Raw genomic sequence first — 461373 nt, forward strand, 5'->3', positions numbered from 1 at the left:
CCCGTGGACGTACGACGACGAGTCGGCGGTGGACGGGTGGGACGCCGGGCTGGCGACCGCGCTGCGGCACGGGCGGTCCTGGCTGCCGGCCGTCGGCAACAGCGACGCGCACAGCGCGCCGCAGGTGATCGGCTCGCCGCACACCGTCGTGCTGGCCGAGGACCTGACCCGGGACGACGTCCTCGACGGGATCCGGTCCGGGCGCAGCTGGCTGGCCGAATCGGCCTCCGTGCAACTGGAGTTCACCGCCACCGGCCACGGCCGGCAGGCCGGCATCGGCGAGGAGCTGACCGTCCCGGCGGACGCGCCGGTGGACGTCCGGCTCGCCGTCTCGGGGGTGCCGAACGGCACGGTGCGGTTCCTCACCGACGAGGGCCAGCTGCACCAGGAGTCGCTGCCCGCCGACGGCACGGGGGCGGTGGTCTGGCGGACCACGGCCTCGCTCGCGGCGTTCGTCCGGGCGGAGGTGCGCCACCCCCGGGCCGACGGGACGCCGGGCAAGGGCAACTCCATGGGGCCGGACCTGCCGTGGGGTCCGATGGCGGCGCTGACCAACCCGATCGTGCTGCGGGTGGAGGAGTAGACGGAGGAGCGGGCGGAGCAGCGGGCGGAGGCATGGCACGGGGCCGCCGGGTACCGGGGCCGGGCACGGCAACCGGACGGAAGGGTCGGGCGCAAGGGCCGAAAGGCCCGGGTGCGGCGGCCGGAAGGGCCGGGGAGGGGAGTACGGGGAGGTCCGGCGGGAGGTATCGGGAGGGGGAGGACTCGGGGCCGCGCGGTGGACTAGGTTGATCTCCGACAGCAGTCACTCGTAGGGACGAGGCGGTCGGCTGTCCGCTTTGCCGGGTTCGGCCCGCCTGTGTTCCGCGTCGGGCCGGCCCGCGCGCTCCGGCCGCCCCGCCCCGGCTCCCGTCCGTCCCCGGCCCGTGAAGGGATCAGCAGCTGTGAACCGTACGACCGTAGGTGGGCCGGAGCTCGGAGGCGGACGGGGAGCGGGCAGCGTGGTCGTCCTCTCCGACCCGGCCGCCGGGGCCGGGAGCGGCGCGGTCGCCCCGCTGGTCGCCGACGCGCTGTCCCCCAGCGTCCACCTGCGCGCGGAGGACTTCCGGCGGGCGGTCCGACAGGGGTACGTGGCGCCGCACCTGCCGGAGGCCCGGCGGCAGAACCTGACCGTGCTGGCCGCCACCGCACAGGCCGCCTTCGCCTTCGCCTCGGGCGGGTACCAGGTGGTGGTGGAGGGCCCGGTCACGCCGTCGGCACTGGACGCCTTCCGCCGGGAGAGCCGGGCGACGGGGGCGGCACTGCACTACGTGCCGCTCCCCCCGGCGGCGGACGCGGGGGCAACGGGAGCCGGCGCGGCGGAGGCCGGTATGGGGGCTCCGGGCGCGACGGACGCGACGGACGCGGCGGACGCGGTGACGGGCGGCGGGGGTCCGGCGGGTACCGGGGGCGCGGCGGACGCGGCGGAGACCGCCGGAGCGGTGCTCGCGGGGCTGCGCCAGGGGGCGTACCTGCTGGGGTGGTGAGCCGGCGGGGCCACGGCGACCCGCTCGCCGTCGAACCGCCCGCCGTCGACCCGCTCGCCGTCGAACCGCTCATCGGCAGCACGCTCACCGGCGCCCCGGCTCCGCTTCCGCCCGCCCGGCGACCCCGCGACGGGGCCGCCGGCTACTCCGCAGGCTTCACCGCAGGCCGGGAGGGCTCCCTCCCACCCGCACTCCGACGGGCTGCGCCCCGTCACGCACCGAGGGCCGCCGGCTCCGCCGCCACCCGCCCCGGCACGGCGCGCAGCTCCCGGGCGCGCTCACGGCAGGCCGCGGCCTCCTCGCGGCGGCCGAGTCCGGCGAGGACGGCGCCCTGGAGGTCCAGGGCCAGCAGGACGAGCCGCGCGTTGCGGTGCGCCTCGGCGACGGCGAGCGCCTCCTGCGCGGCGGCCAGCGCCTCCTCCACCCGGCCGAGGACGCGCAGCCCCTCGGCCCGGCTGAACCGGAGGGCGCCCTGGATCGGGTCGTCCGGATCGTCGCGGACCAGGTCGAGGGCGCGGTCGGTGAGGGCGAGACCCCGGTCCGCCTCCCCCGCCTGGTGCAGGCAGGCGGCGAGGCCGTCGAGGGCGCGGGCGGTCCGCGGGCCGTCCCCCCGGGCCTCGCAGGACTCCACGACGCGCTCCATCACGGCGATCGCGTCGTGGATCCGGCCCGACTCGGCGAGGGTCCCGGCGACCACGGTGAGGCAGCGGTCCCGGAGATCGGTGTCCGCCAGGCCGTCCGCGTCCAGAGCGGCCTGCCGGGCGGCCGCGACGGCTTCGGCGAAGCGCCTCCGGCAGGCCAGCACGATGCCCAGGTCGGTACGGAGCAGCGCCCGGGCGGCCCGGTCGTCCAGCCGCTCGGCGGCGGCGAGGCCGTGCCGGGCCAGCTCCTCCCACTCGGCCAGGTGGCCGCCGTCGTGGTAGTGCAGTGCACCGCAGCCGTAGGCGAGCCGCCAGACCTCCTCGTCGTGTCCGCGTGCGGCGGCGGTGCGGACCAGCTCGGACAGGGTGTGCTGCTCGCGCCGGAACCAGTCGACGGCCCGCGCCGGGTCCGCCAGTTCGGGTAGTTCGGGTAGTTCGGGTAGTTCGGGTCCGGCGGGGAGCCCGGGCCCGGCAGGTCCCCCTGGCCCGGCGGACGGTGCGGTGCCGCCGCCGCTGCGGCGCCCGAGAACGGCGGCGGCCGCGTCGGTGGCGGCCCCGTAGTAGGCGAGGAGGCGGCGCAGCGCCCGGTCGCGGTCGGCCGCCGGAAGGGCTGCGGCGAGTCCGGCGGCGTAGCGGCGGACGAGGTCGTGCCGGGCGAACAGGCCGGGGCCGGCTTCGTGGAGGAGGCCGGCGGCGTCGAGGGCGCCGAGCAGGTCGCGGGCGCGGGCCGACGGCAGTCCGGCGAGGGCGGCGGCGGTCCACACGTCGGTGGTGTCGCCGGGGAACAGGCCGGTGAGGGTGAACAGTCGGGCCGCCTCGGGCGCCAGCGCGCGCCGGCCGACGCCGAGGGCGGCGGCCACCCCGGCCGGGCCGCCCACGACGGGGGCCCCGGGGCGTGCCCGCTCGTCGGCCAGGTCGGCGACGAGTTCCGCGACCGTCCGGCCGGGGCAGGCGGCGAGCCCTGCGGCGGCGATCCGCAGGGCGAGCGGCCGGTGGTCGCAGAGGCCCACGAGCCGGGCGGCGGCCTCCGGTTCGCGGGCGACCCGGTCGGGGCCGGCCACGGCGGCGAGCAGCCGGACTGCCTCCGCCGGGTCGAGGCCGTCGAGCGGGAGCGGGACGGCGCGGTCCGCGGCGACCAGGTCGGTGGGCCGGGAGCGGCTGGTGACCAGGACGAGGAGGCCGGGGTCGGCGGGCAGCAGCGGTTCGAGCTGATCGGCCGAGGAGGCGTCGTCGAGCAGGATCAGCAGACGGCGGCCGGCCGTCCGGGCCCGCAGCAGGGCGGCGCGTTCGGCGGTGCCGGCGGGCAGCTCGCCCGGGCCGACACCGAGACCGCGCAGGAGCTCGGCGAGGACGGCGGCGGGCGTGCGGGCGGCGGACTCGTCGTGTCCGCGCAGGTCGACGGCGTACCGGCCGTCGGGGAACCGGTCGGCGCGGCGGTGGGCCCACCGGAGGGCGAGGCTGGTCTTTCCGACACCGGCCGGGCCGGTGACCAGCAGGGGGCGGCCGTCGGCGGTGTCGGCGGCCGCGTCGAGGCGGGCGAGTTCGCCGGTGCGGCCGACGAACCCGCGCGCGACCCGGGGCAGCGGGGGGCCCACCGGCGGGCCCGACCCGTCGGGCCTGCCGGGCCCGGCAAGACCGGCAGGCCCGGCAGGCGCGGTGGGCGCGGTGGGCGCAGTGGGCGTGGCAGGCGCGGCAGGCGCGGCAGGCGCAACGGACGCGGCGGATGGGGCAGGCGCGGCGGACGACGCTGGCGCGGCCGGCTTCGCGTCGGCGGGCCGGTCGGCGGTGCCGCGGGCAGCGTCGCCGGGCCCGCTCCGGGCACGGCCCCCGCGTGGTGCGGCGCGGCGGCCCGGCCGGTCGAGGCAGCGGGCGAGCAGGGTGGCGGCGGACTCGCTCAGCGGCCCGGCGGCGGCCAGCTCGGCGGCGGTCGGCCCGGCAGTGGTCGGCTCGGCGGCTTCATCGGTCGCGTCGACGAGCCGCACGCCGGGGCCGGCGGTCCGGGCACCGGCACCGGAGCCGCGCGAGCCGGCGGCCCGACCCCCGGCGGGCGGGCCCGCGAGGTCCGACGCGGCCGCGGTGCCCGGGCCGACGGCGGCGACCGGCTCGATCACGGCGAGCAGGTGGACCGCGAGTCGTTCGGCGGCGTCGCGGCGGGCCGTGGTCAGCCGGGGGCCGACGGTACCGGCGAGCAGCTCCGAGCCGCAGTCGTCGAGGACCGGGCCCCGCCAGAGGGCGAGCGCCGCGCGCAGCGGGGCGACCGGGTCGGCGGCGGGCGCCTCCGCGGCGGCGAGCAGCCGCTCGAAGCGGAGTGCGTCGACCGCGTCGGGTGCACCGAGCAGCGCGTAGCCACCGCCGCGGGTGACCAGGTGGAGGCCGTCGGGGTCCTCGGTCGTGGGACCGCCGACGGGTATGCCGTCGGCGGCGGCGGCCAGCAGGCGGCGGACGGCGGTGACGTGCCCGCGGAGGGCGGCGCGGGCGGTGGGCGGCGGGGCGCCGTCCCAGAGCAGTTCGAGCAGCCGCGCGACCGGCACGACCCGGCCGAGCTCCAGGGCCAGGGCGGCGAGCAACGCGCGCCGTTTCGGGCCGGGTTGCGGCAGGGGCCTGCCGCGGTCGTCCTGGAGCTCGAACCGTCCGAGCAGGTTGATGTGCAACTTCCGCTCCCCACCGCGTTCCGATCAGGTGATCCCACTGCCCCGGGCGATCAAGGCCTCCAGGGTGATCAGGGTGAATCAGAGTGAGAGCATAGGGAATGTCAGGATTGGTCCACACCTTTCCTGGTGAGCGGCCGTTGTCCCGAACTGCGTTCCCCCGCAAGGACCGAGGGGATACGGACGACACGGGCGGCGGAACCGAACCTTCGACTCCTGTTCACCCGGCGGACGACTTCGCTTGCAGACAGCCCGGATGGCCTCCCGGCCTGGCCGCTCCCCCGGCCCGAACCGCCCCACCGTCGACGCCCCGAGGTCCCGAGGTCCCGATGTCTCACCCGAGGCGACACCCTCCTCCAACTGGGCTCCGCTCAGGACGAGTTCACCGACCCATACCGGGCCGCGAACTCTCGGACTTTCCCCTCGCGAACGTCGGTCCGCCACTACTGTGGGCGGCATCGGCGCACGGCAGCGAAGGAGCCGGCCATGACCTCGCTCGACCAGTCGATGAAATGGATGGTCCACATCGGCTTCGAGCACTACTCCGGGCGCTCCGCACTCGTGCAGGCAGCACTGCAGCGCGGGCTCGACACGCTGGTCGAGTCCGCCTTCGCCCGTGCAGGCGTCGACCTGACCGCCACGGCCCGCCAGAACCGCGGGGACTCCGTCCTGATCCTGTTTCCGGAGGAGACCGATCCCCGGGCCCTGCTGGAGGTCCTGATGCGGACCCTTCCGGACGAGCTGGTGAAGGACCAGGGCCCGCGGCTGCGGGTCGGGATCCACTACGGGCGGGCGACCTACCGGATCGGCGGGTGGACGAGCCCTGCCGTCGACCACCTGCTCCGCCTCATGGAGGCTCCGGTGATCGTGCGGATGCTCGCCCGGGAATCCCGCGCCCCCATGCTGCTGGTCGCCTCCGACGAGGTCCATGCGACGGCGTCGGCGCACCGGATCGCAGGTGGCAGCAGAGGTACGTTGCGCCCCGTCGACCTCGTCCTCAAGGACGGCGAGCAGCACCGGGCCTGGATCGGCCTGCCCGGCCACCGGATCGAGCCGCCGCCCGCCGCCACCCCGCCCGCAGCCGAGGCCCTCTCGGCGGTCACGAGCCTGGCCGTGGCCCTCGCCACCCGGCTGGCCGACCTCCGGGGCAGGCCCGACGAGCCGCCCGCTCCCGGCGGCGCCACTGAGCTGACCAGGGCCGCGGAGGAGACGCTCGACCACACGCTGGCGCGGCTCTTCGTCAGACTCGGCCCGCCCCCCGAACCGACCGGGAACGACTACCTGCCGGCCGGGGCCGGCGGCGGCGGAGCACACCAGTGAACATCGACGACGCCGGTATCCCCCGCCCGTCCTCCGACGACCCGGTGGTCTCCGCCGGGCTGGAGGTCGCCATGAAGTGGGGAGCGGCACTCGGCGGGCCGGAACAGTTGAAGGTCGCCTTCGAGGCGCTGGAGCCCCAGCTCAAACGGGAGCACCAGCTCCGGCTCAAGCAGCTGGACTCGCAGCGCGAGGCCGCCCGGCAGGCCGCCGACGACGCCAGGGCCGCGGCGGAGCGCCGGGCCCGTGACGCCCGCGAGCAGCGCCAGCACACCTTCCGGATGGCGAGCCTGTACGCGGGGGTCGCCGTGAGCGTGGCCATGCTCGGCGCCGGTGTGTTCGTCGCGAAGGACGTGTGGTGGCTGGCGACACTGCTCTGTGGGCCGAGTCTGATCGCCCTCGTCAAGATCTTCGTCCTGCGGCGCAGCGACGCCGGTGACGTCCGCTCGGTGTCCCGTGCCGCCCGGGGTGCGACGAACGCCGCCGCCCAGGCCCAGCCTCCGCTGCCACCGGTGCCCTGACGAACCGGGAACGGGGCGCGACGCACCGGCGCCCGGCCGGGCCCGGCCGCCGACCGGACGCCCGGCCCCGACCCGGCCCGACCGGACGGCCCGCCCCCGACTGACCCGCCCCCGGCCGACCCTCAGGAGGTCTCCAGCCCCAGCCCCGTCACCCGGAAGAACCCCTGCGCGCCGTGCGTCGGCGTGCCGATGCCGACCCGGCGGGCGGTCAGTCGACCCTGGCCGAGCCCGAGTGCGGACCCGCCGGTGATGCCCCGGGCCGCCAGCTCGGTCGTGATCAGCGTGGCGACCTCCCCGGCGGTCGCCTCGGTCGGGACCTTGTACTGGGCCTTGAAACGGCTCCCCGACGCCTGCCAGCCGTCCGCCGCCATGGCCGCCGCGGTCTCGGTGGCCTCGCCGGGGCGCGGTCCGACCCGCAGCAGGATGCCCTTCACCGTGTCGTACGTGAACGCGATCCCGCCGCTGATCAGCGGCGAGGCGAGGGTGAAGGTGACCTTCTCGCCCGGCCGCTGGACCGGAAGCTGCTCGATCCAGGCGGCGAGCAGGCTCTCCAGGCCCTCCCGCAGGTGCGGCAGCGACAGGGCCAGCCGGCCGCCGGGCAGGTAGCCGGCGAGGTCGCCGGGCGCGCCGAACACGTGGAGCTGCCAGCTGTACGGCAGCCGGGGGAAGCCGCTCGGCCCGTCGGGCCCCTCGATCGGGCCGCCGTGCTCGAAGGTCCCGTACTCCTCCTCCTCGACCTCCTCCGCGGGTGCGGTCTCCAGCCAGACCGACCGCCGGTCGGCGCGCAGGCGCAGCAGCCGCGGGTCGTCACCGGCCTCGCGCCAGCGCACGTCGGGGCCGTCCGGTCCGCCGCCGAAGAGGGTCGGCTCGCCGAGGACTCCGCAGACGGCCCGGTGGATCTCCCCGAAGACGGCGCGCCGCCGCTCCAGCGCGGGCTCCTCCTCGAACCGGTGCAGCTGGAGGAGGCGGAACGTGTCCGCGGGACCGCCGAAGCGGATGAACCGGGGCGTGCAGTCCGGGTCGGGGGTGTGGATCTCCGCCCGCGCTTCGACGAACTCGACCGACCAGCGCGGCTGTCCGGTGACGCTCCCCTCGGTGACGGCCCGTTCGGTGACGGCCTGCTCGGCGGCGCCGACCTGCTCGGTGACGCTCCCCTCGGTGACGGCCCGTTCGTCGGCGGCGGCCCGCTCGATGTCGGCCCGGGTGAGGCGGCCGCCGGGCGAGTCGTGCAGGGCCGGGGCGAACGCCGCGATGACGGCGGGCAGTTCGGGGCTGATGTGCTCGGCGTCCCGGACCAGGGGCTGGACGGCTATCCACGCCCGGCGGTCGTTGGCCTGGAACAGCATGGTCCGCTCGGCGGACCGCCAGCGCAGCCCGAACCCGTCGGCGGCGGTCGGCACGGCGGTGGGCGAGCCGATCCCGCGCAGCGCCTCCGCCAGGGTCCGCAGCGCGGTGCGGCGCTCCTCCTCGGGCACGGGGAGCCGGAATTCGAGCAGCTGCAGCCGGGCCCGCCGGTAGGTGGTGGCCTTGGGCACGGTGGTGCCGAGGTAGAGCTCGGCACCGAGCGGCCACCGGAGCTCGGCCTGGAGGCCGACGACCAGGAGGTCGGCGAACTCGCGGCGGATCTTCCAGTCGGGCCGGTCGGCGACCAGGCGCTCGACGTCCGTCCTGGTCCAGCACGGGCCGAGGTCGTGCAGCGTGCGGACCAACCGGACGGTGGTGGGAAGGTCGGCGGTCCAGGTCACGGCGGTGTCGGTCGGGGCGTTCATGGTGGTGATCATCGCAGCCGGCACCGACAGCCCAGGGAGCCGGCCGGGAGCCGGCCGGACGCCGCACGGCCTCCGACGGGTTGCGGCCGCCCACCTCGCTCGTTAGGCCCTGCATGAGCTACGACGTCCCGCCCTCGGGTCACACCATCGACGAAACCTTTCTGCACGATGCACCGATCTTCGCCCAGCTCGCCCGGACCTGGGCAGCCGCCGGCCGGACCGTCCCCGGCCACCCCGACCACGAGTGGCTGCACCTGGTCGCACCCCCCGGGTCCCGCCCGCCCACGGGGGCCACTCCGCCCCCGGCACCCGGCCCGCCGACCGGCCCCGGGACCCACGCCCGCCTGCTCCCGCCCCGCGGCCCCGTCGAACTACCGCGCGAGCCCTGGTGATCCCGGCGCCGGCGCCCGGCACCCCGGGAGTCCGACGCCCCCGCCACCACCGCACCGCCACCGTCACCCCACCGCTACCGCACCACCACCCCACCGCACCACCACCCCAGCGCGCGCCACCCCGCCGCGCGCCGCTACGCCCCCACCACCCCGTCGATCGCCTCCCGCAGGAAGTCGGCGTGCCCGTTGTGCCGGGCGTACTCGTGGATCAGGTGCAGCATCACCAGACGCAGCGACACCTCCGCCTCCCAGCGCGGCTGGTAGCCGGCGACGTCCAGCGACTCCGCCTCGCGCTCGATCCGCCGCGCGTGCCCGACCTCCTCCTGCCAGGCGGCGAACGCCTCGGCCCGGTCCGCCCCCTCGGCGTCGTACGCGGCCTGGAAGTCCCACTCCGCGGACCAGACCAGCGGCACCGGCTCGGCGGCGATCACCCGCCGGAACCACGTCCGCTCGACCTCCGCCATGTGCCGGACCAGACCGAGCAGCGACAGCGTCGACGGCGGGCTCGACCGCGAGCGCAGCTGCTCGTCCGTCAGTCCCTGGCACTTCATCGCCAGCGTCGCGCGGTGGAAGTCGAGGAACGCCCTCAGCATCTCCCGCTCGCCACCGGTCAGCGGCGGTGCGACCCGCTCCCCCTGCCCGTTCATCCCGGTCCCCTCTCAGCTGCCGGCCCCCGACGACCACCGGGGACTCCCGACGATCACGGCCCAGTCTCTCCGAACCCCCGCACCCCCTCAAGCGACTTCCGCCCGCCGGGACCGCGCGTCACCACCCGCCCCCGGAGCCCGCCCCCGGAGCCCGTCACCGCCGCTCCCGGCTTCGCCCGGCCCGTCCCGACGCACGTGCCCCGACACACGTGCCCCGTAGGGCGCACCCTCACGCGCCGACCGCCGGCCGCTCATCATCCCGTATCACTCCCACCCCTCCCGACCTGCCCTTTCCCACCTCAAACCCGCTCATCCGGGTTGTTCCACACCCCGCATGTTTGGGTACGTACTGCGGCGCGCGCCCGCGAAGCGGCGCGGCACCCGACGTCAGGAAGGCAGGGCGGCCGATGAACCGGCGCCGGACCCCCTCCCCCGTGCGACGCACCTCCGCGGCGGACGACCCGGGCCCGGCACCGGCACGCCACGACGGGACCCACCCCCGACCCCGCTGACCCGGCCCACGGCGCCGCGGCCACCGGGGCACCGCCCCGGCCGGCTTCCGCGGCACACCCCCGGGCCCCCGAAGCCGAGAGCCCGACGGCCCGAAGACCCACGGGCCCGCACACCGAACACCCCGCCCCCGAGCGCCCTCAGCGCCCTCACACGGAGACCGAGCGACCCATGACCAACGACCGCATCCCCGCGTCCGTACGCCAGACCTACGGCGCCGACGACCTCTCCCAAGCCGCGAGCTTCGCCGGAGGCTTCATCAACTTCGGCGACTGGCGCGGCATCGACACCACCGAGCCCACCCCGGAGGACCGGGTCCTCAGCCAGGAGAACCTCTACCGCCGCGTCCTGCGCGCATTCCCGGCACCGGCGGAGTCGCTGCGCCTTGCGGAGGTCGGCTGCGGCCGCGGGCTGGGCGCGGCCCTGGCGCTCCGGGAGTTCCGCTTCGCGGCCGTCACCGGCGTCGACATCCACCCCGACCAGGTCGAACGCGCCCGCGCCGTCAACGCCAGGGCCCTGGCGACGTTCCCGGACCGGCTCGGCTACACCCTCGGCTCGGCCGACGAACTCCCGTTCGCGAACGGCTCCCTGGAGGGCGTGTACTCGGTCGAGGCGGCCCAGCACTTCCGCGAGCTGACCGGCTTCGCCCGCGAGGCGGCCCGGGTGCTGCGGCCCGGCGGCCGCCTGGTGGTGACCACGTTCTTCAGCGCCGGGGGCCCGGAGGCGGCCGAGCGGCTGAGCATCCTGCTCGGCAGCTTCGCCGACGGCCTGGACGTCCCCCACCCGCTGGACGGGTTCACCGCCGACCTCGCCGACGCGGGGTTCACCCGCGTCGCCACCGAGTCCATCGGCAAGGACGTCTGGCCCGGCCTGGACCGCTACCTGGAGGGCACCGTGCCGTCCGGCCACTGGACCCGCAACTTCCTGCACACCTGGCGCGACGGCCTGCTCGACTACCACGTCGTCACGGCCGAGCGGCTCTGACCGGCGGGCCGCGACCGGCACCGGCGCGGACGCGCACGCAGCGGGCCGACGAGCCCGCGGGCCGGCCGCCCCCGCCGGGACGGCCGGCCCGCGGCACGCGGAGCCGTGCGGATCAACAGGTGACGGGCACCGAGACGGTGGCGGTCGACGGCGGCCAGCCCCAGTTGGTGACCGAGAAGGTCCCGGTGACGGTGGAACCACAGGGGGCGGTCCCGGCCACGTAGCCGACCGGCCGGCCGCCGACGGGGATGATGACGCTCGGCGCGTCGGTGCCCAGGGAGGCGCCGCCCACGACCGAGGCCGAGAGGTTGAACGAGACCGTCTGCGGGGTCCAGCTGATGGCCACGGGGGTGGCGTAACCGGTCAGCCAGACCTGGCCGCCGTCGACGGTGGCGCAGAGCTCGGTGCGCAGGATGCCCTCGAAACCGGTGACACAGGTCCGGGTGGAGGTGGTGGCGCCGGCGGTCTGCGCGGTGGCCTCGGTGGCGCCCACGGCGCCGAGGGCGGACAGCGTGGCGGCACCGGCCAGTACCGAGGCGAATCGTTTCATCAGAAATCTCTCCTTCAAGGGAGTAGCGGGGTCGATTCCGCGTGGCGTGCAATTTCACGCTTCACATGTCAGATGCTTCCATGGCTTCCATTTGTTCACCGGACATCTGCCTTGACTCCGAAGATGATTACCGGAATTGACCTTCGCATGGCTCAATCCCACAGCCCGGCTCCCGGCGCCCCGGGGCGTCGGCCGAGCTCCGGCCGAGCCCCGGCCGCCACCCCCGGCACCCCCCGCCGGGCCTCCGCGGTCTCCTCACGGCCGCCGCCGCGCCGCCGGAGTCTCGACGATCTCCGAGCCGTGCGCCAGACTCTCCCTACGGCTCCCACCGCACCCTCCGCAGCACCACCGATCCCCGAACCACGCATCGGAGAACCACCACGGTGACTACGAGTCGACCCCTGGAAATCAGCTTCTCGAACGGCAGATCCGGCAGCGGCCCGGCCACCTGGGGCCAGCAGGCCATCTGGGACGCCATCAACCGCCTGACCCCCGGCGACCGGCCGCGCTACAACATCACCACGGCCGCCCCGGTGGACCCCGGCGTCCCCCTGCAGACCACCCTGGACGCCCTCGGGGCCCTGCTCCACCTGCACGACACCCTGCACACCCGGCTGCATCCGGACGAGCACGGGCCCGGACTGCGCCAGACCGTCGACCCGGCCGGCCGGCTGACCGTCCACACCCGGCACTGCGAGGACGAACCCGCCGTACTCGCCGACGCCGGCCGCGAACTCCACGACGGGCTGGCCGCCGACCCGTTCGACCCCGCGACCGAGTGGCCGATCCGGGTGGGCCTGGTGATCGCCGACGGGCTGGTCCGGCACATCACCCTGGTCATCTCCCACACCGCGGTGGACGGCGGCGGCATGGGCCGACTGATCCAGGACCTCACCGAGCTGGCCCTGGGCGCCACCCCCGCGTCCATCCGCGCCGTGCGCGCGCCCCAGCAGCCGCTGGAGGAGGCGGAGTTCCAGCGGTCGGCGAGCGGACGGCGCCGCGACGCCAACGCCCGCGCGCACATCCTGCGCAAGCTGCGGCTCGGGCCGCCGCGTCTCTTCCCGCCCGCCGCCGCGGAGCCGGCGCCGTTCCCGAACGCGGTGCTCAGCTCACCGGCCCTGCTCCGCGCGGTCGACCTGGTCGCCGCCGCGCACCGGGCCAGCTCCTCCTCCGTCCTGCTGGCGGCGGCCTGCACGATGACCGCCGAACTCTCGGGCTCGCCGGACGTGGTGCTCCAGGTCATCGTGAGCAACCGCTTCCTGCCCGGCCTGTCCGACTCGGCGAGCGTGATCGCGAGCGACAGCGTGTTCCACCTGCCGGGCCTCTCCGGCGACTTCGCCGACACCGTCCGGCGGACCCAGTCCTCCGCGATCGCCGCGTACCGCCACGCCTACTACGAGAGGCGCCTGCTGGACGCGGAGATCGACCGCCTGACCGCGGAGCACGTCCCGCTGGCCGACCGGTCGTGCATCTTCAACGACACCCGCGACCTCCTGCCCGCCACCCTGGCGACCGCCCCCACGCCGACCACCGAACCGCTCGACCGGGCCCGCGAACGGACCACCCTGACCTGGCCGAAGGAGTTCGACCCGCGCCCCGGACTCAGCTACGCGCTGGACGCCCTGCAGACCGCCGACGCCCTGCAGCTCGCGATGACCGCCGATCCGGCCGTCCTCCCGCGCCCCGCCATGGCCCGGTTCCTGCACGGCATGGAGGACCTGATCCTCGCCGAGGCCGGGGTCCTCGCCGTCCCGTCCGGCTGACCGCCGCACCGGACGCACCCGGCACACCGGACGGAGCGGCCGACACGGGCGGCGCGACCGGCGTCGCGGCGCGGACAACGCGAGCGGCCCCGGCCGCCACGGACGAACGGCCGCCACGGACGAACGGCCGCCACGGACGAACGGCCCGGCCCTCCGCGCGCGTGCGCGGAGGGCCGGGCCGGGGCGTTCCGTCGGACCGTCAGCCCTGGTGGTCGTGGACCGAGTTGGTCTCCTGGATCTTCTTCCACGACTTCGGCTCGGCCGGCGCCGCCGCCGTGGCACCCGGCGCGGAGCCCGGCGCCTGGCTCACCGCGGCGCCCGCCGACGGGGCGGCGAACGACGGGGCACCCGCCGGGGAGGCCGCGACGCCCGAGGAGCCGACCGCCGGCTTGCCGACGGTGAACAGCCAGGTGTCGAACAGCCCCGCGAGCGGCTTCCCGGAGACCCGCTCGGCGTAGGCCTGGAACTGCTGGACGGTGGCGTTGCCGTACTTGCGCTCGGTCGGCCAGCCCTTCAGGATCCGGAAGAACTTCTCCTCCCCGACGGTGTTGCGCAGCGCCTGCACGGCCAGCGCCCCCCGGTCGTAGACGGCGCCGGCGAACTGGTTGTCGGGGCCCGGGTCGCCCGGCTTGATGGTCCAGAAGGCGTGGTCGGCCGGGTAGAGGGCGTAGGTGTAGTCGGCCAGCTCCTGGGCGGTGCCCTCGTTCTCGTGCTCGGACCAGAGCCACTGCGAGTACCGGGCGAAGCCCTCGTTGAGCCAGATGTCGCTCCAGCGCTGGACGGAGACGCTGTCGCCGTACCACTGGTGCGCCAGCTCGTGCACCACGACACCGGTGTTGGCGCCGCGCGCGAACTGCGCGGGGCTGTAGAAGACCTGGGTCTGGGTCTCCAGCGCGTACCTGGTGCGGGTGTTGGGCACGTAGCCGCCGACCGAGCCGAACGGGTAGGGGCCGAAGTAGCCGGTCAGCCAGTCCGCGATCTCGCCGGTCCGCTCGACGCTGGCCCGCGCGGCGCCGTCGTTCTCGCCGAGGTCCCTGCTGTAGGCGGTGGTGACGGGGATCCCGCTCGCCGTGGTGTCGGTGGTGAGGTCGAACCTGCCGATCGCCAGCGTGGCCAGGTAGGTGGCCTGCGGCTTGGGCTGGCGCCAGCTGTAGCGGGTCCAGCCGGCCGCCGAGCTCTGGGTCAGCGTGCCGTTGCTGATCGCCTGGGTGCCGTCGGGGACGAGCACGGAGACGTCGAAGCTCGCCTTGTCGGTCGGGTGGTCGTTGCTCGGGTACCACCAGGCCGAGCCCTCGGGCTCGTTGGCGACGACGCCGCCGTCGGGGGTGCGGATCCAGGCGGAGTAGCCGTCGCGCTTGACCTCCGCGGGCTTGTCCGCGTACCGGACCACCACGGTGATCCGGCTGCCGCGGGGGATCGCCCGGGCGGGGGTGATCTCCAGCTCCTGGTCGCCGGTGGCCGCGAACTTGGCGGGGCGCCCGTTGACCAGCACCTCGCTCACCTTGAGCACGAAGTCCAGGTTGAACCGGGTGAGGTCCTGGGTGGCGGTGGCGAGGACGGTGGTGGTGCCCTCCAGCTGGTCGGTGACGGGCTGGTACTTGAGGCGGATGTCGTAGTGCGAGACGTCGTAGCCGCCGTTGCCGGCGTTCGGGTAGTAGGAGTCTCCGATGCCGGCCGCGCCTTGGCCGGCCTGGGCGGCGGAGGCGGGGACGGACAGGAACAGGGCGAGCGCGCCGGCAGCGGCAGAGACGATCAGCCTCTTGCGCACAGGGGTCCTCCACAGGGTCACTGGGACAACGGGTCGGAACGATCCTTGTCCCGGCGGACCCCGTCTCACGCCTGAGAGATGAAATGTTCATGAGAAGAAACAGGCCGAAACGGCGGCGCCGCGCCCGCGCCACGTCCGGCCCGCCACCGCCCAGCCCAGCCCCGCCCCCGCCCCGCCTCCCCGCCCCTCCCGCCGCCTCCCGCCGCCACCTCCCGGCGGCGGGACCTCACGCTCCCAGCGCCACCGGCGCCCGCACCAGCGATCCGTACTCCGTCCACGAGCCGTCGTAGTTCTTCACGTGCGGGAACCCGAGCAGCTCGGTCAACGCGAACCAGGTGTGCGCCGAGCGCTCCCCGATCCGGCAGTACGTGATCACCTCGCGCTCGGACTCGACGCCCTGCACGCCGTACAGCGCGCGCAGCTCCTCCGCCGAACGGAAGGTGCCGTCCTCGTTGGCCGTCTGCGACCAGGGGATGTTCACCGCCCCCGGGATGTGCCCCGGCACCTGCGCCTGCTCCTGCGGCAGGTGCGGCGGCGCGAGCGCCTCGCCCCGGTACTCGGCCGGCGAGCGGACGTCCACCAGCACGGCGTCCGACCCGGGCTTGGCGAACACCTCGGCCTTCGCCAGCACCTCGTCCCGCAGCGCCCGCACCTCGGGGTGCTCGGGGCCGGTCAGCCGGTACGAGCTGTGCTGGTAGTCCATGACCTCCTCGGTGAGCCCGCGCTCCTCCAGCTCCCACTTCTTGCGCCCGCCGTCCAGCAGCCGCACCGGGCCGAAGCCGCGCAGCCGCATCAGCCAGTAGGCGTACGCGGCGAACCAGTTGTTGTTGCCGCCGTACAGCACCACGGTGGTGTCGTCCTCGACGCCGGCGGTCCGCAGCAGGTGCTGCAGGCCCACCCGGTCGATGTAGTCGCGGCCGACCGGGGTGTGCATGTCGGTGGTCCAGTTCCAGCCGACCGCCCCGGGGATGTGGCCCTGCTCGTACGCCCCGGTGTCCTCGTCCACCTCGACGACGCGGAGCGTGCCGTCGTCCAGGTGGTGGGCCAGCCACTCCGTGCCGACCAGCGTCCCGGGGTGTGCGTAGCCGTTGCCGGTCATCGACGCCCTCCTTCACTCGGACGGACCCTTCGAACCTACGTCCGCGCCCGCGCCGGGGCCACCCGCCGGGCCCGCGACGTGCCGCGCCGTGCCGCGCCGGGGCCGGCAGGACCCGGCCGGCGACACGGGCACCACCGAAGGGCCGCCGGCAGCGGCGGAGGCTACGCCGGGCCGCCGCCGTCCGGCCGCGCCACGTAGTAGACGTTGAGCACGTCCCCCTCGACCCGCTCGGTGGCCACCGTGCCGAACCCGGCCTCCGCGAGCATCCGCCGGGCGGTCTGCTCGCCCCAGACGGTGCCGAGCCCGGCACCGCCCTCGCCGAGCGAGACCGTCATGCAGTAGAAGGTCGAGAGCGCGTACAGCGCCGGGGCCAGCGGGTGGTCGACGTTCTCCTCCAGCCGGCTGCTCGCCGCGATGTCGCCCATCAGGAAGACGCCGTCGGGCCGCAGCGCACCCGCGACGGCGCTCAGTGCGGCGGCCGGGCGGGCCAGGTCGTGGATCACGTCGAACGCCGTGACCAGGTCGTAGTCCCCGGTCAGCCCGGCCGAGTCGCCGAGGACGAAGCGGGCGTTGTCCAGGCCGTGCGCGGCGGCCTCGGCCTTGGCCGCGCCGATGCCCTGCTCCGAGATGTCCACGCCGGTGAACCGGCTGGCCGGGAAGGCCTTCGCCAGGACGTTGACGGCGTGGCCCTGCCCGGTGCCGATGTCGACCGCGTCGATGCCGGCCCGCAGCCGCTCGGTCAGACCCGGCACGAGCGGCACCACACGGTCCACCAGCACCCGGTCGTAGACGGCGGCCGTCTCCTCGCCCTGGAGCGACTGGAACCGCGGGTACGCCGAGTACGGCAGCCCGCCGCCCTCGCGGAACGCCGTGACGATCCGCTGCTCGACCTCGCCCATCAGCGCGAGGTACTGCATCAGGCTCGCCATGTTGTCCGGCCCGGCGGCCCTGGTCAGCGAGGCCGCGTGCTCCGGCGGCAGCCGGTAGCGGCCGTCCTCCGGCCGGTACTCCACGAAGCCGCCGACCACCATGCCGCCCAGCCACTCGCGCACGTAGCGCTCGTCCAGCCGGGCCGCGGCGGCGATCTCCCCGCTGGTCGACGGGGCGAGGCCGGCCATCGTGTCGAAGAGTCCGGTCTGGTGGCCGACGCTGGTCATGAGCCCCAGGCAGGCGTCGTTCAGCACCTGCAGCACGCGGCCCGCGAACTCCTCCTGCTTCGCCGGGTCCGGTTCCCGTTCGGACATCGTTCCTCCTGCGCCACTCGGGACCTGCGCGAACCCTCCCCTCGTCACGCTACGCCGCCGCCGGGCGTTCCCCCAGCCCCCGGCAGCGGGCGGCCCCGGGCCACCCGCCCCCAGCCGCCCGCCCCGGGGCTACCGCGCGGGCCAGGGCACCTCCGGCCGCCGCTCGAACGCGTACCCGGCGGCGTCCCAGCGGGCGCCCTCCTCGGCGAGGCGCCGCTTGAACCGGTCCCAGTCGTGGGTGGCCTTCGGCGACCAGCCCAGCTCGGCGATCGCGGGCAGCCGGGGCAGCAGCATCAGGTCCAGCTCGTACGGGGTGTCCAGGGTCTCGGTCCACAGCGGCGCCTCGACCCCGAGCACCGAGCCGGCCGGCAGCTTCACCAGGTCGTCCGGGTCCCAGGTGTAGGCGGACCAGACGTCGATCGTGCCGGCCCAGACGAGTCCGAGCGGGTAGGAGGACTCGTACTTCATGTCCAGGTAGCTGCGGCCGGACGGCGACATGATCACCTTGGCGCCCCGCTCGGCGGCCTTCCCGAGGTCGACGTCGCGTCCGCCCCGGCCGTCCCAGTACTGCAGCACGCCGACCCCGCCCGGGGCGGCCTGGTTCCAGCCCACCGGGGTCTTCCCCGCGGCCAGCACCTGGGCGTTCACCTGCCGGACGAACCCCGCGTACTGCTCCTCGGACATCTTCTTCACCTCGTCGCCGCCGATGTGCAGGTACGGGCCGGGGGTGATCCGGGCGAGCTCGGTGATCACGTCCCGGGTGAAGGCGAAGACGGCGTCGCCGGTCGGGCAGAGCGTCGAGAAGCCGACCTCGATCCCGGTGTACGGCCAGGGGCGGGCGCTGCCGGTGCAGTCGAGTTCGGGGTAGGAGGCGAGGACGGCGTTGCTGTGGCCGGGCAGGTCGATCTCGGGGACGACGGTCAGGTAGCGCTCCTGCGCGTACCGGACGATCTCCTGGTAGTCGGCCGCGGTGTAGAAGCCGCCGGGGGTGCCGTCGACCTCGCTGACGGCGCCGACCCGGGTGAGCGCGGGCCTGGACGGGACCTCGATCCGCCAGCCCTGGTCGTCGGTCAGGTGCAGGTGCAGGTGGTTGACCTTGTACAGGGCGAGCCGGTCGATGAACCCCTTGACCTCGGCCGGGGTGAAGAAGTGCCGGGCCACGTCGAGCATGACGCCGCGGTAGGCGTAGCGCGGGCGGTCCTCGACGGTGACCGGCGCGACCGTCCAGTCGGTGCCGTCGGCGGCCCTGACCGGGGTCTCGATCTGCGGCGGGAGCAGCTGCCGCAGCGTCTGGGTGCCCCGGTGGAGGCCTTCGGGGGTGCGGGCGGCGATCCGCACGCCGGTGGCGTCGGCGGTCAGCCGGTACCCCTCGGCGCCGGTCTCGGCGGGGAGCGCGGGGTCGAGCAGGAGGCTGATGCCGTCGGCCGCGGCGGCGTCGCCGTCGGCCGCCACCTCGACCGGGAACCCGGTGGGGCGGCGCAGCGCCTCGGCGAGCTGTCCGGCGATCCGCCGCACCTCGGCCGCCTGCCCGGCCGGGGCGTCCGGGCCGGGGGCCGCGGTGCGGACGACGGTGCGGTCGGTGAGCCGGTAGCCGGGACCGGAGCCGGGGGTGGCGGAGAGCGGCGCCGGGATGATCCGGTCGGCGGTGCGGGGGCCGGTGGGGACGGCGGCCGGTTCGCCGCGGCCGCCGCCTCCCGGCCCGGAGTCGTCGCCGCCGATCGCCCGCTGGACCCCGAAGCCGGCCACCGCGAGGAGCAGCACGGCTGCGAGGACGAGCAGTCTGCGGGTCCGGGCGGAGAGCCCGGCTGTTCGAATCGGCACGGCCGCTCCCGGTGTCGTCGCGCAGTCGACCGGCCCGTGTTCACGGCCGGTTCACCGGAATGGTCTCAACCAATTCCCCACTTGTCCCGTGCTTCGTACGAATTCGCCGCACCGCGGCGGCGCACCGACCGGAGTCGCTACGAGAAGAGCACCGAGCGGACGTGGAGCCGCCGGCCGGCCGAGTCGCCCGGGTTCAGCACCCTGTAGACGTCTCCGACGCAGCCGAACTCCAGGAACGCGACGGCCGCCCCGTTGGTGCGGTTGACGGGCGAGAAGGCCGCGTCGGCCTCGGTGGCCCCCTTGAGGTCGACGCACTCCTCGGCCTTCGGATCGACCACCGCGCCGGGGTGTTCGACCCCGTCGGCCCGGTAGGTGTAGCGGAACACGCCGTCGGCGGCGTTGGCGGACACCGGGACGGCGATGACGAGCCCGATGGCGCTGGTGACGGCGAGCAGGGTGTTACGGAGACGCATGGCGGGTGGCCCTTTCAGGGCGGTACTCGGCGGTACCTGGGGGAATTGGTGCGATATCACCCTAAGGGCCCAAAATTCGGCGAAACGATTCTGCTTATACATCCTTTCGGGTGGTTTAAGGGCAATTCCCGCGACCTTTCCGTTGCCCGGTACCCCGCCGCGACCAGCAGTGTCCTCGATCGCCGCGACGCGAGATCCGACGATCGGACAACACGGTGAATGTCTCCCCCGTTCACCCGTCCGCCCCCGGACGGCAACCCCGAGGGGCCCGGCCACCACCCCCCGCGGCCCGAACCGCAGCTCATCCACCCTCCGCATGACCGGAACCGGACCGGGCCCGCTAGTCTGACCACTCCCAGTGTGATGATCTGTCTTCAGAGGACGTGGCCATGACGACAAGTCAGGACTTCGCCGACCAGCCCGACAACGACGCCGCCGAGCTCAGCCAGTGGGAGAAGTACGGGGTCGACACCAGCGCCCCGCACTCCGCCCGCGTCTACGACTACTGGCTGGGCGGGAAGACCAACTTCCCGCCGGACCGCGCCATGGGCCAGGCCATCGAGCAGGCCGTGCCCAGCGTCAAGGCGATGGCCAAGGAGAACCGCGCCTTCCAGGGCCGCGCCGTCCGCCACCTCGCCGAACAGCAGGGCATCCGGCAGTTCCTCGACCTCGGCACCGGTATCCCGACCTCGCCGAACACCCACGAGATCGCCGAGGCCGCCAGCCCCGGCACCCGGGTCGTGTACGTGGACAACGACCCGATCGTGCTGGCCCACGCCCGCGCGCTGATGGTCTCCACCCCGGCCAGCCGGACCACCTACATCCACGCCGACCTCGGCAAGCCGGCCGAGCTGCTGTCCGACCCCGCGCTCACCTCCACGCTGGACCTCTCCCAGCCGGTCGGGCTGCTGATGATCGCCGTCCTGATGCTGATCGCCGACGAGGACGACCCGTGGGGCAAGGTCGCCGCCCTGCGCGACGCCCTGCCGTCCGGCAGCTTCCTCGCGCTCACCCACCCCACCCAGGACTTCGACCCCGAGGCCGTCGGCAAGGTCGCCGACGCCGCGCGGGCCGGCGGGATGACGCTCGTCCCGCGCACCAAGGAGGAGGTCTCCCGGTTCTTCGACGGCTGGGAGCTGGTCGAGCCGGGCGTCTCCCCCGTCATGGCCTGGCACCCGGACAACGGGCAGCCGGCCGACCCGTACGCCGCGTACTACTGGGGCGGCGTCGCCCGCAAGCTCTGAACGCCCGCGCGTTCCGGGCACCGCGGGCTCCACGGGCTCCGCAGTCCCGGGGCCGCGCTCGCCCGCGACCGGACCGGTCCGGCACGGCCCGCCCGCCGCGCCGGACCCGTCCCGCCCCCGTCCCGTCCCCGTCCCCGTCCGCCGTCACCGGCACCGCGGACGGGCGGGGAAGCGGACGGGCGGGGAGGCGGGTAAGCCGCGCTACTTGAGCAGCCGGGAGAGCCGCCGGTCCGCCAGCGGCCGGCCGCCGGTCTGGCAGGTCGGGCAGTACTGGAACGACGAGTCGGCCAGCGACACCTCCCGCACGGTGTCCCCGCAGACCGGGCACGGCTGCCCGGTCCGGCCGTGCACCCGCAGGCCGAGCTTCTTCTCCGCCTTCAGCTCCCCCGCCGCCAGCCCGCGCGAGCGCTCGACCGCCTCGCGCAGCGTCGTCCCGAGCGCCTCGTAGAGGTGCGCCGCCTCGTCCTCCGTCAGGCCGGACGCCAGCTTGTACGGGGACATCCGGGCCGCGTGCAGCACCTCGTCCGAGTAGGCGTTGCCGACGCCCGCCAGCACGCTCTGGTCCCGCAGCACGCCCTTGATCCGGCGCCGCTCGCCGCGCAGCAGGTCGGCGAAGCGCTCCCGGGTGAACGCCGGGTCCAGCGGGTCCGGCCCCAGCCGGGCCACTCCCGGGACCTCGGCCGGGTCCCGCACCACGTACACCGCGAGGCCCTTCTTGGTGCCCGCCTCGGTGAGGTCGAAGCCGTCGCCGTCCGGCCCCTCCAGCCGCACCCGCAGAGCGAGCGGGTTCCGCCCGCCCGGCCGCGGCGGCTCGGCGGGCAGGCTGTCCTTCCAGCGCAGCCAGCCCGCGCGGGCCAGGTGGACCACCAGGTGCAGGTCCCCGACGGCGACGTCCAGGAACTTGCCGTGCCGGACGACCGGTCCCACCGTCCGGCCCTCCAGGGCCGTGACCGGCGGGTCGTACGTCTTCAGGGCGCTGATCGCCACCGGCTGCACCCGGGCGATCACGCGCCCGGTCAGCCGCTCGGACAGGAAGGCGGTGAGGGCCTCGACCTCGGGCAGCTCCGGCATGCGCCCAGTCTCGCGCAGCCGCCCGTGCTCCGCCCGTGCTGCCCTCCGTACTACCCTCCGGGGTGCCGCGAAGCCGGGCCCGTACCCCTTCGGGCCCGTACCCGTTCGGGCCCGTACCGTTCGGGCCCGCGCCGAGCGGGCCATGCCGCCCGGCCCCGCCACCGGGCCGCGGCTCGCCCCGGCCACGGCCCCTCTTTGCCGACCGGCCGCCCCCGGCGCAGGCTGGGGAGGTGGGCCGCGCACCGGCCGCAGCACCAGCGGCCGCGCACCATCGCCGGCCGCGCACGACCGACCGCCACCGACCACGCACCGACCGCGGACCGACGAGGAGGCTCCCCCGCCATGTGCACGCTGGAGGAACAGATCGACATCGACGCTCCCGTGCTCGCCGCCTGGGAGCAGCTGCACCGCGTCCACGACTACCCGCGCTTCGTGGACGGCGTCCGCAGCGCCCACCCGCACGGCCGCAACCTCGCCCACCTCGGGGTCGAGGTGGCCGGCTCCGAGCACGAGGTCGAGACCGAGATCACCGACCGGGGCCGGGGCCGGGTGATGGCCTGGCGGACCCTGGACGGCCTCGACCTGCACGGTGCCTTCGCCCTGCTGCCGCTCGACCGGGAGCACACCCGGCTCCAGGTCCGGGTCGAGTACGACCCGGAGGCGGTGCACGAGGCGTTCGGCGGTCCGCGCGGCTTCGCCCAGGCCGGGGCGATCGAGCGGACCGTCCGGGCCGACCTGGAGCTGTTCCGGGAACTGGTCGAGGCCCGGATGGCGGCCGCCGCCCGGACCGCCGACCCGGTCGTCGAGGCGCCCGGCACCGAGGACGTAAACGGCATATAAGTCCAGCTCAGAACCGGTGGTGAGGATCTTCACAGGAAGGGCCCGAGCCGGTCGTCCGGGTTTCAACTGTGGCAGACTCGGATCCCATGCAGACGCACACCGGCCCGGTCGGCCCGGCCTCCAGGACGCTCCGCGCGGCGGTCTTCGCCGCGCTGCTCGTGCTGCTCGCCGGGCTCGGGCAGGTGCTGGTCACCGGCCGCCCGCTGCCGGTCGGCACGCTGGCGCTGGCCGGCGCCGCCGTCTTCGCGGTGGCCTTCGCCCTGGCCGGCCGCGAGCGCGGCCACCGGGCGGTCGCGGCGGTCTTCCTGCCGCTGCAGCTGGGCCTGAGCGCCCTGTTCGACCTCGCCCAGTCCACCTGCCCCTCGCTGCCGCCCGGCGCCGCCCGCGGACTCGAACCGCTGCTCTGCGGCGGCGGCTCGCTCGGCGGGCTCCTGGTCGGCCACGGGTTCTCCCGGCCCACCAGCCTGCTGCTGCTCCTGCTCCTGCACTCGGCCGTCGCCCTGGCCGCCGCGTTCTGGCTGAGCCGCGCGGACGCCGCACTGACCGGCCTGGCCCGCTCGGTGCGGATCCTCGGCGACTTCGCCCGGAGCCTCCTCCCCGCCGCCCGCCGCTGGGCGCTGCTGCTCGCCGCGCCGCTCCCGGGCCGCCCGGTCGCCCGGGTGCCGTTCCCGCGCGCCAGCCGGGTCCGGGTGCCCGCCGAGTCCGTCCTGCTCCGGCCCGCCGTCCGGCGCGGCCCCCCGGCGTCCGCGCCGGCCTGCTGAGCGACCCCCGTCTCCTCCGGTCCTCCGCCGGTCGTCCCACCGCGCCCGCACGCACGCCACGAGCACCAGGACGACTTCCCCATGAGCACGAACCCGAAGACCCCCAAGAGCCCCGGCACCCCCGCCACCCCCGAGAACGCCATGGGTGCCAAGGGCTCCAAGAGCTCGAAGAACGCCACCAGGGCGGCCGCCCGCCGGGCCGCCACCGAGCGGATGCGCGAGGAGCGCGAGCGCGCCGAGCGGTCCGCCCGGATCCGCCGCCGCACCGTGGTCGGCGCCGCCTCCGCCGTCGTGCTCGCCCTCGCCGCGGGCGTGGCCTTCGCCGTCGGCGGCTCCTCCGGCTCCGGCGACACCGCGGCCACCGGCCCGCTGGTCACCCCGGCCAACGTGGGCGCCGACGGCACCGTGATCACCTACGGCAAGGCCGACGCCCCGCACACCCTGGAGGTCTACGAGGACTTCCGCTGCCCGTACTGCGAGCAGCTGGAGACCACCACCGGCGCGACCATGCAGCAGCTCGCCGACGCCGGCACGTACAAGATCGAGTACCGCCTGGCGACCTTCCTCGACCAGGGCCTCGGCGGCAAGGGCTCGCGGACCGCGCTGGCCGCCGCCGGTGCGGCGCTCAACGAGGGCGTGGACAAGTTCAAGCAGTTCCACGACGTGCTCTACGCCAACCAGCCCGACGAGCGGAACGACGCCTTCGCCGACGTCAACCACCTGCTCGACCTGGCCGGCCAGGTGCCGGGCCTGAAGACCGACGGCTTCGTCAAGGCGGTCCAGGACGGGACGTACGTGCCGTGGGCCGAGCAGGTCAACAAGGCCTTCGACAAGAGCGGCGTCACCGGCACCCCCACCGTCCGGCTGGACGGCAGGAAGCTCGACGTCTTCTCCGGCGGCGCCCCCGCCACCCCCGAGCGCTTCACCGCGATGGTCGAGCAGGTGACCGGGTGACCTCCGCCGCCCCGGCCCCCTCCCCGGCCGCCGGACCCGCCGCGGGCACCGCCGGGCCGGCCCGCCGCGCCGCCATCGGCGCGAGCCGGCCGTTCGCCCTGCTGCTGGTGATCGGCGGGGCGCTCGGACTGTTCGCCTCCGCCGTCCTCACGCTGGACAAGATCCGGCTGCTGGAGGACCCGTCCTACGTCCCCAACTGCAACATCAACCCGATCATCAGCTGCGGCTCGATCATGCGCAGCGACCAGGCCGAGGCCTTCGGCTTCCCGAACTCGCTGCTGGGCCTGGCCGGCTTCGCCGTCGTCGTCGCGATCGGCGCCGGGCTGCTGGCCGGGGCCGCCTACCGGCGCTGGTTCTGGCTCGGCCTGCAGGCCGGGACGGTGTTCGGCATCGGCTTCGTGAGCTGGCTCATGTACCAGGCGCTGTACCGGATCGGCGCGCTCTGCCCGTACTGCATGGTGGTGTGGGCGGCGATGATCCCGATGTTCTGGTACACCACCCTGCACAACCTCCGCTCCGGCGTCATCCCGGTGCCGCGCGCGCTGCGCCCGGCGGTCCGCGAGGCGGCGCGCTACCACTGGGTGGTCCCGGTGCTCTGGTACGCCGTGATCGCCCTGCTGGTCCTCAACCGCTTCTGGTACTACTGGCGCACGCTGATCTGAGCGGAGGGTCCGCCGCGTGCCCGACCGGCCGGGGGGCGTGACCGGCCGGGTGCGCGACGGCCGGGTGCGCAACGGTCGGGTACGCGACGGTCGGGCGCCGCGGCCGTTCGGAGGGCGGGCCGGCCGCGGGCCGTTCGCACCCGCCCGGCCCGGACGGCCCGCACCCGGGCCGGCACCGGTCGGTTGTTCTGTGCAGTTCATGGGGGCGGACGGACCGGACTGGTCGGGGGCGGGGGCCAGAACATAGGCACGGTCCCCCGTTGTCCGGCCGCGCGCGGATCGGGAAGATCATGGTTGGGGGCGGCGGCCCGCCCCCTGGTACGGCGCCGGCCGGACCGGCACGGTGCGAGCGGCCTCCGGTCGATGCCCCCGCCACGCCGGACCACCGCGACCGACACCCGTTGGAGGAGTCCTTGGACGAGCAGCGGCGGACCACAGTACGGTTCTCGGCCCTCGGTCCCCTCCGGGTCACGGTCGCCGGCCGGCCGGTGTCGTTGGGGCCGCCCAAGCAGCGCCTGGTGCTCGCCATGCTCCTCTGCGCCGCCAACCGCCCCGTCTCGCTGGACCTGCTGACCGAGGCGGTGTGGCAGGACGAGCCCCCGCGGACGGCCCGCAAGAACCTCCACGTCTACGTCTCCGCCCTGCGCAGACTGCTCGGCGACGAGGCCTCGGACACCGGCGAGGGCGGCGGGACCGGCGACGGCGGCCGGGCCCGGATCGTCCACGACTACGGCGGCTACCGCCTGCGGGTGGAGCGGCCCGAGTACGACGTCCTGCGGTTCCAGGACCTCGCCCAGGCCGGCCGGACCGCCGCGACCGCCGGCGAACTCGACGCGTCCGCCGCCCTGTTCCGGCAGGCGGTGGACCTGTGGCAGGGCGATCCGTTCGCCGGACTGCACTGCTCCCCCACCGTCCGCTCCGAAGCCGCCCGGCTGGAGGAGCGCTGCCTCAGCGGCTACGAGGACTGGGCCGAGACGGAGCTCGAACGCGGCGGCGCCATCGCCGCCGTCGCCGAGGGCGTGGCCGAGCTGATCGAACGCCACCCCCTGCGCGAACGGCTCCAGGCGGCCCGGATGAACACCCTGCACGTGCTGGGCCGCCAGGCCGAGGCACTGGCCGCCTACGACCGCTACCGGCAGCTCCTCGCCCGCGAGCTGGGCCTCTCCCCGAGCCCCGCCCTGGAACGGCAGTACCGGCGCATCCTCGCCGCCCGGCCCGGCGGCCGGCCCGGACCGGCCGCCGTGCCCGCCAGAACCGTCCTCCCGCCCGACACCGCGGACTTCACCGGCCGTGCCGAACAGGTGCGCGAACTGCGGGAGGTGCTCGCCGACGGCGGACGGGTGGCCGCCCTGGTGGGACCCGCCGGGATCGGGAAGACCACGCTGGCCGTCCGCATCGCCCACCTCCTCCGGGCCGACTTCCCGGGGGGCCGGCTGCTGGTGCGGTCACGCACCGAGGACGGGGAGCCCCGGCCCTGGCAGGAGGTGCTCGCCGACGTCGCACGGCTGGTCGGCATGGCCGCCGAGCAGTCCGCCGACGACCCCTGCCGGACGATCACCCGCTGGCAGTCCTGGCTGGCCGACCGCAGGGTGCTGCTGATCCTCGACGACGTCCCGGACGAGGCGGTCGCCCGGGCCCTGCTGCCGGCCGACGGCGGCAGTGCCGCCGTGGTCACCTCGCGGGTCCGCCTGGCGGGCCTGACCCCGGTCCACCGGGTCGAACCGCCGCCCTACACACCGGCCGAGGCGCTCGAACTGCTCGGCCGGATCATCGGCCCGGACCGGGTGCGCAGCGACCTCGCGGCCGCCGAGGAGATCGTCGACGCGACCGGGATGCTGCCCCTCGCGGTGCGCGCAGGCGGGCTGAAACTGGCCGTCCTGCGCCACCTCCCGCTGCGCGAGTACGCGGCCCGGCTGGCCGACCCGGACGCGGTGCTCGACGAGCTCGCCGCCGGTGACGTCGCCGTCCGCCCGCACCTCGCCCGCTGCTGGCGGGAGCTGAACCCGTCGGGCCGGGACGCGCTGCTGCGCCTCGCCCGGCTCCCGCTCGGGCGGCCGTTCACCCTCGCCGGGGCGGCCGCCGCGCTCCGCTGCGACGAGGCGGCCGCGCTGCGGGAGCTGGAGGCCCTGATCGGCGCCGGCATGGTGACCTCGCCCGTCGACGAGGTCACCGCGCACCGGGCGGTCTACGCGATGCCGCGGCTGATCCACCTGTACGCGCGGGAGGGCGCCTCCCAGCAGCCGCCCCGACCCCGCGCGTCCCGCACCGGCCCCGCCGACGCCGCCCGCACCCCCCGCCGCCGCATCCCGGTCTCGGTCACCACCCGCCGCGCCCGGTAGCGGAGGGGGCGGGTCGGGGCCGGACGGGGCGGGGCCGGGGGCCGGGGACCGGGCCGCCCGTGCCGGCCGGCTGCTCGGCGCTCCCCCACGACCCGGCGCAGCCGGGGGCCCGCCTCCGGCTGCGGCTCGGGCGTCGGCCACGGCCACGGCGAGCGGCACCGGCCGACGGCAGCGGTGCTCAGGCCAGCCGGCGGTAGCGGCTGCCGTGGAAGACCAGCGGCGGAGCCTGCGGGTCGCCGCCCAGGCCGTGCACGCGGAGCAGGACGATCCGGTGGTCACCGGCGGCGACCTCGCGCTCGACCGAGCAGTCGAACCAGGCACAGGAGCCGTCCAGCAGGACCGCGCCCTCCCCGGTCCGGTGCCAGTCCAGTCCGGCGAAGCGCTCGACGCCGCGCGCGGCCAACTGCCGGCACACCCCCTCCTGACCGCCGCCCAGCACGCTGACGCCGAGCCGGGCGGCGCGGCGCAGCCTCGGCCAGGTCGACGAGGTGAGCGCGGCGCAGACGGAGACCAGCGGCGGGTCCAGCGACACGGTCACGAAGGAGGAGGCGGTCATGCCGACCGGCTCGCCGTCGACCAGCGCCGCCAGTGCGGTCACGCCGGTCGGGAAGGCGCCGTAGACGCGGCGCAGCGCGAGCGGGTCGGCGGTCGGCGCCGCGGGGACGTCGACGGCGGCACCGGCGCCTGGGCCGCTGCCTATCCCCGTCCCTGTCCCGAGGTCGAGGCCGACGCCGGGATCGATCCCCGTTCCCGTGCCGGTGTCGGCGTTCACGGCCGCACCCGTGCCGCGGCCGGACCGCCCGCGCGGCGCAGGGCGCCGGCGAAGGCCGCGGCCGTGGCGGCGTGGTCGGAGTCCGCGCGCGCGGTGTCCGTGATGAAGGTCCGGCATCCGGCGTCGAGGTAACGGGCGAGTTCGGCCTCGACCTTCTCGTGGCTGCCCACGAGGTACGGACAGTAGGTGGCGTAGGTGCGGAACGGGCCCATCCAGTAGGGGCTGTCCGGCCCGCCGGGGAACTCGTCGGAGGCGGAGAGCCGGGCGACCCACTCGGAGTCGGAGACGCTGCGCGCCAGCATCTGCGCGAGCCGGCCGGCCCGGCTCGCCGGGAAGCGTTCGTGGGCCGCGGTCCACGCCTCGTGGTCGGTGTCGCGGGCGATGATCCCGATCCGCACGCCGCCGCCGTCCAGTGCGCCGAGGTCCCCCTCGGTGCCGGGGCCGGAGGGCAGGGGGTAGCGCACCGGGACGGCGCCGAGCTCCCCGGCCGCCCGGCTCCCGGCCTCGGAGGAGCCCGACATGTAGAGCTCGGGCGCCAGTCCGGCGGGCAGGGCGGGGACCATCGGCAGGTCGCGGGCGCGGTAGTAGCGGCCCTCGAAGGTCACCGGGCCGGTGCCGGACAGCAGCCGGACGACCAGCTGCGCGTACTCGGTGAGCCGCAGGTAGCGGTCGTCGTGCGGGGTCTCGTCGCACAGCGCCCTGAGGTCGCCGACGACGCCGCCCGCCACCAGGTTGAGCGCGATCCGGCGGCCGTGCAGCACACCGTAGCTGGCGATCTTCTTGGCGACCGCGTACGGGTGCGCGTAGACCGGCTGCACGGCGACCAGCGGGGCGAAGTGCTCGGTGGCGGTGAGGACCTCCTGGGCGACGACCCAGGGGTCGACGGTGTTGTTGTCGGAGTAGACGAGCGCCCCCCGGAAGCCTGCCTCCTCCGCCAGCCGGGCGGTCCGCCGGACCGTCCCGAGGTAGCCGTCCCGGTCCGCGGTCAGCGGCGGAACGGTCGCGAACAGCCGGAGTTCCGGCGCTTCCTCGGCCACAGGATCACCTCTCGTCGTCGGCCCGACGGGTCTCGGATCGACCCCCACAGTGGGTTGCCCCCAGGGGCCCGTCCAGGTAGGCGGCAGGCAACTTTGCTGCCTGCCCGCCGGGGCCGCGAGCTGCCGCCCTCTTGCCTGTTCGGGCTCGTGAGGGCGCTCCTAGGCTGACCCGGCGTCACCCTCGGGCGCGTGTCGGGCGCCACACGAACGAACGGAGCGCGTCGTGAACGATCCGGTTCCCCTCTCCTACGGCCAGCTGTCGGTCTGGCGCGACGTCCGGCACCTGGAACGGCACCGGTGGCACGAGGCGAACGTCCGGACGGTGTGGATACCGCCCGAGGACGGGGCCGGGGTCACCGTCGCCGAGGTGGAGGACGCCGTCCGCGGGCTCGCGGCACGCCACGAGTCGCTGCGGACCGTCTACGACCTGTCGGACCCCTTCGCGCCGACGCAGCGGGTCCTGCCCGCCCTCGACGGCGTCGCCTCCGACGTGGTCGAGTGCACCGCCGACACCTTCGAGGAGGCGGCGGCCGCGCTGGCGGCCGAGCCCTTCGACCTGACCGCCGCGCCGGCCTGGCGGTTCCGCGTCGCGACCGAGCACGGCCGCCCCCGCGCGGTCGTGGTGGTCAAGCACCACATCGTCGCGGACGGCTGGAGCATCGGCATCCTGGCGGCCGAGTTCCAGGCCGCGCTGGAACGGGGCAAGCCGGTGGACGGCCCGCCGCCGCCCACGCCCCGGGAGCTGGCGCTGTGGCAGCACGCCGCCGGCCGCGGGGCCCGCCGCGCGGCGCTCACCGGGTACTGGGAGCGGATCTTCGGCCTCTCCGCCGCGCAGCTCGGCGCGGCGGGTGGCGGCCCGCAGGACGACTCCGGCCCGCAGAACGGGGACCGGACCGGCGACGAGGCCGGTGCTCGGCCCGGCGGGCCGCGGGGCGGTTCCGCGCCGGGCGAGGCGCACCAGTACACGGTGCGCTCGCGGGAGGCCCACGCCGCCGCGCGGCGGCTCGCCGAGGAGCTCTCCGTGCCGCTGTCCAGCGTGGTGCTGGCCGCCTTCGCCCGGACCGTGGCGCTCGCGGCCGGCCCCGGCGACCTGGTCGGGCAGCTGATGTCCTCCAACCGCTTCGTGCCGCCTTGGAACAGCGTGGTCAGCTCCATGAACCAGTGGGCGACGGCCTCGTTCGACACCGGCCCGGAGGAGTTCGGGCCGTACGCCGGCCACGTCCACACCCGGAGCCTGACGGCCTTCCGGTACGGGATGTACGACGTGGACGAGGTCGACGCGCTGCGCGACTCCGTCCGCCGCGGCCGCGACCCCCACCAGGCGACCTTCGCGTTCAACTTCCTGCCGGGCGAGGCGCCGCCGCCCTGCGCCGACCACGAGTCCGGGCCGGTCCGCGAGGTCCCGTTCTCCCGGATCGGGCACCCCTGCTACCTGCGCGTCACCAACGCGGGCGAGCAGTCGCTCGAACTGCGCCTGCGGACCATGGGGCTCTCCGACGCCCTGACCCTCGACCTCCTCCGGGGGACCGTCGCCCGGCTGGCGGGCTCCGCCATCTGACCGACCGTCAACCCCGCTTCCCCTGCCCGCCGTCCCTGGAGTCGCCCGTGCCCTCCGACCATGTCGTCGTCCTCCACCGGTGGACCGACTCCTACGCCGACTACGCCTCCTACCTGGACCACTCCGAGCACCGGGTCAGCTACGTCACGACCCCGCGCGCCCGGGCCGCACTTCCGGCCGCGGCCGCCGCCGTCGCCGTCGTCCCCAGCACCGAGGACCGCGCCGCGGTGCGGGCCGCCGTCGACCGGCTGACCGCCGAACACGGCTCCCCCGCACGGATCGTCGCGCTGCACGAGGTGGACCTCGACGTCGCCGCCGAGCTCCGCGAGGAGCTGGGCGTGCCCGGCGAGACGCCCGACCGGCTGCGGCCGTTCCGCGACAAGCTGGCGATGGCCCGGCGGCTCGCCGCGCAGGACGTCCCCGTGCCGCCCACCGGCCCCGCCCCGGACCACGCGGCGGTCGCCGCCTTCGCCGACCGGCACGGCTGGCCGGTCATCCTCAAACCGGTGCGAGGGACGGCGAGTTCGCACGTCTCCCGGCTCGACGGGCCGGCCGACCTGGCCGGGTACGCGTTCCCGCCGGGCGTCCCGCTGCTGGTGCAGTCGTACCTGCCGCACGGGATCCTGCACGTCGACGGGGTCGCCGCCGACGGGGACCTGCGGGTCTGGCGCGCCTCGCGCTACCTCAACACCTGCCTGGACTTCACCCACGGGGACGCGCTCGGCTCGGTCGAGATCGACGACCCGGTACTGCTCAAGGCCGTCGGCGAGTTCACCCGGCGCGCCGTCCTGGCGATGTCGGCCGACCCGTGGGTGTTCCACCTCGAACTGTTCGCCTCCGCCGACGGCTCTGAACCGGAGTTCCACGTCCTGGAGGTGGGCGCCCGGCCCGGCGGGGCGGAGATCCCGTTCGTCTGGCGCGAGGTGCACGGCGTCGACCTGATGGCCGCCGCGGTGGACATCCAACTCGGCCGCCCGCTGCCCGCGTTCCCGCACCCCGCCGGTCCGGCCGAGGACGGCGGCGCGGGCGGGTACGGCGGCTGGCTGCTGGTCCCGACCCCGGCCGCGCGCCCGTGCCTGGTCGTCGCGGCGACGCCGCAGACCGGCCTGCCGGACGGGCCGTACGCCGAGCGGCTCCCGGCGCCCGGCAGCCGCCTGGCCGACCTCCCCGGGTACGAGCACTCCGGGGCACGGTTCCGCTTCCGCGGCCGCACCGGCGCCGAGGTGGAACGGGCGGTCACCCGCACCGCCGCCCGGCTCGACTACCGCTGCGAACCGGTCGACCCCTCCCGCCCGCCCCACGTGGTCCTCGTCGGCACCGGCGGCCGCGTCTACCGGGAGTACGCCCTCCGGGACGCGGCGGCGCACGGCCGGGTCTCCACCGTCAACGACGCCCCCGCCGACTGGGAACTGCCCTACCTGGACGGCCACCTGGTCGCGGACACCGGCGACGTCGACGCGCTCACCCGGGCCGTCGCCGAGGCCCTGGCCGGGGACGCGGCACCGGCGGGCCTGCTCACCTGGAGCGAGGTGCTGCTGGAGCGGACCGCCGAGGCCGCCGAGCGGCTCGGGCTCCCGCACATGACCCCGCAGGCCGTCCGCAACTGCCGGGACAAGCTCCGCACCCGGCAGCTGCTGGAGCGGGCCGGGCTGCCGTCCGCGCGCTACGCGGTCGCGCACGGCCTCGACTCGGCGCTCGCGGCCGCGGAGCGGATCGGCTACCCGGTGGTGGTCAAGCCCCGGGCCCTCGCGGGCAGCAGCGGCGTGGTGCTGGCCGGCTCGCCCGACGAACTCGCCGCGCTGCACCGGCACGCCGACCGGGCCGCGTTCGCCGGCCTCGACCCGCTCGACGGACTGCTGATCGAGGAGTACCTGGACGGCCCGGAGATCAGCCTGGACTGCGTGGTCCTCGCGGGCGAGGTGCACTGCGTCAACCTGGCGCGCAAGCGGATCGGCTACCCCCCGTTCTTCGAGGAGGTCGGGCACCTCGTCTCGCCGTGGCACCACGAGCCCTGGGCCGACGAGACGACCGACCTCGTCACCCGGATCCACGCGGCGCTCGGCGTCACCACCGGGGTGACCCACGCCGAACTGCGGCTCACCGCCCGCGGACCGCGCCTGGTGGAGCTCAACGGGCGGCTCGGCGGCGACTACATCCCGCTGCTCGGCCGGCTCGCCACCGGCGTCGACCTCACCGCCGCCGCCATGGACGCGGCACTCGGCCGGGTGCCCGACCTGCGGCCGACCCGGGACGACTGCGCCGAAGTGCGCTTCCTCTACCCCGGGCAGGACGGCACCGTCGCCCGGCTGGACGTCGCCGGAGCACGCGAAGTACCGGGCGTGGAAAGGGTGGTGGCGCTGGCCGAGCCCGGGCAGCAGCTGCTGCTCCCGCCCCGCGGCGTGGTGCCCCGGCTGGCCGCGGTCGTCGCCACCGGCCCCGACGCCGCCGCCTGCGACCGCACCCTGACCGAAGCGCTGAACCGGATCGAAGCAACCATCACCCCCGCCGAGGAGGCGTGAACACGCACATGGACTCCCCCGAAATCACCGGCTCGCCCGAGAACCCCGACTCGCCCGACAACGCCGGCTCGCCCGAAGTCACCCACGTCGTGGTCGGATTCAGCGTCGGACTGCTGAACCAGCTGGAGCGGGTGCTGCCCGCCGGCTCCGTCCTGGTGGTCGAGGAACCGGCGATCTGCGAGGCCCGGGACGTCGCCGGGCAGCTCCCGAGGTTCAACTGCGCGGCCGGGTTCGTCGCGGCCCCCGTCCAGGACGGGGCGGTGCGGCTCGCGGACCACGTCGACCGGCCCGCCGCCGTCCGCGCCGTCCTGCCCGCCCTGGAGTACACGGTCGTCCCGGCCGCCGAACTCGCCGAGGCCTGGGGGCTGCCGAACGGCGGGCCCGCGGCCGTCCGGCTGTTCCGCGACAAGGCCCTGCTGCGCGAGGCCACCCGGCCGGCCGGCGTCGCCCAGCCGGACTGGCAGCGGATCGACGGCCCCGAGGACGTCGCCCGCTTCCGCGACGCGCACGGCGGCGAGTGCGTCCTGAAGCCGACCCACCTCCAGGGCAGCCTCGGCGTCCAACTCCTCGGCCCCGACGACGACATCGACGAGGCCTGGAAGCGGACGGAGGCGGCCGACCAGCCGCACCTGCGCACCCCGCACGCGGGCCAGGCCGGCTACGTGGTCGAGGAGTGGCTACACGGCGGCGAGTTCAGCGTCGAGGCGCTGGTGCACGAGGGCCGCGTCGTGTTCCTCAACACCACCGAGACCCAGCTCTACCCCGGCCCGCACCCCGTCGAGCGGGGCCACATCGTGCCGGCCCCCGCCGGGGCGGCGGCGGAGCCGGCCGTGCACGCGCTGGTCGCCGCGACCGGCTTCCGCACCGGCATCCTGCACGCCGAGTGGATCATCCGCGACGGCGAGCCCCACCTCCTCGAATGCGCCGCCCGGCTCCCCGGCGGCTACATCCCGTTCCTGATCGGACTCGCCTACGGCAGCGACCTGTTCCGCGGCTACCTCGACGTGCTGGAGGGGAAGGCGCCGGAGATGGCCGCGGCCCCGGTCCGGGGAGCGGCGGTCCGCTTCCTGGACGCGGCCCCCGGCGTGGTCCGCGAAGTCCGCGGCGTCGACGCCGCCCAGTCCTCCCCCGGGGTCGAGTACACCTGGGTGTCCGTCGAGCCCGGCGGGACGGTGCCCCCGCTGACCGCCTCGGGCTCCCGGGTCGGCGAGATCGTGGCGTACGGCGCCGACCGGGAGGAGGCCGCGGCCAACGCCCTGGCCGCCGCGACGGCGATCGAGATCGTCGTCGACCCGCTCCCGTAACCCGGCCCACCAGCGACGCGGCCCGGCCCCCGCCGGGCCGCGTCCGCGTTTCCGTTTCCGTTTCCGTTTCCGTTTCCGTTCCCCTGGAAGCGGATCCCGGGGTTCCCCTACTCTCCGGGTGGAGAAATTTCCCGCCTCGCCACCACAAATCGGGAATTCACTCCCACAGGAGGACGGTGCAGGAAGATGCATATCCGTCGACGATGAATCAGCATCCACACATCTTGACCCATTCCATGAGTTCGATCCGGAACAATGAATTCCACCACCGCACCCACGACACAGCATTTGCCAATGGCATGTCAAATAAGCCGGACCCGAGGCGCATCCAACCCTGCATCCCGATGTCTGAATTATCGGACATCGGGAGTACGAGCCGTTCACGGCATAGGGGCCGCTCTCTGCAGCGGTGAGTGCATTCGCCCGCGATGATTGGTCTGCGTAGATCCTAAGCGGAATCCAGGGCTTCGTTATAAAAACGAAACATCGTGGGCTTCCTGCGAACTTTCCGGGGTGAGAGATTTCCCGTCAGGTCAGAGCGATCCTGCCGACCGGCGAATATCTCTCGATTGGAATTCGAATGTTACGGCGACTATCCGCCTCGTCCGCGAGGGCGGGCGGAGTCATGCCCTGGTCCGGAAGGCGCTGCATATCCGCGCTCCTGACACTTGGCCTGCTGGTGCCGAGCGGTGTGGCACTGGAGGCCGTCGCGGTCGCCCCGGCCGCCGGTGCGGCCCCGGCTCCGCAGCCGGTGGCCGGCCCGGCCACCGGGGCGATCGACGAGGCCTCGGCCCTGCTGTCGGCGCGACTGCAGGGGCAGCGCGTCGAAGTCACCGGAGCCCGCAGCGAGTTCACCACACTGTGGGCGAACCCGGACGGAACCCTCACCTCCGAGCGGTCGACCGGCCAGGTCCGGATGAAGTCCGGCAAGGACTGGGTCCCGGTGGACACCTCGCTCGTCCGCACAGCGGACGGCAAGGTGACGCCGAAAGCGCACCCCGGAGGGCTGGTCCTGGACGGCGGCGAGGCCGGGGTGGCGGTGGGCGACAGCCTGCCGGGCGCGGTTCCGCCGTCCGCCCCCGCCGGAGGTGAGCAGCCCCCGGCCGGAGCCGCGCCGGCGGCCGCCCCGCTCCCCGAGCGCCCGCTCGCGAGCTTCGGCTCCGGCGACCGGAAGCTGTCCCTCGGCTGGCTGGGCAGGCTGCCGCAGCCGAAGCTGGAGGGCAGGAAGGCCACGTATGTCGATGCCCGTCCGGGTGTCGACCTCGTCGTGCAGGCGACCCGGACCGGGTTCGAGCAGTCCGTGATCGTGAAGGACCGCTCGGCGGTGGCGCAGGCCGGGACGATCACGATCCCGCTGGACGCCACCGGGCTGACGGTCGCGGCGCAGCCGGACGGCTCCGTCCAGTTGCTGGACAAGGCGACCGGCAAGCCGACCGTGCGGATCCCGGCGCCGGTGATGTGGGACGCCGCGGTCGACGCGGCCTCGATGGAGCACCTGCACCGAGCCCCGGTGACGATGCAGGTGCGCGGCACGGGGGCGGACACCGAGCTGGTGCTCACCCCGGACGCGGCGTTCCTGGCCGACGCCAGGACGCAGTACCCGGTGACCATCGACCCGCCGGTGGACGTCTTCGGCACCTTCGACACCTACGTCCAGACGGACGAGGCCGGGGACGTCTCCTCCGCGGACGAGCTCAAGGTCGGCAGTTACGACGGCTCGGTGAAGGCGCGTTCGTTCCTGACGGTCCCGGGCGGCGGGTTCAACGGGAAGCAGATCATCGGCGCCACGCTGAACCTCTTCAACCACCACTCCTCCTCCTGCGTGCCCAAGCAGTGGGAGGTGTGGAACGCGGGCGGCGCCGGCCCGTGGGCCCGCTGGAACAACCAGCCCCAGTGGGGGCAGATGTGGGTGCGCTCGTACGACACCTACGACATCGACCCGTGGGACAAGCACCACTGCACGGCCGAGGACGGCTCCGCATGGGCCAAGGCCGACGTCACGGGGATGATCCGCTACTTCGCCGGGAACGGCTTCGCCGAGTACGGCATAGGCCTGAAGGCGGCCGACGAGAACAGCCCGCTGTCCTGGAAGCGGTTCGGCTCCTCCGAGAGCGACACCCCGCCCTTCCTGTCGATCACCTACAACACCGTGCCGTCCGCCCCCGCCGGTGTGGAGATCCAGCCGTCCCAGCCCGGCGAGCCGCGGTACACCAGCTCCACCACGCCGCGCTTCCTGGTCCGCGCCGACGACGCCGACAACGGCACGGTCGGCGTGAACGTCGACCTCTGGCGGAACGGCGGCTTCGTCAACAGCATCTACCGGCAGGTCCCGGCCAACACCTACCTGCAGGTCACCCCGGCCGACCTCGGGGTGGCGAAGCTGGACGAAGGAGTGCCGTACGCGGTGTGGGCGCGGGTGTCGGACGCCACCTCCGCCTCGGCGTGGACGGGCACCAGCCTCGTGGCCGACACCACGGCCCCCGGCGCGCCGGTCGTCACCTCGGCGGACTACCCGTCGGACGGGCTCTGGCACGGCGCGGCCAACGCGGCCGGATCGTTCACCTTCACGCCGCCCGCCGGGACCGCCGACCTGGCCGCGTACGTCTACACGCTGGACGGCGGCACGCCGGTCACCGTCAACGCCACCGCGGGCCTCACAACCGGCATCACGCCGGCCACCGAGGGCCGGCGCGTGCTGAGCGTGCAGACCAAGGACCGGGCGGGCAACCTCTCCCCGGCCACCGAGTACGTCTTCCACGTCGGCCAGGCCGGCCTGACGTCGCCGACCAACGGCACCCAGTCCGCCAAGCGCGTCAAGCTGTCGGTCGACGCGCAGTCGCAGTTCAAACGGGTGGTCTACCAGTACCGTCGCGGCCCCGGCGCCACCGAGTACGCGGTGCCCCGGGTCAACCTCGCCAAGGCCGACAACACGGCCGTCACCGAGGACAAGCCGCGCCTGGCGGACCTCGGCCCGCACGCCGACTGGAACGTCCTCGACACCCTGGGCAACGTCGGCGGCGTCGTCCAGATCCGCGCTCTCCTCTTCCCCGAGGACGGTTCGGGCAACGGCTACGCGACCGCCTGGAACACCATCACCGTCGACCGCAACGCCGACGGCGCCGCGAGCACGCGGGCGGGCCCCGGCTCCGTGAACCTGCTCACCGGCGACTACTCCACCAGCACGACCGACACCACCGAGTTCGGCATGTCGGTGGGCCGGACCGCCTCCTCGCGGGGCACGGACCGCGGCTGGCAGCCGCAGGGCGAGCGCCTGACGCTCAACCAGCGACAGGTGGGCACCGACACGGCGGGCTTCACCGCCGGCCCGGCCGGCCTCAGCCGCTCGACCGCCCGCGGCCACGACAGCTCCACCGACTCACTGCTGCTCAAGCCCGTCGGCAACCCCAGCTCCTTCGCGGCGATCGGCCCGGAGTACACCCTCGCCCAGGGCATGAAGCCGGGCCGCACCTACCGCCTGACCGGCTGGATCCACGTCCCCGGCACGACCGGTCTCAACCCCGACCGCGCCGACATCGGTCTGCGCCTGCAGGGCGTCCACCGCACCTCGGCCGGCTACGGCGAAGTGCTGTCCCCGAAGGCGTCGTTCACGGACGGCTGGCAGCAGCTGACCGTCGACATGACCGTCCCCAAGGACGCCACCGAGGCCTGGTTCCGCCTCATCAACGGCTTCACCGCGCCGGAGAAGGAGGTGTTCTTCGACGACCTGTCGCTGAAGGAGATCGTCGCGCCGTTCGGCCCGCAGTGGGCCGGCGGCCCCGACGCCGGCACCGGCTCCGACTACCGCTCGCTGTCCTTCCCGCAGTCCGACCTCGTCGAGATCAAGGGCAACGACGACACCTCACTCACCTTCGCCAAGGGCACCGACGGCACCCTGTTCCCGGAGCCCGGCGCCGAGTCACTCACGCTCAAGGCCGTCCCCGCAGCCTCCGGCGCCCTGGTACTGAACTCCTCCGGCCAGTGCCTGGAGGCCCCGAACGGCACGGCCGGAAACGGCGTCACACTGCAGCAGGCGCCCTGCACCGGCGGCGCCAACCAGCAGTGGACCCGCGGCGACGACCTGACGCTGCGCCTGCTCGGCTACTGCCTGGACAACCCGTGGGGGCAGATCGACAACGGCACGCAGCTGGTCCTGTGGGGCTGCAACGCGGGTGTCAACCAGCAGTGGGAGGTCCGCACCGACGGCCTGGTCGCCAACCGGCACTCGGGCAAGTGCCTGGACACCAACCTGGGTGCCTCGGTCTGGGTGTGCTGGGCCGGTCCGAACCAGGTCTGGGACGTGCAGACCGCCGGCACCGTCTACGAGCTGTCCGAGCTGGACGGGACCAAGACCATTTTCGCCCGCCAGGCGGGGTCGAACATCTACCAGGTGGTGAGCGAGACCGGCCCGGGCGCCGCCTCGGCCACCCGCTACCAGTACGACACCACCGACGGCCGATCCCTGGTCAAGCGCGTCATCCCGCCGGTCGAGCCAGGCGTCGACGACACCAACCGCTGCACCGTGACCCCGCTGCCGCGCGGCTGCGAGGTCATGGAGTACGACTACGCCAAGGCCACCACGGCCACGGCGACCGCCCCCGGCGACTTCCTCGACCGCGTCAAGGCCGTCAAGGTCTGGTCGTGGAACCCGGCCACCTCCAAGGAGGAGGCCGTCGAGGTCGCACGCTACGCCTACGACGACAAGGGCCGCCTCACCGAGACCTGGGACCCGCGCCCGGCCCAGCCGCTGAAGACCGCGTACGGCTACGACGAGGCGGGCCGGGTCACCCGGATCACCCCGGCCGGCCAACTGCCGTGGAACCTCGACTACGGGAAGGCCGCCACCGACCAGGACCCGGGACGCCTGCTGAAGGTCCGCCGCGCCGCCCTGACCCAGGGCAGCAAGGACCAGGTCAGCGGCGAGACGGCGACCAGCGTCGTCTACGAGGTCCCGCTCACCCGCGGTACGGGCGGCCCGTATGACCTGGGCGGCGCGGACGTGGCCGCATGGGCGCAGACCGACGCGCCCACCGACGCCACCGCCGTGTTCGGCCCGGAGGACGACCCCGGCACCACCACCGCCACGGCGGCCAAGCCCGGCCCGGACGGCTACAGGCCGGCGACCGTGTCCTATCTGAACGCCTCCGGTCAGGAGGTCAACACCGCGAGCCCGTCCGTCACTTCGGGAGGTGACATCGACACCAAGGAGTACGACCGTTACGGTCATGTGGTGCGCACCCTGGAGGCCACCAACCGCTCGATCGCCCTGGGCACCCACCCGGACGCCGCCCGGTACGCGGCCGAACTGAACCTCCCGACCGGCTCCGCCGACCGTGCCCGGCTGCTCGACTCGCGCACCGTCTACACCGCGGACGGCCTGGACGTGACCGAGACCCTCGGCCCGGCCTACCGCGCCTCACTCACCGAGCAGGTCGCCGGCCAGACCCACCCCGTGACGGTCAGCTGGGAGGCGGAGAAGCTGCCGCAGCTCGGCGCGACCGCGCCGGTGCGGGTGATCAACGACAACAACGCCCTGGTCTGGTCCGGCGGAGCGCAGCTCAGCCTGGCCGGCACCCAGGCCGGGGCGTCCGACACCATGCGCGTCAGCGTGACCGAGGAGGGCGACTACCTCCTGTCCGGCCAGCTGACCCGCTTCAACGACCACGGCATCGTCCAGTTCGCGATCGACGGCCAGAACCTCGGCCAGCCGATCGACACCTTCGACGCCAACACGGCCGGCTCGACCGCCCCGTACACGGTGGGCCAGACGGTCCGCCTGGCGCGCGGCGACCACCAGTTGAAGGTCACGGTCACCGGCACCAACGCGGGCACCCAGGGCGAGCGCTACCACGCCGGCCTGGACACCGTCACCCTGACCAAGGCCACCGTCAACCCCACCCTCCCGGCCGGTACTTCCGTAGTGGCGCGGGACCACAACACCACCACCTACGACGAAGGGAAGCCCGACGGCCAGGCCTACCACCTGGTCACCACCGCCACCGACGGCGCCCGCATCGACGGCTACGCCGACGACGCCGAGGTGCGGGTCACCAGGACCGGCTACGGCACCCCGATCGGCGGCACCTCCGGCTGGACGTTGAAGAAGCCCACCTCGGTCACCACCGACGCGCTCGGCGCCAAGCTCACCACCAGCACCCGCTACGACGCCCAGGGCCGCACCGAGGAGGTCCGGGTCCCCGGCTCCGACAGCGTGGACGCCTCCACCGTGAAGTCGGCGTACTACACGTCCGGTGCGAACGCCGCCGACGCGGCCTGCGCCAACCGCCCCGAGTGGGCCGGGCAGGCGTGCACGACCGGCCCCGGCGCGGCCGTGACCGGCGCCGACGCGGCCCGGATGCCGACCACCCTCCCGGTCAAGCAGATCACCCGGTACTCGCGCAGCGGAAAGCCCGAGGAGGTCGTCGAGACCAACGCGGGCAAGACCCGTCGGACGGTGAACGCCTACGACGCGATCGACCGGACCGTCTCCACCGAGGCCACCGGCGACGAGGGCCAGACTGTGCCGAAGGCCGTCACCGAGTACGACCCGGCGACGGGCGCGGCCGTGAAGACCACGGCAGCCGGCAAGTCGGTCACCACGGTCAGCGACGTCCTCGGCCGGACCATCTCCTACACCGACGCCGACGGCGCCGTGACCACCACCGAGTACGACAGGTTCGGCAAGCCGGTCAAGTCCACCGACCCCACCGGCACCACCACCTACACCTACGACCGCACCAAGGAACCCCGTGGCCTGCTCACCTCCGTGAACGACAGCAAGGCGGGCGAGTTCACGGCGAAGTACAGCCCCGACGGCCAGCTCGTCGAGCAGGCCTACCCCGGCGGCATCGTCCGCAAGGACACCCTGAACGCCTCCGGCAAGGCCGTCGCCCGCACCTACACCCGCACCTCCGACGGCAAGGTCGTCTGGGCACAGAACGAGGAACTCTCCACCCAGGGCCAGGTGACGAAGGACACCAGCACCAACGGCCTCAAGTCCTACGGCTACGACCGCCTCGGCCGCCTGACCAAGGCCGAGCACTCCACGGTCGCCGCCGGCTGCACCACCCGCACCTACTCCTACGACGCCCACTACAACCGCACCGCGAAGACGGTCTCCGGTCCGGCCGGTGACGGCACCTGCACCACCGCCGGCGCCACCACCACCGCGTCCACCTACGACAGCGCCGACCGGGCCACCGACGCGGGCTACACCTACGACGCGTTCGGCCGCACGCTCACCACGCCGACCGGCACGGTCCTCGGCTACCGGGTCGACGACCTGGTCGCCTCCCAGGAGACCGCGACCACGAAGCAGACGTGGACCCTCGACCCCGCCGGCCGCCTCAACGGCAGTACCACCGCCACCAAGCAGCCCAACGGCACCTGGTCCACCACCGCCACCAAGCTCAACCACTACGGCGGCGCCAGCGACAGCCCGCGCTGGACCACCGAGAACGCCGGCGCCTGGACCCGCAACATCCCGGGCACCGACGGAGACCTGTCCGCGACCGTCACCAACACCGGGACCGTCAAGCTCCAACTCACCGACCTCTTCGGCTCGGTGGTCCTCGTCACCGACCCGGCCCTGACCGCCCCCGTCCTCCTCGACGCCGACGAGTACGGCAACCCGGCCGCAGGCCAGGCGGCCACCCGCTACGGCTGGCTCGGCGCCAAGCAACGCTCCGCCGAGGCCCAGGACGGCGTCGTCCTCATGGGCGTCCGCCTCTACAACCCGGCCACCGGCCGCTTCCTCTCCACCGACCCGGTCCCGGGAGGCAGCGCCAACGCCTACGAGTACAACTACGCCGACCCGATCAACCGCTACGACCTCGACGGACGGAAGAGCTGGGTCAAGAAGGCCGTGAACTGGGCCTGGAAGAACCGGGGAACGATCGCAACCGTGGCAGCGACGACCGGCTGCCTCATCCCAGCAGTCGGGTGGGCCTCATGCGCGGTCGCCACGGGTGTTGCGCTTGGGGTTCGTGTAACGCAACGAGTTCAGAATCAGGGATTCAGGTCCAGCTTGAAGCAGAACGCAATGGATACCCTCTTCACGGGTGCCACCTTCGGGATTGGCACAGCCTTCAGGTGGGGCCAGCACGGCGGGAAGCTCTCACGTTGGAGGGAACGCGGCGACGCTCCCAGCTTCTTTAAGGCCAGGACCGAAGTAACCAAATCCGGTGAGCGTGTACCAAACCCGTTGTCGGCCTGGAACCTCAGCAGTGTTACGCCCTGGATGGCCACAATGGCGCAGGCGATGCCCGGCGTTGTCCACGCCCTTGGCCACGGACGGAAGGACCTCAACTGGTAGAACACCGCTCGTGATGTAGCGGAACAGTCAGGCTGTCGATTTTATGCGGCCGTGGGGAATACGTGACTCGGATTCCCCACGGCCGCGGCCCTGTTCGAGATCCAATAAGCGAGACCTGAAAGGTGTGATGGTTGTGGCGGTTCCGAGGAGGGCCAGGCAGAGCTTTCGTAGCCCTTGGATGTGTGTGCACTTTCTCATCGGGTTCGTTGCGCTGGCCACTGCCACGGGCGGACTGATGGCAATGTCCGAATCTGCCGACTATGTCTCATTAGTCTTGATTGGCACCCCAGGAGTCTGGTTGACGTTTCGGGTTCCATTCTGTCGTACTGTCGTATCCTCTGAGAGCGTGATCTACCACGGCCTCTTCGCCACGAGGCGAGTGCGGTGGGAGGAGGTGGCGAACGTGGAGAAGGGGATCGTTGGGGGCGCCTTGGCTGCCTCCTATTTCCCTGTCCTCGACCTGGCCTCAGGGAAGAAGGTCGAGCTGCTGATGCTCGCCGGGTACGGCGAGGAGAATCGGCGAGTCCTACGAAGCATAGGAGTGATGACCGAACTGCTTGCCGGGCGCCGAGGCGGCCCCGGTATGGATTGATCCGAGCTTCCTCACTGTGAGCCGATTCGAAGTTAGTCCGACCAGGAATTCATTTCGGGGCACCCGCAGTGAGGCCATGCAAGGCAACACCGAACTCGCCCTCCGTAGAACTGGTAACAGGATCTTGCTGATCGTTGCTGGTGGGGCGTGACCGATGTGACGATTCGTCCGTTCGTGATGGTGTGAGCAACAAGCCGTGGATCGTGGGCGACGACCTGTGGGCCCGGATCGAGCCCCTGTTGCCGGAGTGGCCGGAGCGGTCGCCGGGGCCGCGTCCGGTGAACGACCGGCGCTGTCTGCAGGGCGTCCTGTTCGTGCTGCACGCCGGCATCCAGTGGGAGTATCTGCTGCAGGAGCTCGGCTTCGGCTCGGGCATGACCTGCTGGCAGAGGCTCGCGACCTGGAACGAGGTCGGCGTGTGGGACCGGCTCCACCTGGTGCTGCTGCGAAGGCTCCGGTCCGCCGGACAGCTCGACTGGTCCAGGGCGGTGATCGACTCCACCCATGTCCGGGCCTCTCGGCCGGTCCCCAAAGCGGACCCGGCCCGGTCGACCGCGCGCGACCGGGCAGCAAGCACCACGTCCTCGTCGACGGCCGGGGCATCCCGCTCGCGGTGTCGCTGACCGGCGGCAACCGCAACGACGTCACCAGAAGAGGCGTACTCCGTGGGCACTCGCCTACCTCCTGATCGGACTGGTGTGCCTGCTGATCGCCGTCTCCGTGGCGGCTTCCGCCACCAGGGTCGACGACCTCATCCCCATCGTCATCACCGGAGACAGGGAGCCGAGCCGAACCGGCGAGTCGAGCAGCTCGTGGCCGAATGGAGAAGGTGCGGACGTCCCCCGTTCCGTCCCGGCAGACAGGCGTGTGAGGAACGAGGAGGTGCGGGCCGGAACTCTCGACGACCTGGAAGTCGTCGGGGAAGACGATGTCGTAGAGCTGCTCGACCGCGACCATCAGGCCGACGGTGGCCATCGAGTTCAGCCCGGCGTCGGCGAGGGGGGACGTCCGGTTCGAGCTCGCCCTCGAAGGAGGCGGCGGTGAGGACGTCGCACAGGAGGTCCTCGTCGACCGTGCCGGACGCGGTCAGCGGCCACTCGTCGACCACGACCACCACCACCGGCACCTGGACCCGCAACATCCCGGGCGCCGACGAAGACCTGTCCGCGACCGTCACCAACACCGGGACCGTCGAGCTCCAACTCACCGACCTCTTCGGCTCGGTGGTGCTCGTCACGGACCCGGCCCTGACCGCCCCCGTCCTCCTCGACGCCGACGAGTACGGCAACCCGGCCGCAGGCCAGGCGGCCACCCGCTACGGCTGGCCCGGCGCCAAGCAACGCTCCACCGAAGCCCAGGACGGCATCGTCCTCATGGGCGTCCGCCTCTACAACCCGGCCACCGGCCGCTTCCTCTCCGTCGACCCCGTCCCCGGCGGCAACGCCAACGCCTACGACTACGTCTACGGCGACCCAGTGGGACAGTACGACCTCGACGGCCGTAAGTGCTGGAAGGGGTTTGGCTGGGCTTGCAGCGCCGGCAACCAAGTACAGAAGCACTGGCGGGGAATCGCCCAGGTCGGAGTGACGGGAGTAGCTGTCGTAGCCGGCGCGGCGTGCGTAGCGGCGACGGCTGGCATCTGCGGTGGCGCGATCGCCGGCTATGCCATTGCGGCGGGAATCGGCGCTTCAGCAGGTGTGGCGAACTACCGGATCGGGACCGAGAAGCGAAGCACAACGGGATACGTTCAGGCCGCTCTGACTGGTATCGGTAACAATCTCGGGGGCATGCACGCCGGACGGGTGATGCTGCGCTCATCGGCATCGGTGAGGCTTCAGGGCTCCTTCACAACTCTCGTGAGGAAGCCCGTCAGGCTCCGCTTCTGGCGCCTATAGTGAAATCCGGTCGGACGCCCGTGCGATTCGGAGCGGGCGTCCGACCCCTCAGGAAGGACAGGTCGATGACTTTCTTTCAGATCATCGTGGCACTGATGAGGCGGAAGTCACTGTATGGACTGATTGTCGCTTATGTTCTTTTGGCTCTTATTTTTGCACCTCTGGCAGAGAAATCTCAACTCCTTCTGGTGATTCCGGCGGTGATCGTTGCGGTAACTTTCGCTCCGCTGTTGAAGTCGACTTTGAAGCGCAAGTCGGACGACGGTGAAAGTGGCTAGGGACGTGCCTCAGTAGCTGGCAAGCGGCCGAGCGGTCGTGATCGGCGGGAGCGGTCGTCGGTCGCTCGGGCGCGCCCTACCGCCTTCCGCCTCGGATAGATGCGGTGGCAGACCTCGTTCTCCGCCACGAACCGGGCGGAAGGACCTGAACTGGTAGACATCGATCGAAGTGACCTGATGTGAATTCAACTGGGTGCGGCCACGGAAGTCCGCTTCCGTGGCCGCACTCTGAGTGTTCTCTCGGTTCACACGCGGGAGGGGGTCGTGTACCACGGCATGGTCAGAACGAGCCGGGTCCGCTGGGACGAGGTGGAGGCCGTGGAGACGGGCGTGGTCCCGGGCGCGCTCTTCAGCTCCCACTGCCCCGGGCTCAGGCTGTCCTCCGGCGGGGAACTGCACTTCCAGGCCTTGGCCGGTTTCGGTGAGCGGAACCGTCGGGTCGACCGGGCGACCTCGATGCTGGAACACGGGCTCAGGGAACACCGCGACGCCTCGGCCCAGCGAGGAAGGAAGTACCGGGATCTCTCCGCCTGACCGGTGACGCCGGCTTGGGAGTTCTGCCTGGCCGAATTCGAGAGGAGTGTAGATGACCTCGGCTTACGGTCCGCTTCGATGCGAGGCGGACTTCGCATGCCTCGACCTCCGTGACCAGGTCGGAAATTCGCTCATATTCGACCCGAATGGCATTCATAGTAGCGCGGGAGAGGGTTTTAGCTGGGAGGAGATAGGGTGGATCGAAATGGATATCCGGGAAATCGGTTTCAAGTCCTCGGCACTGAACATCGTCATGTTCCTCCTTACCGTCGGTGGCGGCCTCACCTATCGTGCCCCCGGGACCACGGAGTCCTGGATCCGTGTGCGGCCGGTGCAAGGCCCGCCGCGGACGTGGAAGTTCGCCGTGCCGGACCGATCCGCGGGTCGATGGAGCCCGGCGGCTCTGCGCCGGCTCATTCGTCGCCTTGAGAGCACCGGCAGACGGGCCCATCTGGGTTCGCCCGAATTAGCGGCCAGCCTCGACGCACTTCACCGGCTGCCCCGGTTCCCCTTCTGGAGGCGGAACCGCGCGGTGGACCGTATCGTCGACTCCATTCCGGCGCCGGACCGGGCGAAGTGACGGTGTGGAATTCAGGACGGCCGCCGGTTGGAGGACGGAGTCTTCGGCGTCTTTCCAACCGTTCGACTCTCGGGATTGACTGACCGGTGGAGGCCGATCCACCGGAGGAACCGGCCTGGACGACGAGGACGGAACATGCGGAAGCGGCGTACTCCGTGGGCACTCGCCTACCTCCTGATCGGACTGGTGTGCCTGCTGATCGCCGTCTCCGTGGCGGCTTCCGCCACCAGGGTCGACGAACTCATCCCCATCGTCCTCGCCGGGGTCCCGGGGCTGGTGCTGACGATCCGTGCCCCGATGTACGGCGTCTCCTTCGGGGATGCCGGGGTGAAGTACTCCGGGTTGCTCAACTCGCGTTCCTACACATGGTCCGAGGTCCGGGAAGTGCGGTCCGCCGTCGTCTCGGGGACGCTGTTCTCCTCCGACGTCCCCGAGCTGGTCCTTGCCTCGGGCAGGACCGACCAGCTGCCGGTTCTGGCCGGCTACGGGTGGGGAGCCGAGACGAACCTGCGAGTCGAGCAGCTCGTGGCCGAACTGGAGAAGGCGCGGACGTCCGCCGTTCCGTCCCGGCGGACGGGCAGCTGAGGAACGAGGAGGTGTAGGCCGGAACCCTCGACGACATGGAGGCGTCGGGGAAGACGATGCCGCACGGCAGAAGACAGGGGGATGGCAATGGAGCTGCACCACTCCGGACGGCCGAGGGACTGGCTCAATCCGGTGAAGACCCGACAGGCTTCCGCAGAGGTCGACACTCCGCTCGGTGCGGTCCGGATCCATCGTCGGCACTCCGGAGACCTGACGCCCTTCGGCGGGTACCTGGAACGCTGGACGTTCTCACTCGACGGGTCGGACGTCCTCTCCGTCGACGGCATGAGCAGCCCGGGATACCCCGCCCGCGGTCGGATCCGTCGTGGCCTCGGTCTCGAACTGCTAGGCCAGTCCGGCCGGTTGTGCGGATCGCGGCCTCTGAGGCCGAGCAGACGACACGTGACGCTGTCGGCCGGCGAGACACTTCGCAGGGCCCGTCCGGCCTGGCCGGGGCTCGTCGTCGTGGACGGGGGCGGCACCCCTCGCATCAGGTTCGACGGGGCGAGGTGGAGCTTCACCGCCCCGGAGGAGACCGACGTGGCTTTCGCCGCGCTGTTCGTCGCGGCGAGGCTGGACCCGTTCATGACCTCGCCGTTGCTGGAGATCCTCTGATCCCGATCCGGCCCACGGAAGGAGCCGACCCGTGTCCCGTGCCCGGGGCCGGCGCCGACGTGGTGTCGGCGCCGGCCCCGGCGCGGGATATGGCGATATCTCAGATGCCGTCCGCACGGAGGTCGTTGATCGCCTCCCAGAGCATCCTGGGGGTGCGGAACATGTCGACGACCTGGAAGTCGTCGGGGAAGACGATGTCGTAGAGCTGCTCGACGGCGACCATCAGGCCGACGGTGGCCATCGAGTTCAGCCCGGCGTCGGCGAGGGGGACGTCCGGTTCGAGCTCGCCCTCGAAGGAGGCGGCGGTGAGGACGTCGCGCAGGAGGCCCTCGAAGCCGTCGTCCCACGGCAGTTCGTCCGTCCCGTCGGCGGTCGGCGTGGCGGTCGGCTCGGGCAGGCGGTCCTCGTCGACCGTGCCGGACGCGGTCAGCGGCCACTCGTCGACCACCACCAGGGCGTCCGGGATGAGGTGGCGCGGCAGCCTGCGTTCGGCGAGCGCCCGGCGGACCTCGTCCGGCGTGAACTCCTCGGTCGCGGTGCGCACGTAGCCGAGAAGGCGCGGCGCGGACTGCGCCGGGTCCTGGCGGACCAGTACCCGGCAGTCCCGTACCGACGGGTGGAGTCCGAGCAGTTCGCCGGTCCGGTGCGGGCTTCCGACCGGGCCGAGCGGCTCCAGCCGCCCGCTGCGGCCGAGCCGGGCCAGCCGGCCGGTCCGGTGGGGCCGGCTGCCGGGGGCGTCCGGGTCGTCGACGCAGAGCTCGCCGACCACGCCGACCGGCAGCCGGCGCAACCGGTCGTCGGCGATCCGCAGGGCCAGGCCGTGAGCGGGCCTGCCGTCGAAGGCGACCGGGCCGACCAGTCCGTCGGCGCCGAGGACGTCGATCACCCTGGCCCGGGAGCGCAGGCCGGCGGCCGGGGCCGGACCGGCGTGGACGTCGCCGCCGAGGAGCACGGTGACCGGCTGCGGGGCGGGGTCGAGGACGCGCTCCGCGACCAGCGGGGTCGTCCACAGGTGCGTCACCCGCCCGCCCTCGATGTGGTCCCGCATCTCGGGGACCGACTCGGGCAGCGGGGCGGTGGTGAGGACGGCGCAGGCGCCGGAGGTGAGCGCGGCGAGCACTTCGACCAGCCCGGCGGAGGTCACCGGCGGCGCGGCGCAGAGCCAGGAGGAGCCCCGGCCGGATCCGGCGCCGCGCGCGTCGAGTTCGGTCCGGACGCGGTGCAGGGCGCGGGCGAGGGCGTGGTGCGTCACGGCCGCGCCGGGGGCTCCGGGGGTGCCGGGCAGGACGCAGGCGGTGTCCCCGGTGATCACCGCGGGCTGGGCGAGGACCGGCAGGACCGGCAGGGCGGGCAGGTCGGGACCGCCGGAGGCGTCCGGTGCGAGGCCGAAGCAGGCGCCGAGGCGCCAGACGGCGAGGACGGCGGCGACCGTGTCGGGGCCGCGTTCGGGGGCGACCGCGACCAGTGAGCCCGGGCCGGCGCCGCGGTCGCGCAGGCCCCGGGCGATCTCCTCGGCCCGGGCGTCGAGCTGCCGGTAGTCGGTCACCCGGTCTCCGTGCCGGAGCGCGGGGTCGTCAGGGTGCGCGGCGAGGACCCGGGCGAAGGCCTCGGTGACGGTCTCCGGCCGGTTGTCCGTCCGGTCCTTCACGAGGCCCTTCGTCAGGCCCTTCGTGAGGCCGTCGGCCGGGTCCGTCGTGCGGTCCGGAGCAAGCTGGTCCGGAGCAAGCTGGTCCGGAGCGAACTGGTCCGGCGCAGGCCACTCCGGAACCCGCAGGTCCAGGACCCGCAGGCTCTCCCGTTCCCGGGCCGGCAGGCAGTCCGCCCGGGCGTCGCCCTCCGGGCCGAGGGCCATCCGCTCCAGGACCGCCCGGTAGAGGGCGGTGAGCCGGACGGCGGCGGCCCGGCTGAGCCGGTGGCTGGTCGTGTTGAGCTTGAGGATCCCCGAGATGGTGAAGACGTGCAGCGCGAACTCGTTGTCGTTGTCGTTGTACGTCGCGTCCTCGTCGATCAGGCTCTTGTCGACCTGGCGGAAGTCCAGGTAGTTGAAGAAGACGTCCAGCAGCCGGCCGCCGGGGCCGAACTCCTGCTGGATGACCTGCATCGGGAAGACCCGGTGCGGCCAGAGCCCGGTGAGGCCGTCGTAGACCGCCTTGACCAGTCCGCCCCAGGTGCGCGCCCCGGTGGGCATCGCGAACGGCAGCGTGTTGAGGTACATGCCGAGGACCCGGTCGGCGCCCAGGACCTCGGGCCGCGTGTCGCAGACCAGCCCGGTGTAGAAGTCCTCGGTCGCCGCGACCGCGCTCATCACCTTCATGTGGGCGGCCAGCAGCACCGCCTTCATGGAGGTGCCGGTCTCGCTCGCGAGTCGCCGCAGGTCGTCCTCCAGGTCGCGGAAGTCCAGCATGTGCTGGTACCGCTCGCGGGCGAGCGCCCGGTCGCCCTGCCAGGCGGTCGGTACGGCGGTGCCGGTCCGGCCCTCGACGACGCCGCGCCAGTAGGCGCGGTGCTCCTCCGACTCGCGGGCCGCCGCCTCGGCGGCGACGTGGTCCGCGTACCGGAAGGGCACCGGCTCGGGCTCGGCGGGGGTGCGGCCCGCGCGCAGCTCGTAGTAGCCGGTGAGGATCTCCATCAGCATCGTGTGGAAGCTGAAGCCCTCCAGGATGGGGTGGCACTCCGTGATGGTGATCCACCACTCCTTGGCGTCCTCGGCGCGGTGGCCGTGGACGCGGATCAGGGGTGCGGCGGCGGTGTCCATCGGGTTGCGGCGCTCGCCGGCCGCGTACTCCTCCAGGGCGGGCCGCCAGCCGCCCGGGCCGAGGACGCCGTGGTCGGTGACGCCGACGTCGATCCGGGCGGTGCGGTGGACGAGTTGGAGCGGCACCGAGTAGCGGTTCAGGTCGAAGCCGGTCCGCAGCACCTCGTGCCGGTCGACGACCAGTTGGGCGGCCTGCTGGAGGGCGGCGTGGTCGAGCGACTCCTCGTCGCGGACCAGGTAGGAGGTGGTGTCCTGGTAGGTGTTGACGTCGGGCCGGGCGCGCAGCTCGATGAGCATGCCGAGCTGGGTCGCGGTGAGCGGGTAGGCGTCCACCGTGCCGGACGGCAGGGCGGCGCGGTCCGCGGGGGACAGCTGGGCGAAGGGGGCGAGCGGGACGGGCTGGTCCGGCCCGGTGCCGGCGGTCTGCTCCGCGCACCACTCGGCCAGTTCCTCGATGCTCTGGTAGGCGAAGATGTCGGTGGCCGACACCTCCAGGCCCTCCGCGCGGAGCCGGCCGGAGAGGGCGACGGCGCGCAGCGAGTCCCCGCCGACGTCGAAGAAGTTGTCCTGCGGTCCGACGGCGTCGAGCTCCAGGACCTCGGCCCAGATCCGGTGCAGCGTCTCGGTGAGCGCGGCCGTGGAGCGGGCGCCGCCCGGGGTCGGCCCGGTGGTACCCGGGCCGGGGGCCACCGCCGCCGGCTCCGCGGCGGGCTGGACCCCGGGCCGCGCGGACGACCCGCCGGGGGCCGGCAGCGGCGCCAGCGGGTCGCGCACCAGGGCGTCGAGCAGCGGCTCCCAGGCCGCCGCCCAGCCCTGGACGGTGGCCTCGTCGAGCACCGCCGCGGCGTACTCCAGCCGGACGACGAAGCGTCCGTCGTCGGTGGCGGCGACGTGCATGTTCAGGTCGAACTTGGCGTCGGGCGCGACGCCGGAGCCGGTCCGCTCGACCGTCAGGCCGGGCAGCCGGAAGCCGCCGTCCTCACCGGCCGCCTCCATGTCGAAGGCGGCCTGGAACAGCGGGTTGCCGTCGAGGCCGCGGGCCGGGTTCACCTCGTCGACGACCCGCTTGAACGGCACGAACCGGTGGTCGAAGGCGTCGAGGACGCCCTCCCTGATCCGGGCGACCACGTCCGTGAAGTTCTGCCCGGCGGTGTGCCGCGTGCGGACGACGACCGTGTTGACGGTGTACCCGAGGAGCCCGTCCAGGTCAGGCGTCCGGGTCGAGACCGGGAGGCCCACCGCGACGTCGTCGCTGCCGGTCAGCCGGGCGAGCATCACGTGGTAGGCCGCCAGCAGCACCATGAAGGGGGTGGCCCGGCCGGCCGAGGCGAGGGCGCGGACGCCGGCGGCGGTCGCCGGCGCGACCGTCAGCTCGACCAGGCCGCCGCGCCGGTCGGCGCGGGCCGGACGCGGCCGGTCCAGCGGGAGCGGCAGGTCGCGGACGTCCTTGAGGGTGTCCCGCCAGTACGTCAGGTGCGTGCGGAGCGCGGCGTCGGTGGTCCTGGCCCGCTCCCGCGCCGCGAAGTCGGCGTACTGGACGGGTGGTTCGTCGAGGCCGGCGGGCGTCCCGGCGCTCTCCTCCCCGTAGAGCGCCGCCAGCTCCGCCACGATCACCTGGTAGGAGTCCTCGTCGGCGGCGATGTGGTGGATGTTGACGACCATCAGGTGGACGTCCGGACCGAGCGCGATCAGGGTGACGCGGACCGGCTGGTGCCGGGTCAGGTCGAAGGGCCGGCGCCGTTCCCACTCGGCGATCTGCCGAGCGCGCTCCTCGCGGTCCGCGGCCGGGTACGCGGCCGCGGACGCGGCCGCGGACGCGGCCGGGCCGTCGGTGAGGTCCTCGACCGGATCCTCGACGAGGTCCTCGGTCGGCTCCTCGGCGAGGTCGACGACGCGCAGGGCGAACGGCCCGGGCGGGTCGACGATCTGGTGGGGCTCGTCGTCGATCTGCTGGTAGCGGGTCCGGAGGATCTCGTGGCGGGTCACCAGGCGCTCCCAGGCGCGGCGCAGCGCCTCGGTGTCGAGTGGCCCGGTGAGCCGGAGCGTCCAGGTCATCAGGTAGGCGCGGCTGGTGGGGGCGAGCTGGTGCAGCAGCCACATCTGCTGCTGGCCGGAGGAGAGCGGCAGCGGGTGGCTGCGGTCGGCCCGCTCGACCGTCGGCCGTGCCGGTGACGGTGCGGCCGCCATCACACGTCCTTCCCGTTCGATTCGGCGTGCTGGTCGGGGGTGCCGGCGGACTCCCGCAGGAGTACCTCGACCTCCCCGGCGAGGTCGGTCGCCGTCGGCCGGTCGAAGAAGGCGCGCATGGACACCTCCACGCCGAAGGCGGTCTGGACGTTCCAGAGCAGGCGGGCGGCGAGCAGCGAGTTGCCGCCGTGGGTCATGAAGTCGTCGTCGGGCCCGGCCTCCGGCAGTTCCAGCAGGTCGCGGACGAAGCCGAGGACCCTCTCCAGCCTGTCGGCCGCGGTGTCCGCGCCCGCTCCGGGTGCGGCTGCGGCTGCCGTCGCCCCGGGTACCACCGTCGCCCCTGCCGACTCCGTCATCCCCGTGCTCTCCGTCGTGTCGGTTGTCTCGATTGTCTCGGTCGTGTCGGCCGTGCCGGTCGTGTCAGCCGTGCCGGTCGTTTCAGTCGTTCCGGTCGCCACCGTCGCGTCCGTCGCGTCCGTCGCGTCCGGTTCGTCCAGGCCGGGTGCGCCGATCTCGGCCCCCGGGTCGGCGGCGAACCGCTCGGCCAGGTTGCGCAGCCGCCCGGCGAGGTCGGCCGCCACTGCCTCGTCGTAGAGCGCGGAGGAGTACTCCAGGGCTCCCCCGTAGCTCCCGTCGGGGTACGGCCAGAGCGTGAGCGCGAGGTCCGTGCGGGACACCGTCCAGGCCCGGCCGAGGAGTTCGAGGTCCCGGCCGCGCGGCACCTGCCCGATCTCCGCGTCGCCGGTGAGGGCGAGGAGGTTCTGGAACAGCGGGGTGCGGGAGAGTTCGCGGGTCGGGGCGACGGCGTCGGCGACGGCCTCGAACGGCGCCGCGTGCCGGGCGAAGGCCTCCCGGCAGGTCTCCTCGACGACGGCCAGCGCCTCCTCGAAGGGCAGGTCCGGGGTGAGCCCGGGCCGCAGGACCACGGTGTTGAGGAAGAGGCCGACCAGTCCGTGCAGTTCGGGGCGCACCCGCCCGGCGTGCGGGGAGCCGGTCCCGAAGTCCCACTGGTCGGCGGTTCGCGCGAGGGCGATCGTCCAGAGCGTCAGGAACACCACGTACGGGGTCGCCCCGTTCCGGCGGCCGAGCGCGAGCAGGGCCTCGACGGACGGCGCCGGCAGGTCGACGACCACGCCCGAGCCGTCGATGCGGCGCTGCTCCGCGCGCTCGCGGGCGCTCGGGAGCTCCAGTGCGGGCAGGTCGGCCAGGGTCTCGCGCCAGTAGGCGAGTTGCTCCTCCAGCAGGTCGTCCGTCAGCTGCCCCCTGAGCCAGGCGGCGGCGTCGACGTAGCGCAGCGGCGGCTCCGGCAGGGCCGGTTCGCGGCCCTCGCCGAGGGCCGCGACGGTCTCGCGCAGTTCCTGTTCCAGCAGCCGGGAGGACCAGCCGTCGCCGATGATGTGGTGGCAGACCAGCAGCAGCAGTTGCTCCGGCCCGCCGTCGCGCAGCAGGGCGGCCCGGAACAGCGGTGCGGCGGCCAGGTCGAAGCCCTCGCCGAGCTGTTCGGCGACGAGCTCGGCGACCCGGTCGGGAGTCGTCTCGACGGTGCGCAGCTTGACCGCGGCGGTGGCCGCGGGCTCGACGACGGCGGCCAGGCCCAGGCCGTCCATCACGTAGCGGGTGCGCAGTACCTCGTGCCGGTCCACCAGGCGGGCGAGTGCGTCCTCGACCAGGTCGGCGGGTACTTCGGCGGGCAGCCAGACGAGGACCGGGAGGAGGTACTCGCGGCTCCGGGGGGCCATCCGGTCGAGGACCCAGAAACGTTCCTGCGCGTGCGAGAGCGGCAACCGGGCGCCGGGCGGCAGCGCCTCCACCGGCTGTGCGGCGGAGGCCCGGGACAGCAGTTCGGCCTGCTGCCGCGCGGTCGACGCGTAGTGCAGGTCGCGCAGCTGCACGTCCAGCCCGGAGTCGCGGGTGAGTACGGCGGCGAGCCGGGTGAGCATCAGCGAGTGGCCGCCGAGGCGGAAGAAGTCGTCGTCGAGGCCGATCCCGTCGGTGTCGAGCAGCTGCCGCCAGGCCGCGAGCACGATCCGCTCCTCGGCGGTGTGCGGCTCCGGGGCCGGGGCGGCCGGGCGCGGGGCCCGTGACCAGTCGGGTTCGGGCAGCCGGGACCGGTCGGTCTTGCCACTGCTGGTGCGCGGCAGGGCGTCGGTCTCGGTGATCAGGGCCGGGACGAGGGCGGGGGGCAGCCGGTCGCGCAGGTGGGCGGCGAGGTCGCCGGCCGTGCCGGTCCGCGAGGTGACCACCCAGGCGACGAGGCGCCGGGTGCCGTCGGGTCCGTCGACCGCCCGGACGGCGGCCTCGACCACGTCGGGGTGGCTCTCCAGTGCCGCCTCGACCTCGCCGGGCTCGATCCGGACGCCGTTGACCTTGACCTGGTCGTCGGCCCGGCCGGCGAACTCCAGCGCGCCGTCGGGGCGGCGGCGGACCAGGTCGCCGGTGCGGAACATCCGGGCGCCGGGCGGGCCGGCGGCGTCCGGCAGGAAGCGTTCGGCGGTGCGGGCCGGGTCGCCGTGGTAGCCGCGGGCGACGCCGGGGCCGCACAGGTAGAGCTCGTACAGCGGCTCGCCACCGGCACTCGCCGCACCGTCACGGGCACCGACGCCGTCGGCGGCACCGGAACCGGCAGCGGCACCGTCAGCGGATCCGCCCCCGTCACCGTCCCCGGGCGGGAGGAGGAGCACCCGGGCGTTGTCGATCGGCTCGCCGATCGGGACGGCCCCGGTGAGCTGCGCGCGGTCGAAGCGCTGCGCCAGGGCGTCGATGGAGCACTCGGTGGGCCCGTAGGTGTTCCAGATCTCCACGTCGACCTGGTCGAGCACGCGCCGGCAGAGCTCCGCGTGCAGCGGCTCGCCCGCCGAGCAGACGGTCCGCAGGGTCGTGCAGGAGGCCAGACCGGGCTCGGCGGCCAGCAGGCGCAGCATCGTGGGGACGACCTGCACCACGGTGGCCCGCTGTTCGCGGATCGAGGCGACGAGTTCGGCGGCGTCGCGCCCCGCGTCGGGGCGGCCGAAGGTCACCGGGGCGCCGCAGACCAGCGGGCCGAAGATCTCCCAGCCGGCCGCGTCGAAGGTGAGCGGGGTCTTCTGCAGGACGCGGTCGTCCGCGCCGAGGCCCAGGGCCCGGACGCCCCACCGGACCCGGTTGGCGATGCCCGCGTGGTCGACGACGACGCCCTTGGGCGCGCCGGTGGAGCCGGAGGTGAAGATCACGTAGGCGGCCCGCAGCCCGGTGGCGGGCACCGCCGGGGTGTCCGGGTCCCCGGCGGCGAGCAGGTCGTCCACCGGGTGGGCGGTGGTCGCCGGGGCGAGCTCCGCGCCCCGGGCGGCCCAGGTCCGGTCGACGACCGTGAGGCGGGCCCCGGCCGCCTCGACCACCCGGCGCAGCCGGGCGGGCGGGGCGAAGGGGTCGAGCGGCAGGTAGCAGGCGCCGGCCAGCCAGACGCCGAGCAGCGTCCCCACCAGCTGCGGCCCGGGGGCCATCAGCACGGCGACGACCGACTCGGGTCCGGCGCCGAGCCCGGCGAGGGCGCCGGCGACCCGCCGGGCCGTGTGCTCCAGCTCGCGGTAGGAGAGCTCCCCGGTCCCGCCGAGGACCGCGGGGGCGTCGGGGTGTTCCCGGGCGCGGTCCAGGAAGAGCTCCGGCAGCAGGCGGTTCATCGGCTACCTCGCCTCGCTCTGCGCGGCGGGCCGCCCGCCGCGGACGCTGAGCGGACGCAGGTCCGTCCAGACCGCGGTGATGTGGGCCAGGCACTGCCGGCGGTCCCCGGTGAAGCCGGCGGCCCGCCAGCCCTCCGGCGGTTCGCGGTCCGCGTCCCAGATCGAGTACTGCTCCTCCTGGTTGACCACTACTTGGTACGTCCTGTCCGCAGCCGTGTCGCTCACCGGATCCTGCTTTCCTGAGTGCTTTCGGGTACGTGGGGTGGCGGGTCGCGGGCCGGTGGGCGGCGCGACGCCGCGCGGGTCAGAGGCCTGCCTGCAGCGCGCGGGTGTCGACCTTGCCGTTGGCGGTCAGCGGGATCTCGCCGACGACCCGGAACTCGGCGGGCACCATGTACGCGGGCAGGTCCCCGGCCAGGTCGGCCCGGACCCGGGCGACGTCGACGCCGCCGACGCCGCCGGGGGTGCCGTCACCGGCGCCCTCGGCGGGGACGAGGAACGCGGCCAGCCGCTGGGCCCCGGAGGGTCCGGGGACGGCGATCACCACGGCCTCGCCGATCTCCGGACGGCGCTGCAGCACGGCGCGGATCTCGCCCGGTTCCACCCGGTACCCGCGGATCTTCACCTGGTGGTCGGTGCGGCCGAGGAACTCCAGTTCGCCCCGGCGCCAGCGGCCCCGGTCGCCGGTGCGGTACAGGCGCGAGCCCGGCGGCCCGTAGGGGTCGGGCACGAAGCGCTCCGCGGTGAGCGCGGGGGCCCCCAGGTACCCGCGGGCCACCCCGGCGCCGCCGACGTAGACCTCGCCGGGCACGCCCTCGGGGACGGGTTCGAGCCGGTCGTCGAGGACGTACATCGTGGTGTTGGGGATCGGCCGGCCGAGCGGGACCAGGCCGTCGGCCGGCAGCTCGGTGGTGACCTGGCCGGAGTTGCCGACGGTGATCTCGGTCGGGCCGTACTCGGTGGCCACCGGGGTCCCACCCGGACCGGCCAACTCCTGCCAGCGCCGGGCGAGTTCGGTCGGGAACGCGTCTCCGGCGGCGATCACCAGCCCGGCCAGGCCGTGCGCCTCCTCGGGTTCGAGGTCGGTGCTCAGCAGGTTCAGGTGGCCCGGCGTCATCTTGATGAAGCTGTAGGGCGCGCCGTCGACCAGGAGCGCGCCGAGGTCGGCCGGGTCGAGCGGGTCGGGCAGCAGGTCCACCCGCTGTCCGACGACCAGCGGCGTGTAGAGGCTCGGGACGCCCAGGTCGAAGCCGATCGAGCTGAAGTGCGGCGAGCCGCCGGTGCCCCGGGCGGCGTACTCCAGGGCCGTCCAGAGCACGTAGTTGGCGAGGCCCGCGTGGTGCACCATGACGCCCTTGGGCGCGCCGGTGGAGCCGGAGGTGTAGATGACGTACGCGAGGTCGGCCGGGCCGGAGGGGACGTCGACGAGGTCCGACGGCAGCGCGTCGATCACCGCGTGCTCCCGGTCCAGCAGGACGAACGCGCCGTCGTCGAGCACGCCGCCCGGGCCGCCGTCAGGTGCGGCGGTACCCTCGGCGCCGCTCCCGGCGGGGTCCGCGGGGGCGAACAGCGGGCGGTGCTCGGAACGGGTGACCACCAGCGGGCAGCCGGCGGCGGCGACCATCGCGCGCAGCCGCTGGGCGGGCAGGTCCGGGTCGAGCGGCAGGTAGGCCGCACCGGTCTTCCACACCCCGAGGAGGGTCGGCAGCAGGTCGGCCCCGTGCCGGAGGCAGACGCCGACGAGGGTCCCCGGCCGCACGCCGCGGTCGAGCAGGCGGCGGGCCACCCGGTTGGAGCGCAGGTCGAGTTCGCGGTAGCCGAGCGTCCGCCCGTCGGCCCGGACGGCGGGCGCGTCGGGCGTCCGGGCCGCCTGCCGACGGAAGAGCCCGAGGACGCCGACGGGTTCGCGCGGGACGCTCCGGCCGAGCGCCCAGCGGCGCAGTACGGCGTGCCGTTCGCCGTCCGGCAGGACGGCGGCCACCGCGTCGCCCTCCGGTGCCGCGGCCATCGCCTCCAGGACCCGGCGGTACATCACGGCCAGCCGGTCCAGGTCGGCGGCGGACAGGTGGCCGTCGGCGCGCAGGACCAGGGTCCGGCCGTCGACGCCGACCCGCAGCCCGTGGCCGTGGGCCGGGCCGTCCGGCTCGTCCGGCTTGCCGAGGTCCGCCGCGTCGGCGGCGAACAGCACGTGGTCGGTGAGCGGCGCGGTGCCGTCCTTCGGCGCGACGGCCGGCGGCAGGGCGCGGACGGCGGCCGCGGCCAGTCCGACCAGGTCCCGCCAGGTCCGCGCGGCGCCGGGCCGCACGGTGAGGCTGCGCACCTCGGGGCCGTGCGCCCCGGTGCCCTGCTCCCCCGGACCGTGCTCCGCGGAACCGTGCTCCCCCGTGTCGGCGCCGCTCCAGAGCACGTCCGTGCTGAATTCGGCCTCCTCGACGAGGGTGCCGAGGACCTTCACGTGGGCCGCGACCATCACGGCCGTCGGACCGGCGCCCGCCGCGGCGGCGAGCTCGTCCAGGGCGGCGGCCAGGTCGTCGTAGCGGACCTCGGCCCGGTGGGCCGTCGCCTCGCCCCGGTCCGCGCGCCACGCGTTGGGCAGCCTGACGTATCCGGCGCTCACGCCGTGTCCTCCCGTTCCAGCAGCCGCCGGGCGATCCGCCCGATCAGCGGGCCCGCGTCGTTCAGGATGTAGTGGCCCGCGTCCAGCAGGTGCAGGGTGAACTCGCCGCTCGTCTCGCTGCTCCAGGCGGCCATCGACAGCGCGTCCACGAACTCGTCGCGGCGGCCGCCGACGACGGTGACGGGCAGGTCCAGCGGCGGTCCCTGGGTGTACTCCAGGGTCTCGACGAGCTGGTAGTCGGCCCGGAGGATGCGCTCGAACATGGCCATCAGGTCCTGGTCGCCCAGGACCTGTTCGGCCATTCCGCCGTACTTGACGACGCGGGCCAGCAGTTCGGCGCGCGGCAGCCGGTGCAGCGGCGGGTCCTCGACCGTCCGCACCCGCGGCCCCTCCGCGGAGGAGACCACCAGCTCGGCCGGCGCGGGCGCGCCCACGGCGGCCAGCCGGCGCACCAGTTCGGTGGCCGGCACGCTGCCGGAGCAGTGGCCGACCACCGCGTACGGCAGGTCGAGCAACGGCGTGAGCTGCGGCACGAGTTCGTCGAGCAGGGCGTGCCCGTCGGTGAGCAGGGCCTCCCGCACCCGGTTCTCGCGGCCGGGCGGCCGGACCGCGCACAGGTCGGCCTCCGGCGGCAGGTGGTCGAGCCAGGGTTTGAACGCGGCGGCGCCGGCGCCGACGTGCGGGAAGCAGATGATCCGCAGCGCGGGCCGCTCCGGGGGCCTCAGCCGGGCGATCACCCGGGCGGCCGCTGCACTGGTGGTACCGCCGTTCATACGTCGAGTGCCTTCCTCATCGTCTCGGCCACCTGCGGGTCGCGGATGACGGCCAGGGGGGATTCGAGCCCGTGGTCGAGCCGGTGGACGCCCGGCGGCTCGGCCGCGTCCGCCCACGCGCGTTCGGCCGGATGCGGCTCCGTGCCGTCCAGGAACAGGACCGCCGGACCGCCGTACGGCTCGTACGCGTAGGCCCGGACGGCCAGGTCGAGCCGGGCCCAGGCGAGTTGGAGCCGGGGGAGGTCCGCGGGCCGGACCTCGTCGTCGTACCAGCCCGCCTCGGCGGTCCGGTCGTGGATCTCGGCGAGGCTCTCGTCACCGGTGAGCCCGAACCGGCCGGCGAGCAGGGCCAGCCGACGGCCGAGCAGGTCGTCGAGGGCGGTCGGGGGCTCGTCCGGACCGGCGGGCGGCTCGCCGACGGACCGGCCCGCGGGCGGCGCGCCGACGGGCGGGCCGACCAGGGCCAGCAGCGCCACCTCGGCGCCCAGCGCGCGCAGCCTCCGGGCCAGGTCGAAGGCGACCACCGCGCCGTGGCCGAAGCCGGCCAGCCGGTAGGGGCCGTCGGGTCGTCGTCCGCGGAGGTCCGCGAGCAGCCGTTCCGCGACCTCCCCGACGCTCCCGAACGGCGGGACCGGGCCGCGGGCGCCCGGGAGGGCGTAGCCGTGGGCGGCGCGGCCGCCGGTCCACTGGGCGACCGCCGCGCGCTCGGCGGCCGCATGGCGGTCCGAGTGCACGACGAACAGCGGCCCGGCCGGGTCGTCCACGGCGTCCGGCACCGGCTCGGCGGCCGGGGCGGTACCCGGAGCCGGCTCGGCGTCCACGCCGGTGTCCGCCGCCGGCCAGCCGCCCGCGGCGACGATCGGCTCCGGCCGGGCGTCCGCCGCGGTCCAGGCGGAGGCGGACACGGCGTCCGCCGCCTCCGGGCCGAGGACGAGGGCCTGCGGCAGGACGGCCGGAGTGCCGCGCGGCGCGGCGCCGCCGAGGGTCAGGTGCTCGGCCAGCCGGGCGGGCGTCGGGTGGCGCAGCGCCGCCGAACTCCGGACCTGGAGGCCGCGTTCCCGGGCGGCGGCGACGATCGCGGTGATCGCCAGCGAGTCGCCGCCCAGGTCGAAGAAGTCGTCGTACGGCGAGACCGCGCGCCCGAAGTGCGCGCTCCACAGCTCGCACAGCAGGCGCTCGACGGCGTGGCAGCCGAGCGGGGCCGCGGCACCGGGAGCGCGGCCGGCGCGGCGGGCGTCCGCCGGTGGGGGCGGAGGTATTCGGGTCCGAAAGTTCGGCTGCACGGCAAGGCTCCGTCTCCTGGATCGAGCTTGCCGGAAAGCCTGCTTTCCGCGCCCGCTCCAGGACAGGCATCGGGCAGGCAAGTTACCCGCCCCCAATTGCCGGTCGGCTGCCTGGAGCCGGTGCGACGTGCCGGAAAGAATCGCCATCGGTCGCCGCACGGCGATTGTGCATTCCGCGGCGACTCTCATCCGAGAGGACAGGCCCCGGTCGCCTCAAGGGTATTCCGACGAGGAGAACCAGCGTGACCTCAACCATGGCGAGCACCAATACCGACCACCGCGGAGACACCTCCGTACTCGAACTCACCGCCGGCGAGCGGGCCGAACTGGAGGCGCTGGCGGGCCGGCTGGCGCAGACCGGCCCGGGCCTCGTCGACGACCCCGGCTGGCAGGCCGCGGCCCGCGCGGAGAGCTGCCGGCTGCCCGACCGGATCAGCCGGACGGTCCGCACGTTCCGTCACGATGCCGGAACCGCGGGCACCTTGACGATCAGCAACCTTCCGCTGGCTCCGGACCGGCTGCCGCCCACCCCGACCGTCCCGGACTCGGTGGAGCGCCGGACCACGCTCCCGGCCGCCCTGGCGGTGCTGCTCGGCAGCGAGCTCGGGACGGTCATCGCCTACCGCGACGAGAAGTTCGGCGCACTCGTCCAGAACGTCGTCCCGGTGCCGACGCTCGCGGACTCCCAGAGCAACGGCGGATCGGTGCAGCTGGAGTTCCACACCGAGAACGCCTTCCATCCCCACCGCCCCGACTACGTCGGGCTGTTGTGCCTGCGTCCCGCGCACGAGGACCAGGTCGGCACCCAGGTCGCCTCGATCCGGCACGCCCTGCCGCTGCTCGACGAGGAGGCCCGGGCAGTCCTGCGGGAGGCGCGCTTCATGACCGAGGCGCCGCCGTCCTTCCACGAGGCGGGGCTCTCCAGCCCGCACCCCGTGCTCGGCGGCGCGCCGGAGGACCCGGACATCTGCGTCGACTTCCACGCCACCCGGGCGCTGGACGAACGCGCCGAGAAGTCCCTGGCGCAGCTGCGCGAGGCGCTGGTCGAGGTCCGGTCCGACGTCGTGCTCCGCCCCGGGGACATGATCTTCGTGGACAACCGGCTGGTCGTCCACGGCCGGGTCGCGTTCTCACCCCGCTACGACGGCAACGACCGCTGGCTGCACCGGGTCTTCGTCCACCTGGACCACCGCCGCAGCCGCCGGTTCCGCCCCGACAACGGGCCCGTGCTGACCTGACGGCCCCGACGCCCGGCCGGTACCGGGCTCCCGCCGGGCACGGCCGGGGGCCCGGTACCGGCGCGGTCCGGGGCGGAACGGTGCGGAACGGGACGGCGCGGAACGGGACGCCGCCGGACGGAGCACGGCCCGCACCGAACCGCGCCGCCCGCACCGCACCGCACCGGCGCCCGCCCACCGCGGGGACGCCCCCGACCACGGCGAATAGCCGTTCCATACCGCTCCCATACCGCCTCCGAATCAGGCGTTCCTAGGTTCGGGACCGCCGACGGAAACGCCGGTGCCGCTCCCCGGGCGCACCACCGGTCGCACCACCGGCCGGGCCCGGGGGGCGGTACCCGGCCGGCACGGCACCCCGGCGGTCTCCCTGACGGCCGCCCGGGGCGCCGCACCGGCACGTCCCGGCGGCCCGGCGGATCCGTCGCATCCGGCACATCCGGCACATCAGGCACATCCGTCGTACCCGTCACACCCGCAAGTACCCGACGCACCTCCGCAGTGCCCCCGCAGTCCCGTCGCGACCTGGCCGACCCGACCCCGACCCGACCCACCGCGACCCACCGCGACCCGCCCCGACCCGCCGCGCCCGTCCCGACGAGGCACCCGGGCCGGGCCACCTGTTCGACCTCCCTGAACCGGCTCCACCGCCAGCCACGCGACCGTCGACAGACAGGAAGAGTGCTCACCCCATGGCCCTCCTGCGCATCCCCCTGAAACGAAGGCCCAGGCTCTCGCCGACCCTGCACGGGATCCTCAACCTCCTGCGCCTGCTGCCCCGGGTCAACCGGACCAAGGCGGTGCTGGGGGCGTTCGGCGTGCTGGTGGCCGCGGTGCTCCCGGTGGCGGTCGCCGTGGTGACGGGTCTGCTCATCGGCTCGATCGGCGCGACCCTCGACGCGGGCCTCTCCTCCCCCGCCGGGCACCACACCTTCGTCCTCCTGGCCGTCTCCGGCGGGCTGGTGCTGATCCAGCAGACCCTCGCCCCGCTGCTGACGGCGCTCGGCGAGACCCTCGGGCGCGAGGTCGACCGGGAGCTCCAGCAGCGCGTCATGGCGGCCGTCGGGCGGCCGGAGGGGACCGCCCACCTGACCGACCCGCACGTCCTGGACACCCTGCGGGTCGTCCGCGGCCTCGGGATGGCCGAGACCGACCGGCCGAGCCAGGCGGTGGCCGCCCTCGTGGTGGTGCTGCCGGCCTGGCTGCGCGCCGTGGCCGCGGCGGTCGCGCTGCTGGCCTTCCAGTGGTGGGTGGGCCTGATGTGGCTGGTGACCTGGCCGCTGGTCGTGCACTTCATGCAGCGCGAGTACTTCCGGGTCGGCCGGGTCGGCTTCGGCCGCAGCGCCCTGCTGCGCCAGGCCGAGTACCTGCGGGACCTCGTGCTCACCCGGCCCGCGGCCAAGGAGGTCCGGCTCTGGGGCCTGCTGGACTGGCTGGTCGAACGGTTCGCCCAGGCCTGGCAGCAGGCGACCGAGCCGGTCTGGCGCGAGCGCAGGCCGCGCCTGCGCGTGGTGCTCGGCGCCACCGGCACGATCGCGCTCGTCAACCTGCTCTCGTACGGCGTGCTGGCCTGGGCCGCGGTGCACCACCACATCGGCCTCGGCAGCGTCGCCGTCTTCACCCAGGCGCTGGCGCTGGCCAACAACTACACGGCGTTCGACGACAACAACGCCTACCTGTCGTTCGCGGGCGCCGCCGTCCCCCAGGTCCTGGGCCTGGACGAGCGGCTCTCCGGCCCCGCCGGCCCGGCGGAGCCGCGGCGCGCCGAGCTGCCCGCCGCGTTCCCCGCCGACCGGATCAGCTTCTCCGGCGTCCGGTTCCGCTACCCCGGCACGGAGCGGGAGGCGCTGCGCGGCGTCGACCTCGACATCGCCGCCGGCCGTTCGCTGGCCATCGTGGGCGACAACGGCGCCGGGAAGAGTTCGCTGGTCAAGCTGCTCTGCGGCCTGCACTCGCCGACCGGCGGGAGCATCCGGGTCGACGGGCAGGAGCTGACGGACCTGGACACCGCGGTGTGGCGCAGCCGGATCGGCGTGCTGTTCCAGGACTACGCCCGCTACCACCTGACGGCGGCGGAGAACGTCGGCATGGGCGCGCCGCAGTACGCCGGCGACCGGGACCGGCTGCGCGAGGCCGCGGACCGCGCGGGCGCGCTCGCCCTGATCGAGGGGCTCCCGAACGGCTGGGACACCGTGCTCTCGCCCGAGTACACCGGGGGCACCGACCTCTCCGGCGGGCAGTGGCAGCGGATCGCCCTGGCCCGGGCCATGTTCGCCGTCGACGCCGGCGCCCGCGTGCTGATCCTGGACGAGCCGACCGCGGCGCTCGACGTCCGGGCGGAGGCGGAGATCTACGAGCGCTTCCTCGAACTCACCGCCGGGCTGACCACGATCCTGATCTCGCACCGCTTCTCCACCGTCCGGTGCGCCGAGCGGATCATCGTCCTCGACGACGGCGTCGTGGCCGAGGACGGCACCCACGACGAGCTCCTGGCCCGGCGCGGCCGCTACGCGGCGATGTTCGACATCCAGGCGGCCCGCTTCACCGAAACCGACGTCGACGCCGACGCCGAAGCCGACAGCCAACCCGGAACCGACCCCGGCCCCGAAGCGGGCGGGGCGGCGGGCATCGAACTCCGGACCGCAGCGGAGGCGGGACATGCGTAAGTCATTCCAGGCGTTCCGGGAGCTGATGCGGATCGGGTTCGGCGCGGCCCCGTGGCACGCGGCGATGCAGTTCCTCACCGGCATCGTGTTCGAGATCTCGGTGCCGATCGGCGGCCTCGGCGCCAAGATGATCGTCGACGCGGCGGTCTCCGAGGACGTGCGGCTGGGCCTCGGCGCGGCCGTGATGCTCGGCATCACCGTCGCCGCCGCCCTCACCTCGGTCTTCTACTACGTGCACTGCCTCTTCACCGTCCAGGAGCGCGCCACGGCCGTCGCCAGCCGGCGGCTGATGCGGCTGATCGGCGGGGCGGAGGGCCTGACCCACTACGAGTACCCCGAGTACCTCGACCAGGTGCAGCGGATCAGGGAGCAGCAGTTCCAGCTGTCCGGCATGGTGAACGCGACGGCCGGGGTGCTGCGGGTCGGGGCGACGCTGACCGTCACCGCGATCCTGCTGGCGGGCGTGGACCCGCTGCTGCTCTGCCTCCCCGTGCTCACCGTGGTGTCGTTCTGGCTGGGCAAGCGGAGCCGCGACCTGACGGTGCGGGCGCAGGAGGCGACCAGCGAGCGCGAGCGGCTGCGGGCCCACCTGTTCGAGCTGGGCACCTCCACGAGCGCGGCGGGCGAGCTGCGCGTCTACGGCCTGACGGGCCTGCTGGGTTCGCGCCACCACCGGACGTCGGGCGCCGTCGTCGGCGAACGCAACCGGGCCAGCTGGAAGGGCGCCGGCCTGCAGTCGCTGGACGCGCTGATCTCCGCGGCCGGGTACATCGGCGCCATCTCGCTGGCCCTGGTGCTCGCGGTGCGCGGCCACGCCTCGGCCGGTGACGTCGTGCTGGTGCTCGGCCTGGCCGCCCAGCTGAGCGCCACCGTCGGCACGGCCGTGCGGTACGGCACCTACTTCCTGGTGGTGCTCCGGGTCGGCCAGCGCCTGGTCTGGCTGCAGGACTACGTGGCCGGTGAGCGGCGTTCGCCCGCCGAGCCCGCCCCGCTGCCGGCCACTCTGAGCCGCGGCATCGAGCTGCAGGACGTCGGCTTCGCCTACCCCGGTTCGGAGCAGGGCCGCGGCGTGCTCGACGGTGTCAGCCTGCGGCTGCCGCCGGGCGCGGTGGTCGCCGTGGTCGGGGACAACGGCGCGGGCAAGACGACGCTGATCAAGCTGCTCTGCGGCTTCTACCGGCCCGGCTCCGGGCGGATCCTGGTCGACGGCGTCGACCTGGCCGACTGCGACACCGCCGAGTGGCGGGAGAGGTGCGCCGCCGCGTTCCAGGACTACGCCAAGCTGGAGTTCCCCGTCCTGGAGACGGTCGGGGTCGGCGACCTGCCGCGGATCGAGGACCGGCGGGCCGTGGGCGCGGCACTGGAGCGGGCCGACGCCACGGGCGTCGTCGAGGGCCTGCCGCAGGGGCTGGACACCCGGCTCGGCACCCGCTGGGACGGCGGGGCCGAGCTGTCCGGCGGCCAGTGGCAGCGGCTGGCGCTGGGGCGCGGGCTGATGCGGACCGAACCGCTGATCGCCGTGTTCGACGAGCCGACCGCCGCACTGGACGCGCACACCGAGAACGCGCTGTTCGAACGCTTCGCCGCCGCCGCACGGGCCGGCCGGCAGCGCAGCACCGTCACCCTCCTGGTCTCCCACCGGTTCTCCACCGTGGGCATGGCCGACCTGATCATCGTGCTCGACGGCGGAAAGGTCAGGGAACAGGGCAGCCACCGGGAGCTGATGGACCGGGGCGGGCTCTACGCCGAGCTGTTCGAACTTCAATCCCGGGGGTACCGATGACACTCGAATACACCCACGAACGCACGCTGCTGGGCGGACCGCTCCCGGCGTGGGACTCCCGGCTGATCGCGGCGCTGCGGATCCAGCGCGGCTGGACCCAGGAGGAGCTCGCGGAGTACTCCGGCCTGAGCGTGCGCACCATCAGGAACCTCGAACTCGGCCGGGTGCAGAACCCGCGCCGTTCCTCGGTGGACCTGCTGGTGAACGCGCTCGGCGTGGCCGACGAGCAGCGGACGGGCACCGAGAGCCAGGACCACGCCGGGTGGCGGGGCCTGCCGGGGCCGAACCCGGCCCCGGTCGGCAGCCCGTCGGTGCAGCAGCAGCTCGCGAACACGGTCCGCACCAACCGGCTGACCACGTTCCTGGGCCCGGGCGGGGTCGGCAAGACCCGGATGGCGCTGAGCGTGGCCGCCCAGATCAGCCACTTCTTCCGGGACGGCGTGGAGGTCGTCGAACTCGGTGACATCGCGGCCGAGCGCGCCGGGGAGGAACGGACCGCCGAGGTCCTGTCCCGGGTGCGCCGGCAGCTGGGCCGGGGGCGCCCGACGGGCCGGGCCGGCGCCCCCGCCGCGGGCGGGGGCGGGGGCGGGGGCGCCGCGGCGGGGATCGAGGCGGGGATCGAGGCGGAGACCAGTGCGCTGCTCGTCCTGGACAACGCCGAGCACATCCCGGCGGGCGTCATGGCGGCCACCCGGGAGCTCCAGACCGCCTTCCCCGGCGTGCACATCCTGATCACGGCGCGCCGCCGGCTCACCGAACGGCTGGGCGCCAACCGGGAGATCCAGCCGCTCCCGCTGGAGCAGGCGCCCGGCGAGCCGCTCTCCGCGGCGCCCGCCGTGGAGCTGTTCCTGCGGCACGTCGGGACGGGCTCCCGGGCCGCCGCGGAGCTGGAGAAGGACCTCCCGCTGATCGCCGAGCTCTGCCGGCGGCTCGGCGGCCTGCCGCGCTACATCGAGTTCGCCGCCGAGTGCCTGCGGGCCGTCCCGATCCGCCTGATGCTGTCGTACGGGCCCACCCCGGAGATGCTCTGGTCCAACGACCACGCACTGCTGCGCCACCAGCGGTCGGTGACCGACTCCATCCGGTGGAGCATCGACCTGCTCAGCGACGACCACCGGGTCCTGCTGGAGCGGATCGCCGCCCTGCCCACCCGCCGGTTCGTCCTCGACGAGATCACCGCCGAGTACGACCGGCTGGGGCGCGGCACCTCGCCGAACCCGCTCACCCTCGTCTCGGACCTGCTGGACACCTCACTGCTGCTGCCCGAGCCGGTCCACCACTACCACTACCGGCTGGCCCCGTTCGTCGCCGAGGTGCTGCAGCGCGGCGGACGGGCCTGAACCCGGCCCCTGCCCGTCGTGCTCGTCATCGTGCTCGTCATCGTGCTCGTGCTCGTGTTCGGGCTCGGCCTGCCCGTCTCCCCCGGGCCGACCCGTCTCGCTCCCCGCCCTGCCCGCTCCGCCGCTCCCCGCCCCGCCCTTCCCGGCCGCCCTTCCCGGCCCGGCCGTCCATCCCGCACCCGCACCCGCGTCCGTGCCGCGCCCGCCTCCCTCCCGGGCCTGCCGCGGGGTGCGCCAATCCGCGAGCCCCCTCCGGGGGCCGAATGCTGCACCGGGGCCCGGTGGTTGCGGCGGTACGCCGCCGCAACCACCGGGCCCCGTCCGCTGCCGGCTCAGCCGAAGTCGGGCCAGTCGTCGAGGTTGTCGCCGTGCGCGTGGATCAGCGCGGAGACGGTGCGTTCGAGCCCGAAGGCCATGCAGGAGCTGTGCGCCGGGCCCTCCCCCGCGAAGTCGATCGCGAACCGCTCGCCCAGGTGCTCCTTGTGGCAGTTGGCGGAGGCGATCGCGGTCCCCGGGTCGGTCTCGTGGACCGGGGCGTGGAACTCGTACTTGAGGTTCTGCTGGAGCTGGCTGGAGCGCATGAACCGGTCGCCGGGGCCGAAGAACGGGTCGCTGGCGGCCTGGACGGACACCTTCAGGCCGAGCCGGGCGAACAGCGCCTCGCAGCGGGCGATCCAGGCGTCCCGCCACTCCCAGGCCTCGTCCTGGCCGGCGACCACGACGAACTCGCGCATCCGGAAGGCCCGGAAGCGGCCGTACTCACTGGTCGCCTCGTGCCGGTAGCAGTGGCCGACGGCGTCGAAGAAGCGCGCCTCCTCGATCGTGCCGTCCGCGATCTGCGGGTAGACGCTGTAGCAGACGGCCGGTGCCAGCACCACGTCGGTCTCCGCCCGCGCGGCGGGCGCCGGGGCGGCGGCCGGGCCCTCCGGTGCCCCGCCGACCTTCAGGGCGTGCACGGTGCCGAGCAGCTGCGGGAAGTTCTCGGCGTACTCGGCGCGGTCGATGTTCGCGCGCGGGACGACCGGCGGGTACCAGGCCGGGCCCGTCGACGCCGAGGGGTCGACGGCGGTCAGCTCCGCCTGGAGCCGGTTCAGCACCGACTCGAACTTCGCGGTCTGGCCGAGCAGTCCGGGGACCCCGGTGGGCAGCACCCAGCCGGCCTCGGTCAGCTGCTCCAGCCGGCCCGGTGCGCCGGGCTCGTGGCCGGCGGTCGTGGTTGCCATCGTGAGAGTCACGCTCCTCTGGGAATGCGCGGGATGCGGGGTGGTGTGCGGAATGCGGGGTGGTGTGCGCGGTGCAGGGTCTGTGCGGTGCGGGCTCTGCGCGGTGCAGGGTCTGCGCGGTGCAGGGTCTGCGCGGTGCAGGGTCCGCGCGGTGCCGGGTGGTGTCCCGGTGCGGGGAGTCCGGAGATCGGCGCGGGGAGTCCGGAGCGACACCGGGAGCCGGCGACCGCGGCCGCCCGCGGCGGGCCTACCAGCCGGCCTTCGCCGCGATCACCTCGTAGGCGCGGTCCAGGCCGGCCATCAGCTCGGGGATCTCGTTCACGTGGAGGGCGACGCCGAACGCCTTCTCCAGCTCGACGGTGAACTCGACGGCGAGCAGGGAGTCGACGCCCAGGTCGGCCTCGAAGGAGCCGGCCGCCTCGACCGCCTCGGGTGCCACGGAGAACACCGCGACGGCGACGTCACGGATCTGTGCGACGCGTTCGGCACGTCCGGTGCCGGTGCTCGTGCTCTTCATCGTTCCACTCTCGCTTCCGGGGGTCGGTGACTGCTGCCGGTCCTCGGGCCGTCCGCGCAGCTCGCGCAGGGTGGCCGGAAGGGTGCCGGCGACGGCCGAGCGCAACAGGGCCAGGTAGTCCTCGGCCAGCTGCCGGGCGGTGCGCTCGGTGAACAGGGAGGTGTTGTACTTGAGCTTCGCCTGCACGGTGGCGGCCCGCCGGGTCACCTGGAGGGTGAGCTCGAACTGGCCCTGCTGCTGCGGCAGGTAGTACTCCGCGGCGCGGAGCCCGGCGTGCTCGACGTACCGGCCCGGTTCCAGGGCGGCCGCGATCGGGTCCGCCTCGGCGAGCTCGTTGAGCACGAACAGGACCGGGACCAGCCCGGGCCGGCCGGGGTCGCGCGGCAGGTCGACGATCCGGGGCAGCAGCGCGAACGGGTGGTCGCGGTGCATCAGGCCCCGCCACAGCCCGGCGGCGGTGTCGCGCAGGACGGCGTCGAAGGAGGCGTCGGGGTCGATCCGGGCCCGTAGCGGGAGGGTGTTGACGAAGTACCCGATCGCCTCCCGCAGTTCCTCGCCGTGCCGCTGGGTGACCGGGTAGCCGAGCAGGAAGTCGGTCTGCCCGCCGAACCGGTAGAGGAGGACCTCGAAGACCGAGACCAGGAACGCGAACGCGGTCACGTTGCGCGCGGCCACCGCCTCGCCCAGCCCGGCCACCAGGTCGGGCGGCAGGACGAGTTCGGTCTCCGCGCCCTCGGCCCGGTAGACGGCGGGCCTCGGCCGGTCCGAGGGCAGCGCCGAGTGTCCTGCCACGCCGTCGAGCTCGCGCCGCCAGTACCGCTCGGCCCGGGCCGCCCGCGGCGACCCCAGGTAGCCGCGCTGGCGCCGCGCGAACTCCTCGAACGCGGCGCCGTCGTCCTGCCCGGTGTGTTCGCCGCCCGCCGCGAGGGCCGCGTAGTGCGAGAGGATCTCGCGGCAGACCAGCAGCTGGGAGACGTTGTCCGCGACGATGTGGTGGGCCCCGGTCAGCAGGACGTCCGGGCCGCCGCGGGGGCGCAGCAGCGCGGCCCGGACCGGCGGTTCGCGGTCGAGACGGAACGGACGGCGCGCCAGTTCCAGTGCGAAGTCCCGGAGTTCGTCCCCTTCGAGGTCGGTTTCGTGCACTTCCAGGAGGTGCCCCGCCCGTGCGGCGGCTCCCGGGTGGCGGCGGATCCGGCCGACGGCGTCGCTGCGGAACACCGAGTCGAGCAGGCGGTGGCCCGAGACCGTCGCCCGGACGGCCGACTCCAGGACGGCGGCGTCCACCGGGAAGTCCAGGCTCAGGGCTGCGGTGACGTTGTAGGCGGCGCTGTCGGGATCGAGATTCTGGATCAGCCAGAGCGCCTCCTGGCCGAGGGTCAGCTCTCCGCCGGCCGCGAGCGTGGAATTCCTCCGAATCATGACCCAAGTACGGCACGGTCCCGCGGTTTGCGACAAGGAATCGGAACGGCAACTTTCCTGCCTGTCGGAAGCTGCCGGGCAGTTGCCTGTCCCGCTGTCGGGGCGGCTCCTACGCTTTGACCGTGCTGCCCGTGCCGACCCTTTCACCGGGCCGACCGCAGCGGCGGGAAATGGGCGACTGGCGAATTCACCGACCGGCCTTGAATTATCCGATTGGGGGTTGACGAGCATTGATCTATGAAAACGCGTACGAGATGATCCAGGACAATGTCTTCCTGCATCTCGCCGGCGCCGCCGAGAACATCGATCTCCATCTGAAGATCGAGGGTCTCAATCCCGCCGGGTCGATCAAGCTGAAGACCGCGCTGAGCATGGTCGAGGACGCCGAACGGCGCGGGATCGTCCGCGCGGGGTGCAGCCTCATCGAGTCCTCCTCCGGCAGCCTCGGCATCGCGCTGGCGATGGTCTCCGCCGCCAAGGGGTACCGCTTCCTCTGCGTCACCGACCCCAACACCCCGGCGCTGAGCGTCGACATCATCCGGGCCCTCGGGTCCGAGGTGGTCGAGGTGAACCGGCCGGACGCCGGCGGCGGCTACCTGGGCGGCCGGATCGCCTACATCCACGAGCGGCTGGCGGCGGACCCGGGGCTCGTCTGGCTGAACCAGTACGCGAACCCGGCGAACTGGGCCGTCCACGACCGGTGCACGGCCGCGGCGATCACCGCCGAGATCCCGGACATCGACTACCTGTTCGTCGGCACCGGCACCTCCGGCACCCTGATGGGCTGCATCCAGCACTTCCGCCGGCACTCGCCCGGCACCCGGATCATCGCGGTGGACGCGGTCGGCTCCGTCAACTTCGACAGCGTCCCGGCGCCGCGCCACATCCCCGGGATCGGGGCGAGCCGGCGGCCGGAGATCTTCCGTCCGGAGCTCGTCGACGACGTGGTCCTGGTCTCCGAGGCGGAGACCGTCCGGACCTGCCGCTGGCTGGCCCGGCGGTACGGGCTGTTCGGCGGCGGTTCGACCGGCTCGGTGGTGCGGGCGGTGCTGCGGCGGGCCCCCGGGCTGCCGGAGGGCTCGCGCGTGGTGGCGATCTCGCCGGACCTCGGCGAACGCTACGCGCGCACCATCTACGACGACGCCTGGGTGACCGCCAAGTACGGTCCGGGCTGCCTCGACGACCCGGCGGACGACCTGTCCGAGCTGACGACGGTGAGGAACTGACCGATGTTCACCTTCCAGGTGATGGGCGGGAAGAGCATCCGCGCCATCATCGAGACGTCCCGACCGGAGATCTTCGCCCGGGTCCGGGAGACCTACCTGGCGCACCACCGCGGCGCGACGATCAACCCGAACAGCTACTTCCTGCGGTTCCCGGAGAAGCCCGACGCGCGGATCATCGCGCTCCCGGCGGCGCTGCGCGCCGACGGCGACGCGGACGGCGGGCCGGCCGGCGACGCGAACGGCGGCCCCGGGGACGGCACCGCCCGCACCGGCACCGCCCGCACCGGCGTGGCCGGCATCAAGTGGATCGGCAGCTTCCCCGGCAACGTCGCGCACAACGTCCCGCGCGCCTCGGCCGTCCTGCTGCTCAACGACCTGGAGACCGGCTACCCCTTCGCCTGCCTGGAGGCGGCGCAGATCAGCGCGGCCCGCACCGCGGCCTCCGCGGTGCTCGGGGCCGAGCAGCTGCACGGCTCCCGCACGGCGGGCCGGCTCGCGGTCGTCGGCGCGGGCGTCATCTCCCGCAACATCCTGGAGTTCTTCCACGCCCTCGGCTGGTCCTTCGACCGCGTCGCGGTCCACGACCGGGTCGAGGAGTACGCGCGGAAGTCGGCCGGCCACGCCGGGGCGCTCGGCTACCGGACCTCCGTGCACACCACCCTCGCCGGGGCGGTGGACGGCGCCGACGTGGTGGTCCTGGCGACGACCGCCGCCACCCCGTACATCGTGGAGCCGGGCGCCCTCGCCCCCGGCCAGACCGTGCTCAACATCTCGCTGCGCGACATCGGCCCGGAGCTGATCGCCGCCTCGCACAACGTCGTCGACGACGTCGGGCACTGCCTCAACGCGGGCACCTCGCCGCACCTGGCGGTGGAGAAGTTCGGGCACCGCGACTTCATCGACGGCACGATCGCCCAGCTCGTCCTCGGCGAGCTGCCGCTCGGCCCGGACAAGCCGCGGATCTTCTCGCCGTTCGGGCTGGGCGTGCTCGACCTCGCGGTCGGCCACGAGGTCCTGCGGATCGGCCGGGAGGACGGGCGGGTCCAGGACGTGCCGGACTTCTTCGCCGAGGTCGAACGATGGTGAACGACGGCGGCCGCACGGCCCGAACGGAGGCTGGACCATGACGAAGCACACCGCCAGGCACCTGATCTCGCTCGACGACCTGTCCGACGCGGACCTGCGGGCGGTCGTCGACCGCGGCGCGGAGTTCTCCCGCCGGGCGGCGTCCGGGGAGGGCACCGGGAACACCGCGCTCGCCGGCCGCGTCGTCGGCGTCTACTTCCGCAAGACCTCGACCCGCACCCGCACCGCGTTCTCGGCCGGCGCGCTGCGGCTCGGCGCCGGGCTGGTCACCTACGGCCCGGCCGACCTGCAGCTCAACACCGGGGAGACCACCGAGGACACCGGCCGGGTGATGTCGCGGATGCTGGACGTCCTGGTGGCCCGCACCGCCGGCGACCCCGCCGAGCTGCGCGCCTGGGCGGACCAGGGCCGGATGTCCGTCGTCAACGCGATGAGCGCCGACGAGCACCCGACCCAGGGACTGACCGACCTCACCACGCTCGCCGTGCGGTTCGGCGCGGTGGACGGCCTGAGCGTGCTGTACGTCGGCGAGGGGAACAACTCCGCCGCGGCGCTCGCCCTGGGGCTGAGCCGCCACCGGGGCGTCCGGCTGGAGCTGCGCACCCCGCCCGGCTACGGCCTGTCCGGCGCCGTGCTCGAACGCGCCCGGGAGCTGGCCGCCGGGCACGGCTCCACCGTGACCGAGCGGCACGACCTGGACGAGGTGCCCGCGGACTTCGACGCCGTCTACACGACGCGCTGGCAGACCACCGGGACCAGCAAGCCCGACCCGGACTGGCGGCGGGTGTTCGCGCCCTTCCAGGTGACGGCGGAGCTGCTGGCGCGCTCGCCCGGGGCGGTGTTCCTGCACGACCTCCCGGCCCACCGCGGCGAGGAGGTCACCGCCGAGGTGCTGGACGGGCCGGCGAGCATCGCCTTCGAGCAGGCCGAGAACAAGCTCCACAGCGCGATGGCCGTCCTGGAGTGGTGCCGTGACGCCGGCTGAGCCCCGCCCGACGGCACCGCAGCGGGGCGGCGGGCGGCCCTCCGGGGCTCCGGCGGCCGCTCCGCGGAAGGGAGGGCGGCATGCTCCGCCTGCGTAGGGTGACCCCCTTCATCCCGCCGCACAGCACCGCCGTCGCCGACCTGCGCGAGTCGCTGGCCGTCTCCGAGTCCGAGATCCGGCTGCTCACCCGGTTCCTGGGACTGGAGCGGATCGTCACCGCCGGGGGGCTGTCGACCCTCGACATGCTGCTGGCCGCCGGTCAGGAGGCGCTGGCCGGCGAGGACCGCTCGCTGGTCCGCCACCTGGTCCACGCCCACACCGTCCAGCACGTCGCCCCGCCCGCGCTGCGCTGGATGGACGTGCTGCGCGAGAAGCTCGGCCTCGACGGGGCGGGCGCGTTCTCGATGTCCCACCAGGGCTGCGTGATCTCCCTGGCCGCGCTGCCGGTCGTGGAGGCCCTGCTCGCGGCCGAGCCTGCCGGGAGCACCGCGCTGCTCCTGATCGGCGAGAAGGCGCTCTCCCCGGTGATGCAGCACATCCCCGGGACGTCCGTCCTCGGGGACGCCACCGCCGCCGTGCTGGCCGGGCTGGACGGTCCCGGGGACGCGGTGCTGAGCGTGGCGCACCGCACCCTCGGCGAGTTCCACCAGGCCGCGAACATGGACGAGGAGCTCCAGCGCCGCTACCGGGTGGCCTACGCGCCCACGCTGGCCGAGGTCATGGTGGAGGCGGTGCGGGCCGCCGGCCTCGGCCTCGACGACATCGACCTCGTCCTGCCGCACAACGTGAACCGGTACTCGTGGAGCACCACGGCGCGGATCCTGGACCTCCCGCTGGAGCGGATCTACCTGGAGAACGTCCCGAAGACCGGCCACTGCTTCTGCGCGGACCCCTTCATGAACCTCTCGACGGCGCGCGCCGAGAACGCGGTGCGCCCGGGCGAGACCGTGCTCATGGTCTCCGCCGGCCAGGGCGGGACCTTCGCCGCCGCGGTCGTCGGGACCGCAGCCAGAGAGGAGTGACATGACTGCCGCACACGACCCGGCACCGGCCGGCGGCTTCACCGCCCGGCTGAAGGACGCGCTGGTCGGGGATCCGACCGCCCGTTTCGTGTACCTGAACAACTTCGAGGTCGAACGCGTCTGGGGCCGCGGTGAGCCGAGGCTGCCCGGCACCGGCCTGTCGTTCTCCTCGGCGACGGTCAACCGGATCGAGGAGGTCGGCGTCCTGCTCGCCGACGAGCACGACGTGGTGGTGCTGAAGGAGGCCGTCGACCCCGGCTTCGCCTCCTACCTGGGCGCCCTGGGCGCCGCCGACGGCACCCACCTGACGGTGGACCTGAACCGGCCGGAGCGGTCGGTCACCGAGGACGCGCTGGACTCGCCGCGGCTGCTGGAGGCCCTGCGGGGACTCGCCGACGGCCGCACCTACCTGATGCCGCTGGGCATCTCCGAGGAGGAGGAGCGGCTGGCGCGCGCCGCGGGCCTGCCGCTGGCCGGGCCGGGCGCCGACCTCTGCAAGCACGTCAACGGCAAGATCTTCAGCCGCGAGCTGGTCGACGCCTCCGGGCTGACCGCCGTCCCCGGCTCCGTCTGCCGGACGGTGTCCGAGCTGGAGGAGGCGCTCGACACCCACCTCGTCGAGGCCGGCTCGCGGGTGGTGGTCAAGGAGTCGCTCGGCGTCTCCGGGCGCGGCATGGTCGTGCTCGACGAGCCGAGGCGGGCCGAGCAGCTGCTCCGGATGCTCGCCCGCCGGGCGGGGACGGACCGGCGGGTCTCGGTGGTCGTCGAGCGCTGGATCGAGAAGGAGGCCGACCTCAACTACCAGTTCGTCGTCGGCCGGGACGGCGGGGTCCGGTTCGAGACGGTGAAGACCGCACTGACCGAGAACGGCGTCCACCGCGGGCACCTGTTCCCGCCCGCGCTGCGGCCCGACCAGGTCGAGGAGCTGCGGACGGCCGCCGAGGTGATCGGCAAGGAGCTGGCGGCGGCCGGGTACTTCGGGCTGGCCGGTGTGGACGCGCTACTCGCCGCGGACGGCACGCTCTACCCCTGCCTGGAGATCAACGCCCGGTTCAACATGGCGACCTACCAGAACCGGATCGCCGAACGCCTCATCCGGGACGGACAGTTCGCGCTCGCCACCACCTTCGACCTGCAGCCGTCCCGGGTGCACGGATTCGACGAGGTGCGCGCCGCGCTCGGCGGGCTGCTACTCGACGGCACCGGCCACGACGGCGGCGGCCCGCGCGGCGTACTGATCAACAACTTCGCGACCCTGAACGCCACGGTCCTGGCCGGCGGCGGATCCTACGGCCGCCTCTACGCGGTCTGCGTCGGCGACGACGAGCAGGACGTGCGGCGGACGCGGGAGCGGGCGGAGACCCTGCTGAACGAAATGGTGGCCAAGCCGTGAGCGAGGAGCGTGCCGTGAGCGAGGAACGAACCGTGGGAGCGGAGCACACCGCGGGCGGGGACGCCGTCGGCGGGGGGATCGACTGGAGCGGCATCGCCGCCGAGCACGGCACCCCGACGTACGTCTACGACGGGGACTGGCTGGTCGCCAACCTCACCGCCCTGCGCGCGGCGCTGCACCCCTCGCTGGAGGTCTTCTTCTCGCTCAAGTCCAACCCCAACCGGGGCGTCTACGACGTCCTGCACTCGGCCGGCGCCCGCGCCGAGGTCTCCTCCCTCGCCGAACTGCGGCTGGTGCTGGAGTCCGGGACCGACCCGTTCGACGTGGTCTTCCTCGGCCCCGGCAAGAGCGAGCAGGAGATCGACGCCTGCGTCGCGGCCGGGATCTACGCGATCGTCTGCGAGTCCTTCGCCGAACTCGACCTGATCGACCGGGCGGCGCAGGTGCACGGCGTGCGCCAGCGGGTGCTGCTCCGCGTCAACCCGGCCTACGCCATCGCCGGTTCGCGGCTCACCATGGGCGGAAAGCCGCGCCAGTTCGGCATCGACGAGGCCGCGATCCTCGCCGCCGGCCCGGCGCTCGCCGAGTACCGGCACGCCGACGTGGCCGGCGTCCAAGTCTACCTGGGCACGCGCATCCTCGACGCCGAGGTCGTGGTCAAGAACACCACCTACATCCTGGACCTCGCCGAGCGGATCGCGCAGGCCACCGGGATCCGGCTGGACGCGGTGGACATCGGCGGCGGCCTGGGCGCGGCCTACTTCGAGGGCGAGCACGAACTCGACGCGGCGGCGCTGGCGAAGGACCTCAACCCGCTGCTGGACCGGTTCGCCTCGGCCCACCCGGACACCCGGCTGATCATGGAGTCCGGCCGGTACCTCACGGCGCTCGGCGGCACCTACCTGATGCGGGTGCGCTACACCAAGCAGTCCATGGGCGAGAACTTCGCGGTCGCGGACGGCGGCACCCACCACCACATGGCCGCCGTCGGCATCGGGTCGTTCGTCAAGCGGAACTTCCCGATCGGACTGCTCTCCCGCACGGCCGACCCGGCCGAGGAGACCGGGCCGTGGAACATCGCCGGCCCGCTGTGCACGCCGAACGACACCATCGCCAAGGCCGTGACCCTGCCCGGACTGCGGCCGGGCGACCTCGTCGGGGTGCTGAAGTCGGGCGCGTACGGGCCCTCGGCCTCGCCGGTGTACTTCCTCAGCCACGGCTACCCGGCCGAGGTCGTGGTGCTGCGCGGCCGCTCGTACCTGGTGCGCCGGCGGGACACCGTCGAGGACATCCTCACCAAGCAGGCGACCCACCCCGAACTGGGCCGGGCCGGCCGGATCGACTGACCCCGCGCACCGTGCCGCGCCGCAGTACGGCGCGGCACGAACCACCCGGCACGAACCGCACGACACCGAAGCACATCACGCACATCACGAAGGAGCTGAGACGATCTTGACCACCGACGGCATCACCACGACCGGTGCACTCCGGGAGGCCCTCGCCACGGTCCTGAAGAAGGACCTGCCCGAACTCACCCCGGAGACCCGGCTCTTCAGCGACCTCGCACTCGACTCCACCAGCGTGATCGAGCTGCTGATGGCCCTGGAGGACACCCTGGGCCTGCAGATCGACCCGGACGAGCTGACCCCGGAGGTCTTCGAGACGGTCGGCGCGCTGACCGAGTACATCGACGCGAACCTGTCCGCCGGGCACGAGCCGGCGCACTGACCGATGCCGGAGACGACGTGGGGCGGGCCGCGCACGGCCGCCCGCCCGGACGGCCCCGGGACGCTGCGGCTGAGCCGGCCGACCGCCCGGGCCTTCCCCGGGCGGCGGCCGGCCGGACTGGCCGGGACCGAGCTGAGGTTCATGACGGACTTCCTCGCCGCGTTCGGCGAGGAGCCCGACCACGAGCACTACGCCCGGGGCGGCGGCAACAGCTTCACCGACATGGCGCGGGAGCTGCTCGACGGCCTGGAGCACCCGCTGCCCCCGTTGGAGAAGCTCGTGCTCGCCTACCACCTGCCCGACCTGAGCGTCGTCGAGGTGGCCGGCTGCTACCTGGCCGAGCGGTGCCCGGGCGGTCCCGAGGTGTTCTCGGTGGCCGGGCAGGGCGTGGGGGCCCCGTTCACGGCCCTGCGGATCCTGAACGGCCTGCGCCTGACCGGTGGCCTGGCGGCGGGCGGCGTGCTCGCCCTGGACCAGTCCACCCTCCCCTACGACGACCCCGACACACGGCCGGGCGGCGACTTCGCGGTGCTGATCCACACGGGCGGCACCGGGGACGACGCGAGCGGCGGCCCGGCCGGGGACCGGACCGGCGTCGTGGAGCTCGACTTCGTGAGCGAGCGGAGCGTCGACCCGGACGCCGCCCTGCAGGGTCTCGCCCGGCGGCTGCCCGGGGCCAGGATCGTGGCCGGCCGGACGCTCGCCGACCGGCTCGACCCGGCGCTGCGTGCCGCGTACGACCTGGTCGAGGGACCGGCCGACCGGCGCTGCACCAGCGCCTGGGCGGCGCTCGCCGAGCACTGGACGCCGGAGCGGTACACCGTGGTCGCCGACTACGACCCGCACTCGGGCCGGCTGTTCGAGGCCGGACTGCGTCCGGGGGCCGCCTCGTGAACGGGACCCCGGACGACCTGTGGCACTACCGGGACCTCGGACGGGAGGGCGGTCTGGCCGCCGGCCTGGCCGCGGTGCTCGACGGCCTCGACCCGGCGGCCACCGCCCCGGGCGGCGTCGCCGTCCTGCCGGCCGACGGCGCCGGGGGCACCGGGGGCACCGAGGTGCTCCCCCACCCGTTCGCCGCCCTCGACGGACTCGCCCTGGTCCGCTTCGCGGCGGGCACCACCGGGCCGGGGCTGACCGGCCGGACCGCCGCCGCGCTGACCGCCGTACGGATCGGCGTGCTGTCCGGTCTGCTCGACGCGGCCGTGCAGCGGCTGTCGGCCCGGAGTTTCGGCGGCGTCCCGCTGATCGACCACCAGCTGGTCGGCGGGTCGCTGGCCGACGTGGTCACCGAGACCGAGCTCGCCTGGGCCGCGGCCGTCCGCGAGGCCGGGGCCGCCTCCCCGGCCCCGGCCGGGGCCGCCTGGGCCCGGCACGAGCGGCTGACCGAGGCCGGCTGGGCCGCCACCCGCCTGTTCGGCGCCGAGGGCTACCTGACCGACCATCCGGCGCGCAGCCTCCACCTGTCCGCCCTCACGGCGGACCTCTGGCTGGCCCGGCCGAACACCGCGGAAGGAGTCCGGTGACCGTGGTCGCACTCGACGAACGACTCAGGGCGCTGCGCGGCGCCGCCGCCGAGACGGCGGTCGAGCTGCGTGCGCACGCGCTGGCCCTCGACGCGGCCCCGCACGAGACCGGGCCCCACCTCAAGACCGACGCCTTCGACCTGATCCGCCGGTGCACCACCCCGGAGCGGTTCGGCGGCGACCCGCTGCGCGTGGGCCGTTTCCGCTTCTCCCCCGGCTCGTCCCTGGACACGCTCGTCTGGATGGTCGAACTCGCCCACGGCGACGCGGGGATGGTGCTGGCCGCCCCCGGTCCCAGCCTCACCGGGATCCTGGTCGACCAGCTCGGCGACGACGGGCAGCAGGAGTGGTTCCACCGCTCCGTGGCCGACGGCGCCACCTGGGCGTTCTTCGCGGTGACCGAACCGGGCCGGGGCAGCGACGCCGCGGGCCTGGAGACCGCGCTGGAGCGCGAGAGCCCCGGCCTGTACCGGCTGCACGGGACGAAGAAGTACATCGGCAACGGTGCCCGCGGCGCGGTCGGCGTGGTCTTCGCCCGGACCGGCAGCGGCCCGCTGTCCATCCGCGCCGCCCTGGTCGAGGCCGCCGACCCCGGCTTCGACGGGCGGGAGCTGCCGATGGTCGGCCTGCGCGGCGCGGCGCTCGGCGAGATCCGGCTCACCGGCGTCGCCGTGCCGGAGGAGCGCCTGCTGGCCCGGCACCTGCCGCCGACCCGGCGCGGCCTGTGGGGGGCGGTCCGCGTGTTCAACACGGTCCGGCCGCAGGTGGCCGCGCTCGCCGTCGGCACCGGGCTGGCCTGCCTGGACCTGGTGCGCGCCGAACGCCCGGGCGCACCGGGCCTCGACGCGGTCGAGGCCCGGCTGGAGGCCTGCCGCGACCTCGTCTACCGGGCCGGGGCCGCCCTGGACCGGGACCGGGACGACGGCCTGCTGCCCAGCACCGCCAAGATCGCCGCGGTGGCGGCGGCCCGCGAGGCCGCCCGCTGGGCGGTCCGCTCGCTCGGCCCGGCCGCCCTGGTCGACCACCCGCTGCTGGAGAAGTGGACCCGCGACGTGGGCGCCTTCGAGTTCATGGAGGGCACCACCGACATCCAGCGCCTGCACGTGGCGCGTTCGGTGGTCCGCGGCGGCGGCCGGACGGGCGGTCGGTCGTGAGAGTCGGCATCGACCTGCTGGAGATCGCCCGGTTCGCCCGGATCGCCGCCCACCCCGGCGGCCGGCGGATGGTGTTCTCCGCGACGGAACTCGCCCGCGCGGACGAGCTCGCCGCCCCGCGCCGCGAGGAGTACCTGGCCGGCCGGTTCTGCGCCAAGGAGGCCACCGCGAAGGCGCTCGGCCGCGGGCTCGGCCAGGGGCTCGGCTGGCGTGAGATCGAGGTGCTCTCCGACGCCCACGGCGCGCCGGAGGTCCGGCTCAGCGGAGGCGCCAGGAACGTCGCCGCGCAGGCCGGGATCGACCGGATCGACCTGTCGCTCAGCCACCAGGGCGGCCTGGTGGTCTGCGTGGCGATCGCCCTTGCTGCGGGCGGGACCGGCACCGCAGCGCACTGACGCGCACGGCGGGCCGGCCGCCCGGGCGGCCGGCCCGCCGTCCTGACCCCGAGGAATGGACCGATGGACCTCAGCCTCTTCTTCTTCGCCGACACCGCCACCGACGGGGACCGGTACCAGCTGCTGCTGGAGAGCGCCCGCTTCGCCGACGCCCACGGCTTCACCGCGGTGTGGACCCCCGAGCGGCACTTCCACCGTCTGGGCGGGCAGTTCCCCAACCCCTCGCTGACGGGCGCCGCCCTGGCCGCGGTGACCGAGCGGGTGGCGATCCGGGCCGGCAGCGTGGTCGCACCGCTGCACCACCCGGTCCGGATCGCGGAGGAGTGGTCCGTCGTCGACAACCTCTCCAACGGCCGGGCCGGGGTCTCCTTCGCGTCCGGCTGGCACGTCCGGGACTTCGTGTTCCAGCCGGAGAACTTCCAGGACCGCAAGAACATCATGGTCGAGACGGCCCGGACGGTGCAGCGGCTCTGGCGCGGCGAGGAGGTCGAGTTCGACGGGGCCGAGGGCGAGCGGCGCGCCGTCCGGCTGTTCCCCCGCCCGGTCCAGCCGGAGCTGCCGGTCTGGATCACGGCCGCCGGCTCCCCGCAGACCTTCCGGATCGCGGGGCGGCTGGGCGCGGGCGTGCTGACCCACCAGCTCGGCCAGGAGCACGACGCGCTGGAGCGCAACATCGCCACCTACCGGGAGGCGCTCGCCGAGGAGCACCACGGCACCGAGCGCGGGCACGTCGTGCTGATGCTGCACACCCTGCTCGGCGAGGACCGCGAGCGGGTGCGCGAGCTGGTCCGCGAGCCGCTCACCGACTTCCTGCGCAGCTCGATGGACCTCCAGTCCTCCGGTCCCGCCGCGCCGGGGCCGGACGGCTTCTCGGTGGACCGGATGTCCTCGCAGGACCGGGACTTCCTGATCTCCCGCTCCTTCGACCGCCTCTTCTCCACGGCGGGACTGTTCGGGACGGTCGACGACGGCGTGGAGGTGGTCCGCCGGCTCGCGGCGATGGGGGTGGACGAGATCGCGTGTCTCGTCGACTTCGGCGTGGACCGGCAGGAGGTCATGAAGTCGCTGCACCACCTGGACGCGCTGCGCGCCCGGATCGCCGGTCCGGGCGGCGCGGACGGCGCTCCCGGCACGGACGGCGCGGGCGGCGCTCCCGGCACTGCGGGCCCCGCCGGGAGCTGAGCCCGTCCGGTCGGGCGGCGTCCGCGGGCCCGCCGGGCGGCGCCGTGGCGAAGGGTCCTCCGCACGGCGCCGCCCGCGGGGTCCGTCAGGCGGCGTCGTCCGGGAACGCGTACGCCGCCACCTCGGCCAGCAGCTCCGCCCGCCGCTGCTCCGGCAGGAAGGCGGCGCGAAAGGAGTTGGCGGCCAGCAGCCGCAGGGTCTCCCGGCCGAGGTGGAGGGCGTCGTCCAGGGCCCGGAAGTTGTCGCCGACGTAGCCGCCGAAGTACGCGGGGTCGTCGGAGTTGACGGTGGCCAGCAGCCCGGCGTCGAGGATCGCCGGGAGGGGGTGGTCGGCGAGGGTGTCGACGCAGCGGAGGCGGACGTTGGAGAGCGGGCAGAGGGTGAGCGGGATCTGCTCGCGGACCAGGCGCTCGACCAGCTCCGGGTCCTCCAGGCAGCGCAGGCCGTGGTCGATCCGCTCGACGCCGAGGACGTCCAGGGCCTCGGTGATGTAGGCGGCCGGGCCCTCCTCGCCGGCGTGGGCGACCCGGTGCAGTCCGGCCTCGGCGGCGAGGCGGTAGACCTCGCGGAACTTGGCGGGCGGGTGGCCGACCTCGGCGGAGTCCAGCCCGATGCCGGTGATCCGGCCGCCGAACCAGGGGCGGGCGGCCTCGAAGGTCTCCAGGGCCGACTCGGCGGACTCGTCGCGCAGGAAGCACATGATCAGCCCGGTGCTGATGCCGTGCCGCTCGGCGCTGCGGTCCAGCGCCCGCCCGAGGCCGTCCACCACCACGGCGAGCGGGACGCCGCGGGCGGTGTGCGCCTGCGGGTCGAAGAAGATCTCCGCGTGCCGGACGCCCTGGGCGGCCGCCCGGGCCAGGTAGGCCTCGGCGAGGTCGGCGAAGTCCTCCTCGGTCCGCAGCACGGCCATCAGCGCGTAGTACAGGTCGAGGAAGGACTGCAGGTCGCTGAACGCGTAGGCACGGCGCAGTTCCGCGCTGTCCGCGTACGGCAGGGTGACACCGTTGCGGGCGGCGAGCGCGAAGGCGAGTTCGGGCTCCAGGGTGCCTTCGATGTGCAGGTGGAGTTCGGCCTTGGGGAGGGGCATCGGTGCCTGTCCGGAGATAGCGGTATGGATACGAAGGTTCATCCTACGATCTGCTCGCCCGGACCGGTCCGGCGGCAGGCCCGGCGGCGGGCCCGGCGGGAAGGTCGCGGACCGCCCGGATCGGCGAGGCGAGCAGGACGCCCCCGCTGAGCACCAGCAGCGAGGTCATGATCCACATCGTCTCCCGCAGCCCGAGCCCCGCACCGAGCGCGCCCCCCGCGAGCGCGCCGAGCGGGATGGTCGCGTGGTTGGCCACCTGCGAGGTCGCCACCACCCGGGAGAGCAGCACCGGCGGGGCGTAGGACTGCCGGAAGCCGCCGAACACCACATTGGCCGACACCACCCCGGCGACCATCACCGCCGAGCCGACCGCGTACGGCACCAGGCCCGCCCCCGGCCCGGCGAGCGGCAGCAGCAGGCCGAAGGGCGTGGCGGCCGACAGGACGAACCGCGTCCCGCGCGCCGTCCCGTACCGCCGGCCGACCGGACGCGCCAGCGCGGCGCCGAGCACCCCGCCGCACGCCCCGGCGGCCGCGAGCCAGCCGACCGCCGCCGGGGCCGCGCCCACCTCCCGGAGCAGGAACAGCACGGCGACCGCCTGGTAGCCGGCCAGCGCGAAGTTGGCCGCCGCCCCGTACCGGAGCAGCGCCCGCAGGTACGGGTCACGGCGGATGAACGCCAGGCCCTCCCGGACGTCGCCGCCCAGCGAGCCGCCCGACGCCCCGGCCCGCGATCCGCCCGACACCCCGTCCCGCCCGGCCCACCCGGCCCGCCGCTCCGGCTCCCGGCCGCGCCGGATCAGCGCCAGCAGCGCGGCGGCGGCCAGGAAGCTCGCCGCGTCGACGAGCAGCCCGGCGGCCGCGCCGAACACCTGGACGGTGAGCCCGGCCAGCCCCGGACCGGCCACCTGGGCCGCCGAGGCGCTGCCCTGCAGCTTGGCGTTGCCCTCGGTCAGCTCCTCCGGCCGGACCAGCTCCGGCAGGTAGGCCTGGTACGCGGCGCCGAAGAACACCGCCGCGGTGCCCGCGAGCAGGGCGACCACCAGCAGCTGGGCCAGGGTCAGCACCCCCAGCCACGCGGCCGCCGGCACGGACGCGTACAGCAGCGCCGAGACCAGGTCGCACCGGACCAGCACCGCCCGCCGGGACCACCGGCCGACCCAGACCCCGGCCGGCAGCCCGAACAGCAGCCAGGGCAGCCAGACGGCCGCGCTCAGCAGGCCGGCCGCGGCCGGTCCGGCGTCCAGCGTGACCACCGCGACCAGCGGGAGCGCGACCGCGGTGACGGCGGAACCGAGCCGGCTGACGCCCTCCCCGGCCCAGAGCAGCCGGAAGTCACGCCGCGCGAGCAGTCCCCACCGCGAGCCGGGCGGCACCGCGGCCGCGGCGGCCCCCGCGGCCCGAGCCTCCGGCGCCGCCGTCACGGCCGGGCCGGGACGCTGTGGGCGAAGGCGAAGACGGACTCCCTGACCCGCCCGTCCTCCGGTACCGGCCGGGCGGCCCACTTCTCCAGGACCCCCACCAGGTCGGCCGCCAGCTCGCGGGCCTCCTCCGGGGTGAGCCGCAGCCAGGTGTCCGTGGCGACCGCGCAGCCCTCCCGCCACTCCGCCGGGTAGTCCGGCCGGGCGGTGAGCCAGCCGCGGACCAGCGCCGCCTGGCGTTCCAGCTGGAGCGAGCCGGCCGCGTCGGCGACCGCCGCGTCCACCGGGTCGGACTCGAAGTCGGCGCGGCTCCACCGCGGGGTGCCGGAGCCGGGCCGCCACCACCGCTCGCGGCGGTCGCGGGCCAGCTCGGGGGCCTCCTCGACCAGGTCGGCGCCGGCCAGCACCTTGAGGTGGTGGCTGATGCTGCCGACGGCCTGGCCGGTGCGCTCGGCCAGCAGGCCGACGGTGGCGGGGCCGTCCACCGCGAGGACGTCGAGCAGGCGGCGGCGGACGGGGTGGGTGAGGGCGGCGAGGACGCGGGAGTCGGAGATCTGCCGGACCTCGCCGCGTGCGGCACCGGTCGGGGCGTCTGGTTGCTCGGTCATGCCGCGAGGATATCCACAAGAGCTCTTGTGCAACAGCTCTTGTACGAGATTCCTTGTACATCCGGACCTCCCCACCCCGCGCGCACCCCTCGCCCCACCCGCCGCATCGAACGGGTGTACCGGTGCCGCCGACGGGGCAACGGGTACTCGGGGGGCTTCCGTGGAGGAGGTAGACCACATGCAGCACCCCGACGCCCCGCACCCGAGGCCGGAGGGCATCTCCCCGCACGCCCTGGGCAACGACACGCTGCTGCACGAGCTGGAGCAGCTGCACCGGACCCGGCACGAGACCTTCCTGTACGGCTCCGAGGACGCACTGAAGCGGCACACCCTGCGGATGGGGCAACTGGAGGCGGAGTACCTGCACCGCTTCCCGAACCGCCTGATCACCGCCGGCCGGACCAGGGCCGGCGCCCGCGCCCGGGAGGCCGCGGCCCGGGTGGAGTCGCTGCCGGACTGAGCGCGCCACCGCGGCGGCGAGCGGCGCGCACCGCCGCCCGGCGGGACACGCCGGGCGCTCATGGCGTGCCCCGGCGCGGGGCGTCGGCCAGGGTGAGGGACAGACCCGGAACCACCCCACCGCCCACGCACCCCTGGGAGCGCACCCCATGCCCATCGCAAGCGTGAACCCCGCGACCGGCGAGACCCTGGAGACCTTCGAGCCGCTGGACTCCGCCGGCATCGAGGTCCGGCTGGCCCGCGCCGACGAGGCGTTCCGCAGCTACCGCACCAGCTCCTTCCCGTACCGGGCCGGCCTGCTCCGGCGCGCCGCGGACCTGCTCGACGAGGACCTCGAAGCGGTGGCCCGGACCATGACGGAGGAGATGGGCAAGCCGCTCACCGCCGCCCGCGCCGAGGCCGCCAAGTGCGCCAAGGCGATGCGCTGGTACGCCGAGCACGCGGAGTCCCTGCTCGCCGACGAGCACCCCGACCCGGCCGACGTGGCCGACTCGGGGGCCGCCCGCGCCTACGTCCGGTACCGGCCGCTGGGCGCGGTCCTGGCGGTGATGCCGTGGAACTTCCCGTTCTGGCAGGTGGTCCGGTTCGCCGCCCCGGCCCTGATGGCGGGCAACGTCGGCCTGCTCAAGCACGCGTCCAACGTGCCGCGCACGGCGGTGGCCCTGGAGGAGCTGTTCCTCCGGGCCGGGTTCCCGGAGGGCTGCTTCCAGACCCTGCTGATCGGCTCGGGCGCGGTCGAGGACGTGATCCGCGACCCCCGGGTGGCGGCGGTGACGCTCACCGGCAGCGAGCCGGCCGGGCGGGCGGTGGCGGCCACCGCGGCCGACGAGGTGAAGAAGGCGGTGCTGGAACTGGGCGGCAGCGACCCGTTCGTGGTGCTGCCGAGCGCCGACGTGGACGCGGCCGCCGCCACCGCCGTCCGGGCCCGCGCCCAGAACAACGGCCAGTCCTGCATCGCCGCCAAGCGCTTCGTCGTGCACGCCGACGTCTACGAGCGGTTCACCGCGGCGTTCACGGAGGGCATGCGGGCGCTGCGGGTCGGCGACCCGATGGACGAGGCCACCGAGGTCGGCCCGCTGGCCAGCCGGCAGGGGCGGGACGAGCTCGCCGAACTCGTCGAGGACGCGCGGGCGCACGGCGCGCGGGTGGAGTGCGGCGGGCGCCGCCCCGAGGGCCTGGACGCGGGCTGGTTCTACGAGCCGACGGTGCTGACCGGCATCACCCCGGCGATGCGGATCCACCAGGAGGAGACCTTCGGCCCGGTCGCCACCGTCTACCGGGCCGCCGACCTGGACGAGGCGGTGGCGCTGGCCAACGACACGCCGTTCGGGCTGAGCTCCAACGTCTGGACCGAGGACCCGGCCGAGCAGGAGCGGTTCGTCCGGGACGTCCAGGCCGGCGGGGTGTTCTTCAACGGGATGACCGCCTCGCACCCGGCGCTGCCGTTCGGCGGGGTCAAGCGCTCGGGCTTCGGCCGGGAGCTGTCCGGCCACGGCATCCGGGAGTTCTGCAACGTCACGACGGTCTGGGTCGCCTGACGACCGGGCGCCCGACGGTCCGGGTCGCCTGACGGCCGGGGCCCGTCCGGCCGGGGGCGGCCCCGGCCGGACACGCCGGATCCGGCCAAGTTCCCCGGCCGCACCCCGACGGCACCCCGGGAGCCCTCGGTGCCCGTCATGCGGCTTTGCTCACCCTTTTTTGACATTGCCATGACATTGCCCTTTGGTGCACTCCGACCAGCACGGACGGGCCGAATACCGGACTCCACCCGCGCACAAACCGGCGGGAATTGTTCCGTTAATACCCGGGAAATCCGGACCAGCCAATTCCGAGTGGCCGAACCCGGACATATGAGGAGATCCGGAAAACCGTCCCCGGGGAATTTCTGGATAAGTTCGGTAGCGACCGGCCGGGGGGTCGGTCACTACCGGAAGGAAATGCGATGAAGCTCATCAAGCGCACCGCTGCCGTCGTCGCCTCGACGGCGGTCCTCGCCGGCGGGATGACGTTCCTGGCCGCCGGCCAGGCCAGTGCCGCGTCCGGCTACGTCACGCTCACCAACCTCGCCACCAGCCGCGTCCTGGACAGCAACGGCAACGGCAACGTCTACACGCTGGCCGCCAACGGCGGCTCCTACCAGGTCTGGTACGCCAACGACCTGGGCGGATCCACCTACACCCTGCGAAACCTGGCCACCGGCCTCTGCCTCGACAGCAACGGCGCCGGCAACGCCTACACCCTCGGCTGCAACGGCGGCAACTACCAGAAGTGGGTCAAGAGCTGGGCCGGCAACGGCTACGCCTACCAGAACGTCGCGACCGGGCTCTACCTGGACAGCAACGTCAACGGGAACGTCTACACCCTGGGCGGCAACGGCGGCTCTTTCCAGAAGTGGAACTGATCCCGCACCAGTGGCACATCCGGCCGACCAGCGGAGACAGCTGACGGCGGATCACTGACGTAACGCCCTCCCCGGCGCCTCAATCGCCGGGGAGGGCTCGTCCATGTTACGGTGCCCGCCCGGGGGCCGACGCGCCCGGCGGCGTTCGCTCACGGCTGAACCCGCCCGCCGCCTCGAACAGCTGGCAAGAATCGGCCGCACAGACCACTCGACCCGGAACGACGGGGATGTTCAGTGACAATCAGTACACTCACATCAGCACTTCACCGCAGGACGGAGGGTGACGAACCATCGGTCGCGCAAACCCCCGCCGATCGGCGGGTGCGGTTCATTCCCTGGGCGGTCGCCCTCAGTCTTTTCCTGGTCTATTCCTTCTTCACCATCCGCCGTCACGAGCTGCTCCTCACCAGTGGGTACGACCTCGGCATCTTCGAACAGGGCGTCCGCGGCTACGCCGAGGGACGCGGCCCGATCGTCGAGCTGAAGGGCCCCGGATTCAACCTGCTCGGTGACCACTTCTCGCCGGTCCTCGCCGCCCTCGCCCCGTTCTACTGGCTCTGGCCCTCCGCCAAGGTGCTGCTGCTCGGCCAGTCCGCGCTGCTCGCGGTCGCCGCCGTGCCGATCAGCCGCTGGGCGCTGCGCAGCATCGGGCCCGCCGCCGCGCTGATCACGGGCTTCGGCTACGGCGCCTCCTGGGGGCTGGCCTCGGCGCTCGGCTTCGACTTCCACGAGATCAGCTTCGCCGTGCCGCTGGTCGCCTTCTCGGCGGCGGCGCTCGGGGAGCGGCGGTGGGCGGCCGCGTTCGCCTGGGCCGCACCGCTGGTCCTGGTCAAGGAGGACCTCGGCATCACCGTCGCCGCGGTCGGCGCGTACATCCTCTGGCGCGGCGACCGCCGGATCGGCGCGGCCGCCGTCGCCTTCGGCGTGGCCGCCTCGCTGCTCGAACTGCTGGTGCTGCTCCCGGCCATGAGCCCCGGCGGCAGCTTCGCCTACTGGGACAACCTGAGCGGCGGCTCGGGCGGCCGCAACCTGCTCACCCTCCCGCTCGACCTCATCACCCCGGGCGAGAAGGTCCGGACCGTCCTGCTGCTGCTCGCCCCGACCATGCTGCTGGCCGTCCGCTCCCCGCTGATGCTGGTGGCCCTGCCCACCCTCGGCTGGCGGCTGCTCTCCAACAACCCCGCCTACTGGGGCACCAACTACCACTACAGCGCCGTCCTGATGCCGATCGTGTTCGCCGCCTTCGTGGACGTCCTGGTGAGGGCCCGCGCCAACCCCGGCGTCCTGCACCGGCGGGCCGCCCGGGCCGCGCTGCCGGTCAGCCTCGCCGTCACGGTCGCGCTGCTGCCCGGCTTCGCGTTCAGCCAGTTGTTCACCCTCGAACTCTGGCGCACCCCGGCCCGGGTCGAGGCCGCCCGGTCGGTCCTGGCCGCCGTCCCGGACGACGCCCGGATCGCCGCCTCCAACCGGCTGGTGCCCCAGCTCACCAACCGCTGCGAGGTGATCGTGTTCGGCTGGCCGCAGAACTGGTCGACCGCCGAGTGGATCGTGGTGGACGAGGACCGGCCGATGGGCTGGCCGCTGACGCCCGAACGCGAGCGCCAGGAAGTCGCCGCCGCCAAGCAGAGCGGCTACCGCGTGGTCCGCAGCGACCACGGCATCACCCTGCTCCAGCGGACCGCCCCCGCGGCGCAGCCCGGAAGCACCTCCGGGACCGCCACCGGGACCACCGGCTGACCGGCCGTCGGACCGGGCCGCGGGCCGCGCCCCCGTCCGACGCCGAAGACCGGCCCGGCCCCGGGCCGGTCCCACCGGACAGGACCGGCCGGACCGGGCCGCCTGTCTCCGACTCCGACCAGTTCAGGGATCACGTGCCAGTCGAAACCGGGCTCAACCCGTCCCCCCGTACGATCCGGCCGCTGCTGCCGCGCTCCGCCCGCCCGGCCGTGCCCGGGAGCAGCACGCTCCCGGGACTGCGGACCGCCGTCCTGACGCTGCTGTGCTTAGCCGTCACGGCGGCCTGCGGGCTCCAGCAGTGGTCGGCGGTCCAGCTGGGCGGGTTCGACCTCGGGATCTTCCACCAGGGCGTCGCGGGCTACGCGCACTTCGGACTGCCCGTCTCGCCGGTCAAGAGCTACCACCACGAGTTCCCGCCCGCGTTCTCCCTCCTGGGTGACCACTTCTCGCCGATCCTGGCGGCGCTCGCCCCGCTCTACTGGATCTGGGAGGACCCGCGCACCCTGATCCTCGGTCAGGCGCTCCTCCTCGCCGCCGGGGTCCCGCTGATCCGCCGCATCGCCGTGCACTGCTTCCGGCTCCCGGCCGCCGTCCCGTCCCCCGCCCGGGCCTCCGCGCCGGCCGCCGGGGCCGCCACCGCCGGGGGCGCTCCCGGGAGCACCGGGGGCGCGGACCCCGACCCCGGACGGACCCGCGCCGCCCGGCTGGCCGCCGACCTCGCCGGCCTGGTGTACGGACTGGGCTGGCCCCTGCTGGCCGCCGGCCGGGGCGGCTTCCACGAGGTCGCCTTCGCCGTCCCGCTCACCCTGCTGATGTTCGAACGCGGCCTCGCCCGCCGGTACGGCACCGCCGTCCTCGCCGCCGCGCTGCTCTGCGCCACCAAGGAGGACCTCGGCCTGCTGGTCGGCGTCTACGGGCTGGTCCTGCTCTGGCGGGGCCGGCCGCGCGGCGACCGGCAGGGCGAGCGGGCGGGCGACCGGCGCGGTCTGGCGTACGGCGCCGGCCTGCTGGTCGGCGGCCCGCTCGCCTCGGCGCTCGCCATCGTGTGGCTGATCCCCGCGATGGGCGGGCAGCCCGACTACTACTGGGTCTACGGCCCGATCGGCCCGGACGCCGGGAGCGCGCTGGGCAACGTGCTCGGTGATCCACTGCTGCTCCTGAGGGTCGCCACCAACGCCGACCTCAAGCCGCTGCTGGTGCTCTGGCTGTTCGGCACCCTGCTGCTGCTGCCGCTCCGCTCCGCGACCACGCTCTGCCTGCTGCCGCTGCTCGCCGAACGGATCCTCTCCGACAACGCCAACCACTGGTCGATCGCCCACCACTACGACGCCTTCCTCTGGCCGGTGCTGCTCACCGCCACCCTGGAGGCGCTCGGCCGGCTGCACGCCAGGGGCGGCCTCCACCGGCGCGCCGGGTACGGCATGGGCGCCGCGGTGGTGGCGGTCTCGCTGGCGAGCAGCGTCATGCTCGGCGGGATCAGCCTGCTGACCCCGGCCGGCTGGCGGCCCTCGGCGAGCAGCGCGGCGCTGGTCCGGGGCGCCGCGCAGATCCCGGACGGCGCCCGGGTGGAGGCCGACAACCAGGTGGTGCCCCGGCTCGTCGGCCGCACCGACACCGTCCTGGTCGACGGCGTGCCGCGCGGCCGCGACTACGTCCTGATCCGCTCCGACACCCGGACCTTCCCGTTCCAGTCGGACAAGGAGCAGGCCGAGCGGATCGAGCTGCTGCTCGCGCACGGCTACCGGCAGGTCTGGGCCGAGCAGGGCGTGGTGCTGCTGCACCGCGAGAGCGACGAGCCGGTCCCCGGTGCCCGGGTGCCCGACGGGGACAGCACGCCGGTGAAGGAGGTCGTCCCCTCGGACGTCGGCCACAACCTGTTCAAGGGCTGACCGGTCCCCGGACGCCCTCCGCGCCGGTCCCCGGGCCGCCCTCCGGGGCGGGGGACCGGCGCGGAGGGCGGCGGTACGGCGGGGGCACGCGGAGCGGCCGCCGGGCCAGTCGGTCGTCCGCTGTCAGGTCGCCATCCGGTGCCGGCCGCGTCCGGGCGTCCTCCACCGGGCCACCACGCCCGCCAGGGCGATCAGGGTCACGGCCCAGACGACGCTGAAGACGATCAGCCACGGCAGTGACGACAGCTGGGAGCCGACGGCGCCCAGGCCGAGGGAGAGGGCGACCAGGAAGACCACGGCCGTCGGGGTGAGGCCGAGCAGGCCGTGCCAGGCGCGGTGCGCGAGGCTCGGGTGGGCCGGCGCTTCGGGGCCGGTGTCGAGAGCCTTGTAGGTGAGCAGGTCCATCGGGGATCACCTCCGGGGTGACGGGAGGTCACGAGGCCTTCCGAGGGGTGGCGGACTTCCGGGTCGTGGACTTCGTGGCGGCGGACTTCTTCGCGGTGGTCTTCGCGGTGGTCTTCGTGGCGGTGCTCTTCGTGGCACCGGCCTTCGTGGCGGCGGGCTTCTCCGTGCCGGTCCTCGCCGCAGTGGTCTTCGTGGCGGTCCGCTTCGCGGTGGACCTCTCCGCCGCCGCGGTGCGCCTGCGCGGCGCCCGCCCCTCCTCGGCAGGCCGGTCGGACCGGTCGGACTCGTCGCCCCCCTCGGACTCGCCGGACTCCGCCTCCTCCTCCCCCGCCGACCGGCCGGGGTGGGCGCCCTTGGCCTGCCGGAGACTGCTGCGCAGCGCCTCCATCAGATCGATCACGTTGTCCGGCGCCTCCCCCGGCTCCTCCTCGTGCGGCACCTCGACACCCTGCAGCCGGGCCTCGATGACCTGCTGGAGCGCCTGCTGGTAGTCGTCGTGGAGCTGGGCCAGGTCGAAGTCCTCGGAGAGGGTCTCCATCAGCGAACGCGCCATCTTCAGCTCCTGCGGCCGGACGGTGACCTCCTCCTCCGGCGCGATGCCGGCGGCCGGGCGGACCTCGTCGGGCCAGATGCAGGTCTGGAGCACCAGCGTGCCGTCGTGCACCCGCAGGACGGCCGGGGACTCCCTGGTCCGCAGCGCGATCTTGGTGACGGCGATCTGCCCGGACTCGACCAGCGCGTCGCGGAGCAGCGCGTACGGCTTGGCGGCGGCCTTGTCGGCGACGCCGACGTAGTACGCCTTGGAGAACATCAGCGGGTCGATCTCGGTCGCGTCCACGAAGGCCAGCACGTCGATGATCTTCTTGCTGGGCAGCGGGAGGTCCGCGAGGTCCGCGTCCGTGAGGGTGACGGTCCGGCCGTCCGGGGACTCGTAGCCCTTGGCGATCTCCGCGTACGGGACCTCCTTGGCCTCCTGCTCGCAGTACCGCTTCATCCGCACCCGGCCGCCGTCCTTGGCGTGCACCTGGTGCAGCGGGACGTCGTGCTCCTGGGTGGCGGAGTACAGGTGGACGGGGATGGAGACCAGGCCGAAGCTGATCGTCCCCTTCCAGGTGGTCTGCATGGGGTCGCTCCTTCCCGGAGCCGTCCCGGCGGGGTTCCCGCTGCCCGGAGCGTCCCGCCCCGGAACCTCCACTCTGCCCGGGTTCGCCCCGATCGGCCACAGGATCCCGCCCGGGCCGCCCGGCCACCCCGCCCGGGCGGCCCGCACCGCCGGTCCGGGCGGACAATGGCGGCGGGACGGAGGTGGTGCCCGGTGCACGACAGGACCGGAGCGGCCCCGCCGCCCGCCGCGACCACCTACCGGGTGGCCTACGCGGTGGCCGGCACGGACGGCGTGCGGCGGGCGGAGGTCACCGTCGTGCCCGGGTACTCCCAGGAGGGCGACATCCCCGCGCTGCTCGCCGTCCGCCTCACCGGGGACCGGGCCGACGCCCGGCTGATCACCGTGCTCGCCCTGTCGGCCGACTGACCCGGCCCGTCCGGCGGCCCGGGAGGCGGAGCGCCCGACGGCCCGGGAGGCGGAGCGCCCGACGAACCGCCCGAAGGGAGCAGCGGGCGGCTCCTCCCCGGGCCCGGGGCACCGCCTCGACCTAGGGTTTGTCGCATCCGGCCCGGCCTCCCCCCACGGGCGGATCCACCCCCGGGAGAGCCCATGACGCCGCCCAGTCGGGCCACCGACCCCAGCGCACCCGCCCAGGCCCACCGGGGCCTGCTCCGCCGGATCGGCGAGTGGTGCGCCCGGCACTCCGTCCTCGTGATCGTCCTCTGGCTGGCTGTCCTCGCCTGCGTCCAGGTCGCCAACCGGACGGTCGGGGGCACCTACTCGGACGACTTCTCGCTGCCCGGCAGCCAGTCCCAGAAGGGGCGGGACGTCCTCCAGGCGCACGAGCCCGCGGCCGGCGGCACCGCCGCCCAGATCGTCCTGAACGACGCCCAGCCGCTGACCGGCTTCGCGCCGCAGCTCGACCAGACGCTCACCGCGCTCCAGCAGCTGCCGCACGTGCTGTCCGTGCAGAGCCCGCTGCCGCCCGCCGGACAGCCGGCGCCGCCGGGCGGACCGCTGTCCGCGGACGGCCTCACCGGCTACATCACCGTCCGCTTCGACGACAACCCCACGACGCTCGGCGACTCCTACCTGGACGAGGTGGACACCGCCGTCGCGCCGCTGCGGTCCGCCGGGGTGGACGTGGAGTACGGCGGCCCGCTCGGCGAGCTGGCCCGGCCGGCCCCGGACGACCGCACCAGCGAGGCGATCGGCTTCGCGGTCGCGGTCGTGGTGCTGCTGATCGGCTTCGGCAGCGTCATCGCGGCCGGGGTCCCGCTGGTCACCGCGCTGATCGGCGCGGTGGTGGGCCTCGGCCTGCTCGGTCTGCTGGCGGCGCTGTCCACCTTCGCGACCGTCGCGCCGACGCTGGCGACCATGATCGGGCTGGGCGTCGGCATCGACTACGCGCTGTTCCTGCTCACCAGGCACCGGCAGAACCTGATGGACGGCCACGATCCGGTCGCCTCCGCCGGGCAGGCGGTCGCCACCAGCGGGCGCGCGGTCCTGGTCTCCGGCTGCACGGTGGTCATCGCCCTGACCGGCCTGTCCGTCTCCGGGATCACGTTCATCGCCAAGCTGGGCGTCGCGGCGGCGGTGACCGTGGTCTCGGCCGTGCTCGGCGCCCTCACCCTGCTGCCCGCCCTGATGGGGCTGATCGGGCGGCGGATGGACCGCTTCCACGTGCGGCGGCCGATCGCCGAGACCGGGGCCGCGCCGGGCGAGGAGGTCACCGGGAGCTGGCACCGCTACGCCCAGCGGGTCGAGCGGCGGCCGTGGTGGTTCCTGGCCGGCGGCCTGGTCGCGATCGCCGTGCTGGCGATCCCGGTGTTCTCGATCCGGCTCGGGCACATCGACGACGGCGCCGACCCGACCACGTTCACCGACCGGCGGGCCTTCGACCTGATGTCGGCGGCCTTCGGGCCCGGCTCCAACGGGCCGCTCACCGTGGTGGTGGACCAGAGCGGGGTGCCCGCCGGGAACCGGGCCGGCGTGCAGGGCTCCGTCCAGCAGGCACTGACCGGGCTGCCGGGGGCGGCCAGCGTCAGCCCGGTCCAGCCCAGCCAGGACGGCGACATCCTGGTGTCCACCGTGATCCCGGTGCAGCGGCCGCAGGACGAGAGCACCACCGACCTGGTCAACCGGCTCACCGACACGGTGCTCCCGGACTCCGTGGCCGGCACGGGCGCCCGGACGTACGTGACCGGGAACACCGCGGCGCAGGTGGACTTCCTGGACATCGTGGCCAGCCGGCTGCCGTGGATCATCGCGGTGGTGGTGGGGCTCGCCTTCCTGATCATCCTGGTGGTGTTCCGGGGCCTGCTGGTCGCGGTGAAGGCCGCCGTCCTCAACCTGATCTCGATCGCGGCGTCCTACGGCGTGCTGGTCGCGGTCTTCCAGTGGGGCTGGGGCGGCCCGGCGCTCGGCGTCTCGGGCACCGTGCCGATCGAGAGCTACGTGCCGATGATGATGTTCGCGATCGTCTTCGGCCTGAGCATGGACTACGAGATCTTCCTGCTCTCCCGGGTGCACGAGGCCTGGCTGCGCACCGGCGACAGCCGGGCGGGCGTGGCGCACGCGCTGGAGATCACGGCCCGGGTGATCAGCTGCGCGGCGCTGATCATGGTCAGCGTGTTCGCCGCGTTCATCGTCAGCGACAACATCGTGATCAAGATGATGGGCCTGGGGCTGGCGGTGAGCGTCCTGGTCGACGCCACCATCGTCCGGCTGCTGCTGGTGCCGGCGGTCATGACGCTGCTCGGCCCGGCCGCGTGGTGGACGCCCCGGTTCCTCGACCGGATCCTCCCGCACATCGACACCGAGGGCGAGCGCGAGCAGGTCTGACGCCGCGTCCGGCCCCCTGGCCCCAGGCGGACCGGACGCCGGGGGACCGGACGCCGGGGGGCTCAGGCCTGGAGCGAGGCGAGCGTGACGATGGTGATGTCGGACGGCGCGCCCACCCGGACCGGCGGCCCCCAGGCACCCGCGCCCCGCGTCACGTAGAGCTGGGTGTCGCCGTAGCGCTCCAGCCCGGCGACGGTGGGGTTGGCCAGCTCGGCGATGAAGTTGCCCGGCCAGAGCTGGCCGCCGTGGGTGTGGCCGGAGAGCTGGAGGTCGACGCCGTGCCGGACGGCGTCGTGGATGGTGACCGGCTGGTGCGACAGCAGGACGGAGGTGCGGGCCCGGTCGCGGTCGCCGAGCGCCCTGCCGAAGTCCGGGCCGTCCCCCTTCTTTTCGCCGGCGATGTCGTTGACCCCGGCCAGGTCGAAGCCGCCCAGCTCCACCCGGGCGTTCTGCAGCGGGTGGACGCCCAGCTCGCGGACGAAGTCCACCCAGGGCGCGGCGCCGGAGAAGTACTCGTGGTTGCCGGTGACGAAGAACGCCCCGTCACGGGCCCGCAGCTGCGCCAGCGGCTCGGCGTCCCGGCCGAGCTCGGCCACGCTGCCGTCCACCAGGTCGCCGACGATCGCGATCAGGTCGGGCCGGGCGCCGTTGATGGTGTCCACGATCCGCTGGGTGTGGGCGCGGCCGAGGATCGGTCCGAGGTGGATGTCGCTGACCACGGCGATCCGGTAGCCGTGGGCGCGGGCGGGCAGCTTGGCCAGCGGCACGGTCACCTGCTTGAGCCGGGGCCCGCGCAGGACGCCGTAGGCGCCGGTGCCGACCACGGCCGCCGCCGCGCCCGAGGCGCCGAGCGCGACCGCCCGGGCCACGAAGAGGCGCCGCTCGGGCGAGGGCGCGAGGGCCTTCGGGGGTGCGTCGGCCGCCACCGCCGGGGCGTCCGGCGCCGGTGCGGCCACCGCCACGGCGGCCGGTGCCGGGGCGGCCGCGGCCGCGACGTCCGGCGTCGGGGCCGCGGTGGCCGGGCCGGGCGCGGTGGCGGCCCCGGGCACGGCCCCCGGCCCGGTCCCGGCCGCGGGCTCCGTCCGCCGTGCCGCCCTCCGCTCCGGGAGGCGGAGCAGCAGCGGCCGGACGGCCTCGCCGACACCGAGCGCCAGCAGCAGGTAGAGCAGCACCGCCAGCCAGAGGAACCCCGGCCAGGCCAGCCACCGCTGCACGGACATCGGGAACGCCCGCCCGCCGGCGAGCGCGCCGACGGCGAACAGCGGCAGGACGACGGCGAGCACGGTGCCGGTGCGGCGCCACCACCCGCCCGGCGCGGAGACGTCGCGCACCAGGCGGCGCCAGAGGTACCGGTGGGCGAGGGCCAGGACGGCCAGGGCGAGGAGGATGCCGAACACCACGAGCACGATCATCACGCGGACAGTATGGACGGCCGCCCGGCCGGCCCCGCGGGCGGGCCGCCCACTGCCCCCCGACACCGCCCGTGACCTGGCGATGTGTCAGATTTGAGCTTTCGCCGCCCCCTCTTCACCCGCCCTGACCTGGTCTTTCGTGTCCGCTGAGCGAACAGTTATCGGAGCGTTGTTCCGATACCCGGAGGTAGAAGTTAGGTTGCACCGCAATGCGCGGATCCGTCCCCCACCCTCCGGCGTACGAGTCGAGGGTCAGGCCGCGCTGGAAAGGCACAGGGCACCCTCAGATGAGTGCGGAAACCACCACTTCGGCCGGATCGCCCCCGGTCGACGCCTCCACGAACGGCAGCACCCCGAAGCAGCCCGGTCACGGTGGCGACGGCCACCTGAAGGCCGGTCTCAAGAACCGCCACCTGTCGATGATCGCCATCGGCGGCGTCATCGGCGCCGGCCTGTTCGTCGGCTCGGGCGCGGGCATCGCCGCGACCGGCCCCGGCATCCTGCTCTCCTACGCACTGGCCGGCGTGCTGGTCGTGCTGGTCATGCGGATGCTCGGCGAGATGGCCGCGGCCGACCCGCAGAGCGGCTCCTTCTCGGCGTACGCGGACCGGGCGCTCGGCCGCTGGGCCGGGTTCTCGATCGGCTGGCTGTACTGGTTCTTCTGGGTCGTCGTGCTGGCCGTCGAGGCCACCGCCGGCGCGAAGATCCTCAACGGCTGGATGCCCGGCGTGCCCCAGTGGGCGTTCGCCCTGATCGTGATGGCCGTGCTGACCGCGACCAACCTGGGCTCGGTCGCCTCCTACGGCGAGTTCGAGTTCTGGTTCGCCGGGATCAAGGTGGTGGCGATCGCCGCCTTCCTGGTGATCGGCACGCTGGCCGTGTTCGGCCTGCTGCCCGGCACACACTCCGTCGGCACCGAGAACCTGACCGGCCACGGCGGATTCCTGCCGCACGGAGTGGGCGCGGTCTTCACCGGCATGCTCACCGTCGTCTTCGCCTTCATGGGCAGCGAGATCGTCACCCTGGCCGCCGGCGAGTCCGAGGACCCGGAGAAGGCGGTCAGCAAGGCCACCAACAGTGTGATCTGGCGGATCGGCCTGTTCTACCTGGGCTCGATCCTGCTCGTGGTGACCCTGCTGCCGTGGGACTCCGCCGCGGTCAAGGGCAGCCCGTACGTGGCGGTGCTGGAGCACGTCGGCATCCCGGGCGCCGGCCGGGTGATGGACGTGATCGTGCTGACCGCCGTGCTCTCCTGCCTGAACTCGGGCATGTACACCGCCTCCCGGATGGCCTTCTCGCTCGGGCAGCGCGGCGACGCGCCGAAGGCCTTCGCCTCGGTGACCAAGCGCGGTGTGCCGCGGGTGGCGATCCTGTCCTCGGTGGTGTTCGGCTTCGTCGCCGTGTTCTTCAACTACACCTCCCCCGACACCGTGTTCTCCTTCCTGCTCAACTCCTCCGGCGCGGTGGCGCTCTTCGTCTGGCTGGTGATCTGCTTCTCCCAGCTGCGGATGCGCAAGATCATCGAGCGTGAGATGCCGGAGCGGCTGACCGTCCGGATGTGGCTGTACCCCTACCTCACCTGGACCGCGATCGGCATGATCGGCTTCGTGATGGCGTACATGTTCACGGACTCCGACGGGCGGAAGCAGATGTACCTGTCGCTGGTCGCCGCGGCCATCGTGCTGACGGCGTCGGCCGTGGTGGGCCGCCGGCGGCGGGCAGCGGCGGTGTCCCCGGCCTCCTGAGCCGGGGCGCGCCGGCCGCGAACCACCGGGCCCGGGAGCCGTTGCGGAGGCTCCCGGGCCCGGTGCCGTCTTCTCGGGGGCTCCGCCCGGGCCGGTCCGCCGGCGCCCCGCCCGCCGGATCCGGCGGGGCCGCCTCGCGGGCCCCTCCGGCAGGCGCGCCCGGCCCCGTTCCGTTCCGTGACAGGACGGACATGACCCACTGACCTGCCAGCCCCTACCCTTCCCCTCATGCGAGATCTTGCAGCGGGGATGGGGTACCTGGCCAAGGGCCAGAAGTGGGTGGGGCGGCACGGCCGCTGGTGGGCCTTCGGGATGATCCCGGCGCTGATCACCCTGGTCGGCTACGTGGTGGCGCTGTACTTCCTCGGCGGCTGGGCCGGCGACATCGCGGACTGGGCCACTCCGTTCGCCGACGACTGGGGCTCGCCGTGGCAGGGCCTGCTGCGAACCGCGCTGGCCGCGATCGTCTTCGTCGGCGGCCTGATGCTGTCCGTCCTCACCTTCACCGCCGTCACGCTGCTGGTCGGCCAGCCCTTCTACGAGGAGCTCTGCGAGAAGGTCGACGAGACCGAGGGCGGCGCGCCGACCCCGCCCGACACCCCGCTCTGGCGCGAGCTGCTGGTCTCGGCCCGGGACAGCCTCCACGTGCTGGTCCGGGCGGCCGGGTTCGGCGTCCTGCTGTTCGCCGGCGGGTTCATCCCGGTGATCGGGCAGACGGTGGTCCCCGTCCTGGGCTTCCTGGTCTCCGGCTTCTTCCTCACGGTCGAGCTGACCTCGGTCGGCCTGCAGCGGCGCGGGGTGCCGCAGCGCGAGCGGATCCGGCTGCTGCGCTCCCGGCTCGGCCTGGCGTTCGGCTTCGGGGTGCCGCTGGTGCTGGCCTTCCTGGTCCCGCTGGTCACGGTGGTCGCCATGCCGGGCGCGGTGGCCGGGGCCACGCTGCTGGCCCGCGACCTGGTGCCGGTCGAGGAGGAGCCGGAGGACGAGGACGGCGAGGAGGACACCCCGTCCGGCGCCGACGCCGTCCCGGACCTGCCCGGGTACGACGCGCAGGGTCCCGTGCCGGGCAACCCGTACGCGGGCACCCCGCCGCGGCCGGCCGAGCAGAACCCGTACCGGAGCGCCTGACCCGGCCGCCCGAGGGGCGCCCGGTCCGGGGACACCGCCCGGACGCCCCTCGGCTCACGGCTCACGGCTCACGGCCATGGTGGCGCGACCGGCGCGCACCCCGGTGAGCGGCCCGTCACGCTGCGTCCGGCATCGCCCGGTCCGGGTGTGAGGCCGCCCACAGGGGTTCGCCGATCTACTGCCGCCGATAGTGGTCGGCACCCGCACCGCCCGGCCCACCGGTGGCCCGACGCCCCGCGCGGACCGGATCGGAGGGCGCGGGACACCCGTACCCGGCCGGAAGGACGCAGGCGGCGAGCCGGTTCGGAGCACTGGTTCGTCGACGATCCGGTCGAGGGGCCCGGCAATTCACCAAAACGGACAAATCATCACGAAGCGCCCGCCATCGGTCGGGCGCTTCGCCGTTCCCCGCCCCGCGCCCACTACCGCCCGTAGTACCCCGTGCTTTTGCCGCCCGTGCCGGGCTCTGCCAAGAATGGCCCGTCGCCAGGCAGCGCGGACCGGTCCCCCGCCGCGCCCCGCCGACCCGCCCCGCACCTCCGCCGGGGCGGCAGGCCGTCCAGTACGCCGCCGCGGACCGCTCCCCCGAGCCGGCCCGCGCGGCATCCGGCGCCCACGCCACCGCCGAACGCGGTGCACCGGCCCGCCCCGACGGCCACCGACGGCCCTGACGGCTCCCCGACGGAAAAGGATCGCCCGCTCCATGCAGCTCAGCCATGCCCGCCGCAACTCGCTGATCACCGGCATCGCCACCCTCGTGGTGGCGAGCGCGGCCACCGCCGCCCTCGCCATCCCGGAGAGCGGCACCGCCGTCGCCGAGGCCGTCGCCCCCGTGGCCGCCGTCTCGGCGGACGGTCAGCCGGTCGCCGGGCAGGCCGAGGCCGACGCGGCCGCCGCCCAGGCCGCGGCGGACGCCCAGGCCCAGGCCCAGGCCCAGGCGCAGGCCGACGCCGACGCCGCTGCTGCTGCCGCCGCACAGGCCCAGGCGCAGGCGCAGGCGCAGGCCGACGCCAAGGCCAAGGCCGACGCCGCCGCCTCCCGCTCCCAGGAGCGCTCGGCGCTGAACAGCAAGCCGGTGTACTCCGGCAGCCCGCGCGAGATCGCCGCCCAGATCGTCCCGGCCGGCCAGCTCCAGTGCTTCAGCAACATCGTGTCCCGCGAGAGCAGCTGGAACCCGACCGCCACCAACGCATCCTCCGGCGCCTACGGCCTGGTCCAGGCGCTGCCCGCCTCCAAGATGGCCTCGGCCGGCTCGGACTGGCGCACCAACCCGGCCACCCAGATCAAGTGGGGCCTGAACTACATGAACTCCCGCTACGGCAGCCCGTGCGGCGCCTGGGCCTTCTGGCAGTCGCACCACTGGTACTGAGTCGGCCCCGGGCACACCCCGGCCCCCGGCACCCCGGGCCCGCAGGCACCCGCCTGCGGGCCCGGCCGCGTTCCGCCCCCGGCCCCCTGCGGGCTCCGGGGGCGACGGAGCGGCGCCCCCGCCGTTGCGGCCGCGGCGTGTCCGGCCACGGCGCCCGCCCGGGGTCTGTCCCGCAGCCGCGGCCGGGCCTACGCTGGTCGCCATGCCCTCCCACGGTGAGCGACTCGCGGAGCAGGTGGCGGCCGAACTGCGCGAGCGGATCCACTCCGGCGCGTACCCTCCCGGAATGCGGCTGCCGGGCCGCGGCCTCCTGGCCCGCCACTTCAACGTCGCCGACGAGGTCGTGGAGGACGGGCTCCGGATCCTGCGGGAGGAAGGGCTCGTCATCGACCGCGCGACCAGCCGGTTCGTGACCGGTCGCGGGGCGCCGCCGCCCGCGGGGTGACCCGCCGCCCGCCGCGGCGCCGTCCCCGACCCCGGTAGGCGCCGCGCCCCCGTGCCCACGGCGGCCCCGTGCCCAGCCGCCGTGTCCAGCCACCGCCGCGGCCGGTGGCCGCCCCGGGGCCGCCGCCCGCCCCGCCGGCTCAGCCCCGGCCGGCGCCCCGGCCCGCCACCGGCCGGCCCCACAGGGCGTGCCGCAGCAGCGGCAGGTGGGTGCGCGCGATTTCATCGGCGGACAGGGAGGCGAGCGGCTGGAGGCTCAGGACGTACCGGGCCATGATCAGCCCCGCCAGCTGGGTGCCGAAGGTGCAGGCGCGCCGCCGGGCGTCCGCGCCGCCGATCCGGGCCGCGATCCGGTCCACCATCTCGCGCTGGAGCACCTCGGTGACCAGCAGCGCGACCTGCGGGTCCTGCGCGGCGCCACCGATCATGGCCCGCAGCGGGCCTGCGCTCTCGGGCGCGTCCCAGACCCCGAGCAGCAGCCGCAGCGCCCGCTCGGGGAAAGTCTCCAGCTCCCCCTCCAGTGCCTCCGCGAGCAGCACCGCCGGGTTGCCGGCCAGCGCGAGCGCGTCCCCGAACAGGCCCTTCTTGGAGCCGAAGTAGTAGCTGACCAGGGCGAGGTCCACACCCGCCTCGGCGGCCACCGACCGGAGGGTGACGGCGTGGTACCCCTCCGCCAGGAACCGCCGCCGGGCGACGGCCAGGATCTGCGCGCGGGTGTCGGGCCCGCCGGCCCGCCGGCCTCGGCGCACGGGCCCGCCTCCGGGGTTATTCATCATGGTTGAAATGCTAGCCGCGGCGCGCCCACGCTGGCCCCGGTACGCACCCGCGCACCAGGGCCACAGGAAGAAGAAGCACCATGACCACCGCCGCGCCCCCGGACCTGGCCGCCGCCCCCGGACCGGCCGTCCGCCACCGCACCGTCCTGCTCGTCACCTGCCTCGCGCTGGCCACCGTGGTCGCCGCCATGGCCTCGCTCAACGTGGCACTGCCGGACATCGCGCGGGCCACCCACAGCAGCCAGACCCAGCTGTCCTGGATCATCGACGCCTACAGCCTGGTGTTCGCCGCCCTGCTGCTCCCGGCCGGCGCGTTCGGGGACCGCTTCGGCCGTCGGCGGGCGCTGCTGGTCGGCCTGACGCTGTTCGGCGGCGCCTCCGGACTCGCCGCGCTGACCACCGACCCGAACGTGCTGATCGTGCTGCGCGGCGTGCTCGGCGTCGGGGCCGCACTGGTCATGCCGGCCACCCTGTCGACCATCACCGGCACCTTCCCGCCCGCCGAGCGGGCCCGGGGCGTCGCCGCCTGGGCCGCCGTGGCCGGTGCGGCGGCGGTGCTCGGGCTGTTCACCTCCGGACTGCTGCTGGAGCTCTGGCCCTGGCCGTCGGTGTTCGTGCTGAACGTGGTGCTGGCGCTGGTCGCCCTGGCGGGCACCCTGCTGTTCGTCCCGGAGTCCGCCGCCCCGGACGCGCCCCGGCTGGACACGGGCGGGGCGCTGCTGGCCGTGGCCGGGCTGGGCACCCTGGTCTACGCGGTGATCGAGGCGCCGACCCGGGGCTGGGGGGACCCGCTGACCCTCGGCGGGGTGGCCGCCGGGCTGGCGGTGCTGGGCGGGTTCGTCGGCTGGGAGCTGCGCCGGCGTCACCCGCTGCTGGACCCGAGGCTGTTCCGCGAGCGCCGGTTCGCGGCCGGCACGCTGTCGGTCACCTGCCAGTTCTTCGCCTTCTTCGGCTTCCTCTTCGTGATCATGCAGTACTTCCAGCTGGTCCGGGGCCGGAGCGCCCTGATGGCGGCGGTCGGCCTGCTGCCGATGGCGCTGGGGATGATGCCGGCGGCCCGGCTCAGCCCGCGGCTGACCGTCCGGTTCGGCGCCCGCGGCCCGTGGGTGGCCGGTCTGCTGCTGATCTCCGGCTCGCTGGCGGCGCTCGGCCTGCTGGGCACCGCCGGCCAGGCCTGGCAGCTCGCGGCGGTGCTGTTCCCGCTCGGTCTCGGGGCCGGGCTCGCCATGACCCCCGCGACCACCGCCATCACCGAGGCCCTCCCGCCGAACCTGCAGAACGTCGGCTCGGCGATGAACGACCTGTCCCGCGAACTCGGCGGCGCACTCGGCATCGCCGTCCTCGGCAGTGTGCTCGCCGCCGTGTACCGGAGCCGGGTGGACGCCACCGGACTGCCCCCGCAGCTCGCCGACGCGGCCCGCTCCTCGCTGGCCGCCGCCTCCCGGCTCGGCGGCCCGGTCGCCGACCAGGCGCGCACGGCGTTCGTCGAGGCCATGCGCCTCACCCTGCTGACCGGGGCGGGTGTGGTGGCGCTGGCCGCCGTCGCGGTGGCGCTGCTGCTGCGCCCACGGCCGGCCGCCGCCTCCTGACCCGGCCCGGCCCCGGGTCCGGCCCCGCCCCCGCCCCCGAGCGCGCCCCGAACCCCCGTCGGGGCGCGCTCCGCCGCTGCCGGCCGGTACCCGCCGCCACCCGTCCCGCTCTGTCCGAAATTCGCTGGCCGCGCGCGCCCGGCGCCCGGAAGAGTGATCGCATGGACGATCTGACGCTCTCGGACGGCGTCGTCACCCTCTCGCCCTTCCGGGCCGACGACATCGACGCGCACCTCGCCGGGGAGGACGAGCAGCTGGTGCGCTGGCTCAACGGCGCACCGAGCACCCGGGCCGGCACCGAGGCGTACGTGCAGCGCTGCACCCTGCACTGGGCCACCGGCGGCCCGGCCCGTGCGTTCGGGATCCGCACCGGCAGCGGGACGGTCCTCGTCGGCACGATCGACCTGCGGTTCGCGCTCCCCGGCCTCGGCCCCGGACAGGTCAACATCGCCTACGGCCTCTACCCCGACTGGCGCGGCCGCGGACTGGCGACCCGCGCCGTCCACCTCGTCTGCGGGTACGCGGCGGACGAGGGGGCGGCGCAGGGCGTGATCCGGGTGGCCCCGGAGAACCACGCCTCCGCCGCCGTCGCCCGGCGGGCGGGGTTCCGGTACGCGGAGGCGGTGACCGAACCCGACGGCAGCCTCCTGGACCGGTACCTCCGCGACCTGGCGCCCGCCGCCGCCGGGCACTGACCCCGGCGGCTCCGGTACCGGCACCCCGCACCGGCACCCCGCACCCCGCACCCCGCACCACCGGACCGGCGCTCCCGGGCCCGCGCCGGCCGACGGCCCGTCCTGACGTGGACGCGTCCGGGGCAGCCGGTGAAGATATGGCGCACGCCCGTACGATTTGACGGGTATTGATCAGAATTACGGGCCGTCAGGGCTTTGCCACCGTTCGCAGACGCTCCTACGCTCCGGCCTCATGCCCTCACCCCTGATCAGCGTCGTGCTCCCCGCCCACGACCAGCGGAAACAGTTGGCGGACTGCCTGGACTCGCTGCTCGCCCAGTCCTTCCGCGACTTCGAGGTCGTGGTGGTCGCGGACCGCTCCCCCGGCACCCCCGCCGGGCTCGCCGACGGCTACGCGGCCCGCCACCCGCAGGTCTCCGTGCTCCACCTCGACGCGGCGGTCGGCGTCGGGGTCGCCCGCAACGCCGGCGCGGCCCGCGCCCGCGGCGAGTACCTGCTCTTCCTGGACGCCGACCACCTGCTCCCGCCGGACGCGCTGGGGTCGCTGGCCGACCGCCTCGGCCGGACCGGACCGGTGGACGTGCTGCTGTTCGGCCACACCCGGCGGCACGCGGGCCGGGACTGGCCGGGCGGCGCCGAGGAACTGCTGGCCGGGGCCGGGCCCGAGGTGCTCGGCCCGCTGGACCGCCCGGAGCTGCTGGGCGCACCGGCCCTGGCCTGGGACCGGCTGCTGCGCGGCGGGCACTGGCGGGAGCAGGGGCTGGCCTTCCCCGACGGCATGTACGAGGAGATCCCGCCGGTCCACCGCGCGATGCTGACGGCGACGCGGGTCGCGGTGCTGCCGCAGGTCTGCGTGCAGCTGCGCCGCCGGGAGACCGTCCACCCGGCCGGCTCGCCGGGCAGCAGCCGGTTCGACCTCTTCGACCAGTACGAGCGCTCCTTCGCCGCGCTGGACGAGCTGCCCGTCGGCCTCCCGGGCCTGGACGCCGCCCGGGACGCCGTGTTCACCCGGATGGTCCGGCACTACCTGTTCGTCTTCGACCTGGCCGGCTGCGTCTCCCGGGCCGAGCGGCCGCAGTTCTTCCACCGGGCGGCCGAGCACCACCGCCGGTTCCAGCCACCCGGCCACCGGCGCCCCGCCGGCCGCGAGGGCGTCAAGTTCTCCCTGCTGGCCGGCGGCGCCTACCCGGCCTTCGAGGTGGCCAAGCTGTCCCACATCGCCCGCGGCACCCTCACCGGCCGGCGGTAGCCGGGAGGTCCGGAGCGCCCTGCGGGCGGCCCGCCCCCGGCGCGGGGCGGGTCAGACGTGCGCCGTGCCGCCGTCGGCGGCGAGGGCGGCGGCGATCCGGCGGTCGGGCACCGGCATGGGTTGTACCGTGCGGCCGGGAACGGCTGCGATGATCGGCGGGAAGCCGCCGTCACCCCCGTCCCCGCCCGGGAGGACCCGTGAGCCGCCCCTCCACCGCCCCCGGTACCGACCTCGCCCGCGAACTGGCCGCCGTGCTGCGCGGCGAGGTCCGGTTCGGCGCCGCCGAGCGGACCGTCTACAGCCACGACGCCTCCAACTACCGCCACCTGCCGCTCGGCGTGGTCAAGCCCGCCGACCTCGACGACGTGCGGACGGCGCTCGCGCTCTGCCGCGCGTACGGGGTGCCGGTCGTGCCCCGGGGCGCCGGGACGAGCATCGGCGGGCAGGCGATCGGCCCGGGCGCCGTGGTGTTCGACTTCCGCCGCCACCTCGGCGCCGTCCTGGCCGTGGACCCGGAGCGCCGCACCGCCCGGGTGGAACCGGGCACGGTGCTGGACGACCTCCAGCGCGCCGCCCGTCCGCACGGCCTGCGGTTCGGGCCCGACCCGTCGACGCACTCCCGGTGCACCCTCGGCGGCATGATCGGCAACAACGCCTGCGGGGCGCACTCGGTGGTCTGGGGCCGCACCGCCGACAACGTCGAGTCGCTGGACCTGCTGCTCGCCGACGGCACCGAACTCACCGTCGGCGGCAGCACCGACGCGGCCGGGCGCGCCGCCCTCCGCGCCCTGCCCGGCCCGGTCGGCCTGCTCCACTCCCGGCTCCAGGACTTCACCGACCGCAACCTGGCCGCCATCCGGCAGGGCATGCCCGACCTGCCGCGCCGCACCTCCGGCTACCCGCTGGACGCCCTGCTGCCCGAACGCGGCCACCGGCTCGCCCGCGCCCTGACCGGCACCGAGGGCACCTGCGCCCTGCTGCTCGGCGCCACCGTCAAGCTGGTCGAGGAGCCGCCGGCCCGCGCCCTGGTGGTGGCCGGCTACCCCGACGAGACCGCCGCCGCCGACGCCGTCCCCGCCCTGCTGCCGCTCGGCCCGCTCACCGTCGAGGGCATGGCCGCCGACCTGATCACCGCACTGCTCGCGGCCGGCCCGCGCCCGCCGGCCCTCGACCGGCTGCCGGACGGCGACTGCTGGCTCTTCCTGGAGACCGGCGGCGCGACGCCCGCCGAGGCGCTGGACGCCGCCCGCCGGCTCGCCGACGCGGTGCGGCGCGAACGCACCGCCACCGTCTCCGTCGTCACCGACCCGGCCGAGCAGCGGCAGCTGTGGGGCGTGCGCGAGGCGGGCGCCGGCATCGTCACCAGGCTGCCGCGCGACACGGCCGGTGGCGGCTCCGGCCCCGGGGCCGCGGGCGGGGTCGAGGCCTGGCCCGGCTGGGAGGACTCGGCCGTCCCGCCCGAGCGGCTCGGCGACTACCTGCGCGACCTGCGCGCACTCCTGCGCCGGCACAGCCTGCGCGGCGTCCCGTACGGGCACTTCGGCGAGGGCTGCGTCCACCTGCGGATCGACTTCCCGCTCACCGAGCCCCAAGGGGTGCTGGTCTTCCGGGAGTTCATGGAGCAGGCGGCCGACCTGGCGGTCTCGTACGGCGGTTCGCTCTCCGGCGAGCACGGCGACGGACAGGCCCGCGCCGAGCTGCTGCCCCGGATGTACCCGCCCGGGATCATCGCCCTGTTCGGGGAGTTCAAGCGGATCTGGGACCCGGAGAACCTGCTCAACCCGGGCGCCCTGGTCGACCCGCGCCCGCTCGACGCCGACCTCCGGTTCGGCGGCCCGCTGCGCGAACTGCCGCTCGCCCTCCCGTTCGAGCGGGACGACGGCAGCCTGGCCAAGGCGGTGCACCGGTGCGTCGGCGTCGCCAAGTGCGTGGACCCGACCACCGGGGTGATGTGCCCGAGCTACATGGCCACCGGGGAGGAGCGGCACTCCACCCGCGGCCGGGCCCGGCTGCTCGCCGAGATGCTGCGCGGCGAGGCCGTCCCGGACGGCTGGCGGTCGGCGGAGGTCCGCGAGGCGCTGGACCTCTGCCTGGGCTGCAAGGGCTGCGCGAGCGACTGCCCGGTGCACGTCGACATGGCCACCTACCGGACGGAGTTCCTCTACCAGCACTACCGCCACCGGCTGCGGCCCGCCTCGCACTACGCGATGGGCCGGCTGCCGCTCTGGCTGCGGGCCGCCTCCTCGGCCCCCGGCCTGGCCAACCTGGTCGCCCGCTCGCCCGCCGCCGGCCTGCTGAAGCGGCTCGGCGGCGTGGACCGGCGACGGGTGCTCCCCGTCCTCCCGCCGGAGACCTTCACCCGCTGGTACCGCCGGCACCGGGCCGGGCACCCCGCACCGGCCGGCGCGCGGCCCGTCCTGCTCTGGCCGGACACCTTCTCCGACCACCTCCAGCCGAACGTGCTGCGCGCCGCCGTCGAGGTCCTGGAGCACCTGGGCTTCGACGTCCGACTCCCGGCCGGTCCGGTCTGCTGCGGCCTGACCTGGTACTCCACCGGCCAACTCCCCGGCGCCCGGCGGGTGCTGCGGCGCAGCCTGGCCGCGCTGGACGCCACGGGGCTGCCGGCCGGCACCCCCGTCGTCGGGATGGACCCGAGCTGCACCGCGACGCTGCGCGAGGACCTGCCCCGCCTGCTCGGCGCGGAGGGCCGGCCACTGGCCGAACGGACCCGCACCTTCGCCGAGTTCGTCGACGAGTACGCGCCGGACGCGCCGCTGCCGCAGCTGCCGGTGGCCGCCGTCACGCAGACCCACTGCCACCAGCACGCGGTGCTCGGCAGCGCGGCGGACCGCCGGGTCGAGGCCCGGATGGGCGTCGACAACCGCGTGCTGGACTCGGGCTGCTGCGGGCTCGCGGGCAACTTCGGCTTCGAGCGCGGCCACTTCGAGGTCTCGGTGGCGATCGCCGAACGCGTGCTGCTGCCGGAGGTACGGGCGGCCTCGCCGGACACGGTGGTGCTGGCCGACGGCTTCAGCTGCCGCACCCAGATCTCCCAACTCGCCCAGGGGCGCCAGGCCCTGCACCTGGCGGAGCTGATGCAGCGGGCGCTGCGCGAGCAGGGCTGACCCCGGTCGCGGCCACCCGGGCCGAGCGGGACCACCCGGACCGGGGCAGCCCCGGCCCCGTCCGGGGGCACGCCGAGTGACGCGTGCGCCCCACCGCCGTCCACGCACTGGGCCGAGCTCGTCAGGGCGTGTTCGCGAAATCCCGCCAGACCGGGCGGGACCTCGCGAGCACGCCCTACCGGAGCGCCGCCCCGGACGTCCTGCGGCCTCAGGCGCCCTGCGGCGTCTCCAGCACCTCCTTGGAGCGCGCCGGCTCCTCGGCGCAGACCGCCGTCACGAACTCCGCCACCCTCGCCTGCGGCATCCCGCGCGCGATGTCCGCCTCGCTGATCATCCCGACCAGCTCGTGCTCCGGGTGGTTGATCACCGGCAGCCGGCGCACCCGGTACTGCTCCATCACCCGCAGCACCTGCTCGACGTCCTCGTCCGCCTCCACGGTCATCGGCCGCCCCTGGGCGAGTTCGCCCGCCGTCACCGCCTCCGGGTCGAGGCCCTCGGCGACGCACTTGAGCACGATGTCCCGGTCGGTCACGATGCCCAGCAGCTTCTGCCGCTCCCCGCAGATGGGCAGCGCCCCGACGCCGCGTTCCTTCATGATCCGGGCCGCGGCCGCGAGGGTCTCGCCCTCGCGCACACACTCGGCCCCCTGGTGCATGATGTCGCCCGCGCTGGTCATGATCGGCCTCCTGACGTGCCTGGCACTCCCACCACTCCATCGTGGTCCGGCCCCGGTGCCCCCGCCACCGGGCCCGCCGCACGACGCTCCGCGGGGCAGGCCGGACGCCCGCCGCACCCGTGACCCGTGACCGGACCGGAACGGCTACGGCGTCCCGCCCGCGCCGTTCGGGCGCTCCGGCGGATCCAGCGGCGAGTGCTCCAGCAGCTCCTCCAGCGGCGGCAGTTCGAGCTGCTCCACACCGCTCACCTGTTCCGGCGCCGCCGCGCCGTCCGTGACGGGCTCCGCCCCCGGCGCCTCGGACCGGGCCGCGCGGTGGGTCTCGGTCGCACTGTCCAGGAACCGCAGCAGCTCCACCGGGAACGGCAGCACCAGCGTCGAGTTCTTCTCCGCCGCGACCTCCACCACCGTCTGCAGCAGGCGGAGTTGCAGGGCGGCCGGGGTCGCGCTCATCACCGCCGCGGCCTCCGACAGCCGCGCCGACGCCTGGAACTCGCCGTCCGCCGTGATGATCCGCGCCCGCCGCTCCCGTTCGGCCTCCGCCTGCCGGGACATCGAGCGCTTCATCGACTCGGGCAGGGCGACGTCCTTGATCTCCACCCGGTCGATCTCGATGCCCCAGCCGAGCGCCGGGCTGTCGATCATCAACTCCAGGCCCTGGTTGATCGGTTCGCGGTTGGCCAGCAGGTCGTCCAGCTCGCTCTTGCCGATGATCGAGCGCAGTGAGGTCTGCGCCACCTGGGAGATCGCGAAGTTGTAGTCCTGCACGTTCACGGTCGCCTTCACCGGGTCCTCCACCCGGAAGTAGACGACCGCGTCCACCCGCACGGTCACGTTGTCGCGGGTGATGCCCTCCTGCGCCGGGATCGGCAGCGTGACGATCTGCACGTTCACCTTCCGCAGCCGGTCCGCCACCGGCAGCAGCGACACCAGGCCGGGCTGCCGGACCTCCTCGCGCACCCGGCCGAAGCGGAACACCACGCCCCGCTGGAACTGCTGCACGACCCGGAGGCTCAGGGCCGCCCAGAGCCCCAGCAGCACGACGACCGCCACCACTGCTTCGACTACCAGCATCGCGGCCTCCTCGCGCGCACCAGCGCGTCCCGGCGGTCGCCGGCCCCGGCCGGGCCGGGGCACCGCCGGAGCGGCTCCTTCCCACGCTACGCCTGCCGGACGGCCGCCGGAACGCCCCCGTCCGGCGCCCTACGATCGTCCTCATGCCCCAGTCCCCCGGCGCCGACCCGGCCGCCACCGGCCCGGCCCCCGCACCGCACCGCGCACCGGCCGCCGACCGGGACACCGACCCGGCCGCCGACCCCGCCCACCCCCGCCACCCCGCCGAGGCCGCCGCCCGCGCCGACGGGCTGACCGCCCTCGACCAGGTCGTCACCCACTGCCGGGCCTGCCCCCGCCTGGTCGCGTGGCGCGAGGAGACCGCCCGCACCAAACGCCGCGCCTACCAGGACTGGGACTACTGGGCACGCCCGATCCCCGGTTTCGGGCCGCCCGACGCCCCGCTCCTGCTGGTCGGCCTCGCCCCCGCCGCGCACGGCGCCAACCGCACCGGCCGCATCTTCACCGGCGACCCCTCCGGCGACATCCTCTACGCCGCCCTCCACCGCCTCGGCCTCGCCGACCGCGCCGAGTCCGTCCGCCAGGGCGACGGCCTGCGCCTGCACGGCGTCCGGATCACCGACCCGGTCCGCTGCGCACCGCCGGAGAACAAGCCCACCACCGCCGAGCGCGACACCTGCCGTCCCTGGATCACCCGCGAGCTGGAGCTGCTCCGGCCCACCGTGCGCACCGTCGTCGCGCTCGGCGGCTTCGCCTGGCAGGCCCTGCTGCCCGTGGCCGCCGCCGCCGGCTGGAGCGTCCCGCGCCCCCGGCCGGTCTTCGGCCACGGCGCCCACGTCACCCTCCCGGCCCGGGACGGCGGCCCGCCGCTGGAGCTGTACGGGTGCTACCACGTCAGCCCGCGCAACACGAACACCGGCCGGCTCACCGTCCCCATGCTCCGCGAGCTGCTCCGCACCGCCGCCCGCACGGCCGGACTGGCCCCGAACGAGGAATGAACCCGACCGCAGCGGGCGGCGGCGTCCGCCGGGAGCAGCCGGCCGCCCGGCCGCAGCGCCCCGACCGTCCGACGCAGGGCCCCGGGCGGGTCGGCGAAGTCCCGCCGGGGCCGCGACCTTGCCGACACACCCCCGGCGCGGTCGGCGACCCGCACCAGGGCCCCGTCAGACGAACCGGGCGAGCTTCGGCCGCGCCGCCCGTGCCCAGACCTCCGGCAGCTCGCGCCGCGCCCCGGCCGCCGCCGCCAGCTGCAGCCCGTACAGCACGCCGTAGCCGAACGGCTCGCCCGACCCGCCGGCCCGGCCGAGCAGCGCGCCCGCCGCCACCACCGCGTCCTGGTGCTCGCCCAGCACCTCCTGGACGGCCTTCATCCGCCCGACGTACCGCTCCGCCGGCTTGCCGACCACCGGGACCGCCGTCTCACCCGCGTACCGGGCCCGTTTGGCCGCCTTCCGCGCCTCGTGCAGCGCCCTGCCCCGCTCCTCCACCGCGTCCGGCCCGTCGGCGCCGCCGGCCAGCGCCGACCGCACCCGCTCCGCCGTCCGGCGCTGCTCCCGCGCGGCGACCCGGGCCAGCTCCGGACCGGCCGCCCGGCCGGCCCGCCCGCGCAGCGGAGGATCGGCGAGAAGCGCCGCGAGTCCGTCCGCCAGCGCCCTCCGACGGGGGCTGTCCAGCGCGGCGAGCACCTCGGGCCGGACCCGCCGGTACTCCGTCAGCCCCCAGTCCTCCAGCTCCGCCGCGACCCGCTCCGGCCCGCACTCGGGCGGCAGCCCGCGCGCCTGCGCGGCCAGCCGCTCGGTCAGCACCTCCCGGTCCCGGGCCCGGCCCAGCGCCGCGGCCAGCCACCGGAGCTCGGCCACCAGCTCGTCGGTGGCACCCGGTGCGAGCAGTCGGCGGTAGGTCCGGAACGCGCTGCGCAGTCTCCGGCACGCGACCCGCATCCGGTGCACCGCGTCCGGTTCGTCGGCGCGGACGGCCTCGTCCAGCCGGGCCAGGACGGCGGCCTGCGCCGCGATCCGCCCGAGCAGTACCTCTCCCACGGTGGCCTCGGCATCGGCCATCCGCCTCACCCCTTCCTGGGGCGTCCACTGACGGGCTCCCGCCGGGCGCGAACGCCTCGCAGCGCCCTCGGAGCCTCCGGAACGCCTCCAGGCTAGCCCGCCCGCCCCACCCCCGGCAGGCGCGATCCCGCCACCGCCGGACCACGACCGGGGCCGGGCGGGAGCGGCGCCTCCCGCCCTCCCGCCGGTGCCGTCCGTCCTGTGGTTCCGGGGTTTTCCGGCGCCGGCCCCGGAAGGGGGGTCCGCCGGATTCCGCGAATGCCGCCCGGTCGCACGGCACGGCTTCCTGATCATCTTCGGAGGGTCGGGGCGGCTCGGGGCCACGCCACGTTTCCCGCACATTCACCGCAGGACTATCCCGCGAACCGGTAGACGCGGTCGGAACCCGTTCCGGTTGCAGCCCGGCGGGACTTTTCCCCCGCCCTTTCCGATCCCGGGGCGGGACGGTGCACGGCCCTCCCACGGCGGTGCCGGACCGCCGGGCGCCGGGACCTGCACGGACCCGGTCCACCGGGACGGAAGGGCCGGACCACCCCGCCGGGTCCGGCGGACTGACCGACCGACATCCCGGCGGGGCCGCCGGGCGGGGCGCCGTCGGCACGGCGCCGTCGACCGGCCGCGCGCTCCGGCCGGGGGAGGCCCCTCCGCGAACACCGTTCCGGATCCTCGCGGAATTCCCCGGCCGCCGCGCCGGGATGAATGCATTCCGATTCCCGTCGCATCCGGTGAGCCTCCCGCGGCGCTCGCGACCGGATTCCGGCGGGAATTACGCCCCGGATTCCTGCGGGAATTCCACTCCGATATCCGATCCGATCCCCGGGGCCGGTCGCCGCGCGGATTCCAGGGCTTCGAGGACGCTCCGCCGCCGGTGTGCGATTCCCGGCGCGACGCCCTCCCCCGCCCGCCGGGTCGGGCGCCCCGGGAGGGGGCGGTCCGCACGGGTCCGGGCCGCGGCGGGAACGGCCCGGCGGCGCGGGAGTCCGGACGGGACCACCGTCGGCGCGGGCGCCGCGGGCCGTGCCGGGTCGGCACGGGAGAGCGCGAGGGAGGCGCGGTCGGGCACTCCGACCTACGCTTGGTCCGGGAAGTCCCGCGGACGGGGCGCCCCCGCCGGCCGAGCTTTCCCTTTCAAATCGGGCGTACCCGTCGAAACGAAGTGCCGACCGACGCCGAACGGACATCGGATCGTTATGTCAATTGACACCGAATATCCGTGGACGTATACGATCCCGTCCCGTGCGGACGGTTCGGATCGAAAGTCCCTCCCCGCGACGTTTTGACGCCGAACATGCAATTCTCAGCCCCTGGAGTGCCTCTGTGTCCGTCCGTCTGTCGAACCTCTCCGGTGCGATGCGCCCGCTGACCGCGCTGGCGCGGCGCCGCCGGCTGCCCGACGCCGGACCGACAGGATCGACAGGATCGACGGGATCGACGGGATCGACGGGATCGACGGGGCCGGCCGGGGAGCAGGCTCCGCACGCGCCGGAGGAGGAGTCCGCCCGGGAGGAGCACGGGTCGGAGGGTTCCGCGCCGGAGGAGCCGGTGCAGCACGAGCCGGTGCAGGACGAGCCGCCGTCCCCGGCCGAACGGCTGAACCTGGCACGGTCCGCCTACGAGGACGAACTGCTCGGCTCGCTCGACGGGATCGTCCGCTGCCGCGGGCACCTGGCCGAACCGCGCCGCACCCTGCTGCCCGGTGACCGCCGGGACGGCAACCTGGCCGAGGTGGCCGGGGCGCTGCGGGAGGCCGGCATCGCGCACGGCATCGTGCCCGACCGGCAGCCGCGGCACCGGCTGGCGATCGCCCCGGGCGACCGGGACGCGGTGCTGGGGGCGCTCGCCGCCGCGTTCGCCGGCCAGGCCGTCTACGCCGAGCTCCTGGAGCACGGACGCACCCTCGGCACCGTGCTGGCGGAGCAGCTGCCCGCCGCGGTGGCCCTGCTGGAGGCCCTCCCCACCACTCCGGACGACGCCCCGGAGGGCGACCTGGACGAAGCCCGGGACGAGGCCGGACAGGACGCCGGGAGACCGGACGCCGACGGGCCGGAGACCGAGGGACCGGACGGGGCGGAACACGGCGACGAGGGCCGAGCGGACGGCGACGGCGACGGCGACGAGTGGATATCCCCGCCGGACCGGGTCAAGGGCGTCCGCGTCTACCGGCCGGCCTCGGTCGGGAACCTGCTCTACGGCCCCGAAGCCGGTTGCGACGTGGAGTTCTGGGACTCCGCGGCCCCCTCGCCGGGCGCGATCGCCTCGATCGACGAGACCCCGTTCGGCTGGTGGGTGCCCTCCCTCGCCGCCGACGCCACCACCACCGTCGCCGGCGTGGAGTACCCGCTGCTCGACATCTTCGCCACGGCGCTGCCCGACCAGGTCGACTTCCCGGTCGACGCCGTGATCACCTGGGTGGACGACTCCGACCCCGCCTGGCAGGAGCGCCGGGCCGCCGCCCGGGCCCGGCTGGCCCACACCGCCGCGCCCATCGCGGCCGAGGACGGTGTGGCCGCCAGCGGCATCGCGGGCGACGCCGACCAGCGCTTCCGCAACCGTGACGAGCTCAGGTACTGCCTGCGCGCGCTCGCCTCCCACGCGCCGTGGATCCGCCGCATCTACCTGGTGACCGACGACCAGGTGCCGCACTGGCTGGACACCGACCGGCCGGGCCTGACCGTCGTGTCGCACCGCGAGCTGTTCGCCGGCACCGGTGTCGACGGGGTGTTCAACTCCCACGCCATCGAGACCCGGCTGCACCTCCTGCCCGGGCTCGCCGAGCACTTCCTCTACGTCAACGACGACGTCTTCCTCGGCCGCGCCCTGGTGCCGGAGGACTTCTTCCTCGGCAACGGCATCCCCCGGTACTTCCCCGACAACCGGATCATCCCGCCGGGAGAGGTCGCACCGGACGACTCCGTGTACGTCTCCGCCCAGAAGAACACCCGGGCGACCCTCGCCGCGGCCGTCGGCAAGACCTACCCGCGCACCCTCAAGCACGCTCCGCACCCGCTGCTCCGCAGCGTGCTGACCGAGAGCGCCGACCGGTTCGCGGCCGAGCTGAACGGCACCGTCGGCTCCGCGTTCCGCGCGGCCTCCGACCTCGCGCCGGTCACCCTGGCCGTCCACTACGCCCACGCCACCGCGCGCACCGTGGAGGGACACCTCTACGACGGCTACTTCGTGACCGACAGCACCGAGGACCTCGACCGGCTCGCCCAGCTCCAGGAGGAGCGCTGGGCCGACTACTTCTGCCTCGCGGACGGCACCCGCGACCTCCTCCCGCCGGAACGGCTGGAGGAGGCCGTCACCGGCTTCCTCCAGGACTACTTCCCCGTCCCCTCGCCCTTCGAGCTCCCCGAACCGGCGGCCGCCGGCGGCGGGCCCGCGGAGGCTCCCGGAGAGCCCGCGGACGGGTCCGGACCGGCGCACTCCTGACCCGGCGGTGCCGGGACGGGAGGGCCCGGCCCGGCCGTCCCGTCCCGGCACCGCCCTCGCCGCCCCCCGCTTCGAACCCCGCTTCGAACCCGCCCGAGACCTGCAGTAGTCCCGCCGCGTTCCCGTTTCCCGGTGGCACCGGCCTCCGACGACGGGGGCAGCCCCACTCCACCGCAGTGCGATAATCCCCCCTGACAACGCCCCGGTGGCGTGCGCACACGGCGTCGACAGGGAGCGGAGTACAGGGTGGGGCGGGTAACGGCCGCCGCGGTGGCCTTGGCCCTCACGGCGTCGCAGGCGTGGACGGCCCCGTCCGCCCCGCGACCGTCCCCGGAGGACCCGTCACCGCCGCCCGCGCAGTCCGACGGCCGGCGGCCGGCGGTCGTCCAGATCGTCGCGCACCAGGACGACGACCTGCTGTTCATGAACCCGGACCTGTCCAACGGCATCCGGGCCGGCTTCGACGTGACCACCGTCTACATCACCGGCGGCGCGGCCGGTGCCGGAGCGGCCTACGCCGCCCACCGGCAGGACGGCGTCCGGCTCGCCTACGCCCGGATGGCGGGCGAGGCGGCCGGGACCGGGGCCGGCGGGTGCGCCGACGACCCGGGGCCGGCCTGCTGGGACCGCGAGACGTACCGCCCGGTGCCGGGCGGTCCGGCCGCCGAACTCTTCACCCTCCGGGCCAACCGGTCGCTGCGGCTCGTCTTCCTCGGCCTCCCCGAGTACGCGGACTCGGCCTACCTGGGCGGGAACGCGCTCCGCCGGCTGTGGGAGAGCCGGAACGACGCCGCGCCCGCCGGGACACCGACCCTCGACGTCGACGGGCCCGGCACCGTCTGGCCGCAGACCTACGACGGCGCCCGGCTCCTGGCCGTGCTGGGCGGCGTACTGGCCGACCGGCGCCCCACGCTGGTCCGGGTGCAGGACCCGGCGCCGGATCCGACGCTGTGGGACCACCACGCGGAGCACGACCACCCGGACCACATCTCCGCCGCGTGGTTCGCGGACGCCGCCGTCGACGCCTACGCGGCGGCCGGGCACCGGGTGGTGCTCGACCACTACCGCGACTACAACATCCACTCCTCCCCGGCCGTCCTCTCCTTCGCCGAGACCGCCGACAAGTACGCCACCTTCCGCACCTACGCCGAGCGGGACGCCAACATCGCCACCGGCGCCGCCTTCGCCGCCAGCCCCTACGCGAGCTGGCAGTCCCGGCAGTACCTGCGCTTCCCCCGGTCGACCCAGGCGGTGGCCGCCGACCGGACCGGCGCGCTGCACGCCTTCGTGGTGGAGAGCGGCCGGCTCCTGGAGTGGGCCGAGGACGCGGACAAGGTGTGGCGGGGGCCGGTCACGCACGAGGCGCCCGGGGGTCCGCTGGCGGCCGGCGTGACGGTGGCGCGCCACCGGGACGGCCGGCTGGAGGTGTTCGGCCAGCGCGCGGACACCGGCGAGATCGTCTCCTCCCTGTCTGACCCGGCCGGCGGGCGGACCTGGCAGCGGCACGGGAGCCCCGCCGCCGCCGCGGCTCCGGGGGCCTCCAAGCTGGTCACCCCGGCGCTCCAGGTGAGCACGCCCGTCGTGGCCGCCGACGGCGGGGGACGGCTGTGGATGTTCGTCCGGGACCGGGGCGGCGGCATCAGCACGAGGTCGCAGACCGCACCGGACGGCGCGTGGGGCGACTGGGCCGTCCTCGGGGGGAGCGGGATCCAGGGCGCGCCCACGGCCGTCGCCACCCGGGACGGCCGGATCGAGCTGTTCGCCGTCACCGCCGGAGCGGGCTCGCGCCCGGGCGTGCTGCACTGGTCCCAGCCCGGGCCCGGCGGCGCCCTGGTCCCCGACCACGGCTTCCCCCGCATCGCCCCGGCGGGCGCCATCGGCGTGGGCAGCGGGCCCGACGGCCGTCTGACGCTGTTCTACCGGCAGGTCTCGGGCACCGACCCGCTGCCCGGGCGGGACGCGCACTCCTTCACCATGGGCCTCGTCCAGACCTCCCCGGGCGGCCCGTGGGCCCCCGCGGCCGTACCGGTCGGCGGCGGGCCCGACCACGGCGGCAGCGGCGAGCCCGCCGTGGCGTCCCCGGACGCCGCCGACCGGCCGCGGACCGTGGTGGCCGTGCGCAACCGGGCGGGCGGGCTCAGCGTCAGCCGCCAGGACGCCGACGGCCGGTTCGGCGGCTGGACCGACCTGGGCGGCTTCGTCGTCGGGGCGCCGGCCGCGGGCGTGGACCGCGACGGCCTCACGGACCTCGTCGTGCTCGGCCCGGACGGCCGTCTCCACCACAGCCGGCAGCGGCCGGACGGCTCGTTCGGCGCGTGGCGCGCCGTCGGGGACCCCTGACGCCCGGCCCCGCCCCCGATCCCGATCCCGACGGCCACCCCGGCAGAACGGCCCGGCAGCCACACCCCGTGACCACACCCCCCGTACATCGGACCGGCCGGACCGGTCGGACCTCCGGGGTCCCCGGGGCCCCGCGGCGTCGCCTCAGGGCCTGAGCTGGATCGCCAGCGAGAGCGTGTAGCCGACCAGCGCCGCGAAGAAGCAGACCGCGGTGGTGTAGCGGACGGTGAAGGGGAGGCCGGCCAGGGCCGGGAAGAGCAGGACCGCGGTGCCCGCGGCCACGTCCGCGACATACAGGCCGCGGGGCGGCAGGACGCCCGTGCTGTGCGCCGCCCAGCCGGTGGCGACCAGGAAGCCGGTGATCAGCAGGAAGCCGGACAGCAGGCCGGATCCGATGCTGTAGAGGACGGGGTGGGGCTCGGGCGGGTCCTCGCCCGCGGGGACGGCCGGGCGCAGCCGGTGGGCGACCGCGAGGGCGGCGACGGCCACGGCCACCGCCGCGGCGGCGCTGAGCATCGGGACGGGGTTCATCGGCGGCTCCGGGAGGTCGCGTGGTGGTGTCCGAGGGCCGTGGCGAGCGCGGCCGGGAGGAGCACGGTGAGCAACAGGACGGCGGTCCAGGCGCCGGGGTCGAGGCCCGACGCCGGGGCCGCGCCCTCGGGCGGCGGGGGTGCGGCGACGACCGCGACGGTCGCGACCGGGCCGGGGGCGGGCGGCGGGGCCGAGGGCGGGGCGGGCGGCGGCGGTAGCACGGCCGGGCCGGGTGGCGGTGCCTCCGGCCGGGGTGCCGGTGGCGTCCGCACGGCCGACGGCGAGGGGGCGGTGCTCCGGACGGGCGCGGGTGACGGCTGTGGTGCGGGCGAGGCCCGGACCGTCGCCGGAGCGGCCGGGGCCGTAGCGACCGGGGCCGCGGCCGCCGGCACCGGTGCGGGGACCGGCGCCGCCACCGGCGTCCAGGTGGGCGTCCAGGTCGGCACGGCCGTCGGCGAAGGCCCGGCGGTCGGCGACGCACCCGCCGTCGGGGACGGCGCGGACGGCGAGGGCGCAGGTGACGACGGCGAGGGCGCGGGCGGCGACGGCGACGGCGAGGGCGCGGGCGGCGACGGCGACGGCGACGGCGACGGGCAGTGGGTCGCCGGGGCCGACGGGAACGACGGGTGCGGTGGCCAGGACGGGTGCGGCCACCACGGCCACCACGGCGGCACCGGCCCGGGAGGAGCCCCGGGAACCGGCGGCCCCACGGGCGTCGCGGCCCCCGGCCCACTGGCATAGTCCATCGCCCGATTGTCGGACCGCCCCACCGACCCCGTCAGCACCTGACGGCCGCTCACCCGCCCGGACGGCCGCCAAACCCATCCCTCCGGTGAACTCCCCGCCCCCGCACCGCGAACGAACGACCGACGCGGGACAATCCGTGCGCCGGTTCCCACCGCTGCCCCCGACGCACCCTCGTGCCCGGTGTAAGCGCCGTGGCATACTCCGGGGCGTGACGACTTCCACCCACGCGACGAGGGCCCTGCGGGCCGCGGTGTTCACCGCGCTCGCCGTGCCGCTGTCCGCGCTGGGCCAGGTGGTCATCACCGGCCGGCCGCTGCCGGTCGTCCTGGTGGTGGCCGCGACGGCCGTCGTCTTCCTGCTCGCGGCCGCACTGGCCGGCGGGGAACGGCGGTTGCCGCACATCGCGGCCGTGATGGTCCCGGTCGAGCTGCTCCTCAACACCACCTTCAACCTGGGCCAGGCCGGCTGCGGCCCGGCCCTCACCACCGACCACCTCCCCGCCCGCGGCATGAACCTCCTGGTCTGCGGCGGCGGTTCGGTGGACGGTTCGCTGTTCTCGGGGCAGTTGGGGCACTCCGGGCCGCTGGCGCCCGCCGCCACCCAGCTGCTGCTCCTGCTGGTCCACCTGCTGATCGCGCTGGCCGCCTCCGTCTGGTTGCGGCTGGGCGACGCCGCCCTGTCGGGCCTCGCACTGGCCCTCCGTGCGCTGCGCCAGTCGCTCGCGGCCCCGCTGCGGGTGCTCGCCCTGCTGCTGGCCCCGGTGCCGGCCAGGCCGGTGCTGCGGGTTCCGCTGCCGGTCCCGGCCCGCCACCGCCCGCGCCGCGAGGACGTGGTGCTGAGCCCGGCGCCGCGCCGCGGCCCGCCGGTCCTCGCGCCTGCCTGCTGACGGCCCGTACCAGACGCCCCGGCACGGGGCCCCGGCCCCGACGTACCGAGCCCCGACGTACCGAGCCCTGACCCGCCGAGCCCCGTCCCGGCGGCCCGGGAAGCGTCGGCCCGGCGACCGGCGGCCCCGGCGCCGCACGGCGCCGGCCCCCCGGGGGTTCCGTCCAGGCAGCGCGCCACTCCGCCGTTCCACCGACCCCGCCCCTCCCGGCCCGTCGGCGCCCCGCGCCGGCGCCGTGCCGGGGCGGCACCCCCGCGCCTCCCGGCGCACCCCACCACGGAGTTGACCCGTCATGGCCCAGTCCGACCAGAAGCCCCAGACCAAGCAGCAGTCCCGCAAGCAGGCGCAGAAGACCAGCGCCCGCGAGCGGATCCAGGAGGCCCAGCGCCAGGAGAAGCAGGCCGCGAAGCGCCGGCAGCGGATCGTCGGCGGCGTCTCGGTCGTCGTCGTGCTCGCCCTGGCCGGCGGCACCGCGCTCGCGATCAGCGCGGCCGGCGGCGACAAGTCCTCGTCCGACTCGGCGGCCGCCGAGCCCACCGCACTCGTCGTCCCGGCCAACACCTCCGGCCCGGACGGGACGGTGATCACCTACGGCAAGGCGGACGCCGCGCACACCCTTCAGGTGTTCGAGGACTTCCGCTGCCCGGTCTGCAAGAACTTCGAGGCGTCCAACGGCGACACCGTCAAGAAGCTGGCGGACGACGGCACGGTCAAGGTCGAGTACCACCTGGCCGCGTTCCTGGACAAGAACCTCGGCGGCAAGGGCTCGCGCACCGCGCTGGCCGCGATCGGCGCCGCGGTGAACGAGGGCGTCGACAAGTTCAAGGCGTACCACGACGTGCTGTACGCCAACCAGCCCGACGAGCGCGAGGACGCCTTCGGCGACGTCAACCACCTCCTCGAACTGGCCGACAAGGTGCCGGGGCTGAAGACGGACGCGTTCGTCAAGGCGGTGAAGGACCGGACGTACGCGCCGTGGGCGAAGAAGGTCGCGGACGCCTTCAACGACAGCGGCGTGACCGGCACCCCGACCGCGAAGGTGGACGGCAAGCCGCTGACCCTGTTCAGCGGCAACCGCGGAGTGACGCCCGAGCAGTTCACCACCCAGGTGAAGCAGGCCGCGGGCTTGCAGTGAGCACCACCGGCCCGGCCGATCTCCCGGCCGGGCCGGCCCCCTCCCAGCCACCGGAGTGCTCTGCCATGACCGCCCCGACCGCCGTGCCCCGCTCCTCCCGCTCCGCCTCCGCCCAAGCCGCCGACCCCGCCCCGCCGGGCCGGGCGACGATCGGCGCGGGCCGGGCGTTCTCGCTGCTCGTCCTCCTCGGCGGACTGGTCGGGCTGGCCGCCTCGGCCGTCCTGACCTTCGACAAGCTCCGCATCCTTGAGGACCCGTCCTACATCCCCAGCTGCAACATCAACCCGGTGATCAGCTGCGGGTCGGTGATGCGAACCGAGCAGGCCGAGGTGTTCGGCTTCCCGAACCCCCTGCTCGGGCTGGCCGCGTTCGGCGCACTGGCGGCGATCGGCGCCGGGCTGCTGGCCGGGGCCGCGTACCGGCGCTGGTTCTGGCTGGGCCTGCAGGCCGGCACGGTACTCGGACTCGGCTTCGTGCACTGGCTGATCGACCAGGCGCTGTACGACATCGGCGCGCTCTGCCCGTACTGCATGGTGGTCTGGGCGACGGTGGTGCCGCTGTTCTGGTACACGACGCTGCACAACCTGCGCTCCGGGGTGATACCCGTCGGACCCCGGTTCCAGGTGGTCGTCCGGGAGGCCGCCCGCTACCACTGGGCGGTTCCGGTGCTCTGGGCCGCGGTGATCGGCCTGCTGATCCTCAACCGGTTCTGGTACTACTGGTCCACCCTGATCTGACGGTCCGTCACCTCCTGACTCCACGTCAACCACCCTTCCGGGAGCGCCGTCCCCGACCCCGGAAGGGTGGGTCCGACACCGCTCCGGCCCCGCTGCTCCGCCCGGACTGCGTCCGCCCCGGCCGTCACCTGCACGGGCGAACATCCCGCGCGGCCCGCCGGTCCGGCCCGGAGGATGGGGAGCGGCCCCTCGCCCGTGGCGGTGCCCTTCCCGGGGCACCGGCCTCCCGGGGCGGGGCCGTTCGGCCGACGGCCGGGCCCGGGTCCCGACCACCCGGCGACCCCGGCCGTCCCCAGCCTCCCCAGGAGAGAACACCATGGCCAGTCAGGGACCCACCTTCGCCATCAGCACCTCGGACCTCACCCTCGACGAGGAGGGGCGGGTGCACATCCAGAACCCCCAGCTCGCCGAGTCGGTCGCGGCCGCGATGGCCTCGGCGCCGAACGTCGCGTCCCGCCCGAGCACCAACAACTGCCACGGCGGCAACTGTGCCAAGGGCTGCGGCTCGGTGCAGATGTGACCGGCTCCACCGGCGAACCGTCGCCGTTCGACCGGGAGTTCACCGAGTCCGTGCGCAGCGACCGGCTCCAGCTGATCCTGCTGCCGACCGAGCAGTGCAACTTCCGCTGCACGTACTGCTACGAGGACTTCGAGATCGGCCGGATGGCGCCGGACGTGGTCGCCGGGGTGAAGAACCTCATCGACCGGCGCGCCGCCGGACTGCGGCACCTCCAGGTGTCGTGGTTCGGCGGGGAGCCGATGCTGGCCAGGCCGGTCATCGAGGAGATCACCGCACACGCCCGCGCGGCGCAGCGGCGGCACCCGGGCCTCGGCTACGAGAGCGACATGACGACCAACGGCTACCTGGTGGACGGCCGGACCGCCGACCACCTGGCGGGCCTCGGCGTCCGGGCCTACCAGGTGTCGCTGGACGGTCCCGCCGCGTTCCACGACCTCACCCGGGTCCGGGCCGACGGCCGGGGGACGTTCGAGCAGATCTGGCGCAACCTGGAGGAGGTCCGGGCCGGCTCCGCCGACGTGCGGATGCTGCTGCGGGTCCACCTCACCCCGGAGAACCTTCCGGCGATGCCGGAGTTCCTCACGCTGATCCGGGACACCTTCCTCGACGACCCGCGGTTCTCGGTCTTCCTGAAGCGCGTGGTGCGCCTGGGCGGCCCCAACGACGACACGATGGACGTGCTCGACTCCGACGACGGGAAGATCGCCGGACTGCGCGCGCTACTCACCCAGGGCGGCGGCGAGGAGCGCCTGTTCGCGCCGGAGGAGGTCTGCTACGCCGCCCGCGCCAACTCGCTGCTGGTGCGCGCCGACGGCCGCCTCGGCAAGTGCACGGTCGCACTGTCCGATCCGGCCAACGACATCGGCCGGCTGCTGCCGGACGGCTCGGTGGAGATCGACAACCCGCGGCTGCGCCCGTGGCTGCAGGGCTGGGCCGCGCGCGACCCGGAGCTGAACGCCTGTCCGTACTCGGCCTTCACCCGCGAGCCGGAGCCGGCGGCGCTGCCGCTGCTCCAGATCGCGAAGCGGCCTCCGGCGGCAGTCCCCGTCTGAGCGCCCCGTCCGCCCCGGCCACCCCGCCCGGCCCGTTCGCCGCCCGGCCCGCGCCGGGCGGCGTCAGCCGAAGACGGCCCGCCGGTAGGCGTTGCGCAGGTCGGTGAGCGGCTGGAAGTCCCGGTCGTAGTGGACCTTGTTGGTGAGAAGCAGCGCCCAGCGGCCGAGCCGCCGGGAGACCCAGATGCCGGTGCCGGTGAAGCCGTAGTGGACGAAGGTGCCCTCGGCCGGGTCGGTGCCCGCGGCGCAGAGCCAGGACAGGCCCCGGGCCGGCTCCAGGCCGCCGGTCTGCTCGCGCAGCGACTCGGCGAGCCACGGCCCGCCCCAGGGCAGGCCGGCCGGCGGGTCGAGCAGCGCGGTGAGGAAGCGTTCCAGGTCACGGGCGGTGGAGAAGGCGCCGGCGTTGCCGGAGACGCCGCCGAGCAGCCGGGCCGACGGGTCGTGCACCACTCCGCACAGCACGCCGCCGGCCGACCGCTCGTACTCGGTGGGCGCGGTGCGGGCGGCGAGGTCCGGGCCGAGCGGGCCGTACCGGGTGTCGGCCATGCCGAGCGGCTGCCAGACCTGGCGGGCGGCGAGTTCGTCGAGCGGCTCACCGGCCAGCGATCCGACCAGGTGGCCGAGCAGGACGGCGGCCCGGTCGGTGTACTCGACCGCGGTGCCGGGCGGGCGGTACAGCGGGGTGTCGAGCACGCCGGCCAGGATCGCCGCCCGGTCCCGCCCGTACAGTTCGGCGAACCGGGTGCGCAGCGGCATCCCGGCGGTGTGGGTGAGGAGTTGACGGGCGGTCACCTCGCCGGCGGGCCGGCCGGCGGCCTCCGGCCAGTACCGGCCGATGGGCCGGTCCAGGGGCAGCCGGCCGTCCCGCCAGAGCGCCCCGGCGCACGGCCAGAGCGCGACGATCTTGGTGATGCTGGCGAGGTCGAAGACCGTGTCGTGGTCCGCCTCCCGCGCACCGTGCGGTCCGCGGCCCAGCACCCCGTACCGGCCCCGGCCGCGGACGCCGCCGGCGTCGCCGACCGACCAGACGCCGCCGACCCCGACGGCGGCCAGTCCGGCCGTCACCAGTCCGTCCAATCCGCCTTCGGGTGCCACGAGTTCGGCCAGGGGCGCGGGACGCGCCGGTCCGCTCATCCGCTCTGCCCCCGTCCGCCGGCCGTCGGCTCCCGGGGGAGCCTACCCGCGCGGGCGGCCGTCAGACCGCCGCCGCACCGAACTCCTTGCCCATGCAGACCGACTGCGGGTGCTCGCGGTAGATGCCGAACTTCCGGATGTCGGCGTACCCCTCGGAGGCGTACAGCGCGATGGCCTCGGGCTGCTCGGTGCCGGTCTCCAGGACGAACCTGGTCCGGCCGGCCTCGGCGGCGGTCAGCTCCAGCCGGCGCAGCACCGCGCGGGCCAGGCCGCGGCCGCGCGCCACGGGTCGGACGAACATCCGCTTCAGTTCGGCGTCGCCCGCCCGGATCCCGTGCGGTCCGGCCTCCTTGGCCCGCCAGCCGCCGCAGGCGACCGGCTCGCCGTCGAGGTAGGCGATCAGGAAGAGGCCGGCCGGCGGCTCGAAGTGGTCCGGGTGCAGCTCGGTGAGGTCGCCCTCGCCGTAGCGGCGGACGTACTCCTCCTGCACCTCCGCCGAGAGGAGCTGGGCGTCGGGGTGGCCGTAGCCGGTGACGCGGATCTCGATGCTGTCGCCCTTGGCGTCCCGCAGGACGCCGTTGCCGGTGGTGCTCTCCATGGTCGGTAAGCCTACGGCCCTTCCTCAGCGGCCCTCGAACCGGGCGACGAGCTCCTCCTTGCCGAACATCCGGGCCGTGTCGACCGCGGACGGGGTCCCGGCGGAGGGGTCGGCGCCGCCGCCGAGGAGGACGGCGAGGACGTCGTCGGCCCCCTTGAAGACCGCGCCGGCCAGCGGGGTCTGCCCCCGGTCGTTGGCCCGGTTCGGGTCGGCGCCGCGCTCCAGCAGGGCGGTGACCGAGGCGGCGTGGCCGTGGTAGGCGGCGAGCATCAGCAGCGTGTCGCCGCGGTCGTTGGTGAGGTCGGCCGGGGCTCCGGCGTCGACGTAGGCGGCGAGGGTGGCGGTGTCGCCGGCCCGGGCCGCGTCGAACAGCTTGCCGGCCAGGGCGATCACGTCGGCGTCGGGGGTCTCGGTCATGTCTCGGGCCTCTCTCGGGGTCTCGTCCGGTCCTGCGGTCCTGCGGTCCTGTGGTCGCGCCCGTCGCACCGTAGCGGCCGGACCGTACGCGATCCAGCACGCGTCCGGATCCCGGATGCCGCCGCCGTTCCGGCCACGACGCCCGGGCGGGAAGGTTGCGCGCCCATTCGAGCGAACTTCCCGGCACCCCCGGAAACTTCCCGGTCCGCGGACGGGAATGTGTCGGCGCCCCGGAACGGCGCGGCGCTCGGGCCACCGGCGGTCGGTTCGCATACCGCCGCCCGGGTCACGAATCGGCACCACCCGGGAGAACCACCCATTTGCACCGTTCCATCATCTATTACTTTTTGTCACGATTAAGGCACATTCCGTAACACTGCCCCTGTCCCCCCTCCCCGAGGAGCAGAACGTGATCCTCTCGATTTCCGGCATCGTCCTGTTCGGCACCATCGCCTTTCTCTTCTTCCGCAGGGACGGACTGAAGGTCTCCCACGCCATCGTCTGCGCCCTCCTCGGCTTCTACATCGCCGGCTCCTCGATCGCACCGAGCATCACCGCGGGCGGCGCCAGCCTCGCCAGCCTGCTCGGCGGCCTCAAGTTCTAGGGACCGCCTCGGGCCTGTCTCCCGGACCCCTGCCGGGGCCCGGCCGAATCCCGGGAGGCAGGCCCTCACCGTCACTCCCCCGTACGGGCCCGGGCGCGGATCCCACCGCCCCGGGCCCCGTCGTTGAAGCAAGCCCAGTCCCGCCCGACCGTCCCATCCGCCCGGGGAGCCAGGAATGCCGCTCAACCGCCTACCACTCAGCAAGGGCCGCGACCTCGTCCGCACGGCCGGCGACCACGCCTCCGACATGTTCGCGCCGCTCACCGTCATCGGGCGCGGCATGCGCCACCACGTGGCCTGGTCGAAGGAGCGCTGGCAGGCCACCCCGAAGGAGCGCCGCGGACCGACGCTCTTCCTGGTCGCCGCCATGCTGCTGGGGATCTACCTGCTGCCGCACGGGCTGCTGTTCGCCCTGGTGGCCCTGATGGCCAGCGCGGCCTGGGCGGGCCGGTCGCCCAAGTCGCCGCCCGCCCCGCCCGAGCCGGACGTCGCCGACGTCAAGCTCGGCGCCCTCTACGCCGCCCTCACCCCGTACCTGGCCGGACCCGACGACCTCAACCCGCTCTACCGCCACGAGGGCGGCTACCAGGGCGTCTTCAGCGGCTGGGAGTTCGACGGCGAGGGCCGGCTCTCCCGGCTGGAACTGGCCTACCCGGCCTACTTCACCGACACCGAGCCCGCCGCCCGGGCCCGGATCGAGCAGGTGGTCCAGGGCAAGGCCGGCCGCGCCCGGGAGTACCGCTTCGACTGGGACGAGGAGTCCAACAAGCTGCGGATCGCCGCACTGGCCCCGCTGCCCACCGACATCGCCGCCCAGCGGTTCGTGACCGCGCCCGGCGAGATCGTGCTCGGCTTCACCGACGAGGACGGCACCGCCCGGACCATCCCGGTGCACCAGGGCGGCACCGTCGCCCAGCAGCCGCCGGTGGTCTGGCGCACCGGCCCGCGGTCGGCCGAGCCGCACCTGCTGGCCCTCGGCGTGACCGGCTACGGCACCTCCAGCCTGATCCGCTCGGTCGCGCTCCAGGCGCTGCCCTTCGCCGACCTGGTCGTGATCGACGGCGCGGGCACCGGCGAGCACGCCTGCCTGGTCAACCGGCCCGGCGTGCACACCGTGGAGACCAGCCTGCACGGCGCCCTCGCCGCACTGCAGTGGGCGGCCCAGGAGACCGAGCGGCGCCTCGGCGCCCTGAACGCGGCCCGGCACGCCGGCGTCGCCCCGCCCGAGGACGTCACCCGGCCGCTCTGGCTGCTGCTCGACCACCCGACCGAGCTGAGCGAGCTCGCCCACGCCGAGGGCCGACCCGACCCGCAGGACCTGCTGGAGCTGCCGCTGCGGCACGGCCGGGCCGCGAGGGTCACCGTGGTCGTCGCCGACGACATCGAGGCCCGGGACCGGATCACCCCGAGCATCCGGTCCACCACCCGGGCCCGCGTGGTGCTCGGCCCGACCGGCCCCGCCGAGGGGTACGCCGCGCTCGGCACCCCGCTGGACATCGTGCCCGCCGCGCACGCCCCCGCCGGGCGCGGCTACGCCCGGATCGGCACCGGCGCCCCGGTCCGCCTCCAGGTGCCGGCCACCGTCGACCCGCTGGACGAGGAGGCGCCGGCCCAGCTGCGGGAGGCGGTGATCGCCCTGCTGCCGCACCGCGACACCCGGACCGAGGCCGCCGCCCCGGCCGGGGTGCCGCCCCGGCCGGAGGGCCCGCCGACCGTGCCGGTGGAGCTCGACCCGGACCCGCGCGCGGGGGTGGACCTCGCCAAGGGCCCGTCCGCGCTACGCTTCCGCCCGCTCGCCTGACCCGGGCGGGCCCGTTCCGCTCGGCCGGGCGGGCGGAACTCGGCGGGTCCGGGAGGGGCGGCGGTGGCCGTCGATTCCCGTCCCGGTACGCTCGTGCGGGAAAGGCCGACCGATCACCAGATGTGAAATAGGTGACACCTGGGGTGATATCACCGGCCAGATGTGACAAATCGGGCGCTGGTGGGTACAAACAGGGGCGGCACGACAGACGACGCATGTCCCGGGACGGGAATCTTCGTCGGAAGCCGAGCGTTGACCGAACGACGAAGAACAGCGACCACTAGTCCTGTGGGCCATAAGCCCGGGAGGCACGATTCATGAGCGAGCGAGCTCTCCGCGGCACGCGACTCGGGGCCACTAGCTACGAGACCGACCGCGGTATCGATCTGGCTCCCCGCCAGACCGTCGAGTATGCATGTCAGAACGGACACCGATTCGAGGTTCCTTTCTCGGTCGAGGCGGAGATCCCCTCGGCGTGGGAATGCCGCTTCTGCGGCCAGGAAGCGGTACTCCTCGACGGTGACGAGCCTGAGGAGAAGAAGACCAAGCCGACGCGTACCCATTGGGACATGCTGATGGAGCGCCGCACGCGTGAGGAGCTGGAGGAGGTGCTGGCCGAGCGGCTGGCCGTGCTCCGCTCCGGTGGGATGAACCTCGCGGTACACCCGCGGGACACCCGCAAGAGCGCCTGACCCCGCTCCCGCCGACCGGCGGGGGCAAGCGAAAAGGGACCCTGGTCACCAGGGTCCCTTTCGCGTTGCCCGGACCCGCCGTACCCGGGACGGGGAGCCGTCGTCGGCAAGGGCGGGGCCCCGCACGGCGCACGGCGGCCGCCGGACGGGCCCGGGCCCGTCCGGCGGCCGCACGCGCCGCGGTCAGCCGTTGATCGGCGGCCGGTAGGCGGTGTCCGGGCCCTGCGGGTCGCCCGGGCCGCTGCCCGGCTCGACCACCTCGCCCTGGATCACCTTGCCGTCGGGCCGGTGGATGCGCAGCTGCTCCTGCAGCCGCACCGCGTCCGCGAACGGGTCGGCGCCGACCGCGGAGGCGGAGCGCAGCGCCTTGTCCGTGAGCCGGCGGCCCGCCGCCCGCCAGAGCACCCGGGTCGGCGGGAACAGCAGGGTGAGCGCCAGGGCGTCGGAGAGGAAGCCCGGCACGATGAGCAGCAGGCCCGCCAGCACCGTGAGGCTGGTGCCGGTCTGGGTCTGCTGCGGCTTCGGGTCGCGGCTCTGCTCGATCGCCGCCGACAGGGCCTTGAGGCCGGCCCGCTTGACCAGCGAGCCGCCGATCACCGCCCCGGCGATCAGCAGGAGCACGACGGTCAGGCCGCCCAGCCAGGAGCCCACCTGGACCAGCAGCCAGATCTCCAGAACCAGCCAGGCGGTGATCAGCAGCGGCAGCACCCGCCGGAGCTTCGAGCGCGGCGCCGGACGGGTGGGGGTAGCTTGCCGGGTCACGGTACGAATCCACTCCAAGCGGTGCTCTGCGCGCCGCACGGAAGGTCCGGGCCGGCTACGGCACCACCTGGTCCAACGATCAGCCCGCGGCCGGTGTTCCGTCGGCCCGGGCGGCGTCCTGCCGGTCGCCGGACGGGCGCCGCCGGCGGCCGAGCAGCACCGCGCCGCCGCAGGCCAGCAGGCCGGCCACGGCCAGCGTCCACTCGGGCACGGCGCCCAGGTGGTCGGCGACGGTGGTGCCGTCGCGCAGCGGGACGGTGGCGGACAGCTCGGCGGCGGTCAGCTCCTCGGTCCGCTGGACGACCGTGCCGTCGGGGGCGATGACCGCGCTGATGCCGCTGGTGGCGGCGATCAGGACCGCCCGGCCGTGCTCGACGGCGCGCAGCCGGCTCATCGCCAGCTGCTGCTCGGGCTGGCCGGTCTTGGCGTAGGTGGCGTTGTTGGTCTGTACGACGAGGACCCGGGCGCCCTGCTCGACGGTGTCGCGGACGATCTCGTCGTAGGCGACCTCGAAGCAGATGACGTCGCCGATCCGGGCCGGGCCGAGCTGCATCACGCCGTTGTGGTCGCCGGGGTAGAAGTCGCGGGCGACCCGCTGGAGCCGGGTGATCACCTTGGACAGCTGGTCGCGGAACGGCACGTACTCGCCGAACGGCACCGGGTGCTGCTTGGTGTAGGAGGCGCCCGGTCCCGTCTTCGGGTCCCAGACGATGCCCTCGTTCTGGACGTGCTGCTCGTCGGGGCCGTCGACGAGGGTGCCGACCAGGGTGGGGACGCCGATCGCCTTCACCGCCTCGTCGATCCGCCGGTAGGCGAGCGGATCGCTGAACGGGTCGAGGTCGGAGGAGTTCTCCGGCCAGATCACGATGTCGGGCTTCTCGGCGCGGCCGGCCCTGATGTCGTCGGCGAGCTTCTCGGTGGCGGCGGCGTGGTTGTTGAGGACCATCATCGGGCGGCCGAGGAAGTCCATGCCGGGGTTGGGCACGTTGCCCTGGATGACGGCGACCTTGACGGTGTCGGCGGGTGCCGTCGGCACCGGCACGAGGAACCCGGCCAGCATCACGGCGACGGCGCCGAGACCGCCGGCGGCGGCCGCGGCCGGGCGTACGGCGCGGCCCCGTCCGGGCAGCCGCAGCACGGCCCAGGCGAGCAGGGTGCCGGAGAGCGCGACCGCGAAGGTGACCAGCGGGGCGCCGCCGAGCGCCGCCAGCGGGGTGAAGGGGGTGGCGGTGTTGGCGAAGGCGAGCCGGCCCCACGGGAAGCCGCCGAGCGGCAGCCGGTCGCGGGCCCACTCCTGGGTGATCCAGAGGCAGGCGCCCCAGAGCGCCCAGCCGGGCAGCCGGGAGGTGACCGCGAGCCCGGCGCCGAGGGCCGCCAGGAAGAGCGCCTCGACGACCGAGAGGCCGATGGTGGCGTCCCAGCCGACCACCCGCAGCCAGCTGAGCAGCATCAGGAAGAACGGCAGCCCGAAGGCGAAGCCGGTCCAGGCGCCCTGCCGGGCGGTGCGGCCCCGGGTGAGCAGGGAGAGTGCGGCGACGCCGAGCAGCGAGAGCGGCCAGAGGTCGTACGGCGGGAAGGCCAGGGCGAGCAGCAGCCCGGCGAGCGCGGCCAGTCCGGTGCGCGGCAGACCGGCCCGGACCTTGGCGAGCGCGCGGGCGGCCCGGCCCTGGCGGGGGGTCCCGCCTGGGGTCTCGGATGCGGCCCCGGACCGCTCCTGGGTGACGGGCATGACCACCGTCGCACCATCTCTCTCGGCGCCGCCCCGCGGAGTACGCGGACGGCTGTTCGGACGCTGTCCGAAGAAGGTACCCCGTCAGGACACCCGACCGTGAGGTGAGGGTCGCTTCGGTCCGCCTCAGCGCGGGGCGTAGCGGACCTCGCGGAGCGGCCAGTCGGCGGCGAGCCAGGCGGAGACGGCGCGGTGCAGCGGGGCGTCCAGCCCGGCGCGGTCGGCGCTGACCCAGGAGCTGACCTTGGCCGCGGTGGGCTCCTCGCGGTCCGGGTAGATGTAGACGCAGCCGATCACGGCGTCGCCGGGGACCTCCCGGACGCTGTAGGTGAAGCCCTTGCGGGCGGTGAAGTCGGCGGCGTGGCGGCGCAGGTCGGCGAGGTTGCGGTCGAGCGGCATGCCCTCGACCGGGGGCCAGTGGCCGTGCTCGAAGCCGGGGGTGGCGCGGATGTGGTCGATGCTGCCGCTCCAGGCGGCGTGGTCGGCCTCGTTGTGCCGCTCGCCGAGCGGCTCCAGGCGGAACCCCTCGGCGAGCAGTTCGAGCGGCACGGTGAAGTCGGCGGGGACGAGGGCGGGCGCGGCGGTGTGGTCGGTCATGCCGGTCACGGTACGGGCCGCACCCGCCGTGATCATCCGGTTTTCACTCGGCGGCCAGGTGGACCGTGCGGCCGCGGACCACGGTGCGCAGGCAGACCGGCAGCGGGCGGCCGGGGGTGAGGTCGGGCAGACCGGGGGTGCCGGAGCGCGGGTCGGTCGACCAGCCGGCCACCCGGGAGTCGGGGGCCTGGACGACCAGGTCGTCGGCGGCCCAGACCGCGTAGCTGGCGACCGCGCCGGGGACGAGCACGCCGTCGTGGTCGCGGCCGAGCGCCCGCCAGCCGCCCCGGGTGTGGGCGGTGAAGGCCGCGCGGGCCGAGATCCGGTGCTCCGGGGTCAGGTGGAACGCGGCGGCCCGGACGGTCCCCCAGGGGTCGAGCGGGGTGACCGGCGCGTCCGAGCCGAAGGCGAGCGGCACACCGGCCCGCAGCAGGGCCGCGAAGGGGTTGAGCGCGGCGGCGCGCCCGGCGCCCAGCCGCTGGACGTACATGCCGTCCGGGCCGCCCCAGGCGGCGTCGAAGGCGGGCTGGACGGAGGCGGTGAGGCCGAGGTCGGCGAAGGCGGCGATGCTCGCGTCGTCCAGCGCCTCGGCGTGCTCGACCCGGTGGCGCAGCGCCCGGACCCGGCCGGCGCCGACCCGCTCGCCGGCCGCCCGGACGCCCTCGATCACCGCGGCCACCGCGGCGTCGCCGATGGCGTGGAAGCCGGCCTGCAGTCCGGCCTCGGTGCAGGCGGCGACGTGGTCGGCGACCTGCCCGGCGGTCAGGTAGGAGGTGCCGGTGTGGTCCGCGTCCGCGTAGTCGGTGTGCAGGCAGGCGGTGCGCGAGCCGATCGCGCCGTCGACGAAGAGGTCGCCGCCGGCGCCGACCGCGCCGAGTCGGCGCGCGGTCTCCACGCCGCGCTCGCCCAGCTCGCCCCAGTAGCCGAAGACCTCGGGGCCCTCGCCCTCGGCGGCGAGCGCGAGCAGTGCCGCGAGGTCCTCCTCGGAGGAGATCTCCGGACCGGCGCACTCGTGCAGCGCGCCGATGCCGAGTTCGGCGGCGCGGGCCAGGGCGGCGCGCTGGGCGCGGGTGCGCTGCTCGGCGGTGAGGCGGGCCAGCGCGGTCTGCCGGACGGCGTGGTGGGCGTCGCGGGTCAGCGGGCCCTCGGGGTGGTGGCCGGGGCGGTCGGCGAGGCCCTCGGTGAGCTCGCGCAGCGCGGTGGTCGCCAGGGCGGAGTGCACGTCGGTGCGGGAGAGGTAGACGGCGGCGCCGCGGGCGGCCGCGTCCAGCTCGGCGAGCGTGGGCGGGCGGCCCTCGGGCCAGCGGGTCTCGTCCCAGCCGTGGCCGATGAGCACGCCGCCGGGCGCGTCCTGGGCGGTGACGAAGGCGGTGAGGGCGTCGAGCGCGGCGGCCAGCGAGGGGCTGCCGGTGAGGTCGAGGCCGGTGAGCGCCAGCCCGGTGGAGGTGGCGTGCACGTGGGCGTCGACGAAGGCGGGGGTGACCAGGGCGCCGTCCAGCTCGACGATCTCGTCCGCGGTCTGCGCGTAGGCCTCGGCTGCGCCGTCGCTGCCGACCCAGGCGACGTGCCCGCCCTCGACGAGCATGGCGGTGGCGAAGGGGTCGGCGGGGCTGTAGACGGCGCCGCCGCGCAGCAGGACGGTTCGGGGGCCCCTCCTGCCCGAGGACGGGCGGGGAGGGAGGGTGCTATCGGTCATGCGGCCTAGTCTGCACCTCCCCGGTGCCCGCTCAGAGCTTCGGGGGGCGCGCCTCGTAGGGAGTGGAGAGCACGACGGTGGTGCGGGTGGAGACGCCGGCGGCGCTGCGGATGCGGGCCAGCAGGTCCTCCAGGTCGCCGGGGGCTCCGACGCGGACCTTGAGGATGTAGTTCTCGTCTCCGGCCACGCTGTGGCAGGCCTCGATCTCGGGCAGGCCGGACAGCCGTTCCGGCGTGTCGTCCGGGGCGCTGGGGTCGAACGGCTTGACCGAGATGAACGCGGTGAGCGCCAGCTCGACGGCGTCCGGGTCGACGATGGCGGTGTACCCGCGGATCACGCCGCGCTGCTCCAGCCGGCGCACCCGCTGGTGCACCGCCGAGGTGGACAGGCCGGTGGCCTTGCCCAGGTCCGTGTAGCTCATCCGGCCGTCCTGGAGGAGCAGCTGGACGATGCGTTGGTCGAGATCCTCCACAAGGCGCAAACCTACCCCCTCGGGGGCGTACGCCGTGCCGGTACGGGCGCACGGGGAGTCACCCGGGGTGCCGGGGGGTGCCATACGGGCACATGCCGGACGAATGTGGCGGACGACACACCCGGTGCATCACAGTGCGCCGGGCCGCAGGGTTATGAGTCCGCGTCGAAGGGAAGTGCTGGTTGTGGCCCCGAGTGACCACGCCGGGCCCGATCCGAGGGGGATCACCATGCGCGTAGCCGACCAGCGCCCGATGGGCGCGGACGACTCCCACGATACGACCGACCGCGAGGACCTCGCGGTCCCCTACGACGCCGCGCCCGGGGTGGACCCGGGCGAGGCCGACACCTGGGAGATCTTCCGGGTGCACTGCCCGGCCTGCCGACGTCCGATCGCCCTGGTGGGCGACGAGGAGCGGCTGCCGCAGCACGCCGTCCTGCCGACCGCCTGGCACCCCTTCTCGCCCGCGCTCTGCCCGGGCTCCGGTGCACCGACGGACGACCTGACCGACGTGGAGACCGCCGAGGACGCCGAGCCGACCGGCCTGGAGGCGCTGCTCGCGCTGCCGTCCGAACTCGACTGGCGCACCCAGCCGTTCTCGCACGCGATGGTGCACCGCCCGGTCCGGGTGGAACCCGCCCCGGCCATCCCGGAGCAGCGCAGCCGGCTGACCCGGCGCTGAACGACCGCCCCTCGCAAGGGTGTCGACGGACCGTCAGGCCGATTACCCTCCGGGGCAAGCGGCCTGACGGTCCGTCGACGAGGTGCCGCCCCCGGACGTCACTCCGCACCCTGGAATGACACCCGGCGGCCGTTCCGCGGCCGCCCGCGGGCGGGCGGCGGGGACTCAGCCCTTGGTGAGGTGGCGGCCGATCACCAGGCGCTGGATCTGGTTGGTGCCCTCGACGATCTGCAGCACCTTGGCCTCGCGCATGTAGCGCTCGGCCGGGAAGTCCTGCGTGTAGCCGTACCCGCCGAGCACCTGGACGGCGTCGGTGGTCACCTTCATCGCCGCGTCGGTGCAGAACAGCTTGGCCATCGCCGCCTCCTTGGAGAACGGCAGGCCCGCGTCGCGCCTGCGGGCGGCGGCCAGGTAGAGCGCACGGCCGGCCTCGATCTGGGTCGCCATGTCGGCGAGCAGGAACGACAGGCCCTGGAAGTCCGCGATCGGACGGCCGAACTGGCGGCGGGTGCGCGCGTAGTCGACGGCCTGGTCGAGCGCGGCCTGGGCCACGCCGACGGCGCAGGCCGCGATCCCGAGGCGGCCGGAGTCCAGCGCGGCGAGCGCGATCTGGAACCCCTGCCCCTCGCCGCCGACCAGCCGCTCCCGGGCCACCCGGGCACCGTCGAAGTGCAGCTGGGCGGTCGGGGAGGACTTCATGCCCATCTTGTGCTCCGGCGGCGCGGCCGAGAGGCCCGCCTGGGCGCCGGGAACCAGCAGGCAGCTGATCCCGCGCGCACCCTCCTCGCCGGTGCGCACCAGGGCGCTGTAGAAGTCGGCGTGGCCGCCGTGGGTGATCCACGCCTTGGTGCCGCTGACCACGTACTCGTCGCCGTCCAGGTCCGCGCGGGTGCGCAGGGCAGCGGCGTCGGAGCCGGACTGCGGCTCCGAGAGGCAGTACGCGCCGAGCTGCTCGCCGGAGAGCATGCCGGGCAGCCAGCGGTCGCGCTGCTCGTCGGTGCCGAAGGTGGCGAGCGCGTGGCAGGAGAGGGTGTGGACGCTGACGCCGAGGCCGACGGCCAGCCAGCCGGCGGCGAGCTCCTCCAGCACCTGGAGGTAGACCTCGTAGGGCTGCTCGCCGCCGCCGTACTTCTCGTCGTACGGCAGGGAGAGCAGGCCGGCGTCGCCGAGCGTGCGGAAGACCTCGCGCGGGAAGCGGCCGACGGCCTCGTCCTCCGCGGCGCGCGGCTGCAGCTCGCGCTGGACGAGGTCCCGGGTCAGGCTCAGGAGCTCGCGGGCCTCCTCGCTCGGCAGCTGGCGGTCCACGGCTTTCGCAGGGGAGGGGGTCATAGCGGCTGGTCGCCTCCTCGGTCTGGCGCCGGGCCCGGGGAGTGGTGGGCCCCGCGCGGGGTGTGGCAGGTCGGCCCGACCGGCACCGGATTGCGGTGAACGGCCGTTCACATGCGTGGCGAAGTGAGTATGCCCGATCATGGCGCTGCCGTCACGACCTGCCCTTCGGCACTGTCCGGATCGGTGCACAGGCCCGCGTAGGGTTGCCGTTGTGGCTTGTTCCGACACATCCGACTCCCCTGTAGAGGGCGTCCCCGCGCCCGCGTCCTCCGCCGCCCCGCACTCCGCCGCCCGGCCCTCCGCCGCCCGGCACTCTGCATCCGCCGGGGGCCCCGCCGCCGCCGTCGGCCTGACCGGCCTCGCCGCCGGACTGCGGGCGCTGCCGCCGTCCTGCGGGCCGGTGCGGCTGGTCGCGGTGGACGGGCACGCCGGTTCGGGCAAGACCACCTTCGCGGGCCGGCTGGCGGCGGCACTGGGCGGGGCGCCGGTGGTCCACCTCGACGACCTGGCCACCCACACCGAGCCGTTCGGCTGGACCGGGCGGCTGCGCTCCCAGGTGCTGGAGCCGCTGGCGGCCGGGCGGGACGCCGCGTACGAGGTGTACGACTGGACCTCCCGCCGGTTCGCCGGCACCGCGGCGGTACCGCTCGCGCCGGTGGTCCTGGTCGAGGGGGTCGGCGCGGGGCGGCGCGCGGTGCGGCCGTGGCTGAGCCGGCTGATCTGGATGGAGCTCGACGCCGCGGCCGCCCGGCGGCGGGGCGAGGAGCGGGACGGGCCGGGGCTGGCGGAGTTCTGGGCGGGCTGGGCCTCCGCCGAAACCGCACATTTCGCCGCCGACCCGAGTCGGCCGTTCGCCGGAACGCTGGTCGACGGAGTGACCGGGCGGATCGCGCCGAGCACCGTCGGTGAACCTTCAACAGGCCCTTGACCTGCGGCGTCGCCAGGAATTAGGTTCTCCCACGTTGGCGGATTCGTTGAATCCGCAACCTCGGACCCGGCATCCCCGGCTTGTTCCCCCGTGAGCCGGGGGTGCCGTCCGACACCCCTCCCCCGGTCCCGGCCACCGTCCAACGGCCGCACCCCCGATCGCATTTGACATCGCGCGGCACCCTTCCGGATCAGCGCCACCCCGGTACGATTCCTGCAGGCGCATATGCGCCCCGGGGGCAGACGACCACCGGCCGGCTCCGCACACCGCCCCGCCGGCCGAGCCCCGAGCCACACCGCGGGGGGCGTGAGTGACGACGGTGGAGAGTTCCGACAGCAACAACACGGGCGGCGCGGCGCCGAACCGGCTCGCCGACCGCGCCTGGCTCCGTGCCATGGACGCCTACACGGCCGGCGCCTACTCCCGGGCCGAGGAGGAGTTCCGTGCCGCCGTGCGGCTGGACCCCGGGATGGCCGACGCCTGGCTCGGCCTGCACGCGCTGCGCAGCGACACCTCCGGCGCGTTACTCGCCATGTACCGCCACCAGAAACGTTTCGGTGAGCAGCGGCGCCGCCACGGCCGGCCGCTCAGCTCCTGGTACTGGCTCGGCTGGTGGGTGCAGCCGGTCCTGGAGGACGCCCGCGACCTGGCCCTCGCACACGCCTCGCACTGGCTCGACGGACGCCACCTCACCGAGCTGGACCAGGCGTTGGAGCAGTGCCCGGCCCCCGGCGAGGACCCCAGCGCGCGGTTCCTGCACGCCTGCCGGTCGTACCTGCTGAAGGACTGGGAACAGCTGATCCGGGACACCGACCGGCTGCTGGACGACCCGCTGCTCGGCATCGAGGCGGGGCTCTTCGCCGGCATGGCGCGGGTCCGGCTGGACATGTGCGCGCAGGCCCAGGCGCCGCTCGCCGCCTCGCTCGCCCGCTGCCGCTCCGAGCAGCCGCAGCGCAAGGAGCTGCGCTACTGGCTGGCCCGCTCCTACGAGGGGGCCGGGCGCAGCGCGGCCGCGCTGCCGCTCTACCGGGCCGTCCACCGGGCCGACCCGGCGTTCATGGACACCGCGGCCCGGCTCACGGCGATCTCGGCGGAGGACGGCGTCGCCGACGCCCTGCTGGAGTCCGGCGGCGGGGTGGGTGCGGGCGGCCGCGAGACGGGCCGGGCGGGGGGCTTCGAGGACGCGCCGGACATGGAGGCGCTGGACCCGCTGGATGCCCTGGACGCGCTGGACACCATGGGCGCGATGGACACGGTGGACGCGACCGGGGTCGACTCCGGGGGCTACGGGGCCTTCGGCCCGGACCCGGCCGGCCCGGACGGCAGGTCGGGGCTCGGGGCGGACCCCCTGGGGGCGGAGGCCTACGGGGCCGATGCCTACGGCGCGGAGGCCTACGGGGCGGACGTGCAGGGCCAGGAGGCGGCGGACCCGGACGGTCGGCTGCTGGACGCCCCCTCCCCCGGCGCCTCCGGCGGTTCGGGTGCGGACGCTCCCGGCCCGGACGCCGAGCCCCGACCGGCCGCCCCGGCCACCGCGGGGACCGGCACCGACAACAGACCCTCGGGCGGCGAGGCGGGCGCCCCGCCGCCGGCCGCCGGCGAGCGCTCCGGTTCGACCGCGCCGCTGCCGGCCCCCGTCACACCGGCCTCCCCCGCACCCGCCCGCGGCGAGGCGCTCCCGCGCACCGCGAACACCTACGCCACCATCGAACGCGAGGGCGACCAGGCGGAGTTGGACGCCGCACTCGCCGAACTCTCGCGGATGGTCGGCCTGGAACCGGTCAAGCGACAGGTCCGGGCGCTCTCCGCACAGCTGCGGATGGCCGGCCTCCGCGCCGAGCAGGGCCTGCCGGTCCAGCCCCCCAAGCGCCACTTCGTCTTCTCCGGCCCGTCCGGCACCGGCAAGACCACCGTCGCCCGGATCCTCGGCCGGGTCTTCCACGCCCTCGGCCTGCTCTCCGGCGACCACCTGGTCGAGGCCCAGCGGGCCGACCTGGTGGGCGAGTTCCTCGGCCAGACGGCGGTCAAGGCGAACGAGCTGATCGACTCCGCCCTGGACGGCGTGCTCTTCATCGACGAGGCGTACAGCCTCTCCAACTCCGGCTACAGCAAGGGAGACGCCTACGGGGACGAGGCGCTCCAGGTGCTGCTCAAGCGCGCCGAGGACAACCGCGACCGGCTGGTGGTGATCCTGGCCGGCTACCCCGAGGGCATGAACCGGCTGCTCGCCACCAACCCCGGGCTCAACTCCCGCTTCACCACCCGGGTCGACTTCCCCAGCTACCGCCCGGGCGAGCTGACCGCGATCGGGGCGGCCCTCGCCGGTCAGGACGGCGACGGCTGGGACGAGGACGCCGCCGAGGAGCTCGCCTCGATCTGCACCCACGTGGTCCGCGAGGGCTGGATCGACGACCTGGGCAACGGCCGGTTCGTCCGCACCCTGTACGAGAAGTCCTGCGCCTACCGTGACCTGCGGCTCACCATGCTGCGCGAACCGCCCGGCCGCGAGGACCTGGCCACCCTCCGGCTGCCGGACCTGGTCCAGGCGTACGGCGAGCTGATCGACGGCCGAGGCTGAGCCGGGGCCGGGTTCGGGGGCGGGCCCCCGAACCCGGCCCGGCCGTCGGCGGGCCGCTCAGCCCGCCAGGACCTTGGCCTCCAGCTCCGGGTCCAGGCCGACCTGCGGCCGGTCCGGACGCTGCGGGGCGGTACCGCCGATCGCGGTCAGCCAGGCCCAGGTGTCCGCGACCGTCTCCGCGACCGGACGGCAGCGCAGCCCGGCGGCCACCGCCTTGGCGACGTCGGAGCCGTGCATGGTGTCGTACAGCTCGCCCGGCGGGATCCAGACCGGCAGGTGGCTCCACGGCTCGACACCGGCCGCCAGGATCGGCCCGGGCTCCGTCCAGCGCAGCTCGGCGTCGGAGCCGGTGGCCGCCACGCAGGCCTCCAGCAGCCCGCCCATGGTGGCGTGCCCGGCCGGGCTGACCAGGTCGTACGCGCCGCCGAGCCCGCCCGCCAGGGCGTCCAGCGTCCAGGCCGCGAGGTCCCGGCCGTCGATGAACTGCACGGAGAGCCCGCGCGGCCCGGGGGCCAGCACCGGGCCGCCGCGGGCGATCCGGCCCAGCCACCAGGGCAGCCGGCCGATGTTCTCGTACGGGCCGAGGATCAGCCCCGCCCGGACCAGCAGCCCCCGGTCCCCGAAGGCGTCCAGGACGGCCAGCTCGCCGCCCCGCTTGGCCTGCGGGTACGCCACCTCGCCGCCGTCGTCGGGTGAGCCGTCCACCACCGGCGCCGTCTCGTCCGCGCCCGCCGGGGCCGGGTAGGCGTACACCGAGCGGCTCGACACGTACGCGTAGCGGCCGACCCGGCCCGCCAGCAGGCGGGCGCTGTCGCGCACCGCCGACGGGGCGCCGGACCAGGTGTCCACCACGGCGTCCCACTCCCCCGCAGCGAGCGCCGCGAGCCCGCCCTCAGCCGTCCGGTCCCCGTGCAGGACCTCGGCCACCCCCGCCGGCGGAGCGTGCGTCCCCCGGTGGAAGACCGTCACCTCCCAACCCCTCGCCACCGCGTCCTCGGCGACCGCGCGCCCGACGAACTCCGTCCCACCCAGCAGTAGAAGCCTCATGCCGACCACCCTGCACGGAAGACGGCCGGCAGGGGAACGACCGCACGCTCAGAGCGGAATCGCCCACAGCGAAAGCGCGGGGCCGGGCCCGGCCCCGGGGCGGGGGCCGGGCCGCGGACGCGCCCTACGCCGCGGAGCGGTGGTCCGGGTCGTGGACCTCGCCGACCAGCTCCTCCAGCACGTCCTCCAGCATCACGACGCCGAGCGTCCGGCCGTCCTGGTCGAGGACGGCCGCCAGGTGGCAGGCGGCCCTGCGCATGGCGCCGAGCGCGTCGTCCAGCGGGAGGGTGCCGCGCAGCACCGTGATCGGCCGCCAGAGGCGGGCCGGCACCGGGACCGTGGGGTCGTCGACGTCCAGGATGTCCTTGAGGTGCAGGTACCCCAGGTAGCCGTGGCCGGCCGGGTCGCCGTCGGTGACCGGGAACCGGGAGAAGCCGGTGCGCAGCGCCAGTTCCTCGATCTGCGCGGCGGTCACCTTGGTGTCCACGGTGACCAGCTGCTCGGGGGTGAGCAGCACCTCGGTGACCGGGCGGCGGCCCATCTCCAGGGCGTCCTCCAGGCGCTCCTGGCGGCCCTCGTCGAGCAGTCCGGCGTCCCGGGAGTCGGCGAGCAGGTACATCAGCTGCTCGGTGGTGAAGACCGACTCCACCTCGTCCTTGCCCTCGACCTTGAACAGCCTCAGCACGGCGTTGGCGAAGGCGTTCAGGAACGCGATCACCGGGGCGAGCCAGCGGGCCAGCCGGTCGAGCGGCGGGCCGAGCCACAGCGCGGCCTTCTCCGGACCGGCCAGCGCCATGTTCTTGGGCACCATCTCGCCCATCACCATGTGCAGGTAGACCACGACCGCCAGCGCGATGCCGTAGGAGAGCGGGTGCATCAGGCCGGACGGCACGCCGAGCGCGTGGAACGGCCCCTCCAGCAGGTGGGCGATGGTCGGCTCGGCGAGCGCACCGAGGCCCAACGAGCAGACGGTGATGCCGAGCTGGGCGGCGGCCAGCATCGCGGACACGTTGGAGAGCGCGTGCAGGACGGTGCGGGCGCGCTTGTCGCCCGCCTCGGCGAGCGGCTCGATCTGGCTGCGCCGGACCGAGACGACGGCGAACTCGGCGCCGACGAAGAAGGCGTTGCCGAGCAGCAGCAGGACGGCGGCGGCCAGTTGGAGCGCGGTCATCGGGTCCCGTCCTCGTCGTCGCCGAAGGAGTGGTACCCGTCGGTGCGTTCCACCCGGACCCGGCTGGTCCGGTGGCGGTCCACGGCCTCGACGGTGAACCGCCAGCCGGGCAGCTCGGCCTGCTCGCCCGGGACGGGCAGCTTGCCGAGCAGGTCGGTGACGAGTCCGGCCAGCGTCTCGTACGGGCCGTCCGGGGCGTGCAGGCCGATGGTCTCCAGCTGGTCGAGCCGGGCGCGGCCGTCGGCGGCCCACAGGGGCCGCCCGTCGACCGGTGGCAGCGGCAGCAGTTCGGGGGTGTCGGCCGGGTCGTGCTCGTCCTGCACCTCGCCGACGATCTCCTCGACGATGTCCTCGACGGTCACCACGCCGGCCGTGCCGCCGTACTCGTCGACCACGATGGCCATCGGCTGGAGCCGGCGGAGCTGGTCGAGCAGCCGTTCGGCCGGGAGCGTCGCGGGAACCAGCAGCGGCTGGACGACCAGGTCGGAGACCCGGACGTGGGCGCGCCGGCCGGCGGGGACGGCGAGCGCGTCCTTGAGGGTGACGGTGCCGGTGACCTCGTCCAGGCTGTCGCTGTACACCGGGAAGCGGGAGAGGCCGGTGGCGCGGGTGAGGTTGAGGACGTCGGCGGCGCTGGCGTCGTGCTGGAGCGCGGCCACGTCGACCCGCGGGGTCATCACGGACTCGGCGGTGAGGTCGCCCAGGCCCAGGGTCCGCACGAACAGGGTGGCGGACTCCTCGTCTATGGCGCCCGCCCTGGCCGAGTGGCGGGCGAGCGAGACGAGTTCGGCCGGGGTCCGGGCGTGGTCCAGCTCCTCCTGCGGCTCGACCCCGAAGGCCCGCACCATCCGGTCGGCCGAACCGTTCAGGACGCTGATCAGCGGGCGGCAGGCGCGCGAGAACGCCATGTGCGGCGCGGCGACCGCGCGGGCCACCTGGAGCGGCCGGGAGATCGCCCAGTTCTTCGGGACCAGTTCGCCGATCACCATCTGGACCACGGTGGCGAGCACCATGCCGATGATCAGGCCGGCGCCGCGGGCGGCGCTCTCGGGCAGGCCGACCCCGGTGAGCACGGGCTTCAGGAGGACGGAGAGCGCCGGTTCGGCGAGCATGCCGACCACCAGCGAGGTGACGGTGATGCCGAGCTGCGCGCCGGAGAGCTCGAAGGAGAGGTGCCGGAGGGCCCTGGAGACCCGGCGGGACTTGGCGTCACCCGCTTCGGCGGAGCGCTCGACGGCGCCGCGCTCGACGGTCACGAAGGCGAACTCGGCGGCCACGAAGAGGCCGTTGGCGAGGATGAGCAGAACGGCTGCGAGCAGCAGCAACCAGGCGGTGATCACAGTGCCGCCTGCCTTCCGGTGGTCGGAAGTCGGGCGGCGCAGGTACTACCGGACGGATCGTCCATGGACGGGGGTTGTCACTCCTCTGGTCGTTTTCGGGCAGGACAATGCCTTTGCCCCGCTTTAATCAGCGTAGACGATACCCGTGCGGCCGTCGGATCAGTGTTCGGACCCGCCAACGGCGGTACGGGGCACGGTGGAGGGGCGGCGGTGGAGGCAGGCCGGGACGGGTGCGGGACGCCGGGACGGGTGCAGGGCTCGGCAGCCGGGGCTCAGTGGCCGCAGCTCGGCGGCCGGGGCTCAGTGGCCGGGGCTCAGTGGCCGCGGCGCTCGACCAGGTCGCGCAGCGCTCGGGCGTCCGCGATGGCCTGGGCCTTGCCCACGCCGGACTGGATGCCGACGGCGGCCAGCGAGGTGCCGTCCGCGAGGTCGAGGGTGGCCCACGGGTCGCCCTGGCGGAAGTTGACCCGGACGATCTCGGCCCAGCCCAGGCGGCGGCTGCGGACGAAGTTGACCACGGTGACGCCCTCGGCGTCGGCCCGGACCCGGGGACGGGCGAGCATCAGGCCCACCGAGGCGAAGAGCACGCCGCTGAGCGCCATCATCATCCGGTCGTTGAACTGCCAGTTCGCCGGCAGCGCGACCGCCATCACGGCGAACATCACCACCAGCAGCGCGCAGACCGGCAGCAGGACGGCACGGGTGCGGCGCGGCGCCCAGGTGACGGGGAACTCGGCAGGCGTGGACACGAGGGGCTCCGGGTGGTTCGACGGCTGGTGCAGGGGAAAGGGTGGGGACACCGTACGGCGTCCCCACCCCATTCAACCGGTGCTTACCCGCGCGACCGCAGGCGGCGTGCGGATCAGAGACGGCAGGCGTGGATGTTCGTCACCAGGATCGCCCGGGCCCCGATGCCCCACAAGTCGTCCATGATCCGCTGGGCCTCCTTGCGGAGCACCATCGCGCGGACGGCCACCCAGCCCTCGGTGTGCAGCGGGGAGACGGTCGGCGACTCCAGGCCCGGGGTCAGCCCGACGGCGGCGGTGACGTTCTCGGCGCGGATGTCGTAGTCCATCAGCACGTAGCGGCGGGCCACCAGCACGCCCTGCAGGCGGCGCAGGAACTGGTCGACGGCCGCGTCCTCGCCGGCGCCCTTGGGGCGGATCACCACGGCGTCGGAGATCAGGATCGGCTCGCCGAACACCTCCAGGCCCGCGTTGCGCAGGCTGGTGCCGGTCTCCACCACGTCGGCGATCACGTCGGCGACGCCCAGCTGCACGGCGGTCTCCACCGCACCGTCCAGCTTGGTGACGGTGGCCTTGACCCCGTGGTCGGCGAGGTGCTGCTCGACCAGGCCGGTGTAGGAGGTGGCGATCCGCAGCCCCTCCAGGCCCTGCACGTCCTGGACGTCCACGCCCTCGGGGCGGGCGAAGCGGAAGGTGGAGCCGCCGAAGCCGAGGGCGAGCACCTCCTCCGCGTTGGAGTGCGAGTCCAGCAGCAGGTCGCGGCCGGTGATGCCGACGTCGAGCCGGCCGGAGCCGACGTAGACGGCGATGTCGCGCGGGCGCAGGAAGAAGAACTCGACCTGGTTGCCCGGGTCGACCAGGACCAGTTCCTTGGCGTCCTTGCGCTGGCGGTAGCCGGCCTCATGGAGCATCTCCGCCGCGGGACCCGAGAGCGAACCCTTGTTGGGTACGGCGATGCGCAGCATGGAGGTCGGTTCCTTACCTGTTGGGTGTGGCGGGGGGGATGTTCTTGCGGGCCGGTTCTAGAGGTACTTGTAGACGTCGTCGAGCGTCAGCCCACGGGCGACCATCATCACCTGAAGGTGGTAGAGGAGCTGGGAGATCTCCTCGGCGGTCTGCTCGTCGGACTGGAACTCGGCGGCCATCCAGACCTCGGCGGCCTCCTCGACGACCTTCTTGCCGATCGCATGGACGCCCTGCTGGACGAGCTGCGCGGTGCGGGAGGACGAGGGGTCGCCGGTGGCGGCCTTCTGCTGGAGCTCGGTGAAGAGCTCCTCGAATGTCTTCGAAGCCATGATGCACTCACCTTACGGCGTGCGGGCTTACGGGCGGTAAACGGTCCCGGACCGTGGACAGTCCGGTGGACGTCCACGGTCCGGGTCCGCGGAGGGGCGGCTTCGCGCCGACGGCGTGCCGTCGGGGTCCGCCCGGCGGCTCAGAGCGCGCGCAGCGTGACGGCGGTGGCGACGGCGGCGGTGACGGCCTCGTGGCCCTTGTCCTCGGCGGAGCCCGGCAGGCCCGCCCGGTCCAGCGCCTGCTGCTCGTTGTCGCAGGTCAGCACGCCGAACCCGACCGGCACGCCGGTGTCCACGCTGACCTGGGTGAGGCCGGCGGTGGCGGCCTGGCAGACGTAGTCGAAGTGCGGGGTGCCGCCGCGGATGACGACGCCGAGGGCGATCACCGCGTCGTAGCCGCGGTCGGCGAGCCGCTTGGCGGCCACCGGCAGCTCGAAGGTGCCGGGGACGCGCAGGACGGTCGGCTCCGCGACGCCCAGCTCCTTCAGGGCGCGGTGGGCGCCGTCGAGGAGGCCGTTCATCACCTGCTCGTGCCACTGGGCGGCGATCACGGCGACCTTGAGGCCGGCGGCGTTGTCGATGGTCAGCTCGGGGGCTCCGTGGCCGCTCATGTGCTGGTGCCTTTCGGTGGTTCGGCGATGCGGTGGGGTGGTTCGGAGGTGCGGTGCCGCGGGGTGCGGCGGGCGGGAGGGGTGCGCGGGTCGGGGACCAGGGCCGGTCAGGAGTCGAGGCCGGGCAGGTCGTGGCCCATCCGGTCGCGCTTGGTCCGCAGGTAGCGGGCGTTGTGCTCGCCGGCCGGGATCTCCACCGCCTCGCGGCCCTTGACCTTGAGGCCGTGCTCGGTGAGCGCGGTCAGCTTCTCCGGGTTGTTGGTCAGCAGGGTGAGCGAGCGGACCCCGAGGTCGCAGAGCATCTGCGCGCCGATGCTGTAGTCCCGGGCGTCCGCGGGCAGGCCCAGGTCCAGGTTGGCGTCGACGGTGTCCCGGCCCTGCTCCTGCAGCTCGTAGGCGCGCAGCTTGTGCGCCAGGCCGATGCCCCGGCCCTCGTGGCCGCGCAGGTAGAGCACCACGCCGCGGCCGGCCTCGGCGACCCGCCGCAGCGAGGCCTGCAGCTGCGGACCGCAGTCGCAGCGCAGCGAGCCGAAGACGTCCCCGGTCAGGCACTCCGAGTGGACCCGCACCAGGACGTCCTCGCCGTCCGGGAGCCGGCCGTCCGCGTCCAGCCCGCCCGCGACCAGGGCGATGTGCTCGACCCCGTCGATGGTGCCCTGGTAGCCGACGGCGGTGAACTCGCCGAACTCGGTGGGCAGCGAGGTGACGGCGGCCCGGCCGACGTGCAGCTCGGTGCGGCGGCGGTAGGCGATGAGGTCCTCGATCGAGATGATCGCCAGGCCGTGCTCGCGGGCGAAGGCGACCAGCTCGGGCAGCCGGGCCATGGAGCCGTCGTCGTTGACGACCTCGGCGATCGCGCCGGCCGGCGCCAGACCGGCGAGCCGGGCCAGGTCGACGGCGGCCTCGGTGTGGCCGGGCCGGACCAGCACGCCGCCGTCGACGGCGCGCAGCGGGAACACGTGCCCGGGGCGGGCCAGGTCGCCGGGCCCGGTGCCGGACGAGGAGAGCAGCCGGACGGTGCGGGCCCGGTCGGCCGCCGAGATACCGGTGGAGACCCCCTCGCGGGCGTCGACCGAGACGGCGTACGCGGTGCCCTTGCGGTCCTCGTTGACCTGGGTCATCGGCGGGAGCTTGAGCCGGTCCAGCTCGTCACCGGTCATCGGGACGCAGATCACGCCCGAGCTGTAGCGGATGGTGAACGCCATCAGCTCGGGGGTGGCGGCGGAGGCGGCGAAGACGATGTCGCCCTCGTTCTCGCGGTCCTCGTCGTCGACCACGATCACGGGACGGCCGAGCGCGATGTCGGAGACGGCCCGCTCGACCGGGTCGAGGACGAGGTCGGGAGCGCCCGCGCGGTCTCCCGCCGGTCCCCCGGCGTACTCGCCGAGGTGCTCACCGGTGTGGTGCGCGGACTGCTTCCCGGACTGCTTCTCGGGCTGGTTCTCGGTCATGCGGAGGCTCCCTGGAGAACGCGGTCGGTCGACGGACGGGCGGTGCGGCCGCGCAGCCACCAGGCGCGCAGGCCGAGCAGGACCAGGACGAAGTAGATGGAGTAGGTGAAGCCGGAGAAGACCAGCCCGTTGTTGAAGGCGAGCGGGACGCCGACCAGGTCGACGGCGACCCAGGCGAACCAGAACTCGACCCAGCCGCGGGCCTGGGCCACCATCGCGGCCAGCGTGCCGACGAAGATGTAGGCGTCCGGCCAGGCGTCCCAGGACAGTTGCGGGTAGACGGTGAACAGCGTGCCGACCGCCAGGGTGCCGAGCGCGGTGCCGGCGACCAGGACGGCGCGTTCCCGCCCGGTGGCGAAGCGGACCGCGACGTCGCCGTCGCCGTGCTTGCCGCGCTGCCACCTCGTCCAGCCCCAGACGGCGGCGAGGACGACCACGACCTGCTTGCCGACGCCGCCGCTGAGGTGGGCGGACCAGTACGCGCCGACCAGGATCACGCCGGAGAGCAGCTGCACCGGCCAGGTCAGCCGGGACCGGCGCCAGCCGAGGGCGAGCGCGGTGAGACCGAGCAGGTTGCCGATGATGTCCGACCGGTAGACGTCCTGGCCGAACAGGTGGACGGTGCCGTTGAGCCAGTTCACTTGTTCTCTCCGGGGTTCGTCTCGGGGAGGGCGGAGGGGTCGGGCAGCCCGGGCAGAGCGGGCAGTGCGGGGAGGGTGCGGGACTCCAGCAGCCGCTCCACGTACTTGGCGAGGACGTCGACCTCCAGGTTGACGCTCTCGCCGACGGCCTTGGTGCCGAGGGTGGTCAGCGCGAGGGTGGCCGGGATGAGGCTGACGGTGAAGCTGTCCCGGGCCGCCTCGACCACGGTGAGGCTGACGCCGTCGACCGTGATCGAGCCCTTCTCCACCAGGTAGCGGGAGACCGACTCGGGCAGCGAGAAGCGCAGGACCTCCCAGCGCAGCTCCCCGGCCGCGTCGCGCTCGCCCGGCTCACGGCTCAACAGCCGCCCGGTGGCGTCGACATGGCCCTGCACCAGGTGTCCGCCGAGCCGGGCGCCGAGGGCCATGGCGCGCTCCAGGTTGATCCGCGAACCGGGCTTCAACTCGCCCAGGCTGGACCGGTGGAGCGTCTCGGCCATCACATCGGCGCTGAACTCGCCGCTACCGGCAGCCAGTTGGTCGGCACTGTCGACGACGGTCAGGCAGACGCCGTTCACCGCGATGGAGTCGCCGTGGCGCGCGTCCTGACAGACCACCGGACCACGCAGGCGGATTCGCGAGGAGTCGCCGATCTCCTCGATCGACACGACCTCGCCGAGCTCTTCGATGATGCCGGTGAACACCCGGGTTCTCCTCGCGCTTGGGGCGCGGACTCCGGGGCTGTGGCATGGGAGGGGACTACGGACGGGGGCACGGGCGCACGGGTCGCGGACCGACGGCACCACCCGTCGCCGGGTCGCCGCCAACCAGCGGACGGCAGAGGAGACCTCTCCCATCGCACGCACCTCCCGAGGCCCACCGGGGGACCACGGGTACCGCTCTCTCGTCCGTCGCGCACGCCTCCCATCCGGACTTTAACCGTCGGTCCAGGAATTTCACCTGGTCAACCGGCCGCTGGCTGCGGACGGGTCGCGGACTGTAACCGCCGGTTCGGATTTTCACCGACCCCGGAGTGCGCTGAACGTCACTGCTACTACGCCGTCATTGTGCCATGATCCGCGCGGCGCCAGGGAGAGGGAGCGGCTGTGGCCTGTTTCACGCGACGGGCGGGAATGCCGGCGGCCGAAGCACACGGCGGATGCGGCACGCGCCGGGCTCCCGGTGGCGGTCCGGGGTGCGCCGGGCGCACGCTGGTGGTAGGCGGACGGCGGCGGCCGCCCGCGGAGTCCAGGAGGTGCGAGCGCGATGGCCAAGTTCATGGACGTCCACCACGGGATGGCCGGCATCACGCAGGAGGAGCTGCGGATGGCGCACCAGGCCGATCTGGCGATCCAGGCTGAGGAGGGCGTGCGGTTCCAACAGGCGTGGGCCGACCCGGAGTCCGGCATCGTCTACTGCCTCTCCGAGGGGCCGTCGAAGGAGGCCGTGCAGCGGGTCCACGAGCGTTCCGGACACCCTGCGGACGAGGTGCACCCGGTGCCGCTGGTCGTCTGAGCCGGCAGCCGGTGCCCTGAGGCCGCCCGGCCGGTACTCAAAGCGCGGGGCCCGTGCTCAGAGCGCGGGGACCTGGACGAAGTGGGTGACCTCGGGCGGGCGGGTCCTCTGCGGGCTCCTCCGAGCGGTCGCCGGAGGGCCCTCGGCTAGATTTCCGGTATGACCACCACACCGGAGACTGTCGAACCGTCAACCACCGGGCCGAACCGCGCGGCCGGCCTGTTCGAGGCGCTCAGCGCGGACGCCGTACGCGACGCGGCGGGTCTGCGGGAGGTCTACGAGCAGCCCGGCGACCACGCCCGGCGCAAGCAGGTGGACCACATCCACGAGGTGGCCCGCCGGCTGATCGCCTGCTCGTCACTGGTCTTCGTGGCCAGCGCGGACGCCGCGGGACGGTGCGACGTCTCCCCGCGCGGCGGGCCGGCCGGGCTGGTGTCGGTACTGGACGAGCACACCCTGGCCATCCCGGACGCGACGGGCAACAAGCGGCTCGACACCCTCCACAACGTCATCGAGACCGGACAGGTCGGTCTGATCTTCGTGGTGCCGGGGCGGGACACCACGCTCCGGGTCAACGGCCGGGCCTGCGTCTCCACCGACCCCCGGCTGCTGGAGCAGCTGACGGCGGTCGGGAAGCCGCCGCGCAGCGCGATCGTGGTGGCGGTCGAGGAGGTCTACGCGCACTGCCCGAAGGCGCTGCTGCGCTCCTCGGCCTGGAAGCCGGAGAACTGGCTCGCCGCGGACGCCCAGCCGACCTCGGCCGAGGTCACCCTCTCCCACCTGGGGGACCCGGCGCTCACCATCGAGGCCATCGAGCAGACCGAGCGGGAGGCACTGCTCTACCGCTACGAGTAGCGGGCGGAACGGCACGCGGGCGGGGCGGGGTCGGCGCGCGGGCGGGGCGGGGTCGGCGCGCGGGCGGGGCGGGGTCGGCGCGCGGTCGGCGGGACCGGCCGCAACGCGGGAGGCCGGACCGGACGTGCTTTCCCCGTCCGGTCCGGCCTCCCGCGTGTGCGCCTCGGGCCGGCGTCAGGCCGCGGCCTTGGCCACGTCCACCACGGGCGCGCCCGCGGCCGCCCGCTGGACCGCCTCGACGCCCTTGTGGGCCGCGTCCTTGCTCGCGTAGCCCTGGCCGGTGGCGACTATCTCGCCGTTGCCCGCCTTGAGCCGGAACCGGAACTTGCCTCCGGCGTCCTCGTACACCTCGAACTTGCCCGCCATCCGGGCCACCTCCTCGTCGACGGGGCGCGCCGCGCGCCCCTCCTGCACGGTGCGCCCGGAGCCGGGCGGGCCGCACCCGGTCGGGGTCCGGACGGGTGACGCCGCCGCACCGGCGCGCCGGGAAGGCGGGGGGCCGTTTGAATGGACGGATGGACTGCGTCTTCTGTGCGGTGGTGGCGGGCACCGAGCCCGCGCACCGGGTGCTGGACGACGGGGCGGCCGTCGCCTTCCTCGACCGCCGGCCGCTCTTCCCCGGCCACGTGCTGGTCGTGCCGCGGGCCCACCACCGCACCCTCGCGGACCTGCCGGAGGCGGAGGTGGGTCCGTTCTTCCTGCGGGTGCAGCGGGTGGCGGCGGCGGTCGAGCACGGGATGGGGGCGGCGGGCAGCTTCGTCGCGGCCAACAACCGGATCAGCCAGTCGGTGCCGCACCTCCACGTCCACGTGGTGCCGCGCAACCCGAAGGACGGGCTGCGCGGCTTCTTCTGGCCGCGGGGGAAGTACCCCGACGAGGCGGGAGCGGCGGAGGTCGCCGCACGGCTGCGGGCCGCGCTCACCCCGCCGGGGGACGCCGGCCACCGGGCGGAGGGCCAGGCGGAGGGCCAGGCGGACAGCCGGGCCGGTATCCGGTCGGGTGACCGGTCGCGTGACCGGCCCTACTAGCCGACCCGGACGTTGTCGAGCACCCAGTACCAGTTGTTGCCGCCGGTGTAGCGGAACCGCAGCCGCAGCCGGCTCGCGCCCGCCGGGACGGCCAGGCCGAAGGTCTGCACGCCGTTGGTGTCGGCGGTGTAGCTCTTCACCTGCACCGGCGTGCCGCCGTCCCAGACGGCGAGCACCTGCGCGGTCTGGGCGCCCTCCGGCCGGTAGTAGGTGGTGAAGGAGACCGGCACGGTGGCCAGCCCGGCGACCGGGTACTCGGGGGTGACCAGGGTGGAGTCGTAGCCGCCCTTGAAGGTCTTGTCGGCCCACTCGTCGGAGTCCGCGACGGCGAACACGTTGCGGGAGCGGACGTTCAGCTCACGGGACTGGTCGCGCTGGGCCTTGGTCCAGAACTCGTCGGTGGTGAACGACCAGCCGCGCCACTCGGTGACGCCGCCGGTGCCCATCGCGGAGTTGTCGACCGACCAGCCGCTCGGCGGGGTGTGGGTGAAGCCGAGGACCCCGGCCGCGATGCCGGTCTCGTCGACCCGGCCGGTCAGCTGCGGGCGCAGCGCGTCGAAGGCGTCCGGGACGAGGCTCGGGATCGGGCTGCCGTCGAGGCCCCAGGCCGGGTCGAGGGCGATGCCGAGGTGGGCGAGGGCGGTGGGCGCGATGTCCACCATGCGCACGTCGTACCGGACCGAACCGGCCGGGAACGCCGAGCCGTTGGCGATGACGAAGGTCTGCCGCTCCTCCCAGGTCGAGCCGCCGTGGCCGCCGGTGGGGGTGTGCCCGTGGTCGGCGGTGACCATGATCAGCCAGTCCTCCTGGGCGTAGGAGGCGCGGCCGCGGACGGCGGCGAGGATCTGGCCGACCTGGGCGTCCACGCCGCGGATCGCGTCCAGGTAGGCCGCGCTGGCGGAGCCGCTGCTGTGGCCGGCGTGGTCGACGTTGTCGAGCTGGACGAAGACCGCGTCCGGGTCGGTGTCGCGGAGCCGGGCGACGGCGCGCGAGGTGGTGCCGGCGTCGTACTCGGCGGACGGGGTGGCCACCCGGGTGTCGACCCGGCCCGAGTAGATGGTGGCGGCGATCGGCGCCCAGGAGGCGACGACGTAGGTGTTCAGCGCGGGCCTGGCGGTCTCGGCGCGGGTGAGGAAGTCGGGGTAGGCGGCGAAGGCGGGGGCGGTGAAGTCGTTGTCGCGGACGTTGTGCTTGTCCGGCCAGACGCCGGTGGCGACGGTGGACCAGCCCGGGCCGGAGGAGGTGCCCGCCATGGGGCTGGTGTAGAGGCTGCCGGCGGCGGTGAGGCCGCCGGCCATCAGGGCGGCGAGGCTGGTGGTGCCGGCGTCCTTGATCCGGTTGAGCATGGTGCCGTCGAGGCCGATGACCAGCACCTTGGGGGTGCGGGCGGCCGCAGCGGCCGGTGCCGCCGCGGCGCCCGTGGTCGCGGCGCGGGCGGCGGTGGCGGTCAGCGGGCCGGCGGCGAGCACGGCGGCGGCCGCGCCGAGGAGCAGACCGCGGCGGGAGGGGCCGGGGGTGGGCTCGGGGGTGGTGGCGGGGGTCTGGGACTGCGGGGTCACGTCGTCCTCCTGAGGCTGCGTCATGGCGAGGAAGGGAGCGGTGACCACGGTCGGACCGACGGGTGGACGGCGGTGGCCCGGCTCCCGACCCGGGCGTGAACAGCGCTCGAATTCGGTCCAGACCCGTTATGATCCCGTGATCATGGGGAGAGTGCGGGTGGCGGTCGAGCGGGACCACGGGACGGCAGGGCAGGCGGCGGGAACGGCGGGACGGCGGGCAGACGGTGGGGACGGCGGGCGTCAGCCGGATTCGAGGCGGGTGGTGAAGCTGAACCGGTCGCCCCGGTAGAGCGAGCGCACCCGCTCCACGGGGACGCCCGACGGATCCCGGGTCAGCCGGTGCAGCAGCAGCATCGGCAGGGCCGGCGGGGTGCCGATCAGCAGCGCCTCGCGCGGGGTGGCCAGCACCGTCTCGATCCGCTCGTCGGCGGCGCCGAAGGTGATGCCCGCCTTCTCCGCCAGGAACGCGTACAGCGAGGAGCCGGGGTCGAAGTCCCGGTCCAGCGCCGGGACCCGCCCGACCGCCAGGTAGGTGCTCTCCAGCCCGACCCGCTCGCCGTCCGCGAGCAGCACCCGCTCCAGGTGCCAGACCGGCTCACCCGGCCCGATCCGCAGCTGCCCCGCCAACTGCGGGTCGGCGCCGAGCCGCTCCAGCCCGATCAGGGTGCGGCCGGGGACGCGGCCCTGACGGCGCACCCCCTCGGTGTAGCTGGCGAGCGAGAGCGGCTGCTCCAGCTTGGGGCCGGCCACCACGGTGCTGCGCCCGCGCCGGCGGACCCGGCCCTGGATCAGCAGGTCGCGCAGGGCCTGGCGGAGCGTCTCGCGGGCCACCTCGAAGCGGGCCGCCAGCTCGCGCTCGGTCGGCAGCACGCCGCCTTCGCCGAGCTCGTCGAGCAGTTCCTCCAGCCGGCCCTTGACGGCGTAGTACTTGGGCACCCGGCCGTGCTCCGGGATGCCCGACCTGATCGGTGCGCCGGGGCCGGACCGGGCGGCGGGGTCAGGGGTCTCGTCCACCCGCCCATCCTCCCAGACCGCGGGGCGCGGACCGTGCACGGACCGTGGACCGCCGGGGCGCGGACCGTGCACGGACGGGGCCGGGGCGCGGCGGGCGGCGCACCCGCCGCACCCCGGAGCGGGGCGCCGCGCGGGCCGCCCGCGCCGGCCCGGCCGACCGCCCGTGACGGGTGCGGCGGACGGGGCCGGAGCTGCCGGAATCAACACGCAATCCCCCTGAGGCACTTGACAGGTTTAGACCAATCCGCTTGAGTCTGGGCCAGCCCCGCACCCGGCTCACACCCCGGTCGGCCCGTCCCCCACGACGAGCCCCCACACCGCGGGGCCCACTCCCTGCCCCGACCTTCCCGCCTCCACGACCGTGCGGCCCCCACCGCACAAGGGGTGATCAAGTGTCAACGAAACGCCTGCTCGCACTGCTGTCCGCCGTCGTCACGGCGCTGGCGGTCGTCCTGCTGCTGCCCGCCGCCAACGCCAGCGCCGCCGTCTGCGCCGCGCCCTGGAGCTCGTCGGCCGTCTACACCGGCGGAACCAGCGCCTCGTACAACGGCCACAACTGGTCCGCGAAGTGGTGGACCCAGGGTGAGGCCCCGAGCACCGCCGGCTCCGGCGTCTGGGCCGACCAGGGCACCTGCGGCACCGGCCCGACCCAGACCCCCACGCCGACGCCGACGCCCACCTCCGGGAACTGCACCTACCCGGACTGGGTCGCCGGCCGCACCTACACCACCGGCACGATCGTCCGGTACGTCAACGGCAGCCACTACCGGGCCACCCACGACAACCCGGGCTACGACCCGGTGATCAGCACCTGGTACTGGGAGCCGTACAGCTGCGGCCCCGACCCGACCCCGACGCCCACCACCACCGTGACCCCCAACCCGGGCGGATTCCCGGTCAGCCAGGCGCAGTTCAACCAGATGTTCCCGAACCGGAACACCTTCTACACCTACCAGGGCCTGCTCGACGCCCTGAGCGCCTACCCCGCCTTCGCGGGCACCGGCACGGACACCGTGCGCAAGCAGGAGGCCGCGGCCTTCCTCGCCAACGTCAACCACGAGACCGGCGGCCTGGTCTACGTGGTCGAGCAGAACACCGCCAACTACCCGCACTACTGCGACGCTTCGCAGTCGTACGGCTGCCCGGCCGGCCAGGCCGCGTACTACGGCCGCGGCCCGATCCAGCTGAGCTGGAACTTCAACTACAAGGCGGCCGGCGACGCCCTCGGCATCGACCTGCTGCGCAACCCCAACCTGGTGCAGACCGACCCGGCCGTCGCCTGGAAGACCGCGCTCTGGTACTGGAACACCCAGACCGGCCCCGGCACCATGACCCCGCACAACGCCATCGTCAACGGGTACGGCTTCGGCGAGACCATCCGCAGCATCAACGGCAGCCTGGAGTGCAACGGCGGGAACCCCGCGCAGGTGCAGAGCCGGATCAACGCCTACCAGAGCTTCACCCAGCTGCTCGGCACCGTGCCGGGCTCCAACCTGAGCTGCTGACGCCTGCCGCCCGGCGGCCTCCCGGCCCCTGACGGCCCCGGTCCGCGCCTGCCCTCCGCCCCCACCGCCGCCCGCACGCACGCGGGCGGCGGTGGGGGCGTACCTCCGGCGGACGAACGTCGCGGGCCCGAAATCGTCGCCACGGTGGACGTCATGACGGACCGGGGCCTCCTAGGCTCGGCACCATGAACGACCTTGGCAGCCTCGTCCAGCAGACCGCCGACCGCCTCGCCGGCCAGCACGTCGGCGCGGTGGTCGCCGGCCTGGCCGGCGGCACGGTGGAGATCCGCGGCGCAGGCCGCACCGGCCCCGGCGGCACCGGCGGCACACCCGGCCCGGACACCCTGTTCGAAATCGGCTCGGTGACCAAGGTGTTCACCTCGCTCGCGCTCGCCCGGCTGGCGCTCGCCGGCACCGTCGCACTCGACGAGCCGCTCGCCGACGTCCTCGCCGACGCGCTCCCCGCGGGCGTCTCCGTCCCCTCCAGGGGCGGCACCCCGCTCACCCTCCAGCACCTCGCCACCCACTCCGCGGGCCTCCCCCGGCTCCCCGCCGGAATGCTGCTGCCGGCCCTGATATCCCCCAACAAGCCCGACCCGTACGCCCACTGCAGTGCCGGGTTCCTGCTCGCCGGGCTGGCCCGGACCAGGCTGCGCGCCACCCCCGGACGCAGCTTCCGCTACTCCAACCTCGGCGCCGGACTGCTCGGCCTCGCCCTCGCCCACCGGTCCGGCCTCGGCTACCAGGAGCTGGTGGCGCGGGAGGTCTGCGCCCCGCTCGGCCTGACCGACACACTGGTCGCGCCGGACGCCGAACGGTCCGCCCGGCTCGCCCCCGGGCACACCGGCGGCGGCCGTCCCGTCCCCGGCTGGAACCTCGCCGACCTCGTCGGCGCGGGCGGCCTCCACTCGACCGCCGCCGACCTCGCGGTGTTCGTGCGGGCCCAGCTGGCGTCCGGGGCGGACGACGACGGCTCGCCGCTGGCGCCCGCGATCGCGCTCACCCGGGAGGTCCGGCACCGGGTCAACCCGGTCGCCTGGATGCACCTCGGCTGGCTCGGCCACCGGCTGCACCCCCGCCAGGGCGGCCACCTCCAGATCTGGCACAACGGCGGGACGGGCGGCTACCGGTCGTTCGTCGCGTTCGACCCGGAGAAGCAGGTGGGCGTGATCGCCCTGGTCAACACCCGCCGCTCCGTCGACCCGGCGGGCGTCGCCCTGCTGCGCACGCTGCAGAAGTCCCACGCGTCGGGCGGGGCGGCGTAGCGCCGGCGCGGGGCGGCATAGCGCGGACGCGGCGAGGCATAGCGCGGACGCGGCGAGGCGAAAGGCGCAGCGGACCGGGCGCCCGGTGGGGGCGCAGCGGGCCGGACGCCGGTGGGTAGGGATTCCAAACGTGCCGACTCTTCGGTAGGTTTGGATTTCCAACCCAGCCACCGCGCCCGGGCGGCCGCCCACCCGTGCCCCCGGAGGAAGGCGGACACCATGCGTGACGCCGTCATCGTCGAAGCCGTCCGCACCCCCGTCGGCAAGGGCAAGCCCGGCGGCGCCCTCTCCGGCGTCCACCCCGTGGACCTGCTCTCCCAGACCCTCCGGGCCCTGGTCGACCGCAGCGGCATCGACCCGGCCCTGGTCGACGACGTGATCGGCGGCTGCGTCGACCAGGTCGGCGAGCAGGCCATGAACACCACCCGCTACGCCTGGCTCTCCGCCGGACTGCCCGAGTCCGTGCCCGCGACCACCGTGGACCGCCAGTGCGGCTCCTCCCAGCAGGCCGTCCACTTCGCCGCCCAGGGTGTCATCGCCGGCGCGTACGACCTGGTGGTCGCGTGCGGGATCGAGTCGATGAGCCGGGTGCCGATGTGGTCCAACGTGCCGCCGGGCGCCGACCCGTTCGGCGCCGCGATCGCCGCCCGCTACCCCGGCGGCCCGGTCCCCCAGGGCATCAGTGCCGAACTGATCGCCGCCCGCTGGTCCCTCTCCCGGGAGGAGATGGACGCCTTCGCCGCCGGCTCCCACGCCAAGGCCGCCCGGGCGCACGCCGACGGGCTGTTCGACGCCGAACTGGTCCCGGTGACCACCCCCGGGGGGACGGTCACCACCGACGAGTCCGTCCGCCCCGGCACCACCCCCGAGGTCCTCGCCGGCCTCCGCCCCTCCTTCGCCGACCCGTCCTACGCCGAACGCTTCCCCCAGATCGACTGGTCGGTGACGGCCGGGAACAGCAGCCCGATCAACGACGGCGCCTCCGCCGTCCTGATCGCCGGCGCCGACACCGCCGCCCGCCTCGGCCTGCGCCCGCTCGCCCGCCTGCACTCCTTCGCGGTGACCGGCTCCGACCCCCTGCTGATGCTCACCGGCGTCCTGCCCGCGACCGGGAAGGTCCTGCGGCGGGCCGGCCTCAGCCTCGCGGACATCGACCTGTTCGAGGTCAACGAGGCCTTCGCCGCGGTCCCCCTGGCCTGGCTCCGCGAGACCGGCGCCGACCCCGCGCGGCTCAACGTCAACGGCGGCGCCATCGCCCTCGGCCACCCGCTCGGCGCCAGCGGCACCCGCCTGATGACCACCCTCGTCCACACCATGCGCCGACGCGGCAGCCGGTACGCCCTCCAGACCATGTGCGAGGCGGGCGGCCTCGCCAACGCCACCGTCCTGGAGTCGCTCGCCTGAACCCGCCGACGCCGCCGACCCGCCGACGCCGCCGGGCCGCCGACCCCGCCGGGCCGTCGGCGGCGGGTGCGAGGATGTCGGCCGTGACCGATCAGTCCGCCATCACCGACTACTGGAACGCCGCCGCACCGACCTTCGACGACGAGCCCGACCACGGACTCGGGGCCGAACGGACCCGCGCCGCATGGACCCGGGCGGTCGGGGGCTGGTTGCCGCCCGCCCCGGCCGACGTGCTGGACGTCGGATGCGGAACCGGCTCGCTCAGCCTGCTGCTGGCCGAAGCCGGGCACCGGGTCACCGGCGTGGACCTCGCACCGGCCATGGTCGCCCGGGCCCGGCGGAAGCTGGCCGCGGCCGGACTGCCCGCCCGCTTCCTGGTCGGCGACGCGGCCGCGCCGCCGACCGGCGACGGGAGCTTCGACGCCGTGCTGTCCCGGCACCTGCTCTGGACGCTGCCCGACCCCGGGGCCGCGCTCACGCAGTGGGCGGCACGGCTGCGGCCCGGCGGCCTGCTGGTGCTCGTCGAGGGCCGGTGGCGCGAGTCCGGCCCGCCCGGCGTGCCGTACGTCGCGGGGGCGGAGCTGCTGCCGTGGAACGGCGGGGTCGGCGCCGACGACCTGGCGGCCGCGGTGCGGCCGCTGGTGACGGAGCTGCGGATCGAACCGCTCGATACGGACGCGGACCTCTGGGGCCGTCCGGTGGACGACGAGCGGTACGCCCTGATCGCCCGGACGTGATCAGGGCGTACCGGGGCCGGGCCGGGCTGTTCCCGCGCCCGTTCCCTCGCCTGCTCCCGCGCCTGTTCCCGGCTGGTGCGGGCCGGTCCGGGTGCGGGCCGGTCCGGGTGCGGGCCGGTCCGGGTGCGGTGTCGGCCGGACCGGCGCCCGGTGGGCCCTCGCCCCGGTCAGCCGGCCGGCTTCTCCCAGACCGACACGTGCCGGGCACTGTCCTCGGTGAAGGGCTCGCGCGCCCAGCCGCCCCAGCGGTCCCGCAGGCGCAGCCCGGCGAGGCGGGCCATCAGGTCGAGCTCGGCCGGCCAGACGTAGCGGAAGGGCACCGTGCGGGCGGAGGCACGGCCGTCCTCCGCGATGTCGATGTAGTGGCAGGTCGCGTCCTGGGTGACGGTGTCGTAGACGGTGTAGGCCCACCCGGTGGGCCCGGTGCGGAACGGGACGATGTTCTGCCCGGCCGGGATCCTGCGCAGCTCCGGCACCATCACCTCGATCACGAAGCAGCCGCCCGGCGCGAGGTGCTCGGCGACGTTGCGGAAACAGGCGACCTGGGCGTCCTGGTCGGCCAGGTTCATGATGGTGTTGAAGACCAGGTAGGCGAGCGAGAAGGGCCCGTCCGCCGTCGTGTCCGCCCTCGTGGTGGCGAAGTCCCCGATCGACACGCCGATCCGCTCGCCCCCGGGCTTGGCCCGCAGGCGCGCCACCATCGCACGGGACAGCTCGATGCCGTGCACCGGAACGCCCCGCCGCGCGAGCGGCAGCGCGATGCGCCCGGTGCCGATCCCCAGCTCCAGCGCCCGCCCGCCGGCGGCGAGCCCGGCCAGGAGGTCCGCGGTCAGCTCGATGACGTCCGGCTGGAACTCGGCGCCCGAGTCCTGGTCGTAGTGCTCCGCCGCGTGCTCTCCGAAGTACCCGTCCTCATCGGTCACCGGCGCACCGTACCCCGGCTCCGGCCGCGCGCGCCGCCCTTTTCGCTCCGCCCGGCCGGCGGGGCGACGGCGACCGGATCCCCACCGCCCGAACGGGCGCGCGGGTACGGGGGGCGCGGGGACGCCGCCGCCCTCACGGCAGCGCGCTCCCCTCCCCGCCGCCCTCGGCGTCGTCAGCGCCGTCGGCGTTCTCGACACCCCCGGCGCCCTCGGTCTCCCAGCGCAGCAGGTCGCCCGGTTGGCATTCGAGCGCCTCGCAGAGCGCGGCGAGGGTCGCGAAGCGCACCGCCTTGGCGCGGCCGTTCTTGAGCACCGCCAGGTTGGCGGGGGTGATCCCCACGCGTTCCGCGAGCTCGCCCACGGACATCTTCCGCCTGGCCAGCATCACGTCGATGTCGACGGCGATCGGCATCAGATCACCTCGTCCAGCTCCGCCTGCATCTGCGACGCCTCGACGTCGCGCGCGACGGCCTGGACGAGCAGCATCCGCAGCACGAGCACGATGAGCGCGACCCCCAGGATGGCCAGGCCGATCCCTCCCATGATCACGGTGACGCCCGGGTCCTCCCGCTGGCCCGGCGCATTGACGGCCGTGACCGCGAACCACACGAGGGAGGCCGCCACGATCGCGCCGATCACGCCGTCCACGTAGCGGAAGGCGGCGGGGGAGAACACGGTGCCGCGCCGCACCATCGCGACCAGCCGCCACACGCAGACCAGGGCCACCTGGGCCGCCGCCATCCCCAGGATCGTGATCAGGCGCAGCGGGGTGAGCGGGAGCGACCCGTCCTCCGGATCGGTGGCCAGGGCCCACACCATCGACAGCTGTACGAACACGGTGCCGGCGAGCACCACCGTGAGGACGGCGCGCAGCGCACGCACTGTCAGCTTTCCCATGACCGATCCTTCCATCGATTTGCGATCGAAACCTATCGATTTTCGATAGGCGCGGCAAGAGTCGGGAGGGCGTGGCCAGCAGCGACCACAGACCGTGACGGGGCGCCGCCCCCTCGCGCCCCCTCGCGCCCGCCCTCCCGCCCGGCCGCCCCGCGACACGGCGCAGGCCCACGGCACGGCGCAGGCCCACGGGCCGGCGCGGGCCCACGGACCGGCCGGCCGGAATGCGTGCCGCGCGGGTGGGCCGGGGCGCGTGGGAAGATGGCAGGGCTGGTGCAAACGATCTCCGGGCGGTTCTCTGGCCATGGTGAACGAGCATGGTGAACGAGCGGCATGACGCCGGCGGGCCGGAACGGGCGCGCGGCGGTGAACCGGGCGGCGAAGGCGAACCCGGCGGGGAGCCGCGCCAGGACGACGCCCTCCTGATGGTGCCGATCGCCACCGCCCTGATCGAGGCCGACGGCCGCATCCTGCACTGGAGCAACGACGCCGAGGCACTGCTCGGGTACTCCCCCGAGGAGGCCATCGGCGCCCGGGCCGCCCAGCTGCTGGCCACCGACGACCAGCGGCCGGACGTGCTGGAGCTGTTCCAGGAGATCCTGGACGGCCGCGGCTGGTCCGGCGTGTTCGCGGTCCGGCACCGGGACGGCCACCACGTCAACCTGGAGTTCCGCACCCACCCGATCTCCGGGCCGGGCGGCAGCCCGCTGGTGCTGGCCGTGGCCTCGGACGTGACGACGCTGCGCCGGATCCAGGCGGACCTGGCGGTGCTGGACGGCTTCTTCACCCAGTCCCCGGTCGGCATGAGCGTCTACGACACCCGGCTGGCGTTCGTCCGGCTGAACGAGGCGCTGGCCCGGGTCAACGGGCTCTCGGTGGACCAGCACCTCGGCCACCGGCTGACCGAGCTGCTGCCCGGCATCAACGGCGCGGAGAGCGAGGCGGTGATGCGCCGGGTGCTGGAGACCGGCGAGCCGGTCGTGGACGCCCGTTCGCACGGCCGGACCCCCGGCGACCCGACGCACGAGCACGCCTGGTCGGCCTCCTACTTCCGGCTGGAGGACCCGGGCGGCCGGGTGCTCGGCGTCAGCTCGACGGTCATCGACATCACCGAGCGGTTCCGTGCCGACGCGCGCGCCGCCCGGGCTCAGGAGCGGCTGTCGCTGCTGGTCGACGCGACCGCCTCGATCGGCACCACCCTGGACCTCCGGCAGACCGCCCGCGAACTGGCCGACGCCATGGTGCCCCGGGTGGCCGACATCAGCGGCGTCTTCGCCCTGGAGGCGCTGGCCGCCGGCCGGACCGTCGAACCGCCGGACCCGACCTCGCCGCAGCAGGTGCGCCGACTGGCCCTGGCCACCACCGACCCGCTCTACCCGGCGGAGGCGCTGCCGGTGGACGCGGTGTACGAGGTCACGCCGGACACCCCCTACGCCCGGGCGCTGGCCACCGGCCGGACGGTGGTGGTGCCCTCCTGGGAGCTGCCGCCGCTGAGCGACGGGATCAGCGAGAGCCGCCGCCAGGCCTACCTGGGCGACCGGCCGCGGTCGGTGCGGATCACCCCGCTGGTGGCGCGCGGCACCACCCTCGGCATGATCGTGTACTCGCGGCGCGGCGAGCGGGAGTCCTTCGCCGAGGCGGACATCACGCTCGGCGACGAGCTGGCCTCCCGGGCCGCCGTCGCGATCGACAACGCCAGGCTCTACCTGCGCCAGCACCAGACCGTACTGGCCCGGCAGCAGGCACTGCGCGAGGCGAAGGCCGCCCAGGAACGGCTGGCCCTGGTGAACGTCGCCTCCACCCGGATCGGCACCACGCTCGACCTCGCCCAGACCGCGATGGAGCTGGCCGAGGTGGCGACACCCCGGCTGGCCGACACGGTGGTGGTGGAGGTGCTGGACGACCTGGTGCGCGGCGAGCGCGAGGCCAGGCCGTCGCCGGACGGCTCGGCGGTGCTGCGGCGGATGGCCTTCCACTCGGTGCACGGCTCGACGCTGGCGCCGATCGACCGGACCGGCGGGGTGCAGCGGTTCGTCCCCGGCTCCCCGTACGCGTGGGCGCTCACCCACCGCAGACCGGTCCTGGTGCCGAGGATGGACGCGGCCGGGATGGCCTGGTTCGCCGACGACCCGGTGCGCACGGCGGCGGTGCACGAGCAGAACGTCCGCTCGTTCATGGTGGTGCCGCTGATCGCCCGGGGCTCCCCGGTCGGCGTCGCGGCCTTCTACCGGACGGTGCTGGACCACCCCTACGAGGACGACGACCTGGCGCTCGCCGGCGAGCTGGCCGTCCGGGCGGCCGTCTCGATCGACAACGCGCTGCTGTTCACCCGGGAACGGGACGCGGCCGCCGCACGCCAGCGCGCACTCGACGAGGCGTGGGCCGCACAGCAGCGGCTGTCGCTGCTCAACGAGGCCTCCAACCGGATCGGCACCACGCTCGACCTCGACCGCACCGCCGACGAGCTGGTGGAGGTGGTGATCCCCCGGTTCGCCGACTTCGTCACCGTCGACCTGCGGGAGGCGGTGCTGAGCGGCGAGGACCCGGCCCCGGTCCCGGCGGACGGCTCAGTGCTGATGCGGGCGGTCGCCGTCGGCGAGGCGGCCGCCGACGGCACCATGTCCCGGGCGGCCGACCAGGTCGGCGCGACCTCGCAGTCCGCCAAGGTGTACGCGGAGAGCCTGCGCACCGGCCGCTCGATCCTCATGTCCGAGGTGGACGAGGCGGCGCTGCGCCGGATCGTGGCCTCGCCCGACCGGGTGCAGCCGGGTCTGGACGCGGGGGTGCACTCGTACCTCATGGTGCCGCTGCTGGCGCGCGGGGTGGTGCTCGGCGGCGCGGAGTTCATCCGCACCCGCAACCCGCTGCCGTTCGGCGCGGCGGACCGCGCGCTGGCCGAGGAGCTCGCCGCCCGCACCGCGCTGGCCATCGACAACGGCCGGCTCTACCGGCGGGAGCGGGACACCGCGCTCACCCTGCAGCGGAGCCTGCTGCCCCAGGAGATCCACCGCACCCTGGGCCTGGAGATCGCCTACCGGTACCTGCCCAGCAGCGTGGTGAGCGAGGTCGGCGGCGACTGGTTCGACGTCGTCCCGCTCTCCTCCGGCCGGGTCGCCCTGGTGGTCGGCGACGTCATGGGCCACGGCATCCGGGCCGCCGCCACGATGGGCCAGCTCCGCACGGTGGCCCGCACGCTGATCACCCTGGAGCTCTCGCCCGACCGCGTCATGCACCGCCTGGACGAGGCCACCACGGCGATCGGCGAGGGCCAGTTCGCCACCTGCGTCTGCGTGGTGTACGACCCGGTGGGCCGGCACTGCACCGCCTCCTGCGCGGGCCACCTGCCGCCGGTGGTGGCCGAGACCGCGGGCGACGCCCGGCTGGTCGACCTGCCGCCCGGAGCCCCGCTCGGTGTGGGCGGAGTCCCTTTCGAGAGCGTCGAGTTCACCCTCCCCGAGGAGGGCGTGCTGGCCCTCTACACCGACGGCCTGGTGGAACGGCGCGGCCGCGACCTCGACGAGGGCCTGAACCTGCTGTGCCGCACCATCGCCGCCGGCCGGCACCGGACACCGGAGCAGCTCTGCGACGCGGTGCTCGCCGAACTCACCGGCCGCACCAGCGAGGACGACATCGCCGTCATCATCGCGCAGGCCCGGCCCGCCGGTTCCGACCGGATCGCCACCCTCCCGCTCGGCGACGACCACGCCATGGTCGCCCACTCGCGCCGCTTCACCCGGGAGACGCTCGCCGAATGGGGGCTGGGCTCGCTCGCCGAATGGGCCGAGCTGCTCACCAGCGAACTCATCACCAACGCCCTGGTGCACGCCGGATCCCCCACCCAGCTGCGGCTGTTGTGCAACCGCACGCTCACCGTGGAGGTCGCGGACCGGGACGCCGAGTCGCCCCGGATGCGCCGCGCACAGGAGGAGGACGAGGGCGGGCGCGGCATGCACCTGGTCAACGAGCTGGCCCACCGCTGGGGCAGCCGGAAGACGCCGGACGGGAAGGTGGTCTGGTTCGAACTGGAGCTTCCACCCGGCCTGTTGGAGCGGTAGCGGCAGCCTGCGGGGCACCGGGCACGGGGCGCGCTGGCACGGCGGGGACAGGGCGGGTGCACGGCCCCGCGCGGGGGCCGCCGGTCAGTCCGGGAGCAGCAGGTTGACGTCGCCGAACTCGTGCCAGAGGTACCGGTGCCGGACCGCCTCGCGGTAGCAGCGCTCCAGCAGCGGCCGGCCCGCGACGGCGGCGAGCAGCAGCAGGTGCGAGGCCCGCGGCTCGTGCCACCCCGTGAGCAGGCCGTCCACCGCCCGCACGCCGCGCCCGGGGGTGACCACCAGCTCCGTCCAGCCCTCCGCCTCCCGGACGGTGCCGTCCGGTCCGACCGCCGACTCCAGGGCGCGGACGGCCGTGGTGCCCACCGCGACCACCCGCCCTCCCCCGGCCCGGACGTGGCCGACCAGCCGGGCGGTGGCGCCCGGCACCCGGAACCACTCCGCGTACGGCGGTTCGTGGGCCTCCGGGGAGGCCACCCCGGTGTGCAGCGTGATCGGTGCCACCAGCACGCCCCGCCCGGCCAGCCGGGCCACCACCTCGGCGCTGAACGGCCGCGCGGCGCTGGGCATCTCGCTGCTGCCGGGCACGGTCGCGAACACCGTCTGGTAGGCCTCGACCGGCCAGTCCCGGTCGACGTAGCCGTAGCGGATGGCCCGGCCGTGCTGCGCCAGGTACCCGGCCAGCGGTCCGGGGTGGCTGAGCCGGGCGTGCCAGAGGCGGGGCGTGAACGGCGCGGTCAGCTCGGCCGCACCGCCCGCCGGCAGCGACACCCGCAGCCCCGGGCGGGCCGGGGACTCGGCCGGCGGGTAGTGGGCGGGCGCCTCCCCCGGTACGGCACGGCGCAGTTCGACCAGGTGGGTGCCGTGCCGGTCCGGGCGGCTGGAGGAGAGGTGGAGGGCGACCGGCAGGCCGTCGGGCAGCCGTCCCGGCAGTGCGGCGGGCAGGGTGGCCGAGTTGTTGACCACCAGGAGGTCCCCGGGGCGGAGCACCTCCGGCAGTTCGGTGAAGTGGTGGTGCCCGACGGCCACGGCCCCGCCGGCGCCCCGGCGCCCGACCAGCATCCGGACGTCGTCCCGAGCCGCTCCCCGGGCCTCCGCCGGTTCCCCGGCGGAGAGTTCCGGCGGGACGGTGACGTCGAGGGCGGGCTCGGCGACCGCGGTCACCGCCCCTCCCCGGCGGCGGCCCCGGCACCGGCGGGGACGGCGGCCGGCTCCCCGCCCGCGGGACCGGGCCCGTCGGATGCGGGGCCGGACCCGTCGGCCGCGGGGACGGCCGGGGAGGCGGGCAGCTCGCAGGCGCGGTAGCGCCCGGAGGCGGCCCGGTCGCGGACGAGGGCGAGCAGCGCGGGCGCGACCTCCTCGGGCAGCGTCTCGCCCGAGAGGTCCTCGCCCGGACTGGCGTCCTGCAGCATCCGGGTCCGCATGCTGCCCGGGTCCACCGCCCAGACCCTCAACTCGGGCTCCTCCACGGCCAGGACGGCCGAGGCGAGGTCCAGCGCCGCCTTGCTCGCGCCGTAGCCGCCCCACCCCTCGTAGGCCACCGCGGCCGCGTCCGAGCTGATGTTGAGGACGGCCCCGGCGTGGGCGCGCAGCTGCGGCAGGACGAGCTGGGTCAGCGCGATCGGGGCGAGCGCGTTGACCTCGAAGGTCTCCAGCAGCTCGGGCAGCGGGAAGTCGGCCAGCCGGGGCAGGGGTTCGCAGCCGCCGTCCGCTCCGGGGGCGTCGGCGCCGTTGAGCGTCCCGGCGTTGTTCACCAGGAGCCGCGCCCCGCCGAGGGAGGCGGCGGCCGCGGCGAGCCGGGCCCGGTGGTCGTCGTCGACGATCGACCCGGCCGATGCCACCACCGTGGTGGTTCCCGCCAGTTCGGCCTCCACCGCGGCGAGGTCGGCCGCGCCGCGGGCGGTGATCACGAGCTGCCAGCCGTCGGCGGCGAGTGCCCGGGCGAGCGCCAGGCCCAGGCCCCGGGAGGCACCGGTGACCACGGCGACGGGGCGGTTGCTGATCTGCTGTGCGTTCATGGCACCACGATCGCCGCGGAGCGGTCCCGTCCGGATCGGCCGCCGGACCCGCCCCCGCCTCGGCCCTTCGTCCTCGTCCGCTCGCCCTAGGCGGACGGCGGGGCGGAGCGCGGAGTGGAGGGCGCGGTGGAGGGCGCGGCGTCCCAGCCGTCCGGGTCGGACCAGGCGGACAGCGTCCGGCGGCTCTCGAAACGGCACCGGCGGCCGCTCAGCGGGTCGGTGAACTCGACCACCGCGGAGAGCAGTTGGAGCGGACGGCGGAAGTCGTCCGGCGCCGGCTCGGGCAGCACCACCGGGTACACCGGGTCGCCGAGGATCGGCACGCCCAGGCCGCTCATGTGCAGGCGCAGCTGGTGCGTCCGCCCGGTCGACGGCCGGAGCCGGTAGCGGCCGAGCCCGCCCCGCCGCTCGACCAGGTCGATCCGGCTCTCGCTGTTCGGCGGCGCGTCCAGCTCGCGGGCCGCGATCTCGCCGCGCTCCTTCACGATGTGGCTGCGTACGGTGCGCGGCAGCTCCAGCGCCGGATCGTACGGCGCCACCGCCTGGTACTCCTTGTGGACCAGCCGGTCGCGGAACAGCGTCTGGTAGGCCCCGCGGTCCTCCGGACGGACCACGAACATCGCCAGCCCCGCCGTCAGCCGGTCCAGCCGGTGCGCCGGGCTCAGCGCGGGCAGGGCGAGCGCGTGGCGCAACCGCGAGAGCGCCGTCTCCACGACGTGCCGGCCGCGCGGGGTGGTGGCCAGGAAGTGCGGCTTGTCGACCACCACCAGGTGCTCGTCCCGGTGCAGGACCTCCAGCTCGAACGGGACCGGCACCTCCGCCGGGAGCTCGCGGTAGAACCAGAGGTGCGCCCCCGGCCGGAACGGCTCGTCCGGCTCGACCGGCCGGCCGTCCTGACCGACCACGCCCCGCGCGTCCAGCAGCGCGTCGACCCGCTCGGCCGCCGCGGCGGGCAGCCGCTCGGCCAGGTACGCGCGGACCGTCGGCCACGGCCCGCCGGTCACCGGCAGCCGCAGGTGCACCGGGTCCACCCCGAGGCGCTGCGGAAGGGGGGCGGGCGGTGCCTTGCTCTTGCGTCTCATCTCGCCGGCCAGCCTAGTTCGCCGGCGGTGGGCCGGTGGCGCCCGGGCCGCACGGGCCCGGCGACGGAGACGCGTTCCCGGCCTCGGCGGGCGCGGTGCGGCGCCGGAACGGGGCACGGAACCGGGCGCGGACCCCGGGCGCCGGGGCGCCGCGGGGCGGGGCAGGAGGGGGCGCCGGGATGCCGGGGGTGGCGGGCCCGGTGGAGAGTGGAGGTGGAGAGTGGAGGTGGACAGCGGAGCCGCCCGTCCCGGCGTCCCCGCCGACCCCCTGGAGGCGAGTGCGTGACCGTGACCGCCGGCGGCCCGCAGGACGGGGCCCCGCCGCCGCGTCTGCCGCGGCGGGCCCGGCTGCTGCTGTACTGCGCCTTCCTGCTGCTGGTCGCGGCCGTGGCGGTCGACCTGCTCACCGGCCCGGGGACGACGCTCTCCCCCGTCCTCGCGGTGGCGCCCGTGCTGGTCGGGGCGACCACCCGGCGGGCCCGGGTGCCGCTGTACACCGGGGTCGCCGCGGTGCTCGCGGCGGGGGTGCTGGAGCGCGGCAACGGCGGGGTGTCGGAGTCCGTGCACGTCACCGCGCTGGTCACCATCCTGGCCGCGACCCTGGCCAGCACCGCCAACGTCGTGCTGATCGCCGCCCGGGAACGCGAGCTGCTGCAGGTCCGGACGGTGTCGGAGGCCGCGCAGCGGGCGCTGCTGCGGCCGCCGCCGGAGCGGCTCGGCCCGCTGCGGATCGCCGTCCGCTACGTCGCGGCGGCCGCCGAGGCGAGGATCGGCGGTGACCTGTACGAGGCGGTGGACACCCCGTTCGGGATCCGGGTGCTGCTCGGCGACGTCCAGGGCCACGGCCTGTCGGCGGTCGAGACGGCGGCCGACGTCCTCGGGGCCTTCCGGGAGGCGGCCCGCACCGAGCCGGACCTCGCCCGGCTCGCCGGGCGCCTGGACGCCGCGCTGACGGCCCGGCCGGACGACGAGCGGTTCGCGACGGCGGTGCTGCTCGGCGTCGGCGGGGAGGGCGGCGGCGCCGACCTGGTCAACTGCGGCCACCCGCACGTCCTGCTCCGGCGGGCCGGCCGCGTCACCGAGCTGGTGCCGTCCCGGCACGCGCCGCCGCTCGGCCTGCTCGACCTGCTGGGCGGCGGCTACCGGGCCGATCCGTTCGACCCGCACGCCGGTGACCTGCTGCTCCTGCACACCGACGGCTTCTCCGAGGCCCGCGACCGGTCCGGGAACTTCTACCCGCTCGCCGAGCGCTTCGCCGGGTTCCCGGCCGCCGCCCCCGAGGACCTCCTCGACGCCCTCCTCGACGATCTGGCGGCCTGGGTCTCCCCCGCCGGTCTCGACGACGACGCGGCCGCGCTGGCCCTCCGCTGGGAGCGGTGAGCGACCGCCCCCCGGGGACGGACCGGGAGGCCACCGCCGGTCGCCGCACGGTGCGGGGGCGGTTGTCAGTGGCGCGTGCAAGGGTGGGCCTGCGGTGGGCGACGGGCCGGCCGCGGGGTTCTGGTCGAGGGGACGGTGCCATGGGCAGCAGGGTGAGCGGGGCGTTCGAGGTGACGGCCTTCGAGCCGGAGGAGTCGGACGAGCAGCCGGGGGCGACGGTGGGCCGGGTGCGGATCGCCAAGGACTTCACGGGCGGGCTGACGGGGACGAGCGTCGTGCGGATGCTGTCGGTGATGGACGGCGCGGGCGGGCCCGCCGCGTACGTGGCGGTGGAGCGGTTCACGGGCGCGCTGGACGGGCGGCAGGGGTCGTTCGTGCTGCAGCACGCCGCGCCGGGGAGCCACGGCGAGCGCCTGTCGATCCGGGTGGTGGCGGGGACGGGCTCGGGCGAGCTGGCGGGGATCACCGGGGTGTTCGAGCTGGAGGTCGACGAGCAGGGGGCCCACACCTACGTGCTGGAGTACGAGCTGGGCTGAGCGGAGGACGCGGAGCGGGTGGCGGGCCGGGGCGTCCGCGCGGCACCGGCCGGGCCCCGACGGGCGGCTGTCACGATGATGCGATCAGTATCCGATCGACATCGGAGGGTGACGGATGGCCGGCACGCACACACGGATCACGAACGGCGTCGACGGGGTGATCCGGCGGCTGCGGGTGATCGGGGCCGGACTTCCGCCCGGCGACGGGGTGGCGGTCTTCAACCGGATGTACCTGACCGTGACGGAGACGGTCCGGGCCCGGCTCGGGGAGTTCTCCGATCCTGGCGCCGTGGCCGAGCTGGACGTGCTGTTCGCCGGGCGCTACCTGCTGGCCGTGGACGCCGTCGCGGGCGGGCGGCGGCCGCCGGCCTGCTGGCGGCCGCTGTTCGGGCTGCGGGCGGACCCGGAGGTCCATCCGGTGCAGTTCGCGCTGGCCGGGATGAACGCGCACATCCAGCACGACCTGCCGCTCGCCGTCGTCGACGCCTGCCGACGACTGGGCTGCGGGCCCGAGCAGCTGGCCGCCGACTACCACCGGATCAACGGGCTGCTGGCCGGGGTGGAGGCGGAGGTCCGGGAGCAGCTGATGCCCGGACCGGACCTGCTGGAGCGGGTCGAGCCGCTGACCCACCGGATCGGCGCGTGGTCGGTCGACGCGGCCCGGGACGCGGCCTGGTCGTCCGTCCGGGTGCTCTGGGAACTGCGCGGGCTGCCGGGCGCGGCGGCGGCGTTCACGGCGACGCTGGACGGCGCGGTCGGGCTGCTGGGGCGCGCGCTGCTCGCCCCGCTGGGCCTCCCCCGCCCGGCCGGGACTCCGGCGGGGACTCCGACCGGGGCCCCGGCGGGCGGAGCGGCGGGCGGAGCGGCGCCGGCCGGGCGACTCCCCCTCGCGAGGAGCCGACCGGCCGGCGGTGCGCGGAGCCGCTAGGGGGCGTGTGTGCAAAGTCGCCGCGGCCCCGGCGGGACTCTGCCGGCACGCCCCTGGCCGTCAGGCCCAGCTGCTGTGGAGCGGCTTGCCCTCGGCGTAGCCGGCGGCGCTCTGGATGCCGACGACGGCCTTGTCGTGGAACTCCTCCAGGGAGGCGGCGCCCGCGTAGGTGCAGGAGCTGCGCACGCCGGCCACGATCGAGTCGATGAGGTCCTCGACGCCCGGGCGGGCCGGGTCGAGGAACATCCGGGAGTGCGAGATGCCCTCCTCGAACAGGGCCTTGCGGGCCCGGTCGTACGAGGAGTCCTGGGAGGTGCGGTTGCTCACGGCCCGCTTCGAGGCCATGCCGAAGGACTCCTTGTACTGGCGGCCGTCGGCGGTGGCCTGGAGGTCGCCGGGCGACTCGTAGGTGCCGGCGAACCAGGAGCCGATCATCACGTTGGACGCGCCCGCGGCCAGCGCCATCGCGACGTCGCGCGGGTGGCGCACCCCGCCGTCCGCCCAGACGTGCCTGCCCAGCCGGCGCGCCTCGGCGGCGCACTCCAGCACGGCGGAGAACTGCGGACGGCCCACGCCGGTCATCATCCGGGTGGTGCACATCGCGCCCGGGCCGACCCCGACCTTCAGGATGTCGGCGCCCGCCTCGACCAGGTCGCGGACACCGACCGCCGAGACGACGTTCCCGGCCACGATCGGGACCTGCGGGTCCAGGCCGCGGACGGCGCGCAGCGCGCTGATCATCGACTCCTGGTGGCCGTGCGCGGTGTCGACGACCAGGGTGTCGGCGCCGGCCTCCAGCAGGGCCTTGGCCTTGCCCGCGACGTCGCCGTTGATGCCCACGGTGGCGGCGACGCGCAGCCGGCCGGCGGCGTCGACGGCCGGGGTGTAGAGGGTGGCGCGCAGTGCGTTCTTGCGGGTCAGGATGCCGACCAGGCGGCCCTCGCCGTCCACGACGGGGGCGAGCCTGCGGTGGGCCTCGCTGAGCTTGTCGAAGGCGGCGCGCGGGTCGATGCCCTCGTCGAGGAGGAGCAGCTCGCGGGACATCACGTCGGCGAGCGAGGTGAAGCGGTCGACGCCCTGGCAGTCGGAGTCGGTGACGACGCCGACCGGCCGGCCGTCCTCGACGACGACCAGCGCGCCGTGGGCGCGCTTGGGCAGCAGCGAGAGGGCTTCGGCGACGGTGGCGCCGGGGCCGAGCGTGATGGCGGTGTCGTGCACCAGGTGGCGCTGCTTCACCCAGCCGACGACGTCGGCGATCACCTCGGTCGGGATGTCCTGCGGGATGGCGACCAGGCCGCCGCGGCGGGCGACGGTCTCGGCCATCCGGCGGCCGGCGATGGCGGTCATGTTGGCGACCACGAGCGGGATGGTGGTGCCGGTGCCGTCGTTCGAGGAGAGGTCGACACCCTGCCGGGAGCCCACTGCGGAGCGGCTGGGGACCATGAAGACGTCGTCGTACGTCAGGTCGTACGAGGGCGTGAGGTCGTTCAGGAAGCGCATGTGACGGGGCTCTCTGGCTGGGAGAAATTACACCTCGGGTGCGGGTGCGGCACGGCCGCAGGGCGCACTCGGGCGCCCCTGCACCCAACGTTCGATTCTCCGACACCCTGCGGGCAAACGCCAGTTCGCAGGGGTTTGCTGGTGCACCGCACAAGCGGTGATCACCGATCGGGGGAAAGTGTTGGAGGTTCCTCCAAGTTTCCGCTTTTCGCCCCGGCCAGGCCCGCTCCCGTAGCATTCACGCGGTAACGGCGGTGGCGAACGGCGACGGCCACAGCAGCGGCGAGCAGCGAACAGGGAAGCGGCAACAGGCATGACGGCGGGCGTGGGCATCGAGCAGGACAACGGCACCGAGACCGCCGAGGAGATCGACTACGGCCCCGGCCTCGACCCGGAGCGGCTGAAGCTCTGCCTGGACGTCCTGGCCGAACTCGACCGGCTGCACGTCGACCACCCGGACGCGATCACCGTCCGCCAGGCCGTCGGCGGCGTGTTCCGCACCCTCAAGCAGCGCCGCCGCCAGGAGACCCGGGCCCGCAAGACCGCCAACGACCGCGAGGTCACCGCGAAGACCGCGACCGGCGCACCGACCCGGATCGACGACGAGACGGCCGGCGCCTTCGGCCTGACCACCGTCACCACCAGCGAGATCGCCGGCATCCTGGAGCGCCCCCGCTCCTGCTACATCTGCAAGCAGCGGTACGTGGAGGTCGACGCCTTCTACCACAACCTCTGCCAGAACTGCGCCGTCAAGAACCGGGCCCGCCGGGACGCCCGCGCCGACCTCACGGGCAAGCGCGCGCTGCTCACCGGCGGCCGGGCCAAGATCGGCATGTACATCGCGCTGATGCTGCTGCGCGACGGCGCCCACACCACCATCACCACGCGCTTCCCGAACGACGCCATCCGCCGCTTCACGGCGATGCCGGACAGCGCCGACTGGCTGCACCGGCTCAAGGTCGTCGGCATCGACCTGCGCGACCCGGCCCAGGTCATGGCGCTGGCCGACGAGGTCGCCGCGGACGGCCCGCTGGACATCCTGATCAACAACGCCGCGCAGACGGTCCGCCGCCCGCCGGAGTCCTACCGCGAGCTGCTCGCCGCCGAGTCGGCGCCGCTGCCGGCCGGGATGCTGCCGCAGTCCACCACCATCGGGCGGTTCGGCAGCGGCAGCGTCGACCTGCCGGCGCTGCCGCAGCAGGCGGGCGGCGGGGGCGAGCGGATCTCCGCCGACGACGTCACCTCGCTCGCCCTGGTCACCGGCTCGGCGACGCCCGCGCGGATCGAGGCCGGTACGGCGATCGACGCCGGCGGCCTGGTGCCCGACCTCGCGGACACCAACAGCTGGGTGCAGACCGTCAGCGAGGTCGGCCCGGTCGAGCTGCTGGAGGTGCAGCTCTGCAACTCCACCGCGCCGTTCATCCTGATCAGCCGGCTCCGCCCGGCGATGGCCGCCTCCGCCTCCCGGCGCAAGTACGTGGTCAACGTCTCGGCGATGGAGGGCGTGTTCAAGCGCGGCTACAAGGGCGCCGGCCACCCGCACACCAACATGGCCAAGGCCGCGCTGAACATGCTCACCCGCACCAGCGCCCAGGAGATGTTCGAGAACGACGGCATCCTGATGACCGCCGTGGACACCGGCTGGATCACCGACGAGCGCCCGCACCCGGACAAGATGCGGCTCGCCGAGGAGGGCTTCCACGCCCCGCTCGACCTGGTCGACGGCGCGGCCCGGGTCTACGACCCGATCGTCCGCGGCGAGCAGGGCGAGGACCTGTACGGCTGCTTCCTGAAGGACTTCGACCGCTCCGCCTGGTGACGCCCGCGGGCGGACCGGCGGGCACCACCCACGGGGAGGAACAGCGTTGACGACGCCGACGACCGCACCGATGCTCGGTGCCGGGGTGATCGTGCCCACCGGGGACGGCCGGGTGCTGCTCGGCCGGCGGACCACCGCAGGCGAGCCGCCCACCTGGAGCCTGCCCGGCGGCAAGGTCGACACCGGGGAGTCCTTCGAGGAGACCGCCGCCCGCGAGCTGGCCGAGGAGACCGGGATCGTGCTGCCCGCCGCGGAGATGCGGGTGCTCGCCGTGCTGCTCGACCACGAGCTGGGCCGCCCCCGGGTGACCGCGGCGGTGCTCGCCCCGCCGAGCCTGGCCGCCGCCGTGGTCACCGAGCCGCACGCCTGCGGCGGCTGGGAGCGGTTCCCGCTGGACGCGCTGCCGGGCCCGGTGTTCTACCCGTCCGCGCTCGTCCTCGGCAGCTGGCGCCCGGAGCTCGGCGACGTGCGGCGGGCCGGGACGCACGCGTACCCCGTCCCCGGCCGGTAGCCGGGGACGGGGCACCGGCCCGGCCCCCGGAGGGCCGTGGTCGGCATCCCCGGAGGGCCGTGGTCGGCATCCCCGGGGGCCGGGCGACCCGCCGGCGCGGGCCGCCCCTGGCGGGCCGATCGCAACCGGCCCGGGCGGTCAGCCGTTGCGGGCCGCCTCGGGGCCGGTGAGCCGCCTCAGGAGCGGCAGCGTGGAGGCGATGATCCCCAGCGAGGCCACCAGCCCCAGCACGACCAGGGCGAAGTACACCGCTCCCGGCGAGACCAGGTCGTAGTCCATCTGCGACTTGAGGAACATCGCCGCCGCGCCGAAGCCCGTCCCCGTGGAGACCGCGGCGACCACGAGCAGCGGCAGCCCGCTCTCCAGGCCGATCACCCGCTGCAGCAGCCGCAGCGGCGCACCGGTGAGCCGGAGCATCGCGAACGGCCGGCGCCGGTCGGAGAGCCCCGCCACCACGCTGACCGCGAGGCTGCACCCGGCGATCGGCAGGGTGGTGAGCAGCACGACGTCGGCGAGCTGCCGCCAGCCGGCCAGTTCCTGCTGCTGGGTGGAGCCCCAGTCGGCGACCATCCGCGCGACCTGGTCCGGGAACTCCCGGGACAGCAGGGTGCGGGTCTGCTCCATGGCCGCCTTCGAACCGTCGGTCGTCACGTAGAGCGCGGCGACGGGCAGCGCCGCGACCTCGTCCGCGGTGACCGGCGCGGTCGGCCACTCCACCTCCGCCTGGGAGCGCAGGTCGAGGAGGCCGTGCTGCGGGACGGCCGCCACGCCCGCACCGGCCGCGCAGTGGCCCAGCACCGGGGCGGTGGCGAGATCCGAGCAGGCGACCAGGACGGGCACCCAGCCGGGCGGGTCCTGCGGGTCCCGGGCCACTCCGGCCGGGTTGGAGTGCGCCACGACGAGCCCCTTGAAGCCCGGCACGGCGCGCAGTCCGGCCAGTACGTGCTCCGGCGCGGAGGCGGCCATCGGCGGCTCGTCCATCCTCACGCCGTGCTCCACCGCGGTCCGGGTGGCCGGGTCGCCGCTGAGCGCACCGCGGTTGGCGTCGATGGTGCCGATGATGGCGACGGTCGCGGTGGTGACGAAGAGGGCCAGGACCAGGCCGGCCACCGACCGGAACCCGGCCTTGGGGTCGTCCGCCAGCCGTCGCACCGCGATCAGGGTGGCGGGGCGGCTCGTCCGGGCGGCGACCAGCCGGGCGGCGGTCATCGTCAGCCAGGGGCCGGCGATCACCAGGCCGAGCATGATCACCAGGAAGCCGGTCAGGTAGGCGGCGGTCTGCCCGTCGGTGGTCTCCGGGCGGCGGCCGACGAACCAGCCGAGTTCGGCGAGTCCGGCGAGCAGCGGCACGACCCGCCAGGCCGTCGGCGGCTTCGGGGTGACCCGGCGGGAGACGCCGAGCGGGGAGATGGTGACCCGGCGCAGCGCCAGCCGGGCGGCGGCGGCCGCGACCAGCGGGACGCCCAGCAGGACGGCCACCGCCTGGACCGGGGTGAGCACGAGGTCGTCGAGGAAGAAGCGCCGGCCGGTGAAGGGGACGGTCGCCACCAGCGGGCGCAGCAGCAGGTGGACGGCGAAGCCGAGCACCGTCCCGGCGGCCGAGGCGACGACGGACTCCACCGTCGAGATCACGGTGATCTGCCGCGGGGTCGCGCCGACCAGGCGCATCGCGGCGTAGCGCTGCTCCCTGGTGGCCGCGGAGAGCCGGGTCGCGGTGCCGATGAAGATCAGCACGGGGAAGAGCAGGGCCCCCGCGACGACGGAGAGGATGAGCGTCATGGCGTCGCCGCGCACGCCCATGCCCGGGCACTCCTGGCTGCTGTCGCAGCCGGCCGGCAGCGTGGTCGCGATGCTGGTGACCTGCCGCGCCCCCGGCCGGGCGGAGAGCTCCTCCGGGCTCTGGCCGACCAGGGCGAGCAGCGAGTCCGGGGACCGCAGGGCCTCGGCGCCGACCTCGCCGACGAGCGTGCCGGGGAAGCGGTCCCCCAGCTCCACGGCCGGGGTCTCGCGGATCAGCTTCGCCAGGGCCGGGGAGGCGTAGTACTCGCCGGCCTTCGGCAGCGCGGGCACCCCCGGCGGGACGGGCGAGGTCGGACCGGTGCCGGCGACCTGGAGCCGGAGCAGTTCCTCGCCGTCGTAGTACTCGACGCTGTTGCGCCACCAGAGCGGGTCGGCGTCCGCCGTCCCGGTGCGGCTCGCGGCCGCGGAGTTGAGCCAGAGCACGCGGTCGTTGGACTTCTCGACGGCGTTGATGCTGGCCAGCGTCGAGAGCAGCAGGCCGACGCCGATCGCCACCGCCGCAGTGATCGTCAGCAGTCGGAGGACGGCGGCCCGGCCCCCGCTGACGGCGAGCCGGAGGGCGAAGGGGATCACGAGGCGACCCGCTGCGGCGCGGCGGCCGGGGTGCGGCCGGAGCCGAGCGTCCTGGCCCTGCCGTCCCGGACGACCGCCTCGCGGTCGGCGTAGGCGGCGACCCGGGGCTCGTGGGTGACCAGGACGACCGTGGTGCCCTGGGAACGGGCCGCGTCGACCATCAGGTCCATCACCTGCTCTCCGGTGAGCGAGTCCAGCGCGCCGGTCGGCTCGTCGGCGAAGAGCACCCGGGGGCGGGTCACCAGGCCGCGGGCGAGGGCCACCCGCTGGGCCTGACCGCCGGACAGCTCGCCGGAGCGGCGGCCCCCCATGCCGTCCAGACCGAGCCGGGCGAACCAGGGCCGCGCCTCGGCGAGCGCGGCGGCCCGGCGGACGCCGTTGAGCAGCAGCGGCAGGGCGACGTTCTCCTCGGCGGTCAGCTCGGGGACGAGCTGGCCGAACTGGAAGACGAAGCCGAACCGGTCCCGCCGCAGGGCGCTGCGCCGGGCCTCGTTCATGGTGTCGATCCGCTGCCCGTCGAAGTGCACCTCCCCCGCGTCGGGGACGAGGATGCCCGCCAGGCAGTGCAGCAGGGTGGACTTGCCGGAGCCGCTCGGGCCCATCACGGCCAGCACCTCGCCGGCCTCGACGGCCAGGTCGGCGCCGCGCAGGGCGGGGGTCTCGCCGAAGGCGAGTTCGACGGAACGGGCTTCGATCAGCGGGCTCATGCGCGTACCTCCGCGGCGAGGGCGTCCAGGCGGGCCGTGGTCAGGTCGATCCACCGGAGGTCCGCCTCCAGGTGGAAGATGCCGTGGTCGGCGAGCAGGGCGTCGACCAGCGGGCCGGTGCGGCGCAGTTCGGTGAGCTCGCGCATCCGGCGCAGGTGGGCGGCGCGCTGGGTGTCGAGGTACTCCTCGGCGTCGCGGCCGAGCATCAGGGCGAGGACGACCTTGGTGAACAGCACCGACTGGAGGTTCGGCTCGGGGGCGACCGGCTCGGTGAGCCAGTGTTCGAACTCGGTCACCCCGGCGTCGGTGATGACGTAGCGCTTGCGCTCGGGTCCGTCGCCGGGCTCGGCCTCGCCCGCGACGACCTTGCCGTCCCGCGCCAGCCGGCCGAGCGTGGAATAGACCTGACCGTACGGCAGGGGCTTGCCCCGCCCGAAGAAGGCGTCGTAGTCGCGCTTGAGGTCGTAGCCGTGGCTCGGCTCACGCTCCAGCAGCCCGAGAAGGGTCAAAGGAACACTCATGGGAGGAACATACACCAGACGTATACTCCGAGTGTATAGCTGCCGAGAATACGGCCCCGATCTGCGAGAACTCGTGCTCGGCAAGGATTCTGAGTGAAAGTCGGACGATCCGGGGAAACGTGAGCGGGGGGCGGCCCCACACCGCCCCCCACTCCGCACGGCGGCCCGGCGAGCCCCCACAGCGGGCCGGACCTCCGCGTCCCGGCACAAGGAGGACGCGGTCACCGTCAGCCTGCCCCGTCTCCGCCGCCGCGCCGAGGGCCGAACGTCCCTGTCCCGCCCCTTCTCCCACCCTTTTCCCGCCCCCTTCCGTTCCGCCGGCCGGCACGGCGGCGGCGCGGACGGGGGCGGTGGCCGGCGGGCGCAGGCGGCGCGGGCGGTCGCGGGGAGCGCGTGTGCTCCGCCGTGCTCCCGGGCGCACGGCGCGCACACCCTCCCGGACCACCCCCGACACCGCCCCGACACCGCCCCGGGCGGACCCGTGGCGGGCCCGGCGCGGCCCCGTGGCCGACCGGCCGCGGACCGGCGGACGGCTCCCGGGCGGTGCGGGGCCGCACGGCTCTTGTGCCCGGGGGCCGCAGCGGGGGAGATTGGGTGGCGACGGGGGCCGAACAGCGCCAACAGCCGTGAGGAGCACGCATCGTGTCCAGCACACCCCGCCCGGCCCGGCCCGCGTCGCTGCCCCGGCGGGCGGGCCGTCAGCTGCTCCGCGCCCTCGGCCGCCGCCACTCCCTGAGCCTGCGCGAACCGCTCGCCCGGCCGGTCGACCGGGCCCGCAGCCGGGCCTGGCTCGCCGCCGCCGTCGCCCTCGCCGTCGGACTGGCCGGCGTCGTCACCGCCGCCCTGGTCGGCTACCGCACCTCCGTGCGCACCACCGAGAGCGAGCGCGGCCGACTGCACCGGATCGAGGCCGCGGTGATCGGCAGGGTCCAGCCGGAGCAGCCCGCGAACAGCCGCTGGACCGGCGGCTACGAGAACCGGGTGGAGGTCTCGACCGTCTGGACCGCCCCGGACGGCCGGACGCACGCCGGCACCGTCCAACTGCCGCGCACCACCCTCACCCGGCCCACCGTCACCCTCTGGGTCGACGACGCCGGCGAGCCCGCCAGGACCCCCGAGACCCGGATCGGCCTCACCGTCGGCGCCGTCTGCACCGGCCTGGCCGGCGGTGCCACGCTGGCCACCCTGATCGGCGTCGCACTCGCCCTGCGGCTGCGCGCCCTCGACCGGCGGGCCGACCGCGACTGGCAGCGGTCCTGGGCCCGCTGGGAACCCCGATGGAGCGGCCGGACCAACCAGCCGCAGGAGGACTGAGGAGCACCGTGTTCGTCACCGACCGCCTGACCGCCCGGCTCTGGACCGGGAGCGACGCCGAGCGCGCGTACGACCTGTACTCGCGCTGGGAGGTGGTGCGCTGGCTCGGCGCCACCCCGCGGGCGCTGGAGTCCCCCGCCGAGGTGCCCGCCCTGATCGACCGGATGCGGGCCCGGTCCGCCGACCCCCGCTACGGCGCATGGGCCCTGGAACGGCGGGACACCGGCCTGGTGGTCGGCACGGTCCTGCTCGCCCCGCTGCCCGGGGGCGACGGCGAGGTCGAGGTCGGCTGGCACCTCCACCCCGACTCCTGGGGCAACGGCTACGCCACCGAGGCCGCCCGCGGCGCCCTGGCCAGGGGCTTCGCCGACGGCCTGACCGAGGTGCACGCCGTCCTCCGGCCCGGCAACGAGCCCTCGGCCGCCGTCTGCCGCCGCCTCGGCATGACGCACCGGGGCCGCACCGACCGCTGGTACGGCCTGGAGCTGGAGTCCTTCCTGGCCGTCCCGGACACCGCCGGGCCGAACACCGCCGGGCCGAGCACCGCCGTCCACGACACCGCCGGGCCGGACACCCGCGGGCGCGACACCGCCGGGCCGCGCCGGTGAGCGCCGCTCGGCCGCCCGGCACCCGGCGGCTGACGGTCGACCTGGACGCCGGGCTGGTGGACTGGGTCCGCGCGTTCGCCGAGCTGTCGCACCGGACGGTCGAGGACGTGGTCGGCCCGCTGGTCGCGGCCGAACGCGCCCGCGTCGAAGCGCGCTGGACGGACGGCGCGGACGGCGCGGGCGACGCGGAGGCGACGCGCGACACCGGAGCGACGGGCGGTACGGGCTGAGCCGGCCGGGGAGGCCGAACCGGCCGGAGGGGCCGCACGGGCGCCGCGCCCCGGGACGGACGGGGCGACCACCGGTCAGCGGGTTTCCTCGGGGCGGGTCCAGGGCGGGGCCGGCCGCCCGGCGCGGTGGGTGACCGCGGCGACCCCGAGGAGGAGGGCCAGGGCCACCGCCAGGGCCGTCGGGACGTCCGCGTGCAGGACGAGTGCGGCCCCGACGAGCGCCCCGGCGAACATCCAGCCCGCGGAGGCGAAGCGCCGGACGCCGGCCCGGTCGGCGGCCAGGGCGGTGAGCGTCATGGTCAGCACGGTGGTGGTCAGGTCGGGGACCCTCAGCGCCCGGACGGCCGCGTTCTGCAGGCCCATCGCGAAGCCCAGCACCCCCGTCAGGGTGTAGCGGACCGGGTCGTCGGTGTGGCCGAGCACGGCCGCCAGCACCGTGCAGCCCGCCATCAGCACCGACTGGGCGGCGACGGTGGCGACCAGCAGCCGCCCGCGGTGGGCCGGCCGGAGTTCGGCGAGGTGCCCGCCCGTCAGCGCACCGGCCAGGAAGGCGGCGAGCGCGGTGAGCGACGCCGACGCGGAGAGCCCCGGGGCCCCGGCCAGGGCGAAGCCCAGGAAGACCACGTTGCCGGTCATGTTGGCGACGAAGACGTGGCCGAGGGCGAGGTAGCTCACCGCGTCGACCAGCCCGGTCACCACCGTGAGCACCAGCAGCATCGGCACCAGCGGACCGTGGCGGGGGTCGTTGCGCATCCGCGTCCTCCTCGGCGGACAGGGGCATCGGACGGACGGCCCCGGACGGCCCCGGGTGCCGCCCGGTTCGACCCGGTTCGGCCTCCCCGCCCCGGGCCTCCCGGCCGTCCCGTCCGTTCTACGCCCGGCCGGCCTCCGGAGCGGCCCGACCCGGCCGGGACGGTCGGAACCGCGCCCCGGCCGCGGCGCGTCCGCGGGAAAGGTCCGGGCCGGGGCGAGGACCCGACCGGACCGGGCCGGGGCCCGGCGTGCGGACCGGGGCCCGGCGCGCGGAACGCACAGCGCCCGCCCCCCCGGGTGCGGCGGGGGCGGGCGCTCGGCTGCCGGGGGCCGCTCAGACGGTGAGCGCCGGGCGGTGGTGGTCGAGCCAGAGGGCGAGGTCCACGACCCGCTCCAGACGGAGCCGGTGGCCCCACTCCAGCTGGTCGGCCGGGGTGTCCAGGCTGCTCTTGATGACCGTCTCGTCCGCGATGTCCCGCACGTGCGGCGCGTCCAGCGCCTCGCGGGCGAGCCGCTGGAGGCCGCTGTTGTAGTCGGCGTGGTGGGTGGCCGGGTAGTGGTTCTTCGGCCGCCAGAGCACCGAGTCCGGGGCGATGCCCTTGCCGGCGGCGCGCAGCAGGCTCTTCTCGCGGCCGTCGTAGCTCTTCATCGCCCAGGGGGTGTTGAAGGCGTACTCGACGAGCCGGTGGTCGCAGTAGGGGACGCGGACCTCCAGGCCCTGGGCCATCGAGAGGCGGTCCTTGCGGTGCAGCAGCTGGCGCAGCCAGCGGGTCAGCGAGAGGTGCTGCATCTCGCGCTGGCGGTGCTCGGTCGGGCTCTCGCCGTCCACGTGCGGGACGGCGGCGAGCGACGTGCGGTAGGTGTCGTCGCGGAACTCGGCGATGCGCAGGTGGGCGGCGAGGTCCGGGTTGATCGGCATGGCGGCCTCGTCGCCGGTGACGAGCAGCCAGGGGAAGGTCTGCGCGGCGAGCGCCTTGGGGTTGTGGAACCACGGGTAGCCGCCGAACACCTCGTCGGCCGCCTCGCCGGAGAGGGCGACCGTCGAGTGCTTGCGGATCTCGCCGAACAGCAGGAACAGCGAGGTGTCCATGTCGCCGACGCCGATCGGCGAGTCCCGGGAGACGACCACGGCGCGGCGGTTCTCCAGGTCGAGCAGCGTCCGCGGGTCGAGGACCACGGTGGAGTGGTCGCTGCCTATGAACGCGCCGGCCTCGGCGGCGAACGGGGTGTCGTGCCCGGTGCGCAGGACGTCGCCGGTGAACTGCTCGGCCTGGTCGCTGTAGTCGACGGCGTAGGAGCGCAGCTTGGCCTGCGGGCCCTCCTGGAGCCGGAGTTCGTCGGCGACCAGGGCGGTCACGATGGTGGAGTCGAGGCCGCCGGAGAGCAGGCTGCAGAGCGGGACGTCCGCCTCCAGCTGGGCCCGGGCGGCACGGTTGACCAGGGAGCCGACCTGCTCCAGGGTGGCTTCGAGGTCGTCGGTGTGCGGGCGGGCGGTCAGCTCCCAGTAGCGGCGCTCGCGGACACCGCCGCGGTCGAGGACGAGCAGCCCGCCGGGGTGGACCTCGCGGACGCCGGCCCAGACCGTGGGGCCGGTGTTGAAGAGCAGGCTGTAGGCCTCGCGCAGGCCGTCGGCGTCCACGGTGGGCGTGACGTCGGGGTGGGCGAAGAGCGCCTTCGGCTCGGAGCCGAAGACCACGCCGCCGTCGACCTCGGCCCAGAAGAGGGGCTTGACGCCGAGCCGGTCGCGGACCAGCAGCAGGCGCTGGTTGCGCTCGTCCCAGATGCCGAAGGCGTACATGCCCTCCAGGCGGTCGACCAGGGCGTCGCCCCACTCCTGGTAGGCGCGGAGCACCACCTCGGTGTCGCTGCGGGTCTCGAAGCGGTGGCCCTTGGCCGTGAGCTCGGCGCGCAGCTGGTGGTGGTTGTAGACCTCGCCGCTGTAGGTGAGGACGACACCCGGCTCGTCGCGGCGGTCGGCCATGGGCTGGGCACCGCCCCGGATGTCGATCACGGCCAGCCGGCGGTGGCCGAGGGCGGCGTGGCGGCCGAGCCAGACGCCGCCGGCGTCGGGGCCGCGCAGAGCCATGGTGGCGGTCATCGCCTCGATGACGGGGGCACTGTGGCGGACGTCCTGATGGAAGGACACCCAGCCGGTGATTCCGCACATGCGCGAGCACTCCTTGGACGGGCAGACGAACTGACGGGCAGACGAACGGACGGGCTGGACCGGCACGGGCGGCCGTGCCGAGGTCCGGTCCACCAGTCGGGCGGAGCGGGGCCGTGGTTCCACGAAATCGGACACATTTCCGGCCATTGGCGTGTGCACGGAACCCGGACGTCCGCTCCGGGGAGCCGGAACGGCCCTCCGGAGCGGACGGGAGCGGACGGCTACGGCCTGCGGGGAAGCAGGACGGAGCGGCGGGCGCGGGCGGGCGGCGGGCGCGGGGCGGAGCGGCGGGGCGGGGCGGGCGGACGGGCGCTCAGGCCGGGCCGAGCGCCCGCAGCAGCGCGGCCGTGACGGCGGGGCCGTGGGCGAGCGGGAGCAGCGGGGTACCGGGGCCCGCCGCGCGCACGCCGGTCTGGGCGAGCACGAGCAGCGCCCGCAGGGTGCGCGCGCCGTTGGACACCCAGGCCGGGGCCGGACCGCGCCGGTGCTCGGCGAGGAAGCCCGCCGACCGCTCGACCCAGGCGACGCACTCCTCCTCGGTCAGCTCCGGCCTGGTGAGGCTCCGCGCGATGCCGGTGGCGAGCCGCTCGTCCTCGCGCTCGCCGTACAGGTGGTCGGTGGGGGCCAGCAGCCGCGCCGTCGCGAGACCGAGCACCCGCCCGGGGGCGACGGCGGGGTGGCGTCCGAACGTGCCGAGCAGGTCGGCCCCGTGCGCGGTCGCGTGCAGCCAGCCGAGTTCGGGGTGGCGGCCGCGGAGGTCGGTCTCGGCCGGGTACCAGCGGGCGAAGGCTTCGAGCCAGGCCGGGTCGAAGTCCCCCCGGCCGACGATCATGTCGAGGACGAGTGCGGCGAAGGTCCGCGCCTCGACGGCCGGGTCGCCGAAGCGCTCGGCCATCCGGTCGCCGAGGGAGGTCCGCAGCCGGCCGGCCACGACGTCGCGGGCGATCCAGGTGTCGAGCACGGCGTACGGGTCGCCGTCGCGGATCCGGGGGTCCGGGTCCGCCAGGGCGAGGGCGAGCTCGTCGACGAGAGCGTCGAGGGGGCGGTCGGCGGGGACGGCGAAGTCCTGGGCGCAGACCTGCGACCAGTCGGTGGCGGTGGGGGCGGACATCGGCGGCGGGGCCTCTTCTCGGTCGGCACGGATCGGCACGGACCGATACGGATCGGTGCGAGCCGGCGCGGTTCGGTACAGGGGGGCACAGGTCGGTACACGTCGGTACGGGTCGGCGCGGGCCGGCGCCGGGGCGGACCGGCAGGGGTCCGCGGGGGCCGGTGCACGCGCCATCCCTATCACCGCGCCGAGCCTGCCGACCAGCGGTTTTCCACGGCCCCCGGTGCGTGATCCAGATCATTTTGAACACGTTCACTTGGATCGCTAGGCTGTACGCGGAACAACACCGAGGGGGGACACTCGATGAGAATCGTCATACCCGGGGGAACCGGGCAGATCGGCCGCATCCTGGACCGGGCACTGACCGCCGAGGGCCACGAGGTCGTCGTCCTGACCAGGCGGCCCGGGCGCGACCAGGAGATCTACTGGGACGGCCGCACCCTGGGCCGCTGGACCGACGCGGTCGACGGCGCCGACGTCGTCGTCAACCTCGCCGGGCGCAGCGTCAACTGCCGCTACACCGAACAGAACCAGCGCGACATGATGGACTCCCGGGTGCACTCCACCCGGGCCGTCGGCCGGGCCATCGCCGGCGCCAGGCGCCCGCCCCGGGTCTGGCTCCAGATGAGCACCGCCACCATCTACGCCCACTCCCACGGCGCCCCGCACGACGAGGCGGACGGCGTGCTCGGCGGCGGCGAGACGGGCGTCCCCCGGCACTGGGGCCGCAGCGTGCAGATCGCCCGCGCCTGGGAGCGCGAGCAGGCCGACGCCGCGACGCCCGCGACCCGCCGGGTCGCGCTGCGCTGCGCCATGGTGATGAGCCCCGACCGCGGCGGCGCCTTCGACCAGCTGGTCCGGCTGGCCCGGACCGGCTTCGGCGGGCCGATCGACGGCGGCACGCAGTACATGTCCTGGATCCACGACCGCGACCTCACCCGCGCCGTGCGCTTCCTGATCGACCGCGACGACTTCGCTGGCCCGGTGAACATCGCCGCGCCCGCCCCGCTGCCGCAGCGCGCCTTCATGCAGACGATCCGGCGCGCCAAGGGCATCCCGCTGGGGCTGCCCGCGACCCGCTGGATGGCCGAGGTCGGCGCGTTCGCGCTCCGCTCGGACACCGAGCTGCTCCTGAAGAGCCGCTCGGTGAAGCCCGGGCGGCTGCTGGACGCGGGCTTCGGCTTCGAGCACCCGCACTGGTCGGCGGCGGCCGCCGACCTGGTCCGGCGGATGCGCCGCTGAGCCGGGCTCCGGCCGGTGTCCGTCCGCGTGGCACGGGGCGGGGGCGGAGCGCGTGCCCCGCCCCCACCGCCCCCGGCCCCGGCGCCGTCAGGCCTTGGGCCTGGCGCGGACGTGCATCCGCTCGCCCTGCCGTCCGAAGAGGCTGAGCAGCTCCACCGGGCGGCCGTCCGCGCTGGTGAACCAGTGCGGCACCCGGGTGTCGAACTCGGCCGCCTCGCCCGGCCCGAGGACCACGTCGTGCTCCCCGATCAGCAGCCGCAGCCGGCCGTCCAGCACGTACAGCCACTCGTAGCCCTCGTGCGTCCGCAGGTCCGGCTCGGCACCCCGGTCGGTGATCACCAGCTTGTACGCCTGGAGCGGGCCGGGGCTGCGGGTCAGCGGCACGACCGTCCCGCCGTTCGGCAGCGCGCGCGGCGTCAGCCGGACCCGGGGGTCGCCGACCTCGGGGGCGCCGACCAGCTCGTCCAGCGGCACCCGGTAGGCGCCGGCCAGCGGCAGCAGCAGCTCCAGGCTGGGACGCCGCTGGCCGGACTCCAGCCGGGAGAGCGTGCTCTTGGAGATGCCGGTGGTCTCCGAGAGGGCGGCGAGCGTGATGCCCCGCTTCTCCCGCAGCCGGCGGAGCCTCGGCGCCACCTCGTCGAGCACCGCCCGGTAGGCCTCCGGTTCGTCCATCCGCGCCTCCACCTCCGTCACCTCCGGACCCGCCCGCCCCCGGCGGCCGTTCCGCCCGGCGCCGTCGTCCCGGAACCGGCAACAAAGTTTGCCACTCGAACGGGCCGGGAGCACGCTCCCCCACGTGCGCCGCGCCGCGGCCACGGGACGGCCCCATCCCGGGCCGCGGGGAACGGAGTCCGAGTTGACCACTACGGAAACGAGACAGGGTGCGACGGCCGGGCGGGCGGAGCGGGCGGGCGCCGCGCGCTGGGCGCTCGCCGGTCTCTCGCTCTCCATGCTGCTGTCCTCGCTCGGCACCGGCATCGCCAACGTCGGCCTCCCGACGCTGGCCCAGGCGTTCGGAGCCTCGTTCCAGGCCGTGCAGTGGGTGGTCCTCGGCTACCTGCTCGCCGTCACCGCGCTGGTCGTCACCGTCGGCCGGCTCGGCGACCTCGTCGGACGGCGGCGGCTGCTGCTGGCCGGGCTGCTGCTGTTCACCACCGCCTCCGTCCTCTGCGGCCTGGCGCCCTCGCTCGGGGCGCTGGTCGCCGCGCGGGCGGTGCAGGGCCTCGGAGCGGCCGTCATGATGGCGCTCACGATGGCGTTCGTCGGCGAGACGGTCCCGAAGGAGCGGACCGGCAGCGCGATGGGCCTGCTGGGCACGATGTCCGCGGTGGGCACCGCGCTCGGCCCCACGCTGGGCGGCCTGCTGCTCGCCGGACCGGGCTGGCGCGCGCTCTTCCTGGTCAACGCCCCGCTGGGGGTGGCGGCCCTGCTGCTCGCCCACCGCCACCTGCCGGCCGACCGGCCGGCGCCCGCGGGCCGGCGGGCCCGGTTCGACCACCTCGGCACCCTGCTGCTCGCGCTGACGCTCGGGGCCTACGCCCTGGCCATGACCCTCGGACGCGGGCGCTTCGGCGTCCTCAACCTGGTCCTGCTGGCGGCGGCGGCCGCCGGTGCCGTGCTCTTCGCGCTCGCCCAGCGCAGGGCCGCGGCGCCGCTGGTGCGCCCGGCCGTGCTCCGTGACCGGCGGCTGAGCGCGAGCCTGCTGATGAGCGTGCTCGTCTCCACCGTGATGATGGCGACCCTGGTGGTCGGCCCGTTCCACCTCGCCCGGACGCTCGGTCTGAACGCGGCCCTGGTCGGCCTCGCCCTGTCGGTCGGCCCGCTGGTCGCGGCGCTGACCGGGATCCCGGCCGGGCGGATCACCGACCGGTTCGGCGCGCCGCGCACCACGGCCGCCGGTCTGGCGGCCGCCTCGGCCGGTGCGCTCGCCGTCGCCCTGCTGCCGGGTTCGCTCGGCGTGGCGGGCTACCTGGTGCCGGTCGCCGTCGTCACGGCCGGCTACTCGCTCTTCCAGACCGCGAACAACACCGCGGTCATGGCGGACGTGCCGGCCGACCGCCGGGGCGTCGTCTCCGGTCTGCTCAACCTCTCGCGCAACCTCGGCCTGGTCACCGGCGCCTCGGTGATGGGCGCCGTGTTCACCCTCGCCTCGGCCACCACCGACGTCGCGACCGCGGCTCCCGGCCCGGTCGCCACCGGGACGCGGGTCACCTTCGCGGTCGCGGCGGGCCTGCTCCTCGTCGCACTCGCCCTGGCGCTCGGCCCGGCCGCGGCCCGGACACTCGCCGGGGCCCGGACGGCCGGCGGCCGCGGTCCCGGCCGCGGCCGGGAGGCCCGGGAGGGCTGAGCGCCGCGGGGCGCGGGGCGCGGGGGCGCACGGGGGCGCGGACGGCCCCGCGCCGTCGGGCCGAACAGCCGGGGGAGCAGAAGGCCCTGGACCTCCCGGGGGCCGGGCGGGCCCGGGAGACGGGTCACCGCCGGTGCCTCCGGTGACACCGGCGGCACCGGTAGTGCAACAGAGTGCAAAGCGAGGGCAAGGTCACACCGCCCGCCTCTGCTGCGCCCCCACCGGAGGGCGCTAACCTGCGGGCATGACGGTCCCGCCCGAAGGGCTCCCCCTGGCCGCCGAGTTCCCGGCCGCACACCGCGAGCAGTGGCAGACCCTCGTCGAGGGTGTGCTGCGCAAGTCCGGTGCGCAGCCCGCGGACGGCGCAGCGGCCGAGCAGGCGCTCACCACCGCACTCCAGGACGGGCTGCGCGCCCGCCCGCTGTACACCGCCGAGGACGGCCAGGCCGATCCCGGCCTCCCCGGCTTCCCGCCGTTCGTCCGCGGCGGCCGGCCGCAGGGCTGTTCGGTCACGGGCTGGGACATCCGTCAGCGGCACGCCGACCCGGACCCGCGCCGGACCAACGAGGCCGTCCTGGCCGACCTGGAGAACGGCGGCGGCTCGCTCTGGCTGGAGCTCGGCGGGGACGGACTGCCGGTCACCGCACTGCCGCAGGCCCTCACCGGCGTCTACCTCGACCTGGCCGGCGTGGTCCTCGACGCGGGGTCCGAATTCCCTGACGCCGCGGCACGGTTGTTCGCGCTGTACGAGGAGCGCGAGGTCTCCCCCAGCGCCGCCGCCGGGAACCTCGGCGCCGACCCGCTGGGCCTGCAGGCCCGGACCGGCGACTCCGGCCGGACCGACGCGCTGCTCGGCGAGGCCACCGCGCTCGCCGCCCGCTGCGCCGAGGGCTACCCCGGCCTGCGGGCGCTCGCCGTGGACGCCCTGCCGTACCACGAGGCGGGGGCCTCGCCCGCGCAGGAACTCGGTGCCTCGCTGGCCACCGGCGTCGCCTACCTGCGCGCGCTCACCGCCGCCGGACTGAGCGTCGACGCGGCGCTCGGCCAGCTGGAGTTCCGCTACGCGGCCGATGCCGACCAGTTCCTGACGATCGCCAAGTTCCGTGCCGCGCGCCGGCTCTGGGCCCGGGTGGCCGAGGTGTCCGGCGGCTCGCCCGAGGTCTCGGCGCAGCGTCAGCACGCCGTCACCTCCACGGTGATGATGACCGCCCGCGACCCGTGGGTGAACATGCTCCGCACCACGATCGCCTGCCTGGCGGCCGGCGTCGGCGGGGCGGACGCGGTGAGCGTCCAGCCGTTCGACACCGCGCTCGGCCTGCCGGACGCGTTCGCCCGGCGGATCGCCCGCAACACCCAGTCGATCCTGCTGGAGGAGTCGCACCTGGCCCGGGTGATCGACCCGGCCGGCGGCTCCTGGTACGTGGAGCGGCTGACCGACGAACTGGCGCACGCCGCCTGGGCCTGGTTCCAGGAGGTCGAGCGGGCCGGCGGGCTGCGGGCCGCGCTGGAGTCCGGGCTGGTCGGCGAGCGGATCGCGGCCACCTGGGCCGAGCGCTCCGTCCGGCTGGCCAAGCGGCGCGAACCGGTCACCGGCGTCAGCGAGTTCCCGAACCTGGGCGAGAAGTCGCCGGTCCGCGAACCGGCCCCGGCCGGGCCGGGCGGCGGGCTGCCGAAGGTGCGGCGCGCGGAGGCCTACGAGGCGCTGCGGGACCGCTCGGACGCGTACCTCGCGGCCACCGGCGCACGGCCCGGGCTCTTCCTGGCCTCGATCGGCACGGCCTCCGCGCACACCGCGCGGACCACCTTCGCCGCCAACCTGTTCCAGGCCGGCGGCATCGCGACGACGGCGGCGGAGGGCACCGAACCCGCCGTGTTCGCCGAGGCGTTCGCCGCTTCCGGCGCACGGGTGGCCTGCCTCTGCTCCAGCGACGCGCTGTACGGCGAGCACGCCGGTGCCGTCGCCGCCGCGCTCAAGGCGGCCGGCGCCCGCCGGGTGCTGCTGGCCGGGCGGCCCGGCGAGCAGCGCGAGGCGTACCAGGCGGCCGGGGTGGACGAGTTCGTCTTCGCGGGCGGCGACGCCGTGGCGACCCTGGCCTCCCTGCTGGACCAGATCACCGACGAGAGCACCGCGGCGGGCCCCGGCCGCGGCCCCGACGAAAGCGGAGTGGCGCGATGATCCCCGACTTCACCGGAATCGGGCTGGACCGGGACTCCGGCGCGGACGTCACCGACGGCCAGTGGCGCTCCGCCTGGCGGCAGGCCACCGGCAAGGACGTCGACGAACTGCTCTGGGACACCCCGGAGGGCATCGGCGTCAAGCCGCTGTACACCCCGGCCGACCTGGCCGGACTGGACTTCCTGGACACCTACCCGGGCATCGCGCCGTACCTGCGCGGCCCGTACCCGACGATGTACGTCAACCAGCCGTGGACGGTCCGGCAGTACGCGGGCTTCTCCACCGCCGAGGAGTCCAACGCCTTCTACCGCCGCAACCTGGCGGCCGGTCAGAAGGGCCTCTCGGTCGCCTTCGACCTGCCGACCCACCGCGGCTACGACAGCGACCACCCGCGCGTCACCGGCGACGTCGGCATGGCGGGCGTGGCGATCGACTCCATCTACGACATGCGCCAGCTCTTCGACGGCATCCCGCTGGACCGGATGTCGGTGTCGATGACCATGAACGGCGCGGTGCTGCCCGTGCTGGCGCTGTACATCGTCGCGGCCGAGGAGCAGGGGGTGCCGCCGGAGAAGCTGGCGGGGACCATCCAGAACGACATCCTCAAGGAGTTCATGGTCCGCAACACCTACATCTACCCGCCGCAGCCGTCGATGCGGATCATCTCGGACATCTTCGCGTACACCTCGCAGAAGATGCCCCGGTACAACTCGATCTCCATCTCCGGCTACCACATCCAGGAGGCCGGGGCCACCGCCGACCTGGAGCTGGCCTACACCCTCGCCGACGGCGTGGAGTACCTGCGGGCCGGGCTGGAGGTCGGGCTGGACGTGGACGCGTTCGCACCGCGGCTGTCGTTCTTCTGGGCGATCGGCATGAACTTCTTCATGGAGGTCGCCAAGCTGCGCGCGGCCCGGCTGCTCTGGGCCAAGCTGGTCAAGCAGTTCGACCCGAAGAACGCCAAGTCGCTGTCGCTGCGCACCCATTCGCAGACCTCCGGCTGGTCGCTCACCGCCCAGGACGTGTTCAACAACGTCGCCCGCACCTGCGTCGAGGCGATGGCGGCCACCCAGGGCCACACCCAGTCGCTGCACACCAACGCCCTGGACGAGGCGCTCGCGCTGCCGACCGACTTCTCGGCCCGGATCGCCCGCAACACCCAGCTGCTGCTCCAGCAGGAGTCGGGCACCTGCCGGGTGATCGACCCGTGGGGCGGCTCGGCGTACGTGGAGAAGCTCACCCACGACCTCGCCGAACGCGCCTGGCAGCACATCCAGGAGGTCGAGGCGGCCGGCGGCATGGCCAAGGCGATCGACGCGGGCATCCCCAAGCTGCGCGTCGAGGAGGCCGCCGCCCGCACCCAGGCGCGCATCGACTCCGGCCGCCAGCCGGTGATCGGCGTCAACAAGTACCGGGTGGAGAGCGACGAGCAGATCGACGTGCTCAAGGTCGACAACTCCTCGGTGCGCGCCCGGCAGCTGGAGAAGCTGCGCCGCCTGCGCGACGAGCGCGACGAGGACGCCACCCAGGCCGCCCTGCACGCGCTGACCCGCGCCGCCGAGGCCGGCCCGCAGTCCGGCGGCTCGCTGGACGGCAACCTCCTGCACCTGGCGGTGAACGCGGCCCGCGCGATGGCCACCGTCGGCGAGATCTCGGACGCCCTGGAGAAGGTGTACGGCCGGCACTCCGGCCAGATCCGTACCATCTCCGGTGTGTACCGAGACGAAGCCGGCCAGTCGGCGCCCCTCCAGCGCACCCGGGACCTGGTCGAGCGGTTCGAGCGGGCCGAGGGCCGGCGCCCGCGCATCCTGGTCGCCAAGATGGGCCAGGACGGCCACGACCGCGGCCAGAAGGTGATCGCCACCGCCTTCGCCGACCTGGGCTTCACGGTGGACGTCGGCCCGCTGTTCCAGACCCCGGCCGAGGTGGCCAGGCAGGCCGTCGAGGCGGACGTCCACATCGTCGGCGTCTCCTCGCTGGCCGCGGGGCACCTCACCCTGGTCCCGGCCCTGCGCGCCGAGCTGGCCGCGGCCGGCCGGGAGGACATCACCATCGTGGTCGGCGGGGTGATCCCCCCGCAGGACTTCGACGCACTGTACGAGGCGGGTGCCGCGGCGGTCTTCCCGCCCGGCACGGTGATCCCGGACGCCGCCTACGACCTGCTGAAGACGCTCGCCGCCGACCTCGGCCACGAGCTCTGAGGCGCTGAGCGATGGCGCCCCGGACGATCGACCTCGACAGCTACGCGACGGGCGTGCGGGAGGGCTCGCGCGCCTACGTCGCGCGGGCCATCACCCTCGTCGAGTCCACCCGGCCCGACCACCGCGCGCTGGCGCAGCAGCTGCTGACGATGCTGCTGCCGCACTCGGGCGGGGCGGTCCGGGTGGGCATCACCGGCGTACCCGGTGTCGGCAAGTCGACTTTCATCGACGCCTTCGGCACCATGCTCACCGGACTCGGCCACCGGGTCGCGGTACTGGCCGTCGACCCGACGTCCAGCCGGACCGGCGGCTCCATCCTGGGCGACAAGACCCGGATGGAGCGCCTGGCCGTCGACCCGGCCGCGTTCGTCCGCCCCTCCCCCACCTCCGGCACGCTCGGCGGCGTGGCCCGGGCCACCCGGGAGTCGATGGTGGTGATGGAGGCCGCCGGCTACGACGTCGTGCTGATCGAGACGGTCGGCGTCGGCCAGTCCGAGACGGCGGTGGCCGGCATGGTGGACTCCTTCCTGCTGCTCTCGCTGGCGCGCACCGGCGACCAGTTGCAGGGCATCAAGAAGGGCGTGCTGGAGCTCGCCGACGTGATCGCGGTCAACAAGGCGGACGGCCCGCACGAGACCGACGCCCGCGCCGCCGCCCGCGAACTCGCGGGCGCGCTGCGGCTGCTCCGGGCCCCGGACGCGCCGTGGACGCCGCCCGTGCTGACCTGCAGCGGGCGGGACGGCGCGGGGCTCGACGTGCTGTGGGAGCGGCTCCAGCAGCACCGCAAGGTGCTGGACGCGACCGGCGCACTGGCCGCCAAGCGGCGCGACCAGCAGGTGGAGTGGACGTGGGCGATGGTGCACGACCAGCTCCTCGCCCGGCTGCACGCCCACCCGGAGGTCCGCCACCTCGCCCCCGGACTGGAGCAGCAGGTCCGCGCGGGCACGCTCCCGGCCGGGCTCGCGGCCCAGCGGATCCTGGACGCGTTCGGCATCCCTCCGGCATCCTGACCGCTCCGCTACGCCGCCGCGAGGCCCGGCGCCGTGCCCCACCCGCGTGTGGGGCACGGCGCTTCGCGCTCCTCGGGGAACTCGAACCAGACCACCTTGCCGTCCCCTCGCGGACACCAGCCCCAGGCCTCGGCCAGCGCTTCCACCAGCAACAGCCCACGCCCGCCGGTCGCTTCGACCCCGCGCTCCCGCCGCGCGAGCACGGGACACCGGTCGGCCACCTCGACCCTCAGCCGCCCCGGCCGCCGCAGCACCGTCACGGCACAGCGGTCCCCGGTGTGCAGCAGCGCATTGGCGATCACCTCACTCGCGCACAACTCCAGGTCCTGGAACGCGTCGTCCGCGAGCGGCACGCCCCACTCCCGCACGATCGCCCCCACCAGCCACCGCGCCGCCGGCACCGCCTCCGGCCCCGGCGACACCCCCCATTCCAGCGGCACCGGGAACCGGGCACTGCTGAGCGGGCTCACGGTCACATTCCACCCCATCGATCCTCCACGACCACAGATGGACAGCGTTGCCAGCAGATGGCAGCGCGAGGGAGCCGATCGTGACCATCAGCCACGACGACACCACCGAAGGTAGTCACAGAAAAACTGTGAGTCAAGAATTAATGCGACTCACAGTTCTTCACCGAGTTGTGCGAGACTCGACTGATCCTGGAAGGAGAGAAGCATGGGATTCGGCCTCGTTGTACGCTTCGTCGCCCGTGATGTGACAGCCGCTCACGCTTTCGACGAACTGGCACGGGAAGCACTCGACGGGATCCGCACCAAGGAGCCCGGAACTCTCGTCTACGTCAATCACGCCGTTCCGGCCGAGCCGCGCGTCCGGGTCTTCTACGAGCTGTATGCGGACCGCGAGGCGTTCGAGGAGCACGAACGACAGCCTCACGTCCGCCGGTTCCTCTCCGAGCGCGGCCAGTACCTCGAATCTTTCGAGGTCACGTTCCTGGACGAGATCGACGGCAAGGGGTCGGCCGCCCACGGGGACGGCCGGTGAGTCCCGAGGAGCAGCGAGCATTCGGCGCCCGGGTGGCCCAGCTCCGCAAGAGCCGTGGCATGCGGCAGGATCAGCTCGCCACCGCCGTCAACCGGAGCGCCAGCTGGGTCTCGCAGGTCGAGCGCGGTATCCAACCTGTCGTACGTCTCGATGTACTCCAGTTGCTCGCCGACGGCCTCGGCGTCTCCGTCCAGACGCTGAGGCCGGATGCCCCGTCGCCCGCCCGATCCGCGTCGACGACTTCGGATCAGGTCAACGACCTCGACCTGGTCCGGCTCGCACTCTCTGGGCACCCCGCGCTCGATGCCGTGCTCGACGAGAACCCCGCCGCAACTTCACCCGACACGGCCGAGCTGGCCGCCGCTGTGGCGCAGCTCTGGCACCTGACGCACAACGCCCGATTCGCGGAGCTCAGCACAGCTGTCGCCGACACCCTGCCCCGACTCGAAGCCGCGACGCGGACGGCCTCCCCTGAGCAACGGCCGGAACTTCAACTCCTCCTCAGCCAGGCATATCAGGCGGTCGCGGCGGCATTCGTCCGCCAGGACGAGGCTGATGCAGCCTGGGTGGCCGCCGATCGGGCGATCCGGGCCGCCGAACAGTCCGGCGAGCCTCTCCAAGTCTTCGCAGGCATCTACCGCTTGGCCCACGCATTCGTCCGACTCCGGCGGTTGGACCAGGCAGAACACGCCGCCGGGAAGAGCGTGACAACCCTTCGGGACTACATCTCGGCGGCCGGGCCACCTCCGCCGGAAGCCCTCTCCGTGCTCGGTTCGCTCCACTTGGTCCTCGCGTTGGCCGCCGCCCGCGCCGGCCAACGCGACCAGGCCCGGAAGGAACTCGCCGACGCGCGAGAGGTCGCAGCACTGGTCGGCGAGGATCGCAATGACTTCAACTTGGAGTTCGGACCGACGAACGTCGCGATCCAGGCGGTATCAACGGCGATCGACCTCGGCGATGCGGGCGAGGCGCTGGACCTGGGGCGACGAATCGATGCGAGTCGGCTCTCGCCCGAGCGGAGGTCGCGACTGCTGGTCGACCTCGGAAGGGCCCACGCGCAACTGCGGCACCTCGGGGAGGCCGTCGATTGCCTCCTCCGGGCCGAGGAGTTGGCACCGGAGAGCCTCCGGAGCCACCTGGCGGCCCGGTCGGTGATCCGCGAGCTCGTTCTCCTCGCCGGCCGGAACGCCCCGCCGGATCTGCTGAAGCTCGCCAAACGCGCCAACGCCACGGGGTGAACGGGAAAGACCGAAGTCGTCGAAGGCTGGGCCCGGACCTCCCGACCGAGCCACGAAAGGTCCCCCCGGACGGTTCGCACCGTCCGGGGGGACCTCCGCTACCCGCCCTGTCCCGGGACGGGCCTATTCGGGCGAATCACCCCGAAATGGGGATCAGGCGCCCTTGACCGCCGCGAAGCGGGTCGAGACGTCCTGCCAGTTGACGACATCCCACAGGCGGGTGACGTAGTCCGGGCGGACGTTGCGGTACTGCAGGTAGTAGGCGTGCTCCCAGGCGTCGAAGGCCAGCAGCGGGGTGGTGCCCTGGCCGACGTTGCCGTGGTGGTCGTAGACCTGCTCGACGATCAGGCGCTGGCCCAGCGGCTCCCAGGAGAGGATGCCCCAGCCGGAGCCCTGGACACCGACCGTCGCGGTGGTCAGCTGCTTCTGGAAGGCCTCGAACGAGCCGAAGTGCTCGGTGATGGCGTCGGCGAGGGCGCCCTCGGGACGGTCACCGCCCTCCGGGGAGAGGTTCTCCCAGAACAGCGAGTGCAGCACGTGGCCGGACAGGTGGAAGGCGAAGGTCTTCTGCAGGCCGACCAGGCCGCCGAACTGCTCCTTGTCACGGGCCTCCGCCAGCTGGTCGAGGGTGTCGTTGGCACCCTTGACGTAAGCCGCGTGGTGCTTCGAGTGGTGCAGCTCCAGGATCTCGGCGGACATCGCGCGCTCAAGGGCGGAGTAGTCGTACGGCAGGTCGGGAAGCGAGTAGGTGCCCATCAGGACACGGCCCCTTTCGACGAGTTCAACGGTGATGATCGTGCCGGGACAAGACTATTGCGTATGGGTTGCAGGAACGAAGCATGGGCTCCTGCATATTCCCGATGTCCCGTCGTGCACAATGGGCACACGTATGTAATGAGCGACGGGGGCGAACGACCGTGACCGGTCGTCGGCTGCGCCGCGGGGTCGCCGTTCCCCGGAAGGGCTCCCCCGCGGAACCCACCAGGAGGCTCGCCGCGACTCCGGCGGGGCTCGCATCCGCACCCGGGGCGGAGCCCGCGCCCGGCGGTCCGTTCGTCACGCCCCCGGCGTCGCACCCCCGCCGGCCCACCGCCGGGCCGCTGCCGGCCCCTGCCGACCCCACCGGCCTTCGGCCCGTCACCCGCGTGACTTGACGGCCGTCTGACAACGTTTCGGTTGCGACGGCGGGCAATCCGCTCCGAGGCCTTCCCGACACGATACGACATGTGCCATTTTACATGTCACACATCGAGTGGCCGCTCCCCCAACACGCGGCCCCGAACGGCCTCGGAGGCCCCCACAGATGCGCCCCTTCCGCATATCCAAGGCCACCGCACGCAGGCTCCCTGCGCTCGGTGCCGCCTTCTTCATCGCCCTCGGCCTCTTCGCGCCGCAGAGCCAGGCCGCCCCGGCCGGTACCGCCGCCCCCACGGCCAAGGCCGCCTCCGGAGTCGCCGCAGCGCCCGCGCCGAAGGCGATCCCGGTGCCCAAGTCCCCCGACGCCGGCACCGGCGGCCGCCCGCTCGCTTCCGAGAGCACCGGCAAGGACACCGGCACCAAGTCGGTCACCCCGACCCCGTCGGCCGCCGCCAAGAGCGCCAAGCAGTTCTCGGCGGCCGCGGCTGCCGTCAACTGCGACCTCTCCGGCGTGATGGGCGCCTCGGGCAGCGCGCTGGTCCAGCAGCTCAAGGCGCTCCCCGACGTCACCTGCACCTACCCGCTGTTCAACCTCACCGGCACCGACGCCGGGAAGGTCTTCCGCGAGGCCCAGATGGTCACCGTCGCGGACGCCCTGCGCACCGCCTCGGCCACCTACCCGGGCGACAACAGCACGGGCATCGGCCAGCTGGTGATGTTCCTGCGCGCCGGCTACTACGTGCAGGGGAACAACGAGGCCGCCGTCGGCAGCTACGGCACCGCCCTGCAGACCGCGATCCGCGGCGGGCTGGACGCCTTCTTCGCCGCCCCGCGCAGCCAGGACGTCACCGAGGCCAACGGCGCAACCCTCAACGAGGCCGTCACCCTCATCGACAGCGCCGACGAGAACGGCCGGTACGCCGGCGTCGTCAAGCGGCTGCTCGCCGGGTACGGCAGCAACTGGCCGGCCTCGATGAAGCTCGCCGTGGACCACGTCGAGTGGGTCATCGAGGGCGGCTTCGACCTGAAGTACGGCGACACCGGCTTCATCGCGGCCCTCCAGGCCGACCCGTCCATCGCCACCGCCTGGGCCGGGTTCGTCACCCGCAACGCCGCCCAGCTGGACGGCGGCGACGTGGTCACCCGGATCGGCATGCAGCTCGGCAACCTGGTCTCCGTGGACAGCCTCCGGACCCAGGGCCGCCCGCTGGTCAAGGACCTGATCAACCGGTACCCGCTGGTCGGCGCCTCCGCCCCGCTCACGATGAACCTCGTCTGGTTCGCCGAGAAGCAGGACAAGGGCAACTGCACGTACTACGGCACCTGTGACCTGCCGACCCGGCTCGTGCCGCTGGTCCTCGTCAACACCCAGAACTGCAACGCCAACCTGCGGGTCCGCGCCCAGCAGATGAGCACCACCGAGCTGGCGAACACCTGCACCAGCCTGATCAACCAGGACGCCTTCTTCCACAAGGTCATCAAGGACAACGGGGCGGTCCCCGGCGACCTGAACACCAACCTGGAGGTCGTCGCCTTCGACGACTACTACAACTACAAGCTGTACGCCTGGATCATGTACGGCATCGACACCGACAACGGCGGCATGTACGAGGAGGGCAACCCGGCCCAGGCCGGCAACCAGGCCCGCTTCATCGCCCACGAGGCCGACTGGCTGCGCCCGGAGTTCCAGATCTGGAACCTCAACCACGAGTACACCCACTACCTCGACGGCCGCTACAACATGGCCGGTGACTTCGAGGCCGGCATGACCACCCCGACCATCTGGTGGGTCGAGGGCGTCGCCGAGTACATCTCGTACCACTACCGCAACGAGCGCAACGCCGGCGCCATCGCCGAGGCCGGCAAGAAGACCTACAAGCTCAGCGAGCTGTTCGACACCGTCTACGACCAGACCCCCGACGCCGACGTCAACTCGACCCGGGTCTACCGGTGGGGCTACCTGGCGGTCCGCTACATGCTCCAGTCGCACCCGGCGGACGTCGACACGGTGCTCGCCAAGTACCGCGCCGGTGACTGGAACGGTGCCCGCACCTTCCTGAAGCAGACCATCGGCACCAAGTACGACGCCGACTTCTCCACCTGGCTGACCGCCTGCGCGGCCGACAACTGCGGCACCCTGCCGACCTCCCAGGCCCCGCTCTGCACCATTGCCGACCCGCGCCAGTTCGACAAGAACTGCCGCCGGGACAACCTCGCCGCCACCACCGGCAACTACAGCTACCACTTCCTGTACCTGCCGGCCGGCGTCCAGAAGCTGACCGTCACCACCACCGGCGGCACCGGCAACGCCGACCTCTACTACGGCGGCGGCAACTGGGCCACCACCGGCTCCTACCAGGCCAAGTCCACCAACGCCGGGAACAACGAGACGCTGACGGTCAACAACCCGCCGTCCGGCTGGGTCTACTTCAGCCTCGCCGCGGCCCAGACCTTCGGCGGCGTCAGCGCCACCGTCACCTACCAGTAGTCCGCCCCACCGGTACCGGTGGACGCTCCACCGGACCCCGGTGGTCCGTGTGAACAGGGAGGGCCCCGCCGAACCGGCGGGGCCCTCCCTGCACGTGATCTGACAACGTTTCGGTTGCGGCGGGCGGCAATCCGGTCCGAGCCCTTCCCGGCGCCATGCGACATGTGCCATTTTACATGTCACACATCGAGAGGTCGCGTGCCCCAAGGCGCGACCACAACGGCCCCGGAGGCCCCCACAGATGCGTCCCTCCCGGATATCAACGGCCAACGTGCGCAGAATCCCTGCGCTCGGCGCGGCCTTCTTCATCGCGCTCGGCCTCTTCGCACCGCAGAGCCAGGCCGCTCCCGTCGGCACCACGGCCCCGGCCGGCGTGAGCGCCGGCGGCCAGGCCGGCTCGACGCCGCGGTCGATCCCGGTCCCGAAGTCCCCCGACGCCAGGAACAACACCCCCTACGAGCTCTCCTCGCAGGACTACGGCAAGCAGTCCACCGTGCCGGCGCCGCCGGTCGCCGCGCCCCTCAAGACGGGCAAGCAGTTCTCGGCCGCCGCCGGCGAGGACCCCTGTACGGGCCAGTACGACGTGATCAACGCCACGGGCAGCGCGTTGGTCCAGAAGCTCAAGGCACTGCCGTACGTCGACTGCACCTACCCCCTGTTCAACCTCAGGGGCGAGAACGCGGCGAAGACCTTCACCGAGGCCAAGATGGCGACCGTCGCCGACGCGCTGCGCGACGCCTCCGCCACCTACCCGGGCGACAACAGCACCTCCGTCGGACAGCTGGTGCTCTTCCTGCGCGCCGGCTACTACGTCCACGAGGTCGACCAGGCCTCCGTCGGCACCTACGGCCCGACGCTGGAGACCGCGACCCACGCCGCGCTGGACGCCTTCTTCGCCGCCCCGCACAGCAAGGACGTCACCGACGCCAACGGTGCCACCCTCCAGGAAGCCGTCACGGTGATCGGCCAGATCAAGGGCCTCGGTCGGTACCAGGGCGTCCTCAAGTGGATTCTGGCCAGCTACGACGGCAGCTGGACCCCCCAGATGGACAAGTCGTTCAAGCACTTCAACTGGATCATCGAGGACGGCCTCGACCCCAAGACGGTCGACAACCAGGGCTGGAAGGCCGCCCTCAAGGCCGACTCCAGCATCCTCGACACCTGGTCCGACTTCATCACCCGCAACGAGGACCTGCTCAACCGTTCTGACATGGTCAGCAACGAGGGCCGCTACCTCGGCTACGCCCTCGCCGTCCCCGAGCTCAAGGCCAAGGTCCGGCCGATCCTCAAGGACCTGATCAACCGGTACCCGAACGTCGGCCCCACCGCCGCGATCACCATGAACCTGGCCTGGGCCACCCGCAAGTTCGACAAGAACAACTGCGCGGCCTACGCCATCTGCGACCTGAACGACCGTCTGATGCCGGTGATCCTGCCGATCCAGCACACCTGCAACGCGAACCTGAAGATCCGCGCCCAGGACATGTCGGCCGCGCAGCTGGCCTCCACCTGCACCAGCCTGGTCAACCAGGACGCCTACTTCCACAAGGTGATCGGCGACAAGGGCGCGATCCCGGGCGACGTGAACACCAACCTGGAGGTCGTCGCCTTCGACGACTACTACAACTACTCGCTGTACGCCTGGTCGTTCTACAACATCGACGTGGACAACGGCGGCATGTACGAGGAGGGCAACCCGGCCCTGCCCGGCAACCAGGCCCGCTTCATCGCCCACGAGGCCGACTGGCTGCGCCCGACCTTCCACATCTGGAACCTCAACCACGAGTACACCCACTACCTCGACGGCCGCTACAACATGGCCGGCGACTTCGACTCCAACATCGTGACGCCGACCATCTGGTGGGTCGAGGGCATCGCGGAGAACATCTCCTTCGGCTACCGCAACCTGCGCAACACCGAGGCGATCAACGAGGCCGCCAAGAAGACCTACAAGCTCAGCGAGCTGTTCGACACCGTCTACGAGGAGGACGGCGACCCCGACGTCAACTCGACCCGGGTCTACAAGTGGGGCTGGCTCGCCGTCCGCTACATGCTCCAGGAGCACCGCGCGGACGTCGAGGCCGTGCTCACCAAGTACCGCGCCGGTGACTGGAACGGTGCCCGCACCATCCTGAAGCAGACCATCGGCACCCGCTACGACGCCGGCTTCGACGCCTGGCTGACCGCCTGCGCGAGCAACAGCTGCGGCCCGCTGCCCGAGGCCCCGGTCGCCCCGGCCATCCCGGTCTGCACCATCGCCGACCCGCGCCAGTTCGACAAGAACTGCCGCCGCGACAACCTCGCCGCCACCACCGGCAACTACAGCTACCACTTCCTGAACGTGCCGGCCGGCGTCCAGAAGCTCACCATCACCACCACCGGCGGCACCGGCAACGCCGACCTCTACTACGGCGGCGGCAACTGGGCCACCACCGGCAACGCCCTGGCGAAGTCCACCAACGCCGGCAACAACGAGACCCTGACGATCGACAACCCCCCGTCCGGCTGGGTCTACTTCAGCCTCGCCGCCGGGCAGCAGGACTTCAGCGGCGTCAGCGCCACCGTGCAGTACCAGTAGGCCGGTTCACCGGAACCGATGGAACGCCCGAGGGTTCCTGAGACCCCCGAGGCCCCAGAGGTCCGATGAGGTCCGCTGAGGTCCGCTGAACGAGGAGGGCCCCGCCGCACCGGCGGGGTCCTCCGTCGTGCCGCGGCCCAGGCCGCGACTCAGGACACGGCTCAGGCCACCGCTCAGGCCCCGGCCGACCAGGTGATCACCGGCGGGCGGACCGCCCCGCAGAGCGGGTGCCCCTTGGCGTCGGTCAGGCCGAGCCGGCCGGCCAGCAGCCCGCCCGCCACCGCCGCCCCGACGGTCTCGGGCGGGACGGCGTCCAGGAACAGCTTGGCCCGGCGGAGGAGTTCGGGTCCGTCCGGGCCCGGGGTCAGCCACGAGAGGTAGACGAACCGGCCGCCCGGGCCGCCCTGCACGTACGGGCCCAGCAGGTCCGGGCCGGCCGGCCCGGCCTTCACGGTGCACTCCAGCGTCCAGACCGCCCCGGCCGCGTCGCCCGCCACCGGGTCGAGCAACTCCCCCGGTGCGCCCCTGCGCTGGACCCCCACCAGGACGGCGGTGTAGCCGGGGAACCCGGGGACGGGGGCGCAGCTGCGGCCCGGCAGGTCGGTGGCCTCGATGCGGAGGCGGACGGTGCTGTTCGTCGGCATGCCCCCATCCTGCCGGTGCGCGCCCACAGCGGCCGCGCACGGCTCACCGCTCGCCGCTCACACGGTTCACGGCCCGAGCGGCCCCAGCGGCCCGAGCGGCCCGGGCGGTTCACGGCCCGCGTCAGGTCGCACCGGCTCCGCGGCTCACAGCTCCTCCTCCGGGGGGAGGCGGTGGACGCCCGGGAGGTGGGAGTCCAGTTCCCCCGGCTCGAAGCGGCACATCCCGACGGCGTGCCAGAACTCGCCGGCCACGTCGCCCTCGCACTTGTAGGCCCCGGACGGCAGCAGCGCCGCCCAGCCGTCGGGGGCGCCGAGCAGGGTGGCGAGGGCGGTGGGCCGCCCGGCGGCGCCGATGCGCCAGAGCCGGACGGTGCCGTCCTCCCCGCCGCTGGCCAGCAGCGAGCCGTCCGGGCTGAAGGCGACCGCGAGGATCCGGCCGGTGTGGCCGCGCAGCCCCGCCACCTCCTCGCCGGTGCGCGGGTCCCACAGCCGGACCACCCGGTCGTCGCCGGCCGTGGCGAGCAGCGGCCGGGTGGGGTGGGCGGCGGTCGTCCAGAGCCGCCCGACGTGGCCGGTCAGCCGGTGCCGGACGACGCCGTCGCCCCAGACGAGCGCGGTGCCGTCCCAGGAGGCGCTGGCCAGCCAGCTGCCGTCGGGCGCCGGCGAGACGCCGTACACCCGGTCGGTGTGTCCGTCGAGTTCGGCCTCGACCCGGCCGGTCCCGATGTCGGAGATCCGGACCCGGCTGTCGTCGCAGCCGGTGAACAGCCGCCGCCCGTCCGGGCTGAACGCGATGGAGCGGACCCGGCCGCGGTGCTCGCGCAGGGTGGTGAGGTGGGCCCCGGTGCGGCGGTACCAGATGCGGACGGTGTCGTCGTCGTTGGCGGTGGCCACCAGGACGCCGTCGGCGCTGAACGCCTCGGCCCAGACGTGCTCGGTCTCGACGTCCATCTCCCGGAGGTACTCGCCGGTCCTGGCGTTCCACAGGCAGAGGTCGCCGTCGTTGGTGGCGGTGGCGAGGACCGCCTCCTCCGGGCTGAACTCGGCGGAGACCAGCCGGCTGCTGCGGCCGGAGAGTTCGCGCACCCGGCGGCCGGTGGCCGGCTCCCAGAGCCGGATCACGCCGTCGTTGCCGCCGGCCGCCAGCAGGGTGCCGTCCCCGCTGAAGCTGAGCGAGCCGATCCGGCGGCCGTGGCCGCGCAGGAGCTGGCGGCTGCGGCCGGAGGCCGGGTCCCAGAGCCGGACCAGGCCGTCGTTGCCGCCGGTGACCAGCAGCGCGTCGGTCTCCGCGCTGCCCCGGCCGGCGCCGGGGCGGAACCGGCAGGCCCAGACGGAGCCCCGGTGCTCGGGCGGCTGGCGGCGCAGCGGCACCACCTCGTGCCCGGGGCCGCCCGCGACCCGCCCGTCGGGCTCCGTCCGGGCGGCGCCGTCGGCCCGGGGGATCCGGGTGACCCGCCAGACCCGGACCCCGCCGTCGCTGTCGCTGGCGGCGAGCCGGCTGCCGGCCTCGTCGAAGGTGACCTGGTAGATCTTGCCGCCGGAGTCCTCGGGGCGGCCGGCGGGCGTGCCGTCGAGCGGGTTCCAGAGCCGGACCTGGCCCTCGGTGTCGCCGCTGGCGAGCAGGTCGCCGTCCGGGTGGAAGGCCAGCGTGTAGATCCGGCCGGCGTGCCCGCGCAGGGTGTGCAGCAGCCGGCGGCCGGCGGTCTCCCAGATCCGCACGGAGCCGCCGGTCCCGTCGTCGCCGCCGTCGCCGGTGGCGATCAGGGTGCCGTCGGGGCTGAACGCGGACCGGTAGACGGTGCCGCGGTGGCCCGGGAACACGGCGAGCCGGCGGCCGGTGGAGGTGGACCAGAGCCGTGCCCCGCCGCCCTGGTCACCGGTGACCAGGAGGGCGCCGTCCGGGCTGAACACCGCCGTGTAGACGGGCGCGTCGTGGCCGGGCAGGCGGTGCAGCGGGCGGCCGGTGGCGGTGTCCCAGAGGGTGACGACCCCGTTCGGGTCGCCGGTGGCGACCAGTCGCCCGGCCGGCCCGAGCGAGACCGGCCAGACGCCGCCGGGGTGGACGTCGAGGCGGTGCCGGCACTCCCCGGAGACCTGGTCCCAGAGCCGGACGGTGCCGTCGGCGCTGCCGGTGGCCAGCACGTCGCCGGCGAACTTCACGGCGTAGACCCGGCCGATGTGGTCCTTGAGGGTGCGCAGGGCGACCCCGGTGACGGCGTCGCAGACCAGCACGCTGCCGTCCTCGCTGCCGACCGCGAGGAGCCGGCCGTCCGGGCTGAACGCGACCGGCTCGGGCAGCCGGGTGGAGCGCACGTCGAACCCGTAGGGGACGCCGACCTCGGACGGGCTGAATCCGGCCTCGACGGGCAGTCCGGGAGCGATCGCGGCGGCCCGCAGTTCGGGCGCGGCCAGCACCTCCGGATCGGTGACGGCGGAGATCAGCGCGGCCCGCTGCCAGCGGCTGCCGCGCAGCCGGGCGGCGCGCAGGTCGGTGCGGACCAGGCGGGCGCCGCGCAGGTCCGCGGACCGCAGGTCGGCGCCGGAGAGGTCGGCGGCGTCCAGCCGGGCGCCGGCCAGCGTCGCGCCGCGCAGGTCGGCACCGGACAGGTTGGCGCCGAGCAGGCGGGCGTCGGTGAGGTCCGCGCCGGACAGGTCGACGCCGGACAGGTCGCGGTGCGAGAGGTCCTCGCCGGCCAGGGACGCGCCCCGCAGGTCGGTGTGGGCGGGCACCCGCAGCCGGTCCAGCACCTTGACGGCGTTGAGCCGGGCGGCCTCGCCGGTGTCGTGCGCGCCGTCCAGGACGGACCGGGCCCAGTGCTGGCAGACCTGGTGGTCGGCGAGGTCGCAGAGGAACTCGACGGCCAGCCGGCTGAGCGGGCCGCGGCCGAGCAGTTCCGTCTCGCCGCGCTCCAGCGCGGCGGCGGCCGCCCGGGCGACCAGCCACTCCACCACCGAGCCGTGGATGAAGTGGAACATGCCCTCGTCGGAGCGGATCAGCAGGCTGCCGGAGCCGACCGCGTGGGCGAACTGCGAGGTCGGCATCCGGTTCTCCGCCAGTCCGCCCAGCACCCCGGCGATGTCCACGATCTCGTCCAGCGGCATGGCGGTCCGGCCGCTCTCCCACAGGCGCAGCGCCAGCAGCGTGACGGCCTGCCAGAGCTGGTCCAGGTGCAGGCCGGGGGCCGCGCCGGGGCCGCCCTGGCCGCGCTGCTCCTCGAAGCGCAGCCAGGAGGTGAAGACCTCCTGGTAGAGGCCGGCGGCGCTGAGCGCCCGGCCGGCGCCCGCGACGGCGCGCAGCCGTTCGTGGTCGAGGTCGGCGACGAAGCTGAGCAGGCGGGGGTTGCTGCAGAGCGCGAGCAGGTCCGGGATGGCCTCCAGCAGCCGCATCCGGCGGGCGGCCGCGTCCGGGTCGCCGTACCGGTTGGCGAGGTAGCCGTGGATCTGGTGCGGGGTGAAGTCCTGGACGGCGATCAGCCGGCGCTGCGGGAGCAGGCCGACCCGCTCGCCGAGCGCGGTGAGCACCTGCTCGTGGGAGCTGAAGTGCTGGGTGCGGCTGGTGACGACGATCTTGGCGCTGTCGACGGCGGCGTCCAGCAGCACCTGGAGGTGGTCGGCGGCGCGCTCGTAGCTGACCCGGTTGACGAGCTCGTCGAAGCCGTCGAAGAGCAGCACGACGCGGCCCTGGCGGAGCATGTAGCGGAACGCCCGCAGGTCGAGGGTGTCGATGCCGTGCTCGGTCAGGTGGGCGGCCACCAGGCCGTCCAGCGAGTGCGCCTTGTCCAGTGCGTTGAGCTCGATGAACAGCGGTGACAGGTGCGGGAGTTCGGCGGGGATCCGGCGGGCGAGCTCGCGCAGGGCGAAGGTCTTGCCGCGGCCGAAGTCGCCGAGCAGCAGGATGAACCGGCCGTGGTCGGAGTCGAGCAGCCGGAGCAGTTCGTCGACCAGGCCCTCGCGCTCCCGGACGCCGGGGCGCTCGGCGTCGCGGTAGCGCTGCGGCAGGTAGAGGCCGGGCAGGTACTGGCTGTCGGTGCTCAGCCGCTCGCTCTGGGCGGCGACGTGGCCGCGCAGGTCCAGCAGGCCCTGGAACTCCAGGAAGCTGCGCAGCCGCACGCCCCGGCGCCGGGCCCGCTCGCGCAGGGCGCGGGGCGGCGGCGGGCCGTCGTAGACCAGCTCGGCGTCCAGGTTGGTGCCGTCGGCGTGCACCTCCTCGACGAAGCGGTCGACGTCCTCGACGGTCGGGGTGTGCACGCTGACGGCCACCCGCTGCTGGCGGACCAGGCCGGACTCGGCCCAGGTGACGAAGAGCTGCGGCGGGGTGCCGTCCACCGCGCGGATCTGCGCGCCCTGGTGGCGGGTGCGGCAGACCTCGGAGACCCGGGCCAGCAGGGCGTCCAGCGGCGAGGCCAGCGCCCGGGTCTCGCGCTCCGCCCCGGTGGCCGGGTGCGCCTCGTCCACCTGCGGCGGCTCGACGGTCGGGGCGGCCGGGGCGGGGGCGGCCGGCTCGGGCACCGGGAAGGCCCGCCCGGCCCGGCGCCAGGTGGCGGCCATCCGCTGGACGACGGCGTCCGGCGCGGACCACCGGGTCAGCCCCTCCCGGGTGAGCTGGAGCAGTTGGTGGCCGCCGGCGGGCGGGGCGCCGACCACGGTCACCCCGCCGGCCGAGGTCGCCAGCTCCCCGACGGCGGTGCGGGCCGCGGTCGGACCGTGCAGCAGCAGGTGGAGGCGGGGCGCGGTGAGCCGGGTGAACCGGTCGACGTCGCGCAGCGGTTCGCCGTCCGGGCCGTTGCGGGCCGGGCGTCCGACCGGTGGCCGGGAGCCGGCCGGGCGGACGCCGGCGGTGTGCGGGCCGCCCCCCGGCCCCGCGCCCTGGGGGCCGGCGACCGGGTGGCGCAGCGCCCCGATCCGCAGCCAGCCGTCGTTCTCGTAGGGGCGCAGCGCCTGGGCGAACCAGGCGGCCTGCTCGGGGCCCAGCCAGCCGTACCGGTCGTCGGGCCGGTGGGACCAGGCCATCGAGGAGTTGAGGCCCGCGACGACGGTGCCCAGCTCGGGCACGGGGAAGAGCGTCCACGGCTGGGCGCTGTCGAAGACGACGTCCAGGCCCTGGTAGAACTCCTGGAACAGCCGGGCGTAGTGCCGCCACTTGGGCCAGTACGGCGGGGCGGGCCGCAGTTCGTCGGCCTCGCAGGTGGCGAAGTAGGCGCGGGAGGCGGCCTGGCTGACGTCCTGCCCGCCGGGGACGATCGCCACCCGGTGCGGTTCCAGGCCGAGCAGGGCGCGCATCGCGGTGAGGAAGGAGAGCGCCTGCTCGCACTCGCGGGGGCTGCCGGAGGCGGTGAGGTCGCCGGTGACGACCACCAGTTCGGGCGCGGGGGCGCCGGAGTCGGCCAGCTCGACCAGGTCGCCCCAGATGGCGGCCTGCAGGTCGACCGGGTCGTTGCCGCGGCCGAACTCGGGCCCGGCCAGGTGCAGCACCGTCACCGCGTCGCGTCCGCCGGACCGGCCCGCGGACTGCGGGTAGTCGGGCTGGACGGACGGCCTGCGCCGGCCCGCCCAGCCGGTGCCGCCGACCGTCCGCGGCCCGGGGACCCGGCTCTGGGCGGCCGGGGCCGGCGCGCCGGGGGCGCCGGGGGCGCCGCCCGGGTAGCCGGGGCGCAGCTCGGGCCGGGACCGGCCGTCCATGGCCGCCGCGACCCGGGTGAGCAGCAGCTGCCGGGCGCGGGCGGGCTCGTCGACGCCGACCAGGTCGATGTAGGTGAGGGTGGCGAGCAGGCCGTCCACCGGGATGTCCTCGATGCGGACCGTCACCAGCCGGCGGTCCGGCGCGTCCGGGTCGGCGCGCAGCGCGGCCTGCCACTCCATGCGGCCGTAGCGCGAGCGCTCGTAGTTGCGCGAGAGCAGGGCGATCACGGCCGCCGACTCGGTGACCCCCCGGTCCATGAAGTCGACGAAGTTGCTGCCGGGGACGAAGTCCCACGCCTGGAGGAACGCCCGGTAGCCGGCCTCCTCCAGCGTCCACGCGATCCAGGCGGCCCACCGTTCGTCGGCCGGCGAGTAGCTGATGAAGAAGTCGATCGGCCCGGGGCCACCCGGGGTCGCGTCAAGAGCCCCCATGGAGAGAGCTTATGACCGATCCGGACGGGCTGAACCCTCTTCGCCCGCAACGGTTTCGGGTGATATCCGGTCCGGATTCCGCGAACGCACGACCGGTGGCCGGTCGGGCGTGCGAGTGGCGGCCTCGACCCGGGACGCCTCGTGTGCGACCCTGACGTCCGTGTTCGCGTACTGGCCCGCCGTCCGGCGACTTCACCCGCTCGACCTGCTCGCCGCCGGCCTGCTCGTCCTCGGCCTGCTCTTCCTTGCCACCGGGCTGCTCCCGGCGGACTCCGCCGGGGCGGCCGTGGAGCGGGTCGCACCGCTGCTGGCCTTCCTGGGATCGGTCATCGTGCTGGCCGAACTGACCAGCGCCGCCGAGGTGTTCGACGTACTCGCGGCCTGGGTGGCGCGGGCCGGCCGGGGCAGCTACCCGGTGCTGTTCCTGCTCTGCGTGGGCTTCGCCGCGCTCACCACGACCGTGCTCAACCTCGACACCACCGCCGTGCTGCTCACCCCGGTGATGCTGGCGCTGGCCACCCGGGTGGGCATCGCGCCGCTGCCGCTGGCGATGACCACGGTCTGGCTCGCCAACACGGCCAGCCTGCTGCTGCCGGTCTCCAACCTGACCAACCTGCTGGCGGCCGACCGGGTCGCGCTCTCCCCCGCCGGGCTGGCCCGGGCGATGTGGGCGCCGCAGCTGGCCGCCCTGCTCGCCACCATGGCCTGCCTGTGGGGGTTCTACTGGCGGCGCGGGCGGCGCGGCGCGGACGGGTACGAGCCGCCGCCGGCGCACCGGCCGAAGGACCGGGTGCTGTTCCGGATCTGCGCGCTGGCCTGCGCCGGGTTCCTGGTGGCCAGCCTGGCGGCCGTGGTGCCGCTCTGGGCGGCCTCGGGCGCGGCGGCCGCGGTGGTCGTGGCGGCCTTCGCCGCACGACGGCCGGAGGGGCTGCAGGCCTCGTTGATACCGTGGCGGCTGCTGGTCATGGTGCCCGGGATGTTCCTGGTGGTGCAGACCGTGGACGCGCACGGGCTGCACCGGCTGCTCTCCGAGGCGATCGGCACCGACGGCGGGGTGCTCGGCCTGTTCCGGGCCTCGGCGGTCGGCGCGGGCCTGTCCAACCTGCTCAACAACCTGCCGGTCTACCTGGCCGGGGAGGCCGCGGTGCCGGCCGGCAACCACCAGCAGCTGCTGGCCCTGCTGATCGGCACCAACATCGGTCCGCTGATCACTCCGTGGGCCTCGCTGGCGACCCTGCTCTGGTACGAGCGCTGCCGTTCGGCCGGGCTGCGGGTGCCGCTGCGGAGCGTGGCCGGGACCAGCGCCGTGCTCGCCGTCGGCGGGGTGGCGCTGGCCACCGCGGCACTCGCGGTGGCGGGCGGCTCCTGAGGCGTCCGGGAGGGGCGGGGCTCCTGGGGTGGCGCTGCGGGGGCGGAGGCCGGGCTGCGGGCGAAGGCCGGGCTGCGGGGAGCGGCTACCCGGGCGGCGCCTGGGGACGGGGCGGCGCCTGGAAGCCGGACGGCGCGTGGGGGCCGCCGGGGAGACCGGCCCCGGCGACCAGGTCGAGCAGGTACGGCACCACCTCCGGACGGCCCGCGACGTAGCTGCGGGCGGTGTCCGGCTGTCCGATCCGCGCGCTGAACCCGCCGCCGTCCAGCGCCCGGACCACCAGGCCCGCCTCGGTCGCCAGCAGGCTTCCGGCGGGCAGGTCGACCTCCTCCGCCCGGTAGCCGACGAAGCCGTCGATCAGCCCGCCGGCCAGCAGCGACCAGGTGAGCAGCGGCGCCCACAGCTGGAGCACCCGGCGGGCTCCCCGCTCCAGCCCGTCCTTGAGCGCCCGGGCCACCGGGTCGTCACCGGCGACGCCGTGCCCCTGCGTCCAGCCCAGCACCGGCCGGACCGCGCCCGGCGGACCGATCGGGGCGCGCAGCCGCCCGGCCGGCCCGTACGCCCCGCGGCCGCGCACCGCCCGCCAGGTCCGGCCGGCCACCGGGTCGTGGACGACGCCGACCACCGGCTCGTCGTCCACGCAGAGCGCGATGCCCACCACGTAGGCGGGCAGGCCGATCACCACGTTGTTGCTGCCGTCCAGCGGGTCGACCAGCCAGGTGCGGCGACTGCCCGGCGCGCCCGCCGTGGCACCGCCCTCCTCGGCGAGGATGCGGTCCGCCGGGAAGCGTTCGGCCAGCCGGCGGGTGACCAGCTCCTCCGCGAGCAGGTCGAGCTCGGTGACGACGTCGCCGTCCTCGCCCTTGGTGTCCACCCGGAAGGCGTCCAGGAAGCGGGCGCGCAGCAGGGCCCCCGCCTCCTCGGCGGCCAGCACCGCGACCCGGCACTCGTCCGCGTAGGCGGGCGGTCCGGAGCCCTCACCCGGTTCTCTCGTGTCCACTGATCCTCCTGACTGCCTCTTCGGCGATCCGGGCCGTCCGGTCCGCGTCGCAGAGCCGCCGCACCACGCGGCGGGCGGTGCCGTCCACCGGCCCCAGCACCACGTCCACCGGTCCCGGCACGGTCCGGCCGAGGACCACGGTGGCGGCCGGTGCGCGGTCGGGCAGCACCGTGGCGTGGAACTCGCCCGCGCCCAGGGTGTACGTCTCGCCGCGTGCGCTGGTCTGCTCGGCCAGCGGCTCCCAGCGGACCAGCCGCGGGGTCGGACGGATCTCGTCCGTCCCCCCGGTGCTGTACACCTCGAACGCCCGGTGCGTCGGCCGGCCCGGGTCGTCGTACACCCCGACCCGCAGGTTGCCGACCCGGCCGTAGAGCACGCTGCTCTTCAGCTCCCAGCTGTGGCAGTGGATCTCGCGCTCCAGCCCGGCCGCGGCCGGGTCGAAGACGTGCACGCACACGCCGTGCGCACCGTCGCGCAGCACGGGCAGGCAGTAGAAGCCGAGCGGGTGGGCGACCGCGCGCAGCGCCCGCGCGCCGGAGGCCACCTCGGCCAGGAGTCCGCCGACCAGGCCGTCCAGCCCCGGCTCGGCGGAGGTGCGCCCGGTGGCCCGTTCGAGTGTCGTGAAGAGGTTCATGGCTCCCCCTGATCTCCCCCAGCGGGCGCGGTGCGGCTACCGGCGGTACGGGTTCTCCGCGTGCAGCGCCCGGTCGATGATGTCGCCGACGTCCCGGTCCGAGAAGGCCGTCGGCAGCGGGATGCGCAGCTGCTCGAAGAGCCGCCGGGCCTCGTCCGCCGTCGGGTCGTCGCCGAGCGGTACGGTGTCCCGGAGGTCGAGCTTGACCGCCTGCTCCCGGTAGTGGTGCAGCTCGGTGACGTAGTAGTCGTACAGCGGGCGGCCGCGTTCGACGTAGATGCTGACCCGCCCCGGGTCGTCCTGGGTGATGATCAGGCAGGACGCGGAGACGTCGAACCGCAGCGAGGGGGCCACCTCCGAGAGGTGGACGTCGATCTCCAGGGTGTCCAGCCGCTGGCGGTACCAGGCGGCGGCCAGCACCGTCGCGTACGACTCCTTGCGGGTGCGCTCCACGCTCCAGCCCGCGTCGTGCGTGCCGTGCGCGCCGTCCGCCCGGCTGCCGAAGGTCCCCCGGAAGCGTGCGTACGCGGCGCAGGCCGCCTCGTCGCCCGGGTGCACGATGTCGATCTTGACGGTGAGCGCGCGGCGCCGCCGCCGCGCCTCCTGCACGCACTCGGGCAGGGTGACGGCCCGCAGGTACGTGCCGGTGCCGCCCTTGAACACCCACCGGTCGGTGTCCTGGCGGGCCCGTTCCAGCGCCCCCTCCAGGTCGGCGCCGGCCAGCTCGCGCACCGACGCCAGGTTCTCCAGCGCCTCCCGGGCCCCCGTCGTCGCCTCCCGGATGTCCACCACCCGCCGCCGGCGCTCGGCGAGCGAGCCGTACACCACGGCGGCCAGCACCAGGAGCGTGGCGCCGGAGACGACGTTGTCGTCCAGGCCTCCCCCGAACAGGTCGAGCAGGCCGACGACCAGCGCGCCCAGCAGGGCCACCACGCCGTCGGAGTTCCTGAGCACCCACGCGATCGCGCTCTCCAGCCGTCGGCCGGACCCGCCACCCCCGTGCACCACGGCGGCACCTCCCTCGACCGTCAACATGGTAGGGGTGGCGGGAAGTTGACGGCCAGCAGGTTGCCGGTCGGGTTCGGGTCGCGAACCGGTCGCATCCTGGCAGCCCCGGGCGCACGGGGGCGGTCGGACGGCCTGGGCGCAGGGGAGCCCGCCCGGCCGTCGGACCGTCGGGGGCGGGCCGACGGGGGTGGGCCGACGGGCGGACGGGGGGCGGTCAGCGGAACAGACCCGCGTGCTCGGCGGCCCACGCGCCCAGCGTGCGCGCCGGGGCCCCGGTGACGTCCCGGACCGTGGTCGTCACCGGCTCCGGGTCACCGATCCGGGCCGCGACGAAGTCCAGCGCCCCGTCCGCGACGGCCGGCGGCCACCCCCCGGCGAGCATCCGCAGCCGGGCGTCCGCCCTGGGGACCTCCTCCCACCGGGCCGGGCGGCCGACCGCCTCCCCGATGATCCGCACCTGCTCGGCCTGGGTCGGCGAGGCCGGACCGGTGAGGTCGTACCGGGCCCCGTCGTGCCCGTCCCCGAGGAGCGCCCGGACGGCGACGGCGGCGATGTCGCGCTCGTCGACCGGCGTCAGACCGGCCGCGCCCCCGAAGCCGCGGACCGCCCCGGTGGCCCTGAGCTCCTCCGCCCACCGCAGGGCGTTGGCCATGAAGCCGTGCGGGTCGTGCTCCGGGCCTGGGCGGCCCTCCCCCGGCAAGCCCCCGAGCACCCGGCCGGGGGCCCCACCGGGGGTCCGCCCGACGGCCCGCCGCGCGGGTGGGCCGCCGCCCTCGGCGACCCGGCGGTCGGCCGCGCCCTCGACGGCATCCACCGGCGGCCGGCCGACCCCTGGACGGTGGCGGGCCTCGCCGCCCACGGCGGACTCTCCCGCGCGGCGTTCGCCCGGCGGTTCACCACCCTGATCGGCCGACCGCCGCTCGGCTACCTCACCTGGTGGCGGATGACCACCGCGGCCCGGCTGCTCCGCGACACCGACGGCCCGCTCAACGCCGTCGCCGCCCAGGTCGGCTACGGCTCGGAGTACGCCTTCGCACACGCCTTCCGGCGCGAGTTCGGCCTCGCCCCCGGCCGTTACCGCAGGCAGCAGCGGACCGGACGGCCACCGGCCTCCCTAGACTGACGTCCACCGCCCCCGCCGACAGGAGAGTTCCGTGCCCCCCGCCAGGATCGCAGTCGTGACCGCCCGCGCCGCCGCCGAGTACGACGCCGACCTTCCGCTGATCGTCGACGCCCTGCGGGCCCGGGGCCTCACCGCCGAGGCGGTCGACTGGGACGCCGGGGACGCGGAGTGGGAGCGGTTCGACCTCGCGGTGATCCGCTCCACCTGGGACTACGCCGAGCGGATAGCGGACTTCCTCGCCTGGACGGACAAGGCCGCGTGCGGCACCCGGCTGCGGAACCCGGCGTCCGTGGTGCGCTGGAACAGCGACAAGCGCTACCTGGCGGAACTCGCCGGACACGGCGTCCCCGTCGTGCCCACCCGCTTCCTCGAACCGGGCGGGCCGTGCGACGAGGCGGACTTCGACCTGCCCGGCGGCGTCGTGGTCAAGCCCGCCGTCTCCGCGGGCTCCCGGGACACCGCACGCTACGAACCCGGCCGGACCGCCGACGCCCTGCGCCACGCACGCCTGCTGCTCGACCAGGACCGCACCGTGATGGTCCAGCCCTACCTCCGGCGCGTGGTGGAGGGCGAACGCGCACTGGTCTTCGTCGCCGGCGCCTTCAGCCACGCCATCCGCAAGGGCCCGGTCCTGACCGAGCCCGGAGTGATCGACAACCTCCGGGTGGCCCACCCGGGGGTGACCGCCCACGACCCGACCGAGGCGGAGCTCCGCACCGCCCGCGCGGCCCTCGCCGCCGTCCCCGGCACCGAGCCGCTGCTGTTCGCACGGGTGGACCTGGCGCTGGACGACGCCGGGGAACCGGTGGTCATGGAGCTGGAACTGATCGAGCCGAACCTGTTCCTCGCCCACAACCCGCAGGGGCTGGAACGTTTCGCCACCGCCGTCGCCGCCCTCGCCACCGAGGCGGGCGGGACGGACGGGACCGGCCGAGCGGGCGGAGCCTAGGGGCACCGGACGGACCGGGGGCGTCCGGACCGGCTGTCGGCCGGCAGCCGCCCGTCAGCCGCCCGTCAGCCGCCCGTCAGCCGCGCAGGGTGGCGGCTGCCTTGTAGGTGCGCAGGACCGGTGCGGTCTCGATCCGCGCGATCGCGTCGAGGGCGACACGGCGGGTCAGGTAGCGGTGCAGCGCCTCGGCGTCGGCGCACAGCGCGTGCGCGACCAGGTTCGTGGGGCCGGTGGTGGCCGCCACGACGGCCAGTTCGTGGTGGGTCGCCAGCGTGGTGGCCACCTCGTCGAGGCGGCTGGGAGCCACCTGCATCCAGAGCAGCGCGGACACGGTGGCGCCGAGGACCGCCGGTTCGATGTCGACGTCGAAGAACAGCGCACCACGCGAACGCAGTTCGGCCAGACGGCGGGTGACCGTCGCGGGCGTGGAGCCGACCGCGGCGGCCAGCTCCGCGTACCCGAGCCGGGCGTCCTCGCGCAGGGCCGCCAGCAGGCGCCGGTCCGCCCCGGTGAGCGTGTACGGGGCGTCCTCCTCGGCGCGGACCCGGGGACCGTGGGCTCGCAGCCGGGCCTCCTGCGCGGGCGTGAGCACGTCCACCCGGCCCCGCCACGCGGTGGGGCCGCCCAGGTAGGTGTGCAGCAGGTAGTGCGCGGACACCCCCGTGATCCCGGCGGTGCGCGGGATGTCGCGCAGCAGGAGGGAGTGCGCGTCCGGACCGCTGGGCGCGGTGTGGATGATCGCGACGATCTCCGTGCCGCCGGAGGTCAGCCGGACCCACGACGTGTCCGGGCGTCTGGCCAGCGCGGCCGCGATGTCGTGCGCGGTCCGCGTGGCGGCGGTCAGCCGGACGAACCACTGGTGGGTGCCGGAGCTCCGCGGGTCCGGCAGTGCGACCACCCGCAGCCCGCCCTCCGCCTGGAGGCGGCGGTAGCGGCGCACGACGGTCTGGGGCGAGGAGCCGAGGACATCGGCGATGAGGGTGAACGGGGCCCGGGCGTCCACCTGGAGGGCGTGGATCAGGCCCCGGTCGAGAGCGTCCGGTTCGAGCACATCCCTCAAAATAGCCGACTCCGATGGCGGAAATCACCGATCCGGCGGCCGGGAGTGGAGGCTGCTGCGGGCCCGGACCGAGGGTGGGGGCCGGGCAGGACGCCGGGGCCGACGGGCCTGACGGGCCTGACGGCCAGGCGGCCGGTCGGCCAGTCGGTCGGTCGTCTGACGCGTCCCGGGTCCGCCCGACACCACATCGACACCCTCGGGGGACCGACCTCATGACCGAGCACTACAAGTCCGGCACGCCGACACCCACGCCCACACCCACGTCCACGGCCACGTCCACGGCCACGTCCACGGCCTCGCCCGCCGACACCGCCTCCGCCACCGCCGGGTACCCGCTGCGGTGGACCGCCCTGATCGCGCTGCTCACCGCCGAGGCGATGAACCTGCTCGACGCCACCGTCGTCCAGGTCGCCGGCCCCGCCGTCCACGCCGACCTCGGCGGCAGCGCCGCCACGATCCCCTGGTACAGCGCCGCCTACACCCTCGCCTTCGCGCTCGGCCTGCTCCCCGCCGCCCGCCTCGGTGACATCGCCGGACGCCGCCGGGTCTTCCGGATCGGCGTCACCGCCTTCGCGCTCGCCTCGCTGGCCTGTGCGCTCGCCCCCGACGCCGCCGCCCTCATCGGCCTGCGCGCGGTCCAGGGCGCGGCGGCCGCCCTGATCATCCCGCAGACCTTCGGGCTGATCCGCGCCATGTTCGACGGCGACGAACTGCCCAAGGCCCTGGGCACGATCGGCCCGGTCATGGGCCTCTCCGCGGTCCTCGGCCCGGTCGTGGGCGGCGTACTCACCCACGCCGACCTGTTCGGCAGCTCCTGGCGCGCCGTGTTCCTGGTCAACCTGCCGCTCGCGGCCGCCGTCCTGGCCATCGCGCCGCGCCTGCGCGAGGACCGGGCCCCCGAACGCCCCCGCCTCGATCCGGTCGGCACCGCCCTGGCGATGACGGGCACCGCCCTGCTGGTGTGCCCGCTCACCGCCGGCACCGGTGCGCCGACGGCCACGGCGTGGGCCGGCTCCGCACTCGGTGCGGCCGTCCTGCTCGGGTTCGCCGCCCACCAGCGCCGCGCGGCCGCCACCGGCCGCACCCCGCTGGTCGAGCCGTCCCTGCTGCGCGGCCGTGCGTTCCCCGCCGCGCTGATCACCTCCGCCCTGTTCTTCGCCGTCATGAACGGCGTCATGATCACCGTGGTGCTCCAGCTGGAGCTGGGCCTGCACACCAGCCCGCTCACCGCGGGCCTCACCGTGCTGCCGTGGTCCGCCGGGCTGGCCGCCGCCTCCTGGGCCGCCGGGAGCCGCCTCGTCCCCCGCTTCGACACCCGCGTCCTGCACGCCGGCACCGCCACGCTCGCCGTCGGTCTCGCCGCCGCCGTCCTCGCCTACCGGGCCGCACCCTCCGGCCACTACCCGGCGGGCCTCCCCGTCGCCCTCGGCCTCGCCGGCCTCGGCGCGGGACTGTTCACCCCGCCGTTCTTCACCGCCGCGCTGCGCCGCGTCTCCCCGCAGGAGACCGGTTCGGCGGCCGGGCTCCTCAACGCCGCACAGCAGCTCGGCGGCACCCTCGGCGTCGCCGTCCTCGGCGGCGTGTACCTGGCCGGCGACCGCTCCGGGCGGGCCTCCGACCTCAGCGCCCGGTACGCGCTGGCCACCGCCGGGGCGCTGCTCCTCGCGACCGCGGCCGCAGCCCTGGTGATGACGGCACGCCGCCGCCCGGCGAGCACCGGCGACGCGTCCGCGGCAACCCCGCAGACCACCGGGGACGCCCCTGCCGTGTCCGTGAAATGACCGGTCCTCAACGAGACCGGCCCCGCCACCCCCGGTACGCCGTCACACACCGAGCCCGTGCAGTGGACCCTCGACCAGCGGCCGGCCGTGCACGAGGTCATCGGCCGGCCGCTCCGCAGCTACGACGACTGGGCCCGGGAGAACGTCGACCGCTTCCGCTGAGCCGCCCGGGCCCCGGGCCCGGGCGGCTCAGATCAGGTCAGGTCAGGTCGAAGACCAGGCGGGCGGAGACCTTGCCGGAGAGGACCTCGTCGAAGCAGGCGTTGACGTCGTCGAGCCTGCGGGTCTCGCGGATGACGCGGGTGCGGCCGAGTGCGTGGAGGCGGAAGACCTCGGCGAGGTCCTCGCGGGTGCCCACGATCGATCCGATCACCTTCGTGCCGTTCAGGACGGTGTCGAAGACGGGCAGTTCGAGCCTGCCCTCGGCGGGGAGGGCGACCAGGACGAGCGTGCCGCCGCGGCGCAGCGCACCGTAGGCGGCCTGGAAGGAGGCGTTGCTGACGGCGAGGGCGACGGCCGCGTGGGCGCCGCCGAGCTTCTGCACCTCGGCGGCGACGTCCTGGGTGCGGGCGTCGAGGACGTGGTCGGCGCCCAGTTCGCGGGCCAGGGCGAGCTTGTCGTCGGTGACGTCGACGGCGATGGTCTCGGCGCCGCTGATCCGCGCGTACTGGAGGGCGAGGTGGCCGAGGCCGCCGATGCCGGAGACGAGGACGCGGGTGCCAGGCCGGGCGCCGGAGACCTTGAGCGCCTTGTAGGTGGTGACACCGGCGCAGGAGAGCGGCGCGGCGTCCAGCGGGTCGATGCCGTCGGGGACGGGCACGACGTAGTCGCCGTGGGCGAGGGCGTGTTCGGCGTAGGCGCCGTCGACGGAGTAGCCGCTGTTGTGCTGGTGCAGGCAGAGCGTCTCCCAGCCGGACACGCACTGGTCGCAGCGTCCGCAGGCGTCCGCCAGCCACGGGATGGCGACCCGCTCGCCGACCCTGACGTGCCGGACCTCGGCACCGGCGGCCTCGACGATGCCGACGCCCTCGTGGCCGGGCACGAACGGCGGGGTGGGCTTGACCGGCCAGTCGCCGTGCGCGGCGTGGATGTCGGTGTGGCAGAGCCCCGAGGCCTCCAGTCGGACCCGGACCTGGTGCGGCGCCGGCTCGGGGACGGGGCGGTCCTCGATCACGAGCGGCTGGGTGAAGTCGTGGACGACGGCGGCCTTCATCTCTGTGCTCCTGCCCTTCGCGGTGCGTTCGGCGGACGGGTCCGGGCGGCCCCGGCCCCGTCCACCTCCATCCCACGCCCGTGGCCCGGCGCGCGACAGGGCCGGAGGGGCGGTCCGGCCGGGCCGATGGTCCTGGCCGCACCGGGCCCTCCGGACCGTTTCGCACCAGTGTCGCCCGAATGCGCCCGCCCGGCACCCCGTGCGGGCCGGTACCGCCGGGCAGCGCCCGGCGCCGACCCGGGGCGTGTCACCCGGCCGGCCGGGCCGCCGCGGCCGGGCCGGGTCGCACCTCCGCGTCGCGCCCTCGCCGCGGCCGGCCCCTGGTCACACGTCCCGGCGGCGAACCACCGCGACGGTGACCACCGCGGAGACCAGCGCCCAGGCCGCGAGCGCGATCCAGGCGCCGGGCACGGTGGGCGGGTACTCCCCCAGCGTGGCCGTGGTGTGGGGGTTGAGGGCGAGCCGGGACTCGGCCGCGAGCGGCAGGTGGTTGCCGATCTCCTTGAGCCAGCGGTAGCGCTCCCCGCCGAAAACCATCGGCAGGACGAAGAGCAGTCCGACCACGCCGACGATCGAGGCGGTGGCATGCCGCAGCACGGCGCCGAACGCCATGCCGACCAGCGCGCAGACCGGCACTCCCAGCGCATAGCCGGCGACCGCCCGCAGGCAGCCCTCGTCGGAGAGGGAGAGTCCGATGCCCCGGGAGGCCAGCATGGCGTTGGTGGTCAGGAAGGACGTCAGCGAGACGGCGGTGCCGAGCACCAGGCAGACCATCGTGACCAGGACGACCTTGGCGGTGACCACCCCGCGCCGGTCAGGGACGGCGGCGAAGGTGGTGCGGACCATGCCGGTCGCGTACTCGCCGAACACCGTGATCGCCCCGAAGCAGGCGGCGGCCAGTCCCATGACGGAGGCGGCGATGCTGCCCAGCCCGTGCCAGAGCGGGTCGTAGGAGTAGGGGGGCATGCCAGGCGCCTGGGCCGGCGGGTGGTCGATGTAGGGGAGGTCGGTGCGGACGGCGTTGATGTTGATCGCGAGGGCGACAAGGGCGCTCAGCGCGAGCATCCAGTACGTCGACCGGAGCGAGCGGGTCTTGATCCACTCGGCGGCGAGCAGGTCGGTGAACCTCGGACGGGTGTCGGGCAGGGCTGCGGCGGTCATCGGGCTCCTCCGGTGCGGTGGTCGGCGTGGTCGGCGGTCAGGGCCATGAACGCGGACTCCAGGGACGCGGTGCGGTCCGCGAGCTGGTGGAGGACGACACCGTGGCGGTGGGCCAGTTCGCCGATCCGGGCGGCCGGCAGGCCACTGACCTCCAGGGCGGCGCCGTCCGCCGGCCTGACGGTGCCCCCGGCCCCGGCGAGCACCGGCGCCAGCGCGCCGGCGTCGGGCGTGCGAACCGTGACGGCGGAGCCGGCGTGCCGGGCCGCGAAGGCGGCGAGGCTCTCGTCGGCGATCAGCCGCCCCCGGCCGATCACCACGATCCGCTCGGCGGTGTGCTCCATCTCGGCCATCAGGTGACTGGAGACGAACACCGTCCGCCCCTCACCGGCCAGTCGGCGGAACAGGCCGCGCACCCAGTGCACGCCCTCCGGGTCCAGGCCGTTGAGCGGCTCGTCGAAGAGCAGCACGGGCGGGTCCCCCAGCAGGGCGCCGGCGATGCCGAGGCGCTGCTTCATGCCGAGCGAGAAGCCGCCGATCCGCCGCCCGGCCGCCGAGCCGAGCCCGACCTCGTGCAGCACCTCCTCCACACGGGTGGCGGGCAGGGCGTTCGCCCGGGCCAGCGCCCACAGGTGGGCCCGGGCGCTGCGCCCGCCGTGCACGTCCTGGGCGTCCAGCAGCGCGCCGACGTGGCGCAGCCCGCGCGGACGGCCGGCGAACGGGGTGCCGTCCACGGTGACGGTGCCACCGGTGGGCGCCACCAGGCCGAGGATCATCCGGAGGGTGGTGGACTTGCCGGCGCCGTTGGGGCCGAGGAAGCCGGTGACCCGGCCCGGCTCCACCGTGAAGGTCAGGTCGTCGACGGCGGTGGTCCCGTCGTACCGCTTGCTCAGTCGGGTTGTCTCGATCACGGGGACAACCCTGCCGAGGGCGGGCGGCCCGCCGCATCGGCCCGCCGGCGAAACCCTCGGGCGCCGTACCCGCCCCCGGGCTTAGGCCCGCGGGCCGATGGCGGCCCGGCAGGCCGCGGCTAGGATCGGCCGGGTGATCATGATCCAGACTCCGCCGCCGCTCAGGAGAGTGCCGCCCGCCGTGTGGGTGGGCGGCGGCTGGCTGACCGTCATCCTCGTCCGCTCGCTGCAGCGGCCGGACGAGCTGCGGCGGCTGTTCCGCTACCACGGCAACATCGAGGACGCACCGCTGGCGGTCGCCGCCGTGGTGACGACTCTGGTCGCGCTGCTGCTGACGCGGCTGCCGGTGGCGGCCGTCGCGGTGGCGCTCGCCGGCGGTGTGTTCTCGCTCGGGATGGACGTGCAGGCGACGCCCGTCGTGCTCTTCCTGCTGGCCGACCTGCTGGTCGGGTACACGGCGGCGACCCGGCCCCGCGCGGTCTCCGCCCTGGCCGCCGCGCTGCCGACCGCCGTGGTCGCCGCCGAGACGGGCTGGCGGCTGGCCTCCGGCTACGGCGTGAACTTCTCGGTGCAGGCCGCGCTGCTGTCGACGGTGGCGATCGCCTGGCTGGTCGGACACACCGTCCACCAGGGCCGGGCGCACACGGCGGCCGTTCGCGCCCAGGCGACCCGGCAGGCGGTCACCGACGAGCGGCTCCGGATCGCGCGCGAGCTGCACGACGTGGTCGCGCACCACATCGGCATCATCGCCATCCAGGCCGGGGTGGGCAGCCGGGTGATGGACACCCAGCCCGCCGAGACCCGCAAGGCCCTGGACGCCATCGAGTCCACCAGCCGGGAGACCCTGGCCGGTCTCCGGCGGATGCTCGGCGCGCTGCGCCAGGGCGCCGGGGAGGCGGCGCAGCTCGGCCCGGCTCCCGGGCTGGACGAGCTCGACGGGCTGGTGGCACGGACGGCGGCGGCCGGTGTCCGGGTCGACCTGCGACGCGGCGGGGAGCCGCGCGAGCTGCCGGCCGACGTCGACCTGGCCGCGTTCCGGATCGTCCAGGAGGCGGTGACCAACGTGGTGCGGCACTCCGGCACCCGGGACTGCAGCGTGACGGTCGACTACCGGACGGGTGAACTCGTGCTCTCCGTCGTCGATTTGGGATGCGGATCGGAGTCGGGGGCGGGGTCCGGGGCGGGGTCCGGGGCGGGGATTCACGACGGCTTCGGGCTGACCGGGATGCGGGAGCGGGTCGGCCTGCTGGGCGGCGAGTTCAGCGCCGGGCCGCGCCCCGGGGGCGGCTACCGGGTGGCCGCGCGGCTGCCCCTCCCCGTGGAGGTCGCCCGGTGATCCGGGTCGTGCTGGTCGACGACCAGCCGCTGATCCGCACCGGTCTGCGGGTGCTCATCGCCGACACGCCCGATCTGGAGGTCGTCGGCGAGGCGTCCGGCGGGGAGGAGGCCGTCGAACTGGTCCGCGCCGTACGGCCGGACGTCGCGGTGATGGACATCCGGATGCCGGGAACGGACGGCATCGAGGCGACCCGCCGGATCACCGCAGACCGGTCGGCGCGGACCCGTGTACTGGTGCTGACCACCTTCGACGACGACGAGTACGTCTACGGCGCGCTGCGCGCCGGGGCGAGTGGCTTCCTGGTCAAGGACATGGCGCTGGAGACCATCCTGGACGGGATCCGGGTGGTCGCGGCGGGGGACGCGCTGCTGGCCCCCGGCGTGACGCGCCGACTGGTCGCGGAGTTCGCCGCCCGTCCTCCGGAGCCGGCCCGCGCCGACCGCGGCTCCGTACCCGGGTCCGACCCTGCGGCCGGGCTGGCCGCGGCGGGCGTCACCGAGCGGGAACGCGAGGTGCTGACGCTGGTCGGACGCGGCCTGTCCAACGCCGAGATCGCCCAGGAGCTGGTCATCAGCACGGCCACGGCGAAGGCGCACGTGGCACGGCTGTTCACCCGGCTGGGCACTCGCGACCGGGTCGGGCTGGTGATCTGCGCCTACGACTTCGGCCTGGTATCGCCGCCCGGCTGACGATGTCGGGGCGGCGGCGTCGGTTGGCGGCGTCGGTTGGCGGCCTCCGTTGCGGTGGCACACCACCAGTGGCGCACCACCGTGGCCGGACAGCGCGGTCGGCCCGTCGCCGCGTCCGGGGCCGGTACACCCGAAGGTCGTTCCAGAAGGTCCGGAACGACCTTCAGGCCCGCGGACGCGTGGCGTTCCCGGCGGCACGCGGCTCGGTGGTCTGCCGCACCTGGTCGGCGTCCCAGGCGATCAGCATCCGCAGCGCGTCGTCGGACGGGCTGCCCGGCTCGGCCGTGTAGGTCACCAGCGCCTGGTCCGGGTCGTCCGCCGGGCGCAGCGTCTCGTAGACCAGCTCCATCCGGCCCACCAGCGGGTGGCGGAAGCCCTTCAGTCCGGAGGTCTTGTCCCGCACCGGGTGCTCCGCCCACCAGTGGCGGAACTCCGCGCTGCGCATGGACAGTTCGCCGATCAGCTCGATGAGCTTGGGGTCGTCGGGCCGGCGTCCGGCCTCCAGGTGCAGGAAGGCCGCGTTCTCCCGCGCGCAGCCGGCCCAGTCCTCGTAGAGCTCGCGGGAGGCGGGATCGAGGTAGGTGATGCGGGCGATGTTCCGCTCGGCCGGGTCGAGTGCGCCGTAGTCGCCGAGCAGGGCGACGGCGGGCCGGTTCCAGGCCAGGATGTCCATGCGGCGCCCCATCACGACGGCCGGGACGTCGATCATCGCGTCGAGCAGCCGGGCGAGCGTGGGCCGGACCCGCTGCGGGGCCGCGGCGGCGCGGGCCGCCGAGGCCCGGGCCGCCGGGGCGCCGCCGGGGCGTCCGCCGCCCGGCCTGGTGCGGGCGAGGCGGTGCAGGTGGCGGGCCTCCTCGTCGTCGAGGCGGAGGGCCCGGGCGACGGCGTCGAGCACGGCGTCCGAGGGGTTGCCGACCCGGCCCTGTTCGAGCCGGGTGTAGTAGTCGACGCTCACCCCCGCGAGCTGGGCGAGCTCCTCGCGGCGCAGCCCGGACACCCGGCGTCGGCCGCCGAAGTCCGGCAGGCCGACGTCCTCGGGCCGGAGCCTGGAGCGACGGGTCCGCAGGAACTCGTTGAGGCTGATCGCTGTGCTGCTCATATGACGATTCTCTCTGCTCGGGGCCCCGTCAGCCTGGCCCTGGCAGGGCCAGGCTGACGGGACGGGCGGTTCGGGCCCGGCCGGGCGACCGGCGCCGGGCTCACCAGCCGCCCGCGACCGCCACCACGCCGCCGTCCACCACGAAGTCCTGCCCGGTGATGTAGGAGGAGCGCGCCGAGAGCAGGAAGGCCACCGTCTCCGCGATGTCCCCGGCCTCGCCCAGCCTGCCCAGCGGCACCTGGGCCAGCACGGCGTCCCGCTCGGACTGCTCGGTGATGACCTCCTCGAACATCTCGGTGACGATGTATCCCGGGCTCACCGAGTTGACCCGGATGCCGCGCCCGGCGAAGTCGCTGCCCAGGGTGCGGGCCAGGTTGTGGACGGCCGCCTTGGTCGCCGCGTAGACCGGGGCGTTGGGCAGGCCGCGGTGGAGCGTCCAGGAGGCGTTGAGGACGACGGACCCGCCGCCGGCGGCCTCCAGCAGCGGCAGGGCGTGCTGGACGGTGAAGAAGACGCCCTTGAAGTTGACGTCCACGGTGTGGTCGAAGGACTTCTCGGTCACCTCGGCCGGCAGCTCGAAGACGCCGACCCCGGCGTTGGCGAACACCCCGTCGAGGCGTCCGTGCCGCTCCCCCACCCGGTCGGCGAGGCGGGCGAGGTCGGCCGGCGCCGCCGAGTCGGCGCGCACGGCGAGCACCCGGTCGCCGGCGCCGAGCGCGGTCTCGGCGCGGCGCAGCCGCTCCTCGGAGCGGCCGGTGATGACCACCTCGGCGCCGGAGGCGAGGAGGCGGCGTGCGGTGGCGAGGCCCATCCCGCTGGTGCCGCCGGTGATCAGCACGGTCTTTCCGGCGAACTCGCCGTCGGTGCCGGGGGTGTGGTCGCCGTTGTTCCTGGTTCCGCTGTTCTCGGTCATGGGTCAACCTTCGCGGCCGCCACCGGGGGCCTACCAGGCCCGATCGGACCCTGGGTCCGGCAGGACCACCCACCGGTTCCGGGCGCCCACCCGCCCTGAACCAGCCGGGTTCCGCCCGGGTTCCATCGAGATCCGATTCTCCCGATCTATATATGCCGGTGAACGACATATATAGTCGTCCTGCATGCGGCGCCCCAGCGGGCCGCGCCGCGGTTCGACGTGCCCGTCCGCCCCCGGGGAGCGGGGTACGGGGTGCGGGGTGCGGCCAAGCCGGCCAGGGAGGAAGCAGAGTCCGATGGGACAGATCACCGCAGAGGCCACGGAGGCCACCGAGGCCGCCGGAACCATGGGAACCACCGGGACCACCGACGCCGTCGCGGCCGAGGAGAGCGCCGGGCGGGCAGGGGCTCCGGGGGGTGCGGGGGGCACGGCCCCGCCGCCGGCCGGGCTCACCGACCGGGCGGTCCGGCGCCTCGCGGCGCTCCGCCTCCGCCGCTGGTTCCCGGCCGCCGCGCTGGCCGCCGGCTACCTCGTCCAGGTCCTCTTCCGGCTCGTCCTCGCCCGGCACCTCGACTACCCCTCGGTCCACCCGGACGAGGAGTCCTACCTGGTCCTGGCGCGCGTCCTCGCGGGCCGCCCGACCACCGAGATGCCGGTCGGCGTGGTCATCCCCGGCGGCTACCCGCTGCTGATCTCCCCCGCGCTGCGGATCGCCGACGACCCGGTGACCGCCTACCACCTGGTCCTGGCGATCAACGCGCTGATCAGTGCGCTGGTCTTCCCGCTCGCCCACCTCGCCCTGTGGCGCCTCGGCCTGACCCGCCGGCTCGCGTACGCCTTCGCCGCCGCCACCGCGCTGCTGCCCCCGGTGGTCTTCTACTCCCAGTTCGCGCTCACCGACGCCGTCCTGCCCGCGCTGATCCTCGCCTGGCTGCTCTGCCTGCACGGCTGGCTCTCCGACGGACCGGTGCGCCGGCGCGCCTGGTACGCGGCCGGGGCCGGGGCCGCCGCCGCCTACGCGATGGCCACCCACGACCGCGGCGGTGTGGTGGTGGCCCTGACCGCCGCCGTGTTCGCCGGTGTCCTGGTGTTCCGCCGTGCCCCGTGGCGCACGACCGTCGCCGGCCTCGGCGCGCTCGGGGCGGGCGTGGTCGGTGCCGAACTCCTGGCCAGGTGGCTGCACGCGCAGTTCACCGTCGAGGACAGCGACGTCGGCGGCTTCCTGTGGAAGGGCCTCACCGACCCGGAGGCCACCCAGCGGACCCTCACCAGGACCGCCGGCCAGATCTGGTACTTCACGGTCTCCACCTGGGGGATCGGCGGCCTGGCCGTCGTCGCCTGCCTGTTCGCCCTGTTCGGCCGCCGCGTCCCGCTGCCGCACCGGCTCACCGGCGGCGTGCTGGTGGCGCTCCTCGTCGGGACCGCCCTGGCCTCCGCGGCGGCCCTCCCGGACGACGGCCGGATCGACAACTGGGTCTACGCCCGCTACACCTCGTACCTGGTGCCGGCCGCCTTCGTGACGGGCACCGCGGTCCTCGTGCGCTGCGGCCGCCGCGCGCTCGGCAGGGCGTCGGCCGCGACCGCGGGGCTGATCCTCCTCCTCGCCGTGCTGGTGATCGGATCGGCCGGCTCGAAGCTGCGCACCCAGGGCTTCGTGCTGTGGGGCCTGCCCGACGTGTCGTTCCTCACCGCGGACTGGAGCCGGCTCTCCATGGTCCGGGCGAGCGCGGCCGCACTCGTGATCTTCTGCGCGGTCCTCCTGGTCCGGACCGCCGGGGGCCGCAGGGCGTTCTGGGCGGTCGGCGTCTCCCTCGCCCTGTTCGCGGGGTTCGCCTCCGCGACGATCACCGAACGCGTCTCGCAGCCCCACTCGGCCTGGCGCAAGCCCCTGGCCACCGGCTTCACCCAGAGCGCGGGGCTGCGGCCGGACGACAGCGTGGTCTTCGCCTGGGACCTCGATTGGACCCTGCGCACCACCCAGACCTTCGAGGTCTACCAGGGCCGCGTCTGGTACCGCGACCCCCGCTGGCAGCCGATCCCGCCGGCGGCGACCGCGCTCGTCACCCCGCTGCCCGAGCAGGGGCGGGCGCCCGAGGCCTACTGGCCCGCGCACCCTGCCGACTGGTACGTCGACCGGGTCGACGCGCAACACAACTGGGCGCTGTGGCGCAAGCGTTGATCCTTCCGGCGGAGGCCGGCGAGCCCGACTGCACGGGCCGTTCGCCCCGGGACCGGTCGGGGCCGGCGTCGAGCCGACGGGCCGTCGAGCGGACGGGCCGTCGAGCGGACGGGCCGTCGAGCGGACGGGCCGTCGGCGCGGTCGGCGCCGACGGCCCGGGAATCGGGAATCGGAGAGCGGGGAGCAGGGAGCGGAGAGCGGGGTCGGCCGAGGGGCTGCGGCGGGGCGGCCGCGGCCCCTCAGCCGACCACCGGCAGGTCGACGTAGGAGGGCCGGACGGAGCCGTGGCCGATGGTGTAGGCGGCCCTGCCGTCGGCGGGCCGGAGCTCGAAGGAGTCCGGGTTGGCGGCCGCGACGGTGAGCCGGATCCGGTCGCCGGCCTTGAAGAGGACCGAGGTCGGCTGGAGGTCGAGGGTGACCCGCTGGGGCGTGCCCTGCGGGAACGGGGCTGCGTCGGCGGCCGCGAAGGTGCGCGGGGTGCGCAGCCGACGCCAGTCGGGGTTGCTCCACCGGGAGGCCACCGCCCGCTCGGTGAGGGCGAGTTGGCCCTCGGTGATGTAGGTGACCCGGCCGTCCGGCGCGACGTCCTCCAGGTAGACGTGCAGTGCGCCGTCGCTCGCCCCGCCGACGCCCGTCACGTCGAGGGTCACCCGGCCGAGGCCGGTCACCCTGGTGTCCTGCCGGACGGGCGGGCTGGTGTAACTGAGCAGGTCCCGGTCGACGGCGGCCCGGTCGGGGTAACTGACCGGGTCCCCGGTGAGGTTGGTGTTCCAGCGGTCGAGCGGGCCGGTGCCCGCGGTGGGGTGGAGGGTCAGCGGGTCGGTGTCGGGCCGACCGGTGACCGGCCTCGGAGGCTGCCGGCTGAGGGTGTTGCCGTCGGCGAGGTAGAGCCGCCGGTTCCGCGTCCCGGGGACCGGCCAGCGGTCGGTGGTGCGCCAGGTGCCCTCGTTGAGGGTGTAGTAGTGCACGAGCCGTTCGCCATCGGGGTGTTCGCCGTCCCTGACGTACCGGTCGAAGAACGCGAGCGTCCGCTCGCCGATCTCGCGCCGCTCGGCGTCGGTGAGCCTGCGGCTCGGCTGGAAGGGGTCGGCGAGGTAGCCCTGGCCGTGGTTCCAGGGGCCGATCCAGCTCTCCTGGGTGTTCGACAGGCCGGAGAACTGGGAGAGCACCCCGTTGGGGGTACCGGCGTCCAGCCAGCCCGCGTCGGTCAGGACCGGGACGCCGCCCGCCTGAATGGCCCCGCTCTGGCCGGCCACGCTGGTGACCGCCCAGCTCTGCGGACCGTCGGTGTAGTCCCGGTGGGCGCCCTTGCGGGCGAGGTCGACCAGGTTGGCGTTCCCCGCGTGCTCGACGCGGGCCGCGGCGCGCAGCGCGGGCCCGTCCGGCCCGTCGACGGGCCTCGGCGCGAGACCGGTCAACCCGTACTCGTCGCAGATCCGCCGGGTCTCGTCACTGGTCGCGCAGGTGGTGCCGCCGGCCTGGTCGAGGATCCGCAGCAGCGTGCTGTAGACGGCGACCCGCGGCTCGATCAGCAGTCCGCCGGGGCGGATCAGGTCCTCGTAGGGGTCGAAGTCGTAGGAGTTCGGTGCGGCCGCCGTGATGTGGTGGTTGCGCAGACCGAGGGCGAGTATCGCCGTGTCGCCGCCGTAGGAGACGCCGGTGGTGCCGACCCGGCCGTTGGACCACGGCTGGGCGGCGATCCAGTCGCCGAGCGCGCCGCTGTCCTTGATCAGGCTGGTGCCGAGTTCGGCGTCGAGGGTGCCGAACGAGGCGCCGGTACCACGCAGGTCGGTCACCACGTAGGCGTAGCCGCGGGCGTTCCAGACACTCGCCGGACCGGACCGGGGGTCGCCCTCGGACCCGTCGGAGCGGTCCCTGGAGCGCCAGTACCGCGAGGTCTCCAGGACGGTCGGCAGCCGGCTGCCGGCGGTGGCGCCGGGCGGCAGCCAGACGTCGGCGGCGATCCGGACGCCGTCCGGCATCGCCACGTACAGCGAGCGCAGCCTCGGCAGTTCACCGCCGGCGGCCGGACCGGGGTCGGCGGCGGCCGGCGCGATCGAGCACGTGAGCGCGGCGACCGCGGCCAGCAGCGCGATCAGCGGGCGGCGGAAGTGACGGGATGATGGCACGGGTGTGCTCCCTCTGATGGCGACCGCACCACGAGGCCGACCTGCGCGGACGCCCCCCGGCGTGTCGATGTGTCGATGTGTCGGGGGACCCTCGGCATGGCGATCGCCCGATGAGTCCGATGCTCCGTCAGTGCGGCGTCCGACGCCCGCCCCCGTGTCCGGCGTCGGGCGCCGCACACGCCGAATCCTCGCGGTGACGGCCGGTACCGCGACATCCCACGTTCATGGGGGGCGGAATCGGCCCACCGGGGCCCCGCCACGGCCGTCGGCCGGTCCCTAGGGGGCTCCCGTACCCCCGGTGTCCGGGTCCGGTCGTCCGTCCGGACGGTTTGTGCACGGCGGGGCGGTCCGCCGGAACCCGGGGGGCCCGCGGACCGTCAACCTGCGCAGGAGCGGGGGGCGAGGACTACGGACCTCAGGAGAAGCACATGACTCGGCAGGGCGCGCTCCGGCGCGGAACGGGTGCTGCGGCGATGGCCGCGGCGGTGGTGATGGGGACGGCGCTGCCGGCGGTGGCCGCAGGGGCCGGTCCCGGCGGACCAGGGCACGGCGGGGGCGGGCACGGCGGGGGCGGGCACGGCGCGACCCGGGCGGCGATGACGACGGCCGTCCGGTCCGAAGGGCTGCCCGGGATCATCGCCAGCGCCCGTACAGGACAGCAGAGTTGGACCACGGCGATCGGCACGGCGGACACCACCACCGGACAGCCCCGATCGCCGCGGGAGCGGTTCCGGATCGGGAGCGTGACGAAGATGTTCGTCGCGACCGTGATCCTCCAACTCCAGGCCGAGGGGCGGCTCGACCTGGACGACACGGTGGAGAAGTGGCTGCCCGGGGTGGTGAGCGGGAACGGCAACGACGGCTCGGCGATCACGATCCGCCAACTGCTCAACCACACCAGCGGGCTGACCGCCTACGACGACGACCCCGGCATGGCGGCCCTGCTGTTCACGCCGCAGTTCCTGACACATCGTTATGACACCTACACGCCGGAGCAGTTGGTGCGCATCGCGGTGTCGCACCCGCCGGTGTTCGCGCCGGGCGCGAAACGCGAGTACTCCAACACCAACTACGTCCTGGCCGGGATGATCGTCACGGAGGCGACCGGACGCCCGTACGCCGCGGAGATCGAGCGGCGGATCATCGGGCCGCTGGGCCTGGACGGCACCAGCGTGCCCGGCACCGCCACCACCGTGCCCCGGCCGCACGCACGCGCCTACTCCAAGCTGTTCGGCGGCTCGGCGACGCCCGTGGACACCACGGAACTCAACCCTTCGATGGCGGGCGCCGCCGGCGGGATCATCTCCACGACCGAGGACCTCACCCGGTTCCTCTCCGCGCTGATGCGCGGACGGCTGCTCCCGCAGGCCGAGTTGGACGAGATGCTCACCACCGAGGGCCCCGGCGGGCTCGGCATCAGCGGCGGCAGGCTGTCCTGCGGGGTCGAGGTGTGGGGCCACGACGGCGGCATCCACGGATCGTCGACCCTCGCACTGACCACCCGGGACGGTCGGCACGCCGCCGCCTTCAACACCAACGCCGACTGGTTCACCGGCAAACTCAAGCTCGCCGAGGCGGAGTTCTGCGGCTGACCCGCGTACGGGACGGCCGACGGTCCGAAGCCCGGAAGCACCGACGGCCGGAAGCACCGACGGCCGGCGGGCCCGGCGGCGGGGGCGACGAGAGTGGTCGCCTCCGCCGGCGGGCCCGGTTCAGGTCACGCCACCCGGCGGGCCCCTTCGGACGGGATCGCGGTGTGGATGTGGGGCTCGGCGTACCCGGCGGCCGCGAACGCCGCGGTGACCTCCTCCGCCACGGCCTCCGCCACGCCCGTCTCCACCAGGGCGATCACCGAGCCGCCGAAGCCGCCGCCGGTCATCCGGGCCCCGAGCGCCCCGGCGGCGACGGCCGTGGCGGCGGCGAGGTCGGTCTCGGGGCAGGAGACCCGGTAGTCGTCGCGCAGCGACGCGTGGCCGGCGGTGAGGATCGGCCCGAGGGCGGCCGGACCACGGCGGTCCAGCTCCGCGAGGGCCTGCTCGACCCGCGCGTTCTCGGTCACCACGTGGCGGACCAACGGGCGGAGCTCCTCCGGGAGTTCCGGAAGGGTGACCGGGAGCTCGGCCACCGAGAGGTCGCGCAGCGCCGACAGCCCGAGCAGGGCGGCCGCCCGCTCGCACCCGGCCCGCAGTGCCGCGTAGGCGCCGTCGCCGAGGTCGTGCTGCACCCGGGTGTCGATGACGAGCAGGGCCAGACCGGCGCCCGCGAGGTCGAGCGGGACGTGCCGGGCGGACAGGTCGCGGGTGTCCAGGTGGAGGGCGGCGCCGGCCCGGCAGGCCATCGAGGCCATCTGGTCCATGATCCCGCAGGGCACCCCGACGAACTCGTTCTCCGCCCGCTGGGCGAGCAGGGCGAGCCGGCGGGCGTCCAGGCCGAGCCCGTACAGGCCGTCGTACGCGATGGCGACGGCGCATTCGAGCGCGGCGGAGGAGGACAGGCCCGCGCCCGCGGGCACGTCGCTGTCGAACGTCAGGTCGGCGCCGCCGACGGGGTGGCCGGCCTGCCGCAGGGTCCACACGACGGCGGCCGGGTACGCGGCCCAGCCCTTCACCCGGCCGGGGGCCAGCTCGGCGACGTCCAGCTCGACGACCTCTCCGGGCGTCCGGGAGGAGTGCAGGCGGAGCAGGGTGTCGGAACGGCGGCGGCCCTGGACGCGGACGGTCTGCGGCAGGGCGATCGGGAGCACGAACCCGTCGTTGTAGTCGGTGTGTTCGCCGATCAGGTTGACCCGGCCGGGGGCCGCCCAGACGCCTTCCGGAGCGTGGCCGTACAGCTCCGCGAAGGCGGTGGAGGTCGTGGTCATTGCTGCTCCCCGCCGGTGGTGGTCGCGACCTCGCGCAGACGCCGGGCGGCGTCCTCCGGGGCGACGTCGTTCATGAAGGCCTCCATGCCGGACTCGGTGCCGGCGAGGTACTTGAGCTTGTCGGCGGTCCGCCGGACGGTGAACAGCTCCAGGTGCAGGGCGAGTTCACCGCCGTCGACGGTCGGGGCCTGGTGCCAGGCCGAGATGTACGGCGCCGGTACGTGCCGCTCCGCATCGCCGAAGAGCCGGTCGAAACGGCGCAGCAGCTCCAGGTAGACGCCGGGGAGTTCGGCACGCTCGTCCTCGTCCAGACCGGTCAGGTCGGGGACCCGGCGGTGCGGGTGGAGGTGAACCTCGTAGGGCCAGCGGGCGGCGAAGGGGACGAAGGCCGTCCAGTGCTCGCCTGCGAGCACGACCCGCTCGCCGTCCGCGCGTTCGGCGGCGACCAGGTCCTCGAAGAGGTTGCGTCCGGTGGCCGCGCGGTGCCGGGCGGCCTGCTCGATCATGCGGGCGGTCCGCGGGGTGGTGAACGGCAGGGCGTAGATCTGGCCGTGCGGGTGGGCGAGGGTGACGCCGATCTCGGGGCCGCGGTTCTCGAAGCAGTAGACCTGCCGGACGCCTTCCAGCGCGGAGAGTTCGGCGGTGCGGTCGGTCCAGGCGTCGAGCACCAGCCGGGCGCGGTCCTCGTCGAGGTCGGCGAAGGAGGCGGAGTGGTCGGCGGTGAAGCAGACCACCTCGCACCGGCCGGTCCCGGGGCGGGTGGTGTGCAGCGGGTCGCCGGAGGTCGGCTGCACGGGGTGGGTGGCGGGGTTCCCGGCGAGCGAGGGGAAGCGGTTCTCGAAGACCGCGACCTGGTAGTCGGCGGCCGGGATCTCGCTGAGCCGCCCGTCCCGCGAGGGGCAGAGCGGGCACTGGTCGGCGGGCGGGTGGTAGGTGCGGACCTGGCGGTGCGCGGCGACGGTCACCCAGGCGCCGGTCAGCGGATCGAGCCGCACCTCCGAGGAGGGGGCGGCGGCGTCCAGCGGCCGCAGGTCGGCCGCGTCCCGGCCTGCGGGGGCCTCGCCGCGGTCGAAGTAGATCAGTTCACGGCCGTCGGCCAGCCTTGCGGCGGTCCTGGTCGTCGAACCGGCCAGGCCGGCCGTCGTGGTCACCGTTGCGGCCATGTCCCGCTCCCTTGCATGGAACTCCCCTTCAACAACATGAACAAACAATATCTAACATTTACCAACATGGCTGCCACCCATCGTCGCACGGCCCGCCGGGCACCCGGCGGGACGCGGTGGCGGAGGCCGGTGGCCGGGACACCCGGCACCCCGGGAGGCCCTGCGGGGGACGTTCGGCACGAGGGGCCGGCCGGTCGGAGACGGATGGCCCGGGCGGGGCCTCGGCGGCAAGACGCTCAACACGGCGGGGACGCCCCGGAGGCGGACCTCCGACGCCGAACCGCCCGTCCCGCCCGAGCCGGACGGGCGGGCGGGCGGGCCGGACGGACGGACGGGCCGGACGGGCCGGACAGGCGGGACCTCGGCGGCAGGACGCTCAGCGCGGCAGGGACGCCCCGGGGGCGGTCCGTCGGCGCCGAGCCACCCGGGCGGGGCGGTCGGCCGCGGCAGGTCGGGCGACCCGGTCCGGGCGCCAGGCGCGGGTGGCCAGGAGCGCCGAGCCGAGGGCGAGGACCCCGAGGGCGACGGTGGCGGCCGGGAGGCCGGCGGTGGCGCCGAGCCAGCCCGCCAGGGGGTAGGCGAGCAGCCAGCAGCCGTGCGAGAGCGAGAACTGGGCGGTGAAGGCCGCGGGCAGCTCCGCCGCCGGCACCGCGGCGCGCAGCAGTCGGCCGCCGGGAGTGAGGATCAGCGAGCCCGCCGCACCGAGACCCGCCCAGACGGCGAGCAGTGCGGGCCACCGCCATCCGCCACCACCCCCACCACCGTCGCCACCGCCACCACCGCCCGTCGTCGTGAGGACGGCGAGGACGGCGAGCAGTCCGGCGATGCCGAAGGCCGCGGGGAGCATGACCCTGCGGTCGGCCACCCGCTCCAGGACCCGGGGCAGGAGCAGCGCGACCACCATCGAGCCGCCGCCGTACGCGCCGAGCGCGAGCGGCACGTCCCCGGCGGATCGGCCCAGCCGGTCGCGGACGTAGACGACGGTGTTGACGATCACCATGGCGCCGCCGGCGGCGACGGCGAGGTCCAGGGCGAGCAGCGCCCGCAGGCGCGGGACGGACAGGAAGAGCCGTAGTCCGTCGAGCGACCTGGCCGCGAGGGACGGCGTCCGCGCCGGGCCTCCTGTGGCCGACGCTTCCCCCGACCCGCTCCTCCCGCCGCCCGCCGCCGTGCGGGCCGCCGCGACCGGCAGGACCGCCGAGACCACCAGGACCGCCGAGGCGACGAACCCGACCACCGTCCCCCAGAACAGCCAGCGGTAGCCGACCAGGGCGAGCAGTCCGGCGGCCAGCGCCGGGCTGACCAGGCTCTCGGTGTCGTAGGCCAGCCGGGACAGCGACAGCGCCCGGGTGTAGTCGCGCTCGTCGGGCAGCACCTCGGGGATCACCGACTGGAACGCCGGGGTGAACGTCGCCGAGGCCGCCTGCAGGACGAAGATCAGCAGGTAGACCTGCCAGACGCTGGTGACGAAGGGCAGTCCGAGCGCCACCGCCGCCCGGGCCAGGTCGGCGGCGACCAGCAGCCGGCGGCGCGGGATCCGGTGGGCGAGCGCGGCGACGACCGGGGCGATCCCGACGTACGCCGCCATCTTGATCGCCAGGGCGGTGCCGAGCACCGATCCGGCGGCGGGGCCGGCCAGGTCGTAGGCGAGCAGGCCGAGCGCCACGGTGGCCAGGCCGGTTCCGGCGAGGGCGACCACCTGGGCGGCGAAGAGGTGGCGGTAGGTGCGGTCACGGAGCACGGAGAGCACGGGGGACTCCGATCGACTCGGCGCGCGAGGTGCGCGATGCGCGCGTGGGGCGCGAGGGCTCGAACCAGGGACGTCTCCTCCAGGATAGGACAACATGTGCATACGTGTGCACCTATTGGAGATGGATCCCCTCCGCGAACGCCGCTCCCGCGCGGGGACACCTCACCCGCGCCGGGTCGCTCAGTCGTGCGGGGGCAGCCCGCTGATCTGGTGGTCCGCGACGTTCAGCGCCTCGTGCACCAGCCGGCGCAGATGGCCGTGGCGCAGCGTGTAGACCACCCGCCGGCCGTCCTTGCGGGTGGCCACCAGACCGGCCAGCCGCAGCTTGCTCAGGTGCTGGCTCACCGACGGCCGGGCCGCACCGCAGTACTCCGTCAGCGTCGTCACGTCGGCCTCGCCCTCGCTCAGCCGCTGCATCAGGGCGAGCCTGGTCCGGTCGGCGAGCAGGGCCAGGATCCCGGCGGCCACGTCGAGCCGCTCGTCCGCACCGGACTCCTGCGACACGTGCGCACCTGACACCTGGAGGCTCCCGCTCATGGCCTCATCGTAAGGGGCGCACGACCCGCCCTCACCCGCCGGGAACCCACCGATTCGCGCCCTACGCCACCCTTGCGCCCCTGCCGCACGCCGACCCCGCGACGGACCTCGACGACGGACCCCGCGACGGACCCCGCGCGGGCCCGCCGACGAGGCTCGCCCCCCCACAGGGGCCCGCCCGCACCGGAACCCGCGTGCCTTGATTGGATACGTGGATGGACGACGACCTCCACCCGGAATCGGGCCTCGCCAAGAGCGTCTGGGACGACACCGACTTCGAGGACATGGGCTGGCACGACGCCACCGTCCACGGCCTGTACCTCCAGCCGACCGACCTCCTGCCGCGGCTGCTGCTCGACCTCGACTACGTCGTCCGCTGGGTCCACCCGGAAAGGCGCTCGAAGTCCTTCTCCTTCTGGGTGGCCCCGGTGACCCTGGTGTTCGAGGAGGTCTGGGACCTCACGGGCGGCCTCGACCTCACCAGCGGGATCCCCACGCTGGAGATCGCCGATCTGCACCGGCTGACGCCGGACGACGGCCGGGAGGAATATCCGCTCTGGCACGTCGAAGGCCATGAGTTCGACCTCAGGTTCCGGTCCGACGGCTTCCGCCAGTACTTCCGGCAGGCGCCGCGGCACGTCCCCGGCCCGGAACTGTCGCCGACGGAGCGCGGCGGGTGCGCGTTCACGGAGGCGGGCTTCGACGGACGCTGACGCGTTCTCCCCGCCGGGAGGCCGGCGGCGGGTCCCGGCCCGCTCAGCCCTCCCGGAGGTCCTCGATCCGGCGGATCTTGCCGACCGACCGCTCCAGGCTGTACGGGTCCAGCACCTCGACGTCCACGCTCACCCCGACGCCGTCCTTGACGTCCCGCGCGATGGCCGCCACCGCCGCCTCCCGCTCCGCGGGCCCGGCGTCCGGCCGCGCCTCGACGCGGACGGTCATGTGGTCCAGGCGGCCCCGGCGGGTCAGCCGGAGCAGGAAGTGCGGCGCGACGGCCGGGGTCCGCAGGAGGACCTCCTCGATCTGGGTCGGGAAGACGTTGACCCCGCGCAGGATGATCATGTCGTCGCAGCGCCCGGTGACCTTGGCGATCCGGCGGAACGCGGGGCGGGCGGTGCCGGGCAGCAGCCGGGTGAGGTCGCGGGTGCGGTAGCGGACGACCGGCAGCGCCTCCTTGGTGAGCGAGGTGAGGACCAGCTCGCCGTCCTCGCCGTCCGGCAGCGCCCGGTCCGTGAACGGGTCCACCACCTCCGGGTAGAAGTGGTCCTCCCAGACGTGCAGGCCGTCCTTGGTCTCGACGCACTCCTGGGCGACGCCGGGGCCCATCACCTCGGAGAGGCCGTATATGTCGACGGCGTGGATGTCCATCCGCCGCTCGATCTCCCCACGCATCTCCTCCGTCCACGGCTCGGCGCCGAAGATCCCGACCCGCAGCGAGGTGGTGCGCGGGTCCACGCCCTGGCGCTCGAACTCGTCGAGGAGGGTCAGCAGGTAGGACGGGGTGACCATGATGATCTCGGGCCGGAGGTCCTGGATCAGCCGGACCTGGCGGGCCGTCATGCCGCCGGAGGCGGGGATCACCGTGCAGCCGGCCCGTTCGGCGCCGGCGTGCGCGCCCAGGCCGCCGGTGAACAGCCCGTAGCCGTAGGCGATGTGCACCGTCTGGCCGGGCCGGCCGCCGGCCGCGCGGATCGATCGGGCGACCACGTCGGCCCAGACGTCGAGGTCGTGCTCGGTGTAGCCGACCACCGTCGGGCGGCCGGTGGTCCCGCTGGAGGCGTGGATCCGGCGCACCCGCTCCCTGGGGACGGCGAACATGCCGAACGGGTAGGTGTCGCGCAGGTCGGCCTTGGTGGTGAAGGGGAACCGCGCGAGGTCGGCGAGGGTCCGGCAGTCCCCGGGGGCCACCCCGGCGGCGTCGAACTTCCGGCGGTAGAGCTCGACGTTCTCGTAGGCGTGGCGCAGCGTGGCCCGCAGGTGCTCCAACTGGTGGGCCCTCAGTTCACCGGCGGTCATCCGCTCCCCGGCGTCCAGCAGGCCGTCCGGGAGCGGCTCGCCCAGGCGCCTCCCCGGGGCGGCCGGTCCGGTCGCGTCCTTGCCGGTCATCGGGTCTCCTTCGCGCCGTGGCACCCGCCCGACCCACCAACCGACCGATCATTCGGCTCCTGTCGGACCGGGCCATTGACTCAGTACCCGAACCACGTGTCAAGGCCCGCCGCGCCGACGGGGCCGGGGCCACCCGGGGGTCGGCCCCACCGGCCCGGGTCGCCCCCGGCCCGATATCTGCCGAACGGCAGATGGCAGCGGCCCTCCGGTCCGGAAGGCTCGGACCCGTCACCTTCCACCCCTCGCACCGGCCGGGAGAGCGGAGCACATGCCCCACCTCGAACGCGAACCAGAACTCGACCTCGTCGACGTCACCAAGGTCTACCGGGGCGGCAAGCGCGCCGTCGACGGCCTCTCGCTCCGGCTCCGTCCGGGACTGCTCGGCCTGCTCGGCCCGAACGGCGCGGGCAAGTCCTCGCTGATGCGGATCGTCGCCACCGTGACCCGGCCGACCAGCGGCCGCGTGCTCTACCAGGGCGCCGACGTGCTCGCCGAACCCGACCTGCTCCGCCGCCGACTCGGCTTCCTCCCCCAGGACTTCGGCGTCCACCCGAACCTCACCGCGCCCGCGTTCCTGGCCTACCTGGCCGCCGCCAAGGGCCTCCCGGCCCGCGCCGCACGGGCCCGGATCGACGAACTGCTCGCCCTGGTCAACCTCACCGAGGCAGTCCGGCGGCCGCTCGGCGCGTACTCCGGCGGCATGCTGCGCCGCGTCGGCATCGCCCAGGCACTGCTCGGCGACCCCCGGGTGATCGTGGTCGACGAGCCCACCGCCGGGCTCGACCCGGAGGAGCGGGTCCGGTTCCGGAACCTGCTGAGCACCCTCGCCGCCGACCGCGTGGTGCTGCTCTCCACCCACATCGTCTCGGACGTCGAGTCGGTCGCCGGGGACATCGCGGTCGTCGCCGGCGGCCGGCTGCTGCGCCGGGGCACCCCCGAGGAGCTGCTGCGCGACCAGGCCGGGCGGGTCTGGGAGACGACCGTCGACCCGGCGGCGGTGCCCGCCGTCCAGGAGCGGTACGTGGTGAGCCGGATGGTCCGCACGGGCGACGGGCGCCTCCGGCTGCGGCTGCTCTCGGACGGCGCGCCGTCCGCCGACGCCGTGCCGGTCGCACCGGACCTGGAGGACGCCTACCTGGCCCTGGTCCGGGCCCCGGGCGGTGCGGCCGCCCCGGGCGCGGGCCCGGGTGCGGTCGCGGGCCCGAGCGGGTGGGGGGTGCGGCGGTGACGGGGCGCGCGCCCGACCGGCGCCGGGCGGCGTCCACGGCGCGGAACGGCAGGGACGGGCGGGACCGGCCCGGCGGCCGGGTCCGGCGCAGCGGTCGCCCGGCCGGGCCGGGGACGCTCGCCAGACTGGCCGTGGGCGACTTCCGGGACCGGGTCCGGCGCCCGGCCTACGCGGTGACCCTGCTCGCCGCGGTCGGCCTCGGCCTGCTGGCCGTCCCGCCCGCCGACGGACACTGGGTGATCCTCGCCCTCGGGCAGTACCGGGGCGAGTACAACAGCGCGTACGTCGGCACCGCGACCGCGCTGGCCGGTGCGCTCTGGCTCACCCTCGGCGGGTTCTACGTCGTCCGCAAGGGCCTCGGCCGCGACGAGGAGACCGGGGTCGGCCGGATCCTCGCGGCCACCCCGCTGCGGACCGCCGACCTGCTGCTGGCGAAGTTCCTCGGCAACCTGCTCGTCCTCGGCTCGATGCTCGGGGTGCTCGCGCTCACCGCACCCGCCCTGCAGCTGGTCCGGGGCGAGGACCGGGCCGTCGATCCGATCGCCCTGCTGACGCCGTTCCTGCTGCTCACCCTGCCGCTGCTGGCGGTGACGGCGGCCGTGGCCGTCTTCTTCGAGACCGTGCCGCTGCTGCGGGGCGGCCTGGGGAACGTCGCCTGGTTCGTCTTCGCGCCGACCCTGCTGATCGCGGGCGAGGCCCCCGGCGCGCCGTTCGGCGGGCTCGGCCTCGGCCCGGCCGCCGCCTCGCTGAGCGACGGCCTGGCGGCGCGCGGCGTCGATCTCGGCGGCGAGGAGTTCAGCCTCGGCCTCACCAGGGTGGACCCGCCGCTGGAACCGTTCCCGTGGGACGGCACGGCGTTCGGCGCGGGCTTCCTGGTGCAGCGGCTGCTGCTGGTCCTGCTCGCGATCGGGCTGGCGGCGCTGCCCGCGCTCTGGTTCCACCGGTACGACCCGGCCCGGGGGTCGGGCGGGTGGGCGGACCCGGGCGGACGGCGGGCCGCCGACGCGGAGCCGTTCCCCGTCGCACCGGGGGCCCCGGTCACCTTCCCCGTCGCACCGGCTCCGCTCCCCAGGCCCGCCACCGTCGGCGGATCGGGCGGCGGATCGGGGCGGAACGACTCCGGACGCGGCTTCGGGCGCGGCTTCGGGCGGCTGCTCGCCGGAGAGACACGGATCCTGCTCGGCGAGGCCTCGCGCTGGTGGTGGCCGGTCGCCGCCGTGCTCGCCCTGGCCGGGCTCGCCGTCCCGCCGGAGACGGGCACGGGCGCGCTGCTGCCGGCCGCCTGGGTCTGGCCGGTGCTGCTCTGGTCCCGGCTGGGCAGCCGGGCGGCCGAGTACGGGCTGGAAGTGCTGCTCGGCGCCTACCCGGCCGCCCGGGCACGGCTGCTGGCCGAATGGGCCTCCGGGGTGCTGCTCACCGCCCTGACGGGCGCGGGGGTGCTGGTCCGGCTCGTCGCGGCCGGCGACACCGCCGGGGCGGCGGCCTGGGCGGCGGGCGCCCTGTTCGTGCCCTCGCTGGCCCTCGCACTGGGCGTGCTCTCCCGCACCCACCGGCTGTTCCAGGCGCTCTACCTGCCGCTCTGGTACCTGGTGGTGAACCAGGTCGCCGCCCTGGACTTCATGGGAGCCGTCCGCCGCGCCGGACAACCGGCCGGACCGTCCCCGCTGCTGGTCGCGGCGGTGGCCCTGGCCCTGCTGGGCACCGCGCTGCTGACCGCCTCGGCCCGCCGCGCCGCCCGCGCCTGATCCGGGCGGCCCTCCACCCCACGGAGGGCCGCCCCTCCGGCACCCGCCCCTCCGGCACCCGCCCCACGGGCACCCGCTCCACAGACGCCACGACTGCGGACGCGAGGCTGCGGACGCGAGAGCCGCACCGCGGACCCGGGTGGACCGACCCCGTTGGGACCTGCCGTCCCTGACGGTGCGCCCGCCCGTCCGGCGGGTGACCGGACGCCCGCCACCCCTGGTTCGACGGACGGCGCCCTGCCCGGTGGACGGCTCTCCCGTGGCGCCGTGGCAGCGGTGGCGGCGAGCCTCGTGCACGGGGCCGACGCGGGCCCGGCGCCCACCCCTCCGGACCGTGCCCACCCGTCCGGACCGTTCACCACTCCCGCGCCGCCTCCAGCAGCCGCTCCCGCACCCGCGCCACCGCCGGGCCCGGCACGCCCGGACGCTGCACGAGGTAGCCGGTGTTGATGGGCGGGTCCGCGGGCTCGTCCAGCAGGACGAGGGCCCCGGACGCCAGCCCGGCCGCGCAGAGGTAGCGCGGCACGACGGCGTAGCCCGCGCCCGCCGTGACGGCGGAGACGACACCGCGCAGGTCGGGCACGGTGAGCGCGGCGTGGCAGACCAGCCGGCGGTCGAAGACGTGGCGCCAGTACCGCCGCACGATGGGCAGGTCCTCCGCGTAGGCGACCAGCGGCACCTCGTGCAGCGCGGACGGCCCCTCGACGGCGAGCCGGCCCGCCAGGCGCCCGGCCCAGACCGGGGCCGCGACCAGCACGAACTCCTCGTCGCCCATCGGCACCGCGGTCAGCGCACGGCCGCGCGGACGGTCGGTGGCGATCACCAGGTCGTGGCGCCCGGCCCGGAGCTCCTCCAGCAGCGGCCCGGTCAGCCCGGGTGTGACCCGCAGCCGGATCCCCTCGGCGACCAGCGGGGCGAGGGCGGGCAGCGCCAGTGTGCCGAGCAGTTCGGCGGGGCCGGCCAGGTGGACCGGCTCGGCGGCCTTCGGCGGCCGGGCGCCCGGGCCGGTGACGGCGGCGAGCGCGTCGAGCGGGTCGGCGATCCGGCCGGCGAGTTCGTCGGCGGCCGGTGTCGGGGTGACGCCGCGCGGCTTCCGCTCGAACAGCTCGCGCCCGGTCTGCCGTTCCAGTGCGCGGATCTGCGAGGTCACCGTGGGCTGGGAGAGGCCGACGAGCCGGGCCGCGGCGGTGAACGAGCCGGAGCGGTGGACGGCGAGGAAGGTGCGCAGCAGGTTCAGGTCGGCGGGCACCGCGGGTTCGGCGTCGGGGCTCTGGCTCACGCCGCCAGCCTATGCCCGCGGAGCAGGGCCTCCCGGTCGGTCCTCCGGCCGTCGGGCCGGGAGGCCGTCCGCGCCGGAGGCCGTCCAGGAGGCCCTGCTGTCACTCCCCTACTGCTGTGCTCCCGCCGCCCTACGCCCCGGCCGCCGAGCGCGGGAACCGCAGCCGCGTGTCATGCGGTCCGACCCGACTGGGCGCCGTACGCAGGTCGGTCGGAGCCTCCAGCGGCTCCGGGTGTCCCACGGCCTCGACCGGACCGGGTCCGCGGACGGTGAACTCGAAGTCCCGGTGCGCCTTGGTGCCCAGGGCCGGCGGCACCTGGATGCGCCCGTCGCCGATCATGCGCCGGATCTCGGTGCGGCTGACACCGAGCCCGAGCATGAGCAGTCGTTCGACGCGGACCGGTGCGGGCAGCTCGAAACCGACCAGGACCCTCAGCGGTGTCGGGTCGTCGAGCGCGTAGAGCGGTGTGCGGGTCTCCAGTTCCCAGGTACCGGCCCAGTCGAGGCCGTACCCGTTCTTCGCGGCGAGCGACGCGCTCATCGCCAACTCCCGCACCACGGCGGGGTCGTTGGTCTCGTACGCCACCAGGCGGGCGGGCTCCAGCGAGGAGACGTGGGCGCGCTCGTGGACCGGCGCCTTCGAGGTCCGGTCGCACGCCGCGCAGCTCAGGAGGAGCCACACGTCGAGGAGCTTGCCACTCGCGTTGACGCGGATCCTGCCCGAGGGGCGGTGTCGCGTACCCGGGCAGTCCGGGCAGGGTCGCACGACGGTGGGCAGCGCGGACTGACGCACGGCCCACAGGGCCTTGCGGTCGGTATTCATGATGGTGGTTGCTTTCAGGACTAGGCAGGAGCTCTCGCGGGCGGGCCGCGGCTCCCTGGATTCGACGGATGCGCACGTGGGCGCGGGTCATCGCCTCGGGGCCGAGCCGTCAGGCTCCGAGGTCGACCGCGCGACAGGGCGGTTGTTTCTACGTGGCAGCCGTTACATGTCCATGCGGGCGATCATGATCGGGGCGACGCCCGCAGGCAACTCGTTTTTCCCCGGCCACTCGTGGCCACCGCTCGGACGCCCCCGCCCGTCCCCGCCCGTCCCCGCCCCACCGCCCCGCCCGCCCGGGGTCAGAGCCACCGGGCCAGGTCCGGCGCGCCGCCGCTGACCACCGCGGTGACCGGGAGCCCGGCGGCGGCGAGCAGGCCGGCCGCGACGGTCGCCCGCCGACCCCGCCCGCAGACCGTCCAGTACTCCCGGTCCGGTGGCAACCCGGCGATCCGGTCCGGGAGTTCGGTGAGCGCGATGGCGAGTGCACCGGGCAGCGGCGGATCCGGGTCGGGGCGGACGTCGAGGACCTGCACCGGGCGGCCCGGGACGGCCGCGCGGGCACCGGGCACCTCCGAGACGTCCGCCGTCCGCAGGGCGGCGAGTGGTCGGCCGGAGGCCTGCCAGCGCTCCACCCCACCGGCCAACTGGCCGACCAGGCGGGCGTCGTAGCCGATCCGCAGCAGCTGGACGACGGCCTCCCGGGCGGCGTCGGCGACCGGTTCGGGCAGGACCAGCACCAGCGGGGTCCCGAGCGGGACGACCTCGCCGATCAGGGCCGCGAAGGAGCCGTCCAGTTCGTCGCCGAGCGAGCCGGGGAGATGGGCGTCGGCGTACGTCCGGCGGTCGCGCGCGTCGATGACCGACGCGCCCCGCCACACGGCCTCCTGGACCTCCTCGGCGGTCAGCGGCAGCAGGTGCGGCGGGCCGCCGAGGACGGGCGGGCCGGACCGGTTGAGCGGGCTCATCCACCGGTAGTAGGCGGGCGGCGGCGGGAGTCCGCCCAGCCGGGCGGCCACGAACGCGTCCTCGTCGGCGGCCAGCAGTGCCGGGTTGGCCCGCCGCTGGTCGCCGACGGTGCTGGTCCTCGCCGAGCCGGTCCCGGCGGCACCGGTGGCGGCGCCGGGCCGCGGCGCCGGATCGGACGGCTCGGCCCCTCCGTCGGAGGGCGCGAGGTCCCGCCCGGCCGGGGGTGTGCCGATCGTGCAGGAGCTGCCGGCCCCGTGGGTGGGCAACACCCTCGTCCCGTCCGGCAGTCGGGAGAGGCGGCGGATCGACCGGTACTGCGCGCGGGCGAGTTCGGCGGTCCGCTCGGGGCCGGAGAGGTCGGTGCGGCCGGCACTGCCGACCAGCAGGCTGCCGCCGGTGAACACCGCCACCGGGTGGCCGCCCCCGGGGCCGTCGTCGAGCACCAGGTAGGCGGTGTGCTCCGCGGTGTGACCGGGCGTCTCCAGGGCCTGGACGCGCAGGCCGCCGACGGCGACCTCGTCACCCTCGGCGAGCGGCAGGTGGTCGAAGCCGTAGCGGGCGCGGGCCGGGCCCGCGACGGTGGCGCCGGTCACGGCGCGCACCTCCAGGGCGCCGGAGAGGTAGTCGTTGTGCACGTGGGTCTCCAGCACGTACCGCACCCGCAGGCCGCGTGCCTCGCAGGAGGCGAGCAGCGGCCAGCAGTCCCGCTGGGGGTCGATCAGCGCCGCCTCGTCGCCGGACGCCAGCAGGTAGCTGGTGTCGCCGAGGGCGGCGGTGGTGACCGGTTCGACGGTGTTCCGGCTCATCGGTGCGGCCCTTCCCGTTCCGCTCGCGGCCCGCCGCCGCGGTCGCCGTTGCCGCCGCCGCGGTCGCCGTTGCCGGTGGCGCGGTCGGCGGTGCCGCAGTTTCCGTCGCCGTTGGCGGCGGTGCCGGGCCCCTCCCCCGTCGGCCGCCCACCGGGCCGCCGTGCACCGTCCGGCTCCCCCGCCGGCTCTCCGTCCGGCACGGCCACGACCTCCACCGACACCCCCGCGACCGGGTTGCAGCCGTACCCCTGCTCGTTCCACGGCGCCCGCATCGGCTGCGTGTGCCCGTCGGTGTCGGTCGCCCGGGCCTGGAGGAGGCGCCGGCCCGGCACCCGCGGGGTCCACTGGTACCACCACTCCGCCCACGCGTACCGCCCGGCCGCCGGCACCAGCACGGCCTGCCGCCAGTCGGCGCCGCCGATCCGCACCTCGACCTGCCGGACCTGCGCACCGCCCGACCAGGCCCGCCCGCGCACGACACAGGCGACGCCGGCCGGCAGCCGGGTGTCCGGTGCGGGCGCGGTGATCAGCGACTTGACCCGGATCTCGCCCACCGGCCCCTCGGGCGTGCCGTCCGGCATGCCGCGCGAGCCCCGGTAGAGGTACTCCTCGGCCTGGAACGGCCCGTGGAAGGGCTCGGCCACCGCCCGCACGTCGACCAGCCACTTGACGTCCGCCACCCCGTACCGGCCGGGGACGACGAGGCGGACGGGCGCACCGTGGCCGGGGCTGAGCAGTTCGCCGTTCATCCGGGTGGCGAGCAGGGTGTCGGGGTGCCGGGCGAGTTCGACCGGCAGGCTCCGTTCGAAGGCGGTGCGGCGGCCGTGCAGCTCGCCGAAGTCGGCTCCGGTGAAGACCAGTTCGACCGCCTCCGGGCGCACCCCCGCCCGGTCCGCCAGCACCGCGAGCGGCACCCCGGCGAACCGGGCGCAGCCCACCGCCCCCTGCTCCCACGGCAGTCCGGGCGGTCGCGGCGTCATCAGGCTGCGGCCGTTGCCCGCGCACTCCACCATCACGTCCAGCTCGCGGACCGGCAGCGCGGCCACCTCGTCGTAGCTGAGGGAGAGTTCGCGTTCCACCAGGCCGTGGACGTGCAGCCGCCAGCGCTCGGGGGTGAGCCTGGGCACGCCGAAGTGGTCGCGCACGAAGAACGCGGCGGTGGGCGTGAGCGGTTCGGCCAGTGCGGCCGGCGGGGTCTGGGCGTTGTAGGGCCGCTCGGTGACCGTGTCGGGCCTCCACCGCGTCGTCCGGCTCCTGCTCATCGCGCCCCACCACCCGTCCCGACGACCGCCGCGCCCGGAGCGCCGGAGGCACCCGCCGCGCGCGAAGCACCCGACGTACCCGATGTCACCGATGTCACCGACGTACCCGACGCGCCCGGTGCGCCCACCGGGCCCCGGCCCCGGAGCCGATCCAGGGCCCGGTGGGCGCCCAGCGCCTCGAAGGCCGCCGCCGCCCCGGCCCGGAGCGCCCGGTCCCCCTCGGCCGGGCCCGGGTGGGCCGCCAGGGCCAGGGCCTTCTCCCGGGCGGCCCAGAACGGCTGCCGCCCCCGCTCGTACAACGCGGCCGCCGCCAGGTGGCGGACCCTGGCACCGCGCGGGTCGCCCCGCGCCGCGGCCAGCGAACCGAGCGCCGACTCGGCCATCGCCCGCCACGCCGAGCTGTCGGACCGGGACGACACCCGCCGGGCCGCCGCCGCGTGCTCGGCCGCGCCCGCCGGGTCACCGAGCGCGGCGAACGCCTCGGCCGCCAGCGGGTAGAGCGGCGCCGTGCAACTCGGACACTCTCCGCGCAGGGCCGCCGACGCGGCGGCGGCGCAGGCCGCGCGGGCGGCCTCACCGGGCTCGCCGCGCTCCACCGCGTCCAGTGCGGCCGCGGCGTACAGCCGGCCGAAGACGTGCCGTGCCACGGCGGGCGGGGCGGCCTCGGCGGCGGCCGTGCCCCGCCCCAGGTGGTAGGCGGCGGCCGCGCTGTCGCCCCGCCCGGCCGCGTACTCGGCGAGCCGCTGCCGGGCCGCCCCGCCGGAACGGTCGTCCAGCTCCTCGTACAGGTGGGCACTGCGCTCCAGGCAGCCGGGCGCCTCGTCCCAGCGGCCGCGCAGCAGCAGCGACTCGCCGAGCAGGCACCAGGCGAAGGCCTCGGCCCGGCGGGCACCCCGGACGTGCGCGAGGTCCAGGGTCCGCCGCGCGTACTCCTCGACGCCGCCGGCCTGCCCGTCGCCGTACAGCTGGTACTGGCCGGGGCAGGAGTGGATGTCGAGGGCCCGGGCCGTCCGGCCGTCCTCGTCGGCGGAGGCGCCGAGCCGTTCGATCTCCCGGTGCAGGCCCTCCCGCCACGTGCCCCGGGCCTGGTGGACGGCGGCCAGCGCCTCGCCGGCCGCGGCCAGGTCATCACCGTCGCCGTGCTCACCGGCGAGCGCCAGCCCGGCCTCGGCCGCCTGCAGCGCCTCGTCGGGGCGGCCGGACCCGCGGAGCCAGTCGGCGCGCGTCCGCAGCAGCCGACCCGCCTCCGCCGGGTCGCCGCCGGCGGCCGTGAGCGCGCGCTCGGCGGAGGCCAGGTGCGGTTCGGCGGCGGAGGCCTCGCCGGTGCCCGCCAGCAGGGCGGCGGCGGCCTTGCGGTGCAGCCGCGCCGTCCGCAGGCCCGACCGGCCGGCCGGCGGGGTCAGCACCCCCGGGGAGGCGGGCAGGTCGACCACGGCCGGCTCCAGCGCCGACCCGTACGCGGCGGCCGCGCCGGCGGTGTCCCCGGAGCGCATCCGCGTGTCGCCGACGCCCTCCCAGAGCTCGCCGGACAGTTCCACCCGCACCTGCCCGCCGGTGCGCACCTGCTCACGCAGCCGCTGCGCGGCCGGCCCGGGCCCCTCCGTACCGTCCGAGGCGTGCTCCAGCGCGGCGGCCAGCCGGTCGTAGGCGTGCAGCGCCTCGTGCCGCCGGCCGGCCAGCGCGTGGACCCTCATCAACGCGAGCGCCGCCTCCTCGTGCAGCGGGTCGGCGGCCACCGCGCGGCGCAGTGCGGCGGCGGCCCCGTCCAGGTCGGCGTGCGCCTCGTGCAGGCCGCCGAGTTCGACCAGCAGTGCCAGGTACTCGGCGTGCAGGGCCCGTTCACGGTCGGCCACCCACTCCTCGTAGCGCTCCTCGGGCAGCAGGTCGCCGCCGTACCGGGCGACCGCCCGCTCGTACGCGTCCGGGTCGCGGGCGCGGCGGGCGTGCAGGGCGGCCTGCTCGAAGTCCTCGACGTCCACCCGGAGCGGGGTGCCGCGCAGGGCGAGCAGTCCGCCGCCGGAGTCGAGGTGGGCGCGGGCGCCGACCGGGTCGGGGCCGAGGGCGCGGCGCGCCTCGTCCAGGGCCCGCCGGAGCCGGTCGGCCGCAGCCTCGGGGGGCTGGTCCGGCCAGAGGCTGCCGAGCACCTGCCCGCCGTGGAGCCGGTGCCCCGGCGCGAGCGCGAGCAGTTCGACGAGGTTCCGGGACTTCCGCATGCGCCATCCGCCGTCGGCGACCTCCCGGTGGCCCACGCGGACCCGGAAGCCGCCGAGGAGCCGGATGCGCAGTGCGTGCATGCGCGGGTGCCTCTCCGTGCGAACACTTCGAACGTACGTCGGCGGTCGCCCGTCGGCGACTTCCGGGCGGAGCGGAGCGGGGACGGCACGGGCGGGCGGGGTCCGCTGAGCCGACCCGGGCGGCTCGGCGGCCCCGACGCTCCCGGTGGTCCCGGGCAGCGGGACGACGCGGGCGGGCCGTATCCGCAGGGCGGGGCCGGGCAGCTCGGCAGCCCGGACGGAACGGGTCGGCCCCGGGCAGGGGACAACGCGGACCGGCCGCAACCACGGAGCCCGCCCCGACGGCGCGGGCGGTTCACGTCCGCCACGAAGGACCCGGCGCTCCGGCAGCCCGGACGGTCCACGTCCACGTCCGCAGTCTCAGCCGACGTGGACGGGCCCCAGGCCCCGGGGCCGCTCAAGCCGCCGGGGCCGGGGCCGGGGCCGGGGCCGCCCGACGGTCCGGGCGCCCCCGTCGCGCGGGCGGCCCACGTCCACGGTGACGGCCCCGACGGCCCCGACCGCCGGACAGCTCCGGCCGCGCGGCCGGGGCTGCGGCGGGGTGCGGGGGCGGTCGGAGCGCCCGGCGCCCTCATCTCGGATGGTGCTACTGTCACTAGCACCATGTTGCTGAAGCTGGACGCCGGGGACTCCCGCCCGCTGCACGAACAGGTCGCCGGGGCGATCCGCCGCGCCGTCGCCGAGGGCGAGTGCACGGCTGGTGAACGCCTGCCCCCCGCAAGGGAGTTGGCTCTGGCGCTGGGCGTCAACGCCAACACCGTGCTGCGCGCCCTGCGGGTGCTGCGCGACGAGGGCGTGCTGGAGTTCCGCCGCGGACGCGGGATCACGGTCGCCCGGGGAGCCGACCGGCGCTCGGAACTGCTGGACGCGGTACGGCGGCTGGTCGCGGACGCGGCGCACGCCGGCTACGGCAGGGAGGAGCTCGTCGAGATGATCAGGGGGCTGGAATGAGCGACGGCGTGAACGGGGAGAAGCGCGGGGCCACGGGCCAGGCGGATCAGGCGGATCAGGCGGGCCAGGCGAACCGGCCGGGCCCGCCGGACGCGGAAACCCCCGCCGCCCCCGCGGCCCGGGCGGCCACCGCCGCCGCGGTGACCTGGGCCTCCGTGGTCGCGGTCCTGCTGCTCACGCTCCCCTGGGCGGTGCGCGACCGGCTGCCGGATCCGCTGGCCACCCACTGGGGCGGCGAGGCACCCGACGGCTCGACGTCCCTGCTCGCGGCCGCCGTCGGACCGGCGCTCTGCTGGGCGGCCGTGGTCGCCGCAGCGGCCGTTGCCCGGTGGCGGGCCGGGGCGGCGGCCCGGCCGTGGGTGGGCGCCGGACTGGGATTCACCGGCGCGCTGCTCGTCGGCGCACAGGCCTCGATCGTGCACGCCAACCTGGACCGCCCGGACTGGCAGCACGCGCGCCCGGTGGGCCCGGCCGTCGCGGTGGCCCTGGCGGCGGCGGTCGCGGTCGGCCTGCTCGGCCGGGGACTCGCCCGTCGGCGCGGCCCCGGGCCGCTGCCGGTGACGGCGTCCGACGCACCGGGGCTCGACCTGCCGGACGGACAGCGGGCGGTCTGGCTCTCCAGGACGGTCAACCCGTGGCTGGGTCTGCTCGCCGGCGTGTTCGGGGTGGGCGCGGTCGCGGCGGCACTGGCCGCGCTCGGCGGCCTGGGCGGACCGGGGTGGGCGCTGTTCGCGCCCCTGGCGGTCGTCGCGGTCACGGCGGCAGGCTGCTCCTCGGTGCAGGCCCGGGTGACCGAGCGGGGTCTGGACGTGGCGTTCGGCCCGTTCGGCTGGCCGGCCCGGCACTGGTCGACGGCGGACGTCGCGGCGGCCCGGGCCGAGCAGCGCACCCCGGCCCAGGTGGGCGGCTGGGGCTACCGGCTGAGCGGCCTGGGCACGACGGTGATGCTGCGGCGCGGGGAGTGCCTGGTGGTCCGTCCGCGCCGGGGCGTCGAGTTCGCGGTCAGCGTGGACGACGCCGAGCGGGGCGCCGCCCTGCTGAACACCTTGGCCGCCCGTCGGGCCGGCTGACCGGCACACCCGCCGGACAGCCGTCGTCCCGACGGCCCAACCGGCAACCGGGCACAGCAGGTTGACGCCCCGCCGGCTTTCCCGGAGGAGCCCCTCCGCGAACGGGACACTACCGGAGCACCGCCACCGAGTGAAGCCCTAGATGAAAGTGATTATCAACGCTACTCTGCCTCCGGGCTCGCCACATGACGGTGAGCAGACAGGACTTGCCGCGTACCCCGCGGCGAGCGGGCTGAGGGGCGGTCACCGTGGTGGAGACGAGTCTCGGCAGCGTCCGGAAGGCCCCGGTACCGCAGGCGGCGACCTCGCCGCCGCGCCGGGGCGCAGCCGGCCTGCTGACCGGAGCGCTGGTCGTCGCGGCGGTCACCGCCCCGGTGCTGGCCTGGACGTGGGACTCCGGCGGCGTCCGCGCCTGGCGGACCCTGCTGGTGGCGATCGTGGTGCAGGGGCTGCCCTTCCTGGTGCTCGGCACCGTCGTCTCGGCGGCGATCGGCGCGTTCGTCCCGGCCCGGGTCTTCGCCCGGCTGCTGCCCCGCAACCCCGCGCTGGCCGTCCCGGTCGCCGGGGTCGCGGGCGCCGTCCTGCCGGGCTGCGAGTGCGCGTCGGTCCCCGTGGCCGGGAGCCTGATGCGGCGCGGGGTGGCTCCGGCCGCCGCGCTCGCCTTCCTGCTCTCCGCTCCCGCCGTCAACCCGGTGGTCCTGGTCTCCACCGCCATCGCCTTCCCCGACGCCCCGGAGATGGTCCTCGCCCGGCTGGCGGCCTCGCTCGGCACGGCACTCGTGATGGGCTGGCTCTGGGTCGCCTTCGGCCGCCCCGAGTGGCTGCGGCTACCCAAGGGACCGGCCGAGCGCAGTGCCGGACGCAACCCGCTGGACGAGTTCCGGCGCGGCCTCCAGCACGACTTCCTGCACGCCGGCGGCTTCCTGGTGGTCGGCGCGGCGGCGGCCGCCACCTTCAACGTGCTCGTCCCGCCGTCCGTGCTGCGGACCTTCTCGGACTCGCCCTGGCTGGGCGTCCCGGCGCTCGCGGTGCTGGCCGTCGTCCTGGCCGTCTGCTCGGAGGCGGACGCCTTCGTGGCCGCCTCGCTCACCGGCTTCTCACCGACCGCCCGGCTGGCGTTCATGGTGGTCGGTCCGATGGTCGACCTCAAGCTGATCGCGCTGCAGTCGGGCTCCTTCGGCCGCGGCTTCGCCGTGCGCTTCTCCTCCGCGACCTTCGTGGTCGCCGTCGTCGCCAGCCTCCTGACCGGGGCCGTCCTGCTCTGACCAGCCCTCCCGGGGCCGCCCCCGGCCCCGGGACCCACTGCGGGACCGGCCCGCGAGCGGACACCCCGGCGCCCCACCGGATCCGTCCCCCACCGTGAACACCAGCCCGCCCGCGCCGGCGAAGCGCGCCGCCCCGTCCCGGCGCGCCGGCCCGGTGCCGGCCAGATCCGACAGGAGTACCGAAGGTGCACACCGTTCCCCCACCGGGCCACCCGCGCCCCGACCGCCCGCCGCACCGCCTCGCGCTCCCCGCCCCCGCCCCCGCCCCCGCCGCCGTACCGCCCCGGGCCGAGAGCCCGGACACCCGGGGAGCGCGGAGGTGAACGCCGCCGCCCGCACGCTGCGCGCCCGGGTCCTGGCGCTCGCACCGTCCCTGCTGCTCGCCCTGGTCGGCACCGCCCTGCTGCGGATCACCGTGGGCAGCGACGTCTTCCTCCAGTACGTCAAGGAGGAACTGCGGATCCCGCTGGTCGTCACCGGCCTCATCCTGCTGGCGCTCGGCGTCGCGGGCACGGTGACCCGGCTGACCGAGGGGCGGCGGGAGCCCGTCCTGGAGTTCCGCCGGGACGCCGAGGGCAACGCCCAGTGGCACCGGCCGGCCGCAGCCGCCGGCCACGACCACGACCACGCAGGCCACGACCACGCGGGTCAGGACCATGCAGGTCAGGACGGCAGCGGGCACGGATCGGCGCACGGACAGGGCCACGGTCACGGCCACGAGCACGGGCCCCGGGTGGCCTGGCTGCTCACCGTGCCGGCCGTGCTGCTGCTCTGCTTCACCCCGCCCGCACTCGGCTCGTTCACCGCCTCGCGCGAGGGCACGGACGCCGCCGTCGACACCGCCGCCTACGCCTCGCTCCCCGAGCCGCCGGCCGCTCCGGCGGCGGTCACCGGGCCGACGGCCATGGGCCTCGGCGAGTTCATCGCCCGCAGTCGCGACCCCCGACAGGGCCTGGCCGACCGCCCGGTGCGGCTGACCGGGTTCGTGACCCCCGGCACCGCCCCCGGCGAGTGGTACCTCAACCGGCTCGTCGCCAGTTGCTGCGCCGCCGACGCCCGGCGGCTGCGGGTCCTGGTGCACGCCGACGGGCCGGTCCCGGCCACCGACAGCTGGGTCGAACTGACCGGCGTCTGGCGCCCCACCCCGGACGCGCCCGCCACGGCGGCACCGCGGCTCGACGCCACGGAACACCACGGCGTACCGCAGCCACGCGCGCCGTACCGGGACACTTCGCCCTCCCCGGAGAGCTGAGGCGGGGCCCGCCGAAGCGGGGGCCGGGCCGGTGGCTCGGCCCCCGCTTCGCCCGGCCCCCGTGCGCGCCCCCCGCCCTCAGCCCTTCCGCTTCGGCCGGCCGCGCCGGGCCGCGCCGGAGCCGCCGCCGGACGCCGATCCGGAACCGCCGCGCGGACGCCCGCCACCGGCCCGCCCCCCGGCCGCCTTGGCACCGGTCCTGCCCGGGACGGGCTTCCCGCCGGCGGACTTCCCGCCGGTCCTGCCACCGGCGGCCTTGCCCCCGCCGGACGGCTGCTTCGCGGGCGCGGCCGCGGCGGCGGTCTGGCCCCGGCCGCGCGAGCTGTTGACCGTCCGGCCGCGCACGATCCCGATGAACTCCTCCACCAGGTCGGTGGTCTGCTCCTCCGGCCACGACAGCGCCACCTGGGACTGGGGCGCGTCCGTCACCGGCCGGAAGACGAGGTCGCGACGGTGGTGCAGCCGGGCCAGCGACTGCGGGACGAGCAGCACGCCCACCCCGGCCGCCACCAGCTCGATCGCGTCCGCCGTCGTCGCGGGCCGCTCGAAGGCCGGGCGCCCGGGCAGCTCCGCCCAGTCGAGGGTGTCGTCCAGCGGGTGGAAGACCACCTCGTCGGCCAGGTCGCCGGGCGCCACCTCCTCCGCGGCGGCCAGCCAGTGGTCCTTGGGGAACACCACGACCGTCACCTCGGTGTACAGCGGGATGGCGCTGAGGCCGGTCCGGTCGACCGGCAGCCGGACCAGCCCGGCGTCCGCCCCACCGGCCCGCAGCGTCGGCTCGGCCTCGGCGGCGTCCACCGCGACCAGGGCCAGCGGGACGTCCGGCAGCCGGTCCGCCCAGACGCGCGCCCACTTGCCGGGCGTCACGCCCGGGACGTACGCCAGCCGGAACGAGGGTGTCACCTGCATCTCTGTCACCCGGGTAAGGCTACCGACCGTGAAAGGCGGTGCCGCCCGCTCGCTTACCCTGGTGACCATGACATCGCTCAAGCAGAAGACCACGCAGACCATGAAGCCGGCGACGGCGGCGAAGAAGCTCGGGGTCTACCTCGGCGCCACCCCTGCCGACTTCCAGTCGGGCGTGATCTCCCGCGAGGAGCTCACCGCCCTGCAGACCGAGCCCCCGCAGTGGCTCCAGGACCTGCGCCGCAACGGCCCGCACCCGCGCTCCGTGGTGGCCAACCGGCTCGGCATCTCGGTCTCGGGCCTGGCCCGCGGCGGCGTCGCCGAGGCGCTCACCACCGAGCAGATCGACGCCCTGCGCGAGGAGAACCCGGACTGGCTGCAGCGCGAGCGCACCATCCAGGCCGAGGTCCGGCGGGAGACCCTGCGGGTCAAGGAGAAGCACGAGAAGGAGGAGAAGCAGCGGCAGAAGGCCGAGGCTGCGGCCCAGCGCGGCCAGGCCCGCTGACCGGCTCCGCCCAGCTCCTCCCCGTCGCCCGTCCGGCCCTGGTCGTTCGTTCGACCCGGTCACCCGACCGGCCCAGGCCGTTCGTTCGACCCGGTCGCCCGACCGGCTCTCGCCGACCGTTCGGCGCCCGCCTTCCCCCGGCCCTCCGGCGTTCGCGCCGGAGGGCCGTCGCATGCCCGTGGAAGGCCGCGCCGGGCAGCGTCCGCCCACCCGGGCGTTCGCACACATGCGCCCCCGGTTCTCCGCCACCCGGCCCCGGCGGACGAGGACGGCCGCGACGGCCCGACCGGGGCGGGCGACCCGGCCGCCGGTCGGGTGGCGGCGCAGAGCCGGGCGGGTGACCCGTCCGACGTGTCGGCGGCGGTACGGCGGCACCGGCGTGCGTCGGTGGGAACGCGCCTCTCCCCAGCGGCGTGCGCCCCTGTCCCCGGACCTGAGAGCCGCCCATGCCCCCCACCGCGCAGCTGCGCCGCCTGCTCCCCGTCGCCGTGTGCACCCTGGCCGCCGCCGTCCTCGCCGCCCCAGCGGCGCACGCCGCGCCACCGGGCCCGGGAGGAAGAACGAGCGCGAACCGGGGGGCGGACATCGACTGGGACCGCGTGGCGGCCTGCGAGAGCAGCGGGAACTGGCACATCAACACCGGCAACGGCTACTTCGGCGGCCTCCAGTTCGACCAGCCGACCTGGAAGGAGAGCGGCGGCCTCGCCTACGCACCCCGCGCCGACCTGGCCACCCGCGAGGAACAGATCGCCGTGGCCCACCACCTCGCCGGGAAGCGCGGCCTCGCACCGTGGCCGGTCTGCGGGGCCCGGGCGGGGCGGGACGGCCAGCGCCCGCTCGCCCCCACCTCCGCGGACGCCGCGGAGGCAGCGGACGCCGTGGAGGCTGTGGAGGCTGTGGAGGCTTCGGACGCCGTCGGCGCCGCACCCGGCCCCTCGTCGGACGCCGCCCCCGACTCCGAGGCCTCCGGCACGCCCGCCGGGCCGCCGCCGGCCGACCGGCCCGCCACCTGGACGGTGCGGGACGACGACACCCTCGACAGCATCGCCGACCTGCTCCAGCTCCCCGGCGGCTGGCCGGCGCTGTACGAACGGAACCGCGCCGCACTCGGCGACGACCCGGACCTGATCCGGCCCGGCCAGCAACTGGCCCTCCCGCTCTGACGGCCGGGACACGACCGGGACACGGCCGGCGCCCCCGGGCGCCGGCCGTTTCCGTTGCCCCGGTGCCCGCTCCCGGCCCTCGACGACTGGACCCCGCCCCGGCCCTGCCCAAGGGTCCGTCCTCACATGTCAGCCGTCCGCCCGGAGGGCAGGCGGGCCGGGCGGCCCCGCAAGCAGCCGGCGCGGCGCGGCTCAGGCCGCCAGCAGTGGCCCGAGTTCGGCGGCCCACTCCGGATGGAGCGCGACCTTCTCCTCGTGCAGGGCGAGGATCTCCCGGGCCAGCGTCGGCGTCATGTCGTCGGACAGGTCCGGGCCTATGGCGAGCCTGGCCAGGTGGGGCATGATCTGCGGGTCGCCGGCCAGGTGAACCGGGTCGTGCATGTAGCGCCGCAGGGCCGGCAGGTCGGCGATGCCCACGCAGAAGGCATGGGTGAAGCCGTCGCCGGGATCACCGAGGTCCTGACCCACCGTCGAGAACGACACCGACTCGACGGAAGCGGTGCGCCGCATCACCGCGAGCACGTGCTCGCGTTCCTCCTCCGTCGCGGTCTCCTTGAACGCGAAGCGCAGCATGTGGACGATCACGCCATCTCCCCCCATTCGATTCAAGTGAACCAGCTGGTTCAAAAATTCGATCCAGCTGGTTCGACACTACACTGAACCCATGGGTTCAGAAGTGTCAACCGGGGCCGTGCGCAAGACCCGTGGGCGAACGGAGCGGCGTCAGGCGATCCTGGACGGCGCGTTCACGGTGTTCGCACGGCGCGGCTACGCGCAGGCGTGCGTGCAGGAGATCGCGAAGGAGTCGGGTGTGGCCAAGCCGACCGTCTACAGTCACCTCGACGACAAGGAGAGCCTCTACCGCGAGGCCGTCGGGGCCGCCGCCGACCGGATCGGCACGCAGGATCTCGCCGTCGTCGAGGAGCTGCGTGAGGCCGCCCGGGACGGCGATCCGCGCGCCCCGCTCACGGCCGTGGCCCGCGGCCTGCTGCGGTCGTTCGGCAGCGAGGACGCCCGCGCCGTACGGCAGTTGACCTCCGCCCAGGCCGTACAGTTCCCCGACCTGGCGACGAGCGTGCGCGAGCGCACCGCCCTGCGCTTGCGCTCCGCCCTCGCCGACCGCCTGGCCCGGCTGGCTCTCACCGGCCGCCTGCGCCCGTGCGACCCGGAGCTCGCCGCCGAGCACTTCCTCTCCCTGCTCACCGGCCCACTCGCGTACCGCCCCGACGCCGACCCCGACACCGTCGCGGACTCCGCCGTCGACGTCTTCCTGCGCGCCTACGGTCAGTGACCCGATCCGACCCGACCTGCAGCCGCGGAGCCGCCGCGCCGGCAGGTACGGCACCCGCGCGCCCTCCGGCCCTGGACCACGGGACGAGGGCGGCCGTCCGCAGGAGCAGCACGGATCCCCCGGCCCATCCTCAGAGCCCCACCTCCAGGCCGCCGCAGGCGTGGCGGGCGGGTCGACCGGCCGGGCGGGTGGCCGGCCGGGCGGCGAAGGAGACCGCCTCCATCAGCCTCCGGTGCCCGGTCTTCTGGACGGCGGCGATCCGCCAGACCGCTTCGCCGTCCGCCTCCTCCCCGCCCGCCCGCTCGCGGACCAGGGTGTAGGTGGCGACCTTGCCGAGCCTGCCCGGGCGGCGGCCCTTGTAGGTGTCCCCGACGGTGACCGCCACGGCGGTGTCGGGCCCGTGGAAGCGGAGCTCGGCGACCTCCAGCGCCAGCCGGGTGCCCTTGAGGAAGCTCTCGAAGAGCGCCTGGTGGGCGCGCCCGATCTCGGGGCCGCCGCGGTAGACGGTGCCGACGTAGGTGACGTCGGTCGCGTCGGCGGTGAACAGCTCCCCGTAGGCGGTCCCGTCGCCGCGGTCCCACGCCTCGCGGGCGCGCTCCAGCAGGGCGCGGACGGCGGCACGGTCGGCCGCGTCGGCGCCGCCGACCCGGGCGTCGGTGCCGGTGCCGGTGTCGATCTGGGCGTTCATGGGTCCCCTCCCGTGACGGCTCCCCGAGAAAGATCTCTTCCTCGAAGATTTATCTTCCTTGAAGAAGAGATTAGGCGGGAGGGTTCCGCCCGTCAATCCCGTCGATCCCGTCGATCCCGACAGCCATCAGCAGCCAGCCGCCAACCGTCAGCCCCACGGCCGGACGAACGGACGGTTCAGGTGCGAGGTGGCGAGGACGGCCCCGGTGCGGCGGGCGTCGTCCAGGAGCCGCTCGCGGCTGTGCCGGGCCGTCGCCGGATCCGCCTCGAAGGCGTAGCGCACCGCCGGGGCCGCCAGCTGGACGGCGTGGACCAGCACGTCCCCGGTGACCAGCACCCGATCGCCGCCGCCCTCGACCAGGACCGACTGGTGGCCCGGAGTGTGCCCGGGCGTGGGCAGCAGGGTGACGGTCCCGCCGGGGCGCCCCCCGCCGGGACCGGCGCCCGCGAGCACCGTCCGGCCGTCCGCCTCGTGCAGCAGACCGGCCCGGCGCAGCGGCTCCACGACGTACGTCATCGCCGTCCGGGTCGGGGCGAGCGCGGCGATCTCGGCGCGCTGCACCACGTACCGCGCGTTCGGGAAGACCGGCACGCCGTCGGGCATCACCGACCAGCCGTAGTGGTCCTCGTGCAGGTGGGTCAGGACCACCGCCTCGACGTCCGCCGGCCCGATCCCGGCGGCGGCCAGTGCCCGGGGCAGCCGGCCGGGGACGGGCGCCCAGCCCGAGGCCGGGCTGCCGACCGGACCGACTCCGGTGTCGACCAGCGTGACCCGGCCGCCGGGCCGCCGGACGGCGAAGCAGCGGAAGTCCAGCTCCCAGGTGTCGCCCGGCCCGAACGCCGCCGGGTCGATGCACCTGGCCCGCTCCCAGTCGGCCGGTGCGGCGTCCGGGAAGGCGGCCTGGCGGGTGCCGGGGAAGGGGCCGTGCGCGTCCAGCAGCGCCAGCACTTCGTACCGGCCGAGCCGCCGCACGACCGTCCCGCCCGGGGCGGGCTGCCCGGCGCCCCCGGTCAGGGGCTCCGGGTCCCGCGCGGGCGGCTCCGGGGCCCGGGCGGGCGGCTCGGCGGCGTGCGCGGGCGGACCGGTGAGGGGTAGGAGGGCGGCCGCGCCCGCGGCGGCGAGGGCGCCGCGCAGCAGCTGTCGGCGGGCGGGGCGGTCGGGCAGGTCGTTCACCGTGGCTCCTCGGGATTCCGGACGGACGGGAGGCGGACGGAACAGGGCAGGGCGGGGCGGGGCAGGACGCAGCGGGCGGGAAGGAACCCGTGCGGGGAGGGCGGGCCGGCGCCCTGACCCCCGTCCGGGGCGCCGGCAGGACCCAGGCTCCCGCCGCGGCCCGCTCCGCGGCTTGTCGTTTCTTGCGCGATCCGTCCGTGCCCGCGCAACCGGCGACAGCCGCCGCCCGCGCGAGTAGGGTGCGGCGCATGCCGGTCGACCGCACCTGCCTGTTGAACGGCGACGACCTGTACGTCGCCGACGTGCACTGCCAGGACCCGCCGCACGGCTGGACGGAGCTGCGGCCGGCCACCGTGTTCGGCCTGGTGATGGTGCGCCGGGGGCTGTTCCGGGGCCGGATCGACGGCGTCGAGCAGCTGCTCGACCCGACCAGCGTCTACGTCGAACGGATGCACAGCGAGCAGCAGTTCGCGCACCCGTGCGGCGGTGACGTCTACACCGAGCTGGTGCTCTCGGAGCCGCAGGTGGCGGCGCTGCTGGGCGGCGACCCGGGCGTCCCGCAGGGCCTGGTGTTCACCACCCCGCCCATGGCGCTGGCGCAGCGGCTGCTGACCGCCCGGGCGCGGGACGGCGCGGACCCCTTCGAACTCGCCGAGCGCGCCCTGGCGCTGGCCGCCGAGGTGCTGACCGCGCTGGCCCCGGCGCGGGTGGCGAGCGGTCGGCCGGTCCGGGACGCGGACCGGCGCCGGGTGGTGGACGCGGCGCGGGTGGCGCTGGCGGCCGACCTCGGTCTCGGCCTGGAACAGCTCGGGCGGGCGGTCGGCTGTTCCCCGTACCACCTCAGCCGGGCCTTCCGGGCCGTCACCGGCGAGGGCCTCGCCCAGTACCGGAACCGGTTGCGGGTCACGCTTGCCATGGAGCGGCTGACCGAGGGCGAGACCCGACTGGCGCTGCTGGCACACGAGTTGGGATTCACCGACCAGGCGCACCTGACCCGGGTGGTCGGGCGCGCCGCCGGCCTGCCGCCGGGGCGGCTCCGGAGGCTGCTGGGGCCGGTCGGCAACGCCCCGTCGGTGTCCGCGGGCTGACCGGGCCTCCGCTCCGGGTCTGCGGCGGGTACGGCCCCCAGCCCCGGAGCCGGACCCAGACCCGGCTCCGGACCCGCCTCCGGACCCGCCTCCGGACCCGACTGTCAGTGGCCGGTGGCAGGATCCCCTCGAACGACACGAGGAGGCCGTCATGGGCACCTGGGGCATCGGTCCCTTCGAGAACGACACCGCCGCGGACTTCGCCGGCACCCTGGACGAAACCCCGGCGGGTGGGCGGGAGGAGCTCGTCCGCAGCGCGCTGTCCCGGGTGGCCGGCACCGACGCCGAGGACTACCTGGACTGCGACGAGGCGGTGGAGGCCGTGGCCGCGGCCGCCCTGATCGCGGCGCAGTGCCGGGGCGGTGAGCCGGTCAGCACGAGCTACGGCCCCGACGAGGCGCTGCCGGTCTTCGCGGCGGAGCTCCGGCCGCTGGCCGTCGACGCCCTGGACCGGATCGTCTCCGAGGAGTCGGAGCTCGCCGAGCTCTGGGACGAGACGGACGAGGGCCCGGACTGGCGGCAGGACATCGGCCGTCTCCGGGCGGTGCTCGATCCCGCGCCGGCCGTGCCGGATGCGCCGCTGCCCGGCCTCTGACGCCGCGGTCCGGCGGGACCGGACGGCAGCGGGGCGGAAGGCAGTGGGGCCCGGGCCGTCGGGGCACGGGCCGGGGGGACCGGGCCGGGGGGACGGCCGGGCGCCGGGCGCGCCGGGGCGCGTAGGCTCGGCGGATGCCCACGATGCCGCACCCGCTGACCAGCCTGAACGACCGCGAGGCGCTCGCCGCCCGGTTCCGCCACGACCCGGAGCTGCACCTCTTCGAACTCGGCGACCTCGACGACCCGTTCTGGCAGCACACCACCTGGTACTCCCTCACGGACGGTGCCGAGGGTGCGGACGGTGCCGAGGGTGCGGACGGCGCCGAGGGTGCGGAGGGCGCCCCGGACGGCCCGGTCGCGCTGCTGTACGGGGTCGGGGAGCTGCCGACCCTGCTCGGCCTCGCGCGTCCCGATCGGGACGGGCGGCTCGCCGATCTGCTGCGGGCGATGCGGCCGGTGCTGCCGGAGCGGTTCCTCGCCCACCTCACGGGCAGCGGGGCGGAGGCGCTCGCCCCCGGGTACCGCGTCGAGCACCGGACGGCGATGCTGCGGATGGCGCTCACCGACCGGGACGCCCTCGACGGCGCCGCCGGGGCGTGGCGGGTCGAGCCGCTGGGCGCGTCCGACCTGGCGGACCTGCTCGCCCTGTTCGCCGCCGGGTACCCGGGCAACTGGTTCGACGAGCGGATGCTGACGACCGGCCCGTACGTCGGTGTCCGGGACGCGGACGGTCGGCTGGTCGCGGCCGCGGGCGTGCACGTCCACTCCCCCGCCCAGCGGGTCGCGGTGGTCGGCAACGTCACCACCCACCCGGAGTTCCGCGGCCGGGGGCTGGCCGCCGCCTGCACCGCCCACCTCTGCGAGGTGCTGTCGCGGACCACCGACCACATCGGCCTCAACGTCCGCGCCGACCACCCGACGGCCCTCTCCCTCTACCGCCGCCTCGGTTTCACCACGGTCACCGCCCTCGACGAGTGCGTCATCGCGGCCGTCTGACCCCGGCCCCGGCCCACCATCCCGCGCAGGAAGTCGGACCGGCCGACTTCCTGCGCGGGCCACTCCGGTCCTCACCGTGAACCAGGATCGCCGGCCGCTCCAGTCCGTCCGGTCCCGTTCCCCGGCTCCGTCATGAGAGGGGAACCACTCGACCGTGCGCGATCGAACTCGGCCTCGAACCCACCACATCGGCGACTTTTCAAATCAAAGTCGTTCAAGTGGCCTTGCACGTCAGCCGTCGTGGTCAAGCTGAGAGCCCGCCGTCCACGGTGACGGCTCGCGACCGAGGGGACCGCATGACAGAGGATCCGACGCTCTTCGCCCAGACTGCGGGAACCACCCTGGTCGCCCTGCTGACGACGGGGGCCTTCCAACACGCGAAACAGGCCGTACTCGATCTGTGGCACCGGATGAGCCCTGACGAGGCTGCCGCAGTCGACCACCAGCTGGAGGCGACCCGGACGGCCCTGATGCGGGCGGAGGAGGAGGGCGACGAAGATCGTGAGCGCGAGCTCGCCGGCTGGTGGCAGGAGCGCCTGACGTTGCTGTTCGCCACCGACCCGAGCACCATCGGCACTCTTCACCGGGCCCTGACACAGGCCGCGCCCGAGAGCAGCCGGACGCGAACCGGCGGCATCCGGCTGACCGCCCGGGCCAACGGCAACGCCCACGTCTTCCAGGCCGGGCGGGATCAGCACATCATCGGACACTGAGCCGGGGGCCAGCTGCAACACCGGAGGCGCGGTCCGAGGCGAAGGCCCTGCGGTCGGACCGCCACGTGCGTCGTCGGAGGATCGGAGCATTCGCTGTTTCCCCGCTACGGTGAACTCTTTCACTACAAACAGATGGCGAGAACCTCCGGCCCGGGCCAGGTCAACCAGGCCGGTCGGGATCAGGTGGTGGTCCGAGCCGATGTCGCCAACGTCCACCTGACGGATCGGCCTTCACCGGAGTTCGCCAGGGCGTCGATCGCGCCGCCCAAACTGACACCCCGCAGACTCCACGGCCGCGAGGCCGAGTTGAAGGAGCTCGGCACCCAGGACCTGCAACAGTTACGGGGGGAGATCACCGTCCTGCACGGAATGGGCGGGATCGGAAAGACCGCGGTGGCTCTGACCATCGCCCAGGCGGTCCGCCGCGGTGGCGCCCGCGTCTTCTGGGTCCAGGCCTCGCACCCCGACAGCGTCATGGCCACTCTGCACCAGATCGCCGTTCACCTGGGCGGCCCCGAGACCCTTGCCCGCGAGGTCGCTGCGGGCCGTTTGAACGCCGCGGACATGGCGTGGGAAGCCCTCCATTCGAGCAGCCGGCCCTGGTTGCTGGTGTTCGACAGTGCCGACGATCCAGTCGAGATCGAGCGGGAACTGGGACCGGGCTGGCTTGACGCGTCCGCCTCCGGGGGAGTCCTGGTCACCACCCGCCACGGAAGCACCGATCTGTGGCCGGCCCAGGCCCGGATGGTGAGACTCGAACCGCTGGACCCCCACTCCGGTGCCCGGATGCTGCTCGATCTTGCCGACAGGGGTGAGGCGGACTCCGCCGAACGCGAGGCTGCCCGCGCCCTGTCCGAACGGCTGGGAGGCATTCCGCTCGCCCTTCGCCTCGCCGGGTGCTGCGTGTCCCAGCCGCTCTCCTCCCTGCCTGACTTCGCGGCCTTCCGGAGCGCTCTCGACCGCGATTTCGGGAACGTCGTCGACCACGCTGCTTCCGCGTCCCTACGCCCGCCCACCGAGGACGACGCCCGAAGCCTGGTCATGCGGACCTGGGAGGTGTCGCTCGACGCCCTGGAGCAGCAAGGCATCCCGCACGTTCGGTCGATCATGCGGGTCCTGTCGTGCTGGGCCGCACGACCCGTCCCGCTGGCACTGATCTCACCGAAGGTCTTCTCCAGGACGCACGGAGCGGACGACGGCCCCTGGGATGATCTCGTCGTGAGGCGCGCGCTGAGGGCCCTCAGCGCCGTCGGACTGATCGACATCGTCGACGAGAACCCCGTGACCAACCCGCTGGAGGGCGAGTCCTTCTACCAGTGGGCCAGTGACGACCAGACGCACAAGTGCATCGTCGTGCACCCGTTGGTCTCCGAAGTGAATGCCGTGCAGTTGGAACGCTCCCCGGACCGCACCCGCAGTTGGGAGGCCGCCGCCCGATGCCTCGGGTCGCTCAGAGGCGTGTGGGGCACGAAGGCGACCGCGAGCTACTGGCAGCTGGCGCTCCCTCACCTCATGTCGATGGTGGACCGCCTTCCCGTCTCCTGCGACGGGCTGTTCGACACAGTGGTGGGCACTCACACATACCTGAGCAGGTACCTGAGGATGTCCGGCCAATACGAGACCGCGTACAGGTCTGCGATGTCCCTCCGCGGGCGGATGGACGGCTTCCGGCCCAGCGACCGGATCCGTTTCGCGGTCGAGTACAACTGTGCGGAATGGTCGTGGCACATGTCCCACTTGGAGGAGGCCGACGCGCTGGCCGCAGAGGCCTGCCGTCTGGCGGAGGGCTCGACCGGGGCGAGCGCGGCCACCCGGTTCCAAGCGTTCATGGCCCGCGAGCTGTCCATCGCGATCCACGCGGAGCGCGGCTTCCTCGAATCGGGAGAGCGGATGGCGCGGGACTTGTGCCGCGAGATCGAGGAATCTCCCGAATTCATCCAGCTCGGGGCGCAGGCTCATCACCACCTTGCCACCATCCTCAGGGAATCGGGCAGGCTCAAGGAGGCAGAACAGCACTCCCGGCGAGCAGTGCGACTCTCGGAGGACTTCCAGTTCGCGCCCTTCACCCGCGCCGTCATCCGCCATGAACTGGGGGTCATCCTGTGGCATCGGGGCCGTCTCGACCAAGCCCGAAAGCTACTCGTCAAGGTCCTGCGGATGCAGACCGGCTTCCTGCCGCCGTGGCACCCCTCCGTCCTAGTCACCCGCTACGATCTCGCGTCCCTCCACGGGATCGAAGGGAACCTGATGCGGGCGCTCGCCGAGTTCGTGGACATCCACCTCACCGAACAGGACGTACTCCGGAAGGGCCATCGCAACACGCTCCAGACCATGCATCAGATAGGCCAGATCTTGGTCGAGCTCGGCGAGCTCGACCAAGCGGAGAAGACCCTCCGAACCGTGGACGAGGAGTACCGGACCCAGCGGCTCCAGGACCGCACGGCGGATGTGCTCTCGACCAGGCACGAGATGGTTCACATCAAGGCCCAGCGCGGACAGCACTCCGAGGCCCACCGGGAATGGGAACAGATCCTCAAGGAGTAACAGGCCCGCTTGGGAGCCGATCATCCGTCGACGCTGAGGACCCACTACAACTGGGCCATCTGCTGGGCGACTCTGGGATTCCCCGGTGTCGCCCGAATCGAGATGGAGAAGGTGGTCGCGGCACGTCGACGCGTACTCGGGGCCGATCACCACGAGACGGCCCAGGCCGTACGGATGCTGGCCGACCTCACCCGCCTTCCCCCGGCGGGCTGGCGCTTCGGGGGGCGCGGCAGACGGCGCAACGTGCCGACGAACCGACGGGAGCGCAGGCAGCGCGGCAACTCCCCCGGCTCCGGTCCGACGTAGGTCCTCCCCTCCGGATCAGCGCGCGGCGTTCGGCGGCCGTCTGACCCCGGCCCCGGCCCACCATCCCGCGCAGGAAGTCGGACCGGCCGACTTCCTGCGCGGCGGCGTGCCCGGGAGGTGCGCCCGGGCGGCGTCGCGGTGTCAGCGGCGTCGCGGTGTCAGCGGGTGACCGGCCAGGAGAGGGTGGCGGTGAGCCTGCTCCGGAGGGCGGGGTCGATGACGGCGGGCGTCGGGTCGGTGGCGGTGGCGGTGAGGGTGTGGACGCGGCCGCGCGGCCCGGGGAGCGGCACGGTGGCGAGGTCGACGGTGGTGCGGCCGCGCAGTTGCGGGAGCTCGCGGCCGTCCAGGGACCACCGGACGGTGGTGCCCGCGACCGGGAGGCCGAGGGTGAGCCGGTCGGCCCTGGTCAGCGGGGTGCCGGCGGGGGTGGGGCTGGTGAGCGGGACGGCATGCCGGTAGAAGCCGGCGATCATCGCCTCGCGGCCGGGCAGGTTGAACTCGCGGCCGAGCGAGCGCATGATCGAGTTCTCGGTCGGCCGGTAGAGCCCCTTCGGGTAGTAGCCGCCCCCCTCGTACGCGCCGACGACGCCCCCGTCGGGCGAGGTCCGGCCGATCCAGCGGTACCACTTGGCGTGTTCGCGGGCGAGCCGGTCGGCGGTGCGGGTGCTGATGTTGGGTTCGCCCGGCTCCCCCTCCTCGGCCGGGTAGGTGTCGGAGCCCTCGTAGAAGTACTCGTCGGCGAGCTTGCCCAGCGAGTGGCCGGTCTCGTGCACGGCGATCTGCCCGGACTTGGCGTTGCCCCCGGCGACGGTGGCGATGCCGTCGTAGCCGAGCGGGGACGCCACGTTGTAGCCGGCGCCGCCGTACTTGGCGGTGTTGGCGACGACGAGGACGAGGTCGGCCTGGGGCGCCTTGGCGGCGTACTTCTCGACCGCACCGGTGTCGACGCAGAGCAGTCGCTCGATGTCCTCGCACCAGAAGTAGGAGCCCAGCGCGGTGTTGCGGACGGTGGCGCGGTCCGGGTCCCCGGTGACGCCGGACTCGGTGGAGACGGTGGCGACGGCCCAGACGTTGAAGAGGCCGCGGTAGGCCGCGTACGGCTCGACGGCGCTCATCTCCTGCCACTTCGCGACGGCGTCGGCCTGGAACTTCGCCTGCTCGGAGGCGGTGTAGCCGTCGCCGATGACGACGACGTCGAGCTTCTCCGCGGTCCCGCCGTTGCGCAGGACCGGCGTGACCTCGCCGTCCCCGGCGGCGGGCGCGAGGCCCGGGCGGGCTCCGGCGAGGTACGGGGAGGCGTCGGGCACGGTGGTGTGGCCGGCCGGGCCGTCCTCGCCGAAGACCTCGACCCGGTGGCGCGCACCGGCGCCCGGTCCGGCGGCCGCTCCTGCGGCCGGTTCGGCGGCGGAGCTCGCGGCCGGGACGGCACCGAGGGCCGCGAGGGCCAGGGCTCCGGTGAGGACGATCGAGCCGAACCTTCGGTTGCGCACGGGAGTTGCTCCTCTGAGGGGGAGGACCGATGATCCGCCATGCTATGCACCTGACAACCCGTCGGCACAAGACCCGCGCACGCCCCGGCCCCGGTCCGCCGGACGGGCCCGCCACCCGGGGCGGCGGGAGACGGCGGCGCGGAGGCGGCAGGAGACGGCCGGGAGGCGGCGGCCGGGCCGCCGGCCCCCGGCGACCTCAGCCCACGTGGACGCGCGGACGCCGCGAGCGGTCGGGTTCGGCCTCGCGCAGCACCTCGCGGGTGACCGGCGCGACCTCGCCCTGGCCGAACAGGAAGAACCGCAGGAACTGCGCGAAGGGGTTGCCCTCGGTCCACTCGAAGTAGATGTGCGGCTGCTGCCCGGTCCGGTCCCGGGCGGTGAGCAGCAGGGCGGCCAGCGCGTTGGGCACGCTGGAGCTCTCCAGGGTGAGCACCCGGTAGCGGTCGTGCAGCACCTCGCCGTGGACGGTCAGGACGGACTCGAACTCCGACGGGTCGCGGATCGTCACCTCGACGAAGACGAGGTCGTCCTCGGCGGGGATGTCGTTGTCGGTACGGATCTGACGCTTCTTCTCCTGGTACTCCGCGAGGTCCCGGCGGTGCGGCTCGTTGGCGATCAGCCGCAGCGGCCGGTGGGTGTAGTCGCGGACGAAGCGTTCGGCGGCCTCGTCGAGGACGACGTCGGTGACCCTCAGCTCGAAGGCCCGCTTGAGCCGCGAGAGCAGTGAGACCAGCACGATCGCGGCGATGAAGCAGGCGCCGATCTTCACGCCGTCCGGCCGCTCGGCGACGTTGAGTGCCGTGGTGTAGACGAAGACCGCCGCGATCACCGCGAAGCCGATGGTCCAGCCCCGCTGCCGGGCCTTGCGGGCGGCGATGGTGACGGCGATCGCGGCCGAGGAGATCAGCACGAGGACGCCGGTCGCGTACGCGCCGCCCTGGGCGTCGACGCTGGCGTCGAAGATCCAGGTGACCAGGAAGGCGATCAGGGTCAGCACGATCACCATCGGGCGCACGGCGCGCGCCCAGTGCGGGGCCATCCCGTAGCGGGGAAGGTAGCGGGGCAGCAGGTTGAGCATGCCGGCCATCGCGGAGGCGCCGGCGAACCAGAGGATGAGGATCGTGGAGAGGTCGTAGACGGTGCCGAAGGCGCTGCCCAGGTTCTCGTGCGCCAGGTAGGCGAGCGCGCGGCCGTTGGCCTCGCCGCCCGGTTCGAAGGCCGCCTTCGGGATCAGCAGGGTGGTGATGAAGCTGGTGGTGATCAGGAAGACGCTCATGATCAGTGCCGCCGTGGTGAGCAGCTTGCGCGCGCCGCGGATCCGGCCGGTGGGGCGTTCCTCGGTGTCGTCCGGGTCGCCCTCGATGTGCGGCATCACGGCGACGCCGGTCTCGAAGCCGGAGAGGCCGAGCGCCAGTTTGGGGAAGGTGACCAGCGCGACGCCGATCATCGCGACCACGTTGCCGTGCTCGGCGGTGAGCGCGTCCGTCCAGTCGGTCACCAGGTCCGGGGACTCGACCACGTGGTAGAGGCCGTTGACCACGACGACCACGTTGAGCGCGAGGTAGACCCCGACGAGCACGACGGCCAGCCCGATCGCCTCGCTGAAGCCCTTGAGGAAGACGCCGCCGAGCAGGGCGACCAGGACCAGCGTCACCACGACCTGCCGACCGGCGAGCGTGCCGGTCAGGTGCGGGTTCTCGACCATGTGGGCGGTGGCGTCGGCGGCGGACAGCGTGATGGTGATCATGAAGTCGGTGGCCGCGAAGCCGAGCAGGGCGAGGACGAACAGCTTGCCCTGCCAGAACGAGAGCAGCCGCTCCAGCATGGCGATCGACCCCTCGCCGTGCGGGCTCTCCCGGGCGACCCGGCGGTAGACCGGCAGTGCGCCGAACAGTGTCACGGCGACCAGTACGATGGTCGCCACCGGGGAGAGCAGGCCGGCGGCGAGGGCGGCGATGCCCGGCTGGTAGCCGAGGGTGGAGAAGTAGTCGAGGCCGGTCAGGCACATCACGCGCCACCAGGGGCGCCCCTGCTCGACGGGGAGCTGGGCGTGCGGTCCCGGGTGCTGCTTGGCCCGGTCGGCGAGGCCCTCCAGCAGCCAGGACCGGAACCGCTGCCGGGCCGACGGCGGCTCCCCCGGCGTCGGGACCCTTCCCGGCGCGGCGCGACCCGCACCCTGGTCGCCCGCCTCACCCGCACCCGACGAAGCCACCCTGCACCCCTGTCCACGTCCCCGAAGTCGCGTGCCGCCGGGCCGACGGCCAGGCGCAGGCTATGCGACCGGGGCCGCCACCTGCGGGAACGTCTCCGGCGGAGTCCCCTCGTCGGGTCAGTCCCGGACAGCCGACGGCCCCGCCCGCCCCGTCCGCCCCGGAACCGGGTGGTCCGGGGCGGACGGGGCGGGCGGGGCGGGCGGGGCCGTGGGGTCCGCGTGAGCGGGCCGGGTCAGCGGAAGGTGCGGAGCCGGAGGCTGTTGCCGACCACGAAGACCGAGGAGAAGGCCATCGCCGCCCCCGCGATCATCGGGTTGAGCAGTCCGGCGGCGGCCAGCGGGAGTGCCGCGACGTTGTAGCCGAACGCCCAGAACAGGTTGCCCTTGATGGTGGCCAGGGTGCGGCGGGAGAGCCGGATGGCGTCGGCCGCCGAGCGCAGGTCGCCCCGGACGAGGGTGAGGTCGCTCGCCTCGATGGCCGCGTCGGTGCCGGTGCCCATGGCCAGGCCGAGGTCGGCCTGGGCGAGCGCGGCGGCGTCGTTGACCCCGTCGCCGACCATGGCGACGACCCGGCCCTCGGCCTGCAGCCGTCGGACGACGGCCACCTTGTCCTGCGGGAGCACCTCGGCGATCACGTCCTCCGCCGGGATGCCGACCTCGGCGGCGACCGCGTGCGCGACCGCCCGGTTGTCCCCGGTCAGCAGGACCGGGCGCAGGCCGAGCTTCCGCAGCCGGGCGACGGCCTCGGCGCTGGTCGGCTTGACCGCGTCGGCGACCTCCAGGACGGCCCGTGCCTCGCCGTCCCAGCCGACCGCGACGGCGGTCCGCCCGGCCTCCTCGGCCGCGCGCTTCGCCTCGGCGAGCACGGGCGGCAGGTACTGCGCCCAGTCGGCCAGCAGCGCCTCCCGGCCGGCGACCACGGCGTGACCGTCCACGACGCCCTGCACCCCGAGCCCCGGGACGTTCTCGAACCCCTCGACGGCGGGCAGCGGGCCGGTCCGCTCGGCCGCCGCGCCGGCGATGGCGGCGGCGATCGGGTGCTCCGAGGCGTGCTCCAGCGCGCCCGCCAGCCGCAGCGCCTCGGTCTCCCCGGTCCCGTCCGCGGTGTGGACGGCGAGCAGGGTCATCCGGCCGGTGGTGACGGTGCCGGTCTTGTCCAGCACGACGGTGTCGACCCGGCGGGTCGATTCGAGCACCTCGGGCCCCTTGATCAGGATGCCGAGCTGGGCGCCGCGCCCGGTGCCCACCAGCAGGGCGGTCGGGGTGGCCAGGCCGAGGGCGCACGGGCAGGCGATGATCAGCACGGCGACGGCGGCGGTGAAGGCGGCGGTCCAGCCCTCGCCGGTGCCGAGCCAGTAGCCGAGGGTGGCCAGCGCCAGGAGGATCACGATCGGCACGAAGACGGCGGAGATCCGGTCGGCGAGCCGCTGGGCGGCGGCCTTGCCGTTCTGCGCGTCCTCGACCAGCCGGGCCATCCGGGCGAGCTGGGTGTCGGCGCCGACCCGGGTGGCCTCGACCACCAGCCGGCCGCCGGCGTTGACGGTCGCACCGGTGACGGCGTCGCCGACCGCGACCTCGACCGGCACCGACTCGCCGGTCAGCATCGAGGCGTCCACCGCCGAGGCGCCCTCGACCACCACCCCGTCGGTGGCGATCTTCTCGCCCGGGCGGACCACGAACCGCTCACCGGCCGCCAGTCCGGCGGTCGGGACGCGGACCTCGACGCCGTCCCGCAGCACGGTGACGTCCTTGGCCCCGAGTTCCAGCAGCGCCTTGAGCGCGGCCCCGGCGGAGCGCTTGGAGCGGGCCTCGAAGTAGCGGCCCGCCAGGATGAAGGCGGTGACCCCGGCGGCGGCCTCCAGGTAGATGTTCGAGGAGCCGTCGCCGCGGGCGACGGTGAACTCGAAGCCGTGCCGCATGCCGGGCATCCCGGCGTGGCCGAAGAACAGGGCCCAGAGCGACCAGAGGAACGCGGCGCCCGTGCCGAGCGAGACCAGGGTGTCCATGGTGGCGGCGCCGTGCTTGAGGTTGGTCCAGGCGGCGCGGTGGAAGGGCCAGGCGGCGTAGGTGACGACGGGCGCGGCGAGGGTGAGCGAGAGCCACTGCCAGTTGTCGAACTGGAGGGCCGGCACCATCGCCATGGCGACCACCGGGAGGGCCAGCGCGAGCGCGGTGACCAGGCGGCGGCGCAGCGGTTCGAGCTCGTCCGCCGCCCGGCCGGTCGGCCCGGCGCCCGCCCCTCCGTGTGTTCCGGCCGCCTCGGGCGCTTCGGCCGCCTCGGGCGTCCCGCCCGCGCCCGGGGCGGCCTGCGGCCCGGCGCCGGCGGGCCGGGGCAGGACGGCGGTGTAGCCGGTGGCCTCGACGGTGGCGATCAGATCGGCGACCGCGACGCCGGCACCGTCGACGGTCACCCTGGCCTTCTCGGTGGCGTAGTTGACGGTGGCGGTGACGCCGCCCATCCGGTTGAGCTTCTTCTCGATCCGGGCGGCGCACGAGGCACAGGTCATGCCGCCGATCCGGAGTTCCACCTCGGTGGAGGCGGGGGCCTGGGTGCTCATCTGGGCTCTCCTCGTGGTCGTCGAGCGGAGTGGTGGGGCGCTGCGCGGAGCGGGTGGTGGAGGCGGTGCGGCCGGGTGGGCCGGGTGGGCCGGGTCGGGGCCGGGTACCCCCTGGGGGTAGTACCCGAGCCCCGGCGGCGGGCGGGCGCGGAGGTCAGGCCCGGCCGGTCAGCTCGTAGCCCGCGTCGTCGACGGCGGCGCGCAGGGCCTCCTCGTCGAGCGCGGCCCCGGCCGAGACCGTCACCCGGCCGGCCGCGACGTCGACGCGGACGGCGGTGACGCCGGGCAGCGCGGAGACCGCCTTGCCGACCGCCTGCTCGCAGTGGCCGCAGGTCATCCCGGCGACGGCGTAGACGGTGGTGGCGGGCGCCTCCTCGATCGCTGCGGTGGCGGTGGCACTACCAGCGGTGGTGGCGGTGGCGGTCGAGCAGGTGCCTTCGGTGGAGCAGCACACGGGGTTCCTCCGGTGGTGGTGGGCCGCCGATACCAGGTGGGGGTATCGGCGGCGGTGATTCCTTTATACCCCTAGGGGGTATGCATCGCAAGCCTTCGCCCCCTTGCTTCAATACCCCTCAGGGGTATCCAGTGCAGGCACTCCAGGGGTCTGAGGCCCGCCCGGCCCCCGCCCGCCGGGCCGCCGGACCGCCGGGAGCCGGGATCCCGGGCGCACACGCGGCCCCGGACCGGCCCGCACAAGCCCGCACGCGCCCGCACAACGCAGGGATCCCGCCCGATCGCGTGGATCGGACGGGATCGCGGGACCGTTCGCGGTCGGGACTCGTGAACCGTCGCCCCCCGCACCCGCGGGGAGCACTCCTGTGGACGTCGAGCCGCCGGAGCGCGGTCGGCCCGGGTGATGTGCGCGGGGGTCGGCCCCGCCCGCGACACCACCGCGGACTCCACCGCCGTCAGCCGAAGTACCCCAGCGCGCCGACCGCGCAGAGGCCGCCCGCACCCATGAAGACCGGCATCAGCACCTTCAGCTCCACCCAGCTGCCGGCCCGGAAGCGCATCCCCTTCGGCGGGCCCAGCGGGTACCAGCGCCTGCGGCCTATCGGTATCGGCCAGAGCACCGGGCAGCCCGACACGGTCAGCGCGTCGCCCAGGCAGTGCACCAGCGCGCCGAGGGTGATCGGCAGGCCGATCCACAGGTACTCCTGGCCGGGCTGGTCGAACAGCCAGAGCGAGCCGTTGCCCGGCTTGTCCAGGACGTACGTCAGCATCCACGCGCTGGTCGCGCCGAGCAGCCAGACCAGGACGTCGCTGGAGACCCGGGCGTGCCGCCACAGCAGCCCCTCGATCGCCAGCACCATGTGGACGAAGAGCACCCCCAGCACGCCCCACCGTCCGCCGTACACGGTGACGGCGGACGCGCCCGCCCCGCACAGCACCGCCCAGACCCACGTGTGGGTGAGCGTCCGGTGACCGCCCGATCGGCGCGGGTCGTGCTTGCTGCGGGTCGCCTTGTAGACGGCGTACGAGAGCTTGTCGATCACCTCGCAGAGGATCCGCGACACCGGGCCGAACGCCCGGGATATGGTCGCTGCCTTGTGGTCGAGGTCAGGCGCCAGTGCGGCGCCCGCGCAGATCAGCGCGCCCGCCAGCAGCACCGGCCACGGCATCGGCTCGCCGAGCCCCGCCGCGATCGCCCCTGCGCCCAACCACGCCGCCGCGCCCGACAGCGAATGCGCCGGTCCCATCATGTCCTGGCTCCCGCCCTCGTTCCGAACCGCCCGTCGCGAGGGCTTCGCGAGGGCTTGACGGGGCGGCAGCTTAGTCGCCCATGATCGAAACCACCCGGTCGCGCGGACCCCGCCGGCCCGCCCGCGGGTCCGCACGACGGGGACCGGACCTCCGGACGAAGGACCGTGACGGACCGTCACCGGACACCGCCGCCCCCCGCGCCCGGGCGGGTCGCGGGAGGAGGAGGCGGCGGTACGGGGCGGCGGGGTCGGGCCGCCCCGCCCTCCACGGCCGGATCGCACCCGCACCGCACGGGACCGCCCGGCGTCAGCCGAGGGCCGGAGGCCCGGACGACGGCCCGGACGACGGCTCGGACGACGGCTCGGGCGGCCGCCCGGGCGACGGCTCGGACGGCGGCCCGGCTGCGGCCCTCGCCGCCGAGCGCCCGTCCGTCGGCACCGGCACCGGCACCGGCACCGCAGTGACGCCCGGCATCCCCGGCACGCCCGGCGCCCCGTCCGCCGCACCGCGCCAGCGCGGCCGGGTGAGGGTGGTGGCCGCGCGCAGCAGCCACTCCACCGGTCCGTACGGATGGCGGGCCAGCCACCGGCGGCAGAACACCGCCTGGGCCGCGAACAGCACGACGCCGATCAGTGCGACGCCCGGCGGCGGGACCCTGCCGACCAGCCCGGCACCGACACCCGTGAACACCAGGACGCAGACCAGCGACTGGGTCAGGTAGTTGGTCAGGGTCATCCGCCCGGCCGGTGCCAGCACCGCGACCATCCGCCGGCCGAACCGGCCCCGGGCGGTCCGCAGCACGGTCGCCGCGTAGGCGGCGGCCAGCAGCGGCGCGGTGACCACGTCCACCCCGAGTGCGAACACCTGGGCGGAGGCGCCGGGGTGCCGCAGCGCCGAGTACGTGTACACCGCCGCGCCGAGCAGCCCGACCGGGAAGCCCCAGGCCTGGATCCGGCGCAGCGTCCGGTCGTGCCGGCCGAGGTCGGCCAGGGCCCGGTGCCGGCCGGCGGCGAGCCCGAGCAGGAAGGCCGCGAGCGCCGCCGGGGCCTGGAAGAAGGCCAGCAGGAAGACCACGTCCGGCAGTTGGTCGAGGTGGGCCCCGATCACCGGGCCGAGCCCGCCGCGCAGCGCCTCGGTGGCCCGCTGCGCGTCGGCCGCGGCCGCGGCCGCGGCCCGGTCGCCCCCGTCGGCGCCCCGCAGCGCCAGCGCGAGCAACCCGTACGCGGCCGAGGTGACGGTGAACAGGACGACCGCCGTGCGCACGGCGGTCGCCGGCCGGATCCGGCGCAGGGCGAGCAGGACCAGCCCGAGCACGGCGTACGTGGTGAGGATGTCCCCGGGGAACAGCACCACCGCGTGCAGCACCCCGAGGGCGAACAGCCCGGCCAGTCGCCGCAGGAAGCGCGGGGTGAAGCGGGCGCCGTGCCGTTCGGCGGAGTCGAGCTGGAGGGTGAAGCTGTAGCCGAAGAGGAACGAGAACAGCAGGAAGAACTTGGCCTCGAACAGCAGCGCCACCAGCAGCCGGACGCCGGTGTCGAGCGGCGAGCCGAACCCCGGCTCGTCCACGCCGGTGCCGTGGTAGGCGGAGGCGAGGTAGGTGATGTTGACGGTCAGGATGCCGAACAGCGCGAACCCGCGCAGCGCGTCGACGTCGGCCAGCCTGGCCGGTCCGTTCCGGCCCCCGGTCCCGGCCCCGCCCTCCCCCTGCACCGCGCGGCCGACGGTCTCACCCCTGTGGTCGCCCATGGATCCCCTCCAGAAACTATCGCATTGGAAACTCTCGTTTCGAGCATGAACGTTATATGATTGATCGCGCAAGCTCGACCGGCTCGACGAGAGGGGCGCCGCGATGACGCCGAACGACAGGAATCCGGCAGAGGGCGGCCGACCCGCGGTGCTGCGCGCCGTCCCGGTCGGCAGCGAACGGCGGGTGGCGGCGCTCTACTGGGAGGCCTTCGGCCGCAAACTCGGCCCGGCCCTCAACCCGCCCGAGGCCGGACGCGCCTTCATCGCCGAACACCTCCACCACGACCGCGGCATCGTCGCCGTCCACGGCGGGCGGGTCGTCGGCGTGGCCGGGTACCAGCTCGGCGGACACGGGCTGACCGGCGGCGACGCCGGCGACGTCCTCGCCGCGTACGGGCTCTTCCGCAGCCTCCCCAGGCTCGCCGTCCTCGCCCTGTTCGAGCGCACCCCGGAACCGGGCGAGCTCGTCATGGACGGCATCGCGGTGGACGCGGCGCAGCGCGGCCTCGGCATCGGCGGCCTGCTCCTCGCCGAGGTCGCCGCCGTCGCCGCCGAAGCCGGCTGCCGGCGCGTCCGGCTCGACGTCATCGACGTCAACCCGCGCGCCCGCGCCCTCTACGAACGACAGGGCTTCACCGCCGCCCGGACCGAGCGGACGCCCTACCTGCGCACGCTGCTCGGCTTCGGTGCCGTCACCACGATGTACCGCCCGGTCACGGCGGCCGACGCGAGCCGCGCGGGCACTACCGGCGGCGCGGGCACTACCGGCGGCGCGGGCGGCTGACCCGAGGCGCTGGACACGACGAAGACGCGCAACCCGCCCACGACGAACCACCCGACCACCACCACCGACCCGGGCGGCGCGGGCGCTACCGGCGGCCGGCGCGGGGGCGAGCACGGGGGCGGGGTCCCGGCGCAAGGGTTCGGGGCCCGCCAGGAGCCGCCCCGACCGGGGTGGCTCCGACGGGCCCCGCCGGGGGCGGGCCCGTGGGCGGTCGAGGGGAACCACGGTCCCCGCCGAGGAGGCGGGCCGGACCCCGGTCCCGGGCCGGAATCGGCACCCGGTCCCAGCTCCGCACCACATGCCGATGGGAGGATGGCGCCGACGACGACGGTCGCCACGCCCCGGGACGGCCCGCAAGGCGCCGACCGAGGGAAGGCCCCACCCCATGGCGACACACCGACCGCCCGCCCGGCTCCCGCGGAGCGCCGACGACCCGCTCTGGACGCGCAACGACGCGCTGATCGCCACCGGGGCGACCGCGATGGACCTGTTCGGCTACGGGCTCGGCGCCGCCGAGGGCCTGCCGGTCACCTCGCTCGGGCTGTTCCTCGCCGCCCTCGCGGGCCTGCCCCTGCTCGCCCACCGCCGCCATCCGCCGGCCGTCCTGGCGGCCGTCCTGGCCGTGAGCCTGGTGCAGAGCCTGACCGCACCGATGGCGCACCACTTCAACACCACGATCGCGGTGGCCCTGTTCCTGGCCACCCGGACCGGACGCGCCGCCGTGATCGTGCCCGGCGCCCTGACGGCGGTCGTCGTCCCGCTGGTCGGCCAGGGCCGGATCCTGCCACCGCCGGCCGCGGACCTCGGCGGCGTCTCGTTCGCGGTCGCCCTGGTGGTCGGCTCGGCCCTCGCCGCCAGTCGCTGGCAGCGTGAGATGGCGATCAAGCGCACGCTGCTGGCCGACCGGGCGGTGGCCGACGAACGCCGGCGCATCGCACGGGAGTTGCACGACATCGTGGCCCACCACATCACCACCATGCAGCTGATGGCCGGCGGTGCCCGGGCCAACCTCGACCGCGACACCGAGGTGGTGCGGGAGGCGCTGGTCTCGCTGGAGGGGTCCGGGCGGATGGCGCTGCGCGAGATGCGCCAGCTGCTCGACGTGCTGCGGGCCGGCGACGAGCCAGAGGAGTCCCCCGCCGCCCCCCAGCCGGGCGTCGGCGATCTGCGGCGCCTCGTCGAGGAGTCGGAACGCGCGGGGCTGCCCACCGAGCTGACCGTGCACGGCGAGGAGCGTCCGCTGCCGCCGAGCGTGGGGCTGACGGTGTACCGGATCGTGCAGGAGGCGCTCACCAACACCCGCAAGCACGCCGGTCCGACCCGGGCGCGCGTCCGGCTGACCTACCGGGCCGACGAGATCGCCGTCGAGGTGCAGGACGACGGCGCCGGGGTCCCGGTCGGTGTCGGGGCCGCGGGCGGCGCCGGGGTCCTGGTCGGCGCCGGAGGCCCCGCGGGGGCGAAGGCACCGGCGGGGGCCCGTGGGCACCGGGGAGGTTACGGCCTCACCGGCATGCGCGAACGCGTCGCCCTGCACGGCGGCAGCCTGACGGTCGGGGGTCTCGACGGCGGCGGGTTCCAGGTGGCGGCGGGCCTGCCGCTCCCGCCCTCGTCCGCGGGCGGGCCGTCCGCCTGAGGTGTCCCGGGCCCGGGGTGCCCCCGGTCCCGGGATCGCGGCCCCGCGTACCGGGGCCGCTGTCGGGGCCAGCCGGGCGATCCAGCCACCGCCGGGCCGGACGGCGCGCCCGGTGGTGACCGCAGCGGCGGGCCCGCCGCGGAACCGGCCTCGGCCCGGTGCGGCCCGAGCCGCACCGGGCCGAGCCGCACCGGGCCGGGCCACGCCGGGCCGGGCCTCCGACTCAGCGGCAGAGGGCCGAGTCCACCAGCGCCTCCACGTGCTCGTCGATCTCGCGCGTCGGAAGGACGGTCACCGCGATGCTGACGGCCCGGCCGTCGTCCGTGACGCCGCCGCCGGTCCGGTAGCCGGGGATCGTGCCGCCGTGGCCCCAGGCGAGGCCGCCGCAGGACAGCGGCGTGCTCGTCAGACCGAGCCCGTAGCCGATGCCGGGGCCGATCTCGGGGGCGGGCACGGTGGTGCGCATCTCCGCCAGTTGCGCGGGGGCGAGGACCCGGCCGCCGAGCAGCGCGGTGAAGAACCGGTTGAGGTCGCCGGTGGTGGAGACCATCGCGCCCGCGGCCCAGCCCCAGGAGGGGTCCAGCTCGGTGTAGTCGCGCAGCGGCCCGCCCTCCGTCGCCCGGGCGTAGCCCTTGGGGTGGGGCTCGCGGATGGTCCGGTCGCCCGGGACGGGGAAGTAGGTGTGCCGCAGCCCGATCCGTTCGACGACGCGCCGGTTGATCTCCTCGCCGACCGGCCGGCCGGTGACCTTCTGGATGATCAGGCCCGCGAGCAGGTAGTTGGTGTTGTTGTACTCCCACTTGGTGCCCGGCGCGAAGTGCGCCTTCCCGGCGAGCGCCCGGTCGAGCAGGTCGCGGGGCTCGACGTAGCGGTCCTTGTCGCCGAGGGCGGCCTCGCGGTCCACGTACTCGGGGAGGCCGCTGGTGTGCTGGAGCAGCTGGCGGACGGTGATGTTCCGCCCGTCGATGCCGTCGCCGCGCACCAGGCCCGGCAGGTAGGTGTCGACGGGCGCGTCCAGCGCCACCTTGCCCTCGCCGACCAGCTGGAGCACCACCACGGCGGTGAAGGTCTTGGTGTTGCTGCCTATCCGCACCTGCCCGTCGACGGGGACCTTGGCCCTGGTGGCGAGGTCGCCGACCCCGGCGGTGTGGTTGCGGGTGCGGCCGTCGCGGCCCTTGACCGCGGCGAGCACGCCGGGCACGCCGTCCTCGCGCACCAGTCGCTCCAGGCGCTGCTGGACGGTGTCCGGCCGGGCGGCGGCCGAGACGTCCGCCGACGGGGCGGCGGACTCGGCGGTGACGGTCTCCTCGGCGGCGGATCCGGCGGTGGGCCCCGTGGTGGGCCCCGCGGTGGCGGTCGCCGACGGCGCGCCGTCGGGCCGGGTGCTCGCGTTCGCCGGCGGGACCAGCACACCCGCCGCCACGGCGACGGCGGCCACGACGACCGCCGCCGCGAGGGTCCTGCGATGAGGACTGCCCGGACGGCGCCGGGGCGAAGCGGACGGGTGCGCTGCGTACTCGTTCACGGAACGGACTCCTGTGCTGGAAGGCTCTCCGGGGTTCCCCGGCCGGTTTCCAGAGGACCACGCGGCGCCCCGCCGACACGTCCGCGCGCAGGACGACCCCGCCACCGGGAGCCGGGTCCGGTCCGCGGCCGGGCCGGGACCGTGCTCCCGGCCCCAGGGTCCGTCCGCCCCGGCCCCGGAGTGTCCCCCGGGCAGCCCGGCCGAAGGACCGTCAGGCCAGCTCCTCGCCGTACACGCGCTCGACCTTCAGCACCATCAGCACCCGCCGGTCGGCGACCATCACCGACCGGTACTCGTCCCAGTCCGGGTGCTCGCCGGCGGCCCGGCGGTAGTAGTCGACCAGCGCCGCCACCTCCGGCCCGTGCGGGTCGCGGCCCGGCCCGAACAGCGTCGCGGTGCCCTCGGCGGTGGCCCACGCCCAGCCGTCCGCCCGGGTCACCTCCAGCGCGGCGCGCGGGTCCCGGCGCAGGTTCACCGTCTTGGCGCGCCCCTCCGTCATCGACACGTAGAGCAGCTCGGCCTCACGGTCGTAGTAGGGCATCACGGGCGAAAGCTGCGGGCGGCCGTCGGACTTGAGGGTCGCCAGCACGCCCAGCCTGCTCGCGGCGAGCAGGGCGCGCGGATCGAACGGCGCCGCCGCACCCGGCCCGCCCTCGGCGGCGGGGCCGGTCGGCCCGGCGTTCTCGTCGTGCCCGGCGTTCTCGTCGTGCTCGGAGTTCTCGGAGTGCTCGGTCTGGTCGGTGCGTTCGGTGGTCATGGCAGAAGCATGCACCTTCCTACCGGTGTGAAGGTCAAGGGGAAACGTGCGTGCCGATCGGGGAGTTGAGCCGCCGGACCGGGTTCCACGCGCCCCCCGCGGCCTGACGACGACGCGGTCCGGCCGGGACGCGCCGCCGCGGGGGCGTGTCGGCGACGAGGTCTCAGCGGCCGCTGATAGCTTGCCCGGGCCGCGGGTCGGCAGGATCCGGGAGTTCGTGCGGAAGTTCGGTACGGGAGGTCGGTGCGGGTGTCGCGCAACACCGAGACGGTCGAGAGGTACCTGGACGGGTTCCGGCGCAACGACCACGCGTTGATCCTGTCCTGTCTGACGGAGGACATCGAGTGGACGGTGTTCGGCGGCTTCCGGCTGCGCGGCAAGGAGGCGTACGACGCGGCCGTCGAGGGGCCGGGGTTCGTGCCGCCGCCGCGGCTGGACGTGGTGCGGACGGTGGAGCAGGACGACGTCGTGATGGCGGAACTGACCGGGTCGGTGCGGCGGGACACGGGCGAGCTGATGCGGATGTCGATGGCCGAGGTGTTCGTCATGCGGGACGGGCTGATCGCCGAACGGCGCGCCTGGGTGATCGAATTGAAGGAGAACGACTTCCGCTGACGCTCCGTCCGCCGAGGGTCCGTCCGGTGCTGCGAACGGGCGGTTCGGCCGTCGGCGGGGCGGCGTGGCGAGGGGCGGCTCGGGCGGCGGTCGCGGGGCGTGGGGTTAGGTGACGGTGGTCCCCTCTTCCCCTCCCCAGGAGTCGTCATGACCGTCCAGGAACCGCTCCCCGCCGGCACGATCCTGCTCAGCGACTCACAGGCCTTCAGCTGCGCCGGGGCGGTGTTCCGTGTCGACCCCGCGACCGGTGCGGTGCGCCTGCTCTCGGTGGCCGGCGACCTCCGGGGGGCGACCGGGATCGCCGTCGAGGCGGGCGGCGACGTCCTGGTGACCAGGGACCGGCCCTTCCCGGGCGGCGGCAGCCTGGTGCGGATCTCGGCGCGCTCCGGGAAGCAGACGGAGGTGTCGGCCGACGGCCGGTTCGCCGGTCCGGCCGGTGTGGCCGTCGAGGCGGGCGGCGGCGTCCTGGTCGCCGACCTCTTCGCCACCGGCCCCGGTGCCGTCGTCCGGGTCGACCCGGCCACCGGTGGGCAGGGCGTGCTGGCGCCGGGCGACGCCGTCGACAACCCGCCGCAGCGGCCGGCCGGCATCTGCGTGGCTCCGGACGGCTCGGTCCTGGTCGTCGAACAGGCCGGTGCCGCCGCCGAACACGACCACGCCGCCCGGGTGGTGCGGATCGACCCGGTCAGCGGCGCACGGGCGACGGTGACGGAGGGCGGTGAGCTGCGCAGCCCCGTGGACGTGGCGGTCGACGGGTACGGCGGCATCCTGGTGGTCGACGCCGACGCGTTCGACGGCTTCGGCGGCGGAGTGATCCGGGTGGACCCGGTGACCGGCGCGCAGAGCGTGGTGGCCTCCGGCGGCGGGTTCGCCGCGCCGGCTTCGCTCGCGATCGAGGCCGACGGCAGTCTGCTGATCACCGACAACGAGGCGCTGGACGGGATCCGGGTCCTCTTCCGGGTCGACCGGGTGAGCGGCGAGCAGCAGGTGATCGCCTCGGGCGGGGACTTCCGGGCCCTGAGCGGGGTGGCGGTCGTCCCGCCGGCACCGGTCGTCCCGCCTGCGCCGACCGTCCCGCGGGCCCCGTAGGCCGAAGGGGCCCCGGAGGGCACCCGGCGACGCGAGACGAGGACGGCGCCCGGACGGATCGCGTCCGGGCGCCGTCGGCGCCGCCCTCGCAGGGGGGCGGTCATGGGGGCGGGATCACTCCGCCGCGTGGACCAGCTTCCCGCCGACGTACGTCCGCAGGACCCGGGCCCGGGCGATCTCCTCGGCCGGGGCCGTGAAGACGTCGCGGTCGAGGACGACCAGGTCGGCGAGGTGTCCGGCCCGCAGGCTTCCGGCGTCGTCGTGACCGTTCACGTGGGCCGTGCCCGCCGTGTACGCGGCGACGGCGGACGCGAGGTCGAGCCGCTGCTCGGGGAGGAAGACCCGGCCGTCGGTCGCCTCCGGCTCCATCCGGTTGACGGCCACGTGGATCCCGGCGATCGGGTCCGGGCTGCTCACCGGCCAGTCGCTGCCCGCCGCGAGGGTGGCACCGGCCCGCTGCAGCGCGCCGAACGGGTACTGCCAGGCGGCGCGTTCGGGGCCGAGGAAGGGGATGGTCAGCTCGTCCATCTGCGGCTCGTGGGCGGCCCACAGCGGCTGGATGTTGGCGATCGCGCCGAGCCGGGCGAACCGGGTCAGGTCGTCCGGGTGGACGACCTGGAGGTGGGCGAGGTGGTGCCGGGTGCCGCGCCGGCCGTTGGCGGCGCGGGCGGCCTCGACGGCGTCCAGCGCCTCGCGCACCGCGCGGTCGCCGAGCGCGTGGAAGTGCACCTGGAAGTCGAGCGCGTCGAGTGCGGTGACGTGCGAGCGCAGCTCGGCGGGGTCGACGAAGCTCAGGCCGCTGTTGCCGGTGGCGCAGCCGCAGCCGTCGAGGTACGGGCTGGTCATGGCGGCGGTGAAGTTCTCCGCGATGCCGTCCTGCATGATCTTGACGGCCGTGGCCCGGAACCGCCCTCCGGCCAGTTCCGCACGGCGGGCGACCAGTTCGGGGATCTGCTCGGCGCCCCGGTCGCGCTCCCACCAGAGCGCGCCGGTGACCCGGGCGGTCAGCGAGCCGTCGAGGTCGGCGGTGCGGTAGGCGTCGGACGGGTCGGGCTGGCCGTTGAAGACGCCGAGCAGGGCGTCCTGCCAGCCGGTGATACCGAGGGAGTGCAGCAGCCGCTGCGCCCTCAGCAGGCCGGCCAGCCGGTCGGCGGCGGTCTGGGCCGGGACGAGCCTGGCGACCAGCCCGGTGGCGCCCTCCTGGAGGACGCCGGTCGGGACGCCGTCGGCGTCCCGCTCGATCCGTCCGTCGGCCGGGTCCGGGGTGGTCCGGTCGACGCCGGCCAGTTCGAGCGCGCGGCTGTTGACCCAGGCGCCGTGGTGGTCCCGGTTGGTCAGGTAGACGGGCCGGTCGGGGACGACGGAGTCGAGGAGCCGGCGGTCGGGCAGGCCGCCCTCGAAGCTCTCCAGGGACCAGCCGCTGCCGGTGATCCAGGGCCGGTCCGGGTGCGCCTCGGCGTACTCGCGCACCCGCAGCAGGTAGTCCTCGACGCCGACCGTGCCGGTGAGGTCGCACTCGGCGAGTTCCTGGCCGCCGGAGACGGCGTGGATGTGCGCGTCCTGGAACCCGGGCAGCAGCAGCTTGCCGGTCAGGTCGACCACCTCGGTCGCCGGTCCGATCAGCTCGCGCACCTCGTCGTGGCCGACGGCCGTGATGCGCTCGCCGGTGACGGCGAGGCTGGTCGCTCGGGTGCGGGCGGGGTCGCCGGTGTGGACGGGTCCGTGGGTGAAGAGCAGATCGGCCTTGGTCATGGGTGGTGCTCCAAGTCGGGTGCGGGACGGGCCGGGAGGTGTCCGGCCGGGGTGGGGCGCGGCGGCCCGCGGACGGCGGCCCGGCGATCCGCCGCGGGCCGCCGCGGGCCGCCGGACGGATCAGGCGGCGGGGTCGGCGGGGGCGGCCGGCACGGTGGGGGCCGCGGGGCTGCCGGGAGCGGCGGGGCTTCCGGGGGCGGCGGGGACGGTGACCTCGACCACGTCGCCGACCGGGTGGTGCGCCCCGGCGTCGGCGCCGCCGGCCCCGGCGGACTCCGGGAAGAAGTACGGGGAGCGGCGGTACCAGCGGGACCAGGCGGCGGCGACCAGTCCGGAGCCGATCATCAGCCCGGGCACCAGCAGGTTGAACCAGCCGTTGTCGGGGGTCGCCTCGAAGTGGTCGGCGGAGACGTAGAACGTCCGGACCAGGTACCCGCCGACGGCCAGCAGGACGGCCGCGCCGACCAGCGGGGCCACGACCGCGCGCAGCCCCTCCAGCGGAGCGGTCCGCAGCAGGTGCCGGAAGCGGACGGCGGCGGCGATCGCCGTGAGCGCGTACGAGAGCGCCACGACGATGCCGATCGCGTTGACCGCGGCCGAGATCAGGTCGCCGACGACCGGGATGCCCACCGACAGCAGGGCGAGCACCACGGCGATCGCGGTGATCAGCAGGGTGGCGACGGCAGGGGTCCCGTGCTTGGGGTGCAGCCGCATCCAGACCGGGCCGAGCGTGCCGTCGCGCCCCATCGCGTACATCCCGCGGGCGGTCGGGATGACGGACGCCTGGAGCGAGGCGATCGCCGAGAAGGTGAGGGCGATCAGCGGGAGCGCCGCGAGCGGCTGGTCGGCGAGCTTCTCGCCGAAGTACGTCAGGCCCTGGGCGCCGTTGTCGGCCAGCTCCTCCAGGGGCAGCACCCGCTGGAAGGCGGTACCGGCGAGCAGGAACAGCGCGAGCATCATGGCCAGCGCGATGAATCCGGCACGGGACGCCTCGCGCGGCTCGCGGACCTCCTCGCCGACGCTGAAGACCGACTCGAAGCCCCAGTAGCAGAACACCGCGAGCACCATCCCCTGGGCGAGCGCCTCGGCCGACGGGATGTCGAAGGGGTTGAACCACTGGAGGGAGAACGGCTGGTCCCCGGCGAACAGGCCCCAGAAGCAGAAGACCAGCAGCACCGCGTACTCGAAGACCAGGAGGTACTTCTGCAGCCGGGCCGCGAGGTCCAGTCCGCGCACCGCGACGAGGGCGGCGCCGATCAGGACGACCAGGCCGATCAGGGTGCACTGGAGGGTGGAGTCCGGGTCGAGCCGCAGCCCGGCCACGCTGCGCACGCCGGCCTGGTCGGCCAGCTGGACGAGCGCCGAGCCGGTCACCGTCGTCGTGTAGGCCATGAAGACGATGGTGCCGAGGGTGTTGACCCAGCCGGAGAGGAAGCCGAGCCAGGGGTTGAGGGTGCGGCCGATCCAGCTGTAGCTGCTCCCCGCGTCCGGCTCGACCCGGTTGAGCCGTCCGTAGGCGCCGGCGATGCAGAGCACCGGGAGGAAGGCCAGCAGCATGATGGCCGGCAGGTGCAGGCCGACGACGCCGGCCGTCAGACCGAGCCCGATGCCGATGCTCGTGGTGGCCGCGGTGGTGGTCGCCGCGATGGTGACACTGCCGCCGATGCCGATGGAGCGGCGCATCGCCGCGGGGGCGCCGGGGGCGCCGCTTCTCGGACCGTTACCCGTGTCCTTGGACGTACCGGCCAAAGGATCACCGCCTTGATCGTGGGGGACTCGGCCGAACGGCCGGTTGGCGAGCCATGAAACCTCCGGGTCCATTCACACGTCAATGCCGTTGTCATAAGCTCCGGCCATGGCCGAGCGAGTTGTCCCCGAGCCGCAGCGGCGGCGCAGAAGACCCACCAAGCAGGGCGTCGTCCTGTCCGAGCAGTTGATCGTCGAGACCACGTTGCGGCTGGTCGGGCGGCACGGCGCCGAGGCGCTGACCGTCCGCCGCCTCGGTGCCGCCCTCGGCGCCGACCCCAGCGCGATCTACCGGTACTTCCACAGCACCGACGACCTGCTGCTGGCCCTGGCCGACGAGTTCGTCGGCCGCGCCCAGAAGGGCTGGACGCCCACCGGCGACTGGCGCGCCGACCTCCGTGAGATCGGTCTGCGCCTGCACGCCTCGTACCAGGCCCACCCGCAGGCCGCGATACTGGCCGCCCACCGGACCACCGGGCGCGAGCACGAGGTGCGGGCCGTCGAGCGGATCCTCGGCGTGCTGCGCGGGGCCGGCTTCCCGGACCTCGAAGCGGTCCGGATCTACCACGCCTTCGTCGACCAGGGTCTCGCATTCGCGGCGCTCGACGCGGCGGCGCTGGCCCTGCCGCCCGCGGCGCAGACCGCCGACCTGGAGGTCTGGCAGGCCCAGTACGGGCGGCTGGACGCCGCCACCCACCCGAACATCGCCGCGACCGCCGGGCTGCTGGCCCTCGACATGCGGCGCAGCGGGTACCCGTTCGCGTTGGAGCTGCTGCTGGAGGCGGCGGCGGCCCGACTGGCCGCGGCGGGCGGGGGCGGCGGTGCGGGCGGCGGTGCGGGCGGGGGCGGCAGGAGCAGGGGCCGGACGGGCGGGAGCACGGGCGGACGGGACGACAAGGGCGGCGGTGGCAGCGGAGGCGGCAGCGCCGGTCCCCGGCCCGGTGCGGGCCCGGGAGCGGCGTAGAAGCCGACGTCGGAGGGGGTGCGGGCGGTCCGCGAGGCTTATGTCAACGCTCTTGACCTAAGAGCGGGCCCGAGGTCTCATGGCGGGAACCGGAGGCCCCACCCCCCTCCCAGCACCAGAGGAGTTCCCCATGGACCCCGTCCACGCCCTCCAGGACGCCCTGCCCACTCCCTTCTGGCTGGACGCCCCCGACCGCCCCCGGCCGCTCCCCGCCCTGACCGGCCCCACCCGGTGCGACCTGCTGGTGGTCGGCGGCGGCTACGCCGGCCTCTGGACCGCCCTGATCGCCAAGGAGCGCGACCCCTCGCTCGACGTCGTCCTGGTCGAGGGGCACGAGGTCGGCTGGGCCGCGTCCGGGCGCAACGGCGGCTTCTGCGAGGCCAGCCTCACCCACGGCCTGGGCAACGGCCACCAGCGCTGGCCCGGCGAGCTCACCCGCCTGGAGCGCCTCGGCGCCGAGAACCTCCAGGCCATCGAGGACACCCTCACCCGCCACCGCATCGACTGCGACTGGCGGCGGTCCGGGTCGATGACCGTCGCGACCGAGCCGCACCAGCTCGACGAGCTGCGCGAGTACGCCGCCCTCGCCGCCCGCCACGGCACCGGCCTCACCCTGCTCGACACCGACGCCGTCCGCGCCGAGATCGACTCCCCGACCTTCCTCGGCGCCGCCTGGGACCGCGACGGCGTCGCCATGGTCGACCCGGCGCGCCTCGCCTGGGGACTCAAGCGGGCCTGCCTGGACCTCGGCGTGCGGATCCACGAGAACACCCGCGCCCTCTCCCTCGCCGAGTCCGGCTCCGGCGTCGCGGTGCGCACCGCGTACGGCCGGGTGCTCGCCCGGCGGGTCGCCCTCGCGACCAACGCCTTCCCGTCGCTCCTCCGGCGCCACCGCCCGTACACCGTGCCGGTCTACGACTACGCCCTGATGACCGAGCCGCTCACCGACGAGCAGCTCGCCGCCGTCGGCTGGCGCAACCGGCAGGGGTTCGCCGACTCCGCCAACCGGTTCCACTACGTCCGGCTCTCCGCCGACAACCGCATCCTGTGGGGCGGCTTCGACGCGGTGTACCACTACCGCGGGCGGGTGCGCGCCGAGCACGACCAGCGCCCGCAGACCTTCGCCACCCTCGCCCGGCACTTCGCCCGCACCTTCCCGCAGCTGGAGGGCGTGCGCTTCACCCACGCCTGGGGCGGCGCCATCGACACCTGCACCCGCTTCTCCGCCTTCTTCGACCTCTCCCACCACGGGCGGGTCGCGTACACCGCGGGCTTCACCGGCCTCGGCGTCGGCGCCACCCGCTTCGGGGCCGAGGTGATGCTCGACCTGCTGGCCGGGACGCCCACCGAGCGGACCGGACTGGAGATGGTGCGGCGCAAGCCGCTACCCTTCCCGCCCGAGCCGATGCGCTGGGCCGGCATCGGCCTGACCAAGTGGTCCCTGGCCAGGGCCGACGAGCGCGCGGGCCACCGCAACCTCTGGCTCAGGAGCCTGGACCGCCTCGGTCTGGGCTTCGACAGCTGACCCGCCCGACCCGTCCCGCACGTCCGACCCGGCCGACCCGGCCGACCCGGCCGCCAAGGCTCCGCCACCCGCACCCTCGCCACCAAGGAAGCACCCCATGACCGCCAGCTTCGCCGTGAACATCCCCGACGCCGACCTGGAGGTCGAGCCCCTCGACCCGGCGCAGATCGTCTCGGGCACCCCGCAGATCACCGGCAAGGTCCTCCGGGAGTCCGCCGACGGCCGCCGGATCCAGGGGATCTGGCAGATCACCCCCGGCGTCGTGACCGACACCGAGGCGGAGGAGCTGTTCGTGGTGATCAGCGGCCGGGCCACCATCGAGTTCGAGAACGGCCCGACCCTCCACGTCGGCCCCGGCGACGCCGCGATCCTCCACGAGGGCGACCGCACCACCTGGACGGTCCACGAGACGCTGCGCAAGGCGTACAGCATCACGCTCAGCGCCTGAGTCCCCGGCGCCCGGCCGGCGGCTCCGCCGCGGTCCGGCCCGAACGCCCCCGGCCGTCTCCCCCGCACTGCTCGCCGGGGTGACGGCCGGGGGCGTTCCCGCCTCCGTCGCCGTTCCCGCGACCGTTCCCGCCACCGCCGCCGGGGACCGGGGACCGGGGACCGGGCGCCGGACGCCGGACACCGACGGGGCGGCGCCCACCGACGCGGTGTCGGACGGCGCCGCCCCGGGGGGGGTGGGCGGGTGGCCTCACGGGGGGGCTACTTCGGGTCGCGGTCGAAGGTGGCGGTGGACCAGCGGTAGCCGAGGAGTGCGAGGCCGAGGCACCAGGCGAGGGCGAGCCACCCGCTGTGGCCGATCCCGGTGCCCAGGAGCAGGCCGCGCAGGGTCTCGATGGCGGGCGTGAACGGCTGGTACTCGGCGACCGGCTGGAACCAGCCCGGCATGGAGTCGACCGGGACGAACGCGCTGGACAGCAGCGGCAGCAGGATCAGCGGCATCGCGCTGTTGCCCGCCGCCTCGGCGTTCGGACTGACCAGCCCCATGCCGACGGCGATCCAGGTGAGCGCCAGCGCGAAGAGCACCAGCAGCCCGAACGCCGCCAGCCACTCCAGGGCGCTCGCACCGACGGACCGGAACCCGACCGCCACACCGACCGCGCCCACCAGGACCACACCCGCCACCGAGCGCAGCACACTGCCCGCCACGTGCCCCACGAGCACCGAGGGACGGTGGATCGCCATGGTCCGGAAACGGGCGATCACCCCCTCCGACATGTCCGTGGACACCGACACCGCCGTACCGACCACGGTGCTCCCGACCGTCATCAGCAACAGCCCCGGAACGATGTAGGCCACGTACGCGGAGCGGCCGCCCCCGCCGAGGCCGGCGCTCATCGTGTCACCGAAGACGTAGACGAAGAGCAGCAGCAGCATGACCGGGGTGAGCAGCAGGTTGAGCGTCAGGGACGGGTAGCGGCGCACGTGCAGGAGGTTGCGCCGCAGCATGGTGGCGGAGTCGCGGGCGGCCAGGGCGAAGGTGCTCATCGGGCGTTCTCCGTGCTCTGCTGCGGGACGGCGGCGGGGGTGGTGTCGGCGGTGAGGGCGAAGAAGACGTCGTCGAGGTCGGGGGTGTGGACGGTCAGTTCGTCCGCCTCGATGCCCGCCGAGTCGAGCCGGTCGAGGACGGCGCGCAGAGCGCGCTGGCTGCCGTCGCCGGGGAGTTGCAGGGCGAGCGCCTCGTCGTGGCGGGTGGCGTCGTGGAGGGCGGAGGCGGCGGAGCGGTAGGCGGTGGGGTCGGTGAAGCGGAGCCGGACGTGGCCGCCGGGGACGAGCCGCTTGAGTTCGTCGGCGGTGCCCTCGGCGGCGATCGTGCCGTTGTGGAGGACGGCGATGCGGTCGGCGAGCTCGTCGGCCTCTTCGAGGTACTGCGTGGTGAGGAGGACGGTGACGCCGTCGGCGACGAGTCCGCGGATGACGCCCCACATGGTGTGGCGGGAGCGGGGGTCGAGGCCGGTGGTGGGCTCGTCGAGGAAGATGATCCGCGGCCCGCCGACCAGGGTCATGGCGATGTCCAGGCGGCGCTTCATGCCGCCGGAGTAGGTGGAGGCGGGCTTCTTCGCGGCGTCCACCAGGTCGAAGCGCTCCAGGAGTTCGGCGGTCACCCGCCGGCCCTCGCGCTTGGACAGGTGGTGCAGGTCCGCCATGAGGAGCATGTTCTCCTCGCCGGTGATCAGGCCGTCGACGGCGGAGAACTGGCCGGTGACGCCGATCGCGGCGCGGACCGCCCGGGGGTCGGTGGCCGGGTCGTGGCCGCCGATGCGCAGGGTGCCGGCGTCGGCGGTGACGAGGGTGGAGAGGATCTTGACGACGGTGGTCTTGCCGGCGCCGTTCGGACCGAGCAGGGAGAAGATCGTGCCTTCGGGAACGGCCAGGTCGACGCCGTCGAGAACGGTCTTGTCGCCGTAGGACTTGCGCAGCCCGTTCGCCGCGATGGCCAGGTCGGTCATGGTGGGTGTTCCTCCGTGCTCGGGTGTGCGGGGTGGCGGGGCTGGGCTCGTCGTTTCTGACAGCGGAAAAGCTACGTTGCTTTCCAAGTCTCAGCAAGAAGTTCATTGCAGAAAAACACCATAACTGCAGGTCAGATGGCTTCAATCGTTGCAAAGGATTGAAGCCAAACGCAACTGACGGCCTTGTAGTCGTTGCAATGAAATGGCGATGAACGCTATGCTGGCGGCACCACGGACCACGAAGGAGACCCCGATGCCGGGAGGCAGGCTCACCCAGCAGGAACGTCAGCAGATCGCGGTGGGACTGGCCGACGGCCTCGCCTACGCGGAGATCGCCCGACGCCTCGACCGCCCCACCTCGACCGTCACCCGCGAGGTCATGCGCAACGGCGGCCCCACCACCTACCGCGCCGACCTGGCCCACCGGGCCACCGAACGCCGCAGCCACCGGCGCCCGCAGACCTCGCCCCGGGGAGCGCAGACGCCCCCGCAGGCCCACGGGCGCGACCCCGAGGCGGTGCGCGAGTACGAGGAGCTCTTCACCACCGTCCTCATGGCGTCGGGCATGCCCAAGATGATGTCCCGGGTGATGTCCTGCCTCACCCTCACCGACACCGGCAGCCTCACGGCGTCCGAACTCGCCCAGCGCCTCCAGGTCAGCCCGGCGTCCGTCTCCAAGGCGATCACGTTCCTCGACAGCCAGGGACTCGTCCGCCGGGAACGCGACGAACGGCGGCGCGAGCGCTACGTCGTCGACGACGACATCTGGTACCAGTCGATGATGTCCGCCGCCCGCTCCACCGCCCACATCGTCGACATCGCGCGACAGGGCGTCGGGGTCCTCGGCCCCCGGACCCCGGCCGCCACCCGCCTGGAGAACATCGCCCGCTTCCTCGACTACGTCGCCGAGAGCACCGCCCGCGCCGCCGAACAGGCCCGCGAGATCCTCCACTCCACGACCCCCGCGGCACCGGCACCGGCACCGGACGACGGTGACGGCGCCGCCGCCGCACAGGGGGACCGCGACCCGGAGCACGGCGGAGCCGTCCGGCCGGTCATGTGACCACCACCTGCTGTGCGGGGCGGGTTCACCGGCAGGGTCCACCCGAGCGCGGACGGCCGGTGCCGCCCGCTGTCCCCGGTCGTCGCGCCGGGGCAGCGGGCGGACTGCACGCAGTTCGAGCCGGTACCGGAGAGGATCCGTGTCCCGCGGACAGGGCCGGGCGGGCCACGGAGGACGCCCGGCAGCGTGGCCGCCGACAAGGCCTGCGGCAACGGCCCGTGCCGCGCCCACCTGCGCAGGCGCGGCATCCGGCACACGATCCCGGAGAAGGCGGGCAGTCAGGCCGCCCGCCTGCGCGAAGGCTCACGCGGCGGGTGCCCGCCGGCCTTCGATGAGAAGCGGTACAGGAAGCGCAACACCGTCGAACGGGCCGTCGACGAGCTCAAGCACGCCCGAGCGGTCGCAACCCGGTACGACGAACACGGGTACGACGAGCACGGGTACGACAGGCGCGGATACGTCTGGCTCGGCACCGTCACCGCAGCCGCTCCCGTCGTCCGGCTCCGCACATGATCGCCCGGAGAGCTCCGCCCGGTACTCCGGCGGGAGTCCTCCATCGGGCCCCGCTCACCAGGTCACGGGCAGTGACCGCATCCCGTAGATGAACGACTCGGTACGGAACCCGCGCTCGCCGGCCAGCCGCAGCCCCGGCAGCCGGCGGAACAGCGTCTCCAGGGCGATCTGGAGTTCGGCGCGGGCCAGCGGCTGGCCCAGGCACTGGTGCACGCCGAAGCCGAACGCCAGGTGCCGCCGGGCGTCCCGGTCCAGGTCCAGCTCGTCCGTCGCCCGATGGCCGGCGCCGCCGAACACCGCCTCGTCCCGGTTGGCGGTGGAGAGCATCGCCATCACGCCCTCCCCGGCCCGGACGGTGACGCCGCCCAGCTCCACGTCCTCCAGCGCCACCCGGGGCAGGCCGGTGTGCACGATGGTCAGCAGCCGCAACAGCTCCTCCACCGCGCCCGGCAGGGTGGCCGGGTCGGCCAGGCCGGGGATCTGCTCGGGGTGCTCCAGCAGCAGCGCGGTCGACAGCGCGATCATGCTCGCGGTCGTCTCGTGCCCGGCGACCAGCAGCAGCACGCCCATGGCGGCCGCTTCGTCCGGGGTCAGGTCGTCCCGCGCCGCGAGCCGGCTGAGGACGTCGTCCTCCGGCTGTTCGCGCTTGCGGGCCGTCAGGTCGCGCAGGTAGTCCAGGACCCCTTCCTGGGCCTCCCGGAGCTGCTCCACGGTGCTCTCCTGGCTGAGCATCGTGCGGCTCAGGCTCTGGAAGCGGTCGTGGTCCTCGTACGGCACACCGAGCAGCAGGCAGATCACCAGCGAGGGCACCGGCAGCGCGAAGTCGGTGACCAGGTCGGCCGTGGTCCGGCCGGCGGTCATCCGGTCCAGTGCCCCGTCCACGATCCGCTGGATCTCCGGGCGCAGCGCCTCCACCCGCTTGACCAGGAATTCCCCGGTGAGCATGCGGCGCTGGCGGGCGTGCTCGGGGTCGTCGAGCCGCAGGAAGTCCGGATTGTCGGTGATCAGCTCGCGAGCGCCGGCGATCAGCAGCGGGAAGGCCGGGTGGCGTATGTCGGCACTGAACCGGCGGTCGGACAGCACGGTGCGCACCTCGGCGAAGCCGGTGACCAGCCAGCAGAGGTCGCCGTCGGGCAGCTCGGCCCTGGTCACCGGCCCGGTGGCGGCGGCCTCGGCGTACGCGGGCGGCGGGCCGAACGGGCAGCCGCCGGAGTGCCGGGCCGGCACCGGGAGGACGGGGGCGGTGGATGCGGTGGTCAAGGCGTGGGTCTCCTCACGTCGCGGGTGTTCTCGTGGGGTTCGGGGCCCGGGAGGGTTCCCGGCGGCCTGCGGGCCGGTGGCGGGGGTCCGTCAGGCCCCGGTCCGCGCGGGCTCGTCCCCGGTGACGGTGATCGCCCGGCCCGGGCAGAGCTCGGAGGCGAGAATGACGTCGTCGAACTGCTCGGGCAGCACGTCGGTCTGACGGAGCATCACGAGACTGTCCCGGTCGTCCTGTTCGAAGACCGCGGGGGCGTTCATCACGCACATGCCGGAGCTGCAGCAACGGTCCCTGTCGACGCTCACCTGCATGTCGGGCACCTTTCGCCAGGGCGGCGCCGGCCGCCCGGCGGCCGCCTCTCGTTGTCACGGTCAACCTAGCCATCGCTGGTCCGTTCACGGAGGGGTACGGTGGCCGGATCGAGAATGGCTGATTCGGTCCCTGTGCGTGAACCCCGTTGCGGCGCAGTGCGTTTCAACCCGCGGTACCTCGCCGGACGGGTCGGCGGACCCGGCCTCGCGGACGGCCCCGCAAGCCTTCGGTGGTGGCCAACTCCCGTACGGAGGAGGCCGTTTCGGCCTCGGCGGCGCTCTTGTCCGGCCGGCAGTGCACCACCCGGGCGAACCGCAGGGCCGGCCCGGCGGGGTAGCGGGGGGGCTGCCCTGTGGGGTAGCCGGGGGCTGCCCCGTAGGGCCGGCCCGGCGGGGCAGCGGGGGCGGCGCCGGAGGCCGTCGAAGGCGACCTCGACCAGTTCCGGCCGGACCAGCACCGTCCGGGCGTCCCGCCCGGTCTCGCGGGCCGGCAACTCGGCGGTCTGCCGGGCGAGCGTCCGGCCGATCGGCCCCTTGAAGGTCCTGCCGGGCATCACCCGCGGGCCGAGCCCCGGCTCGCCGGCCGCCCGGGCGTCCGCGAGGCCCTCGGACGGTCCGAGGCGGTCGCACGCACGCCCTAGCCGGAGCACTCGGGACACCGGACACCGCCACGGACCGGCCGCCCCGGTGACGGCGGCGACCACGTGGCCGCGGCGTTCACCGGCGGCTCCCGCGGACGACCGCGCCGCCCGGGTCGGCCCGGTACCCGGGCTTCGGCCGGGAGCGCTGCCGACCGGGGCCCGGAAATCCGGTGGGTGGCGGCCGCCGTCTCGGATAGGTTGCCGACAACCGTGAAGATCACGGCGGCCCGCCAGGCCCCGACCCCGGTCGACGACGGCGGGTCAACCGCGCTGTCCCGCCGGCCCGTTGCCCCACCGGCCCGCTGCCGTGTCTTCTTGTCGACTCCGGCCCGCAGGCGCCGAACCGATGGCGCGGCACCGGCGAAGGCGGTCCCGGTCCCGCGCCGGGACCGGGACCGGGGCACGCGGGCCGAGGACGAGAAGGAGTGCCGTGTCCGAGACCGATGAGGCCATCCACGACCTGCTGGTGGATTCCGCGCCACCGCCCCCGGACGGCCGGGTGGCGGATCTGGGCTGCGGACGGGGGCCCACCCTCGCGGCCTTCGCCCGCCGGTTCCCCGCCGCCCGACTGATCGGGTTGGACGTCTCGGCGACCGATGTCGGGGCCGCCCGGGCCGCACTCGCCGACCACCCCGGCGGCGCCGACCTGCGGGTCGCCGACCTGTCCGAGCCGCTCCCCCTGGCGGACGGCAGCGTCGACTCGGTGGTCTCGTACAACGTCCTGGAGTGCCTGGCGGATCCGGCCGCGCTCCTCCGCGAGGTGGCGCGGGTCCTACGGCCGGGCGGACGCGCGGTGATGGCCCACGTCGACTTCGACTCCCTGATGATCGCGGGAGCGCCCCGCGAGCTGGACCGCCGGATCTGCCACGCCTTCACCGACGACCAGCAGCCGTGGATGGAGCACGTCGACGGCCGGATCGGACGGAAACTCCCCGGCCTGCTGGCGACTTCACCGCTGGTGGTCGAGCGCGTGGTCCCGCTGGTGACGGCCTCGACCGAGCTGACCGGTCACGCCGCCCGCCGGATCGGGCACATCCGCGAGGCGGTCACCTCGGCCGCGGCCGAGGGCCGCGCCCCGGTCTCCCCCGCGGAGGTCACGGAGTGGGACGCCGCCGTCCGCCGGGCGGCCGCCGAGGGACGGTTCTACTTCGCCGAGACGGCCGTCGCCGTCATCGCCCGGACGGCGGCCTGATCCCGGAGCCCCGCCGGGCCGACGGGCTGCCCGGCTGCCGACCGGCCGCCCGCTGATCGACCGCCGCCCGGCCGGGCCGGTTGCCGGCCGAAAGCCCTCCTGACGGACCGGCACCGGCGTCACGGGCCCGAACTCCCGCCCCGCAGGCCTTCGGTGGGGTACGGATCATTGCGCCCGCCCGCCGCTCCGTGATCGAGTAAGGCCTGCCTTGGTCGAATCGGGGCGGGCGGTGGCGCCCGGCGGACACGGGGAGGACGCGGCATGAGCGGCACACGGGGGTCACGGGGACCACGGGGATCACGGGAACCGCAGGGACCGCCGCAGCGGGAAGCGGGCCGGCAGCACCGCCCGGCCGGCACCGCGACCCCCGGCTTCACCTGGGAGGCCTCGGACGGCTGTGCGCTGCGGGCGACCCGGTTCGGCAGCGGCCCCGCCGTCCTCCTGCTGCACGGCGGCGGCCCGGACCACCACAGCCTGCTCCCCCTCGCCGTCCGGCTGGCCGACGCCTTCACCGTCCTGCTGCCCGACCTGCGCGGCTACGGGCGCTCCGTCTGCCGGGATCCGGAGCTCCACACGTGGAGCCGCTACACCGCCGACGCCCTCGAACTGGCCGACCGTCACAGCCCCGAGCCGGTCGCCGTCGTCGGCACCGGGCTGGGTGCGACCATCGGCCTGCGGGCGGCCCTCGCCCGGCCCGACCGGGTCGGGGCGGTCGCCGTCATCGGCGCCGAGGAGATCGAGGACGACACCGCGAAGGCGGCCGAGACCGCGTTCCTGGACGCCTTCGCCGCCCGCATCCTGACGGACGGTCCGGCCGCCGCCTGGGAGCCCGCCCTCGCGGGCATGCCGCCGCTGATCGGTGCGATGGTCCGCGACGCGATCCCCCGCAGCGACCCGGCCAGCACCGCCGCGGCCTGCGCGATCGGCCGCGACCGGGCCTTCCGCGACGTCCACGACCTCGCCCCGGTCACCGCTCCCGTCCTGGTGGTCCCCGGCGGCGACCCCCGTCATCCGGTGGCAACCGCCCGCGCGATGGTCGAGGCCCTTCCGCGCGGCGAGCTGGCTCCGGTCGCCCTCGGTCCCGACTGGCACACCGCCGACGACCTCGCCACCGGCGTCCTGCCCGCGCTGCGCCCCTTCCTGCTGCGCCACGCCGCGCCGTCCGCGCCGTGAGCCCGGGCGGGGCCGGGCGGGGCCGGGCGGCGCCCGCCGCTCCGCACACGGAGCGTGAGGCTGCTGGTACCTTCGGCGCATGGCTGACTTCGACGCGGTGGCCGACGCCTTCGTCCGGCACTACTACGGCACCTTCGACGGCGGCAGCGCGGCCCGGAGCAAGCTCACGGAGCTCTACCGGCCCGAGTCACTGCTCACCTGGGAGAGCCGGCGGGTGCAGGGCGCGACCGGTATCGCGGCGGCTCTCGCCCGGCCCGAACTGGCCGCCGTCAAGCACCGCATCAGCACCGTCGACGCCCAGCCGACCCCCGGCGGCGGCGTCCTGGTGACGGTGGTCGGCACGATCGCGGTCGGCAGCGCCTTCGACAAGCCGATGCTGTTCAGCGAGGTGTTCGCCCTCCAGCCGGTCCCGGACGGCGAGGAGGGCGACTACTTCGTCCGCAACCAGATCGCCCGCCTCATCCTCGGCTGACGGTCCCGCCCGGCGCGACGGCGCCCGCCGGATGTCGGCCGCCCTCCTGCCCGAGGCCGCGGACCAGCGCGAACGGGGCCGCACCGAGCGCCCGTATCACCCCATCCGTAGTACTCTCGCCGAAGTGGTTTGAACGCAGTGCTGCGATCGGAGCGGTGTCAATGGCGCGCAGGAACGACGAGCGACGAGCGGCCCTCGTCGACGCCGCGATCGAGGTCCTGGCGCGGGAGGGCGCGCGCGGACTGACCTTCCGAGCGGTCGACACCGAGGCCGCCGTACCCGTCGGCACCGCGTCCAACTACTTCGCCAACCGCGACGACCTCCTCACCCAGGCCAGCGCCCGGGTGTACGAGCGCCTCCGCCCCGACGACGCCGCCGTCGCCCGCCAGCAGGCCGGCGCGACGGACCGGGAGTCGTACGCGGCCTCGATGCACGAACTCGTCGACCGCGTCAGCTCGTTCCGCACCGGCTACCTGGCCCTGCTCGAACTCCGGCTGGAAGCCACCCGGCGCCCCGGCCTGCGCACGATCCTGACCGAGCGGGTCCGCGCCGACCTCGACGCGAACATCGCCTACCACCTCGCCTCCGGCCTGCCCGGCGACGAGACCACCGTCCGGCTGCTCTACCTGACGTTCAACTGGCTGATCGTGGAGCAGCTCACCCTGCCCGACGTCCTCTCGGAGGCCGAACGCCACGCACTCGTCAACGCCGCGGTCGACCGCCTCGTGACGGACTGACCTCGTGACGGACTGACCACGGCGGGGTCCCGCACGGCGGCGGCCCGCCGGGGCGTCGCAGCGGCGGCCCGTCGGCCCGTCGGCCCGTCGGCGGGAACGGGCGGGCCGAACGCCGCACGGACGAGCCCGGTTCCGGCTGACGTCGCACCCGAGCCGACGCCTTTCCGCTCACAGCCGCGACCACCACATGCTGTTGTCTCCCTCCACCCCCTTCCACACCATGTGCAGGGTTCCGTCGAGCTCGCAGATCGCGGGCCCCTGGGAGGTGCCGACGCCCTCCATGCCGATCTGGCCCGTGAACTCGGTGCCGTCGAAGAACGAGAAGTAGATGCCCTGGTCGTCCGCCGCGCCCTTCCATGCGACGAGGAGGCGGGTGCCGGACACGGCCAGCGACGGCCCCGCGCTGGTGCCGACCTGGACGAACACGCCTCCGCCGCTTTCCGTCTCGGCGTAGACCAGATTCCGCTGCGGCTGCCAGGCCGGGTCGGCCTCACTGCGCGAGGAATAGTAGATCCTCGGATCGTCGCCCACCCCCTTCCAGAACATGTAGAGCCTGCCGCCGACCTCCGCCAGTGCCGGCGAGTCCGACGTGCCGACGCCGACGACGTTCCGCTGGGAGCTCCACACGCCCGCCTCCCGCCTCGCCCACCAGATGGAACTGTCCCCGTCGACACCCTTCCAGGCCATGTACGGAGTTCCGCTGAGGAGAGCGAGCGCGGGGCGGCCACTCGATCCGACACCCTGGACGTTCTCGACCCTGGACCAGCCGGTTCCGGGGTTCGTGGACGTGTAGAGGCCCTGGTCGTCCCGGCTTCCCTTTCACGCCATCAGGATCCCCGTGGACAGCCCGTCACCCCTCGGGACCGCGGCGAGCGCCGGACTGTGCGAGGAGCCGAAGTCCCCGGTGATTCCGCTCTGCGGGCTCCAGCCACCCGGCCCCAGCTCCGATTCGTAGAGGTTCGAGTCGTCGCGGCTTCCCTTCCACACCATGTGCAGGATGTCGGTCGTGGCGTCGAGCCCCACACCCCTGGTCACGGCCAGAGCGGGACGGTCCGAGGTCGCCCGGTCCCCGAGCGACTCCTGGCCGGACCACCCGTAGAGGCTGAGGATCGCGTTGATGCTCTCCGCGTCCACCACCGCAGTGCTGCGGATCGTGGGGTACATGACCGAGGCCGGGCTGTTCGAGTGCGCCAGCCCCAGCAGGTGACCGATCTCGTGCACCGTGGTGTTCAGCAGGGAGGTCGCCGTCCAGGTCTCCGCGAGGTCGAGGTTCAGAGTGCCCACCGGTGGCCCGGCGCCGGTGGCCAGGGTCCCGCCGGGAGCTCCGAACCGGGCGTCGGCGAGTGGTGTCACGAAAGCGCCGCGGACGTCTCCGCCCGTACTCACCGGCCTGAACGTGAAGAAGCCGGCGAGCGCGCTCTGCCAGGCGCCGAACGCGGCTGTGACGGTGGCGACGACGGTGGCGGGCGCCAGATTCGCCCCCGTGGGATCGACGGAGACGGTGAGCACCCGCTTCGGCCAGCGGCCGTTCGGCGAACCGAAGGTCCGGACGTCGATCGGTGAGCTGATCCGGTCCGGAACCCCGCACGTACCGAAGACGGTCTCGAAGCCGGCCTTCTCGGCGAGTCCCCTCAGCGAGGAGACTCCCTGCGACCGGCAGACCTCTCGCAGACTCAGGGGGCTCTCCGAATGACCGAGCCGGAGGGCCGTCTGCCGAAAGTTCATCATCTCCCCCGATTCCCTCAGGGGCGCACTCCGTCGGAGGACGCCGAGGACTGGGTCACTGCCACGGGGATCCGAGCGGGCTACTCGTCGCCCTCGACGGGTTCGCCCAGCAGGACCTTCGACCAGACGGCCACCGGCCCGTCCGGTGCCTCCTTACTGCCGACGCACAGCCAGAGGGTGATGCCCTCCTCCCGCATCCTGCCGGCGGCGCAGGACGGACGGGAGGGCGGGAGGTCAGGCGGGAGGGCGGGAGGTCAGGCGGGCGGGCGTCGGGGGCGGGCGGGCGTCGCAGCGGCCCGTGTGCGTCAGGCGTCGGGGTTCGCGCCCTGCTGGACGCGCTTGATCCGCTCGGCCTGGAGCGCGCTGAACTGCTGCAGCGTCCGGTGGTCGCGCTCGTCCTCGTCGAGCTCGATCAGGGCCACCACGGTGCCGACCCGCAGCACCATGGACGCGGCGACGCCCCCGCTCGCGGAGTCCGCGGAGTCGGCGGGCTCCTCGAAGCCCTGCGACTGGTCGGCGGCCACCTTCAGGCCGATCGCCCGCACGTCGCCGTCGTCCTTCTGCATCGACGCCGCCAGCGCCTCGAAGACGGGGCCGGAGTTCTCGACGGAGTCGAAGGTCAGCAGGGTGAAGCGGATGTCGTTGTCGGTGTCGGAGGCCAGCTCGTAGCGCACGGAGCCGCCGAGCTGAAGACCCGTACAGTCCATGTTCAGCTTCTTCCGGCAGGTCTTGGTCGCCTCGGCCTGCTGGATGATCTCCGGCGGCTTCGCACCGGGGCTGCTCCCCCAGCCGGAGGGGAGCGAAGCCACGCTCGGCATCGCGTCCCGCACCTGGTCGGGCTCCGACAGGGCGACGGCGGCCCGCACCGCCGCTCCCCCGCCGGAACTGCACGCGCCCGCGCCCAGCGCGAGTGCGGCGACCGTTCCCGCCACTGCGAGACTGCGCCCGTGCCGCTTCAACTTGTCCATCGCGGTGCCCCGTTTCACTCTTCACCTCAAGATCGGAAGCGGACATCAAACCACATGATCACCTGATGACTTCTGCTGCTCATGTCATGTCTGTACCGGGCGCCGACCGGACTGCACGGCCCCCGGCGACCGCCGCCGGAGCACCCGCGCCACCGCTCGTCCCACCGCCGAACAGCACACGGGCACACCGTCGGTGGACGTACGAGGAACCCCTCACATCGCGTCGGACGCCGTCCCGCACCATCGGCGGGAGTGTGCACGCCCGACTGGCCGGCCACCGCCTCACCGTGGCGCGGTCGCCCCGGCCGGGAACATCGGCAGCGCCAGGAGGAGCCGGTCGGCATCGGCCCGTGAACGCTGCCCGACGATCCGTCCGCCCGCCTGCTCCCGCGTCACGGCGCCTGCGGCACAGGCTCCTTCGGCCAACCCGGTGAGCAGGGCCGTCCGGCGAGGCGTCCGGCAACGGCAGCCCGTACGCCCCCCCCCCCGCGATCCGGAAGTCCGCCCCGGACCGCCGGGCGCCCACCCGACGCGACATTCGGACCACCGACCTGCCCACGATCAGCTCGACAAGGCTCAGTGAATCGAGATCGGGCACGTCTCGTCCTTTGCAGCAGGACGGCACGTACCGCATCAGCCTGGCCGGCTTCACCAGGTGACGGCGAAACCCGGGACGAAAGGCCGCACTTCCCCGACCCCACCGTCCATTCCCTGAAGCGACGACAGCCCGTGACCGCAGCACGGTAGGCATGGCTGCGATTGCGGAGATAATTCGGGACTCGGTTCGTGTTGCGCTACGGCGCGAATCGTGCTGGTCTGGAGTGGAGACACATTATTGATCTACTGGCCACGCCGCAGGATGCGCCGGGCAAATCACCCCTCTCGCGCACCGAGCAAGGCGTAACTCGACCCAGCACGTCTCTCAAGGGGGCGCTGCGCTCCTCTACCGCGCGCGCATCGATTCCTCTGGCTTCACGGAATCGGCGGATTGACCCCCGAGAACGATAGGTGCCGAAATGGCCGTTCCCTATTCAACGAATGACGTTTCGTCCCAGCGCTTCGAGAATCCTCACCACCACGTCCCAGAAGAGGTTTCCAGGGCCTTTCAGGATCTCCATGAGCGTGATCTCGCCGAGGCGAAGAGACAGGAAAGTATCGCCCGAATAGCCCGCCCAAATGGAGAGCGGAGGAACGTGCAAGCCGAGATGTATTCGGCAGTCGCACGATCCGCGGGCGTCGACATCACGGAGCTGCAGACACAGATTCTCAAGTCCAGAGCGAACACGTCCTCTCGACTCCGGGAGGCGGTGGAATCCGACCTGGCGCCGGCCGGACTTCCATACGAGCTCACTCCTGTCGACTTCGCGCCGTCCTCAACCGACCGAGCCAGCCACGACTTCTGGCTGGCGAACTCCCAGTGGTGGCACCCTGGTGACGCCGACTGGCGCGCCGAACCACGCGAGGACGGCCTGCACTTCACCGGCCACCTCACGCATGACAGCGGTGACTTGCGGTTCGCCAACTTCGGTTCGGTGAGTTTCTTCGAATTGCAGCCTGAGCGTATCCCCGCATCGGGCTCGGGCTTGTGGCGCTCCGCCCCCCACGTCGAGCTGTTCGGGGGCCTGGTCGGCCAGACGATCAACGGAGGATTCTTCAGCGGGGATCAGTGGTCCAAATGCTGGCTGTCCCTGAGGCAGACAATCCTCCAGTTCGGGTTCGGCCCGAACCCTGTGGCCATCGGCCAGGCCTTGGGAGGACGGAACCTCATGTTCCTCGAAGGTGAGAGCCTGACAGCATTCCCAAGGTTCTCCGGATTCGAGGGGATGCCTGTGCTTGATTTCGGAAACATCAACGGCTCACTGAGCCTTTGGGCTCACCTGGAAGTGCGATTTGATATTCAAGTCGAGGGCTCCGGAAGCCTCGTCTGGACGGATCCCGATGTCCTGCTTCGCGGTTTTCAGTGGCCGCTGATTCCACTGTGACGGTTCGTCGGCAGCCAGGACTGCAGTGGGGTCGTCACTCGATGGAAGAAAGGTGGAGAAGGCATGCCCCTTCAAGCAGTGCCCCCAAAAACCACTGACGTCGGACTGGTGGCCCGCGCCGTATCCATATGGGTCCGGCAGGAAGCCGAGTCGATGTCCACCCTCCCGGAGGAGACACAGCAGCGGCTGTCCACCGAGCGGCTCAGCCAACTTGAGAAGCTCAATGTACTCACCGGTGAAGAGGCTCAAGAGCTGCGGAGCCGTGCAACACACAACCGCCCCGGGAATCCGGCCGGACGCGGCATCGAACCCCGGCCACCCGTCGCCGCAGTCCTCCGGACAGTTCAAAGGGCCGGTGCGATGACGAGGGAGGCCGGCGTAGAACCGGTGACGGCGCTTCTGAGCGTACAGGGAGGCGCCCTACTCGGAGCGGCGATCGCCGGTCCGCCCGGCGCGACCGTCGGCGCGGCGGTGGCCACGAGTGTGCTCTTCGAACCGGTCCGTCAGGCGCACGCGTTCGACAATGACTGGAGCTGGAGCGATCTGTGGGAGACGCTGCAGTCCATATACGTCTGGATTCTGGCCGAACTGGAACTGCAGAACACACTGTGAGTGGCCGCCTCACGGCGGAACGCCCGCTCCCGTTCCGCCCCGGACAAGTCGCGAAGGATCGAGGCTAGGCTCACGGGCCATGAGCATCAACGGCCGATATCTCCGGTTGAGCCCACGCCAGTTGCAGCGGGCGGCGACGGAACCCGACTGGGCGCGGGAGTGGGTCGCCGAACTGGACGAGGACGAGGAGGAGGACGGCGCGGCCGACCGGGGGCGACTGCACGAGACCGGATCCGCCGGGGCCGTACTCGAACTCCTGCTCCGCCGGCACGACTTCCCCGTCGACGTCGTCCACGGGGAGGAGGAGCTCACCGCCGCCGGGGACTGGGGCTACGGCCCGCCGCGCTGCCTCACTCCGGAGCAGGTCGGCACCGCCGACGAGGCGTTCGCGGCGCTGCCTCCCGGCACGCTCGTCGACGGGATCGCCCCGGCCGAGCTCGCCGCCGCCGTCCCGCTGCCCGCCGGCTGGACGGCCGAGGACGTCCTCCACCTGGCGTCCGGCCACTACCGCGCCCTCGCCGACTTCCTCCACACCGCGGCCCGCTACCGGCACGCGGTGCTCGTCTGGTCCGAGTAGGCCCGCCCGGGCGTCGGTGCGCGCGGGGCCTGCGCCCACACCCCGACGCCCCGGCACACGGGACGCCTTGCGGCTCCCCCTCCTCCCCCTCCTCCGCGAGGAGCCCGCCATGAGCGCGCGGGCGCCTCCCGGCCGTGCGCCACTCGACGAGTCGTCACCCCGTGCGGCGGTCCGATCCCCGTGCGGCGGTCCGATCCCGGGCCGGCGGTCCGATCCCCGGCCGGCCGGCGGCGCGCCGGTGTGTAGGACATCCCCCGTCCGCCATCTCTGCGACGGTGGACGCCGAACCGGGAGGTCCGGAACACCTCCCCCGACAGCCGCACACCCGATCCGACGCGAGGAACAACCCGCATGACCGTCCTGGACACCCGCGCCCTCAACCGGGCCACCCTCGCCCGGCAGTACCTGCTCACCCGCGAGGACACGCCCGTCCACACCGCCGTGGCGCACCTGTGCGGACTCCAGGCGCAGGAACCGCAGGAACCCTTCACCGGCCTGTGGTCCCGGATCGCCGCCTTCCGGCCGCAGGAGCTGGACGATGCGCTGACCGGACGCACGGTCGTGCGCACGCACCTGATGCGCCGCACCGTCCACCTCGTCACGGCGGACGACGCGCTGGCGTGGCGGGCCCGCCACGACGCCATGCTGCGCCAGCGGGCGACGGCCGCCTACCGGCGCGAACTCGCGGACGTCGACCTGGACGAACTCGCCGCCGCCGGACGGGCGGTCGTGGCCGACGGACAGCCCCGCACCATGGCCCAACTCGTCGGAGAGGTCGGGGACCGCTGGCCCGCTCCCCCGCGCCGGGCCCTGGGCGAAGTACTCGTCGCCGCGCTCGTCCCGATGGCCCAGCTCCCGCCCCGAGGCCTGTGGGGCACCAAGGCCGGTGTCCGCAACCTGCCCCTGGCCACCTGGCTCGGACGCGAGGTCCCGCCGCTCCCCGACGGCGACGGCGACCCCGTCGGACGCCGGCTCGTACGGCGCTACCTCGCCGCCCACGGTCCAGCCGCCACCGCAGACATCCGCGCCTGGAGCGGACTCGCCGGACTGCCCGCCGCGGTCGCGGCCGTACGGGAGGAGCTCGTCGCCTTCCGCGACGAGCGCGGCCGGGAGCTGCTCGACCTGCCCGCCGCACCGCGCCCGCACCCGGACACCCCCGCACCCGTGCGGTTCCTGCCCGCCTTCGACAACGCGATCCTCGGCTACGACGACCGCAGCCGCATCATCGACGACGCCCATCTCGGCCTGTCCGTCGCCGGGCAGCGCGCCGTCCTCGTCGACGGGCGCGTCGCCGCCACCTGGACCCTGCGGGACGAACGGCTCACCGTCACACCGCTGCGCCCGCTGTCCGCCACGGAGCAGGACGAGATCCGCGCCGAGGCACAGGCCCTCGCCGCGTTCCACGACGCCGACCCCGCCCGGGTACGGATCACCTCCGGGGACGTCTGAGGCCCACCCGCCGCCGGCCCGTCCGCGCGCATCGACACCGCACACCCCACGACGACCAACGCCGGTCTCCGGGGGAAGCCCCGGAGACCGGCGTCACTCACCGCATCCGATCACTCACAGTTCACCGACGGCGTCCGGAATCCCGACCGAACCCCCTGCTCGGGGTGCCGAGCCAGGGGTGCCCCGGGCGTCGGAGTCGGAGTCGGAGGGGGACGTGGGGTCGGGAATCGAGGTGGCCCACGCGGCCATGGTCTGAAGCACCGGTCCCAAGCCCTCACCCAGCGGCGTGAGGCGGTACTCCACGCGCGGGGGGATCTCGGGGTAGGCGGTCCGGGTCACGAGGCCGTAGGCCTCGAACTGGCGCAGACGGCTGGTGAGGGTGTGCGGGCTGATCCGCGGGAGCGCCGTGCGCAACTCGGTGAAGCGGTGCGGGCCGTGCAGCAACTCGCGCACGATGAGCGTGGCCCAGGGCCCTTCGAGCAGGGTGAGGAACCGGGCTACGCCGCATTCCGGGAGCGGGGTGATGGACACATGTTCACCGTAGCCCATTAGTGCAGTTGAAGTAACTGGTGCACTGTGTGCACTAATGGCTTCATGACCTACGTGATCCACGGCGCCACCGGCGCCCAAGGCACTCCCGTCGCAGCCGCCCTCGCCGCCGTCGGCGCCCCCGTCACCGCCCTCACCCGCAACGCAGACGCGGTCGTCGCCGGCGCTCGGGTGCGGGCGGTCGACCTCCGCGCCACCGACGCGCTCACCGACGCCTACCGCGGCGCGGACGGCGTCTTCGTCCACCTCCCCATCGGCGGGCCGGAGGACCGGCTGCGCCACGCCCACAGCATCGTCGCCGCCCTGGACACCGCCCGCCCGGGCCGTGTGGTGTTCTCCACGAGCGGCGGCACGCCCTTCGAGTCAGCCGACCCGGCGGTCACGGCCGTCGTCGACGGGCTGAAGCGGAGCGGCCTGTCCCACGCGGTGATCGCGCCGCGCCTGTTCCTGGAGAACCTCCTCCTGCCGCCCGTTGTCACCGGGGTCCGCGAACAGGGCGTGCTGCGCTACCCGCTGCCCGCCGACCACCCGGTGTCGTGGACCTCGCACCTGGACGTCGCCGACCTCGTGGCCGCTCTGTTCCGCCGCCCGGACGTCACCGGCCTGATCGAGGTCGGCCTGCACCCCGCTGTCACCGGCCCCGAACTCGCCGAGGCGTTCGCCGCCCGCCTGGGACACGCCGTCACCTACGAGCCGCTCACGCCGGCGGCCTTCGGTGACTCGCTCGCCCCCCTGCTCGGCGCCGACGCGGCCGCCGGTGTGGCGGGACTGTACGAATTCCTGGGCACCCTCCCGGACAACGCGATCGCCCCCGACCGCTCCGCCCAGACGGTGCTCGGCCTGCAGCCCCGCACCACCCTCCAGTGGCTGACGAGCGCGGTCCGGTAGAGGTCCGGGTCCGGCGCTCCTCTTCGAGTTCGGCACCGTCTGACGCAATCCGTCACGGGCCCTGACCGGCTTCCCGGACGCCGTCGGTGAACTGCGAGTGACCGGCCCCGGCGTTGGCCATTGTGGGGTGCGTGGTGTCGATCGCTCGCTCACCCGCCACGTCGCAACACTTCGCCCCGTCGAGCTGGGAGCACCAGCTCGACGGGGCGGAATCGTCAGAACCCCTCATCAACCGACAGCGTCCGGGAACAGGTCGGGGCCACTGACCTCGGCATCAGGCGGACCCGAACTCCTCGGCCCGGACGGCGGCGACGAAGGAGCGCCAGGCACCGGCGGGGAAGACGAGAGCCGGCCCCTCGGGATCCTTCGAGTCACGGACCGGGACAACGTCGGGGAGTCCAGGGGCCACCTCGACACACTCACCGCCCTGACCACTGTGAGAGCTCTTGCGCCACTCGGCGCCCGACAGGTCAACGTGCATGGCGATCAAACCCCTTCCACCGAACCCAACCGAGACTTCAACCTGCGCCGAATATCCCCGCCCAGGATCCCGGCCGGGGCCACTGACCTCCGCATCAGACCGACCCGAACTCCTCAGCCCGGACAGCGGCGACAAAGGAACGCCAAGCCTCGGCGGGAAAGACGAGAGCCGGACCCGCAGGGTCCTTCGAGTCACGGACCGGCATCACACCCTCGTAGCCGTCAGAGACCTCAACGCACCCGCCTCCACCATCACTGTGGGAACTCTTGCGCCACTCGGCGCCCGACAGGTCAACGTGCATGGCGATCAAGCTCCTTCCGCCGATCCCATTCGAGGCTGCTCCGAATATCCCCGCCCCAAGGACATCGACACAACAGCAGACGTCAAGGTCCCCACCCAGACACAGCGCGGCCCCGACCAGGATCCCGGTCGGGGCCACTGACCTCCGCATCAGACCGAACCGAACTCCTCAGTCCGGACAGCGGCAACGAAGGAGCACCAAGCCTCAGCAGGGAAAACGAGAGCCGGACCCTCGGGATCCTTCGAGTCACGGACGGGGACGATGCCGGAGAAGCTGGCAGTCACCTCTACGCAGGACCCACCGTTGTTACTGTGGGTGGATTTGAACCACTCGGCGTTCGACAGGTCTACAGGGCCGTTCATGACGTTCCTTTCACGCCTGACGGATCATCTCCAGAGAGGCGGCCTTCGGCAACGCCTCCACTGCCAGCTGCTGGTAGTCCTTCCCCAACACCCGGCAGTTTCATCCGCCTGACGAGAAATCCGCGCAGCTGAGACTCCGAGTAGGCGAGCAGCGACCCGGTTTCGGCCATCGTCAGTACCGTGAAGGGCAGCTCCTCAGCCAGGCCATAGGGAGCGATCCGGACGCTAAGACCTGGCCACCAGCTTGTCCTCGACCAGGATCCCGGTCGAGGACACTCGTGCCAGCATCAGGCGGACCCGAACTCCTCGGCCCGGACGGCGGCGACGAAGGAGCGCCAAGCCTCGGCAGGGAAGACGAGAGCCGGACCCTCGGGATCCTTCGAGTCACGGACAGGGACGACGCCAGGCAGGTCTGCGGCAACCTCGACGCAATCACCCCCCTGGCCACTGTGAGAACTCTTGCGCCACTCGGCGCCCGACAGATCAACGTGCATGGCGATCAAGCTCCTTCCACCGATCCCATTCGAGACTTCAACCTGCGCCGAATATCCCCGCCCCAAGGACATCGACACAACAGCAGACGTCGACGCCCCCACCCAGATACAGAGTGGCCCCGACCAGGATCCCGGTCGGGGCCACTGACCTCTGCATCAGACCGAACCGAACTCCTCAGCCCGGACAGCGGCGACGAAGGAGCGCCAAGCCTCGGCAGGGAAGACGAGAGCCGGACCCTCGGGATCCTTCGAGTCACGGACCGGCATCACACCCTCGTAGCCGTCAGAGACCTCGATGCATCCACCCCCACCATTGCTGTGGGAACTCTTGCGCCACTCGGCGCCCGACAGATCATGGTGCATGGCGTTCAAGTTCCTTCCGTACCTCGTGGATCATGGCCAGGCTGGCCGCGCGGGGAAGTGCGTCCACCTGTAGCCGATCGTACTTTCTCAGCCAGCCTCCGACCGTGTCGGCATCCTGCTCCAGATATCCCCGTTGAAGCGTCTCCGTGTAGCCGACCATCGCGCGATTGGGGAGGGTCAGAAGGGTCACCGCGTGCGAGAGCGGCCGCTCCTCGGCCAGGTCGTGCGGGGCGATCTGGAGAACGACGTTCGGGTGGGAGGACAACTCCTCAAGGTGAGCAAGCTGCTGAGCCATGACGGACCTGCCACCGATCGGACGGCGGAGGACTCCCTCGTCCAGGACGGCATGGACGGCCAGACTCCGTCCCAACAGCCGCTGCCGGACGGCAAGAAGACTCAATCGCTCCTCCGCCTGCGCTGAAGTGGCCTCGCCGCGACGGACGATGGCGGCTTCGTACGCGGCGGAGTAGGCAGGGTGTTGCAGAACGCCCGGCACCATGTCCGTTTCGAAGAGACGTATGCCGATCGCCTCGCGCTCCTTGGCCGCGAACTCTGGAAAGCCAGGAATCAGCGCTCCGTTCTTCCAGCTCCACCACAGCAGCTCAAGCGCACCGCCGGCAGCCAACGCCTCATCGGCCCGCTCGACGAACTTTAAGCTCGGGGCCTGCTTTGCCCGCTCCACGTTGGAGATGTAGACACTGGAGTATCGAACCAGTGTGCCAAATTCGACTTGGGTCAACGACTTGTTCCTCCGCGACCTGCGGAGTTGAACAGCGAATGCGGCAAGGGGGGATGACGTGGGGTCAAGTTCTTCGCAGTTCAAGATCTCTCCACTTAAAGCCCGCGCGTCTAGAGAGTTGAAGTCCTTCCGATCGTAGCCTCAACTCCTCCACCATGGATGCGGATCGTAACGATCCCCATGCACAGCGCTACCAGTGGAGCCAACATGTCCAGCTGCCGCCGTATGCCCGTTTACTCCCCCGTCGTCGGCGAAGTGGTGCGCGATCTCGGCCACCGCGCTCCCACCGGCGGGGTCGTCGAAGGGGTCTACATGGACACCCTCAACGGCCTCGCCTACCTCCGCCACGAGGGCGGCGGGTGTGAGTGGACCACCAAGCCCGAGCACGTCCAGGCCCTCCCCCAGCCCCGCTACCTCGCCGTCCAGCAGCCCAGCCGGCCGCGCGCCAACGACCGGGCGTGAACCGGGCGTTCAAGCTGGTCGCCACCGCCGTCGGCGTCCCCGCCCTGAGCGCCCTCGCCGCCACCGCCGTCTGCTGGCCGATCCACGACGGGCCGCTCGGGCCCCAGCTCCTGATCTTCGGCCTCATCCTCGCCACCGGCATCAGCGCGGGCCTGCCCGCCTGCTTCGCCTGGCTCTCGCCCGACGAAGCCGACGGCACCGACGCCGACCCCACCCCCTGAACTCCCGCGCGCCGGTGTGGTGCGGCGCACGGGAACCCCGGCCCGGCTCGCGACCCCAGCGCGAGCCGGGCCGGAACCACCATCACCACCCCCCGCCCCCAACTCCCCGAAGCCCCGGAGGCCCCCTTGCTGCACCAACTCCCCGGCATCCTGACCAACCCGCCCCGCCGCCGCCACGGCCACCAGGCGCTCATCCTCAACCGCGACGGCGCCCTCCTCCTCATCGGCCGCTCCCACACCTCCGGCCTCCACCTCCCCGGCGGCGACGCCGAACGCGACGAACTCCCCCACCTCGCCGCCCGCCGACACACCGAGACCCAGACCGGCCTCGTCCTCCCCCTCCGCTCGATCCTCGCCACCGACCACACCGAAGCCGCCCTCCTCCCCGAAGCCCTCACCTTCATCCACTGGGGCGGCCGCCTCACCTCCGCACAGGAAGGCATCGTCGCCCGCCACCGCCCACCCCACACCGTCACCGCCGTCCACTGGCTCCACCGCGCCCAACTCCTCGACGCCATGCCCCCCGACCACTACCGCCGCACCACCCAAGCCCTCGACGCCCTCACCAGAGGCGCCCACCTCCCCCTCCTCCTCCGCGGCACCCCCGCCGACTGACCCCGAACACGCCGACGCCAAGGGCCCGTTGCCCTCCGCCATCGGAGGGCAACGGGCCCCGAACACTCCCGCAGCGGCCCTCACCGGCGGTGCCGATCTCCATGACCCGGTTGCCCCTGACGCACAACCCAGGGCTGCCGGCCCATCGTGGACAGGTGCGCACGGGCACACAGGTCCGCACACACATCCCGACGACCGCGACCGCCCCTTGCCCGGCGGGCGCAGTGCCGACCCTCCTCCCCGCCGCCGCGGCAGCGCGCAGCCTCGCCATCCGTTTTCATTTGACCTCAAGGTCAAAAATGCTGCTACGGTGGCGCGATGGGCAGGCCGAAGCAGTTCGATCCGGACGTGGCGGTGGAGCGCGCGATGGGCGTGTTCTGGCGCAAGGGGTACGCGGCGACGACACCGCAGGACCTCGTGGACGAGATCGGCATCGGCAAGGGGAGCCTGTACAACACCTTCGGCAGCAAGCACGCCCTGTTCGAGCGGGCGCTGGCGCGCTACCGCGACTCGCAGGCAGCTTGGCTGGAAGCCCTCCTCGATCACCCCGGCTCGGCGAAGGACCGCCTGCGCGGGGCACTGGAGGCACTGGTCGAGCTCGACCTGAACGACCCCGACCGACGCGGCTGCATGGCGGTCAACACCGCCGCCGAGCTGGCCACTTCGGACCCGGGAACGGCCGACACGGTACGCAGGATGTTCGCGCGCACCGAGGGCGCGTTCCGGGCGACCGTCGAGGAGGGGCAGCGTGCCGGCGAGATCTCCGGCGACCACGACGCGGCGGCCGTGGCCTCCTGGCTGCTCGCGACGGTGATCGGCATGCGGGTGCTGGCGAAGACCGCCGAGGACCCCGCGCAGCTGAGGCGGGTCGCGGCCGCGACGATGGTGTCGTTGTAGTTCGGCACCACGAATCGGCGCCCGGCTCTTTTGCGGCCCATTTTTGTACCTGTGGTTCAAATATATTCGAGGAGTCTGCCATGGAGCTCGACATCGCCGGGAAGACCGCCGTCGTCACCGGGGCCAGCCGAGGGGTGGGCCTCGCGATCACGCGGCAGCTCGTCGCCGAGGGAGTCCGCGTGGTCGGTGCGGCCCGTACGATCACGGCCGCGCTGAAGGAGACCGGGGCCCACCCGGTCTCGGTCGACCTGAGCACACCGGAAGGCGCCGAGAGCCTGGAGACACAGGCGCTCGCCGAACTAGGCGGCCTGGACGTCCTGGTCAACAACCTGGGCGGCGGTGACGCGTTCACCCTCAACGGCTTCCTCGCGACCGACGACGCCCTGTGGGCGCAGAGCTTCGAGGTCAACCTGTTCGGCACGGTCCGGGTCACCCGTCGGCTGCTGCCGAGCCTCCTGGAGCGCCGCGGTTCGGTGGTGAACATCTCGTCGATGAGCGCCCGCCTGCCCGGCACGGGACCGATCGAGTACGGCGTCGCCAAGGCGGGCCTCAACGCGTTCTCCAAGGCGCTGTCCGAGGAGTTCGGCCCTCAGGGCGTGCGCGTGAACACCGTCTCCCCCGGTCCGACGCGTACGGGCATGTGGGAGGACCCCGACGGCTTCGGCGCCCGCCTCGCCCGGGCGAACGGTGTCGGGCACCGCGACTTCGTGGCCGGAGTGCCCGCGGCGATGGGCATGACCACCGGCCGCATGGTCGAGCCCGAGGAGGTCGCGGCCGTCGTCGCGTTCCTCGTCTCGGACCGCGCGGCAAGCGTGACCGGCGCGGACTACTTCGTCGAGGGCGGCGGCATCAAGACGGTGTGAGGCGACGGGCACGCCGGGGGGGTGAAGACGCGTCCTCCCCGGCGGATGCCCTACTCGCCGCGGACGCAGGCCCGTTCACGTCCTCGGGCGTCGGGCCTGTCGGGCACGCCCGGCCGGCGGGCACGTCGGGCACGTCGGGCACGTCGGGCACGTCGGGCCGGCGGGCGTTCCGGTGGAGCCGCCGGTGAACTCGCCGGCGGTCGGGCGCAGGCGTCGCACCAGTGGCCACGACAGGCTCAACCATCCCGCCCACCAGGCCTGTTGCTCGTGTCCAGGACCCGGACAACCGGTGTCCGCGGTTCCGGCCAGATGGGCGATCGGTTCGGGCCAGCTCCATCGGATCGCGGGGCCCGGACGGACGGAGGCTGCCTACGGTCGAAGGGTCCGTTGGCACCTGTCCTCGGGCGGGACGCGCGGCCGCGACGACCGCACCCGCACCACGCACCACCCCGGCCCCCTGCGCGTCCACCGCCCGCTGCCCGCTCCGTGTGTACCGCCGAGGTAGGGAGTCCGCTGTGCCGTCCTTGCTGCGCTACGAGATCCTCACGGATCCGACGTCACTGCCGGCGTCGTCCGACGGGGCGCCGTCCGTGGGGTCGCTGTACGTGATCGTCTCCAACATCCACCAGGAGGAGGTGGAGTTCAGGTACATCGACGTCGAGATCCCGATCGGCCCCGACCCCGACCACCTGACCACCGACTCCTCGGCGATCACCCCGAGCCTCACCCTCTCCTTCCTGCCGCCCTGGCTGCCGGACCCGAAGTTCACCTGGAACGCCACCCTGGGCCTGTTCCGGGCCGAGCACTCCCAGTCGCCGGGGCAGCGGGTCACCCTGCCCGGCACGGAGTCGATCGTCCTCAAGCTGGAGAACGTCCCCGTCTCCCGGGGCGGCGGCCTGACCCTCGTGAAGATCCACGAACGGACCGGCGGCGGCGACCAGAACGCGGCCATGCCGACGGACTCCTTCACCACCACGCTCGCGGTCGTGAAGCAGGCGCCGAGGAACCCGCGCAACTTCCGCCCCTCGCGCGCCCTGCTGGACGCGGACGCGGGCCAGCAGCTGCAACTGCAGTGGGACGGGCCCGGCAACCTCGACTACTGGATCCGCTACCCGGACGGCACGGTGGAACTGGCCGCCCAGGCGACCACCGCGCCCCCGGTGGTCGACCAGCCCTACAGCTTGCCCGTCCCCACCCCGAGGCGCGGCACCACGTACACCCTGCTCGCCGGGACGGCCGACGGCGGGCAGCCGCAGTACGGGTACTTCCTGACCACCACCGTCCACGCGCTCATCCCCGAGTTCGAGAGCGGGACGCGCTCCCCGTGGGTCGAGGGGACCACGGACCGGGGCCGGGTCACCTTCACCCCGGACGGTGCGAAGGTCGACGACCTGAACCAGACCCCGGGGACGGTGTACGCCAAGACCGCCGACGTGCACGACGTGAGGACCGAATCGGTCAAGGGGCGGACCTCCGACTCCGGCTGGATCGACTTCCCCGACACCGGCATCGACGTCTACCACGGCCTCAACAAGGACCTCGGCGTCGTCACCGCCGACCGCGCCGACGTCAACGGCGTCAACACCAAGTGGGTCGGCGACCGCGCCGCGGGCAACGGCTGGATCGGGTTCCCCCAGAACGGCATCGACGTCCGCAAGGACGGCACCCAGGAGTGGGGCACCGTCGCCGCCGACAAGGCCGACCTCAACGGCCTCAACACCAAATGGGTCGGCGACCGCGACGGCGGCAAGGGCTGGATCGAGTTCCCCCAGGCCGGCATCGACGTCCGCAAGGACGGCGGCCAGGAGTGGGGCACCGTCGCCGCCGACAAGGCCGACCTCAACGGCCTCAACACCAAATGGGTCGGCGACCGCGACGGCGGCAAGGGCTGGATCGAGTTCCCCCAGAACGGCATCGACGTCCGCAAGGACGGCGGCCAGGAGTGGGGCACCGTCGCCGCCGACAAGGCCGACCTCAACGGGATCAACACCAAGTGGGTCCAGGGCCGCAGCACCTCGGACGGCTGGATCGAGTTCCCGACGTCGGGCCTCCGCGTCTACCGCGACGGCGGGCACGACCTCGGCGACGTCTCCGCGAACCGGGCCGATCTGAACGTGGTGAACACCGTCAAGGGACGCGTGACGGGCCCGCTCACCGTCGGCGGGGGGATGCAGCTCAGCCACGAGGGTGAGCGGATGTTCGTTACCATGCCGGACCGGATCGTGTTCTTCGGGATCAACGAGTTCAAGAAGTGGGTGACCTTCGACCGGGGCGTCGGGATCGCCTTCGGGCACGGCACCGTGCAGATGACCAAGGAGGGCGGCGTGCTGGTCCACGGCAGCGACGTCCAGATCCAGCAGGGGAAGCTCTCCATCTCCACCGGCAACCCGCCCCAGGTCAGGGAGTTGTAGGAGGCCCCGGCGCCCCCCCGGCTCGCGGGTGACGTGAGCGCGAGCCGGGGTCGGACGGCGGGCGTGCGGGGGCGTTCCCGGACACCGGGAACGCCCCCCCACGCCGGGTCAGGAGCCGGAGCCGGGGTTCGGGTTGACCGCGAACGCCTCGAACGCGCGGAACTCACCGACACCGGTCCAGACGTTCCCGCCGTAGCTCCAGCCGAGCCAGCCGCTGCCGCTCAGGGACGCCCTGATCCCCATGGGACCGCTGTCCGTCCGGAACTCGATGGCCTGGACGGCCACGTAGTGACCGGGGATGCCGACCTGGAGGTACTTGCCGTCGTCGGCGCAGGACCAGCCCTCCCAGTTGGTGCCGCCGGCCATGAACACGCGGGCGCAGAGACCGAACCAGCTGCCGGTGACGAACCTCAGCGCGCCGATGGTCTGGCCCTGGCCGACGGAACCCGCGACGGCCCCGTTGCAGACCGCGTTCTGCCACCCGAGGCCGATGACATCGGCCTGGTAGCAGATGGTGCGGCCGTACGCCAGCGTCTGGTCCGCGCCGCCGCGCCCGGCGTCCACCACCCCGCCCTTCACCGCCCCGGCGGGCGCGGCGCCGACGAGGGACAGGCCGATCGCCAGGGCGGCCGCAGCCAGTGCCTTACCCGGTGACTTGCGCATGGGCGTTCCCCTCCAAGGGGGTTGGGATGGGTCGGATGACCCGGACAGTCCGACCGTGCACCCGCAATGGTCTACACCAATCTCCACCCGGTCAATACAAGAGGTTCACAATGACCCCACGAGGACGGGGACTTGGCGGACATTGCGCAATTCGAACGGTCCGCATCCCTCGCCGCAGGAGGGTCCGCCCGGGTCAGCCGCCGGGATCCTATGAATCGGTCCAGCGAATCGGGTGACCGGAGGGATCCGTGGTGAGCCAGGATCCGTCTCCCAGGGGCTCGACGTCGTACGGGTCCTCCGAGGGAGCGTCGAACTCGGCTCGGACCTGGCCCGACGGCACATCGACGCGGTAGCGGCGGAACCACTCCTGCTCGTCCTCGGTTTCGCCGATGAGGGTGACGATGACGGTGTCCTGGGTCAGGTAGCCGCCGCTCCATTCCACGCAGATCTCGTCCGGGTCGTGTCCGAAGGCGTCGACGGTGAGGGCACACGCCACCTCGCCGCCGGGATAGGTGTGGATGGCGATGTCGGTCTGCCCGTGGTCGACGGTCATGAACTGGTGCCCATCAGGCGACAGGGCGATGAGGCACCGGTCACCCCAGGGATAGTCGATGAGCTCCATCCGCGCCCCCGTCAGCGACGCACGGTAGATGACCGAACCGTCCTGCCCTTCACCCACATTGAGCAGGACCTGATCGCTCGCCGGGTGCAGCAGTTGCCGGCAACCGTGCCCGACGGTCTGCAGATCCGCCTGGGCGATGAGCGCTCCGGTCCCGGCGTCCAGGGCGACCCATTGGTCGGGGCGGTTGCGCCCCGCCATGGCGTCAGGCCGGTAGACCCACACCACACGTCCGTCCGACGACAGCATGCAGCCGGGCCGGCTTCCAAATCGCCGGTCCGACCGCGGTTCGAACGGTGACCGCCAGACTTCGGCCCCGTCTGCCGACACGCAGACGAGTGCATCGACGGTCGCGTAGTAGGCGAGCTGAAGACCGGGGGACACTGCGTGGTCGACGACGTCGTCGTCGGGAGACGGCCGAAAGGACATGACGGGCGACAGCACGCCACTGGCACCGGCAGCCAGGTCGTAGGCACAGATGCGTCCGTCGACGAGCCGTGTGATGAACCGCATGGGGCGGGGGGATCGAGCCATGCCCCGGAGGTTAGCGCCCAGGCGGTTCTTCATTGCCGGCAGCCCTGGAGGCTCCAGCCGTGGAAAGGGGATCACCCCGCCTGCAGACCGAACAGGAGGTCTTCCGGCAAGCGCAGGCGCGGGAAGCCGGCGCCGCAGGGAAGGAGCAGGAACGACCCCGCACCGACGAGGGCCCCCGCCGGTTCAGCTCGGCGGGGGCCCGGATCGGCCCGGCGGCAGCGCCGCCGGTCAATCGTCGATCAGTACCGGTCGGCCGGGGGTCGGCCGGGGCGGGCGGGCGGTGGAATGGACGTCACTTACCGCACCAGCCCGGGCCCTTGCCCCACCAGTCGCCGGAGTTGTAGTCCCGGCCGCCGTAGTAGATACACTGCCCGGGCGCGTAGAGGTAGGCCGTGGCGTAGTAGCTGAAGTCCCGGAATTCCTCCTGCCGCCCGCTGCCGTCGCCGAAGGTCAGGTAGGCGCCGGTCGGGGTCGGAGTACCGACCCTGGAGTTCTTGATGGTGGCGACGCAGTTCTTGCCGGTCGCGCTGCTGTACGTCAGGTAGACCGTCGAGGTGCCACCCGGCAGGTTGAAGGAATCCTTCGTGGCGTAGCTCGACCCGCAGGCCGTCTGCGGGGTGTAGGCGGTGACGGCCGCGTCGGCGGTCGCGGGGACCGCCAGCAGAATCGAACCGGCCGCCACCGCGAGCGCGGCCATGCGCGCGGAATTCCTACCGAACATCCTGACTCCTTCGTACGGCTCGTACTCCTGGCAACTGACGTGCCAGACCATGACAACAGCCGAACCCCGCAATCGCCGGTCGCCGTTTGCGCGTTGTCCGGAACCGGATCGAGGACGGTCCGATTCCGCCCCGGAATTGTCGGCGAATACCGGAAGTGGAACCGGAACCGCCCGACCCGGCATTTTCGCGATTTCCTGGAATCGCCGAGAATTTCCGAAACAACCCACCCCAGGGGATTTCACCGGAATGAGGTGCGGGCATATTCCTCCGGCCTCTGCACCGGCTCGCCGCCCGGCGCCGCCTCCGGCCCAGGCTCCGGGTCGGGGGTCGGGGTCGGGGTCGGGGGTCGGACCGGGCTGGGCCGGGCTCCGGGCGGCGGGCTCGCTGCCAGACTGTCCGGATGGGTACCCCCGAAGCACGGCCGCCCGGGCACCGGATGTCGTTCGACGCCGCCGCCGACACCTACCGGCGCGGGCGGCCGCCGTACCCGGACGCGGTGTTCGAACTGCTGGCGGCCCGCTGCGGGCTGCGACCCGGCACCCGGGTCCTCGACATCGGCGCCGGCACCGGCCTGGCGACCGGGCCGCTCCTGGCGGCCGGCGCCCACGTGGTCGCGGTCGAGCCGGGCGAGCACCTGGCGGCGATCCTCACCGCCGAACTCGCCTGCGACCGGCTGGAGGTGGTGATCGGCGAATTCGAGACCGCCGACCTCGGCGCCGCCGGCGCGGGCGGCTTCGACCTGGCCGTCGCGGCGACCTCGCTGCACTGGCTGGACCCGGTCGTCTCGACCAGGAGACTCGGCGAACTGGTCCGGCCGGGCGGTCGGGTGGCCGCGTGGTGGACCGAGTTCGGCGACACCCGCCGTCCCACACCGTTCCGCGACCGGCTGGACGAGGTGTACCACGACCTGCTGCCCGCCGAACCCGGCTACCGCGACAGCCGCCCGCGCGCGCTCGACACCGACCGGTGGCGGCGGCAGTTGACCGCCGGCGGCTGGTTCGGCGAGGTGGCCGTCGACGTCGTCGAGTGGCACCAGACGCTGACGCCGCGGACGGCACGGGATCTCTGGTCGACGTTCCCGAACATCGCCGAACTCGCCCCGCCGGCCCGCGAGGAGTTCCTGACCCGGCTCGCCGCGCTCGTCGAGGACCAGGGCGGACGGGTCGAGGACCCGCGACTGACCGTGCTCCACACCACCACCCGCACCACCACCCGCACCACCGTCTGAGCGGCCGCCCGAGCGGTCCCGCGGTCGGGTCCCGCCGGGGGCGCCACCGGGGATCCCGCCGCCCGCGAAACAGTAGCCATGGACATAGTAGCCATGTACTCTATTTTCATGAGCAAGGGTTCACCGGGCCCCACGCCCGGCTTCCTGGTATGGCGGCTCGCCAACAAATGGCGCGTCGCGGTCGATCGCGCGGTGGCCCCGCTGGGCCTCACCCACGCGCAGTACGTCGTGGTGGCCTCACTGCACGGCATGCAGCGCACCGGCGAGCAGCCCAGTCAGCGCCGACTCGCCGACCACACCGGCCTGGAGGCGCTGTACGTCTCGAAGCTGGCACGCGCCCTGGAGTCGGCCGGGCTGATCGAGCGCACCCGCGACCCCCGCGACCCCCGCGCCGTCCGACTCGCCCTCACCGAACAGGGCGCGGCCGTGACGGGGCAGGCGATCGCGGTCGTCCAGGAACTGCTCCAGCAGCTGCTGGAGCCGCTCGGCGGCCGGGACGCCGAACGGACGCGCGCGTTCACCGACGAGCTGAGGACCCTGCTCGACACACCTCTCGCTCCATTCCCACCGGACGACACGAGCACCCAGGGGACATCACCATGACCACCGCCGCCACCAGCGCCACCGCCTCCACCACCGCCTCCACCACTGCCGCGCCCGCCGCCGACGCCCGCATGCTCGGCCTGGCCCACTACGCCGCCCGCGGCGTCCTGGAGCACGTGCTCGCGCGGCACGGCGTCACGTTCCAGCAGCAGATCGCCCTGCGCGCCGCCGTCACCGCGGACGGACCGCGGACGGCGGACGACCTCACCGCCCAGGTCCGGGCCTCCCTCAAGGCCGCTCCGGCCGACGTCCGCGCCACCCTCGACGAGCTGGTGGCCGGACGACTGCTGGTCTCGGACGGCGCCCACCTCCGCCCCACCGACGCGGGGCGCGAACTTCTCGCCACCGTCGCCGGGGAGACCGCCCCCGTCAGCGCCCGCATCTGGGGCGGGATACCCGCCGAGGACCTGGCCGCCGCCGGCCGCGTCCTCGCACTGGTCACCGAGCGGGCCGACGCGGAACTCGCGGCGCTGACGGCCTGATGACCGATCAGGCGGATCGGGAACAGAAGCTGTTGCGGATCACAGCTGCTCGCGGCGCCCGGCACGACCGGAGTCCGGCCGGCAGTCCGGGGACGGCCGACGGTATGGGGACGGCCGACGGCCTCCGCGGTCAGCGGCAGATCCAGTAGCTGTCGCGGGCCGGGTGCCGGCGCCGCTCACCGGACGGCCGGGCGACCACGACCTCGCCGTCTTCGTACGAGATCCGGTCACCCGCCGCGACGAACACCGGCTCGTCCAGTCCGACCCGGAAGTCGGAGTGGAGCAGGAACTCGCTGACCAGCAGCATCCGCGACACCGGGGTGACGCCGTCGAGATTCACGCGCATGCGCCGAGCATCCCGGAGGGAGCGGTGCCGCCGCTACGGGTTTTCGGGGCGCCCCGACCGCCTGTGGACGGGCGGGCCGTGGCACGCCCCGGACGGACGAGGGCGCCGGGCCGGTCTCGGGCTCAGGGGTCGGCGGGGTGGTCGGACCGCCGGAGGGCGAAGGCCGCCTCGGCGGTGCGGCAGAGGGTTTCCACGGCCTGGCGCAGCGAGCGCCAGGAGGCGAGGCCGACGAGGATCCCGGCGGCGGCCGAGGGCCACCACCAGAGGCCGACGGCGGTGAAGGCGACACTCCACACCAGGGCCTCGCAGGCGGCGTCGTAGGCGTCCCGGGCCGCGCCCAGCGCCTCCCTGGACGGGTCGGGGGCGCCGAGGAGGAGGCCCGTCCAGGCCTCGGCGACGTCCTCGCCGGTCGTCGCGCGGATGCGCTCCTCCGCCGCCCGCAGCCGGTCGCCCGACCAGGTGGGGCCGGCGGGAGCGGACGGGTTCGCGCGGGCGCGGCGGGCGTCGAGCCGGGCCGCGCGCAGTTCGTGCCCGGCCGCGCGGGCCCGCACGGCCTCCCTGGCGATCCGCTCGGGCGGTGCCCAGCGCCGTGCCCGCCGACGGGTCAGCCGCCGCCCCAGCGGCGTCAGCCACCAGGGCCAGGCGCCCGAGGCCAGCGCGCCGACCGCCCCGGCGGCGAAGGGCACCAGGAGGGCGGCCGCCACCGCGGCCACCGCGAGGAGGGCGAGCACCGCCGCGCTGTCGGGCGTCAGGCCGTCGCCGAACCGCAGCACCCCGGCGGTCGTCTCGCGGGCGAGGCCGACGTCCGACCAGTGGCGCCACCCGAGCCGCCCGCCGAGGGCGGCGACGACCACGAGGAGCGCGGCCGGCAGCAGCCGTCGCAGGAACCACCCGTCGGGGATGCGTTTCTGGAGTTCGAGGAGCAGTCCCATGCGCGTCTCAGTCCACCCGCCGCAGGGGTCCGCCGCTCAGCGCGCAGAGCCGGGCGCCGGACGCGTCCCCGGGCGGGGCGGCGGCGTCGTCCGGCAGGTCGACCCGGGCGCACCGGCCCGTGGGGCAGATCCAGCCCACCGAGCGCGGCACCGGCCCGCCCGGCCAGTCGCCGACGGCGCCCATCGTGGTGCGCAGCCCGATCCCGCCGGGGATCCCGGCGTCCTCGGCCGCCTCGTGGAGGTCCCGTACGGCGTCGCGCCACGCGCCGGTGGCCGGGTCGCCGTCCCGGACGCGGGCGAAGGGCGCGTCCCAGTGCGCCGGGCCGACCAGCTCGCGCAGCGCCTCGGCGTTGCGGCACAGGTACTCGACGGCGTCCTCGAAGAGCCGCCGCTCCTTGCCCCCTGATCCCATGACCGCTCCTCCCGGTCCCCGCCGCCGGTCCCACCGGCCGTTCCCGCCGATGCACCGCGTGCCGACGATACGCCAGGATAGTCTGTTCGGGTGACGGACCTTCACGAGCGGGTGCAGGCACGGTTGTTGGCGGCTCACAGTGCTCGTGACAGCGCGCCGTTGCGGGCGCCCGGGGCGGCGGACGAGGCGTTCGCACTCCTGGCCGAGGCCGCACCCTCTCCGGAGGGGCTCGTCGACCTCGACATGGTCCTCGCGGTCTTCTGGACGTTCTTCCTCCGGCACGAGGGCCCCGACGACCCGGAAGCCGCCGCCAACGTGCTCCTCATCGGCGCCACCTTCGGCTTCCTGCAGCCGCGCGTCCCCGCGCACGTGGTGCTCCCGCCGCAGCTCGGGGAGTCGTTCGACCCCGCCGACCCGCTCCACGACGCGCGTTTCGCCCACCTCGCCGGCGCGGCCCACGCCGAGCTGCTCGAAGCGCCCGACACCACCGGGCCGGACCGGCTGACGGCGCTGGGGAGCGCGCTCGCCTGGTCCGCGCACGCCCGGAGCCTGCTCCCGCAGGGCCCGGACAGCGACGTGGAGCTGAGCCTGCAGGCGCTCAGGTTCGAACTGGCGCGCTTCCAGCTCGCCGCCGACCCGGACGCGCTGGCCGCCGCGGCCCACCACGGCCGGGTGGCGAGCGAGGTGCTGTCCGCCGTCTCCCCCGCCGACCTGGACGAGGCCGCCGCCGGGGCGGCCGCGCTAGCCCTGGGGACGGTCCTCGACGCGGCCCGGATGCTCGGCGATCCCCCGTTCGCCGAGGTCGACCGGCTGATCGCGGCCGCCCCGGCCGGCACCGTCCCGCCGGAGGCCCTGCAGACCCTGCACATGGTGCGCGCCCTGGAGGCCGACTCGACGGCCTGGCCGGGGCAGTTCGAGATGCGGATCGGCCTGACCCTCGCCGACGCCGGCGTCCGGGAGCACGACGCGGCCCGGATCGCCTGCGCCGTGCGGCGGCTGGACGCGGCCCTCGCCGCCACCCCGGCCGGGCACCCCGCGCATCCCGTCATCGCCGCCGCCCTGGCCGAGGCGCAGCGGGCGCTCGTCCGGGAGCGTGCCGACGGGGGCGGCGGCACCGACGGCGGTGGCGGGGGTGACGGCGGTGACGGGAGCGGGGTGACCGGAGCGACCGGTCCGGACCCGGCGGTCGATCCGGACGCGGCGGCCGACCTCGTCGAACGTCTGAGGGAACTGAACGAGCACCTGGGAGCGCCGCCCGACATCGAACTGGAGGTCCTCGCCCTCACCACCACGTTCGACGGCTTCACGGTCTCCGACGAGCAGATCACCCGGTTCCGCGCCGCGCTCGCGGTGGTCCCGGCGGAGGAGCCGCGGCGCTACGCCTACGTCGCCGTGCTGGCCTCCCTCGCCGGTGTGCGGGCCGACGACCTGCGCGGATCCGACCCGGCCCGGGCCGCCCGGCTGGAGGCCGAGGCCCGGGCGCTGGCCAGGGAGGCGGTCGCCTCCGCCCCGCCCGGCCTCTCACTGAGCGGCCTGCTGAGCGGGGGCCACTTCCACGCGGCCCTGGCCCTCGCCGCGGTCACCGCGGTCGCAGGCGACCCGGACGGCGGCTTCGAGGACCCGGAGACGGCCCGGATGGCCACCCTGCTGGCCCGGTTCGGCAGCCTGGGCCTCGACGCACCCGACCGGCCCGGCGTCGAGGGCACGGACGGTGCGGGCGCGGGTGGTGCGGGGAACGACAGGCTCGACGACCGGCAGATCGAGGCACTCCGCGGGATCCTGGCCGACCTCCCCGAGGAGGAGACGGACCTGCGGAGCTACATCGCCGCGATCCTCGGCATCGCCCTGTCGGCCGAGGCCACCGACTCCCGGGACATCGGCGCGTTCGACGAGGTGGTGACGCTGCTCCGCTACGCCCGCACACACAGCCCCGAGAACTCCGCGGGCATCGACGACATCCTGGCCCGGGCACTCACCTTCCTCTCGGCCTTCCGCCTCGACCCGGAGGCCGCGCGCGAGGCCGCCGCGGTCCTCGCCGAGGCGGCGGCCGGCCCCGCGGACCCGCTGCTGCCCACCGGTCCCGAGCAGGAGGTCCTGTCCGCCCACACCGAACTCCACAGCGCCCTGCAGAACTACGTGCTCGGCCACGACCCCGACCAGCTGCTCCGGGCCCGCCAGGTGGCCCTGCGCCTCCGGGAACTCGGCGCCGGGGCCGACGGCCGGGGGGCGGACCCGCGCCTCGGGCTCGACCTGATGGGCGACGACTACCTCAACCTGCTCGACGCCATCGGCCCGGGCGGCGGGCCCGTCAGGGTCATCACCGACGAGCACCTCGAACGGTGCCGGGCGACGTTCGCCGCCTGCCCGCCCGGCCACCCCCGCCGGCCGAGCACCGCGATGACGCTCGCCAACATCCTCGTCCAGCGGGTCCTGAAGATCCGGGTCGACGACCCCGAGGAGGCACGGCGCCTCATCGACGAGGCCGGGCGCGTCGTCGACGCCGTCGCACCGGAGACCCCCGCGGGCTGGGGCGAGCTGATGCGTCACTCCCTCACCGTCGCCACCGACGCCCTGAACGGCACCCCGATGCGCTCCATCGACCTTACGACCGCGCCGGGCGACCCCGGGGAGGAGCCCACCGACCCCGTCGAGGCCCTGGCGCGACGGGTGATGAGCAGCCTGCTGGGCGACTCCGCCGCACCGGTCGCGGACCTCTTCACCGCCTCGGCGTGGATGCGGGCGCACCGGGAGATCGGGAACGCGGCCGGTGCCCTGCGGCGGTCGGGGCCGGGCGTCGCGGCGGCCCTCGGGCACCTCGAAGCGGCCGTCGAACTGCTGCCGCAGGTCACCGACCGGGGCAGTGACCAGCGGTCCGCCGAGCACGGGCTGGTGTCGTTCGACGGGGACCTGCGGGGCATCGCCGAGCTGCTCCTCATGACGATCACCGTCCGCGAGGTGCGCGCGCGACTGGCGGGGCTCGGCGTCGGCCGGGAGGAAGGGGGAGCGGAGGAAGGGACGGAAGACGGAGCGGAGGAGAACGGGACGGGGACGGGCACGAGGACCGGGACCGGCACGGGGACGGGGGCGGAGGTCTCGGCGGGGGCGTTCCACGCCTCCGGCATCGGCATCGTGCGCGGCCCGGACGTCGACCGGACCGTCGAACTGCTGGAACGCGGCCGCGGGCTGCTGCTGTCCCGGCGGATCGAGGCCCGCGCCGACCTCGGCGCACTCCGGGCCGCCCACCCGGCGCAGGCGCACGAGTTCGAACGCCTCACCGAGCTGCTCGCCGACCCGGCCGCCACCGCGACCGGCGCCGTCCCCGAGCGGACCAGGCTCGCCGGGCTCCACGCCTCGCGCGACCTCGACGAACTGATCGGCCGGATCCGCGCCCTGCCGGGGTTCCACGACTTCCTCCGCCCCCTCGACGGCGACCGGCTGCGCGCCCTCGCCGCCGACGGGCCGGTCGTCCTGCTCAACCAGGGCCCGCACTACTGCCACGCCCTGGTGGTCACCGGCCGGTCGATCACCTCACTGCCCCTCGCCCCCGGGACCGCCGAACTCGCCGACGCGGCCCAGCGGCTGAGCGCGGCCGTCGACGCCATCAACGGCCAGGGCGCCGCCCGGCCCTCCCCCGCCGCCCTGGTCGCCGCCGGGGCCACCGCCCGCCACACCCTGTCCTGGACCTGGCACCGGATCGTCCGCCCCGTCCTCGACCTCCTGGGGGCCGCCGGGCCCGTGCCCGGCTCCGGGGGTCCCTGGCCGCGGATCTGGTGGATCCCCACCGGGGCCTTCCACGCCCTGCCGCTGCACGCCGCCGAGTGCACCCTGCCCGACTGCGGCGAGGGCGGCTGCGGTGCGGCGCTCGACGCCGTCGTGTCCTCGTACGTCCCGGGGTTCCAGACCCTGGCCCACGCGCGCTCCAGGGCCGCCCACCGGGAGACCGGCGACCGGGCCGCCGACGGCACCGCCGCGCTGATGGTCGCCGCACCCGAGGACGACATGCCCGGCGTCGCGGCAGCGGCCCACTACGCCGCCGGACTGCTCCGGGCCCCCGCACCGCTGATCGGTGCCTCGGCGACCCGCGACGCCGTGCTCCGCGCGCTCGGCGGCACCCCCTGGGTGCACTTCGGCTGCCACGCGGCCACCGACCCGGACGAACCGTCGGGCGCCCTGCTCCACCTGCCCAGCGGCGAGCGGCTCTCCGTCCTGGAGATCTGCCGGGCCCGGCCGCGGGCCGCACGGCTCGCCTTCCTCACGGCCTGCGGCACGGCGCGCACACCGGACCGGCTCAGCGACGAGGCCATCCACATCACCAGCGCCTTCCTGGTCGCCGGCTTCCCCGAGGCGGTCGGCACCCTCTGGGAGATCGACAGCACCCACGCCGACGCGGTCACCCGCGCGTTCTACCGCCGGGTGACCGACGGGGACGGCGCGGCGAGTGCGCTCGCCCTGCACCACACCGTCCGCGAACTCCGCGCCCGGATACCCGGCCGCCCGCACGTCTGGGCCGCCTACGTCCACGCGGGCGCCTGACCCCGGCCGGGGCCCTCAGCAGTGGTCCTCGCCGTAGCGCAGGCGGCGGCCCGGCCCGGCGCGGAACCCATGGGCCGGGTGACGTCCGAGGGAGGGATCGCCGCCGGGCCCCGCGTACGCGTTCCCGATCGGTGCCCGGAGTGCCGGGCGGTCGCCGTCCACCGTGGCACGGGGGCCGATCCCGCCCGTGTCGCCCCGGATGAGGGGCGGCGTGGCAGCGTCCCTGACGAGTCGGCGGACGGCGCGCAGGTCCAGTCGCCTGCGGTGCAGGACCCCGCGCGTCCCCGCGTCGTCCGGCAGTGCCACGACTCCTTCGAGGCTGTCGGGGTCGGCGGTGACGTGCTCCATGGGGCGGGTCTGCACGGCGGGGCACCCCCGTCACCGGCCAGGGCCCCGGCGGGTCAGTCGCCCGGGACGCCGGGGAGGCCCGGGACGCCGGGGAGGCCGGGGGTGAAGCCGTCGAGCGCGCGGGAGCAGGGGCAGGTGCGCTCGGCCGGGAGGGCTTCGAGGGCCTTGAAGAGGACGGTGCGCAACCGGTCGACGTTGCGGGAGAAGACCTCCAGCACCTCGGCGTGGGTCACCCCGGCGCCGCTCTCCACGCCTGCGTCCAGGTCGGTGACCAGGTTCAGGGAGGTGTAGCAGAGGGCGAGTTCACGGGCCAGGACGGCCTCCGGGTGGCCGGTCATGCCGACCGCGGACCAGCCGTTGGCGGTGAACCAGCGGGACTCGGCGCGGGTGGAGAAGCGCGGCCCCTCGATCACCACGAGGGTGCCGCCGTCCACCGGCTCCCAGGCGGCGGCGCGGGCCGCCGACAGGACGGCGCCGCGGCCGGCCGGGCAGTACGGGTCCGCCATCGGGGCGTGCACCACGCCCGGGACGGAGCCGTCGGGGAGCGGGACGCCGTCGTAGAAGGTCTGCTCCCGGCCCGAGGTGCGGTCGACGAACTGGTCCGGCACGATCAGGGTGCCCGGCCCGTACTCGGGGCGCAGGCCGCCGACCGCGCAGGGGCCGAGCACCTGGCGGACGCCCAGGGAGTGCAGGGCCCAGAGGTTCGCCCGGTAGTCGATGCGGTGCGGCGGGATGTCGTGCCCGCGCCCGTGCCTGGGCAGGAAGGCCACCCGCCGCCCGGCGACCTCGCCGACGAACAGGGAGTCGCTGGGCGGCCCGTACGGCGTCGTGACGGTGACCTCGGTGACGTCGTCGAGCAACGCGTACAGGCCGGAGCCGCCGATCACGCCGAGTTCCGCGTGCGGGGCCGGGGCGGATGCCTGCGGGGCCGGGGCGGACGTGCGCGGGGCCGGGGCGGATGCGGGCCGGGGCGTCGGCATGCGGGCACCTCTCATAGGGTGGTCGGTCCTGCTCCGACCACCCTACGAGGACTGTGGGGCCGCGGCGGGGGATGCCGTCCGGCGGCCGGGCCCGCCCTGCGGGCGGGTCGGCGGCGGGCACGGCTCCGCGCCGTCAGCGGGGTGCGCCGCCCGCGGTCAACTCGGCCACGGCGTAGGGCCGGTGTCCGAGCATCGGAACGCGCAGCACGGCTGCGGCGATGCGCTGGGCGGGGCCGATCCGCTCCATGACCGGGTGCTCGGCGACGGCCTTCCAGCCCGGCGAGGCCGCGGCGAGCCCGGCGGCGCCGCGCGCACCCGAGCGGAACCGGGCTCCGGTGGCCCGGGAGATCGGGTGGAGGCCGCTGCGGGCCACCCAGGGGTGGAAGAAGTCGGCCAGCAGGCCGGTGCCGGGCCCGAGTCTCCGGTGGACGTCGGCGAGGAAGCCGGACACCTCGGCGTCGGAGAGGTACATGAGCACGCCCTCCGCGACCACCAGGGCCGGGCCCTCCTCGCCCGCCAGGGCCTCGGTCCAGTCCGGGTCGGTGATCGACGCCGCGTGCAGCCGGACGGCGCTGTCCGGCAGCAGCCGCCGCCGCAGTTCGGCGACCTCCGGCACGTCGACGCCGATCCACCGCACGCCCTCGGACACGGCGTCCGCGAGGCGGGCGTCCCGGGTGCAGAGGCCGATGCCGACGGAGACGACGGCGCCGTCGGGGTGGAGCCGGGCGAACCTGCGCACCAGGGCGTCGAAGACGATCGCGCGGTGGATCGCGCCGACGGCGTTGGAGCGGTCGGTCAGCACCTCCTCGGCCCGGAACCCGGTCCGTTCGAGCACGGCGGCCGCCAGCGGGTCCCGGAAGTCGGTGCCGGGGAGCAGCCGGTCGGCGTGCGCGCGACCGTAGAGCGGGGTGAGCAGCGTACTGGCCACGCCCGAAAGGCCGTGCGCCGGAGAGTCCTTGGGCATGAAGGTTAGCCTTACCTAAGTTTGGTGTCCGGTCAAGGGGCGCTTTCTCGGCGGCGGTCCGTCAACTCCCCTTCGAGGACGAGGGCGAGGGCGAAGACGAGGGCGAGGGCGCGGCGGCCGGTTCGCCGCCGCGCCGTGTCGTGCCGCGCCGTGCCGAGCTCAGAGGAGGTGGTCGAGGAGCCGCCCGAGGAGCCGGTCGGCGAGGGCACGGGCGGCACCGGCGGCGGCGCCCTTCGCCGCCTCGGCCCCGAGGCCGCGCCCGGCGGTCGGCCCGGGGGCGGAGGTCCGGTCGGGAGCGGGAGCCCGCCCGGGAGCGGAGGCCTGCTCGGTGGCGGTGGGCGCGGCGCCCGGCTCAGGGGCGGCGGCGTGCTTGCGGGACATCGGGTCCTCCCCGGTCTGGATGTCGTGGATGCGGTCGGCCGGCCGGCTTGAGCAGCAACGATTCCGGGCGGAGCGGCAGGCGGACGGAATCACGGACGGTCCCGGACCGTCCCGGATCCGCCCGCCGTCCGCGCCGGTGGGGCACTACCCTGAGAGGCCTGCCGGCGGACGATCACGGACGCCCACGGACGATCGCGGACCGGCGGAGGGCAACGGCACGGGCAGTGGTGGGGGACGAAGCGTGGCCACAGGGGAGAACCGGGAATCGCAGCGGGTCCTGCGGGAGTTCGCGGAGCGGCTCGACCAGCTGCGCCGGGACGCCGGCAACCCGGACGGCCCCCAGCTCATCGACGCCGACCCGAGCGGCAGGCTCACCAGGAGCGGCATCAGCGAGCTCCTGCGGGGCCGCGCCGGAGTCTTCCGGGTGCACGACTGGGACCTCGTCTCCGCCTTCGTCCACGCCTGCGGCACCTACGACGCGGCCAGCACCCGGATCCTGCCGCCCGGCCGCACCGACCCGGCCGTGTGGAAGAGCGCCTACACGGGGCTCGTGAACCAGGTGGAGGCGTTCGACCGCAGCGGGCGGGAGAGCCGCACCCCCGCCCCGCCCCTGCCGGAGCTGCCCGCGCTCGCGCCGCTGCCCGCCGTACCCGCCGGCTTCACCGGCCGGGAGCAGGACCTCGACGGGCTCCTCGCCCTCATCGGGCCGGCCGGCGAGGGGCCCGCTGCGGACGGGCCGGCCGGTGGAGGTCCCGCCGCCGGATCCGCCGTCGTGGTGGCCGCGGTGCGCGGGATGGGCGGCATCGGCAAGACCACCCTCGCCCTGGCGGCCGGCCACGCGGCGATCGGGCGGGGCGACTTCACCGACGGCGTCCTCCTCGACCTGCTCGGGTACGACGAGACCCCCGTCGACGCGGGCCAGGCCCTCGACAAGGTCCTGCGCCTGCTCGGGCTCGACCCGGCCCTGATCCCGCCCGACCACGACCAGCGCGCCGCCCTCTACCGGTCCCAGCTCGCCCTCCGCGCCCGGCGCGGCGAACGGCTCCTGATCGTCGCCGACAACGCCTCCCACACCGACCAGATCGAACGGCTCCTCCCCGGCGACGGCCCCCACCGCCTGCTGGTCACCTCCCGCGACGACCTCTCCGCCGTCGGTGCCCGCCTCGTCGACCTCGACGTCCTCGCCCCCGAGGAGTCCGCCGCCGTCCTCGACCTCGCGGTGCGCACGGCGCTCCCCAGGGACACCCGCGTCACCGCCGACCCCGACGGCGCCCGCCGCATCGGCGAACTCTGCGGGCGCCTGCCCCTCGCGCTGCGGATCGCCGCCGCCCAGCTCGTCGCCGACCGGAGCCTGACACCCGCCCGGCTCGCGGACGACCTGGAGGACCCGGACGACCGCCTCGACCTGCTGGACGACGGCACGCGCGCCGTCCGCGCCGTCCTGGAACGCTCGGTCCGGCGCCTGACGACCCCGCAGGAGGAGCTGTTCCGCCTGCTCTCCGTCAACCCGGGGCCGGACCTCTCCACCGACACCGTCGTCGCCTACAGCGGACTCGGGAAGCCCAAGGACGTCCGCGCACGGCTGGCCGCCCTGCAGAAGGCCAGCCTGGTCCGCCAGGACCGGGAGACCGGCCGCTGGAGCATGCACGACCTCGTCCGCGCGTACGCCACCGAGCGGGCGGCGGGCCACCCGGCGGTGAACGACCGGGCCCTGCGGCGCCTCCTCGACCACTACGAATCCGCCGTCAGGGACGCGAACGTCCACCTGGTGCTGGGGTCCGATGGGAACCGCGCCACCTTCGGCGGCCGCACCCCGGCCCTGCGGTGGCTCGACTCCGAGTACTCCAACCTGGTCGCTGCCGTCCACGCCGCGCACTCCACGGGCCGTCCGGACACCGTCATGGTGATCGTCCCGTACCTCGGCGCCTTCCAGTCCTTCCGCCGCCACCTCGGGGACCACGTCGGCCTCTCGGCCCTCGCCCGCGACGCGGCGGCGGCGTCCGGCACGCCGCACCACCTGGCCAACGCACGGACCAACCTCGGGATCGCGTACCAGGAGTCGCTCCGGTACAGCGAGGCGGAGCGCACCCACCGCACCGCGCTCGCCACCTACCAGGAGCTCGGCTACCGGCAGGGCGAGGCCCCGGTGTGGACCAACATCGGGATCACCCTCCAGGAGACGGGCCGCCACGAGGAGGCGGAGGCCGCCCACCGCACCGCGCTCACCGCCTACCAGGAGCTCGACCACCGGCACAGCGAGGCCGTGACCTGGACCAACCTCGGGATCACCCTCCACGGGATGGGCCGCCACGAGGAGGCGGAGGCCGCCCACCGCACCGCGCTCGCCACCTACCAGGACCTCAACGACCGGCACAAGGAGGCCGTGGGGTGGAACAACCTCGGCACGTCGCTGCGCGTCCGCGGAGAACTCCGGGCCGCGGTGGAGGCCGGTGAGCGGGCCGCGGCCATGTTCGACGCGCTGGGGGACGACTACCGGCACGGTCAGGCGCTGGGCGAGCTGGCGTTGACGCTGACGGCGTCGGGGCGGCCGGACCGGGACGTGCGGGCGGTGCGGGAGGCGGCGGCGGAGGCGTACCGGCGGGCCGGGGCGGAGGACGAGGCGGTGAAGGTCCTGGAGCGGGACGGGGCAGGGCCGGCGGACGGCGAAGGGGACGGTGGAGGGGCGTGACGGTGGAGGACGCGGGGTTCGACGGGCTGGTGCCGGTGGCGGAGGGGCCGGGCGGGCTGCGGGTCTGGGGCGTGGCGGAGCCGCCGCGGTCCGGGCTGTACGGGGCACCGGTGGAGGTCAACGTCCTGCTGGAGGCGGGCGAGGAGCCGGAGCGGCTCGACCTGTCGCTGCTCGGCGAGGTGGTGGCGGACGTGGACCGCTTCGTCGGGGCGGCGCTCGGGCTGGTGCGGCGGGTGCTGGCGGCGGAGCCGGAGGTGCTCGGGCTGACGGCGGAGGAGGCGGGGCGCCACCTCGCGGGCTCCGACGCGGAGCTCCCGCTGGGCGCCCCGCAGATCGACTTCCACCTCGACGGGTGGCAGCTGCGGTTCACCGAGGGCGCCCTGCCGGTCTGCGACCCGTACGGGGCGGCCGTGGTGTTCGACGGGCTGCGGCCGGTGCGCTTCGAGGACCTGCGCGATGCCGAGCCGGTGGAGGAGTAGGGCGTTCCCTTCAGGCCCGGCCGGTCGGGGCCTGAAGGTCAACAGAGGGCGTCCCAGTCGTGGAGGGCCCGGAGGGCCGCCGCGCGTTCGGCCGGGGTGGCGGTGTCCGGGGCCGGGGTGAGGAGGTAGTCGGCGACGGGGGTGAGCAGGAGCCGGCCGTCGGGGGCGGGGACCAGCCGGGCCTCGTCCCAGTCGTGGCGGATGACCGCGCGGCGCAGCAGGGTGCCGTGGCGGGCGGGGAGCCGGGGCGTGGCGGCGGCTTCGCCGCGGCGCCGGTGCTCGGGGGCGAGTTCCGCTTCGAGGGCGGCGCGGACCGGGGCGAGCGGGCCGAGCGCGAGGTGGGCGGCGGCGCGGTCGAGGAGGGCGACGGCCTCGGGGGCGAGCCGGTAGGCGGCGATGACGGCGGCGGTCTCGGCGGCTTCGAAGGGCTGCCGGTCGAGGGCGGCGACGTCGAGGACGTCGGCCGGGCGGAAGGGGCGGCGGAGGCCCTCCTCGGCGAGGGCGATGAGGCACTCGACGTGGTCGTCGGCGACCAGGTAGGGGCGGACGGGGACCCCCGCGCCGTCCCCGTCGAGGGCGGCGGTGGTGAGGCGGACCCGGTACCAGGGGTCGACGAGCGGGTCCTCGGCCGGCCAGTGGACGGTGACGGCGGTGTGGTGCGGGCGGTCGCCGAGCAGTGCGACCTCGATGTGCTCCACGGGCTGGTCGGTGACCAGGCGGACGACGGCCTGCCAGAGGGCGGCCTCGCCGGGGGCCACCAGGTCGAGGGTGTCCAGCGGCCGGAGCAGCCCGGCCGGGTAGTAGCCGGCGAGCGGGAGGCCGCGCAGGGCCCGGACGCCGGTGGAGCGGGCGAGGTCGCCGGCGAGGCGGGTGTAGCGGTCGGCCCGGTCGCGGGCGCGGCGGAGTTCGGCGCGGGCCGGCGCGCCCATCCGGACGTCGTCGCCGGCGAGCGCGGAGAGCACGAGGGCGGGCAGGTGACGGCTGGTGCGGGAGCGGTGGAGCAGTGCGGCCGGCCCGTCGGCCGGGTCGACGTCGAGCAGGTGGTACAGCAGAGCGGTGTTCACGGCGTCCGCCTCCGAAGGTATGGTCGTGGCCCGGCGTCACCGGCGGCCGACGGCGGGGCGGGCGTGGCCGGAGCGCAGGGGGTTCCCGGCCGTCCGGGCGGAGGCAGGCGCGGGGTGGACCGGCCCGCGGCGGCAGCGGCCTTGGGGGGTAGGGGAGTTCGGGAAGCAGGGGGTTTCCCTGTGCCCGGGGTGCAGGGCTGGGGTGGGGGCGGACCGGACCGTCTCCGGTGGTCCCCGGCACGGTCCATCCTGCAGGGCGGCGTTCAACGCCTGGTCACCGCAGGCTCAACGGACCCTCGACACCGGGCGGCGCACTGTGATTTATAGGTGACACAAAGTCTGACATGTGCACGAGCGGGGCGGGCACTGTCCTGGGGCAGCTGGGGGCAGGATTGGGCGATCTCCGTTTTTCGTTACTCGGTCTGATGCGGGCGCACCGCGGCGCGACGGCGCTGAAGGTGGGCAGTCCGCAGCAGCAGGCGATGCTGGCCGTCCTCCTGTTGCGGCCGGGCCATTCGGCGAGCGCCACCGACCTGATCGCGGCGCTCTGGGGAGAGGAGCCGCCGAACGCGGCGATGACCACCGTCCGCACCTACGCGTGGCGGTGGCGGAAGATCCTGGACGGCGCCGTGGAGGGCGGCGCGACGACCGGCGGGACGACCGGCGGAACAGGCACCGCCGGCGGAACAGGCACCGGCACCGGCAGCAGTGACGACAAGGCGCCGAGCCTCCTGGTGTCGATGGGCGACGGCTACCGCCTCGTCCTGCCCAAACTCGCGGTGGACACCGCCGAGGCCGAGTCGCTGGCCGCCGAGGCCGAGCGGACGGCCCGGGCGGATCCGCTGCGCGCCCGCGACCTGCTCAACCAGGCGCTGGAACTGTGGCAGGGCGAGCCGCTCGCCGGCATCCCCGGACCGTTCGCGGAGCGGCACCGGCAGCGGCTGGAGGAGCTGCGGCTGACCCTCCTGGAGGAGCGGATCGGCCTCGACCTCGCGCTCGGCCGCTACTCGCGCTGCATCCCGGAGCTGACCGCGCTCACCACCGAACACCCGCTGCACGAGCGGGCGTACGGGCTGCTGATGCGCGCCCTCTACCAGGCCGGGCGGCAGGCGGACGCACTCGCGGTGTTCCGGGGCGTGCGGCAGCTGTTCCTCGCGGAGCTGGGCGTCGGGCCGGGCACCGAGCTGGACCAGCTGCACCGGCGGATCCTGGAGGGGGACCCGGCACTGGCCGCCCCCGCCGCGCCGGAGCCGGTGGCCGCCGTACCCGCGGCGGCGGGCGGCGGCCCCGAGGCCGCCGGGGCGGAGGCGGACGGCCGGGAGGAGCCCGGCGAGGAGCGCGGGACGGCCCGTCCGGCCGCCGCACCACCGCGCCCGGCGCAGCTGCCGCCGGACGCCGCCGACTTCACCGGTCGGACGGCGCCGGTCCGGGTGCTGGACGGGGCGCTCGGGGCGCCCTCCGCGCAGGCCCTGGTGATCGCGACCGTGGTCGGCATGGGCGGGGTCGGCAAGACCGCGCTGGCGCTGCACGTCGCGCACCGCGTCCGGGACGCCTACCCGGACGGCCAGCTGTACGTGGACCTGCGCGGCTCGGACCCCGTCCCGGCCGATCCGGAGGCGGTGCTCAGCGGGTTCCTGGTGGCGCTCGGCGTGGCGGCCGACGTCGTCCCGGACGGACTGGACGCGCGGTCGGCGCTGTTCCGCTCGGTGGTGGACGGGCGGCGGCTGCTGCTGGTCCTGGACAACGCCAAGGACGCCGCGCAGATCCGGCCGCTGCTGCCCGGCGCGGTCGGCTGCGCGGTGCTCACCACCGGGCGCACCCGGCCGGCCGGGCTGCCCGCCACCGTCCAGGTCGACCTGGACGTGTTCCAGCCCGCGGAGGCGCTGGACCTGCTCGGCCGCACCATCGGCGCCGAGCGGCTGGCCGCCGAACCGGAGGCGGCGCGGGAGCTGGTGGTGGCCTGCGGGCACCTGCCGCTCGCGGTCCGGATCGTGGCCGCCCGGCTGGCCGCCCGGCCCGGCTGGACGGTGGGGACGCTCAGCCGCCGCCTCCAGGTGGAGCGGCGGCGGATCGACGAGCTGCGGATCGGGGACCTCGCGGTCGCGGCGGCCTTCGAACTGAGCTACCGCCAGCTGACCGCCGACCAGTCCCGGGCGTTCCGGCTGGTCGCCTCGGTGGACGGGCCGGACATCGGCCTGGCCGCGGCCGCCGCGCTGCTGGACCTCGACGAGTACGACGCCGAGGACCTGCTGGAGGCGCTGGTGGACGTGGCGATGGTGGAGTCGCCGTTCCCCGGCCGGTACCGCTACCACGACCTGCTGCGGGCGTTCGCCCGGCGGCGGCCGGCGGAGGGCGCGCAGCCGGACGGGGACCACGGGGAGGCGGTGGCCGCCCGGGACCGCCTGCTGGACCACCTGCTGGCCACCGCGTGCACGGCGTTCCAGCACGCCGTGCCGGGCGATCCCGCCGCGGGCGCGCTCGGTCCGGCCCGCTCCCCCGGGGTCCCGCTGACCGGGCGGGACGCGGCCCGGGAGTGGGCGGCGGCGGAGCGGGCGGGTGCGGTGGCGCTGGCGGCCCAGGTCGCGGCGCACGCGGGGGCTTCGGCGGAGGCCACCCTCGCGGGGGCCACCACCACGGGGGCCTCCACGTCGGCGGCCGCCGCACCGGGTCACGGTGCGGCGGGTGGCGGCGGGACGGGCGGGGCGGGCGGGGCGGATGTGCCGGAGGGGGCGGACGGGGCGGCGCTGCGGGCCGCGATCGACCTGCTGATCGCGCTCACCCCGTTCGTACTGACCCCGCCGAGCCGTCAGCTGGCCGCCACCGCCGACGCGCTGGCCGAGGCGGCGGCGCGGCACCGGGACGTCCGGGCCGAGGGGCGGGCGCACTTCCTGCGCGGCAACGTCGCCCTCGCCGCGACCCGGCTGGACGCGGCCGAGGCGGCGGCCCGGCAGGCCTCCGACGCGGCGCGGGCCGCCGGGGACACGGTGATCCTCCGCCAGGCGCTCAACGACCTGGGGCTGATCTGCCAGTTCCTCAGCCGCTACGACGAGGCGGTCGACCACTACGACGAGGCGCTGCTGCTGGCCAACGAGCTGGGGCACCGCTCCGGCGCGCTGGTGACCACGGTGAACGCCGCGCTGGCGCGGGTCCGCAGCGGTCGGGCGGACGAGGCGGTGGCGATCTGCCACGAGGCGCTGGCCGAGCTGCGCACCCGGCAGGACGACCCGGGGCGGGCGTACACCCTGTACGTGCTGGGGCTGGCGCTGCACGCGCTGGGGCGGCACGAGGAGGCGGTCACCTGGTTCGGCGAGTGCCTGACGGTGGCGGTCGGGGCCGGTCTGCGGGACCGGGCGGCGCACGCGCGCTACCGGCTGGCGGACAGTCTGCGCTCGCTCGGCCGGACCGACGAGGCGCTGGAGCACGCCGGGCAGGCGCTGGCGCTCTGCGAGGAGCTGGGGGCGGAACGCGACCAGGCGCAGGCGCTGGTGGTGCTGGGCCGCTCGCTGGCGGACCTCGGACGCGGGGCCGAGGCGGGCGCCAGGCTCCGGCAGGCGTTCGAGATCTTCGGCCGCCTGGGGCTGCCGGAGGCCGCCGAGGTGGCGCGGCTGCTCGCGGAGCCGGCGTTCGCCCTGGTGGATCCGTGAGCCGGGCGGCCGGCGGGGCGGCGGTTCCGCGGGTCGCGGATCCGTGGGGCCGGGGGCGGGGCTGTGGCTGTGGCTGTGGCTGTGGCTGTGCAGAAACGGTTCTGCATGACGGGGGCGGGCCGGAGTGGGCCCTGCGCCGGGCTCAGGAGCCGGTGCTGTTCCAGTCGCCGTGACCGCCGGTCGGGGTCGGGGTGGGGGTCGGGGTCGGGGTGGTGGTGACCACCCCGCCCTGGCCCGCACCGGCCGCACCGTCGGCCATCGCCGTACCGGCCGCACCGAGGGCGATCGCCAGGCCGAGGCCCGCGGCGGCCAGGCGGATCCGGGTGGGACGGAGGTTCGAACGCTTCGCCATGACTGCTCCCTGGGGTGTCTTCCCTGGTGGGAAGGCGTTTTCCGGGCTGATGGGATCAGCATGGCAAGGCGCGTTCAACGGCAGATCGACGCACGAGCACCGTGCGTCGATCGCCGCCGTTGATCCGGGTGTCGAACGCCCCCGCCCGGGCGGGGCCGCCCCGCTACGGGCGGATCTCCAGCGTGCAGCACTTCACGCTGCCGCCGCCCTTGAACAGCTCCGAGAGGTCCATGCCGATCGGCCGGAAGCCGCGCTCCCGCAGCCGGTCGGCGACCCCGGTCGCGGCCTCCGGCAGCACCACGTTCAGGCCGTCGCTCATCGCGTTCAGCCCGAACACCTCCGCGTCCGCCTCCTCCACCAGCACCGCGTCCGGGAACAGCCTCCGCAGCACCGCCCGGCTGCCCGCCGAGAACGCGCCCGGGTAGTACATGACCTCGTCGCCGTCGAGCACGCTCAGCGCGGTGTCGAGGTGGTAGAAGCGCGGGTCGACGAGGTCCAGGCCGATCACCGGCCGGCCGAGGAACTCCTGCGCCTCGGCGTGGCCGGCCGAGACGCTGCGGAAGCCCCGCCCGGCCAGCAGGTGGCCGCCCGTCAGCAGGAGGTCGCCCTCACCCTCGTTGACGTGCTCCGGGTCGTGCGTGGTGAAGCCGTTGGCGCGGAACCACTCCAGGTAGGCCGGCCCCTCGGCGGCTCGCTCGGCGTTGCGGAACCGCGCGCCGAGCACCCGGCCGTCGACGACGGTCGCACCGTTCGCCGCGTACACCATGTCGGGCAGGCCGGGCAGCGGGTCGATCAGGTCGACGCGGTGGCCGAGTTCCAGGTAGAGCTCGTACAGCCGCTCCCACTGGGCGACGGCGAGGCCGGTGTCGACCGGCTTGGCCGGGTCCATCCAGGGGTTGATCGTGTAGCTGACCTCGAAGTGGGTCGGACGGCACATCAGGTAGCGGCGCGGGCGGGCGGTGCGGGTCATGGCGGGGCTCCGGGAGGTGAGGGAGGGAGGTGAGGGAGGGAGGGGCGACGGGCGGCGACGAGCCGGGGGGCGGGATCAGGACCGGGACCGGGGCCGGGACCGGGTCAGGAGGAGGCCGGCCGCTCGGGGAAGCTCCGCAGGCCGCGCAACGGGCTGGCCAGCAGCACCGCACCGGCCGACAGCAGCACGCCCGCCATGATCCAGATGGTGGTGCGGGCGCCGAGCACCTCGCCCAGCCAGCCGCCGAGCAGGGCGCCCACCGGGATGGCGCTGAAGTTGACGGTCGAGGCGCTGGCCCGGATCCGGCCGATCATCGCCGGCGGGCAGTACGACTGGTAGAAGCTCCCGGCGATGACGTTCCCGGCGATCACGCCGCAGACCGCGACCGACCAGGCGACGGCACTCGCCGCCAGCGGCAGCTGCTCACCGGCCAGCGGCAGCAGCAGGATGAACGGCGCGGCGACCAGCTCGCAGAGCAGCAGCCCGCGCGCCGTGCCGAACCGCCGGGCGATCCGGCCCGCCAGCGCCGCACCGGCCAGGCCGCCGACCGACACCACCGCGAAGACCAGGCCGATCCCGCCGGGCGTCACCCCCACGCTGCGGACCAGGAAGACCGTCTGCACCGCCTGGATGCCGTTCAGCCCGAGGTTGCCGACGGCGCCGAAGACCGCCAGCGTCCGCAGGTACGGGTCGCCCGCCAGGAAGCGGACGCCCTCGCCGATCTCCTTCAGGATGCCGCGCCGCTCGGAGACCGGCGGCGGGGTCTCCTCGACCCGGATGGTGCCCACGCAGAGCGCCGACACCAGGTAGGTGACCGAGTCGGCGAGCAGCCCGCTGGCCGCTCCGAACACCTGGGAGAGCAGGCCGGCCAGGCCGGGCCCGGCGATCTCCGCCGCCGAGTCCCCGGAGCGCAGCTTGACGTTGGCCTCCAGCAGGTCGTCCTTGGCGACCAGGGCGGGCAGCACGGCTCCGTACGCGGTGGAGAAGAACACCTTGACCGCGCCGGCCAGCAGCGCGACCGCCACCAGCTGGCCCATGGTCAGGACGTCGAACCAGCCGGCCACCGGCACGCTGGCGAACAGCACCAGCAGCAGCAGGTCGCAGGCCAGCATCACCTTGAGCCGGGGCCAGCGGTCCACCCAGGCCCCGGCCAGCAGGCCGAGGAAGAGCCACGGCACCCAGGCGGAGGCGGTCAGCACGCCGACCATGAACGGCGAGGCGTCGAGGGTGACGACGGCCACCAGGGCGAGGGCGACGTTGCCGACGGCGGTGCCGAGCCCGCTGGTCGTCTCACCGATCCAGAGCTTGCGGAAGTCGCCCTGCGCCCAGAGGCCCCAGCGGTTCCTGCGTCCCTTGTCCGGCTGGTCCGCCACGGGCGGCGGCGGGGCGGAGACAGTGGTCATGACGGGTCACTCTCCAAGCTTCTGGGCCAGCACGGCGGCGATCCGTGCGACGGGTTCGGGCTGGGTCATGGCGCCGTGCTCGCAGGCGACGCGGTGGAGCGTGACGTGCCCGTCCACGTACGGCCGCCAGGCCTTCTCGTAGGGCCAGTCCGCCGGCTTGTCGAGGGTGGCGCCGAAGAAGAGGACGTCGCCCCGGTAGCGGTCCGGCACGTGCTCGGCCATGAGTTTCCGGTGGTGTTCGAAGACGTCGGGCAGGATCCCGGCGGCCTCGCCGAGCAGCGCGGTGAGGTCGGCCTGGCCGCGCCCGTCGGCCGGGTCGTAGCCGAGCGAGGCGAGCAGTTCGGCGAGGGTGTCGACGGGCTCGTCGGACGGCGGGGCGTCGGCGTGCCCGGCCGGGTCGGCCGGTGCTCCGTCCAGGAGGGCCAGCAGGGCGACCTCGGCACCGTCGGCCTGGAGCCGGACGGCCATCGCCTGGGCGACGACCGCGCCGAAGGACCAGCCGAGCAGGTGGTACGGGCCCTCGGGCTGGACGGCCCGCAGCTCGCGCACGTAGTCCTCGGCGATCTCGGTGACGGCGGCCGGGGAGCCGCCGTGCAGACCGCGGGCCTGGAGGCCGTAGACCGGGCGGTCGGGGCCGAGGTGGCGCAGCAGGCCGGAGTAGACCCAGCTGATGCCGGCGGCGGGGTGGACGCAGAACAGCGGTGCCCTGGTGCCTCCGGCGCGCAGCGGGAGCAGGACGTCGAGGGCGTCCGCGCCCGCCGTCCGGGCCGGGGCTCCCCCGCCGGTGGCGGTGCCGGTGGCGGCCGTCGGGGAGTCCGCCGGGTCGAGGCGGCGGGCCAGCCCGGCGACGGTGGGGGCCTCGAAGAGGGCCCGCATGCCGAGGTCGGCGCCGAGTGCGGTGCGGATCCGGCCGAGCAGCTTCATGGCGAGCAGCGAGTGGCCGCCGAGGTCGAAGAAGCCGTCGTCGACGGAGACCCCGGGCAGTCCGAGGACCTCGGCGAAGAGGTCGCAGAGCAGCTTCTCGCGCGGGGTGCGGGGCGGGCGGCCGGTGGGTGAGGCGGCGAAGTCCGGTGCGGGCAGGGCACGGTGGTCCACCTTGCCGCTCGCGGTCAGGGGCAGGGCGCCGAGGGTGACGAACGCGGCCGGGACCATGTGGGCGGGCAGCGACTCGGCGGCGAAGGCGCGCAGTTCGGCCGGGTCGAGCCGGTCGGCCGGGTCGAGCGGGTCGGGCAGGTCGGCCGGGTCGGGCAGGTCGCCTCGGCCGGTCGGCCGGTCGCCGGGGGCCGGGTCGGCGACCAGGTAGGCGACCAGCCGGGGGCCGGCGGCGGAGTCCTCGCGCGCCGTCACGGTGGCGGCGAGGACGCGCGGGTGGCTGGTCAGCACGTGCTCGATCTCGCCGGGTTCGATCCGGAAGCCGCGGATCTTGACCTGCTGGTCGGTGCGGCCCAGGTACTCGACCCGGCCGTCGCGGGTGCGGCGGACGAGGTCGCCGGTGCGGTACATCCTCTCCCCCGCGCCGAACGGGCCCGCGCCGAGCAGGTCGGCGGCGAACGGGTCGGCGACGAAGCGTTCGGCGGTCAGGCCAGGCCGGCCGAGGTAGCCGCGGGCCAGGCCCGCCCCGGCGAGGTACAGCTCCCCGGGGACCCCGACGGGCACCGGGTTCAGCCGCCCGTCGAGGACGTAGGCCCGGGTGCCGAGGACGGTCCGGCCCAGCGCGGGGCGGTCGGTGTCGGCGAGCGGCTGGATCAGCGCGTCGACCGTGGACTCGGTGGGCCCGTACAGGTTGTACGCGGTGGTGCCGGGGGTCTCGCGCAGCCTCGTCCACAGGGACTGGCCGACCGCCTCGCCGCCGAGCAGCACCACCTGCGGCGCGGGTGCGTCCAGCAGGCCCTCGTCCAGGAGCCGTTCGGCGTAGGAGGGGGTGACCTCCAGGACGCCGACCCGCTCGGTCCGGAGGTGCCGCACCAGGGCGGCGGCGTCGCGGCGGACCTCGTCGCCGATCAGGTGCAGCTCGTGGCCGGCGACCATCCAGAGCAGGCCGTCCCAGGAGGCGTCGAAGCCGAGCGAGGCGGTCAGGGCGACGCGCAGGCGGCCGTGGGACCGCTCCGCCGCGCCGATCGGGCCGGTCGCGGCGCGGTGGGAGGCGAGCAGGGCGGCGATCGAGCCGTGGTCCACCTGCACGCCCTTGGGGCGGCCGGTGGAGCCGGAGGTGTAGACGACGTAGGCGGTGTCCCCGGCGGCGGGGGCGACGGCGTGGCCGGCGGGGCCGCTGTCGGCGGCGGCCCGGGCGGCGGCGCCGTCCACCGGGCCGGGGCGCAGGGCGGGACGGCCGTCCAGCAGCTCGGGCAGCGGCCAGCGGTCGTCGGTGAGGACGAGCGCGGGCGCGGCGTCGGCCAGCATCGCGGCGGTCCGGTCGGCCGGGTACTCGGCGTCCAGCGGGAGGCAGGCGGCGCCGGACTTGAGGACGGCGAGCAGGGAGACCACCGTCTCGGCGGAGCGCGGCAGCGCCAGGGCGACCGGGGAGTCCGGGCCCGCGCCCGCCGCGACCAGGCGGTGGGCCAGGCGGTCGGCGAGGGCGTCGAGTTCGGCGAAGGTCAGCCTGGTCCCCCCGGCGACCAGCGCGGTCGCGTCCGGTGTGCGGGCCGCCTGGCTCGCGAAGGCGGCGGGCAGCAGCGGCACCCCGGACGGCAGCGCCTCGCCGCCGGTGAGGAGTTCGGCGCGCTCCGCGGCGGAGAGCAGCTCGACCCGGCCGATCGGCAGCTCGGGCCGGGCGGCCACCGCGGCCAGCAGCCGGCCGAAGCGGACGGCGATCGACTCGACGGTCTCCCGGTCGAACAGGTCGGTGGCGTAGTCGATCGCGCACTCCAGTCCGGCGGGCGCGCCGTCCTGGTCGAAGGACTCGCCCATGCCGACGGAGAGGTCGAACTTGGCCTCGTACCCGCCGACCGGTTCGACGGCGGCCGGCAGCCCGGCCAGGTCGAGCGGTGCGTCACCGGACCCGCCCGGAGTGCCGCCCCGGGCGCCGCCCTGGAGCAGCAGCATCACCTGGAAGAGCGGGTGGCGGGCCGGCGAGCGGGTGGGGTTGAGCTCCTCGACCAGCCGCTCGAACGGGACGTCCTGGTGGGCCTGGGCGTCGAGCTGGGCCTCCCGGACCCGGCGGAGCAGGTCGGCGAAGCCCGGGTCGCCGGAAGTGTCGGTGCGCAGGACCAGGGTGTTGACGAAGAAGCCGACCAACTCGTCCAGCGCCTCGTCGGTGCGCCCGGCGACGACCGAGCCGATCGGCACGTCGGTCCCGGCGCCGAGCCGGGTGAGCAGCGCGGCCAGGCCCGCCTGCAGGGTCATGAACATCGTGACCCGCTGCTCGCGCGACAACTCGACCAGTGCGCGGTGGAGTTCGGCGCCCAGCTGGAGGACGACGCGGTCCCCGCGGTGGCTGCTGTCGGCCCGCCGGGGGCGGTCGGCCGGGAGGGCGATCTCCTCCGGGATCCCGGCCAGGGTCTCGCGCCAGTAGGCGAGTTGGCGGGCGGCCAGGCTCCCGGGGTCGTTCTCGTCGCCGAGCAGCTCGCGCTGCCAGAGGGCGTAGTCGGCGTACTGGACCGGGAGTCGCTCCCACTCGGGCGCGGCGCCGTCACGCCGGGCGGCGTAGGCCCCGGCGAGGTCGCGCAGCAGCGGGCCCATCGACCAGCCGTCACCCGCGATGTGGTGCAGGACGAGGACGAGCAGGTGCTCGTCCGGGGCGAGCGGGAGGAGGTGGGCGCGGACCGGCAGGTCGGCGGCGAGGTCGAACGGGACCGCGGCGCAGGCGGCGAGCTCCGCGGCCGGGTCGGCGGGCGGGGCGGTGCGGTGGTCGAACGGCACCCGGGAGTCGGCGGGGGCGAGGATCCGCTGGTGGGGCTCGCCGTCCTGCTCGACGACGAGCGTGCGCAGGCTCTCGTGCCGGTCGACCAGGTCGCCGAGGGCGGCTTCGAGGGCCGCCGGGTCGAGCGGCCCGGTGAGGCGCAGGGCGATCGGGAGGTTGTAGAGGGCGCTGGGGCCCTCCATCCGGTCGATCAGCCAGAGCCGCCGCTGGGCGAAGGAGAGCGGCAGCGGATCCGGGCGCTCGCCGGCCGTCAGCGCGAGCCGGGCGCCGGAGCCGTCCAGCCGCCGGTCCAGGCCCGCCGGGGTCGGCGCCTCGAAGACGTCCCGGATGCCCAGCTCGGCGCCGAGCGCGCTGCGGACGCGGCTGACGAGCTTCATGGCGAGCAGCGAGTGGCCGCCGAGGGCGAAGAAGTCGTCGTCGATCGAGACGGTCGCCAGCCCGAGGACTTCGGCGACGAGGCCGCAGAGCAGCTCCTCGCGGGCGGTCCGGGCGGCCCGGCCGCCGGCGAAGAGCCCGAAGTCCGGGGCGGGCAGGGCGCGGCGGTCGATCTTGCCGCTCGCGGTCAGGGGCAGGACGTCGAGGGTGACGACGGCGGCCGGGACCATGTGGGCGGGCAGCGACTCGGCGGCGAACCGGCGCAGTTCGAGGGCGAGTTCGGCACCGGCGGGGGCCGGGGCAGCGGGGTCGGCGGATGCGGCGGGGCTCGGGGCCGCGGGGGCGACCGTCGCGCAGTGGGCGACCAGGCGGCGGTCGCCGTCCGCGCTCTCGTGCAGGGTCACCACGGCCTGGCGGACGGCCTCGTGGCGGGCCAGCACCTGCTCGATCTCGCCGGGTTCGATCCGGAAGCCGCGGATCTTGACCTGCTGGTCGGTGCGGCCCAGGTACTCGACCCGGCCGTCGCGGGTGCGGCGGACGAGGTCGCCGGTGCGGTACATCCTCTCCCCCGCGCCGAACGGGCCCGCGCCGAACAGGTCGGCGGCGAACGGGTCGGCGACGAAGCGTTCGGCGGTCAGGCCCGGGCGGCCGAGGTAGCCGCGGGCCAGGCCCGCCCCGGCGAGGTACAGCTCCCCGGGGACCCCGACGGGCACCGGGTTCAGCCGCCCGTCCAGGACGTAGGCCCGGGTGCCGGGCACGGTCAGGCCCAGGGACGGGCGCTCCGAGTCGGCGAGCGGCTGGATCAGCGCGTCGACCGTGGACTCGGTGGGCCCGTACAGGTTGTACGCGGTGGTGCCGGGGGTCTCGCGCACCCTGGTCCACAGGGACTGGCCGACCGCCTCGCCACCGAGCAGCAGCACGCGCGGCGCCGGCTCGTCCAGCAGCCCTTCGGCGATGAGCTGTTCGGCGTAGGAGGGGGTGACGTTGACGGCGTCGAGGCCGGCCGCGCGGACGTGCCGGACCAGGGCGGCGGGGTCGCGGCGCAGGTCGTCGTCGATCAGGTGCAGCTCGTGGCCGGCGACCATCCAGAGCAGGCTGTCCCAGGAGGCGTCGAAGCCGAGCGAGGCGGTCAGGGCGGCCCGGATCCGGCCGTGCCGCCGTTCGGGGCCGGCGAAGGTCCCGGCGCGGTGCGAGGCCAGCAGGGCGGCGATGGAGCCGTGGCTGACGACCACGCCCTTGGGGAGCCCGGTGGAGCCGGAGGTGTGGATGACGTAGGCGGCGTCGGCCGGGCCGATCCGGACGGGGAGGGCGTCGGCGGGCCGCCCCGCCCACAGCTCCTCGTCGGCCCGGAGCTGCGGGAGGCCGTCCAGGGCCTCCGGCAGCGGCCAGGCCGCGTCGGTGAGGACGACCGCCGGGCGGGCGTCGGCCAGCACCCGGACGGTGCGGTCGAGGGGGTGGTCGGCGTCCAGCGGGAGGAAGGCGGCACCGGCCTTGAGGACGGCGAGCTGGGCGACGACCGTCCCCGCCGAGCGGGGCAGGGCCAGCGCGACCAGCGACTCCGGGCCGATGCCGGCCGCGGCCAGGCCGTGCGCGAGGCGGTTGGCGCGGGCGTCGAGTTCGGCGTAGGTCAGCCGGGTGTCCCGGAAGACCAGCGCGGTGAGCTCCGGGGTGCGGGCCGCCTGCGCCTCGAAGGCGGCCGGGACGAGCGGCCGCTCGGCGGGCAGGGGCCGTGCGCCGCCCAGCAGTTCGGCGCGCTCGCCGTCGCCGAGCAGGTCGGCCCGGCCGATCCGCCGACCGGGCTGCGCGGTCACGGCGGCGAGCAGCCGGCCGAAGCGGGCGGCGATCGACTCGACGGTCTCCCGGTCGAACAGGTCGGTGGCGTAGTCGATCGCGCAGTCCAGTCCGGCGGGCGCACCGTCGGGGCCGAAGAACTCCTCCAGCGTCACGTTCAGGTCGAACTTGGCGACGCCGGTGCCGGCCGGCAGCGGCTCGGCCCGCAGACCGGCCAGCTCCGACTCGGCGTCCGCGTTGGACTGCAGGACCATCGCCACCTGGAAGAGCGGGTGGCGGGCCAGCGAGCGGGCGGGGTTGAGCTCCTCGACCAGCCGATCGAACGGCACGTCCTGGTGGGCGTAGGCGCCGAGGCCGGTCTCCCGGACCCGGCCGAGGAGTTCGGCGAAGCTCGGGTCGCCGGAGGTGTCGGTGCGCAGGACCAGGGTGTTGACGAAGAAGCCGACCAGGTCGTCCAGCGCCTCGTCGGAGCGGCCCGCGACGACCGAGCCGATCGGCACGTCGGTCCCGGCGCCGAGCCGGGTGAGCAGCGCGGCCAGGCCCGCCTGCAGGGTCATGAACAGGGTGACGCGGTTCTCCCGCGACACCTCGACCAGCGCCCGGTGGAGTGCGGCGTCGAGGGTCAGCGCCACCCGGTCGCCGCGGTGGTCGGCGCGGGCGCCGCGCGGGCGGTCGGCCGGGAGGGCGATCTCCTCCGGGATCCCGGCCAGGGTCTCGCGCCAGTAGGCGAGTTGGCGGGCGGCCAGGCTCCCGGGGTCGTTCTCGTCGCCGAGCAGCTCGCGCTGCCAGAGGGCGTAGTCGGCGTACTGGACCGGGAGTCGGTCCCACTCGGGTGCGGCGCCCTCGCGCCGGGCGGCGTAGGCCCCGGCGAGGTCGCGCAGCAGCGGGCCCATCGACCAGCCGTCACCCGCGATGTGGTGCAGGGCGACCACCAGGACGTGCTCCTCGGGCGCGACCCGGAGCAGGGTGACGCGGACGGGCGGCTCGGCGGCCAGGTCGAAGGGGCGGCGGGCGGCCCGGTCGACCTCGGCGTCGACGGATTCGGCCGTGCAGTCGAGGAGTTCGACCGCGAGGGGGGTTCCGGCGGGGGCCGGGATCAGCTGGTGGGGCTCGCCGTCGTGCTCGGCGATGACGGTGCGCAGGCTCTCGTGCCGGTCGACCAGGTCGCCGAGGGCGGCTTCGAGCGCGGCCCGGTCGAGCGGCCCGGTGAGGCGCAGGGCGAGCGGCATGTTGTAGAGGGCGCTGGGGCCCTCCATCCGGTCGATCAGCCAGAGCCGCTGCTGGGCGAAGGAGAGCGGCAGGCGCTCCGGGCGGGCCCCGGCGGTCGGGGCGGGCCGGGTGCCGGAGCCGTCCAGCCGCCGGTCCAGGCCCGCCGGGGTCGGCGCCTCGAAGACGTCCCGGATGCCCAGTTCGGCGCCGAGGGCCGAACGGACCCGGCTGAGCAGCTTGGTGGCGAGCAGCGAGTGGCCGCCGAGGGCGAAGAAGTCGTCGTCGGCGGAGACCTCCGGCAGGCCGAGGACCTCGGCGAAGAGTCCGCAGAGGATCTCCTCGCGGGCCGTGCGGGCGGCCCGGCCGCCGGTCGCGGCGGCGAAGTCGGGGGCGGGCAGGGCGGCCCGGTCGAGCTTGCCGTTGACGTTGAGCGGCAGCGCGTCCAGGACCACGAAGGCCGCCGGGATCATGTAGTCGGGCAGGGTGGCGGCCGCCCGGGCGCGCAGTGCGGCCGGGTCGAGCCGCGGCGTGCCGACCAGGTAGGCGACCAGCCGGGTGCCGGCCGTGCCGTCCTGGTGCGGCAGCACGGCGGCCTGGAGGACGTCGGGGTCGGCGGTGAGGGTGGCCTCGATCTCGCCGGGCTCGATCCGGAAGCCGCGCACCTTGACCTGGTGGTCGGTGCGGCCCAGGTACTCGACCGCACCGTCCGGGCGGCGGCGGGCGAGGTCGCCGGTGCGGTACATCCTCTCCCCCGCGCCGAACGGGTCGGCGACGAAGCGTTCGGCGGTCAGGGCCGGGCGGCCGAGGTAGCCGCGGGCCAGGCCCACGCCGGACAGGTAGAGCTCGCCGGGGACGCCGGGCGGCACCGGGTTCAGCTGCCAGTCCAGGACGTGCGCGCGGAGGTTGGGCAGCGGGTGGCCGATCAGCGGGCGGCCGCCGTCGGCGGTGACCGGGTGGAACAGCGCGTCGACGGTGCACTCGGTGGGTCCGTACACGTTGAGGACGGCGGTGTCGGGGGCGGCGCCGAGGGCGGTCCAGAGGGACTGGCCGAGGGCCTCGCCGCCGACCATCACCAGCGTGGGCGGGCAGGTGGTGAGCAGGCCCTCCTCGACGAGCCGTTCGGCGTGGCCGGGGGTGATGTCGAGGATGTCGGCGCCGGTGCGCGCGAGGTGGCGGACGACGGCGGCGGCGTCGCGGCGCAGGTCGTCGTCGAGCACGTGGAGCTCGTGGCCGGCGACCATCCAGAGCACCGCCTCCAGCGCCGTGTCGAAGGACAGCGAGGCGGTCTGGGCGAAGGTGAACCGCCGCCCGGGCCGGGCCTGTTCGGCGACGGCGATGGTCTCGGTGCGGTGGAAGCCGAGCAGGTTGGCGAAGCCGGCGTGGCGGACCACCACGCCCTTGGGGAGGCCGGTGGAGCCGGAGGTGTAGATGACGTAGGCGGCGTGTTCGGGGCCGGCCGTGGCGGGAGGGTCCCCGGCGGGCCGGTCGGCCCACGCCCCGGGGTCGGCGGGCAGGACGGGCAGGCCCGCCAGGACCTCGGGCAGCCGCCAGCCGTCGGTGGTGAGGACGGCCGCCGGTCGGGAGTCGGCCAGCATGTGGGCGATCCGGTCGCGGGGGTGGTCGGCGTCGAGCGGCAGGAAGGCCGCGCCGGCCTTGAGGACGGCGAGCAGGGCGACCACCGACTCGGCCGAGCGGGGCATCGCGAGCGCGACCACCGACTCCGGGCCGACCCCGGCGGCCAGCAGGCCGTGGGCGAGGCGGTTGGCGCGGGCGTTCAGCTCGGCGTAGGTCAGCCGGGTGTCCCGGAAGACCAGCGCGGTGAGCTCCGGGGTGCGGGCCGCCTGCGCCTCGAACGCCGCCGGGACGAGGACGTCGGCCCCGGCGCGGACGGCGCCCTGCCAGTCGGCCAGCGCGGCCCGGCCGGCCGCGCCGAGCACGTCGAACTCGGCGACCGGGCGGTCCGGGTGGTCGGCGGCCTGGGCCAGGACCGCGGTGAGGGCGGTGGCGAGCCGCTCCGCGGTGGCCGGGTCGAAGAGGTCGGTGGCGAACTCCAGGCCGCCCTCCAGCCCGGCCGGGGTGCCGTCCGGGTGGTGGCGCTCGGAGAGGTTGAGGGTGAGGTCGAAGGCGGTGGTCGGCAGGCCGAGCGGCTCGTACGCGGTCCGGGTGCCGGGGAACTCGGGGCCGCCGCCGGCCGTGTTGTCGAAGGCGATCATCACCTGGAAGAGCGGGTGGCGGGCCAGCGTGCGGGCCGGGTTCAGCTCCTCCACCAGGCGCTCGAAGGGCACGTCCTGGTGGGCGTAGGCGGCCAGGTCGGCCTCCCGGACGCGGGCCAGCAGCTCGGCGAAGGTCGGGCGGCCGGCGAGGTCGGTGCGCAGCACCAGGGTGTTGGCGAAGAAGCCGACCAGCTCGTCGAGGGCCGGGTCGAGCCGGCCGGCCAGCGGGGTGCCGATCGGCAGGTCGTCGCCGGCGCCGAAGCGGTGCAGCAGGGTGGCGTAGGCGGCCTGGAGCACCATGAACAGGGTGACGCCGTGCTCGGCGGCGAGGGCGGCCAGCCGGGCGTGCAGGGCGGCGTCCAGCTCCAGCGGGACGACGTCGCCGCGGTGGGTGGCGACCGGCGGGCGGGGGCGGTCCAGCGGGAGCGGCAGTTCGTCCGGCAGGCCGGCCAGCGCCTCGCGCCAGTGGGCGAGCTGGCGGCTCAGCGGGCTCTGCGGGTCGGTGTCGGAGCCGAGCAGCCGGTACTGCCAGAGGGTGTAGTCGGCGTACTGGACCGGGAGCGGGTCCTGGACCGGCCGTTCGCCGCCGAGCCGGGCGGTGTAGGCCTCGGCGAGGTCGCGGAAGAGCGGCCGCAGCGACCAGCCGTCGCTGGCGATGTGGTGCATGACGAGCAGCAGGACGTGCTCGTCCGGGCCCTCGGGCCGCAGGTAGGCGTGCACCGGGACCTCGGCGGACAGGTCGAAGGTGTGGCCGGTGAGCTCCTCGACCGGGCGGTCGGTGACGCTGAGCAGCGGGGCGGGCGGCGCGGCCAGCACCCGCTGGTACGGGACGCCGTCCTGCTCGCCGAAGACGGTGCGCAGCGCCTCGTGCCGGTCGAGGACGTCGCCGAGGGCGGCTTCGAGGGCGGCCGGGTCGAGCGGGCCGGTGAGCCGCAGGGCGAGGGTGACGTTGTAGGTCGCGGCGGGGCCCTCGGCCTGGCCGAGGAACCAGAGGCGGCGCTGGGCGAAGGAGACCGGCAGGTGTTCGGGGCGCTCCGCGGGGCGCAGGGCGGGCCGGGCGGGGTCGGTGGCGAGGCGGGCGGCGAGCGCGGCGACGGTGGGCGCCTGGAAGAGGTCGCCGATGGCGAGTTCGGCCCCGAGCTCGGTGCGGGCGCGTCCGACCAGCCGGGTGGCGAGCAGGGAGTGGCCGCCGAGTTCGAAGAAGTCGTCGTCGATGGTGATGCCGTCGATGCCGAGGACCTCGCCGAACAGCGCGCAGAGGGTGCGCTCGCGGTCGTCGCGCGGGGCGCGGCCCTCGGCGTCGGCGCCGAGGTCGGGGGCGGGCAGGGCGCGGCGGTCGACCTTGCCGTTGGCGTTGAGCGGCAGGGCGGGGAGGACCGTGACGGCGGACGGGACCATGTAGGCGGGGAGCGACTCGGCCGCGAACCGCCGGAGTCCGGCGGCGAGTCCGGCCGGGTCGTCGGAGGTGGCGGCGCAGTAGCCGACCAGCCGGGTGTCGCCGGGGCGGTCCTCGCGGGCGACCACGATGACCTGCCGGACGGCGGGGTGGCGGGAGAGCACGGCCTCGATCTCGCCGAGTTCGATCCGGAAGCCGCGCAGCTTGACCTGGCCGTCGATCCGGCCGAGGAACTCGATCGCGCCGTCGCCGGCGCGGCGGCGGACCAGGTCGCCGGTGCGGTACATCCGCCCGCCGGGCGTGAAGGGGTCGGCGACGAAGCGTTCGGCGGTCAGCGCGGGCCGGCGCCAGTAGCCGCGGGCCAGGCCCGCCCCCGCGACGTACAGCTCGCCGGGGACGCCGGGCGGGACGGGCTGCAGCCGGGCGTCCAGGACGTGGGCGCGCATGTTGTCGAGCGGGCCGCCGATCGGCGCCCGGGGGCCGTCCAGGTCGGCGGCGGTGAGGTGGTGGTGGGTGGCGAAGGTGGTGGCCTCGGTGGGGCCGTAGACGTGGGCGAGCAGGAGGTCGGGGCAGCGCTCCAGGACGCGGCGCATCAGGGTGCCGGAGGCGGCCTCGCCGCCGGTGCTGACGGTGCGCAGGGCGGCGAAGGTCTCCGGGGCCTGCTCGGCGACCAGGTCGAAGAGCGCCTTGGTGAGGAAGACGGCGGTGACGTCGTGCCGGGTGGCGACGGCGTGCAGGGCGGCGGCGTCCAGGGTGCCGGGCGGGGCGATCACGACCGTGCCGCCGGCCAGCAGGGGCGTCCACAGCTCGTAGGTGGCGGCGTCGAAGGCGTGCGGGGAGTGCAGCAGGATCCGCTCGTGCCGGCCGTCCCGCCAGCGGCGGTCGGCGGCGAGGTCGACCACGTCGCGGTGGCGGACGGCGACGCCCTTGGGGGTGCCGGTGGAGCCGGAGGTGAACATCACGTAGGCGAGCCGGTCGGGGTGGACGGTCAGGCCGGGGTCGTGGTCGGGGCCGTCGTGCCCGTCGCCGGGGCGGACCACGGCGGCGGTGTGCGCGAACCCGGGGTCGGCCCGGTCGGTGAGCAGGACGGGGGCCCCCGTGTCGGCGAGCAGGGCGGTCATCCGCTCGGGCGGCAGGCCGGCGTGCATCGGGACGTAGCAGCCGCCGGCCTTGAGCACGGCGAGGGTGGCGACGACCAGGTCGACCGAGCGTTCCATCAGCAGGGCGACCGGGCTCTCCGGGCCGACGCCGTGGGCGACCAGGTGGTGGGCGAGCCGGTTGGCGCGGGCGTTGAGCTCCGCGTATCCGACGGTGCCGCCGTCGTGGGCGAGCGCCACCGCGTCCGGGGTGCGGGCCGCCTGCGCCTCGAACAGTCCGGGCAGGGAGCCGGTGCGGAGCGGTGCGGCGGTGGCGTTCCAGGTGTCGAGCAGGCGGGTGCGCTCCTCGGGGCCGAGGATGTCGAGGGTGCCGATCGGCGCCGCGGGGTCGGCGGCCGCGGCGGCCAGCAGCCGGCCGAGCCGCTCGAACAGGGTGGTGACGGTGGACCGGTCGTAGAGGTCGGCCGCGTACTCGGCCGAGCCGGTGAGGCCGGCCGGGGCGCCGTCCGGGCCGTACTGCTCGGTGATGCCGATGTTGAGGTCGAACTTGGCGACCCGCAGGCCGAGCGGTTCCGGCTCCGACTCCAGCCCGGGCAGGCCGAGTTCGCCCTCCTCGTGGTTCTGGAGGACGAGCAGGGCCTGGAAGAGCGGGTGGCGGCCGAGCACGCGGGCCGGGTTGACCTCCTCGACCAGCCGCTCGAACGGCACGTCCTGGTTCGCGAAGGCGTCCAGCTGGGACTCCCGGACCCGGCCGAGGAGTTCGGCGAAGCCCGGGTCGCCCGAGGTGTCGGTGCGCAGCACCAGGGTGTTGACGAAGAAGCCGACCAGGTCGTCCAGCGCCTCGTCGGAGCGGCCGGCCACGCCGGTGCCGAGCGGGATGTCGGTGCCGGCGCCGAGCCGGGTGAACAGGGCGGCCAGGCCGGCCTGGAGGACGGCGAACAGGGTGGACCGGTGCGCACGGGCCAGGCCGGCCAGCGCGGCGTGCAGTTCGGGTCCGTAGGCGAACGCGACGGCGTCGGCGGCGCCGGTCGGGACGGGCGGGCGGGGGCGGTCCGCGGGGAGCTCCAGCTCCTCCGGCAGACCGGACAGGACTCCTCTCCAGTGGTCGAGCTGACGGCTCATCAGGCTGTCGGGGTCGGACTCCTCGCCGAGCAGCTCGCGCTGCCAGAGGGTGTAGTCGGCGTACTGGACCGGCAGCGGCTCCCAGTCGGGGGCGCCGCCGGCCAGCCGGGCCCGGTAGGCGGCGCCCAGGTCGCGCAGCAGCGGGCCGAGCGACCAGCCGTCGCCGGCGATGTGGTGGAGCACGACGAGCAGCACGTGCTCGGTGGGCGTGAGCGAGAAGACCGTGACCCGGACGGGGAGTTCGGCGGCCAGGTCGAAGGTCCGGGCGGCGGCCCGGTCCAGCACCGCCGGGTACTCCCCGGCCCCGGGCCCCGGTGCGCAGTCCACCGTCTCGAAGGCGGCCGCCTCCAGGGCGGCCGTCGCCTCCGCGGACGGCAGGATCCGCTGCACCGGGACTCCCCCGGCCACCGGGAACACCGTGCGCAGCGCCTCGTGCCGGGCGACCACGTCCGCCGTCGCGGCACGCAGCGCCGCGGTGTCCAGCGCACCGCGCAGGCGGACCGCGAACGGCAGGTTGTAGAGCGCGGTCGGCCCTTCGATCTGGTCGACCAGCCAGAGCCGCTGCTGTGCGTACGAAACCGGGATCACGGTGCTTCCTCTACTCACGTCTGCTCACGCCACTGCGTGGGAAGGGGTGGTGGACTCGGGCCCTCAGGCGGGGACGGCGGCGGTGGGCAGCACGCTGGGCCGGCAGTCCAGGACGTCGACCGGGCGGCCCATCGCGACGGCGATCCTCCGGTCGCCGCGGAACGGGTCACGGCCGTGCGCGCAGAGCACGTTGTCGACCAGCATCACGTCGCCGACCTGCCAGGTCTCGCGGACGGTCGCGGCCTCGTAGGCGGCGTTGAGCGCGTCCACGTCCTCCCGGGAGAGCGGTTCGCCGTCGCCGAAGCCGGTGTTGAACGGCAGGCCGTCCGGGCCGAACTCGTCGGCCATGGCCTCCCGGATGTCCGGGTCGAGCGACCACTCGCTCCAGAAGGCCAGGTGGTTGAACCAGACCTCCTCGCCGGTGTGCGGGTGGTGGATCGTGGCGGAACGCAGCTGGCTGGTACGCAGGTTGCCGTCCGGCTGCCACTCCCAGGAGATGCCGTTCTCCCGGCAGTACTGCTCGACGTCGGCGCGGTCCTCGGTGCCGAACGCGGTCCGCCAGCCGAGCGAGACGTAGTCGGAGTAGGCGCGGTTCAGCGTCCAGCCCGAGGAGCGGCCGCGCTCGGCGAGGTGCTCCGGCAGCGCGGCGAGGACCTTGCGGACGTCGGCGGTCGGGGTGGCGCCGCCGGCCTCCGGGGCGGTCAGGCAGGCGAAGAGCAGCCGGCCGGGGAAGGTCAGGGTGTAGCTGTTCTCGTTGTGCATCCGGATCGACTGGGCGGGCGGCAGGTCGGTCGACGAGAAGACGCCGTCGCCGAAGTCGCTGCGCGGGGTGGCCTTCTCCCGGTACGGGGTCGGCTCGGGGATCAGCACGTCGCGGACGGCGGCGACGTCCGCGCTGGCCGCCACCGGCAGCCCGCGCAGGAAGATCGTGCCGTGCTCGTGCAGGGCGGCGGTCAGCTCGGCCTCGTTGTCGCGCAGCCAGGCGCAGGCCTCGGCGAGGTCGGCGCCGGCCGGCACCCGGGTGAGGGCGGGGCGGCCGGGGTTCAGCTCCCAGCTGATCGGCATCGCGGCGCTCACCGGGCGCCGAGGGCGGCCACCAGGCCGGCCGGGCGGATGTCGGTCCAGTTCGCCTCGATCCAGTCGAGGCACTCCTGGCGGGTGGCCTCACCGTGGACGGTGCTCCAGCCGGCCGGCACGTCGATCCAGACCGGCCAGAGCGAGTGCTGGTTCTCGTCGTTGACCAGCACCAGGTAGCCGGCGTTGTCGTCCTCGAAGGGGTTGCTCATGGTGGTCTCCTCGAAGGGGGTGTGGCCTGGGGTGTGGTTCGAAGTTATCGGCGGCGGACCGGCCGGAGCGGCACAAGGCCCGGCAGGTGAGCGGCAGTTAGCCGGCTGCCGGGCGGGGCGGGAGCGGGGCCTGGCCGGGGGCCGGGACGGGGCCGGACGGGGGCCGAGCGGGGTCCACGGGCTGCCCGGGAACGCGAACGCGACCACGGGCCCCCGGTCGGGGTCGGGGTCGTGGTCGCGTCGGTGGTGGTCGTGGTCGTTGTCGTGGTCGTGGTCGTGGTGGCGGGGGTCGGGTTCGGAGTCGTGGCCGGGGACCGGACGGAGGCGGGTCGGCACCGGGCCGGCCCGGGCGGCGCGCGGTCAGCGCGGGGTGATCCGCACCGGGAGGTGGTCCAGGCCGAAGTTGATGATCGACCGGTTGTACTGCACCGGACCGGCCGGCTCGATCGCCGCCGCCTTCTCCAGCGCCGCCGAGAACAGCGCGCCCAGCTCGGCCTTGGCCAGCGGCGCGCCGATGCAGTAGTGGGCGCCCAGGCCCAGCGCGAGGTGCTTGTTGGGCGAGCGGTCGAGCAGGACCTCCTCGGGCCGGTCGAAGGCCTCCGGGTCGCGGTTCGCGGACCAGACCCAGACCGCCACCCGGTCGCCGCGGCGGATCCGCCGCCCGGCCAGCTCGACGTCCCGGCTCGCGGTGCGCAGGGTGTGCAGGCCGACCGAGGTCCACCGCAGCAGCTCGTCCACTGCGGAGTCCATCGACACCTCGCCCTGCTGCAGCCTCCGCCACAGGTCCGGGCGCTGGATCAGGGTGTGCAGCCCCATCGCCGCGGTGTGGCGGACCGTCTGGACGCCGCCGACCACGATGTTGTCCAGGTTGAGCACCACGTCCTCGACCGGCATCAGCCGGCCGCCGACCTTGTAGGTGGCCATCATGGAGATCAGGTCGTCGCGCGGGTCGGTGCGGCGCAGCATCACCTGGTGCAGCAGGTACGGGATCAACTGCTGGTGGCCGGCCCGGCGTTCCTCCGGGGTGTTGCCGAGGAAGGCCACGTCGCAGACCCGGACCATCATCTCGCGGTCCTGCTCGGGGACGTCCAGCAGGTCGCACATGACGGCGAGCGGCAGCGCGGACACCACGTCGACGAGGTCGACCTCGCCCTGCTCGACGGCCCGGTCGAAGAGCTCCCCGGCCCGCTCCGCGATCGACCGGGAGGCGCCGCGCACCCCGCCCTTCGAGAAGAACGGGTTGGCGGGGGCGCGCAGTTCGCGGTGCCGGGGCGGGTCGGTGAGGGCCATCATCCGGCCCGAGCCGACGGGCACGTTGCCGACGCCCGCGCCCAGCAGCGAGCCGGACTCCGAGCTGAACACGGCCGCGTTGCGCAGCACGTCGGCCGACTCGCGGTAGGTCATGACCGACCAGACCGGTCCGTCGTCCAGGGTGTCGGTGCGGTGGACGGGCGCCTCCCGGCGCAGCGCGTCGACCAGCGCCGGGGTGTCCGGGCGGGCCCAGAGGGCCGGGTCGGTGAGGTCGACGGAGGTGGTGGTCACCATTGCTGCTCCCTGGTGTCGTGCGCGGGGACGGAGGTCTGGCGGGCCGCCAGGAGGGTGGTCAGGAGGGCGACCGGGCCGGGCCGGTCGACGGTCGCCAGGAGGTGCCCGCCGGGGACGACGTGGTGGCCGAAGTCGCCGCGGGTGTGCGCGGCCCAGCCGGTCAGGTCGGTGGCGGTGGACATCGGGTCGTCGGCGCCGGCCACGGCGTAGAGCGCGGAGCCGATCGGCGCGTGCGGCCGGTGGCGGTAGGTGGCGCTGACCGCGAGGTCGGTGCGGATGCCCGCGAGGGCGAGGTCGACGAGGTCGGGGTCGGCCCGGACGACCTCCTCCAGGCCGGTGAGCCTGAGCAGTTCGGGTGCGTCGAGGTCCTTGGACTCGCGTTCGGCCCACTCGGCGGGGCAGGGCGCGGAGGCCGCGACCACCAGCTCGGGGCGGAGGTCGGCGGGCAGCGCGCGGGCCACCTCGTAGGCGAGCAGGGCGCCGAAGCTCTGCCCGTAGAAGCCGTACCGGACGCCGCCGCCCAGGTGCGGGGCGAGGGCCTCGGCGACGGCCGCGACCAGCGTGTCGAAGTCGGCCGGCATCGGGTGCCGGCTGCGGCCGCCGCGGGCCGGCGGGCGCAGCGCCCAGACCTCGGCGGCCGGGGCGAGGGCCCGGGCCAGCGGGGTGTAGGCGGTGGCGTCGCCGCCGGCGTGCGGGAAGCAGAACAGCCGGAACGGCCGGTGGGGCTGGGGTGCGGGGACGAACAGCCAGTCGCCCTCGATCCTCGGGCGGGCGGCGCTCCGCGGGGGCTGGGCCTGCGGGGCGGCCGGCGGTGCGGCGGCGGTCCGCGGCGCGGTGACGGTCATCGGACGGCCGCCCGGCGGGCGGTGAGCGCGGGGCGCGGGGCGGCGGTGCCCGCCGCGGCGGCGCTGCGGACGGCGGCGGTGAACCCGGCCAGGTCGGCGGCGTCCAGCAGGTGGCGCAGCTGGAGCTCGACGTTCAGCTTGCGGCGCAGCAGGTGGACGACGCGCAGGGCGGCGAGCGAGTGGCCGCCGAGGGAGAGGAAGTCGTCGGTGGGCTCGACGCTCGGGACGCCGAGCACCGTCCGCCAGACCTCGGCGACCTGCTCGTCCACTCCTGCGGGCCCGTCGGCCGCGGAGGCGCCCGCCGGGGTGCCCGCCGGGCCGCCTCCCGGGGCCTCCGCCTGCGGTGCGGGCAGGGCCCGGTGGTCGACCTTGCCGTTGGGGGTGAGCGGCAGCGCGTCCAGCACGGTCACGGTGGCCGGCACCAGGTGGGCGGGCACCGTGCGGCGCAGCTCGGCGAGCAGCTCGGCGGGGCGGACCGCGCCCGTGACGTAGCCGGCCAGCCGGACGTCCCCGGGTGCGGCCTCGTGCACGGTGGCCGCGGCGGCGGTGACCCCGTCCAGCCCGGCCAGCGTGTGCTCGACCTCGCCGAGTTCGACCCGGAAGCCGCGCAGCTTGACCTGCCGGTCGACCCGGCCGACGTACTCCAGCAGGCCCTCGGCGGTGCGGCGGGCCTGGTCGCCCGTCCGGTACATCCGGGTGCCGGCCGGGCCGAACGGGTCGGCGACGAAGCGGCCCGCGGTCAGCCCCGGGTGGCCCGGGTAGCCGTGCGCGACGCCGGGCCCGGCCAGGTAGAGCTCGCCGACGGCGCCGGCCCCGGTGACCGGGGCGAGCCGGTCGTCCAGCAGGTGGACGCGGACGCCGGGCAGCGGTTCGCCCAGGTGCGGGCCGGGGCCGGTGATCCGGGCGGTGACCGCCTCGACGGTGCACTCGGTGGGGCCGTACAGGTTGAACGCCTCGATGCCGCCGTCGGCCAGCTCGCGCCAGGTGCGCTCGGGCACCGGCTCGCCGCCCATGAACAGGCGCGGCACCCGGGCGCCGGCCAGCGGCTCGCGGAGCAGCTGCCAGTGCGAGGGCGTCAGGTCGAGGTCGGTGACGCCGTGCTCGGCGAGCAGCCCGGCCAGCCGGGCCGGGTCGGCGCGCCGGGCGTCGTCGATCACCACCAGGGTGTCGCCGCGGCAGAGCCTGGTCCACTGCGGGACGGAGGCGTCGAAGGAGACGCTGGCGTTCCAGCCGACGACGGCCGGCTCGGGGCGGAAGGCGCCGGTCCGGGCCAGGGCGTCCAGCAGGTGGGCGACGCCGCCGTGGGTGACCTCGACGCCCTTGGGGCGGCCGGTGGAGCCGGAGGTGTAGATGACGTAGGCCGGGTCGAGCGGGTGCGGGGCGGCGTCGGACCGGGTGTCGTCGGCGGTGCCCGTCGCGTCGGCGTCCGGGCGGAGCACGGCGACGCCGGCCGGGACCGGCGGGGCGGCGTCGGCGCTGACCACGGCGGCGAGGCGGGCGTCGGCCGCCATGAAGGCGATCCGCTCGGCCGGGTAGGCCGGGTCCAGCGGGACGTACGCCGCGCCGGCCCGCCAGGCGGCGAGCAGGGCGACCGGCAGGTCGGCGGTGCGGGCGAGGTGGACGCCGACCCGGTCGCCGCGCCGGACGCCGTGGGCCCGGAGGGCGCGGGCCAGGGCCGCGGTGCGGCGGTCCAGGGCGGCGAAGTCGAGGCTGCCGTCGGCGGCGTGCACGGCGGGACGGGCGGGGTGGGCGGCGACGGCGGCGCGCAGGCCGGTCAGCAGGTCGGCGGGCACGGCGGCGGCGGGTGCGGTGCCGGCGGGGGTGGCGGGCGCGGCGGGGGTGGCGGCCGGCTCGGCGAAGGTGGTCATGCGGGGGCACTCCTCGGTCAGGTCGGGGCTGGTCACAGCGGGTGGGTGCGCGCGGAGCGGGTCGGCGCGCGGAGCAGGTGGGCGCGCGGAGCAGGTGGGCGCGCCTCACGGCGGCGGGACGGCGCTCGGTGGCCGCCCGGGCGGGCGGTGGCGTCAGACCGAGGCGGCCAGCCGGGCCAGCGCCGCCGCGTAGGCGTCCATGAACTCCTCGGCCGTGGCGTCGTCGACCAGCGTGCGCTGGTGGTCGACCGCGAGCAGGACGCGCTCCGAGACCGGGTCCTGGATCAGCGAGGCGCCGAAGGCGAAGCTGTTGGGCTCGTGCCGCAGGGTGGGTTCGGAGCCGATCCGGCCGTCCTCGATCCGGGCCGAGCCGAGCCGCCCCAGGGCGTGGAACCGCAGGTAGCCGAACTGGCTGTCGAGCGCGGTGTCGGCCATCATCCGGGCCAGCCGGGCGAACGGCACCCGGCGGTGCGGCATCATGTCCAGCTCCTCCCGGTGCACGTGGCGGACCAGTTCGGCGAGGTCCTCGCCCGGTTCGGCCACCAGCGGCACGGTGTTGAGGAACAGCCCGTACACCTCGGTGCCGCCGAGCCGCTCCAGCCGGCCGTTCATCGCCAGCCCGGTGGTGACCCGTGCCCGCCCGGTGATCCGGGCCAGCGCGTGCAGGTGGGCGGCGAGCGCGACCGACTTGACCGGGACGGCGAGCGCGTCGGCGGCCCGCCGCAGCTGGCCTGGCGCGTCCGGGAGGACCCGTTCGACCGTGCGCGGCAGCTCGTGGACGTCCTCGCTGCCGGGCCAGAGCTGGCCGGTGGCGCCGTCGAGCCGGCGGTGCCAGTAGTCCAGGGACCCGGCGTCCCCGGCCGCCGCCCGTTCGACGGCGACGAAGTCGCGGAAGGCGGTGCGCGGCGGCGGGGTGGGCGCGGACGCCGGGTCGGCGGCCAGTGCGGTGTGCCGCTCCAGGAGTTCGGTGAGCAGCGAGGTGAAGCTCCAGCCGTCGAGGATCGCGTGGTGCTCGGAGACGGTGAGCTGGAACGCGTCCTCGGCCAGGCGCTGCACGGTGATCCGGAAGAGCGGCGGCACGGCGAGGTCGAACGGCCGCTCGCGGTGGTCGTCGAAGACGGCCCGGACCGCCGCGTCCTGCTCCGCCGGGCCCGCGCCGCGCAGGTCGGCGAAGGAGACGGGTGCGGGCAGGGTGCCGTGCACGAGCTGGAGCGGTTCGCCGTAGCCGGAGAGGTCGAGGCCGGTGCGGAGCACCGCGTGCCGGGTCATCGCCTCGTTGACGGAGCGGTGGAACGCGGTCTCGTCGAGGTCCCCGGCGATCCGGTAGGAGTTGACGTTGTGGTAGCTGTCGGTGCCGCCGGCGACCTCCATGTGGAAGACCATGGAGAGCTGCATGGAGACCATCGGGTAGGCGTCGACGACGTCCGGCGGCAGCTCGGCCCGGTCCTCCTCGGCGAGGAGGGCGAACGGCCGGTCCGCGCCGGGGTCGGCGGCCGCCGGGCGGGCGAGCGGCAGCAGGGCGGCGACGGTGGGGGCGTTGAAGACGTCCCGCAGGCCGACCTGCCAGCCCCGGTCGTGCAGCACGCCGGCCAGCTGGACGGCCCGGATCGAGTCCCCGCCGAGGTGGAAGAAGTCGTCGTGGACCCCGATCCCGGGGACGCCCAGCACCTCCGTCCAGACGGCGGCGAACAGCTCCTCCTCCGGGGTGCGCGGTTCGGCGTGCCGGCCCGCGGCGGCGGGCGAGGGGCGCCCCGGGGCGGGCAGCGCCGCCCGGTCGACCTTGCCGTTGACGGTGAGCGGCAGCGCGTCGAGCACGGTGACGGTCGCCGGGACCATGTAGTCGGGCAGCGAGCGGCCGAGGAACCCGCGCAGGTCGGCCGGCTCGCGCCCGGTGACGTACGCGGCGAGCCGGTCGTCGTGCACGGTGACCACGCAGGCGTCCACGTCGGGGTGGGCGGTGACGGCGTTCTCGATCTCGCCGAGCTCGATCCGGAAGCCGCGGAGCTTGACCTGGAAGTCCGCCCGGCCGACGTACTCCAGCGCGCCGTCCGGCAGCCGGCGGGCGACGTCCCCGGTCCGGTAGAGCCGGGCGCCGGGCGGGCCGTACGGGTCGGCGACGAAGCGTCCGGCGGTGAGGCCGGGCCGGCCCCAGTAGCCGTGGGCGAGGCTGCCGCCGCCGATGTACAGCTCGCCGGGGACGCCGGCCGGGCAGGGGCGCAGCCAGTCGTCCAGGACGAGTGCGGTGAGGTGCGGCATGGGCTCGCCGACCAGGCTCCGCTCGAAGCCCTCGCCGCCCGGTGCCACGTCGTGGGTGGTGACGTGGACGGTGGTCTCGGTGATGCCGTAGAGGTTGCAGAGCCGGGCGGGCGGCAGCGGGTCGAGGTCGTGCCAGCGCTGGACGACGCCGGGGTCGAGGGCCTCGCCGCCGAGCATGATCCACCGCAGGTCGGGCAGGGCCCGGGGGTGGCGGCGCAGGGCCGGTTCGAGCTGGCGGAGCGCGGACGGGGTGAGGCAGAGGTGGGTGACGCGCTGCTCGTCGAGGAGTCCGGCGAACTCGTCGGGCGAGCGGCTGGTCAGGTAGGGGACGACGACCAGGCGGGCGCCGTGCAGGAGGGCGCCCCACAGCTCCCAGACCGTCCAGTCGAAGGCGTAGCTGTGGAAGAGCGTCCAGACGGCGTCCGGGCCGAAGCCGAAGTGCGGACGGCCGGATGCCAGGAGGCGGCTGACGTGCTCGTGGGCGACGGCGACGCCCTTGGGGCGGCCGGTGGAGCCCGAGGTGAAGATCAGGTAGGCGAGGTCGTCGGGGCGGCCGACCGCCGGGGGCCGGGTCGCCGGGCGGTCGGCGATCTCCGCGGCCCGCGCGGTGAGGTCGAGGGTCTGCCAGGGGCCGTCGGGGGCCCGGTCGGGCCGGTCGGTGACGACCGCGCCGACGGCGGTGTCGCCGAAGACCAGGGCGGCCCGGTCGGCGGGGGCGGCGAGGTCGACCGGCACGTAGGCGGCGCCGGTCTTGAGGACGGCGAGGATCGCGACGGGGACGGCGGCGGTGCGTTCCAGCAGCAGGCCGACCCGGTCGCCGGGGCGGACCCCGCGGGCTATCAGGGCGTGGGCCAGCCGGTTGGCGCGGCGGTCGAGTTCGGCGTAGTCGAGGGTGCCGTCCGGGTCGCTGACGGCGGGCCGGTCGCCGTACGCGTCGGCGGCCCGCTCGAACAGGTGGTGCAGGCAGTGGCCCCGGTCGAGCCGGGCGGGACGGTGCGGCTGCCCGGCGGAGGTGAGCCGGAGCACGGTGGCGTCCGGGTCGGTGAGCGCGGCGTCCAGCAGGTCGGCGTAGTCGGCGGCGAGGCGGCGGACGGTGCCGGGGTCGAAGAGGTCGCTGTCGTACTCGGCCTCGCCGCGCAGTCCGCCCCCTGCGGTGCCCCCGCCGGGGCCGGCGGTGTCCTCGAAGACGGACCAGGTGAGGTCGAACTTGGCGGTGCCGTTGGAGCGGACGGTGCGCTCGGCGGTGGCGGCGCCGAGGGCGAGCGGGGTGCGGTCCTCGGCGTGGGCGCCGAACACCACCTGGACCAGCGGCGGGTGCTCCGGGGTGCGGTCGGTGCCGAGCAGGTCGACCAGCTGGTCGAAGGGCACGTCGAGGTAGCCGAAGGCGTCGAAGGCGCCGTCCTGGACGTCGGCGAGCAGCCCGCGGAAGGTCGCGCCGGGGGCGAGCCTGATCCGCAGCGGCAGCAGGTTGACGAAGTAGCCGAGCAGGTCGGCGAGTTCGGGCCGGTTGCGGGTGGTGACGGGGGTGCCGACGAGCAGGTCGTCGGCGCCGGTCCAGCGGCCGACCAGCAGGGCGAACGCGGCCAGTTGGACGGTGAACGGGGTCACGCCCTCCTGCTCGGCGAGCGCCCGCACCCGGGCGGCGGTGCCGGCGGGCAGGTCGAACGGCTCGGTGCGGCCGCGCTGGCCGCGTTCGGCGGGCCGGGGGTGGTCGGCGGGCAGTTCCAGCAGGGCCGGGGCGCCGTCGAGCCGGTCCTTCCAGTAGGCGAGGTGCTCCTCGTAGGGGGTGTCCTGCTCGTCCAGCGCGTAGTCCGCGTACTGGGTGGCGAGTTCGGGCAGCGCGGGTGCGCGCCCCGCGCCCGCCGCCCCGTACAGCTCGACGAGTTCGCGCTCGAAGACCTCGGCGGACCAGCCGTCCCAGACGATGTGGTGGACGACGAACAGGAGGGTGGTGCGGTCGTCGGCGAGGCGGACCGCCTCGGCGCGCAGCAGCGGGCCGGCGGTCAGGTCGAAGGGTTCGGCGGCGCGCTCGTCGACCAGCCGTTCGGCGCGCCCGGCCCGTTCGTCCTCGGGCAGGCCGCGCAGGTCGGTGACGGCGAGCGGGACGGCGAGGGTGTGGTGGACGTGCTGGCGGGGGCCGTCGGGGTGCAGCGCGAAGGTGGTGCGCAGCGCCTCGTGCCGGGCCGACAGGCCGTCCAGCGCCCGCCGGAGCAGCGTGAGGTCGAGCGGGCCGGTGACGTCGTACGTCCAGGGGGTGGTGTAGGTGGCGGCGCCCGGGTTCAGGCGGTCGAGGAACCAGAGGCCGCGCTGCAGGCCGGAGACGGGGGCGGTGCGGGCCACGCCGTCGGGCGGCGGGGCGGGGTGCCCGTCCGGGCGGGCGGCGGGCGGGGCTTCGGACGGGCTCACGGCCTCGTTCCCTTCGGTGCGTCGGTGGGTCTGACGGTCCGTCATCACGCGGCCAGCCGTTCGGCGATGGCGCCCACGGTGCGGCCGCGGAACACCACGTGCGGCGGCACGCGCGTCCCGGTGTCCCGCGAGAGCCGCATGGCGACCCGGACGGCGGCCAGCGAGTTGCCGCCGATCCGGAAGAAGTCGGCGTCCGGGCCGAGGTCGGCGGGGAGTTCCAGGACGGCCCGGACGGCGTCCGCGACCAGCCGCTGGCCCGGGGTGAGCGGGTCGGCCGGGGCGGCGGCGCGGTCGGCCGGGGCGGGCAGGGCGCGGCGGTCGACCTTGCCGTTGGGGTTGAGCGGCAGCGCGTCCAGCACGTCGAGGGTGGCGGGCACCATGTGTTCGGGCAGCAGCGCGGCCAGGTGGTCGAGCAGCGCGTCCGGGTCGGGCGGGGTGCCGCCGGCGGTGACGTACGCGGCGAGCCGGTGGTCGCCCGGAGCGGGCTCGTGGACGGTGACGGCGGCCTCGTGGACGGACGGGTGGCGGGTGAGCGCGTCCTCGATCTCGCCGGGCTCGACCCGGAAGCCGCGGATCTTCACCTGGTCGTCGATCCGGCCGGTGATCTCCAGCAGGCCGTCCTCCGTCACCAGGCCGAGGTCGCCGGTGCGGTAGAGCCGCTCGCCGGGCGTGCCGAACGGCGAGGCGACGAACCGCTCGGCGGTCAGGCCGGGCCGGCCGACGTACCCGTACGCGAGGCCGCCGCCGGCCGCGTACAGCTCGCCGGTGGTGCCGGGCGGGACGGGGTTCAGCCGCTCGTCGAGGACGTGGACGGCCTTGCCGTGCAGCGGGTGGCCGATCGGGATCGAGGTGCCCGCGGCGTCCTGCGCGGTCGCCCGGTGGCAGGTGGTCAGGCCGAGGCTCTCGACCGGGCCGTAGCCGTTGGCCACGACCAGCCGCGGGTACTGCTCCAGCGCCTTGCCGACGTGGGTGACGGAGGCGCGCTCGCCGGCCGTGAACGCCACCCTGAGGTCGTCGTAGGTCTCCGGCAGCTCCTCCAGCAGGAAGTTGAACAGGCTGGCGGAGAGCTGGAGCTGGGTGACGCCGTGCCGGCGGGTCAGCTCCGCGATGGACTGCGGGTCGGGCCGCTGGCCGGGCTGGAGGACGCAGGTGCCGCCGAACGCCAGCGCGCCGTACAGCTCCAGGGCGAAGGCGTCCCAGGAGACCGGCGAGCACTGCAGCCACACCTCGTCGGGGCCGAACCGGGCGTAGTCCTGGCCCAGGTAGGTGGTGGTGAGGGCGCGGTGCGGGACGGCGACGCCCTTGGGCCGGCCGGTGGAGCCGGAGGTGAACATCACGCAGGCGAGGTCGGCGCCGGTGACCGGCAGGCCGGGGTCGTGGCCGGGGCGGGCCGCGACGGCGGCGGCCTCGGCGTCGAGGTCGAGGTGGCCGGCGACGGGGAACGGCGGCTCCGCGCCCCGGTGGGTGACCAGCAGGGCGGCGCCGCTGTCGGCGACCGCGCCGGAGAGCCGCCCGGCCGGGAAGTCCGGGTCGAGCAGGGTGTAGGCGGCGCCGGCCTTGAGCGCGGCGAGCAGGGCGGTCACCAGGTCCGGTCCCCGCTCGACCAGGACGGCGACGGTGTCGCCGCGGCCGATCCCGCGGGCGGCCAGGTGGTGGGCGAGCCGGTTGGCCCGGGTGTTCAGCTCGCCGTACTCGACGGCCTGTCCGCCGGAGACCAGGGCCGTGGCGTGCGGGTCGCGAGCGGCCCTGGCCTCGAACAGGGCGTGCACGGGCGCCTCGACGGCGGCGGCCAGGGTGCCCAGCCAGGCCTCGCAGAGCTCCGCCATGGTGGACTCGTCGAACAGGTCGGAGTCGTACTCGAAGCGGCCGGTGAAGTCGGTGCCCCGGTCGTCGACGGAGACCGACAGGTCGAAGCGGGAGACCGGGTTGGAGTACAGCTCGCGGGTGACCTCGGTGCCGCCGATCGTCAGCGGCCGGGAGTCCAGCGGGTGCAGCTCCAGCAGCACCTGGCAGAGCGGGTTGCGGTCCTCGGTGCGGTCGTCCGGCCGGTCCTCCAGCACCGCACCGGCGATGTCGTCGAACGGCGTCTCCTGGTGGCGGTAGCCGGCGATCGCCACCTCGCGGACGTGCCGGACCAGTTCACGGAAGTCCGCGCCCTCGTCGAGCCGCACCCGCAGCGGCAGCAGGTTGACGAAGTAGCCGATCAGCGCGTCGAGTTCGGCCCGGCCGCGGACGCTCACCGGGGAGCCGAGCACCAGGTCGCGCTGCCCGGTGCGGCGGTGCAGGGTGAGCGCCAGACCGGCCAGCAGCACCATGAACGGGGTGGCGTCCTCGCTGCGGGCCAGGGCCCGGACCGCCTCGGCGACCGGGCGCGGCATGGCGAACCGGTGGAAGGCGCCGCGGAACGCCTGCACCTCGGGCCTGGGCCGGTCGGCGGGCAGCACGGGCTCGGTCGGGGCGTCCCGCAGGTGGTCGCGCCAGAAGTCACGCCGGCTCCCGGCGGAGGCGTCCTCGTACTGCCAGGCGCTGTAGTCGGCGTACTGCACCGCCAGCTCCGGCAGCACCGGCGGGCGGCCCGCGGCCAGGGCCTCGTAGAGCTCGGCGAGTTCGGCCTCCAGGACGGGCAGCGAGCCCTCGTCCCAGACGATGTGGTGGCAGAGCAGCAGCAGGGTGGACACCGCGCCGGAGCGGTAGAGGTGGGCGCGGACCAGCGGGCCCGCCTCCAGGTCGAACGGGACGAGCGCGGCCTCCGCGAGCAGCTCGCCCACCTGCGCGGGTGCGGCCTCCACCACGGTGAACGGCAGCTCCACGGACGGGTGGACCACCTGCCGGGGGCCGTCCTCGCCGAACGCGAAGGTGGTCCGCAGGGCCTCGTGGCGCCCCACCACCCCGGACAGCGCCCGCCGCAGCAGCTCCGGGTCGACCGGCCCGTCGAACCGGAACACCCAGGGCACGATGTACGTCGGCGCGCCCGGGTTCCACTGGTCCAGGAACCAGAGCCCGCGCTGGAAGGTGGAGAGCGGCGCCTCGGCGGCCCCCGTCCTGACCGGCGCCGGGCGCGCGCCGCCCGCCGAGGCGGTGACGGCGGCGGCGAACTCCGCGAGGGTCGGCGCGTCGAAGATGGTGTACGGCGAGATCATGCCGAAGACGTCGAAGACCCGGCCGACCACCCGCACGGCGGTGAGCGAATCCCCGCCCAGGTGGAAGAAGTTGTCGTCGGCGCCGACCTCGGCCACCCCGAGCACGTCCGCCCAGACGGCGGCGATCAGCTGCTCGGCCGGGGTGCGCGGCGGGCGCCGGCCGGCGGCCGGGGCGGCGGGCGCGGCCTGCGGCTCCGGCAGCGCCGTCCGGTCGACCTTGCCGCCGGCGGTCAGCGGGAACGCCTCCAGCGCGGTGACGGTGGCCGGGACCATGTGCTCGGGCAGCCGCTCGGCCAGGAAGTCGCGCAGCACGGCGTAGTCGGGGGCGGTGCCGGTGGTGTAGGCGGCCAGCCGGCCCTCGTGCGCCACCACGACGGCCCCGGCGACGCCCGGGTGGCCGGCCAGCACCTGCTCGATCTCGCCCGGTTCGACGCGGAAGCCGCGGATCTTCACCTGGTGGTCGGTGCGGCCGACGAACTCCAGCGGTCCGTCGTCCGGCTGGTCCGCGGCGGCCCCGGCCCGGCGGACGACGTCGCCGGTCCGGTACATCCGGGCCCCCGGCTCCGGCGCGAACGGGTCGGCGACGAACCGGCCCGCCGTCAGGCCCGGGCGCCCGTGGTAGCCGGAGGCCAGCAGCGGCCCGCCCAGGTACAGCTCCCCGGCCGTGCCGGGCGCCACCGGCCGCAGCCGGTCGTCCAGCACGTACGCCCGGCGGTCACCGAGCGGACTCCCGATCGGCACGGTGTCCGCGCCCCCCGCCCGGCCCGCCGACTCGTGGACGGTGGCCGTGATCACGGTCTCGGTCGGCCCGTAGGCGTTCAGCAGCGGCACGCCGGTGGCGTCCCACCAGCCGGCGGCGGTGCCCGGGTGGAGCCGGTCGCTGCCGGAGATCATCAGCCGCAGGGTGCGCGGCGCCCGGCCGCGCTCGCGGAGCGCGGCCACCACCTCCTGGAAGTAGCCGGCGGCCACGTTCGCCACGGTGACGCCCTCGGCGTCCAGCAGGTCCAGCAGGGCGGCGGGCGCCACCAGCTGCTGCTCGGGGACGACCACGCAGGCGCCGGCCGAGAGGGCGGTGAGCACCTGCTCGACGGCCACGTCGACGGTCGGGCGGGCGAAGTGCAGCACCACGTCGTCCCCGGTGAGGCCGAAGCGCTCGACGGCGGCGGCCAGGTGGCCGGTCAGCGCGGCCAGCGGGACGTGCACGCCCTTGGGGCGGCCGGTGGTGCCGGAGGTGTAGACGAGGTACCCGGCCTGCGCCTCGCGCCCGCCGCCGGGGCTCGCGTCCGCGGCGCCCGCGTCCCGGGCGTCCCCCTCGGACCGGGCGTCCCCCTCGGACGCCGCGGCGCGGAGGTCGACGAGGTTCCCGTCGGTGTAGGCGAGGGTGGCGCCGGCGTCCTCGCGGATCCAGCGGTTGCGCTCCTCGGGGGCGTCCCGGTCCAGCGGCAGGTAGGTGGCGCCGGCCCGGAGGGCGGCGAGCAGACCGACCACGTGGTCGAGCCGGTCCCGGCCGGTGACGGCCAGCGTCCGGCCGGGCGCGATCCGGGCGGCGAGGGCGCCGCTCAGCTCGTCCAGTTCCCGGTAGCGGACCGTCCGGCCGCCGAGCCGTACGGCCGGCCGGTCCGGGAATCGACGCGCGACGGACATGAAGGGGAAACCGCGAGATTCCATCATCCAACCCCGATGAATAAGCGACTCTGCTGGCAGTGGTGTCGACGATAGGGCGGCCTTTCCGGCCCGATCGGCAGAATGCGCGGAAGTGCATCGGCAGTTTCAACTGCCGCTTGGTGATTGATGGTCGGGAAGCACGAGCGGCCCGCCGACGCGCTCGTGAGCGTGTCGGCGGGCTGCCGCGGAATTCCTTTCCGCTACCCGGCGGCGGGGGGTCCGGGGAATTCCCGGGACCACACGTCGTCGCGGTCCAGTGCGGCCGGTGCGTATTTCCCGAGGGCGCTGATCAGCAACCGCAGTTCGAGGGCGAGGCAGTCCGCGAACCGGATCAGCCCGGCCTCCGGGTCCTCGGCCGTGGCGAGCAGGGCCGCCCGGCCCAGCCCCACCGCCCGGGCGCCGAGCGCCAGGCTCTTGACCGCCCGGGCGCCCTCCCAGATCCGGCCGGAGACCAGCAGGCAGGGCGGCGGCCCGGCGGCCGCGATCCGGCGCAGGCACTCCGCCAGCGGCAGCCCGACCTGCGCCGGGAACGCCCCGGGCGCCCAGCCGGTACCGCCCTCGGCGCCGTCCACCGTGACGGCGTCCGCCCCAGCCTCCGCGGCCACCCGGGCCGCCTCGGCGACGTCCCGGCCGGGGTGCAGCTTCACCCAGACCCGGGCCCGGGGGAAGTTGTTGCGCATCAGCCGGACCTGCTGGCGCAGGATCTCCGAGGTGAAGGTGCCCGGCGTGCTGGACCGCAGCACCCGGCCGTCGCCGAACACCGGGTCCAGCCCGTACCGGTCCCCGAGCCGTCCCGCCGCGTCGGCGTCCAGCACGGTCATGCCGCCCAGGCCCGGCTTCGCCCCCTGTCCCACCTTCAACTCGAAGGCCAGGCGGCCGGATTCGAGCAGCGGGAGCGCCGCCGGGTCGCTGTAGACGAGGTTCCAGACCTCGGCGTCGGCGTCCTCGGTGGACTGCTGGACCGCGACCCCGCCGAGTCCGTCCGGCAGTTCCGCGGCGTAGGCGCGCAGCCGGCCGAGGAGCGCCCGGTCGGCGGCCTCGCCGAGCCGGCCGTAGCCGTTCACCGGGACGACGTTCTCGCCGATCACCATCGGCAGGCCGAGCGCCCCGGCCTGCCGGCTCAGCGCCAGGCCGAGGTCGCCGCCGGCCGCCCGGGTGGACCCGAGGGCGGACACGTACACCGGCAGCGCGGAGGTGAACCCGCCGACGGGGGTGACGAGTTCGACGTCCCGGTAGTCGGGTTCGCGGCCCAGGTCGATCAGCCGGGCCAGCCGCTGCGGCATGAAGACCGGCGGGACGATCCGCAGCGCGTCCAGCGGGTCGCGTGCGTCCAGCGGCGCCTGCGGGCCCGGTCGCCCGTCCCCGTGCTCGGCACCGAACAGCACCCGCCCGTACTCGCCCGGCGGCGGGAAGGCCGCCGCCGCCCCGGCCCGGGCGCGCTGCCGGACCTCCTCCTCCGGGAAGCCGGGCGCGGAGAGGTCGCTCACGGGGACACCACCCCGGCCAGCTTCGGGAAGGCGCTGGCCTGCCAGACCGCGTCCAGCCCGGCGACGTAGCGGGTCAGCCGCTCGACGCCGATGCCGAACCCGGCGCTGGCGGGGACGCCCTCCCGGACCAGGTCCAGGTACCAGCGGTACTTCTGCGGGTTCTCGCCGGTCTCCCGCATCCGGGTGACGATCTCCGCGTAGTCGTTGGTGCGCTGGCTGCCGCTGCACAGCTCGCCGTAGCCCTCGGCCGCGATCAGGTCGAAGTTCCGCAGCAGGCCCGGGTCCTCGGGGCTCTCCCGGTCGTAGAAGCCGCGCGAGCCCTTCGGGTAGTCGGTGACGAAGAACGGCCGGTCGCGCTCGGAGGAGAGCAACGCCTCGCCCGCCCAGTCGAGTTCGGCGTCCGGGCTCTGCGGGTGGCCGAGGCACCGGAGCTCGGCCACCGCCTCGGCGTGCCGCATCCGGCCGAACGAGCCCTTCAGCAGCTCGGCGAACGCGCCCGGGTCCCGGCCGAGTTCGGCGAAGTCCTTGGGCAGGTCGCGGACCGCGCTGCCGACCATGTGCACCACCAGCTCCTCGACCAGCCGGACGGCGTCGTCCCGGCTCGCCCCGGCCACCTCCACGTCGAGCTGGTGGAACTCGGCCAGGTGGCGGTTGGTCCCGGCGGTCTCCAGCGGCTCCAGCCGGACGTTCGGCGCGATGCAGAAGATCTTGTCGAACGCCAGCAGCGAGGCCTGCTTGTAGAGGATGGCGCTGGTCATCAGCTTGTAGCGGTGGCCGTAGAAGTCGATGTCGACCTGCTTGGAGCCGCGCGAACCGGGGTCGGTGACCGGCCCGATGATCGGCGGGAGCAGCTCGGTGAAGCCCTGCTCCCCGAGGAACTCGCGGGCGGCGCCGAGCAGTCGGTGCTGGATGCGGAGCGCGCTGCGGGTGGCCGGGGAGGTGAGGTGCCGGCCGGGGTCGACCGGTCCGGGAGCGGCTGAAGGGGTCGTCTCGGTCATGGTGAGGTGAGTCCCAACTCTCGTCGTGCGGCGGGTGTGCGGGGCGGCGTGGGCACGGCGCGGGCCGGCGCGGGCACGCCGCGGGGCGGTTCGGGGGCGGTGGCGCCGGACCGGGCGGTGGCACCGGCGGCGGCGCGGGCGTCGTACGTCCGCTGGACGTGGGAGAGCGCGGTGAGCAGTTCGGCCGAGCCGAGGATCGGCGGCCGCGGCCCGCCCGAGAGGCCCGCGATCGGCATCGAGCCGACGCCCGACCAGGACAGCCGGCCGTCCGGACCGAGCGAACTCCGGGCCCGGCCGGCGTTGTCGGGGTGCAGGCAGTAGGGGACGTCCAGGTAGCCGGCCGCGAAGGCCCGGACCAGGGCCCGGCCGATGTCGGCGTCGAGCTCCAGCACCGCGCCGATCAGCGCCCTCGCCTCCGCCTCGATGCCGGTGTCCGGGACGGCGGCCAGCGGCGGGCGGGTGCGTTCGTCGGCGGCGGCCACCGCGGCCGTCTCCAGCGCCGTGACGTTCTCCCCGACGGTGGGGATCCGGTGCGCCTCCGCGGTGGTCTTCACGATCAGCCGGGCCGCGCCGGTGCGCACCGCCAGCCGGGCCGCCTCCTCCAGCAGCAGCCGGGCCCCGCCCGGGGAGCGCGGGAAGACGCCCATGTAGGCGTAGAGGACGACGTGCCGGTCGACGTCCGGGAGCAGCTCGTCGGCGAGCCGGCCGAGCACGGTGAGCGCCTCCTCGTCCTGCCGCAGATCGGCCTGCTGGGCGTAGCTGAGCGAGATGCTGCGCAGTCCGTGCTGCCGGAAGAACAGGCCCTCCAGCACGCTCACCGCGATCAGCAGGCTGGGCGGGCAGAGCTGGCCCATCAGACAGCCGCCGAACGTCTCCAGGTGCGGCTCGGCGCCGAACTCCCGGATCGAGGCGAGCAGTTCGCAGCTGCGCTGCCAGCAGGCCACCGCCTCGTGCAGCGGGGTGCGGCTGTACGGCAGGCAGTACGAGACCGGGCCGCCCTCGGTGGCGTCCAGGCCGACCGCCAGCAGCGCCCGCACGATGTGCTCCGGCATCGCCGAGCCGTGCCGGACCTGGACCGGGAAGCCCGCGTCCACGACGCCGCGCAGCACCGCGCGGGTGACGTCCGGCGGGTGGGTGGCGATCGGGTAGCCGTTCAGGCCGACCCCGTCCGCCAGGGCGCGGCGGGCCGCGGCGAGGTCGCCGGTCCGGGTGTAGCTGTCCAGGGTGAGGGTGCCGACCGTGACGGCGGCCGCGTCCCGGGTGGCGAGCAGGCCGTCGCGCATCCGCAGCGGGTCGGCCATGCCCATCCGGGGCTGGACCACCAGGGCGCCGGCCGCCCGGGCCTGGGCGACGAAGGCGCCGAAGCCGGTCGCGGCGACGTACGGGGCGGCGGGCGGTTCGGGGCGGGGCTCGGTACGGGGCTCGGTGCGGGGAGCGGCGGGCGGCTCGGTGCGCGGGCGGGGATCGGCGCCGGGACCGGGGCGGGCGCCGGGCGCGGGCCCGGGCCCGGGCCCGGTCACAGCAGCACCCCCACGGCCAGCGACCGGACGTAGGACTGGAACTCCGCGACCGAGCGGCCCTCCTCGAAGACCCCGTCGAACCCGGCGGCCAGCAGGGCCTGCTGCCGCGACGGGTCGCCGGGCCCGGCGATGCCGAGCTTGCCGCCGATCACGGTCGGCGTGCGGCCCAGCTCCGGGCAGGCGCGCAGCGCGCCGATCACCCGCATCCCGTCGTTGAACCCGTGCCCGTTGACGCTGCTCAGGACGATGAGGTCCGGCTCGATCCGGCGGCACTCGGTGACCAGCAGCTCGTCCGGCACACAGGCGCCCAGGTTGGTGACCCGGTGCCCGAGCTCCTCCAGCAGCAACTGGAGGAAGACCAGGTTCCAGGTGTGCGAGTCCGAGGCCATGGTCGTCACGACGACGTCCAGACCGGCCGGCTCGGCCGTTCCGTGCTGCTTCAGCTGCTCCACGGCGCAAAACCTTTTTGTCGGTAGGTGGTGGGGAGTCCCGGCCGGCGGTCGCGGGGGCCCGGCACGGCCGGAGCGTCCGGGGTCCGCCCGGTCGGCCCGTCCGCCCGTCCGCCCGGCCCGCAGTCCGCAGTCCGCCCGGTCGGCCGGGCGCCGGCCGTGAACAGAACGCTAGGGAGCATCCGGCCACCGGACCGGCAGCTCACCCGGCAAGAGACGGGCAGTATCGGCCGCGCCGCACGCCTCGCAGGCGCCGCACGCGCCCGCCCGGCACCTCGGCGGGGACCGCCGGGATCCGGTGCGGGCAGGCCCCGTCAGCCCGCCGCCGCCAGCACGGGGTAGGCGGCGCCGAAGAGCCGGCGGCAGAGGTTCAGCACGGTGAACCGGACGCCCTCGCGCGCCTGGACGCTGCGGATCAGCCCGCTCGCCAGCAGCTCGTGCACCGCCGCGAAGCACTCCTGCGGCGGCCGGCCGGTCAGCTCGACGGCGTCCTCCCCCGACCAGTCGCCCGGCTCGGCCGCCAGCCGCTCCAGCAGGTCCCGCTGGCCGAGCGTCAGCCGGTCCAGCGCCGCGCCCAGCGCCGCGCCGACGTCGCCGCGCCCGCCGTACCCGGCCGGCGGCGGCGCCAGGTGGAACGGCCCGTCCGCCAGCCGCGCCACCAGCTGGCGCGGGGAGAGCACCGTCGACCATCCGGCCGCCAGCTCCAGGGCGCCGGGCAGGCCGTCCAGCTGCCGGCAGAGGGCGGCCACCGCGGGCGCCTCGTCGCGCTCCAGCCGGTAGCCGGGGCGCAGCCGCCGCAGGTGGGTGAGGAGCAGCCGGACGGCGCCGACCTCCGCCAGCGCGACCGGGTCGTGGTCGAGTTCGGGCCCGGGGGTGGGCAGCGGGGCGAGCGGGATCACCTGGCCGCCGGGGAGCGGCTGCGGCACCCGGGCGGTGATCAGCACGCGCAGGCCGGGGCAGCGCTGGAACAGTTCGTCCAGCAGGACGGTGTCCACCCCGGCGTCGGCGCCGTCCAGCACCAGCAGGGTGGGCCGGTCGCCGACGGCTCTGACGAGGTCGGCGCGGCGTTCGGGGCCGGCCGCCGGCAGCCGGGCGCAGTCGACCCAGCGCACCGACCAGCGGGCCGCCAGGTGGAGTCTGCGGGCGACCTCCAGCACCAGCCGGGTCTTGCCGACCCCGCCGAGCCCGGCCACCGTGACCAGCCGGTCGCCGTGCACCGCGAGGGCGTCGGCCAGGACCTCCACCTCCACCTCGCGGCCGACGATCGCGCCGCGGGCGACCGGTGGCGCGGTCGGTTCCTCGCGGGGGTCCTCGGCGAGCGCCTGGCGGCGCGCGGCCGCCTCGAAGACCGTCCGGTTGCGGCCCTCCAGCCGCAGCGCGTCGGCCAGCAGCCGGACCGTCTCCTGCCGGGGGCGCTGCACCCGGCCGCTCTCCATGTCCCGGATCGCCCGGACGCTCAGGGTCGCGTGATCGGCGAGCACCTGCTGGGTCAGGCCGACCCGCTCGCGCCGGATCCTGAGCAGCTCTCCGAAGCCCGCCGTCGACTGCAGCGACTGACCGCCGTCCATGCCTCGTCCGCCTTCCGTGGTTGGCCAGCTACCGGGGACCGGCGGTCCGCACGGCCGCCGGGCGCGCCGAGGGCGGCGCCGGCCGGTGTGACCGTTCGAACCGTGTTCCCCCCTGGCGCCGATGCTCCACGGCCCGGTTCTACGGCCGATCAACGGTCGATCACCGCACGTTCACGGGGCCTTCGCATCGTCCACGAACGCAACGCACGGCGGGACGAGGGGTACGGGGTACGGGCTGCGACCTCCGGCCCGGGGCCCGCCCCGCCGGTACGGGAGCGGCCCGGCCGTACCGCATCGGGGAGCGGTACGGCCGGGCCGGCGGCTGGGGGGTGCGGCGGGGGTGCGGCGGGCGGCGGAGCGGGCGGGGGTCCTCAGGCCCGCTGCATGCCCGGGTTGTAGGCCTCGCTGACGAACGACGCCGCCGTGGAGACCGTCCCGCCCGGCCGGGTGATGTGCGAGACCACCCGGTAGTCGGCCCGCGCGTGCTCCTCGTCGAGGGTGATCGCGGTGTAGCCGCGCCGCCCGTCGTAGAACTTCAGGTGCGGGTTGGCCGCCGTCAGGGTGGCCCAGTTGGCGGGCTTCTCGGCGCCGTCGCCGTCGCTGGCGATCGAGGTGCCGACGATCTCGACGCCGACGGTCCGCGAGTCCGGGTCGTCGAAGTTCCGCTTGACGTCCATCGCGTACGCGACGTGCACGTCGCCGGTGAGGACGACGAGGTTCTCCACCCCGATGTCCTCGGCGCCCGCCAGGAGCCGCTCGCGGGCGGCCGGGTAGCCGTCCCAGGCGTCCATGGAGAGCCGGGACCTCGCGTCGGTGGTGTTCTTCCGGCGGGAGAACACCACCTGCTGCGGGACGACGTTCCAGACCGCCCGGGACTTGCGGAAGCCGTCCAGCAGCCAGCGCTCCTGGGCGGCGCCCATCAGGGTGCGGCCCGGGTCCTCCGACTCCGGGCTCGGGAACTGCCAGCCGTCCCCGTTGGCCTGGTCCGAGCGGTACTGGCGGGTGTCGAGGATGTCGAACTGGGCCAGCCGGCCGTAGTGGTGGCGGCGGTACAGCTTGAGGTCGGAGGCGTCCGGCCGGGGCATCCGCAGCGGCATGTTCTCCCAGTACGCGCGGGTGGCGGCGGCGCGGCGGGCGACGAAGGCCTCCGGGGACTGGCCCTTCTCGGGGATGCCGGCCGCGTAGTTGTTCTCGACCTCGTGGTCGTCCCAGGTGACGTACCAGGCGAAGGCGGCGTGCGCGGCCTGGAGGTCCGGGTCCGCCTTGTAGAGGGCGTACCGCAGGCGGTAGTCCTCCAGCGTGGTGGTCTCGTGGCCGAACACGGCGGGCAGGGTCCGGTCGGTGTACCGGCGGTCGCCGCCGGCCGCGTCGATGCCGTACTCGTAGATGTAGTCGCCGACGTGGAAGACGGCGTCCAGGTCCTCGTTCGCGAGGTGCTTGTAGGCGGTGAAGTAGCCGTCCTCGTAGGCCTGACAGGAGACCAGGCCGAAGCGGACCCGCTCGATGTTCCGGCCGCGCGCCGGGCTGGTGCGGGTCCGGCCGACCGGGCTGACCCAGGCGCCGACCCTGAACCGGTACCAGTGCACGCGGTCGGCGTCGAGGCCGTCGACGTCGACGTGCACGGTGTAGCCGAACTCGGCGTGGGCCCGGGCGGTCCCGCGCCGGACGACCTTGCGGAAGTGCTCGTCGCGGGCCACCTCCCAGTCGACCCGGACGACGCCGGCCGGCGGCAGGCCGTGGCCCGGCTCCAGCGGCCGCGGCGCCAGCCGGGTCCAGATCACCACGGCGTCGGTGAGCGCGTCCCCGGAGGCGATCCCCAGGGTGAACGGGTCCTCGGTCAGCGTGCGCGGGGCCAGCTCGGCGTCGGCCGCGTGCGCACCCGGCAGGTTGGTGGTGAACGCCAGCGCGGCGGCGGCCGAGGTGACGGTCAGGAACCGGCGGCGGCCGACCCCGAGGCGCGTCGCGGCCTCCCGGAACTGCTGCTCGTGCGAGGCCGGTTCGTCTGTGCGGGCCATGTGTCAGGACGCCTTCCGTACGCGGGGCTGGGGCCGGCTGGGCACCGGCTGTGCACGGAGGGATTCGACCGGCCCGCCCGGTACGCCGGGCGACCGTTCGTCGGCGCCCGAGTGATCATCAGGTGATGACACCGGCCGAATCGGACAACCGGTCAGATACCGGGCCGCGCCGAAGCGTTCCGGCCCGCCCTCACCGGCCCCGCCCGTCCACCCTCACCGGTCCCGCCCGTCCACCCCCACCGGCCCCGCCGGTCCGCGCGCGGGCGCCGCACCCCCACTCGTCCGCACACGAAATCGGGTGCGCACGTACGCACCCGTCCGACCTCGTCCGTGATATTTTCCGCAGACCCGCACGCACTATTCCACGGCTCCGACCGGCACATTTCCCCAAGTGGTCGGCATCATTCCGCTTTGTCAAACCGACTTAATGCGGCCGCAACAGGAGCGGCTTTCTTCGCGGCCGACCGGGTGCTAGCCTCGCTTCAATCTCGCGCCGCTTGGATCACCCTTTACCAGGGGATTTCCCGCCGGATTCTCCCGACCGCCCGCGCGGCGTCCCGGTGATCACCCCCACGCACGCCGTCCCGTTTCGGTAATCCTGAAAGGGTTCAGCATGTCCGTCTCTCCCGCCGCCACCGCCACCTCCGGCCTGCTCGCGCCCCGGCCGATCGTCGGGCTGCTCACCGACTTCGGACTCGTCGACGACGCCGTCGGCATCTGCAAGGGCATGGTGCTCAGCATCGCCCCGCACGCCAACATCATCGACGTCACGCACGACGTCACGCCGTTCGACATCTACGAGGCCAGCCTCTACATCCGCGACTCGTTCCGGTACTTCCCCGGCGAGGCCGTGTTCGCGTGCGTCACCTTCCCGCACACCGGCGTCCAGGACAACGCGATCGGACTCCGCACGCCCCAGGGACACACCTACTTCGCACCCAACAACGGACTGCTCACCCGCATCGTCAAGGAGGCGGGCGTGGCCGAGGTCCGCCGCATCACCTCCGAGAAGGTCCGCCGCCCCGTCATCGACCCCACGTTCTACGGCCGCGACATCGTCATTTCCGCCGCCGCGCACGTGGCCGACGGGATACCGTTCAGCGAAATCGGCGACGAAATCGAGGTATCCGAGATCACGCTGCTGGACGTCGCCGAACCCACGGTCGCGGACGGCTGGATAGTCGGCGAGGTCGCGATTCTCGACAAGAACTACGGGAACGTCTGGACCAGCATCACCCGGGAATTCCTGGACGAGCACGGCGTCGATTTCGAGGCGGAGCTGGAGATCGAGGTCGGCACCGCCCGGCTGGCCACCCCGCTGCGCCGCACCTTCGGCGAGACCGGCGAGGGCGAGCCGCTCGCCTACATCGCCAGCCGCAACCAGCTCGGCCTGGCGCTCAACCAGGGGAACTTCGCCGCCCGGTACGGCGTCGAGCGCGGCCACAGCGTCCGCGTCAGGGTCCGCTGACCCGGAACCGCGGATCCCGCCCCCTCCCACCCCACGACCGGAAGGGCCCACCACCGTGCGTGCGCAGGGCTACCTCTACGCGCTGCTGACCGCCGCCTTCTTCGGCGCCGGCGCCGTCCTGGCCAACCGGGTGACCCGCGAGATCGATCCGCTGCTGACCACCGAGCTCAACCTGTCGATCGGCGCCGTGCTGCTGGCCGGCTACCTGGCAGCACGGCGCCGGCCGCTGGTCCCGCGCGGGCTCTCCGTCCGGGACCGGGCGCGGATCGGCTTCGTCTCGGTGGTCGGCACCGGCCTCTCCCTGGCCCTGGTGATCACCGGCCTGAGCCGGACCAGCCCGGTCAACGGCGGCTTCCTGATCCAGCTGCAGGGCCCGACCGCCGTCCTCGCCTCGGTGCTGCTGCTCCGCGACCGGCTCCGCTGGTGGCAGTCCGCCGGCCTCGCCGTCACCCTGGCCGGCGGCGTGCTGGTGGTGCTGCGCGAGCCGGGCGCCGGCTTCACCGCCGTCGGCAGCGGCGACCTGCTGGTGCTGGCCGGTGCCGTCCTGGCCGGACTCGCCTTCCTGCCCGCCAAGTCGCTGATGGCCAAGGTCCCGGCGCTCCAGCTGAGCCTCTGGCGGCTGGTACCGGCGGCGGTCGTCCTGCTGCCGGTCCTGCTGCTCGCCCCCGGGCCACTGCGCTGGCACCCGGACACGGGCACCCTCGGACTCCAACTCCTGCTCGCCGTCACCAACTTCTGCCTGGCGTACGTGACGCTGCACCTCGCGCTGGACCGCCTGCGGCCCTGGGAGACCGCGAGCGTCCTCCAGCTCGAACCGGCCTTCACGGTCGTCGTCAGCCTGCTGGCGCTCTCGCTGGCGCCCACGCCGCTGCAACTGGCCGGCGGCGTGCTGATGATCGCCGGCGGCCTGGTCTCCAACCGCCCCGCGCCCGCGCCGCGCACGGAGCCCGCCCCCGACCCCCCGCCGACCCCGGACGGCGGCCGCCTGCCGTCGCCCGTACCCGCCGACCCCGCCTACCAGAACAGCCGAGGTACCACCCCATGAAGGCGATCCGCGTCCACGCCCACGGCGGCCCCGAGCAGCTGCGCATCGACGACGACGTGCCGGTGACGGAGCCCGCCGCCGGCGAGATCCGCATCCGCACCGAGGTCATCGGCGTCAACTACGTCGACGTCTACCACCGCCAGGGCGTCTTCCCCGTCCCGCTGCCCTTCGTCCCGGGCTTGGACGCCGTCGGCACGGTGGACGCCGTCGGCCCCGGCGTCACCGAGGTGGCCGTCGGCGACCGCGTCGCCTACGGCGAAGTACCCGGCTCCTACGCCGAGTTCGTCACCGTACCGGTCCGCCTGGCGACCGCCGTGCCGGACGGCCTCGACTCCGGCCGGGCGGCCGCGGCGATGCTCCAGGGCCTGACCGCCCACTACCTGGCACACGACTCCCACCCGATCGCCAAGGGCCAGGTGGTCGTGGTGCACGCGGCGGCCGGCGGGGTCGGGCAGTTCCTCGTCCAGTTCGCCAAGCGGGCCGGGGCGCACGTGATCGGCACCGTCTCCAGCGACGAGAAGGCCGAACTGGCCGCCGGGCTCGGCGCCGACACCGTGGTCCGCTACGACCGGGAGAACTTCCGCGAGGTCGTCCGCCGGGTCACCGACGGCGCGGGCGCCGACGCGGTGTACGACTCGGTCGGCAAGGTGACCTTCCTCGACAGCCTCGACTCGCTGCGCCCGCGCGGCACCCTGGTCGTCTACGGCCGGGCCAGCGGCACCCCCGACCCGATCGACCCGTTCCTGCTGGTCCAGAAGGGCTCGCTGCGGCTCACCTGGCCCAGCCTCACCCACCACGTGCAGACCCGCGAGGAGTTCACCACCCGCACCGGCGACATCTTCGCCGGCCTGGTCGACGGCACCCTGCGGGCCCGGATCGACCGCGAGTACGACTTCGCCGACGCCCCCGCCGCGCACGCGCGGCTGGAGAGCCGCGCGAGCCTCGGCAAGATCCTGCTGCGCCACCCCTGACGCACCGGCGGCGGCACGGCCACCGGCAGCGGCACCGAGCCGGCCGCAGCACCGACCCGCTGCGACGGCACGCCCGACGGCGCCCCGCGCGTCCGTCGCCGGCACGCCGCCGCCGTCACCGCGCCACCACCACCGCCCGACGCCTCGCCGGACTCCGCCTTCGCCGGCGGGGCGTCGCCCCAGAACGGGAGGACATCGACCATGGCTCCCCACTCCCCCGGCCCGTCGGCCCGGCACCGGCAGATCGCCGTGGTCGGCGCCGGCCCGCGCGGCCTCTCCGTCCTCGAACGGCTGCTGGCCAACGAGCGGTCCCACCCCTCGGCCACCACACTGACCGTCCACCTCGTCGACCCCTACCCGCCCGGCGCCGGGCGGGTCTGGCGGACCGACCAGTCCCGCCTGCTGCTGATGAACACCGTGGCCTCCCAGGTCACCGTCTTCACCGACCCGAGCGTCACCATCGAGGGCCCGGTCGAAGAGGGACCGAGCCTCCACCAGTGGGCCAAGTCCGCCGTCCCGCAAGGCGGTCCGGGCGAGTACGACGACCAGGTCCGGGCCGAGGCCCGCGACCTCACGCCCGACGACTACCCGACCCGCGCCTTCTACGGCCGGTACCTGCTGGACGTCTACCGGCGGGTCCGCTCGACCGCCCCGGCCCACTGCCGCGTCGTCGAACACCGCACCCGGGCCGTCGAGCTGACCGACGCCGACCCGCTCCCGGGCGCGGCCCAGGTGCTCACCCTCGCGGACGGCCGGCGGCTCGGCGGCCTCGACGCGGTGGTCCTCGCACTCGGCCACCTCCCGACCGGCCCCACCGCCGCCGAACGCGCCCTGGCCCGCGCCGCCGCCGCACACGGACTCACCTACCTGCCGCCCGCCAACCCCGCCGACGTCGACCTCTCCACCCTGCCGCCCGGCCGCCCCGTCCTGGTCCGCGGACTCGGCCTCAACTTCTTCGACCACCTCGCCCTCCTCACCCGGGGCCGCGGCGGCCAGTTCACCGAACGCGACGGACGGCCGGTCTACCGCCCGTCCGGGCAGGAGCCGCTGATCCTGGCCGGCTCCCGGCGCGGCGTGCCGTACCACGCGCGCGGCGAGAACGAGAAGGGCGCCCACGGCCGCCACACCCCCCGGCTGCTCACCGAGGAGTACGTCGCCCGGCTGCGCGAACGCGCCGCGGCCGGCGAACCGGTGCGCTTCGCCCGCGACCTGTGGCCGCTGGTCGCCCGGGAGGTGGAGGCCGTCTACTACGCCACCCTGCTCGCGGCGACCGGCCACCCCGGGACCGGCACGCGGCTCGGCGAGGAGTACCTCGCCGCCGCACCCGACCGGCTGGCCGCCCTGCTCGACCGGTACCGGATACCCGCGGCGGAACGCTGGGACTGGCACGCCCTCTCCCGGCCGCACGCCGGCCGGCGCTTCACCGACCGGGCCGAGCACCGCGGCTGGCTGCTCGGGCACCTCGCCCGGGACGCCCGCGAGGCCCGCTCCGGCAACCTCAGCGGACCGCTCAAGGCCGCCCTGGACGTGCTGCGCGACCTGCGCAACGAGATCCGGCTCGCCGTCGACCACGGCGGCATCGAGGGCTCCTCCTACCGCGACGACCTGGAGTCCTGGTACACCCCGCTGAACGCCTTCCTCTCCATCGGCCCGCCCGCCTCCCGGATCGACGAACTGCGCGCCCTGGTCGAGGCCGGCGTGGTCGAGGTGCTCGGCCCGGACCTCCGGATCGGCCTCGACACCACCGGCCCGCAGGCGGTCTTCACCGCGTACTCGCCCGCCGTCGACGCGCCGCCGCTGCGCGCACCCGCCCTGATCGAGGCGCGGCTGCCCGAACCGGACCTCCGCCGCACCGGCGACCGGCTGCTCCGGCGGCTCCTCGACGCCGGACAGGCCCGCACCTACCGGATCCGGGACGCCTCCGGCACCGCGTACGAGACCGGGGGCCTGGCCGTCACCGAACGCCCCTACCGACTGCTCGACGCGGACGGCCGCGCGCACGGACGGCGGTTCGCCTACGGCGTCCCGACCGAGGCCGTGCACTGGGTGACGGCGGCCGGCATCCGGCCGGGCGTCAACTCGGTGACGCTGGGGGACTCCGACGCCATCGCCCGCGCCGTGCTCGCCCTGCACCCGCTCCGGCCCGCCGCCGCACCCGCCCCCGGTCTCCGTCCGGCCCTCGCCGAACCCGCCCCGGCCGGCGGCGTGGCGGTCTGAGCCCCGGGCCTCAACCCCCGGTCCTCGCACCCCGAGCCTCCCGAACCCCCCGCACGCCCCGCACCCGCCCCGCTCCGCCCGCCCGCGGTCCGCCCGGACCGCCCACCTCCCAGGGATTCGCCATGTCCAGGCGGCTGTTCACCTCGGAATCCGTGACCGAGGGCCACCCCGACAAGATCGCCGACCAGATCAGCGACACCATCCTCGACGCGCTGCTCCGCGAGGACCCGGCCTCCCGGGTCGCCGTGGAGACGCTGATCACCACCGGCCAGGTGCACATCGCCGGCGAGGTGACCACCACCGCCCGCGCGGACGTCGCCGCCCTCGCCCGCGCCAAGATCCAGGAGATCGGCTACGACTCCTCCGAGAAGGGCTTCGACGGCGGCTCCTGCGGCGTCTCGGTCTCCATCGGCGCGCAGTCCCCCGACATCGCCCAGGGCGTCGACAGCGCCTACGAGGCCCGCACCGGCGGCTCCCCGGGGCACGCCGACGACGACCTCGACCGGCAGGGCGCCGGCGACCAGGGCCTGATGTTCGGCTACGCCACCGACGAGACGCCGACCCTGATGCCCGTCCCGATCGACCTGGCGCACCGGCTCTCCCGCCGCCTCGCCCAGGCCCGCCGCGACGGCTCGGTCCCCTACCTGCGCCCGGACGGCAAGACCCAGGTCACCATCGAGTACGACGGCGGGCGGCCGGTCCGCCTCGACACCGTGGTGGTCTCCGCGCAGCACGCCGCCGAGATCAGCCTCGACGGCCACCTGACGCCCGACATCCGGGAGTTCGTGGTCGAGCCGGTGCTCGAACTGCTCGCGGAGGACGGCATCAAGCTGGCCACCGACGGGTACCGGCTGCTGGTCAACCCGACCGGCCGGTTCGAGATCGGCGGCCCGATGGGCGACGCCGGCCTGACCGGCCGCAAGATCATCATCGACACCTACGGCGGCATGGCCCGCCACGGCGGCGGCGCCTTCTCCGGCAAGGACCCGTCCAAGGTCGACCGCTCCGCCGCGTACGCGATGCGCTGGGCCGCCAAGAACGTGGTCGCGGCCGGCCTCGCCACCCGCTGCGAACTCCAGGTCGCCTACGCCATCGGCAAGGCCCAGCCGGTCGGCCTCTTCGTCGAGACCTTCGGCACCGAGACCGTCGCCCCGGACCGGATCGGCGCCGCCGTCGCCGAGGTCTTCGACCTCCGCCCGGCCGCCGTCATCCGCGACCTCGACCTGCTGCGCCCGATCTACGCCGCCACCGCCGCCTACGGCCACTTCGGACGCGAGCTGCCGGACTTCACCTGGGAGCGGACCGACCGCGCCCAGGCCCTGCGCACCGCGGCCGGCGCCTGACCCGGCGCGCCCGCCCGGGCCGGGGCGCGGGCTGCAGCCCCAAGCCCCGTCCCGGCGGACGCGCCCCTCCCCCTCTCCTTCCCACCTCCTCTGGCGGACGCCCATGCGCTTCCTGGAACCAGGCACCGGCCGGCTGCTCGCCACCCCGCCGGCCGGCCACGACCTCACCTACGACGACGTCTTCATGGCCCCCGGCCGCTCCGCCGTGGGCTCCCGGCAGGACGTCGACCTCTCCTCCGGCGACGGCACCGGGACCACCGTGCCGCTGGTGGTCGCCAACATGACCGCCGTCGCCGGCCGGCGGATGGCCGAGACGGTCGCCCGCCGGGGCGCGCTCGCCGTCCTGCCGCAGGACGTCCCGCCGGCGGTGGTCGCCGACACCGTCGCCTTCGTGAAGAGCCGTCACCTCGTCCTGGACACCCCGATCACGCTCAGGCCCGCGCAGACCGTCGGCGAGGCGCTCGCCCTGCTGCCCAAGCGCGCCCACGAGGCGGGCGTGGTGGTCGACGACGCCCACCGGCCCGTCGGCGTGGTCACCGAGCGCGACCTCACCGGCGTCGACCGGTTCGCCCCGCTGGACGGCGTCATGTCCCGCGACCTCCTGCTGCTGGACGCCGCGACCGCCGCCGCCGACCCGCGCGCGGCCTTCACCGCCCTGGACGCCGCCAACCACCGCTACGCCCCGGCCGTCGACGGCGCCGGCCGGCTGGTCGGCGTCCTCACCCGCACCGGCGCACTGCGGGCCACCCTCTACACCCCGGCGGCCGACTCCACCGGCCGGCTGCGCGTGGCCGCCGCGGTCGGCATCAACGGCGACGTCCCCGGCCGGGCCGCCCGGCTGCTGGAGGCCGGGGTGGACGCGCTCGTCGTCGACACCGCGCACGGGCACCAGGAGGCCATGCTCAAGGCGCTCGGCCTGGTCCGCGCGCTCGATCCGGGCGTGCCCGTGGTCGCCGGGAACGTGGTCACCGCTGAGGGCGTGCGGGACTTGGTCGAGGCGGGCGCCGACATCGTCAAGGTCGGGGTCGGCCCGGGCGCGATGTGCACCACCCGGATGATGACCGGTGTGGGCCGTCCGCAGTTCTCCGCCGTGCTGGAGTGCGCCGCCGAGGCGCGCCGGCTGGGCAGGCACGTCTGGGCGGACGGCGGGGTGCGCCACCCGCGCGACGTCGCGATGGCACTGGCCGCGGGCGCGTCCAACGTGATGATCGGCTCCTGGTTCGCCGGCACCTACGAGTCGCCCGGCGACCTCCGGGCCACCGCCGACGGCCGCCGGTACAAGGAGTCCTTCGGCATGGCCTCCGCCCGCGCCGTCCGCGACCGGACCTCGCTGGACTCCTCGTACGACCGGGCCCGCAAGGCCCTGTTCGAGGAGGGCATCTCGCACTCCCGGATGTTCCTCGACCCGGCCCGCCCGGGCGTCGAGGACCTCATCGACTCGATCGTGGCCGGCGTGCGCAGCTCCTGCACCTACGCGGGCGCCGCCTCCCTGGAGGAGTTCCACGACAAGGCCGTCGTCGGCGTCCAGAGCGCCGCCGGCTACGCCGAGGGCAAACCGCTGCACGACGGCTGGAGTTGACGCCGGGTCAATTCCCTTCAGAACGGCGGCGGGTGGGGGACGGGACCCCCCGCCCGCCGTACGCGCCCCCGACGGCCCGCGCCGGAAGCGCCGTCCGGCGCGGTGTCAGGCCGGGGCCGGGGTGGGGTGGAACCGGCGGGCGAGGTAGTCCGACCAGGTCGCGTGGAAGGCGGCGGCGAGCCGGGAGTTCGGGGCGATCAGGTCGAAGGCGTGGTAGGCGCCGGGGTAGAGGTGGAGTTCGACCGGGACGCCGTGGGCCCGCAGGCGGGTGGCGTAGTCGAGGTCCTCGTCGCGGAAGGAGTCGAGGTCTCCGACGGCGATGAAGGTGGGCGGCAGGGCGCCGAGGTCGGTGCTGCGGGAGGGGGCGGAGTAGGGGCAGACGTCGTCGGTGCCGGCCCGGTCGCCCAGGATCGCCTGCCAGGCGAGGAGGTTGGTCGAGCGGTCCCAGATGCCGATGTCGGTGATCTCGTGGCTCGACGCGGTGTCGTTGCGGTCGTCGAGCATGGGATACGTGAGCGACTGGAACAGGGGCGCCACGCCGCCGCGGTCGCGGACCAGGAGGGTCGTGGCCGCCGCGACGCCCCCGCCGCCGCTCTGGCCCGCGATGCCGATGCGGGCGGCGTCCAGACCCAGGGCGTCCGCCTCGCGGCAGATCCACTGGTAGGCGGTGAAGCCGTCCTCGGCGGCGCCGGGGGCGGGCGTCTCGGGGGCGAGCCGGTAGTCGACCGCGGCGACGGCGCAGCCCAGGGCCGCGCCCAGCCGGGTGAGCCACGGGTCGTCCTGGGCGGCGAAGCCGAGCACCTGTCCGCCGCCGTGGAACCAGACGAGGACCGGCAGGGGCCCGGGCGCTCCGGTGGGGCGCAGCAGGCGGACCGGCACGTCGGGGCCGTCCGTCCGGCTCACGAGGTGCGTCTCGACGGTGACCGACGGGTCGACGGGCTGTGCGTCCGCGGCGGCCTCGGCCTGGGCGCGGAACGCCGCGCGCGTCGCGGCGAGGTCCGTCAGGTCGAACGCGCCGTTGGGGGTCATGGGGACCGCGTCGAGGGCCTGGCGGAGTTCCCGGTCCATCAGCGGGCGGGATGCGGGCATGGTGGTTCCTGCTTTCGGGGGAGGCGTTTCGGGCGCGGGATCGGCGGAGTCGCCGGAGCCGGGGGCGGAAGCGGAATCAGGGGCGGAAGGAGTCGATGACGACCACGCCGGTCGGTCCGTAGGTCTCCAGGGACTCCAGGACCCCGCTCGCCTCGTGGAGGCCGACGGTGCGCGAGACGATGCGGCCGGGGTCGAGGCGGCCGGCGGCGATCATGTTCAGCATCGTGCCGAAGCGCTGGCCCTGCATGCCGAAGGCGCTCAGGAACTCCAGTTCCCTGACCATCATCACGTCGACCGGCAGCGGGACGTCCCCCTGCTCCGCGGAGGTGGTGTGTCCGAGCTGGAGGTGGCGGCCGCGGGTGCGCAGGGAGAGCACGGAGTTGCGGCAGGCGGCGGCGATGCCCACGGCGTCGACCGACACGTGCGCGCCGCCGCCGGTGAGGGTCCTGACCGCTTCGGCGGGGTCGTCGGTCGCCGCGTTGACGGTGTGGACGGCGCCGAGTGCGCGGGCGGCGTCCAGCTTGTCGTCCGTGATGTCGATCGCGATGACGTTGGCGCCGGTCGCCGCGGCGATCTCGACCGTCGACAGCCCCATGCCGCCCCCGGCGCCGTACACCGCGACCCATTCGCCGCCGCGGACCTTCGCCTGGTCGACGACGCCGTGGAAGGCGGTCATGTAGCGGCAGGCCAGCGCGGCGACGTCCACGAAGCCGACGCCCTCCGGTACTTCGACCAGGTTGACGTCGGCGAAGCGGACCATGACGTACTCGGCGAAGGCGCCCCAGTAGGACACCCCGGGCACGAGCGAGTCCACGTGCTCGCAGACGTGCTGGTTGCCGCTGCGGCACATCTCGCACGAGCCCTCGCCGGGGTTCATCGGGAAGATGACGCGGTCGCCCTCCTTCCACCCCCGCACCTCGCGGCCGACCTCCACGACGGTTCCGGCGAACTCGTGGCCGAGCACGAACGGGGCCTCGACCCGCGGTCCGCCGGTCCAGAACTCCCCGGCCCACAGGGCCCAGTCGGTGCGGCAGATCCCGTTCGCCCCGACCCGCAGGATCGCGCCGTCCGGCGGGCAGACGGGGTCGGGCACGTCGCGGACGACGAGCGGCTTGTGGAGTTCCTCGATGACTGCGGCGCGCATGGCGCGGCCTCCTCGTGCTGCGGGGTGGCGGGAGCGGGGTGTGGCGGGAGCGGGGAGCGACCGCCGATACGTCCACCTGTTGAACCGGTGGACTTGGAAGCTAGCCGCTTGCCCGGAATCATGTCAACCGCATAAAGTGGTGGACATGGACGACAAGGACGGCAGCCACGAGGGACGCCAGCGCGCCAAGGCCGACTTCCGCTTCGACGACGCGCGGCTGTGCTTCGCCTTCGCCGGCACCCTCGCCGACCGCGGCGCGGACACCCCCTTCGAACGGCTCGCCCGGCCCGAGGACTTGGGCCGCTGGGCCGTCGAGAGCGGCTGCGCGACGGCGGCGCCGCCCTGCTCCGGGGCCGACCTCGACAGCGCCAGGCGGCTGCGCGAGGCGGTCCAGCGGACCGGCCGCGCCCTGGCGGACGCCGCGCCGCCCTCGCCCGAGGACATCGCACTCGTCAACCGCGCCGCGGCCGCGCCGCCCTCGACGCCCGAACTCGCCCCCGACGCGGCCACCCTGCACTGGCACGGCGACACGGTCGCGGCGGTGCTCTCGATGGTCGCCCGGGACCTGATCACCCTCTGCGCGTCCGAGCACCGCACCCGCGTCAGCATCTGCGGGAACCCCGACTGCGGCGTCCCCTTCGTCGACACCTCCCGCGCGGGCGCCCGCCGCTGGTGCTCGATGAAGACCTGCGGCGCCCTCGTCAAGAAGCGCGCCTACCGGGCCAGGCGGCAGACGCCCGCCGACGACGCCCGGTAGCGCACCGCCGCGCACTGCGCGCCGCGGGACCGGACGGGCCCGGGGCGGCACGCAGCGCGGCCCTCTCGCAGGGTCAGCAGGGGCCGCAGCCGCCGGGCGGCGGGCAGGGCGGGCAGTCGGGGGCCGCCTCGACGCAGACGGTGACGGAGTCGGTGTTGCCGGCGGGGTGGAGGTCGGTCTCCACCGCGTGCGCCGTGGCGGTGTTGGTGACCGGACCGGTGACGGTGGCCTTGGCCCGGAGGGTGAGGGTGGCGTAGGCGCCCGCGGCCAGCGTTCCGACGCTCCACCGGCCGGTGTCGGGGTTGTAGGCGCCGGTGCCCGGCGTGGCGGAGACGAACCGCAGACCGGCCGGGAGGGCGTCGGTGACGATGGCGCCGGTCGCGGTGTTCGGCCCGGCGTTGTGGACGGTGACGCGGTAGGTGACGGTCTGGCCGACGGTGACGGTGGTGGCGTCGGCGGACTTGGTCACGCTGAGGTCGGCGGCGGGGAGGACCGGGGTGTCGGCCTGGCCGGAGGTGGCGGTGAGGGGTTCGGGGGTCGGGCCGAGCCGGTTCTCGTACGCGGCGGTGGCGGTGTTGGTGACGTGCCCGCCGGCGCTGGCCTCGTCGATGGTGACCCGGTACTCGACGGTCGTGCCGTTCGGCAGGGTGTCGGTGTTGGGCAGGCTGCCGCCCTGGGTCGCGGTGGCGTCGTTGCCGAGGTTGAACACCACCCGGTCGCCCGCCGGGTCGTAGAAGGCCTGGTCGTCGCCCCGCCGGTCGGTTTTCGCGCCCCGGTTGGGCCCGTCGACGATGCGCAGGGACCCGGGCAGGTAGGTGGTCCCGGCCGGGACGGCGTCGGTCAGGACGAGCGCTTCGGCGGCGCCGCCGCCCTCGTTCCTGGCGACGATGCGGTAGGTGATGACCTCGCCCACCTGGAGGGGCCCGTCGGGGACGGCGAACTTGGTGAGGACGACGGAGGGGGCGGTGCCGAAGAAGATGCCGTCGAGGAAGTTGCCGATCCCCTGGTTGCCGCCGGCGGCGGCGACGGAGCGGAAGGCGAAGCGGGTGACGGTCTGCCCGGCCGGGACGGTGTAGGTCCCGGTGTAGAAGCCCCAGGCGGCGTTGCCGTCGGTGAACTGGCGCTGCTGGACGGCCGCTCCGGGCCTGCCGATGTCCAGGGCCATGGTGTCCTGGCCGAGCCGCCCGCGGTGGTAGAGCCGCCAGTAGAGGGTGGCGCCGGGGGTGGTGGACAGGTCCTGGTAGAGGGTGGACACCTGGTTGGCGTTGAGTTCGGCGAACTGGGCGCCGTCGGCGGAGGGGACGCCGTTGAAGCCGTCGTGCCAGACCTCGATCAGGTGGTCGGTGGCGGTGCTGAGCCAGCCCGGGACGTGGTTCGGGACCTGGGTCTGGGAGGCGTCGGGAAGGAACGCGTTGCCGCCGGCGATGGGGGGCTGCTCGAAGCTGCCGTTCACCAGGGCGATGCGGGACGGGACGGGAGTGGTCACGGTCGTTCCCTTCGATCGATGCTGCGGGCCGGACGCCCACCGGGGCGGGGTCCCGCGGATCCGGACGGACGGGCCGCCGGTGCACCGGGGCGGCAGGGCCGGTCGGGGCGACCGGGAGCCGGGCCGTACCCGGGTGCGGTGGTGGGGGGATGGGGGAAGGTGCCCTCGGCTGTGCGGCACACCCCGGTCTCCCGGTGCGCGGGAGACGGCGGCCGTGGGAGGCGTCCGATCCCAGCGTGCGCAATGGTTCCTGTACGCACGAGAGCGTGCGACGGGGCTCCCGGAGCGCACCGGGGCGCGATCCGCGCAGGACGCGCCCCGGCTCCGGGCGGCCCGGGCGACCACCGCGGGCCCGGGCCGCCGCGCTCGCGGGGCGCCGTTCACTGCGGGGCACCGTTCACTGCGGGGCGCCGTTCACTGCGGGGCGGGAACGGGGCGGCCGGCGGGGGCGGCCGGCTGCGACCCGCGCGCCGGCTCCGGGCCGAGGCGGCGCCGGAGGAGGACGGCGGCGAGCGCGACGAGGGCGAACACGGCTCCCGCCCAGGGCAGTCGGTGCGCACCGAGGGCGGACACCACCAAGCCGCCGGCCGCGGTGCCGAGGGTGATGCCCAGGTTGGAGAAGGAGATGAAGAGGCTGTTGCCGAACTCGGACGCGTCCCGGGCGTCCCGGGCCAGCCAGCCCTGGCTGACGACCAGCCCGCCCGAGTGCACCGCCCCCCAGAGCAGCACGCCGACCGCCATCGGGACGGCCCACGGCCCGACGGCGTACACCACGGCGTAGACGAGCACGTAGAGGACGGGGAAGGCGGTCACCGTGCGGACCGGGTCGCGCTCCAGCAGCCGGCCGAAGAGGAGGTTCCCGGCCACCATCACGATCCCGAACGCCATCAGCGCCGCGCCGACCCGGGAGCCGCTCAGCCGGGTGACCTGCTCCAGGTACTCGGCGAAGTACCCGTAGACCGAGAACATCGCCGCGAACACCGCCACCACGGCCAGCACCGCCAGCCAGAGCCGGGGCCGCCGCAGGATCCGCAACTGGGCGCCGTAGGAGAGGCGTTCACCGGAGGGCATGGCCGGGAAGAGCGCCAGGACACCGAGCAGGGCGAGCAGGTTGACGCCCGCGCCGAACCAGAACGCGGCGGCGAGGGAGAGGTGTTCGGCGAGGTGGGAGGTGAGCGGCACGCCGAAGGCGAACCCGGCCGTGACACCGGTGAAGACGGTCGTCGCGGCCCTGGTGGCCCGCTGCGCCGGGACGAGCCGGGCGGCGGCGGTGAGCGCGACCGAGAAGAACACCGGGTGGAACACCGCGGGCACGATCCGGAAGGCGAGCATCACCTCGAACCGGTCGGTCAGCGCGTAGACGGCGTTGGAGGCGGCGAACACCGCGAGCGAGACGGCCAGGACCGTCCTGCGCGGGACACGGGAGGCCAGCAGGGTCGCGAACGGCCCGGTGGCGGCGACCACGAGCGCGAAGACGCCGACCAGCCAGCCCGCCGTGGACGGTGCGACGCCCAGTTCCCCGGATATCCGGGGCAGGACGCCGACGACGCCCATCTCGGTGGTGATGATCCCGAACACCCCCAGGGCGAGGGTCAGGACGACAGGGCCGGTCTTTCGCATGGCAGCCTTCCGCGCTCGGGCCGGGGCGGCTCACGCCCCCTTGATCGAGCTATAAATCTAGATAATTAGATGAATCATGCCGAAAAGAACGGCGCGCCACGGGGCGCGCCGGACGGTGGCCGGGAGACGTCAGAGCTCGTCGCGGACGTACGCGGCGAACGCGGCGATCGTCTCCTCATTGCGACGGTAGAAGGTCCACTTGCCGACGCGCTCCGAGTCGAGGAGCCCGGCGTCCCGCAGGGTCTGGAGGTAGCCGGAGACCACCGACTGGGCCAACCCGGACCGCTCCCGGATGTCCGTCACGCACACGCCGATGTGGAACCCCACACCGCGCTCGCGGTAGTACTCCTCGTCGAAGTAGCGCTCGGGCGTCTTCAGCCAGCGCAGGAAGTCCGCGCGCGCCGGATTCGCCAGCGCCTTGTGAACGGCCAGCGGATCCACCCCGCACTCCTCCCGTACGACGACCCCGACAACGCATCCAATATTCTCGATACGAAGAAACGTGTCAAGCGCGGAGGCGGGGAGGGGCCGGGCGGGGGGATCACTCGGGGACGATGTTCTCGGCCTGCGGGCCCTTCTGGCCCTGGACGACGTCGAAGACGACCCGCTGGCCCTCCTGGAGTTCACGGAACCCCTGGGCGGCGATGTTCGAGTAGTGGGCGAACACGTCCGGGCCGCCACCGTCCTGCTCGATGAAGCCGAAGCCCTTCTCGGCGTTGAACCACTTCACGGTGCCTGAGGCCATGCTCTTCTCCTTCGGGGACGGGTCCCGCACGGTGCGGAGCCCGGTGTTGGGCGCCTGGTCCGGAGAATGCTGCGCAGCAAAACGCGCAGGGCGTCACGACCGCGGATGAGAGCTTCGGAACCACGACTACGTAATGAAAACGTTACACGAGTACCCGGGACCTCCGCCGCTCCTGCGGGAGTGCCGCCCGATGGCCCTCCCGGGGGACTCCCGCCGCCCGCGCACCAGCCGCCACCAGGGATCTTCCGGCCGGTCGGGGCGCGGCCGGGGCGGTGGTCGCACACCGGCGGGACCGCCGGGGTCCGCCCCCGTACGGCCGGGCCCGGGTCACCCCCCGCCCGGCCGCCCGAAGGCCGCGAGGAGGTGCCGGAGCGCCGGGGCCGGGGGGCCGGGCGGGGTGACGAGCGAGGTGGTGACGGTGACGCCGGCCAGGGGGCGGACCGCCACCCCGGGGAGCTCGGGGAGGCCGTTGACGTCGTAGAAGACCGTCCAGGAGGCCGTGCCGGAGGTGCCGATCTCGGCGAGGGTCTCGCGGAGGGTGGTGAACGGCTCCCCGGGCGGCGGGTCGACGCCCGCCGCCCGGCAGGCCCCGGTGAGGAGGGCGTGGAAGCCCGGGTTGCGGTCGGGGGCCGCCCGGCGGAGGGGCAGCCGGGCGAGCCCGGCGAGGCGCAGCGACGGCTCGGCGGCCAGCGGGTGGTCGGCCGGGAGGGCGACGTGGAGGGCGTCGCGCCAGACGGGGGTCACGGTGAGGCCGGGGGCGTCGGCGGCCGCGCGGAGCAGGGCGGCGTCGAGGCCGCCGGAGCGGAGGGCTTCGAGGCGCTCGGCGGGCGGCGCCTGGCGCAGGCGCACGCGGAGTGCGGGCGCGCGGGCGGCGAGGCGGGCGAGGACCGCGTCGAGGCGGCCGTCCGGGGTCTGGACGGTGCCGAGCCGCAGGATGCCGTCGGTGCCCGCGGCGACGGCGGCGGCCGTGCGGCGGAGCCGGTCGGCGGCGTCGAGTACGGCGCGGGCCTGCGGGAGGAGTCGCTCGCCGGCGGCGGAGAGGCGGGTGCCCCGGGTGGAGCGGCCGAAGAGCGGCACGCCGAGTTCGCGCTCCAGGCGGCGGACCTGCTGGCTGACGGCGGACTGCACGATGCCCAGCCGCTCGGCGGCGCGGCCGAAGCCCTCCTCCTCGGCCACCGCGAGGAAGTACTGCAGCTGCCTGATTTCCACGGGCGTTCCCTCCGCTCATCTCGATCGGTGATCACCGCCTGCTGCGATTGCCCCTGGCCCGTCGATCACCCCCCGGGTCGAATGGTGCCGTACGCACGGCCCGGTGGGTACGCACGCCCGGTGAGAGGGAGAGAAGCATGACGACGGATCGGTCACGTGCCCTGGTGGTCCTGCCGGAGGAGGCCGAGCGCCTCGCACTGCCCGCGGGCGGCGCGTTCGGCCTGCTGGTGGACGCGGACGCGACGGACGGCGCGTTCGGCGTCAACCGGCTGACCCTGGGGGTCGGCGCGGACGGCGCCCGGCCGCACCACCACGCGGTGTCCTGGGAGCTTTTCCACGTGCTGGACGGGGTGGCGGAGTTCCTGCTCGGCGGGTCGCTGGTGACCGTGCCGGCCGGCGGGGTGGTGTCGGTGCCGCCGATGCTGCCGCACGCCTTCGGGGCGGCGGCCGGGAGTCCGGCCGATCTGCTGGTGGTCGCGACGCCGGGGGTCGAGCGGTTCGGGTACTTCCGCGCGCTGGCCGACACGGCCTGGGGGCGGCGGTCCCTCGACCGCCTGCTGCCTCTGCAGGACCGCTACGACGTCCACTTCGGGTCGAGCGACGTGTGGGAGGCGGCCCGTCGTTGACGCGCCGCCCGCTCGACGGTCCGTCGGCGTTCTTCCCCGGAATCCGGCACCCGTGCCGGATTTCTGCGGCCCTTGGGCGCCGGCGGATACCGGAGGGCCGCTCCCCCGGCCGCGACCGGCGGGAACGCCCGACATGTTCCGGTACGCAGGATGTTTTTGACGGTCGGTCAGAAGTCGGCCGCGTCCGAATTCCGCGAAACGGCGCCCGGATCGGATCGTTCACGTACTCCCGAATCGGCGGGCGGGGCGCGAGTCGCCGAGCGTGAGCGTACGACTACTCCACGGAGCCACTCCGGCCACATCAACCCACCCAGGCAGACCCCGTCACGTTCACATGTCAACCACACATCCTTGAAGCGACATCCTCAACAAGCATTGTGGCTACGCATGTTCGAAGGTAGAGTCCCGGTCCGCCGAGCACCGACAAGAGCTCGCGGGCATTCTTTGGGGCGGGCATGACAAATAACCGCAACATCCACGAGGCCAGTTCCGACCTGATTGACGCGTTCACGGAAACGGCGGGGCGATATCCCGAACGCCCGGCGGTCGTCCACCATGGGCGCACTCTGACTTATCGCCAACTCCACGAGTCGGCAAGCTCTTTGGCCGCTCGACTGGGGGACTCCCCCGGCGTGGTCGCCGTCCCGGCGGTGCACGCCCCGGAAACGGTCGTCGGGCTCCTCGGGACACTCGCCGCAGGGGGCGTGTACTGCCCGGTCGATCCGGCCTTCCCGCCGCAGCGCCGACAGGCGATGCTGTCGGCGGTGGGCTGCCGCACCGGGCTCGCGGCGCCGGCCGGCGACCGGGGCTCCCCGGACACCCCGGACACCCCGGACACCCCCGACGCCCCGGACACCCCGGGCACGTCTGGCAGTTCGGGCGGTTCGGGCGGTTCGGGCGCCCCGACCGGACCGGAGGTCGTCGACCTGCCGCGATTAGCCGGAGCCGACACCGCCCCGCCGGGGGCGGCACCGGGCGGCACCGGCCCCGAGCGGCCGGCCTACCTGCTCTTCACGTCGGGTTCGACCGGGCAGCCGAAACCCGTCGTGACGCCCCGCCGGGCGATCTCCGCCACCGTGCACTCCCTGCGCGGGCTGTTCGGCCTGACCCCCGACGACCGGGTGCTCCAGTTCGCCTCGCTGAACTGGGACACCTGCTTCGAGGAGATCCTCCCGACCCTGACCGCGGGCGCCGCGCTGGTGCTCGACGACGAGGCGCACAAGGGGTCCTTCCCCCGGTTCCTGCGGATGGTCGAGCGTGAACGGATCACCGTCCTCGACCTGCCGACCGCGTTCTGGCACGAGCTGGTCCTCCACCTCACCGAGGAGCAGGCCGGACTGCCCGAGCGGCTCCGGCTGCTGGTCATCGGCGGCGAGGCGGCCAACCCGGCCCGGCTCGCCGACTGGAGCCGCCTCGACACCGGGCGGATCCGCCTGCTCAACACCTACGGCTGCACCGAGACCACGCTGATCACCCACGCCGTGGACCTGCACGGGCCCGGGGCCCCGTCGCCCGGCCCGGACTGGGCGGCCGGCGCGCGGGCACCGATCGGACGGGCCCTGCCGCACGTGGTCGAACGGATCGGCGAGCAGGGCGAGCTGGTCATCGGCGGACCGGCGGTCGCCTCGGGCTACCACGGGCTGCCGGAGGCCACCGCGGCCCGCTTCACGGTCGCCGACGGCGAACGCTGGTTCCGCACCGGCGACCGGGTGAGCCGTGCTCCCGACGGCGTGCTGACGCACCGGGGCCGGCTGGACGGCGAGATCAAGGTGCGCGGGATCCGGGTCGACCCGGCCGAGGTCGAGGCGCACATCGCCGGCCACCCCGGCGTGAGCGCCGTGGCCGTGACCGGCGCCACGGTGGCCGGCCGGTCCGCCCTGGTCGCCTACCTGGTGCCGCGCTCCGGGGCGGCCGCCGGAACACTGGACGCCGACGTCCGGGCCTACCTGCACGGCCGGGTGCCCGGACACCTCGTGCCCAGCCGGATCACGGTCGTGCCCGAGCTGGTGCTCACCGCCAGCGGCAAGGTCGACCGGGCGGGCTCCCACCGCCGGCACTCGGCGAGCCCCGGCGCACCGGCAGCACGGACCGCCACGCCCGCACCGGCCACGCCGGCCGCACCCGTGGCACCGCACAGACCGGGCACCCCGGTGGACCGGGCGGAACCGGCGCCGGCCGCGCACGCCGCGCCCTCCTCCCGCTAGACGCACCCGACACACGGGGCGGGCCCCGGGCGGATCCCCGGCCACGACCGCCCCCAGCCCCTCACCAGCCCCCTCGGGTGCGCCGACAGGCGGCACCCGCCGGTCACGAAATGGAGAGCCTCGATGAGCGTTGACACCACCTCCGCCGACGCCGAGGACGTGGTGGCGATCTTCCGCCGCGTCCTGGAGACGACCGACGTCGCGACGGACTCGGACTTCTTCCTCCTCGGCGGTGACTCGCTCATCGCCACCCGCGTCCTGAGCGCCGTCGCCCGCACCTACGGCGTCGAGCTGTCCTTCGAGGACTTCGTGCTCGCGCCCACGCCCGAGGGCCTCGCCCAGCTGATCGCGGCCGCCGGATGAACGCCCGTGACACGCCCGCCGGGCGGCGGCAGGACGGACCTCGGCAGCCGGCCGGTGACGGGCGGCCGGCCGGTTCCGGCGCCGCGCACGGGGCCCGCTCCGCGGTCGTCGTCGGCGCCGGCCTCGCCGGGCTGACCGCCGCGAACGGCCTGGCGGCCCGCGGGGTCGAGGTCACCGTGCTGGAGGCGCGCGACCGGGTCGGCGGGCGGACCCAGGGCCGCGAGGTCGCCCCGGGCTCCTGGGTCGACGCCGGCGCCGCCTACCTGGGCGACCGCCACACCGAACTCCTCGCCCTGCTCAAGGAGTCGGACCTCGACACCACACCGACCACGATGCTCGGCGCCAGCCGGTTCGCGCTCGGGAGCGGGGCGGACGCCGAACACGCCACCCGGGACGGCCGGTTCCCGCCGCTGAACGCGGTGGCGCTCGGCGACCTGTTCGACCGGCTGGCCGAACTCACCGCCGCCGTACGGCCGGACGCGCCGTGGCTGACCCCGGACGCGGAGCGGCTGGACTCCCTCACCGCCGCCGAGTGGGCGGACCGGCACCTGGCCCACCCGGACGCCCGGCTGTTCTTCCCGCTCTTCCTGGGCGAGATGATGGCCGCCGACCCGGCCGAACTGTCCGTCCTGCACATGGCCTTCTACCTCCGGTCGGGCGGCGGCCTGCGCTACCTCAACGCCTTCGAGGGCGGCGCCCAGCAGGACCGGGTCGCGGGCGGCGCCCACCTGCTGTGCGAGCGGCTGGCCGAACGGCTCGCCGGCCGGCCCGGCTCCCGGCTGCGGCTCGGCGAACCGGCCCTGGCGGTCCACCAGGACGCCGACGGGGCCACCGTCCTCACCGGGCAGGGCGGTCACCGGGCCGACGTGGTGGTGGTCGCCCTGCCGCCCCTGCTCGCCGACGGCCTCGACCACCGGCCCGAACCGCCCGCCCGGCGGGCCGGCGAGCGCACCGGACGCGGCTGCGCGGTCAAGGTCAACCTGGTCTACCCGTCGCCGGTCTGGCGCGACCACGGGCTGTCCGGCTGGTCGGTCAACGCCGAGGGCCCGCTGCTCTCGACGGTCGACGACTCGCCGTCGGCCGACGGCGTCGGCGTGCTCACCGGGTTCGTCACCGGCGCCGAGGCCCACCGGTTCGCCGCGCTGGATCCGGAGCAGCAGCGCGCCGCGGCCGTCGCCCAGGCCGCCCGGCTCTTCCCGGTGCTCCCGGAGCCGATCGGCTTCCATGTCACCGACTGGGTCAACGAGCCCTACAGCAAGGGCTGTTACGCCGCGCTGTTCGGCCCGGGCGACTGGCTGCGGCAGGGGCCGACGCTGACCGCCGCGCACGGCCGGGTGCACTGGGCCGGCACCGAGACCAGCACCGAGTTCTTCGGGCTGATGGAGGGCGCGATCCGCTCCGGGCACCGCGTGGTCGCGGAGATCCTCGACGGTCACCGCTGAGCCCCGCCCGCACCACCGCTCCGCCGCACCACCGCACCACCACCGCACCACGGCCCCGCCGCACCACCACCGCAGCGCCGGTAGCCCACGCACGCCCGCACCGCCGCAGCACGCCCGCGCCACCGCAGCACACCCGCGCCACCGCACGGAGCAGCTCCACCGCACGAACCTGTCCGCCGAGCACCAGTTCTCCCACACCACACCCGGCCCGCCCCCGCGTCCACAAGAACCGCGCCCGGGCCACCCCCTCAGGAGACCGCCATGAGCGACCAGAGTTCCATCCACCCCGCCGGCCAGAGCCCCGTCGCGCCGCTCGCCGCCCGGGAGCGGCTGATGGCCGAGCCCGGGCTCGGGGCCGGCAACTTCCTCGAACACGCCATCGCGGTGAACCCCAACCGCGCGGTCCCGTTCGCCTTCAGCCACCACACCGACCACCGGGGCGCCGTCGTCCTGCGCGGCCACAGCCTGCTGGACCTCGCCGCGCTGCGCGACCGGTACGCCGCCTGGTACCACGCCAACGGCGTGCGCCCGGGCGAACCGGTCGCCGTCGTGGTCGGCGAGGGCCTGGAGCCGCTGCTGCACTTCCTCGCGCTGTCCGCACTGGGCGCCGTTCCGGCCCTCGTCAACGACGCCATGCGGCACGACGTGATGGTCCGCTACCTCAACCACGTCGGTGTGGTCGGCGTGGTCGCCGACGACACCACCCGCCTCGCCGCCGCGTACCGCGAGGACCCGCAGCGCCGGCCCCGCTTCCTCGCGCTCACCGCCGAGATCCAGGCCTTCGACGCCGCCGCGTCCGGCGGGCTGCCCGACGTGTACCCGTACCGGCACGCGACGGACGACGTGGTCGCGCTGATCCACTCCTCCGGCACCACCGGCACGCCCAAGTCCACGATCCTGGCGCACCGCCAGTTCTGGGACGGCAAGCAGCCGCGGATGGTGCGGTTCCCCGCCGAGCCGTACGACCGGCTGATGTCGCTGATGCCGCACACCCACGCGGGCGGCCTGAGCTACTTCCTGACCGCGACCCTGCTCGGCCTGCCGACGGTCGTGATGGCCGACTGGCGGCGCTCGGTGGTCGAGCCGGTGATGGAGGCGTTCCGGCCGACCATGGTCGCCTCCTTCCCGCGCACCTTCGTCGAACTCGCCACCGGGGAACTGCCGGTGGCGGGCGCGGCCCGGGTGCACTCCTGGTTCAACACGGGCGACAGTGCGCACTACGGGCACATCCGGCGGCTGGTCGGGCTCGGCGAGCGGCCCGCCGGGCTGATCCGGCCGTGGCTGCTGCCGAGCGAGAAGGCCGAGCAACCGGCCCTGCCCGGTTCGCAGTTCGTCGACGGGCTGGGCTCCTCCGAGATGGGCATGGCGCTGTTCGGCCAGGTGACCACGCCGGAGAGCGTGCGCGACGACCGCTGCGTCGGCAAGCCGCTGGAGGTCGTGCTCAAGGCGGCCGTGCTGGACCAGGACGGCTCGGAGGTCCCGGACGGCACGGTCGGGCTGCTCGGCGTGGTCACGCCGTCCCGCACGCCCGGCTACTGGAACAACGCCAAGCTGACCGGCAGTTTCGAGCTGAACGGCTACTGGCTGACCGGGGACGTCGCGCGGCGGGACGCCGACGGCTCGTTCTACCACCTCGACCGGACGGTGGACGTCATCGACACCGTCGCCGGCCCGGTCTACAGCCTGCCGATCGAGGAGGTGCTGCTGGCCGACTGTGCCGGGCTGGTCCGGGACTGCTCGGTGGTCGGTGTGCCCGGCGCCGCCGGGGAGGGCCAACGACCCATCGCCGTCGTCCAGTTGCAGACCGAGGCCGAGGACGCGGGTGCCGAGGACGTCCTGGAGGCCGCGAACAAGGCGCTGGCGGGGGCCGGGCTGGCCGCACTCGCCGCCGTCCGGATCGCCCGCACCGCCGAGGAGTTCCCGCTCGGGCCGACCGGCAAGGTGCTCAAGCGCGAGCTGCGGACCCGCTTCGCCACGCTCTTCACCGACCGGTAGCGCCGGATGGACCTCCCCGGACCCCCCGCCCCCGCCCTGGCCCCCGCTCCCCCCGCACCCGCCTCGGCTCCCGCACCGCCCGCCGCCGACCCCGCAGCCCCCGCCCGCACCGCCCGCCCGGCACGCCCGGCGGCGGGACAGCCGTACCAGTACGTCCGCACCCCGCTGGTGGAGCCCGACTGGCGCCGGCTGCCGGGCTGGCGCGACGTCACCGAGGCCGAGTGGCGCGACGCCCAGTGGCAGCGGGCGCACTGCGTGAAGAACGTCCGGCAGCTTCGAGCACTCGCCGGCGACCTGCTCACCGACCGGTTCTACGAGGAACTCACCGCCGACCAGGCCGAGTTCGCGACGATGCCGATCCTGTTGCCGCCGCAGATGCTCAACACGATGGCACCGCACGCCCCGACCGGGCCGGAGGCGTTCACGGAGGCGTTCCTGGCCGATCCGGTCCGCCGCTACATGCTGCCGGTGCGCTCCGACCGGCACCCCCGGTGGCCCAGCCACCCGAAGGCCGAACGCGACTCGCTGCACGAGGCCGAGATGTGGGTGGTCGAGGGCCTCACCCACCGCTACCCCACCAAGGTGCTGGCCGAGCTGGTCTCCACCTGCCCGCAGTACTGCGGGCACTGCACCCGGATGGACCTGGTCGGCACCTCCACCCCGCAGGTCACCAAGACCCGGCTGGTGCTCCGGCCGGCCCACCGGCAGGAGCAGATGCTGGACTACCTCAAGCGCACCCCGACCGTGCGCGACGTGGTGGTCTCCGGCGGCGACCTCGCCAACGTGCCCTGGCCGCAGCTGGAGTCGTTCCTGCTGCGGCTGCTGGAGCTGGAGTCGGTCCGCGACATCCGGCTCGCCAGCAAGGCGGTGGTCGGCCTGCCGCAGCACTGGCTGCAGCCGCAGATCCGCGAGGGCGTGGCCCGGGTGGCCGCCGTCGCCGCGCGCCGCGCGGTGAACCTGGCCGTGCACACCCACGCCAACCACGTCCGGTCGGTGACCCCGCTGGTGGCCGAGGCGGCCCGCGGGCTGCTGGACGCGGGCGTCCGCGACGTCCGCAACCAGGGCGTGCTGATGCGCGGCGTCAACGCCACCCCCGGGGACCTGCTGGACCTCTGCTTCGCCCTCCAGGGGGAGGCGAACATCCTGCCGTACTACTTCTACCTCTGCGACATGATCCCCAACGCGGAGCACTGGCGGACGTCGGTGCACGAGGCGCAGCGGCTCCAGGAGGCGATCATGGGCTACCTGCCCGGCTACGCCACCCCCCGGCTGGTCTGCGACGTGCCGGACCTCGGCAAGCGCTGGGTGCACCAGGCGGTGGCGTACGACCGCGAGCGCGGCATCTCGTACTGGACCAAGAACTACCGCACCGAGCTGGAGATCCGCGAGGGCGGCGGCCCGGCCGACGACGCGCCGCTCGACCGGCGCCACCCGTACTACGACCCGGTGGACACCCTTCCGGAGTCCGGTCGCCGCTGGTGGACCGACCGCTCCGGCGGAGCGTCCTGAACCCCTTGGAAGGACCCGTGGTGAACGCCACCCCGACGAACCACCCCGCCCCGGCGCACGGCCCCGGCCCCGGCCCCGGCCCGGCGGAGGACGCCGGCCCGCTGCGCCGGATGTGCTGGATCTTCCCCGACCGCGAGTCGAGCCGGATGTCCGCGACCTGGCACCACTTCTTCTGGGACCTCTACGCGGAGATCGCCGGGGAGCTGGGCCTCACCTGGTGCCGGCACTCCCCCGACGCGGTGACCGTGGACGCCACCGACCCGGCCCGGCCGCTGGTGTACGTGGACGAGGAGCTCGTGACGCCGCAGGACACGCTCTTCATCACCGCGCTCTACTCGCTGCCGTACCAGTCGATGGACGTCTTCAACCAGTACGCGCTGTACACCGTCCTCGAACAGGCCGGCTTCTACCTGCCGTTCCCGCCGCAGATCTCGCTGATCGGCAACGACAAGCTCGCCACCGTCCTGTACCTCGCCGACTCCCCGGTGCCGCCGATCCCGTCGGTGCGGATCGGTACCGGCCGGGACATCAGCAAGCACCAGTACGAGGTGGCGCTCGGCGGCCTGACCTACCCGGCCATCGTCAAGCCGTCCGGCTGGTGCGGCGGCGGCGGGATCAACCTGGCCCGGGGACCGGAGGACATCCGGGGCCTGGCCAGCCTCGCCCAGGGCGGCGACACCACGCTCGTCGCCCAGCCGTACCTCGGGGACGGCACCGTCGACTACCGGGTCTACGTGGTCGACGGCGAGCCGTACGCGGTGATGAAGCGGATCCCGGAGGCCGGCTCGCCGGTGGCCAACGCGAGCCGGGGCGGGGCGATGGAGTTCCCGTCCGTGCCGGAGGAACTCGTCGCCGCCACCGCGTACTTCGCCGAGAAGCTGCGGATCCCGTTCTTCTGCGTCGACTTCCTGTACGACGGCGAGCGGTACTGGTTCTCCGAGCTGGAGCCGGACGGGGTGATCGCCCCGGACTGGTCCGACCCGGACCGCACCCTGCAGCGCGACGTCACCCGTGCCCGGTTCACCGCCTACCGCGACGCGCACGCCAAGTGGCTCGCCGACGCCGGGGCTTCGGCGGCCCCGACGGCCCGGGCGCCGATCGCCCCGGCGGCCGGCGCCACGACCGCACCGACCGCACCGACCGCACCGACCACCACCCCCCGAACGGACCCCCGATGACCGACGCGTTCTCCCTCCCGCCCGAAGCGGCCGAACCGCTGCTGCACGTCGCCGGCCGCACCCTCGACCGGCTGCGGACCGTGCCCGGGCTGGCCGCGCGCTACGCGGACCACGACGGCACCGTCCGCACCCTGGACGGGCTGGCCGCGCTGCCGCCGCTGGTCAAGGACGACCTGAACACCGCCCTCGCCCACCTGGAGCCGCGCTCGGAGTCGGGCGCCACCTGGCTGTTCCAGAGCGGCGGCTCCACCGGCGCCCCCAAGGTCGGCTACGCGCCGACCGGCTTCTACATGGCGGGCGTCCACGCGCACTGGCAGCCGCTCGACCGCGAGGACGTGTTCGTCAACGCCTGGGGCGCCGGGCGGATGTGGGGCGCGCACTTCCTGGCCGCCGGGCTCGCCGACCTGTCCGGCTGCCGGATCATCGCGCTCGGCTCGGTCACCCGGGAGGAGTACCCGGACTGGCTGGCCTTCCTCGCCGACCGCCGGGTGACCGCGATCGGCGGCACCCCGAGCGTGCTGCGGCTCTGGTTCGCGCACGCCCGCGCCGCCGGGATCAAGCTGCCCGCCCTGCGCAAGGTGCTCTGGCTGGGCGAGGCCTGGCAGCCGCAGCTGGAGGAGGACATGGCGGACGTCGCGCCGGACGCCCGCCGCTGGGGCATGTTCGGCTCCACCGAGACCTGGGTGGTCGGCACCAACACCCCGGACTGCCCGGCCGACACCTTCCACCCGCTGCCCTCCCAGCTGGTGCACGCCGGGCCGGACGGACTGCTGGACTTCACCACGCTCGACCCGGAGATGCTCAACCCGGTGCTGCGCTACCGCACGGGTGACGCGGGCGGGTTGACGGTCTGCCCGTGCGGCCGGCCGGGCCGGGCGATGCAGGTGCTGGGGCGGCGGGACAGCGTGGTCCAGGTGCGCGGCCTCGGCCTGCACGTGGACGAGCTGGTCGCCCGGGTGGAACGGGAACCGGGCGTCTCCCGGGCGCAGGTCGTGATCACCGAGAACGGCGGGCGCGCCACCGGGGTGGACGTCCTGCTGCTGACCGGTCCGGACACGGCGGTCGACGCCGAGGGGCTGCGCGCCGAGCTGCTCGCCGCGACCTTCACCCTGAGCACCGCGTTCCAGCACGACCCGGAGAACTTCCGGGTCCGGCCGGTCGACGAGCTGGTCAGCAACGACCGCACCGGCAAGACGGCCGCCTTCGCCGTCCGGGAGGCCTCGTGAGCCCGCGGCCGGCGGGCCTCGGGGGCCTGCGGAAGCCGTCCGACCTCGGGCGCGGCTTCAACCTGTTCTGGACCGGGCAGACGGTCAGCGTGGTCGGCGACCGGATCACCGTCTTCGTCGTGCCCACCCTGATGATCTTCGTGCTGCACGCCTCCCCGCTCCAGGTCGGCGTGGTGGCGATGGCCCAGTACCTGGGCATCCCGCTGCTCGGGCCGATCGCCGGGGTGCTGGTCGACCGGTGGGACAACCGCCTCACCATGCTCGTCTGCGACCTGGTCCGGCTGGCGGCGGTCCTGGTCATCCCGGTCGCGTACTGGCTGGACTTCCTCTCCACGCCGCTGCTGTTCTGCTGCGTGGCGGCGATCAGCGGCGCGACCATCTTCTTCAACGTCGGCTACCTGATCGCCGTGCCGGCCGTGGTGGAGAAGGACCAGATGGTCCGCGCCTACTCGCGGCTGGAGGGCAGCAACTCGGTCTCCGAGGTGGCCGGGCCGTCGATCGCGGCCGGCCTGTACAGCGCGCTCGGCGTGGCCGCCCTGGTGGTCGACGCGGCCAGCTACCTGGTCTCCGCGGCCTGCTTCCGGTCCATGCGGCCCTGGGGCGAGCGGAACGTCGTCGAGGGCACGGTCTGGGAGCGGCTGACGGCCGGCTTCCGGCTGAACTGGGCGGACCCGGTGCTGCGGCGGGTGGTGCTGTCGGGCGTCACGCTGAACTCGGGCGGTCCGGTCTTCGTCACCGTGCTGCCCGTCCTCGCCTACCGGGGGCTGGACGTGTCGGTCGGCGTCCTCGGCGCCGCCATGTCGGTCGGGGCGGTCGGCGCACTGGCCGGCGCCGTGGTCGCCCCGCGGATCAGCGAGCGCCTGGGCCTGGGCCGCGCCCTCGCCTGGTCGCTGCTGCTGCACTGCCTGGTCGGGCTCGGCGTGCTGGCCGCGCCCGCGCTGCCGGCCGGCCCGGTGATCGCCGTGACGATGGGCTGCTACGGCTTCTTCATGTCCGGCATCAACGTGTGCAGCGCGCCGACCCGGCAGGCCCGGATGTCCGCCGAGAACCAGGGCGTGATGCACGCGGCGTTCCGGACCGTCACCTGGGGCGTGATCCCGCTGGCCGCGCTGGCCGGCGGCCTGTCCGTGTCCGCGCTGACCGACCGGCTGGGCATCCTGGACGCGGCCCGCTGGACGATGGTCGGCGGCACCCTGCTCGCCGCCTGCTCCTTCCTGCCCGCGCTCGGGATCCAGCCGCTGCTGGACGCCGCCGCCCGGGAGCGGAAGCAGGCCGAGGACGCCGCACCGGAGCTGACGGAGAGCGCGCCGTGAGCGGGCCGGTGGTGCTGATCACCGGCACCTCCTCGGGCATCGGCCTGGCCACCGCCGTCGCGGCGGCCCGCGCCGGGTACCGGACGGTCGCCACCCTGCGCGACCCGGACCGCGCCGGGGAGCTGGCCGAGGCGGCCGGGAAGGCGGGCGTCACCCTGGACGTCCGCCGCCTCGACGTCACCGACGCCGGCTCCGTGGCCGACTGCCTCGACGGCGTCACCGCGGCGTACGGGCGGCTGGACGCGCTGGTCAACAACGCCGGGGTCTCCAACTCCGACCCGACCCTGGAGATGTCCACCACGGCGGCGCTGCGGGCCAACCTGGAGGTGAACTTCTTCGGCGTCGTCGAGGTGAGCCGGGCCGCGATGCCGCTGCTGCGGGCCTCCGGCGGCCGGCTGGTCACCGTCGGCAGCGTGCACGGCGTGGTCGGCCAGCCGTTCAACGAGGCCTACTGCGCGGCGAAGTTCGCCGTCGAGGGGTTCATGGAGAGCCTGGCACCGGTCGCGGAGGCGCACGGCGTGCGGGTCTCGGTCGTCGTCCCCGGCTTCGTGCCGGACACCCGGTTCGGGATCTTCCCGGACATCGACCGCCGCACCCTCCAGGCCGCCTCCGGCCCGTACGCGGCCACCTTCGGCGACTACCTCGACTGGGTCGGCGGCCAGGGCTGGGAGGCCGCCGGGCAGCCGGCCCGGGAGGTCGCCGACGTGGTCGTGCGGACCCTGCGCGCCGAACGCCCCGCCTTCCGGGTGCCCACCAACGCCTGGGCCGCCGAGTACCTGGAGCAGAAGCTCGCCGACCGGGACGGCTCCGCCGTCCAGACCCTCGCCCGCACCTGGATCGGCCGGCCCGGGACCGGCTGAGCCGCACCCGCGCGGCACGTCCGCGCCCAACACCCGCGCCGCCCCGCACTCCGGCGGCCCCACCCCCAGCAGTCAGGAGAAGCACCGTGCCCGCCAAACCGCTGCCCGAGCTGGTCGACTTCGCCCGGAGGAACTCCCCCTTCTACGCGGAGCTGTACCGCGACCTGCCCGAGCGCATCGACCACCTCACCCAGCTGCCCGTCATCGAGCAGACCGCCTTCTGGGCCGCCAACTCCTGGCCGGAGAACCGCCTGCTGACCGGGCCGCTGCTCGACGGGGGCGTCTACAAGACCGGCGGCACCACCGGCGTCCCCAAGTTCTCGCCCTGGTCGCGCACCGAGCACGCCGACTCGGTCACCGCCTTCGGCGCGGGCCTGGTCCAGGCCGGCCTCAAGCCGGGGCACCGGGTCGCCAACCTGTTCTGGGCCGGCGAGCTGTACGGCGGCTTCCTCTACATCGAGAACGCCCTGCACCACGCGCCGGTCGACAACGTCCGGCTGCCGGTCGGCGCCGCGCCCGACGCGTACATCGCCGACCTGATCGAGGACTTCGGCGTCGACGTGCTGGCCGGCGAGCCGATGAAGCTCAGCTCGGTCGCCGAGTACCTGGTCAAGAACGGGAGGACCGCCGAGCGGATCGAACTGCTGCTGTTCGGCGGGGACCTGCTCTTCGCCGACCTGCGGCCGCTCCTCTCCCGGGCGTTCCCCAAGGCGGCCGTCGCCTCGATCGGCTACGCCTCGGTGGACGCCGGGCTGGTCGGCGCGCCGGTGCCGGGCGACGACGTCCGGGTGCACGAGGCCTTCCCGAACCGCACCGTGGTGGAGCTGGTCGACGACGTGACCGGCGAGCCGATCACCGCCGCCGGGGTGCCCGGCCGGGTGGTGGTCACCAACCTGTTCCGCACCCTGATGCCGATCCTGCGCTACCCGACCGGCGACCGCGCCGAGTGGGTCGACCCCGGGCGCGGCCGCTTCCGGCTGGTCGGCCGGTCCGTCGAGGGCGCCCGGATCGGCACCGTCGCGATGCCGACCGAGGAGATCCGCGCGGTGCTGGTGGCCGCCGACCCGGACCGGCTCATCTCCGGCATCCAGCTGGTGCAGCGCCGCTGGGACGGCAAGGACGGCCTGGTCCTCCGGCTCGGCTACACCGAGGAGCCGCCCCCGGCCGGGCTGAGCGAGCAGCTGGTCGAGGCGGTGTACGCGGCCCGTCCGCTCTACCCGCACGACGTGGCGGACGGCGCGATCCACCACCTGACCGTCGAGTGGGTGCCGCGCGCCGAGTTGGTCACCAACCCCCGCACCGGCAAGCTCCAGCAGGTGGTGGACGAGCGCCCGCCGGCCTGACGCGGTCGCGCCGGTGCCCGGACGGGGGCTCTCCCCCGTCCGGGCACCGGCCCGTCAGGTCCCGGACCGTCAGGCGTCAGGTTGTGTGCGGCTTCCCGGCCAGCATCACGCTCTGGCCGCGGAACTCCGCGATCACCGTCCCGGCCCCGTTCCGGACCGTCACGTCGTAGACGCCGGTGCGCCCCGACCGCGCCCGCTCCACCGCCTCGGCGACCAGCTCGTCCCCGACCGCCGCCGGAGCCAGGAAGGTGACCTGCGCGGCCTGCGCCACCGTCACCGGGCCGTAGCTGTTGCACGCGTAGGAGAACGCCGCGTCGGCGAGCAGGAACAGGTAGCCGCCGTGGGCGATCCCGTGCCCGTTCACCATCGACGGCGCCACCCGCATCCGCATCAGCGCCCGCCCGGTGGCCACCTCGTCGAGCGCGATGCCCAGGCCGCGACAGGCCAGGTCGCGCTCGTACAGGGCGGCCATCCGCGAGTTCAACCCGGCGGGTTCCGCCGCCACCGCAGTCTCCGCACCCATGACATCCTGCTTTCCCCGGGGACGGCCCGAAGTGGTCGGTGTGCCGCGCGTCCGCATGGCAACCGCATTACACCGAGGCCCACGACGGGCTGTCAACGGTCCACCGGGTGAACGGAATCCTCCCTGGAGCGGACGCCTCAGAGCAGGCGCTTGATGTCGCCGCGCGCCCGGTAGAACGAGCCGCTGCCGGACTCCAGCACCTCGGCCACCAGGTAGCGGGCGCCCGGCACCCGGATGTCCTTCGGGAACTGCACCCGGCGGGTCGCGTCGAAGCCCGGCGAGACCACCCGCACCCGCAGCCGGGCGCCGTCCTGCACGCACTCCACCTCGATGCCGCCCGCCGCGCCCGCCGAACCGGCGACCACCGCCTCGATCTCCGCCCCGGCCACCGCGGCCGTCCAGCCGCTGCCGTCCACCTCGGCGGCCTGCGGGAGCAGGCCCTGCTCCGCGTCGCGCACCGCCGCCTCGCTCGCGTCCAGGCAGACCAGCGAGCCGTCCGTGGTCACCAGGTACAGCCGGCCGTCGCGGTACTGCATGCTGTACGCCGAACCGCTGCCGGTGCCCAGCTTCCACAGCCGGGTGCCGTCGGCCGCGAAGCAGTACACCGAGGAGTGGTTGTCCCCGGCGAAGACGAACCGGCCGTCGGGCGAGGCCGCGCAGGAGAAGACGGCCGCGTCGCAGCGGTAGCGGGCCACCTCGGAGCCGTCCGCCTTGCGCAGCCGGTGGACGGAGCCGCGCGACGTCCCGGCGAACACCTCGTCCCGCTCCTGCCAGCCGAACAGCACGGCGCCGTCGGTGCGGGTGTGCCAGACCGGCTCGCCGCCGCGCGCCGCGTACCGGGCCACCCCGCGCGAGTGCCCGTGGTAGACGCCGTCGGCGTCGCAGCGCACCATCCAGCCGTCGGTGCCCTCGGCCTTGCGCCGCCACTGGAACTCGTCCTCGTGGTCGACGGTGGTGATGCCGCCGCGCGCGTCGGCCACGCCCAGCACGCCGTCGTGGATGTCCAGCCAGTAGATGTCGACGTCCTCGGCTATCTCGTACGCCACCCGCGGCACCTTGCCGCCGAGGTCGTACACCTTGCCGTCGTCGCAGCCCGCGTAGATCCACCAGTCGTCCGCGACGATGCACTTGACGCCGTCGGGCAGCCCGTAGCGGCCGGTCACCCGCCCGTCGTGGGTCAGCGTGTAGACGTCGCCGCGCTCGTTGCCCACCCAGGCGTGCTCCTCGCCGACGAAGACGCCGAACGCGGCCGCCCCGGAGCTGAACCGCCACAGCACCGGCGCCTGGCTGGCCGTCGAGCGGCTGCTGACGATCGCCCGCCGCGTCACCTCCCGGCGCTGCCGCACCCCCCGGACCGCCGGGGCGTAGCCCTTGCGGACCTTCTCGCCGATCTTCTTGGCGGCCGCCGCCGCGGCCTTCTCCGGCGACGGGTACGCCGTCGTCTTGGTCTGGCCGCCGTCGCCGATCCGCCCGTAGGTGACCGTCACCTCCACCCCGGCGACCCGGACCTCGTAGAACTTGTGGGCGCTGCCGCTGTCCTCGGACAGCTCCAGGTACGTCGTCTGATCGGCGGCGGTGGCCGGCATGGCGGGGCCCCTTCCGGGCGCGATGTGCATGGGGGGTGGAACGGACTTCGGTGTCCGGGGCGGTGCGCCCCTCGACATCCCAGAACATAGAGGACGTCACCGACAACCCGGCGGCCGGAGGGGTCGTCATCCTGCCCGAACGGACCTTCCGTTCCCCGCACACGTCTGACAGCATCGTCCGCTATCCGGTGATCAGGCACCGGGGTCGGTGCGGCGTCCACGGCGGGAGAGCGGGGCGTACGGGGGCGGGAGACGCGGATGCAAGGCCAGACCCTCGACCCGGTCCGCGCCGAGCACCAACCCGCCCCGTGGGTGCGCACCAGACTCCGGTCGGCCCGGCTCGCGGCGGTGCTCAACGCCGTGCTCGTGCTCGCCGCCGTGTTCCTCACCGCCGCGCTCCCCCGGGCCGTCGACATCAGCGCGGACGCCGCCCTGCGCGACTTCCTGCGCGCCCGCAACGCGAGCGGGACCAGCCTGTACAGCACCTCCGAGGTCCGCGCCGACGACGGCGCGGACGAGCTCGCGGCGGTCGCCGCCGAACTCGCCTCCCGCACCGGCGGGGAGTTCCGGATCGCCGACAGCGGTCCGGTCCACGGCGTCTTCGGCGCCAAGGCCACCACCCTCGGCAACCCCGGACTCGCCCGGCCCGACGGCTACTCCCCGGCCCTCCACCTGCTCCACCTCGCCGCGCTCTCCGAACACGCGGACCTGGCCGCCGGCCGGTGGCCGACCGGCGCGCCCCGCGACCGGCCGATGCCGATCGCGGTCTCCACCCCCGCCGCCGAGAAGATGAACATCCGCCTGGGCGACGTGCTCCTCTCCGAGATGGACCCCGCCCCCGCCCGCGGGGTCGAGGTCGTCGGCCTCTACACCGCCCACGACGAGGCCGACCCGTACTGGACCGACCTCAACTGCGTGACCCGCGGCTGCCTGGACATCCCCGACACCGGCGAGAGGCTCCGGGCCTGGTACACCACCGGCGTCGTCGGGGACGACTCGCTGGCGAGGCTCGTCGAGTGGGCCAAGGGCGGACACGCCTTCTGGCGGCAGCCGGTCGACCCGGACTCCCTGCGCGTCGACCGGCTCCCGCAGGCCGCCACCGAGATCAACTCCTACCTGACCGGCCCCACCGCCGCCGGCCTGATGGTCACCACCGGCCGCTCCGACCTGCGCACCGTCTCCCTGCTGCCGCAGCTGTTCACGCTCGCCACCGAACGCCGGGAGGCCGCCGCCCCGCTGGCCGCGATCGGCCCGGCCGGACTGGCCGGCGTCGTCGCCGTGGTGCTCGGCCTGGCCGCCGCCCTGGCCGCCGACCGGCGCGCGCCCGAGGTCCGGCTGCTCCAGGCCCGCGGCGGCTCACGGCACGGGATCCTGCGGCGGCTGCTCGGCGAGGGCGCGGTGACGGTACTGCCCCCCGCCGTCCTGGGGACCGCGCTCGCCCTCCTGCTGCTGCCGACCCCCCGCCGGGGTGCCGCCGTCCTGGCGGGCGCCGCCGTCGCCCTGGTCTGCCTGCTCGCCTTCCCGCTGCGCGCCGCGGCCCTGCTCGCCCGCCCCCGCCCGGCCGGCGGCCGGCGGCGGCTCGTCGGCGAACTCGCCGTCCTCGCCCTGACGGCCGCCGCCGTGGCGGAGGTCCGGCGGCGCGGCGTCGCCCCGTCCGGCAGCGGACTCGACCCGCTGGTGGTCGCCACCCCGCTGCTGATCGCCCTCACCGCCGGCCTGCTGATCGCCCGGATCCAGCCGCCGCTGGTCGGCGCCCTGGCCCGGCTCGTCGGCCGGCGGCGGGGCGCGGTCGGCTTCCTCGGCCTGGCCCGCGCCGCACGCGGCACCGGCGACCGCCCGCGCCCCGCCGTCCTGCCGGTCCTCGCCCTGCTGCTCGCCGCCACCACGGCCGGCTTCGGCGCGAACCTGGTCGACGCGGTGGACTCCGGCCGGGTGCACAGCTCCCGGCTCGCCGTCGGCGGCGACGCCATGCTGAGCGGACCGACCGGCATCACCCTGCCGGACTCCTTCACCGCCGCCGCCGGCGGACTGCCCGGGGTGACCGCCTCCACCGCCGTCTTCATGGAGACCGACGTCGTCGTGCTCCGGCCCGGCGACCGCCCGCTCACCATCTCCGTCGTGGTCGCCGACCCGGTCGCCTACGCCGAGATCTCCCGCTCCCTCGGCCGGGGCGCCTTCGACCCGGCGGCACTCGGCGGCGCCGCGGCCGCCGCCCCCGCCGGCGGGGTCCCCGAGCCGGCCGGGCTGCCGGACACCCCCGTCCCCGCGCTGTACTCCGCGGACCTCGTCGCCCGGCTCGGCGGTGACGCCGACAGCCGGCGGATCCGCTTCCGCAGCAACGGCGAACTGACCGCCGCCCGGGTCGCCACCATCGACGCCACCCCGGCCCTGCGCGACTCGACCCGCCCGTTCATCGTCCTCCCGGCCGGGCCCTCCGTCGCCCTGCTGCCCGAACTCGCCCGCCGCACCTACTGGTTCGCCGTCGGCGACGTCGACCGGCAGGCCGTCCGGCTGCTGGCGCACCGGCTGCCGGTGACCGAGATCGTCGCCGACACCGCCCGCCTCACCGGCATCCCGGCCGCCGGTCCGAACCCCGACTCCCTCCCCGAGGGGTACGCGATGTACACCAGCGAGGAGTTCATCGCCGAGATCGCCGCCGACCCCGTCCAGCACGCCGCCTCACGGCTCTTCCTGGTCACCGCCGCCGGCGCCGGGGCGTTCGCCCTGCTCGCCGTCCTGCTCACGCTGCTGCGGGCCGCCCCGGACCGCGCCGCGTCGCTGGCGCGGCTGCGCACCATGGGCCTGCGCCCGCGGCAGGGCCTGGCGCTGATCCTCACCGAGACCCTGCCGCAGACACTGCTCGCCGCGGCCGGCGGGGCGCTGGCGGCGCTCACCGCCGTCACCGTGCTCGGACCGGTCTTCGACCTCTCCGCCCTGCTCGGGACCAGGGTGCCGCCCGGCCTGCCCGTCAGCGGCTGGGCGGTGGTGCCGCCGACGCTCGGCCTCGCCGCCCTGGTCGCGGCCGGGATCCTCGCCGAGGCGCTGGTCTCCGGCCGCCGCCAGATCGCCACCGAGCTGCGGGTCGGCGACGGCGGCTGAAGGGCCGAGGCGGGGCGGCCCAGCAGGAGGGCTCAGCGGCGGCAGGGCCCCGCGAGAGGGCGGAGTGCCGGGACGGGAGTGCCGGGGGCGTCCCCGGTCCGCTGCGGCGGTGCGCTACGGCAGCGGGCCGTCCGGCACCGGCCCGGCGCCCGGGGCGGCGGACCGGACCGTGGCGAGGTACTCCTCCGTCAGCTCCGGGGATGCCAGCCAGGCCGCGTAATCGATCGGCTCGGCATAGGTGTTGGCGAGCCTGCGGGCCACCGCCGGGTGCTCTGCGGCGGCCCCGAAGACGGCCTGGAGGTGGTCGGGCATGGTCAGCATCGACGCCGTGAACTCCACGGTGTGGCGGGCGTGCCGGTGCCAGAAGCGCTCGAAGGTGTCGTGCATCCACTCCGTGGTGAACGGCTCCCCGCGCCGGGCGACGATCGCCACCAGGTAGGCGGCGGCCGCCCGGGCGGCGCTGTTCGCGCCCTGGCCGGTGATCGGGTCGTTCACCACCAGCGCGTCGCCGATGCCGAGCACGGCCGGGCCGTCCGCCCCGCCCGCCGCCGCGCCGCCACCGCCGCTGCCACCGCTGCCGCCGCTGCCGCCGTCCAGCCGGGCGACCGGCCGCCGGACCTCCGGGGTCAGTGCCCCGTACAGGGACGCCCCGGCGTCGGTCGGCTCGGCGGCCTCCCAGAGCTCCGCCTCCCAGGGGAGGTACGTCCGCAGCGACTCCCGCATCCTGCGCAGCTGTTCGTCGGGGTCGGGGCGGTCCGCGAAGCAGTCGAACGGGCTGCCGGGAACGGCCTCCCAGAGCAGGATGTCGCAGGGGCCGGAGAGGGTCAGCGCGGGCTGGAGGTACAGCTCGCCGACGCCGGGGACGGCGTGCATCCGGGCCCGCGGTCCGGCCGACGGGTCGGGCGCGCCGACCCCGTGCGCGTACAGCGCGGCCAGCGTCCGCTGCGGGGCGTCGAACGGCGAGCGGGCGGCGTCCCGTTCGAAGATCCCGGCCAGTCCGCCGCGGCCGACGGCGACGACCGTCAGCTCGTTCGCCGCGGCCAGTTCCCGCAGACCGGCCCGGTCCAGGCTCCGGTACTCGACCCGGCCACCGCGCTCGGCGACCAGCTCCAGCCAGCGCGCCATCTTCAGCCGCTGGTCCACCGACTGGGCCGGCTCGTCCAGCGTCATGGTGAACTCCAGTGCGCGGACGCCGGGTTCGGGCACCAGCACGGCGTCCACGTCCCGGACGGCGGGCGCCGCCCCGGCCCACAGGTCGAGTCCGGCCGACCGCTCGATCCGCAGGGCCGGGCCGAACATCGCCTGCGTCGACAGCACCGGTCCGGCGAGCAACTGCTCCGGGGTGCGGGCGGAGACCACCGTCACCCGGTACCCGCCGAGCGCGAGCAGCCCGAGCGCGAGCTGGAGTCCGGCCTGGCCCGCCCCGACGATCGCGATCCCGCGCATGGTGTCCTCCGCCCGTCGATGTCCACCGTGTGACCGCCACACTACGTCAACTCGTCCGCCGGTGAAGCGGGATGACCGCGGTGTGACGGCCCTCCGCTCCGCACCCGGTGCCCGTGCCGAGATCAGTAGGCTGGCCGGAGCCGGACCGGGCGGGCGCCGGACGTACGCGGCCGCCGGACCGGGCGGCGGCGCCGGGACGCGGCGCCGGTCGACGACGAGGGGAGGCCCGGCCGATGGCACGGGTGGTGGTGGTGAGCGGCGGCGGCACCGGAATCGGGTACGCCGTGGCGGAGGCGTTCGCGGGCGAGGGCGAACAGGTGGTGCTGACCGGACGGCGCGCCGAGGTGCTCGACCGGGCCGCCGAGCGGCTGCGGGCCGCGCACCCCGGCGCGCCGGCACCGGTCGCCCTGGCCGCCGACCTGTCCGATCCGGCCGGGGCCGGACTGGTGGCGGCGGGCATCGGCGAGCGGTGGGAGCGGGTCGACGTCCTGGTCAACAGCGCGGGCGGCAACGCCGCCCTCGGCGCCCCCGCCGGGCGGACGGACGGCCTCGCCGGCGCGGCCTGGCACTGGCAGGAGAACTTCCGGGCCAACACCCTCACGGCCGTCCTGCTCACCGAGGCGCTCAAGGAGCGGCTGGCGGCGCCCGGCGGCCGGGTCCTGCTGATCGGCTCGATCGCCGCGTACCGGGGCTCGGGCTCGGGTTCCTACGGCGCGGCCAAGGCCGCGCTGCACCCCTACGCCTACGACCTGTCCGCCGAACTGGGGCCGCGCGGCATCACCGTCAACGTGATCGCCCCCGGCTACGTCGCCGACACCGGGTTCTTCCGCGGCGCGCTCTCCCCGGAGCGCGAGAAGACCCTGGTCGAGCAGGCCGACACCCGCCGGGCCGGTCGCCCGTCCGACGTCGCGGAGACCGCCCGCTGGCTGGCCTCGCCGGGCGCCGGCCACCTGACCGCCCAGATCATCCAGGTCAACGGCGGCGCCGAGCACGGCCGTTGAGTTCCGGCACCCGCCCTCCGGCGCCGCCGCGGAGCGGCTCGGCGCCGGACCGGAGACCCGCGCGGGGCGGTCCGGCCGCGGCTGTCGACTCCCGCGGCCGGACGCGCCCCGTGCCCCCGGTCCGGCCCCACACCGGGCCGGGGCCCGCCACGGACGCCGCGCTCAGCCGGAACTCGCCCGCACGACGAGTTCCGCGGACAGTTCGAGCCCGGCGCCGGGCACCTGCTCACCCCGCACCTGGGCCAGCAGCAGCCCCACCAGTGCGACCGCGATCCCCCGCAGCGGCAACCGGACCGAGGTGAGCGGCGGGTGGAGGTGCCGGCCGAGCGGGGTGTCGTGGAAGCCGGTCACCGCGAGGTCGCGGCCGACCAGCAGGCCCTCGGCGCGCGCGGCCTCGTAGACGTCGAGGGCCGCCAGGTCGTTGTCGGCGGCGAGGGCGGTGGGGCGGTCGGGATCGCGCAGCAGGGTGCGCAGCGTCCCGGCCGCCGGCACCGGCACGACGTCCAGGCCGAGCCGGCGCGCCTCCCGGTGGAAGCCCTCCCGGCGCGCCGCCAGCCACGGCAGCTCGGCCGGTGCCTCCACCGCCTTCCCCGGGTCCGCCTCCTCCCCGACCGGCCGCACCACCGCGGCCACCGCGGCGGCCACCGGCGAGCCGACGAAGCCGACCCGCCGGTGGCCGCGATCCGCCAGGTGACGGGCGACCTCCGCCGTGGCGGCGGCGTTGTCGATGTCCACCCAGTGCTGCGGCAGCCCCGGCGCGGTGCGGCCGAAGGAGGCGAACGGGACGCCGACCCGGGCCGCGTGGGCGACCCGGGCGTCCTCGGGGAGCACGTCCGCGAGGACCAGCCCGTCCACCTGGCGGGCCGCGACCAGGTCGTCGATCGCCGCCCGGGCCTGCGCCTCCCCCGGTGCCGCGCGGACCAGCAGGACCCGGTGGCCCTCCGCCCCGGCCGCGTCCACCAGGGCCTCCAGGAACCCCGCCATCAGCGGGTTGGGGTCGAACGGGTCGTCCACCGGCGCGAGGTAGCCGATGGTGCGCCGCTCGCCGGTCCGCAGCGAGCGGGCCGACTGGTCCGGCCGGTAGCCGAACCGGTCGATCGCGGCGGTGACCCGGGCGAGCGTGTCCGGGTGGACGCGGTGCGGGGCGTTGAGCGCGTTGGAGACGGTCTGCCGGGACACGCCGGCCGCGCGGGCGACGTCCGCGATGGTGGTGGCGCGGCGCGCGGGGCGTGTTCCCTCGGTCATGGCTGCTCCGGTCGGTGGGTCAGTTGTCGCCGTCCGGCACCTGCGCCGGACGGCGCAGGGTCAGCAGCCCGCCCCGGGGGACGGTGACGGTGACACCGCCGTCCACGAGGTCGACGGTGCCCCGGTGGACGGTCCGCCCGCGGGCGTCCTGGACGGTGGCCTCGGCCGCGCCCCGGCCGCCGACGAGCCGCACGTCCGGATCGGCGTCGGCGTTGGCGACCAGCAGGCTACGCCACGGACCGGCACCGTCGCCCGCGTCCACCGGCAGGGCCGCGTAGCGGGCGACGACCGTGGTGCCCGTCCCGGCGCCCGCCGCGGTGACCATCGGGTAGCCGAGGTCGGGCCGGGCCGGGAGCAGTTCGCCGAGCTGCAGGGTGTCGACGTGCTCGCGGGCGACGCCGAGCCAGAAGGCGAGGGCCTCCCGCTGGGCGGGGCTCTGGACGGCGAGGTCGACGGAGATCTGCGGGACGGAGAAGAGGACGTTGATGAGGTGGCAGGCGAGCTGCTCGGGGCTCTCGGTGGGATGCCACATCAGCATGTCGGCGTGGACCGCGAGCGGACCGGCGATCAGCCGGGTGTCGATGGTGCGCTGGCGGTTCTCGTGCGGGCTGAGCGGGCAGTCGGTGGCCCGGATCATGGTGGCGTAGGGCCACAGGCCGGGGCTGACGTAGGGCTGGCGGTGCTCGATCATGCCTTCGGGGCAGGCCGCGTCGACCCGGCGGCGGATCTCGGCGAGCAGCAGGTGCAGGCCCTCGTCGACGGTGGCGCAGTCGGCCTCGGGGCCCGCCTCCGGCACGTCCTGGACGCCGAACCAGTCCACGAAGTCGACCTTCAGCCCGTCCATCCCCCACTCCTCGACGGCCCGGGCGAGGCTGTCGGCGAGGTGCTGCCGGACCTTCGGGTAGCGGGGGTCCGCGACGATGGCGCCCATGTGGTCGGCGTGGGCGAGGGCGTAGCCGGAGAGGGACTCCCAGGCGGCGCTGTCCTTGCCGATGAAGGGGAGGGCGTACCAGAGCAGGTAGCGGACGCCGAGGTCGTGGACGCGGCCGACGTGGGCGGCGGTGTCGGGCAGGGAGCGGGGCTCCCAGTCCCCGCAGTGGGCGTAGCCGCGGGTGCGGTCGGTGGTCATCCAGCCGTCGTCGACGATGATCGTGTCGAGGCCGAGCTCCTTGCCGAGGGCGGCCTGCCGTTCGACGGCCTCGGGGGTGATGTTCTGGTGCAACGAGTACCAGGTGGAGTAGGCGGGGCGGCGGGCGACGTCGGGGACGGACGCGGTCCGGCCGGACTGCCACCAGTCGGCGACCGCGGCCAGACAGCGGGCGAAGTGCCGGCCGGAGGTGTCGATCCGGACCGTCAGCCGGCCGGTGGCCTGGACCCAGTAGCGGAAGTCGCCGGTCTCCTCCAGGACCCCGGCACCGGCCAGGGCGTCCTCGCGGTCGGCGGCGAAGGCGCAGATCGCGCTGTCACCGGTGCCGACCAGGGCGGCGACGGGGGCGCCGCGGGAGAGGGTGACCCGGCGCGGGGCGCTCCAGGCGGCGGGCAGCCAGCCGGTGCCGCGCGGGTCGGGGGTCCAGAAGGCGGTGGCGTCGACGCAGGGGGTGCGCCATTCGATCCGGACCTCGCCGGCGTCCTCGGCGGTGACCTCGATGACACCCTCGGCCACCGTGCGCACGCTCGCCTCGCCGGTGACCAGCAGGTCGATGCCGTCGGCGGCGACCCGGCGGGGGCGTGCGGTGGTGGCGGGGGCGTGCGGCTCCCAGATCTCCTCGTGGCCGGCCTGCTCGGCCGGGGCCGACGGCTCGGCCTGGTTCGACGGGTCGGTCGGGATCGACTGTTCGGCCGAGGTCGACGGGTCGCTCTGCTCGCTCGTGGGCGGTTCCATGGTCAGCCTTTCGTGGCACCGGCCAGCAGGCCGGAGATGAACTGGCGCTGAAGGGCCAGGAAGAGGGCCATCATCGGCAGGGTGGACAGCGCCGTCCCGGCGAGGATCAGGCCGTAGTCGGTGTTGCTCTTCATGCCGTGCAGGGTGGCCAGGGCGACCGGCAGCGTGTGCATGTCGGGGCTGCGCAGGGCGATCAGCGGCCAGACGAAGCTGTTCCACGAACCGAGGAACAGGAAGATCCCCAGCGCGGCCAGGACCGGCCGCATGACCGGGACGACCACGCCGAACAGCACCCGGAGCTCGCCCGCACCGTCCACCCGGGCGGCGTCGAGGAGTTCGTCCGGCATGCCGGCCAGGGCCTGCCGCATCAGGAAGATCGCGAAGGGCACGCAGAGGCCGGGCAGGATGAGCGCCTGGTAGCTGTCCATCAGGCCGAAGGACATCATCATCTTGAAGAGCGGCACCAGCAGCACCTGGTCCGGCACGACCAGGGTCGACAGCAGGACGACGAACAGCGTCGTCCGGCCGCGGAACCTGAACTTGGCGAAGGCGTAGCCGGCGAGCAGCGCGACCACGAGTGCGCCGATGGTCTGCACCCCGGAGACCAGCAGGGAGTTGAGGAGGACCCGGCCGATGCCGATCTTCGCGTCCAGGTGCGAGAGGTTCTCGCCGAGGTGGGAGCCGGGCAGCAGCTTGGGCGGCCAGGAGAAGATGTCGGCGTCGCTGTGGGTGGCGGAGATCACCAGCCAGTAGAAGGGGGCGACGGACAGGCCGGTGACCGCGGCCAGGATCAGGGTCGTGGGCCAGCCGCGCAGCCGGGCCCGGAGCCCCTTCCCCGCCGTCGTCCCGGTGGTCGGAGGTGCCACGCGGGTCGCCCGCGTCGTCAGGGTCATTCGCGTTCTCCCATCAGGCGCATCTGGACCGCGCCGAGCACCGAGACGATCAGGGTGAGCGCGTAGGCGATGGCGGAGGCGTAGCCGAAGTCGAAGTACCGGAAGCCGTTGTCGTACAGGTACATCGAGACGGTGAGGGTGGCGTTGTCGGGGCCGCCGCGGGTGAGGACGTACGGCTCGTCGAACAGTTGGAGGGTGCCGATGGTGGACAGCACCACGGTGAACAGCAGGACGGGGCGCAGCGCCGGCAGGGTGATCGAGAAGAACCGGCGCAGCGGGCCGGCGCCGTCCACCATGGCGGCCTCGTACAGCTCCTTCGGGATGCCCTGCAGGCCGGCCAGGTAGATGACGGCGTTGTAGCCGGTGTAGTGCCAGGTGAGGACCAGGACGACGGCCATCCGGGCCCAGAAGCCGTCGCCGAGCCAGTCGACGCCGGACAGGCCGATCGCCTCCAGCAGGCTGTTGACGGCGCCGCGGTCGGTGTCGAGGAGGAAGGCGAACACCACGCCGGTGGCGACCAGGCCGGTGACGGAGGGCATGAAGATCCCCAGCCGCCAGACGGTGCGGAAGCGGACGAGCGCCGCGTGGAGGGCGACCGAGAGCCCGAGCGCGAGCGCGAGCATCAGCGGGACCTGCACGACGAGGATCCGGGCGGTGTTGCCCAGCGCCGTCCAGAACAGCGGGTCGTCCAGCAGCTTGCGGTAGTTGGCCAGGCCCGCGTTGCGGGTGTTCGCGCCGGAGCCGGTGGTGAGCGACAGCAGCAGCGAGGAGACGATCGGGTAGGCCTTGAACACCCCGAACGTCACCAGCGCGGGGGCGAGCAGCAGGTAGGGCAGGGCCTTGCGGCGCAGGATCGCGCGGCGCCGGGAGGGTGGCGGCGCCGGGATCCGGGGCGGGGCGGCGGGGCGGAGTGCGGTCGTCACTTGATCTTGCGCCCGGTCTGCTGGGCCAGCTGCTTGGCGGCGTCCTGGAGGGCCGCGGCGGGGTCGGCGCCCTTGGTCAGGACCTTGGCCTGGGCGTCGTTGACCAGCTTGAGCGCGCGGGCGAAGTCACCGGAGTAGTTGGTGGCGTCGCCGCCCTGGCCGAGCAGGTCGGCGAAGGTCTTCAGGACGGGCTGGCCGCCGTAGTAGGCGTTGGGCGCACTGTAGATCGGGTCCTGGTAGGCCGCGGTGAGCGCGGGGAAGACGCCGCCGGCGTTGAACATCGAGTTGACGGAGGCGGGCCGGGTGAGGGCGTACTCGACGAACTTCCAGGCCGCGGTGCGCCGGGGGCTGGTGGCGGAGACGGCCAGGTGGGTGGAGTTGACGATGGCGGTGCGCTTGCCGCCGGGGGTGACCGCCGGCGGCTGGGTGAGGCGCCAGTTGCCGCTCTGCTCGGGGAACTTGCTCTCTATCCAGTGCGCACCCCAGGACGCCAGCGGGTTGGCGCCGAGCTTGCCCTCCTTGATCTGGCTGCGCCAGATGGTGGAGCTGGCGGCGTCGAGGATCAGGCCGGCGTCGTCGAGGCGCTTGACCAGGGTCAGCGCGCGGATCGCCTCCGGGGAGGAGACGGTGATGTCGCCCTTGAGGTCGAAGTAGAAGGCGCCCTGCTGCTGCATGAGCGACTGCAGGAAGTCGAGGTCGGGCGAGGGGGTGCCGGACTTGTTGATGCCGAACAGCGCGACGCCGGGGTTGGCGGCCTTGAACTTCTCGGCCACGGCGATCAGGTCGTCCCAGGTCTGGAACGTGGTCGGGTCGATCCCGGCCCGGTCGAACATGTCGTTGCGGTAGAAGAAGCCCTGCGCGTTGACCTCCCAGGGAAGCGCGCGGATGCGGCCGTCCTTGTCGGAGACGGCCGGCCACAGGCCCTGGGCGAACTTGTCCTTGTAGCCGTCGGCGCCGAGCGCCGAGAGGTCGGCCAGGCCGCCGGGGAACTTCTCCAGGTAGCCGGGCAGGTAGTCGCAGCCGATGTGGAGGACGTCGGCCAGGCCCTGGCCGCCGGCCGCCAGGCCGACCGTGATCTTGTCCCAGATCGCCGGGTTGCCGACGTCCTGGACGTCGACCTTGATCCCGGGGTTGTCCTTCTCGAACGCGGGGACCACGCCGCGCAGCGCCTCGGCCGCCGTGGTCCAGGACCAGACGGTGATGGTGCCGGTGGCGGCGTCCCCGCCGGAGGAGCCGGAGTCGGAGCCTCCGCAGGCGGACAGGGCGCCGCCGGCGGTCAGGGCGAGCAGGCCTGCGCCGGAGGCCCGCAGGAGGTCACGGCGGGAGAGGTGTGACATGTCATGCCTTTCTGGAAAGAAGGGGGACGGCATCGAACGGGAGGACCGGACGGGGACAGCGGGTGGGAGCTGCCGGTGGGAACTTCCGGTGGGAACTGCGGGCGGGCCGGCGGGCAGGGACAGCGGGTGGCTGCGGGCCGGGTGCCCGAGGGGTGCGGGCGGTCCGCCGGTCGGGCGGATGCGGGCGGCCCCCGCGGCCGGGCGGTGCACCCGTCCGCCGGTCGGGCGGTGCGGGCGGTGCGGGGTCGGGCGGTACGGGGTCGGGCGGTACCGGGCGGGGCGTGACCGGGTAGGGCGGTGCACCCGTCCGCCGGCCCCGGGGGGGTCGGGCAGGCGGACGGCACGGCGGTCGAGCGGTCAAGCGGTCGAGCGGTACGGGGGTCGAGCGGTCAGGCGGCCCGGACGGCGCGGACGGTCCGGAGCGCGTCGCCCAGCAGGCCGGCCGCGGCCGGGTCCGTGCTGGCGTGCGGTGACAGCCGGATCCAGCCACCGCGCAGGGTGGTCGAGACGCCGGCCTCGGCGAGCACGCGGTGGACGGCCGCGGGGTCGGTGCCGGGTAGTCGCAGCCGGGCGATCCCGCTGACACCGGGCGTCTCGCCGACGCCGCGTTCGCCGCCGTGGGTCTCGGCGCCGGCCGCGCGGGCGGCGCCGAGCAGGCCGTCGAGCGCCTCGGCGATCAGGGCGTTGATCCGGCCGATGCCCACGTCACGGGCCAGCGCGAGGGCGGCACCCAGGGCGGCGACCGCAGGACCGTCGGGGTTGGTGACGGTGTGCGCGACGGCGCCCGGCCGGGCGGGGCAGGGGTGTCCGGGGGCCTCGATCGGGTCGACCACGCCGGACCACCCGCCGAGCCCGGGCGCGAGCTGCCCGGACACCCGGTCGCGGACCATCAGGACGGCGGCGCCCCAGCCGGCCCGCAGCCACTTCTGGCCACCCGCCGCGAGGACGTCCGCCGCGTCGGCGGCGAACTCGACGGCGCCGAGCGCCTGGATGGCGTCCACGACCAGGACCCGGTGCGGGCCGATCGCCTCCTTGATGGCGGCGACCGGTGCCCGGGTGCCGGTGGCGGCGTCGACCGCGCAGACCGAGACGGCGCGCACCCGGTCGTCCAGGTGGGCCCGGACGGTGTCCGCGGTGAGCGGCCCGTCGATCTGCCGGACCGTCAGTCCACCGTTCCCGGAGGCGCGCAGCCAGGGGTAGAGCGCGCCGGGGAAGTCGGACCGGCTCACCAGCACCGTCCCGCCCGAGGGCCCGGCCGTCCCGCGGGGTGCGGCGGCGCCGAGCGCGTGGGCGGCGGCGAACAGTCCGTGCGAGGTGGAGCTCACGAACGCGATCTCGTGCGGCGCACAGCCGAGGACGTCGCCGGCCGTCCGGGCCGCCGTCGCGGTCTGCGCGTCGAGCCCGTCCAGGATCTCCCAGCCCTCGCGGTGGAGGCGTTCGGCCGACCGGGCCAGGACCTCGGTCACCCGCGCCGAGACCGGCCCGAACCGTGCGAAGTCCAGATAGCCGGACGGCTCTGCAAACTGCCGCAGATACTCCGGCACAACCAGAACCGCCATAGCCTCACCCTCGATTTGAACGTTCAAATCCACAGAAACAAACAGAACCAATCAGCCCCGAACGAGCGGATGCCAGCAAACGCCCGCCATCGAGTTCCCGTCAAGACCTCTGGAGGGCAAAAGCCCAGTCCGAGACCCTCTCGTTACCCGGCGCCCTAACTCATCACAACACCTACTTGCGCAATGCAATTTGACATTACTATTTTACTGATCGATGAGTCGGCACCCCATCGCCGACTCCCTCACCCCCACCTTCGACGCCCCTGCGCCCCCGGCTCCGGCACGGCCCCGCCGACCGCCGCCGCCGGCCCGCACGGGCATTCCGTACGGCCGCCTCCCCCACCCCCGGCCCTGCGCGGTGGCTTGCGCACCCCACTGCTCCACGTCATCAGCACACCCTCACACCTCTTCAGGAGTCCAGGTGACCCCCACCGCTCCACGCCTGCGCACAGTCCTGCTCTCGGCAGCACTCGCAGTGACCCTGGCGGCCCCGCTCATCCAGAGCGCCCAGGCCGCCGCCCCCAGCGCAGCCGCACCGACCGCCGCTCCGGCGCCGATCTCCGTCGCCGGCCCCTCCGGGGGCGCCGCCCACGGGGACAGCGCCCACGGCCACGTCGCCCACGGGAGCGCCGGCCAGGACAGCCCCCCCTTCCCGGAGGGCGCCCCGTCCTCCGCCGCCCTGCAGCCGACGACGACCGCCGGGCAGCCGGTCGCCGACCCCGCGGGCACCCCCACCCCCGCCCTGGCCGCGCCGAGCCCGGCCTGTGACCTGGCCCTCTTCACCTCCCTCGGCCCGGCCGCCCTGGCGGACTTCCTCTCGGACCCCGCCCACGGCTACGACGACTGCCTGCTCCCGCTGTTGGGCACGTGGCGCCCGGAGCTCGCCAAGGTCATCACCCAGGAGCACGTCCGCACGGTCGCCGACCGGATCACCTCCCTCGCACCGCGCTTCGACCCCGCCAACAACCTGAACCAGCGCGGCCTCTGGTACTTCCTGCACGTCGCGGTCCTGTTCGACTTCAACCACGGCGAGTTCGACTTCAACGACGACACCACCACCGCCACGATCGAGCGGGCCATCGCCGCCTACACCGCCAACCCCCGGGTGTTCGAGCCGACCACCGCGAACGGCAACGCCATGGGCGAGCTGCTGGCGGCCTCCACCGCCCCCAAGCTGCGCCCCGGCCGCCTCCCGCTCACCACCCGGGTGCTGGGCTACTTCGCCCCCGGCGGCGCCGCCATCGGCGACCGGGGGTGGAACTGGGCGGTCCAGCAGGCCCTCCAGATCAACGCCCAGGGCGTCGGCAACGTCGTCGAGGACGACGGCGACTACCGCAAGAAGGTCATCGCCGACCCCGCCTTCCGCGAAGCCCTCCGCGCCTACGCCTTCTACGGCCACCTCAAGGGCACGGACAGCGACTGGGCCGTCCGCGACGCGATGTCGGAGTACTCCCGCCTCTTCGCGATCGAGTCGCTCCGGCCCGAGCTGAAGGCCAACACGGGCGCCATGATCACCAGCGTCCGGAACGTCTTCGGCCGGCTCAGCCCCCAGTGGGGCTACGTCGCCGTCCTCGCCAACGACACCGGCCTCTGCGGGCAGTACGAGGCCTGCCGGACCGACCTCCAGCAGGAGGTCCTCCCCAACACCTACACCTACGACAACGGCTCCCTGGTCGTCCGCACCTCCCTCGACCGGGCCACCGCCGACCAGCTCTACTACGCCACCAAGCAGGTCAAGGCGCAGTTCTTCCGGACCGTCGGCACCGACCAGCCGCTGGCCGACGACACCCACCCCGTGCTGACGGTGCAGCTGTACGGGACCAAGACCGACTACCAGGCCCTGCAGTACCTGCTCTTCGGGATCGGTGACGTCGCCAACGGCGGCATGTTCCTGGAAGGCATCTCGACCTTCTTCACCTACCAGCGCACCTCCCTGGAGTCCACCCTCACCCTGGAAGAGCTCTTCCGCCACGAGTACACCCACTACCTCAACGCCCGCTGGGCGATCCCGGAGAGCGGCTACACCGACCGCTGGCCCTCCGACGCCACCTTCACGATGAACGAGGGCACGGCCGAGTACTTCGCCGGCTCCACCTCCGCGGACGGTGTCCGGGCCCGCCGGACCATGCTCCAGTCGATCGCCGACGAGAAGAGTGCCAAGAAGACCCCCATGACGGTCGACGAGGTCCTCCACGCCACCTGGTCCCAGTACGGGTTCCGCGCCTACCCGTACGCGGCCGCGTTCTTCAACATGCTCGGCGAGAAGCACCCCGAGAAGTTCACCGAGATGTACCGCCTGCTGCGCGCCGACGACCTCGACGGCTACAACGCCTGGAAGGACCGCCTCGGCCGGGACGCCGGCCTCCAGCGCGACTACACCGCGTACCTCGACGACGCGATCGGCCGCCTCCCCAGCCTGTACGTGCCCGTCACCACCTACGCCGCCAACGGCACGCTCAACTACGCCTGGGCGTCCGAGGTCCGCGACGCCTTCACCCGGGCCACCCAGAACACGCCCGTGTGCAAGGACAACGGCGACTGGTCCAACAAGATGCGCTTCAGCTGCAGCGGACGGATCACCGCCAACCTGACCAACTCCGTCGATGCCGGTAGCGTCCGCAAGGACATGGCGGGCACCATCGACTACTACCTCCTCGACCGGGGCGCCGACGCCTCCAACAACCTGGCCGACATGAACTGCTGGTTCGGCAAGGTCGACGTCTGGCCGAACGGCCGGGCCGGCACGGCCGACTACACCTGCGAGGGCCCGCTGCGCCGCTGACCGCGCGGCACCACCGCACCGGGTGAACGGGAACCGGGCCGCCTCGGCCCGGTTCCCCCCGTGCCGTCGTGCCCTGCGCCGCCCTCGTCCCGCCCTGCGCTCCCCCGGTCTCCTCGGCTCGACTCCGTCGGGGATCCCGGACGATCGGGCTCAAGTGCCGACGGTTCGCCAGGACTTCGGCCGGGGGGCGTCGTTCCCGTGCCGGGAGCCGGCGGCCCCGCACCCGTTCTCGTGAACTTGCCGCGCATGCCCGGGCGTGTCCGCGGATGCGTCCTCAGGCACCACGGATGCCTGCATAGGCTCCCGCCATGGACATCGTGATCCCGCTCTTCAGGCTCTTCGAGCCGCTCGACGCCATCGGCCCGTACGAGCTCCTGGCGAACGTCCCCGACGCCCGGGTGCGCTTCGTCGCGCCCGAACCGGGGCTGGTCGCCGACGTGCTGGGCGCCATGCGGGTGGACGTGCCCACCCGGTACACGGAGGTCGAGTCCTGCGACGTGCTGCTCGTCCCGGGCGGTGCAGGGGCGCGACTGATGCTGGACGACACGGAGTTCATCGACTGGGTGCGCCGGATCCACGAGACGACCCGCTTCACCACCTCGGTCTGCACCGGGGCGCTCATCCTCGGGGCGGCGGGGCTGCTCACGGGGCAGACCGCGACCACCCACTGGCTGGCGATGGACGACCTGGAGACGTTCGGCGCCACCTACACCGCGGAACGCGTCGTCCGGCACGGCAAGATCATCACCTCGGCCGGGATCTCCGCCGGTATCGACATGGCCCTGGGGCTGTGCGCGTTGCTGAGCGACGAACTCACCGCCCGGGCCATTCAGCTCTTCACCGAGTACGGCCCCCAGCCGCCGTTCGACAGCGGCTCCCTGGCCACGGCGACGCCCGAGGTCGTGGCCCGGGCCCGGGAGATCGTCAGCGGCGGCTGAGCCCGCCCGGCCCCGGCGTGCGCGCGGCAGCCCGGTTCGGCCATCGGCTCCCACCTGGTAGGACCCGCATGCCGGCCCCGCATCCGCCGTTGCAGCGCCGCGAGTTCGGCCTCCGGCCGGCCGCCGGTCCGCCTCCGCCGCGTCGGCGCACCAGGGCTCGGCCGAGCGCGCGGCGGGCGGAGCTCAGAGCCGGCGGAACATCACGTGCTGGCCGACCAGGCCGTGCTCGGGGTGGTCGAAGACCTCCGGCACGGTGCCGACCACCTCGAAGCCCAGCGACGTCCAGAGGTGCACCGCGGGCTCGTTGACCTCCACCACCGCGTTGAACTGGATCCCGTGGAACCCCTGTTCACGGTGCCAGCCGACCACGTACTCGCCGAGCGCGCGCCCGATCCCCCGCCCCTGGTACGCCGGGTCGACCAGGAACGAGCCGGTCCCGATGTGCGCACCGCGCCCGGGCTTGTTCGGCCCCATCTTCGCCGAGCCCGCGATCACCCCGTCCACGACGGCCACCACCGTCCGCCCCGGCGGCGCCTCCATCCACCACGGCTTCGCCTCCTCCAGGCTCTGCCCCTCGGGGAACGCGTACGTCCGCCCCTCCGCCATGATCGCGGAGTAGAACGGGTAGATGCTCGGCCAGTCCTCGTCTGAGGCGATTCGGATCTTCATCCGCGACACCCTACGGGCCCGCCCCGCCTTCCGTGACCTGGTTTTCCCGCCGCTCAGCCGATCGACCGGGCGGCGTCCGGCTCGGCGGCCGAACGGAGGAAGGCCTCCAGGCGGGCGGACTTCGCCGCGGTGGGCCAGACCAGCGCCCACTCGGTGGCCGGGGCGTCGTGGATCGGCACGAAGGTGATGCCGGGCGGCGTGTAGTACCGGCGGACGTGGGCGTTGACCGGGCAGACGACCTGCCCCGCGGCGAGCAGCGCGAGGAGCTCGTGGAAGGTCCGCACGGACTGTCCGCGCGGGACGGGGCGCCCGCTCGGCGTCGACGAGGGGAGCATCGCCTCCATCCAGTACCCGGGCACCTCGGGTCCCGGATCGGGCACCGGCCGGCCGGCCAGGTCCTCCAGCGAGACGGACTCGCGCCCCGCCAGGTCCGACCCGGTCGCGACCCCGAGGAGCCGCCCCTCGGTGAGGACGGTGGGCCCCACCGTGAGGTCCGGCTCGTGCACCGGGCGCCAGGTCACCTGCGCGTCGAGCCGGCCGGCCCGCAGCATGCCGAACGGGTCGCTGAAGTGGTACTCGACGACCTCCACGGTGCACTCCGGGTGGCGGGCCTCGAAGGCTTCGATGACCGGCCGCATCTCGTTCCCGAGAATCCCCATGACCCCCAGTCGCAGGGTGCCCCGCACGCCCAGCGCGGCATCGCCGGCCCGGGCCAGACCGCCGTGGATCAGGTCGTAGGCCTGCTGGAGCTCGCCCCGCAGGACGTGGCCGACGGGCGTGAGCGTCACGGTGCGGCTGGTGCGGTCGAACAGCGGGGCGCCGATGCGCCGTTCCTGCTTCTTGATGGCCTGGCTCACCCGCGCCTGGGAGACGTGCAGCCGCTCGGCGGTCCGGCCGAAGTGCAGTTCCTCCGCCAGTGCCAGGAATATCTCGATGTCGCGCAGTTCCACGGCTGCCCCCTCCCGTGCGATAACCCCGGGGTTATCGATCAGCGCGCGAAGTCTACGTTGATCACGAAGGCGCCCCGGCGGGAAGGTGGGACGGTCCGCGGAAGCGCCGTCCACCGAGGTCCGGACCGGGTGGACCGCGCCCGACCCGCGGCCGCGCCGCCCTGCCCCCGCACCCACCGGGCCCTCCGGTCCGCCCGCCGCTCCTCCTTCCCCCGCCCGCCCCGGGGTCCGTCCTGCGGACCGTCGGGCGGGCGGCGGCGAAGCGGATCCGGGCCCGGGCCCGGCGGGCGGGGCCCGCGGGCACACCCGACCGACCCCTCCGGAGGAAGAACCTTGCAGGCACGGACCACAGGACCGCCCCCGGCCCGCCCGCGCGGCGGCGCGGGGTGAGGGATGGACAGCCGTGAACGACCGGCACGACATGACGGTGATGCACACCGTGCACGAGGTACTGCGACAGCACCTGCGCGCCATCGCGGACGCCGTGGCACCCGCCACCGGCGGCGACCCCCGGGAGGAGCTGCTGACGGCAGGCGGCTGGGAGCCGTTCAAGACGGCGCTGCGCCTGCACCACGGCGCCGAGGACGACGCGCTCTGGCCGGTGCTCCGGCCGGCGCTCGACGGCCGGCCGTTCGACCTGGCGCTCCTGGAGTCGCTGGAGGCCGAACACCTCGCGATCGACCTCCTGATCGGGGCGGTCGACGAGGCCCTGGCCACCCCGGACACCGGCCCGGACCTCCTCACCGACCTGACCGGCTCGCTGGTCGCGGGCGTCCTGGGCCACCTCGGCCATGAGGAACGCGCGGTGCTGCCGCTGGTCACGGCGCTCGTGACCGAGGAGCAGTGGGCGCGCTTCGAGCGGCTCCACGCCCGGCGCACCGGGGCGGGCGCGGACCCGGCGCGGCCGCGTACGGACCGCCCCGGCCCCGGCACGTCCCCGCTCGCCCCGAACTCCCCACTCCCCCCGAACTCCCCACTCGCCCCGGACCCCGCGCTCGCCCCGGACTCCCTCGCCTCCCCGCTCGCCCCGGACTCCCTCGCCCGAAGCCTCCGCCCGGCGGCCGAACCCGCCGGCCCACCACCCGAGGAACACCTCACATGACGACAGTCGAACCCGCCCGACCCGCACCCGCCGACGCCACGCCGGAGCCCCCCGACCCGGGGACCGTGCCGCTGGGACGCTGGCTGGCCCTGGTGGCCGTGGCCGTCGGCACGTTCGCCATGGTGACCGCCGAGCAGCTGCCGATGGGGCTGCTCACCCCCATCGGGGGCGCGTTCGGCGTCTCCGAAGGGGTCGCCGGCCTGATGGTGACCGTGCCCGGGCTGGTCGCCTCGGCCGCCGCCCCGCTGCTGCCCGTCCTGATCGGCCGCCGCGACCGCCGGACGGTCCTGATCGCCCTGCTCGGCCTGATGGCCGCGGCGAACCTGCTCTCCCTGGCGGCACCGAACTTCCCCGTGCTGCTGGGCGCGCGTTTCCTGATCGGCATCAGCATCGGCGGCTTCTGGGCCCTCGCCGCCGGCATCGCCGTCCGGATGGTGCCCGAGGCCTTCGTCGGCCGGGCCACCGCGATCACCTTCGGCGGCGCCACCGCCGCCAACGTGCTGGGTGTCCCGGCCGGCACGCTGATCGGGGAGTTCAGCGGCTGGAAGGCGGCCTTCGCGACCGTCGGCGGGCTCGGGCTGCTCGTCGTGGTCGCCCTCTTCGCCCTCCTGCCGGCGATGCCCGCCGCCGAACCGGTCCGGCCCGCCACCCTGGTCGCCCAGTTCCGCAACCCGGCGGTGCGGGCCGGGGTGCTGACCACCTTCCTGCTCGTGGGCGGCCACTTCGCGGCGTTCACCTTCGTGAGTCCCGTCCTCCAGGACGTCTCGGGCATCGAGGCGGGGATGGTCGGCCCGCTCCTGCTGGCCTTCGGCGTCGCCGGCATCGTCGGCAACTTCCTGGTCGGCGCGGCCGTGGGGCGCGACATCCGCAGCGTCGTCATGGCGATCGGCCTGGCACTCGCCGTGGTCCTGGCGCTCTTCCCGCTCGTCGGCACGGCGCCCGTCGGCGGCATCGTGCTGCTGATCGGCTGGGGGCTCGCCTTCGGCGGCGTCCCGGTGAGCGTCCAGACCTGGATCCTGCGGGCCGCACCGCGCGACACCGAGGCCGCCACCGCGCTCAACACCTCGGTGTTCAACCTCGCGATCGCCCTCGGGGCCCTCTGCGGCGGCCTCGTCGTCGACGCGGCGGACCTCACCACCGCCCTCTGGACCGGTTCGGCGGTCGGTCTGCTGACCACCCTGACGGTCTGGCGCACCCGCAGGACCTCGCCCTGACCACCTGGCTCGTCACCCGCCCCTTCGTCCTCTTCTTCCCCTGTCCCCCGTCGGCGCCGGGCCCCGTCGGGGAGGCCGCGGGCACCTTCCCCGGCGGCACCCACCGGACGGCGGCCCCGGACCGGACGGGGGACGCCGGACGGCCCGTCCGGACGGCGGGAGACGGTCGGCCCCACCAGGATCCACAGGGCACCGGACGCACCGCCCGCCTCCCGCAGTACGCCTGACGACGCGGCCCGGAGGCGGTGGACGCCGTCCGCGGCCGCCCCTGCCGGGGCCGGGCGGCCGTGGACGCGGCGCCGCGGCGTCCCGCCCGGCGGACGGGCCGGGCAGGACGCCGCGGCAGCGGCGGGACACTGGGGTACTTCGGTGCGGAGCTCCGGGCCCGGGCGGGACCGGAGGGTCCCGCGGCTCGGGCGGCTCGGGTGCTTCGGGTGCTTCGGATGCTTCGGGCACGCCGGTCCGGTCAGTAGTAGTGGCGGCGGCCGCCGACCTCGTGGCCTACCGCGCCCATGATCCACAGGATCAGGCCGATGAGGGCCAGGACCAGGCCGATGGTCCACAGGATGGAAATTCCGGTGACGAATCCGATGACGAGGAGGATGACTCCGAGGACGATCACGACGATCTCCGTTCTGCCCCCCTCGGCTGTCGCCCTCCGCCGTTGCGGAGGCCACCCCTGCGCCTTTCCCGTTCCCGGCTCCTCAATCAGGCCCGGCGTGCACGGCCGTCCGCCCCGCCCGGCGGACCACCCACCGGACCGCCCGGCGGACCCCGGGCGGGCTACCCCGCGGCTCCCCCCGGCTCCCTCAGCGGCTCTCCGCCGCCGGGTCGGCCAGCCGCTCCCGCAGGCTGCCGAGGGTGGCGGCCAGCAACCGGGAGACCTGCATCTGCGAACAGCCGAGCTCCTCGGCGATCTCCGACTGGGTGCAGTCGCCCCAGAACCGCAGCATCAGGACCGTGCGCTCGCGCGGCGAGAGGTCCCCGAGCAGCGGCCGCACGGACTCCCGGAACTCGACCAGGGCGAGGTTGCGGTCGTGCTCCCCCAGCCGGTCGATCAGCGCGCTGCCGGTCTCGTCCTCGCGGTCCTCGCGCAGCGCGTCCAACGAGTCGGAACGGTAGGCGCGGCCCACTCCGAGCGCGGCGGCGACCTCGTCGGTGTCCAGGCCCAGGTCCAGGGCCAGTTCCTCCGCCGTGGGCACCCGTCCGAGCTCCTGCTCCAGGACGGTGGAGCGGCGGGCGACCTTCAGGTAGAGCTCCTGCAGACTGCGCGGCACCCGCACCGGCCAGGAGGTGTCGCGGAAGAACCGCTTGATCTCGCCCGCGATGGTCGGGATCGCGTACGTCACGAACACCACGCCCCGCCGGTGGTCGTAGCCGTCGACCGCCTTGATCAGGCCGACCGTGCCGACCTGGAGGAGGTCGTCCCGCTCGGCGGAGCCGTTGCGGAAGCCCCCGACGACGAACCGCACCAGCGGCATGTTGAGCTCGATGATCGTGCCGCGCACGTAGCCGTAGGCGGCCGATTCGGGTTCCAGTGCGGTGAGGCGCTCGAACAGGGCGTCGCTCACCGCCCTGGCCTCGGCCTTGCCCATCGCCCGCATCCGGGCGGGGGTCGGCCGGGGGAAGTCCTGTGCGGTCGTGGGCTGTGCGGTCGGAGCGTGCGCTGTCGGTGCGTGCGCGGTCGGCGTCGCGATGGTGAGGGCGGGCACGGGGGGTCATCTCCCTGGCTGGTCCCTGCGCCGCCGCACCCCGTGCGGACGGGGCACCGCGTCCGCCCGCGGACGGCGACGGACGGCCGCCGAGGGGGCGCGCAGGAAAGGGGATGGGAGACCGTGGCACCCGGCTTCTTCAGGCGTCGGCATCCCGGCACGGTGAGCGTGCCGTGAACCCGGCGGAGGCGCAGCCCGACCGCCGGTCCGGAGGGGGTCTCTGACCCGACACTCCGTTCTGTGTTGATACCCGCCCACCGGCGGACGAACCGCCCTGCGCGCCACCGATCGAGCCACGCCCCGACGCCCGGCCGGGGCCGCGCCCGGGCCGGACCGGACCGGGCTGGACCTTCAGGCCAGCCGGATGCCGATGACGCAGGTGTCGTCCTGCGGGTTGGGGGCCCGCAGCCGGCGCAGCACGTGGTCGAGGCAGCCCGGGATCCCCGGCACCTTGTACTCCTCCACCGCCCTGAGCAGGCGTTCCAGGCCCCGGTCGAGGCCCTCGTCGCGCCGCTCGACCAGCCCGTCGGTGAAGAGCAGCACCAGGTCGTCCGGTTCGAGGGCGAGGACCGCGCTGCGGTAGACGGCTGCCGGGTGGGCGCCGAGCAGCGGCCCGACGGGCGGGTCCAGGTAGCGGGCGACCCCGTCGTGGACCAGCAGCGGCGGCAGGTGCCCGGCCCGGGCCCAGGTCAGGGTGCGCCGCACGGGGTCGAGCCGGCCGCAGACGGCGGTGGCGATGAAGTCGGCGCCGAGGTGGCAGAGCAACTCGTTGAGGAGCTGGAGCAGCCGGTCCGGTTCCGCGCCGGTGAAGGCCAGGCCGCGCAGCGCGTCGCGCAGCTGTGCCATGCCGGCGGCGGCCCGCAGTCCGTGCCCGGAGACGTCGCCGACCACGATGAGGACCGTGCCGTCGGGCAGGGTGAGGACGTCGTACCAGTCGCCGCCGACCCGGGTCTCGCTCTCGGCGGGCAGGTAGCGGGCCGCGACGTCCAGGTTGGGCGCGGGCGGACTGCTCGGCACGTCCATGAGCGCGTGCTGGAGGGCGCGGACGGCGCGGTGCTCGACAGCGGTCTGGCGGACCTGTTCGGCGAGCCGGGCCCGGGTGTCGGCGAGCGCCTTCTCGGTGTGCCGCCAGGCGCTGATGTCCTGGATGACGCCGCGCACCGCGAGGACCTCGCCGTCCCGGTTCCCGGGGACGGTCTCGGCGATCGCCCGCACGGTCCGCGCGATGCCGTCCGGGCGGACCACCCGGAACTCCAGCGTGGCGGAGGCGTGCCCGGCGAGCAGCCGTTCGGCCAGGAGCCGGACGGCCTCGCGGTCGGCGGGCGCGACGGCGGCCTCCGCCTCGGCCGGGGTGAGCGTGCCGGACGCGGCCCGCTCCGGCAGGCCGAGCAGCCGGAAGACCTCGGGCGAGCAGTCGAGCCGTGCGGTGGAGACCTCCCACTGCCAGGTGCCGAGGCCGGCCAGCCGCTGGGCCTGGGCGAGCTGCTGCTCCCGGCGTTCCTGTTCGTCGTGGGTGCGCCAGCTGACCAGGACCCCGTCGAGGAACGGCGTGGCGTGCAGCGTCATGGTCGAGCCGTGGACGGCGCCGCCGACGATCTCGACGTACTGCTCCGCCTCCCCCTCGTAGGGCAGGCCGGAGGCCGCGACGTCGAGCAGGTGCTGGAAGGTCCCCGAGGAGACCATGCCGGGGTAGAGCTCGCTGAGCAGCCGGCCGGTGATGTCCTGGCCGGTGCGGCCGGCCAGGTCGACGGTGGCGGCGTTGGCGTGCGCGACCCGCAGGTCGGTGACCTTGCCCTCGGGCTCGCGCACGGCGTGCAGGATCAGGACCGGGTCGAGGAGGGCGTCCAGCACCGCCCGGAACCACGGCTCCCCGGCGGGCACCGGCACCCCCGCCTCGTCCTCGTCGGGGGCGAGCACCCGCAGCAGCTGGGCGGCGCACAGCCGGGCCAGCGCGGAGAGGTAGCGCTCGGTGGGCCGGTCCGGACGGAACGTCCCGGGCCAGCCGAGCTTCATCGCGCCGATCAACTGCTCGCCGGTGCGCAGCGGCAGGGCGCAGACGGTGTCGCCGGGGACGAGGTCCTCGCCCTTCAGGTCGGGGTAGCGGGAGGCGAACTCGGAGCGCCGCACCCAGACGGTGGCGCCGCCGCGGGCGGAATCGGTCAGCGGCAGGGACATGTTCGGGGGGATCCGCTGCCACTGGCTGAGCTGGTGGGAGGGGACGCCGTGGCTGGCCACCAGCCGCAGCGCGCCGTCCGGTTCCAGGACGGTGAGGGCGACCGCGCCGACGCCCAGCGGGGCGAGGGCCGTCTCGGTGAGCAGGGCGGCGAGCTCGTCGGGCGACTCGGCCGAGGCGAGGGCCGAGGCGGCGACGTGGTAGCGGGCCGCGAAGTCCCCGCCCGCGGGAGCGGCGACGGCCCGGGGCCGCGGGGAGTCCGGGCCGTCCCCCGCCGGACCGGACTCCCCGGGGCCGGGGAACGGCGCGGACGGCGGCGCGGGGAACGAGGCGGGCTCGTCGCCGTCCGGCGGCGCGGCGGTCCCGAGGAGGTCCGCGGCGATCTCGACGAGTTTGCGGTTGCTGTCCTGGGAGAGCTGGACCAGATGGCTGAACGCCTCGTCCGGGGTGCAGGCGATCCGCTCGATCAGGATGCCCTTGGCCTGCTCGATCACGGCGCGCGTGCGCATGGCACGGCGCTGTCCCTCCACCTCGCTGCGCAGCCGGTCGATGGTGGCCCGCAGCCGGGCGCTCTCGCTCTGCGGTTCCGACATCCGCCTTCCCCGGTCCGTTTCCGCCAAGGGCCCCGGCGCACGTGGACGGGCGGCCGGGGACGGTGCTGGGCACCGTGTCGAGGTTCCAGCCTAGGACCCGGCCGCCGACGGTGCCGGGCGGTGCCGAGCGGGTCAGGGTGGTGTCAGTCCGGGTGGCGGCCCGCGCCCGCCGCGGGCGGGGCGGAGATCTCCGACCACACGGTCTTGCCGCGCGCACCGGGCACGCTCCCCCAGGCCCAGGACAGCAGCGCGACCACCCGCAGCCCGTGCCGGCCGGGAACCGCCGGGTCGTCGTTGCGCCGCAGCACGGGCGGCTCGGGGCTCTCGTCGGACACCTCCACCCGCAGCCCCGACGGCGAGCGGCGCAGACGCAGCTCGATCGGGCCGCCGACGTGGCGGGCGGCGTTGGTGACGAGCTCGCTCACGATCAGCAGGACGTCCTCGGCCACCGCCTTGCGCTCGCCCCCGGCGGCCGGGAGCCAGCCCCAGTCGACCAGGGCCTCCCGGGTGAACGCGCGGGACCGGGTGACCGCCCCCGTGGCGGACCGCAGGGCCAGGCTCCGCTCGGCGTCGGGCGGCATCAGCCGTCCTGACCGGCGAGCGCCTCGACCACCGAGGGGAAGATGCGGAAGATCCCCTCGGCGCCGGTGATCTCCAGCATGCGGGCCACCATCGGGCTGGGCCCGGCGAGCACCAGCGTGCGGCCCCCGTCCTCGGCCGCGAGGCGGGTGCGCAGCAGCAGGTTCAGACCGGTGGAGTCGCAGAACGACAGGCCGTCGCAGTCGACGACGACCGGTCCGGGCGGGCCGCGCAGCACCGTCTCCAGTGCCTCGCGCAGCGGCTGCGCCGTGTCGTGGTCCAGTTCGCCCTCGGGACGGACGACCACGCTCCGCCCGGAGGGGCTGACCGTCACCGAGAGTCCCCCGGGGACACGGTCGGCTTCCATGGCCTGCTCCTCCCACGTCGTCATTCCACGATAGGCCGCATCGTCCCTCCCCGGTTCCGTACGGTCGTCTCGACGATCTTGCCGGTGGCCGTGCGGACGGCGTGCACCCGGCGGCCGATGGTGGCCACCACGAGCAGCCCGTACCCGGACGGCCCCGGCTTCCCGGCCGGCCGGAGCAGCTCGGGGCTGGTGTCCTCGACGGCGATCTCGACGCCCGCGTCGGCGACGGCCATGATCAGCCGGCACGGGCCCGGTGCGTGGCGGCACGCGTTGCCCACGAGTTCACCGACCACCAGGACGGCGTCCCGCCGGGTCTGCGGGCTCAGCCCGCCCCGGTCGAGGCCGGCCAGCTCGCCGAGGAAGCGTCCTGCGGCCCTTCGCGCCAGGCCTTCCGACCCGGGCGCTCCGTCCAGGTCGACGTCGAGCGAGGGGACACAGCGCACGACGTCACCTCGCCTCTCCTCACGTCCGGTCCGGACCTCGCGTCTACCCCGGGACGGCCGGCGGAACCCGGTGCCCGGGTCGCGGCGGGTCGCGACGGGTCCGGCCGCCGGGACGCTCCGGGGCCGGGGAGGCCCCGGAGCGTCGGGCGTCGTACCGGCCGAGCGTACGCACCGCGGGCCGCCCTCGCGGACGAGCGGAGCAGCGGGGCGGCGGACGATCAGTGCCCGGCGGCGTCCTTGAGCTTCTCTCCGGCCTGCTTGATGTCGCTCTTCGCCTGGGTCGCCCGGCCCTCGGCCTTCAGGCCCGGGTCGTCGGTGGCCTTGCCGACGGTCTCCTTCGCCTTGCCCTTCGCCTTCTCGGCGACGTTCTTCATCTTCTTGCCGGCGCTCATGGCGTCGCTCCTCCGTCCTCGGGCCGGGCGCGGTCGCTCCGGCGTCTCCGGGGCGTCTGCTCCGGTCCGCCGATCCGAAACCTCCGTCCGGCGCGGCCCCGGCCGGTTCCCCCGGCCCGTTCCCGGAAGACCGGGACGGATTCCGAGTGGCGGGCCCGCCACCGGGCAGACGCTCGCCGGGGGCCCGTCGAACCGGAGGAGTGACCGCCATGTCCCGCCCGGAACGCGCCGCGCGCCCCCGTCGACTGCTGATGTGCCCGCCCACGTACTTCTCGGTGGACTACGCGATCAACCCGTGGATGGTCCCCGGCAGACCGGTCGACCGGTCGCTGGCGGTCCGGCAGTGGGAGCACCTGGTCGACGTGTACCGCTCGCTCGGGCACCGGGTGGAGTTCGCCGCACCGGTGCCGGGGCTGCCCGACATGGTGTTCAGCGCGAACGCGGCGACGGTGGTCGACGGGCGGGTCCTGGTCGCCCGGTTCCGCCACCCGGAACGGGCCCCGGAGGCGCTGGCGTTCTGGCGCTGGTTCACCGGCCGCCCGTTCACCGAGGTCGGCATGGCGGCGCACGTCAACGAGGGGCAGGGCGACATCCTCGCCGCGGGCCGGACCCTGCTAGCCGGAACCGGCTTCCGCACCGAGCCGGCGGCCCACGACGAGGTCCGCCGGCGGCTCGGCCGCCCGGTGGTGACCCTGCGGCTGGCGGACCCGCACTTCTACCACCTCGACACCGCACTGTGCGTCCTCAGCGACACCGAGGCGGCGTACTACCCCGGGGCTTTCGACCGGGCCGGCCTGGCGAGGCTGGAGGCGCTGTTCCCGGACGCACTGCTCGCGACCCGGGAGGAGGCCGCGCGCTTCGAGCTGAACGCCTTCAGCGACGGACGTCACGTCGTGCTCCCCAACACCGCGGACCGGCTGGCCGACCGGCTCTCCGAGCGGGGGTTCGAGCCGGTCGGCGTCGACGTGTCGGAGTTCCGCAAAGCCGGCGGCGGCGCCAAGTGCTGCACCCTCGAACTCGATTCGGCGCCGTCCGACTGGTCCCGGCCCGAGGCGCCCGGTGCGGACGCCCGACCCGCGGACATCCACGCCGCGGACGCCCACGCCGTCGACGCACAGCACCTGGGCGCGTCCCGCACGCGTGCAGCCCGACCCGACGCGGCCTGAACGCCGCCCCCGCCCCCGGAGGCCACCGTGATCGAGACACCCCGAGCACCCCGCCTGCCCGCCCCGCGCGGTCCGCTCTCCGAGTGCGTCCGGACCGCCCTCGCCACCGGCCCGCCCGGCGGCACGGACCGGCTCCGGCCGTACCCGGCCGGCACGGACGACCCCTGGGGCGGGGACCTCCAGCTGGCCCTCTACGTCTGCTACGAACTGCACTACCGCGGTTTCGAGGGCGTCGACCCGGACTGGGAATGGGACCCTGAACTGCTACGGCTGCGCCGCGGGCTGGAGCGGCACTTCCTGGCCGCCGTCCGGGAGGAGACGGGCGAGCCGCCCCCGCTCGACGAGCTGCTCGACCGGCTGCTCACCGAACCGCGCACGGGCACCGGGCCCTCCCACTTCCTGCTCGCCCGCGGCGAACGCTGGCAGGCCCGCGAGTACCTGGTGCACCGCTCGCTCTACCACCTCAAGGAGGCCGATCCGCAGCTGTGGGCGGCTCCCCGGCTCGGCGGCGCGGCGCAGGCGGCCTTCCTCTCCGTCGAGTACGACGAGTACGGCGCGGGGCACCCGGACCGGGCCCACTCCCGGCTGTTCGCCGAGATGATGGCGGACTTCGGCCTGGATCCCGCGTACGGCCGCTACGTCGACGCGGCGGCCGCCCCCGCGCTGGCGGTCGTCGACCTGATGTCGCTGTTCGGCCTGCACCGGGCGCTGCGGGGCGCGCTGGTCGGGCAGTTCGCGGCCGTGGAGATCACCTCCTCGCCCGGGTCCGCACGGCTCGCGCGAGCCTTCGAGCGACTGGGCGCGGGCCCGGCCGGCACCCGCTTCTACGAGGAGCACGTGGAGGCCGACGCCGTGCACGAACAGCTGGTCCGGCACGGCGTGATCGCTCCGCTGCTCGCGTCGGAGCCCGGGCTGGCGGGCGACGTCGCCTTCGGGATCGCCGCGAGTTCGCTCGCCGAGGACCGGCTCGCCGCCCACCTGACGGCGTCCTGGGCCGCCGGGCACAGCTCGCTCCGGGGCGGACCGCTGACCGGCGGGGCGCCGCCCGACGGCTCACCGCGTGGTGGGCCGCTCACCGGGAGCGGGTGAACCGCCGGGGCGGTGGCGGCGGTGGCTGGTGTCGCAGAACGGGTAGCGGCGGCTGCGGCCGCAGGTGCACAGGGCCACCACCGGGCGGTCGGAGCGGACCGTGCCGCCGTCCGGGAGCACGACCTCCACCGGGCCCTCGATCAGCACCGGCCCGCGCTCGGTGAGCCGCACCCACCGCGGGACACCGGCCTCCGGACGGTGCGGCCCGTACGAGCGGGGCGGCTCCGGCGGTCCCGCTGCCTCTGACGGTCGCGGTGCCTCGGACGGTCGCGGCGGGCAGGGCTGACTCGGCGGGCAGGACGCGTCCGCCGGCTCCGGCGAGCGGCCCGGACTCGGCGGGTCAGGCAGGGCGCGCGCCACGGATCACCACCAGCTCCTCCTCCCGGACGCCCGGGTCGATCAGGCCGCGGCTCTCGAACCACGCGGCCCGCCCGGTCATCACCGGCCCGAACCCCTGGCGCCGCCGGGCCACCACCTCGGCCGCCAGCCCGGCCCGCCCGAGCGCGCGCAGGGTCGCCGGGACGTCCGCGAGCGAGGACTGCACCAGCAGCAGGACGCCGCCGCGCGCCAGCAGGCCGGGGGCCTCCCGGCAGATCCGGTCGAGCAGCAGCCGGCCGTCCGGTCCCGCGTCCCAGGCCCGCGCGATGCCACGCCGGGGGCTCCCGGCCCCCTCGGCGGGCACGTAGGGCGGGTTGCTCAGCACCAGGTCGAACCGCCGGCCCCGGACGGGCCCGGCCAGGTCGCCGTGGCGCAGCCGGATCCGGCGCCGGTGGAACCAGCCGTTCAGGCCCGCGGTCGCCAGAGCCAGCCAGGACACGTCCACCGCGGTCACCCGGGCCCCGCGACCGGCCGCCGCCAGCGCGAGCGCGCCGGTGCCGGTCCCGAGGTCGAGGCAGCGTGCCCCGCGCAACGGGCCCTCCCGGGCGAGGCTCTCCGTCAACAGGGCGGTATCGCCCTGGACCGGGTACACACCGGGTGGTCTGAACAGCAACATACCGCGCGCCTGCCCCGGATCCGCCCGCCCAACCGGCCGGTCGGGCGGACCGGCCCGCCGGACGTACCCGAACTCCGGCGGCGCGGGGCCGTGTCGACCGGCGCGCACCGGGTAGACGTGGAGGCCCAGCCGCCGGCGGCACGCCGGTGGACGGCCTGCGGAAGGAAGCACGCACCATGCCCAGGGGATCGAGCCCGAAGCGGGAGCGCCAGTACGAGCACATCAAGGAGAGCGCCCTGGACCGCGGCGAGAGCGAGGCGCGGGCGGAGGAGATCGCCGCCCGCACGGTCAACAAGGAGCGTGCGCGGCACGGCGAGTCCAGGACCGCCAGTCGCAGCTCCACGCACGACGTCTCCTCCGGCCACCGCGGCGGGAAGCGCTCGCACAGCGGCGCCGCCGGGCCGACGTACGACCAGCTCTACAACGAGGCCAGGCAGCGGGGCGTCAAGGGCCGTTCGAAGATGAACAAGCAGCAGCTCGAACACGCCCTCGGCCGGTGAGCACCGGCGCCGGTGAAAGAACGGACCGGTGAGAACGGACCGGTGCGCACACCGGTCGGAACACCTTCAGCACAGGGAGGAACGCCATGACCTACCCCGTCCCGTCCGACCCGGACACCCGTCCCCCGCTGCCCGGGCCCCCGGCACCCGGCCCCGGGCGCCCGACTCCGGATCCCGCCCCGGGCGACCCCCGGCCGTACCCGGCGCCGCCGGACCCGGTTCCCCCGGTGCCGGGCCCGCCGGTCCCCGGTCCCGGCCCCGACCCGGCACCCCCGCCGGTCCCCGCCCCGGGAACGGCTTCCCTGACCGCCTCCGGGGCGTCCCGGGGGACGCGGACGGCACGCTGACCGTGCGGCGGGGGCCCGGCGCCCCCGCCGCACCGGGGGGACCCCTCACCGGGGCCCCGCACAGAGACATCCAAGGAGGCCGGCATGGCACTCGTACTCTTCCTGCTCCTCGCCGCGGTCGTGCTCGGACTCGTCGGCGTGGTCGTCGACGGACTGCTCTACCTGCTCTTCATCGGTATCGCGGTCCTGGCCGTGGCCGTGGTCGTCTCCGCGGTCCGGTTCCGGCGCGGGGGCCGGCCCACGCCGCGCTGAGCCCCACCGCCGAGCCCCACCGCCGAGCCGCGCCGAAGGGCCCGCGGCCGTGCCCGGGCGGCCCGCCAACGGCCTGCGGAACGGGCGGGGCTCCCGGGACGTGCGGGACCTCCGGGCCGGGTGGGACCTCCGGGATCCGCGGGCACGGGTTGCGGGTATGACCACCGCGAGAGGAGACGGCAGCATGAACGACTTCGACGCGTTCGTCGACCTGCTGGACTACCCGGTCCAGATCGTCACCGCGGCGGCCGACGGGGAACGGGCCGGCTGCCTGGTCGGCTTCGCCGGTCAGTGCTCGATCCGGCCGCCCCGGTTCACCGTGTGGATCTCCAAGGCGAACCACACCTACGCCGTCGCCTCGCGCGCCGCCACCCTGGCGGTTCACCTGCTGCCGAGGCGGCGCCACGACCTCGCCGAGCTCTTCGGCGGCCGCACCGGCGACGAGGTCGACAAGTTCGCGTCCGTCGCCTGGACCCCCGGCCCGGACGGCGTCCCCGTCCTCACCGACGCCGCCGCGTGGTTCGCGGGCCGCATCCGCGACCGGGCCGACTGGGGAGACCACGTCGGGTTCCTCCTCGACCCCCTCACCACCCGCACCACCGGGCACCGGCGGGCGCTGTCCTTCCGCGACGTGCAGGACATCGGCGCCGGACACCCCGCATGACCAGGCCGGGCCGGGACACCCGCCGGAGAGGCCCACCGTGACGACCGACAGCACCCCGGCCGCACCGCGCACCGGCCGCGACGAGACGCCCGCGGAACGGGCGGACCGCCTGTGGACCGACATGCTCCAGGAGGTCCGCGTCGCGCAGACCGGCGCGCAGATCCTCTTCGGCTTCCTCATCGGCGTCGCCTTCACCCCGCGCTTCGCCGGCCTGCCCGACTTCGACCACGACCTCTACGTGGCCACCGTCCTGCTCGGCGCCGTCTCCACCGGCGCACTCATCGCCCCCGTGGCCTTCCACCGCTTCCTCGCCGGCCACGGCCTGAAACCCGAACTGATCCGCATCGCCGGCCGCCTCATCGCCATCGGCCTCGTCACCCTGGCCCTGACCATGGCCTTCGCCCTGCTCCTCCTGCTGCGCACGGCCACCGGCAACGACACCGCCGCGTGGATCCTCAGCGGCGCCGTCCTGCTCTGGTTCACCACCACCTGGCTCGTCCTGCCCCAACTCGTCCTGCACCGCGCCGCCCGCCGGCGGCCCCCCGGCGGGGCCACGGACTCCGGCACCCCTCCGGCTGCCGACCCCGAACCCGACCCCGAACCCGAACCCGAACCCGGCCCCGGCCGGTCCCGGTCCTGAACCGCACGCTCCCTCCGCGCCGACGTGCCGATGCCGTTTGCGGATCGTCGGACAGTCCGGACGTCCGGACATCCGACGGTCAGGACGACCGACGGTAGGAACGTCCGACGGTCAGGACGTCCGTCCATCGGGAAGTCGTGCAATCGCCCCCGCGCGCAGGGCTCCTGCGGCACGATGACCCCAACGAAGGCGCGGTGCCCCAGCGGCGACCGGGGCGGCAACCGGGGCGGCGGCCGGCAGTACGCCGGGGCGGAGCGGGAGTCGGCGGAGGGGGCGCGGGATGTGGGAGTCCGTTGCGGGGAGCGACCGCTGGGCACTGGCGGTGGTGTGCCTCGCCTACCTGGCCATCGTGTTCTTCACCAGCCGGGGCCTCATCGCCGCCCCGCGCTACCGGCAGTTGCAGGGCCGTGTGGCCGACGCCCGCGCCCAGCTGGCCGTGCTCGCGGCCGGCACCCCCGAGGACCCGGGCCGAGCCGACCCGGACCGAGCCGAGCCGGCCCGGGCCGCCGCGATCGCGGCGGTCACCGCGCAGCTCGACGGGCTGGACAACACCAGCATGGTCGTCTGGCGGCTCCGCCCCACCACGTGGGTCATCGCCATCCCGCTGTCCAAACTGGCCGCCGCCTGGCGGGTGCTGCACAGCGCCGAGCGCCGTCTCCTCCCCCTCCAGCCGCCCGGCGAGACCACCGCACGGCTCCGCGCGCTGCGGCTGCGCCTCGCCGCCACCGGCCTCCCCGGCGACGCGGAACTCGCGGCCGAGATCGCCGCGGCACCCGCCACCGGCCCGGAGGCCGCCGCCCTCCTGGGCGCCGCCACCGAGTACCTGCACGACCGGGAGGACGCCGAGGCCGAGCGCGAGTACGAGCAGCAGCGGACCGCCCTGTGGCTCGCCACCACCGGACTCGGCGCCGTCTTCCTGATCGGTGTGACGCTCGGCCACCATCCGACGATGGTCCTCGGCGCGCTGGGCGGGTTCCTGTCCCCGGTGGTCGGCGTGATGCGCTCCCAACGGCCCGCCTCCTGGGGCATCCTGGTCCTCGCCCCGGTCGGCGGGGCGCTCGCCGCCGTCGGCGGTCTGCTGCTGGTCCGGATGCTCGCCGATCCGGAGCTGAACCTCCTCGGCCACGTGTTCCTCGACAACTCCTGGAACGCCCCCGCGCGGCCCATCGCCCTCGCGATCGCCCTGCTCTTCGGGTTCTCCGGCACCCTCTTCTCACGCCTCGCCCTCACCGCGACCGGGCAGCTGGTCTCCACCACCGCGGCGACCGCCCGGCAGCAGCCGTAGGGACCGGCTCGCCGTCCACCGGCGGGGGCGGTAGGCGCCTCACCCCACGCCCCGGTTCCGGCCGGGCCCCGGTTCCGGCCGGGCCCCGGTTCCGGCCGGACCCCGGCTTCAGCCGAGGATGCCCCGGTCGTAGGCGGTGGCCACCGCCGCCGCGCGGTCGTTGACGCCGAGCTTCCCGTAGATGTGGGTGAGGTGGCTCTTCACGGTGGCCTCGCTGATGAACAGCACGGCGGCCACCGCGCGGTTGGAGCCGCCCTTCGCGACCAGGCGCAGGATCTCGGTCTCCCGCGTGCTCAGGGCCGCGCCGCCGGGGGACCGCACGCGCGAGACCAGGCGGGCCGCGATGGCCGGGGACAGCACCGTCCGGCCCTCGGCCGCGGCACGCACGGCGGTGAACAGCTCGGCGCGGGGGGCGTCCTTGAGGAGGTAGCCGGTCGCGCCGGCCTCGATCGCGGGGATGGTGTCCTGGTCGGTGTCGTAGGTGGTGAGCACGAGCACCCTGCTGCGCGGGCAGCGGCGCGCCAGCGCCCCGATCGCCTCGACCCCTCCCCCGCCGGGCATCCGGAGGTCCATCAGGACCACGTCGGGGTCGAGCCGTTCGGCCAGGGCGACCGCCGCGACCCCGTCGGCGGCCTCGCCGAGGACCTCGAATCCGGCCCCGGCGGCCGCGAAGATGCCGAGCAGTCCGTGCCGCACGACCGGGTGGTCGTCGACGATCAGCAGGGTGACGGGCGGTTCAGTCATGGTGCACCAACGGTACGCGGGCCGAGACGGCGGTACCGGTGCCCGGTTCCGACTCGATCTCGACGGCGCCCGCCACCCGTTCGGCCCGGGCTCGCATGCCGGCGAGCCCGAAGCCTCCGGTCGCGCCGCGCACGGGCGGGCGCAGCGGGTCGAAGCCGCGGCCGTCGTCCCGGACGTCCAGGCTCACCTCGTCGTCGAAGTAGGAGAGCGTGACGCCGGTCCTGGTCGCGTGCGCGTGCCGGCCCACGTTGGCGAGCGCCTCCTGGGCGATGCGGAGCAGGGCCGCCTCGCTCTCGTGGTGCATCGGCTCCACGGTTCCGGTGACGGTGAACTCGGCCCGTACGCCGGTCGATTCCGACCAGTGCGCCACGACGCCCTCCAGCGCCCCGGGCAGCGCGTCGTGCTGCAGCGGCGCCGGGCCGAGGTTGCGGACCGAGCGGCGCGCCTCGCCGAGGCTCTGCCGGGCCAGAGCGGCCGCCCGTTCGACGTGGTCACGGGCGGTGGCGGGCGCCGCGCTGTCGGCGGCCGCCTGGAGCTGGGTGACGATGCCGGCCAGTCCCTGGGCGATGGTGTCGTGGATCTCGGCGGCGAGCCGGCGCCGCTCGTCGTGGACGCCCGCCTCCCTGGCCTGGACGACGAGTTGGGCGTGCAGGCCCGCGTTCTCCCGCATCGCCTCCTCCAACCGGGCGTTGGCGCGCCGTAGTTCCGCGATGGTGTCGGCCTTGGCCCGGGTGCTCTCGCCCTCCTTGACGGAGAAGTGGTGGAGCAGCAGGGCGATCGAGCCGCTGAGCGCGTAGACCGCCGCGAATCCGGTCCACTGGGTGGGGCCGGTCGGCGGGAAGCCCCCGACGCTGACGGCGGACATCGGCACGGCCGTGGCGAGCAGCCCGGCGCGCGCCAGACGGGGCGGCAGCCAGCGGACGGCGTCGTAGTAGCCGATCAACGCGTAGACGAGGAAGGCCGGGGTCAGCCAGCAGAGCGCGCAGGAGATCACGAACCGGAGGGCGTAGTACACCTGGCCCGCGGTACCGGGCTCCGACGGTCCGGGCCGTGTCAGGCCTGGTCCCACCGGCCCGGGGGCCGTCCGGTTCCACCACAGGTGCAGCACGGTCGCGGCACCCACGAGCGCCGCCGCCCCGTACCGCTCGCCCGCCCCGCCGAGGCCGCCGGTGGCCGCCGCCCCCAGCGAGGCGACGCCCAGCAGGAGGCCCGGCGACCACCGGTAGAACTGTTCCCAGCGGACCTCCAGCGGCACCGCGTCACGCACCATGGGGCCATTCTGCGAGCCGGTCACTCCCAACGGAACCACCGCACGGCGGCGGCGACCAGGACGGCGCTCCACAACGCCGTCACCCCGAGCGCGGACCAGTCGGGCCACGCGCCGCGCATCGCCTGGTCGAGCGCCCGGGCGGCCGCCCCGAACGGGGTGGACCCGAGGATGCGCCGGGCGGCCTCCGGCAGGACCTGGGCCGGGCCCCACAGCCCCGCGGAGACGGCCAGCGGGAAGAACGCGACCGTGGCGACGCCGGTGGCGAGCTTCGTGGTCGGGGCGACCGCGGCGAGGACGGTGCCGAGCGCGAGCGCCACCAGGACGGCGAGGGCGAGGGCCAGCGCGTAGCCCGGCAGGTGCCCGGGCAGCGGCACGCCGTGGACGACCCGGCCGACGGCCAGGACGAGGAGCACCGAGCCGAGGGCCGTGACGGCGTGGAGGGCTATCTGCGCCGTCAGGAGGGTGAGCGGCCGGACCGGCGTGGTGGACATCCGGCGCAGGACGCCCTGCTCCCGGTAGCCGACCAGGACCCCCGGCATGACCTGCGTACCGGACATGATCACGGCGAGCAGCACCAGCACGGGGACGTAGGCGTCGACCATCCGCCGGCCGCCGAGCGCCGGGTCCGCCGCGCGGAAGGCCGGCAGCAGACCGAGGACGACCAGCAGCAGGGTCGGGAAGGCCACCACCCAGAACACCCCGGCGCGGTGACGGACGACCAGACGGGCCTCGGCCTTCAGCACGGCCGTCGACGCGGACACCTCAGGCCTCCCGTCCGGTGAGGCGGAGGTAGGCGTCGTCCAGCGTGGGGTTCACGACCCGGAGGCGGTGCGCCGTGATGCCGTGCCCGGCGAGCAGCGCGATCAGCGCCCCGACCGTCTCGTCCGTCCCGCACACGCTCACCCGGCCGCCCCCGGCCGCACCTCCGTGCCCGTCGTGGCCGTCCCCGTGGCCGTCGCCGTCCCCGTGCCCGTGCCCGTCGTGGCCGTCCCCGTGGCCGTCGCCGTCGTGGCCGTGCCCGTGCCCGTCCCCGTCCCCGTCCCCGTCCCGCCGCACGGACAGCACGCCGGGCAGCGCGGCCAGGTCGAGGTCGTCGACGGGGCGGGAGGGGGTGAAGGTGACGACCGTGGCGGCGTCGGTGCGGCGGATCAGCCCGGCGGGCGTGTCGAGGGCGACGACCCGGCCCGCGTCGAGGACGGCGATCCGGTCGCACAGACGCTGGGCCTCCTCCATGACGTGGGTGACGAGGAGGACGGTCACCCCGGAGTCGCGCACGTCCTCGACCAGCGCCCAGGTGTCGCGCCGGGCCCGCGGATCCAGCCCCGTGGTGAGTTCGTCGAGCACGACCGCCCGGGGGCGGCCGACGAGGGCGAGCGCGATGGACAGGCGCTGCCGCTGGCCGCCGGAGAGCACCCCGAAGCGGACGTCGAGCCGGTCGGTCAGGCCGAGCCGGTCGGCGAGCGCCCGCCAGTCGGCCGGGGCCGGGTGGAACGCGCTGTGCAGCCGCAGGGCCTCCCGGACGGTCAGGTTCTCCTGGAGCGCGCTCCGCTGGAGCTGCACGCCGAGGACGCGGGTGACGTCCCGGCGGTCGGTGCGCGGGTCGAACCCGGCCACCCGGACCCGTCCGGCGTCGGGCGTCCGCAGTCCCGCGACGCACTCGACCGTGGTCGTCTTGCCCGCGCCGTTCGGGCCGAGCACGCCGAAGACCTCGCCTTCCCCGACGGTGAAGGACACGTCGTCGACGACGGGCCGGCCTCCGTAGGACTTGCGCAGTCCGGTGACTTCGATGATGGGCATGCCCCGATGATCACGGCCCGGGGCCCCGCCGGGCATCGCCCGTCCCGCTCGACCGGGCATCCCCCGATCGGATGATGCCGGACGTCCGACCCGTCCGTGGAACCGGGAGCGCCGGGGCCCTCAGGAACGGGGAGGCCGGGATCGGACCGGACCCGGACCCGGACCCGGGACGCCAGGGCTCACTCCACCGTGATGCCCAGCAGCTCAAGGAAGGCGGCGGCAGCCGGGGGGCAGCCCTCCCGGCTCCAGACCACGTACTCGGCGCGGACCGGTGCGTCCGCGACCTCGATCGTGACCAGCCCCGTCAGGCTCGCGACGTACGACGGCGGGAGCAGCGCCACCCCCAGACCGGCGCCGATCAGCCGGGCCAGGTAGTCCGCGTTGGTCACCTCGAAGACGACCTCGCGGGTGAGACCCGCGGCGGCGAAGGCCAGATCGGACTGGGCCCGGCCCGCGGTCTTCGCCGGGAGGTCCACGAACTCCTCCGAGGCCAGCCGGCGGAGGTCGACCGAGGTCTCGCCGGCGAGCGGGTGCCCAGGGGAGACCACGGCGACCAGCCGCTCCCGGGCCAGTTCCCGCGCCATCACGCCCCGGGGACGCGCCGTGACCGGAATGCCGAGGAAGGCCACGTCGGCCCCGCCCTGCCTGACCTGCTCGACGAGTTCGTCGCTCGCCCCCACGCCGAGGCTGACCCGGGCCTTCGGATGGCGCCGGTGGAACTCCCCGAGGACGGCGGGGACGTCCACGGCGGCGACCGTGGGGATCAGCCCCACCGTCAGACGCCCGCGCACCTCCCCGACGGCCGCCGCGACCTCGGCGGCCGCCCGGTCCGCGGCGTCCAGGCACTGCCGCGCGGCCGGCAGGAAGGCCGCGCCCGCCGGGGTCAACCGGACCCGGCGGCTGGTGCGTTCGAAGAGCCTCGTGCCCAACTCCTTCTCCAGGCGCGCGATCTGGTGACTGAGTGCGGACTGCACCACCAGGCAACGCTGGGCGGCCCTCGTGAAGCTGTTCGTCTCGGCCACGGCGATCACGTAACGCATCTGCTGGAGCTCCATCGATCCATCGTGATACGCGATGCATCAGGTGACAAGCATGTGTTGGACTCATCGATGCGCCCGGCCCGACACTGATGGCGGGCGCACACGGCGGGCACGCCCCCGGCCGGCCCCGACCGGACGAGCCTCCGGTCGGGGCCCCGCCGGAGTCCCCGAAGCCGTACCGCCGCGCCGCCCCCACCCCACCTCCCGCGTCCGGACCCGGACGTGCCCGGACGTGCCTGGACGTGCCCGCTCGTGCCCGGACGAGCTCGCGCCACACCACCAGGCCGACCGATCGACGGACAACGCCGACCACGACACCCCGCGAGCCACGAGGCGAGACGTGAAGCGAGATGACGAACAGACAGAACCTGCCCACCGCGGCCCTGACCGGCCTGGCGCCGACGGTCTGGGGCAGCACCTACCTGGTGACCACCGAACTGCTGCCGCCGGACCGGCCGCTCCTGGCGACCACCGTGCGGGCCCTGCCCGGCGGGCTGGTCCTGCTGGCCCTCGGCCGGCGACTTCCCGCCGGACTCTGGTGGTGGCGCGCACTGGTGCTGGGCGTCCTGAACATCGGCGCCTTCAACTTCCTGCTCTTCGCCGCCGCCTACCGGCTGCCGGGCGGCGTCGCCGCCGTGATCATGTCGGCGCAGCCCGTGTTCGTGGTGGTCCTCGCCGCGCTGTTCCTCGGCGAGCGCGTCACGTCCCGGCACGCCCTCGCCTGCCTCATGGGCGCCGGGGGCGTGGCGCTGCTCGTCCTCAAGGGATCGGTCTCCCTCGACGCCGTCGGAGTCCTCGCCGCGGTCGGCGGGGCCCTGTGCATGGCCTCGGGTATCACCCTGACCAAGCGGTGGGGCCGCCCCGAGGGCGTCGGCCTGCTCACCTTCACCGGCTGGCAACTCACCGCGGGCGGCGTGGTCCTGCTGCCGTTCTGGCTGTCCGTGGAGGATCCTCCCGACGGTCTCACCGGCGCCGGGGTCCTCGGGTTCGCCTACCTCATCACCCTCGGCGCGGTCCTGAGCTACGTCGTGTGGTTCCGGGGCATCGAACGCCTGCCGGCCGTCGCGGTCTCCTTCCTCGCACTGGCCAGCCCGATCGTGGCGACGCTCCTGGGCTACCTCCTCAAGGACCAGACGCTGTCCGCCCTCCAGGTCGTCGGCATCGCCGTCGTCTTCGCGGCCGTCATGCTCGGCCAGTCCCGGCCGGCCGGGCCGCGGCCCCCGGGGAATCCCCCGACCGAGGCCCTCCCCGGAGCCCCGCCCCCCGCCGCCACCCCGCCCCTCCCTCCACCTCCACCTCCGCCGGCCCCTGCCCCTGTCCCGACGCCGAGCGCCAACCGGGCACCGCGCCCGACCACCTCCGGAGAGACGACATGACCACACGAGAAGTGACCCAGCCCGTCACACCGCAGAAGGAGGCGGGCCCGGCCGGCGGCTGGCCGGGCGTGGCCGCCATCACGGCCAGCCTCTTCGTCTTCCTCACCACCGAACTGATGCCCATCGGCCTGCTCACCCCGCTCAGCGAGAGCCTCCAGGTCTCCGTGGGCACCGCCGGCCTCATGGTCACGGCGCAGGGCGTCGCAGCCGGTATCGGCGTGCCGTTCGTCGTGGCGTGGACCCGCCGGGTCAACCGGCGCCGGCTGCTGGCCACGCTCCTCGCCGTGCTGGCCGTCGGCAACCTGATCACCTCGATCGCTCCGGCCTATCCGCTGATCCTGGTCACCCGCATGGTCATGGGCTTCGCCAGCGGCGCCTTCTGGGCCATCGGCGTCAGCATGGCGATGCGCATCGTCCCGGAGCGGCACGCCAACCGGGCCGCCGCCGTCGTGATGTCCGGCATCTCGATCGCCACCGTCGTCGGCATCCCCCTCGGCACCCTGCTCGAAAGCGCCGGCTCCTGGCGCACCACCTTCCTGATCTGGGCCGGCCTCAGCGCCGCGGTGCTCCTCGCCGTCGCCCTCACGATCCCGTCGCTGCCGTCCGCGAACGCGGTCTCCGTGCGCGAGGTCTTCGGACTGCCCGTCAGGAACGTGCCGCTGCGCCTGGTCCTGGTGATGGTCGTGTTCTTCGTCCTCGGCCACTTCGGCGCCTACACCTTCGTCCGCCCCTACCTGGAGGACAGCACCTCCGCCACCGTCGGCTTCGTCACCCTCGTCCTCGTCGTCTTCGGCGTCGGCGGCGCGATCGGCAACTTCGTCGGCGGCCGGACCGTCGAGCGGAGCCCGCGGGGCAGCTTCGTCGGGGGCGGCCTCCTCCTGGTCGCCGCACTCGTCATGCTGCTGACCGTCGGCGCGAACGACACCGGCGTCATCGCCGCCATGGTGCTGTGGGGTATCGCCTTCGGCGTCGTCCAGCTCAGCCAGATCACCATGACGCTCGCAGCGGCACCCGAGACCTTCGAGGCCGCGATGTCGCTCAACACCATGGCCTACAACACCTGCATCGCCCTGGGCGCCCTCATCGGCGGCCTGTTCGCCGACCACACCGGCGTCGCCGGTGTCCTCCGCTTCGGCATCGTCCTGGTATCCCTCGCCGTGCTCCTCCGCGCCGCCACCGGCCGCCGGCCCGCACCGGTGGACTCCCAGGTGCCGGACACCGCGTGGTCCCTGCACCACCCTCCCGCACCCGGAGCCTGAGCGGTAGCGTGTCGGCATGACGATCAACCACATTCCGGTGACGGTTCAACAGATCGGCGCAGCTCTGGCCGCATTGGGCCGGTACGAAGGAAACAACACGGCGGCCGAGCACGCCGACTACGCCGCGCAGTTCAGCCACCCCGACATCTACCGGGTGCGGCTGATCAACGCCCTGTTGGGCTTCGTGCAGAAGGAGGCGATGCTCGCCGACGAGGTCGAGCCGGACGCCGAGAACCCGATGGCCGCGTTGGGCGAGCAGCTGAAGTCCGCCGACGCCTGGGAGCTGTCGCCGCAGGTCGACTTCATACGCTGGCAGGTCGAGCGGGCCAGCATCCCGCTGCAGCTGATCGCCTCGGACCGGAACAGCGGACCGCTGCCGGTCGCCGCCGTGTACGCCGCCGAGGCGATGCACATCCTGCTGGGAAGGTTCGACACACCCGAGGCCGCCGTCGACCTCGACGCCCTCGCCGGCCACGTCGCCGAGGTGCGCAGGGCCCGCGAACTGCTGCGGGTCGCCATCGAGAACACCGACATCCTGCTGAACGCACTCGACCCGAACGGCGAGTAGCCCCCGGGCCGCATCCATCCCGTCCCGCCGCCCGTCCCGCCACCGGGCGGCGGGACGGAGGCGCGGTACATGACGGCGTCGGCCGAACCCGGTCTCGTCGGCGATGCGGAAGGACGCGATGCCGGGGAGCGGATCCTCCTCGAAGGCCTCGCGGACCCGGCGGACGGTGTCGGCCCTGGGGAGCAGGCCGTCGTCGTCCGGCGCCACCAGCACGTCGGTGCCGCCGAGTCCGCGCAGCCGCTCGACGCCCGGAGAACCGCCTCCACTTCCAGGCGCTCTCATGACCACACATCGACACGCGCGGGACGCTACCCGCCCGCCGGTCAGGCGATGAGGTCGAAGACCGTCTCGCTCTTCATCGCGGGGCTGACACCGGCGCGCAGGTAGGAGTTCATGGAGTTCGCCTCGAACTCGGTCAGGTCGGACGGGATGACGACCTCCACGGAGAAGGAGCCTCGGGCGTCCGTCTTCGTGTCCCGCAGGTCCCGCACCTTGTGATCAGCACCGAGGGGGTCCTTGACGACGAACGCAACCCGGACGATCACGTCGGGCGGGTAGTTCTCGCCCGTCAGCACCGTCTTGGCCCCGCCCCGCCCGCTGTCGGGGGAGGCGGTGAGGACACGGACAGCGGTCGGGGTCGCACTGCTGCCGGCCACCGCGCCGGGCAGCGGGTTGACGGACGGCCTTGGGCTTGCGCCGCCGGCCGGGGCCGCAGTGACGGTGGGGCCTGCGACCGTGACGGTCGGGCCGGGCACGGTGACGGTGACGGCCGGCTGCGGCCCGGCGTCGCTGCCGACCCGGGCCTGGGTGAGGAAGCCACCCGCGAACCCGGCCCCGAGGGTGACAACGGCCACGACGGCGGTGACCACCGCGCTCCAGCCCTGAAGGTCGATCCGGCGGCGATGCACCGGCGGGCGGCGGGCGGCGGCGCCGACGGCTGCGGGGGGATCCCGGGAACGGGCGGCGGCGTGGTCGGGCGGCTGGGCGTGGACGGCGCGGTCACAGAGTCTCCCCCTCGTTCTGCGGCCCACACGGGGCCATGATCAACGGGCTCTTGGTTACCACACCACATCGCGCCGTGTCGCGAACGAGGAAAGCCCATGGCGTGGAGGAGGCGAGCACGAAGCCACCGGCTCCCTTCAACGGGCGCGTGATCGTCGGCAGGGTATCGACGGCGGCCGGTGTGCCCCCGCCGGGGTCACGGGGCGGAAGCGTCCGGATCTCGGCGCCTGCGAAGGGAATCGGCCGGACGCCGTCGAGGTGGACGGTGAGAGCCCGAACGCGGGTGTCCCGGGCTGGCCGGGGGGCTACCCCCATCCGGAATTCGTCGAGCTCGTGCCGGCCGGAGAGAGGCACCCGGACCCGGGGCGGAAATGACGGCGGGTCAGGAAGGCCGGCGAGAGGTAGGCACCGATCCGATGAGAGGCCGTGGCACCAGCCAGACCATGCGACTCGACGGAGCATCGCGCAGGGCGCACCCACCCGACCCGAGTGCCCCGCATCTGTCTCGGTCCGACACGTCGCACTCTTCGGATCTACCTTCCGAAGAGGATCGGACGGGCACGCCTGCCCGACGCGCTTTACCAGGTCAGCGCACCCTTCCCCGTGCCTTGAGGGGGATGTCGGGGAGGGTGGGGGCGTGGAGGCGGGGGCCGTCGTAGCCGTGGACTTCGCCGAAGCGGGTGCCGGTCTCCCAGTCGTTGCGGGCGTGGAGGATCTCGTCGCCGGTGCGGGCGATGAAGTTCCACCACATACCACGGCTCTGCCGTTTCGTCCCAGGTCAGGGGCTTGATCGACCATCCGGGGTCAGCGAAAGGTCAGCAAGACGCCCGGGAGTCGACACCATGGCCACCATCAACCTCGTCCGCGGCATGGGCAGCTTCTTCAAGGAGTGCGAACACCCCGAGAGCCGATGGCCGAGGTGCCCGCACGAGTACAAGATCCGCTACCGCAACGCAGCCGGACGCCAGACCGAGGAGTCCGGCTTCGCCGCCCAGGACAAAGCGAAGTCCCGCCTAGCCGAGGTCTACCAGGCCCGCAAGAACAACCCGCAGAGCCAGCACAAGGCCGCCCGCATCCAGCAGTACAGCCCGATGCAGTTCCACGAGTACGTCACCGAGTGGAAGGCCGGCCAGCGCGACCTCAGCCCCAGCTCGCTCCGCCACCTCGACTCACTGCTCGTCCACCACCTCTACCCCGCCTTCCGCAGCCGCCGGATGGGCACCTTCGACCACAAGGTCGTCGAGGCCTTCATCCAGACCATGGAGCGCAACGGCGTCGGCCTGGCCACCCAGTCCAACGCCTTCGACAAGCTCAAGTCCATCCTGCTGGACGCCCACCGGCTCGGCCTCTACGACGACAACCCCCTCGACGGCGTCAAGCCACCCCAGTACGACCCCAAGCGCGCCGTCATCCCCTCCCCCGCCCACGTCCGGGACATACGCACCGCCGGCGACGACACCTTCCGCCTCGTCGCCGACCTCATGAGCGGCTGCGGCATGCGCAACGGCGAGGCCCTGGCGGTCAACATCAACAACATCGTCGCCGACGACGTCTACCGGATCACCGAGCAGGTCAACCAGACCACCAAGACCTACGCGCCCCTCAAGCACCGCAAGGCCGGCGACTACCGCGACGTCCCCCTCGCCGCCCGCGTCCGGCACTCCATCGAGCCGTACGCCGACACCTACGGCACCATCGACGGCTACCTCCTCCGGCACCCACGCGACCTGACCAAGCCCCTGCCCAACCACTACATCGCCAACCAGTGGAAGCGGATCAAGAACGACGGCCTCGTCGAGATCCCCGACGGCATGGTCGTCTACAGCCTCCGCCACTTCTTCGCCTCGAACTGCCTCGGCCACAACCTCCCGATCACCGACGTCGCCGAGTGGATGGGCCACAAGGGCATCGACGTCACTTTCAAGATCTACCGCCACCTCATGCCCGGCTCCATCAGCCGCGCCGCCGAGCTCCTCGACCTCGGCCTCGCCGCCTGAACACGCGGAGGCCCTGTCCGCAGCGGGACAGGGCCTCCGCACGCCAGTCACGCGACCTCAACCGCCGGACAGTCGCTGCTGCTTCACCCACGCCTGAACCTCGGACACCTTGAACTGCAACTTGGCGTTCCGCCCGCACCCGAACCTGTAGGGCACAAGACCCGCACGACCAGCATCGCGGTACACCCACGCGACAGACATGTTCAGGTACTCCGCAGTCCCCTTGGCACTCATGAACTGCTGGGTCACTCGATTCTCCCTACGACAGCCGACATCTGTCATGGAGAATCTCCCGCGAAGGACCGTTTGACCGCGCCGGAATCCTGTGCAGCCCATCCCCCTCAAGCTACTGGCGTGATGGATCAGCAGCGGTCACCCCTTGACCCCCAGTCGCCCGACCATAGCCATCGTTGCACGTCAGACGGTAGAAAGCCCGCGCTGTTCGTTCACCGAAAGGCACCTCAGAGACGGTGGTGAACGACGGGTGGTCCCCGGCAAGTCCCCACCGATACCGTTTGCCCGCTGTGACCCCTCAGCCGCGCTTGGTGGGGAACCGCATGCGGACGAGTAGAACTCGGGATACTCAATCCGCAGTCGTACTCGCCGATCTCGCTGTCACGGTGCCGCACGGGGATGGATGCGGAGCGACGGCCGAGGTCGCAGAGTAGAGTGGCCGCCGGCCACGGGACGGCCGCCTCGGGCGGGATCCTGATCCCGAGCGCCGCGTCCATCCGCGTGGGGTCGCGCGGACCGCCACGATCAGGCCGGCGGCCGTCCCCAAACAGGCCGGTGAACTCCAGCGCGTCCCGGCCGAGCCTCCCGTGGCTCGGGCCGTCGTCGGGCCCGAGGTGGACGACGCGGTCACGGCGCTCTCGACGTCAACGTCTTCGGAGTGCTGAACACCCCGCGGGCCACTGTGCAAGACGCTGCGGGCCCAGCGCTCCGGGCACGTCCTCGACATCGGCTCGGTGGCCGGCTTCGCCACCGCACCGGGCACCGGCCTGTACGGGGCGTCGAAGTTCGCCGTCGAGGGCATCACCGAGGCGCTGCACGGCGAGCTGGCCCCGCTCGGCGTGCGGGTGACGGTCGTGGAGCCGGGCGGGTTCCGGAGCTACTTCCCGAACGCGTCGAGCGTGCGGTCGAGCCGGCCTCCATCCCGGTCTACCTCACCGGTGCGGGCCCGGTCCGCGAGGCGCTCGCCGAGTTCGACGGCCAGCAGCCGGGCGGTTCGGCGAAGGCGGCCAAGGCCATCGTCGACGTCATAGAGGCCGCCGACCCGCCGCTACGCCTGCAGCTCGGCGCGGACGCCGTCGACCAGGTGGAGGCCGAGCTCGCCCTGGTCCAGGGCGAGCTCGACACCTGGCAGCACGTCTCCCTCTCCACGGCCGTATGAGCGGCCGGGGCGGGCGGGGCGGGCGGGCTTCCTACTTGAACCAGTACTGGACGCCGTCGTGCTTCGAGCACGTCCCGCTCGGGGTCTTGGAGGTCGACGGGGTTCCGTCCTTGCACACCGCCATCTGGTCGGGGACCGTCGGTGTCTGGCCGTGGTCCCAGCCGCAGAGGCCGACGGTGTGGTGGGCGCAGGTCCCGCCGGGGGCCGGGGCCGCCGCCGCGGGCTCGGAGCTGGGTGCGGCAGTCGGCGCGGGGGCCGCCTTCGTGGGCGTCGGCAGCGGCGGGGCGGGCGGGGCGGGCGCGGCCGCCGGGGGTGTCGTCGGGCTCGGCGCCGCCGTGGTCGGGGCGGCAGCAGCACCCGGGCAGGGTTCGGCGTCCTTGACGACCCCGAGGGTGACCTTCGTGGTCACCGGCGCGGCGGTGCCCGAGGCCGGGGTCTGCTGGCAGACCTTCCAGTTCGCGTCGACGATCTGGGTCCGCTTGTGGTCTCCCCCGGCGACGTCGGTCGACTCGACGCTCTTGAACCCGGCCTGCTTCGCCGCCGTCTTGGCCTTGTCGAGCTGGAGCCCCACCAGCTCCGGCACCGACGTCCCGCTCGGCGCCGCCGCCGCGACCGAATTCGCCCCCGCGGACGGCGCGGACGTCGACGCCGGCTCACACGCCGCCACGAACAACGCCAGCGCGGCCAGTCCCGCGTACCCGATCGCCGCCGGCCGGAACGCCCATCGCGCGGCTGTTCCGGCTATCCCACTACCCACGTTCCCATACCGCCTTCAAACTCGATGAAGAAGGCATGAAGCTATGCCCCGGGATCTCCACACAGCAAGCGGTTCCGGCAAACTCGTGCCGACGGTTCCACGACCGCCGAGCGGACCGCGCAGTCGGAACCGCCAGCTCAACAGCGTCGGTCCCTCAGGGAGCCTCGTCGGATCGACGGACGCCGCGCGGTAGGCGCTTCGACCGATCTGGATGACGCGGGCCGCCGGGAAGGTGGTCAAGGTGGTCCGCTTCGAGGTGACGATCAGCTGGAAGCCCTGGTCGGCAAGTCCCGAGAGTGTGTCGAACACCGCGCGTTCCGTAGTGGGATGCAGGAGTACGAAGGGCTCCTCGATCAAGACGATCCGGTTCGGCGCACTGTCCGACTCGGCCAGGGAGCACAGATTCGCCTGCCAGTTCTCGAGCCCGAAGGCTCGGCTGTCAAGCACCCGGATGTCTCGGTGGCTGAGGTAGTCCCGGCTCGCCAAGCTCGGCTGACCGATGGGGCGAGCAGAGTGCAACGAGTTCATGACAGGCCCGCTGTTCCCCATACACGTTGCAAGCCCTCCAGGGCTGATCACAAAACCGCTGGCCTGGGTGCCGTCCGCGTACAGGACGTAGTTGCGAGCCCTCCTAAGGCCTGTCTGACAAATGATCACCTGGCTGGTTCACGGAGCCAGAGGATCAGTGAGGCCAGGACGACTCCAGCGCGGTAGCGTTCGGCGAGCTTCTCGAAGCGAGTGGAGATCGCGCGGAACTGCTTCAGGCGGGCGAAGCACCGTTCGACCACGTTCCGGTCGCGGTAGAGGACCCGGTCGAAGACGGGCGGCCGACCGCCGAGGGCTCCGCGCCGTCGGCGGTTGTCCGCCTGGTCGCGGCGCTCGGGGATCGTGACGGCGATGCCCCGGCGCCGCAGCATGAGGCGGATCGCCCGGCTGGAATAGGCCTTGTCGCCCAGCACACGGTCCGGTGTCGTGCTCGGGCGGCCCGCAACGGCGCGCGGGACACGGATCCCGTCGAGGACCTGACCGAACGCGGTGGCGTCGTTGACGTTGCCGGGCGTGAGCACGATCGAGAGCGGCAGGCCGCGGCCGTCGACGGCCAGGTGGACCTTGGTGGTCAGTCCGCCTCGGGAGCGGCCGAGGGCCTGGCGCGTCTGCGAGCGGCCCGGATCTTCCAGTTCGTCCCCGTCTGTGGCCCCCTTTTACGGGCGCCGGCCGCGTGCTGGTGGGCCCGGTTGATCGTGGAGTCGACGGCGACCGTCCACTCCACCCGGCCCACCGCGTCGTCGCGGACCTGGACATGTTCCAGCAGCCTCGCCCAGGTTCCGTCCGTCTCCCAGCGCGAAAAGCGCTCGTAGACGGTCTGCCAGGGCCCGTAGCCCTCAGGCAGGTCACGCCACGGAGCCCCGGTCCGCAGCCGCCACAACACGCCGTTGACCACCTGGCGGTGATCACGCCACGGGCGACCACGCCCATCCACCTGCGGCAACAAGGGCTCTATCCGCGCCCACGCCGCGTCCGTCAACTCGCCTCGACCTGCCACAAGATCAATTATCAGACACGCCTTAGGCGATGACGGCGGCCAGCACTCCGGCCGGGCGCCGGCGGGCGAGCGCGGGCGAGAACTGTGTGATGGTCAAGTTCGTCTTCGGCGCCGCAGGCGGGACAGTCGGTGGCGGACCGCATGGGCGAGCCGCGTGGCGCGCTTCGGCTTGCGCCGATGGCGCCGATGGCGCCGTACGGCGGCGACCGGCGGCGACCGGCGGCGTACGGTTGTCGGCCGTCGCGGGAGCAGGCGGCTGGTCGGTGGCGACCTCGGGTTCCGGGTCGGTCTCCACGGCACTGGTGTCGTTCGACAGGTGCTCCCAGGCGAGGCCGTTCAGCCGGGCGATGCACGGGGCGCACGCGAACATCGGGGCGCTGACCGAGGCGACCGTGACCGGACCGATCCACAGCACGGCGACCAGGTCACGGCCGTAGTAGAGCCAGCACCGGCCTGTTTCCCAGGGGTTCCCGTCGTCGGTTGCCGGTGGCTTCGGACGCTCCGCTCGGGCGAAGGAGGCGATTGCGGCGAGCTCGGGTTCCAGCACCGGCGTCACGCTGTCCTCCTCTCCTGGCCGTTTCCGTCGGTGTCGTTGTGGCCGGGGCGGGCCTCGGCCTGCCGATGTCCCGCATTGCTGCCGGATCCGCTCGTCGGGGCCTGGCGGCGGGCCGTCCGGGCTCGCGCGGCCGGCGCCGGGGCGTTCCGGCGAAGGCCCGGGCTGTTGGACAACAGCGTCACCGGGACCGTGATCACCATGCCGGGGTCGATGAAGTGCAGGCCGAAGAACCGGTCGCTCTCGGGGTCGTCGGCCTCGTTGGAGCCGGCGTACGTGCGCGAGGGCGTGATTGCCGACGGACTGTCGAACGCTGCAGAGGCCGATACCTATCTCCTGGTCATCGGGCCGTCCGTTCAGCATGGGGCACGGGTCGGTGGGTGGCGGCGCCGATGCGGCTGATGACGGCGGTAGCCAGGGCAAGAGCGGCTCCGATGCGGTCGTCGAGGTCGGTCGGCAGGCTGCGCATCCCCAGGCCTGCGGTGGCCATGGAGGCGGCGAGCTGCTTCCGGTGAGCGCCGGGGAGATCGACGGCACGGGGATGAGCGAGCAGGTCGCGCGCGCTGTACCCCTCGGGGACTGCGAGTGCCCGCTCGACGGCGTGTCGGAAGAGCCGCTGCCCCTGTCCGGGGACACCGGCCGCCGCGGCGAGGTCGGCGACCGTCAGGGCCAGACGGGTGTCGAAGAGCGGCGTTCCGTCGCTGGGCCCGACGGCCCGGTGGGCACTGAGCATCGCCTCGGTCTGCTCGGGGCAGGGCCGCCCGGCGAGGAGCGAGCAGGCCACGGCCAGCGCGGCGGCGACGGCGGTCTCCCACGGCTCTTCTGTGGGGCTGTCGGCGAGCAGGCTCTGTGCCAGTTCGGGATGGCCGTCGGCGGCCATGGCGATGACGGCGATCTGGCGGCCGTCGAACATACGGCGGGCGATGTCTCCGGCCTGCTTCAGGTGGAGGTAGGAGTCGACCCACCGGCCGGCCCCTGTGAGGGCGCGGGCGCCGTCGTAGAGGAGGACGTTGTCCAGCCACTCGATGACCTCACCCCGGTCTGTCCCCGGGGCGGTCAGGCCGCGGAGGGTCACCGGCGTCCCGTCGAGAACGGCACCGTGGTCGGTGGCGACGGCATGGGCCAGCTGCTCAAGGAGGGTAAAGGCGGCGTTGCCGTCGGCCTCCCGGATGTTCAGCAGGGCGAGGTTGACCAGGGGTTCCAGGGCCAGGCAGGCCGATGCCGGCGGCAGCGGGCGGGCGGCGAGATGGAGGTTGGCGTGGTTGTGGCACAGGGCTCGGGTGAGGTCGGGCAGGCCGCGGTCGGCGGCGAGGAGCGCGGTGAGGTTGTGAACGCCTGCGGCGTCGACGAGGTTGCTGTGGGCGTCGGCCGATGCGGCGAGTTCGGTGAGCCGGGCGACCCGGGTCTCCAGCGGCAGGGCGAGGGCGCGTTTGCGCGGGACGAGGGGGAAGCGGCGGAGCACGTCGGCGAGCAGGACGGCCGTCATGAGGGTTCCTGGGTGGGTTCGAGGGCAGTGGCGGTGGCGGCGTGGGCCAGCAGCGCCTGGTGGTCGTGGGTGAGACCGAGCCGGTTGGAGTGGAACAGCTGGTGGTGGGCGAGGACCGCTCGCAGACCGCGCCGGAGCCGGCCGCTGTCGGCGAGGGTCCTCAGGTCCCGGCCGCATGCGGTGAAGGCGGCGAACCAGGGTGCGGCGAAGGCGAGCTGCCCGGTCGTGAGGAGCGCGGAGGTGGGGCTGGTGTCGGCCTGGAGCAGCACGGCGACGGTCTGGTGGAGTCGGCGCCCGCCGTCGGTTTCCGGCGCGGTCGGGCGGTGCCGCGCGATCTTGGCCCAGGTGTCGCCGATCTCGTACCAGTCCAGGTCCGCGCCGCGCATCATCGCGGTGCCGAGCAACAGGGACAGCTCGCGGCGTTGGTCGTCCACCTCGGAAGCGTGGACAGCGCGCAGGTAGGCGAGGGTGTGGTGGCTGTCGAGGTGGAACAGCCGGTGTGCGGCCTCCATGGCATCGTCGCCGCCGAAGGCGATCGTCTCGGGCTCGTAGATCACCGGGGTCCAGCGGGTGAGTGCGCCGGTGGTGCGGAAGTCCTCCATGACTGTGTCGACGGCGGCCGTGGCGGCGTCGGTGCTGTCGGCGGTGGCCGGCTGGTAGCGCAGCCGCCATCGGTCGCCCTTGCGTACGAAGTGCCATCCGGCGATCGCGCCCGTGCGCGTGAGCGCCGTGAGTCCGGGTCCGAGGTGTTGGGCGGCGAGCCTTTCGGTGGCGGCGGGTTTGGTCAGGTGGAGGTGGACTTGGAGCAGCGGGGGCGGGGACTTCTTGACGTCGCTCATCGCGGGGTTCTCCGGTCAGGTGAGCAGCAGGCAGCTGTCCCACCTGGTGGTGGCAGGCCGGCCGGGGGTCAGGGTGTGGAGGGCGAGAGCGGTGCCGGCCGTACCTTCGAGCAG

The 461373-nt window shown here is 74.7% G+C and carries 372 protein-coding genes, 5 pseudogenes and 1 riboswitch (2 of these 378 cut by a window edge); of the genes and pseudogenes, 187 read left to right on the plus strand and 190 right to left on the minus strand.

Features of this window, described 5'->3' with window-relative positions; genetic code table 11:
* On the plus strand, window positions 1–583 hold the 3' portion of the coding sequence (locus tag OG550_RS04510) for a CehA/McbA family metallohydrolase (protein WP_327674756.1). The gene continues 1001 nt to the left of window position 1, outside the view; 583 of the gene's 1584 nt are visible here — the last part of the coding sequence; its start codon lies beyond the left edge, outside the window; its stop codon occupies window positions 581–583.
* A 418-nt stretch (window positions 584–1001) separates the two neighbouring features.
* Window positions 1002–1526 (plus strand): ATP-binding protein, encoded by a 525-nt coding sequence (locus OG550_RS04515; RefSeq protein WP_327674758.1) that lies wholly within the window; start codon window positions 1002–1004, stop codon window positions 1524–1526.
* Window positions 1527–1737: 211 nt separating this feature from the next.
* Here the strand turns inward: OG550_RS04515 and OG550_RS04520 are convergent, their stop codons facing one another.
* The gene (locus OG550_RS04520; RefSeq protein ID WP_327674760.1) at window positions 1738–4818 is read right to left on the minus strand and encodes an AfsR/SARP family transcriptional regulator; all 3081 of its coding nucleotides are present in this window, start codon (window positions 4816–4818) and stop codon (window positions 1738–1740) included.
* A gap of 483 nt (window positions 4819–5301) precedes the next feature.
* Between OG550_RS04520 and OG550_RS04525 the strand changes: the two genes are divergently transcribed.
* Both OG550_RS04525 and OG550_RS04530 read left to right on the plus strand, forming a co-directional pair.
* Window positions 5302–6135: a hypothetical protein gene (locus OG550_RS04525; RefSeq protein WP_327674762.1), complete on the plus strand. Its 834-nt coding sequence runs from the start codon at window positions 5302–5304 to the stop codon at window positions 6133–6135.
* Window positions 6132–6653 carry a hypothetical protein gene (locus tag OG550_RS04530; protein ID WP_327674765.1) on the plus strand — a complete coding sequence of 174 codons (522 nt, stop codon included), beginning with the start codon at window positions 6132–6134 and terminating at the stop codon, window positions 6651–6653. Before OG550_RS04525 ends, OG550_RS04530 begins: the two co-directional genes overlap by 4 nt.
* 122 nt (window positions 6654–6775) lie before the next feature.
* Here OG550_RS04530 and OG550_RS04535 read toward each other — a convergent pair whose 3' ends face one another.
* Window positions 6776–8422: a hypothetical protein gene (locus tag OG550_RS04535; protein ID WP_327674767.1), complete on the minus strand. Its 1647-nt coding sequence runs from the start codon at window positions 8420–8422 to the stop codon at window positions 6776–6778.
* Between the two features lie 113 nt (window positions 8423–8535).
* Between OG550_RS04535 and OG550_RS04540 the strand changes: the two genes are divergently transcribed.
* On the plus strand, window positions 8536–8814 hold the full coding sequence (locus OG550_RS04540; RefSeq protein WP_327674769.1) for a hypothetical protein: 279 nt from the start codon (window positions 8536–8538) through the stop codon (window positions 8812–8814).
* Between the two features lie 134 nt (window positions 8815–8948).
* Here OG550_RS04540 and OG550_RS04545 read toward each other — a convergent pair whose 3' ends face one another.
* Window positions 8949–9461 carry a DinB family protein gene (locus OG550_RS04545; protein ID WP_327674771.1) on the minus strand — a complete coding sequence of 171 codons (513 nt, stop codon included), beginning with the start codon at window positions 9459–9461 and terminating at the stop codon, window positions 8949–8951.
* A gap of 681 nt (window positions 9462–10142) precedes the next feature.
* Between OG550_RS04545 and OG550_RS04550 the strand changes: the two genes are divergently transcribed.
* Complete coding sequence (locus OG550_RS04550) at window positions 10143–10955, plus strand: class I SAM-dependent methyltransferase (protein ID WP_327674773.1); 813 nt, start codon at window positions 10143–10145, stop codon at window positions 10953–10955.
* Between the two features lie 112 nt (window positions 10956–11067).
* On the opposite strand, the gene OG550_RS04555 is transcribed toward OG550_RS04550, so the two are convergent.
* On the minus strand, window positions 11068–11505 hold the full coding sequence (locus OG550_RS04555; RefSeq protein WP_327674775.1) for a hypothetical protein: 438 nt from the start codon (window positions 11503–11505) through the stop codon (window positions 11068–11070).
* Window positions 11506–11888: 383 nt separating this feature from the next.
* On the opposite strand from OG550_RS04555, the gene OG550_RS04560 reads away from it, so the two are divergent.
* On the plus strand, window positions 11889–13268 hold the full coding sequence (locus OG550_RS04560) for a condensation domain-containing protein (protein ID WP_327674777.1): 1380 nt from the start codon (window positions 11889–11891) through the stop codon (window positions 13266–13268).
* Window positions 13269–13467: 199 nt separating this feature from the next.
* On the opposite strand, the gene OG550_RS04565 is transcribed toward OG550_RS04560, so the two are convergent.
* The 5 genes from OG550_RS04565 to OG550_RS04585 form a co-directional block, all read right to left on the minus strand.
* A complete protein-coding gene (locus OG550_RS04565) occupies window positions 13468–15036 on the minus strand; it encodes a M1 family metallopeptidase (protein ID WP_327674779.1) in 1569 nt (522 codons plus the stop codon).
* Window positions 15037–15262: 226 nt separating this feature from the next.
* Window positions 15263–16135 (minus strand): sulfurtransferase, encoded by an 873-nt coding sequence (locus OG550_RS04570; protein ID WP_327674781.1) that lies wholly within the window; start codon window positions 16133–16135, stop codon window positions 15263–15265.
* Between the two features lie 161 nt (window positions 16136–16296).
* Complete coding sequence (locus OG550_RS04575; RefSeq protein ID WP_327674782.1) at window positions 16297–17379, minus strand: class I SAM-dependent methyltransferase; 1083 nt, start codon at window positions 17377–17379, stop codon at window positions 16297–16299.
* 129 nt (window positions 17380–17508) lie between these two features.
* A complete protein-coding gene (locus tag OG550_RS04580) occupies window positions 17509–19200 on the minus strand; it encodes a beta-N-acetylhexosaminidase (RefSeq protein WP_327674784.1) in 1692 nt (563 codons plus the stop codon).
* Window positions 19201–19337: 137 nt separating this feature from the next.
* Window positions 19338–19673: a hypothetical protein gene (locus OG550_RS04585; RefSeq protein WP_327674786.1), complete on the minus strand. Its 336-nt coding sequence runs from the start codon at window positions 19671–19673 to the stop codon at window positions 19338–19340.
* A 389-nt stretch (window positions 19674–20062) separates the two neighbouring features.
* On the opposite strand from OG550_RS04585, the gene OG550_RS04590 reads away from it, so the two are divergent.
* Window positions 20063–20917 carry an SAM-dependent methyltransferase gene (locus OG550_RS04590; protein WP_327674788.1) on the plus strand — a complete coding sequence of 285 codons (855 nt, stop codon included), beginning with the start codon at window positions 20063–20065 and terminating at the stop codon, window positions 20915–20917.
* A 201-nt stretch (window positions 20918–21118) separates the two neighbouring features.
* Here OG550_RS04590 and OG550_RS04595 read toward each other — a convergent pair whose 3' ends face one another.
* Entirely contained in the window at window positions 21119–21988 is an 870-nt protein-coding gene (locus OG550_RS04595) for an Fpg/Nei family DNA glycosylase (RefSeq protein ID WP_327674790.1), read from the minus strand.
* Between the two features lie 342 nt (window positions 21989–22330).
* Between OG550_RS04595 and OG550_RS04600 the strand changes: the two genes are divergently transcribed.
* The 5 genes from OG550_RS04600 to OG550_RS04620 all read left to right on the plus strand — a co-directional run bounded on the left by OG550_RS04600 (window position 22331) and on the right by OG550_RS04620 (window position 27544).
* Window positions 22331–22828, plus strand: a complete 498-nt coding sequence (locus tag OG550_RS04600; protein WP_327674792.1) for an SRPBCC family protein — start codon at window positions 22331–22333, stop codon at window positions 22826–22828.
* 86 nt (window positions 22829–22914) lie between these two features.
* Window positions 22915–23589: a hypothetical protein gene (locus OG550_RS04605; protein WP_327674793.1), complete on the plus strand. Its 675-nt coding sequence runs from the start codon at window positions 22915–22917 to the stop codon at window positions 23587–23589.
* A gap of 81 nt (window positions 23590–23670) precedes the next feature.
* Window positions 23671–24543, plus strand: a complete 873-nt coding sequence (locus OG550_RS04610; protein WP_327674795.1) for a DsbA family protein — start codon at window positions 23671–23673, stop codon at window positions 24541–24543.
* Window positions 24540–25205 carry a vitamin K epoxide reductase family protein gene (locus OG550_RS04615; RefSeq protein WP_442905923.1) on the plus strand — a complete coding sequence of 222 codons (666 nt, stop codon included), beginning with the start codon at window positions 24540–24542 and terminating at the stop codon, window positions 25203–25205. The genes OG550_RS04610 and OG550_RS04615 overlap by 4 nt, the downstream gene beginning before the upstream one ends.
* 413 nt (window positions 25206–25618) lie before the next feature.
* Window positions 25619–27544, plus strand: coding sequence for an AfsR/SARP family transcriptional regulator (locus tag OG550_RS04620; protein WP_327674797.1), 1926 nt, complete (start codon window positions 25619–25621; stop codon window positions 27542–27544).
* Between the two features lie 178 nt (window positions 27545–27722).
* On the opposite strand, the gene OG550_RS04625 is transcribed toward OG550_RS04620, so the two are convergent.
* Window positions 27723–28316 carry a flavin reductase family protein gene (locus OG550_RS04625; RefSeq protein WP_327674799.1) on the minus strand — a complete coding sequence of 198 codons (594 nt, stop codon included), beginning with the start codon at window positions 28314–28316 and terminating at the stop codon, window positions 27723–27725.
* Window positions 28313–29353, minus strand: coding sequence for an LLM class flavin-dependent oxidoreductase (locus tag OG550_RS04630; protein WP_327674801.1), 1041 nt, complete (start codon window positions 29351–29353; stop codon window positions 28313–28315). The genes OG550_RS04625 and OG550_RS04630 overlap by 4 nt, the downstream gene beginning before the upstream one ends.
* Before the next feature lie 223 nt (window positions 29354–29576).
* Between OG550_RS04630 and OG550_RS04635 the strand changes: the two genes are divergently transcribed.
* From OG550_RS04635 to OG550_RS04690, 12 genes and pseudogenes are all read left to right on the plus strand, one after another.
* Window positions 29577–30911 carry a condensation domain-containing protein gene (locus OG550_RS04635; protein WP_327674803.1) on the plus strand — a complete coding sequence of 445 codons (1335 nt, stop codon included), beginning with the start codon at window positions 29577–29579 and terminating at the stop codon, window positions 30909–30911.
* Between the two features lie 47 nt (window positions 30912–30958).
* The gene (locus OG550_RS04640; RefSeq protein ID WP_327674805.1) at window positions 30959–33430 is read left to right on the plus strand and encodes an ATP-grasp domain-containing protein; all 2472 of its coding nucleotides are present in this window, start codon (window positions 30959–30961) and stop codon (window positions 33428–33430) included.
* Window positions 33431–33438: 8 nt separating this feature from the next.
* Entirely contained in the window at window positions 33439–34734 is a 1296-nt protein-coding gene (locus OG550_RS04645) for an ATP-grasp domain-containing protein (RefSeq protein WP_327674807.1), read from the plus strand.
* Between the two features lie 679 nt (window positions 34735–35413).
* Window positions 35414–43045, plus strand: a complete 7632-nt coding sequence (locus OG550_RS04650) for a ricin-type beta-trefoil lectin domain protein (RefSeq protein ID WP_327674809.1) — start codon at window positions 35414–35416, stop codon at window positions 43043–43045.
* Window positions 43046–43286: 241 nt separating this feature from the next.
* Entirely contained in the window at window positions 43287–43637 is a 351-nt protein-coding gene (locus OG550_RS04655) for a PH domain-containing protein (RefSeq protein WP_327683687.1), read from the plus strand.
* Window positions 43638–43819: 182 nt separating this feature from the next.
* A pseudogene (locus OG550_RS04660) lies at window positions 43820–44289 on the plus strand (IS5 family transposase); the annotation flags it as partial.
* A gap of 421 nt (window positions 44290–44710) precedes the next feature.
* Window positions 44711–45532, plus strand: coding sequence for an RHS repeat-associated core domain-containing protein (locus OG550_RS04665; protein ID WP_327674811.1), 822 nt, complete (start codon window positions 44711–44713; stop codon window positions 45530–45532).
* Window positions 45533–45597: 65 nt separating this feature from the next.
* On the plus strand, window positions 45598–45810 hold the full coding sequence (locus tag OG550_RS04670; RefSeq protein WP_327674813.1) for a hypothetical protein: 213 nt from the start codon (window positions 45598–45600) through the stop codon (window positions 45808–45810).
* Window positions 45811–46086: 276 nt separating this feature from the next.
* Entirely contained in the window at window positions 46087–46344 is a 258-nt protein-coding gene (locus OG550_RS04675) for a hypothetical protein (RefSeq protein ID WP_327674816.1), read from the plus strand.
* Between the two features lie 205 nt (window positions 46345–46549).
* Window positions 46550–46924 carry a hypothetical protein gene (locus OG550_RS04680; RefSeq protein WP_327674817.1) on the plus strand — a complete coding sequence of 125 codons (375 nt, stop codon included), beginning with the start codon at window positions 46550–46552 and terminating at the stop codon, window positions 46922–46924.
* A 135-nt stretch (window positions 46925–47059) separates the two neighbouring features.
* Entirely contained in the window at window positions 47060–47509 is a 450-nt protein-coding gene (locus OG550_RS04685) for a hypothetical protein (RefSeq protein WP_327674819.1), read from the plus strand.
* Between the two features lie 87 nt (window positions 47510–47596).
* The gene (locus tag OG550_RS04690; RefSeq protein ID WP_327674821.1) at window positions 47597–48124 is read left to right on the plus strand and encodes a hypothetical protein; all 528 of its coding nucleotides are present in this window, start codon (window positions 47597–47599) and stop codon (window positions 48122–48124) included.
* Window positions 48125–48224: 100 nt separating this feature from the next.
* Here OG550_RS04690 and OG550_RS04695 read toward each other — a convergent pair whose 3' ends face one another.
* The 6 genes from OG550_RS04695 to OG550_RS04720 form a co-directional block, all read right to left on the minus strand.
* Window positions 48225–53066 (minus strand): condensation domain-containing protein, encoded by a 4842-nt coding sequence (locus OG550_RS04695; protein ID WP_327674822.1) that lies wholly within the window; start codon window positions 53064–53066, stop codon window positions 48225–48227.
* Window positions 53066–56722: a condensation domain-containing protein gene (locus tag OG550_RS04700; RefSeq protein WP_327674824.1), complete on the minus strand. Its 3657-nt coding sequence runs from the start codon at window positions 56720–56722 to the stop codon at window positions 53066–53068. The genes OG550_RS04695 and OG550_RS04700 overlap by 1 nt, the downstream gene beginning before the upstream one ends.
* 3 nt (window positions 56723–56725) lie before the next feature.
* On the minus strand, window positions 56726–56947 hold the full coding sequence (locus OG550_RS04705) for an MbtH family protein (RefSeq protein WP_327674826.1): 222 nt from the start codon (window positions 56945–56947) through the stop codon (window positions 56726–56728).
* 79 nt (window positions 56948–57026) lie between these two features.
* Window positions 57027–59339 carry an amino acid adenylation domain-containing protein gene (locus OG550_RS04710; RefSeq protein ID WP_327674828.1) on the minus strand — a complete coding sequence of 771 codons (2313 nt, stop codon included), beginning with the start codon at window positions 59337–59339 and terminating at the stop codon, window positions 57027–57029.
* The gene (locus tag OG550_RS04715; protein WP_327674830.1) at window positions 59336–60112 is read right to left on the minus strand and encodes a thioesterase II family protein; all 777 of its coding nucleotides are present in this window, start codon (window positions 60110–60112) and stop codon (window positions 59336–59338) included. Before OG550_RS04715 ends, OG550_RS04710 begins: the two co-directional genes overlap by 4 nt.
* Complete coding sequence (locus OG550_RS04720; RefSeq protein ID WP_327674832.1) at window positions 60109–61395, minus strand: thioesterase domain-containing protein; 1287 nt, start codon at window positions 61393–61395, stop codon at window positions 60109–60111. Before OG550_RS04720 ends, OG550_RS04715 begins: the two co-directional genes overlap by 4 nt.
* Before the next feature lie 242 nt (window positions 61396–61637).
* Here OG550_RS04720 and OG550_RS04725 point away from each other — a divergent pair, with 242 nt between their 5' ends.
* From OG550_RS04725 to OG550_RS04740, 4 genes are all read left to right on the plus strand, one after another.
* Complete coding sequence (locus OG550_RS04725; protein ID WP_327674834.1) at window positions 61638–62633, plus strand: TauD/TfdA family dioxygenase; 996 nt, start codon at window positions 61638–61640, stop codon at window positions 62631–62633.
* A gap of 689 nt (window positions 62634–63322) precedes the next feature.
* Window positions 63323–65296: an ABC transporter ATP-binding protein gene (locus OG550_RS04730; protein WP_327674836.1), complete on the plus strand. Its 1974-nt coding sequence runs from the start codon at window positions 63323–63325 to the stop codon at window positions 65294–65296.
* Entirely contained in the window at window positions 65289–67079 is a 1791-nt protein-coding gene (locus tag OG550_RS04735) for an ABC transporter ATP-binding protein (RefSeq protein WP_327674838.1), read from the plus strand. Before OG550_RS04730 ends, OG550_RS04735 begins: the two co-directional genes overlap by 8 nt.
* Window positions 67076–68419 carry a helix-turn-helix domain-containing protein gene (locus tag OG550_RS04740; RefSeq protein WP_327674840.1) on the plus strand — a complete coding sequence of 448 codons (1344 nt, stop codon included), beginning with the start codon at window positions 67076–67078 and terminating at the stop codon, window positions 68417–68419. The genes OG550_RS04735 and OG550_RS04740 overlap by 4 nt, the downstream gene beginning before the upstream one ends.
* Before the next feature lie 332 nt (window positions 68420–68751).
* Here the strand turns inward: OG550_RS04740 and OG550_RS04745 are convergent, their stop codons facing one another.
* On the minus strand, window positions 68752–69642 hold the full coding sequence (locus tag OG550_RS04745) for an aminoacyl--tRNA ligase-related protein (RefSeq protein WP_327674843.1): 891 nt from the start codon (window positions 69640–69642) through the stop codon (window positions 68752–68754).
* Window positions 69643–69889: 247 nt separating this feature from the next.
* Window positions 69890–71578 carry a condensation domain-containing protein gene (locus OG550_RS04750; protein WP_327674845.1) on the minus strand — a complete coding sequence of 563 codons (1689 nt, stop codon included), beginning with the start codon at window positions 71576–71578 and terminating at the stop codon, window positions 69890–69892.
* Window positions 71579–71832: 254 nt separating this feature from the next.
* Here OG550_RS04750 and sbnA point away from each other — a divergent pair, with 254 nt between their 5' ends.
* From sbnA to OG550_RS04810, 12 genes are all read left to right on the plus strand, one after another.
* Window positions 71833–72804 carry a 2,3-diaminopropionate biosynthesis protein SbnA gene (gene sbnA / locus OG550_RS04755; RefSeq protein ID WP_327674846.1) on the plus strand — a complete coding sequence of 324 codons (972 nt, stop codon included), beginning with the start codon at window positions 71833–71835 and terminating at the stop codon, window positions 72802–72804.
* A 3-nt stretch (window positions 72805–72807) separates the two neighbouring features.
* Entirely contained in the window at window positions 72808–73890 is a 1083-nt protein-coding gene (locus OG550_RS04760) for a 2,3-diaminopropionate biosynthesis protein SbnB (protein ID WP_327674848.1), read from the plus strand.
* Between the two features lie 37 nt (window positions 73891–73927).
* A complete protein-coding gene (locus OG550_RS04765; RefSeq protein WP_327674850.1) occupies window positions 73928–74875 on the plus strand; it encodes an ornithine carbamoyltransferase in 948 nt (315 codons plus the stop codon).
* A gap of 80 nt (window positions 74876–74955) precedes the next feature.
* The gene (locus OG550_RS04770) at window positions 74956–75897 is read left to right on the plus strand and encodes a ketoacyl-ACP synthase III family protein (protein ID WP_327674852.1); all 942 of its coding nucleotides are present in this window, start codon (window positions 74956–74958) and stop codon (window positions 75895–75897) included.
* Window position 75898: 1 nt separating this feature from the next.
* Window positions 75899–77290: an ATP-grasp domain-containing protein gene (locus tag OG550_RS04775; protein WP_327674854.1), complete on the plus strand. Its 1392-nt coding sequence runs from the start codon at window positions 75899–75901 to the stop codon at window positions 77288–77290.
* A gap of 14 nt (window positions 77291–77304) precedes the next feature.
* Window positions 77305–78636, plus strand: a complete 1332-nt coding sequence (locus tag OG550_RS04780) for a type III PLP-dependent enzyme (RefSeq protein WP_327674856.1) — start codon at window positions 77305–77307, stop codon at window positions 78634–78636.
* A 106-nt stretch (window positions 78637–78742) separates the two neighbouring features.
* A complete protein-coding gene (locus OG550_RS04785; protein WP_327674858.1) occupies window positions 78743–79018 on the plus strand; it encodes an acyl carrier protein in 276 nt (91 codons plus the stop codon).
* Window positions 79019–79021: 3 nt separating this feature from the next.
* Window positions 79022–79912 (plus strand): hypothetical protein, encoded by an 891-nt coding sequence (locus OG550_RS04790; RefSeq protein WP_327674860.1) that lies wholly within the window; start codon window positions 79022–79024, stop codon window positions 79910–79912.
* Entirely contained in the window at window positions 79909–80544 is a 636-nt protein-coding gene (locus OG550_RS04795; protein ID WP_327674862.1) for an acyl-CoA dehydrogenase family protein, read from the plus strand. The genes OG550_RS04790 and OG550_RS04795 overlap by 4 nt, the downstream gene beginning before the upstream one ends.
* On the plus strand, window positions 80541–81698 hold the full coding sequence (locus OG550_RS04800; RefSeq protein WP_327674864.1) for an acyl-CoA dehydrogenase family protein: 1158 nt from the start codon (window positions 80541–80543) through the stop codon (window positions 81696–81698). The genes OG550_RS04795 and OG550_RS04800 overlap by 4 nt, the downstream gene beginning before the upstream one ends.
* Window positions 81695–82093, plus strand: a complete 399-nt coding sequence (gene acpS, locus OG550_RS04805) for a holo-ACP synthase (RefSeq protein ID WP_327674866.1) — start codon at window positions 81695–81697, stop codon at window positions 82091–82093. The genes OG550_RS04800 and acpS overlap by 4 nt, the downstream gene beginning before the upstream one ends.
* Before the next feature lie 63 nt (window positions 82094–82156).
* Window positions 82157–83275 carry a MupA/Atu3671 family FMN-dependent luciferase-like monooxygenase gene (locus OG550_RS04810; RefSeq protein WP_327674868.1) on the plus strand — a complete coding sequence of 373 codons (1119 nt, stop codon included), beginning with the start codon at window positions 82157–82159 and terminating at the stop codon, window positions 83273–83275.
* A gap of 85 nt (window positions 83276–83360) precedes the next feature.
* Here OG550_RS04810 and OG550_RS04815 read toward each other — a convergent pair whose 3' ends face one another.
* The 3 genes from OG550_RS04815 to OG550_RS04825 are packed head-to-tail and all read right to left on the minus strand — an operon-like array spanning window position 83361 to window position 86390.
* The gene (locus OG550_RS04815; RefSeq protein ID WP_327674870.1) at window positions 83361–84362 is read right to left on the minus strand and encodes an adenosine deaminase; all 1002 of its coding nucleotides are present in this window, start codon (window positions 84360–84362) and stop codon (window positions 83361–83363) included.
* A 43-nt stretch (window positions 84363–84405) separates the two neighbouring features.
* A complete protein-coding gene (locus OG550_RS04820) occupies window positions 84406–85785 on the minus strand; it encodes an MFS transporter (protein ID WP_327674872.1) in 1380 nt (459 codons plus the stop codon).
* Window positions 85782–86390: an ArsR/SmtB family transcription factor gene (locus OG550_RS04825; protein WP_327674874.1), complete on the minus strand. Its 609-nt coding sequence runs from the start codon at window positions 86388–86390 to the stop codon at window positions 85782–85784. The genes OG550_RS04820 and OG550_RS04825 overlap by 4 nt, the downstream gene beginning before the upstream one ends.
* Before the next feature lie 178 nt (window positions 86391–86568).
* On the opposite strand from OG550_RS04825, the gene OG550_RS04830 reads away from it, so the two are divergent.
* The 5 genes from OG550_RS04830 to OG550_RS04850 all read left to right on the plus strand — a co-directional run bounded on the left by OG550_RS04830 (window position 86569) and on the right by OG550_RS04850 (window position 92876).
* Window positions 86569–86850, plus strand: a complete 282-nt coding sequence (locus tag OG550_RS04830) for a DUF6158 family protein (RefSeq protein ID WP_327674876.1) — start codon at window positions 86569–86571, stop codon at window positions 86848–86850.
* A 148-nt stretch (window positions 86851–86998) separates the two neighbouring features.
* A complete protein-coding gene (locus tag OG550_RS04835; protein WP_327674877.1) occupies window positions 86999–88387 on the plus strand; it encodes an NADP-dependent succinic semialdehyde dehydrogenase in 1389 nt (462 codons plus the stop codon).
* Between the two features lie 404 nt (window positions 88388–88791).
* Entirely contained in the window at window positions 88792–89250 is a 459-nt protein-coding gene (locus tag OG550_RS04840) for an RICIN domain-containing protein (RefSeq protein WP_327674879.1), read from the plus strand.
* Window positions 89251–89571: 321 nt separating this feature from the next.
* Window positions 89572–90987, plus strand: coding sequence for a DUF2079 domain-containing protein (locus tag OG550_RS04845; protein ID WP_327674881.1), 1416 nt, complete (start codon window positions 89572–89574; stop codon window positions 90985–90987).
* 134 nt (window positions 90988–91121) lie between these two features.
* Entirely contained in the window at window positions 91122–92876 is a 1755-nt protein-coding gene (locus OG550_RS04850) for a DUF2079 domain-containing protein (protein ID WP_327674883.1), read from the plus strand.
* 123 nt (window positions 92877–92999) lie between these two features.
* Here OG550_RS04850 and OG550_RS04855 read toward each other — a convergent pair whose 3' ends face one another.
* The gene (locus OG550_RS04855; RefSeq protein WP_327674885.1) at window positions 93000–93281 is read right to left on the minus strand and encodes a hypothetical protein; all 282 of its coding nucleotides are present in this window, start codon (window positions 93279–93281) and stop codon (window positions 93000–93002) included.
* 28 nt (window positions 93282–93309) lie between these two features.
* A complete protein-coding gene (gene ku, locus OG550_RS04860) occupies window positions 93310–94404 on the minus strand; it encodes a non-homologous end joining protein Ku (protein WP_327674887.1) in 1095 nt (364 codons plus the stop codon).
* A gap of 192 nt (window positions 94405–94596) precedes the next feature.
* Between ku and OG550_RS04865 the strand changes: the two genes are divergently transcribed.
* Together OG550_RS04865 and OG550_RS04870 are read left to right on the plus strand one after the other, a co-directional pair.
* A complete protein-coding gene (locus tag OG550_RS04865) occupies window positions 94597–94812 on the plus strand; it encodes a hypothetical protein (RefSeq protein WP_327674889.1) in 216 nt (71 codons plus the stop codon).
* Between the two features lie 183 nt (window positions 94813–94995).
* Window positions 94996–97230, plus strand: a complete 2235-nt coding sequence (locus OG550_RS04870) for an MMPL family transporter (protein WP_327674891.1) — start codon at window positions 94996–94998, stop codon at window positions 97228–97230.
* A 62-nt stretch (window positions 97231–97292) separates the two neighbouring features.
* On the opposite strand, the gene OG550_RS04875 is transcribed toward OG550_RS04870, so the two are convergent.
* The gene (locus OG550_RS04875; protein WP_327683689.1) at window positions 97293–98642 is read right to left on the minus strand and encodes a metallophosphoesterase; all 1350 of its coding nucleotides are present in this window, start codon (window positions 98640–98642) and stop codon (window positions 97293–97295) included.
* A 287-nt stretch (window positions 98643–98929) separates the two neighbouring features.
* On the opposite strand from OG550_RS04875, the gene OG550_RS04880 reads away from it, so the two are divergent.
* From OG550_RS04880 to OG550_RS04895, 4 genes are all read left to right on the plus strand, one after another.
* Complete coding sequence (locus OG550_RS04880) at window positions 98930–100387, plus strand: amino acid permease (RefSeq protein WP_327674893.1); 1458 nt, start codon at window positions 98930–98932, stop codon at window positions 100385–100387.
* A 228-nt stretch (window positions 100388–100615) separates the two neighbouring features.
* Complete coding sequence (locus tag OG550_RS04885; RefSeq protein WP_327674895.1) at window positions 100616–101512, plus strand: EI24 domain-containing protein; 897 nt, start codon at window positions 100616–100618, stop codon at window positions 101510–101512.
* Between the two features lie 703 nt (window positions 101513–102215).
* Window positions 102216–102881: a transglycosylase SLT domain-containing protein gene (locus tag OG550_RS04890; protein WP_327674897.1), complete on the plus strand. Its 666-nt coding sequence runs from the start codon at window positions 102216–102218 to the stop codon at window positions 102879–102881.
* Window positions 102882–103083: 202 nt separating this feature from the next.
* Window positions 103084–103326 carry a GntR family transcriptional regulator gene (locus OG550_RS04895; protein ID WP_327674898.1) on the plus strand — a complete coding sequence of 81 codons (243 nt, stop codon included), beginning with the start codon at window positions 103084–103086 and terminating at the stop codon, window positions 103324–103326.
* Between the two features lie 139 nt (window positions 103327–103465).
* Here the strand turns inward: OG550_RS04895 and OG550_RS04900 are convergent, their stop codons facing one another.
* Window positions 103466–104101: a TetR/AcrR family transcriptional regulator gene (locus OG550_RS04900; protein ID WP_327674900.1), complete on the minus strand. Its 636-nt coding sequence runs from the start codon at window positions 104099–104101 to the stop codon at window positions 103466–103468.
* 80 nt (window positions 104102–104181) lie between these two features.
* Here OG550_RS04900 and OG550_RS04905 point away from each other — a divergent pair, with 80 nt between their 5' ends.
* The 4 genes from OG550_RS04905 (at window position 104182) to OG550_RS04920 (ending at window position 110759) form a co-directional block, all read left to right on the plus strand.
* Window positions 104182–105690 (plus strand): MFS transporter, encoded by a 1509-nt coding sequence (locus tag OG550_RS04905; protein WP_327674901.1) that lies wholly within the window; start codon window positions 104182–104184, stop codon window positions 105688–105690.
* 161 nt (window positions 105691–105851) lie between these two features.
* The gene (locus OG550_RS04910) at window positions 105852–106385 is read left to right on the plus strand and encodes a GNAT family N-acetyltransferase (protein WP_327674903.1); all 534 of its coding nucleotides are present in this window, start codon (window positions 105852–105854) and stop codon (window positions 106383–106385) included.
* A 232-nt stretch (window positions 106386–106617) separates the two neighbouring features.
* Complete coding sequence (locus tag OG550_RS04915; protein WP_327674905.1) at window positions 106618–107634, plus strand: glycosyltransferase family 2 protein; 1017 nt, start codon at window positions 106618–106620, stop codon at window positions 107632–107634.
* 197 nt (window positions 107635–107831) lie between these two features.
* Window positions 107832–110759, plus strand: coding sequence for an FAD-binding and (Fe-S)-binding domain-containing protein (locus tag OG550_RS04920; RefSeq protein WP_327674907.1), 2928 nt, complete (start codon window positions 107832–107834; stop codon window positions 110757–110759).
* A 208-nt stretch (window positions 110760–110967) separates the two neighbouring features.
* Here the strand turns inward: OG550_RS04920 and OG550_RS04925 are convergent, their stop codons facing one another.
* Together OG550_RS04925 and OG550_RS04930 are read right to left on the minus strand one after the other, a co-directional pair.
* On the minus strand, window positions 110968–111435 hold the full coding sequence (locus tag OG550_RS04925; RefSeq protein ID WP_327674909.1) for a CBS domain-containing protein: 468 nt from the start codon (window positions 111433–111435) through the stop codon (window positions 110968–110970).
* Window positions 111436–111579: 144 nt separating this feature from the next.
* Complete coding sequence (locus OG550_RS04930) at window positions 111580–112509, minus strand: slipin family protein (RefSeq protein ID WP_327674911.1); 930 nt, start codon at window positions 112507–112509, stop codon at window positions 111580–111582.
* Between the two features lie 143 nt (window positions 112510–112652).
* Here OG550_RS04930 and OG550_RS04935 point away from each other — a divergent pair, with 143 nt between their 5' ends.
* On the plus strand, window positions 112653–113507 hold the full coding sequence (locus OG550_RS04935; protein WP_327674913.1) for a uracil-DNA glycosylase: 855 nt from the start codon (window positions 112653–112655) through the stop codon (window positions 113505–113507).
* Window positions 113508–113672: 165 nt separating this feature from the next.
* Here the strand turns inward: OG550_RS04935 and OG550_RS04940 are convergent, their stop codons facing one another.
* Window positions 113673–114569, minus strand: a complete 897-nt coding sequence (locus OG550_RS04940) for a CHAD domain-containing protein (RefSeq protein ID WP_327674915.1) — start codon at window positions 114567–114569, stop codon at window positions 113673–113675.
* A gap of 1317 nt (window positions 114570–115886) precedes the next feature.
* Between OG550_RS04940 and OG550_RS04945 the strand changes: the two genes are divergently transcribed.
* Window positions 115887–118001, plus strand: a complete 2115-nt coding sequence (locus tag OG550_RS04945; RefSeq protein ID WP_327674917.1) for a stealth family protein — start codon at window positions 115887–115889, stop codon at window positions 117999–118001.
* 270 nt (window positions 118002–118271) lie between these two features.
* Window positions 118272–120341 (plus strand): hypothetical protein, encoded by a 2070-nt coding sequence (locus OG550_RS04950; RefSeq protein WP_327674919.1) that lies wholly within the window; start codon window positions 118272–118274, stop codon window positions 120339–120341.
* 144 nt (window positions 120342–120485) lie between these two features.
* On the opposite strand, the gene OG550_RS04955 is transcribed toward OG550_RS04950, so the two are convergent.
* The gene (locus tag OG550_RS04955) at window positions 120486–120872 is read right to left on the minus strand and encodes a hypothetical protein (RefSeq protein ID WP_327674921.1); all 387 of its coding nucleotides are present in this window, start codon (window positions 120870–120872) and stop codon (window positions 120486–120488) included.
* 66 nt (window positions 120873–120938) lie between these two features.
* Between OG550_RS04955 and OG550_RS04960 the strand changes: the two genes are divergently transcribed.
* From OG550_RS04960 to OG550_RS04985, 6 genes are all read left to right on the plus strand, one after another.
* A complete protein-coding gene (locus OG550_RS04960; RefSeq protein WP_327674923.1) occupies window positions 120939–121613 on the plus strand; it encodes a hypothetical protein in 675 nt (224 codons plus the stop codon).
* A gap of 214 nt (window positions 121614–121827) precedes the next feature.
* Window positions 121828–122505 carry a hypothetical protein gene (locus OG550_RS04965; RefSeq protein WP_327674925.1) on the plus strand — a complete coding sequence of 226 codons (678 nt, stop codon included), beginning with the start codon at window positions 121828–121830 and terminating at the stop codon, window positions 122503–122505.
* A gap of 292 nt (window positions 122506–122797) precedes the next feature.
* Entirely contained in the window at window positions 122798–123640 is an 843-nt protein-coding gene (locus OG550_RS04970; RefSeq protein WP_327674928.1) for a DsbA family protein, read from the plus strand.
* A gap of 65 nt (window positions 123641–123705) precedes the next feature.
* Entirely contained in the window at window positions 123706–124377 is a 672-nt protein-coding gene (locus tag OG550_RS04975) for a vitamin K epoxide reductase family protein (RefSeq protein ID WP_327674929.1), read from the plus strand.
* Between the two features lie 316 nt (window positions 124378–124693).
* Window positions 124694–124897, plus strand: a complete 204-nt coding sequence (locus OG550_RS04980; protein WP_327674931.1) for a hypothetical protein — start codon at window positions 124694–124696, stop codon at window positions 124895–124897.
* Window positions 124894–125949, plus strand: a complete 1056-nt coding sequence (locus OG550_RS04985) for a radical SAM protein (protein ID WP_327674933.1) — start codon at window positions 124894–124896, stop codon at window positions 125947–125949. The genes OG550_RS04980 and OG550_RS04985 overlap by 4 nt, the downstream gene beginning before the upstream one ends.
* Before the next feature lie 63 nt (window positions 125950–126012).
* Here the strand turns inward: OG550_RS04985 and OG550_RS04990 are convergent, their stop codons facing one another.
* From OG550_RS04990 to OG550_RS05000, 3 genes are all read right to left on the minus strand, one after another.
* Window positions 126013–127014 (minus strand): serine hydrolase domain-containing protein, encoded by a 1002-nt coding sequence (locus tag OG550_RS04990; protein ID WP_327674935.1) that lies wholly within the window; start codon window positions 127012–127014, stop codon window positions 126013–126015.
* A gap of 130 nt (window positions 127015–127144) precedes the next feature.
* Window positions 127145–127681 (minus strand): GNAT family N-acetyltransferase, encoded by a 537-nt coding sequence (locus tag OG550_RS04995; RefSeq protein ID WP_327674936.1) that lies wholly within the window; start codon window positions 127679–127681, stop codon window positions 127145–127147.
* Window positions 127682–127705: 24 nt separating this feature from the next.
* Window positions 127706–128098 carry an ankyrin repeat domain-containing protein gene (locus OG550_RS05000; protein ID WP_327674938.1) on the minus strand — a complete coding sequence of 131 codons (393 nt, stop codon included), beginning with the start codon at window positions 128096–128098 and terminating at the stop codon, window positions 127706–127708.
* Window positions 128099–128507: 409 nt separating this feature from the next.
* Between OG550_RS05000 and OG550_RS05005 the strand changes: the two genes are divergently transcribed.
* The 3 genes from OG550_RS05005 to OG550_RS05015 all read left to right on the plus strand — a co-directional run bounded on the left by OG550_RS05005 (window position 128508) and on the right by OG550_RS05015 (window position 131195).
* Entirely contained in the window at window positions 128508–128702 is a 195-nt protein-coding gene (locus tag OG550_RS05005; protein WP_327674940.1) for a hypothetical protein, read from the plus strand.
* A gap of 175 nt (window positions 128703–128877) precedes the next feature.
* A complete protein-coding gene (locus OG550_RS05010; RefSeq protein WP_327674942.1) occupies window positions 128878–130503 on the plus strand; it encodes a hypothetical protein in 1626 nt (541 codons plus the stop codon).
* Window positions 130504–130820: 317 nt separating this feature from the next.
* On the plus strand, window positions 130821–131195 hold the full coding sequence (locus OG550_RS05015; RefSeq protein WP_030396357.1) for an RNA polymerase-binding protein RbpA: 375 nt from the start codon (window positions 130821–130823) through the stop codon (window positions 131193–131195).
* 183 nt (window positions 131196–131378) lie between these two features.
* Here OG550_RS05015 and fxsA read toward each other — a convergent pair whose 3' ends face one another.
* From fxsA to OG550_RS05040, 5 genes are all read right to left on the minus strand, one after another.
* On the minus strand, window positions 131379–131957 hold the full coding sequence (gene fxsA / locus OG550_RS05020) for an FxsA family membrane protein (protein ID WP_327674945.1): 579 nt from the start codon (window positions 131955–131957) through the stop codon (window positions 131379–131381).
* 79 nt (window positions 131958–132036) lie between these two features.
* On the minus strand, window positions 132037–133686 hold the full coding sequence (lnt, locus tag OG550_RS05025) for an apolipoprotein N-acyltransferase (RefSeq protein WP_327674947.1): 1650 nt from the start codon (window positions 133684–133686) through the stop codon (window positions 132037–132039).
* Window positions 133687–133812: 126 nt separating this feature from the next.
* Window positions 133813–134283 (minus strand): N-acetyltransferase, encoded by a 471-nt coding sequence (locus OG550_RS05030; RefSeq protein WP_327674949.1) that lies wholly within the window; start codon window positions 134281–134283, stop codon window positions 133813–133815.
* 43 nt (window positions 134284–134326) lie between these two features.
* The gene (locus tag OG550_RS05035) at window positions 134327–135979 is read right to left on the minus strand and encodes an amidohydrolase (RefSeq protein WP_327674951.1); all 1653 of its coding nucleotides are present in this window, start codon (window positions 135977–135979) and stop codon (window positions 134327–134329) included.
* Between the two features lie 31 nt (window positions 135980–136010).
* Window positions 136011–136451 carry an Lrp/AsnC family transcriptional regulator gene (locus OG550_RS05040; RefSeq protein ID WP_327674953.1) on the minus strand — a complete coding sequence of 147 codons (441 nt, stop codon included), beginning with the start codon at window positions 136449–136451 and terminating at the stop codon, window positions 136011–136013.
* 229 nt (window positions 136452–136680) lie between these two features.
* Between OG550_RS05040 and OG550_RS05045 the strand changes: the two genes are divergently transcribed.
* Window positions 136681–137133, plus strand: coding sequence for a hypothetical protein (locus OG550_RS05045; RefSeq protein ID WP_327674955.1), 453 nt, complete (start codon window positions 136681–136683; stop codon window positions 137131–137133).
* A 165-nt stretch (window positions 137134–137298) separates the two neighbouring features.
* Here OG550_RS05045 and OG550_RS05050 read toward each other — a convergent pair whose 3' ends face one another.
* Window positions 137299–138462, minus strand: a complete 1164-nt coding sequence (locus tag OG550_RS05050; RefSeq protein WP_327674957.1) for an acyl-CoA dehydrogenase family protein — start codon at window positions 138460–138462, stop codon at window positions 137299–137301.
* Window positions 138463–138811: 349 nt separating this feature from the next.
* Here OG550_RS05050 and OG550_RS05055 point away from each other — a divergent pair, with 349 nt between their 5' ends.
* Both OG550_RS05055 and OG550_RS05060 read left to right on the plus strand, forming a co-directional pair.
* Window positions 138812–139390 carry a uridine kinase family protein gene (locus OG550_RS05055; RefSeq protein ID WP_327683691.1) on the plus strand — a complete coding sequence of 193 codons (579 nt, stop codon included), beginning with the start codon at window positions 138812–138814 and terminating at the stop codon, window positions 139388–139390.
* Between the two features lie 319 nt (window positions 139391–139709).
* Window positions 139710–141968 carry an AAA family ATPase gene (locus OG550_RS05060; RefSeq protein WP_442905925.1) on the plus strand — a complete coding sequence of 753 codons (2259 nt, stop codon included), beginning with the start codon at window positions 139710–139712 and terminating at the stop codon, window positions 141966–141968.
* A gap of 57 nt (window positions 141969–142025) precedes the next feature.
* On the opposite strand, the gene OG550_RS05065 is transcribed toward OG550_RS05060, so the two are convergent.
* The 10 genes from OG550_RS05065 to OG550_RS05110 form a co-directional block, all read right to left on the minus strand.
* Window positions 142026–143015 (minus strand): NAD-dependent epimerase/dehydratase family protein, encoded by a 990-nt coding sequence (locus tag OG550_RS05065; RefSeq protein WP_327674959.1) that lies wholly within the window; start codon window positions 143013–143015, stop codon window positions 142026–142028.
* A gap of 124 nt (window positions 143016–143139) precedes the next feature.
* Window positions 143140–144186 carry a hemolysin family protein gene (locus OG550_RS05070; protein WP_327674961.1) on the minus strand — a complete coding sequence of 349 codons (1047 nt, stop codon included), beginning with the start codon at window positions 144184–144186 and terminating at the stop codon, window positions 143140–143142.
* Window positions 144183–145526 (minus strand): hemolysin family protein, encoded by a 1344-nt coding sequence (locus OG550_RS05075; protein WP_327674963.1) that lies wholly within the window; start codon window positions 145524–145526, stop codon window positions 144183–144185. The genes OG550_RS05070 and OG550_RS05075 overlap by 4 nt, the downstream gene beginning before the upstream one ends.
* Window positions 145527–145840: 314 nt before the next feature.
* Window positions 145841–146275: a PH domain-containing protein gene (locus OG550_RS05080; RefSeq protein ID WP_327674965.1), complete on the minus strand. Its 435-nt coding sequence runs from the start codon at window positions 146273–146275 to the stop codon at window positions 145841–145843.
* A 113-nt stretch (window positions 146276–146388) separates the two neighbouring features.
* Window positions 146389–147237 (minus strand): ATP phosphoribosyltransferase, encoded by an 849-nt coding sequence (hisG, locus tag OG550_RS05085; protein WP_327674967.1) that lies wholly within the window; start codon window positions 147235–147237, stop codon window positions 146389–146391.
* 57 nt (window positions 147238–147294) lie between these two features.
* Window positions 147295–147567, minus strand: a complete 273-nt coding sequence (locus tag OG550_RS05090; RefSeq protein WP_030306151.1) for a phosphoribosyl-ATP diphosphatase — start codon at window positions 147565–147567, stop codon at window positions 147295–147297.
* Between the two features lie 140 nt (window positions 147568–147707).
* A complete protein-coding gene (gene ribH, locus OG550_RS05095) occupies window positions 147708–148178 on the minus strand; it encodes a 6,7-dimethyl-8-ribityllumazine synthase (protein ID WP_327674970.1) in 471 nt (156 codons plus the stop codon).
* A 107-nt stretch (window positions 148179–148285) separates the two neighbouring features.
* The gene (locus OG550_RS05100; protein WP_327674972.1) at window positions 148286–149629 is read right to left on the minus strand and encodes a bifunctional 3,4-dihydroxy-2-butanone-4-phosphate synthase/GTP cyclohydrolase II; all 1344 of its coding nucleotides are present in this window, start codon (window positions 149627–149629) and stop codon (window positions 148286–148288) included.
* Window positions 149626–150270 carry a nicotinamide mononucleotide transporter family protein gene (locus OG550_RS05105; protein ID WP_327674974.1) on the minus strand — a complete coding sequence of 215 codons (645 nt, stop codon included), beginning with the start codon at window positions 150268–150270 and terminating at the stop codon, window positions 149626–149628. The genes OG550_RS05100 and OG550_RS05105 overlap by 4 nt, the downstream gene beginning before the upstream one ends.
* Window positions 150267–150974 (minus strand): riboflavin synthase, encoded by a 708-nt coding sequence (locus OG550_RS05110; protein ID WP_327674976.1) that lies wholly within the window; start codon window positions 150972–150974, stop codon window positions 150267–150269. Before OG550_RS05110 ends, OG550_RS05105 begins: the two co-directional genes overlap by 4 nt.
* A 208-nt stretch (window positions 150975–151182) precedes the next feature.
* Window positions 151183–151310: riboswitch (FMN riboswitch) on the minus strand.
* Window positions 151311–151536: 226 nt separating this feature from the next.
* On the opposite strand from OG550_RS05110, the gene OG550_RS05115 reads away from it, so the two are divergent.
* Both OG550_RS05115 and OG550_RS05120 read left to right on the plus strand, forming a co-directional pair.
* Window positions 151537–151785, plus strand: a complete 249-nt coding sequence (locus tag OG550_RS05115; RefSeq protein ID WP_327674978.1) for an SCO4226 family nickel-binding protein — start codon at window positions 151537–151539, stop codon at window positions 151783–151785.
* A 159-nt stretch (window positions 151786–151944) separates the two neighbouring features.
* Complete coding sequence (locus OG550_RS05120; protein ID WP_327674980.1) at window positions 151945–152640, plus strand: MSMEG_1061 family FMN-dependent PPOX-type flavoprotein; 696 nt, start codon at window positions 151945–151947, stop codon at window positions 152638–152640.
* 174 nt (window positions 152641–152814) lie between these two features.
* On the opposite strand, the gene OG550_RS05125 is transcribed toward OG550_RS05120, so the two are convergent.
* Window positions 152815–153006: a YegP family protein gene (locus OG550_RS05125; protein ID WP_327674982.1), complete on the minus strand. Its 192-nt coding sequence runs from the start codon at window positions 153004–153006 to the stop codon at window positions 152815–152817.
* 149 nt (window positions 153007–153155) lie between these two features.
* Here OG550_RS05125 and OG550_RS05130 point away from each other — a divergent pair, with 149 nt between their 5' ends.
* Window positions 153156–153668 carry an HIT family protein gene (locus OG550_RS05130; RefSeq protein WP_327674984.1) on the plus strand — a complete coding sequence of 171 codons (513 nt, stop codon included), beginning with the start codon at window positions 153156–153158 and terminating at the stop codon, window positions 153666–153668.
* Here the strand turns inward: OG550_RS05130 and OG550_RS05135 are convergent.
* A complete protein-coding gene (locus tag OG550_RS05135) occupies window positions 153665–155251 on the minus strand; it encodes an alkaline phosphatase family protein (protein ID WP_327674985.1) in 1587 nt (528 codons plus the stop codon). The genes OG550_RS05130 and OG550_RS05135 overlap by 4 nt on opposite strands.
* A gap of 216 nt (window positions 155252–155467) precedes the next feature.
* Window positions 155468–156241 carry a GntR family transcriptional regulator gene (locus tag OG550_RS05140; RefSeq protein ID WP_327674987.1) on the minus strand — a complete coding sequence of 258 codons (774 nt, stop codon included), beginning with the start codon at window positions 156239–156241 and terminating at the stop codon, window positions 155468–155470.
* Window positions 156242–156633: 392 nt separating this feature from the next.
* On the opposite strand from OG550_RS05140, the gene OG550_RS05145 reads away from it, so the two are divergent.
* The 4 genes from OG550_RS05145 (at window position 156634) to OG550_RS05160 (ending at window position 161152) form a co-directional block, all read left to right on the plus strand.
* Window positions 156634–157746, plus strand: a complete 1113-nt coding sequence (locus OG550_RS05145) for a glycoside hydrolase family 19 protein (RefSeq protein ID WP_327674989.1) — start codon at window positions 156634–156636, stop codon at window positions 157744–157746.
* 185 nt (window positions 157747–157931) lie between these two features.
* Entirely contained in the window at window positions 157932–159011 is a 1080-nt protein-coding gene (locus tag OG550_RS05150) for a serine hydrolase domain-containing protein (RefSeq protein WP_327674991.1), read from the plus strand.
* 219 nt (window positions 159012–159230) lie between these two features.
* Window positions 159231–160415: a thiolase family protein gene (locus tag OG550_RS05155; protein ID WP_327674994.1), complete on the plus strand. Its 1185-nt coding sequence runs from the start codon at window positions 159231–159233 to the stop codon at window positions 160413–160415.
* An 83-nt stretch (window positions 160416–160498) separates the two neighbouring features.
* The gene (locus OG550_RS05160) at window positions 160499–161152 is read left to right on the plus strand and encodes a class I SAM-dependent methyltransferase (RefSeq protein WP_327674996.1); all 654 of its coding nucleotides are present in this window, start codon (window positions 160499–160501) and stop codon (window positions 161150–161152) included.
* Between the two features lie 167 nt (window positions 161153–161319).
* Here the strand turns inward: OG550_RS05160 and OG550_RS05165 are convergent, their stop codons facing one another.
* The 3 genes from OG550_RS05165 to OG550_RS05175 form a co-directional block, all read right to left on the minus strand.
* On the minus strand, window positions 161320–162075 hold the full coding sequence (locus OG550_RS05165) for a class I SAM-dependent DNA methyltransferase (protein WP_327674997.1): 756 nt from the start codon (window positions 162073–162075) through the stop codon (window positions 161320–161322).
* A 133-nt stretch (window positions 162076–162208) separates the two neighbouring features.
* Window positions 162209–162487, minus strand: coding sequence for a helix-turn-helix domain-containing protein (locus tag OG550_RS05170; RefSeq protein ID WP_327674999.1), 279 nt, complete (start codon window positions 162485–162487; stop codon window positions 162209–162211).
* Window positions 162487–162972 carry a DUF2975 domain-containing protein gene (locus tag OG550_RS05175; protein WP_327675001.1) on the minus strand — a complete coding sequence of 162 codons (486 nt, stop codon included), beginning with the start codon at window positions 162970–162972 and terminating at the stop codon, window positions 162487–162489. Before OG550_RS05175 ends, OG550_RS05170 begins: the two co-directional genes overlap by 1 nt.
* Window positions 162973–163289: 317 nt before the next feature.
* Here OG550_RS05175 and OG550_RS05180 point away from each other — a divergent pair, with 317 nt between their 5' ends.
* Window positions 163290–167027 carry a SpoIIE family protein phosphatase gene (locus OG550_RS05180; protein WP_327675003.1) on the plus strand — a complete coding sequence of 1246 codons (3738 nt, stop codon included), beginning with the start codon at window positions 163290–163292 and terminating at the stop codon, window positions 167025–167027.
* 84 nt (window positions 167028–167111) lie between these two features.
* On the opposite strand, the gene OG550_RS05185 is transcribed toward OG550_RS05180, so the two are convergent.
* The 3 genes from OG550_RS05185 to OG550_RS05195 form a co-directional block, all read right to left on the minus strand.
* A complete protein-coding gene (locus OG550_RS05185) occupies window positions 167112–168188 on the minus strand; it encodes an S-adenosylmethionine:tRNA ribosyltransferase-isomerase (RefSeq protein ID WP_327675006.1) in 1077 nt (358 codons plus the stop codon).
* Window positions 168185–169042, minus strand: a complete 858-nt coding sequence (locus tag OG550_RS05190; RefSeq protein ID WP_327675008.1) for an SDR family NAD(P)-dependent oxidoreductase — start codon at window positions 169040–169042, stop codon at window positions 168185–168187. The genes OG550_RS05185 and OG550_RS05190 overlap by 4 nt, the downstream gene beginning before the upstream one ends.
* 86 nt (window positions 169043–169128) lie before the next feature.
* Window positions 169129–170124 (minus strand): RluA family pseudouridine synthase, encoded by a 996-nt coding sequence (locus tag OG550_RS05195; RefSeq protein WP_327675010.1) that lies wholly within the window; start codon window positions 170122–170124, stop codon window positions 169129–169131.
* A 282-nt stretch (window positions 170125–170406) separates the two neighbouring features.
* Here OG550_RS05195 and OG550_RS05200 point away from each other — a divergent pair, with 282 nt between their 5' ends.
* From OG550_RS05200 to OG550_RS05210, 3 genes are all read left to right on the plus strand, one after another.
* Entirely contained in the window at window positions 170407–171504 is a 1098-nt protein-coding gene (locus tag OG550_RS05200) for a PP2C family protein-serine/threonine phosphatase (RefSeq protein ID WP_327675012.1), read from the plus strand.
* A 140-nt stretch (window positions 171505–171644) separates the two neighbouring features.
* Window positions 171645–172040, plus strand: a complete 396-nt coding sequence (locus OG550_RS05205) for a DUF3224 domain-containing protein (RefSeq protein ID WP_327675014.1) — start codon at window positions 171645–171647, stop codon at window positions 172038–172040.
* Between the two features lie 115 nt (window positions 172041–172155).
* Complete coding sequence (locus OG550_RS05210; RefSeq protein WP_327675016.1) at window positions 172156–172968, plus strand: DUF5995 family protein; 813 nt, start codon at window positions 172156–172158, stop codon at window positions 172966–172968.
* Between the two features lie 60 nt (window positions 172969–173028).
* Here OG550_RS05210 and OG550_RS05215 read toward each other — a convergent pair whose 3' ends face one another.
* Complete coding sequence (locus tag OG550_RS05215) at window positions 173029–174468, minus strand: GuaB1 family IMP dehydrogenase-related protein (protein WP_327675018.1); 1440 nt, start codon at window positions 174466–174468, stop codon at window positions 173029–173031.
* Between the two features lie 313 nt (window positions 174469–174781).
* Here OG550_RS05215 and OG550_RS05220 point away from each other — a divergent pair, with 313 nt between their 5' ends.
* A complete protein-coding gene (locus OG550_RS05220; protein ID WP_327675020.1) occupies window positions 174782–176287 on the plus strand; it encodes an SDR family NAD(P)-dependent oxidoreductase in 1506 nt (501 codons plus the stop codon).
* Window positions 176288–176333: 46 nt separating this feature from the next.
* Window positions 176334–176798: a nucleotide triphosphate diphosphatase NUDT15 gene (locus OG550_RS05225; RefSeq protein WP_327675022.1), complete on the plus strand. Its 465-nt coding sequence runs from the start codon at window positions 176334–176336 to the stop codon at window positions 176796–176798.
* A gap of 138 nt (window positions 176799–176936) precedes the next feature.
* Here OG550_RS05225 and OG550_RS05230 read toward each other — a convergent pair whose 3' ends face one another.
* From OG550_RS05230 to OG550_RS05240, 3 genes are read right to left on the minus strand one after another with little or no spacing between them, the layout of a single operon-like run.
* Window positions 176937–179171: an FtsX-like permease family protein gene (locus OG550_RS05230; protein WP_327675024.1), complete on the minus strand. Its 2235-nt coding sequence runs from the start codon at window positions 179169–179171 to the stop codon at window positions 176937–176939.
* Entirely contained in the window at window positions 179168–179878 is a 711-nt protein-coding gene (locus OG550_RS05235; RefSeq protein ID WP_327675026.1) for an ABC transporter ATP-binding protein, read from the minus strand. The genes OG550_RS05230 and OG550_RS05235 overlap by 4 nt, the downstream gene beginning before the upstream one ends.
* Window positions 179875–180399, minus strand: coding sequence for a PadR family transcriptional regulator (locus OG550_RS05240; protein WP_327675028.1), 525 nt, complete (start codon window positions 180397–180399; stop codon window positions 179875–179877). The genes OG550_RS05235 and OG550_RS05240 overlap by 4 nt, the downstream gene beginning before the upstream one ends.
* Window positions 180400–181041: 642 nt before the next feature.
* Between OG550_RS05240 and OG550_RS05245 the strand changes: the two genes are divergently transcribed.
* From OG550_RS05245 to OG550_RS05255, 3 genes are read left to right on the plus strand one after another with little or no spacing between them, the layout of a single operon-like run.
* Complete coding sequence (locus OG550_RS05245; protein WP_327675030.1) at window positions 181042–181713, plus strand: Rv1733c family protein; 672 nt, start codon at window positions 181042–181044, stop codon at window positions 181711–181713.
* Between the two features lie 8 nt (window positions 181714–181721).
* Window positions 181722–182321: a GNAT family N-acetyltransferase gene (locus OG550_RS05250; protein ID WP_327675032.1), complete on the plus strand. Its 600-nt coding sequence runs from the start codon at window positions 181722–181724 to the stop codon at window positions 182319–182321.
* The gene (locus OG550_RS05255; protein WP_327675034.1) at window positions 182318–182551 is read left to right on the plus strand and encodes a hypothetical protein; all 234 of its coding nucleotides are present in this window, start codon (window positions 182318–182320) and stop codon (window positions 182549–182551) included. The genes OG550_RS05250 and OG550_RS05255 overlap by 4 nt, the downstream gene beginning before the upstream one ends.
* Window positions 182552–182626: 75 nt before the next feature.
* Here the strand turns inward: OG550_RS05255 and OG550_RS05260 are convergent, their stop codons facing one another.
* The 3 genes from OG550_RS05260 to OG550_RS05270 form a co-directional block, all read right to left on the minus strand.
* Window positions 182627–183304 (minus strand): YoaK family protein, encoded by a 678-nt coding sequence (locus OG550_RS05260; protein ID WP_327675036.1) that lies wholly within the window; start codon window positions 183302–183304, stop codon window positions 182627–182629.
* 334 nt (window positions 183305–183638) lie between these two features.
* On the minus strand, window positions 183639–185471 hold the full coding sequence (gene asnB, locus OG550_RS05265; protein WP_327675038.1) for an asparagine synthase (glutamine-hydrolyzing): 1833 nt from the start codon (window positions 185469–185471) through the stop codon (window positions 183639–183641).
* A 313-nt stretch (window positions 185472–185784) separates the two neighbouring features.
* Window positions 185785–186582 (minus strand): DUF2785 domain-containing protein, encoded by a 798-nt coding sequence (locus tag OG550_RS05270; RefSeq protein WP_327675040.1) that lies wholly within the window; start codon window positions 186580–186582, stop codon window positions 185785–185787.
* A gap of 303 nt (window positions 186583–186885) precedes the next feature.
* Between OG550_RS05270 and OG550_RS05275 the strand changes: the two genes are divergently transcribed.
* Complete coding sequence (locus OG550_RS05275; RefSeq protein ID WP_327675042.1) at window positions 186886–187824, plus strand: TIGR01777 family oxidoreductase; 939 nt, start codon at window positions 186886–186888, stop codon at window positions 187822–187824.
* 87 nt (window positions 187825–187911) lie between these two features.
* Here the strand turns inward: OG550_RS05275 and OG550_RS05280 are convergent, their stop codons facing one another.
* The gene (locus tag OG550_RS05280) at window positions 187912–188496 is read right to left on the minus strand and encodes a helix-turn-helix domain-containing protein (protein WP_327675044.1); all 585 of its coding nucleotides are present in this window, start codon (window positions 188494–188496) and stop codon (window positions 187912–187914) included.
* Window positions 188497–188680: 184 nt separating this feature from the next.
* Here OG550_RS05280 and OG550_RS05285 point away from each other — a divergent pair, with 184 nt between their 5' ends.
* From OG550_RS05285 to meaB, 4 genes are all read left to right on the plus strand, one after another.
* Window positions 188681–190171, plus strand: a complete 1491-nt coding sequence (locus tag OG550_RS05285) for an MFS transporter (protein ID WP_327675046.1) — start codon at window positions 188681–188683, stop codon at window positions 190169–190171.
* A gap of 244 nt (window positions 190172–190415) precedes the next feature.
* Window positions 190416–192347 (plus strand): methylmalonyl-CoA mutase family protein, encoded by a 1932-nt coding sequence (locus OG550_RS05290; RefSeq protein ID WP_327675048.1) that lies wholly within the window; start codon window positions 190416–190418, stop codon window positions 192345–192347.
* Window positions 192344–194548, plus strand: a complete 2205-nt coding sequence (scpA, locus tag OG550_RS05295; protein ID WP_327675050.1) for a methylmalonyl-CoA mutase — start codon at window positions 192344–192346, stop codon at window positions 194546–194548. The genes OG550_RS05290 and scpA overlap by 4 nt, the downstream gene beginning before the upstream one ends.
* Window positions 194549–194559: 11 nt before the next feature.
* Window positions 194560–195558 carry a methylmalonyl Co-A mutase-associated GTPase MeaB gene (meaB, locus tag OG550_RS05300; RefSeq protein ID WP_327675052.1) on the plus strand — a complete coding sequence of 333 codons (999 nt, stop codon included), beginning with the start codon at window positions 194560–194562 and terminating at the stop codon, window positions 195556–195558.
* Between the two features lie 8 nt (window positions 195559–195566).
* On the opposite strand, the gene OG550_RS05305 is transcribed toward meaB, so the two are convergent.
* Window positions 195567–196028 carry an ATP-binding protein gene (locus tag OG550_RS05305; protein ID WP_327675054.1) on the minus strand — a complete coding sequence of 154 codons (462 nt, stop codon included), beginning with the start codon at window positions 196026–196028 and terminating at the stop codon, window positions 195567–195569.
* Window positions 196029–196233: 205 nt separating this feature from the next.
* On the opposite strand from OG550_RS05305, the gene OG550_RS05310 reads away from it, so the two are divergent.
* Window positions 196234–196560, plus strand: coding sequence for a putative quinol monooxygenase (locus OG550_RS05310; protein ID WP_327675056.1), 327 nt, complete (start codon window positions 196234–196236; stop codon window positions 196558–196560).
* A complete protein-coding gene (locus OG550_RS05315) occupies window positions 196557–197798 on the plus strand; it encodes a helix-turn-helix domain-containing protein (protein WP_327675058.1) in 1242 nt (413 codons plus the stop codon). Before OG550_RS05310 ends, OG550_RS05315 begins: the two co-directional genes overlap by 4 nt.
* Before the next feature lie 153 nt (window positions 197799–197951).
* On the opposite strand, the gene OG550_RS05320 is transcribed toward OG550_RS05315, so the two are convergent.
* Window positions 197952–198554, minus strand: a complete 603-nt coding sequence (locus tag OG550_RS05320) for a superoxide dismutase (protein WP_327675060.1) — start codon at window positions 198552–198554, stop codon at window positions 197952–197954.
* 547 nt (window positions 198555–199101) lie between these two features.
* Here OG550_RS05320 and OG550_RS05325 point away from each other — a divergent pair.
* Together OG550_RS05325 and OG550_RS05330 are read left to right on the plus strand one after the other, a co-directional pair.
* Window positions 199102–201423 (plus strand): M9 family metallopeptidase, encoded by a 2322-nt coding sequence (locus OG550_RS05325; RefSeq protein WP_327675062.1) that lies wholly within the window; start codon window positions 199102–199104, stop codon window positions 201421–201423.
* A 271-nt stretch (window positions 201424–201694) separates the two neighbouring features.
* Window positions 201695–204001, plus strand: a complete 2307-nt coding sequence (locus OG550_RS05330) for a M9 family metallopeptidase (protein WP_327675064.1) — start codon at window positions 201695–201697, stop codon at window positions 203999–204001.
* Window positions 204002–204174: 173 nt separating this feature from the next.
* Here the strand turns inward: OG550_RS05330 and OG550_RS05335 are convergent, their stop codons facing one another.
* Window positions 204175–204645, minus strand: coding sequence for a DUF5990 family protein (locus tag OG550_RS05335; protein WP_327675066.1), 471 nt, complete (start codon window positions 204643–204645; stop codon window positions 204175–204177).
* A gap of 144 nt (window positions 204646–204789) precedes the next feature.
* Entirely contained in the window at window positions 204790–210756 is a 5967-nt protein-coding gene (locus OG550_RS05340; protein WP_327675068.1) for a TIR domain-containing protein, read from the minus strand.
* A 160-nt stretch (window positions 210757–210916) separates the two neighbouring features.
* Between OG550_RS05340 and OG550_RS05345 the strand changes: the two genes are divergently transcribed.
* A complete protein-coding gene (locus OG550_RS05345; protein WP_327675070.1) occupies window positions 210917–212125 on the plus strand; it encodes an SLC13 family permease in 1209 nt (402 codons plus the stop codon).
* Between the two features lie 85 nt (window positions 212126–212210).
* On the opposite strand, the gene OG550_RS05350 is transcribed toward OG550_RS05345, so the two are convergent.
* The 4 genes from OG550_RS05350 to OG550_RS05365 form a co-directional block, all read right to left on the minus strand.
* Window positions 212211–213125: an inositol monophosphatase family protein gene (locus OG550_RS05350; RefSeq protein ID WP_327675072.1), complete on the minus strand. Its 915-nt coding sequence runs from the start codon at window positions 213123–213125 to the stop codon at window positions 212211–212213.
* Window positions 213103–213759, minus strand: a complete 657-nt coding sequence (locus tag OG550_RS05355; RefSeq protein WP_327675074.1) for a hypothetical protein — start codon at window positions 213757–213759, stop codon at window positions 213103–213105. Before OG550_RS05355 ends, OG550_RS05350 begins: the two co-directional genes overlap by 23 nt.
* A gap of 36 nt (window positions 213760–213795) precedes the next feature.
* The gene (locus OG550_RS05360) at window positions 213796–214767 is read right to left on the minus strand and encodes a hypothetical protein (protein WP_327675076.1); all 972 of its coding nucleotides are present in this window, start codon (window positions 214765–214767) and stop codon (window positions 213796–213798) included.
* A 214-nt stretch (window positions 214768–214981) separates the two neighbouring features.
* Window positions 214982–215419 carry a hypothetical protein gene (locus OG550_RS05365; RefSeq protein ID WP_327675078.1) on the minus strand — a complete coding sequence of 146 codons (438 nt, stop codon included), beginning with the start codon at window positions 215417–215419 and terminating at the stop codon, window positions 214982–214984.
* Window positions 215420–215524: 105 nt separating this feature from the next.
* Between OG550_RS05365 and OG550_RS05370 the strand changes: the two are divergent.
* Window positions 215525–215890: pseudogene (locus OG550_RS05370) on the plus strand (helix-turn-helix transcriptional regulator); the annotation flags it as partial.
* Window positions 215891–215945: 55 nt separating this feature from the next.
* A complete protein-coding gene (locus tag OG550_RS05375; RefSeq protein ID WP_327675079.1) occupies window positions 215946–216839 on the plus strand; it encodes an ATP-grasp domain-containing protein in 894 nt (297 codons plus the stop codon).
* Between the two features lie 76 nt (window positions 216840–216915).
* Here the strand turns inward: OG550_RS05375 and OG550_RS05380 are convergent, their stop codons facing one another.
* Complete coding sequence (locus OG550_RS05380) at window positions 216916–217890, minus strand: Lrp/AsnC family transcriptional regulator (protein WP_327675081.1); 975 nt, start codon at window positions 217888–217890, stop codon at window positions 216916–216918.
* A gap of 221 nt (window positions 217891–218111) precedes the next feature.
* Here OG550_RS05380 and OG550_RS05385 point away from each other — a divergent pair, with 221 nt between their 5' ends.
* A complete protein-coding gene (locus OG550_RS05385) occupies window positions 218112–219680 on the plus strand; it encodes an MFS transporter (protein WP_327675084.1) in 1569 nt (522 codons plus the stop codon).
* A gap of 199 nt (window positions 219681–219879) precedes the next feature.
* Here the strand turns inward: OG550_RS05385 and adhP are convergent, their stop codons facing one another.
* The 3 genes from adhP to OG550_RS05400 form a co-directional block, all read right to left on the minus strand.
* Window positions 219880–220893 carry an alcohol dehydrogenase AdhP gene (gene adhP, locus OG550_RS05390; RefSeq protein ID WP_327675087.1) on the minus strand — a complete coding sequence of 338 codons (1014 nt, stop codon included), beginning with the start codon at window positions 220891–220893 and terminating at the stop codon, window positions 219880–219882.
* Window positions 220894–221217: 324 nt separating this feature from the next.
* A complete protein-coding gene (locus OG550_RS05395; RefSeq protein WP_327675089.1) occupies window positions 221218–222054 on the minus strand; it encodes an ABC transporter permease in 837 nt (278 codons plus the stop codon).
* Window positions 222051–222962, minus strand: coding sequence for an ABC transporter ATP-binding protein (locus tag OG550_RS05400; RefSeq protein WP_327675091.1), 912 nt, complete (start codon window positions 222960–222962; stop codon window positions 222051–222053). Before OG550_RS05400 ends, OG550_RS05395 begins: the two co-directional genes overlap by 4 nt.
* Window positions 222963–223101: 139 nt before the next feature.
* Here OG550_RS05400 and OG550_RS05405 point away from each other — a divergent pair, with 139 nt between their 5' ends.
* On the plus strand, window positions 223102–224298 hold the full coding sequence (locus OG550_RS05405) for a sensor histidine kinase (protein WP_327675093.1): 1197 nt from the start codon (window positions 223102–223104) through the stop codon (window positions 224296–224298).
* The gene (locus tag OG550_RS05410) at window positions 224295–224990 is read left to right on the plus strand and encodes a response regulator transcription factor (RefSeq protein WP_327675095.1); all 696 of its coding nucleotides are present in this window, start codon (window positions 224295–224297) and stop codon (window positions 224988–224990) included. Before OG550_RS05405 ends, OG550_RS05410 begins: the two co-directional genes overlap by 4 nt.
* A 163-nt stretch (window positions 224991–225153) precedes the next feature.
* Here the strand turns inward: OG550_RS05410 and OG550_RS05415 are convergent, their stop codons facing one another.
* Both OG550_RS05415 and OG550_RS05420 read right to left on the minus strand, forming a co-directional pair.
* Entirely contained in the window at window positions 225154–226089 is a 936-nt protein-coding gene (locus tag OG550_RS05415) for a helix-turn-helix transcriptional regulator (RefSeq protein WP_327675096.1), read from the minus strand.
* Between the two features lie 100 nt (window positions 226090–226189).
* Window positions 226190–227002 carry an SDR family NAD(P)-dependent oxidoreductase gene (locus OG550_RS05420; protein WP_327675099.1) on the minus strand — a complete coding sequence of 271 codons (813 nt, stop codon included), beginning with the start codon at window positions 227000–227002 and terminating at the stop codon, window positions 226190–226192.
* A 295-nt stretch (window positions 227003–227297) separates the two neighbouring features.
* Between OG550_RS05420 and OG550_RS05425 the strand changes: the two genes are divergently transcribed.
* Window positions 227298–229181 (plus strand): hypothetical protein, encoded by a 1884-nt coding sequence (locus OG550_RS05425; RefSeq protein ID WP_327675101.1) that lies wholly within the window; start codon window positions 227298–227300, stop codon window positions 229179–229181.
* Between the two features lie 239 nt (window positions 229182–229420).
* Here OG550_RS05425 and OG550_RS05430 read toward each other — a convergent pair whose 3' ends face one another.
* Complete coding sequence (locus tag OG550_RS05430; protein WP_327675103.1) at window positions 229421–231310, minus strand: CocE/NonD family hydrolase; 1890 nt, start codon at window positions 231308–231310, stop codon at window positions 229421–229423.
* 428 nt (window positions 231311–231738) lie between these two features.
* Between OG550_RS05430 and OG550_RS05435 the strand changes: the two genes are divergently transcribed.
* Window positions 231739–232902: a serine hydrolase domain-containing protein gene (locus tag OG550_RS05435; protein WP_327675105.1), complete on the plus strand. Its 1164-nt coding sequence runs from the start codon at window positions 231739–231741 to the stop codon at window positions 232900–232902.
* Window positions 232903–233027: 125 nt separating this feature from the next.
* Here the strand turns inward: OG550_RS05435 and galK are convergent, their stop codons facing one another.
* The 4 genes from galK to OG550_RS05455 all read right to left on the minus strand — a co-directional run bounded on the left by galK (window position 233028) and on the right by OG550_RS05455 (window position 237620).
* Window positions 233028–234170 (minus strand): galactokinase, encoded by a 1143-nt coding sequence (gene galK / locus OG550_RS05440; protein WP_327675107.1) that lies wholly within the window; start codon window positions 234168–234170, stop codon window positions 233028–233030.
* The gene (gene galT / locus OG550_RS05445; protein ID WP_327675109.1) at window positions 234167–235333 is read right to left on the minus strand and encodes a galactose-1-phosphate uridylyltransferase; all 1167 of its coding nucleotides are present in this window, start codon (window positions 235331–235333) and stop codon (window positions 234167–234169) included. Before galT ends, galK begins: the two co-directional genes overlap by 4 nt.
* Before the next feature lie 376 nt (window positions 235334–235709).
* Entirely contained in the window at window positions 235710–237083 is a 1374-nt protein-coding gene (locus OG550_RS05450) for an MFS transporter (protein ID WP_327675111.1), read from the minus strand.
* 180 nt (window positions 237084–237263) lie between these two features.
* Window positions 237264–237620, minus strand: a complete 357-nt coding sequence (locus OG550_RS05455; protein ID WP_327675113.1) for an ArsR/SmtB family transcription factor — start codon at window positions 237618–237620, stop codon at window positions 237264–237266.
* 215 nt (window positions 237621–237835) lie between these two features.
* Between OG550_RS05455 and OG550_RS05460 the strand changes: the two genes are divergently transcribed.
* Complete coding sequence (locus OG550_RS05460; protein WP_327675115.1) at window positions 237836–238333, plus strand: hypothetical protein; 498 nt, start codon at window positions 237836–237838, stop codon at window positions 238331–238333.
* Between the two features lie 43 nt (window positions 238334–238376).
* Here OG550_RS05460 and paaK read toward each other — a convergent pair whose 3' ends face one another.
* Window positions 238377–239726 (minus strand): phenylacetate--CoA ligase PaaK, encoded by a 1350-nt coding sequence (gene paaK / locus OG550_RS05465; RefSeq protein ID WP_327675117.1) that lies wholly within the window; start codon window positions 239724–239726, stop codon window positions 238377–238379.
* 268 nt (window positions 239727–239994) lie between these two features.
* Between paaK and OG550_RS05470 the strand changes: the two genes are divergently transcribed.
* Window positions 239995–240954: an ATP-binding cassette domain-containing protein gene (locus OG550_RS05470; protein ID WP_327675119.1), complete on the plus strand. Its 960-nt coding sequence runs from the start codon at window positions 239995–239997 to the stop codon at window positions 240952–240954.
* Window positions 240955–241085: 131 nt separating this feature from the next.
* Window positions 241086–242699, plus strand: a complete 1614-nt coding sequence (locus tag OG550_RS05475; protein ID WP_327675121.1) for a hypothetical protein — start codon at window positions 241086–241088, stop codon at window positions 242697–242699.
* 355 nt (window positions 242700–243054) lie between these two features.
* Here OG550_RS05475 and OG550_RS05480 read toward each other — a convergent pair whose 3' ends face one another.
* The 5 genes from OG550_RS05480 to OG550_RS05500 form a co-directional block, all read right to left on the minus strand.
* The gene (locus OG550_RS05480) at window positions 243055–243978 is read right to left on the minus strand and encodes a LysR family transcriptional regulator (RefSeq protein WP_327675123.1); all 924 of its coding nucleotides are present in this window, start codon (window positions 243976–243978) and stop codon (window positions 243055–243057) included.
* 130 nt (window positions 243979–244108) lie between these two features.
* Window positions 244109–244801, minus strand: a complete 693-nt coding sequence (locus OG550_RS05485) for a DUF1062 domain-containing protein (RefSeq protein WP_327675124.1) — start codon at window positions 244799–244801, stop codon at window positions 244109–244111.
* Between the two features lie 299 nt (window positions 244802–245100).
* Window positions 245101–246573: an MBL fold metallo-hydrolase gene (locus OG550_RS05490; RefSeq protein ID WP_327675126.1), complete on the minus strand. Its 1473-nt coding sequence runs from the start codon at window positions 246571–246573 to the stop codon at window positions 245101–245103.
* On the minus strand, window positions 246570–247835 hold the full coding sequence (locus OG550_RS05495) for a sulfite oxidase (RefSeq protein WP_327675128.1): 1266 nt from the start codon (window positions 247833–247835) through the stop codon (window positions 246570–246572). Before OG550_RS05495 ends, OG550_RS05490 begins: the two co-directional genes overlap by 4 nt.
* On the minus strand, window positions 247832–250129 hold the full coding sequence (locus tag OG550_RS05500) for an AfsR/SARP family transcriptional regulator (RefSeq protein WP_327675130.1): 2298 nt from the start codon (window positions 250127–250129) through the stop codon (window positions 247832–247834). Before OG550_RS05500 ends, OG550_RS05495 begins: the two co-directional genes overlap by 4 nt.
* A gap of 603 nt (window positions 250130–250732) precedes the next feature.
* On the opposite strand from OG550_RS05500, the gene OG550_RS05505 reads away from it, so the two are divergent.
* From OG550_RS05505 to OG550_RS05520, 4 genes are all read left to right on the plus strand, one after another.
* Window positions 250733–251080: a GntR family transcriptional regulator gene (locus OG550_RS05505; protein WP_327675132.1), complete on the plus strand. Its 348-nt coding sequence runs from the start codon at window positions 250733–250735 to the stop codon at window positions 251078–251080.
* Complete coding sequence (locus tag OG550_RS05510) at window positions 251077–252150, plus strand: DUF1648 domain-containing protein (RefSeq protein WP_327675134.1); 1074 nt, start codon at window positions 251077–251079, stop codon at window positions 252148–252150. Before OG550_RS05505 ends, OG550_RS05510 begins: the two co-directional genes overlap by 4 nt.
* A 248-nt stretch (window positions 252151–252398) precedes the next feature.
* Window positions 252399–253415: a permease gene (locus OG550_RS05515; RefSeq protein ID WP_327675136.1), complete on the plus strand. Its 1017-nt coding sequence runs from the start codon at window positions 252399–252401 to the stop codon at window positions 253413–253415.
* A gap of 319 nt (window positions 253416–253734) precedes the next feature.
* A complete protein-coding gene (locus OG550_RS05520; RefSeq protein ID WP_327675137.1) occupies window positions 253735–254667 on the plus strand; it encodes a TIGR03943 family putative permease subunit in 933 nt (310 codons plus the stop codon).
* Between the two features lie 78 nt (window positions 254668–254745).
* Here OG550_RS05520 and OG550_RS05525 read toward each other — a convergent pair whose 3' ends face one another.
* Complete coding sequence (locus OG550_RS05525) at window positions 254746–255585, minus strand: LysR family substrate-binding domain-containing protein (protein ID WP_442905933.1); 840 nt, start codon at window positions 255583–255585, stop codon at window positions 254746–254748.
* Window positions 255586–255643: 58 nt separating this feature from the next.
* Between OG550_RS05525 and OG550_RS05530 the strand changes: the two genes are divergently transcribed.
* Window positions 255644–256078 (plus strand): DUF5997 family protein, encoded by a 435-nt coding sequence (locus OG550_RS05530; protein WP_327675139.1) that lies wholly within the window; start codon window positions 255644–255646, stop codon window positions 256076–256078.
* Window positions 256079–256524: 446 nt separating this feature from the next.
* Complete coding sequence (locus tag OG550_RS05535; RefSeq protein ID WP_327675141.1) at window positions 256525–257241, plus strand: transglycosylase family protein; 717 nt, start codon at window positions 256525–256527, stop codon at window positions 257239–257241.
* 192 nt (window positions 257242–257433) lie between these two features.
* Here OG550_RS05535 and OG550_RS05540 read toward each other — a convergent pair whose 3' ends face one another.
* Window positions 257434–257826 carry a Dabb family protein gene (locus tag OG550_RS05540; RefSeq protein ID WP_327675143.1) on the minus strand — a complete coding sequence of 131 codons (393 nt, stop codon included), beginning with the start codon at window positions 257824–257826 and terminating at the stop codon, window positions 257434–257436.
* Window positions 257827–257905: 79 nt separating this feature from the next.
* On the opposite strand from OG550_RS05540, the gene OG550_RS05545 reads away from it, so the two are divergent.
* Window positions 257906–258532 carry a TetR/AcrR family transcriptional regulator gene (locus tag OG550_RS05545; protein WP_327675145.1) on the plus strand — a complete coding sequence of 209 codons (627 nt, stop codon included), beginning with the start codon at window positions 257906–257908 and terminating at the stop codon, window positions 258530–258532.
* Window positions 258533–258662: 130 nt separating this feature from the next.
* Here the strand turns inward: OG550_RS05545 and OG550_RS05550 are convergent, their stop codons facing one another.
* Both OG550_RS05550 and OG550_RS05555 read right to left on the minus strand, forming a co-directional pair.
* Entirely contained in the window at window positions 258663–259220 is a 558-nt protein-coding gene (locus OG550_RS05550) for an SgcJ/EcaC family oxidoreductase (protein ID WP_327675146.1), read from the minus strand.
* Window positions 259221–259367: 147 nt separating this feature from the next.
* Window positions 259368–260393 carry an MBL fold metallo-hydrolase gene (locus OG550_RS05555; RefSeq protein WP_327675148.1) on the minus strand — a complete coding sequence of 342 codons (1026 nt, stop codon included), beginning with the start codon at window positions 260391–260393 and terminating at the stop codon, window positions 259368–259370.
* 248 nt (window positions 260394–260641) lie between these two features.
* On the opposite strand from OG550_RS05555, the gene OG550_RS05560 reads away from it, so the two are divergent.
* The 6 genes from OG550_RS05560 to OG550_RS05585 all read left to right on the plus strand — a co-directional run bounded on the left by OG550_RS05560 (window position 260642) and on the right by OG550_RS05585 (window position 266637).
* Window positions 260642–261481, plus strand: coding sequence for a helix-turn-helix domain-containing protein (locus OG550_RS05560; protein ID WP_327675150.1), 840 nt, complete (start codon window positions 260642–260644; stop codon window positions 261479–261481).
* A 151-nt stretch (window positions 261482–261632) separates the two neighbouring features.
* Complete coding sequence (locus tag OG550_RS05565; protein ID WP_327675152.1) at window positions 261633–262076, plus strand: DUF4259 domain-containing protein; 444 nt, start codon at window positions 261633–261635, stop codon at window positions 262074–262076.
* 134 nt (window positions 262077–262210) lie between these two features.
* A complete protein-coding gene (locus OG550_RS05570) occupies window positions 262211–263074 on the plus strand; it encodes a GNAT family N-acetyltransferase (RefSeq protein WP_327675154.1) in 864 nt (287 codons plus the stop codon).
* A 296-nt stretch (window positions 263075–263370) separates the two neighbouring features.
* Window positions 263371–263787, plus strand: a complete 417-nt coding sequence (locus OG550_RS05575; protein WP_327675156.1) for a hypothetical protein — start codon at window positions 263371–263373, stop codon at window positions 263785–263787.
* 132 nt (window positions 263788–263919) lie between these two features.
* Window positions 263920–266331: a tetratricopeptide repeat protein gene (locus OG550_RS05580; RefSeq protein ID WP_327675158.1), complete on the plus strand. Its 2412-nt coding sequence runs from the start codon at window positions 263920–263922 to the stop codon at window positions 266329–266331.
* A gap of 9 nt (window positions 266332–266340) precedes the next feature.
* Complete coding sequence (locus OG550_RS05585; RefSeq protein ID WP_327675160.1) at window positions 266341–266637, plus strand: tetratricopeptide repeat protein; 297 nt, start codon at window positions 266341–266343, stop codon at window positions 266635–266637.
* A 158-nt stretch (window positions 266638–266795) separates the two neighbouring features.
* Here the strand turns inward: OG550_RS05585 and OG550_RS05590 are convergent, their stop codons facing one another.
* The 6 genes from OG550_RS05590 to OG550_RS05615 form a co-directional block, all read right to left on the minus strand.
* A complete protein-coding gene (locus OG550_RS05590; RefSeq protein ID WP_327675162.1) occupies window positions 266796–268127 on the minus strand; it encodes a M64 family metallopeptidase in 1332 nt (443 codons plus the stop codon).
* A 196-nt stretch (window positions 268128–268323) separates the two neighbouring features.
* A complete protein-coding gene (locus OG550_RS05595) occupies window positions 268324–270225 on the minus strand; it encodes an amino acid transporter (RefSeq protein ID WP_327683695.1) in 1902 nt (633 codons plus the stop codon).
* 347 nt (window positions 270226–270572) lie between these two features.
* The gene (locus OG550_RS05600) at window positions 270573–272897 is read right to left on the minus strand and encodes a heavy metal translocating P-type ATPase (RefSeq protein WP_327675163.1); all 2325 of its coding nucleotides are present in this window, start codon (window positions 272895–272897) and stop codon (window positions 270573–270575) included.
* 154 nt (window positions 272898–273051) lie between these two features.
* Entirely contained in the window at window positions 273052–273351 is a 300-nt protein-coding gene (locus OG550_RS05605; protein ID WP_327675165.1) for a heavy-metal-associated domain-containing protein, read from the minus strand.
* A gap of 454 nt (window positions 273352–273805) precedes the next feature.
* Complete coding sequence (locus tag OG550_RS05610) at window positions 273806–274600, minus strand: metal-dependent hydrolase (protein WP_327675167.1); 795 nt, start codon at window positions 274598–274600, stop codon at window positions 273806–273808.
* Window positions 274601–274907: 307 nt separating this feature from the next.
* A complete protein-coding gene (locus tag OG550_RS05615; protein WP_327675169.1) occupies window positions 274908–276347 on the minus strand; it encodes a DUF418 domain-containing protein in 1440 nt (479 codons plus the stop codon).
* 103 nt (window positions 276348–276450) lie between these two features.
* Here OG550_RS05615 and OG550_RS05620 point away from each other — a divergent pair, with 103 nt between their 5' ends.
* Together OG550_RS05620 and OG550_RS05625 are read left to right on the plus strand one after the other, a co-directional pair.
* Complete coding sequence (locus OG550_RS05620) at window positions 276451–277131, plus strand: GNAT family N-acetyltransferase (RefSeq protein ID WP_327675171.1); 681 nt, start codon at window positions 276451–276453, stop codon at window positions 277129–277131.
* Between the two features lie 385 nt (window positions 277132–277516).
* Entirely contained in the window at window positions 277517–278764 is a 1248-nt protein-coding gene (locus OG550_RS05625) for a sensor histidine kinase (protein WP_327675173.1), read from the plus strand.
* Between the two features lie 223 nt (window positions 278765–278987).
* Here OG550_RS05625 and OG550_RS05630 read toward each other — a convergent pair whose 3' ends face one another.
* Together OG550_RS05630 and OG550_RS05635 are read right to left on the minus strand one after the other, a co-directional pair.
* On the minus strand, window positions 278988–280289 hold the full coding sequence (locus OG550_RS05630) for a serine hydrolase domain-containing protein (RefSeq protein WP_327675175.1): 1302 nt from the start codon (window positions 280287–280289) through the stop codon (window positions 278988–278990).
* 211 nt (window positions 280290–280500) lie between these two features.
* Entirely contained in the window at window positions 280501–280902 is a 402-nt protein-coding gene (locus OG550_RS05635) for a PPOX class F420-dependent oxidoreductase (protein ID WP_327683697.1), read from the minus strand.
* Between the two features lie 393 nt (window positions 280903–281295).
* Between OG550_RS05635 and OG550_RS05640 the strand changes: the two genes are divergently transcribed.
* Together OG550_RS05640 and OG550_RS05645 are read left to right on the plus strand one after the other, a co-directional pair.
* Window positions 281296–281661, plus strand: a complete 366-nt coding sequence (locus OG550_RS05640; protein WP_327675177.1) for a nuclear transport factor 2 family protein — start codon at window positions 281296–281298, stop codon at window positions 281659–281661.
* A gap of 147 nt (window positions 281662–281808) precedes the next feature.
* On the plus strand, window positions 281809–282750 hold the full coding sequence (locus OG550_RS05645) for a Vgb family protein (protein WP_327675179.1): 942 nt from the start codon (window positions 281809–281811) through the stop codon (window positions 282748–282750).
* A 114-nt stretch (window positions 282751–282864) separates the two neighbouring features.
* Here OG550_RS05645 and OG550_RS05650 read toward each other — a convergent pair whose 3' ends face one another.
* Window positions 282865–284502, minus strand: coding sequence for an amidohydrolase (locus tag OG550_RS05650; protein ID WP_327675181.1), 1638 nt, complete (start codon window positions 284500–284502; stop codon window positions 282865–282867).
* Window positions 284503–284622: 120 nt separating this feature from the next.
* Window positions 284623–286185 (minus strand): APC family permease, encoded by a 1563-nt coding sequence (locus OG550_RS05655; RefSeq protein ID WP_327675183.1) that lies wholly within the window; start codon window positions 286183–286185, stop codon window positions 284623–284625.
* A 172-nt stretch (window positions 286186–286357) separates the two neighbouring features.
* On the opposite strand from OG550_RS05655, the pseudogene OG550_RS05660 reads away from it, so the two are divergent.
* The 3 genes and pseudogenes from OG550_RS05660 to OG550_RS05670 all read left to right on the plus strand — a co-directional run.
* Window positions 286358–287059 (plus strand): annotated as a pseudogene (locus OG550_RS05660) (TetR/AcrR family transcriptional regulator); the annotation flags it as partial.
* Window positions 287060–287342: 283 nt separating this feature from the next.
* The gene (locus OG550_RS05665; RefSeq protein WP_327675187.1) at window positions 287343–288737 is read left to right on the plus strand and encodes an NAD(P)/FAD-dependent oxidoreductase; all 1395 of its coding nucleotides are present in this window, start codon (window positions 287343–287345) and stop codon (window positions 288735–288737) included.
* A 97-nt stretch (window positions 288738–288834) separates the two neighbouring features.
* Entirely contained in the window at window positions 288835–289185 is a 351-nt protein-coding gene (locus tag OG550_RS05670) for a cupin domain-containing protein (protein ID WP_327675188.1), read from the plus strand.
* A gap of 260 nt (window positions 289186–289445) precedes the next feature.
* On the opposite strand, the gene OG550_RS05675 is transcribed toward OG550_RS05670, so the two are convergent.
* Both OG550_RS05675 and OG550_RS05680 read right to left on the minus strand, forming a co-directional pair.
* Window positions 289446–290231, minus strand: a complete 786-nt coding sequence (locus OG550_RS05675; RefSeq protein ID WP_327675190.1) for an ABC transporter permease — start codon at window positions 290229–290231, stop codon at window positions 289446–289448.
* Window positions 290228–291193: an ATP-binding cassette domain-containing protein gene (locus tag OG550_RS05680; RefSeq protein ID WP_327675192.1), complete on the minus strand. Its 966-nt coding sequence runs from the start codon at window positions 291191–291193 to the stop codon at window positions 290228–290230. Before OG550_RS05680 ends, OG550_RS05675 begins: the two co-directional genes overlap by 4 nt.
* A gap of 253 nt (window positions 291194–291446) precedes the next feature.
* On the opposite strand from OG550_RS05680, the gene OG550_RS05685 reads away from it, so the two are divergent.
* Together OG550_RS05685 and OG550_RS05690 are read left to right on the plus strand one after the other, a co-directional pair.
* Window positions 291447–292256, plus strand: a complete 810-nt coding sequence (locus tag OG550_RS05685) for a helix-turn-helix domain-containing protein (protein WP_327675194.1) — start codon at window positions 291447–291449, stop codon at window positions 292254–292256.
* Window positions 292257–292268: 12 nt separating this feature from the next.
* Window positions 292269–292769, plus strand: a complete 501-nt coding sequence (locus OG550_RS05690; protein ID WP_327675196.1) for a transposase — start codon at window positions 292269–292271, stop codon at window positions 292767–292769.
* 54 nt (window positions 292770–292823) lie between these two features.
* Here the strand turns inward: OG550_RS05690 and OG550_RS05695 are convergent, their stop codons facing one another.
* On the minus strand, window positions 292824–294029 hold the full coding sequence (locus OG550_RS05695) for a cytochrome P450 (RefSeq protein ID WP_327675198.1): 1206 nt from the start codon (window positions 294027–294029) through the stop codon (window positions 292824–292826).
* Between the two features lie 90 nt (window positions 294030–294119).
* Complete coding sequence (locus OG550_RS05700; RefSeq protein WP_327675200.1) at window positions 294120–294338, minus strand: ferredoxin; 219 nt, start codon at window positions 294336–294338, stop codon at window positions 294120–294122.
* A 1071-nt stretch (window positions 294339–295409) separates the two neighbouring features.
* On the opposite strand from OG550_RS05700, the gene OG550_RS05710 reads away from it, so the two are divergent.
* From OG550_RS05710 to OG550_RS05725, 4 genes are all read left to right on the plus strand, one after another.
* Entirely contained in the window at window positions 295410–296171 is a 762-nt protein-coding gene (locus OG550_RS05710) for a methyltransferase domain-containing protein (RefSeq protein ID WP_327675202.1), read from the plus strand.
* Between the two features lie 261 nt (window positions 296172–296432).
* On the plus strand, window positions 296433–297344 hold the full coding sequence (locus OG550_RS05715; RefSeq protein WP_327675204.1) for an alpha/beta fold hydrolase: 912 nt from the start codon (window positions 296433–296435) through the stop codon (window positions 297342–297344).
* Between the two features lie 79 nt (window positions 297345–297423).
* Window positions 297424–297816: a nuclear transport factor 2 family protein gene (locus OG550_RS05720; protein ID WP_327675206.1), complete on the plus strand. Its 393-nt coding sequence runs from the start codon at window positions 297424–297426 to the stop codon at window positions 297814–297816.
* A 161-nt stretch (window positions 297817–297977) separates the two neighbouring features.
* Window positions 297978–298553 carry a TetR/AcrR family transcriptional regulator gene (locus OG550_RS05725; RefSeq protein ID WP_327675208.1) on the plus strand — a complete coding sequence of 192 codons (576 nt, stop codon included), beginning with the start codon at window positions 297978–297980 and terminating at the stop codon, window positions 298551–298553.
* 168 nt (window positions 298554–298721) lie between these two features.
* Here OG550_RS05725 and OG550_RS05730 read toward each other — a convergent pair whose 3' ends face one another.
* From OG550_RS05730 to OG550_RS05740, 3 genes are all read right to left on the minus strand, one after another.
* A complete protein-coding gene (locus OG550_RS05730; protein WP_327675210.1) occupies window positions 298722–299240 on the minus strand; it encodes a hypothetical protein in 519 nt (172 codons plus the stop codon).
* 132 nt (window positions 299241–299372) lie between these two features.
* Window positions 299373–300281: a matrixin family metalloprotease gene (locus OG550_RS05735; protein ID WP_327675212.1), complete on the minus strand. Its 909-nt coding sequence runs from the start codon at window positions 300279–300281 to the stop codon at window positions 299373–299375.
* Window positions 300282–300583: 302 nt separating this feature from the next.
* Window positions 300584–301246: a hypothetical protein gene (locus OG550_RS05740; RefSeq protein ID WP_327675214.1), complete on the minus strand. Its 663-nt coding sequence runs from the start codon at window positions 301244–301246 to the stop codon at window positions 300584–300586.
* Between the two features lie 1016 nt (window positions 301247–302262).
* Here OG550_RS05740 and OG550_RS05745 point away from each other — a divergent pair.
* From OG550_RS05745 to OG550_RS05760, 4 genes are all read left to right on the plus strand, one after another.
* Window positions 302263–303228 (plus strand): hypothetical protein, encoded by a 966-nt coding sequence (locus OG550_RS05745; protein ID WP_327675216.1) that lies wholly within the window; start codon window positions 302263–302265, stop codon window positions 303226–303228.
* A gap of 153 nt (window positions 303229–303381) precedes the next feature.
* Window positions 303382–303840, plus strand: coding sequence for a hypothetical protein (locus tag OG550_RS05750; protein WP_327675217.1), 459 nt, complete (start codon window positions 303382–303384; stop codon window positions 303838–303840).
* Window positions 303841–303919: 79 nt separating this feature from the next.
* The gene (locus OG550_RS05755) at window positions 303920–304417 is read left to right on the plus strand and encodes a DUF1877 family protein (protein ID WP_327675220.1); all 498 of its coding nucleotides are present in this window, start codon (window positions 303920–303922) and stop codon (window positions 304415–304417) included.
* A 351-nt stretch (window positions 304418–304768) separates the two neighbouring features.
* Complete coding sequence (locus OG550_RS05760) at window positions 304769–305866, plus strand: winged helix DNA-binding domain-containing protein (protein WP_327675222.1); 1098 nt, start codon at window positions 304769–304771, stop codon at window positions 305864–305866.
* A gap of 114 nt (window positions 305867–305980) precedes the next feature.
* Here OG550_RS05760 and OG550_RS05765 read toward each other — a convergent pair whose 3' ends face one another.
* Window positions 305981–306397, minus strand: a complete 417-nt coding sequence (locus OG550_RS05765; RefSeq protein WP_327675224.1) for a winged helix-turn-helix transcriptional regulator — start codon at window positions 306395–306397, stop codon at window positions 305981–305983.
* Window positions 306398–306460: 63 nt separating this feature from the next.
* Between OG550_RS05765 and OG550_RS05770 the strand changes: the two genes are divergently transcribed.
* A complete protein-coding gene (locus tag OG550_RS05770; protein ID WP_327675226.1) occupies window positions 306461–307303 on the plus strand; it encodes an NmrA family NAD(P)-binding protein in 843 nt (280 codons plus the stop codon).
* A 274-nt stretch (window positions 307304–307577) separates the two neighbouring features.
* On the opposite strand, the gene OG550_RS05775 is transcribed toward OG550_RS05770, so the two are convergent.
* From OG550_RS05775 to OG550_RS05800, 6 genes are all read right to left on the minus strand, one after another.
* A complete protein-coding gene (locus tag OG550_RS05775) occupies window positions 307578–307784 on the minus strand; it encodes a DUF397 domain-containing protein (RefSeq protein ID WP_327675228.1) in 207 nt (68 codons plus the stop codon).
* A 94-nt stretch (window positions 307785–307878) separates the two neighbouring features.
* Complete coding sequence (locus OG550_RS32755; protein ID WP_442905938.1) at window positions 307879–308235, minus strand: DUF397 domain-containing protein; 357 nt, start codon at window positions 308233–308235, stop codon at window positions 307879–307881.
* Window positions 308235–308447 carry a DUF397 domain-containing protein gene (locus OG550_RS05785; RefSeq protein ID WP_327675230.1) on the minus strand — a complete coding sequence of 71 codons (213 nt, stop codon included), beginning with the start codon at window positions 308445–308447 and terminating at the stop codon, window positions 308235–308237. Before OG550_RS05785 ends, OG550_RS32755 begins: the two co-directional genes overlap by 1 nt.
* Window positions 308448–308734: 287 nt before the next feature.
* The gene (locus OG550_RS05790; RefSeq protein ID WP_327683699.1) at window positions 308735–309013 is read right to left on the minus strand and encodes a DUF397 domain-containing protein; all 279 of its coding nucleotides are present in this window, start codon (window positions 309011–309013) and stop codon (window positions 308735–308737) included.
* Window positions 309014–309097: 84 nt separating this feature from the next.
* On the minus strand, window positions 309098–309304 hold the full coding sequence (locus tag OG550_RS05795) for a DUF397 domain-containing protein (protein ID WP_327683701.1): 207 nt from the start codon (window positions 309302–309304) through the stop codon (window positions 309098–309100).
* Window positions 309294–310127 carry a helix-turn-helix domain-containing protein gene (locus tag OG550_RS05800; RefSeq protein WP_327675232.1) on the minus strand — a complete coding sequence of 278 codons (834 nt, stop codon included), beginning with the start codon at window positions 310125–310127 and terminating at the stop codon, window positions 309294–309296. Before OG550_RS05800 ends, OG550_RS05795 begins: the two co-directional genes overlap by 11 nt.
* Before the next feature lie 141 nt (window positions 310128–310268).
* On the opposite strand from OG550_RS05800, the gene OG550_RS05805 reads away from it, so the two are divergent.
* From OG550_RS05805 to OG550_RS05830, 6 genes are all read left to right on the plus strand, one after another.
* Complete coding sequence (locus tag OG550_RS05805; RefSeq protein WP_327675234.1) at window positions 310269–310505, plus strand: hypothetical protein; 237 nt, start codon at window positions 310269–310271, stop codon at window positions 310503–310505.
* Window positions 310502–310726, plus strand: a complete 225-nt coding sequence (locus tag OG550_RS05810) for a hypothetical protein (RefSeq protein WP_327675235.1) — start codon at window positions 310502–310504, stop codon at window positions 310724–310726. The genes OG550_RS05805 and OG550_RS05810 overlap by 4 nt, the downstream gene beginning before the upstream one ends.
* Window positions 310727–310852: 126 nt before the next feature.
* Window positions 310853–311341 (plus strand): NUDIX hydrolase, encoded by a 489-nt coding sequence (locus tag OG550_RS05815; RefSeq protein WP_327675237.1) that lies wholly within the window; start codon window positions 310853–310855, stop codon window positions 311339–311341.
* A 318-nt stretch (window positions 311342–311659) separates the two neighbouring features.
* Window positions 311660–312238, plus strand: a complete 579-nt coding sequence (locus OG550_RS05820) for a TetR/AcrR family transcriptional regulator (RefSeq protein WP_327675239.1) — start codon at window positions 311660–311662, stop codon at window positions 312236–312238.
* Window positions 312239–312318: 80 nt separating this feature from the next.
* Entirely contained in the window at window positions 312319–313101 is a 783-nt protein-coding gene (locus OG550_RS05825; RefSeq protein ID WP_327675241.1) for an oxidoreductase, read from the plus strand.
* Window positions 313102–313616: 515 nt separating this feature from the next.
* The gene (locus tag OG550_RS05830; protein WP_327675243.1) at window positions 313617–315512 is read left to right on the plus strand and encodes a hypothetical protein; all 1896 of its coding nucleotides are present in this window, start codon (window positions 313617–313619) and stop codon (window positions 315510–315512) included.
* A 108-nt stretch (window positions 315513–315620) separates the two neighbouring features.
* Here the strand turns inward: OG550_RS05830 and OG550_RS05835 are convergent, their stop codons facing one another.
* From OG550_RS05835 to OG550_RS05845, 3 genes are all read right to left on the minus strand, one after another.
* Window positions 315621–316175 (minus strand): hypothetical protein, encoded by a 555-nt coding sequence (locus tag OG550_RS05835; RefSeq protein WP_327675245.1) that lies wholly within the window; start codon window positions 316173–316175, stop codon window positions 315621–315623.
* A 208-nt stretch (window positions 316176–316383) separates the two neighbouring features.
* Window positions 316384–317328 carry a hypothetical protein gene (locus OG550_RS05840; RefSeq protein WP_327675247.1) on the minus strand — a complete coding sequence of 315 codons (945 nt, stop codon included), beginning with the start codon at window positions 317326–317328 and terminating at the stop codon, window positions 316384–316386.
* A 292-nt stretch (window positions 317329–317620) separates the two neighbouring features.
* Window positions 317621–318049, minus strand: a complete 429-nt coding sequence (locus OG550_RS05845) for a spore-associated protein (protein WP_327675249.1) — start codon at window positions 318047–318049, stop codon at window positions 317621–317623.
* A 401-nt stretch (window positions 318050–318450) separates the two neighbouring features.
* On the opposite strand from OG550_RS05845, the gene OG550_RS05850 reads away from it, so the two are divergent.
* The 3 genes from OG550_RS05850 (at window position 318451) to OG550_RS05860 (ending at window position 320363) form a co-directional block, all read left to right on the plus strand.
* Window positions 318451–319278 (plus strand): class I SAM-dependent methyltransferase, encoded by an 828-nt coding sequence (locus tag OG550_RS05850; RefSeq protein ID WP_327675251.1) that lies wholly within the window; start codon window positions 318451–318453, stop codon window positions 319276–319278.
* A gap of 108 nt (window positions 319279–319386) precedes the next feature.
* Window positions 319387–319881: a MarR family winged helix-turn-helix transcriptional regulator gene (locus tag OG550_RS05855; protein ID WP_327675253.1), complete on the plus strand. Its 495-nt coding sequence runs from the start codon at window positions 319387–319389 to the stop codon at window positions 319879–319881.
* Complete coding sequence (locus OG550_RS05860) at window positions 319878–320363, plus strand: MarR family transcriptional regulator (RefSeq protein ID WP_327675255.1); 486 nt, start codon at window positions 319878–319880, stop codon at window positions 320361–320363. The genes OG550_RS05855 and OG550_RS05860 overlap by 4 nt, the downstream gene beginning before the upstream one ends.
* 130 nt (window positions 320364–320493) lie before the next feature.
* On the opposite strand, the gene OG550_RS05865 is transcribed toward OG550_RS05860, so the two are convergent.
* The 3 genes from OG550_RS05865 to OG550_RS05875 form a co-directional block, all read right to left on the minus strand.
* A complete protein-coding gene (locus OG550_RS05865; RefSeq protein WP_327675257.1) occupies window positions 320494–320709 on the minus strand; it encodes a hypothetical protein in 216 nt (71 codons plus the stop codon).
* Between the two features lie 122 nt (window positions 320710–320831).
* Window positions 320832–321641 (minus strand): hypothetical protein, encoded by an 810-nt coding sequence (locus OG550_RS05870; protein WP_327675259.1) that lies wholly within the window; start codon window positions 321639–321641, stop codon window positions 320832–320834.
* Between the two features lie 7 nt (window positions 321642–321648).
* Window positions 321649–322053 (minus strand): hypothetical protein, encoded by a 405-nt coding sequence (locus OG550_RS05875; protein WP_327675261.1) that lies wholly within the window; start codon window positions 322051–322053, stop codon window positions 321649–321651.
* Window positions 322054–322143: 90 nt separating this feature from the next.
* Between OG550_RS05875 and OG550_RS05880 the strand changes: the two genes are divergently transcribed.
* Window positions 322144–326586 (plus strand): CHAT domain-containing protein, encoded by a 4443-nt coding sequence (locus OG550_RS05880; RefSeq protein WP_327675264.1) that lies wholly within the window; start codon window positions 322144–322146, stop codon window positions 326584–326586.
* 15 nt (window positions 326587–326601) lie between these two features.
* Here the strand turns inward: OG550_RS05880 and OG550_RS05885 are convergent, their stop codons facing one another.
* The 4 genes from OG550_RS05885 to OG550_RS05900 all read right to left on the minus strand — a co-directional run bounded on the left by OG550_RS05885 (window position 326602) and on the right by OG550_RS05900 (window position 329259).
* Window positions 326602–326949 (minus strand): hypothetical protein, encoded by a 348-nt coding sequence (locus tag OG550_RS05885; protein ID WP_327675266.1) that lies wholly within the window; start codon window positions 326947–326949, stop codon window positions 326602–326604.
* Window positions 326950–326987: 38 nt separating this feature from the next.
* Complete coding sequence (locus OG550_RS05890) at window positions 326988–327914, minus strand: S-methyl-5'-thioadenosine phosphorylase (RefSeq protein ID WP_327675268.1); 927 nt, start codon at window positions 327912–327914, stop codon at window positions 326988–326990.
* A gap of 133 nt (window positions 327915–328047) precedes the next feature.
* Entirely contained in the window at window positions 328048–328878 is an 831-nt protein-coding gene (locus OG550_RS05895) for a class I SAM-dependent methyltransferase (RefSeq protein WP_327675270.1), read from the minus strand.
* A 159-nt stretch (window positions 328879–329037) separates the two neighbouring features.
* On the minus strand, window positions 329038–329259 hold the full coding sequence (locus tag OG550_RS05900) for a hypothetical protein (RefSeq protein WP_327675272.1): 222 nt from the start codon (window positions 329257–329259) through the stop codon (window positions 329038–329040).
* Between the two features lie 241 nt (window positions 329260–329500).
* On the opposite strand from OG550_RS05900, the gene OG550_RS05905 reads away from it, so the two are divergent.
* Entirely contained in the window at window positions 329501–331948 is a 2448-nt protein-coding gene (locus OG550_RS05905) for a tetratricopeptide repeat protein (protein WP_327675274.1), read from the plus strand.
* Entirely contained in the window at window positions 331945–332427 is a 483-nt protein-coding gene (locus tag OG550_RS05910; protein ID WP_327675276.1) for a hypothetical protein, read from the plus strand. Before OG550_RS05905 ends, OG550_RS05910 begins: the two co-directional genes overlap by 4 nt.
* A gap of 38 nt (window positions 332428–332465) precedes the next feature.
* Here the strand turns inward: OG550_RS05910 and OG550_RS05915 are convergent, their stop codons facing one another.
* A complete protein-coding gene (locus OG550_RS05915; protein ID WP_327675278.1) occupies window positions 332466–333491 on the minus strand; it encodes a hypothetical protein in 1026 nt (341 codons plus the stop codon).
* 425 nt (window positions 333492–333916) lie between these two features.
* Between OG550_RS05915 and OG550_RS05920 the strand changes: the two genes are divergently transcribed.
* Complete coding sequence (locus OG550_RS05920; protein WP_327675280.1) at window positions 333917–337135, plus strand: AfsR/SARP family transcriptional regulator; 3219 nt, start codon at window positions 333917–333919, stop codon at window positions 337133–337135.
* Between the two features lie 142 nt (window positions 337136–337277).
* Here the strand turns inward: OG550_RS05920 and OG550_RS05925 are convergent, their stop codons facing one another.
* The 17 genes from OG550_RS05925 to OG550_RS06005 form a co-directional block, all read right to left on the minus strand.
* Window positions 337278–337487 carry a hypothetical protein gene (locus OG550_RS05925; RefSeq protein ID WP_327675282.1) on the minus strand — a complete coding sequence of 70 codons (210 nt, stop codon included), beginning with the start codon at window positions 337485–337487 and terminating at the stop codon, window positions 337278–337280.
* Window positions 337488–337650: 163 nt separating this feature from the next.
* Window positions 337651–338457 (minus strand): dimethylargininase, encoded by an 807-nt coding sequence (gene ddaH, locus OG550_RS05930; RefSeq protein WP_327675284.1) that lies wholly within the window; start codon window positions 338455–338457, stop codon window positions 337651–337653.
* Window positions 338458–338561: 104 nt separating this feature from the next.
* On the minus strand, window positions 338562–339860 hold the full coding sequence (locus OG550_RS05935) for an MFS transporter (RefSeq protein WP_327675286.1): 1299 nt from the start codon (window positions 339858–339860) through the stop codon (window positions 338562–338564).
* A gap of 6 nt (window positions 339861–339866) precedes the next feature.
* Entirely contained in the window at window positions 339867–353510 is a 13644-nt protein-coding gene (locus tag OG550_RS05940; protein ID WP_327675288.1) for a non-ribosomal peptide synthetase, read from the minus strand.
* Between the two features lie 63 nt (window positions 353511–353573).
* Window positions 353574–354575 (minus strand): TauD/TfdA family dioxygenase, encoded by a 1002-nt coding sequence (locus tag OG550_RS05945; RefSeq protein ID WP_327675290.1) that lies wholly within the window; start codon window positions 354573–354575, stop codon window positions 353574–353576.
* An 8-nt stretch (window positions 354576–354583) separates the two neighbouring features.
* Window positions 354584–354796: an MbtH family protein gene (locus OG550_RS05950; RefSeq protein ID WP_327675292.1), complete on the minus strand. Its 213-nt coding sequence runs from the start codon at window positions 354794–354796 to the stop codon at window positions 354584–354586.
* 360 nt (window positions 354797–355156) lie between these two features.
* Window positions 355157–356341 (minus strand): cytochrome P450, encoded by a 1185-nt coding sequence (locus OG550_RS05955; protein ID WP_327675293.1) that lies wholly within the window; start codon window positions 356339–356341, stop codon window positions 355157–355159.
* Window positions 356335–357186: a thioesterase II family protein gene (locus OG550_RS05960; protein WP_327675295.1), complete on the minus strand. Its 852-nt coding sequence runs from the start codon at window positions 357184–357186 to the stop codon at window positions 356335–356337. The genes OG550_RS05955 and OG550_RS05960 overlap by 7 nt, the downstream gene beginning before the upstream one ends.
* Window positions 357183–359054, minus strand: coding sequence for a non-ribosomal peptide synthetase (locus OG550_RS05965; RefSeq protein WP_327675297.1), 1872 nt, complete (start codon window positions 359052–359054; stop codon window positions 357183–357185). The genes OG550_RS05960 and OG550_RS05965 overlap by 4 nt, the downstream gene beginning before the upstream one ends.
* A 153-nt stretch (window positions 359055–359207) precedes the next feature.
* The gene (locus OG550_RS05970; protein ID WP_327675299.1) at window positions 359208–363716 is read right to left on the minus strand and encodes a non-ribosomal peptide synthetase; all 4509 of its coding nucleotides are present in this window, start codon (window positions 363714–363716) and stop codon (window positions 359208–359210) included.
* A gap of 44 nt (window positions 363717–363760) precedes the next feature.
* Entirely contained in the window at window positions 363761–368500 is a 4740-nt protein-coding gene (locus OG550_RS05975) for a non-ribosomal peptide synthetase (RefSeq protein WP_327675301.1), read from the minus strand.
* Between the two features lie 221 nt (window positions 368501–368721).
* A complete protein-coding gene (locus OG550_RS05980) occupies window positions 368722–370008 on the minus strand; it encodes a glutamate synthase-related protein (RefSeq protein WP_327675303.1) in 1287 nt (428 codons plus the stop codon).
* Window positions 370005–371006, minus strand: a complete 1002-nt coding sequence (locus tag OG550_RS05985; protein ID WP_327675305.1) for an asparagine synthetase A — start codon at window positions 371004–371006, stop codon at window positions 370005–370007. The genes OG550_RS05980 and OG550_RS05985 overlap by 4 nt, the downstream gene beginning before the upstream one ends.
* Complete coding sequence (locus OG550_RS05990) at window positions 371003–372328, minus strand: methylaspartate mutase (protein ID WP_327683702.1); 1326 nt, start codon at window positions 372326–372328, stop codon at window positions 371003–371005. Before OG550_RS05990 ends, OG550_RS05985 begins: the two co-directional genes overlap by 4 nt.
* 194 nt (window positions 372329–372522) lie before the next feature.
* On the minus strand, window positions 372523–372915 hold the full coding sequence (locus OG550_RS05995) for a cobalamin B12-binding domain-containing protein (RefSeq protein WP_442906132.1): 393 nt from the start codon (window positions 372913–372915) through the stop codon (window positions 372523–372525).
* 374 nt (window positions 372916–373289) lie between these two features.
* Window positions 373290–374543, minus strand: coding sequence for a helix-turn-helix domain-containing protein (locus tag OG550_RS06000; protein ID WP_327675309.1), 1254 nt, complete (start codon window positions 374541–374543; stop codon window positions 373290–373292).
* A gap of 371 nt (window positions 374544–374914) precedes the next feature.
* On the minus strand, window positions 374915–376558 hold the full coding sequence (locus tag OG550_RS06005; protein WP_327675310.1) for an alkaline phosphatase D family protein: 1644 nt from the start codon (window positions 376556–376558) through the stop codon (window positions 374915–374917).
* A 613-nt stretch (window positions 376559–377171) separates the two neighbouring features.
* Here OG550_RS06005 and OG550_RS06010 point away from each other — a divergent pair.
* The 6 genes from OG550_RS06010 (at window position 377172) to OG550_RS06035 (ending at window position 385181) form a co-directional block, all read left to right on the plus strand.
* On the plus strand, window positions 377172–378026 hold the full coding sequence (locus OG550_RS06010; protein WP_327675313.1) for an SAM hydrolase/SAM-dependent halogenase family protein: 855 nt from the start codon (window positions 377172–377174) through the stop codon (window positions 378024–378026).
* A 55-nt stretch (window positions 378027–378081) separates the two neighbouring features.
* On the plus strand, window positions 378082–379071 hold the full coding sequence (locus tag OG550_RS06015; RefSeq protein ID WP_327675315.1) for a DMT family transporter: 990 nt from the start codon (window positions 378082–378084) through the stop codon (window positions 379069–379071).
* Window positions 379068–380042 (plus strand): quinone oxidoreductase family protein, encoded by a 975-nt coding sequence (locus OG550_RS06020; RefSeq protein WP_327675317.1) that lies wholly within the window; start codon window positions 379068–379070, stop codon window positions 380040–380042. Before OG550_RS06015 ends, OG550_RS06020 begins: the two co-directional genes overlap by 4 nt.
* 201 nt (window positions 380043–380243) lie before the next feature.
* Complete coding sequence (locus OG550_RS06025) at window positions 380244–382259, plus strand: FAD/NAD(P)-binding protein (RefSeq protein WP_327675319.1); 2016 nt, start codon at window positions 380244–380246, stop codon at window positions 382257–382259.
* A 122-nt stretch (window positions 382260–382381) separates the two neighbouring features.
* Window positions 382382–383602 carry a methionine adenosyltransferase gene (gene metK / locus OG550_RS06030; protein WP_327675321.1) on the plus strand — a complete coding sequence of 407 codons (1221 nt, stop codon included), beginning with the start codon at window positions 382382–382384 and terminating at the stop codon, window positions 383600–383602.
* A 103-nt stretch (window positions 383603–383705) separates the two neighbouring features.
* A complete protein-coding gene (locus tag OG550_RS06035; RefSeq protein ID WP_327675323.1) occupies window positions 383706–385181 on the plus strand; it encodes a GuaB1 family IMP dehydrogenase-related protein in 1476 nt (491 codons plus the stop codon).
* Between the two features lie 105 nt (window positions 385182–385286).
* On the opposite strand, the gene OG550_RS06040 is transcribed toward OG550_RS06035, so the two are convergent.
* Complete coding sequence (locus OG550_RS06040) at window positions 385287–386270, minus strand: alpha/beta hydrolase (protein ID WP_327675325.1); 984 nt, start codon at window positions 386268–386270, stop codon at window positions 385287–385289.
* A 76-nt stretch (window positions 386271–386346) separates the two neighbouring features.
* Window positions 386347–387414 carry an alcohol dehydrogenase catalytic domain-containing protein gene (locus tag OG550_RS06045; RefSeq protein ID WP_327675327.1) on the minus strand — a complete coding sequence of 356 codons (1068 nt, stop codon included), beginning with the start codon at window positions 387412–387414 and terminating at the stop codon, window positions 386347–386349.
* A gap of 145 nt (window positions 387415–387559) precedes the next feature.
* On the opposite strand from OG550_RS06045, the gene OG550_RS06050 reads away from it, so the two are divergent.
* A complete protein-coding gene (locus OG550_RS06050) occupies window positions 387560–388171 on the plus strand; it encodes a CGNR zinc finger domain-containing protein (protein WP_327675329.1) in 612 nt (203 codons plus the stop codon).
* Between the two features lie 73 nt (window positions 388172–388244).
* Here OG550_RS06050 and OG550_RS06055 read toward each other — a convergent pair whose 3' ends face one another.
* The 5 genes from OG550_RS06055 to OG550_RS06075 all read right to left on the minus strand — a co-directional run bounded on the left by OG550_RS06055 (window position 388245) and on the right by OG550_RS06075 (window position 393231).
* A complete protein-coding gene (locus tag OG550_RS06055) occupies window positions 388245–389657 on the minus strand; it encodes a DUF7507 domain-containing protein (protein ID WP_327675330.1) in 1413 nt (470 codons plus the stop codon).
* A gap of 414 nt (window positions 389658–390071) precedes the next feature.
* A complete protein-coding gene (locus OG550_RS06060) occupies window positions 390072–391277 on the minus strand; it encodes an MFS transporter (RefSeq protein ID WP_327675331.1) in 1206 nt (401 codons plus the stop codon).
* Between the two features lie 129 nt (window positions 391278–391406).
* Window positions 391407–391718 (minus strand): ArsR/SmtB family transcription factor, encoded by a 312-nt coding sequence (locus OG550_RS06065; RefSeq protein ID WP_327675332.1) that lies wholly within the window; start codon window positions 391716–391718, stop codon window positions 391407–391409.
* Window positions 391719–391818: 100 nt separating this feature from the next.
* Window positions 391819–392022 carry a cold-shock protein gene (locus OG550_RS06070; RefSeq protein ID WP_327675334.1) on the minus strand — a complete coding sequence of 68 codons (204 nt, stop codon included), beginning with the start codon at window positions 392020–392022 and terminating at the stop codon, window positions 391819–391821.
* Between the two features lie 327 nt (window positions 392023–392349).
* The gene (locus OG550_RS06075) at window positions 392350–393231 is read right to left on the minus strand and encodes a LysR family transcriptional regulator (RefSeq protein WP_327675336.1); all 882 of its coding nucleotides are present in this window, start codon (window positions 393229–393231) and stop codon (window positions 392350–392352) included.
* 137 nt (window positions 393232–393368) lie between these two features.
* On the opposite strand from OG550_RS06075, the gene OG550_RS06080 reads away from it, so the two are divergent.
* From OG550_RS06080 to OG550_RS06130, 11 genes are all read left to right on the plus strand, one after another.
* A complete protein-coding gene (locus tag OG550_RS06080) occupies window positions 393369–393857 on the plus strand; it encodes a cupin domain-containing protein (protein WP_327675338.1) in 489 nt (162 codons plus the stop codon).
* 455 nt (window positions 393858–394312) lie between these two features.
* A complete protein-coding gene (locus OG550_RS06085) occupies window positions 394313–396061 on the plus strand; it encodes an amino acid adenylation domain-containing protein (protein WP_327675340.1) in 1749 nt (582 codons plus the stop codon).
* A gap of 123 nt (window positions 396062–396184) precedes the next feature.
* Window positions 396185–396424 (plus strand): phosphopantetheine-binding protein, encoded by a 240-nt coding sequence (locus OG550_RS06090; protein ID WP_327675342.1) that lies wholly within the window; start codon window positions 396185–396187, stop codon window positions 396422–396424.
* Window positions 396421–397866: a flavin monoamine oxidase family protein gene (locus OG550_RS06095; protein ID WP_327675344.1), complete on the plus strand. Its 1446-nt coding sequence runs from the start codon at window positions 396421–396423 to the stop codon at window positions 397864–397866. Before OG550_RS06090 ends, OG550_RS06095 begins: the two co-directional genes overlap by 4 nt.
* 261 nt (window positions 397867–398127) lie before the next feature.
* Complete coding sequence (locus OG550_RS06100) at window positions 398128–399861, plus strand: class I adenylate-forming enzyme family protein (protein ID WP_327675346.1); 1734 nt, start codon at window positions 398128–398130, stop codon at window positions 399859–399861.
* A 6-nt stretch (window positions 399862–399867) separates the two neighbouring features.
* Window positions 399868–401370: a KamA family radical SAM protein gene (locus OG550_RS06105; protein ID WP_327675348.1), complete on the plus strand. Its 1503-nt coding sequence runs from the start codon at window positions 399868–399870 to the stop codon at window positions 401368–401370.
* 20 nt (window positions 401371–401390) lie between these two features.
* The gene (locus tag OG550_RS06110) at window positions 401391–402548 is read left to right on the plus strand and encodes an ATP-grasp domain-containing protein (RefSeq protein WP_327675349.1); all 1158 of its coding nucleotides are present in this window, start codon (window positions 401391–401393) and stop codon (window positions 402546–402548) included.
* Entirely contained in the window at window positions 402545–403774 is a 1230-nt protein-coding gene (locus OG550_RS06115) for a phenylacetate--CoA ligase family protein (RefSeq protein ID WP_327675351.1), read from the plus strand. Before OG550_RS06110 ends, OG550_RS06115 begins: the two co-directional genes overlap by 4 nt.
* Window positions 403771–405087 carry an MFS transporter gene (locus tag OG550_RS06120; protein WP_327675353.1) on the plus strand — a complete coding sequence of 439 codons (1317 nt, stop codon included), beginning with the start codon at window positions 403771–403773 and terminating at the stop codon, window positions 405085–405087. Before OG550_RS06115 ends, OG550_RS06120 begins: the two co-directional genes overlap by 4 nt.
* Entirely contained in the window at window positions 405084–405947 is an 864-nt protein-coding gene (locus tag OG550_RS06125; RefSeq protein ID WP_327675355.1) for an SDR family NAD(P)-dependent oxidoreductase, read from the plus strand. The genes OG550_RS06120 and OG550_RS06125 overlap by 4 nt, the downstream gene beginning before the upstream one ends.
* A gap of 86 nt (window positions 405948–406033) precedes the next feature.
* The gene (locus OG550_RS06130) at window positions 406034–407290 is read left to right on the plus strand and encodes a phenylacetate--CoA ligase family protein (protein ID WP_327675357.1); all 1257 of its coding nucleotides are present in this window, start codon (window positions 406034–406036) and stop codon (window positions 407288–407290) included.
* A gap of 76 nt (window positions 407291–407366) precedes the next feature.
* On the opposite strand, the gene paaI is transcribed toward OG550_RS06130, so the two are convergent.
* Window positions 407367–407762 (minus strand): hydroxyphenylacetyl-CoA thioesterase PaaI, encoded by a 396-nt coding sequence (gene paaI, locus OG550_RS06135; protein ID WP_442906133.1) that lies wholly within the window; start codon window positions 407760–407762, stop codon window positions 407367–407369.
* 188 nt (window positions 407763–407950) lie between these two features.
* The gene (locus OG550_RS06140) at window positions 407951–409399 is read right to left on the minus strand and encodes a WGR domain-containing protein (RefSeq protein WP_327675361.1); all 1449 of its coding nucleotides are present in this window, start codon (window positions 409397–409399) and stop codon (window positions 407951–407953) included.
* A gap of 258 nt (window positions 409400–409657) precedes the next feature.
* Here OG550_RS06140 and OG550_RS06145 point away from each other — a divergent pair, with 258 nt between their 5' ends.
* Window positions 409658–412498 (plus strand): hypothetical protein, encoded by a 2841-nt coding sequence (locus OG550_RS06145; protein ID WP_327675363.1) that lies wholly within the window; start codon window positions 409658–409660, stop codon window positions 412496–412498.
* Window positions 412499–412612: 114 nt separating this feature from the next.
* Here the strand turns inward: OG550_RS06145 and OG550_RS06150 are convergent, their stop codons facing one another.
* Window positions 412613–413944 carry a styrene monooxygenase/indole monooxygenase family protein gene (locus OG550_RS06150; RefSeq protein WP_327675365.1) on the minus strand — a complete coding sequence of 444 codons (1332 nt, stop codon included), beginning with the start codon at window positions 413942–413944 and terminating at the stop codon, window positions 412613–412615.
* 233 nt (window positions 413945–414177) lie between these two features.
* Between OG550_RS06150 and OG550_RS06155 the strand changes: the two genes are divergently transcribed.
* On the plus strand, window positions 414178–414945 hold the full coding sequence (locus OG550_RS06155; RefSeq protein ID WP_327675369.1) for an SDR family NAD(P)-dependent oxidoreductase: 768 nt from the start codon (window positions 414178–414180) through the stop codon (window positions 414943–414945).
* 162 nt (window positions 414946–415107) lie between these two features.
* Here OG550_RS06155 and OG550_RS06160 read toward each other — a convergent pair whose 3' ends face one another.
* From OG550_RS06160 to OG550_RS06185, 6 genes are all read right to left on the minus strand, one after another.
* A complete protein-coding gene (locus OG550_RS06160; protein ID WP_327675371.1) occupies window positions 415108–416190 on the minus strand; it encodes a LacI family DNA-binding transcriptional regulator in 1083 nt (360 codons plus the stop codon).
* Window positions 416191–416209: 19 nt separating this feature from the next.
* Window positions 416210–418072 (minus strand): glycoside hydrolase family 36 protein, encoded by a 1863-nt coding sequence (locus OG550_RS06165; RefSeq protein WP_327675373.1) that lies wholly within the window; start codon window positions 418070–418072, stop codon window positions 416210–416212.
* 2 nt (window positions 418073–418074) lie between these two features.
* On the minus strand, window positions 418075–418965 hold the full coding sequence (locus OG550_RS06170) for a carbohydrate ABC transporter permease (RefSeq protein WP_327675375.1): 891 nt from the start codon (window positions 418963–418965) through the stop codon (window positions 418075–418077).
* Window positions 418962–419852 (minus strand): carbohydrate ABC transporter permease, encoded by an 891-nt coding sequence (locus tag OG550_RS06175; protein ID WP_442906134.1) that lies wholly within the window; start codon window positions 419850–419852, stop codon window positions 418962–418964. The genes OG550_RS06170 and OG550_RS06175 overlap by 4 nt, the downstream gene beginning before the upstream one ends.
* A gap of 32 nt (window positions 419853–419884) precedes the next feature.
* Complete coding sequence (locus OG550_RS06180; protein WP_327675379.1) at window positions 419885–421225, minus strand: ABC transporter substrate-binding protein; 1341 nt, start codon at window positions 421223–421225, stop codon at window positions 419885–419887.
* A 389-nt stretch (window positions 421226–421614) separates the two neighbouring features.
* Window positions 421615–422784: an aminotransferase class V-fold PLP-dependent enzyme gene (locus OG550_RS06185; RefSeq protein ID WP_327675382.1), complete on the minus strand. Its 1170-nt coding sequence runs from the start codon at window positions 422782–422784 to the stop codon at window positions 421615–421617.
* 421 nt (window positions 422785–423205) lie between these two features.
* Between OG550_RS06185 and OG550_RS06190 the strand changes: the two genes are divergently transcribed.
* Together OG550_RS06190 and OG550_RS06195 are read left to right on the plus strand one after the other, a co-directional pair.
* Window positions 423206–425566 (plus strand): collagenase, encoded by a 2361-nt coding sequence (locus OG550_RS06190; protein ID WP_327675384.1) that lies wholly within the window; start codon window positions 423206–423208, stop codon window positions 425564–425566.
* 308 nt (window positions 425567–425874) lie between these two features.
* Complete coding sequence (locus OG550_RS06195) at window positions 425875–426504, plus strand: DJ-1/PfpI family protein (protein WP_327675386.1); 630 nt, start codon at window positions 425875–425877, stop codon at window positions 426502–426504.
* 183 nt (window positions 426505–426687) lie between these two features.
* Here OG550_RS06195 and OG550_RS06200 read toward each other — a convergent pair whose 3' ends face one another.
* Both OG550_RS06200 and OG550_RS06205 read right to left on the minus strand, forming a co-directional pair.
* Complete coding sequence (locus tag OG550_RS06200) at window positions 426688–427173, minus strand: GNAT family N-acetyltransferase (protein WP_327675388.1); 486 nt, start codon at window positions 427171–427173, stop codon at window positions 426688–426690.
* A 53-nt stretch (window positions 427174–427226) separates the two neighbouring features.
* Window positions 427227–428123: a LysR family transcriptional regulator gene (locus OG550_RS06205; RefSeq protein ID WP_327675390.1), complete on the minus strand. Its 897-nt coding sequence runs from the start codon at window positions 428121–428123 to the stop codon at window positions 427227–427229.
* Window positions 428124–428526: 403 nt separating this feature from the next.
* Here OG550_RS06205 and OG550_RS06210 point away from each other — a divergent pair, with 403 nt between their 5' ends.
* Together OG550_RS06210 and OG550_RS06215 are read left to right on the plus strand one after the other, a co-directional pair.
* Complete coding sequence (locus OG550_RS06210; RefSeq protein WP_327675392.1) at window positions 428527–429225, plus strand: hemerythrin domain-containing protein; 699 nt, start codon at window positions 428527–428529, stop codon at window positions 429223–429225.
* The gene (locus OG550_RS06215; RefSeq protein ID WP_327675394.1) at window positions 429222–430439 is read left to right on the plus strand and encodes an MFS transporter; all 1218 of its coding nucleotides are present in this window, start codon (window positions 429222–429224) and stop codon (window positions 430437–430439) included. The genes OG550_RS06210 and OG550_RS06215 overlap by 4 nt, the downstream gene beginning before the upstream one ends.
* A gap of 466 nt (window positions 430440–430905) precedes the next feature.
* Here OG550_RS06215 and OG550_RS06220 read toward each other — a convergent pair whose 3' ends face one another.
* From OG550_RS06220 to OG550_RS06250, 7 genes are all read right to left on the minus strand, one after another.
* Window positions 430906–431061 (minus strand): DUF6131 family protein, encoded by a 156-nt coding sequence (locus OG550_RS06220; RefSeq protein WP_327675396.1) that lies wholly within the window; start codon window positions 431059–431061, stop codon window positions 430906–430908.
* Window positions 431062–431248: 187 nt separating this feature from the next.
* Complete coding sequence (locus tag OG550_RS06225) at window positions 431249–432151, minus strand: SigB/SigF/SigG family RNA polymerase sigma factor (protein ID WP_327675398.1); 903 nt, start codon at window positions 432149–432151, stop codon at window positions 431249–431251.
* Between the two features lie 351 nt (window positions 432152–432502).
* Window positions 432503–434917: a SpoIIE family protein phosphatase gene (locus OG550_RS06230; RefSeq protein ID WP_327675400.1), complete on the minus strand. Its 2415-nt coding sequence runs from the start codon at window positions 434915–434917 to the stop codon at window positions 432503–432505.
* A gap of 143 nt (window positions 434918–435060) precedes the next feature.
* Window positions 435061–435498, minus strand: coding sequence for an ATP-binding protein (locus OG550_RS06235; RefSeq protein ID WP_327675402.1), 438 nt, complete (start codon window positions 435496–435498; stop codon window positions 435061–435063).
* Window positions 435498–435863, minus strand: a complete 366-nt coding sequence (locus OG550_RS06240; protein ID WP_327675404.1) for an STAS domain-containing protein — start codon at window positions 435861–435863, stop codon at window positions 435498–435500. The genes OG550_RS06235 and OG550_RS06240 overlap by 1 nt, the downstream gene beginning before the upstream one ends.
* 20 nt (window positions 435864–435883) lie before the next feature.
* On the minus strand, window positions 435884–436306 hold the full coding sequence (locus OG550_RS06245; protein WP_327675406.1) for an ATP-binding protein: 423 nt from the start codon (window positions 436304–436306) through the stop codon (window positions 435884–435886).
* Window positions 436307–436524: 218 nt separating this feature from the next.
* Window positions 436525–436698, minus strand: coding sequence for a CsbD family protein (locus tag OG550_RS06250; RefSeq protein ID WP_327675408.1), 174 nt, complete (start codon window positions 436696–436698; stop codon window positions 436525–436527).
* 209 nt (window positions 436699–436907) lie between these two features.
* On the opposite strand from OG550_RS06250, the gene ddaH (OG550_RS06255) reads away from it, so the two are divergent.
* On the plus strand, window positions 436908–437864 hold the full coding sequence (gene ddaH / locus OG550_RS06255; protein WP_327675410.1) for a dimethylargininase: 957 nt from the start codon (window positions 436908–436910) through the stop codon (window positions 437862–437864).
* Between the two features lie 27 nt (window positions 437865–437891).
* Window positions 437892–438953 (plus strand): iron-containing redox enzyme family protein, encoded by a 1062-nt coding sequence (locus tag OG550_RS06260; RefSeq protein WP_327675412.1) that lies wholly within the window; start codon window positions 437892–437894, stop codon window positions 438951–438953.
* Here the strand turns inward: OG550_RS06260 and OG550_RS06265 are convergent.
* Together OG550_RS06265 and OG550_RS06270 are read right to left on the minus strand one after the other, a co-directional pair.
* On the minus strand, window positions 438918–439124 hold the full coding sequence (locus OG550_RS06265) for a CDGSH iron-sulfur domain-containing protein (RefSeq protein WP_327675414.1): 207 nt from the start codon (window positions 439122–439124) through the stop codon (window positions 438918–438920). The two genes, OG550_RS06260 and OG550_RS06265, sit on opposite strands and share 36 nt — an antisense overlap.
* Before the next feature lie 169 nt (window positions 439125–439293).
* Window positions 439294–439947 carry a HemK2/MTQ2 family protein methyltransferase gene (locus OG550_RS06270; protein WP_327675415.1) on the minus strand — a complete coding sequence of 218 codons (654 nt, stop codon included), beginning with the start codon at window positions 439945–439947 and terminating at the stop codon, window positions 439294–439296.
* A gap of 176 nt (window positions 439948–440123) precedes the next feature.
* Here OG550_RS06270 and OG550_RS06275 point away from each other — a divergent pair, with 176 nt between their 5' ends.
* From OG550_RS06275 to OG550_RS06295, 5 genes are all read left to right on the plus strand, one after another.
* Window positions 440124–440447 carry a plasmid stabilization protein gene (locus OG550_RS06275; RefSeq protein ID WP_327675417.1) on the plus strand — a complete coding sequence of 108 codons (324 nt, stop codon included), beginning with the start codon at window positions 440124–440126 and terminating at the stop codon, window positions 440445–440447.
* Between the two features lie 431 nt (window positions 440448–440878).
* Window positions 440879–441046 (plus strand): hypothetical protein, encoded by a 168-nt coding sequence (locus OG550_RS06280; RefSeq protein WP_327675419.1) that lies wholly within the window; start codon window positions 440879–440881, stop codon window positions 441044–441046.
* 184 nt (window positions 441047–441230) lie between these two features.
* Window positions 441231–441710: a flavin reductase family protein gene (locus OG550_RS06285; protein WP_327675421.1), complete on the plus strand. Its 480-nt coding sequence runs from the start codon at window positions 441231–441233 to the stop codon at window positions 441708–441710.
* A 37-nt stretch (window positions 441711–441747) separates the two neighbouring features.
* A complete protein-coding gene (locus tag OG550_RS06290; protein ID WP_327675423.1) occupies window positions 441748–442350 on the plus strand; it encodes a DUF6328 family protein in 603 nt (200 codons plus the stop codon).
* 280 nt (window positions 442351–442630) lie between these two features.
* Window positions 442631–443635: a hypothetical protein gene (locus OG550_RS06295; protein WP_327675425.1), complete on the plus strand. Its 1005-nt coding sequence runs from the start codon at window positions 442631–442633 to the stop codon at window positions 443633–443635.
* Window positions 443636–443743: 108 nt separating this feature from the next.
* Here OG550_RS06295 and OG550_RS06300 read toward each other — a convergent pair whose 3' ends face one another.
* The 5 genes from OG550_RS06300 to OG550_RS06320 all read right to left on the minus strand — a co-directional run bounded on the left by OG550_RS06300 (window position 443744) and on the right by OG550_RS06320 (window position 448501).
* On the minus strand, window positions 443744–444379 hold the full coding sequence (locus tag OG550_RS06300; protein ID WP_327675427.1) for a response regulator transcription factor: 636 nt from the start codon (window positions 444377–444379) through the stop codon (window positions 443744–443746).
* Entirely contained in the window at window positions 444372–445649 is a 1278-nt protein-coding gene (locus OG550_RS06305) for a sensor histidine kinase (protein ID WP_327675429.1), read from the minus strand. Before OG550_RS06305 ends, OG550_RS06300 begins: the two co-directional genes overlap by 8 nt.
* A gap of 20 nt (window positions 445650–445669) precedes the next feature.
* Window positions 445670–446410 (minus strand): ABC transporter permease, encoded by a 741-nt coding sequence (locus OG550_RS06310; RefSeq protein ID WP_327675431.1) that lies wholly within the window; start codon window positions 446408–446410, stop codon window positions 445670–445672.
* Window position 446411: 1 nt separating this feature from the next.
* Window positions 446412–447446: an ABC transporter ATP-binding protein gene (locus OG550_RS06315; protein ID WP_327675434.1), complete on the minus strand. Its 1035-nt coding sequence runs from the start codon at window positions 447444–447446 to the stop codon at window positions 446412–446414.
* A 179-nt stretch (window positions 447447–447625) separates the two neighbouring features.
* Entirely contained in the window at window positions 447626–448501 is an 876-nt protein-coding gene (locus tag OG550_RS06320; protein ID WP_327675436.1) for a LysR family transcriptional regulator, read from the minus strand.
* Window positions 448502–448836: 335 nt separating this feature from the next.
* Between OG550_RS06320 and OG550_RS06325 the strand changes: the two genes are divergently transcribed.
* The 3 genes from OG550_RS06325 to OG550_RS06335 are packed head-to-tail and all read left to right on the plus strand — an operon-like array spanning window position 448837 to window position 451689.
* Window positions 448837–449862: an EamA family transporter gene (locus tag OG550_RS06325; protein WP_327675438.1), complete on the plus strand. Its 1026-nt coding sequence runs from the start codon at window positions 448837–448839 to the stop codon at window positions 449860–449862.
* Entirely contained in the window at window positions 449859–451121 is a 1263-nt protein-coding gene (locus OG550_RS06330; protein WP_327675440.1) for an MFS transporter, read from the plus strand. The genes OG550_RS06325 and OG550_RS06330 overlap by 4 nt, the downstream gene beginning before the upstream one ends.
* A gap of 16 nt (window positions 451122–451137) precedes the next feature.
* Window positions 451138–451689: a DUF6245 family protein gene (locus OG550_RS06335; protein ID WP_327675442.1), complete on the plus strand. Its 552-nt coding sequence runs from the start codon at window positions 451138–451140 to the stop codon at window positions 451687–451689.
* Between the two features lie 323 nt (window positions 451690–452012).
* Here the strand turns inward: OG550_RS06335 and OG550_RS06345 are convergent, their stop codons facing one another.
* Window positions 452013–452720, minus strand: coding sequence for a hypothetical protein (locus OG550_RS06345; RefSeq protein WP_327675444.1), 708 nt, complete (start codon window positions 452718–452720; stop codon window positions 452013–452015).
* A gap of 557 nt (window positions 452721–453277) precedes the next feature.
* Window positions 453278–453442: pseudogene (locus tag OG550_RS06350) on the minus strand (pirin family protein); the annotation flags it as partial.
* A gap of 91 nt (window positions 453443–453533) precedes the next feature.
* On the opposite strand from OG550_RS06350, the gene OG550_RS06355 reads away from it, so the two are divergent.
* Complete coding sequence (locus OG550_RS06355) at window positions 453534–454688, plus strand: tyrosine-type recombinase/integrase (protein WP_327675447.1); 1155 nt, start codon at window positions 453534–453536, stop codon at window positions 454686–454688.
* Between the two features lie 57 nt (window positions 454689–454745).
* Here OG550_RS06355 and OG550_RS06360 read toward each other — a convergent pair whose 3' ends face one another.
* Entirely contained in the window at window positions 454746–454937 is a 192-nt protein-coding gene (locus OG550_RS06360; RefSeq protein ID WP_327675449.1) for a helix-turn-helix transcriptional regulator, read from the minus strand.
* Between the two features lie 643 nt (window positions 454938–455580).
* Here OG550_RS06360 and OG550_RS06365 point away from each other — a divergent pair.
* Window positions 455581–456081 carry a hypothetical protein gene (locus tag OG550_RS06365; RefSeq protein WP_327675451.1) on the plus strand — a complete coding sequence of 167 codons (501 nt, stop codon included), beginning with the start codon at window positions 455581–455583 and terminating at the stop codon, window positions 456079–456081.
* A 31-nt stretch (window positions 456082–456112) separates the two neighbouring features.
* Here OG550_RS06365 and OG550_RS06370 read toward each other — a convergent pair whose 3' ends face one another.
* The 7 genes and pseudogenes from OG550_RS06370 to OG550_RS06400 form a co-directional block, all read right to left on the minus strand.
* Window positions 456113–456838, minus strand: coding sequence for a PASTA domain-containing protein (locus OG550_RS06370; protein WP_327675452.1), 726 nt, complete (start codon window positions 456836–456838; stop codon window positions 456113–456115).
* A gap of 15 nt (window positions 456839–456853) precedes the next feature.
* Entirely contained in the window at window positions 456854–457366 is a 513-nt protein-coding gene (locus OG550_RS06375) for a hypothetical protein (RefSeq protein ID WP_327675454.1), read from the minus strand.
* Window positions 457367–457469: 103 nt separating this feature from the next.
* Window positions 457470–458381 (minus strand): annotated as a pseudogene (locus OG550_RS06380) (IS5 family transposase).
* A 22-nt stretch (window positions 458382–458403) separates the two neighbouring features.
* Entirely contained in the window at window positions 458404–458937 is a 534-nt protein-coding gene (locus tag OG550_RS06385) for a hypothetical protein (RefSeq protein ID WP_327675458.1), read from the minus strand.
* Window positions 458938–459274: 337 nt separating this feature from the next.
* Window positions 459275–460420, minus strand: coding sequence for a hypothetical protein (locus OG550_RS06390; RefSeq protein WP_327675460.1), 1146 nt, complete (start codon window positions 460418–460420; stop codon window positions 459275–459277).
* The gene (locus OG550_RS06395) at window positions 460417–461259 is read right to left on the minus strand and encodes a thiopeptide-type bacteriocin biosynthesis protein (RefSeq protein WP_327675462.1); all 843 of its coding nucleotides are present in this window, start codon (window positions 461257–461259) and stop codon (window positions 460417–460419) included. Before OG550_RS06395 ends, OG550_RS06390 begins: the two co-directional genes overlap by 4 nt.
* Window positions 461260–461274: 15 nt before the next feature.
* Window positions 461275–461373: the 3' portion of a lanthionine synthetase C family protein gene (locus OG550_RS06400; protein ID WP_327675464.1), read on the minus strand. Its footprint extends 1098 nt past the window's final position; only the last 99 of its 1197 coding nucleotides appear in the window; its start codon lies beyond the right edge, outside the window — the gene reads right to left on this strand; its stop codon occupies window positions 461275–461277.

Source organism: Kitasatospora sp. NBC_00458 (assembly GCF_036013975.1).
Lineage (GTDB): Bacteria > Actinomycetota > Actinomycetes > Streptomycetales > Streptomycetaceae > Kitasatospora.

Coding starts and splice junctions, on each gene's coding strand:
- OG550_RS05455 (WP_327675113.1), bottom strand. CDS start 237,620: ATGAGCGGGAGCCTCCAGGTGTCAGGTGCGCACGTGTCGCAGGAGTCC.
- OG550_RS06020 (WP_327675317.1), top strand. CDS start 379,068: ATGAAGGCGATCCGCGTCCACGCCCACGGCGGCCCCGAGCAGCTGCGC.
- OG550_RS05600 (WP_327675163.1), bottom strand. CDS start 272,897: ATGAGCACCCAGGCCCCCGCCTCCACCGAGGTGGAACTCCGGATCGGC.
- OG550_RS04955 (WP_327674921.1), bottom strand. CDS start 120,872: ATGAACCCCGTCCCGATGCTCAGCGCCGCCGCGGCGGTGGCCGTGGCC.
- OG550_RS04730 (WP_327674836.1), top strand. CDS start 63,323: ATGGCCCTCCTGCGCATCCCCCTGAAACGAAGGCCCAGGCTCTCGCCG.
- galT (WP_327675109.1), bottom strand. CDS start 235,333: ATGGCCGCAACGGTGACCACGACGGCCGGCCTGGCCGGTTCGACGACC.
- OG550_RS05680 (WP_327675192.1), bottom strand. CDS start 291,193: ATGACCGACCTGGCCATCGCGGCGAACGGGCTGCGCAAGTCCTACGGC.
- OG550_RS05100 (WP_327674972.1), bottom strand. CDS start 149,629: ATGACCGAGAACCAGCCCGAGAAGCAGTCCGGGAAGCAGTCCGCGCAC.
- OG550_RS04915 (WP_327674905.1), top strand. CDS start 106,618: ATGCCCTCACCCCTGATCAGCGTCGTGCTCCCCGCCCACGACCAGCGG.
- OG550_RS05770 (WP_327675226.1), top strand. CDS start 306,461: ATGACCTACGTGATCCACGGCGCCACCGGCGCCCAAGGCACTCCCGTC.
- OG550_RS06305 (WP_327675429.1), bottom strand. CDS start 445,649: ATGGTGCGTGACGCGGTGCCGCTGGAGGTCCGCTGGGAACAGTTCTAC.
- OG550_RS05565 (WP_327675152.1), top strand. CDS start 261,633: ATGGGCACCTGGGGCATCGGTCCCTTCGAGAACGACACCGCCGCGGAC.
- OG550_RS05235 (WP_327675026.1), bottom strand. CDS start 179,878: ATGAGCCCGCTGATCGAAGCCCGTTCCGTCGAACTCGCCTTCGGCGAG.
- OG550_RS05320 (WP_327675060.1), bottom strand. CDS start 198,554: ATGGGCACCTACTCGCTTCCCGACCTGCCGTACGACTACTCCGCCCTT.
- OG550_RS05735 (WP_327675212.1), bottom strand. CDS start 300,281: ATGATGAACTTTCGGCAGACGGCCCTCCGGCTCGGTCATTCGGAGAGC.
- OG550_RS04540 (WP_327674769.1), top strand. CDS start 8,536: ATGAGCTACGACGTCCCGCCCTCGGGTCACACCATCGACGAAACCTTT.
- scpA (WP_327675050.1), top strand. CDS start 192,344: ATGATCCCCGACTTCACCGGAATCGGGCTGGACCGGGACTCCGGCGCG.
- OG550_RS05700 (WP_327675200.1), bottom strand. CDS start 294,338: ATGCAGGTGAGCGTCGACAGGGACCGTTGCTGCAGCTCCGGCATGTGC.
- OG550_RS04700 (WP_327674824.1), bottom strand. CDS start 56,722: ATGAACCGCCTGCTGCCGGAGCTCTTCCTGGACCGCGCCCGGGAACAC.
- OG550_RS05195 (WP_327675010.1), bottom strand. CDS start 170,124: ATGAGACGCAAGAGCAAGGCACCGCCCGCCCCCCTTCCGCAGCGCCTC.
- OG550_RS06195 (WP_327675386.1), top strand. CDS start 425,875: ATGGACATCGTGATCCCGCTCTTCAGGCTCTTCGAGCCGCTCGACGCC.
- OG550_RS05900 (WP_327675272.1), bottom strand. CDS start 329,259: ATGTCCCGCAAGCACGCCGCCGCCCCTGAGCCGGGCGCCGCGCCCACC.
- OG550_RS04535 (WP_327674767.1), bottom strand. CDS start 8,422: ATGAACGCCCCGACCGACACCGCCGTGACCTGGACCGCCGACCTTCCC.
- OG550_RS05580 (WP_327675158.1), top strand. CDS start 263,920: ATGGCGAGAACCTCCGGCCCGGGCCAGGTCAACCAGGCCGGTCGGGAT.
- OG550_RS05435 (WP_327675105.1), top strand. CDS start 231,739: ATGACTCGGCAGGGCGCGCTCCGGCGCGGAACGGGTGCTGCGGCGATG.
- OG550_RS05035 (WP_327674951.1), bottom strand. CDS start 135,979: ATGACCGATAGCACCCTCCCTCCCCGCCCGTCCTCGGGCAGGAGGGGC.
- OG550_RS04900 (WP_327674900.1), bottom strand. CDS start 104,101: ATGATGAATAACCCCGGAGGCGGGCCCGTGCGCCGAGGCCGGCGGGCC.
- OG550_RS04695 (WP_327674822.1), bottom strand. CDS start 53,066: ATGGCGGCCGCACCGTCACCGGCACGGCCGACGGTCGAGCGGGCCGAC.
- OG550_RS04875 (WP_327683689.1), bottom strand. CDS start 98,642: ATGATCGTGCTCGTGGTGTTCGGCATCCTCCTCGCCCTGGCCGTCCTG.
- OG550_RS06050 (WP_327675329.1), top strand. CDS start 387,560: ATGGACGACAAGGACGGCAGCCACGAGGGACGCCAGCGCGCCAAGGCC.
- OG550_RS05420 (WP_327675099.1), bottom strand. CDS start 227,002: ATGACCGAGAACAGCGGAACCAGGAACAACGGCGACCACACCCCCGGC.
- hisG (WP_327674967.1), bottom strand. CDS start 147,237: ATGCTGCGCATCGCCGTACCCAACAAGGGTTCGCTCTCGGGTCCCGCG.
- galK (WP_327675107.1), bottom strand. CDS start 234,170: ATGACCACGACCTCCACCGCCTTCGCGGAGCTGTACGGCCACGCTCCG.
- OG550_RS06300 (WP_327675427.1), bottom strand. CDS start 444,379: ATGACTGAACCGCCCGTCACCCTGCTGATCGTCGACGACCACCCGGTC.
- OG550_RS05470 (WP_327675119.1), top strand. CDS start 239,995: ATGCCCCACCTCGAACGCGAACCAGAACTCGACCTCGTCGACGTCACC.
- OG550_RS06010 (WP_327675313.1), top strand. CDS start 377,172: ATGTCCGTCTCTCCCGCCGCCACCGCCACCTCCGGCCTGCTCGCGCCC.
- OG550_RS05740 (WP_327675214.1), bottom strand. CDS start 301,246: ATGGACAAGTTGAAGCGGCACGGGCGCAGTCTCGCAGTGGCGGGAACG.
- OG550_RS05355 (WP_327675074.1), bottom strand. CDS start 213,759: ATGAACCTCTTCACGACACTCGAACGGGCCACCGGGCGCACCTCCGCC.
- OG550_RS06155 (WP_327675369.1), top strand. CDS start 414,178: ATGGCACGGGTGGTGGTGGTGAGCGGCGGCGGCACCGGAATCGGGTAC.
- OG550_RS05715 (WP_327675204.1), top strand. CDS start 296,433: ATGAGCGGCACACGGGGGTCACGGGGACCACGGGGATCACGGGAACCG.
- OG550_RS04930 (WP_327674911.1), bottom strand. CDS start 112,509: ATGCTGGTAGTCGAAGCAGTGGTGGCGGTCGTCGTGCTGCTGGGGCTC.
- OG550_RS05065 (WP_327674959.1), bottom strand. CDS start 143,015: ATGAGGCTTCTACTGCTGGGTGGGACGGAGTTCGTCGGGCGCGCGGTC.
- OG550_RS06090 (WP_327675342.1), top strand. CDS start 396,185: ATGAGCGTTGACACCACCTCCGCCGACGCCGAGGACGTGGTGGCGATC.
- OG550_RS05385 (WP_327675084.1), top strand. CDS start 218,112: ATGACCGAGCACTACAAGTCCGGCACGCCGACACCCACGCCCACACCC.
- OG550_RS05535 (WP_327675141.1), top strand. CDS start 256,525: ATGCCCCCCACCGCGCAGCTGCGCCGCCTGCTCCCCGTCGCCGTGTGC.
- OG550_RS06005 (WP_327675310.1), bottom strand. CDS start 376,558: ATGGCCCGCACAGACGAACCGGCCTCGCACGAGCAGCAGTTCCGGGAG.
- OG550_RS04525 (WP_327674762.1), top strand. CDS start 5,302: ATGACCTCGCTCGACCAGTCGATGAAATGGATGGTCCACATCGGCTTC.
- OG550_RS05545 (WP_327675145.1), top strand. CDS start 257,906: ATGGGTTCAGAAGTGTCAACCGGGGCCGTGCGCAAGACCCGTGGGCGA.
- OG550_RS05965 (WP_327675297.1), bottom strand. CDS start 359,054: ATGACCACCTTCGCCGAGCCGGCCGCCACCCCCGCCGCGCCCGCCACC.
- ribH (WP_327674970.1), bottom strand. CDS start 148,178: ATGAGCGGCCACGGAGCCCCCGAGCTGACCATCGACAACGCCGCCGGC.
- OG550_RS05820 (WP_327675239.1), top strand. CDS start 311,660: ATGGGCAGGCCGAAGCAGTTCGATCCGGACGTGGCGGTGGAGCGCGCG.
- OG550_RS06395 (WP_327675462.1), bottom strand. CDS start 461,259: ATGAGCGACGTCAAGAAGTCCCCGCCCCCGCTGCTCCAAGTCCACCTC.
- OG550_RS04575 (WP_327674782.1), bottom strand. CDS start 17,379: ATGTCCGAACGGGAACCGGACCCGGCGAAGCAGGAGGAGTTCGCGGGC.
- OG550_RS05875 (WP_327675261.1), bottom strand. CDS start 322,053: ATGGGATCAGGGGGCAAGGAGCGGCGGCTCTTCGAGGACGCCGTCGAG.
- OG550_RS05495 (WP_327675128.1), bottom strand. CDS start 247,835: ATGAGCAGGAGCCGGACGACGCGGTGGAGGCCCGACACGGTCACCGAG.
- OG550_RS05310 (WP_327675056.1), top strand. CDS start 196,234: ATGGGATTCGGCCTCGTTGTACGCTTCGTCGCCCGTGATGTGACAGCC.
- OG550_RS05950 (WP_327675292.1), bottom strand. CDS start 354,796: ATGAGCAACCCCTTCGAGGACGACAACGCCGGCTACCTGGTGCTGGTC.
- OG550_RS04995 (WP_327674936.1), bottom strand. CDS start 127,681: ATGGAGAGCACCACCGGCAACGGCGTCCTGCGGGACGCCAAGGGCGAC.
- OG550_RS05130 (WP_327674984.1), top strand. CDS start 153,156: ATGGACTGCGTCTTCTGTGCGGTGGTGGCGGGCACCGAGCCCGCGCAC.
- OG550_RS05015 (WP_030396357.1), top strand. CDS start 130,821: ATGAGCGAGCGAGCTCTCCGCGGCACGCGACTCGGGGCCACTAGCTAC.
- OG550_RS06390 (WP_327675460.1), bottom strand. CDS start 460,420: ATGACGGCCGTCCTGCTCGCCGACGTGCTCCGCCGCTTCCCCCTCGTC.
- OG550_RS06285 (WP_327675421.1), top strand. CDS start 441,231: ATGAACGACTTCGACGCGTTCGTCGACCTGCTGGACTACCCGGTCCAG.
- OG550_RS04685 (WP_327674819.1), top strand. CDS start 47,060: ATGCGGAAGCGGCGTACTCCGTGGGCACTCGCCTACCTCCTGATCGGA.
- OG550_RS05890 (WP_327675268.1), bottom strand. CDS start 327,914: ATGCCGACGCCCCGGCCCGCATCCGCCCCGGCCCCGCGCACGTCCGCC.
- OG550_RS05405 (WP_327675093.1), top strand. CDS start 223,102: ATGATCCAGACTCCGCCGCCGCTCAGGAGAGTGCCGCCCGCCGTGTGG.
- OG550_RS04605 (WP_327674793.1), top strand. CDS start 22,915: ATGCAGACGCACACCGGCCCGGTCGGCCCGGCCTCCAGGACGCTCCGC.
- OG550_RS04770 (WP_327674852.1), top strand. CDS start 74,956: ATGCTCCGCCTGCGTAGGGTGACCCCCTTCATCCCGCCGCACAGCACC.
- OG550_RS05205 (WP_327675014.1), top strand. CDS start 171,645: ATGGGCAGCAGGGTGAGCGGGGCGTTCGAGGTGACGGCCTTCGAGCCG.
- OG550_RS05135 (WP_327674985.1), bottom strand. CDS start 155,251: ATGACGCAGCCTCAGGAGGACGACGTGACCCCGCAGTCCCAGACCCCC.
- meaB (WP_327675052.1), top strand. CDS start 194,560: ATGGCGCCCCGGACGATCGACCTCGACAGCTACGCGACGGGCGTGCGG.
- OG550_RS06160 (WP_327675371.1), bottom strand. CDS start 416,190: ATGACCGAGGGAACACGCCCCGCGCGCCGCGCCACCACCATCGCGGAC.
- OG550_RS05665 (WP_327675187.1), top strand. CDS start 287,343: ATGGACCCCGTCCACGCCCTCCAGGACGCCCTGCCCACTCCCTTCTGG.
- OG550_RS06025 (WP_327675319.1), top strand. CDS start 380,244: ATGGCTCCCCACTCCCCCGGCCCGTCGGCCCGGCACCGGCAGATCGCC.
- OG550_RS05840 (WP_327675247.1), bottom strand. CDS start 317,328: ATGGCTCGATCCCCCCGCCCCATGCGGTTCATCACACGGCTCGTCGAC.
- OG550_RS05175 (WP_327675001.1), bottom strand. CDS start 162,972: ATGGGAAAGCTGACAGTGCGTGCGCTGCGCGCCGTCCTCACGGTGGTG.
- OG550_RS04595 (WP_327674790.1), bottom strand. CDS start 21,988: ATGCCGGAGCTGCCCGAGGTCGAGGCCCTCACCGCCTTCCTGTCCGAG.
- paaK (WP_327675117.1), bottom strand. CDS start 239,726: ATGACCGGCAAGGACGCGACCGGACCGGCCGCCCCGGGGAGGCGCCTG.
- OG550_RS05000 (WP_327674938.1), bottom strand. CDS start 128,098: ATGACCGAGACCCCCGACGCCGACGTGATCGCCCTGGCCGGCAAGCTG.
- OG550_RS04925 (WP_327674909.1), bottom strand. CDS start 111,435: ATGACCAGCGCGGGCGACATCATGCACCAGGGGGCCGAGTGTGTGCGC.
- OG550_RS05860 (WP_327675255.1), top strand. CDS start 319,878: ATGACCACCGCCGCCACCAGCGCCACCGCCTCCACCACCGCCTCCACC.
- OG550_RS06080 (WP_327675338.1), top strand. CDS start 393,369: ATGACGACGGATCGGTCACGTGCCCTGGTGGTCCTGCCGGAGGAGGCC.
- OG550_RS05505 (WP_327675132.1), top strand. CDS start 250,733: ATGTTGCTGAAGCTGGACGCCGGGGACTCCCGCCCGCTGCACGAACAG.
- OG550_RS05510 (WP_327675134.1), top strand. CDS start 251,077: ATGAGCGACGGCGTGAACGGGGAGAAGCGCGGGGCCACGGGCCAGGCG.
- OG550_RS05045 (WP_327674955.1), top strand. CDS start 136,681: ATGCGCGTAGCCGACCAGCGCCCGATGGGCGCGGACGACTCCCACGAT.
- OG550_RS05750 (WP_327675217.1), top strand. CDS start 303,382: ATGTCCACCCTCCCGGAGGAGACACAGCAGCGGCTGTCCACCGAGCGG.
- OG550_RS04600 (WP_327674792.1), top strand. CDS start 22,331: ATGTGCACGCTGGAGGAACAGATCGACATCGACGCTCCCGTGCTCGCC.
- OG550_RS05270 (WP_327675040.1), bottom strand. CDS start 186,582: ATGTCCGCCCCCACCGCCACCGACTGGTCGCAGGTCTGCGCCCAGGAC.
- OG550_RS05260 (WP_327675036.1), bottom strand. CDS start 183,304: ATGCGCAACGACCCCCGCCACGGTCCGCTGGTGCCGATGCTGCTGGTG.
- OG550_RS05775 (WP_327675228.1), bottom strand. CDS start 307,784: ATGCACGTTGACCTGTCGGGCGCCGAGTGGCGCAAGAGCTCTCACAGT.
- OG550_RS04735 (WP_327674838.1), top strand. CDS start 65,289: ATGCGTAAGTCATTCCAGGCGTTCCGGGAGCTGATGCGGATCGGGTTC.
- metK (WP_327675321.1), top strand. CDS start 382,382: ATGTCCAGGCGGCTGTTCACCTCGGAATCCGTGACCGAGGGCCACCCC.
- OG550_RS05210 (WP_327675016.1), top strand. CDS start 172,156: ATGGCCGGCACGCACACACGGATCACGAACGGCGTCGACGGGGTGATC.
- OG550_RS04680 (WP_327674817.1), top strand. CDS start 46,550: ATGGATATCCGGGAAATCGGTTTCAAGTCCTCGGCACTGAACATCGTC.
- OG550_RS05290 (WP_327675048.1), top strand. CDS start 190,416: ATGACGGTCCCGCCCGAAGGGCTCCCCCTGGCCGCCGAGTTCCCGGCC.
- OG550_RS06000 (WP_327675309.1), bottom strand. CDS start 374,543: ATGGACGGCGGTCAGTCGCTGCAGTCGACGGCGGGCTTCGGAGAGCTG.
- OG550_RS05945 (WP_327675290.1), bottom strand. CDS start 354,575: ATGCCGATCAGCTGGGAGCTGAACCCCGGCCGCCCCGCCCTCACCCGG.
- OG550_RS04830 (WP_327674876.1), top strand. CDS start 86,569: ATGCAGCACCCCGACGCCCCGCACCCGAGGCCGGAGGGCATCTCCCCG.
- paaI (WP_442906133.1), bottom strand. CDS start 407,762: ATGGCCGCCCTGTACGAGCGCGACCTGGCCTGTCGCGGCCTGGGCATC.
- OG550_RS06315 (WP_327675434.1), bottom strand. CDS start 447,446: ATGCCCATCATCGAAGTCACCGGACTGCGCAAGTCCTACGGAGGCCGG.
- OG550_RS06150 (WP_327675365.1), bottom strand. CDS start 413,944: ATGCGCGGGATCGCGATCGTCGGGGCGGGCCAGGCCGGACTCCAGCTC.
- OG550_RS04645 (WP_327674807.1), top strand. CDS start 33,439: ATGGACTCCCCCGAAATCACCGGCTCGCCCGAGAACCCCGACTCGCCC.
- OG550_RS06295 (WP_327675425.1), top strand. CDS start 442,631: ATGTGGGAGTCCGTTGCGGGGAGCGACCGCTGGGCACTGGCGGTGGTG.
- OG550_RS05650 (WP_327675181.1), bottom strand. CDS start 284,502: ATGACCAAGGCCGATCTGCTCTTCACCCACGGACCCGTCCACACCGGC.
- OG550_RS04905 (WP_327674901.1), top strand. CDS start 104,182: ATGACCACCGCCGCGCCCCCGGACCTGGCCGCCGCCCCCGGACCGGCC.
- OG550_RS04590 (WP_327674788.1), top strand. CDS start 20,063: ATGACGACAAGTCAGGACTTCGCCGACCAGCCCGACAACGACGCCGCC.
- OG550_RS06320 (WP_327675436.1), bottom strand. CDS start 448,501: ATGGAGCTCCAGCAGATGCGTTACGTGATCGCCGTGGCCGAGACGAAC.
- OG550_RS06145 (WP_327675363.1), top strand. CDS start 409,658: ATGCAAGGCCAGACCCTCGACCCGGTCCGCGCCGAGCACCAACCCGCC.
- OG550_RS05835 (WP_327675245.1), bottom strand. CDS start 316,175: ATGCGCAAGTCACCGGGTAAGGCACTGGCTGCGGCCGCCCTGGCGATC.
- OG550_RS04585 (WP_327674786.1), bottom strand. CDS start 19,673: ATGCGTCTCCGTAACACCCTGCTCGCCGTCACCAGCGCCATCGGGCTC.
- OG550_RS04760 (WP_327674848.1), top strand. CDS start 72,808: ATGTTCACCTTCCAGGTGATGGGCGGGAAGAGCATCCGCGCCATCATC.
- OG550_RS06355 (WP_327675447.1), top strand. CDS start 453,534: ATGGCCACCATCAACCTCGTCCGCGGCATGGGCAGCTTCTTCAAGGAG.
- OG550_RS04810 (WP_327674868.1), top strand. CDS start 82,157: ATGGACCTCAGCCTCTTCTTCTTCGCCGACACCGCCACCGACGGGGAC.
- OG550_RS04610 (WP_327674795.1), top strand. CDS start 23,671: ATGAGCACGAACCCGAAGACCCCCAAGAGCCCCGGCACCCCCGCCACC.
- OG550_RS04880 (WP_327674893.1), top strand. CDS start 98,930: ATGAGTGCGGAAACCACCACTTCGGCCGGATCGCCCCCGGTCGACGCC.
- OG550_RS06105 (WP_327675348.1), top strand. CDS start 399,868: ATGGACCTCCCCGGACCCCCCGCCCCCGCCCTGGCCCCCGCTCCCCCC.
- OG550_RS04670 (WP_327674813.1), top strand. CDS start 45,598: ATGACTTTCTTTCAGATCATCGTGGCACTGATGAGGCGGAAGTCACTG.
- OG550_RS05415 (WP_327675096.1), bottom strand. CDS start 226,089: ATGAGCAGCACAGCGATCAGCCTCAACGAGTTCCTGCGGACCCGTCGC.
- OG550_RS04690 (WP_327674821.1), top strand. CDS start 47,597: ATGGAGCTGCACCACTCCGGACGGCCGAGGGACTGGCTCAATCCGGTG.
- OG550_RS06165 (WP_327675373.1), bottom strand. CDS start 418,072: ATGGAACCGCCCACGAGCGAGCAGAGCGACCCGTCGACCTCGGCCGAA.
- OG550_RS06060 (WP_327675331.1), bottom strand. CDS start 391,277: ATGCGAAAGACCGGCCCTGTCGTCCTGACCCTCGCCCTGGGGGTGTTC.
- OG550_RS06330 (WP_327675440.1), top strand. CDS start 449,859: ATGACCACACGAGAAGTGACCCAGCCCGTCACACCGCAGAAGGAGGCG.
- OG550_RS05070 (WP_327674961.1), bottom strand. CDS start 144,186: ATGACCGCGCTCCAACTGGCCGCCGCCGTCCTGCTGCTGCTCGGCAAC.
- OG550_RS04555 (WP_327674775.1), bottom strand. CDS start 11,505: ATGAAACGATTCGCCTCGGTACTGGCCGGTGCCGCCACGCTGTCCGCC.
- OG550_RS04835 (WP_327674877.1), top strand. CDS start 86,999: ATGCCCATCGCAAGCGTGAACCCCGCGACCGGCGAGACCCTGGAGACC.
- OG550_RS04545 (WP_327674771.1), bottom strand. CDS start 9,461: ATGAACGGGCAGGGGGAGCGGGTCGCACCGCCGCTGACCGGTGGCGAG.
- OG550_RS05850 (WP_327675251.1), top strand. CDS start 318,451: ATGGGTACCCCCGAAGCACGGCCGCCCGGGCACCGGATGTCGTTCGAC.
- OG550_RS05870 (WP_327675259.1), bottom strand. CDS start 321,641: ATGGGACTGCTCCTCGAACTCCAGAAACGCATCCCCGACGGGTGGTTC.
- OG550_RS06200 (WP_327675388.1), bottom strand. CDS start 427,173: ATGAAGATCCGAATCGCCTCAGACGAGGACTGGCCGAGCATCTACCCG.
- OG550_RS05115 (WP_327674978.1), top strand. CDS start 151,537: ATGGCCAAGTTCATGGACGTCCACCACGGGATGGCCGGCATCACGCAG.
- OG550_RS06325 (WP_327675438.1), top strand. CDS start 448,837: ATGACGAACAGACAGAACCTGCCCACCGCGGCCCTGACCGGCCTGGCG.
- OG550_RS06170 (WP_327675375.1), bottom strand. CDS start 418,965: ATGACCCTGACGACGCGGGCGACCCGCGTGGCACCTCCGACCACCGGG.
- OG550_RS05645 (WP_327675179.1), top strand. CDS start 281,809: ATGACCGTCCAGGAACCGCTCCCCGCCGGCACGATCCTGCTCAGCGAC.
- OG550_RS05925 (WP_327675282.1), bottom strand. CDS start 337,487: ATGGCGAAGCGTTCGAACCTCCGTCCCACCCGGATCCGCCTGGCCGCC.
- OG550_RS05460 (WP_327675115.1), top strand. CDS start 237,836: ATGGACGACGACCTCCACCCGGAATCGGGCCTCGCCAAGAGCGTCTGG.
- OG550_RS06100 (WP_327675346.1), top strand. CDS start 398,128: ATGAGCGACCAGAGTTCCATCCACCCCGCCGGCCAGAGCCCCGTCGCG.
- OG550_RS06185 (WP_327675382.1), bottom strand. CDS start 422,784: ATGGCGGTTCTGGTTGTGCCGGAGTATCTGCGGCAGTTTGCAGAGCCG.
- adhP (WP_327675087.1), bottom strand. CDS start 220,893: ATGAAGGCCGCCGTCGTCCACGACTTCACCCAGCCGCTCGTGATCGAG.
- OG550_RS05560 (WP_327675150.1), top strand. CDS start 260,642: ATGCCGGTCGACCGCACCTGCCTGTTGAACGGCGACGACCTGTACGTC.
- OG550_RS04980 (WP_327674931.1), top strand. CDS start 124,694: ATGGCCAGTCAGGGACCCACCTTCGCCATCAGCACCTCGGACCTCACC.
- OG550_RS05760 (WP_327675222.1), top strand. CDS start 304,769: ATGACCGTCCTGGACACCCGCGCCCTCAACCGGGCCACCCTCGCCCGG.
- OG550_RS05960 (WP_327675295.1), bottom strand. CDS start 357,186: ATGACCGTCACCGCGCCGCGGACCGCCGCCGCACCGCCGGCCGCCCCG.
- OG550_RS05050 (WP_327674957.1), bottom strand. CDS start 138,462: ATGACCCCCTCCCCTGCGAAAGCCGTGGACCGCCAGCTGCCGAGCGAG.
- OG550_RS05655 (WP_327675183.1), bottom strand. CDS start 286,185: ATGCGCCGCTCCATCGGCATCGGCGGCAGTGTCACCATCGCGGCGACC.
- OG550_RS05745 (WP_327675216.1), top strand. CDS start 302,263: ATGGCCGTTCCCTATTCAACGAATGACGTTTCGTCCCAGCGCTTCGAG.
- OG550_RS05625 (WP_327675173.1), top strand. CDS start 277,517: ATGGCGACACACCGACCGCCCGCCCGGCTCCCGCGGAGCGCCGACGAC.
- OG550_RS04975 (WP_327674929.1), top strand. CDS start 123,706: ATGACCGCCCCGACCGCCGTGCCCCGCTCCTCCCGCTCCGCCTCCGCC.
- OG550_RS04970 (WP_327674928.1), top strand. CDS start 122,798: ATGGCCCAGTCCGACCAGAAGCCCCAGACCAAGCAGCAGTCCCGCAAG.
- OG550_RS05240 (WP_327675028.1), bottom strand. CDS start 180,399: ATGAGTGTTCCTTTGACCCTTCTCGGGCTGCTGGAGCGTGAGCCGAGC.
- OG550_RS05125 (WP_327674982.1), bottom strand. CDS start 153,006: ATGGCGGGCAAGTTCGAGGTGTACGAGGACGCCGGAGGCAAGTTCCGG.
- OG550_RS06070 (WP_327675334.1), bottom strand. CDS start 392,022: ATGGCCTCAGGCACCGTGAAGTGGTTCAACGCCGAGAAGGGCTTCGGC.
- OG550_RS06235 (WP_327675402.1), bottom strand. CDS start 435,498: ATGCCGCCCGACGCCGAGCGGAGCCTGGCCCTGCGGTCCGCCACGGGG.
- OG550_RS05805 (WP_327675234.1), top strand. CDS start 310,269: ATGCCCGTTTACTCCCCCGTCGTCGGCGAAGTGGTGCGCGATCTCGGC.
- OG550_RS05490 (WP_327675126.1), bottom strand. CDS start 246,573: ATGAGCCGGAACACCGTCGAACCGGTCACCACCGCCGCCCTCGGCGAC.
- OG550_RS04550 (WP_327674773.1), top strand. CDS start 10,143: ATGACCAACGACCGCATCCCCGCGTCCGTACGCCAGACCTACGGCGCC.
- ddaH (WP_327675410.1), top strand. CDS start 436,908: ATGTCCCGCCCGGAACGCGCCGCGCGCCCCCGTCGACTGCTGATGTGC.
- OG550_RS05615 (WP_327675169.1), bottom strand. CDS start 276,347: ATGGGCGACCACAGGGGTGAGACCGTCGGCCGCGCGGTGCAGGGGGAG.
- OG550_RS05755 (WP_327675220.1), top strand. CDS start 303,920: ATGAGCATCAACGGCCGATATCTCCGGTTGAGCCCACGCCAGTTGCAG.
- OG550_RS06375 (WP_327675454.1), bottom strand. CDS start 457,366: ATGAACTCGTTGCACTCTGCTCGCCCCATCGGTCAGCCGAGCTTGGCG.
- OG550_RS05845 (WP_327675249.1), bottom strand. CDS start 318,049: ATGTTCGGTAGGAATTCCGCGCGCATGGCCGCGCTCGCGGTGGCGGCC.
- OG550_RS05785 (WP_327675230.1), bottom strand. CDS start 308,447: ATGAACGGCCCTGTAGACCTGTCGAACGCCGAGTGGTTCAAATCCACC.
- OG550_RS05730 (WP_327675210.1), bottom strand. CDS start 299,240: ATGGCCTGGAAGGGTGTCGACGGGGACAGTTCCATCTGGTGGGCGAGG.
- OG550_RS05190 (WP_327675008.1), bottom strand. CDS start 169,042: ATGAACGCACAGCAGATCAGCAACCGCCCCGTCGCCGTGGTCACCGGT.
- ku (WP_327674887.1), bottom strand. CDS start 94,404: ATGCAGACCACCTGGAAGGGGACGATCAGCTTCGGCCTGGTCTCCATC.
- OG550_RS04765 (WP_327674850.1), top strand. CDS start 73,928: ATGACGAAGCACACCGCCAGGCACCTGATCTCGCTCGACGACCTGTCC.
- OG550_RS05365 (WP_327675078.1), bottom strand. CDS start 215,419: ATGGCCAACGCCCTGCGGTGGGCGGAGGAGCTCAGGGCCACCGGGGCG.
- OG550_RS04675 (WP_327674816.1), top strand. CDS start 46,087: ATGGTCAGAACGAGCCGGGTCCGCTGGGACGAGGTGGAGGCCGTGGAG.
- OG550_RS06250 (WP_327675408.1), bottom strand. CDS start 436,698: ATGAGCGCCGGCAAGAAGATGAAGAACGTCGCCGAGAAGGCGAAGGGC.
- OG550_RS05485 (WP_327675124.1), bottom strand. CDS start 244,801: ATGAATACCGACCGCAAGGCCCTGTGGGCCGTGCGTCAGTCCGCGCTG.
- OG550_RS05895 (WP_327675270.1), bottom strand. CDS start 328,878: ATGCCCAAGGACTCTCCGGCGCACGGCCTTTCGGGCGTGGCCAGTACG.
- OG550_RS04895 (WP_327674898.1), top strand. CDS start 103,084: ATGCCCTCCCACGGTGAGCGACTCGCGGAGCAGGTGGCGGCCGAACTG.
- OG550_RS05570 (WP_327675154.1), top strand. CDS start 262,211: ATGCCCACGATGCCGCACCCGCTGACCAGCCTGAACGACCGCGAGGCG.
- OG550_RS05220 (WP_327675020.1), top strand. CDS start 174,782: ATGACGGCGGGCGTGGGCATCGAGCAGGACAACGGCACCGAGACCGCC.
- OG550_RS05975 (WP_327675301.1), bottom strand. CDS start 368,500: ATGTCCGTCGCGCGTCGATTCCCGGACCGGCCGGCCGTACGGCTCGGC.
- OG550_RS06040 (WP_327675325.1), bottom strand. CDS start 386,270: ATGCCCGCATCCCGCCCGCTGATGGACCGGGAACTCCGCCAGGCCCTC.
- OG550_RS05280 (WP_327675044.1), bottom strand. CDS start 188,496: ATGGACGAACCGGAGGCCTACCGGGCGGTGCTCGACGAGGTGGCGCCG.
- OG550_RS05155 (WP_327674994.1), top strand. CDS start 159,231: ATGCGTGACGCCGTCATCGTCGAAGCCGTCCGCACCCCCGTCGGCAAG.
- OG550_RS05325 (WP_327675062.1), top strand. CDS start 199,102: ATGCGCCCCTTCCGCATATCCAAGGCCACCGCACGCAGGCTCCCTGCG.
- OG550_RS04790 (WP_327674860.1), top strand. CDS start 79,022: ATGCCGGAGACGACGTGGGGCGGGCCGCGCACGGCCGCCCGCCCGGAC.
- OG550_RS06085 (WP_327675340.1), top strand. CDS start 394,313: ATGACAAATAACCGCAACATCCACGAGGCCAGTTCCGACCTGATTGAC.
- OG550_RS06045 (WP_327675327.1), bottom strand. CDS start 387,414: ATGCGCGCCGCAGTCATCGAGGAACTCCACAAGCCGCTCGTCGTCCGC.
- OG550_RS05825 (WP_327675241.1), top strand. CDS start 312,319: ATGGAGCTCGACATCGCCGGGAAGACCGCCGTCGTCACCGGGGCCAGC.
- OG550_RS05955 (WP_327675293.1), bottom strand. CDS start 356,341: ATGGTGACCACCACCTCCGTCGACCTCACCGACCCGGCCCTCTGGGCC.
- OG550_RS05215 (WP_327675018.1), bottom strand. CDS start 174,468: ATGCGCTTCCTGAACGACCTCACGCCCTCGTACGACCTGACGTACGAC.
- OG550_RS05180 (WP_327675003.1), top strand. CDS start 163,290: ATGGTGAACGAGCGGCATGACGCCGGCGGGCCGGAACGGGCGCGCGGC.
- OG550_RS05010 (WP_327674942.1), top strand. CDS start 128,878: ATGCCGCTCAACCGCCTACCACTCAGCAAGGGCCGCGACCTCGTCCGC.
- OG550_RS05425 (WP_327675101.1), top strand. CDS start 227,298: ATGGGACAGATCACCGCAGAGGCCACGGAGGCCACCGAGGCCGCCGGA.
- OG550_RS06270 (WP_327675415.1), bottom strand. CDS start 439,947: ATGTTGCTGTTCAGACCACCCGGTGTGTACCCGGTCCAGGGCGATACC.
- OG550_RS05620 (WP_327675171.1), top strand. CDS start 276,451: ATGACGCCGAACGACAGGAATCCGGCAGAGGGCGGCCGACCCGCGGTG.
- OG550_RS05550 (WP_327675146.1), bottom strand. CDS start 259,220: ATGAACGCCCAGATCGACACCGGCACCGGCACCGACGCCCGGGTCGGC.
- OG550_RS04890 (WP_327674897.1), top strand. CDS start 102,216: ATGCAGCTCAGCCATGCCCGCCGCAACTCGCTGATCACCGGCATCGCC.
- OG550_RS05120 (WP_327674980.1), top strand. CDS start 151,945: ATGACCACCACACCGGAGACTGTCGAACCGTCAACCACCGGGCCGAAC.
- OG550_RS05170 (WP_327674999.1), bottom strand. CDS start 162,487: ATGCCGATCGCCGTCGACATCGACGTGATGCTGGCCAGGCGGAAGATG.
- OG550_RS05795 (WP_327683701.1), bottom strand. CDS start 309,304: ATGCACCATGATCTGTCGGGCGCCGAGTGGCGCAAGAGTTCCCACAGC.
- OG550_RS04935 (WP_327674913.1), top strand. CDS start 112,653: ATGCCCCAGTCCCCCGGCGCCGACCCGGCCGCCACCGGCCCGGCCCCC.
- OG550_RS04940 (WP_327674915.1), bottom strand. CDS start 114,569: ATGGCCGATGCCGAGGCCACCGTGGGAGAGGTACTGCTCGGGCGGATC.
- OG550_RS05575 (WP_327675156.1), top strand. CDS start 263,371: ATGACAGAGGATCCGACGCTCTTCGCCCAGACTGCGGGAACCACCCTG.
- OG550_RS05720 (WP_327675206.1), top strand. CDS start 297,424: ATGGCTGACTTCGACGCGGTGGCCGACGCCTTCGTCCGGCACTACTAC.
- OG550_RS05275 (WP_327675042.1), top strand. CDS start 186,886: ATGAGAATCGTCATACCCGGGGGAACCGGGCAGATCGGCCGCATCCTG.
- OG550_RS04750 (WP_327674845.1), bottom strand. CDS start 71,578: ATGATTCGGAGGAATTCCACGCTCGCGGCCGGCGGAGAGCTGACCCTC.
- OG550_RS06280 (WP_327675419.1), top strand. CDS start 440,879: ATGGCACTCGTACTCTTCCTGCTCCTCGCCGCGGTCGTGCTCGGACTC.
- OG550_RS05855 (WP_327675253.1), top strand. CDS start 319,387: ATGAGCAAGGGTTCACCGGGCCCCACGCCCGGCTTCCTGGTATGGCGG.
- OG550_RS04740 (WP_327674840.1), top strand. CDS start 67,076: ATGACACTCGAATACACCCACGAACGCACGCTGCTGGGCGGACCGCTC.
- OG550_RS04570 (WP_327674781.1), bottom strand. CDS start 16,135: ATGACCGGCAACGGCTACGCACACCCCGGGACGCTGGTCGGCACGGAG.
- OG550_RS05500 (WP_327675130.1), bottom strand. CDS start 250,129: ATGCACGCACTGCGCATCCGGCTCCTCGGCGGCTTCCGGGTCCGCGTG.
- OG550_RS05670 (WP_327675188.1), top strand. CDS start 288,835: ATGACCGCCAGCTTCGCCGTGAACATCCCCGACGCCGACCTGGAGGTC.
- OG550_RS04840 (WP_327674879.1), top strand. CDS start 88,792: ATGAAGCTCATCAAGCGCACCGCTGCCGTCGTCGCCTCGACGGCGGTC.
- OG550_RS05985 (WP_327675305.1), bottom strand. CDS start 371,006: ATGACCGAGACGACCCCTTCAGCCGCTCCCGGACCGGTCGACCCCGGC.
- OG550_RS06035 (WP_327675323.1), top strand. CDS start 383,706: ATGCGCTTCCTGGAACCAGGCACCGGCCGGCTGCTCGCCACCCCGCCG.
- OG550_RS05995 (WP_442906132.1), bottom strand. CDS start 372,915: ATGGCCTCGGACTCGCACACCTGGAACCTGGTCTTCCTCCAGTTGCTG.
- OG550_RS06275 (WP_327675417.1), top strand. CDS start 440,124: ATGCCCAGGGGATCGAGCCCGAAGCGGGAGCGCCAGTACGAGCACATC.
- OG550_RS05340 (WP_327675068.1), bottom strand. CDS start 210,756: ATGGGGGCTCTTGACGCGACCCCGGGTGGCCCCGGGCCGATCGACTTC.
- OG550_RS04870 (WP_327674891.1), top strand. CDS start 94,996: ATGACGCCGCCCAGTCGGGCCACCGACCCCAGCGCACCCGCCCAGGCC.
- OG550_RS05935 (WP_327675286.1), bottom strand. CDS start 339,860: ATGACCACTGTCTCCGCCCCGCCGCCGCCCGTGGCGGACCAGCCGGAC.
- OG550_RS06140 (WP_327675361.1), bottom strand. CDS start 409,399: ATGCCGGCCACCGCCGCCGATCAGACGACGTACCTGGAGCTGTCCGAG.
- OG550_RS06095 (WP_327675344.1), top strand. CDS start 396,421: ATGAACGCCCGTGACACGCCCGCCGGGCGGCGGCAGGACGGACCTCGG.
- OG550_RS06180 (WP_327675379.1), bottom strand. CDS start 421,225: ATGTCACACCTCTCCCGCCGTGACCTCCTGCGGGCCTCCGGCGCAGGC.
- OG550_RS04825 (WP_327674874.1), bottom strand. CDS start 86,390: ATGACCGAGCAACCAGACGCCCCGACCGGTGCCGCACGCGGCGAGGTC.
- OG550_RS05395 (WP_327675089.1), bottom strand. CDS start 222,054: ATGACCGCCGCAGCCCTGCCCGACACCCGTCCGAGGTTCACCGACCTG.
- OG550_RS05920 (WP_327675280.1), top strand. CDS start 333,917: ATGCGGGCGCACCGCGGCGCGACGGCGCTGAAGGTGGGCAGTCCGCAG.
- OG550_RS04745 (WP_327674843.1), bottom strand. CDS start 69,642: ATGGCAACCACGACCGCCGGCCACGAGCCCGGCGCACCGGGCCGGCTG.
- OG550_RS05610 (WP_327675167.1), bottom strand. CDS start 274,600: ATGATGGGACCGGCGCATTCGCTGTCGGGCGCGGCGGCGTGGTTGGGC.
- OG550_RS05335 (WP_327675066.1), bottom strand. CDS start 204,645: ATGCCGACGAACAGCACCGTCCGCCTCCGCATCGAGGCCACCGACCTG.
- asnB (WP_327675038.1), bottom strand. CDS start 185,471: ATGTGCGGAATCACCGGCTGGGTGTCCTTCCATCAGGACGTCCGCCAC.
- ddaH (WP_327675284.1), bottom strand. CDS start 338,457: ATGACCCGCACCGCCCGCCCGCGCCGCTACCTGATGTGCCGTCCGACC.
- lnt (WP_327674947.1), bottom strand. CDS start 133,686: ATGCCCGTCACCCAGGAGCGGTCCGGGGCCGCATCCGAGACCCCAGGC.
- OG550_RS04815 (WP_327674870.1), bottom strand. CDS start 84,362: ATGCCCCTCCCCAAGGCCGAACTCCACCTGCACATCGAAGGCACCCTG.
- OG550_RS32755 (WP_442905938.1), bottom strand. CDS start 308,235: ATGCGGAGGTCAGTGGCCCCGACCGGGATCCTGGTCGGGGCCGCGCTG.
- OG550_RS04775 (WP_327674854.1), top strand. CDS start 75,899: ATGACTGCCGCACACGACCCGGCACCGGCCGGCGGCTTCACCGCCCGG.
- OG550_RS04910 (WP_327674903.1), top strand. CDS start 105,852: ATGGACGATCTGACGCTCTCGGACGGCGTCGTCACCCTCTCGCCCTTC.
- OG550_RS05685 (WP_327675194.1), top strand. CDS start 291,447: ATGCCGGGAGGCAGGCTCACCCAGCAGGAACGTCAGCAGATCGCGGTG.
- OG550_RS06115 (WP_327675351.1), top strand. CDS start 402,545: ATGACCGACGCGTTCTCCCTCCCGCCCGAAGCGGCCGAACCGCTGCTG.
- OG550_RS04855 (WP_327674885.1), bottom strand. CDS start 93,281: ATGGACCTGCTCACCTACAAGGCTCTCGACACCGGCCCCGAAGCGCCG.
- OG550_RS05150 (WP_327674991.1), top strand. CDS start 157,932: ATGAACGACCTTGGCAGCCTCGTCCAGCAGACCGCCGACCGCCTCGCC.
- OG550_RS04885 (WP_327674895.1), top strand. CDS start 100,616: ATGCGAGATCTTGCAGCGGGGATGGGGTACCTGGCCAAGGGCCAGAAG.
- OG550_RS05090 (WP_030306151.1), bottom strand. CDS start 147,567: ATGGCTTCGAAGACATTCGAGGAGCTCTTCACCGAGCTCCAGCAGAAG.
- sbnA (WP_327674846.1), top strand. CDS start 71,833: ATGATCCAGGACAATGTCTTCCTGCATCTCGCCGGCGCCGCCGAGAAC.
- OG550_RS05790 (WP_327683699.1), bottom strand. CDS start 309,013: ATGTCCTTGGGGCGGGGATATTCGGCGCAGGTTGAAGTCTCGAATGGG.
- OG550_RS04655 (WP_327683687.1), top strand. CDS start 43,287: ATGTCCGAATCTGCCGACTATGTCTCATTAGTCTTGATTGGCACCCCA.
- OG550_RS06215 (WP_327675394.1), top strand. CDS start 429,222: ATGACGACAGTCGAACCCGCCCGACCCGCACCCGCCGACGCCACGCCG.
- OG550_RS06335 (WP_327675442.1), top strand. CDS start 451,138: ATGACGATCAACCACATTCCGGTGACGGTTCAACAGATCGGCGCAGCT.
- OG550_RS06240 (WP_327675404.1), bottom strand. CDS start 435,863: ATGGAAGCCGACCGTGTCCCCGGGGGACTCTCGGTGACGGTCAGCCCC.
- OG550_RS05530 (WP_327675139.1), top strand. CDS start 255,644: ATGACATCGCTCAAGCAGAAGACCACGCAGACCATGAAGCCGGCGACG.
- OG550_RS06230 (WP_327675400.1), bottom strand. CDS start 434,917: ATGTCGGAACCGCAGAGCGAGAGCGCCCGGCTGCGGGCCACCATCGAC.
- OG550_RS05675 (WP_327675190.1), bottom strand. CDS start 290,231: ATGAGCACCTTCGCCCTGGCCGCCCGCGACTCCGCCACCATGCTGCGG.
- OG550_RS05725 (WP_327675208.1), top strand. CDS start 297,978: ATGGCGCGCAGGAACGACGAGCGACGAGCGGCCCTCGTCGACGCCGCG.
- OG550_RS05030 (WP_327674949.1), bottom strand. CDS start 134,283: ATGACCGACCACACCGCCGCGCCCGCCCTCGTCCCCGCCGACTTCACC.
- OG550_RS05865 (WP_327675257.1), bottom strand. CDS start 320,709: ATGCGCGTGAATCTCGACGGCGTCACCCCGGTGTCGCGGATGCTGCTG.
- OG550_RS04715 (WP_327674830.1), bottom strand. CDS start 60,112: ATGAACGGCGGTACCACCAGTGCAGCGGCCGCCCGGGTGATCGCCCGG.